The following is a 449,734-nucleotide window of genomic DNA, read 5'->3' as shown; positions in this document are numbered from 1 at the left end:
TGCCTTGGCAATGATAGGCGACGAAAGACGTGATAGCCTGCGATAAGCTTCGGGGAGCTGGCAAATTAGCTTTGATCCGGAGATTTCTGAATGGGGAAACCTTACCGAAAGGTAATCCTGCAGTGAATACATAGCTGCTGGAGGCGAACCGGGTGAACTGAAACATCTCAGTAGCTCGAGGAAAAGACATCAACCGAGATTCCGAAAGTAGTGGCGAGCGAAATCGGAGAAGCCTGCTAGTGATAGCACAAGACTTAACGGAATAACCTGGAAAGGTTAACTATAGAGGGTGATAGTCCCGTACGTGAAAAGACCTGTGTGGTACTAAGCTAGCGACAAGTAGGGCGGGACACGTGTAATCCTGTCTGAATATGGGGGGACCATCCTCCAAGGCTAAATACTCATCATTGACCGATAGTGAACTAGTACCGTGAGGGAAAGGCGAAAAGAACCCCGGGAGGGGAGTGAAATAGATCCTGAAACCGTATGCTTACAAAAAGTAGGAGCCTCGTAAGGGGTGACTGCGTACCTTTTGTATAATGGGTCAGCGACTTACATTCAGTGGCAAGGTTAACCGAATAGGGAAGCCGTAGAGAAATCGAGTCCGAATAGGGCGAATTAGTCGCTGGGTGTAGACCCGAAACCAAGTGATCTATCCATGGGCAGGATGAAGGTGCCGTAACAGGTACTGGAGGTCCGAACCGACTAATGTTGCAAAATTAGCGGATGACCTGTGGATAGGGGTGAAAGGCTAAACAAACTTGGAAATAGCTGGTTCTCTCCGAAAACTATTTAGGTAGTGCCTCAAGTATTACCTGCGGGGGTAGAGCACTGTTTTGGCTAGGGGGTCATGGCGACTTACCAAACCAATGCAAACTCCGAATACCGCAGAGTACAGCTTGGGAGACAGAGCACCGGGTGCTAACGTCCGGACTCAAGAGGGAAACAACCCAGACCGCCAGCTAAGGTCCCTAAAATTGGCTAAGTGGGAAACGAAGTGGGAAGGCTAAAACAGTCAGGATGTTGGCTTAGAAGCAGCCATCATTTAAAGAAAGCGTAATAGCTCACTGATCGAGTCGTCCTGCGCGGAAGATGTAACGGGGCTAAGCCAGTTACCGAAGCTGCGGATTTGCAATTTATTGCAAGTGGTAGGAGAGCGTTCTGTAAGCCTGTGAAGGTGCGTTGTAAAGCGTGCTGGAGGTATCAGAAGTGCGAATGCTGACATGAGTAGCGTTAAAGGGGGTGAAAAGCCCCCTCGCCGTAAGCGCAAGGTTTTCTACGCAACGTTCATCGGCGTAGAGTGAGTCGGCCCCTAAGGCGAGGCAGAGATGCGTAGTTGATGGGAAACAGGTAAATATTCCTGTACCGATGTGTAGTGCGATGTGGGGACGGAGAAGGTTAGCTCAGCAGACTGTTGGATATGTCTGTTCAAGCCTGTAGTCGTGCCTGGTAGGTAAATCCGCCGGGCTTAGATGAGGGGTGATAACGAGGATGCTTGCATCCGAAGTGAGTGATACCCTGCTTCCAGGAAAAGCCACTAAGCTTCAGCTACACACGACCGTACCGCAAACCGACACTGGTGCGCGAGATGAGTATTCTAAGGCGCTTGAGAGAACTCAGGAGAAGGAACTCGGCAAATTGACACCGTAACTTCGGAAGAAGGTGTGCCTTTAGTATGTGAACCTGTACAAGGGGAGCAGAATGAGGCCTCAGAGAATCGGTGGCTGCGACTGTTTAATAAAAACACAGCACTCTGCAAACACGAAAGTGGACGTATAGGGTGTGACGCCTGCCCGGTGCTGGAAGATTAAATGATGGGGTGCAAGCTCTTGATTGAAGTCCCAGTAAACGGCGGCCGTAACTATAACGGTCCTAAGGTAGCGAAATTCCTTGTCGGGTAAGTTCCGACCTGCACGAATGGCGTAACGATGGCCACACTGTCTCCTCCTGAGACTCAGCGAAGTTGAAATGTTTGTGATGATGCAATCTCCCCGCGGAAAGACGGAAAGACCCCATGAACCTTTACTGTAGCTTTGTATTGGATTTTGAACAGACCTGTGTAGGATAGGTGGGAGGCTTTGAAGCCGGAACGCTAGTTTCGGTGGAGCCAACGTTGAAATACCACCCTGGTGTGTTTGAGGTTCTAACCTAGGTCCATTATCTGGATCGGGGACAGTGCATGGTAGGCAGTTTGACTGGGGCGGTCTCCTCCCAAAGCGTAACGGAGGAGTTCGAAGGTACGCTAGTTACGGTCGGACATCGTGATGATAGTGCAATGGCATAAGCGTGCTTAACTGCGAGACTGACAAGTCGAGCAGATACGAAAGTAGGACATAGTGATCCGGTGGTTCTGTATGGAAGGGCCATCGCTCAACGGATAAAAGGTACTCTGGGGATAACAGGCTGATACCGCCCAAGAGTTCATATCGACGGCGGTGTTTGGCACCTCGATGTCGGCTCATCTCATCCTGGGGCTGTAGCCGGTCCCAAGGGTATGGCTGTTCGCCATTTAAAGAGGTACGTGAGCTGGGTTTAAAACGTCGTGAGACAGTTTGGTCCCTATCTTCCGTGGGCGCTGCAGATTTGAGGAAGCCTGCTCCTAGTACGAGAGGACCGGAGTGGACACACCTCTGGTGTATCGGTTGTCACGCCAGTGGCATTGCCGAGTAGCTATGTGTGGAAGAGATAACCGCTGAAAGCATCTAAGCGGGAAACTCGTTTCAAGATGAGATCTGCCGGGGCCTTGAGCCCCCTAAAGAGTCGTTCAAGACCAGGACGTTGATAGGTCAGGTGTGGAAGCGTAGTAATACGTTAAGCTAACTGATACTAATTGCTCGTGCGACTTGACCCTATAACTTTGATCCAATGTGATCAAGGAAGTTATGCCAAGTGACGCATTCAAAATAAATCTGATATTGCTCTATGAATTCGTTGCCTTGATTTGATCAAGGTGACAACAAGTTATGCCTGATGACCATAGCAAGTTGGTACCACTCCTTCCCATCCCGAACAGGACAGTGAAACGACTTAGCGCCGATGATAGTGCGGGTTCCCGTGTGAAAGTAGGACATCGTCAGGCTATTACAGCCTCAGAAACCCCCGCTCGATTGAGTGGGGGTTTTTGTTCCCAGGCTCTCTATCTAAGGATAGAGATGTTTGGAGATTCTTCTTAACGAAAAATCTCCAAACATTTGCTAAATAGCACTTAGTTGTGCTATACTGCAAGGCTTCGCTGATCGCAGCGTGGTTGCTCAAGTAGTTGAGTGGTTCATTAAAAACATACAGCCGATAAGCGTGGGCGTTTGATGGTGATTGCCAAGTTCTTTAGGAACTTAGCTTTAATTAGCTAACAAACGCTCATGAAGTAAAAAAGATGTGAAATTCGTCAAAGAAAATCACGTCGATTCCAATTTATGAGTTGATCGAAAGATCAAAAAAATATCAAGATCGAACTATAGAGTTTGATCCTGGCTCAGATTGAACGCTGGCGGAATGCTTTACACATGCAAGTCGAACGGCAGCACGGACTTCGGTCTGGTGGCGAGTGGCGAACGGGTGAGTAATATATCGGAACGTGCCCAGTCGTGGGGGATAACGTAGTGAAAATTACGCTAATACCGCATACGATCTAAGGATGAAAGCGGGGGATCGCAAGACCTCGCGCGATTGGAGCGGCCGATATCAGATTAGGTAGTTGGTGAGGTAAAGGCTCACCAAGCCAACGATCTGTAGCTGGTCTGAGAGGACGACCAGCCACACTGGAACTGAGACACGGTCCAGACTCCTACGGGAGGCAGCAGTGGGGAATTTTGGACAATGGACGCAAGTCTGATCCAGCCATTCCGCGTGCAGGACGAAGGCCTTCGGGTTGTAAACTGCTTTTGTACAGAACGAAAAGGTTTCTATTAATACTAGGGGCTCATGACGGTACTGTAAGAATAAGCACCGGCTAACTACGTGCCAGCAGCCGCGGTAATACGTAGGGTGCAAGCGTTAATCGGAATTACTGGGCGTAAAGCGTGCGCAGGCGGTTATATAAGACAGATGTGAAATCCCCGGGCTCAACCTGGGAACTGCATTTGTGACTGTATAGCTGGAGTGCGGCAGAGGGGGATGGAATTCCGCGTGTAGCAGTGAAATGCGTAGATATGCGGAGGAACACCGATGGCGAAGGCAATCCCCTGGGCCTGCACTGACGCTCATGCACGAAAGCGTGGGGAGCAAACAGGATTAGATACCCTGGTAGTCCACGCCCTAAACGATGTCAACTGGTTGTTGGGTCTTCACTGACTCAGTAACGAAGCTAACGCGTGAAGTTGACCGCCTGGGGAGTACGGCCGCAAGGTTGAAACTCAAAGGAATTGACGGGGACCCGCACAAGCGGTGGATGATGTGGTTTAATTCGATGCAACGCGAAAAACCTTACCCACCTTTGACATGTACGGAAGCCTTTAGAGATAGAGGCGTGCTCGAAAGAGAGCCGTAACACAGGTGCTGCATGGCTGTCGTCAGCTCGTGTCGTGAGATGTTGGGTTAAGTCCCGCAACGAGCGCAACCCTTGTCATTAGTTGCTACATTTAGTTGGGCACTCTAATGAGACTGCCGGTGACAAACCGGAGGAAGGTGGGGATGACGTCAAGTCCTCATGGCCCTTATAGGTGGGGCTACACACGTCATACAATGGCTGGTACAAAGGGTTGCCAACCCGCGAGGGGGAGCTAATCCCATAAAACCAGTCGTAGTCCGGATCGCAGTCTGCAACTCGACTGCGTGAAGTCGGAATCGCTAGTAATCGTGGATCAGAATGTCACGGTGAATACGTTCCCGGGTCTTGTACACACCGCCCGTCACACCATGGGAGCGGGTTCTGCCAGAAGTAGTTAGCCTAACCGTAAGGAGGGCGATTACCACGGCAGGGTTCGTGACTGGGGTGAAGTCGTAACAAGGTAGCCGTATCGGAAGGTGCGGCTGGATCACCTCCTTTCTGGAAAACTGCAATCTAAATTGAACGTCCACACTTATCGGTTGTTTTGAAGGTTGTCGTCGATTAACTCAGTTCGCTGAGGATGTCGCGACCGGCTTGGGTCTGTAGCTCAGTTGGTTAGAGCACTGTGTTGATAACGCAGGGGTCGTTGGTTCGATTCCAACCAGACCCACCAAACGTCTAAGTGATTCATTGGGGGATTAGCTCAGCTGGGAGAGCACCTGCTTTGCAAGCAGGGGGTCGTCGGTTCGATCCCGTCATCCTCCACCATTCATTCAACAACAAAGCAGCTTCTGTTGAGGCTTCTTTGTTGTTGATCGATATTGATTGATTAACTAGGCTGTTCATTAAAAATTCATAGAGTAGATATCAGAGTTACTAGCGGAAACTGCACATTCGTAAAGGTTTAGTGCAGACCGTGCCGCTAGTAACATTTTTGATTGCGTCAAAACGAATATTCAAACTTTGGTTTGGATTTCAAGTAATGACGAATGTTCTTTAATAGCGATATTGAAGGATTATTCATATTTACGGCATAACGCGACAGGTGAGAGACCTGTCAAATCAGTCCTTGAAAACAATTTTTGATCTCGAAAGAGGCGTCAAAGTTATAGGGTCAAGTGACTAAGAGCATATGGTGGATGCCTTGGCAATGATAGGCGACGAAAGACGTGATAGCCTGCGATAAGCTTCGGGGAGCTGGCAAATTAGCTTTGATCCGGAGATTTCTGAATGGGGAAACCTTACCGAAAGGTAATCCTGCAGTGAATACATAGCTGCTGGAGGCGAACCGGGTGAACTGAAACATCTCAGTAGCTCGAGGAAAAGACATCAACCGAGATTCCGAAAGTAGTGGCGAGCGAAATCGGAGAAGCCTGCTAGTGATAGCACAAGACTTAACGGAATAACCTGGAAAGGTTAACTATAGAGGGTGATAGTCCCGTACGTGAAAAGACCTGTGTGGTACTAAGCTAGCGACAAGTAGGGCGGGACACGTGTAATCCTGTCTGAATATGGGGGGACCATCCTCCAAGGCTAAATACTCATCATTGACCGATAGTGAACTAGTACCGTGAGGGAAAGGCGAAAAGAACCCCGGGAGGGGAGTGAAATAGATCCTGAAACCGTATGCTTACAAAAAGTAGGAGCCTCGTAAGGGGTGACTGCGTACCTTTTGTATAATGGGTCAGCGACTTACATTCAGTGGCAAGGTTAACCGAATAGGGAAGCCGTAGAGAAATCGAGTCCGAATAGGGCGAATTAGTCGCTGGGTGTAGACCCGAAACCAAGTGATCTATCCATGGGCAGGATGAAGGTGCCGTAACAGGTACTGGAGGTCCGAACCGACTAATGTTGCAAAATTAGCGGATGACCTGTGGATAGGGGTGAAAGGCTAAACAAACTTGGAAATAGCTGGTTCTCTCCGAAAACTATTTAGGTAGTGCCTCAAGTATTACCTGCGGGGGTAGAGCACTGTTTTGGCTAGGGGGTCATGGCGACTTACCAAACCAATGCAAACTCCGAATACCGCAGAGTACAGCTTGGGAGACAGAGCACCGGGTGCTAACGTCCGGACTCAAGAGGGAAACAACCCAGACCGCCAGCTAAGGTCCCTAAAATTGGCTAAGTGGGAAACGAAGTGGGAAGGCTAAAACAGTCAGGATGTTGGCTTAGAAGCAGCCATCATTTAAAGAAAGCGTAATAGCTCACTGATCGAGTCGTCCTGCGCGGAAGATGTAACGGGGCTAAGCCAGTTACCGAAGCTGCGGATTTGCAATTTATTGCAAGTGGTAGGAGAGCGTTCTGTAAGCCTGTGAAGGTGCGTTGTAAAGCGTGCTGGAGGTATCAGAAGTGCGAATGCTGACATGAGTAGCGTTAAAGGGGGTGAAAAGCCCCCTCGCCGTAAGCGCAAGGTTTTCTACGCAACGTTCATCGGCGTAGAGTGAGTCGGCCCCTAAGGCGAGGCAGAGATGCGTAGTTGATGGGAAACAGGTAAATATTCCTGTACCGATGTGTAGTGCGATGTGGGGACGGAGAAGGTTAGCTCAGCAGACTGTTGGATATGTCTGTTCAAGCCTGTAGTCGTGCCTGGTAGGTAAATCCGCCGGGCTTAGATGAGGGGTGATAACGAGGATGCTTGCATCCGAAGTGAGTGATACCCTGCTTCCAGGAAAAGCCACTAAGCTTCAGCTACACACGACCGTACCGCAAACCGACACTGGTGCGCGAGATGAGTATTCTAAGGCGCTTGAGAGAACTCAGGAGAAGGAACTCGGCAAATTGACACCGTAACTTCGGAAGAAGGTGTGCCTTTAGTATGTGAACCTGTACAAGGGGAGCAGAATGAGGCCTCAGAGAATCGGTGGCTGCGACTGTTTAATAAAAACACAGCACTCTGCAAACACGAAAGTGGACGTATAGGGTGTGACGCCTGCCCGGTGCTGGAAGATTAAATGATGGGGTGCAAGCTCTTGATTGAAGTCCCAGTAAACGGCGGCCGTAACTATAACGGTCCTAAGGTAGCGAAATTCCTTGTCGGGTAAGTTCCGACCTGCACGAATGGCGTAACGATGGCCACACTGTCTCCTCCTGAGACTCAGCGAAGTTGAAATGTTTGTGATGATGCAATCTCCCCGCGGAAAGACGGAAAGACCCCATGAACCTTTACTGTAGCTTTGTATTGGATTTTGAACAGACCTGTGTAGGATAGGTGGGAGGCTTTGAAGCCGGAACGCTAGTTTCGGTGGAGCCAACGTTGAAATACCACCCTGGTGTGTTTGAGGTTCTAACCTAGGTCCATTATCTGGATCGGGGACAGTGCATGGTAGGCAGTTTGACTGGGGCGGTCTCCTCCCAAAGCGTAACGGAGGAGTTCGAAGGTACGCTAGTTACGGTCGGACATCGTGATGATAGTGCAATGGCATAAGCGTGCTTAACTGCGAGACTGACAAGTCGAGCAGATACGAAAGTAGGACATAGTGATCCGGTGGTTCTGTATGGAAGGGCCATCGCTCAACGGATAAAAGGTACTCTGGGGATAACAGGCTGATACCGCCCAAGAGTTCATATCGACGGCGGTGTTTGGCACCTCGATGTCGGCTCATCTCATCCTGGGGCTGTAGCCGGTCCCAAGGGTATGGCTGTTCGCCATTTAAAGAGGTACGTGAGCTGGGTTTAAAACGTCGTGAGACAGTTTGGTCCCTATCTTCCGTGGGCGCTGCAGATTTGAGGAAGCCTGCTCCTAGTACGAGAGGACCGGAGTGGACACACCTCTGGTGTATCGGTTGTCACGCCAGTGGCATTGCCGAGTAGCTATGTGTGGAAGAGATAACCGCTGAAAGCATCTAAGCGGGAAACTCGTTTCAAGATGAGATCTGCCGGGGCCTTGAGCCCCCTAAAGAGTCGTTCAAGACCAGGACGTTGATAGGTCAGGTGTGGAAGCGTAGTAATACGTTAAGCTAACTGATACTAATTGCTCGTGCGACTTGACCCTATAACTTTGATCCAATGTGATCAAGGAAGTTATGCCAAGTGACGCATTCAAAATAAATCTGATATTGCTCTATGAATTCGTTGCCTTGATTTGATCAAGGTGACAACAAGTTATGCCTGATGACCATAGCAAGTTGGTACCACTCCTTCCCATCCCGAACAGGACAGTGAAACGACTTAGCGCCGATGATAGTGCGGGTTCCCGTGTGAAAGTAGGACATCGTCAGGCTATTACAGCCTCAGAAACCCCCGCTCGATTGAGTGGGGGTTTTTGTTTTTAGGCTTTCAAATTTAAGATTTCTAAATTAATGATTGATGATGTACTCATCATTGATCGTGCATGCGCCGCTTGTCTCTAGGCTCTGGCACAAGTCAAAAATCCAAGTCTCAAAACTGATGCCTGTTGAATACATGGCATGCAGCAAGTGCAGATATTGAGCAGAATGCGCCCAAATGCAATAGTCACTCAGTTTGACTCTTTGTAACTCAAGCAGCTTGAACTTCAGTAAAACCTTGGCCGCGTAGCTTGCGTGCTTATCAGGTGCATTTTGAAATTGCGCCAAGCGACTTCTTGCACGCACAAGTGCGCCCGTCACGTCGGTGAAAGCCGCGCCGTGACCAGGGAGTACGAGTTTTGGGGCAAGTCGCTCAATGATTTGAAGTGTTGATTCGATCTCATTGAACGCTGATAGTCCTTCAATTTCTGGAAAAACAACGCCAAAGCCATTCTCCCAAAGTGCATCGGCAGAGACCAACATACGATCTTCTTCATTGAAGAGGACGATTGAATGCGGGTCATGACCCGGTGCCGCATGAATCCGCCATGTATTGCCTGCGACACAAAAATGGTCACCATCGCGAAGAACTCCCGACTTTTTAAATTGGGGGCAGTGTTGACCTGTTGGCGTGTAAGTTAGCGCATTCGAGTCCCATGAGTCAACATAGCTTGCATGACCAGGTGGTATCAAGGTTTCAAGCTTAGGAAATAATGCTTGCAGATGTGCATTTCCGCCGCAATGGTCGCTGTGCAAATGTGTATTGATAAGAGTAGTAAGTGGTCGCTGTTTCAGGGCCGCTGTCACAAGCGCCGCAGTCTGCTCAGCATGCGTCCAGTAACCTGAGTCAACGAGGATGGCTTGATCCTCATCCTGAATCAATACATTGTTGGACGAAAGCCAGCCTCTTTCGAAAAAAGCAACGCCGGAAGGTAATGCGAGCATGAAAGTGCGTGTCCTCAAATAATAGAAATTAGCGTTCTCGATAACATTTTGACAGTTACCGTCTCGCTGCAACACGTTGGCTGTGACGTACGTTACAAATGCACAACTTCTCTGTTTAGAGCCGTGCGCCTAATTGACGTCAGATAACTGAAAGAATAAGGGAAAACCCGTAGAATCCTAGCATGACACTCGTACACACTCTTGCAAAAACCACCTTGGAGGGCGGGCGACAAATGCTTCGCTTCACTGGCGCATCGCAAGAGCAATTTCATAAAACCGACGGCGTATTGATTCCAATCGCGCCTTTGGGAATCGAGCATGTGGCTCAAATTTTGGCGCATTTGTTGGCGCTGTCGGAGCACGACCGTTATTTGCGCTTCGGCTATACAGCCACAGACGATCACATACAGCGCTACGTTGCGGGGCTGAATTTTGACCGTGATGAAATTTACGGGATATTCAATAGCAATCTCGAGATCATTGCGATGGCGCATTTGGCGCTGATCAAAGATCCCGGACGTGAATTTAGCTCCGAATTTGGTGTGTCCGTATCTGCCTACGCACGTGGCCGTGGTTACGGCGCGCGTTTGTTTGAACGTGCAGTGATTCATGCCCGCAACGAAAAGGTGTACCAGATGTACATCCATGCCCTGAGTGAAAACGCACCCATGATTCGAATTGCGCGCAAGGGCGGCGCAAAAATAGAGCGTGACGGTTCAGAAACAGAAGCTTTCCTGAGCTTACCAAAGCGTGACCTCGACAGCCGAGTCACCGAGTTTGTCGCCGATCAGTATGCCAAAACAAACTACAGCATCAAGGAAGATGCCAAGCGTTTTTGGAGTTTCTTGGCCAAGGTTAAAGAAATTCGTGATGGTGTACGCGACGCCCGGCATCAGGCTGCTGAGTAAATGAATAGCCCATCCGCATGGGCTATGCTTGAGGCTTGTGAGACTCCCGCAGCAATGGCTGCAACACTGTGATACCCCCGCATACCCGAGAATTAGACAAGCAAGACAAGCGCAGCTATTGGCAACGCTTGCTTGAGTTCATACATCCTGGCCCAGACTCGCGTGAAGAGCTGCTTGATGCACTCTCAGACGCAGAAGACAACCAAGTCATTGGTGCGGAAAGCCGTCTCATGCTTGAAGGCGTGTTGCGCATGGCTGATCTCACCGCCGGCGAGGTCATGGTCGCTGCGCCGCGCATGGATCTCATCAACCTTGATGCTCCCATTGAAGAGAGTTTGCATCAAGTCATCGACACGGGGCACTCGAGATTTCCCGTGTACGAAGGAGAGAGAGATAACTTGGTCGGTATCTTGTTAGCCAAAGACTTGCTCAAACTCCAGCGTGCGCCGGCCCTGAACATTCGCACATTGCTGCGGCCTCCCGTTTTTGTGCCAGAAAGCAAAGGCTTGAACGACTTGTTGCGCGAGTTTCGCAACACACGCAACCACATGGCTTTGGTTGTCGATGAGTTTGGCCGCATCGCAGGACTCATCACAATTGAAGATGTGTTGGAACAAATTGTGGGCGACATTGAAGACGAATTTGACAGTCAAGAAGATGTCGGCGACATCTTCGCATTGGCCGACGACACTTACCGCGTGAGTGGCAATGCTTCACTTGAACGCGTTGCCGAAGCATTTGGCACACACCTTGAAGTCACGGCGGCTGAGGAAAGCGAAGATACAAACTTTGACACCATTGGCGGCTTCATCGCTCATGCCATGGGGCACGTACCACGGCGCGGCGAACACTTTGAAATCAACAAATTACGGTTCGAAGTGCTGCACACGCGCGGCGGTGCTGTGAAGTGGTTCAAGGTGTACCCCGCCCCCGTCGATAAAGCGCCGATCTAAAGAATGCGCGACCACACACTGCAATCACAGAAGTGGCCTCTGACAGTGCACGTGACCCTGCTTTTGGTCGTGGCTGGTTTGACGCAGGCCATCTCGCTTGCTTGGCCTTTTGATGGCAACTTTAAAGGCGTGCCACAAGGCTGGCTGCAGTATGTGAGTTTGCTAGTCCTTGCCGGATATTTGGATCGGAGTCAAACGCCTAAAGAGGCTTTTGCCAAAGGCTGGATGTTTTCATTTGCATGGCTACTGGGCTCGACGTGGTGGTTGTTCATTTCAATGAACAGTTACGGCGGACTGTCTGCCCCAGTTGCTGCACTTGCCGTCGCTCTACTTGCGGCAGGCTTGGCATTGTTTTATGGCGCTGCCTGTGCCGTTTTCTTTGCCGTGTGCAAGGCGCGCGTCAACGTGCTGCCTCGCGCCTGTGCCTTTGCTGCGGTTTGGGTTTTGGCTGAGATGTTGCGCGGCACGCTTTGGACCGGGTTTCCTTGGGGGGCTGTAGGCTATGCACACGTAGACAGCGTGTTGCAGCACTGGGCTCCTTGGGTTGGCGTTTACGGGCTGTGTGCGTTGTCTGCGTTTTTCGCCATGGCCGTTGCTGCACAACGTCGAGGAAATGGTGTCGCATCGCCAAAGGCGCTGGTCGGTCCGTGCTTGTTCGTGATTGTCCTTGGCTTCACTTGGATCACCTCGCCCAGCAGAAGCGCGACACTTGCGGATGTCTCTGTCTCTCCCTTACGTGTGACGCTGCTGCAAGGCAACATCGCACAAGACTTGAAGTTTGGCGAGGGCGTCAGCCTTGCCCTGCATGGCTACCGTGATGCCCTGCTCACAGGGCGAAGCGATTTGATCGTCACGCCTGAAACCGCAATTCCGTTAATACCAGAGCAAATGCCTGAGCATTATTGGGCGCAATTGCAATCACATTTTGCCAAAGGTTCGCAGGCCGCACTGATCGGCTTACCGCTGGTCAAACGCAGCGAACAGGGGCAGTTGCAGTACAGCAATTCGGCATTGGGCTTGATGCCCCAAACCACACCGGCATCCACGGCCACTTACCAATACGACAAGCACCATTTGGTGCCTTTTGGTGAGTTCGTGCCGCCGTTGTTTCAGTGGTTTGTCCGGATGATGAACATCCCTTTAGGTGACTTCACACGTGGCGATGTGGCCCAACCTAGTCTGCAATTCAAGGGTGAACGCATTGCGCCGAACATTTGTTATGAAGATTTGTTTGGAGAAGAGTTGGCGCGGAGCTTTGCTGACGCTGAAAGTGCGCCCACCATGTTGGTCAACCTCAGCAACATTGCCTGGTTTGGTGACACTGTGGCCATTGACCAGCATTTGCACATTTCCCGCATGCGCGCTATAGAGCTAGGCCGCCCCATGCTGCGCGCCACCAACACAGGGGCCACGGCCATCATCAACGCCCAAGGCCAGGTCACGCACCGACTGCCCAGCGCCGTGAAGGGCGCTCTTACCGCCGATGTTTATGGCGTGCATGGATCCATCACGCCCTATGCCCGCTGGGTGTCCGTTTGGGGGCTTTGGCCACTGGCTGGCTTGGCGTTGCTGACCCTCTGCATCGTTGCCGCCATGGCGCATGCATCTAGGCACGGCCAGAGGCGTTTCGGCCCGTAAAATCAGAGGTTTGCAGGCGTATTGACCTGCAGCCTAAATTGCCAGCGTCTACTGGCCACTTTGCATGCTGACTTTTCAAGAAATCATTCTCACACTCCAGTCCTACTGGGCCGAGCAAGGCTGCGCCTTGTTGCAACCCATCGACATGGAGGTCGGTGCGGGCACCTCGCACACTGCCACCTTCTTGCGCGCCTTGGGCCCAGAGCCTTGGAAGGCCGCCTATGTGCAACCCAGCCGCCGCCCCAAAGACGGCCGCTACGGCGAGAACCCCAACCGTTTGCAGCATTACTACCAATACCAAGTGGTGTTGAAGCCCGCGCCCAGCAACATCTTGGAGCTGTACTTGGGCTCACTCGAAGCCCTCGGCTTTGACCTCAAGAAAAACGACATCCGCTTCGTGGAAGACGATTGGGAAAACCCAACCTTGGGCGCATGGGGCTTGGGCTGGGAAGTTTGGCTCAACGGCATGGAAGTCACGCAGTTCACCTACTTCCAACAAGTCGGCGGCATTGACTGCAAACCCATCACCGGCGAAATCACCTACGGTCTCGAACGCTTGGCCATGTACCTGCAAGGCGTGGACAACGTCTACAACCTGCAATGGACCGATGGCTTGACGTACGGTGACGTCTACAAACAAAACGAAGTGGAGCAATCCACTTACAACTTCGAGCACAGCGATGCCGAATTCTTGTTCACCGCTTTTGGTGCGCACGAGAAACAAGCGCAGCACCTCATGGGTGCGCAGTTGGCGTTGCCTGCGTATGAGCAAGTGCTCAAAGCCGCACACACCTTCAACTTGCTGGATGCCCGTGGTGCCATCAGTGTGACCGAGCGTGCTGCCTACATTGGCCGCATCCGTAACTTGGCACGCGCTGTGGCGCAAAGCTATTACGAGAGCCGCGAGCGCTTGGGCTTCCCCATGGCCCCGCGCGAATGGGTCGAACAAATGCCAAAGAAGACCGCTTGAGCGTAGGACACAAGAACATGACCACACACAACCTACTCATCGAACTCTTCGTGGAAGAGTTGCCTCCTAAGGCTTTGCAAAAACTCGGCGACGCTTTTTCTAGCGTGCTGTTTGACCAACTCAAAGCCCAAGGTTTGACAGCTGCCAATTCTGCTGTGACGGCCTACGCATCGCCACGCCGTTTGGCTGCGCACATCACCGCCGTGTCTGCCTTGGCGGCTGATAAAGCCGTGCAGCAAAAACTCATGCCCGTTACCGTTGGCTTAGATGCCAGTGGTAGCGCCACACCCGCGTTATTGAAAAAACTGCAAGCCTTGGGCGCTGGCCCCGATGCCGTGGCGCAACTCAAACGCGCACCCGATGGCAAAGCCGAAGCCTTGTTTTACGACAGCATCGTCAAAGGCGCGAGTTTGGCCGATGGTTTGCAAAAGGCCTTGAACGAAGCCATTGCCAAATTGCCCATCCCTAAAGTGATGAGCTACCAGCTCGAAACCGATTGCGAATTACCAGGCTGGAGCAGCGTCAACTTTGTGCGTCCCGCGCACAGCTTGGTCGCCTTGCACGGCAGCAGCGTTGTGCCCGTCAAAGCGTTGGGCTTGACCGCTGGCAACAGCACACAAGGCCACCGTTTTGAAGCCAGGGTGTCGCCCGTCGTGTTGGCCAACGCCGACGTCTACGCCGATACACTCGCCAAAGATGGTGCCGTCATCGCCAGCTTCACCGAGCGTCGTGCTGAAATTGCACGTCAACTCGAAGCCGCTGCAGCCAAAGTTGGTGGCGGTGTGAGCGCGATTGATGACGCAGCGTTGCTCGATGAAGTGACTGCCTTGGTCGAGCGCCCCAACGTGTTGGTGTGCGAGTTCGAAAAACAATTCCTCGACGTCCCGCAAGAGTGCCTCATCCTCACGATGAAGGCCAACCAAAAATACTTCCCGCTGCTCGACGCAGCAGGCAAGCTGACCAACCAATTCTTGGTGGTCAGCAACATCACGCCCGATGACGCATCGGCTGTGACTGGTGGCAACGAGCGTGTGGTGCGCCCACGTTTGGCCGATGCCAAATTCTTCTTTGACCAAGACCGCAAAAAGACACTCGCTTCGCGCGTGGAAGGTTTGGCTAAGGTCGTATACCACAACAAACTCGGCACCCAAGGCGAGCGCACCGACCGCGTGCGCGCCATTGCCAAAGGCATTGCCGCTTTGTTGCCGCAAGCCAAAGACGCTGCCGTGAACACAACATTCATGCAAGCCGTCGACACCGCCGCTCAATTGGCCAAAACCGATTTGCTGACCGACATGGTGGGCGAGTTCCCCGAGTTGCAAGGCATCATGGGCGGCTACTACGCCCGTCACGATGGTTTGGGTGAAGACACGGCACAAGCCATCGAAGACCACTACAAGCCACGCTTTGCAGGCGACGAGTTGCCACGCAACACCGTGGGTGTGGTGGTGGCCTTGGCCGACAAGCTCGAAACCCTCGTGGGCATGTTCGGCATTGGCAACTTGCCCACGGGTGACAAAGACCCCTTTGCTTTGCGTCGTCACGCCTTGGGCGTGGTGCGCATGTTGAGCGAAGCCAATTTGGATGTGGCGTTGGACACGCTGATTGCACAAGCCATCCCCGCCTTCGGCGACAAAATCACCGACCCTGCTGCGGCTTTGTCCTCCTTCATTTACGACCGCCTCTCTGGCGGCCTGCGAGAGCAAGGTTACTCAGCGCAAGAAGTTGAAGCCGTGTTGGCCTTGCGCCCACAACGCTTGAGCGACGTGGCCAAGCGCCTCACCGCCGTTCGCGCTTTCGCTGCTTTGCCCGAAGCCGCCGCTTTGGCCGCTGCCAACAAACGCATTGGCAACGTGCTCAAAAAAGCAGGCGAGGTCGACGCGCACGTCAACGTCGCCTTGTTCAAAGAGGACGCCGAGCAAGCGCTGTACGCCATCATGCAAAAGTTGCTGCCTGAATCGGAAGCCCAGTTCAATGCCGGCGACTACGCTGCCTCTTTGCAAACCTTGGCCACCTTGCGTTCGCCCGTCGATGCGTTCTTTGACGACGTCATGGTCAACGCTGAAGAGATGGACTTGCGCTTGAACCGCCAAGGTCTGCTCAAGTGCTTGCACCTGGCCATGAACCGCGTGGCCGATTTGTCAGCCCTCGCTTCTTAAAGCCAAAGCTAAGCCATGCAAACCAAACTCGTCATTCTCGATCGCGACGGCACCATCAACCAAGACAGCGACGACTACGTCAAGTCTGCCGATGAGTGGATTGCGCTGCCTGGTGCGCTCGAAGCGATTGCGCGTTTGAACCACGCCGGCTGGCACGTGGTGGTGGCCTCTAACCAATCCGGCTTAGGCCGTGGCCTGTTTGATGTGGCTGCACTCAACGCCATGCACAGCAAGATGCACAAGCTCTTGGCGGTTGCGGGCGGTCGTATTGATGCCGTGTTTTATTGCCCGCACAGTCCAGAAGAAACTTGCAACTGCCGCAAGCCTCTGCCGGGTTTGTATGAGCAAATTGGCGAGCGCTATGGCATGGATCTCAAGGGCGTGCACACCGTGGGCGATTCGCTGCGCGATTTGCAAGCGGGGGCCGCTGTGGGTTGCGCCACGCATTTGGTACACACCGGCAAAGGTGCCAAGCTCAAAGGCCAACCCTTGCCCGTTGACTTTCCGCAAGGCACGCTGGCGCATAGCGACCTCAGCGCATTTGCGGACTGGTTGCTCGCGCAGCCCGAGCCTGCAGCGAAGACCAACAAAGCAGGGGTCAAAGCATGAATGCCATGCTCCGTTCCACATTGCACATGGCATTCATGTTCGTCACGGTCATTCCGTACTCTTTGTTCATCGTGTTGGCTAGATTGTTCGGCACAAAGGGCGACAAGCTTTATGTGTTCGCCCAAACGTGGTTGACCTTGAGCGTCGATGCTGCGCGCGTCATCATGGGTATTCGTTACGAAATTCAAGGACAAGAAAACCTGCCCGTTGGCGAAACCAGTCCCGCTATTTTGTTGGTCAAGCATCAGTCCACCTACGAGACCTTTTTGATGCCCGCCATCATGCCGCACCCCTTGGCGTATGTGTTCAAGAAAGAGCTGCTGTATGTGCCGTTTTTTGGTTGGGCCATCGGCAGCTTGGACATGATTCACATCGACCGCAGCCAGCGCTCCAAAGCGTTCGCCAAAGTGGTGGAGCAAGGTAAAACGCTGTTGGCCAAAGGTGTGTGGGTCATCATGTTTCCTGAAGGCACGCGCATTCCTCGAGGCGAGCGCGGCAGCTACAAAAGTGGCGGCGCACGATTGGCCATTGCCACAGGCGCACCGGTCATTCCTGTGGCCGTGACTTCGGCCAAATGCTGGCCACGCAAAGCTTTCATCAAATATCCGGGGGTGGTGGAGGTGTCTATCGGCAAACCCATTCCAACGCAGGGACGGGATGCGGACGAGCTGACCCGCGAGGTCGAAGCTTGGATTGAGTCCGAAATGCATCGCCTGGATCCCGAGGCCTACGTCGGCAAGCTCTGAGTCCGCACGCATGAGCCGCTTTCTGCAACTCGTGCTCGACATGTTCGATGGGGCGACCACCAAAGCGCTGCAAGGCGCGGGCGTTGGCAAACGCGCCAAACCGCCCGCTCGCCAGTTGCGCCCGCGCAGCAAGACCAAACCACAAACCCTGTTTGGCGGTGTGCATGACGATGAAGCGCACGCGCCTTTCTCGCGCCCATTGCACGGCCCACATTTGCCGTCAGAGCCTCTGGGTCAGGTGCTGCCCAATGCGCATCACGCACACCCGCGCGCCACGCGTCGTATTCAGTTGGGCACCACCGATGTGGCATATGCCTTTCGACGCGGCAAGCGCCGCACCATTGGCATGGCGATTGGGCCTGACGGCCTAGAGGTCAGCGCGCCGCGCTGGGTGACGGTGGGCGAGGTGGAATCTGCCCTGCGTGAAAAAGCCGATTGGATTGCGCGCAAGCTGGTGGAGATGCAAGAGCGTCAACAGCAGCTCGGCGCTGCCCGCATCGTGTGGGCCGATGGCGTCGTGCTGCCTTATCTGGGTGAGCAGTTGCAAGTGGTACTTGATTCGTCCAGCACGCTCAAAAAGAAGAGTGCGCAGTTTGAGCCTGCGACCGCGGACGTCCACACCTTGCGCTTAGGCCTGCCCCTCAACGCCGAGCCGCAACAAATCCGCGACGCTGTGCAAGCCTGGCTCATGCGTGAAGCCAAAGCCTTGTTTGTGGAACGCCTAGACCACTTTGCCCCGCAGCTCGGTGTGCAGTGGCAACGCGTGTCGCTCAGCAGTGCGGCCACGCGCTGGGGCAGTGCCAGCGCCAATGGGTCCATTCGCCTCAACTGGCGTTTGGTGCACCACAAGCGCGACGTGATCGACTACGTGGTGGCCCACGAACTCAGCCATTTGCGCGTGATGGACCACAGCCCGCGCTTTTGGGAAACCGTGCAAAGCGTCATGCCCGACTATGCCCAACGCAGGCGTGTTCTTAAGGATGAACCCTTACCCCCGTGGTCTTGACTTGGTTTTTGGAGATTTCCCGTCATAATTGACGTTTACGTAAACGTAAACAAGGACATCATGGCGACCACCTACTCCATCAGCGACTTAGCGCGTGAGTTTGACCTCACCACGCGAGCCATCCGTTTTTACGAAGACATGGGCCTGTTGCAACCCGAGCGCTCCGGCCCCGGCGGGCGCAACCGCGTGTACAGCCACCGCGATCGCACACGACTCAAGCTCACCTTGCGTGCCAAGCGTTTGGGCTTGTCGCTCAACGAGGCCAAAGAGCTCATCGACATGTACGACACCCCACGCGACACGGGGCCGCAGCTGCAAAAATTCTTGCTCGTGCTCGATGCCCACAAGCGCGAACTCGAAGCGCAAATGGCTGAAATTGAAGCCAACCTCGACGAGGTAAAAGCCCACGAAAAAGAAGCGCGCAGCTTGTTGGCGAAGCAGGGCGAAAAGCCCGCCAAGGTGGCCAAATCTGCGAAAGCGAGCAAGGCATGACGCACCCCGATTTACACGCGCGCATCGAAGCCAGTTTTGTGCGCCAAGGCATGATGCAGCACCTCGGTGCGCGCATCGTTTCCGTTGCGCCCGGTGAGGTGGAAATCGCCTTACCGTACTCTGAGCGCGTCACCCAACAACAAGGCGGTTATCACGGCGGAGCCATGGGTGCTTTGGCCGATATTGCCGCGGGCTATGCCGGTCTCACGCTTGCGCCTGAAGGCCAAGAGGTGACAACAGTCGAATACAAGATCAACTTTCTTGCCGCATTCCAAGGTGGCGAGCTACGTGCGCGCGGCCATGTGGTGCGTGCAGGCAAGCGCCTCATCATCACCACCGCTGAAGTGGTGCACCTGGACGACAACGGGGGCGAATCACCCTGCGCTTTGATGCAGCAAACCCTCGCCACTGTGAACAAAACCTACTAAGCCCATCGGAGACAAATATGAACAATTTACCCGGCCTCAACTTTCAATTAGGTGAAGACATCGACGCGCTGCGCGACGCCGTGCGTGATTTCGCGCAAGCCGAAATCGCCCCCCGCGCTGCACAGATCGACCACGACGACCAATTCCCCATGGATCTGTGGCGCAAGATGGGCGACCTCGGCGTGCTGGGCATCACCGTGGGCGAAGAATACGGCGGCGCCAACATGGGCTACCTCGCCCACATGATCGCGATGGAAGAAATCTCGCGCGCCTCGGCCAGCGTGGGCCTGAGCTACGGCGCGCACAGCAACTTGTGCGTGAACCAAATCAAGCGCAACGGCACCGACGCACAGCGCCAAAAGTATTTGCCCAAGCTCATCAGTGGTGAGCATGTGGGCGCCTTGGCCATGTCCGAACCTGGCGCTGGATCTGACGTCATCAGCATGAAGCTGAAAGCAGAAGACAAGGGCGGCTACTACGTGCTCAACGGCAGCAAGATGTGGATCACCAACGGCCCCGATGCTGACACCCTGGTGGTCTACGCCAAGACCGAGCCCGAGCTGGGCGCACGTGGCGTGACGGCCTTCTTGATCGAGAAGGGCATGAAGGGCTTCAGCGTGGCGCAAAAGCTCGACAAGCTGGGCATGCGCGGCAGCCACACCGGCGAGTTGGTGTTCAACAACGTCGAAGTGCCCGCTGAAAATATTTTGGGCGGCCTGAACATGGGTGCCAAAGTGCTGATGAGCGGTTTGGACTACGAACGCGCAGTGCTGTCAGGCGGCCCACTCGGCATCATGCAATCGGTGATGGACAACGTCATCCCCTACATCCACGACCGCAAGCAGTTTGGCCAAAGCATTGGCGAATTCCAGCTCATCCAAGGCAAAGTCGCCGACATGTACACCGTGCTGCAAGCCGGTCGCAGCTTTGCCTACACCGTGGCCAAAAACCTCGATTTGTTGGGCACCGATCACGTCCGCCAAGTGCGCAAAGACTGCGCTTCGGTGATCTTGTGGACGGCTGAAAAAGCCACCTGGATGGCAGGCGAAGGCGTGCAAATTTTTGGTGGCAACGGCTACATCAACGAGTACCCACTGGGCCGTTTGTGGCGCGACGCCAAGCTGTACGAAATTGGTGCCGGCACCAGCGAAATTCGCCGCATGTTGATTGGCCGCGAGCTGTTTGCCGAGACAATGTGAGGCTTGCGCCACACACCTGCGGCGCACCCTTTTTGACTCGTGATTGAATGAACAAACTTCTTGCCCTTTTGTTAATCCCCCCGCGTGCCGTGCTTCACGGTCTTGCGGTGGGTCTGTGTGTCGGGCTGGCGCTGGCGCTGTGGTTCAGCGTGGCGCGCGTGTTGATGCTGACCGCCTACTGGCCCTCACCCGGAAATGACTTGTGGGCCGAGTTGCCCGTGGCCCTGCTCATGGGCTTTCGGTTTGACTTGAAGATGGGGGCTATTGCTGCGCTGTTGCTGTTCCCCTTGTTGGGCTGGCATTGGCGCATGCGTGCAGTGGTCATTCGCGTTTGGGCCAGCTCTTTTGCATTGCTCGCTGTCATCAACTTTTATTACTACGGTTTTTACAAGCTGCCGATTGACAGCGTGATTTTTGGCTTAGCCGATGACGACACCGTCGCCGTACTGCACACCATTTGGCAAGACTTTCCCATGGCGCAAATTGCAGTGGTTTTGGCGCTGGCTGTGTGGTCTGCCAACGCGGTTGCCCTGTGGGTGGGGCAGCGGGCATGGCAGCGGCTGCAACAACACTGGGCAAGTGCGTGGCATGTGTTGTTGATTCCCGTTTTGTTAGTCGTCGTGTTGATGGTGGGCAAAGGCACACTCAAAGGCATGGCCTTGCAGTTGGACAACATCACCGCCACCAGCAAATCGTTTTTGAACAACGTCATCCCCAACGGCGTGACAGCGCTCTACAACGCCTGGGATGCCTATCGCACCTCTACCGACATTGGCGAAGAAGACACGGGTTTGAAAACCTATGGTTTTGGGTCGTACCAAGATGCCGCGCGTGCCTATGGCTTGACTGCAACCACGCCCGAAGGTGTGCAACGTGCGCTCATGGCTGCGGGCCCTCATAAACCCAATGGCAAGAACTTGGTGTTCTTCCAAATGGAGTCGTGGAGTGCGGAGCCTTTCAAATACCAATCCCAGGACATGGATGTGCTCGCGGGCTTGAGCAACAAATTGCACAACGCTTGGTTGTTTGACAACTTCGACGCGGCCCACCACGGGACCCATCCTGCGCTTGAAGCCATCTTGTTCAATACGCCCGTCACGCCCATCACCAATGGCAAGTACCGCCACATCACGCTCGATTGGGGTGTGCCGTTTGCAATGAAGAAAGCGGGGTACGACACCTTGTTTGTCACGTCAGGTCAATCGGGCTGGCGCGAACTCAACCGTGTGTTGCTGACCCAAAGTTTTGACGAGGTGATTGATGCGGCGACCTTGCGTGCCAGATACCCTGGTGCTGAGGGCGGCATCTGGGGCGTTTGGGACGCTTACATGTTTCGCATCATTGAAGAGCGCTTGGCCAAGCAGCCCAAAGACAGACCTTTGTTTGTCTACGCCATGTCCACCACCAACCATCCGCCTTATGAGCTGCCGTCAGATTACAAGCCCTTTGTGTTTGACATCAACAAGTGGCCGGGAGACAAAGGCTCTGAACACCTGATCCCCAATCTGCAAACCTACCGTTACGCCAACGACGAGCTGGCCAAGTTCGTGGCTGCAGTGGAAAGCAGCCCCGCCGCTAAGCGCACGGTGGTGGCCGCCACAGGTGACCACAACGTGCGCACCTTTGGCCAATACGCCACGCCTGAAAGTCAAGTGTTGCGTCAGCAAGTGCCGTTTGTGGTGTGGGGGGCTGGCAAGCTGTCGTGTGACAACGCCTTGCATCAGGCCGCCAGTCATTTGGACATGTTCCCCACGCTGTTCCCACTGCTTGGCATTGGCCAGGGCTACCTGATGACGGGGCGTGATTTGGCCAAGTGCCCCAGTGCCGCAGATGCCGCCGATGCGATGGCTGTGACGTTCATTGGTCAAGCCCGTTCTAACCATGCCATTTGGAGCATGGGCGGCGCTAACACATTGGCTTGCCAACCCGTAGGAAGCGTGTGTGAATGGCAAGCCGGACAAGACGCCAAAGCGCGTGCCCGCGTAGCATTGATGGACTGGAATCTCCGTCATCACATTCATCAAGTCTCAGGGAAGAAGAAATAAAGCATGCCTAACTCACTCAAACATCTGTTCGACAACAACCGGGAATGGGCGGCGCGCATGGAGCGCGAGCAACCTGGATTTTTCTCACGCCTGTCCCAGCAACAACTGCCCAAATATTTGTGGATCGGTTGCTCAGACAGCCGTGTCCCAGCCAACCAAATTACAGGCCTTGATCCTGGCGAAGTATTCGTACATCGCAACGTGGCGAATGTGGTGGTTCACTCAGACTTGAACGCCTTGTCTGTTATCCAATATGCCGTGGATTGCTTGAAAGTCGAACACATCATGGTCGTGGGGCACTACGGTTGTGGTGGTGTGTTGGCGGCCACGCGGGGCACGCGCATTGGATTGGCAGACAACTGGCTGCGTCATGTGCAAGACGTGCGTTTGCGCCATCGCCAGCGCTTGAACCATTTGCCACAACCGCAATTGGAAGATGTGATGTGCGAAATGAACGTGATCGAACAAGTAGGCAACGTGGCCTTGTCCAACGTCATGCAAGACGCGTGGAGCCGCGGGCAAAAGGTGTCGATTCACGGATGGATTTACCGCGTGTCTGACGGCTTGGCACACGACTTGGATGTGACGATGAGCCGTCCGGGCGAAGTGGTCGATGTCTTTCGTCGTGCTTTCAAGAAATATCCACGCGGGATGTAACAGCTTTTATTTTTCAAAACCTCAACAGGAGACACAACATGACCTCACACGCAGACCCCATCGTCATCGTCAGCGCAGCACGCACCCCGATGGGCAGCTTCCAAGGCGACTTCTCTGCGCTTGCCGCGCACGACCTCGGTGGTGCCGCCATCAAGGCCGCGGTGGAACGTGCAGGCATCAACCCCGAGTTGGTGACTGAGGTCTTGTTTGGCAACTGTTTGATGGCCGGTCAAGGTCAAGCCCCTGCACGCCAAGCGGCCTTCAAAGGCGGCTTGCCCAAGAGCGCTGGCGCGGTCACGCTGTCCAAGATGTGTGGCTCAGGCATGCGCGCAGCGATGTTTGCGCACGACATGTTGATTGCTGGTACGCACGATGTGTTGGTCGCTGGCGGTATGGAGAGCATGACCAACGCGCCTTACCTGATGCTCAAAGGCCGTGGCGGCTACCGCATTGGCCACGACCGTATCTTTGATCACATGATGCTCGACGGTTTGGAAGACGCTTACGAGCCAGGCCGCAGCATGGGCACCTTTGGTGAAGACTGCGCGGCCAAGTACAGCTTCACTCGCGCCGAGCAAGACGCATTCGCCACCGCCAGCGTGCAACGCGCCAAGGCCGCCACCGAGAGCGGTGCCTTCGCCACAGAAATCACGCCCGTGACAGTGAAGACGCGCTCAGGCGAAACCGTGGTGTCGATTGACGAGGGCCCAGGAAAGATCAAGCTCGACAAAATCACCTCGCTCAAGCCCGCGTTCAAAAAAGACGGCACCATCACCGCAGCCTCTAGCTCGTCCATCAACGACGGCGGTGCAGCCATGGTGTTGATGCGCGAAAGCACAGCGAAGAAATTGGGCTGCAAGCCATTGGCCCGTATCGTCAGCCACGCCACGCACGCGCAAGAGCCCGAGTGGTTTGCCACCGCACCCGTCGGAGCCACACAAAAAGCCTTGGCCAAAGCCGGTTGGAAAGTGGAAGACGTGGACTTGTGGGAAGTCAACGAAGCCTTCGCGGTCGTGCCCATGGCCTTGATGAAAGAGCTCAACGTGTCGCACGACAAAGTCAACGTCAACGGCGGCGCCTGTGCTTTGGGTCACCCCATCGGTGCCTCGGGTGCGCGCATCATGGTCACGCTGATTCACGCGCTCAAAGCACGCGGCCTGAAAAAAGGCTTGGCCACTTTGTGTATCGGTGGCGGCGAAGGCACAGCTGTCGCGCTCGAAATCATTTAAGGACGCGCCATGTTGCTCACCCCAGACCAAACCATGATTCGCGATGCTGTGCGCGATTTTGCGCAGCAAGAGCTATGGCCCAACGCTGCCAAGTGGGACAAAGAACACACCTTTCCGCATGAGGTACACAAAGGCTTGGCCGCACTCGGCGCTTACGGTATTTGCGTGCCCGAAGACTTGGGCGGCGCAGGCTTGGACTACACCACGCTCGCGATTGTTTTAGAAGAAATCGCCGCCGGCGATGGCGGCACCAGCACTGCCATCAGCGTGACCAACTGCCCCGTCAACGCCATCCTCATGCGCTACGGCAACGACGCGCAAAAGAAACAATGGCTGACCGAACTGGCGCAAGGCAATATGCTCGGCGCGTTTTGTTTGACCGAGCCGCATGTGGGTTCTGATGCATCGGCACTGCGTACGACTGCGACTAAAGAAGGCGATGAGTACGTCATCAATGGCGTGAAGCAATTCATCACCAGCGGCAAAAACGGCCATGTGGCCATCGTCATTGCCGTGACCGACAAAGGCGCAGGCAAGAAGGGCATGAGCGCTTTCATCGTGCCCACCAACGCACCCGGCTACCAAGTGGCGCGCCTCGAAGACAAGCTTGGCCAGCACAGCAGCGACACCGCGCAAATCAACTTCGACAACTGCCGCATCCCCGCCGAGAACTTGATTGGCGCGGAAGGCGAAGGCTACAAGATTGCCTTGTCTGCGTTGGAAGGTGGCCGCATCGGCATTGCCGCGCAAAGCATTGGCATGGCACGCAGCGCGTTTGACGCCGCATTGCAATACAGCAAAGAGCGCGTGAGCTTTGGCACTGCCATCTTCAACCACCAAGCCGTGGGTTTTCGTTTGGCCGACTGCGCCACGCAGCTCGAAGCCGCACGCCAGTTGATGTACCACGCGGCCTCATTGCGCGATGCCGGTTTGCCTTGTTTGAAAGAGGCAGCCATGGCCAAGCTCTTTGCCAGCGAAACGGCAGAGCAAGTGTGCAGCGTCGCCATTCAAACCTTGGGTGGTTATGGCGTGGTGAGTGACTTTCCCGTCGAGCGCATCTACCGCGATGTGCGCGTGTGCCAAATTTACGAAGGCACCAGCGACGTGCAAAAAATCATCATCCAACGCGCCTTGGCTTGATGCGCTTTGGCATGAACACGGCACATGCCTGCCCCTGTGGGCGTGTGGATAGACAAAAACGCGCCGTGGCTGATGTCGATTGCTGCGGCCGTTTTGTTGCGCACTTCAGCACCACGCCCGCACCAGACGCTGAACACCTCATGCGCTCGCGCTACAGCGCCTTTACGTTGGAGCGCGCCGACTATTTGCTGGCCACATGGCACAGCAGCACACGCCCTGCATCGCTTGACTTTGATACAGGTGCCAAATGGCTCGGGCTTGAGGTGCGCGAGCACAAAGTCACAAGTGCTGACACGGCCGAGGTGGCGTTCGTGGCGCGTTATCGCGTGGATGGCCGAGCCGTCCGTTTGCACGAGCGTAGCCGCTTTGTGCGCGAAGACGGTCGCTGGTTTTATGTGGATGGCGACCAGCGCGGATAATTCGGGCATGACATTTGAAGCGGTTTTGTTTGATTGCGATGGCGTGTTGGTCGACAGCGAAGCCATCACCTGCGGCGCACTGCGCGACATGCTCGATGAAAACGGCTGGCGCTTGAGCTTGGCTGAATGCATGGCCCACTTTGTGGGCCACACCGTGCGCAGCCGCGCTCATCTAATTGAGGTGAACACGGGTAAGCCGCTGACGGACGCATTCATGGACGAGTTTTACCGTCGTCGCAATGAGCGCTTAGAAAACGAAATCACTGCGATCGATGGCATTCATGATGCCGTGCGTCACTTGCACGAGCGCTGTGAAGGACGCATCGCGGTGGCTTCGGGGGCTGACCGATTCAAGGTCGAGATGATGTTGCAGCGTGTAGGCCTTGCCCAGTTTTTTGAAGGTCGCATTTTCAGCGGTCACGAAATGCCGCGCAGCAAACCTCACCCCGATGTGTACTTGGCGGCTGCCGCGCATTTGCAGATGGATCCCGCGCGATGCTTGGTGGTGGAAGACACACCCGTAGGCATCGCAGCAGGGGTGGCTGCCGGGTCAACCGTTTGGGCTTACGCACCACCCCTCGCGCTGACCGAGGCGTTGACACAAGCCGGCGCACAGCGCCTGTTCGCGCACATGAACGACTTGCGCATTTAAAGCCTGGGGCAAACGCGAGCAGGTCTGCTTACGCGCTTTGCCGAAAGGTGTCGGGCGCTTGCCCCGTCCAAGTTTTGAACGCGCGAATGAAGCTCTTTTCATTCGAAAACCCCACCTCCGTGGCAATCTGCTTAAGCGGCTTTCGGGTGCGCAGCAGCAGCAGCCGCGCACGTTGTTCGCGCACGCTGTCTTTCAGCTGTTGCAGCGATGCGCCTTCTTCTTGCAGTTGTCGGTGCAGGGTGCGGGGCGACATGTTGAGCCATGCGGCGAGGTCATCGGCATTGCGGCTGTGCTCGGGGTGTTGGGCTAGGGTTTGGCGTACTTTCTCCACCAACAAGCGGTCCCGCCGGTACGGGCGAACCGTCAACAGCAAGGCGCGTTGCAACATCTGCTGCAGGGCGGCTTCGTCGCGACGCACGGGCAGAGCGAGGTAGCCGGCATCAAATTGCAAGCAGTTCGTTGCCGCGTTGAAGGTGGTCGGGCCGTCAAACAGCACGCGGTAACTGTCGGCATGCGTAGGAGGGGCAAAGCGCAGGTGGGTGGCCAGCAACGGAATGCGTGAATCGGTCAGCCAACACGCCACGCCCAAGGCATTGCGCAGCACCGATACCACGCAAAACTCGCGGAACACGCTTAGATCATGGGCCTCGTCGAGTTGCAATGTTGCGACGCCGTTGTGTTCTCTCACGTGCACCCGAATGTCGGCGGTCAGCAAGCCGTGGTGCCTGCCCCAGCGCTCCAGCGCCAATCCCAAAGTCGGTGAGGTGAGCGAGGCTCGCACCAACATGCCATAGCTGCCCCAAGGCAAGCGGCGGCTGAACCAGCCCAAGCCTTCGTCATCCAACTCTTGCATGGCAATGCCCGACATCAACTCCATTTGCATGGCGGTGACGCGGGCGTTGTTTTTCTTGAGAAGTTTTGGCTCAATTTGTGCCTTTGCCAAAGCTGCATCCACACGCAGGCCACGCTGTGCGTAGGCAGCGGAAATCGCCTGAATAAATGCAATGGGCGTCTCGGCACGGCCATGTGCGGCGGTTTGGGCGGAGGCTGGATTAGGGCTAACCATAGGAGGCATCATTGTGGCAGGATTTGCAACCCATCTGGCGTGTCAAAGGGGGTTAAACAGCCTAAGCTTGGCAGCAACGCCGTTCAAGGAAAAAGCCGATGACTGTTTTGCATTCCCAACTCAACCCGCGCTCTGCCGATTTCACGGCCAACGTCGCTGCCATGCGCACCGTGGTGGATGACCTCAAGGCCCATCTCGAAAAAATCGCCGTCGGTGGTGGCGAGGCCGCACGCGCCAAACACACCGCACGTGGCAAGCTACTGCCCCGCGACCGCGTGCAAATGTTGCTCGACCCCGGCACGCCATTCCTTGAGGTGGCCCCACTCGCCGCGCTCAACATGTACAACAACGACGCGCCGTGCGCAGGCTTGATCGCGGGCATTGGCCGCGTCAGCGGTGTGGACTGCATGATCGTCTGCAATGACGCCACGGTGAAGGGCGGCACGTACTACCCACTCACGGTGAAAAAGCATTTGCGTGCGCAAGAAATCGCGCAGCAAAACAACTTGCCTTGTATTTACTTGGTGGACTCAGGCGGTGCCAACTTGCCCAACCAAGACGAGGTGTTCCCAGACCGTGACCACTTTGGCCGCATCTTTTTCAACCAAGCCAACATGAGCGCGCAAGGCATTGCGCAAATCGCGGTGGTGATGGGCAGCTGCACGGCAGGTGGTGCGTATGTGCCAGCCATGAGCGATGAAACCATCATTGTGAAAAACCAAGGCACCATCTTCTTGGGCGGCCCTCCTTTGGTGAAGGCCGCCACCGGTGAAGTGGTGACGGCAGAAGACCTGGGCGGTGGTGATGTGCACACCCGTCTTTCCGGCGTGGCCGACCACCTCGCGCAAAACGATGTGCATGCATTGGCGCTGGCGCGTCAGACAGTGAAAAACCTCAACGCACAAAAGCAGCCCAACATTGCCACGCACGCGCCTGTGCCGCCAAAGTACGACGCGCAAGAGTTGTACGGCGTCATCCCCACCGACACACGCAAGCCCTTTGATGTGCGGGAAATCATTGCGCGCATCGTGGATGGCAGCGAGTTCGACGAATTCAAAGCCCGCTTCGGCACCACGCTGGTGTGCGGCTTTGCGCGTATCGAAGGCATGCCAGTGGGCATCATTGCCAACAACGGCATCTTGTTCAGCGAGTCGGCCTTGAAAGGCGCGCACTTCATCGAGCTGTGCTGCCAACGAAAAATTCCCTTGGTGTTTTTGCAAAACATCACCGGCTTCATGGTGGGCCGCAAGTACGAAAACGAAGGTATTGCCCGCAACGGCGCCAAGATGGTCACGGCAGTGGCCACCGCCGCTGTGCCCAAATTCACCATCATCATTGGCGGCAGTTTTGGTGCGGGCAACTACGGCATGTGTGGCCGTGCGTACAGCCCCCGCTTTTTGTGGATGTGGCCGAATGCGCGCATCTCGGTCATGGGTGGCGAGCAAGCGGCCAGCGTGTTGGCCACGGTCAAGCGCGACGGCATTGAAGGCAAAGGTGGCCAATGGAGCGCCGAAGAAGAGCAAGCGTTCAAAGACCCGATTCGTCAACAGTACGAAGAGCAGGGCCACCCTTATTTCGCCACGGCGCGCCTGTGGGACGACGGGGTGATCGACCCCGCAGACACACGCCGTGTGTTGGCTTTGGGATTGAGCGCGTCGTTGAATGCGCCCATTCCTGAAACCAAGTTTGGTTTGTTCCGCATGTGATGGGTGATTGACATGAGCGCCACTACACCTACCGCATTGAGTATCACAACCCAAGGTGCCATTCGCACCATCACCCTCAGCCGCCCCGACGTGCGCAACGCCTTCAACGACGAAGTGATTGCCGAGTTGAAAAACGCATTCACTGAGGCCGCTCTTGCCGCCGACGTGCGCTGCGTCGTGTTGGCCGCAGAAGGCCCCGCGTTTTGCGCCGGTGCCGACCTGAACTGGATGCGTCGCATGGCCGACTACACGCGCGACGAAAACCTCGCCGATGCAGGCCAGCTTGCTGCCATGTTGCGTGCGATTTACGAATGCCCCAAACCAACAATAGCCCGCGTGCAAGGCGATGTGTTTGCCGGTGGCGTGGGCTTGGTCGCTGCGTGCGACATGGCGGTGAGTGTGGACTCGGCCACCTACTGCTTGAGCGAGGTGAAGCTGGGGCTCATCCCCGCCACCATCAGCCCCTATGTGATTCGCGCCATGGGGGCACGTGCGTCGCATCGTTACTTTTTAACGGCTGAGCGTTTCAGTGCGGCTGAGGCGCATCGCATGGGCCTCGTTCACGAGGTGGTGGCTGCTGATGCGTTGGATGTCAAAGTGGCCGAGTTGACCAGCGCCTTGGTCAGTGCCAGCCCCAACGCCGTGCGCGCTTGCAAACGCTTGGTGCAAGACGTGGCTGAGCGCGAAATTGACGACGCCTTGGTGGCGCACACCGTGGCGGGCATTGCCGATATTCGTTCAAGTGCTGAAGGCAAAGAGGGCGTGCAGTCCTTTTTGCAAAAGCGCAAGCCTTCGTGGTTGCTGTGAGCTTCTCGGAAAAAGGATTCAAAGATGTTTAAGAAAATTCTGATTGCCAACCGCGGCGAAATCGCTTGCCGCGTTGCCGCCACCGCCCGCCGCATGGGTATCAAAACCGTGGCCGTGTATTCGGATGCCGACGCACAAGCCAAGCATGTACAGGTCTGCGACGAAGCCGTGCACATCGGTGGCAGCGCCCCCAAAGACAGCTACTTGCGCTGGGAGCGCATCTTGCAAGCGGCCAAAGACACCGGCGCACAAGCGGTGCATCCCGGCTACGGCTTTTTGAGTGAGAACGAAGACTTTGCCAAAGCGTGCGCAGCAGCAGGACTCGTGTTTATTGGGCCACCCGCCTCAGCGATTTTGGCGATGGGCTTGAAAGCTGAATCCAAACAGCTGATGGAAAAAGCAGGCGTGCCTTTGGTGCCCGGCTACCATGCCGCTGACCAAGACCCTGCGTTGCTGCAGCGCGAAGCCGACCGCATTGGCTACCCCGCGCTCATCAAAGCCAGCGCAGGCGGTGGTGGCAAAGGCATGCGCGTGGTCAACAGCAGCGCCGAGTTTGCCGATGCATTGGCCAGCTGCAAACGCGAAGCCATCAACAGCTTTGGCGACGACGCAGTGCTGATCGAGAAATACGTGCAACGTCCACGCCACATTGAAATTCAAGTGTTTGGCGACACCCACGGCAACTGTGTGTATTTGTTTGAGCGAGATTGCTCGGTGCAACGCCGCCATCAAAAAGTGTTGGAAGAAGCGCCCGCACCCGGCATGACCGAAGCGCTGCGCAAGCAGATGGGCGAGGCTGCCGTGGCTGCAGCCAAAGCCGTGAACTACGTGGGCGCCGGCACGGTGGAATTCATCGTCGAACAAACCGCGTATGACAAACCGGAGTCCATGAAGTTTTTCTTCATGGAGATGAACACGCGTTTGCAGGTGGAACACCCGGTGACCGAAGCCATCACTGGCCTCGACTTGGTGGAATGGCAACTGCGCGTGGCCAGCGGCGAGCCGCTGCCTTTGCAACAAAGCGACTTGCGCATTCACGGTCACGCCATCGAAGCGCGTATTTGCGCGGAGAACCCCGACAACAACTTCTTGCCTGCCACCGGTACCTTGGCGGTGTATCGCAAGCCCACATGCAGCAGCTTTGAAATTCCGAACACGAGCGACACAGGCATTGCGGTCCGCATCGACGACGGCGTGCGCGAAGGCGACAGCATCAGCCCGTTTTACGACTCGATGGTGGCCAAGCTCATCGTGCATGGTGACACGCGTGAGCAAGCGTTGGCACGTTTGGACGAAGCCCTGTCGCAAACCCGCATCGTGGGCTTGACGACCAACGTGCAGTTCTTGCGCCACATCATTCGCACCGATTCGTTTGCCACGGCCAAGCTCGACACCGCCTTGATTCAACGCGAAGAAAAAGCCTTGTTCGCGCAAGAGCCTTTGGGCTTGGCACTCACCGCTGCCTCGGTGGTGGCCAACACGCTGCACCGGGAACAGGCCTTGAAGGGCAACGACCCTTTCAGCAGTCGCGATGGCTGGCGCGCTTTTGGTGTCGCCTCGCGCAACTTTGGTTTTGTGTTCCATGGCGCGTCATACGAAACCGTGCTGACCTATGCCCACGATGGCAGCTTGCAGCTCTGCGTGACCGATGCAGATGGCGATGTGTCAGGCACCTTGGCCTATCGCGAAGACGGCGATGCGTTGCACATCAGCTTTGCTGGCCATCACGCCCGCGTGCAGGTGTTCCATGAAACACAAGGCCACGAAGATGTGGCCCATGTGTTTGCGCCGCAGGGTGCGACGCGCATCACCTTGGTGGATGCCTTGGCACACGCCGGCGAAGTGCAAGAGGCAGGTGGCCGTTTGACCGCGCCCATGCCTGGTAAGGTGGTGTCGTTTTCGGTTGCTGCAGGTGACAAAGTCAAGGCGGGTCAGCCACTGGCGGTCATGGAAGCGATGAAAATGGAGCACACCATTGCCGCGCCTGCGGATGGTGAAGTGTTGGAACTGCTCTATGCGCCGGGCGACCAAGTGGCCGAAGGCGAAGAACTTTTGAAATTGAAGGTGTGACCATGGTGATGAATCTTCCGCGACGTGTGAAGTTGATCGATGTCGGCCCGCGTGATGGCCTGCAAAACGAAAAACAACCTGTGCCTGCCGCCGTCAAGGTGGAGCTGGTGCATCGCCTGCAAGACGCCGGTTTGAACGAAATTGAAGTCACCAGTTTTGTGTCACCCAAATGGGTGCCGCAAATGGCCGACAACGCCGAGGTGATGGCAGGCATTCACCGCCAACCCGATGTGCGCTACTCGGTGCTCACCCCCAATTTGCAAGGCTTTGAAGCCGCCTTGAAAACCAAGCCGGACGAGATTGTGGTGTTTGGTGCGGCCAGCGAAGCCTTCAGTCAAAAGAACATCAACTGTTCGATTGAGGAAAGCATTGAGCGTTTCGCGCCCGTGGTGAAGGCCGCACGCGATGCAGGCATTGCCGTGCGCGGCGCGATGAGTTGCACGGTGGGCTGCCCCTACGAAGGCGAGATTGCCCCCGAACGTGTCGGCTACCTTGCCGGCTTGATGAAAAGCATTGGCATTCAGCGCGTGGACGTGGCCGACACCATTGGCGTGGGCACACCGCGCAAAGTGCAGGCGGCCATTGAGGCCACGCTTAGGCACTATGCACTCAACGACGTGTCGGGCCATTTTCACGACACATACGGCCAGGCCTTGGTCAACACCCTCGCGGCTTTGCAGGTGGGCGTGTGGAATTTTCAGTCGTCGGTCGCAGGTCTGGGTGGGTGCCCCTATGCCAAAGGTGCCACTGGCAACGTGGCCACCGAAGACGTGGTCTACATGCTGCAAGGCATGGGCATTGAGACCGGCATTCATCTCGATAAGCTCATTGACGCAGGCGTGTTCATTAGCAACGCCTTGGGGCGCCAACCCAATTCCCTGGTGTCCCGCGCGGTCTTGAACAAACGCGCCGTTTGAGCGGTTGGCGTTCGCTGACAATGCAGCCATGTGTGGAAGCGAACTCACCCCCAAACTCCAGGGCCTGACGCCTGCTGATTTGCGCTTGCAAGCGCAAACCAAGCGCGTGTTGCAAAGCAACGATGCGCCCCCGTCCCCTTGCATCTCGATATGTCGTATGTCGGACGACACCACGTATTGCGAAGGGTGCTGGCGCACCTTGGATGAAATAGGCGGATGGGGCCAGCGCGTCACGGATGACAAGCGTGCGGTGTGGCAGTTGATTGGCGAGCGTTTGGCGGCGCACGCCGTTGCATCGGCCTTGCCGAAGTAGCGCGGCGTTTTTGACAAAGAAGGCATCCATGAAAACCATCACTTGTTACCTTGATTTCATCTCGCCCTACGCCTACCTCGCGTTTGAGGTGTTGCCAAAACATTTGATGGGCGTGAGTCACCGCATGGTTTACAAGCCTGTGTTGTTCGCTGGCATGCTCAAGCACCACGGCCAGCTGGGCCCTGCTGAAATTGCAGGCAAACGTGAGTGGACTTATCGTCAAGTGCTGTGGCAAGCCAAGCAGCTTGGCACTCCGTTGGACATGCCGCAATCACACCCGTTCAACCCACTGGCCCTGTTGCGCTTGGCCGTGGCGTGCAGCGTCGACGGGGAGCCTAACCGCTATGTGTGCGAAGCCCTCTTCAAACATGTGTGGCAGGGCGGTGCCGCTGCCGATGACGTGGCGCGTTTGCAAACCCTCACACAGCAGTTGGCACCCCAGCGCTCGGTGGATGCCCCCGATGTGAAAGAGCAGCTCAAAGCCAACACCGAAGAGGCCATTGCTCGCGGGGCATTTGGCGTACCCACGTTTTGTGTCGATGACAAAGTTTTCTGGGGCCTGGATGCCTTGCCGATGATGCGCGCTTACCTTGATGAAGATCAATGGTTTGACTCGGCCTGGGATGCTGCCGCAAGCATCCAGCAAGGCGTGAAGCGTTGAATCGGGGCATTGCTATAAAAATGCCCTCATGCCTAACGCTTTTAACTTCTCAGCCTCCCCGTTTGACTGCTTAACGCCCGACCAACAGCGCTTGGTGCGCGACAGCGTGGACGTGGTTTATTACCCCGAGGGTGAAGCCATTCTGGATGTGGGCACCGCTCCCACACATCTGTTTGTCATCATCAAAGGGTTTGTCACGCAGTATGACGGCGACGAGGTGATCACTACTTATGGGCCCGACGACACCTTTGATGGTCGCGGGCTGGTGGCAGGTAAAACCAGCAACAAATTTGTGGCGCAAGAAGAGGTGGTGGCCTACCAACTGGCGCGCAAAACCGTGACCGATTTGATTGCCAGCAATGCCACTTTTGGCGCGTTGTTGTTCTCGGACTTGAGCAACAAACTCACGGCTTTGTCGCAGCGACAAAGCCAACACGAACTGCAGTCGCTCACGCTCTCGCGTGTGGATGAGGCTTTTGTGCGTCCCGCGCATTTTGTAGACATGGGTGCCGATGTGCTGTCGGTGGTCAAGGTGCTGCAAGCGCAACGCACCAAATGTGTGTTGGTGCGTGATCGCAGTAGCACGCCTGAGCGCTTGGGGGTGTTTACCGCCTCGACCTTGCAACGCGCGATCCTGAATGGCACACCATTGGCGCAACAAAAGGTCGGAGACCTCGCCAACTTTCAGCTCATCGCTGTGCGACCCTCTGACCAAGTGGGCGATGCCTTGGCGTTGTTGCAGCGCCACCGTGTGCACCGTTTGGTGGTGATGGACGACAACCGTGTGGTGGGCGTTCTAGAGGCCTTGGACTTGTTCAGCTTCTTGTCCAACCATTCGCACCTCATCACGGTGCAGGTTGAGGCAGCGACAGACATTGAAGGTTTGGCCCAAGCCGCCGCGCAAATCACCCGCATGGTGACCACGCTGTACCGCAGCGGTACGCGCGTGAGTTTGATTGCGCGCTTGGTGCAAGACTTGAATGCCCGTTTGTTTGAACGCGCTTGGCAGTTGATCGCCCCCGCAGACCTGGTGGCTAACAGTTGCTTGTTTGTGATGGGCAGCGAAGGGCGCGGCGAACAGCTGCTGAAGACGGACCAAGACAACGGGCTTGTCCTGCGCGATGGCTACACGCCGCCCGATAACCTGGAAGCCATTTGCCAGTCGTTCTCGCAAGCTTTGTCCGCGTTTGAACGATGCCATGCTGGCGCGCTTTGCAGCAGCGATTGACGCTTTTGGCAACAGCCAAGGTTGGTGGAACCGTTTGTTAGGCTTGGATGACCAGCAAGGCTTGCACCTCAAGAAAGAAGGCATCTTCCCGCTGGTGCATGGCGTGCGCAGCTTGGCCTTGGCCGAGCATTTGCAAGAGACCAGTACCACGGCGCGCATTGATGCTTTGGTGCTGAAAAACGTCATCACACCTGCGCTGGGTGCCGACCTCACGCAGAGCTTGCATTTTTTGATGGGTCTGAAGCTCAAGGCAGGCGTGACCGAAATGGAAACGCAACGTGAAGTGTCAGGCTTGGTCAATGTGGCCAAGCTGTCGACCTTGGAGCGCGACTTGTTGAAAGACGCGCTGGGGGTGGTGAAGCATTTCAAAGCTTTGTTGCGCAGCCGTTTCAAACTTGATGCGCTGTGATGATCTCGTTTCTCTCTCCTTTGCAGTGGTGGCGCTCGCTCAAGCGTGAGTGGCTGATTTATCACCTCGGGTTGCCTGAATTTCGCTTCATGTTTGACGCCCCACCGCCCAATGAGTGGGTGTCGTTGGACTGCGAAACCACCGGCTTGAACGTCAGCTCGGATGAAATTATTTCGATTGGCGCGGTGCGCATCGTGGGCAACAAAATCATGACCAGCGAGCGCTTTGAAGTGCTGGTGCGTCCCGAGCGTGGCGTGTCTGCGGACAGTGTGCGTATTCACCGTTTGCGCGGTCAAGACGTGGCCCAAGGCTTGCCCGCAGATGAAGCCATGAAGCAACTCCTGCGCTTCATTGGCAGCCGTCCGTTGGTGGGCTACTTTTTAGAGTTCGATGTGGCCATGCTGAATCGCGCGATTTGGCCGCTCTTGGGTCAAGGCCTGCCGCAGCCCAAGATCGAAGTCTCGGCGATGTACTACGACCACAAGTTTCGCCAGATGCTGCCTTATGAGCAGCAGACCAATCCCAACATCGATTTGCGTTTTGCCACGTTGATGTCGGATTTGGATTTGCCTGTGCGTGAGGCGCATGATGCGTTGAACGATGCTGTGATGGCGGCGATGGCGTTCATTAAGTTGCGTCAACTGCGGGGCGGTTGATTTGTTGGCTTCCCTTCGTTGGCGCGCGAGGTGAGGTAGGCGAACACGGCTTACATCGCTGCGCGACGAATGGCGCCGTATTCGCCTACCCCACCACACACGCCTGAGCCAAAGAAGCAAAGAGAACCGACATAAAAAAACCGAGCACGCATGCTCGGTTTTTGTAAGGAATGAGCCCCGAAGGACTCAGAACCAACGGTCTTAGTGACCTGATGCGCCAGAAGCGCCGTAGCCAGTTTCCGAACGCACTTGTTGTGCGGCGAACGCTGCGCGTTCTTTCTTGGCTTGTGCGCTGTTGTCCAAGATGGAGAACAACCAGATACCCACGAAGCCGATGGTCATCGAGAACAAGGCAGGTGAGGCATAAGGGAACCATGCTGAACCTTTGGGGTTGCCCAGTGCGGCTTCCCACACAGAAGGCGACACCACGGTCAAAGCCACAGAAGAGATCAAGCCCAAGAAACCACCGATGACGGCGCCTTTGGTCGTGCAATCTTTCCACAGCACAGACATGAACAACACAGGGAAGTTAGCCGACGCGGCAATCGCGAAAGCTAAGGCCACCATGAAGGCGATGTTTTGCTTCTCGAACGCAATGCCCAACACCACAGCGACAACACCGAGTGCCAAGGTGGTGATGCGAGACACGCGCAATTCAGAAGCGCTGTCAGCTTTACCCTTCTTGAACACCGTGGCGTACAAGTCGTGTGACACAGCAGATGCGCCAGACAAGGTCAAGCCAGCCACCACAGCCAAGATGGTTGCGAATGCCACGGCAGAGATGAAGCCGAAGAACACGTCGCCGCCAACAGCCTTTGCCACCAGCACGGCTGCCATGTTGGCGCCACCGGCTTTGAGTTGGGCATTCAATTCAGGGTTGGTGACCACCAAAGTGATGGCACCGAAACCGATGATGAAGATCAACACGTAGAAGTAGCCAATCCATGTGGTTGCCCAGAACACAGATTTACGAGCTTCTTTGGCATCAGGCACCGTGAAGAAGCGCATCAAGATGTGTGGCAAACCAGCTGTACCGAACATCAACGCCATACCGAAAGAGATGGCCGAGATTGGGTCCTTGATGAAGCCGCCTGGGCCCATGATGGACATACCGACTTGTGCTGGGTCAGTTGCATTGACTTTGTCCAGCGCAGCAGAGGCAGCGGCGGCGGCTTCAGGGGTCGCTGCGGCAGCTGCAGAGGCGGTGGCTGCTGCAATGGCAGCTTCTTTCGCCACGCCAGCCAAGGCTGTTTTCACTTCAACGCCTTTGGCGAACAGAGCTTCAGGGCTGAAGCCGAATTGAGCCAAGACCATGAAGGCCATGAAAGTCACACCCGCGAGCAGCATGATGGCTTTGATAATTTGCACCCATGTTGTGGCAGTCATGCCGCCGAACAACACGTACACCATCATCAATGCACCGACCAACACCACGGCGATCCAGTAGTCCAGACCGAACAACAGTTTGATCAATGAACCAGCGCCCACCATCTGAGCGATCAGATAGAAAGCAACCACCACCAAAGTGCCAGAGGCAGCAAAGGCGCGGATGGGGGCTTGTTGGAAGCGGTAGCCTGCAACGTCCGCAAATGTGAATTTGCCCAAGTTGCGCAGACGCTCAGCCATCAAGAAGGTGATCACAGGCCAGCCGACCAAAAAGCCGATGGAGTAGATCAAACCGTCATAGCCCGATGCCATCACAGCAGCGGAAATGCCGAGGAACGAAGCAGCAGACATGTAGTCGCCGGCAATCGCCAAGCCGTTTTGGAAGCCTGTGATGCCGCCACCTGCGGTGTAGAAGTCAGCCGCCGATTTGGTTTTAGCTGCGGCCCATTTCGTGATGCCCAAAGTGGCAATGACGAATGCGCCGAACATGATGATGGCGGTCCAGTTGGTGGCTTGCTTGGTGGTTTGACCCAAGTCTGCACCTGCTGCGAAGGCAGTGCCTGCAGCCAGCGCCAGACATGCGCCTAAGAGTGTGGAGATTTTTTTCATTTTGTAGCGTCCTCCAAGATTTCCTTGGTCAGCTTGTCGTATTCGCTGTTTGCGCGGTTCACGTAAATGCCGGTGATCACGATCGTGAAGATGATGACGCCCATGCCCAATGGAATACCCACGGTCGTCACGCCAGCACCGATAGGTTGTGCGAGGAAAGGTTTGTTGAATGCAATCAATGCGATGTAGCCGTAGTACACGACCAACATCAACACGGCGAGGAACCAACCGAAGCCACCGCGCTTGGCGCGCAGTTCTTTGTATTTCGGGTGGTTCTGGATCTTGTCGACCACTGGATCACTCATTGTTTATCTCCCATTTGGGTTATTGAAAAACGCAAGAAGGATGCTTCCTTCATTGACTGAGCCATTGTGGAAAGGGGGACTGACCAAGTCCTTACGCGTCATGGGGTCAAACTCTTTCTTTTCAGAGGGGAATGCTTAAAAAATGAACAAATTTTGTCGGTGTAAACCCCTACGCTTGAGGGCGAATTATTTCGGCTTTCAGGGTCAAATTTGGAACCGAATTCCGCATGTAGAAAAAACAGTGGAGGGTTTCTACTTGGTTTTCGGGTTTTGTGTTTTTTGAGCAGTATTTGTCCGGTCACGGGGCGTCAGAAAACGGTCAGTTAGCACACAGATAGTTGCCGCCACAGCCGCTGCCTAGGGGCTGCAATCAAAAAGTCTAAGGAGACAACAAATATGGCAACACTAGATGTAGATCGCCCGATGTCGGCGGAAGAGAAGAAGGTTATTTTTGCCTCTTCTCTGGGTACCGTTTTCGAGTGGTACGACTTTTACCTGTACGGTTCACTCGCTGCAATTATTGCGAAGCAGTTCTTCAGCGGTTTGGATGAAGGCTCTGCGTTCATCTTCGCACTGCTGGCTTTCGCGGCTGGTTTCATCGTGCGTCCTTTTGGCGCGATCTTCTTTGGCCGCTTGGGCGACATGATTGGTCGCAAGTACACCTTCTTGGTGACGATCCTGATCATGGGCTTGTCCACCTTTATCGTGGGTATCTTGCCTAACTACGCCAGCATCGGCGTGGCCGCTCCCGTCATCTTGATCTGCTTGCGTTTGCTGCAAGGTCTGGCTTTGGGTGGTGAGTACGGTGGTGCGGCTACGTATGTGGCTGAGCACGCACCGCACGACAAGCGTGGCGCTTACACCTCATGGATTCAAACCACTGCGACCTTGGGTTTGTTCCTGTCGCTGATGGTGATCTTGGGTACACGTACTGCTATCGGCGAAGAAGCATTTGCCGAGTGGGGCTGGCGCGTTCCGTTCATTGTGTCTATCGCTTTGTTGGCCGTGTCGGTCTACATCCGCTTGTCCATGAACGAATCACCTGCTTTCGTGAAAATGAAAGCGGAAGGCAAAACTTCTAAGGCCCCTCTGACCGAATCTTTCGGCCAATGGAAAAACCTGAAGATCGTGATCTTGGCCCTGATCGGTTTGACTGCAGGTCAAGCTGTGGTGTGGTACTCGGGTCAGTTCTACGCTTTGTTCTTCTTGACACAAGCGTTGAAAGTGGACGGCGCGACGGCCAACATTTTGGTGGCTGTGTCTTTGTTGATCGGTACACCATTCTTCATCGTCTTCGGCTCGTTGTCTGACAAGATTGGCCGCAAGCCCATCATCATGTTGGGCTGCTTGTTGGCTGTGTTGACTTACTTCCCTGTGTTCGAAGCGCTGACCAAGGCTGCTAACCCAGACTTGTACGCTGCACAACAAAAGAACAAAGTGGTTGTGACCGCTGACGCTGCTGAGTGCTCGTTCCAGTTCAACCCCACAGGCACTGTGAAGTTCACCAGCTCATGCGACATCGCTAAGCAAGTGTTGGCTTCTAGCTCTGTGAGCTATGAAAACACGGCAGGTGCTGCTGGTACGCCAGCCAGCATCAAAATTGGTGAAGTCGAAATCGCCAGCTACAGCTCTAAAGGTTTGCCAGCTGACGAAGCCAAGGCCAAGTCTGCTGAGTTCCGCAAAGCAGTTGCTGAGGCTTTGAAAGCCGCCGGCTACCCAGCCAAGGCTGATCCAGCCAAAGTGGACCAAGTCAAGATCACCATCATCCTCACTTACTTGGTGATTTTGGTGACCATGGTTTACGGCCCAATCGCTGCGATGTTGGTGGAAATGTTCCCCACACGTATCCGTTACACCTCTATGTCTCTGCCTTATCACATCGGTAACGGCTGGTTCGGCGGCTTGCTGCCAACCACCGCTTTCGCGATCGTGGCGCAGACCGGCAATATGTACAACGGCTTGTGGTACCCCATCATCATCGCGGGTATGACCTTCGTCATCGGCATGATCTTTGTGAAAGAAACCAAAGACGTCGACATCTACGCTGACGACTAAGCATGTCAGCCACCCGGGGTGACCCGGGTGCTACATTCGAGCCCTCCCTGGTGGAGGGCTTTTTACTGATTTCGGAGATTTGATATGTTGAAAATTTTTGTAGGTTTCGTCATCTTCGCGGCACTGGCCATGTTTGTCATCTTCAAAGGCGGCAACAGCTTGGACATGGGCGGCGAAAAACATGGCGATGAAGCCATCCACGCCCCTGCGGAAGCTGCTTCTGGCGCTGCCTCGGGTGCGTCTGCAGACGCTTCTGCTGCCAAGTAATTTTTCGTTACTTCGCACGTCAAAACGCCACGGCCAGTCCGTGGCGTTTTGCTTTTGTGGGTCGATTGAATGCTTAAGGTTAGGTAATGCCCCGACGGCGGGCTGGAACTGTGCGACTCTCTAGAATATTTGCCACACTACAAAAGGTCCCGCCATGACAGGCACCATCCGCATTCGTGGCGCACGCCAGCACAACCTCAAAAACTTAGACCTCGACATTCGCACGGGCGAGCTCACCGTGGTCACCGGCCCCAGTGGCTCGGGCAAGTCGAGTTTGGTGTTTGACACCTTGTACGCCGAAGGCCAGCGCCGCTACGTGGAAACCTTCAGCGCCTACGCCCGTCAGTTCTTAGACCGCATGGACCGTCCTGCGGTGGACAAGGTGGAAGGTGTGCCCCCCGCGATTGCGATTGACCAAACCAACCCCGTGCGCAGCTCACGCTCCACCGTGGGCACGATGACCGAGCTGAACGACCATTTGAAGTTGCTCATCGCGCGCGCCGGCCATTTGTTTGACCGCCAAACCGCACAGCCCGTTCAGCACGACACGCCGCAAAGCATTTATGCCGAGCTGCAACGCCGCTGCGCGGCGCAGCCGCAAGACCCACGCCTCATCATGACTTTCCCCGTGGAGTTGCCTGCCAACACCACGTCTGCCGAAGTCGAGCAGTGGCTGAGCGCGAGTGGCTTCACCCGCGTCCACGCCGAACGCGAAGTGGCCACGCCCACAGGCCCTCGCAAATTGTTGGATGTGGTGGCAGACCGATTCAAACTCGGCAGCACCGAGCAAGCCCGCGTGGTGGAAGCCATTGAGCTGGCCATCAAGCGCGGCGGTGGCCGCTTGAATGTGTATTGGTCATTGGACGCCGAAGCCACGCCTGAACTCTGGCGCTTCTCCACCGGTCTGCATTGCCCCGACAGTGACTTGCGTTACAGCGACCCCATCCCCTCGATGTTCTCGTTCAACTCCGCCGTGGGTGCTTGTGAAACCTGCCGTGGCTTTGGTCGCGTGATTGGCGTGGACTACGGGCTGGTGATTCCGAACGACAAGCTCACTTTGCGTGCAGGCGCCATCAAAACCATTCAAACGCCAGCCTGGGTAGAGACTCAGCATGACCTCATGCGTCACGCCGAAGCCGAAGGCATTCCGCGTGACACGCCTTGGTACAAGCTGAGCCAAGAGCACAAGGACTGGGTCATCCACGGTTCGCCTTTGTGGAAAGGCAAATGGAACCACCAGTGGTACGGCGTCAAACGCTTCTTTGAATACTTGGAGAGCAAGGCCTACAAGATGCACATCCGTGTGTTGCTGTCCAAGTACCGCAGCTACACGCCGTGCGGCACTTGCGCAGGCGCGCGTTTGAAAACCGATAGCCTCTTGTGGCGCGTTGGCACCAAAGAGCATGCCGATGCCGTGTTACCGCCTGCTAAGCGCTTCATGCCGCAAGGCGTGCAATGGACCCGTGCGCAACTCGAAGCCATGCCAGGCTTGTGTCTGCATGACTTGATGCTCTTGCCCATCGACAAGCTGCACCAGTTCTTCAACAGCACGCAAGTGGATGTGGCGGGCGCTGACGCGCAAGCCTTGCATTTATTGATGGACGAAATTCGCACACGCTTGAAATACCTCAGCGATGTGGGCATTGGCTACCTCACCCTCGACCGACAAAGCCGCACACTCAGCGGCGGTGAAGTGCAGCGCATCAACCTCACCACGGCACTCGGCACCTCGTTGGTCAACACCTTGTTTGTGCTGGATGAGCCCAGCATCGGTTTGCACCCCCGCGACATGAGCCGCATCAACGAAGCCATGCTGCGTTTGCGCAACGCGGGCAACACCTTGGTGGTGGTGGAGCACGACCCCGCGGTGATGATGTGCGCCGACCGCATCATCGACATGGGCCCAGGCCCAGGCGTGAAGGGCGGGCAGATTGTGTTTGACGGCACGACTGAGGCTTTGAAGTCAGCCGATACCTTGACGGGCGCGTACTTGGGTGCCCGCAAAACCATTGGTCTTGGGCTTAAGCGTTTGGTGACCGACAACACGCCACGCCTGATTCTCGAAGGTGCGCGCGAGCACAACCTGCAAAACCTGAGCATCGAGTTCCCGCTGCAGCGATTGGTGTGTATCACCGGCGTCAGTGGCTCGGGCAAGTCCACCCTGATTCAAGATGTGCTGACGCCAGCTTTGCTGCGCCACTATGGCCGCGCCACAGAAACACCGGGCGCACATGACCGTTTGTTAGGCGCGGACTATTTGAGCGACGTGGTGTTTGTGGACCAATCGCCCATCGGCAAGACCGCACGCTCCAACCCCGCCAGTTATGTGGGCGCATGGGACGCTGTGCGTGAAATCTTTGCCGTCGCGCCGTTGTCTAAACAGCGCGGTTACACGGCGTCGAAATTCAGTTTCAACAGCGGCGATGGCCGCTGCCCCACCTGCGGTGGCTCAGGTTTTGAACACGTCGAAATGCAGTTTTTGAGTGACGTGTATTTACGTTGTCAAGACTGCAATGGCCAACGTTACCGCCCAGAAATCCTAGAGGTCCGCATCGAGCGCGAAATTCGTGGCGTGGCTACGGGGGCGACGGCGCAGCGACATTCTGAGCGAAGCGAAGAGGAGCAAGACGTTGCCCCCGTAGCCACGACACGAATCACCCTCAACGTGGCCGATGTGTTGGAGCTCACGGTCGGCGAGGCGTTAGAGATTTTTGCGAACGACCGTGAAGTGGTGCGCACCCTGCAACCCATCGTTGATGTCGGCTTGGACTACGTGAAGCTCGGCCAACCCGTGCCCACACTCAGCGGCGGCGAAGCCCAACGTTTGAAGCTAGCGGGCTTCTTGGCCGAAGCCGCCAAAGCCAAAACATCGAGTCGCCAAACGCTTGCCAAAAAAGGTGTGCTGTTCTTGTTTGATGAGCCGACCACCGGCCTGCACTTTGACGACATCGCCAAACTCATGCGCGCCATGCGTCGCTTGTTGGAAGACGGTAACTCGTTGATCGTCATTGAACACAACCTCGACGTCATCCGTGCCAGCGACTGGTTGATTGACCTCGGGCCCGAAGGCGGTGACGCGGGGGGCTTGTTGGTTGCCGAAGGCACGCCTGAAGAAGTGCGCCTGCACCCCACGTCGCACACGGGCAAAGCCTTGCGTGACTACGCAGCTTCGATGGGCGTGGTGTATGAGTTGGATGACGTCAAAGCGTCGGCAGGCTTGCTGGCGGCTGAAGACACGGCGCGATTTGCAAAAGCTGCTCGTGGTGTTTCTGTGGCTGATGGTGCAATTCAAATCATCAACGCCAAAGAGCACAACCTCAAAAGCTTGAGCGTGAACATTCCACGCGGCAAGTTCAACGTCATCACGGGTGTGTCGGGCTCGGGCAAGTCCACGCTCGCGTTTGACATCTTGTTCAACGAAGGGCAACGCCGTTATTTAGAAAGCCTCAACGCCTACGCCCGCAGCATCGTGCAGCCCGCAGGTCGCCCTGAGGTGGATGCGGTGTACGGCATTCCACCCACGGTGGCGATTGAGCAGCGCTTAAGCCGCGGGGGTCGCAAGTCCACCGTGGGCACGACGACAGAGGTGTGGCACTTCTTGCGCTTGCTGTACGTCAAGCTCGGCACACAGCATTGCACGCACGATGGCGCAGCGGTGCAGCCGCAAACCGCAGAGCGCATCGCTGCGCAATTGATGCGCGAGTTCAAAGGCCAACACATCGGTTTGATGAGCCCGTTGGTGATGAACCGCAAAGGTGTCTACACCGAACTGGCTGATTGGGCGCGTCCACGCGGCTACACCCACTTGCGTGTGGATGGCCATTTTTTGCCGACCAACGGTTTTCCACGTTTGGACCGTTTCAAAGAACACACCATTGAGTTGCCTGTGGCCAGCCTTGAGGTGTCCGCGCAAAACGAAGCTGCCTTGCGTCAAGCGCTGACGACCGCGCTCGAACATGGCAAAGGCGTGGTGCACGTGTTGAGTCAACTCGACGGTTTGCGCGAGGCCATGGAAGCTGGCGCCGACACCAACAGCATTGGCCGCTTGGATGCGTACTCCACCAAGCGCGCATGCCCCGTGTGCGATACCTCGTATGCCGAGCTAGACCCGCGCTTGTTCTCGTACAACAGCAAACACGGCTGGTGCCCCGACTGCGTGGGCACAGGCGTGAAGCTCAACAAAGACCAACGCAAGGTGCTGGACGATTCGGTGCGTGACGACAAAGAAAAAGGCCGCGAACAAACCTTTGCCGAGCCCGATGTGGACGACTTGGTCGATGTGGCTTGCCCGACCTGCGAAGGCACACGTTTGAACGCCACGGCACGCGCCGTGAAGTTTGCAGGCGTGGGCATCACAGACATCGCGCGTTTGAGCGTGACCGAGATTCGCAAGTGGGTTGAGAAGCTAGCCATGAGCGGGCGTGATGCCGACATCGCACGCGATCTGTTGCCTGAAATCAAGAGCCGTTTGGAGTTTTTAGAGCAAGTCGGTTTGAACTACCTCACGCTCGACCGTGGCGCGCCCACGCTCAGTGGCGGCGAGGCGCAACGCATTCGCTTGGCCGCGCAGCTGGGCAGCAACTTGCAGGGCGTTTGCTATGTGTTGGACGAGCCCACGATTGGTCTGCATGCGCGTGACAACCAAATCTTGTTGAATGCGCTGCATTTGCTCAGCGACAAGGGCAACACCTTGGTGGTGGTGGAGCATGACGAAGACACCATTCGCCGTGCGGATCACATCATCGACATTGGGCCTAGCGCGGGCAAGCGCGGCGGGCGTTTGATGGGTGAGGGATCGGTGAAAGACATCACCTCGCAGAGCGAATCTCAGACGGGGCGTTACCTGTTGCATGCGATGCGGCATCCGTTGCAGGCGCGCCGGCCTGTGTCTGATGCTGCGTTGTCTGCTTTTGCCGCCGCTGCTGCTGTTGCTGCCTCGCTCGCTGCGAAGGATGAGGCATTGCCGGGTTCCTCATGCGGCGAGCCAAAATCGTCACCCGGCAACGCCCCATCCTCCGCGAAGGTGGGTAAGCGCAAGGCGGCTGCGCCTGTTGCTCAAGAGGTGGCTGTTGATGGTTCGTTGCAGTGGTTGTCGCTTGAGGGGGCATCGCTGCACAATTTGAGCGACGTGAGTGTGTCGATTCCGCTTAAGCGTTTGGTGGCGGTTACTGGCGTATCGGGTTCAGGCAAGTCCACGCTCGCGCGTGATGTGCTGTTGCACAACGTGGCGGCTGCGGTGGCGCAGCGCGCCACACAAGCAGGCCGCAAACTCGATGAAGAAGGCAAGCATCCTGCCTGGGTGGGCTGCACGGGCTTGGATGGTTACCAGACCATCGACCGCGTGTTGGAAGTCGACCAAACGCCGATTGGCAAAACTCCGCGCAGCTGCCCCGCAACCTACATTGGTTTTTGGGACACGATTCGCAAACTGTTTGCAGAAACACTCGAAGCCAAAGCCCGTGGCTACGGCGCAGGGCGTTTCAGCTTCAACACCGGTGAAGGCCGTTGCCACACCTGCGAAGGCCAAGGCTTGCGCACCATTGAGATGAGCTTTTTGCCTGACGTGAAAGTGCCATGCGAAACCTGTCACGGCGCACGCTTCAACCCCGAAACTTTGGCGGTCAGCTGGCGCGGCAAAAGCATTGGCGATGTGTTGCAAATGGAAGTGGACGAGGCAGTGGAATTCTTCGCCACCATGCCCAACATCGCGCACCCTTTACAACTGCTCAAAGATGTGGGCTTGGGCTACCTCACCTTGGGCCAGCCTTCACCCACGCTGAGTGGCGGTGAAGCGCAGCGCATCAAGCTAGTGACGGAACTGAGCAAAGTGCGAGACGATGTGACGCGCCGAGGCAACAAAGCACCGCACACGCTGTATGTGTTGGACGAACCCACAGTGGGCCTGCACATGGCCGACGTGGATAAGTTGATTCGTGTGTTGCACCGTTTGGTGGATGGCGGTCACAGCGTGGTGGTGATTGAGCACGACCTCGACGTGATTGCCGAAGCCGACTGGATCATTGACCTCGGGCCTGAGGGGGGTGATGGTGGTGGCTTGATCGTGGCTGCCGATACGCCAGAGGCGGTGGTGGCTTTGGGGACGCACACGGGGGCTGCTTTGAAGCCAGTGTTGGCGAGGGCGTAACTCTTTTCGTCGCTTGGGTTTTCTGTTGGCGTGGCTGCGTGCTGCGGGATAAGCCTAGGCTCCTCTTCGCTGCGGCTTATCCCGCAGCACTTGTTCGTGTGCGAATGACTTCGTATCCGTATCTGATGCGTGTCAACGCGAAGAGAGGCTCAGTGGTATTGCCCGTCAGCGACATTCTGAGCGCAGCGAAGAGGAGCCGAGGGCAATGCCACTGAGCCTCTCTTCACTACAAAAGCAAAAAATCAACCTGCAGTAGACAAAGCCAACCCAGCATGCTCGCGCAGCGGATGGAAATGAATCTTCGGGAAACGCTCTTGCGCCAAGCGCACGTCATAAGGCGACGTACACAAATACGCCAACGTATTGGCCGCATCCAAAGCCATACGCTGTGGATACGCATAGGTGAACTCGCCCAACTCCGCAGGCGTGTCCGCCGTGATCCAGCGCGCACCGGTGTACTGGCAGCTCTCAAGCTTCACATCGCAGTCGTATTCGGCTTTCAAGCGGTGTTGCACCACTTCAAACTGCAACTGACCCACGGCGCCCAGCAGCATCGCGCCGCCGGCTTCGGGTTTGAACACTTGAATGGCGCCTTCTTCACCCAGCTGGTCCAAGCCCTGTTGGAGCTGTTTGGTGCGCAATGGGTTTTTCAAAATCACCGTCATGAACAATTCGGGTGCGAAGAACGGCAAGCCTGTGAATTGCAAGGCTTGCCCGTCGGTGATGGTGTCGCCCAGCTGCACGCCGCCGTGGGTGGTGAAACCGATGATGTCACCCGCATAGGCTTCTTCCACCGCTTCGCGGCGTTGCGACATGAAGGTCACCACGCTGGTGGGGCGCAGTTCTTTGGCGGTGCGCTGCACCTTGAGTTTCATGCCGGGGGTGAACTTGCCTGAGGCCACGCGCACAAAGGCAATGCGGTCGCGGTGGTTGGCGTCCATGTTGGCTTGCACCTTGAACACCACGCCGGCAAAACCTTCGTCTTCCGGTTGAATGGTTTTTTCAATCGCTTGCTTGTTGACGACAAGATGGCTCAAACGAGGGCGGGGCGAAGGCGCGAGGTCGACCAAAGCGTCGAGCACTTCCATCACACCGAAGTTGTTCACGCCTGAGCCAAAGAACACGGGGGTTTGCTTGCCGGCCAAGAAGGCTTCTTTGTCGAACTTGGGCGATGCGCCAGTGGCCAGCTCCATGCTTTCCATGGCGGCGGCCCATTCCAATCCAAAACGCTCAGCCAGCTTGGCTTGCTCGGTGAGTGGGTGTGTTTCAAAGTCTTGCGGCAAGCGCTCAGAGCCGGAGTCAAACACGGTCATGGCTTGCGTGCGCAAGTTGATGATGCCGCCGAACAACTTGCCTTGGCCCACAGGCCACGTCATGGGCACGCAGGGCATGCCGAGTTCGCGTTCGACTTCGTCGAGGATGTCGAGCGGGTCGCGCACTTCGCGGTCCATCTTGTTGACGAAGGTGATGATGGGCGTGTCACGCTGACGGCAGACCTCAATCAAGCGGCGGGTTTGGGCTTCCACACCGTTGGCCGCGTCAATCACCATCAGGGCCGAGTCCACGGCCGTCAGCACGCGGTAGGTGTCTTCCGAGAAGTCTTTGTGGCCAGGGGTGTCGAGCAGGTTGATGACGTGGTCGCGGTACAGCATTTGCATGACCGACGAGGCCACCGAGATGCCGCGTTGCTTCTCAATCTCCATCCAGTCCGAGGTGGCGTGGCGGCTGGCTTTGCGGCCTTTCACAGCACCGGCAATTTGAATCGCACCCGAGAACAGCAACAGCTTTTCGGTCAGCGTGGTTTTACCCGCATCGGGGTGAGAAATGATGGCAAAGGTGCGGCGACGGCGCACTTCGTTCAGAAAGGAGCTCATGGGGTCACTATATAAAAGGGAGTGCCTAAAAATGGCAAATCAAGGCGGGAATCATAGCGCTGGGGCCGTGGCCAAGCAGGGGTTTTAGAAGTTCGTTTAAAATCTTGGCTATCCGAGGAGCGCTGCAGCCTGTCGGCCCGCAAGGGTCAAATTCACAGGTGAGGCTCGGACTGCCAACCGCGCTCACCCACTAGTCAACGTGAGGTGAGCTCCTCGAAGATTCTTTCGGACTCCCAGATGACGCCAACCGCGCGTTGCTAGTGGCTTTGCCAACTATTGGAGTCTCACAAATGAACGCTGTTCTTAAAACCAACGCCGCCGCCGATTACATCGTGGCCGACATGTCTTTGGCCGCTTGGGGCCGCAAAGAAATCAAAATCGCCGAAACCGAAATGCCCGGTTTGATGGCCATCCGCGAAGAATTTGCCAAAGCGCAACCTTTGAAGGGCGCTCGCGTGACCGGCTCTTTGCACATGACCATTCAAACGGCTGTGTTGATTGAAACCTTGAAGTCTTTGGGCGCTGACGTGCGTTGGGCTTCTTGCAATATCTTCTCCACCCAAGACCACGCGGCTGCTGCAATTGCCGAAGCGGGCACCCCCGTGTTCGCCACCAAAGGCGAAACCTTGGCCGAGTACTGGGACTACACCCACCGCATTTTTGAATTCGGTGCAGCAGGCACCCAAGGCGAAGGCCCCAACATGATCTTGGACGACGGCGGCGATGCCACGTTGTTGATGCACTTGGGCAAGCGCGCTGAAACCGACGCTTCGTTGATCGCCAACCCCACCAGCGAAGAAGAAACGTGTTTGTTCAACGCCATCAAAGCCAAATTGGCGGTGGACCCCACTTGGTACAGCCGCAAAGGCGCGCACATCATTGGCGTGACCGAAGAGACCACCACCGGCGTGTTGCGCCTGAACGAGATGGCCGCCAAAGGCAGCCTGATGTTCCGCGCCATCAACGTGAACGACTCTGTGACCAAGAGCAAGTTCGACAACTTGTACGGCTGCCGCGAATCTTTGGTGGACTCCATCAAGCGCGCGACCGACGTGATGATCGCGGGCAAAGTGGCTTGCGTGGCTGGTTACGGCGACGTGGGCAAAGGTTCTGCACAAGCCTTGCGCGCTTTGAGCGCCCAAGTGTGGGTGACCGAGATCGACCCGATCAACGCTTTGCAAGCTGCGATGGAAGGCTACAAAGTGGTCACCATGGAATACGCTGCTGACAAGTGCGACATCTTCGTGTCTGCCACCGGCAACAAGAACGTGATCCGCTACGAGCACATGGCCGCCATGAAAGACGAAGCCATCGTTTGCAACATCGGGCACTTCGACAACGAGATCGATGTCGCTTCACTCGAAAAACTGCAGTGGGACGAGATCAAGCCCCAAGTCGACCACGTCATCTTCCCTGATGGCAAAAAGATCACTTTGTTGGCCAAAGGCCGTTTGGTGAACTTGGGTTGCGCTACCGGCCACCCCAGCTTTGTGATGAGCTCCAGCTTTGCGAACCAAACGATCGCTCAGATCGAGTTGTTCACCAAGCAAGACCAATACGAAGCAGGCAAGGTGTATGTGTTGCCTAAGCACCTCGACGAAAAAGTGGCGCGTTTGCATCTCAAGAAAGTGGGCGCCATGCTGACCGAGTTGAGCGACGAGCAAGCCGCCTACATCGGCGTGTCGAAGAACGGCCCTTACAAAGCCAACACCTACCGCTACTAAGCCCTTCGGTTTTTTGTCCATGCGTGCAGACCAGCTTCTCGTCGACCGTGGCTTGGCCGCTTCGCGCTCACAAGCGCAGCGGCTCATTGCCTCGGGCGTCGAGTGGCGCTTGGGCACCAAGCCATGGCAACGCGTGACCAAAAACGGTGACGAGTTGCCATTGCCCAGCGAGCTGCGCTTGCTGGACAACGCCGAGGCGCGCTATGTGTCTCGCGGCGGCTTGAAGCTGGAAGGTGCGCTGCTCAGCAGTGGCCTGACCGCCCAAGGTTTGCGTTGCTTCGATGTCGGGCAAAGCACGGGCGGCTTCACCGATTGCTTGCTGCAGCAAGGCGCTGCACAAGTGGTGGGTTTGGATGTGGGGCACGGTCAGTTGCATCCGCGTTTGCGTGACGATGCGCGTGTGGTGTGCGTGGAGCGCATCAACGCCCGCGAGCTAGAAGCGAATGATGCGCGTGTGCCAGACGTGCGACAAGGATTTGATTTGGTGGTGGGTGATTTGTCTTTCATCTCGCTCACCCTGGTATTACCCGCGTTGCTGCCTTTGTTGAAAAAGGGCGGCGCGCTGCTGATGTTGGTCAAACCGCAATTTGAATTGCAGCCCAGCGACATTGGCAAAGGTGGCTTGGTCAAGGACGAAGCCAGCTATGTGCAAGTCGAGGCGCGATTGCGCGAGGCTTGTGCCGCATTGAATTTAGAGGTGTTGGGCTATTGGCCCAGTGCCATTGCCGGTGGCGATGGCAACAAGGAATTTTGGATTGGTGCGCGTCGAGCATGACGCGCCAACACGTGAGACGGATATGAACGCGAACAACAGCTTGAGCATTGAGTTTTTTCCACCTAAAACGCCAGAGGGTGCAGAGAAGTTGCGCGTTGTGCGCCAAGCGCTGTATCCGCTCCAACCGCAGTTTTGTTCGGTCACCTATGGCGCAGGTGGTTCGACCCAAGCGGGCACGATTTCAACCTTGAAAGAAATTTTGAGCGAAGGCGTGCCTGCAGCCTCGCACTTCTCGTGCATTGGTGCCACGCGCGACAGCGTGCGTCAGCAATTGGCCGAATTCAAAGCCATGGGCGTGAAACGTTTGGTGGCCTTGCGCGGCGACTTGCCCAGCGGCTACGGCGCAGGCGGAGAGTTTCACTACGCCAGCGATTTGGTGGCTTTTATTCGCGCAGAGACGGGTGACGATTTCGGTATTGAAGTGGCCGCTTATCCAGAGATTCACCCGCAAGCCAAATCAGCCGAGGCTGATTTGCAAGCCTTTGCCACCAAAGTAAAGGCGGGCGCAGACTCGGCCATCACACAGTACTTTTACAACAGCGATGCGTATTTCCGTTTTGTGGAAGATGCCGACAAGCTTGGCGTGCACATCCCCGTGGTGCCCGGCATCATGCCCATCACCAGCTCGTCGCAGTTGCTGCGCTTCTCCGATGCCTGTGGCGCTGAGATTCCACGTTGGATTCGTTTGCGTTTGCTTGGGTTTGGGGATGACCTCGCGTCCATCAAAGCCTTTGGCTTGGATGTGGTGACTGATTTGTGTGACCAGTTGCGTGCAGGTGGTGCACCAGGTTTGCATTTCTACAGCATGAATCAAAGCGTCCCAACGTTGGCGATCTGCAAAAACTTAGGCCTTGGTGTCTAAGGGATTGCCCAAGTAAAAGGCCTCGCATTGCGAGGCCTTTTTTATGCGCGTGCAAGCAGCTTAGCCACCCGACTCCACCACCCAGCCCCGACCGGGGCCGCGTGCCAGGGCTTCTTCCACCGCGGGTAGCGCTTCGTTCAACAAAGGCTTCAATGTGAAGGGCGGGTTGACGATGAACATGCCGCTGGCGCTTAAGCCCGCGTCATTGCCACCCGTTTTGCGGCCGATGGCCAAGGTGGCATGCAACCATGGCTTTTTGGCTTGGCTGCACAGGCCTTTGAGCTTGCGTGGCAAGTCGTGCGCTTCAGGGCGTGGCACGATGGGGTACCACACGATGTAGGTGCCGGTGGCAAAACGCTTCAAGCTGTCTTGAATGCAATCAATCACGCGGTAGTAGTCGTTCTTGATTTCGTAGCTCGGGTCAATCAGCACGCAGGTGCGGCGTGAGCCGCTGCTTGACACCGGCGGTGGCAACAAGGCCTTGAGCGATTCAAAGCCATCCGCGCGTGTGACGCTGACCGTGCGGCCCGCTTCGAGCTGCTGAATATTGCCCGCGAGTGATTTGTGGTCGGTGGGGTGCAGTTCAAAGAGCTTCAAGCGGTCGCGCGCTTCGTGGCGCAGCAGCTTGTGGATGATGAACGGTGAGCCGGGATAAATCTTGTGGCTGCCTTTGGCGTTGAAACTGGCCACCATCTCTAGGTAGTCGGTCAAGGCGGCAGGGCCTTTGAGGTTGAGCACCTTCAAAATGCCTTCGGCGGCTTCGCCACTTTTTTCCGCGTAGTCGCCGTCCAGGCGGTACAGGCCCGCGCCGGCATGCGTGTCCACAAACTGAATACCCGCGTCTTTGTGCATCAAATGCTTCAAAGTGGCAATCAAAGTGAGGTGTTTGAGGACGTCGGCGTGGTTTCCGGCGTGAAAAGCGTGGCGATAACTGAACATAACTGGGATGGTAACCCGCCAAATCGCCTTGTTTGGGCCAAATTTGCGCTAAGCGCTTGATTTTGCTTATAATCTTTGGCTCTGCAGCGTTCGAGTGGTCCCGCGGCAGAGGCTTTGAAAAAGGCACATCCCACCTAAGAGGTTCTCAATAGAAGAACGCCGACCGTGGAAAAGGACCCTACAAACCTCTCTCCTTTTAGGATTTAACTATGTCTACATTCAGCGCAAAACCCGCTGACGTGGTGCATGAGTGGTTTGTGATTGACGCCACCGATAAGGTGCTCGGACGAGTAGCCAGCGAAGTTGCTCTCCGTTTGCGCGGCAAACACAAAGCCATTTACACACCCCACGTCGATACAGGTGACTTCATCGTCATCATCAACGCTTCCAAGATCAAGGTCACTGGTACCAAGTCTTTGGACAAGGTGTACTACCGTCACTCGGGTTACCCCGGCGGTATCACTGCAACAAATTTCCGCGATCTGCAAGCCAAACACCCTGGCCGCGCGATTGAGAAGGCTGTCAAGGGCATGTTGCCCAAAGGCCCACTCGGTTACGCCATGATCAAAAAGCTCAAGGTGTACGGCGGTGCAGAGCACCCTCACACCGCACAACAGCCTAAAGTGCTGGACATCTAAGGAGCCGAAATGATTGGTGAATGGAACAACGGCACCGGCCGTCGCAAATCAAGCGTCGCTCGCGTGTTTCTGAAAAAAGGCTCCGGCAAAATCACGATCAACGGTAAAGACATCGCCGCATATTTCGGCCGTCAAACCTCGATCATGATTTCGAAGCAACCCTTGATGCTGACCAACAACGGCGAAGCGTTTGACATTCAAGTCAACGTGCACGGCGGTGGTGAGTCTGGCCAAGCTGGTGCAGTGCGTCACGGTATTACCCGCGCTTTGATCGACTACGACGCAGCTTTGAAGCCCGTCCTGTCACAAGCCGGTTACGTGACTCGCGATGCTCGCGAAGTGGAACGTAAAAAGGTTGGCTTGCACTCTGCTCGCCGCCGCAAGCAGTTCAGCAAGCGTTAATCCGCTTCCTGTTTTGCCAAAAGCCGCATGGGTTCGCCCTTGCGGCTTTTTTGTTGCCTGCGTAATGCCCCCATCGGCAATAGCGTTTCTCGGGCCTTGTGCAGTGCTATACCCGAGTAAAGCGATATACTTTTACGCATTGATTCAGGAGTCCTCACATGAGCGCAGTTGCCGAAAACATCCAAACAGAAATGCCATCTCCCTTCGTCTTCACCGACAGCGCAGCTGCCAAGGTGGCGGACTTGATTGCGGAAGAAGGCAACCCTGAATTGAAGTTGCGCGTGTTCGTGCAAGGCGGCGGCTGCTCAGGCTTTCAATACGGTTTCACGTTTGATGAAATCGTGAACGAAGACGACACCACGATCAACAAAAACGGTGTGTCTTTGTTGGTTGACGCGATGAGCTACCAATACTTGGTGGGCGCTGAGATTGACTACAAAGAAGACTTGCAAGGCGCACAGTTCGTCATCAAGAACCCGAACGCGACATCGACCTGCGGCTGCGGTTCGTCGTTCTCAGCCTGATCAGGCTTTAAAAATTCCACCCAGTATGCGGGCGCCTTGTGCGCCCGTTACTTTTGGCAGGTTGCCAGGCAGGCCCAACACGGTTTGACGAGCCAGCCACGCAAAGGCGGCGGCTTCCACTTGCAAAGGCGGCATGCCGCGTTCTGCCGACGACAACACACGCACATTGGGTAAGTCCGCCTGCAAGCGTTGCATCAGCAAACCATTCAACGCGCCCCCACCACACACGATGAGCTCGGACGCATCTGCCGCATGGCGCCGCACATCGTTCACGCAGGCAAGTGCGGTGAACTCAGTCAGAGTGGCTTGCACATCGGCGGGGTTGGCATTGACGTCGTCGCGGAGTTGGTGTGCCAGCCAAGTGGGGTGAAACAAATCACGTCCCGTGCTTTTTGGGGGGGGCTGTTGCAAATAAGGCTCGGCCAACATGGCTTGCAACAAGGGTTCAATGACGCTGCCGCTGGCGCCCCATGCGCCGTTGTTGTCAAAGGCGTCGCCGGTGTGTTGTTGGCACCAATGGTCCAGCAGGGCGTTGCCTGGACCGCAATCAAAGCCCAGCACATCGCCGTTGGCGTGCAACACGCTGAGGTTGGCAATGCCACCGATGTTCAGCACGCCTACTGTTTGGTTGGGTTGACCAAAGATGCCTTGGTGAAACACGGGCACGAGCGGGGCACCTTGACCGCTGGCTGCCACATCGCGGCTTCGGAAATCAGCCACCACATCCATGTCCGTGAGCTCAGCCAATAAGGCTGGGTTGTTGAGCTGTACCGTGTAGCCCGTGCCATCAAACGCGCCCGGTTGGTGGCGCACGGTTTGGCCGTGGGCACCGATGGCGCACACATCGCGAGCGGGTGTTTGTGTGTCACTCAGCAAGGCTTGTACGGTTTGGGCATACACACGCACCAAGCCGTTGGCGGCCAATGCCGCGCGGTGTAGCTCGTTGTCAGATGGGGTGTTGAGCGCCAACAGCTCTTGCTTCAATGCTGGCGCAAAGGGCATGGCGTGGTGTGCCAACACCCGCGGTTGCGCCCCGCTGAAGTCTGCCAACACACCGTCCACGCCGTCGAGCGACGTGCCCGACATCAAGCCAATGAAAAGCTGCGGTGATGCTGCAGACGCAGACATTTATTCAGCGCGGCTGATTTGGGCGCTGGCCGCTGCGGTCAAGTCAATCTTGGCCAAGGTGGCGTGGCGTTTGAATTGCTCGCGAGCAGCAGCAGACACTTCCACCGATACGCTTTGGCGCGCCATGGTGATCGGGTCTTTGTGTTGACCATTCACGCGGAATTCAAAATGCAGGTGCGGGCCTGTGGCCCAGCCTGTGGCGCCGACCAAGCCCAGTGTTTGGCCTTGCATGACCGACTGGCCGCGTTTGACGTTGATGCGGCTCAAATGGGCGTACACCGTGGTGTGACCATTGGCGTGCTTGACCATCACCACGTTGCCAAAGCCGCCTTGCGTACCGGCCACGTCCACAATGCCTTGACCCACGCTGCGCACGGCGGTACCTGTGGGCGCTGCGTAGTCGACGCCGAGGTGGGCGCGCCAAGTTTGCAAGATGGGATGAAAACGCATCTTGAAGCCACTGGTCATGCGCGAGAACGCGAGGGGCGATGCCAAGTAGGCGCGTCGCAGGCTGATGCCGTCGGCGTTGTAGTAGCCGCCTTCTTTGGCATTGGCTTCTTGGAACCAAAACGCTTGGTGTGTTTTGCCGTTGTTCACAAATTCTGCAGACAACACGCGGCCAGTGCGCAGCACCTCGCCATCGGCTTCCAGCGATTCGTACACCACAGCGAAGCGGTCGCCTTTGCGTAGGGCTCGGTGAAAGTCGATGTCGCCAGCAAAGATGTCAGCCAACTGGCTGGCCACGCTGTCGGGGATGTCGGCGTCGTCTGTGGCGGCAAACAGTGAGCTTTGAATCGTGCCGTTGCCCATGCGTGTGCCGACGTTCAGGCGAGCGGTTTCTTCGCGCGCCACAAAACCTTCGGCGTTGCGCTCCATGATCCAACGGGTGAAGTTTTCCCCGTCGTCATTGGCCCAACGTGCTGTCAAGCGGGTGAGGCGGTGCTCGGCATCGCCTTCCACGCTCACCATGCGTCCGGCGCGACCCATGAGCTGTTGGCGTGCTGTCCGTGCGTTGCGCAGGTAAGCCGCGGCCTCTGGGTCACTCAGGCCGAGGCGTGAGAGCAAACTGTCGGCCGTGTCGCTTGAGCGAGTCAGGTCTGAGCGGAACAGTTGCAAGGGCTTGTCAGCCCATAAATTAGGAAACGTGACGGTGTTGACGTTTTCCACCACTTGGCGAAGCGGCATGCTGGCGACGCCCGCATCCAAGCTCGCCACCGCAAATGCCCCGCCACCGACCACGGAGAGCGCGACAGCCACGCCGGCCATGACGCGACGGGTGTGGGTTTGAAAGCAGTTTTGCAGGCGTGTGGCCCACAAAGAAAAGAATTGCTGCAAGGTATTTCTCCGGCAGTAGGTAAAAGGCGGGGACTGAGCCCAGGGCCTCAAGGTTTGGGCCTCTAAAATCAGGCTCAAACACCAAACCGGTGAGTATACCTTGCACGGTAAAAAATCCTTATGAATCAAGCATCTTTACAAAACCACCCTGTCACCGATCGCGTCCTCGAAGCCTTGGCTGTGACCAAGCGCGGCTGCGAAGAGCTGATTCCCGAAGACGCTTGGGTCAAAAAGCTCGCGCGCGCCGAAGCCACGGGCCAACCCCTGCGCATCAAATTGGGCTTGGACCCAACGGCCCCTGACATTCACATTGGCCACACGGTGGTGCTGAACAAGATGCGTCAGTTGCAGGACTTGGGGCATCAAGTGATTTTCTTGATTGGCGACTTCACCAGTTTGATTGGCGACCCCTCAGGCCGCAACAGCACGCGCCCGCCGCTCACGCCGGAGCAAATCAAGGTGAACGCCGAGACGTATTACAAACAAGCCTCGTTGGTGCTCGACCCCGCCAAAACCGAAATTCGCTACAACAGCGAATGGTGCATCCCGCTGGGCTCGATGGGCATGATTCAGTTGGCATCGAAGTACACCGTGGCGCGCATGATGGAGCGCAACGACTTTCACGACCGCTTTCACGCCAACACGCCCATCAGCGTGCATGAGTTTTTGTACCCGCTGATGCAAGGCTACGACTCGGTGGCCTTGAAGTCTGATTTGGAGCTGGGCGGCACCGACCAAAAATTCAACTTGCTCATGGGTCGCCATTTGCAAGCTGAGTACGGCCAAGAAGCGCAGTGCATCTTGACCATGCCTTTGCTCGAAGGTTTGGACGGCGTTGAGAAAATGTCCAAGTCCAAGAACAATTACATCGGTATCAGCGAAGAGCCCAACACCATGTTTGCCAAAGTGTTGTCCATCTCGGACGTACTGATGTGGCGCTGGTACACCTTGCTGTCATTCAAGTCGATGGCTGACATCGAAGCCTTGAAAAAAGAGATCGAAGGCGGCCGCAACCCCAAAGACGCCAAGGTGGCGTTGGCCAAAGAAATCACCGCACGTTTTCACGGGGCAGCTGCGGCGGAAGCGGCAGAACAAGACTTCATCAACCGCAGCAAAGGCGGTGTGCCCGATGAAATTCCAGAGGTGTTGCTCAGCGGTGCGCCCATGGGCATTGGTGCTTTGCTCAAAGCCGCCGGATTGGCACCTTCCAGTAGCGAAGCCAACCGTTTGATTGACGGCGGTGGTGTGCGTGTGGACTCCAGCGTGGTGAGCGACAAAGGCTTGAAGCTCGACGTCGGAACGTTTGTGGTGCAAGTGGGCAAGCGCAAATTTGCGCGTGTCACATTGACTTAATCGGACGCCATTAGACTGCACGCATGAACACCCAAACCCTTGAAAAATGGCTCTCGCCCAAAGGCTTGCTTTGGGCGTCAGTCGTGGTGGCGTGCATCACCATCGCACTCAAAACCTTGGCATGGCACCTCACCGATTCGGTGGGTTTGTTGTCAGACGCGATGGAGTCGTTGGTCAACTTGGCCAGTGCCATCTTTGGCTTGATGATGGTTACCGTCGCGGCCATGCCTGCGGACGAAGACCATCCTTATGGTCACCACAAGGCCGAGTATTTTTCGTCGGGCTTTGAAGGCATCCTCATCGTGGTGGCTGCATTGGGCATCATGTGGGCAGCGGGTCATCGCATCTTTGACCCGCAACCCTTAGAGCAAGTGGGTCTTGGTTTGGCCTTGTCGGTCGCCAGTTCTGCGTTGAATGGTTTGTTGGCTTGGGTCATGTTTCGTGCAGCCAAAACACACCGCTCGATTGCGCTGGAAGCGGATGCGCGTCACTTGGTGACGGATGTGTGGACTTCGGCAGGTGTGGTGGTTGGCATTGCGCTGGTCAGCTACAGCGGCTGGTTGTGGCTCGATGCGGTGGTCGCGATAGGCGTGGCACTGAACATTCTGAAAGAAGGCTGGCATTTGATTTGGGGTGCATCGCAAGGGCTGATGGATGAAGCCGTCGAGCCCGAGGTGCTGGCGCAAATTAACAAGGTGTTGCACGACCTGTCGATGGCCCATGAAGAAGTGGGTGCCGACCACACGCACCTCGTACGTTTCGATCACATCATGACGCGCAAAGCTGGACAACGCCGCTTTGTGGATTTGCACATGCACATGCCTGCTGAATGGACGCTGGGCCATGCGGCGATGTTTCGTGCCAATGTGGAGCAATCGTTGATGAAAGCGGTGCCAGGTTTGCGCGCCACCATTCAGCTGTTGCCCAACGATGTGGAAGCGCATCTGGATGACCCGCTCGACGTCCGCTAAGTCGCGTGGTATGCCGGGTTTGTGAACCTAGGCCCTCAGAAAGAGAAACAAATGAAAGCTGTCTTACAACGCGTGAGCGAGGCCCGTGTGGTGGTGGACGGCCAAACGGTCGGTGAGATTGCACAAGGCCTGCTGGTACTGCTTTGCGCCGAGAAAGGCGACACCGAAGCAGTGGGCCAAAAAATGCTCGACAAAATTTTGAAGCTGCGGGTGTTCTACGACGAGGCAGGCAAGATGAACCGCAGCGTGACCGATGTGAACGGTGGTTTGTTGGTGGTGAGCCAGTTCACCTTAGCCGCAGACACCAGCAGCGGCACGCGTCCCAGCTTTACCAGTGCGGCCCCCGCCGATGAAGGTCGCCGCTTGTACGACGCGTTTGTGACGCAAGCCAAAGCGCAGCACCCACAGGTGCAAACAGGCATCTTTGGTGCCGACATGAAAGTGCATTTGGTGAACGATGGCCCCGTGACCATCCCAATCACGATAATCGGTGCATGACCGATTTAAAAAATACCGCTACGACCTTTGCTTCCCTGAGCCTCGCGGCCTCAACACTCGATAACTTGACGGAGCTGGGTTACACCCAGATGACCCCCATTCAAGCCGCGAGCTTGCCTTTGGCCTTGGCTGGCCGCGACCTGATTGCCCAAGCCAGCACGGGCAGCGGCAAGACGGCCGCCTTTGGCATTCCCTTGGTTGAAAAGCTCGACCCTGCGCAGTTCGACGCGCAAGCCATGATCTTGTGCCCCACCCGCGAATTGGCTGACCAAGTGACGCAAGAGATTCGCCGCTTGGCCCGTGCGGTGGGCAACATCAAGGTGGTCACTTTGTGTGGCGGTGTGGCCTTGCGTGGGCAAACGGTCAGCCTCGAACACGGTGCCCATGTGGTGGTCGGCACGCCCGGCCGCATCATGGACCACTTAGAGCGCGGTTCGCTCAGCCTGCAAGGCTTGAAGATGTTGGTGCTTGACGAGGCGGATCGCATGTTGGACATGGGCTTTTTTGACGACATCGCCAAAGTAGCGCGCCAATGCCCCAAAGACCGTCAAACCTTGTTGTTCTCGGCCACCTATCCCGAAGGCATTGCCAAGCTCGCCTCGCAATTCATGCGTGAGCCGCAAACTGTGAAGGTGCAAGCGCAACACGACGCACAAAAAATCAAACAAATTTTTTATGAAGTGAGTAACAACGAGCGCCTGCATGCTGTGTCGCAACTGCTCAACCATTTCCGCCCTGAATCCACGCTGGCTTTTTGCAACACCAAACAGCAATGCCGCGATTTGGTGACGGTGCTGCAAGCGCAAGGCTTCAGCGCTTTGGCCTTGTTTGGTGAACTTGAACAACGCGAGCGTGACCAAGTGTTGGTGCAGTTTGCCAACCGCAGTTGCTCGGTGTTGGTGGCCACCGATGTGGCTGCGCGTGGCTTGGATGTAGCGAATTTAGAAGCCGTCATCAACGTGGACGTGACACCTGACCCTGAGGTGCACATCCACCGCATTGGCCGCACAGGTCGTGGCGATGCCGAAGGCTTGGCGTTGTCACTCGCCAGCATGGACGAGATGGGCAACGTGGGCAAGATTGAACAGTTGCAAAACCGCGAGTCCACATGGGCACCGCTCAGCAGCCTCGCGCCAGCCGCAGGCGGCATCTTGCAGCCGCCCATGGCGACGCTGCAAATTGTGGGTGGCCGCAAAGAAAAGATTCGTGCCGGTGATGTGTTGGGTGCGCTCACCGGTGATGCTGGCTTTGCCAAAGAGCAAGTGGGCAAGATCAATGTGAATGAGTTCTCTACCTATGTGGCGGTGGCGCGCAGCATTGCACGTGAAGCGGTCAAGCGTTTGAGCGAGGGCCGTGTCAAAGGTAAAACGGTGAAGGTCCGTTTACTCGAAGACGCTTCTGGGCGCTGACTTGACTCTGCGTGCCGACACACGCAAGCGCGGCTCAGTCTGCTGAGTCGCTCAAGTTGCTGCAGCGTACTTCGCCACAGTAGTGCTGACAGAAGGGGCACCCTGTCATGGGCAACCATGAGGGAATTTGGTGGCGCGTTTGAAAGATGTCTTTGAGCACCGTGTCACGGTAGACCGCCCACTTGAAGTTTTGCCCCTCAACAGCATAAAACGGCACGCCGTCTTGCGACACCGTGATGAGCGACACGCTGTCAAAGTAAGCGCGGTACGCGTCTAAGTTGGGCAGGCTAAACCCAATGATGCGTACGGTCTTGCCGTCAAAGTCTGCGAAATTCACTAACAAATCGTCTTGGCGCGCATGGAAGCTGCCTGTGCCAAACACAGGCACATAAGTTTTGAGTGTTTGACCGTAGATGGAGGCGGGTGTGTACGACGTGGCCATCAGCACCGTGTTGGGTGCTTGCACCTGTGCCAACAGTTCTTGTGTGCGGTAGCTGCGCACAATCTCCGGGTAAATCTTGACGCTTTTCCAGTCAGAGAGTTGTGTGCTGTACATCGCCGCCAATGCGACCAGATGCACGCCTAAGAACACCGCCATCCATTGGCTGGTGCGTTTGATTTGCGCAAGGGGTAACGCAAACGCGAGCCACGCAAAGAACAAGGGGTAGAAGTTGAGCACCCAATGCAAACCCACCACTTTTTTGAGGGCGATGAGTGCAAAGAATGCCAGTGGCACAACGATGAGTGTGGCCAGTAATTTGTGTTGACGCGTGAACGCCACCATCGCCGTGCGCTCTTTCCATGCAAACCACACAAACCCTGGCGTGAGTAGATATGCCCACGTCAGCAGATACAGCGCAGGTTTATGCCATGCAAACACTTCGCCTTGGTTGCGGTTGTAGACGTTGAACATGATGTTGGCCCATCCGTGGCCCATGTTCCACCACAGGTTAACCAGTGGGCCTGGTGTGGCCGCCAGAACCAACAGCGCCAAACCCAACCAGCGTTCGCGGCGGAATGCCATGAAGTACACAAAATACGCGAAGCCGATCACGACTGCAAAGTATTTGGACAGAAATCCAAGACCTAAAAATAAGCCGCTCAAGGCGTGTAGCGCGTAAGTGTTGCGGTCTTGATGCGCGCGTTGCTCGGCACGAACCAAAGCGCAGATGGACAACACGGACCAAAAAATCAAAGGCGTATCGGTGGTGATGAGCGCATTCAGCCAGTTGATGGGCGTGAGCCAGAACAACACAATGGCCCAAGCTGTTTTCTCGCGGTCCACGTTCGAGAACCCCCACCACAAAGCAGCCCCCAAAGCCGTCGGCAACAACAGGGCGGGAATCCGCATGGCAAACGTGGTATCACCAAACAATTTCAGCATGGCAGCAATGGCCCAGCCGGCCATGGGCGGGTGGTCGTAATAGCCCCAGTCGGGATAAACACCCCACCAATAGAAATACGCTTCATCGCCGGTGATAGGGAATGTCACGCCAATCCATGTGCGGACCAAGAGCGACAACACGCCAGTCCATAGCAGCAAACGAATCAGTGACGGAGAAAGCGGTGCGTTCATGTGAGCAGCGTGGTCAATCAATAAGGGCAAGGCAGGCCGAGGGCTGCCATGATGAACATCTCAAGTGTTTCCATTTCATTGGCGTCGGCCTCAGAGGTCTCGTGGTCGTACCCTTGGGCGTGTAGCGCACCGTGAATCAACAAATGGGCGTAGTGTTCTTGCAGCGACTTGCCTTGCTCTTTGGCTTCGCGTGCCACGACGGGGGCGCACAGCACGAGATCGGCCATCACCATAGGGGCTTGTGCATAGTCAAACGTCAAGACATTGGTGGCGTAGTCTTTTTTGCGATAGCTGCTGTTCAAGGCTTGGCCTTCTTCAGCGTTGACGATGCGCACGGTCATTTCTGCGTCATGTGCCAACGCGTGGCGGATGCAACGGTTCACAAAAGCGCGGGGCAATGCCGCGCGGTGACGCGCTGCGTAGGGCACATCGCCAAATTGCAGGGTGAGGTCTAAGGTGGGCAGGGCCATGTTTTTAAGATTGTTTGCGTGAAGGGGCGCCGGTGGTGGCCGTGCGCTGTGCGTCATAGGCATCCACGATGCGGGCCACCAGTGGGTGACGCACCACATCAGCGCTGGTGAAGCGAGTGACCGAGATGCCTTTGACGCGTTTCAACACGCGCTCTGCATCAATCAAGCCGCTGAGCTGACCCTTGGGTAAGTCAATTTGGCTCACATCCCCCGTGACCACCGCTTTGGCACCAAAACCAATGCGGGTGAGGAACATCTTCATTTGCTCGGGCGTCGTGTTTTGCGCCTCGTCCAAGATGACAAAAGCGTTGTTGAGCGTGCGGCCGCGCATGAAGGCGAGCGGTGCAATTTCAATCGCATTGCGCTCAAACGCTTTTTGCACGCGGTCATAGCCCATCAGGTCATACAACGCGTCATACAAGGGGCGCAAATACGGATCGACTTTTTGGCCCAAGTCGCCTGGCAAGAACCCCAGTTTTTCGCCGGCTTCCACGGCGGGGCGTGTCAAAACAATGCGTTGCACAGCACTGCGTTCTAGCGCATCCACGGCGCAGGCCACGGCCAAATAGGTTTTGCCCGTGCCCGCAGGGCCAATGCCAAAGCTGATGTCGTGCGCAGCAATGTTGTCGAGGTAGGCCGCCTGTGTGGGCGTGCGTGCGCGCAAATCGGTGCGGCGGGTTTGCAGCGTGGGGACGTTCTCTTCCTCCATCGCACTGTCACCCGCGAGCATGAGCTGCACTTGTTCGGGGGGGATGGCTTTGGCTGCGCGCTCGTACAAGGCTTGCAGCACCTCCAGGGCGCGGGTGGCTTTGGCTTTGTGGCCGTCCACCTTGAACTGTTCGTGGCGGTGGGCGATTTTCACGTCCAAGGCCAGTTCGATGGTGCGCAAATGCTCGTCGGTAGGGCCGCACAGATGCGACAAACGGGTGTTGTTATGCGGGGTGAAGGTGTGGCGAAGAATCAAGTCGATAATCCCTAAAAAGGTCCCCCAATGATAGGCAAGTTAACAGGCATCCTCAGCGAGAAAAATCCACCCCAAGTTTTGGTGGACTGCAACGGCGTGGGCTACGAAGTCGATGTGCCCATGAGCACGTTTTACAACCTACCTGCCACTGGCGAAAAAGTGTCGTTGCTGACGCACTTTGTGGTGCGCGAAGACGCCCAAATTTTGTTTGGTTTTGGCACTGCTTCTGAGCGTGCCACGTTTCGCTTGCTCATCAAAATCTCAGGCGTTGGGCCCCGCATGGCCCTTGGCATCTTGAGTGGCTTGAGTGCCGACGAGTTGGCGCGTGCGGTGTCTGACCAAGATGCGGCGCGTCTTACCAAAGTGCCAGGGATTGGCAAAAAAACGGCAGAGCGTTTGCTCTTGGAGCTCAAAGGCAAGCTGGGCGCAGACCTTGGCCCCAATATGTTTTCTGCACCCGACCATCAAAGCGACATCTTGCAAGCCTTGCTGGCGCTGGGTTACAACGACAAAGAAGCCGCTGCTGCACTCAAGGTCTTGCCCGCCGATGTGGGTGTGAGCGATGGCATCAAACTGGCTTTGAAATCGTTGGCCAAATAAACCATGAGCATTCAAACTGACGACTTCGCCCCTACGCCACGTGTGGTGTCTGCCGCGCCCGTGTCGCCCAACGAAGAAGCGATTGAACGCGCCTTGCGCCCCAAGCTGCTGCAAGAGTACGTGGGCCAAATGAAGGTGCGCGAGCAGCTTGAAATCTTCATTGGTGCGGCCAAGATGCGCAACGAAGCGCTCGACCACGTGTTGCTGTTTGGCCCACCCGGTTTGGGTAAGACCACACTGAGCCACATCATTGCGCAAGAGCTGGGTGTGAACTTGCGTTCCACCAGTGGCCCTGTGTTGGAAAAGCCCAAAGACTTGGCGGCGCTGCTGACCGGCCTTGAGAAAAACGATGTGTTGTTCATCGACGAAATTCACCGTCTCTCGCCTGTGGTGGAAGAGATTTTGTATCCCGCGTTGGAGGACTACCAAATCGACATCATGATTGGTGAAGGTCCAGCGGCGCGCAGCATCAAGCTTGATTTGCAGCCCTTCACCTTGGTGGGCGCCACCACACGCGCAGGCATGTTGACCAACCCACTGCGCGACCGCTTTGGCATTGTGTCGCGTTTGGAGTTTTATACGGCTGAAGAGTTGCAACGCATCGTGGTGCGCAGCGCGGGCTTGCTGGACACGCCGATGGATGTGGAAGGTGGTTTTGAGATTGCGCGTCGTTCACGTGGCACGCCACGCATTGCCAACCGCTTGCTGCGCCGCGTGCGCGACTATGCCGATGTGAAGGGCACAGGCCGCATCACCGAAGACATTGCCAAACGCGCATTGGCCATGTTGGATGTGGATCCCCAAGGCTTTGACTTGATGGACCGCAAATTGTTAGAGGCGGTGATTCACCGTTTTGACGGCGGCCCCGTGGGTCTAGACAACATTGCCGCCAGCATCGGCGAAGAGCGCGACACCATTGAAGACGTGATTGAGCCGTATCTGATTCAGCAAGGTTTTTTGCAACGCACACCACGAGGCCGCATGGCCACGTTGGCGGCCTATCGTCACTTGGGGGTTACGCCGCCCAAGGCGATTGGCGACGTGTCCGCCGATTAAGTCAGCGTTTTAAGTGGTGGTCTCGTCGCGCGGTGAGCCGTGTGCATTGTCAAAGTGCGACACATCGCCCCAGCCCACGAGGCTCAAGCCCTGAGGCGTCCATAGCAAACGGTTGACGGCGGCATTGCCCAAGTGCCACGTGCGCGGGGCTTCCACCGGTTGGTTGGTAGCCAAGCGGTACAGTGCGTCCATCACGCCGCCATGCGCGACCAACACGATTTGTTCACCGAGATGTTGACAGGCCAGTTCCGCCACGCAGCTTGCAATGCGTTCGCGCACGGCCGTGAGTGACTCGCCTCCCAAGGGCGACCAATGTGGGTCACGTCCACGCCAAAGCTTGGCGTCTCCAGGCCAACCACTTTCAATTTCTGCCCAGGTTTGACCTTGCAAGTGCCCAAAGTGGCGCTCGCGCAAACCGGTGTGCCCGACCACTGAAAGCTGGGTGGCGCGTGTGTGACTTTGCGCGATGGCTTGTGCAGTTTCAAAAGCGCGCACCAAGTCACTGCTGTAAATCGCAGCGATACCTTCTTCACGCAGGGCGTGGCCCACGCGTTGGGCCTGCCATTTGCCTGTGTCGTTGAGGCCGATGTCGAGTTGGCCTTGAATACGGGTGTCGACATTCCAAGGGGTTTCCCCATGTCGTATGGCGAGAATTCGTGTGACTTGCATGGCTGTGAAGTTTAGATGGCTTGTTTTTCATGCAAAATAGCACGATCGTTCTTTTCTTGAATTTCGTATGACCGCTTCTCGTCAAACAGCCGCCTCTGAAAGCCGCGCCCTACAAAAAGGTCAGCAAACCAAGGCCACCATTGTGGATGCCGCTTTGGGTCTGGCCACACAAATTGGCTTAGAGGGTTTGAGCATCGGCGCTTTGGCCGAGGTGGCGCGCATGAGCAAGTCGGGCGTGTTTGCCCACTTTGGCTCACGCGAAGAGTTGCAAATTTCGGTGGTGCGTGAATACCACCAACGCTTTGAACACGAAGTGTTTTTGCCCATTCTGCAATCCGAGCGTGGTTTACCGCGCTTGCGCCAACTGTTTGCCAACTGGACCAAGCGCACCTCGGCTGAGATTGATTCAGGCTGCCTCTACATCAGCGGTGCGGCGGAGTTTGATGACCGACCCGGACCTGTGCGCGACGCCTTGGCCAGCTCGGTCAAAACTTGGCTGGCGGCGGTGTACCGCACGGTGGTGCAAGCACGTGACGAAGGCCATTTGGCGGCAGACATCGACGCCGAGCAAATGGTGTTTGAGTTGCATGGCCTCATCTTGGCCCTGCAATACGAAGCCCGATTCTTACGATCTTCTAAATCGTTGGCGCGCACCCTCAAAGGTTTTGAAAACATCTTGCAGCGCTATGGCGCAAGAGACGCAACACCCGTCATTAAAACAAGTGCCAAGCGCACCACTTCATCCAAAAAGTAAGGAGACACACCATGCCCAGCTACACCCCACCTCTGCGCGACATGCAATTTGTGCTGCACGAAGTGCTGCACGTCACCGACGAACTCAAGCAAATGCCCAAGCATGTCGACATGGATGCCGACACCATTGCGGCTGTGTTGGAAGAAGGCGGCAAGTTTGCATCTGAAGTGATTTTTCCGCTCAACCAAGTGGGCGACCAGCAGGGCTGCACGCTCAACCGCGACACGCACGAAGTCAAAACGCCCGATGGTTTTAAAGCAGCGTATGACCAATACGTGCAAGGCGGCTGGCCAGCCTTGAGTGCCGACCCCGAGTACGGCGGCCAAGGCTTGCCTGTGGTGGTGAACCAGTGCTTTTACGAAATGCTCAACAGCGCCAACCAAGCGTGGACCATGTACCCCGGCCTGACACACGGCGCCTACGAGGCCCTGCACGCACACGGCACGGATGCACAAAAAGCGCTGTATTTGCCCAAGCTCACCAGCGGTGAATGGACGGGCACCATGTGTTTGACGGAGCCCCATTGCGGGACAGACCTTGGCCTCTTGCGCACCAAGGCCGAGCCACAAGCCGATGGCACCTACCGCATCACCGGCAACAAAATCTTCATCAGCGCGGGCGAGCACGACATGGTGAGCAACATCGTGCACTTGGTGTTGGCGCGCTTGCCCGATGCGCCTGCAGGTAGCAAAGGCATCAGCTTGTTTGTGGTGCCCAAGTTTCACATCCATGCCGATGGCAGTGTGGGCGAGCGCAACGGTATTTACTGTGGCGGCTTAGAACACAAAATGGGCATTCACGGCAATGCCACTTGCCAGATGGTGTTGGATGGCGCAGTCGGCACACTGGTGGGGCAGCCTAACAAAGGCTTGGCCGCCATGTTTGTGATGATGAATGCCGCGCGCGTGGGCGTGGGCATGCAGTCGTTGGGCTTGACCGAGGTGGCGTATCAAAACGCGGTGGCCTATGCCAAAGACCGCATCCAGTCGCGCAGCCTGACGGGCGCCAAAGACCCCAGCAAACCCGCTGACAGCATCTTGGTGCACCCCGATGTGCGCAAGATGCTGCTCACCGCACGTGCCTACGCCGAAGGCGGTCGTGCGTTGGCGCTGCACTGCGCTTTGTTGATTGACCGCGAACTGAATCACCCTGACGAGACGGTGCGTGCCGAATCGGCCGAGCAGGTGGCCTTGCTCACGCCCATCGTCAAAGCCTTCATCACCGACAACGCGTGGACGGCTACCTCGTCATGCATGCAAGTGTTTGGCGGTCATGGCTTCATTCGCGAATGGGGCATGGAGCAATACGTGCGAGATGCGCGCATCAACATGATTTACGAAGGCACCAACACCATCCAAAGCTTGGACTTGTTGGGCCGCAAGGTGCTGGGTAACCAGGGCGCATCGCTCAAGAAGTTTGGCAGACACATTGCCGAGCTGGTGGCCGAGACCCAAGGTGACGAAGACATGGCCGAGTTCATCAACCCGCTGGCCAAGTTGGGTCAGCAGATGACGCAGTTCACCGGCGAGATTGGCTACAAAGCCATGGAGAACGCTGACGAAGTGGGCGCCGCTGCGGTGGACTACCTGCGCGTGGCGGGCCATTTGGTGTTTGGCTACTTCTGGGCGCGCATGGCCCAAGTGGCCTTGCAAAAGATCGCCGAAGGCAACCGCGACCCGTTCTACCAAGCCAAGCTGCAAACCGCACGCTTTTACTTTGCCAAGCTCTTCCCAGAGACGGCATCGCTCATCCTCACTGCGCGTGCGGGCTCTGCTGTGCTGATGGAGACAGAGGCCGTGTTTGTCTGAATTGTGCAGTCCTAGAAATCAGGTAAATTAAAAACATGATGAATACACGCATTTTGAAAACTTATGTGGGCGTTGCCTTGCTTGCGGCTGGCAGCAGCTTTGCGCAAATGACGCCTGTGGGCACATGGCGCAACATCGACGACAAAACAGGTGAGGCGAAAGCCGAAATCCAAATTATTGAAAAAGAGAGTGTGCTGAGTGGTCGCGTCGTCAAGTCACTGCGCAACGATCCGAACGCCAAAAAGACGTGTGAAGACTGCAAGGATGACCGCAAAGACCAAGACATCATTGGGATGGAAATCATCCGCGGTGTGAAACTTGATTCCTCCAGTGAGTTTTTGTGGGCTGGGGGAGGGAAAATTTTGGATCCAGAAAATGGCAAGGAATACAGCGTGAAAATGGTGCCCAAAGAAGGCGGACAAAAACTGCAAGTACGCGGCTATATCGGACCGTTTTATCGCACGCAAGTTTGGTTGCGCGCTCAGTAATTAAGTAGGAAAAGCATGATAGAAATTTTGAGCCACATCGATGGCGGTGTGATGACCCTGACCTTCAACCGCGTTGACAAAAAGAACTCTCTCACCGCGGCGATGTATACCGCCTTGGCCGATGCCGTTGAGCAAGCTGAAAGCAACCCAAGCGTGCGCGTCTTGGTGTTCCAAGGCCACGAAACCGTGTTTTGCGCTGGCAACGACATCGCTGATTTTCTGAACAACCCGCCATCCACCTTGGATGCGCCGGTGTTCCGTTTGTTGCGCAACATTGCTGCCTTCCCCAAACCCGTGCTGGCCGCTGTGGCTGGCCCCGCTGTGGGCATTGGCACCACACTGCTGTTCCATTGCGATTTGGTTTATGCCGGTGACAACGCCGCGTTTGCGATGCCGTTTGTCAACTTGGGTGTGTGCCCTGAAGCCGCGTCTAGTTTGCTGGCCCCGCAAATGATGGGCTACCACCGCGCTGCCGAAGCGTTGCTGTTGGGCGAGCCCTTCATGGCCGAGGCCGCACTGGAAGTGGGCTTGGTCAACCGCGTATTGCCTCCGACGGAGGTGAATAACTATGTGCAAGCGCAGGCGCGCAAGCTGGCGGCTAAGCCTCTGTCATCTCTTTTGGAAACCAAACGCTTGATGAAAGCGGGTCAAGCTCAGCTGGTGCAAAAGCAGATGAACGAAGAAGCGGCTTCGTTTGGTCGCATGCTGACAGAGCCTGCTGCCAAAGAAGCGTTCGGCGCGTTCATGGAAAAACGCAAGCCCGATTTTTCAAAGCTTTGACTGACGCACGGCATGTCGCAACCACTCGCCAACGCCGTCGTGTTCGAGCCTGATTACCTCGAAGGTTTTCGCCAAATCTATGAAGAAAAAATTGTCTTCAACCACACGCTGGGCTTGAAGCTGGTGAGCGTCACGCCCGAAGAAGTTGTGGCCCGTATCGACATGCGCCCAGAGCTGGTGGGGCATTACGCCTACAACCGCATTCACGGTGGCGTCATCAGTGCCGTGCTAGACGCCATTGGCAGCGCGGCTGTGATGGCGTGTTTGGCGGCCAAGCACATGAAAGAGTCACCCACAGAGCGCTTAGAGCGCTTTGCCAAATTGGGCACGATTGATTTGCGGGTGGACTATTTGCGCCCCGGCATTGGCGAGCACTTCACCATTCATGCGCATGCCTTGCGTGTGGGCACACGTGTAGGCACCTCGCGCATGGAGTTTCGCGGGCCGGATGGCACGCTGATGTCCACTGGCACGGGCGCTTACATCGTTTCTTAACGCTCAGTCTTTGGGGATGGCGCGTGGCTTGCCATCTTTGTCGATGGCCACGTAGGTGAGCGTGGCTTCGGTCACCTTCATGTATTCCCCTTGTGAGCTAAAGCGTTCTGCAAAAACTTCCACTTGCACGGTGATGGAGGTGTTGCCAATGCGTTGCACACGCGAGAAAAAGCTCAAGATGTCACCCACTTTCACGGGGTGTTTGAAGATGAACTCATTCACCGCAATGGTGGCAAAGCGTCCGCGTGCATGGCGAGCGGGCAACACCGCACCAGCCAAGTCCACCTGAGCCATCACCCAGCCACCGAAAATGTCGCCATTGGCATTGCAATCGGCGGGCATGGGGATGACCTTCAAGACCAGTTCTTGGTCCGTGGGCAGTGGTTCGGCATGAGGGTTGGGGGAATGAGACATAGGCACAATCGAAGAATTACTTTTTGGCATTGTGCAACATGCGTCATCACGCCCATTCTTCTGCCCCCGCAGGGCAACACGTTAAACAGCGCCCCGACAGCGAAACCCTGAAACGCCTTTTCCCGTATTTGTGGCAATACAAATGGCGAGTCGTCGCCGCGTTGACCTTCATGGTGGGGGCTAAGTTGGCCAACGTGAGCGTGCCCTTGCTGCTCAAAGAGTTGATTGATGCCATGTCGTTCAAGCCCAACGATCCGATGGCCGTCATCGTCGTGCCCGTGTCTTTGTTGGTGGTGTACGGCGTGCTGCGTTTGTCGGTGTCGGCGTTCACCGAGCTGCGGGAGTTGGTGTTTGCCAAAGCCACCCAAGGTGCGGCGCGGCAAATTGCGTTGGAGACGTTTCAGCACTTGCATGCTTTGAGTTTGCGTTTTCATTTGGAGCGCCAAACCGGTGGCATGACGCGTGACATCGAGCGCGGTGTGCGTGGCATTGAATCGCTCATTTCGTATTCGCTCTACAGCGTGGTGCCCACGCTGATCGAGGTCGCTTTGGTGCTCAGCATTTTGGCGGTGAAGTTTGATGTGTGGTTTGCGGGCATCACGCTGGCGGCACTGGCGCTGTACATCGTGTTCACCATCAGTGTGACCGAGTGGCGCACCCAGTACCGCCGACAAGCCAACGAGTTTGATTCCGCGGCCCACACCAAAGCCGTGGACTCGCTGCTCAATTACGAAACCGTCAAATACTTCAACAACGAAGCCTTCGAGGCTTCGCGCTACGACAAGAGTTTGGAGGCTTTGCGCCGCGCGCGCTTGAAAGCACAAACGTCGTTGTCGTTGCTCAACACTGGGCAGCAACTCATCATTGCCGTGGCCTTGGTGGGCATGCTGTGGCGCGCCACACAAGGGGTGGTGGATGGCCGCATGACTTTGGGTGACTTGGTGATGATCAACGCCTTCATGATTCAGCTCTATATCCCGCTCAACTTTTTGGGGGTGCTGTACCGTGAAATCAAACAAAGTTTGACCGACTTGGATCGCATGTTCACGTTGCTTGAAAAGGAACGCGAAGTAGCCGATACGCCCAATGCTTCGGCGCTTGAATTGAGTGGCCCGCCGACGGTGAAGTTTGAATCCGTGGTGTTTGCGTATGAACCCACGCGGCCCATCTTGCACGGCATCAGCTTCGACATTCCTGCTGGCAAAACGGTGGCGGTGGTGGGCCCTTCGGGCTCGGGCAAGTCCACCTTGGCGCGCTTGCTGTTTCGCTTTTACGACGTGGGGTTGGGCGCGATCACCATCGACGGCCAAGACATTCGTCACGTCACACAAGGCAGCGTGCGTCGTGCCATGGGCATCGTGCCGCAAGACACGGTGCTGTTCAACGACACCGTGCGCTACAACATCGCTTATGGCCGCACCGATGCGACCGAGGTCGAGGTGGTGCAAGCCGCACGCGCTGCACACATTCACGAGTTCATCGCGGCCACACCCAAAGGCTACGACACGATGGTGGGCGAGCGCGGTCTGAAGTTGTCGGGTGGTGAAAAGCAACGTGTGGCGATTGCGCGCACCTTGCTGAAAAACCCGCCGATTGTGATTTTTGACGAAGCCACTTCTGCGCTGGACAGTGCCAATGAGCGTGCCATTCAGGCTGAGTTGCAAAGTGCCGCGCAGAACAAAACCACCTTGGTGATTGCGCATCGTTTGTCTACGGTGGTGGATGCGCATGAGATTTTGGTGTTGGATGCGGGGCGCATTGTGGAGCGGGGTTCGCATGCAGATCTGTTGGCGTTGAATGGCCGGTATGCGCAGATGTGGGCGTTACAGCAGTCTTCGGAAGTTTGATTCTTCTGTCGTCGCGGTTTCTTTCTTAGTTTGGTGCGTTTTTAGCTGAGGCGAAGCTTGGGCGGCGCACCCCAAACGGCTTACATCGCTGCGCGACGAATGGCGCCTTATTGGGGTACGCCACCCAAGCTTCTTTTGGCGAGCAAGCGGTGAGACGCAATTGAACGTGTGCATCGCTGAAGGTGGTTCAAACCCCAACTCGCATCTCCCGAGGCCAAAGAAAAAGGGCTTCCCGTAAAAACGAGAAGCCCTTCAACACGACTTCTGGTCTCCGCTCACATCGCAAGCGATATGAGCTTCGCCCAAGAACCGATACCTCGCTTGCGCGAGGCGGTCTTACAGACCGGCTGCAGCACGAAGTGCCGCAGCTTTATCGGTTCTTTCCCAAGTGAACTCTGGCTCTTCACGACCAAAGTGACCGTAAGCCGCTGTCTTGGCGTAGATTGGACGCAGCAAGTCGAGCATTTGAATGATGCCTTTGGGGCGCAAGTCAAAGTGCTCGGCCACCAGTGCTGACAACTTGTCGTCAGAGATCACGCCCGTGCCTGCGGTGTTCACCGTGATGTTCATAGGGCGAGCCACGCCAATGGCGTAAGCCACTTGCACTTGACACTGTGTCGCCAAGCCAGCAGCCACGATGTTTTTAGCCACGTAGCGTGCAGCGTAAGCGGCAGAGCGGTCGACCTTCGATGGGTCTTTGCCTGAGAACGCGCCACCGCCGTGAGGGCATGCGCCGCCGTAGGTGTCCACAATGATTTTGCGGCCAGTCAAACCGCAATCGCCTTGTGGGCCGCCGATGACGAAACGGCCAGTGGGGTTGATCAAAAACTTGGTGTCTTGCAACCACTCTTTGGGCAACACGGGCTTGATCAGCTCTTCGATGATGGCTTCATTGAAGCTGGCTTTCATCTTGGTGGCTGACTCGCTTTGGTCAGGGCTGTGTTGGGTGGATAACACCACGGTGTCAATGCTGTGAGGCTTGCCGTCCACGTAGCGCATGGTCACTTGGCTCTTGGCGTCGGGGCGCAAGAAAGGCAAGCGGCCATCTTTGCGCAACTGTGCTTGGCGCTCGACCAAACGGTGTGCGTAGTAAATGGGGGCGGGCATCAGCTCTGGCGTTTCGCTGCAAGCGTAGCCAAACATCAGGCCTTGGTCGCCCGCGCCGATGTTGAGGTGGTCGTCAGACGCGTGGTCCACGCCTTGGGCGATGTCGTTGGATTGCTTGTCGTAGCACACCATCACAGCGCAACCTTTGTAGTCGATGCCGTAGTCGGTGTTGTCGTAGCCGATGCGTTTGATGGTGTCGCGTGCGACTTGGATGTAGTCCACGTGCGCGTTGGTGGTGATCTCGCCAGCCAAGACGACCAAGCCGGTGTTGGTCAGGGTTTCGGCAGCCACGCGTGAGAGTGGGTCTTGCTCGAAGATGGCGTCCAAAATCGCGTCAGAGATTTGGTCTGCCACTTTGTCTGGGTGGCCTTCTGAAACGGATTCAGAGGTGAAGAGAAAGTCGTGAGACATGAAAAAAGCTCCTTGTTTTCAGTGGGTTGTTCGGCGTTGCCGACCCTGAAAACTTGGAGCCCAGCGAACGCTTTAGCAGTGGTTCGGGCTTCGCCCTTACTCTCACACCGTGGTGTGTCGTCGCCCTGCAAGTAGTTCTTTAACTCGGCGACAATCAAGATTCTAGTGGATTTATCAAAGTCATCAAAAAGTTCATGTCTCTCACCACCCGTATTTTTCATTTCCTTGCACGCATGCCCCTGCCTTTGATGCAGCGGTTGGGCGCTGTGCTGGGGTGGCTGGTGTGGTGGCTATCGCCCAGTTATCGCCGCAATTTCAAAGCCAATGTGCAGGCGGCTGGCGTGGCGTGGCGCGATGCACGTCCTGCTGTGGCGGCCATTGGCGCCATGGTGGCTGAGCTGCCTTGGGTCTGGATGCGTCCGCACAGTGCCAAGCTGGACGGCTTGGTGACGTGGGATGGTGCAGAGCACTTTGAAGCGGCGATGCAAGCCGGCAAAGGTGCCATCATCATGTCGCCTCATTTGGGTTCTTGGGAAATTGGCGCACAAGCGATTGCCGAAAAGTTTGGCCCCACGTATGGCCCGATGGTGGCGTTGTTTCGCCCTGCCCGCAAAGCGTGGTTAGAGCCTTTGGTGGCTAACGCTCGCACGCGCCCGTATTTAGATTCCGCCCCCACATCACTGGCCGGTGTGCGCACCCTCATTCGCACCCTGCGCAACGGCGGTTACACCGCTATCTTGCCCGACCAAGTGCCGCCCTTAGGCCAGGGCGTTTGGGCGCCGTTCTTTGGTCGCGATGTGTACACCATGACCTTGCTGGCGAAGTTGGCGCAACAAACCGGTGCACAAGTCATCATGACGTGGTGCGAGCGGTTGCCAGCAGGACAAGGTTTTTGCATGCACATGCGGCCCTTTGACGCCCCCGAAGTGAAAGACAGCAGCGTATCGCCCGAGGTGGCTGCGGCTGCGGTCAACCGCGGCGTGGAACGCATGGTGCTGGACGCGCCCGGTCAATACCTGTGGGGCTACGCGCGTGACAAACAGCCGCGCGCAGAGGGCTAAGCCATGTTCAGCAATTTTGGTTTGTGTGTGCTGCGCGGCTTGGGCTATTTGCCTTTGTCGTGGTTGCGCGCCCTAGGTGCGGGCTTGGGCGCTTTGCTGATGGCGGTGATTCCATCGCGTCGCCGTGTGGTGCAAACCAATTTGCGTGTGTGCTTCCCGCATTTGAGCGATGCCGAGCGTGATGCGCTCACACGCCAAACCTTTGTGTATTTCGCGCAAGCGTGGCTGGACCGGAGCTGGCTATGGCACCGCAGTGCGACGTGCATCCAATCCCGCGTGCAGCTATCCGGTGAGGTGGCCGCTTTGTCAGAGGCCACGCCCACGGTGTTGTTCGCGCCGCATTTCATGGGCTTGGACGTGGGGTGGACAGCGCTCACGCTCAACTTGCCTTTGCGTTTCACGACCATCTTCACGCCGCAATCGAACGCGGCGGTGGATGCCTGGGTGGCCAAAGGTCGTCAGCGCTTTGGCCAAGTTCGCTTGTTTCGCCGCGAAGATGGCGTCAAACCCATCGTGGCAGCCTTGCGTCAAAACGAGTTGTTGTACTTATTGCCTGACATGAACTTTGGCCCGAGCGAGTCCATCTTTGTGCCGTTTTATGGCGAGCCAGCGGCCACTGTGCCGTCGCTCTCACGCTTTGCCAAATTAGGCCGTGCCCGTGTGGTGCCGGTCATCACGCGGATGACGGATGCGGGTTATGAAGTGGTGGTGCATCCGGCGTGGAACGACTTTCCCACAGACGATGCCGAGGCTGATACAGCCAAGATGAACCAGCGCTTGGCGGTGTTCATCAACACCATGCCCGCCCAATACTTCTGGGTGCACAAGCGCTTCAAGACGCGTCCACCGGGTGCGCCTGAACTCTATTGATTAAGGGTGCATCCACTTGTACAAGGTGGCGGCGACTTCGTCTACCCCTTGTTTTTTCAGCGCTGAGAACAAACGCACTTCACCGCCGCCGGCTTGCAGCTTGGTGATTTGCAGCGCCTTCGCGCCATCGGTCTTGTTGAGTTTGTCTGCCTTGGTCAGCAACACCAAAAACTTCAAACCTTCTTCTACCCGTGGGCGAATCACGTCCAACAAAATTTCGTCCAGCTCGGTCAAACCGTGGCGTGGGTCACACATCAGCACCATCGCACGCAGGTTGGGGCGGGTGAGCAAATAGTTCGCCATCACTTGTTGCCAACGAATCTTGTCTTGCTTGGGTACGGCGGCGTAGCCATAACCGGGCAAGTCAGCCAGCACGGCATCGGTTTTGCCTTGGCGACCCATGGCAAACAAGTTGATGTGCTGGGTGCGACCGGGTGTTTTGGAGGCATAGGCCAAGCGTTTTTGCTGGGTCAGCACGTTGATGCAGGTTGATTTACCCGCGTTGGAACGGCCCACAAAGGCAATTTCGGGCAGGTCGTAGACGGGCAAGTGGTGCAGCTGGGCTGCGGTGGTCAAGAAGCGGGCTGTGTGTAGCCAGCCCATGGCGTATTTGGCTTGATCGGTGGGGCTTAGCGCCTCAAAGGTCGCTTTGGCGGCGGCGCGTTCGGCGTCTCTTTGGGCCTCAAGTTCAGCGTTCAAAACCGCGATTTCGGGCACCTCAGGCGTGTCAATTTGGGCGGGTGTGTCGTGTGGGTCTGGCTGGTTCATACGGCATTGTAGAATCACCGCAGTTTTTCGACGTCTTTGAGACCCATTAACCAAAGAACACTTATGAAGCTGATTGCCTCTTTGCTGATTGCTGCCGCCTTGGTAGCCCCCGCCCTTTCCAATGCCGCCGAGCCAGCAGCCCCTGCTGCCAAAGCCGATTTGGCCAAAGGTGAAGCCACTTACACCGCGATTTGCGCGTCTTGCCACGGTGCAGACGGCAACTCCGGTTCGCCTGCTTACCCCAAGTTGGCGCAGCAACACCCTGACTATTTGGTCAAGCAATTGCAAGAATTCAAATCTGGTAAACGCGCCAACGCCATCATGAGTGGCATGGCTGCAGGTTTGTCTGACGCTGACATGAAAAACGTGTCCGCTTGGGTGGGCTCGAAAGAATCTAAGCCTAACTTCGCCAAAGAAAAAGACTTGGTGGTGTTGGGTGAGCGCATCTACCGCGGTGGCATTGCCGACCGTCAAATCGCTGCTTGTGCCGGTTGCCATACGCCCACTGGCGCTGGTATTCCTTCGCAATACCCACGTTTGTCAGGCCAACACGCCGACTATGCGGTGGCGCAGTTGGTCGCCTTCCGCGATGGCGTGCGTAAGAACAGCGCCCAAATGACAGGCGTTGCTGCCAAGATGAACGACCGCGAAATCAAAGCGGTGTCTGACTACATCGCTGGTTTGCGTTGATCTGAGCGTCTCATCGCTTCCCAAAAAAGCTGGCCTTGAGCCAGCTTTTTTTATGCCCCGCAGAAAAGCCTTTGTCGAAGGTGCTGAGCATGAAAACAAGCTTCGATTCACAATGTGAGCCCACATCTGGAAAGAGAGCCCCGCATGCATCGCCATCTATTTAACCGCGCCAGTGATTCTGGTTTTATGCATCTTTTGGGCAGTGAAATCACGCCACAGCAGGTGTATGTGCAACGCCGCGATTGGTTGAGGCAGGTAGCGGCGGGTGCTGCTGGCGTGTCTTTGGCAGCTTGGGCGTCCCGCGATGCCTTGGCGCAAACGCCGAGCGAAGCCATCGCACGCCCTGGAAAATTAGCGCCCTTGACGGGGGCCGTGAGTCGCGTGAGCGGCGCCAACACGATGGAGAAAGCGACGCCGTACGCCGATGCCAGCAGCTACAACAACTTTTACGAATTCGGCACCGACAAAGCAGACCCCGCCAAATACGCGCACACCTTGCAGACCAAGCCCTGGACGGTCGAAATTGAAGGGCTTGTCAAAAAGCCGGGTCGTTTCGACCTAGACGCCTTGCTCAAACTCAGCCCCATGGAAGAGCGCATTTACCGCTTGCGTTGCGTGGAAGGCTGGTCGATGGTGGTGCCGTGGGTGGGTTATTCGCTGGCCGAACTCATCAAACGTGTGGAACCTTTGGGCAGCGCCAAGTATGTGGAGTTCATCACCCAAGCTGATCCCAAAACCATGCCCGGCGTGCGCTCGCGCGTGCTCGATTGGCCCTATGTGGAAGGCCTGCGCCTGGACGAGGCCATGCATCCGCTCACGCTGCTGAGCTTTGGCATGTACGGCGAAGTGCTGCCCAATCAAAACGGCGCGCCTGTGCGCTTGGTGGTGCCTTGGAAATACGGTTTCAAGAGCGCCAAGAGCTTAGTGAAAATCCGTTTTGTGGAGAAGCAGCCCGTCAACTCCTGGGGCCGTTCAGCGCCGCAAGAATACGGTTTCTATTCCAACGTGAACCCGAATGTGGACCACCCCCGGTGGAGCCAAGCCAGCGAGCGCCGCATTGGCGAAGATGGCTTGTTTGCCAAAAAGCGCAAGACCTTGATGTTCAACGGCTATGAAGCCCAAGTGGGTCAGCTCTACGCAGGCATGGATTTGAAAAAGCTGTACTGACGTGATCGTTGCTTTGCGCCATGCTTTGAAGCACCGCAGTGCCAAGCCCGTCTTGTGGCTGCTGTGCAGCTTGCCGTTCGTGTGGCTGGTGTGGGGCGCTGCCAACGACGCTTTGGGTGCCAACCCAGCTGAGTATGTGATTCGCGCCACGGGCGACTGGACGTTACGCCTGCTATGCGTGACGCTGGCCGTGACCCCCCTGCGAGTGATGTTGGGTGTGCCCGAGCTGGCCAAACTGCGGCGCATGTTCGGCTTGTTCACCTACTTTTATGTGGTGCTGCATTTGCTGTGCTACAGCTGGCTGGATATGGGGTTTGAATGGGGTGATATTGCTGACGATATTGCCAAGCGCCCTTTTATCTTGGTGGGATTCAGTGCATTTTTGTTGCTCACGCCGTTGGCGTTGACCTCTTTCAACCGCGCGATTCGGTGGCTAGGTGCGAAGCGTTGGCAGTGGTTGCACCGCCTGGTGTATGGGGTGGCAATGCTGGCGGTGTTGCACTTCTTTTGGATGCGGGCGGGGAAGAACAACTTTGCTGAGGTGTTTGTGTATGCCTTGGTGTTGTTTGTGTTGCTTGCTTGGCGAGTTGTCCACTCTTCTATGTGGCGTCAGTTGTCGCGCTCGGTTGGTTTCACTCGCTGAGGTGACTACGGGGGTGCGGCCCCTTCCTCATGCTGGAGTACCAGAAATCGTCAGGGGCCGCACACCCGTAGCCACATTGGATTCAAGTTTACGAACAGATTCGCGCGAGCAGTCAAAAACTTAACGAACCAACGACTCACAAGCCATCTGATCAGCCACAGTCTCACGGCGACGAATGACATGCGCCTTGTCACCGTCCACCAAAATCTCAGCCGCACGCCCACGCGTGTTGTAGTTGCTAGACATCGCCACGCAATACGCGCCGGTTGACAGCACCGCCAGCAAGTCGCCCGACTGCACGGCCAGTTGACGGTCACGACCCAGCCAATCACCGCTTTCGCAAACGGGGCCGACCACGTCGTACATCACAGCTTCACCCACACGCGCAGACACCGGCACGATTTGGTGGAAGGCTTCGTACATGGCAGGGCGGGGCAGGTCGTTCATTGCGGCGTCAACGATGCAAAAGTTCTTTTGCTCGCCGGGCTTCAGATACAACACCTCGGTCAAACACACACCTGCATTGCCCACGAGCGAGCGACCGGGTTCAATCATCAGCTGGCGCTGGCCGTAGCCGCGTGCGTCGAGCTTGGCCAACAGTTGCGTCCACAGCTCATCTGCCGCAGGTGGCGTGTCGCCGTTGTAGTTGATGCCAAGGCCGCCGCCAAAGTCGATGTGGTGAATGGCAATGCCTGCGGCTTCAATGGCTTGCACGAGGTCCAGCACGCGGTCCATCGCATCCAGGTAAGGCGTGGACTCGGTGATTTGCGAACCGATGTGGCAATCAATACCCGTCACTTGCAAGCCGGGCAGGCTGGCTGCGCGCTGGTAAGTGGCCAAGGCGCGTTCGTGGGCCACGCCAAATTTGTTCCCTTTGAGTCCCGTTGAAATGTAGGGGTGGGTTTTGGCATCGACGTTGGGGTTGACGCGAATGCTGATGGGCGCTCGCTTGCCCATGCTTTGCGCCACGTCGCTGAGTACTTCCAACTCGGCTTCACTCTCCACGTTAAAGCAGGCAATGCCTGCGTCCAAAGCTTTGCGCATTTCGGCGCGTGTTTTGCCCACGCCCGAGAAGATGACTTTAGACGCATCACCGCCAGCGGCGATGACACGGTCCAGCTCGCCGCCTGACACGATGTCAAAGCCGCAGCCCGCTTGTGCAAACACTTGCAACACGGCCAAAGAGGAGTTGGCTTTCATGGCGTAGCAAATGCGGGCATTGCGGCCTGTAAAGCCACGTTGGTAGGCTGCGAGGGCGCTCAGCATGGCGGCTTTGGAGTACACAAACAAGGGTGTGCCGTGTGCGTGCGCGAGGTCAGCGAGTTTGACGCCTTCCAAATACAAATCGTTGTTCTGTGTGGCCACAAAAGGCGCACCGGCAAGCGTGGTGTGTGTCATCAGACGGCTCTTGAAAAATTAACGGCCAGTTGCAGCAGACGCTGCGCTGGCAGGTGAGGTGGCAGCGGGTGCTGGGGCTGTGGTGTTGCCTGGCAATTGCCGACGCACAATGTCAGGCAGCTTGGCGCGCTGTTGGAACTCAGGATCACTCGGCATGTATAAATTGCCTTTTTGTCCGCAGGCCGTCAGCGCGGCTACCGCGCACAACGCAGAGGCCACACACGCACGAAGGCTTGCGCCCGTGACTAGAATCTTTTGTTCAATACCCATGGCGCAAATTGTAATGACCGATCTCGAATTCTTAGACCGCGCAGAACTTCTGCTCAAAGCCGTTGAATTGGCCTGCGACCGCATCAACGATGACGGCGATGCTGATATCGACAATCAGCGCGTGGGCGGCATGATCACGCTGACGTTTGAGAACAAAAGCCAAATCATCATCAACCTGCAAAAGCCCCTGCACGAGGTGTGGTTGGCGGCGCGCTCAGGTGGGTATCACTTTAAGTTTGATGGTCAGCACTGGGCGGATACCAAAGGCCAAGGCGAATTCTTTGAACGCCTCAGCAAAGACGCCAGCACCCAAACTGGTTTGGCGCTCACCTTTCAGGCGTAACGTTACCGTTCGACAAAGAAAAAAGGGCGCTATCAGCGCCCTTTTTTAGTTCTTGAACAAATCGAGAATCTTTTTCTTCTCGTCGTTCGCTGGCAGCTGTTCGCTGCTGTTGCCTGAGCGGCTGTCCATGCCAAGGCTGCTCACGCCGCCGCCTTTGCTGAACTCGGCATAGGCCCAATCGCCGCTTTCGTGGCTCAAGCCTGCGGGGGGCGTTGGTTCTGCAATCGGAACGTTTTGCAAAGCGTGTTGCATGTAGCTGATCCACACGGGCAAGCTCAAACCACCGCCGGTTTCGCGGTCACCCAACTTGCGTGGCGTGTCGTAGCCAATCCACGTCACTGCGGTGAGTGTGGGGTGATAGCCCGCAAACCAAGCATCCATCGAATCGTTGGTGGTGCCGGTTTTGCCGTAGATGTCGTTGCGCTTCAAGGTGGCCTGTGCGCGTGCCGCTGTGCCCGAGCGGGTGACCTCTTGCAGCAGGCTGGTCATCACAAACGCGTTGCGTGCATCAATGGCGCGGGCCGATTCATCCAAAGGCGTTGGTGTGAACTCAGACAAGGTCTTGCCCATTTGGTCCGTCACCTTGGTGATGAGGTAGGGGTTCACGCGGTAGCCGCCGTTGGCAAACACCGAATAACCCGCCGCCATTTGCATGGGGGTGACCGAGCCAGCGCCCAGCGCCATGGTCAGGTAAGGCGGGTGTTTTTCTGCATCAAAGCCAAACTGGGCAATCCAGTCTTGCGCGTTTTGTGCGCCAACCGCTTGCAGCACGCGAATCGAAATCATGTTTTTCGATTTCGCCAAGCCCTTGCGTAAAGTCATCGGGCCTTCAAAGGTGCCGTCGTAGTTTTTGGGTTCCCACGGTTGGCCGCCGGTGACGCTGGCGTCGAAGAACAGCGGGGCGTCGTTCACCACTGTCATGGGCGTGAAGCCTTTTTCCAGTGCGGCAGAGTAAATGAACGGTTTGAAACTCGAGCCAGGCTGACGCCAAGCTTGGGTCACGTGGTTGAACTTGTTTTTGTTGAAGTCAAAGCCGCCCACCAGTGCGTGAATCGCGCCGTCACGTGGGTCGATGGACACAAACCCACCTTCGACTTCGGGCAGTTGGGTGATTTCCCAGCCGCCTTTAGCGGTCTTGGTGATGCGCACCAGCGCGCCTGGGCGCAGCTTGATGTTGGGCGCTGCTTTGTCAGACAAGCCTGATTGCACAGGCTGTAAACCGTCACCTGTGATTTCCAGCACTTCGCTGTTTTGGCGCATCACGCGGACTTTTTTAGGCGTGGCGTCCAGCACCACGGCGGCCAGCAAGTCGCCTTTGTCGCCTTGCTCAATCAAGGCGTCGTCAATCGCGTCTTCCAGCTCTGCCGCTTTTTCTGGCAAGTTGATGAAGCGCTCAGGGCCGCGGTAGTGTTGGCGGCGTTCAAAGTCCATGATGCCGCGACGCAGTGCAAAGTAGGCCGCTTGTTGGTCGCTGGCGCGGATGGTGGTGTACACATTCAAGCCGCGCGTGTAAATCTCAGGGCCGTATTGCGCAAACATCAGTTGGCGAGCCATCTCCGCCACATAGTCAGCGTGGGTGTTGAGGCTGCTCATCGCGGTGCGAATCTTCAACTCTTCTTGCTTGGCGGCGACGGCTTGCTCTTTGGTGATGAAGCCGTTTTCTTCCATGCGCTCAATGATGTAGAGCTGGCGAGCACGCGCGCGCTTGGGGTTGGCAATCGGGTTGTAGGCCGATGGTGCTTTGGGCAGGCCGGCCAACATGGCCGCTTCGGCAATGCTGATGTTTTTCAACGGTTTGCCAAAGTAGGCCTCAGACGCAGCGGCAAAACCGTAGGCACGGTTGCCCAAATAAATTTGGTTCAGATAGATTTCAAAAATCTGGTCTTTGCTGAGCATGTGCTCCAGCTTGCTGGTCAGCAAGATTTCATAAATCTTGCGCGTGAAAGTTTTCTCTGACGACAAGTAAACGTTACGCGCCACCTGCATGGTGATGGTCGAAGCCCCTTGGCTCTTGGCACGGCCTAAGTTGGCCAAGCTGGCGCGCAGCAGGCCGATGTAGTCCACACCGCCGTGTTGGTAAAAGCGCGCGTCTTCAATGGCCAGCACCGCGTCTTTCATCACTTTGGGGATGTCTTTGAACGGGGTTAGGTTGCGGCGTTCTTCGCCGAACTCACCAATTTGCGTGCCTTCTACCGAATACACACGCATTGAGAGCTTGGGCCGGTAATCGGCCAAGTCTGAAATGTCGGGCAGCTGCGGGTAGGCCATGGCCAGCGCAACGCCGACCAACAAGCCCACCACAAGCATGATGGCAGCGGCAATGCCGAAGGCCCATAGCAAGAGTTGGCTCGCCAAAGAGCGAGGGGCTGCTGAGGCAGCGGCGTGTTCTTTCGAACCTTCGGGGGTGTGGTTTTTCGCCATAAGTGGGAAGGATTATAAAAACCATGCTTTCATCACAAAAGTCCCGAGTCAAACACCTCCGCAGTCGCTTGTCAACGCGTTGAAATGCCAAGCATTGCCGCCCGATTCAAAGGATGTGTCATGCGCTGGTCGTCTTGGTTGCTTCGCTCACGCCAACGCCGCTTGTGTGTGGTGGGGTTGGATGTGGGGCCTGAATTTTGTAGCTTGCTGGTGCTGACCGGCTCGCCCTTACAACCCGACAGCGTCTGCTGTGCCGAACGGTTGAACTTGCCTGAGGGTTTGGTGTCGCATGGCGAGGTACTGGATTCCGCGGCGTTGGGTCAATGGCTGCAGACTTATTTGCAGGCGGGCGATTACCAGCCCGATGCGGCCTACATCGGGCTAGATAGCGCGTGTGTGTCGAACCACCTCGTCACATTGGCTGCGAACTTATCGCCAGACGATGTGGCGTTTCAGTTGCAAGCCGAGGTGCAATCTTTGTTGCCAGAGTCTGTCGCCGAGGTGTGCATTGATTACACCGTGGACCTGGGGTCTGCCTCTGCGGGTGAACGGCGCTACTTGGTGCAGGCTGTGCCACGTTCACGTGTCGATGTGTTGCAGCGTGTGGCCCAACGTGCCGGTCTGAAAGCTGTGGTGGTCGAGCCTCGCCACGACGCTGCGCGTCGCACAGCCATCAGCTATATTTTTGCCACCTTGCCCCAGGCCAGTGCTGCTTTGGCGTTGCAGTGTGACGAGGCTTTTGGTTTGGCTTTGCGCGCTTGGCATGACGAAGGGACTAATTTCTTGCCCTACCGTCAGAACACGCAACATACCTTGCGCCGTGCCTGGTTGTTAGCCGTTGCCGTGTGCGCCATGGGCGGGGCGTTTTTGGCAGCTGGCTTTGCCATGGTGATGGCCTCTGCCGCTGAAACCAAACATCATCCGATGGGGGATGCTGTGGCGATGGCACGTGCGTTGGAGGATGCGAAAAAAGCACATGCGCAAGCCAAAGCGTTGCAAGAGCGCCGCGTCGCCCAGGCCCAATGGCTTAAAGCGCGCGAAGACGTGCAGTCACAAAACCTGAAATGGAGCCGCGTACTGAGTCAAGCCGCCCAAGGCGTGTGGGTGGCCAGTGTCAAGCAGCAAGGCACACGTTGGACAGTGCAAGGCGAAGCTTTGTCGTCTAGCCATGCACAGCAGTTGGTCAAACAGCTCAAGGCGCTCGACATTTGGGCTCAAGCGCCCGAGCTGCCGCAGCTGCAAGTGATGCCTTCTTTGTCCACCACGGGCTTGCCTGTTTGGCAATTTCGCATCGAAGCTGACTTGAAAGTGGGAACATGATGAAGCCGTTGAACATGTCGCTGCCACAGCTGGATTGGCGTCAACCTTGGTGTTGGCCTCGTACCATTCAATATGCGCTTTTTGTGAGCGCAGGTGTCGTGGGGATGCTGGCACTCAGTCCTTGGTGGCTGCAGAGTTGGCAGGCTTGGGATGACGCCAATGACGCACAAGCCCAACTGCTGACCGAGCAAGAGGCGCGCCACGCGCTGCAAGTGCAAAGTCAGCCGGACACCTCGTTTGCCGATGCCGCGGCACTTGCCGAGTTGGCTCGGCTGCAAGGTTTGCAATTTTCCCAAGTTAGCTTGGAGACGCCCCAACAAAGTCCGACGTTGCATGCGCTGCACATGCAGCAGTTGCCCGTGCGGTTGACGGTGCAAGGTTCGTGGGATGGGTGGCTCGATTGGTTGGCACAGTGGCCCACCGCTGCGCCAGGTGTGACGGTTTCGTCGCTTGAGCTCAAGGCCGACCCGCATGGTGGCATTTCTGCGCAAGTGTTGGCGATGGCGCCGCAATCGACCGCCCTGGATGCTGCATTTGAATTGTCGAGCGTCAATTCTGAAAGCGCTGCATCTGTGGACCCATTCAGCACCACAGGCTGGTCCAATGCGCAGCGTGCCCACGCCGAGCAGCACCCCAGTTATGCGCGCTTGGTTGCGCCAGAGCTTTTGCGCCCACGAGATTTGTTAGAGACATTTCCACGTGAACGTTTGCAGTATGTGGGGCAAATCGCATCAGGTGCTGATCTAGAAGCCTTGGTGAAAGTGCTCCCACCCGCAGGTGAAAAAAATGACATCTCAATGATGCGCGTGCACCGTGTTCGCGTGGGCCGCCACTTAGGCCAAAACTTTGGCAAAGTGTTGGCGGTTCAATCAGACCAGTTGGTGGCCCAAGAGTTGGTCTTGACGCCAACCGGCGAATGGCAAACCCGTGAGGTGCGTTGGCCCTTGCATGAGGTCGCGCCATGATTCGTCTGTCTTGGTCAATGCGTGTGGCGGTGCGGTGCGGTTGGGCGTGGTTGCTGTGTGTGCAGGTCTTGCCCTCATACAGCCAAGAAGCCAAACCAGCGCATGCCGGCGCACCCATGTCTATGAATTTTCAAAACATCGAGGTGCGCACAGCTTTGCAAATCGTGGCGGATTTCACGGGCCTGAACATCATCACGTCAGACAGTGTGACGGGCGCGCTTACGCTCAAACTGCACAAAGTGCCATGGGATCAAGTGCTCGATATCATGGCGCAGGCCAAGGGTTTGAGCGTGCGTAAGCAAGGCAACGTTATTTGGGTGGCCCCGCGTGCCGAAGTGGCTGCACGCGAAAAGTTGGAATACGAAAGCAAGCTTGCAGCGCAAAACTTAGAGCCCATGCAAACACGTGGTTTTGCGCTCAACTATGCCAAGGCGGTGGATGTGCTCACGCAAATTCAAGGCGGCACAGTGTTGCCCGCTGTACCCGCCATGGGCGGGTATGGTGGTTTAGGTGGCGCTGGGCTAGGCTACCCGCCGCCCGCAAGTGCCTTACCCTTCAGTGTGTCATCCATGGGCGGCGGCTCTCGCATCCTCAGCACCCGCGGCAGTGCCATGGCTGAACCGCGTACCAACCAATTGTTTGTGACCGACATCGCTGAGCGCATCGATCAAGTGGTGCAGATGATTGCCAAGATAGACATTCCCCTGCGCCAAGTGATGATCGAAGCGCGCATCGTGCAAGCCAGCGACACCTTTGGACAAACCCTAGGCGTGCGTTTGGGCGGCATGGGGCAGGGCGGTGCGCAAAGCGTGTGGGGCCCCACCAACACCAATGTGATAGCCAATGCCAACCCCACGGCGCAACAGGCCACCAGTTTCAACATCGCCGACAAAGCACTCGACACCTCGGGTCAGTTCGTCAACCTGCCTGCAGCTGGCCTGAATGGTTTTGCTTCGGCCAGTTTTGCAGTGTCCATCTTCAACTCGGCCAAAAACCGTTTTCTCAACTTAGAACTGTCTGCGCTAGAGGCCGATGGCAAAGGCAAGGTGGTCTCTAGCCCGCGCGTGGTCACCGCAGACCAAGCCAAAGCCGTGATCGAGCAAGGGACCGAGTTGCCCTACCAAGTGGCGGCGGCCAGCGGGGCATCGACCTTGGCGTTTCGCAAAGCCAACCTCAAGTTGGAGGTCACGCCGCAAATCACGCCCGAGGGCGGCATCGTGCTCGATCTGGATATTTCCAAAGACAACGTAGGCCAAATTACCCCCGCTGGTTTTGCCATTGACACCAAACACATCAAGACCCAAGTGCTGGTGGAAAATGGCGGCACGGTCATGATTGGCGGCATTTACGAGACCAGTGAACAAGAGGACGAGTACAAGGTGCCTTTCTTAGGTGACATCCCTGTGTTGGGCTATTTGTTCAAAAACCGCCGCCAAGTCCAAGCCAAGCAAGAGTTGCTGGTCTTCATAACCCCTAAAATGCTCGATCACAGTGCCGTTGCACGTTAAGAAAGCATATGTTGTTGGTTTTGGTGGGTCTGCCGGGTTCCGGTAAAACGACTGTTGGACGTCAACTTGCGCGACGTCTTCACCTCCCCTTTGTTGATTCGGATCACGCGATTGAGCACCGCTTGGGTTGCTCAGTGCGCGAATATTTCGAACGCGAAGGGGAAGACCGCTTTCGCGACCTCGAATCTGAAGTGCTGGCTGATTTGTGCCAAAACCACCAAGGCGTGTTGTCCACCGGCGGCGGCTCGGTGTTGCGCCCCATCAACCGTGAACGGCTGCACCAACACGGCCATGTGTTTTATTTGCGTTCAAGCCCCGAAGAAGTGTTTCGCCGTTTGCGCAACGACCAAAACCGCCCCTTGTTGCAAGTGGCCGATCCGCAAGCGCGCTTGCGCGAGTTGATGGAAAAGCGCGATCCGCTGTACCGCGAAACCGCGCACTATGTCATTGAAACAGGCCGCCCCAATGTGGCCAGCTTGGTCAACATGATCGTGGCGCAGCTTGAATTGGCTGGGCACATCAAACCTGTCTCGCCCCCTGCGCCTGCTGATCGCCCACGCGTGTCGCCCCCACACAGAATTTGAGCCATGTCGAACACCTCACACCTTGAACGCGTTGCCATTGACTTAGGCGACCGCAGCTACAGCATCTTGATTGGCGAGCAGTTGCTCGACGCCGCCAGCACGTGGGCCGATTTGCCCAAAGCCTCGGCAGCGCTCATCGTCACCAACGACACCGTGGGCCCCATTTACGCCGAGCGCTTGCAAGCTGCGCTCGCGCCGCTTTACAAGCAAGTGCACACCGTGGCCTTGCCCGACGGAGAGAGTCACAAAGATTGGCAAACGCTGAACCTGATTTTTGATGAGCTGTTGGGCAAAGGTGCCGACCGCAAAACCGTGCTGTTCGCCCTGGGCGGCGGCGTGGTGGGTGACATGACCGGCTTTGCCGCCGCTTGCTACATGCGCGGCGTGCCTTTTGTGCAAGTCCCCACCACCTTGCTGGCGCAGGTCGATTCATCGGTGGGCGGCAAAACCGCCATCAACCACCCCATCGGCAAAAACATGATTGGCGCGTTCTACCAACCGCAACGCGTGGTGTGCGACCTTGACACTTTGCAAACCTTGCCCCAACGCGAGATGAGCGCAGGCTTGGCCGAAGTCATCAAATACGGCCCCATCGCCGACATGCAATTTCTGGATTGGATTGACGCCAACCTCGACGCGCTCTTGGCGCGTGACCCCAAAGCCTTGGCGCACGCCGTCAAGCGCAGTTGCGAAATCAAAGCATGGGTGGTGGGCCAAGACGAACGCGAAGGCGGCATCCGCGCCATCCTCAACTTCGGCCACACCTTTGGCCACGCCATTGAAGCGGGCTTAGGCTTTGGCGAATGGCTGCACGGCGAAGCTGTGGGCTGCGGCATGGTCATGGCCTCGCACCTCTCGCAACGTTTGGGTTTGGTGGACGAGGCCTTTGTGTCACGCTTCACCGCCCTCATCGAACGTGCAGGCTTGCCCATCGTCGGCCCCAAACTTGGCGCGGACGTTTACCTGCACCACATGCGCGTGGACAAAAAAGCAGAAGCAGGCGAAATCAAATTCGTGCTCATCGACAAGCCCGGCACAGCCATTGTCCGCGGCGCCCCCGATGCCTTAGTGGCCCAAGTGATCGACGGTTGCTGTGAAAAATAAGAGTGGCGAAGCTAGGCGAGTGAATCAACGCCGTTCGCAGTCTGGCGGTGTGGGGGATGTGCCGCTGATGATTTCTGGACCAGCATGAAGAAGCGGCACATCCCCCATACCGCCAGCGAGCACAAAAAACAAAAGCAATGACCCCACTCGCCCCCTACGCCTGCCAACCCGAACTATCCCGTGGCCGCAGATACCAAGAGCCTGAAGCCCCCGCGCACGCCCCCAGCTTTCGCAACCCGCACCAACGCGACCGCGACCGCATCGTTCACTCCACCGCCTTCAGACGCTTGGTCTACAAAACCCAAGTCTTCTTGAACCATGAAGGCGATTTGTTTCGCACGCGCATGACCCACTCGTTGGAAGTGGCACAGCTGGGCCGCTCCATCGCCCGCGCGTTGAACCTGAACGAGGATTTGGTCGAAGCCGTTGCCTTGGCGCACGACTTGGGCCACACCCCCTTCGGTCACGCGGGGCAAGATGCGTTGAACGAATGCATGGCCCCCTACGGCGGCTTCGAGCACAACCTGCAAAGCCTGCGTGTGGTGGACGAGCTGGAAGAGCGCTACCCCGCGTTCAACGGCCTGAACCTGAGCTTCGAAACGCGTGAAGGCATCTTGAAACACTGCGCGCGCCGCAACGCAGAACTCATCAACGCGCAAGAGCACAACGGCATTGCCGCGCGTTTTTTGAACGGCACACAGCCCAGCCTTGAAGCGCAGCTATGCAACTTGGCCGACGCCATTGCCTACAACGCGCACGACATTGACGATGGTGTGCGCTCTGGTTTGCTCACGCTCGAACAAATGCAAGACGTGTCGCTGTTTGCCCGCTACCACGCGCAAACTTTGGCCGAGTATCCGCAGCTTCAAGGCCGCCGCGTGTTGTACGAAACCATTCGCCGCATGTTGAGCGACCAGGTGTACGACGTCATCAACGCCACACGTGCAGCCCTGCAACAGCACGCACCCGCCAGCGCAGACGAGGCGCGCCAGTGCCCGCCGCTGGTGCAGTTCAGCGCGGCGATGTATGAAGAGTCCAAAGCGCTCAAATCGTTTTTGTTCCGAAATTTGTACCGTCACCCGCAGGTCATGCAAACCACCGATGGTGCGCGTGCGATGGTTCAAGAGCTGTTTGCTGTTTACTTGGCCAAGCCTCAAGAAATGCCAGCCGCCTACGCCCAGCGCAGCGATGTGCCGCGCGCCGTGGCCGACTACCTGTCTGGCATGACCGACCGTTTTGCCACGCGTGAACACGCACGCTTGACGGCTTAACTTCAACCGCTCAAACCTGATATGCGCCACCCCCGCTTTGGCATCCACCCCTCGTGGGTCATCGTGTTTGCAGGTGTATGCGCCGCGCTGCATGTGGGCAAGCTGCCGCCTGCTTTGCCCGTACTGCAAGACGCACTGAATATCACTTTGGTACAAGCCGGCTTCTTGTTGTCTGCGGTGCAAGTGGCCAGCATGACACTAGGCCTTGCCGTGGGCCTGAGTGCCGATAGTTTGGGCCTGCGCCGCAGCATGTTGGTGGGGCTTGGCTTGTTGTCGTTCGCCAGCATCAGCGGTGGGTTTGTGGCCGATGCCAGCGGCTTGTTGTTCTTGCGTGCTTTAGAGGGTTTGGGCTTCTTGCTGGTCGTCATGCCTGCGCCTGCGCTCATTCGCCGCACGGTGGATGCATCGCAGCTCAGCGGCCGCATGGGCTGGTGGGGCACGTACATGCCCACGGGCAGTGCGCTGGCGTTGTTGTTGGGGCCTTGGGTCATTGCGGGTTTGAACTGGTCTGCTTGGTGGTGGCTGCTCGGTGCAGTGGCCGCGTTTGCTTGGGTGGCTGTGTGGTTGTGCGTGCCCGATGTGCAGCCGCTCGTACCCACACACAACGTCGCCAACGATGCATGGCCCAAGCGGTTGGCGCTCACTCTCCAAAGCCCCGGTCCTTGGTTGGTGGCACTCACGTTTGCGGTGTATTCCTCGCAGTGGTTGGCTGTGGTGGGCTTTTTGCCCACGGTCTATGCCGAGCTGGGTTTGGCTGCGGGCACGGCGGGCGTGTTGTCGGCTTGCGTGGCGCTGGCCAATGTGAGCGGCAACATCATGTCGGGCCGTTTGTTGCAACGCGGCTGGCCTGCGCAGCGTTTGCTGTCTATCGGCTTTGCATGCATGGCTTTGGGTGCTGTCGGCGCGTATGCCGTCTGGCAGGGCGAAGGCTTGCCCACCTCGTTGCGCTTTGCGTGCGTGGTGATGTTCTCGGCCGTGGGCGGTTTGATTCCCGGCACGTTGTTTTCATGCGCCTTGCGTTTGGCCCCTAGCGAAGGCACGGTGTCCACCACCGTGGGCTACATGCAGCAGCTTTCTGCCTTGGGCCAGTTTGCTGGCCCGCCTTTGGTAGCGTGGGTAGCAGCCAGCGCGGGCGGTTGGCAGTGGACATGGACGGTGACTGCCACACTCAGTTTGGCGGGCGCTGTGTTGGCGCACTTCATTGGCCGCGCGTTACACAAGAAAGAAAAACATGACTGACTCAGATACGCCGAATGCTCTCACCCCAGAGCAAGAGCGCACCGCCATCGAAGACACGCAGAAGTGGCTGCTAGAAGCCGTGGTGGGCCTCAACCTTTGCCCCTTTGCCAAGGCGGTGGTTGTCAAAGACATGGTGCGCTACCGCGTGTGCGCATCTGCCGAGCCAGCCGACCTGCTGGCCATGCTGCGTGAAGAGCTGCAACACTTGACCGAGGCCGACCCAGACAAACTAGACACCACGCTGCTGATTGCGCCCAACGCCTTGCCCGACTTTTTGGACTTCAACGATTTCCTTGAAGACTGCGACGAAGTGCTGATGGACTTAGAGCTAGACGGCGTGCTGCAAGTGGCCGACTTTCACCCGCATTACCAATTTGGCGGCACGGAGGTGGACGACATCGAGAACTTCACCAACCGCACGCCATACCCCACGCTGCACCTGTTGCGCGAAGCCAGCCTTGACAAAGCGGTGGAGGCCTATCCCGATGCGTCGCTCATCTTTGAACGCAACATTGAGGTGTTGAATAAGTTGGGGCATGAGGGGTGGGCTAAGTTGGGCATTGCTTCTCGACTGCACAATTGAGCCATGTCCAAACACAAACCCGCTGCTGCGGCCAAGCCCCAAGACCCAAGTTCTCAGCTCGACCTGCGCCCCGGCCAATCCATCGAGCTGCTCAAAGAGCTGCACATCCTCACTCGCGACGGCAAGCTCAACCAAGATTCGCGTCGCAAATTGAAGCAGGTGTATCACCTGTTTCATTTCATTGAAAAGCTGCTGAAAGAACTGCCCGCCAGCGAGCAAGGCCCCACGCTGGCTGATCACGGCGCGGGCAAGTCGTATTTGGGTTTCATCATTTACGACTTGTTTTTCAAAGCTTTGGGGCAGGGCAGTATTTACGGGATTGAGACGCGCAGTGAGTTGGTCGATTCGTCCAAAGCACTTGCGCAGCGCTTGGGGTTCGAGCGCATGAAGTTTCTCAACCTCAGCGTGGCCGAGTCTGCGCACAGCGATGCCTTGCCCGACCAGATTGATGTGGTCACCGCGCTGCACGCGTGTGACACCGCCACCGACGATGCGATTGCGTTTGGTCTGCAAAAGAAAGCCAAATACATGGTGCTCGTGCCCTGTTGCCAAGCCGAGCTGGCGCGCGCGCTCAACAAAAACAAAGCGCTCAACTTGCAGCGCACGCCGCTGGCCGAGCTGTGGCGTCACCCGCTGCACACGCGCGAGATGGGCAGTCAGCTCACCAACGTGCTGCGCTGTCTGTACCTAGAAGCCATGGGCTACCAAGTGACCGTCACCGAGCTGGTGGGCTGGGAGCACAGCATGAAAAACGAACTCATCCTGGCCAAGTACACGGGGCAGAAGAAGCGCAGTGCGGCGGAGCGCTTGACGGCTTTGTTGGAAGAATTTGGCTTGCAAGAGTTGGCCGACACACGATTCAAAGTCGGCACTTAATTAATCGGGGTCAGGTTCGAATTACCATCAGCAGATGGCCCGCCTACCCCGTCTCACCGTCACCGGCTACCCGCACCATGTCATCCTGCGGGGTAATAACCGTCAAGACATTTTTCGCAGCACCGCGGATTACCAGCGCATGCTCGATTTGTTGTTCGAGCACAGCCGCACACACAAGGTCGACATTCACGCCTATGTGTTGATGGGCAACCACTTGCATTTGTTGCTCACACCGCAAGAAGACCAAGGCCTGCCCAAGATGATGCAGGCTGTGGGCCGCAGCTATGTGCAGGTGTTCAACAAAGTGCACGCACGCACCGGCACGTTGTGGGAAGGGCGCTACCGTTCCACACTCATTCAAACCGACCGCTACTTGCTGGCGTGCATGGCCTACATCGACCTGAACCCTGTGCGCGCACACATGGTGACGAAGCCTGAGGATTACGCGTGGTCGAGTTACGGGCATTACGCAGGGCATCGCACCGACAGGCTCGTCACGCCGCATGCCTTGTATTGGGGGCTGGGCAATACCCCGTTTGCACGTGAAGCGGCATACGCCGAATTGGTGCGCACAGGCCTCAGTGCGGACCAGCAGGGTGCATTGACCGACGCCACGCTCAGTGGTTGGGCGCTGGGTGACGCGCGTTTTGTGGCCGATTTACAGACGCAAACCGAAAGACGCTTGGTTAAAACCAAACCGGGCAGGCCATTTAGCAAGCCAAAAAATACAGAGAAGCCCGAAAAATAAGGGGTTGAGCTGTGGTGCTACCTTTAGCGAATCAGAATTTTAATCTGTCCCCAATTAATTTAATAACAAATCTTAGGTTCAATTAATTGGGTTCTGACCCCGATTATTTTTCTTGGCATGGATGCTGCAGTGCAGTATCCTTCTTGTCCCGCTGAATTTTTGAGGAATGCGCCATGACCACGGCTGCCGATAAAGCACAACTGCAATCTCAGGGTTTGTACGACCCATCTAACGAACATGACGCCTGTGGCGTGGGCTTTGTTGCTCACATCAAGGGTCACAAGAGCCACGCCATCGTGGGTCAAGCGCTCAAAATTTTGGAAAACCTCGACCATCGCGGTGCTGTGGGTGCTGACGCGCTCATGGGCGACGGCGCAGGTATCTTGATTCAATTGCCCGACGCTTTGTATCGCGAAGAGATGGCCAAGCAGGGCGTTGCCTTGCCACCGCTCGGCGAGTACGGCGTGGGCATGGTGTTCTTGCCCAAAGAAAGCGCGTCGCGCTTGGCTTGCGAGCAAGAGTTGGACCGCGCTGTCAAAGCCGAAGGCCAAGTGTTGTTGGGCTGGCGCGATGTGCCGGTCAACCTCGACATGCCCATGTCACCCCGCGTGCGTGAAAAAGAGCCGGTCATTCGCCAAATCTTCATTGGCCGTGGAAATGACGTGATCGTGCAAGACGCGCTCGAGCGCAAGCTGTACGTCATCCGCAAAACAGCCAGCGCCGCGATCCAGCACTTGAACTTGAAGCACGGCAAAGAGTATTACGTGCCCAGCATGTCTAGCCGCACCATCATTTACAAAGGCTTGTTGCTGGCCGACCAAGTCGGTACCTATTACCGCGACTTGACCGACGAGCGCTGCGTGTCCGCCCTCGGCTTGGTGCACCAACGCTTCTCGACCAACACCTTCCCAGAGTGGCCCTTGGCTCACCCTTACCGCTATGTGGCGCACAACGGTGAGATCAACACCGTCAAGGGCAACTACAACTGGATGAAAGCCCGCGAAGGCGTGATGTCTTCCCCCGTGTTGGGCGACGACCTGCAAAAGCTTTACCCCATCAGCTTCGCTGACCAATCCGACACCGCCACCTTCGACAACTGTCTCGAGTTGATGACGATGGCCGGCTACCCCATCAGCCAAGCCGTGATGATGATGATTCCAGAGCCATGGGAAAACCACACCACCATGGACGAGCGCCGCAAGGCCTTCTACGAATACCACGCCGCGATGTTGGAGCCATGGGACGGCCCAGCTTCTATCGTGTTCACCGACGGTCGCCAAATCGGCGCGACGCTGGACCGCAATGGTTTGCGTCCATCACGTTATTGCATCACTGACGACGACATGGTCATCATGGGTTCTGAGTCTGGCGTGTTGCCCGTGCCTGAGAGCAAGATCGTGCGCAAGTGGCGTCTGCAGCCCGGCAAGATGTTTTTGATCGACCTCGAACAAGGTCGCATGATCGACGATGAAGAACTCAAAGCTGGCCTGACCAACACCAAGCCCTACAAGCAATGGATTGAAAACGTCCGCATCAAGTTAGACGACGTCAAAGGCCACGAAGGCGAAGCTGCTCAAGCCAGCGATGTGCCTTTGCTCGACCGCCAACAAGCCTTTGGCTACAGCCAAGAAGACATCAAGTTCTTGATGGCGCCTATGGCCATCAACGGCGAAGAGGGCATTGGCTCGATGGGTAACGACAGCCCCTTGGCTGTGTTGTCTAGCAAAAACAAACCGCTGTACAACTACTTCAAGCAGTTGTTCGCGCAGGTGACCAACCCACCGATCGACCCGATCCGTGAAGCCATCGTCATGTCGTTGGTGTCGTTCGTGGGCCCTAAGCCCAACTTGCTCGACATCAACCAAGTCAACCCACCCATGCGCTTGGAAGTCAGCCAGCCTGTGCTGGACTTCGCCGACATGGCCAAGTTGCGTGACATTGAGCAGTACACCCACGGCAAGTTCAAGAGCGCCACGCTCGACATGACTTACCCACTGGCTTGGGGCCATGACGGCGTGGAAGCCAAGTTGGCGTCGTTGTGCGCTGAGGCTGTGGACGCCATCAAAGGCGGCCACAACATCCTGATCATCAGCGACCGCGCTGTGAGCGCCACCCAAGTGGCAATTCCTGCTGTGTTGGCCTTGTCTGCCATCCACCAGCACTTGGTACGCGAAGGCTTGCGCACCACCGCTGGTTTGGTGGTGGAAACAGGCAGCGCCCGCGAAGTGCACCACTTCGCCGTGTTGGCTGGCTACGGCGCAGAAGCCGTGCATCCCTACCTCGCGCTCGAAACATTGGCCAATCTGCATAAAGATTTGCCCGCTGATTTGTCGACCGAAAAAGCGATCTACAACTACATCAAAGCCATCGGCAAAGGCCTGTCGAAGATCATGTCCAAGATGGGCGTTTCGACCTACATGTCTTACTGCGGCGCGCAGTTGTTTGAAGCCATCGGCATCAACACCGAAACTGTGCAAAAGTATTTCACTGGCACACCAAGTCGCGTGGAAGGCATCGGCATTTTCGAAATGGCCGAAGAAGGCATTCGCATGCACAAGGCGGCATTTGGCGAAGATCCCGTGCTCGCCAATATGCTCGACGCAGGCGGTGAATACGCCTGGCGCGCCCGCGGCGAAGAGCACATGTGGACGCCTGACGCGATTGCCAAGTTGCAGCACAGCACACGCTCGAACAACTTCAACACGTACAAAGAGTACGCACAAATCGTCAACGACCAAAACAAGCGTCACCTGACCTTGCGCGGTTTGTTCGATTTCAAGATTGACCCATCTAAAGCCATCTCTGTGGACGAGGTCGAGCCCGCCACTGAGATCGTCAAACGTTTCGCCACCGGCGCGATGTCACTCGGTTCCATCTCGACTGAAGCACACGCCACCTTGGCTGTGGCGATGAACCGCATTGGCGGCAAGTCCAACACGGGTGAGGGTGGTGAAGACCCAGCGCGTTACCGCAACGAACTCAAAGGCATCCCGATCAAAAAGGGTGAAACTTTGAAGAGCGTCATCGGCGCTGATGTGGTGGAAGTCGACATGCCTTTGGAAGCGGGCGACAGCTTGCGTTCACGCATCAAACAAGTGGCTTCGGGTCGCTTCGGTGTGACGGCTGAATACCTGTCTTCGTCTGACCAAATCCAGATCAAGATGGCCCAAGGCGCCAAGCCCGGTGAAGGCGGCCAGTTGCCAGGCGCGAAAGTATCTGAGTACATCGGCAAGCTGCGTTACAGCGTGCCAGGCGTGGGCTTGATTTCGCCCCCTCCACACCACGACATCTATTCGATCGAAGACTTGGCTCAGTTGATCCATGACTTGAAGAACGTCGCTCCTCACGCTGACATCAGCGTGAAGTTGGTGGCCGAAATCGGCGTGGGCACGATTGCCGCAGGCGTCGCCAAGTGCAAGGCCGATCACGTGGTGATCGCCGGTCACGACGGCGGCACGGGCGCATCGCCTTGGTCTTCCATCAAGCATTGCGGTTCACCTTGGGAAATCGGTCTGGCCGAAACCCAACAAACTTTGGTGTTGAATGGTTTGCGTGGCCGCGTGCGCGTGCAAGCCGACGGTCAAATGAAAACCGGCCGCGACGTGGCTGTGGGTGCTTTGCTCGGCGCTGACGAGTTTGGTTTTGCCACTGCACCGCTGGTGGTTGAGGGCTGCATCATGATGCGCAAGTGCCACTTGAACACCTGCCCCGTGGGCGTGGCCACACAAGACCCAGAGTTGCGCAAGAAGTTCACAGGCAAGCCTGAGCACGTCGTCAACTACTTCTTCTTCATCGCTGAAGAAGTGCGTCAAATCATGGCGCAGTTGGGCATCAAAAAGTTTGACGACATGATTGGCCGCGCCGACCTGCTCGACATGCGCGCTGGCATCGAGCACTGGAAAGCCTCTGGCCTCGACTTCGCTCGCTTGTTGGCTGTGCCCCAAGTGGGCCCAGAAATTCCTCGCTACCACGTGGACAAGCAAGACCACGGCTTGGAAAAAGCACTGGACCAAAAACTCATCGAAAAATCCAAGCCCGCCATCGAGCGCGGCGAGAAGGTGCAGTTCATGGAAGTGGCCCGCAACGTGAACCGCTCTGTCGGTGCCATGTTGTCTGGCGCTGTGACCAAGGTTCACCCAGAAGGTTTGCCAGACGACAGCATCCGCATCCAACTCGAAGGCACGGGCGGTCAATCGTTTGGCGCGTTCTTGTGCAACGGCATCACGCTGTACCTCATTGGTGACGCCAACGACTACACCGGCAAAGGCCTCTCAGGCGGCCGCGTGGTGGTTCGCCCCAGCATCGATTTCCGTGGCGAAGCCGTCAACAACATCATCGTGGGTAACACCGTGATGATTGGCGCGACGCGCGGTGAAGCGTTCTTCTCCGGCGTGGCTGGGGAACGTTTTGCAGTGCGTTTGTCTGGCGCGACCGCTGTGGTCGAAGGCACAGGCGACCACGGTTGCGAATACATGACAGGCGGCACAGTCGCGGTCTTGGGTAAAACCGGCCGTAACTTTGCAGCAGGCATGAGCGGCGGTGTGGCGTACGTGTACGACGAAGACGGTCAGTTCAACAAGAAGTGCAACACCGCCATGGTTTCCATGGAAAAAGTGTTGACCGCTGCCGAACAAGAAGCCTCGTTGCCACGCGCCATTTGGCACCGTGACCAAACCGACGAAGCGCAACTCAAGAAGTTGCTCGAAGACCACCACCGTTGGACGGGCTCCAAACGCGCCCGTGACTTGCTGGACAACTGGGACACCGCACGTGCCAAGTTTGTCAAAGTGTTCCCCAACGAATACAAGCGTGCATTGGGCGAGTTGAACGCAGCCAAGACTGCTAAGGCTCCAGCCGCATCGGCCAAAAAAGCCGTCGCCGCCAAGTAACGCACAGCACAAGCAAAAGGATTTGAATCATGGGAAAAGTCACTGGCTTTATGGAAATTGAGCGTCTTGAAGAGGGCTACAAGCCCGTCAAAGAGCGCCTGAAAAACTACGACGAATTTGTGATTGGTTTGGACGATGGCCAAGCCAAACAACAAGCTGCGCGTTGCATGGACTGCGGCACACCGTTTTGTAACAACGGTTGCCCCGTCAACAACATCATTCCGGACTTCAACGACTTGGTGTACCAAGGCGATTGGAAAAACGCGATTGACGTGCTGCACAGCACCAACAACTTCCCCGAGTTCACCGGCCGCATTTGCCCCGCACCTTGCGAAGCGGCTTGCGTGGTGAACGTCAATGGTGACGCGGTGGGCATCAAGTCCATCGAGCACGCGATCATCGACAAAGCTTGGTCCGAAGGCTGGGTGGTGGCTAAACCGCCTAAGCACAAGACAGGCAAGAAGGTTGCGGTGGTCGGCTCAGGCCCCGCCGGTATGGCCGCTGCACAGCAGTTGGCACGCGTCGGTCACGACGTGACCTTGTTCGAAAAGAACGACCGCATTGGTGGTTTGTTGCGTTACGGCATTCCAGACTTCAAGATGGAAAAGTCGCACATCGACCGTCGCGCCAAGCAGCTCGAAGCTGAAGGCGTGACCATTCGCACCAACGTGATGGTGGGCGAGTTGCCCAAGGGTTCTAAGGTCACCAACTGGGCCACAGAAACCATCACCCCTGCCCAGCTCCAAAAAGACTTTGACGCTGTGTTGTTGACCGGTGGCTCAGAGCAGTCACGCGACTTGCCAGCCCCTGGCCGCGACTTGGCTGGCATTCACTTCGCGATGGAGTTCTTGCCCCAACAAAACAAGGTCAACGGCGGTGACAAGGTCAAAGACCAATTGCGCGCTGACGGCAAGCATGTGGTGGTCATCGGTGGTGGCGACACCGGCTCTGACTGCGTGGGCACCAGCACACGCCACGGCGCTGCTGGCGTGGTTCAGTTTGAGGTGATGCCTATGCCACCCGAGCACGAGAACAAGCCTTTGGTGTGGCCATACTGGCCGCTGAAGCTGCGCACCAGCTCTAGCCACGACGAGAGCTCTGAAAAAGGTTTGCTCAAGCGCGAATTCGCCATCTCGACCAAAGAGTTTGTCGGCGAAAACGGCAAAGTCACGGGCGTCAAAACCGTTCGCGTCGAATGGAAAGACGGCAAGATGGTTGAAGTGGCCGGCAGCGAAGAAATCATCAAAGCCGACCTCGTGTTGTTGGCGATGGGCTTTGTGAACCCTGTGGCCACCATTTTGGAAGGCTTCGGCGTCGAGAAAGACGCACGCGGCAACGCCAAGGCCACGACCGAATTCACCGGTGGTTATGCCACCAACGTGCCCAAAGTGTTTGCCGCAGGCGACATCCGTCGCGGCCAATCTTTGGTCGTGTGGGCCATCCGCGAAGGCCGTCAGGCTGCGCGTTCGGTGGATGAGTTCTTGATGGGCGCGAGCGATCTGCCCCGTTAATTGACCATTTTTACAAGCTTGTGACGGCTTGGTTCTAAAATAGCAAAAGTTGGCCTGTTTTTATCAATAGGCCAGCTTTTGTTTTTATGAATAACACTTCCCCATTAAACACAAACCCTGATGCGCTGGTCGAACTGCGCGACATTCGCTTTGGCTATGGCGAACGCCTCATTTTGGATGGCATTTCGCTCACCATACCGCGCGGCAAGGTGACGGCGCTGATGGGCGCCTCGGGTGGCGGCAAGACCACGGTGCTGCGTTTGATTGGCGGCCAATACCGTGCGCAGTCTGGCAGCCTCACCTTTGATGGTCAAGAAGTTGGCGCGCTAGACCCCTCTGGTCTGTACGCCGTGCGTCGTCGCATGGGCATGCTGTTTCAGTTTGGCGCTTTGTTCACCGACCTGAGCGTGTTTGACAACGTGGCTTTCCCGCTGCGCGAGCACACCGACTTGAGCGAATCCATGATTCGCGATATCGTGTTGATGAAGCTCGAAGCCGTGGGCCTGCGTGGCGCACGCGATTTGATGCCCAGCGAAATTTCTGGCGGCATGGCCCGTCGCGTGGCCTTGGCGCGTGCCATGGCACTCGACCCAGAACTCATCATGTACGACGAGCCCTTTGCAGGTCTAGACCCTATTTCGCTCGGCACCGCTGCTCGTTTGATTCGCCAGCTCAACGACACCTTGGGCTTGACCAGCGTGATCGTGTCGCATGATTTGGATGAGACCTTTCACATCGCCGATCAAGTGATCGTGTTGGCCAACGGCAAGATTGCTGCACAAGGCACACCTGATGAAGTGCGTCACAGCACCGACCCGTTGGTGAAGCAGTTTGTCACCGCCGCACCAGATGGTCCTGTGCGTTTCCATTACCCAGGCCCCAGCGTGGCGCAAGACTTTGGCGTGGAGGGCGAGGCATGAAATTCATCGCCAATTTAGGCTTTGCTGTGCGCAGCTACTTGGCTGGCTTAGGACTAGGCGCACGTTTGTTTGTGCGTCTCATCGCCGAGTTTGGCCACAACATGCGCCGCTTTGGCTTGGTGCGCGACCAAGTGCATTTTTTGGGCAACTACTCGTTGGCCATCATTGCGGTGTCTGGTTTGTTTGTGGGCTTTGTGCTCAGCTTGCAGGGCTACTACACCTTGCAGCGCTATGGCTCTGCCGAAGCGCTGGGCTTGTTGGTGGCCTTGAGCTTGGTGCGTGAACTCGGTCCCGTGGTCAGTGCCTTGTTGTTTGCTGGCCGTGCCGGTACATCGCTCACCGCTGAAATTGGTTTGATGAAAGCGGGCGAGCAACTCAGCGCCATGGACATGATGGCGGTCGACCCTGTGCGCCGCATCTTGGGTCCACGCTTTTGGGGCGGCATCATCGCCTTGCCTTTGCTCTCCGCGGTGTTCAGCGCCGTGGGTATTTTGGGCGGCTGGATGGTGGGCGTGTTGATGATTGGCGTGGACGCCGGCTCGTTCTGGAGCCAGATGCAAGGCGGCGTTGACGTGTGGAAAGACGTGGGCAATGGCGTGGTCAAAAGCATCGTGTTCGGTGTGACCGTCACGTTTGTGGCACTGCTGCAAGGCTATGAAGCCCAACCCACACCCGAAGGTGTTTCGCGCGCCACGACTAAAACGGTCGTGGTCGCTTCGTTGGCAGTGTTGGGGTTGGACTTCATCCTCACTGCCATGATGTTCAGTATTTGATGAATCGAGGAAGCTATGCAACGCTCCAAAAATGATGTGTGGGTGGGTTTGTTTGTGCTCTTGGGCGCAGCAGCGATTTTGTTTTTGGCTTTGAAGTCAGCCAATTTGTTGACCTTGAATTTCCAGTCCAACTACACCGTGAGTGGCCGCTTTGACAACATTGGTGGTTTGAAGCGCCAAGCGGCGGTCAAGAGCGCAGGCGTGGTGGTGGGCCGTGTGGAAAACGTCACGTTTGACGACAAAACCTTTCAAGCCACGGTCACGATGAACATCGAGAGTCGTTACCAGTTCCCCAAAGACAGCTCATTGAAAATTCTCACCAGTGGTTTGCTGGGCGAGCAATACATTGGCATCGAAGCTGGTTCTGAGGCTGACAACTTGGCCAATGGCGACCGCATCCAAGCCACGCAATCTGCCGTGGTGTTGGAGAACTTGATCAGCCAATTTTTGTACAACAAGGCTGCTGAGCCAGCGCCTGAAAAGAGTGGCAAATGATGGGTGTGATGCTTCAACGTTGGGGGGTGTATGCAGCGTTGGTGGTGCTGACCGCGCTCAGCGCTGGCTGCGCCACAGGTCCTAACGCGAACCCCAAAGATCCATTGGAGCCGTTCAACCGCAAAGTGTCCGTCTTCAACGACGCCTTGGACGATAACGTGCTCAAGCCAGCAGCCACAGGTTACCGCGACTACGCGCCACAACCCGTGCAAACGGGTGTGAGCAATTTCTTTCGCAACTTGTCGGATGTGTGGTCTACCGCCAACAACGGTTTGCAACTCAAAGGCCGCAACACCGCTGAGTCCTTGATGCGCGTCGTGGTGAATACCGTGGTAGGTATTTACGGCATTTTTGACGTTGCAACAGAAATTGGTTTAGAGCGCCATCCTGAAGACTTCGGTCAAACGCTGGGCTATTGGGGCGTACCGAGCGGGCCCTACGTGGTGTTGCCTGTATTCGGCCCCTCGACAGTGCGGGATACCTCCACTTTGCCGTTGGAGTTTGCGACTGATTTTGTGACCAACCATGATGTGGTCGCAGAACGTAATGTGGCTGTTGTGGCGCGTACGGTCGACAAACGGGCGAGCTTGTTGCAAACCACGGATTTGTTGTCGGGTGCTGCCATTGATAAATACAGCTTCACGCGTGACTCCTACTTGCAATACCGTCGCAACCAGGTCTACGACGGGAATCCGCCGGATGAAGAAGACCTGCCGGACCCGAGCGCTGAGCCTGCCACTCCGTCAACGAAGTAAGACGTTTTGACGTTAAAAATAAACAGAATCCTTTGGAGCTTGAAACCATGAACCGCTTTTTGTCACGCCGCACATTTTCTGCATGGGTCTTGGGTGCGGCTTGCGCGCTGGGGATGCTCCATGCCGTGCATGCCGTGCATGCCGCGGAAGAGCCTGCGGATGTGTTTGTCAAACGCGTTTCAGGCGATATCTTGGACGCCATCAAGGCGGACAAATCCATTCACAGCGGGGATGTGAACAAAATTGGTCTTTTGGTTGACCAACGTGTCATGCCCAATGTCAACTTCTTGCGCATGACGGCGTCTGCTGTCGGCCCAGGCTGGCGCCAGGCCACGCCAGAGCAGCAAAAGCGTTTGCAAGAAGAATTCAAAACCTTGTTGGTGCGCACCTACGCGGGCGCTTTGGGTCAAGTCAACGACCAAACCATTGTGGTGAAGCCATTGCGTGCGGCTGCCGATGACAAAGAGGTGTTGGTTCGTACCGAAGTGCGTGGCAAAGGTGATCCCATTCAACTGGACTACCGTGTCGAGAAGTCTGCGGATGGCGCTTGGAAGGTCTACAACATGAATGTCATGGGCATATGGCTGGTTGAGAACTACAAAACTCAGTTTGCGCAAGAAATCAACGCCAAAGGCGTGGATGGCTTGATCGCCAGCTTGAGCGACCGCAACAAAACCAACGCTCGCGCATCCAAATAAGCCATGAACACCTTGACCGCCGCCATTGCCTTGCCTGCCGTGTTGATGCAGGCTCAAGCTCAAGCCGTGGCTGATGGCTTGGTGGCGTCTTTGACCGCACAGTTGGCCGAAGGTGGCGAAGCGGTTTTGGATGCCTCTGCGTTGACTCAGTTTGATTCTTCGGCTTTGGCCGTGATCTTGGCCTGTCGCCGTGCGGTGCTGGGCAAAGGTGCGCAGTTGCGCGTCACGGGCCTGCCCGACCGTGCCCAAGCCTTGGCCAAAGTCTATGGCCTGAGCGCCTTGCTCCACTAAAACGGGTTTTAGGTGCCCTAAGTGGGTGCCGCCAAGTCAGGGCATTGGTAAAGCCTTAAAATCAAAGGCTACTCATGCCCGCTATTTCTTTTCAATCCGTTTCCAAAACCTTCCAAACCGCCCGAGGCCCGTTTCAGGCACTCGATGGCGTGCGTTTTGATGTCCAAAAAGGCGAGTTCTTCGGACTCTTAGGCCCCAACGGTGCGGGCAAAACCACCCTTATCAGCATCTTGGCCGGTTTGGCCAAAGCCACGTCTGGCTCGGTACTCGTGCATGGCGTCAATGTGGCCACCCAATCCGCCCAAGCCCGCCGCATGTTGGGCGTGGTGCCGCAGGAGCTGGTGTTCGACCCGTTCTTCAATGTGCGCGAAGCTTTGAAGTTTCAATCGGGCTACTTTGGCGTCAAGCACAACGACGACTGGATTGACGAGCTTTTGCACAGCCTTGGCCTGACCGACAAAGCCCACCACAACATGCGCCAACTCTCTGGTGGCATGAAGCGCCGTATGTTGGTCGCGCAGGCCTTGGTGCACAGGCCGCCTGTCATCGTGCTCGACGAGCCCACAGCGGGTGTGGACGTAGAGCTGCGCCAAACCTTGTGGCAGTTCATCGCCAAGCTCAACCGCGAGGGCAGCACCGTGTTGCTGACCACGCATTACCTCGAAGAGGCCGAAGCTTTGTGCAGCCGCATTGCCATGTTGAAAAACGGCAAAGTGGTGGCGCTCGACAGCACCACCGAGTTGCTCAAAGCCGCATCGAGCAATGTGCTGCGCTTCAAGCTCGACACCGAGTTGCCTGCTGCACTTGCTGCCAAAGCGCGTGTGACAGGCCGCATCGTGCAGTTCCCTGCCAACGACGCGTTGGAGATTGAACGCTACCTTGCAGCCGTGCGTGAAGCTGGCTTGCATGCGCAAGACGTAGAAATTCGCAAAGCCGATTTGGAAGACGTTTTTCTTGATGTGATGCACAAAAGCGAAGAGGTGAAAGCATGATGACCGGCTGGACCATGCTGTTCTACAAAGAGGTGCTGCGCTTTTGGAAAGTCAGTTTCCAAACGGTGGCAGCACCCGTGCTCACCGCGGTGATGTACCTGATGATTTTTGGTCACGTGCTCGAAGCGCACGTGCAGGTGTACGACGGCGTGAGCTACACCGCGTTTTTGATTCCAGGTTTGGTGATGATGAGCGTGTTGCAAAACGCGTTTGCCAACAGTTCCTCGTCCATGGTGCAAAGCAAGATCATGGGCAACTTGGTGTTTTTGTTGCTCACCCCGTTGTCGCACTGGAGCTGGTTCTTTGCCTATGCGCTGTCCGCCATGGTGCGCGGCTTGTTGGTGGGTGCGGGTGTGTTGCTGGCGGGCGTGTTGTTTGTGTGGCAATCGTCGGTGCTGAATTTTTCGCTGATGCCCACGCAGCCTGTGTGGGTCATCACCTTTGCGGTGTTGGGTGCCCTGATGCTCGGCTCGCTGGGTTTGATAGCCGGTTTGTGGGCGGACAAGTTTGACCAGATGGCTGCTTTCCAAAACTTCATCATCATGCCGATGACGTTTTTGAGCGGTGTGTTTTATTCCATCCACTCACTGCCAAGCTTTTGGCAAAGCGTGAGCCACCTCAATCCGTTCTTCTACATGATTGACGGTTTCCGTTTCGGTTTCTTTGGCCAGAGCGATGTGTCGCCTTGGCTGAGTTTGGGCGTGGTGGGCGTGTGCTTAACCGCGGTGTCAGCCATTGCACTGCACTTGCTACGCACGGGTTACAAGATTCGAGGATGAAGGTTTTTAAATGACAGCTGACGAACTACAAACCATCATCGCCGCAGGCCTGCCCTGCGAGCATTTGCACGTCGAGGGCGATGGCCGTCATTGGTATGCCACTTTGGTGTCCGCCGAGTTTGAAGGCAAACGCCTCATCCAACGCCATCAGAAGGTGTACGCCACCTTGGGCGAAAAAATCAAAACCGACGAAGTACACGCTTTGTCCATGAAAACCTACACGCCTGCCGAGTGGCAAGCTGCTTCTAAAGCTTAAGAAACCCTATGGATAAATTACTCGTTCGCGGCGGCCGCACCCTCAATGGCGAGGTGCTGATTTCTGGCGCTAAAAACGCGGCCCTGCCCGAGCTGTGCGCGGCCTTGTTGACCGACCAGCCTGTCACGCTGCACAACGTGCCGCAGTTGCAAGACGTGGCCACCATGCTCAAGCTCATCCGCAACATGGGCGTCACCGCCGAGCGCGCCGATGACGGCACCGTGAGTTTGGATGCGGGTGGTTTGAACAACCCTGAAGCCCCTTACGAGCTGGTGAAAACCATGCGCGCTTCGGTGTTGGCGCTGGGCCCCTTGTTGGCCCGTTTTGGTCACGCCAAGGTGTCGTTGCCTGGTGGTTGCGCCATTGGCTCACGCCCTGTGGATCAGCACTTGAAAGGCTTGCAAGCCATGGGTGCCGAGATTGATGTGGACCACGGCTACATGGTTGCCAAATTGGGCGGCGGTCGCACACGCCTCAAAGGCGCACGCATTGCCACCGACATGGTGACGGTGACCGGCACAGAAAACTTCTTGATGGCTGCGGCTTTGGCCGAAGGCGAAACCATGTTGGAAAACGCCGCGCAAGAGCCAGAGATCCCAGACTTGGCCGAAATGCTCATTGCCATGGGCGCGAAGATTGAAGGCCACGGCACCAGCCGCATTCACATCCAAGGTGTGGAGCGCTTGCACGGCTGCACCCACAAAGTGGTGGCTGACCGCATTGAAGCTGGCACGTTCTTGTGCGCCGTGGCCGCCACAGGCGGTGATGTGTTTTTGCGTCACGCCCGTGCCGACCATTTGGATGCGGTCATCGACAAGCTGCGCGATGCAGGTGCAATCGTCACTGCCAACGAAGACGGCATTCGCATTCAAGGCACTGCGCCTGCGTATGAGCACCTCAAGGCGCAAAACTTCCGCACCACTGAATACCCAGGTTTCCCCACCGACATGCAAGCGCAGTTCATGGTGTTGAACGCGATTGCCAAGGGCGCATCGAAGGTGACCGAAACGATTTTTGAAAACCGCTTCATGCACGTCAACGAGTTGGTGCGCTTGGGTGCGCACATCCAAATCGACGGCAAAGTGGCTGTGCTTGAAGGCGTGCAAAAGCTCTCGGGTGCGACCGTCATGGCCACCGATTTGCGCGCTTCTGCCTCGTTGGTGATTGCCGGCTTGGTTGCCGATGGCGAAACCTTGGTGGACCGCATCTACCACTTGGACCGTGGCTACGACAAGATGGAAGCCAAGCTGCGCGCTATTGGTGCTGATATCGAAAGAGTCAAGTAATGGCCCCCACGCTCGTTACTTCGTGTACTTCGCTGCCCCCCGAGGGGGCCCTCGCGCCTTGGGGCGGCCCGGCGGCGCTCACGCCATGAAAGTAAAAGAAATGCTCACACTCGCTCTCTCCAAAGGCCGCATCTTTGACGAAACCATGCCGCTGCTCAAAGCCGCAGGCATTGAGGTGCTCGAAGATCCAGAAAAATCTCGCAAGCTCATCTTGCCCACCAACCACGCCAATGTGCGCGTGGTGCTGGTGCGTGCATCCGACGTGCCCACGTATGTGCAATATGGCGGCGCTGATTTGGGCGTGACCGGCCTCGATACGTTGATCGAACACGGCGGTGGTGTGGCTGGCGGTGTGGCCACCGCGGGCCTGTACCAGCCGCTCGATTTGCAAATCGCCAAATGCCGCATGAGCGTGGCGGTGCGTTCCGACTTCGACTACGCCGCCATGGTGAAGCAAGGTGCGCGCTTGAAAGTGGCGACCAAGTACACCACCATTGCGCGTGACTTCTTTGCCACCAAAGGTGTGCACGTGGATTTGGTCAAACTCTATGGTTCCATGGAATTGGCCCCGCTCACAGGCTTGGCCGATGCCATCGTGGACTTGGTGTCCACCGGTAACACGCTCAAAGCCAACCACTTGGTGGAGGTCGAGCGCATCATGGACATCAGCTCGCGCTTGGTGGTCAACCAAGCCGCGCTCAAGATGAAGCAGGCCGACATTCGCCGCATCATCGACGCCTTTTCTGCCGCTTTGTCAGCAGGCAAATAATCTCTCACCACATACGTACACAAGATGGCCAAACCGCTTCGTCTCTCGACCACCAGCCCCACCTTTGAAGCTGATTTCAAAGCGCGTCTGCATTGGTCTGCCGACACTGACGCGGCCATCGAGCAACGCGTGGCCGACATCTTGGCCGACGTGCAAAAGCGTGGCGATGCCGCCGTGCTCGAATACACAGAGCGCTTTGACGGCCTGAAGGTCGACAGCATGGCCGCGTTGGAGTTGACGCAAACCGAACTCAAAGCCGCGTTCGATGGCTTGCCCGCCGAGCAACGCGACGCCCTGCAAGCCGCCGCCGCACGCGTGCGCAGCTATCACGAGGCGCAAAAGAAAGCCAGCGGCGAGAGCTGGACCTACCGCGATGCCGACGGCACGCTGCTCGGCCAAAAAGTCACGCCGCTGGACCGCGTGGGCATCTATGTGCCCGGTGGCAAAGCAGCTTATCCATCCAGCGTGTTGATGAACGCCATTCCTGCGCACGTCGCAGGCGTGGAGGAAATCATCATGGTTGTGCCTACGCCGAAGGGCGAGAAAAACCCATTGGTGCTCGCTGCTGCGTATGTGGCCGGCGTGAGCCGCGCCTTCACCATCGGTGGCGCACAAGCCGTGGCCGCGTTGGCCTACGGCACAGCCACTGTGCCAGCGGTCGACAAAATTACCGGCCCCGGCAACGCCTATGTGGCCGCTGCCAAGCGCCGTGTGTTTGGCACCGTGGGCATCGACATGATTGCAGGCCCCAGCGAAATTTTGGTGTTGGCCGATGGCTCCACGCCCGCCGACTGGGTGGCCATGGATTTGTTCAGCCAAGCCGAGCACGACGAGCTGGCGCAAAGCGTGTTGCTCTGCCCCGATGCCGCGTACATAGCCCGCGTGCAAGCTGAGATCGAGCGCTTGCTGCCGCAAATGCCGCGCAAAGACATCATCGAAAAATCGCTCAATGGCCGTGGTGTGCTCATCCACACCCGCAGCATGGAAGAGGCGTGCGCTATCAGCAACCGCATTGCACCCGAACACTTAGAGGTGTCGAGCAACGAGCCCCACAAGTGGGAGCCGCTGCTTAAGCACGCAGGTGCCATTTTCTTGGGCGCGTTCACCAGTGAAAGTTTGGGTGACTACTGCGCGGGACCCAACCACGTGTTACCCACCAGCGGCACGGCGCGTTTCAGCTCGCCCTTGGGCGTGTACGACTTCCAAAAGCGCAGCAGCTTGATCGAGGTGAGCGAGCAGGGCGCGCAAACGCTGGGCAAGATTGCCGCCGTGTTGGCCTATGGCGAAGGCTTGCAAGCCCACGCCATGGCAGCTGAGTTCCGTTTGAAGAAAGACTGACCGATATGACGAACGCACTGCGTTTCATTCGCCCCGATGTCCAAGCCATGCACGCCTATGCCGTGCAGCACTCGGTGGGCATGGTCAAGCTTGACGCGATGGAAAACCCATTCACCCTCTCGCCCGAATTGCAGGCCCAGCTGGGCGCGCGTTTGGGTGCGGTGGAAGTCAACCGTTACCCCGGCGCACGCATCGACGACCTGAAAACCGCGCTGGCGCAATACGTTGATTTGCCTGCAGGTTTGGGCTTGATGCTGGGCAACGGCTCGGACGAACTGATTTCTTTGTTGTCCCAAGCTTGCGCCGTCCCCGGCGCTCAAGATCGCGCCAAAGTTGTGGCCCCAGAGCCCGGCTTTGTGATGTACGGCATGAGCGCACAGCTGCAAGGTTTGCAATACATCGGTGTGCCCTTGAAGGCCGACTTTGAGTTGGATGAGGCTGCCATGTCTGCCGCCATCGCGCAGCACGAGCCCGCCATTGTTTACATCGCCTACCCCAACAACCCCACCGCCAATTTGTGGGACGCCGACACCATTCGCGACCTCATCAAGCAGGTCAGCGCTTATGGTGGCTTGGTGGTGATGGACGAGGCATATCAGCCGTTCTCTAGCAAAAGCTGGCTCGACGAAATTCGCCAACACCCAGCGGCCAATGCCAATGTGCTGTTGATGCGCACGCTGTCAAAGTTTGGTTTGGCCGGCATTCGCTTGGGCTACATGATTGCCCCTCAGGCGTTGATCAACGAGATCGACAAACTGCGCCCACCGTACAACGTGAGCGTGCTCAACGCCGAATGCGCTTTGTTTGCGCTGGAGCACACAGATGTGTTTGCCCAGCAAGCCGCTGTCATTCGCACGGAGCGTGACGCTTTGTTCAAAGCCTTGCAGCAAATGGCAGGCGTTACCCCTTACGCCAGCGAAGCCAACATGATGGTGTTGCGTTTCAATGGTGAGGCCGATGCCGCCAATCGCGCTTTTGAGGTGCTCAAGGCCCACAAAGTGCTGGTGAAGAACGTTTCTAAAATGCACCCATTGCTTGCCAACTGCTTGCGCTTGACCATCGGCACGCCCGAGGAAAACAAACAACTCTTGGCTGCCCTGCAAACCGCTCTCTCTTAATCGAAAGTCACACATGACAGCTCCTATTGCGCCACGTACTGCCGAAGTCAGCCGCAACACGGCCGAGACCCAAATCACCGTCAAGATCAACCTCGACGGCACGGGCCAATCCAAGCTCTCTACCGGCATTGGTTTTTTTGACCACATGCTGGACCAAATCGCGCGTCATGGCTTGATCGATTTGGACATCCACGCCGTGGGTGATTTGCACATCGACGGCCACCACACCGTGGAAGACGTGGGCATCACCTTGGGCCAAGCGTTTGCCAAAGCCGTGGGCGACAAAAAAGGCATTCGCCGTTACGGCCACGCCTATGTGCCGCTCGACGAAGCACTCAGCCGCGTGGTGGTGGATTTTTCGGGCCGTCCTGGCCTCATCATGCACGTGCCGTTCAAGAGCGGCATGATTGGCGAGTTCGACAGCCAATTGGCGTTTGAGTTTTTCCAAGGCTTTGTGAACCACGCCTTCGTGACCTTGCACATCGACAACTTGCGCGGCGAGAACGCGCATCACCAAGCTGAGACGGTGTTCAAAGCGTTTGCGCGTGCCTTGCGTGCTGCTTTGGAATTGGACCCACGCTCAGCCGGCATGATTCCTTCCACCAAGGGAAGCCTGTGACCAACAAAGTCGCAGTCGTTGATTACGGCATGGGCAACCTGCGCTCTGTGGCGCAGGCGGTGATGCATGCGGCTTCTCTGGTCGACCATGCCGAAGTGGTGGTCACGTCTGATCCGCAGGTGGTGCGCGACGCGCACCGCGTGGTCTTGCCCGGCCAAGGCGCCATGCCTGATTGCATGCGCGAGTTGCGCGAGTCCGGCATGTTTGATGCGGTCATGGACGCTGCCCACAAAAAACCTTTGTTTGGCGTGTGTGTGGGGATGCAAATGATGCTCGACCACAGCGCCGAGGGCGACACGCCCGGCTTAGGTCTGATTCCCGGCGAGGTGGTGAAGTTTGATTTGGCCGGCCGCACACAACCCGACGGAAGCCGCTTCAAGGTGCCGCAAATGGGCTGGAACCAAGTGCAGCCCACACGTCCGCACTTCATGTGGACCGATGTGCCCGACGGCAGCTACTTCTATTTCGTGCACAGTTTCTACGCCCGCCCTGCCAATCCAGAGCACAGCGCGGCCCAAACTGACTACGGCGGCCTTTTTACATGTGCCGTGGCCCGCGACAACATTTTTGCGACACAATTTCACCCGGAAAAAAGCGCGGCGCATGGCTTGGCCCTGTACCGCAACTTTCTGCACTGGAACCCTTGAACTTTTAACGCCATCATGTATTTAATTCCCGCCATCGACCTCAAAGACGGACATTGCGTGCGCCTCAAACAAGGTGACATGGAGCAATCCACCACCTTCGGTGAAGACCCAGCGCAAATGGCGCTCAACTGGGTGGCCAAAGGCGCGCGCCGCCTGCACTTGGTGGACTTGAACGGCGCTTTCGCCGGTACGCCACAAAACAAAGCGGCCATCAAAGCCATTTTGAAAGCCGTGGGCCACGACATTCCCGTGCAGTTGGGTGGCGGCATCCGCGACCTCGATACGATTGAAAAATACATCGACGCAGGCTTGCGCTACGTCATCATTGGCACCGCTGCCGTGAAGAACCCCGGCTTCTTGAAAGATGCGTGCGCTGCCTTTGGCGGTCACATCATCGTGGGTCTTGACGCCAAAGACGGCAAGGTTGCCACCGATGGTTGGAGCAAGCTCACCGGTCACGATGTGGCCGACCTCGGCAAGAAGTTTGAAGACTATGGCGTCGAATCCATCATCTACACCGACATCGGTCGCGATGGGATGCTGACGGGTATCAACATCGACGCCACGGTCAAGCTGGCACAAGCCGTGTCGATTCCCATCATCGCCTCTGGCGGTTTGTCCAACATGGCCGACATCGAACAGTTGTGCGCCGTGGAAGGCGAGGGCGTGGAGGGCGTGATTTGCGGTCGCGCCATTTACAGTGGTGATTTGGACTTTGCAAAAGCCCAAGCCCGCGCTGACGAACTCAATGGCTAATGCCACAGCCGCCGGTAGCGCGGCCTGCGGTGAGCTTCACCAAGGCCTTGCCTGCCAGCGCCTGACCCTGCCTTGCGGCGACACCGTGCTGGTGGCTTTGCAAGGCGCGCATGTGTTGTCGTGGGTCAGCCAAGGCCGCGAGCGTTTGTTTTTAAGCCCCAACAACCTGTGGGATGGCCAAGCCGCCATCCGTGGTGGTGTGCCGGTGTGCTTCCCCCAGTTCAACCAACGTGGCACTTTGCCTAAACATGGTTTTGCGCGCAACATGAGCTGGGTAGCCGGTGAGGCCGTGGCCAGCGGTGACGCCGCCCACATCGACTTCACCCTCAGCACCAACGCCGACACGCTCGCCATTTGGCAACAAGCCTTTGTGGCCGTGCTGCGCGTGGCGTTGGCGCCCGGCCAGCTGACCCTCACGCTGACCGTTAACAACACCGAAGCGCAAAACGATTTGCACTTCACTGGCGCACTGCACACGTACCTAGCCGTCGATGACATTGACCTGACCGAGCTGCGTGGCTTGGGTGGCCGCCCCGAGTGGGACGCTGTTGCTGATGTGCATGGTTTGGCCGACGAGGCGCTGTACTTTGATGGCGAGTTTGACCGCGTGTATGACTCGGCGGCCAACCCACTGCACCTGCAAGACGGCACAAGCACCCTGCAAATTGAGCAAAGCCCCTCATGGGCCAACTCAGTGGTGTGGAACCCGGGCGAGGGCAAGTGCGCCGCACTGGCCGACATGCCCGCCCACGGCTTTGCGCGCATGCTGTGCGTGGAAGCCGCGCAGGTGTTTGAACCCATCTCAATCTCCGCTGGTGGCCAATGGGTTGGCTGGCAGCGTTTGACCGTTTCTTGAAGAACTCTTTGGACCTCTATGCTTGCTAAGCGCATCATTCCTTGCCTCGACGTGACCGGCGGTCGCGTCGTCAAAGGCGTCAACTTTGTCGAGCTGCGCGATGCAGGCGACCCTGTGGAAATCGCGGCACGCTACAACGACCAAGGCGCTGACGAGCTCACCTTCTTGGACATCACCGCCACCAGCGATGCGCGCGATGTGATTCTTCACATCATCGAAGCCGTGGCCAGCCAAGTGTTCATCCCCCTCACCGTGGGCGGTGGTGTGCGCACCGTTGACGACGTGCGCCGCATGCTCAACGCAGGCGCTGACAAAGTGAGCTTTAACTCTGCGGCAATAGCCAACCCGCAAGTGATTCGCGATGCGTCAGCCAAATATGGCGCCCAGTGCATCGTCGTGGCCATCGACGCCAAGCGCCGCACCGCGGAAGACGAACAGCGCATGGGTGCAAACGGCTTGGCTGTTGGCCCTGGCTGGGATGTGTTCAGCCATGGCGGCCGTAAAAACGTGGGTCTAGACGCCGTGGCATGGGCCAAGCAAATGGCCGACTACGGCGCAGGCGAAATCTTGCTCACCAGCATGGACCGCGACGGTACCAAGAGCGGCTTTGACTTGCAGCTCACCCGCGCCGTGTCCGACATCGTGCCCGTGCCCGTGATTGCCTCAGGCGGCGTGGGCAACCTCGACCACTTGGCCGATGGCGTACAACAAGGCGGCGCTGACGCTGTGCTGGCCGCGAGCATCTTCCACTACGGCGAATACACCGTGCAGCAGGCGAAAGAGCGGATGCGTGAGCGCGGCATTCCTGTCCGTTTGTAATCCTTTTCTTGAAAACAACCGACATGACCTCAACTTGGCTTGATGCCATCAAATGGGACGACAAAGGCCTAGTACCCGTGATCGCCCAAGAAAAAGACAGCGGTGACGTGCTGATGTTTGCGTGGATGAACCGCGAGGCGCTGCAAAAAACGGCTGAGCTCAAGCGTGCGGTGTATTTCAGTCGCTCACGCAACAAGCTGTGGTTCAAGGGCGAGGAGTCGGGCCATGTGCAAACGGTGCACGACATTCGCATCGACTGCGATAACGACGTGGTGTTGCTCAAGGTGACGCAAGAAGGACACGAGCCCGGCATTGCCTGCCATACTGGCCGCCATAGCTGCTTCTACCAACGTCTTGAAGGTAAAGCGTGGCACGCTTGCGAGCCTGTGCTGAAAGACCCCGAATCCATTTACAAGTGAACACCATGAGTTCGACCCCTGTGACCCATTTAGACACCTTGCAACGTCTGGCCGACGTGATTGAAAGCCGCAAGCCCGCCAATGGCGGCGACCCCGAGAAGAGCTACGTCTCGCGCTTGCTGCACAAAGGCCCTGACGCGTTCTTGAAGAAGATTGGCGAAGAGGCCACCGAAACCGTGATGGCCGCCAAAGACGTGGACCATGGCGGTGATGCATCGAAGCTGGTGTACGAAGTGGCCGACCTGTGGTTTCACAGCATGATTGCTTTGGCCCACTACGGCTTGAAGCCCTCTGACGTGATTGATGAGCTGGCGCGCCGCGAAGGCCTGAGTGGCTTGGAAGAGAAAGCTTTGCGCAAAGCGCAAGCCCGCGAAGCCGCGGGCGAGTGAGGACAATATGACAGACGCTAATTGCATTTTTTGCAAAATCATCGCGGGTCAAATCCCGTCGCGTAAGGTGTATGAAGACGACGAAATCTTCGCGTTTCACGACATCAACCCGTGGGCGCCCGTGCACTTTTTGATCATTCCTAAGTTGCACATTCCCTCGATGGCGCATGTCACGCCCGAGCATGAAGGTTTGTTGGGTCGCATGATGTTGCTGGCCCCCAAGCTGGCTGTGCAAGAAGGCGCAAAACCTTACCCCGAAGGTGGCTTTCGCATCGTGGCTAATACTGGCGCTGAAGGTGGGCAAGAAGTCCATCACATGCACTGGCATGTCATGGGTGGTCCACGTCCTTGGCTGCGCGGCTGATTAGAATTCAATCAATTATTTAGGAGTCACACATGGGTTCGTTTTCAATTTGGCATTGGCTGATCGTCTTGTTGATCGTCATCATGGTGTTTGGTACCAAGAAGCTCAAAAATTTGGGCTCAGACTTGGGCGGCGCCGTGAAGGGCTTCAAAGACGGCATGAAAGATGGCAGCGCACCTGCCGAAGACAAGCCAGCAGCGCCTGCTGCCGCTGTGTCTGCCGACAAAAATACCATTGACGTTGAAGTCAAGAACAAGTCTTAATTGATGTTGATCGCTTGCTTTGTTTGATCTCGATTTTTCCAAAATTGCGGTAGTGAGTGCGGTGGCCTTGGTAGTCATCGGGCCCGAGCGGTTGCCCAGTGTCGCCCGCACGATGGGGACGATGATTGGCAAAGCCAAGCGTTACGTGGCTGACGTCAAAGCTGAGGTCAACCGCACGATGGAGCTCGATGAGCTCAAGAAGATGAAAGAGACGATGGAGACAGCGGCACGCGATGTGGAGCACTCCGTACACACCGCGGCCAGCGACTTTGAGAAAGACTGGTCCGAAACCACGGCTGGTTTATCGTCTGACCATTACGAACCGTTGGCCCCACCGCCACCCACGTATGAAAACCCAGGCAAGAAATGGCGCCTCAAGCGTGGTGCCATGCCGCATTGGTACAAAGCCCGTCAAGGTGTACGCACCAAGGCGCTATCTGGCGCGGCCCGCGTGGCGCGTTTTCGCCCTGTGAAGCGTTCTGAACATGTCTGATACCCCTTCTACCGACGAATTGGCTGGCACCGAGCAGCCATTTGTGCAGCATTTGATTGAGTTGCGTGACCGTTTGGTCAAAGCGACCATTGCCGTGTTGGTGGCTGGTGCTGCGTTGGCGATCTACCCCGGCCCTGCCGAGCTGTATGACTTGTTGGCGGCGCCCTTGGTGGCACAGTTGCCTGCGGGTGCCACGTTGATCGCCACGTCGGTGATTTCGCCATTTTTGGTGCCGCTCAAAATTTTGCTGATGACTGCGTTTTTGCTGGCGCTGCCGGTGGTGCTGTACCAGGTGTGGGCGTTTGTGGCGCCTGGTCTGTATTCGCACGAAAAGAAATTGGTGCTGCCGTTGGTGGTGTCAAGCACCTTGTTGTTCATGGTGGGAGTGGCGTTTTGCTACTTCTTCGTGTTTGGCCAAGTGTTCAAGTTCATCCAAAGCTTTGCGCCCAAAAGCATCACGGCTGCACCTGACATTGAGGCCTATTTGGGCTTTGTCATCAGCATGTTCATCGCCTTTGGTTTGGCGTTTGAAGTGCCCATCGTGGTGATTGTGTTGGCGCGCATGAATGTGGTGACCATCGAAAAGCTCAAAGACTTTCGCTCGTACTTCATCGTGTTGGCATTCATCATCGCGGCCATCGTGACGCCGCCCGATGTGGTGTCGCAGCTGGCGCTGGCCATTCCCATGTGCATCTTGTACGAGATCGGCATTTGGGCTGCGCAACTCTTCATCAAACACACCCAAGCGCCTGACGCCGAATAAGCGCTGCGCAAACACGCCATGAAACGTCAATGGTTGCTGTTCTCCCAAGTTGTCACCGTGCTGGTGGCAATTTGGTTTGTCCTGGTGACCTTGAAGCCTGAGTGGCTCAACCGCCGCATGCCAATGTCAGGTGTGACCTTGCTCGAGGCCGCGCCCAATGCCACCGGCACTGTCATGCCTGGCAGTTTTAGCCCGGCAGCCAAAGTGGCATCGCCCGCCGTGGTGAGCATTGCCACCACACAGGCCAATGCGCCCGCGCATCCTTTTCAAAACGACCCTTGGTTTCGCTTTTTCTATGGCGACCGCGAAGACGACACGCCACAGCAGGGCTTGGGCAGTGGCGTCATCGTCAGCCCTGAGGGGTACATCCTCACCAACAACCATGTGATTGAGGGTGCGCAAGAAATTGAAGTCACCTTGAGTGACAGTCGCCATGCAACCGCACAGGTGATTGGCGCAGACCCGGATACCGACCTCGCTATTTTGCGCATCAACCTAGACCGCTTGCCCGTCATTGCCTTGGGCAATTCAGACACGGCACAAGTAGGGGACCGCGTGTTGGCAATTGGCAATCCATTCGGCGTGGGCCAAACCGTGACCAGCGGCATCGTGTCTGCCTTGGGCCGTAACCAGTTGGGCATCAACACCTTTGAAAATTTCATCCAAACCGATGCGGCCATCAACCCCGGCAACTCGGGCGGCGCTTTGGTCGATGTGAACGGTAATTTGATTGGCATCAACACCGCCATCTATTCGCGCTCGGGCGGCAACATGGGCATTGGTTTTGCCATTCCTGTGTCTACCGCGCGTCAAGTGCTAGAGGGCATCGTGCGCGATGGTCAAGTGACACGCGGCTGGGTTGGAATTGAACCCAGCGAGTTGACGCCTGAATTGGCCGAGACGTTTGGCTTGAAGCAAACCAACGGTGTGGTGATCACCGGGGTGCTGCAAAACGGCCCCGCTGCGAATGCAGGCTTGCGCCCAGGCGACTTGTTGTTGGCCGTGGCTGGGCAGCCCGTGAAAAATGTGGGCGAGCTGTTGACACGAATTGCCGCACTCACGCCCGGCGAGAACGTGAAGCTCGAAGTGGTTCGGCGCAATCAAAACCTGACCTTGAATGTCACGGCGGTCCAGCGTCCCAAAACCAAGGTGCCCCGATGAGTCAAACCGTCACCCGCCAAACATTGCTGAGTGCCTTCAACGATTTGTTGCAGCCTGCACGTTTCAAAGATTACGGACCGAACGGTTTGCAAGTCGAAGGTGCAGACACCATTCGCCACATCGTCTCTGGCGTGACTGCCAGTCGCGCCTTGATTGAGGCGGCGATAGATGCCAAGGCGGATACCATTTTTGTGCATCACGGTTTGTTTTGGCGTGGCCAAGACGGCACGGTCACCGGCTGGATGAAGCAACGCTTGCAACTGCTGTTGGCACACAACATCAACTTGTTGGCGTACCACTTGCCGCTGGATGCACATCCTGAATTGGGTAACAACGCGCAGCTAGGCCAGCGTTTGGGGCTGCAAGTGCAAGGCACGTTTGGTGAGCAAGATTTGGGTTTGTGGGGCGAACGCGCGGATGGCCAAAAGTTTGCCAATGCGCAAGCTTTGGCGGCAGTGGTGTCGGGGGCTTTGCAACGTGAGTCTGTGGTGGTGCAAACACCTGTGCGAGAAATACGCAAAGTGGCTTGGTGCACCGGCGGTGCGCAAAGTTATTTCGAAGCAGCCATTGCCGCGGGTGTGGATGCCTTCATCACGGGCGAAATTTCAGAGCCCCAAGCGCATTTGGCGCGCGAAACTGGGGTGGCCTTTTTGGCTTGTGGGCATCACGCCACTGAGCGTTATGGCGCACCTGCCGCTGCGGCGCATGTGGCGGCACAACTGGGCATCAGCCACCAGTTCATCGAAATAGATAACCCCGCATGACGGGTGTTCGCGCATGAGCACCGCTGAACATTTCAAGCCCATGGTCATCACGCTGGGCGATGCGGCGGGCATTGGCCCCGAAATCATCGTCAAAGCGTTTCGCGATGCACCCGAGCAGCTGCAAGGCTGCGTGGTCGTCGGTGATTTGGCGGTCATGCAGCGTGCCGCATTGTTGTTGGCTCAGTGCGAATACCACGAGCCACAAATGCACATGCAGTTGGTCAACGATTTGCGTGAAGCAGCCCAAATCAAAGTGCCATTCACCATCCCCGTCTTGCAAGTCACGCAGCCTTTGGCTGCTGACCAGCTGCCTGCGTGGGGTCAAATCAGCGCAACCGCTGGCAAGCTGGCTGCTGACTGCGTGGTGTGGGCGGCGCAAGCCGCCTTGCGCGGCGATGTGTCGGCGGTGGTGACAGCGCCTTTACACAAAGAGGCCTTGTTTGCAGCGGGTGTGCCGTTCCCGGGGCATACCGAAATGTTGCAGGCGTGTGCAGCAGCCCATGCAGGCGTGGGGGTGGACGACATGCCCGTGCGCATGATGTTGGCCAACCCTGAACTCAAAACTGTGTTGGTCAGCATCCATGTGTCCTTGCGCCAAGCGATTGACGCGGTGACGGTCGACAACATTTTGCAAACCCTGCGCATCACCCATACTGCCGAGCTGGCGGCCACGGGTCGCGCACCACACATGGCCGTGGCGGGCTTGAACCCGCATGCGGGCGAGGGGGGCTTGATGGGGCGTGAAGAACTCGACATCATCATCCCCGCCCTGCAACAGGCGCGTGCCGAGGGCATGCACGTGAGCGGGCCGTTTGCGCCCGACACGGTGTTCATGCGCGCACGCGCCAAGAACGGACAACCCAGTGAGTTTGATGTGGTGGTGGCGATGTACCACGACCAAGGCTTGATCCCCGTGAAGTACTTGGGCGTAGAGCAGGGTGTGAACGTGACGTTAGGACTGCCGCTGGTGCGCACCAGCCCCGATCACGGCACCGCCTTTGATTTGGCCGGCACGGGCAAGGCGGATGCGTCTAGCCTGTTGGCTGCGGTCGCCATGGCGCGTGCCATGCGCCGCTGAAGTAATTTATTTTTTCAAACTGTCGCGGATATCGCGCAACAACAGAACTTCTTCTTTCGGCGCTGCTTCTTCAGCCGTGCCCTTGAGGCGGTTGATTTGCTTGATCATCAAGAAAATGATGAACGCCAAAATCACGAAGTTGACAGCTACGGTGATGAAGTTGCCGTAGGCAAACACAGGCACGCCGGCCTTCTTCATGGCATCTAGTGTCATGGCTGTGCCCGCAGGTACTGCGCCCAAGACGAAGAAGAAATTAGAGAAGTCGAGATGACCAATGAAGGCGGCCACGATGGGCATGATCAGGTCGTTCACGGCTGAATCGACGATTTTCCCAAACGCTGCACCGATGATCACACCGACAGCCAAATCGATGACATTGCCTTTGACGGCGAAGGCTTTGAACTCTTTCAACATGTTGAATCCTTTGTGTATAAAAGTATTCGAATTATCGCTGGCTTACCGCTGGCTTGCAGTGGAAGCACTGCGTAATAAATAGCGGGTGTGTGTGGTCAGCTACAATCAAGTGTTAACCCAACCAGTGATTATTGTTTGAGGAATTCCATGAGTGACACCCCAGTAGACACCAACAAACGCACGTGGCTGATTGCCTCGACTTGCGCGGGTGCGGTCGGTGGCGTAGCAGTAGCTGTGCCTTTCGTCAGCACATTCCAGCCTTCTGAGAAGGCCAAAGCTGCCGGCGCTGCTGTCGAAGTCGACATCTCGGCCCTCAAACCGGGCGAGAAAATGACCGTCGAATGGCGCGGCAAGCCCGTTTGGATCGTCAAGCGTACCCCTGAGCAGTTGGAGTCTTTGAACAAGACTGAGTCTCAGTTGGCTGACCCCAAGTCAGAGCGCAAGCCCAATGAATTCACGCCCGTGTATGCACGCAATCAAGCGCGCTCCATCAAACCTGAAGTGTTTGTGGCTGTGGGCATCTGTACGCATTTGGGTTGCTCACCTTCCGATAAGTTTCAAACAGGTGCGCAGCCTTCGCTGCCTGATGATTGGAATGGTGGCTTCTTGTGCCCTTGCCACGGTTCAACGTTTGATATTGCTGGCCGCGTGTTTAAAAACAAGCCTGCGCCAGACAACCTCGAAGTCCCGCCACATATGTACCTCTCCGACACAAAGCTGTTGATCGGTGAAGACAAGAAAGCCTGATAGGACACACCATGGCTGAATTTAAAGAAATCTCCCCTGACGCCAGCGCTGGCGAAAAACTGCTGAACTGGGTGGACAACCGTTTCCCAGCTTCCAAAATGTACAAAGAGCATCTCTCTGAGTACTACGCACCTAAGAACTTCAACTTTTGGTATTTCTTTGGCTCATTGGCACTCTTGGTGTTGGTGATTCAAATCGTGACCGGCATTTTCTTGGTCATGCACTACAAACCTGATGCCAACTTGGCATTTGGTTCTGTTGAATACATCATGCGCGACGTGCCATGGGGCTGGTTGATCCGCTACATGCACTCCACTGGCGCTTCGGCGTTCTTCATCGTGGTTTACATGCACATGTACCGTGGTTTGATCTACGGTTCATACCGCAAGCCACGTGAATTGGTGTGGGTCTTTGGCTGTGCCATCTTCTTGTGCTTGATGGCTGAGGCGTTCATGGGTTACTTGTTGCCATGGGGTCAAATGTCCTATTGGGGCGCTCAAGTGATCGTGAACTTGTTTGCTGCTGTGCCTTTCGTGGGCCCCGACTTGGCTTTGCTGATTCGTGGTGACTACGTGGTCGGTGATGCCACCTTGAACCGCTTCTTCAGCTTCCACGTGATTGCGGTGCCACTCGTCCTCTTGGGCTTGGTGGTGGCGCACATCATTGCTTTGCACGAAGTGGGCTCTAACAACCCAGACGGCGTGGAAATCAAAGGCCCGAACGCACCGAAAGATGCCAACGGTCACCCACTCGACGGCGTGCCTTTCCACCCTTACTACACCGTGCACGACATTTTGGGTGTGAGCGGCTTCTTGTTGGTGTTCAGCGCTGTGATCTTCTTCGCACCTGAATTCGGTGGTTACTTCCTCGAATACAACAACTTCATCCCTGCGGATCCTTTGAAGACACCGTTGCACATTGCGCCAGTGTGGTACTTCACGCCCTTCTATTCGATGTTGCGTGCGATCACCAGTGAAATGATGTACGTGTTGATTGCTTGCGTTTTAGCCGGTGCCTTCTTTGGTGCTGTCAAAACCAACTTGCCAAAAGTAGTCAAAGCGGGTGTGGTGGGTGCAGCTTTGTTTGTGTCCGTGCTCATGCTCTCCATCGACGCCAAATTCTGGGGTGTGGTGGTGATGGGTGGCGCTGTGGTGATCTTGTTCTTCTTGCCCTGGTTGGACAACTGCGGTGTCAAATCAATCCGCTACCGTCCTGACTGGCACAAGTACATGTACGGTGTGTTCGTGGTGAACTTCATCGTGTTGGCTTATTTGGGCGTTCAACCACCCTCCGCCATTGGCGAGCGCGTGTCGCAAGTCGGTACCTTGTTTTACTTCGGTTTCTTCTTGTTGATGCCGATGTGGAGCCGCATGGGTGCAACCAAGCCTGTGCCTGACCGCGTTACTTTCACGCCTCACTGAGATTCACGGAGTACATAACCATGAAAAAAATCATTCTCAGCTTGGCATTGGCCCTCGGTGTGGTTGCTGGTGCGCAAGCATCTGGCGGCGACACCATCGCATGGGACAAAGCGCCTAATAAAACCAACGATCTGGGTGCCTTGCAAAACGGCGCCAAGATTTTTGTCAACCACTGCTTGAACTGTCACTCAGCCGCATTCATGCGCTACAACCGATTGAAAGACATCGGTTTGACAGAACAGCAGATCAAAGACAACTTGTTGTTCACGACCGAAAAAGTCGGTGACACCATGAAGGCCAACATTGACCCCAAACAGGCCAAAGACTGGTTTGGTGCCACACCGCCTGATTTGACAGTGATCGCACGTTCACGTGCGGGCCACGGCGGCACAGGTGCGGATTACCTCTACACCTACATGCGCACGTTCTACCGTGACGAAACCAAAGCCACAGGTTGGAATAACCTGGTGTTCCCTAACGTGGGCATGCCTCACGTGTTGTGGGAATTGCAAGGCGAGCGTCGTCCGATCTATGACACACACGAAGACCACGGCCATCAAGTCCAAACCTTCAAAGGCTGGGAACAAATCAAGCCAGGCAAGATGACCGCTTTGGAATACGACCAAGCCATGGGTGATCTCGTGGGTTACTTGCAATGGATGGCTGAGCCAGCTCAAAATACACGCGTTCGCATTGGCGTTTGGGTGTTGTTGTTCTTGGTTGGCTTTATGTTCATCGCATGGCGCTTGAATGCTTCCTTCTGGAAAGACATCAAGTAATTTGCGCAAATTCGGCAACAGGCTTCATGCCTGTTGTCACTTCACGGAGTGACAGGTTAGCCTGCCACTCTTTTTGATTTTTAGGAGCCGCCCATCATGATGGTGCTTTATTCGGGAACTACGTGTCCCTACTCACATCGCTGCCGTTTTGTCTTGTTCGAAAAAGGCATGGACTTTGAAATTCGCGATGTTGATCTTTACAACAAGCCCGAAGACATCAATGTGATGAACCCATACGGTCAAGTGCCAATCTTGGTTGAGCGCGATTTGATCTTGTATGAGTCCAACATCATCAACGAATACATCGACGAACGTTTCCCACATCCACAGTTGATGCCTGGCGACCCTGTCGAGCGCGCCCGCGTGCGTTTGTTCTTGTTGAACTTCGAAAAAGAATTGTTCACACACGTGTCCACGTTGGAGTCTCGTGCTGCCAAAGCCAATGACAAAGCGTTGGAAAAAGCCCGTGCACACATCCGTGACCGTTTGACACAGCTGGCTCCCGTGTTCTTGAAGAATAAGTACATGTTGGGCGAAAACTTCTCCATGCTCGACGTGGCCATTGCGCCACTGTTGTGGCGCTTGGATCACTACGGCATCGACTTGTCGAAGAACGCTGCACCATTGCTCAAGTACGCCGAGCGCATCTTCTCGCGCCCAGCCTACATTGAGGCATTGACGCCTTCTGAAAAGGTCATGCGCAAGTAATTCGTATGTTGAACGCTCCAGACGCCTCTTCCACCCGTCCGTATCTGCTGCGTGCTTTGCACGAGTGGTGCACCGACCGTGGGTTCACGCCCTATGTCGCGGTCTTGGTTGACGAGACCGTGCAAGTGCCGATGGAGTACGTCAAAAACGGTGAGATTGTGTTGAACGTGGGCTATGACGCCACGGCAGGCATGACGCTGGGCAATGAGTTCATTGAATTCAAAGCCCGCTTCGGTGGTGTGCCGCGTGAAATCATCATTCCCATCAATCGAGTGATGGCGATTTACGCGCGTGAAAACGGACAAGGTATGTCCTTTCCGATGAGTACAGCATCTGATGCGGTTCCTGCCGCTGTCGCTAAACGTCCCGCATTAAGTGCGGTGGACACATCACAGGTTGACGGTGGTGCAGACGATGAGTCGCCAACGCCCACGACACCTTCAGGTCGCCCAACACTCACGCGTGTGAAGTAAAAACACACGAAAGTTAGGTTAGAATTCTGCCTGCGCCGCTTTAGCTCAGTTGGTAGAGCACCCGCCTTGTAAGCGGTAGGTCGTCAGTTCGATTCCGACAAGCGGCACCAAAATAAAACCCGTTACGCCTTTGGCGTAGCGGGTTTTTCTTTAGCTGTGCGATTTCACTTTTACACGGATGGTGTTCACATTCCAGCCCTTGGTGCGCAAGTGGGCGCACAAGGCCGGCAATGTTTGGCGTAGCTTGGCGGCTACAGCGCTGTTGGGCACCAACAAACACCAAGCATCATCTTCTACACCGCCAGATTGGACCAGTGGGCGCAACGAGGCGGGGAGTAGGGGGGCGATCGCTTTGAGTCTGTTTTGGGTGTCCTGAGCAATCGCGGAGAGGTGGGCCAAAGAAGGCGCCGAGCCGACCACTTGCTCCAATGTCTGTGATTTACCTCGCACACTGACCCTTGATTTGGGCGGTGTGTTGTATCCCAGCGCACGATAGGCTGCAAGTGTGTCGGGATGCGGTGTAGAACGGGTGGCCATGCCGCAATTATGGTTCCGCTGACGGTTAAAATTCTGAGCTTCTATCAAGCCTTTCACAAAGGATTTTGCGACCCTTGTTTTTGCAGAAAAACAGGGGCCTCGCAGTGCTCGCATGGCTCTCAATTTCTTGACTCAAATTTTTGGTAGCCGCAATGAGCGGCTACTCAAGCAATACCGCAAAACCGTCACGCAAATCAATGCGTTGGAGCCTTCGTTGGAGAAGCTCGACGATGCGGCCTTGCGTGCCAAAACCGACGAATTCAAATCACGCGTCGCCAACGGTGAGGCCTTAGACGATTTGTTACCTGAAGCTTATGCCGTGGTGCGTGAGGCTTCCAAGCGCGTCATGAAAATGCGTCACTTTGACGTGCAGATGTTGGGTGGCATTGCGCTGCACCAGGGCAAAATTTCCGAAATGCGTACCGGTGAAGGCAAGACCCTCACCGCCACATTGCCCGTGTACCTGAATGCCCTCACCGGCAACGGCGTGCATGTGGTGACGGTGAACGATTACTTGGCCAGCCGTGACGCGCAATGGATGTCTCGCCTGTACAACTGGTTGGGTTTGTCTGTGGGCATCAACTTGCCACAGATGCCACGCGAAGAAAAGCAAGCGGCCTACCGCGCCGACATCACCTACGGCACAAACAACGAATACGGCTTTGACTACCTGCGCGACAACATGGTCTACGAAGCCGCAGACCGCGTGCAACGCAAACTCAACTACGCCATCGTGGACGAGGTGGACTCGATCTTGATTGACGAGGCGCGCACACCGCTCATCATCAGCGGTCAAGCCGAAGACCACACGGCACAGTACGTGGCCATCAACCGCATCGTGCCGTTGCTCACTCGCCAAGTCGGTGAAGAAGACCCACGCACGGGCGAGGGCATCATCACGCCCGGTGACTTCACGGTGGACGAAAAATCACACCAAGTCTTCATGACCGAACAAGGCCATGAAAACGCCGAGCGCATTTTGAGTGCCAACGGTTTGCTGCCCGAAGGCGCGTCGTTGTACGACCCCGCCAACATCAGCTTGATGCATCACCTGTACGCAGCCTTGCGTGCCAACCACCTGTATCACCGCGATCAACATTACGTGGTGCAAAACGGTGAGATCACCATCGTGGATGAGTTCACGGGTCGTTTGATGTCTGGTCGCCGCTGGAGCGATGGTCTGCACCAAGCGGTGGAAGCCAAAGAAGGCGTGGAGATTCAAGCCGAGAACCAAACACTCGCCTCCATCACGTTCCAAAACTATTTCCGCTTGTACAACAAGCTCGGCGGCATGACCGGTACGGCCGATACTGAGGCGTACGAGTTCCAAGAAATTTATGGTTTGGAAACCGTGGTCATCCCCCCTAACCGCATCAGCAAGCGTGAAGACCAGTTGGACCGCGTTTATAAAACCACGGCTGAAAAATACACCGCTGCGATTGACGACATCCGCGAATGCTACGAACGCGGCCAACCCGTGTTGGTGGGTACCACCTCGATTGAAAACTCAGAGCTGATTGCTGAGATGTTGGAGAAGGCCAAATTGCCGCACCAAGTGCTCAACGCAAAGCAGCACGCCAGCGAAGCCACCATCATTGCGCAAGCCGGTCGCGCCAAGATGATCACCATCGCCACCAACATGGCAGGTCGTGGTACCGACATTGTGTTGGGCGGTAACGTTGAAAAAGCGATTGCTGAAGTCGAAGCCGATGAGGCTTTGGACGCCGCAGAAAAACAAAAACAAATCGACGCCTTGCGCGTGCAATGGACCAAAGACCACGACTATGTGAAGTCACTCGGTGGCTTGCGCATCATTGCCACAGAGCGCCACGAGTCACGCCGCATTGACAACCAGTTGCGCGGACGCTCGGGCCGTCAAGGCGACCCAGGCTCTTCACGTTTTTACTTGAGCTTGGATGACTCTCTGATGCGCATTTTTGCGGGCGAGCGTGTCAAGTCCATCATGGACCGATTGAAGATGCCAGAGGGCGAGGCCATCGAAGCTGGCATCGTCACACGCAGCATCGAAAGCGCACAGCGCAAAGTCGAGGCACGCAACTTTGACATTCGCAAACAATTGCTGGAATACGACGATGTGTCCAACGACCAACGTCGCGTGATTTACCAACAGCGCAACGACATCTTGGATGCCACCGATTTGACCGCTCAAATCGCCAGCTTGCGTCAAGGCAGTTTTACCGACTTGGTGCGTCAATATGTGCCCGAAGAGTCGGTAGAAGAGCAATGGGACATTGCCGGTTTGCAACGTGCGTTGTTGCAAGAGTGGCTCATTGAGCTGCCGTTGCAAGAAACCGTACAACAAGCGTCGGCCATCACCGACGAAGAGATTCTTGAGCAGGTCATTGAAGCGGCGCACGCCACATTCCAAGCCAAGCTCGATCGCGTGGGCATTGAACAGTTCACACCGTTCATGCGCGTGGTCTTGCTGCAAAACATCGACAGCCATTGGCGCGAGCATTTGGCGGCATTGGACTATTTGCGCCAAGGCATCCACTTACGCGGTTACGCCCAAAAGCAGCCCAAGCAAGAGTACAAGCGCGAAGCGTTTGAGTTGTTTGGCCAGTTGCTCGATTTGGTGAAGAACGAAGTCACCCGTGTGTTGATGACAGTCAAGATTGAATCGAACGAGCAAATTGAACAAGCTGCGACTGAGTTGGAAGACCGCGCAGAGAACTTGCACAACGTGACCTACACCGCACCTGATGAGTCCGGTCAAGCTGTGACCACAGCAGACGAGGCAACCTTTGCCGCACAAATGCCGCCTGTGGGTCGCAACGATCCCTGCCCATGCGGTAGCGGTAAAAAGTACAAGCAATGCCACGGTAAGTTGGCTTAAACACATGTCAGTTCATCTCAACCCTCCTAATCCTGCCGATTTGCACGCTATTGCAGGCGTGCGCATTGGTGTCACACAAGCAGGTATTCGCAAAGCAGATCGCAAAGATTTGACTGTTGTCTTGATTGACGAAGGTGCGTCGGTTAGCGGCGTGTTCACACAAAACCGTTTTTGTGCAGCACCTGTCCAGGTGTGTCGCGAGCATTTGGATTCAGGTCAAGGCATCCGTGCGATGGTGGTCAACACTGGCAATGCCAATGCGGGCACGGGCGAAGAGGGCCTCAAGCGCGCACGCGAAACCTGCGTGGCGTTAGCCGAAGCCCTGCACATTTCGCCTAATCAAGTGTTGCCGTTCTCCACGGGTGTCATCATGGAGCCGCTGCCGCACGATCGAATCATTGCTGGCATGCCAGCTGCGATTGAAGCTGCAGGCAACACAAGTAACGCCCAGCAGTGGGTCAATGCGGCTGAAGGCATCATGACCACCGACACCGTCCCCAAGGCGGCTAGCACGCAGGTGCAGATCGGCACCACCACGGTGAGCGTGACCGGCATCAGCAAAGGCGCTGGCATGATTCGTCCCAACATGGCCACCATGCTGGGCTATGTGGCCACCGATGCGTGTGTGGCCCCCGTGTTGATGAAAGAGTTGTCGTTGGCTTTGGCCGAAGGCTCGTTCAACCGTATCACTGTCGATGGCGATACATCGACCAACGACTCGTTTGTCGTCATCGCCACCAACAAAGCGCAACACGCGCCTATCACCAGCTTGCAAAGTTCAGAAGGCCAAGCCTTGCTGCAAGCCATGTTGCAAGTCGCACGTGAACTTGCGCAAGCCATCGTTCGCGATGGCGAGGGTGCCACCAAGTTCATCACCATCCGCGTGGAGGGGGGCAACACCAGCGCAGAGTGCCGCCAAGTCGCCTATGCCATTGCCCATTCGCCTTTGGTGAAAACAGCCTTCTTCGCCAGCGATCCCAACTTGGGTCGCATCTTGGCTGCGGTGGGCTATGCGGGCATCACCGACCTCGACCAAACTGGCATTGATTTGTTTTTGGACGATGTACATGTCGCCATTCAAGGTGGCCGTCATCCCGAGTACCGCGAAGAAGACGGTCAACGTGTGATGAAGCAATCTGAAATTACTGTGCGCGTGGTCTTGGGTCGTGGCACAGCCAGTGACACGGTGTGGACTTGTGATTTGAGCCACGACTATGTCAGCATCAACGCCGACTACCGCAGCTAATGACAACCGAACTTCATCCCTTAGAACGCTTGGTGCAACGCGCCGAGGCTTTGATGGCGCGCATTGAGCAAGTGCTGCCGCAACCCATGGCTGAGCCTGATTGGTCAGCCAGCGTGGCCTTTCGGTATCGCAAACGCAACAATGGTCGCGGCGGCTTAGAGCCAGTGCGCCATGTAGCCAAACTCGGCTTGGCTGATTTGCAAGAGATTGACGGCCAAAAAGAAAAAATCCAACGCAACACTGAGCAGTTTGTGAAGGGCTTGCCCGCTAACAACGTGTTGCTCACGGGCGCGCGTGGCACAGGTAAGTCGTCACTGATCAAAGCGTGTTTGAACGAATACGGCCCACAAGGCTTGCGTTTGATTGAGGTCGACAAAGACGACCTGACCGACTTGCCCGACATCATTGAGTTGGTGTCAGAGCGTCCAGAAAAGTTCATGATCTTCTGTGATGACTTGAGTTTTGAAGATGGCGAGCCCGGCTACAAAGCGCTCAAGTCCATCTTGGATGGCTCCATTGCGGCAGCGACACCCAATGTGTTGATTTATGCCACCAGCAACCGCCGTCATTTGTTGCCCGAGTACATGAAAGAAAACCTCACGTACACGCACACCGACGATGGCGAAGTGCACCCAGGTGAAGGCGTTGAAGAAAAGATTTCTTTGTCCGAACGCTTTGGCCTGTGGGTAAGCTTTTACCCCTTCAGCCAAGATGAATACCTGACCATTGCTGCACAGTGGCTCTCGTCGTTTGGGTTCAAGCCTGCTGAAATTGAAGCGGCCAAGCCTGAGGCTTTGGTTTGGGCTCTAGAGCGCGCTTCGCGCAGTGGCCGTGTGGCGTATCAGTTTGCTCGCGACTACGCGGGCAAACGCGCTACTTAAATCATGACGGACGCTGAAGTGCGCGTGGTCGATGCAGACCAGCCGCGTTCGATCGACCGCAGCTTGGTGCAAGTGGCGGTCGGTGTGTTGATGCGCGGTGACGATGCCTTCTTGCTCACCAGTCGTCCTGAAGGCAAAGCCTACGCAGGCTTCTGGGAGTTTCCTGGTGGCAAGCTCGAAGCTGGCGAGACGGTTGAGCAAGCTTTGCGCCGTGAACTACAAGAAGAAATTGGAATCACCATTCACGATTGCACCCTGTGGAAAACCGAGCGCATCGATTACCCCCATGCCTTGGTTCAACTGAACTTTTGCAAAGTGACGCAGTGGTCGGGTGAGTTGCAAATGCTGGAGTCGCAGTCGTTTGCTTGGCAGCAGTTGCCGGTGGCTGTGAAGCCTGTCTTGCCCGGTACGGTGCCCGTGTTGCAGTGGTTTGCGCAAGAGCGCGCATTTGTGGGCGAGACGCATAGCGTCTGAGATATAGGGCTGTTTATTGCAGCGGTGTGTTTTCGAAGTCGGCGTCGTCTTGCGGCGTTTGATCGGGCAAGCGGTGTTCTTCGTTGGCCCAAGCGCCTAGGTCAATGTTTCGGCAGCGTTCGCCGCAAAAGGGGCGATACACATTGGCCGCTTCGTAGCGACTAGGCCCACCGCACTGCGGGCAAACAACGATGCGAACCTCAGCGTCACTCATGGCTTAAACGCAAAGAGCCATTTCAAAAGGCACATCATCAGTGCTGTGCTGTAAACGGCCATCGCCGTCTTGGCGCATCATGCGCACCCAAATCATCAAACGGTTGCCGCTGATTTCTGGAATGAAGCCCAGCGCTGGGTCGATCGCCACACGCATGAGTTGGAATTTGCCTTGTGCCAACGATTGTTGGAACTGGCCGCCCATGGCCATCATTTTTTGTGTGGTGCCTGTGTCGCGCATGAGCGAGAGCAGCAGATTCACAGAGTCTTTCATCGGCTGGAACACTTCGAACCAGCGCATGATGTCGGCACGGCGCAGGTCTGGACTTTGTTGCTGCCATGCGTGGTACGCAGGCAAATCAAAACAGCAAGTGCCACCAGGAATCGCCACACGGTTGCGCAACGCGGTGAGCCATTCGTTTTCTGTGATGTTTTGGCCAATCTTGCCAACGGCCCCGTTGAGACCGCCATAGCAATGGTCGATGTTGTCGAGCAACTGTTGCAATGCCGTTTCAGACACTGACGGGTTGCCGCGCAAGGAGTTGAACTGTTGTTTGTGGCGCTCTAAGTCTTTGAGCACGTCTGACTTGAGGTCGGTACGTCCACCGGCTTCGACCAACTCAAACAATGTGGTGAGCGCAAAGTGGTTGTCTACGGGGTGGTTGCGCGATGTCAGTTCTTCAAAACGCTGAAACAGGTGTTCCAGGCGCAAGTAGGTGCGCACACGTTCGTTGAAGGGATGTTCGTACAGAATCACGCGAAAAAACGAGTCAAAGTTGGACTTTTGTAATTAGCAAGATCATAACCGCTTGCAAACCCCGCCGCCCCGATTAGAGGGGTTGAATAGGTAAAGCGGCGACAAGTTGATCTAAGGCTTGGAGCGACAGCGCGTCGTTGTAAATCACCCAATCAGCCGCAGCCAGTCGCTGTTCTCGAGTAGCTTGTGACGCAATGATTTTTTCAACCGTGTCGCGACTGAAATTGTTCCGTGCCATGACCCGCTGGATTTGAGTTTCTACGAGGCAATCGACCACCAGCACCCGGTCAACTTGGCTGCGCCAACGGCCAGACTCAATCAGCAGCGGGACATCAAACACAACGGTGCGGTGTCCCGCATCCAAAGCGGCTTGGGCTTGACGTTTGGTTTCGAGGGAGACCAGCGGATGGATGATGCCTTCTAAGCGTTGTTTGGCCGAAGGGTCGCTGAAGACATGGGCGCGCATGCGTTCGCGGTCGAGTGCGCCTTCGGGCGTTAAAAAATCAGGCCCGAACGTGTCTGCGATCGCGGGTATGGCCAAGCCATGTGCAGCGGTGACGCTGCGCGCGATGGCGTCTGCGTCAACCAATACCGCACCACGTTTCACAAGCATGGCAGCCACACTGCTTTTGCCACTGCCAATGCCGCCGGTTAGGCCTAGGCGAAGCGTGCGGGCGGCATGTGTGTGTGCAGTCATGACGCTAAGTCTATGCAAAAAATGACCAACCCAACCATGTGGCAATAGGCCCCATGCCGACAACCGCGATCAACAGGCCTGCTGCCGCTAAGAAGGGGCCAAAAGGGATGTAACCGTCTGGGTGGAGCCGATCGATGAATTTGAGTGTCAAACCAAAGATGGCGCCGCTCAAGCTGGCCAACATCAGCAAGGGAATCAAAGCCAGTGGCCCCAGCCATGCGCCTAAGCCTGCCAGTAGTTTGAAGTCGCCAGCACCCATGCCTTGCTTGCCCGTGATGCGTTCAAACGCTGTTGCCACGCACCAGAGCACACCATAGCCGGCGACAGCCCCCCAGACGGATTGATCTAGGCGAAGTGGCAGCCAGCCACTGGCGCTGGCGATGAGGCCACCCCACACCAATGCTTGCGTTAAATCATCAGGAAGCAATGTGGTTTGCCAATCAATCACAGCCAAAGCCAGTAGCGTTGTTGCAAAGAGTGCCCAGCAAAGCGCCGTGACACTGAGCCCCCAGTGCCATGCGCATGCGACCCACGTCAGAGCCGTGATCACTTCAAGCAATGGGTACAGCGGGTGGATGGCTCGTTGGCAAAAACCGCAGCGACCTTTCAGCCAAACAAAGCTGAGCAAAGGAATGTTGTGGTGCCATTTCAAGGGTGTGTGGCAATGCGGGCAATGTGAGGCGGGCCAGCACAAGTCGTAGCGTTGATTCGTGTGAGCGGCATCTGGCTCGGCCATTACCATGCGTGGCAGACGATGCACCACGACATTCACAAAACTGCCCATCAAAAGCCCTAGGCCAAATGCGATGAGCCACGTCATACCACTTGCCCCAGTTGAAAAATTGGAAGATACAAAGCCATCACCAAGCCGCCAATCAAGACACCCAGCACCACCATGATGAAGGGTTCCATGAGTGTAGACAGTCTCGCCACGGTGCTGTCGACTTCGCGTTCGTAGTAGTCGGCCGTTTTGGCGAGCATGTGATCGAGTGCGCCAGACTCTTCGCCAATGGCGCACATTTGCCCGACCATGGGTGGAAAGAGTGCCTCGGTGCTGTCCAGTGCTTTCGAGAGTGATGTGCCTCGCATCAACTGCGCTTGGATGGACTGAGTCGCAGCTTGAAATACCGCGTTGCCTGTCACACCCTGGACAACGTCTAAGGCCTCAGTCAATGGCACGCCCGCTGTAAATAGAGTGGCCAAGGTGCGTGTCCAGCGTGCGGTGCAGGCATGGCGTATGAGTTCGCCAGCAATCGGGATGCGGAGCAAAAAACGATCCAGGCGTGCCTGCCAAGTCACACGGTGTCTGATTTGGTGGCGCGCCCACCACGCAGCCGCGATGGCAAACGCCGCACAGGCCATGCCATAGCGTTGAAACGTCTCACTGAGCGCAATGACCATCCGCGTGAGCCAAGGTAACTCGGCACCGAACGATGCAAAGATGTTTTGAAAAGCAGGAACCACAAACACCAAGATCAGTGCGAGGACCGTGAATGCAATCACCAGAATTGCGGCGGGATAGACCAACGCTGAGCGGACCGTGGCCTGCAGCGCTTGCGTTTTCTCAAGATGGTGCGCCAACCGATCCAGCACAACATCCAACGTGCCTGACATTTCGCCAGCAGCGACCAGATTGCAATAAAACGCATCGAACACCTGGTGTTTTCGGAAGGCTTGGTTGAGCGCAATACCCCCTTCAATTTGGGTGTGTACATCGCGAATGAGTGTTTGAAGGTCAGAGGGTGCGAGACCTTTGCCGAGCATGTCAAATGATTGAAGCAGCGGCACGCCGGCGTGCAGCAGCGTGGCCAATTGGCGGGTCATTTGTGTGAGCTCGTCAGCCTGAATGCGTGGTCTTCTTGTGTGCTTCAGCCAAGCTGGAAACGTCCATTGACGTTGGATCTGGGTGGGTCGAATGCGCTGCTGACGTAACCATTCAGCCACATCGCTTGGGCTATTCGCTTGCATTTCGCCCCGCAAGCGCTGCCCTTGTCGATCGTTACCCCGCCATGCATAACGATGCTCAGCCATGGTTGGTGAGGGCCATGACCTCGTCCATGGTGGTGATGCCCTGCAAGACCTTCAACCATCCGGCTTGCCTTAAGGTGCGCACGCCCTCCAGTGCGGCTTGCGCAGCCAAGGTTTGGGTGTCGTTGTCTCGGATGATGCATGTTTGCATGACATCACTGACGGGCATGACTTGGTAAATGCCGATGCGTCCTTTGTAGCCTTTGTCGCAGGCGTGGCAGCCGACCGCTTTGTACAGTGTGGCGTGTGCGCGTGAGTCGGCTGGAATCGCTTGGCTGTCTTGCGGCGTTAATGTGTTGAAAAAGAAGGCGGTTTGTTCTGCATCTAAAGGGCTTTTGCATTTGTCACACAAACGTCGGATCAGGCGTTGTGCTGTGATGAGGTTGACGCTCGCAGCCACGTTGAACGCCGCAATGCCCATGTGGCGCAGCCGCGCTAAGGTGCTGGGAGCGTCGTTGGTATGCAGTGTTGAGAGAACTAAGTGGCCAGTTTGTGCCGCTTGAATGGCAATTTCGGCGGTTTCTAAATCGCGAATTTCACCCACCATGATCACGTCAGGATCTTGCCGCAGCAAGGCTCGAAGCGTGGTGGCAAAAGTCAATCCGGCGCGCTCATTGATATTGACTTGGTTCGCGCCAGGGAGGTGAATTTCTGACGGATCCTCAACTGTTGAGATATTGACTTCTGCCCGGTTTAATAATTCAAGGCAGCTGTAAAGAGACAAGGTTTTGCCAGAGCCCGTTGGCCCCGTCATCAAAATCAGGCCATGTGGGCGGCCTAGGGCTTGAAGTAATTTGGTGCGGTCATCTGGCTCATACCCCAACGCAGCCAGCCCCGGTCTTTCTCGGGAGAAATTCAAAATTCGAACCACGATTTTCTCGCCATGCAACGTGGGCAAAGAGCTGACCCGTAAATCAATGGTTTGGTCTTTGTAGGGATACTGAATTCGGCCATCTTGCGGTACACGCTTCTCCGCAATATCCATCCGAGCCAAAACCTTGAGACGCGAGACAACCGCGTCTCGCAAACTGAGGACGGGGGTGGCTGCGATTTGTAATTGCCCGTCAATGCGAAACCGTACGCGAAAGAAATCCTCGCCACTTTCGACATGAATGTCTGAAGCAAGTTGTTCAAATGCGCGATGCAGGAGCAGATCCAGCGTTTGGACGGCAGATTCTTCCGGTATTGCGGACGGCGCGATGTGTGGGGGTGGCATCAAAATCCTCATCCAATGAATCAGGATTTTTGGCTGACGCGTCGGTCAGAAGATGGGGTTGGCGTTACAAACATGTCATTTGCACCATTCCCGAGAAATACGCCAATTGGCGTATTTCAGAACACTTTAAATTTAAGTAAACTGCCTAAATCAGCATCGCTGGTAAAAATCAACAACAGGAACAATACCGTGAACAAGACAGAACTCATTGAACACATTGCAGGTAAATCTGATATTTCTAAAGCTGCTGCCACACGCGCGCTCGCTTCCATCATTGAGGCTGTCAAAAAGACACTCAAAAAAGGCGATACCGTGACTTTGGTTGGTTTTGGCACTTTCAGTGTGAGCAAACGTGCAGCACGCACAGGCCGTAACCCACGTACTGGCGCTGCTTTGAAAATCAAGGCCGCTAAGGTGCCACGTTTCAAGCCCGGCAAAGGTTTGAAGGATGCTTTGAATTAATATTAAATTCAAATCATTTTAATAAAAGCCCGCTTTATGCGGGCTTTTTAATTTCTCTGGTTATGTTTAAAATATCAACGTCTTTTTAAAACATATTGAATAGGAATATCTCATGGCACGTACAACTGTTGCAAATCAACTCGCCGCTATTCGTAAACAGCGCGAACTCTTGGACAAAAAAGAGCAGGCTTTGAAATCGAAGTCTCACGACAAAGTTTTGGCAAGCATTGTCGCCATGGCCAAAGACGCGGGTTTGACCGCTGACGACATTGCGAAAGCATTGAGCGCAGGCAAGCCCGCCAAGGCTGGCAAAGCCCCCAAAGCTAACAAAAAAGGCGCTTTGGCTGGCAAAAAAGTGGCACCTAAATACCGTAACCCTGCCAACCTAGAGCAAACTTGGACGGGCCGCGGCGTGTCCCCCACTTGGGTTCAGGCGTTGAAGAGTGCTGGCACCTTAGATTCAGCGCTCATCGCTCAAGCTGTTGCGGCTTAATTCACGGAATGCCGAGTTTGAACATGAGTCGTTTTAAATATGTGGCTTGTGCCTTGGTACTCATCGGTTTTGCAGCTTTGGCTAAGCCGATTGGCAACTATCCCTCGATTCATTTGAGTGAACTGCCTGACTCTTTGCGGTCTGTGTGGAAAGAGCTCAAGCCTGAAATGAATGAAATGAGCCATTGCGCTGCTGCCTTTGATAGCCATTCCGATGGTGAAAAAATGGCATTTCGCTGCTCAATTCATATCAAAATGTCGGCAGAGGGTGAACGTCGTGCGATGCGTTATTGCGAAGAAAAGCGCGCAGAAAAGGGCATCAAAATGCCCTGTAAATTGGTTGAAGAGTAAATATCTGGCGCGCTGTATTCAGCGCGTCAGATTTAATTTCTGCATGATTTGTTGGGTGGCCTGAATAATAGGCATGGCTGCCTCGGCCAATAGGGGCGCATCCGTGGATTGATGGGCCCATTGGTCAGCGCGATCGAGTATCAAATAGAAATCGTTCATATTGCCAATCTCAAACGATTCGTCTTTGGCTTTCATGATTTCGAGCAAGGTCAAATAGCCTAAAAAATACAAGGCGAACATCAAAGAGATGGACGCATTTTGTGACAACGCATGGCCATCCACAATTTCGGCAAACATCTCACGAATGGTGTCGATCGTGACAATTTCGTTGGGGTCGAATTTAAATTCTGCTTTGAAGCAATCGCAAGCGATGTCCCATTGCTGAATGCTGTCGGTGTAGGGTTTGTCTAAATCGTGCATTCGGTACCCGTGGTTTAGTTGCGGCGGTCTAGCAGTTGCGCCGCCAAGGCATGCATGGCTTCGCGATACGGGCCAGTTGGCAAGATACTCAAGGCAGCAATCGCACGTTCAGCTTCAGCGCTGGCGGCAGCGCGGGTGGCGTCCAGTGCGCCTGTGCTGCGCACAATCTCGACAATTTCAGCCAGTGCCTCCATTTCGCCATTTTCAATCGCGCTTTGGATGGTTTGGCGCTGCGCAGGTGTACCGCGCTGCATGGCAATGATGAGCGGTAAGGTGTTTTTACCTTCGCGCAAATCGTCGCCTAAGTTTTTGCCCAGTTCTTTGGCGTCGCCGTCGTAGTCGAGCACGTCGTCAATCACTTGGAAGGCCGTGCCCAAGGCTTGGCCGTAGTCGGCGCAGGCTGCTTCAACGTCAGGTGAGCTTTTGGCCAAAATGGCGGCCAAGCGTGTGCTGGCTTCAAAGAGTTTGGCAGTTTTGGAGCGAATCACGCGCAAATAACCGGCTTCGTCCAGCGAGGCGTCGTGCATGTTCATCAACTGAAGAACTTCGCCTTCGGCAATCACGTTGGTGGCTTCGGCCAGCACTTCCATGACGCGCATTTCGCCGGAATCCACCATCATTTGGAAGGCGCGGGAATATAAGAAGTCGCCCACCAACACGCTGGCGGGGTTGCCAAACGATTCGTTGGCCGTGGGGCGGCCACGGCGCAGGGTGGATTCGTCCACCACATCGTCATGCAGCAAGGTGGCCGTGTGGATGAATTCCACCACGGCTGCCAAGTTGTGGCGCTGCGAATCGGTGTACCCCAAAGCTCCGGCCATGAGCAGCAATAACGCTGGGCGAATTCGCTTGCCGCCCGCGGAGATGATGTACTGCGACACGGTGCCCACCAGCGGCACGCCCGAGTCCAGGCGTTGCGCAATGACGCGGTCAACTTCTGCCATATCGGCAGCGATCAGGGCTAAGGCGTTGGAAGGTGTGGTGGACAAAGCGTGACTAGAAAAAATGGGGACAAAAGCGTTGAAACGCCGCTGGATTATAGGGACGAGCAAACCAAATCAATCACTGCTATAATTTCGGGCTCTGCGGAAATTCGTCCGTAGATATCCACATAGATTCTTATCTAGAGGTCTCACATGTACGCGGTCATAAAAACCGGCGGCAAACAGTATCGTGTTGCTGCTGGCGAAAAAATTAAAGTAGAACAGATTGCTGCGGACGTAGGCCAAGAGATCGTGATCGATCAAGTGTTGGCAGTCGGCAACGGCGCTGAACTCAAGATCGGCACACCCTTGGTGTCCGGCGCAACTGTCACAGTGACAGTCTTGTCACATGGCAAGCACGACAAAGTTCGCATTTTCAAAATGCGTCGTCGTAAGCATTACCAAAAACGCCAAGGGCATCGTCAGCAGTTCACTGAATTGCAGATTGCTTCCATCAACGGCTAAGGAGCATTTGACATGGCACAGAAAAAAGGCGGCGGCTCTACGCGAAACGGGCGCGATTCCAAGCCCAAAATGCTCGGTGTGAAAGCCTTCGGCGGTGAGTTGATCTCTGCTGGCTCTATCATCGTGCGTCAACGTGGTACCAAGTTCCACCCCGGCGTGAACGTCGGCGTGGGCAAAGACCACACTTTGTTCGCATTGGTTGACGGTCACGTCTCGTTCGGCGTTAAAGGCGCTTTGAACAAGCACATGGTCAACATCACACCCGTTTGATTTTTTCAAACTGATTTGTGACAAAGCCCCGACTTGTCGGGGCTTTACTTTTTACACTAGACCCATGAAATTCGTAGACGAAGCCTATATCGACATCGCCGCTGGTGATGGGGGGAACGGCTGCGTCTCCTTCCGTCATGAGAAGTACAAAGAGTTCGGCGGCCCCAACGGTGGCGACGGCGGGCGCGGTGGCCATGTGTTCGCCGTGGCTGACCCCAACCTCAACACCTTGGTTGACTTCCGTTACTCACGCCGCCACGAGGCCAAGCGTGGCCAACACGGCATGGGCTCCGACATGTTCGGCCATGCAGGCGACGACATCACCTTGAAAATGCCCGTGGGCACCATCATCACCGACGTCGAAACTGGCGACGTGTTGTTTGAGTTGCTCACCCCAGGCGAAGTCATCACCATCGCCAAGGGCGGTGACGGTGGCTTTGGCAACATGCGCTTCAAGAGCGCGATCAACCGTGCGCCCCGTCAAAAAACACCAGGCTGGCCTGGTGAAAAACGCGAGCTCAAACTTGAGTTGAAAGTGTTGGCCGACGTCGGTTTGCTGGGCATGCCCAATGCGGGCAAGTCCACGCTGATTTCCGCCATTTCCAATGCGCGTCCCAAAATTGCTGACTATCCCTTCACCACCTTGCACCCAAATTTGGGTGTGGTGCGCGTGGCCGCCGAGCAAAGCTTTGTGGTCGCCGACGTGCCCGGCTTGATCGAAGGTGCGTCTGACGGCGCAGGCTTGGGCCATCAGTTCTTGCGCCACTTGCAGCGCACACGTTTGTTGCTGCATCTTGTGGACATTGCACCGTTCGATGAAGGCGTGGACCCCGTGGCGCAAGCCAAGGCCATCGTCAACGAACTCAAAAAATACGACAAGGCTTTGTACGACAAGCCGCGTTGGATTGTGCTCAACAAGCTCGACATGGTGCCCGCAGACGAACGCGAAGCCTTGGTGGCTGATTTCGTCAAGCGCATGAAGTACAAAGGTCCGGTGTTCCAGATCTCGGCGCTCACGCGCGAGGGTTGCGAACATCTGATCAAAGATATCTACAAACACATCAAAGCGCAACAGGTGGCTGAGCAGCCACCCGAGTATGTTGACCCACGCTTTGTTGAGCCCACGCCTGAATAAGCTGCTGCCATGACGCTTTCGACTTCCACCGTGTTGCGCGATGCACGACGCATCGTGGTCAAGGTCGGCTCTAGCTTGGTCACCAACGAAGGCCGCGGCTTAGACGAAGAAGCCATTGGCGAGTGGTGTCGCCAGCTCGGTGCCTTGGTGCGCGATGGCCGTGAAGTCATCATGGTGTCCAGCGGCGCCATTGCCGAAGGCATGAAACGCTTGGGCTGGACCACACGCCCGCAAGAGCTGCACGAGCTGCAAGCCGCCGCCGCGGTGGGCCAAATGGGCTTGGCCCACATGTACGAAACCAAGCTGCGCGAAAACGGTTTGGGCTCGGCCCAAGTGCTGCTCACGCATGCCGACCTCGCTGACCGCGAGCGTTATCTCAACGCCCGTTCCACCTTGTTGACCCTGCTCACGCACGGCGTGCTGCCTGTCATCAACGAGAACGACACGGTGGTCAACGATGAAATCAAGTTTGGCGACAACGACACCTTGGGTGCCTTGGTGGCCAATTTGGTCGAGGCCGATGCCCTGATCATCTTGACCGACCAAAAAGGTTTGTACACCGCCGATCCGCGTCGTGACCCAGCTGCCACCTTTGTGCATGAAGCTCGCGCAGGCGATGCCAAACTCGAAGAGATGGCGGGCGGCGCAGGCTCAAGCATTGGCAAGGGCGGCATGATTACCAAAATCTTGGCGGCCAAACGTGCCGCAGGTTCGGGTGCCTCTACCGTCATTGCATGGGGTCGTGAGCCAGATGCTTTGGTGCGTTTGACGCAAGGCGAAGCCATTGGCACCTTGCTGGTGGCGCAAACCCAAAAGCAACAAGCCCGCAAGCAATGGATGGCCGATCACCTGCAACTGCGCGGTTCCGTCACCATTGACGATGGCGCGGTGAATAAGCTCAAGTCCGATGGTTCAAGCCTCTTGCCTATCGGCATGACAGGCGTAGACGGTGATTTTTCACGCGGTGAAGTGATTGCGATTCTGGACGGCCAAGGCCAAGAAATCGCCCGAGGTTTGGCCAACTATGCGGCTGCTGAAGCGCGTTTGCTGTGTCGCAAACCTTCAGGGAAAATGACAGAGCTACTCGGCTACGCCGCTGAGCCAGAGATGGTGCACCGCGACAACTTGGTGCTCTCCAAATAACAAAAAGCCCACCTAAGTGGGCTTTTTTTATGAACCTTCGCGCTGTCGCAAACCTGCTTGTGGGTCAGGGTCAAACGTGGCGCCTGGTGGCAACTCCATGTTGATGACGGCACCAAATTGCTTGGGCATACCGCTGTTTTCTTGCGCGGGGTGATGACCCGTGCGCAAATGACGGTTGCGGTTGTCTTGGCGCGGCAGAAAGCGCGACAGCTCAGTCAGCGCCATTTCATACACGCCGCGCTTGAACTCGACCACCACGTCCAGTGGCACCCAGTAGTCGTTCCAACGCCAAGCATCAAACTCGGGATGGTCAGTGGCACGCAAATTCAAATGGTGGTCGGGCGCGACCATTTGCAGCAAAAACCAGATTTGCTTTTGGCCTTTGTAAAAGCCACGCGCATCACGGCGAATAAACCGGTCAGGCACCTCATAGCGCAACCAATCACGGGTACGGGCAACAATGCGCACATGCTCTTGCTTGAGCCCCACTTCTTCGTGCAATTCACGAATCATGGCTTGCTCGGGAGTCTCTCCACGGTCAATGCCACCTTGCGGGAACTGCCAGCTGTGGGTGCGAATGCGCTTGCCCCAAAAAACCTGATTTTTTTGGTTGAGCAAGATGATGCCGACGTTGGGTCTGAACCCTTCTCGGTCAAGCATAATCAAACCTCAAATTTTTTAAACTGAGTCGATTATGCACAGAGCTGCACCAGTTCACTCAGAATTTGCCCTAATTCCCTACTAAATTGACGATTCGATTGCACGCATGAAAGCCTCCCAGTTTCTCATTTCCACCCTCAAAGACGCCCCCGCAGATGCCGAAGTGGTCAGCCACAAACTGATGATGCGCGCGGGCCTGATCAAAAAGCTCGGTGCTGGCATTTACAACTACATGCCCATGGGTTTGCGTGTGATTCGCAAGGTCGAAGCCATCGTGCGCGAAGAGATGAACAAGGCGGGTGCCATCGAGCTGACCATGCCCGTGGTGCAGCCTGCTGAGCTGTGGCAAGAAACCGGCCGTTTCGAGAAGATGGGGCCTGAGTTGCTGCGTATCAAAGACCGTCACGGTCGCGATTTTGTGGTGCAACCCACCAGCGAAGAAGTGGTGACCGACATCGCTCGCCAAGAAATTCGCAGCTACAAACAGCTGCCTAAAAACTTCTACCAAATCCAAACCAAATTCCGAGACGAGCGTCGCCCCCGTTTTGGTTTGATGCGCGGCCGCGAATTCATCATGAAAGACGCCTACAGCTTTGACCGTGACCAAGTCTCGGCCAAGCAAAGTTATCAAGTCATGGCCGATGCCTATCGCAAGATTTTTGACCGCTTCGGTTTGACCTACCGCGCCGTGGCAGCTGACAGCGGCGCCATTGGTGGCGATTTGAGCGAAGAGTTCCAAGTGATTGCAGCGACCGGCGAAGACGCCATCGTTTATTGCCCGACCAGCAACTACGCCGCCAATATGGAAAAGGCCGAGGCCTTGGTCCCAGCGCACGCTCGCGGCGCAGCCACACAAGCGATGGCTAAAACCGCCACACCTGGCAAAAGCACCTGCGAAGACGTGGCAGCTTTGCTCAACGTGCCGCTGAACACCACTGTCAAATCATTGGTGTTGGCCACCGACACCCTCAACGACAAAGGCGAAGTCGTCAAGTCACACGTGTGGCTCTTGCTCTTGCGCGGTGACCACGACATGAACGAAGTCAAAGTGGGCAAGTTGCCAGGCTTTGAAGGTGGTTTCCGCTTTGCCACGACGCAGGAAATCGACGACCACTTCGGCTGCAAGCCTGGCTACCTCGGCCCCGTGAACTTGAAGCAACCTTTGAAGATCGTGGCCGACCGCGATGTGGCTGTGATGGCCGATTGGATTTGCGGCGCCAACGAAGTGGACTTCCACATGACCGGCGTCAACTTTGGACGCGATGTGGCCGAGCCCGACTTGGTCGCTGACATCCGCAACGTGGTGGCGGGCGATGCCTCCCCAGACGGTCAAGGCGTGCTCGCCATTGAGCGCGGCATCGAAGTGGGCCATGTGTTCTACCTCGGCACCAAATACAGCCAAGCCATGAACGCCACATTTTTGGATGTGAACGGCAAACCGCAATTCATGGAAATGGGTTGCTACGGCATTGGCGTGACGCGCTTGCCCGCTGCCGCCATTGAGCAAAACCACGACGAGCGCGGCATGATTTGGCCCGACGCGATTGCGCCGTTCACCGTGGTGATTTGCCCCGTCAACATGGACCGCAGCGAAGACGTGAAAGCCGCCGCCTTCAAGTTGTACGAAGACCTGTTGGCCTTGGGCGTGGACGTCATCTTGGACGACCGTGGCGAGCGCCCCGGCGCGATGTTTGCCGACTGGGAATTGATCGGCGTGCCACACCGCGTGACCATTGGCGACAAAGGCCTCAAAGACGGTGTGGTCGAGTACCAAAATCGCCGCGACAGCGAATCCACCAAAGTGGCCGTGGCCGACGTGTTGGCGCATGTGAAGGCCCAACTCGGTTTGTGATGCAACAGCGTGCTTGGGCCCGTTCAGGCCAGACAGGCATGGGGGGTGTTGAGCACCTGATACGCAATACATGCAGCTTGCTTTGCCGCTTTGGGCGACAGAGTACGGCGGCTTTTTTTCTGTGTGTCTTATGCATTCCCTTGGCGAATGCCGGCAACCAGCGCGAAGAACCCTTGATCGATTCGGTGCGCACCGCGCTCAGCGCGGCGGTGCATCAGTCAGGTCCTCCGGTATTAGTTCATGCCGATGTGAAGGCGGTCAACGCCTTTCAGCAATGGCTCACGCAAACCGAAGCACGTTTAGAAAAACAGTTGCAACGTCGCAAAGCCAGCCCTGCACAAGCCAATCTAGCCATCGCTGCGGCCATGCCAAACGGCACACCTGATGTGCTGGCGCATGAACTGGCCAGTCCGCATTTGCGCCGCGAGTTTTTACAAACCGTTTGGTACGAAAGCCAGCGTGCCGGCTTAGAGCCCTCGCTGGTGTTGGGCCTCATTCAAGTGGAAAGTGGTTTTCGCAAATTCGCCATCAGCAGTGCCAGCGCGCGGGGCTTTATGCAAGTCATGCCGTTTTGGACGCGTGTGCTGGCCGAGGGCGATGCCAGTGTGTTGTTTCAAGCGCAAACCAATTTGCGCTTTGGCTGCGTCATCTTGCGCCACTACTTGAACGTTGAGAATGGAGATCTATTTTTGGCGCTCGGTCGCTACAACGGCAGCCGTGGACAAGCGCCTTATCCAAATGCTGTGTTGGCAGCGCAAAAGGGGTGGCAATGAAAGCTTGGTTTTTCGTCTTGGCAGCGGCGCTGCTGACAGGCTGCGCCACCAAAGCCTATCGCGCTGTTGAGGCCGAGTGCGCGCCACAAGCTTGGGCGGATTACCCTGAGAACAAAGTGCAAGTGGTGCAAACACGTCAACGCGTGATTCATGTGTCAACAGGGATGCGGAGTTGTTTTAGCACGCGCGACGGCGCACACACCAACACCATTTGCAACGACATCACGCGGCCCGAATACATTCCCTACCAAGAAACGGTCGTGATTGACCAAAACGAAGCCGTTCGCAAAATGGCCATTGAGTCGTGCGCTGCCAATTTGTGTTTGCAACGCTACGGCAACGCCAAATGTAAAACTGAGCAACTGTTGGTGCCGGTGCAATAAAAAAGCCCGCTAAAAGCGGGCTTTGGTGATTAACCGTTGATGACTTTTTGCAACTCACCCGACTCATACATTTCCATCATGATGTCGGAGCCACCGATGAATTCGCCCTTGATGTAGAGCTGTGGGATGGTGGGCCAGTTGCTGTATTCCTTGATGCCTTGACGAATTTCGGCGTCGTCCAGCACGTTCACGGTTTTGATGGCTTTGGGGTCGACGCCGCAAGCTTTGAGTACTTGCACCGCACGGCCCGAAAAACCACACATGGGGAAGCTTGCGCTGCCTTTCATGAACAGCAATACCTCGTTGCCCTTCACCAGTTCATCAATGCGTTGTTGTGCGTCGCTCATAGGTTCTCTCCAAATCAAAAGTTAATTATTTCACTGTCGGCCATTGTCCGCCTGTGCAGCGCAAGATGCCCGCAAGGTCAGGACGGCTTTGCACGTTGACAAAGCCTTGGTTGCCCAGCAAGGTTTGCACGGCATGGGACTGGTCGTAGCCGTGTTCCAGCAGCAGCCAGCCATTGGGTTTGAGGTGTTGTGCGGCTTGGCGCACGATGGTGCGGATGTCGTCCAGTCCGTCCACGCCAGAAGCCAGCGCAGACAAGGGCTCGTGTTTCAACGCAGCCAAATGTGCATCATCGCTGGCCACATAGGGCGGGTTGGACACGATGGCATCGAAGGTACACCCGTTCAAGGGGGCTAGCCACGAGCCGTGGTGAAAATCCACAGGCAGCGCCAAACGTTTGGCATTGGCACTGGCTACAGACAAAGCATCGGCACTGGCGTCTACTGCACACACTTGGGCATCAGGCCGCGAATGTTTGAGTGCCAAGGCAATCGCGCCACTGCCGGTGCCAAGGTCCACCACCTCGGGTGAGGGCGTGTCGGCAAGGCAGGACAAGGCCCACTCCACCAAAGTTTCGGTGTCTGCGCGTGGGTCGAGTACGCGGTGGTCCACGTGCAGTGTCAAACCAAAAAACTCTTTTTGGCCGGTGATGTAGGCCACGGGTTCGGTGTTCAGGCGGCGTTGTGTGTTGGTCGCGAAGGTGGCTTGCACAGCCGTGTCTAGCGCGTCATCGCTGTGCGCCAACAACCAAGCGCGGTCGTGCGGTGCGCGGCCCAAGGCGTGCAACAGCAGCACTTGCGCCTCTAGGCGTGGCAGACCCAAGGTTTGCGCCCAGGCTGCAGCTTGCACGACAGTCTGCATGGCTTGTGCTTCTGATGTGTTTGCTCCAGTGGTCGACACGACAGGCAAACCGCTGGGCTGCATCACGCTCATGTGTTGCCTTCCAGCGCTGCCAGTTGCTCGGCTTCGTGCGCGTGCTTCAAAGCTTGCATCGCCTCGCCCAAATCACCTTCCATGATGAAGTTGAGTTTGTACAGCGTGAGGTTGATGCGGTGGTCAGTCCAACGCCCTTGCGGGAAGTTGTAGGTGCGAATGCGGTCGCTTCGGTCGCCACTGCCAATCAGGCCCTTGCGCATGGCGGCGTCTTTGGCAGCGCGCTCGGAGCGGTCTTTTTCTTGGATGCGAGCGGTCAGCACTTTCAGCGCTTGCGCCTTGTTGCTGTGCTGGCTGCGGCCGTCTTGGCATTCGGCCACGATGCCTGTGGGCAAATGGGTGATGCGCACAGCAGAGTCGGTCTTGTTGATGTGCTGACCACCCGCACCGCTGGCGCGGTAGGTGTCGATGCGCAAATCAGACGGGTTGATTTTGATGGCTTCGGCCTCGTCCGGCTCGGGCAGCACCGCGACCGTACAAGCGCTGGTGTGGATGCGGCCTTGGGTTTCGGTGGCCGGTACGCGCTGCACGCGATGGCCGCCCGACTCAAACTTGAGCCAGCCATACACGCCGTCGCCGCTTGAGCCACCATCCATGCGAACCACGACTTCTTTGTAGCCGCCCAGCTCGCTTTGTGATTCGCTCACGATTTCGGTGCGCCACCCTTTGCGCTCGGCGTAGCGCATGTACATGCGCAGCAGATCGGCGGCAAACAAGGCCGACTCGTCGCCGCCCGTGCCAGCGCGAATTTCGATGAAGGCAGGACGTGCGTCGTCTGGGTCTTTGGGCAGCAGCATGCGTTGCAGCTCGGCTTCGAGTTGCAGCAGTTCGGCTTGGGCGCTGGTAATTTCTTCTTCAGCCATGGCGCGCATGTCGGCGTCATCGCCACCGTCTTGCAGCATCTGCTGCGCGGCTTGTAAATCCGCTTCGCGTTGTTGGTAGCGCGCGTAGCGGCCTGCCGTGGCGGTCACGTCGGTGTGTTCGCGTGACAGCGCCAAGAACTGCGTCATGTCCTTCATGATGTCTTCTCGAGACAGCAAGAAATCGAGTTCATGCAAACGTTGGGTGTGGCGCTCAAGCTGAGCGCGCAGAAAGTCTTTCATGGGGTCAGCGCCTAACGGTTGCCGCGCAAAAAGAAATGCTCAATCGCGTGGCGTGCGCGTTCGCGCGAGTCGGCATCACCTGCATGTAACTCGGCCATGGCACCGTGCAGCATTTTTTGGGTCAGGCCGCGTGACAAGGTTTCCAGTACCGCATCGACATCGTCGCCTTTGGCGAGTGACTTGCGCGCGCGGGCCAGCTCAGCGCTGCGCCAGTCTTCCGCTTGCGCGTTGAGTTGCTGAATCAGCGGCACATTGCTGCGCTGGTCCATCCAGTGCTCAAAGCTTTGCACGCCGGCATCGATGATGGCTTCGGCTTGCGCCACGGCGGCTTGGCGGTTGGCTTGGCCGGTTTGCACCACGTCAGACAAATCGTCCACGGTGTAGAGGTACACGTCTTCGAGCGACTTCACTTCGGGCTCAATGTCGCGTGGCACTGCCAAGTCGACCATGAACATGGGGCGGTGTTTGCGTTGCTTCAGCGCGCGTTCGACCGCACCCAAGCCAATCAAGGGCAGGGTGCTGGCGGTGCAGCTGATGACCACATCAAACTCATGCAGTCGCTGCGGCAAGTCGGCCAAGCGCATGACTTCGCCGCTGAATTGCGTGGCCAGCTTTTCGCCGCGTTCCAGCGTGCGGTTGGCAATGGCAATGGCCTTGGGGTTCTTGGCCGCAAAGTGCGTGGCGCACAGCTCAATCATTTCGCCCGCGCCCACAAACAGCACGCGGGTTTCGCTGAGGTCTTCAAACAATTGACTGGCCAAACGCACGGCGGCAGCGGCCATGCTGATGGAGTGCGCGCCAATCTCGGTGGAGCTGCGCACTTCTTTGGCGACAGCGAACGAGCGTTGGAAAAGTTGATTGAGCGTGGTGCCTAAAGCGCCGGCTTCGGAGGCAGCGCGCACCGCGTCTTTCATCTGGCCCAAGATTTGGGGTTCGCCCAACACCATCGAGTCCAAGCCGCTGGCCACGCGAAAGGCGTGACGGGCGGCATCGGCTTCGAGCAGGGCGTAGGTGTGGCCTTTCAGGTCATCGGCCGACACGCCACCTGACTGCGCTAACCAAGCCAAGGTTTGCTGCATTTGAGCTTCGCTGCCCGCGCAATAAATTTCGGTGCGGTTGCAGGTGGATAGGATGGCCACCTCGCTGTCGGGTGCAAAAGAATGGCGCAGGGTCGCGATGGTCGGACCCATTTGTTCGACTGCAAAAGTAAAACGGCCCCGCAAATCAAGCGGGGCTGTCGTGTGATTGAGGCCTAAAGCCCAGACTGCCATAACGCAGATTATAAAATTTACTCACATGGGCCCTTTAGAACAAATCATTCACACTTTTAACTTCATTGCGCCGGCATGGGTTGTGGCCCTGTTTTGCGTGCTCGTGGCCCGCTTCACCGCCCGTTGGTGGCTGCCTGTGGCCAGTTGGAGCCTGCTGAAACAAACCGTGGTGAGTGGTGTTTTAGGCACGGCCGTCTTGGCTGGCGGCTTGGTTTTATGGGGCGTTGACGGAAAAATGGCCACGTATTCAGCTTTGGTCATCGCTTGTGGCACTGCCCAGTGGTTGATGTGCAAAGGCTGGCGCAGCTAAGTGTTGTGGTGATAAACGCCTAACTTGGCATTCAAACATGCAGGCTTAAGAGGTAAAGCGAAGCGAGCGCTCCCCGAGACGAGCGAAGCAACGCCCCGTCAGACGGTGAGTAGGCCGTGTGCGCGGTGAGCGACATTCTGAGCGCAGCGAAGAGGAGCCAACGCGCATGCGGCTTACTCACCGTGCAGAAGTGACTTCAATCCAACGTCACCAGACCAATACCCCTAAAAGCCAATACCCGACACCCCCAAAGCCAGTAAGTGCTCTCAGCCCTCAAAACCCAAGTACCCAAGCCCCCTGCGGTAAAATTGACCCCTTAATTCGCGCCCTCAATGCGCCTTAGCGCGCACACCACAACATGAATGCTCCCACCTCGCTGAACCACTTGCTCGCCACGGCTGAAGAAAGCCCGCGACTGCGCGAAATTCCCTACAACTACACCTCGTTCTCTGACCGAGAAATCGTGCTGCGTTTGCTCGGCGCCGATGCGTGGGAGTTGTTGCTGCGTTTGCGCCAAGAGCGCCGCACGGGTCGCTCGGCTCGCATGTTGTACGAAGTGTTGGGCGACATCTGGGTGGTGCAACGCAACCCCTATTTGCAAGACGACTTGCTCGACAACCCCAAACGCCGCCACCAACTGGTGGAAGCCTTGCATCACCGCCTCGGTGAAGTTGAGCAACGTCGCACGCCCGATACCGACACCGAACGCGATGCCATGGTGGGCCAGCTGCTGCAAGCCGCCAGCCGTGCGATTGAAACGTTCAACACCCAGTTCGACGCGATTGCCGCCCTGCGCAAAAAAGCAGCGCGCATGCTCAAGAAGCACACCGCCCACGACAACATCAAGTTCGATGGCCTCTCACGTGTGAGCCACGTGACCGACGCCACCGATTGGCGTGTGGAATACCCCTTCGTTGTTCTGACGCCAGACACGGAAGAAGAAATGGCGGGCTTGGTCAAAGGCTGTATCGACCTTGGCCTGACCATCGTCCCACGTGGCGGCGGCACGGGCTACACGGGGGGCGCGATTCCGCTCACGTGGAAGAGCGCGGTCATCAACACCGAAAAGCTCGAAGCCATGACCGAAGTCGAAATGGTCGACTTGCCCGGCATCGCGCACAAAGTGCCCACCATCTACACCGAAGCCGGTGTGGTGACCCAGCGCGTGGCCGATGCGGCTGAGCGCGGTGGTTTTGTATTTGCCGTAGATCCCACGTCTGCTGAAGCCTCATGCATTGGCGGCAACATCGCCATGAATGCGGGCGGTAAAAAAGCTGTGTTGTGGGGCACCGCGCTCGACAACTTGGCCAGCTGGCGCATGGTCACCCCCGACGCAGAGTGGCTGGATGTGGTTCGCGTGGACCACAACCTCGGCAAGATTCACGATGCTGAGATGGCCAGCTTCGAGCTGAAGTACTACCAAGCCGACGGCAAAACCTTCATCCGCCAAGAGCGCCTCGACATCCCCGGCAAGTCCTTCCGCAAAGAAGGTCTGGGCAAGGACGTGACCGACAAGTTCCTCAGCGGCTTGCCCGGCGTGCAAAAAGAAGGCTGCGATGGTTTGATCACCAGCGCGCGTTGGATCTTGCACCGCATGCCTGTGCACACACGCACCGTGTGTATGGAGTTTTTCGGCAACGCCAAAGACGCGGTGCCCAGCATCGTGGAAATCAAAGACTACATGTTTGCCGAGCAAAAGCGCAGCGGCGTGTTGCTGGCCGGCTTAGAGCATTTGGATGACCGCTACCTGCGTGCTGTGGGCTACGCCACCAAGAGCAAACGCGGCGGCTTGCCCAAGATGCTGTTGATTGGCGACATCGCTGGCGATGACGCTGACGAAGTGGCACGTGTCACCTCTGAAGTTTCACGCATGGCCAACACCCGCAGCGGTGAGTGCTTTGTGGCTGTGAGCCCCGAAGCGCGTAAAAAATTCTGGCTAGACCGTAAACGCACCGCAGCCATCAGCCGCCACACCAATGCGTTCAAGGTCAACGAAGACGTGGTGATTCCTTTGCCACGCATGGCCGAGTACACCGACGGGATTGAGCGCATCAACATCGAGCTGAGCTTGCGCAACAAACTCGAACTCTGCGATGCGTTGGAAGACTTCTTTGCCAAAGGCAATTTGCCTTTGGGTAAGTCGGACGATGCGGCTGACATTCCTACGCCTGAGTTGTTGGAAGACCGTGTGCAACAAGCCCGCTCGCTGATTGGTGAAGTGCGTGGCCTGTGGCAGCAGTGGCTCAACGAGTGCGATGCGCTGTTCTCACAGTTGCAAGATCACACTTTGCGTGCCAGCTGGAAAACACAAATCCGTGCGGTGTTGCAAAACACTTTCACGGGCGCGCAACTCGCGCCCATCTTGGACGAGTGCAACGCCATTCACCAACGCGTGCTCAAAGGCCGCGTGTGGGTGGCTCTGCACATGCACGCCGGTGACGGCAACGTGCACACCAACATCCCCGTCAACAGCGACAACTACGCCATGCTGCAAACCGCCCACGAAGCGGTGGCACGCATCATGGTGCTGGCGCGTTCGCTCAATGGTGTGATTTCGGGCGAGCACGGCATTGGTATCACCAAGCTCGAGTTTTTGACCGACGACGAGCTCAAGCCTTTCGCGGACTACAAAGCCAAGGTGGACCCAGAAGGCCGTTTCAACAAAGGTAAATTGCTGCGCAACCAAGATGTGGATACATCCTTGCGCCACGCCGATTTGAGCCAAGCCTACACGCCGAGCTTTGGTTTGATGGGCCACGAGTCGCTGATCATGCAGCAGTCCGACATTGGCGAAATTGCGGCCAGCGTGAAAGACTGCTTGCGTTGCGGTAAATGCAAACCCGTGTGCTCGACCCACGTGCCACGCGCCAATTTGCTGTACAGCCCACGTAACAAAATTTTGGCCACCTCGCTGCTGGTCGAAGCCTTCTTGTACGAAGAGCAAACGCGCCGTGGTGTGTCCATCAAGCATTGGGAAGAGTTTGAAGATGTGGCCGACCACTGCACGGTCTGCCACAAGTGTTTGTCGCCTTGCCCGGTGAAGATTGACTTTGGCGATGTGTCCATGAACATGCGTAACCTGTTGCGCAAGATGGGCAAAAAGAGCTTCCGTCCCGGCAATGCAGCCGCGATGTTCATGCTCAATGCCACCAACCCTGAAACCATCAAGCTGGCACGTGGCGCCATGGTGGGCGTTGGGATGAAACTGCAACGCTTTGCGCACGATGTGCTCAAGGTCGTGGCACGCAAACAAACCAAGGCGCCGCCTGCGTCGGTGGGTGCCGCGCCCATCAAAGAGCAGGTGATTCACTTCATCAACAAAAAGATGCCCGGCAACTTGCCCAAGAAAACCGCGCGTGCTCTGCTGGACATCGAAGACAAAGACTACGTGCCGATCATCCGTGACCCGAAGACCACCACGTCTGAAACAGAAGCGGTGTTCTATTTCCCCGGTTGCGGCTCTGAGCGCTTGTTCAGCCAAGTGGGACTCGCTACGCAAGCCATGTTGTGGCATGCGGGCGTGCAAACCGTGTTGCCCCCCGGCTACCTGTGCTGCGGCTATCCGCAAAAGGGTTCGGGTCAGTTTGACAAGGCTGACAAGATCATCACGGACAACCGCGTGTTGTTCCACCGCGTGGCCAACACGCTCAACTACCTCGACATCAAAACCGTGGTGGTGAGCTGCGGCACCTGCTTTGACCAGTTGCAGGGTTACCAGTTCGACAAAATCTTCCCCGGCTGCCGCATCGTCGACATCCACGAGTTCTTGCTCGAAAAGGACATCAAGCTCAGTGCTGAACAGCAAGCCGGCTATTTGTTCCACGACCCATGCCACAGCCCCATGAAGCAACAAGACCCGATGAAAACGGTCAAAGCTTTGGTGGGCGACCAAGTGGTCAAAAGCGACCGCTGCTGTGGCGAGTCTGGCACTTTGGGTGTGACGCGTCCTGACATTGCCACGCAAGTGCGCTTCCGCAAAGAAGCCGAGTTGCAAAAAGACGAAGCCGCTTTGCGCGCCATGACGGGTGAAGCCAAAGGCGACATGAAGATCCTCACCAGCTGCCCCAGCTGCTTGCAAGGCCTCACGCGTTACGGCGACGACTTGCAAAACGGCTTGCTCGAAGCCGACTACATCGTGGTCGAGATGGCACGCAAGATCTTGGGCGAGCAGTGGATGCCCGAATACGTGGCCAACGCCAATGCCGGTGGCATTGAGCGCGTGCTCGTTTAACTAGGAAGACTCATGGCTGGCTTGCAAAAAAACACCCCCGCGCCACAAGACATCACGGTGCATGGCGCCTCGCGTGTGTTGGAAGTCAGCTTTGCCGACGGCGCGAGTTTTCGCATTCCGTTTGAGCTGATGCGCGTCTACAGCCCGTCTGCCGAAGTGCAGGGCCACGGCCCCGGCCAAGAGGTGTTGCAAACTGGTAAGCGTTTGGTGGACCTCGAAGGCCTAGAGCCCGTGGGCAACTACGCCATCAAACCCACCTTCAGCGACGGCCACGACAGCGGCTTGTTCACTTGGGAATACTTGTATTTCTTAGGCTCTGAACAAGACCAGCTGTGGGCTGACTACGAGCGTCGCTTGCAGGCAGCCGGCACTGAGCGCGATGCCCCCATGCCCGAAAAAGCAGGCGCAGGCTGTAGCAGTCACGCACATTGATAAAATTAACAAAATTATGAGCAGTACCCATTTCGGCTTCAAAACCGTCGACGAGAAAGAAAAAGCCAAGCACGTGCGTGGCGTGTTTGACTCGGTCGCGTCCAAATACGACGTGATGAACGACCTCATGTCCGCTGGCCTGCACCGCGTATGGAAACGCTACACGGTCATGGTGGCTGACTTGCGCGAGGGCTCGCAAGTGCTCGACATCGCAGGCGGCACAGGTGACTTGTCGATGGCCTTTGCCAAGAAGGTTGGCAAAACGGGTCGCGTGGTCCACACCGACATCAACGAAGCCATGTTGCGCACCGGGCGTGACCGTTTGTTGGACCATGGTTTTGTGTTGCCCACTTTGGTGTGTGACGCTGAGAAACTGCCGTTCCCCGACAACCACTTCGATGTGGTCAGCGTGGCCTTTGGCCTGCGCAACATGACACACAAAGACGTGGCCCTCAAAGAGATGTGCCGCGTGCTCAAGCCCAACGGCAAGCTGCTGGTGTTGGAGTTTTCCAAAGTGGCCAAGCCGCTGGAAAAGGCCTACGACTGGTACTCCTTCAACATCTTGCCAAAGCTGGGCCAGATGATTGCGGGCGATGCATCCAGCTACCAATACTTGGCGGAGTCCATTCGCATGCACCCTGGCCAAGAGGCGCTGAAAGTCCTCATGAAACAAAATGGCTTTGGCCATGTGGACTTTCACAATATGAGCGCCGGTGTCGTTGCGCTTCATGTTGGAATCAAGTGCTGATACATTGAGACAACAGGAGACGACGAAATGAAAAAACTTTTCACAGCTATTTTTGTGGTGGCGATGGCATTTGCCACCATGCACGCCGAGGCCGCCAAGCGCTTAGGCGGCGGCAAATCTACTGGCCAGCAGTCCAGCAACGTGACGCAGCGTGAAGCTGCCAAGCCTGCGCCTGCAGCGACCCCCAGCGCAGCACCTGCGGCCCCTGCCGCAGCCCCCGCTGCTGCGCCTAGCCGTTTTGGTGGCATGGGCGGCATGCTCGGCGGTTTGGCGGCTGGTTTGGGCCTCGCTTGGTTGGCTCACTCGATGGGTTTTGGTGCTGAGTTTGGCCAGTTCTTGATGTTTGGCGTGTTGGCCTTGGTTGTGATGATGGTGATTGGTGCCATCATGCGCCGCCGCCAGCAACCAGCAGCAGCCAACAACAGTCCGTACGCCTTTGAAGGTGCTGGCGCTCCCGCCAACCCCGCCACCTTGCCTCAGTACAACCCCAAAAATGTGGGCAACGACTCGTCAGCCCGTCCTGTGGACACCCACACCGACTTCGCCCCTGTGGGCGGTGGCTCGATGATCGGTTCTGCTTTGGGTGGCAACCAAACCTGGGGCATCCCCGCCGACTTTGACACCGCTGGTTTTGTCAGTGCTGCCAAGCAAAACTTCATGACCTTGCAGCAAGCGTGGGACCGCTCCGACATCGCCGCCTTGCGCGTGATGATGACCGACAGCATGCTGGACGAAATCAAGGCCCAATTGGCTGAGCGTGAAGCCACAGCCAATGGCCAAGTCAACCACACCGATGTGGTCATGCTCGATGCGCACCTGTTGGGCATTGAAGACGTGGGCAACAACTACATGGCCAGCGTGGAGTTCTCGGGCCTGATCCGTGAAGAGCCATCTTCTGGTCCCACACCGTTCCGCGAAGTGTGGAACATGACCAAGCCCAAAGACGGCAGCTTGGGCTGGTTGGTGGCAGGCGTGCAAGCTCTGCAATAAGCCTGTCAAACATCAGGATGCCCTCAGAAAGGCATCCAAACAAGGAATAATCGGGGACTATGGCAACACAGTCCCCTTTTTCTTGGTTGGCCGATGCAGCAGACACGCTGCGCGCACAACTTCCCGCAGATTTTCCACAGTCGTTCACGCCGCCTGCATGGGCCGTGGCTGAAGTGCAGCAGCGCGTGGTGCTCTTGTTGAACCATGTGCTCATGCAAGAGCCTGCGGCGCGCGACCGCTTGCAACGCCAGCGTGGCCGCCAAGTGCAAGTGTGCTGGCGCGACCAAGTGTTTCAATGTGCGTTCACGCCTGCGGGTTTGGTTGAATTCATCACGCCCGATGCGGGCGGCAAAGCTGCCGACCTTGTGTTGCGTGTGAACGAACCTTCCCCGTTTGAATTGGCTAAAACTGTGTTGCAAGGCGAGAAGCCTGCCATTCGCATCGAAGGCGATGTGCAGTTGGCCGCCGAAGTCAATTGGCTGATCGACCACGTGCGTTGGGATCCCGAAGAAGACGTGGCTCGCCTCATAGGTGATGCACCTGCGCACACTTTGGTGCAAACCGCCAAGCGCATCGTCGATGCGCTGCGCAGCTTTGTGCAACAACAAACCGCGAAGGCCGCGCCATGATGACCCGTTTGCTGCGCGGTATTTACATCGTCCTCATCGTTTTGCGTTATGGCTTGGACGAGCTGGTGCTCACCAGTTTCCAAAAGCCAGGCCTGCGTTTGCTGGCGCGCATTGTGTCGGTGGGGCGCGATTTGTCGGCCCCGCGCGGCCAGCGTTTGCGTGAGGCCTTGGAGCACCTCGGTCCTATCTTTGTGAAGTTTGGCCAAGTGTTGTCGACGCGCCGCGATTTGCTGCCGCCCGACATTGCCGACGAGCTGGCCTTTTTGCAAGACCGCGTGCCACCGTTTTCGTCAAACGTTGCTGTGGACACCATCGAGCGCGCGTTTGGTCGCCCGCTGAACGAAATCTTTGTCGAATTCACGCACAAACCCGTGGCCAGCGCGTCCATCGCGCAGGTGCACTTCGCAGTCATCAAAGATCGCGACGGTCAAACGCGCGAAGTGGCCGTTAAAGTGCTGCGCCCCGGTATGTTGACGGTGATCGACAAAGACCTGAGCCTCATGCGCATGATGGCCGGTTGGGTCGACCGCCTCAGCGCCGACGGCAAACGCTTGAAGCCCCGTGAAGTGGTGGCTGAGTTTGATAAATACTTGCACGACGAGCTCGACTTCATGCGCGAAGCCTCCAATGCCGCGCAACTGCGCCGCAACATGGAAGGCCTCAACCTGGTGTTGATTCCCGAAATGATTTGGGATTTCTGCCGCGACGACGTGATCGTGATGGAGCGCATGAAGGGTTTACCCATCAGTCAGGTGGACCGTTTGCGAGCAGCGGGGGTGGACATTCCCAAGCTGGCGCGCGATGGCGTGACCATCTTCTTCACCCAGGTGTTTCGAGATGGTTTTTTCCATGCCGACATGCATCCCGGGAACATCCAAGTCAGCTTGGAGCCCGCCACGTTTGGTCGCTACATCTCGCTGGACTTCGGTATCGTGGGCACGCTCACGGAGACCGACAAAGAGTATTTGGCGCAAAACTTCACGGCCTTCTTTCGCCGCGACTACAAGCGTGTGGCCGAGTTACACATCGAGTCGGGCTGGGTGCCCACTGACACGCGTGTGGATGAGTTGGAGTCTGCCATTCGCGCGGTGTGCGAGCCGTACTTTGACCGCCCGTTGAAAGAAATTTCTTTAGGTTTGGTGTTGATGCGTTTGTTCCAAACCTCGCGTCGCTTCAACGTTGAGATTCAGCCGCAACTCGTGTTGCTGCAAAAAACCTTGCTCAACATCGAAGGCTTGGGCCGCCAGCTCGACCCCAATTTGGATTTGTGGAGCACCGCCAAACCGTTCTTGGAAACGTGGATGCTCGACCAAGTCGGGCCTAAAAAGCTGTGGAAACAATTGATCGCCGAAGCGCCGCGTTACGCCAAGCTTTTGCCTGAATTGCCGCGTCTGGTGCATGACTTTTTGAAGCATCGCCAAAATAACGACAACGCCCAGTTGCAGCTACTTATTCAAGAGCAGCGCCGCACCAACCGCTTGCTGCAAGGCATGGCTTGGGTGGGCGGTGGCTTCGTACTCGGCATGCTTGCCATGCAAGTATTTGTGCGCTTGCACCATTTTTATTAAATATTTTTCGGAGTTGACCCGTGCTGCTCACACTCGTCATCGTCTATTTACTGGTCACCATCGCCATTGGTTTGATGGCGGCCAAGCGCGTTCAAAACTCGGCTGACTTCGCCATTGCAGGCCGTCACCTGCCCATGGCCATGATCGTCACCACCACGTTTGCGACGTGGTTTGGTTCTGAGACGGTGCTGGGCATTCCCGCCAAGTTTGTGAATGGCGGTTTGCACGGCGTGGTGGAAGACCCATTTGGTGCGGGCTTTTGTTTGATTTTTGTGGGCCTGTTCTTCGCAGGCAAGCTCTACCGCATGACGCTGCTCACGATCAGCGACTACTTCCGTGAGCGCTATGGCCGCACGGTGGAAGTGGTGTGCTCGCTCATCATCATGGTCAGCTACCTCGGTTGGGTGTCGGCGCAAGTGACGGCTTTGGGCTTGGTGTTCAACCTCTTGTCAGACGGTGTGGTCAGCCTAGAGCTGGGTATGGTGATTGGTGTGGTGTCGATTTTGGCTTACACCTTGTTTGGCGGCATGTGGTCGGTGGCCATCACCGACTTCATTCAAATGATCATCTTGGTGGTGGGCCTCTCGATCTTGGCTGTGTTTGCCGCAGGGCAGGCCGGTGGTGCGGACAAGGTGATTGCGCTGGCGATCAGCCAAGACATGTTCAAGTTTTGGCCCGAACCCAACACCAAAGACGTGCTGTTCTTTTTTGCCTCGGCCATCACCATCATGCTGGGCTCGATTCCGCAGCAAGACGTGTTTCAGCGGGTCATGTCGGCCAACAGCATCAAGGCCGCCACGCATGGCCCCGTGATTGGCGGCATTTGCTACATCTTGTTTGCGTTTGTGCCCATGTTCTTGGTGGTCAGCGCCATGATCATCATGCCGGAGCAAGCGGCTGCCTTGATGGCCGATGACCCACAAAAAGTGCTGCCCACTTTGGTGATGACGCAGATGCCGTTTGTCATGCAGGTTTTGTTCTTCGGGGCTTTGCTGTCGGCTATCAAATCGTGTGCTTCTGCGACGTTGCTGGCGCCTAGCGTGACGTTCACCGAAAACATTTGGCGTCAATTTCACCCCCATCAAAGCGACCAACAAGAACTCAAAGCCATGCGCGTGACGGTGTTGGTGTTCAGCATGTTGGTGCTGGGCTATGCCATTCGCATGCAGGGCACGTCGATTTACGAAATGGTGTCGGGTGCTTATCAGGTGCCGCTGGTGGGTGCGTTTGTGCCGCTCACCTTTGGCCTGTACTGGAAACGTGCCACCACGCAAGGCGCCATCTTTGCCTTGGTGTTGGGCTTGCTCACTTGGGGCTTGTTCTTGGCCACGCCAGCAGGTGACGAGTTTCCTGCCCAATTGGCAGGTGTGTTGGCCAGTTTGACGGGCATGTTGGTGGGCTCTTTGGGGCCACAAGCCATCCGCAATGCCCACGGCAGCCATCACAAACTGGTGGGCGCGGCCTAAACCTAGGGTGCGCCATCGCCCCTTGAAATAGGGGCTGGGCGCCTATAATTCAGGGTTTTACCGAACCCGTCTCGCCATGCCCATTTATGCCTACAAATGCGGGTCCTGCGGCCATGCCAAGGACGTCCTGCAAAAAATTTCAGATGCCCCACTGACAGATTGTCCTGAGTGCGGCAAACCTACGTTTTTCAAACAACTCACCGCTGCGGGCTTTCAGCTCAAAGGTTCGGGTTGGTATGCCACTGACTTCAAAGGCGGTTCTGGCGGCACTTCGGCGCCAGCAGCCGTGCCTGCCGATGCGTCAGCGCCTAGCAGCGATAGCGCTGCGGCACCTGCGGCTTCCAGCACCAGCGAGTCTTCGGCCAGTACCCCAGCGGCTGCCGGTGGTTGTGGCGCGTCATGCGCTTGCCACTGATTTGCGTTTAAAAACTTCCCTCCCAACCCGAGCACTTCATGCCCATTAAAAAATACCTGCTCGCAGGCCTGTTGGTCTGGACACCTTTGGCCATCACGGTCTGGGTGTTGACTTGGCTCGTGGGTGTGATGGACGGCATCTTCATCGACACCCTCTCCAAGTTCCGTCCTTTGGTGTCGCAAGACACGGTCACCTCCATGCGCAACATGACCGGCTTGGGCGTCATTTTGGTGTTGCTGGTGCTGCTGGTGACGGGCGCCTTGGCCTCTAACGTGTTGGGCAAATGGCTGGTACGTCAGTGGGACAAGTTGTTCACCAACATCCCCATCGTCAAGTCGATTTACGCCAGCGTGAAGAAGGTGTCAGACACCTTGTTCTCCAGCAACGGCAATGCGTTTCGTCAAGCCTTGTTGGTGCAATACCCCCATGCAGGCATGTGGACCATCGCGTTCCAAACGGGCACGCCCGTGGGCGAAGTGGCCAGCAAATTGACGGGCGAACACCTGAGCGTGTACGTCCCCACCACCCCCAACCCCACCAGCGGATTTTTCTTGCTGGTGCCACGCAGCGATGTCATTGAGCTCGATTTGAGCGTCGACGAAGCGCTGACGTATGTCATCTCCATGGGCGCTGTGTCTCCTAGCGCCCCAGCAATTAACGAAAAGAGAAAATAAAAATGGCAATGCGCTCCCACTATTGCGGTCTGGTGACCGAAGCCCTCAATGGCCAAACCGTGAGCCTGTGCGGCTGGGTCAACCGTCGCCGTGACCACGGTGGCGTGATCTTCATTGACTTGCGTGACCGCGAAGGTTATGTGCAAGTGGTGTGCGACCCTGACCGTCCTGAGATGTTCAACGTGGCCGAGAACGTGCGCAATGAGTTTTGTATCCAAGTCAAAGGCTTGGTGCGCGCTCGTCCGGATGGCACGACCAACGAAGGTTTGAAGAGCGGCAAGATTGAAGTGTTGTGCCATGAGCTGATCGTGCTGAACGAGTCGGTCACGCCGCCGTTCCAAATTGATGACGACAACTTGTCTGAGACCACGCGTCTCACACACCGCGTGCTCGACCTGCGTCGCCCGTACATGCAAAACAACCTGATGCTTCGCTACAAAGTGTCAATGGAAGTGCGCAAGTACTTGGACGAAAACGGCTTTGTGGACATCGAAACACCGATGCTCACCAAGAGCACGCCCGAAGGCGCGCGCGATTACCTCGTGCCCAGCCGCGTGCATGACGGTCACTTCTTTGCCTTGCCTCAGTCACCTCAGTTGTTCAAGCAGTTGTTGATGGTGGCGGGCTACGACCGTTACTACCAAATCACCAAGTGCTTCCGTGACGAAGACTTGCGTGCGGACCGTCAACCTGAATTCACCCAGATTGATATTGAAACCTCGTTCTTGAGCGAGGAAGAAATCCGCGACATGTTCCAAGGCATGATCAAACGCGTGTTCACCAACACCATCGGCGTGGACCTCGGCGAGTTCCCCGTCATGACGTACCAAGACGCCATGCACATCTACGGCTCTGACAAGCCCGACCTGCGCGTGAAATTGCAGTTCACCGAAGTGACCGACGTCATGGGCGATGTGGACTTCAAGGTGTTCTCAGGTGCTGCCAACATGAAAGGCGGCCGCGTGGTGGCCTTGCGCGTGCCCAATGGCTCGGTCGAAGGCGGCGGCATCAGCCGTGGCGAGATCGATGCGTACACCGAGTTCGTCAAGATCTACGGTGCCAAGGGCTTGGCCTACATCCGCGTGAACGATCTGTCCAAAGGCCGTGACGGTTTGCAGTCGCCCATCGTCAAGAACATCCACGACGCGGCACTCAATGCCGTGTTGGAGCGTTCAGGCGCACAAAACGGCGACCTGATCTTCTTCGGTGCCGACAAGGCCAAGGTGGTGAACGACGCCATCGGCGCTCTGCGCATCAAGATCGGTCACAGCGAATTCGGCAAGAAAAACGGCCTGTTCGAAGACCGTTGGGCCCCGATGTGGGTGGTCGACTTCCCCATGTTCGAGTTCGACGACGAGAACCAGCGTTACACCGCCGTGCACCACCCTTTCACCGCGCCCAAAGACGGCCACGAAGACTGGATGGTCACCGCGCCCGAGAAGTGCATCTCCAAGGGCTACGACATGGTGTTGAACGGTTGGGAAATGGGTGGCGGCTCGGTGCGTATCCACCGCGCCGACGTGCAGCAAAAAGTCTTTGACGCTTTGAAGATCACACCCGAAGAAGCCCAGCTCAAGTTCGGCTTCTTGCTCGACGCCCTGCAATACGGCGCGCCACCGCACGGCGGCCTGGCCTTCGGTTTGGACCGCATTGTGACCTTGATGACCGGTGCCGAGTCGATCCGCGACGTGATCGCATTCCCCAAGACACAGCGCGCGCAGTGTTTGCTTACGCAAGCGCCTAGCCCTGTGGACGAAAAGCAATTGCGCGAATTGCATATTCGCTTGCGCAATTTGGACGCTGCAAAACCAGCCTAAGTTTTTATAACAACGCTTATCAAAACGCCACCTTCGGGTGGCGTTTGTCTGTGCGCTGTCAAACGTTTCTATGGGCTATTGCCGTGATTAGAAAATATCAACCCAAGGTGTAACGCTTCTCCCTACACTGGATCTCCATTCAACAGCACCACGAAGGAGTAGTGACATGGATAGCCCAAAAACCTCATCAACAACAGGGCAGTGTCCTGTGATGCACGGCGCCAACACCACGCACGCCAACGCCCCAATGGTCTGGTGGCCCAATGCGCTCAATCTGGACATCCTGCACCAGCAGGACCGCAAGACCAACCCCATGGGGGCTGATTTCAACTACCGCGAAGAAGTCAAAAAGCTCGATGTGTCTGCGCTCAAAAAAGACCTGACCGCACTCATGACCGACAGCCAAAACTGGTGGCCGGCTGACTGGGGACATTACGGTGGCTTGATGATCCGTATGGCCTGGCACGCTGCAGGCACTTACCGCATTGCCGATGGCCGTGGTGGTGCGGGCACTGGAAACCAACGCTTTGCACCGCTCAACTCCTGGCCCGACAACGCCAACCTCGACAAGGCTCGTCGCCTGCTGTGGCCTATCAAAAAGAAATACGGCAACCGCATCAGCTGGGCCGATCTGATTTTGCTGGCGGGCAACGTGGCTTATGAATCAATGGGTCTCAAAACTTACGGCTTTGCCTTTGGCCGCGAAGACATCTGGCACCCTGAGCAAGACATTTACTGGGGTTCTGAGAAAGAATGGTTGGGCTCGAACCGTTATGACGGAGACAAGCGCGACACGTTGGAGAACCCTTTAGCGGCCGTGCAAATGGGCCTGATCTATGTGAACCCCGAAGGGGTCAACGGTCAACCTGACCCGCTTAAGACAGCGCAAGACGTGCGCTTGACCTTTGCCCGCATGGCCATGAACGATGAAGAAACTGTGGCGCTCACAGCGGGTGGTCACACGGTGGGCAAAGCCCATGGCAACGGCAAAGCACAAAACCTGGGGCCTGCGCCCGAGGGGGCAGACGTGGCTGAACAGGGCTTGGGTTGGATGAACCACACCACGCGCAGCGTGGGTCGTGACACTGTCACCAGTGGCATTGAAGGGGCCTGGACGACGCATCCCACGCAGTGGGACAACGGCTATTTCCACTTGTTGCTCAACTATGAATGGAAACTTACCAAGAGCCCGGCCGGTGCGAACCAGTGGCAACCGATCAACATCAAGGAAGAAGACAAGCCTGTGGATGTGGAAGACCCGTCGATTCGCCTGCAACCCATGATGACCGACGCCGACATGGCCATGAAGATGGACCCAGCCTACCGCGTCATTTCAGAGCGCTTTTACAAAGACCCTGAATATTTCTCTAAAGTCTTTGCCCGCGCTTGGTTCAAGTTGACCCACCGCGACCTAGGCCCCAAGGCCCGTTATATCGGCCCAGAAGTGCCGCAAGAAGACCTGATCTGGCAAGACCCGGTGCCAGCGGGCAAAGCCGACTACGACGTGGCTTTGGTCAAAACCAAAATTGCGGCCAGCGGTTTGAGCGTGAGCGACATGGTTTCTACAGCTTGGGACAGCGCCCGTACGTTTCGCAACTCCGACAAGCGCGGCGGTGCCAACGGCGCACGCATCCGCCTGGCTCCGCAAAAAGACTGGGAAGGCAATGAGCCCGCACGCTTGGCCAAAGTGCTGGCCGTGCTCGAAGGCATCGCCAAAGACAGTGGTGCCAGCGTGGCCGATGTGATCGTGTTGGCCGGCAATGTGGGGGTGGCACAGGCTGTGAAGGCTGCAGGCTTTGACATCCCCGTGCCCTTCATGCCGGGTCGTGGTGACGCGACGCCAGACATGACCGATGCCGAATCGTTTGCGGTGCTTGAACCCTTGCATGACGGTTTTCGCAACTGGGTCAAGCAGCACTACGCGGTGAGCCCCGAAGAGATGTTGCTAGACCGCGCCCAACTCATGGGGCTGACTGCCCACGAGATGACGGCGTTGATGGGCGGCATGCGCGTGCTGGGCACCAACCACGGGGGCTCCAAACACGGGGTGTTCACAGACCGTGTGGGGGTTTTGAGCAACGACTTCTTTGTGGCGCTGACCGACATGGCTTACCAGTGGAAGCCCACAGGTCGAAACTCGTATGACATCTGTGATCGACAAACAGGCCAAGCCAAGTGGACGGCCACGCGGGTCGATTTGGTGTTTGGTTCCAACTCGGTTTTGCGCGCTTATGCCGAGCTTTATGCGCAAGACGACAACCGCGAGAAGCTGGCGCGTGATTTTGTCGCCGCCTGGACCAAGGTCATGAACGCGGATCGTTTTTAAGCGGCTAGGACTCACGTAACCTCAAGGGCACTGCTTGCAGTGCCCTTTTTTATTGGGAGGTGCTGCCGTTTGCGTACAGGTCAAGATTCAGCACGCGTGAGGTGTGCCACTGCGCCGGTGCTTCATAGTCAGCCACGATCCAAGTCCTGCTCGTGTGATGGACTGCTTCATGCAAAAAATCTTGAATGATGTGGATGGATGCCATGTCAAGCGCTGCAAACGGCTGGTCTAGCAGTGTGACTGTCGCGCCGGATGCCAAAGCTGCCACCACCATCACCTTGCGTCGGCTGCCGGCTGAGAGCATGTTGAGACGCTTCTCAAGGTGTGGGGTCATATCGAGCGCTTCAGCCAAATCCTGTTGCAATGCCGCGTTCCAGTTGGGGTAGCGTGCGCGCAGCGCATCCCAGCTGGCTTGCACCGTGGTGGTGTCGTGTGCGGGGTCTTGCAGGTTGGCCCAGAACACACCCCCTTCGGGTGTGGTGACAGCGCCAGCTGTCGGCTGCACATCGCCCGCCAGCAAACGCAGCAGCGTGGTTTTTCCTGTGCCTTCATCACCGCACAACCAGCTCACACCTGTGGGCCAAGTGAAGTTGAGGTTTTGAATAGGGCCGAGGCTCAAGCCTTGGGCTTGGAGCATGAATGCGTGAGGGGTAGACATGGCGTCATCGTGAGCGATGTGTGAGTTTTATCTATTGAGTATCGACTAGGATGATTGCAGTTATGACAGTCTCTAAATTTTCAGCTCTCAATTTCCAGTTACCTGCCGCCGAGCGCCATTTGGCTTATAGCCAAGTGGGCGACGCCCAGAGTGCCCATGTGTTGTTGTGTTTGCCAGGCTTGCTGGAAACACGCGCCACCTTTGACCCGCTGCTGCAAGCTGCTGAGGGGGTGCGTGGGCTGCGCATCATCAGCCTTGACCATTGCGGCCGAGGGGACTCCAGCCCATTGCCAGGCGATGCGGGTTACACCATGCAGGTGTACTTGGCCGACACGGTGGCTTTCATTCAACACGTCATCATGCGTGCGGACGTGCCCGTGACACGTTTTGAAGTGCTGGGCACCAGCATGGGTGGCATTTTGGCGATGTATTTGGCGAACCAAGCTGGCATTCGCATAGATGGTTTGCACTTCAATGACATCGGTTTGAATTTGCCGTGGATGTCGATTTACGGTTTGTACGACGGCATGAAGGTAGAAGGCCGCTTGCCTGAACCTCAAGTCATGGCGACACGGTTCAACGTCAGTTTGGGTGCCGTGGTGGCGGTGCAATCGCCGTCGCACTTTGACTTACCGTATCGCAAAGATTGGAAGGGCATGAATTTTGGCCACCTGCTGAGCCACTTCAAAGGCCCCGTGCGTTTGATTCACGGCAGCGATTCGGGCGTTTGTCCCATTGAGCAGGTGCGTGTGATGAAGCGTGAGCTGCCGCAATGCCAAGTGTTAGAAGTGCCGGGGGCACATCACCCCGCACCCTTCACGCCTGAGGTGTGTGCGTTTGTGTTGCAAGCGCTCAGTCAAGCGCCGGTGGCGGTGGAGTCGGCGGCAGCCAAAGAGCGCCGCGAAGAAAAAGAACGCGGCTTTTGGCCGTGGCTCAAGCAGCGCTACCGAGGCGCCAAAGCGAAGTAACTTCCTTGGCCCGCGCCGCATGCAGCGGGTCGGTCTCGTCGCTGGCTTTGCCATGACGCGGCTTGATGTCGTGACGTCCCAGCAGCAGCAAGCCCGCTTCGCTGATCCAGCACAACAGTTCTTCTCGGGTGCGCAGCCCTAGGTGTTCGGCCAAATCCGACAAGATGAGCCAACCCTCGCCGTTGGGTGCCAGGTGCTCTCGCAGGCCACTTAAAAAGCCACGCAGCATCCGGCTGCCTTCGTCATACACCGCATGCTCGATGGGCGAGCTAGGGCGGGCGGGCACCCACGGTGGGTTGCACACCACCAAAGGCGCTTGGCCTTCGGGGAATAAATCGGTTTGCACCAATGCCACTTTGTCGATGCGCTGCAGGCGTTGCAGGTTTTCGCGCGCGCAGGCGAGGGCGCGTGGGTCTTGGTCGGTGGCGACGATGTGTTGCACGCCACGCTTGGCCAACACGGCTGACAACACGCCGGTGCCCACGCCAATGTCAAACGCGAGTGATTTGTCTTTGATGGGTGTGTTGGCCACAAGGTCCACATATTCGCCGCGCACCGGCGAAAACACGCCGTAGTGTGGGTAGATGCGGTTATTGGGCGCGTCGCCCAAAGCTGCAATCTCTACGCCTTTTTTGCGCCACTCATGTGCGCCCACCACGCCTAACAATTCGCGCAGCGACACCATGCAGGCCTCGCCTGTTGCCGGGCCCCACGCTTCGGTGCAGGCTGGTTTCAAATCGGGCGCGCGGCGCAATGGAATGCTGTAGTCGCCATTCAACGGCACGATCACCATGGCCAAGATGCGGGCGCGTTGGCCCAAGGCTTGGCGGTGCAGGTTGAAGGCTTGCACAGGTGTGACGTCAGTGTCTGCCTTTTTGGATTTTTTAGGCTTGCGCTCTGTGCGGCGTGCCAAGGCTTGTAGCAATTGGCGTGCATTGTGAAAGTCACCTTGCCACAACAGGCCCGTACCTTCACAGGCAAGGCGGTAGGCGGTGTCGGCCGATGTTGTGTCGTCTGCAGCCACGACACGGCGTGGTGCAGCAGCGCCACTTTCGGCGCGCCACATGGGCAAGTTTTCTAAAGGGGTGAGCATGGCGGCATCATAGAGGCGTGCCGTCATGTGGGGGCGTGTCAGGGTGTGGTGAATTGCCAAGCCACGCCGGCTTGCCAGCGTTTGCTGGCGGGCTCGTAGGCGTTGCTCACCACGTCAGAGTCGCCCAAGCCTGTGTAACGCACATAGGGCGATAGGGTGTGACGCGCATCCATTTGCAGGTTCAGTTGGCCTTGCAGGTAAGCGCCCTTTTTTTGCGTGTTCACCACATCCGCACTGGGCGGCGATGTGTTGGCTTGTGACAGTTTGGAGGTGTGGCGCCCGTATACCAAGACGCCTGCTTCTAGCTCCCAAAAGTTGCTCACCCATCGAACGGGCAGCCACAGTTGGGTCGCGCTGCGTTCGTAACCGCCGCTGCCAGTCGAGCTGGTGCCGCGCAAATCGTTCCACAAGGTGTGAAGACCAAGGCCGGCATACAAACCGTGCTGGTTGGCGGTGTTGGCAAACACGGGCATCAAGGCACGCCAGCGCGTTTCAATGTTGTGAACGCCGTTCATGCTGCCGGTGCTGTTGCTGGTGTAGCGCTGTTTGCCAAAAAAAACATCACCCTCCAAATGCAGTTGCGGCATTGCGTTGAAGTTGTACGCACGTGCATGCAGCCCGACTTCTGGACCTTGGAGCTCCATCAAATTGGGTTCTTTGTATTGGTTGACGCCTGCGCTCAGACCCCATTGCACCACCGGATGGGATGGGGTTTGTGATTGCGCGACACAAGGCAATGCCAATGCCAAAGACAACAAATAAGCGGATGATTTTTGATGCATCTCTTGTTTTTAGCAGAATTTTGATGGAGAGCGACTTTGCTGAGGCAAACTTGTGTGCTGAAGATGAAAACATTCAAAGTCGCCACTTACAACATCCACAAAGGCGTGCAGGGCATAGGCCCCGCGCGTCGTTTAGAGATACATAACCTCGGCCATGCGGTCGAGCAGTTCGATGCGGACATTGTGTGTTTGCAAGAGGTGCGTGCGTTCAATCGCCAACAAGCCCGCCGCTTCAAGCATTGGCCGGATCAGGGCCAAGCTGACTTTTTAGCACCCGAGGGCTACACCCCCGTCTATCGCACGAACGCCATCACCAAGCATGGTGAGCACGGCAACGCTTTGCTCAGTCGTTGGCCCGTGCTGGAGCATCGTCACGAAGACATGTCAGACCACCGTTTGGAGCAGCGGGGCTTGCTGCACGTGACCTTGCAGGTGCAAGCGCGCGAGGTACACGTCATCGTGATTCACCTTGGGCTGTTGCCTGGTAGCCGCTTGCGCCAAACACAGCAGCTGCATGATTTCATTGAGCGGGAAATTCCTGCTGATGCGCCGCTGTTGGTGGCGGGCGATTTCAACGATTGGGGTAGCGCTGTGTCGCGCATGATGGCCACTGTGGGCTTGCACACCAATGCGGGCAAGCAGTACCCCACGTATCCTTCGCGCTTGCCCTTGGTGCAGCTTGATCATGTGTATGCGCGTGGCGTGCATCGCGTGAGCACGCATGTGCCGCGTGGCCCGATTTGGGGCTGCATGTCTGACCACTCACCGCTGCTGGTGGAGTTTGCATGGAATGCACCGTGAACCACGCACGCGCACATTCGCACGAGATGCGCTTGTTGACAGGCGGTGTGGATTTGTTTGCGGCCATGGTCGTGGCCATGGATGCTGCGCAGCACGAGGTGCTACTGGAAACCTACATTTTTGCTTTTGCAGGTGCTGGAGCCGATGTGGCGCATGCACTCATGCGCGCAGCACAACGTGGTGTGCGCGTGTGTGTGGTGGTCGATGGCGTCGGCACGGGTGAGTTGCCTGCCGTATGGGCCGATCAGTTTGCGCAAGTCGGCGTACAAGTGCGTGTGTATGCACCGGCTGTCGGTCTTGGCTTTTGGCTGCCCAGTCGCTGGCGGCGCTTGCACCGCAAGCTGTGCGTGGTGGACACCACGGTGGTATTTTGTGGCGGCATCAACATCTTGGACGATTACCTCGACCCGCATGTCCAGGGCTTGTTGACAGCCCCACGGCTTGACTACGCCGTCAGCGTGCGAGGCCCATTGGTGGTTGCGGCACGTGCCACCATGGCGCAGCTGTGGTCGCGTATCGAAGCGGTGCGTGAGTTACGTAGTCAAGATTTAGGCAGCGCATTGGATGCGCTTCGGGGGGCTAAGCAGCGGTTGCACTTGCCTGCGCGTGGCGAAACCCAATTGGTGTTGCGTGACAACGTGCGCCACCGCGCGCACATTGAGCGCACGTATCGCAAAGCCATTGGCGCATCGCGGCAGGACATCATCGTGGCCAGCGCCTATTTCTTTCCAGGCTTACGGTTGCGGCGTGCGCTGCTCATGGCTGCACGCCGAGGCGTGCGCGTGCGTTTGTTGTTGCAGGGGCAGTATGAATACTTCTTGCCTTACCGCGCGGCACGCCAGTTGTATGGCCAACTCATGGCCGCTGGCGTAGAAATTTACGAGTATCACGCCAGCTATTTGCATGCCAAAGTGGCCGTGATCGATGGCAAGTGGCTCACCGTAGGCTCGTCCAACCTTGACCCCTTCAGTTTGTTGCTGGCGCGTGAGGCCAATGTGGTGGCGCACGACGCCCAGATGGCCCAGGCCCTGCAGGCCAGTTTGGTGTCGGCCATTGAGCAAGGTGCGGTCCGCGTAGACCCGCATGCCTACCTCCATCGTGGCTGGCGCGAACGTGCAGTCGACGCACTGGCCTCAGCCTTGTTGCGCTTTGGTGTATTTTTGACGGGTAAACGCTACTGAACAGGGCTTGGCGTAAGGTTTTTGCTTCGCTGATACCATCTCCCTATGACTGCAAAAGACAACTTCGAAGGCACGCCGGTTTCTGTCAAGATTCGCGAGCGCATTGCCGCTGCCCGCAAGCGTTTTCACTCCAACGACAACATCGCCGAGTTCATCCAACCTGGTGAATTGGAAGCCTTGCTCGACGAAGTCGAAGTCAAGATGCAGGGCGTGCTCGACAGCTTGGTGATCGACACCGAACACGACCACAACACGGGTGACACGGCCCGCCGCGTGGCCAAGATGTACTTGCAAGAGGTCTTCAAAGGCCGTTACGTCACGGCGCCCGCTATCACCGAATTCCCCAATGCCGAGCACTTGAACGAGCTGATGATCGTCGGCCCGATCACCGTGCGCAGCGCGTGCAGCCACCACTTTTGCCCCGTCATTGGCAAGATCTGGATTGGTGTGTTGCCCAACGAGCGCACCAACGTGATTGGCTTGTCCAAGTACGCACGCTTGGCCGAATGGGTCATGGGTCGCCCCCAAATTCAAGAAGAGGCCGTGGTGCAACTGGCCGACTTGATTCAAGAAAAAACCCAGCCCGATGGCTTGGCCATCGTGATGGAAGCCAGCCATTTCTGCATGTCTTGGCGCGGCGTGAAAGACATGGACAGCAAGATGATCAACTCGGTCATGCGCGGTGCTTTCTTGAAAGACCCCAACTTGCGCCGCGAATTTTTGTCTCTGATTCCTAAAGGTTGATGCCATGCTCGTTCGTCTGTTGTATGTGAGCCGTTCCGTCAAACCCGAAACGCCCGAAGAAACCGAATCCATCCTGAACAGCTCGCGTGAGCACAACATTGGCAACGGCATCACTGGCGTGCTGTGTTTTGGTGGTGGCATTTACTTGCAAGCCATCGAAGGTGGTCGCAACCAAGTCAACGCGCTGTACACCCACATCGTCAAAGACCCGCGCCACAAAGACGTGGTGATCTTGGCTTATGAAGAAATCACCGAGCGCCGCTTTGGTGGCTGGACCATGGGCCACGTCCGCTTGGACAAACTCAACCCGTCCATCGTGTTGAAGTACTCCGAAACCCCTGAACTCGACCCTTACGGTGTGTCAGGCAACGTGTCATTCGCGCTGTTGGAAGAGCTGATGGCCACTGCGTCCATCGTCGGCCGCGCTTAACAGTCCATTGGGGTCAGAACCCAATTCACGCGACATGACGCTCATTGGCTGCGACTTCAGCAGCAGCCCCACCAAACGCAAACCCGTTGTCGTCGCTGTTGGTCATGCCAAAGCGGGCCGCGTGCAGCTGCAAAGCCTGCTGCGGTTTGACACCCTTGCTTCCTTTGCTGATTGGCTGAAACAGCCCCAAACGTGGGTGGGTGGTTTCGATTTGCCGTTCGGCTTACCGCGCGAGTTGGTTGAAACTTTGAACTGGCCCCGCGATTGGTTGCCTTGCATGCAGCACTACGCCGCACTCAGCCGTGCTGAGATACGCGACACCTTCAAAGCTTTTTGCGATGCACGCCCCGTGGGCGGCAAATTTGCCCATCGCGCCACGGATACGCCCGCAGGCTCTAGCCCGTCCATGAAATGGGTGAACCCGCCGGTCGCTTTCATGTTGCACGCGGGTCTGCCGTTGTTGATTGAGGCGGGCGTCACGCTGCCGCGCTTGCATGTGCCTGTTGTGCCAGACGCTGCCGCCGCTGCGTCCTCAGTTGCCGAGTCGCCTCAGTCCTTGCGTGTTGCGCTAGAAGCCTACCCCGGCTTGCTGGCGCGTGAGTTGATTGGCAACACCAGCTACAAAAGCGATGACAAAGCCAAGCAAACGCCCGAGCGCTTGATTGCCCGTAAACAGCTGCTGCAAGCTTTGGAGATTGGCCAAACCCGTTTGGGCCTGCGCCTCAAACTCACCCATGCCCAGCACGACACCTTGGTGGACGATGCCAGCGGCGACAGCCTCGACGCTGTGCTGTGCATGGTGCAAGCTGCGTGGGCGCAAGCGCAGCATGAAGCGGGACATGCCCAATACGGACTGCCCGCGTGCGATCCGTTGGAGGGGTGGATCGTGACGGCTTGAAACGCCTAACGCTCCGACTCCAAATCAGGGATTCGATTGAACGCAATTCGCATGGGCGCGTGGTCTAGCCCTGCTTGAGCGCTGGCGAAGTACACCGTGTTTTTGCCATGCTTGCCGTTGAGCGTGTCGATGGCAGCCAACAGTTTGCGGCGGTCGCGCACAGGTTCAATTTTTCGTGCTGTGCGCGCGGACAAAGAGCCCATGGCTTCGGGATTTTCATTTGCGTCAGATGTGCCTTTTGCATCGGCTGCGGCTTCATCAAACCCAAACAAATCACCCGTGTGTTGGCCTGCTTCAATCAAGCCATGCAGCTGAACGCCCACGGTGACCGGATGAGCCAGCAAGTGCAGGCCGCTGTGCCACAGCTGCTCGAGCGTGTGTAACAAAAACGCGGTGTCTTGGGTTTCGCCAATGTGTGCGGCGCGGTCGTCGCCCATGCGCTGCCCACGGTTGCCGTACCCGTGGCGGCAGCGCACATGCACGCTCATGCTGGTGGCGTACACATTTTGTTTGCGCAGGCGCATGGCGGCTTTTTGCGTCAGGCGGTTGAGCACCGCAAACGCGCCTGCAGGGTTGCGCAAATCGGGCGGCAGCACGTGCGAGTGGCCCAGCGACTTGGCCACCGTCTCACGTGGCCCATACCACTGGCCGCGCAGCTTGTCGTACATCTCGGCTCCCGCCACGCCCCCCCATGCGGTGCGCAGCAGCTCGCGGGGCGCGGCATACAGCTGTTCCATCGTGTGAATGCCGCAGCGCTCTAGCCGCTGCACCATGCGCGGGCCAATGCCGTTGATCGCCTTGGGCTTGAGCCCATACAAACGTTGCGGCAGCTCGTGGGCTTCGATCACCGTCAGCCCGTCGGGCTTTTGCATGTTCGACGCCAGCTTGGCCAGCAGCGTGTTGGGCGCAATGCCCACCGAGGTGCGCATGCATTCGCCCAGCTGCGCCACCACCTCGGCCTTGATGCGTTCGGCCAGCCCTACCGCACGTTCGCGCTGTTGCCAGCGGCCGGTTAGCTCGCACTCCATCTCGTCAATCGACAGCACTTGGCGCACGGGGGCCAGCGTGTCCACCACCGCCACCGCGCGGTGGTGCATCTCCACATACTTGGCGTGGTCGGCCAGCACGATGGCAATGTCGGGGCACAGCCGCCGCGCCTCGGCCACACCGGTGCCTGTGCCGATGCCCAGCGCCTTGGCCTCGTAACTGGCGGCAATGCAGCACGACGTTTCGGCCAGCACCGGCACCACGCCCACAGGCCGCCCGCGTAGCGCGGGGTTGAGCTGTTGTTCAACCGAGGCGAAGTAGCTGTTGAAGTCGACGAAGAGGGAGCGAAGCGTCATTGAATACTGTTTATAAAAACAGTATTCTAGTGGACGAGCTTTAAATACACCACCCCATATCTGCAGGCAACGTCTCCAACTGCCGCAACTGCGCAATCGCTTCCGCGTCCGTGCGATACATGTGCAGCCCCGCATGCGCTTGCAGGCAGCCTGCGCGGCGCAGCACGGTTTCTACGGGTAGCTTCATGCCGCTGATGTGCAGGCTGATGCCGCGCTCGCGCAGCATGGCTTCTAGCTTGGCGAGACTTTCCACGCCGGTGGCGTCGATGCGGTTGATGGGCATGGCAAACAGGCACACATGGGCGACGTTGGGGTGCTGGCTGAGGTGCTCCATCATGGCGCGCTCTAGGGTGCTGGCGGCGGCGAAGTCGAGTTCGGCGTCCATGCGCAGGGCGTAGAGGTGGTTGGCCAACGGGGGCAACTTCCACAAGTGGCGGTCGCGCAGGCTGCCGTCGGCGTGCAGGCCCACTTCAATGATGCGCGGGTGCAAGCGCGTGTGCAAAAAGTGGCTCAGGCCCATCACCACACCGGCCAACACGCCCCAATACAAACGCGGGGCTGAGAGCAGGGTGATGACAAACGTCACCACCGCCGTGGCGGCTTCGACGCGGTCAATTTTGTAAAGCTGCACAAACGCATGCGGCTTGATCAGCCCCATCACCGCGGCCACCACGATGGCGGCCAGCACCGATTGCGGCACGGGGTGCAGCATGGGGGTGAAGAGCAAGAGGATGGCCAAGATCACCGCCACCGACACCAAGGTGGCCCAGCTCGATTGCGCGCCCGCATACAGGTTCAGCGCCGAGCGGCTGAACGACGAGCTGGTCGGAAAAGCGCCGCACAAGCCTGAGGCCACTTTGGCCAAGCCTTGGCCAATCAGGTCTTGGTCTTGGTCCCAGCGTTTGCCGCTGCGGTCGTTGTCGACCTTGGCGCTGGAGGCGGTTTCTAAAAAGCTCACCAGCGTGATGACCAAGGTGGGCAGCACCAGTTGCTTGAACACTTCCCAATCGATCATGCTGGGTACAAACAACGCAGGCAAGCCTTGGGGCAACGCGCCCACCACCGCCGTGCCCGAAGCCTCTAGCCCCAGCGCCCAGCTCAGGCCTGCCGCGCCCAGCACCACCACCAACACGGTGGGGAAGGTGGGCCGCCAACGCCGTGCCAACACCAGCAGCACCAGCGTGACCACGCCAAACACCAAGCTGGCCCAGTCAATGCCAGCGCCCGTGATGGCCGATGACCAGCCGTTTGTAAAACCCAACAACGCCGGAACTTGCGACGAGATGATGAGCACGCCAGCGCCTTGTGTGAACGCCATCAACACGGGCGAGCTGACCAAGTTCAGCAACCAGCCAAAACGCGCAAAGCCCAACACCACCTGCAGCACACCCGTCATGAGCGATAGCCACACCGTGAGGTTGATCCACTCAGCACTGCCAGGCGTAGCCATGCCGCTGAGTGAAGCGGCAACCAAGATCGACGTCAACGCCGTCGGCCCTACAGATAACCGAGGCGATGCACTGAACAGAACCGCCACCAACGCAGGCAACAGCGACGCGTAAATGCCTGTGATCAGCGGCATACCCGCCAACGCCGCATACGCCACGCCCTGCGGAATGACCATGAGGCCCACGCTCAAGCCCGCGAAGGCCTCGCTTTTGAGCAGTTGAGGGGTTGGCTTAGGCCAGCTGAGAAACGGGAACCAGTGCTTTGCAGAGTGCATGCGCTAATCGTAACGGCTGGCTCACCAACTGATACGCGGTGGTTTGCACAATGCAGTTTTTGCTTGAGGCGGTTTATGGCTTTAGGGGCGCGTGTGTTTGCAGTGGTGTGGGCGGTGTGCGTATGCATCACCATGCCCGCGCACGCATGGCCCGGCATCGTCACGCACGTGAGCGACGGCGACACCGTGTGGGTGCAGCCGTTACAAGGCGGCGAGGCGCACAACGTGCGGCTGCTGGGCATTGATGCGCCCGAGATTTGCCAGCCTTGGGGCCCACAGTCACGCGCGGCATTGCACGCTGCGCTGCAAGGCCAAGTGGTGGAGGTGCGCGCCCGCACGCGTGATAGCTATGGCCGTTTGCTGGCGCAGCTCACGCGCCAAGGCAACGATGTGGGCGCGTGGATGGTGGGGCAGGGTTATGCGTGGTCATACAGCTACAAAAACAACGCAGGCCCCTATGAGGCGCTGCAGCTGCAAGCGCAAACGCAGCACCTAGGTTTGTTTTCAGATGGGCGGGCTTTGCAGCCAAGGTGGTTCAGAAAAAGGTTTGGCTCGTGCCACTTGCCCACACCTGATGCGCCGCATTAAAACCCAATAAGCCGTCGCGTTTTATCGCGTGATGACGCTCAGTGCTTACCGCCGCACACGGGGCACGCCGCGTTGCGTTGCAAGCGCACTTCGTGCCATTCCATGCCACGGCCATCCAGCATTTGCAGGCGGCCTGTTAGGCGCGAGCCCATGCCTGTGATGAGCTTGACCGTTTCCATGGCTTGCATGGTGCCAATCACGCCCACCAGCGGTGCGAGCACACCCATGGTGGAGCACAGCACTTCTTCAGGCGCGTGGTCAGGCGGGAAGATGCAGGCGTAGCAGGGCGATTGGTCGTCACGCGTGTCGTACACCGCCAGCTGGCCATCCATGCGAATGGCCGCGCCTGATACCAGCGGCACTTTGTGCTTCACACACGCGGCGTTCACGGCTTGACGGGTTTCAAAGTTGTCACAGCAGTCCACCACCACTTGCACGGTGGGCACCAGCGCGTTGAGCTGGACAGCGTCTAGTTTGTGGGCCAGCGCGGTCACACGTACTTCGGGGTTGAGGGCCAGCATGGCTTGTGAGGCTGACGCTACTTTTGGGTAGCCCACACGCGCGGTGGTGTGGGCGATTTGGCGTTGCAGGTTGGTGAGATCAACTGCATCGTGGTCAGCAATCGTGATGTGGCCTACGCCGCTCGCGGCCAAGTACATGGCCACTGGAGAACCCAAACCACCTGCGCCCACCACCAGCACATGGCTGTCGACCAAGCGCTGCTGCCCCTCGATGCCCACCTCGTCCAGCAAGATGTGGCGTGAATAGCGCAGCAGTTGGTCGTCGTTCACCGCAGGTCTACAAGTGAATCACTTGTCTTTTTTCTCGGCAGGACGCTCAGTTTGCGTCTTGCTGGCCAACACGGGTTGGCCTTTGAGGCGTTTGAGGGCTTGCTCAAGTTGGAAGTCTTTGTCGCTGCCAAACTCGGGCGGGCGGCGCTCGTTGTTGGGCTTTTTGGATTCTTCTTCTAAACGCTTCATGGCTTCTTCGCGGGCCTTCTCGCGTTCTTTGTCCTGTGCTTTGTCTTTGGCTGCGTTGCCTTGGCCGCTTTCCAAATGCTTGTCCAAATCGGCTTCACGCATGCGCAGGATGGCGAAGGGGCTGCCCTCGGCGGTGTCGTCCAGCAACACATCCGGCACGATGCCTTTGGCTTGGATGCTGCGGCCACTTGGCGTGTAGTAACGCGCGGTGGTGATTTTCAAAGCGGTATCGGGGCCCAACTGGCGCACGGTTTGCACCGAGCCTTTGCCAAAGGTTTGGCTGCCCATGATGGTGGCGCGCTTGTGGTCTTGCAGGGCACCGGCCACGATTTCGCTGGCCGAGGCCGAGCCTTCGTTGACCAGCACCACCAAGGGCACGGTGCGATAAATGCCTTTGGTCGCTTGGTGCAAGCGAGCGATGGGGTCGCTGCCGCTGCTGCGACGATAGAACTCAGGCGAGGCTTTATAAACAAATTTGCTCTCGGCCAATTGGCCATTGGTAGACACCACGTTCACGTTCTCAGGCAAAAACACGGCAGACACGGCTACGGCTGCATCCAGCAAACCACCAGGGTCGTTGCGCAGGTCCAGCACCACGCCTTTGAGCTTGGGTTCTTGTTTGTAGATTTCTTCCAGCTTTTTGGCGAAATCGTCCACCGAGCGTTCTTGGAACTGACTCAGGCGAATCCAGCCGTAGCCGGGCTCCACCACTTTGCCTTTGACGCTTTGTGTTTTGATTTCCTCACGAATGATGTTCACGGGGAAGGTGCGGTTTTCGTCTTTGCGGTAGATGGTCAACATGACCTTGGTACCTGGCTCGCCGCGCATGCGTTTGACCGCGTCGTTGAGTGACAGACCTTTGACCACGGTGTCATCAATCTTGGTGATCATGTCGCCCGACTTGATGCCACCCCGAAAAGCGGGTGAGCCTTCGATGGGCGACACAATTTTGATGAGGCCTTCTTCTTGCGTGATCTCAATGCCCACACCCACAAAGCGGCCTGTGGTGCCTTCTCGGAACTCTTTGAAGGTTTTTTTGTCGTAATACTGCGAATGCGGGTCGAGGCTGGCGACCATGCCTGTGATGGCGTCGCTGATGAGTTTTTTCTCGTCCACAGGCTCTACGTAGTCGCTCTTGACCATGCTGAACACAGCGGCAAGTTGCTGCAACTCTTCCAGTGGCAGGGGCGCCATGTTGGCGCGTGCAGCGGTTTGCAGCGAGACGGTGGTCAGTGCGCCGGTCAGGGCGCCGATGGCGACCCAGCCTGCAATCTTGAGTTTTTGACGCATGTGGCCTTCGAAAATGGACAAATTAGTAGGTGCTCAATATACAACGCGCCTAGAAGGCGCGCTGTAGATCGGATGATTAGGCTTTGCCTTGTGTGGCCACTGAAGCAGCGGCTTTGGCTGCTGCTTCGGCGTCGCCCAAATAGTAGTGGCGGATTGGCTTGAGGTTCTCGTCTAGCTCATACACCAGTGGGATGCCGTTGGGGATATTCAAGCCCACGATGTCGCTGTCGCTGATGCCATCGAGGTATTTGATCAGCGCACGGATCGAGTTGCCGTGTGCGGCCACCACGATGCGCTTGCCTGCTTTGATGGCAGGCGCCATTGACTCGTTCCAGAACGGAATGACGCGAGCCACGGTGTCTTTCAAGCACTCGGTCAGCGGCACTTGCGCGGGGTCGAGTTTGGCGTAGCGCGGGTCGCCGCGTTCGCTGCGGGGGTCGGTCGCTTCGAGTTCAGGAGGCGGCGTGTCGTAGCTGCGGCGCCAGATGAGCACTTGGTCATCGCCGTATTGCTTGGCCATGTCGGCTTTGTTCAAGCCTTGCAAGCCGCCGTAGTGGCGCTCGTTCAAACGCCAGCTTTTCACCACGGGCAACCAAGTGCAGTCCATCTCGTCCAAAGCGAGGTAGAGGGTGCGAATGGCGCGCTTCAAGACGCTGGTGTAGGCCACGTCAAACTCATAGCCTTCGGCTTTGAGCAACTTGCCTGCGTTCTTGGCTTGTTCGATGCCGGTGGGGGTCAGGTCCACATCGGTCCAGCCGGTGAAGCGGTTTTCAAGGTTCCAGGTGGATTCGCCGTGGCGGATTAATACGAGCTTGTACATGGTTTAAATCAACAGAGTCAGTGAAAGATTGGCGGTGATTTTAGAATGCTGCCCTGACTCGATACTTTTAACCCCCTGAACTGGATTCCCCGTGAAATTTATTCTCGACAACTGGATGTTGATGGCCATCGCTCTGAGCAGTGGTTTCTTTTTGCTGCTGCCCGTGGTGCAAGGCGCTGCAGCCACCGGTATTTCGCCCACAGAAGCGGTGCAATGCATGAATCGCGAAAAAGGCGTGGTGATTGATGTGTGCGGTGCAGACGAGTTTGTCCAAAGCCACATCAAAGGCGCAGTGAACGTGCCCTTGGACGAGTTGGAAGCCCGTTTGGACAAGGCTGTGAAGAACAAAAGCACCCCCGTCATCATGGTGTGTGCGGCGGGTGCGCGTTCTAAGCGTGCCCAAGCCATCGCGCAAAAACTGGGCTACGAGAAGGTGCATTCCTTGCACGGTGGGTTGAAAGCTTGGAAAGAAGCTAATCTGCCTATCGCCAAAGCTTAATTGGCCCAAGCAAATCACCTGAGAAAGAACGCCATGTCAACTGTCAAGATGTACACCACCGCCGTTTGCCCCTATTGCATTCGCGCTAAGCAATTGCTGACTTCCAAGGGCGTGGCCCACATTGAAGAAATCCGCATCGACACCGACCCCGAGGCGCGTGCCCACATGATGCAGATCACGGGTCGCCGTACAGTGCCGCAAATCTTCATTGGCGACACACACGTGGGCGGCTGCGACGATTTGGTGGCCCTTGACGCCAAAGGCGGTTTGCTGCCTTTGTTGCAATCTTGAGCTGACATAATTCAGCCATCCCGATTTGCTGCCCGCTTCGGTATTGCCGATGCGGGCATTTTTTTGTTTTAGGAATCACCATGTCAGACGAACAAGCCACTCCCGTGTTTCAAATTCAACGCGTCTATTTGAAAGACCTGTCTTTGGAGCAACCCAACTCTCCCGCCATCCTGACCAGTACCGAGCAACCTTCGGTTGACATTCAATTGGCTGTAGGCATGGAACAAGTGGCCGACGGCATTGTGGAAGTGACTGTGACTGCCACCGTGACGACCAAGATTGAAGACAAAACTGTGTTCTTGGTGGAAGCCAAACAAGCCGGCATTTTTGAAGTGCGCAACTTGCCTGAAGACCAAATGGGCCCCGTCATCGGCATCGCTTGCCCACAAATCATTTACCCGTACCTGCGCGGCAACGTGGCTGACACCATCCAACGCGCTGGCTTCCCACCTGTGCACTTGGCCGAAATCAACTTCCAAGCCATGTACGAACAACAGCAGCAACAAGCGGCTGCCTCAGTTCAGTAATTTCACACGCAGGCCGTCGACATGAAGATTGCCGTTTTAGGTGCAGGCGCGTGGGGCACAGCGCTGGCGATCAACGCTGGCGCACACCACACCGTGACGCTGTGGGCACGTGATGTGCCCCAAGCCCAAGCCATGCAAGCCGAGCGCGTGAACACGCGCTACTTGCCTGACTTGCCCTTCACCGCAGGCGTGCAAGTGTCTTCGGCCCCAATCGGCCCCTGGTTGGCTGAGCAAGATTTGGTGGTCATCGGCTCGCCCATGAGCAGCCTGCGCGGCATGTTGACGCAGCTCGCGCCCATCTTGGGTAGCAGCGTGCCTGTGGCGTGGCTTTGTAAAGGCTTTGAAGCGGCGCAGCCTGGCGCGTCAACTGCTGAAGCGTCACCAAGTGGCGTTGGTTTGATGGCCCATGAAGTCAAAGCCCAAGTGGCCCCCGCGTTGCGCGGCGGTGCTTTGAGCGGCCCCAGCTTTGCGCAAGAAGTGGCCCGCGGCATGCCCACCGCTTTGGTGGCCGCCAGCGACGATGCTGCAACGCGCGACGCCATGGTGCAAGCCTTTCACAACAACAGCCTGCGCGTGTACGCCAACGACGACATCGTGGGCGTAGAAGTAGGCGGCGCTGTCAAAAACGTGTTGGCCATTGCCACCGGTTTGTGCGATGGCTTGCAACTGGGCCTCAACGCCCGGGCTGCACTCATCACACGCGGCTTGGCCGAAATCACCCGCTTAGGCGTGGCACTGGGCGCCAAGACCGAAACCTTCATGGGCTTGTCGGGCTTGGGCGATTTGGTGCTTACCTCCACCGGCGACCTGAGCCGCAACCGCAAAGTAGGCCTCGCCTTGGCCCAAGGCATGACGCTGCAACAAGCTGTCGATTCACTCGGCCACGTGGCCGAAGGCGTGTATTGCGCCCGCACCGTGGTGCAACGTGCGCAGCACTTGGGTGTTGACATGCCGATTGCGCAGGCTGTTGTTGCATTGCTAGACGGCAGTATCACACCTGCGCAAGCTGTGGCCTTGCTGATGGGCCGTGGGGCTAAGGGCGAATAAGCGCATCGCTCTTTTGCTGTGCTCGCTTCTCGTCTAGGGAATAGGCGGGTTCCTCATGCTGGAGTACCAGAAATCGTCACCCGCCTATTCCCTAGACGAGAAGACTGCGGCTTGCAGACGTGTGATTTGAGTGTTTCTGGCGCAATTCAATTGCTTTGATGTTGCGTTGTTTTGAGCCGGAATTTTTCTATCCAACGATGTCGTGTGCGTGAGGTGCGGCGGCCAACGATTTCTGGTACTCCAGCATGAGGCGGCCGCCGCACCTCACGCACGCGACCCTAGTCGGAGAAACCCCCCACGAACACCCACAACCAAGCCAAAGAGGAACTCAAACTTCGAGGTTATCAATCAACCGCGTTTTACCCAACTTAGCCGCACCCAGCACCACCAGCGGCTCAGCGCTGGGGCCACTCACAGGCGACAAGTCATGCTGGCGGCGCAGGGTGATGTAGTCAGGCGCCCAGCCGCGTTGGCGCAGGGCTTCCATGGCAGCGGCTTCGGCAGCCGCCACATCCAGCTGGCCAGCGACATTGCCCGCACGGGCCGCCGCAGCCAAACCCTTCAACGCGATAGACAGCTGCACAGCCTCGGCGCGTTCTTCGGCACTCAGGTAGCCGTTGCGTGAACTCAAAGCCAAGCCGTCTTCAGCGCGGCGGGTTTCGCCGCCGATGATCTCGATGGGTAACGCCATTTGCTGCACCATGCGGCGGATGACCATGAGTTGTTGGTAGTCCTTCTTGCCAAACACGGCCAAGTCGGGCTGCACGATGTTGAAGAGTTTGTGCACCACGGTGCTCACGCCCACAAAGAAGCCGGGGCGGAACGCACCTTCCAAGATGTCGGCCAGCTCGGCGGGCGGGTGGACCTTGAACACTTGGGGCTCTGGGTAGAGGTCTTTTTCAGACGGGGCAAACACCACGTCGCAGCCGTTGGCTTCTAGCAATGCGCAGTCGTTTTCAAACGTGCGGGGGTAGGTGTCAAAGTCTTCGTTGGGGCCAAATTGCAGGCGGTTGACGAAGATGCTGGCCACGGTCATGCCGCCTTTTTCAGTGCGCTTGTCGACCTCTTGGCGAGCCATTTGCATCAGCTCTAAGTGGCCTTGGTGCAGGTTGCCCATGGTGGGCACAAAGGCGCGCAGGGCGGCGGGCTTTAAGGCGCGGTGCAGGTCCGCGAGGTTGTGAACGATTTGCAAATTAGACCCAAGCGTGTTTGGCGTTGTCGGGGAAGGTGCCGTTTTTGACGGCGGCCACATAGGCGCTCATGGCGTCCAGCACGCTGGCATGGCCTTCCATGAAGTTGTGAACGAACTTGGGGTTCTTGCCCAGGTTGACGCCTAGCATGTCGTGCATCACCAGCACTTGGCCCGCCGTGCCGTTGCCCGCGCCAATGCCAATGGTGTGGCAGGTGGGCAGCTCTTGCGTGAGGGCGGTCGACAGGGGCTCGGGCACCATTTCCAGCACCACCATGGTGGCACCAGCGTCCTGCAAGCGAATCGCTTCTTGGCGCAGTTGGGTGGCCGATTCGCCGCGGCCTTGCACGCGGTAGCCGCCCAAGGCGTGAACCGTTTGCGGGGTGAGGCCCAAATGCGCACACACGGGAATGCCGCGCTCGACCAGGAAGTGAACGACGTCGGTGGTCCAGCCACCACCTTCGAGCTTCACCATGTGCGCACCCGCTTGCATCAAAACCGTGGCACTGCGCAGGGCTTGTTCTTTGGACTCTTGGTAGCTGCCAAAGGGCAGGTCGCCAATGATCCACGCGGTGCCTTGCACGCGGCGGATGCCACGGGCCACGCTCTCCACGTGGTAGCGCATGGTGTCTAGCGTCACGCCCACAGTGCTGGTCAGGCCTTGGCAGACCATGCCCAGTGAGTCGCCCACCAAGATGCATTCCACACCCGCGGCATCGGCCACGGCGGCAAAGGTGGCGTCGTAGGCCGTGAGCATGGTGATTTTTTCACCGCGTGCGCGCAGTTCATTCAAGCGGGGCAAGCTGATGGGCTTGCGGGCTGCAACGGGCGAAGCGGGGGGCAAAGTGCCGTAGGGCGAAGCGTGGGTGTTGCTCATAGAACGATATGGCGCAAAGCCAGTCCTGTGTTGCCGAGAAGATTTGGAGTTTACGTGGGTGTGTAAGCCAAGCGCACGTAAATGGGTGCAAAAGCCTCAGCCTGCGTGATTTCAATCAGCGTTTCTTTGGCCAGCTCGAGCAGGGCGATGAAGGTCACCACCAGCACGGGCACGCCTTGTTCGGGTTCGAACAGATTTTCAAATTCGACAAAGCGTTTGCCTTGCAGACGGCGCAACACGATGCTCATGTGCTCGCGCACAGACAGTTCTTCGCGGCTGATTTTGTGATGCTGGACCAGTTTGGCACGCTTCAAGATATCGGCCCAAGCTTGTTGCAGCTCGACCACGTGTACATCTGGGAAGCGTGGCTGCAACGACTGCTCAATGAACACCTGCGCGCGCAGAAAGTCGCGGCCAAATTGCGGCACTTCGTTGAGCTTGGCGGCTGCCAGTTTCATTTGCTCGTACTCGAGCAGGCGGCGCACCAGCTCGGCGCGAGGGTCTTCGGGCTCTTGGCCTTCTGCCACCTTCTTGGGCGGCAGCAGCATGCGTGATTTGATTTCAATCAGCATGGCGGCCATCAGCAGGTATTCGGCAGCCAACTCTAGGTTGCGCGTGCGAATTTCGTCCACATAGCTCAGATACTGGCGCGTGAGCGCGGCCATGGGGATGTCGAGGATGTTGAAGTTTTGTTTGCGGATGAGGTACAGCAGCAAGTCCAGCGGGCCTTGGAAGGCCTCAAGGAAAACTTCGAGCGCATCAGGCGGGATGTACAAATCCTGCGGCATGGCAAACAGCGGCTCGCCATACAGGCGGGCCACGGCCACGTGGTCGACCACCTCGGGCATGACCGAGGCAGTGGTTGCCTCGTCGTTGGGCAGGGTGGTGTCAGCAGGATGCACGGTGGGCGCTTAATCGGAAGGGCTTAGGCCAAGACCGAAGGTCTTTAAGCGTTCGTTTGGTACACGTAGGGCTTTTGCGCCACGCGGCCAGCTTCGATGTCTTGTTGGATGTCGCGGTTGACTTGCTTGTCCCACAACAAAGCGCGGCCTTCGCGCTGTTCTTTTTCGAGGGTGGGCTTCTTCGCTTTGAGCGACTCGATGAACTGAGTGGCTTCGGAGGTGTAGTTGTCACGCTGGAAAATCGACATGGTGGTTTCCTAAATGGGATATCTTGAAATTGAGAAGATTTTAGCGACCGAGGGCCAAGGCCAAGCCTTGGTTCAAATCGGATGCCAAGTCGGTGTCCGGCAGGGCTTGAAGCAGGCCGCAGCGTTGCGCCATTTCCAGCGGTTGGTGGGCCAAACCACAGACGATCAGGCGGACCTTCTTTTTGCGGCAACTGCGCACCAAAGACATCAGTGCATCTGCACCGGACGTGTCGATGTAAATCAGGTTTTTCAGATCCACCACCACGGCTTTGGATGGCAGGTTTTCTTCCATGGCTTCCACCAGTTTGACCGCGCCAAAGAACAACGCACCATACAGACGATGGGCTTGCACGTGGGCTTCTTGACCTGTCAGTTCGGGGTGGCTGTCCGCCAGCACATGCTCAGCACGGGTGAGGCTGGAGATGCGGTAGATAAAGGTCAGACACGCGGCGATCAGACCCACTTCCACGGCCACCGTCAAATCGACGATGACGGTGAGCAAGAACACCAGCAACAAGGTGACGCGGTAGGTCATGCGGAACTGGCGCAGATGCACAAACTCGTGCCACTCGCCCATGTTCCAAGCCACAAACATCAGAATAGCTGACAGCGCGGCCAGCGGCACATCGCCCGCCAGCGGCGCAGCCACTAGCATGACCACCAACAAAGTAAAGGCATGCACGATGCCAGCCACGGGGCTGTTGCCACCGTTCTTGACGTTGGTCACGGTGCGAGCAATCGTGCCCGTGGCGGGCATGCCGCCAAAGAAAGGCGTGACGAGGTTGGCAATGCCTTGGGCCATCAACTCTTGGTTGGCATCGTGGCGGTCACCGTAGGGGCCGTCGGCCATCATTTGGTCGGCAATGCGGGCGCACAAAAGCGATTCAATCGAACCGAGCAGGGCCAGCGTGGTGGCGGGAATCAGTAAGAACTTGGCGGTTTCCCAGCTGAAGTCGGGCCATGCAAACGCGGGCAAGCTGTTGGGGATGCTGCCAAAACGCGAGGCGATGGTTTCGACATCCAGCCCCATCATCTTGCTGGCCATCGTTGCGCCCACCAGCACCACGATGGAGCCAGGGATGGTGGAGAAGTTTTTGGTGCTGGGCATGGCATTGGCCAAGCGCGGCAAAGCCAGTTGCCAAAACGCCAACACGGCCAAACACACCACCGCAAGGCCCAAGGCTTCGCCATTGAATGTGCCGATGTTGGCGCTGAGCGTGTGCAAGATGCCGAAGAAATCAGCCGGCATGGCTTTGACTTGCAGACCCAAGAAGTCTTTGAGCTGCGACACCATGATGAGCACCGCAATGCCGTTGGTGAAACCAATCACCACGGCCACCGGGATGAAACGAATGAGCGAGCCTAAACGCAGCAAGCCCATGGCCAGCAGCATGACGCCCGACATGGCGGTGGCAATCATCAAATTGGCCAAGCCATAGCGTTCCAAAATACCGTAAACGATGACGATGAACGCACCCGCAGGCCCGCCAATTTGCACGCGGCTGCCACCCAAAGCGGAAATTAAAAAGCCCGCAATGATTGCGGTGAACAAACCCGCCTCAGGCTTGAGCCCCGACGCAATGGCAAACGCCATGGCCAGCGGCAAAGCCACCACGCCCACCGTGATACCTGCGCCCACGTCTTGGTAAAAACGTTGGCGCGTGTAGCCTTGCAGCGCGTCGAGTAATTTGGGTTTGAACATATTGAATTGGGGTCAGAACCCAATTAATGGATACGCATACCGGGTTTTGCGCCGGGCCAAGGGTGCAGCACGTAAATGCCAGCATCGGTCTTGTCGTCTGCGTGGCTGGCGGCGAGCACCATGCCTTCACTCACGCCAAACTTCATTTTGCGTGGGGCCAAGTTGGCCACCATCACGGTGAGCTTGCCTTTGAGGTCTTCAGGCTTGTACATGCTTGCCACGCCTGAGAACACGTTTCGAGTTTTACCTTCGCCCACATCCAGCGTGAGACGCAACAGTTTGGTCGAGCCTTCCACCGCTTCGCAGTTGACGATTTCGGCAATGCGCAAATCGACCTTGGCAAAGTCGTCGATGCTGATGGTGGGCGCAATTTCTTCGCCACCGGGTGTGACTTTTTCTTCCACCACAGCTGGGGGTTCAAACAAAGCCTCGAGTTGTTCGGGGGTGACGCGTTGCATGAGGTGTTGGTAAGGTTGAATGGTCGCCACGTAGCCTGTGGTGTTCCAGTTTTGCATGCTGGTGCCAGTGAAGGCTTCCACCGCTTGCGCAAGCGCGGGCAGTACAGGGGCCAAGTAGCGGCTCAGCTCGGCAAACGCATTGATGAGCAACGAGCACACTTGGTGCAGGGCTTCGTTGTTGGCGGCATCTTTGGCCAAGTCCCAAGGTTTGTGTTGGTCCACATACGAATTGACCTTGTCGGCCAGCAACATGATTTCGCGAGCGGCTTTGCCGTACTCGCGTGCGTCGTAGGCTTGGGCGATGCTGTCTTTGGCGGCGTGAATGTCACTCAACAGCGCGGTGCCTTGTTCGCCAAAACTTTGTGTGAGCTTGCCTTCAAAACGCTTGGTCAAGAAGCCCGCCGCACGCGACGCGATGTTGACGAACTTGCCAATCAAATCGCTGTTGACGCGCAGCATGAAGTCTTCGGCGTTGAAGTCGATGTCTTCGTTGCGGTTGTTGAGCTTGGTGGCCAAGTAGTAGCGTAGCCACTCGGGATTCATGCCTAGGCTGAGGTACTTGAGCGGGTCGAGGCCGGTGCCACGGCTCTTGCTCATCTTCTCGCCGTTGTTGACGGTGAGGAAGCCGTGCACAAACACGTTGTTGGGCGTTTTGCGGCCGCTGAAGTGCAGCATGGCGGGCCAGAACAGCGTGTGGAACGTGACGATGTCTTTGCCGATGAAGTGGTATTGCTCCAGCTGCTCGTTGGCCATGTAGGCGTTGTAGTCTTCGCCGCGCTTGTCGAGCAAGTTTTTCAGCGAGGCCAAGTAGCCCACAGGCGCGTCGAGCCAAACATAAAAGTACTTGCCCGGAGCGTCTGGAATTTCGATGCCAAAGTAAGGCGCATCGCGCGAGATGTCCCAATCGCCCAAGCCTTCGCTGATCGTGCCATCGGGGTTGGTGCGCACGGTGAACCACTCTTTGACCTTGTTGGCCACTTCGGGTTGCAACTTGCCGTCTTGGGTCCACTTTTCTAAGAACGCCACGCAGCGTGGGTCGGACAGCTTGAAGAAGAAATGCTCGGAGCTTTTCAGTTCAGGCTTGGCGCCCGACAAAGCAGAGAACGGGTTGATCAGGTCGGTGGGCGCATAGACCGCGCCGCACACCTCGCAGTTGTCGCCGTACTGGTCGTGGGCGTGGCACTTGGGGCACTCGCCTTTGATGAAGCGGTCGGGCAAAAACATGTTCTTCTCGGGATCGAAGAACTGGTCAATCGTGCGGCGCTCAATCAGTGAGCCGCCTTCTGATTCGGGAATGTCGCGCAGGTCACGGTAGATCTGGCGGGCCAGCTCGTGGTTCTCGGGCGCGTCGGTGCTGTGCCAGTTGTCAAACTGGATGTGAAAGCCATCCAAATACGGCTTGCGGCCTGCGGCGATGTTGGCCACAAACTGCTGCGGGGTGATGCCTGCCTTCTCGGCCGCAATCATGATGGGCGCGCCGTGTGTGTCGTCCGCGCCCACGAAATCAACCTGGTGGCCCTGCATGCGCTGGAAACGCACCCAGATGTCGGCCTGGATGTACTCCATGATGTGACCGATGTGGAAATTGCCGTTGGCGTAGGGCAGGGCGGTGGTGACGAAAAGCTGGCGCTGGGACATTTGGGAGCAAGACCTTAGGGCGAAGGGGGCGATTTTAGTTCCTACAGAATGCGCGCATGAACTTACCTAGCTTTGACGAATTCCGCCAAAAAGCCATGGCCGCCGGCTTTGACGAGGTGATCGAGCGTGAATGGGCGCCCAACACCGTGCTAGACACCCACACCCACGCGTTTGGCGTGCACGCCATCCTCACGCGCGGTGAGATGTGGCTGACCATGCATGGCCAAACCCAGCATCTGCTGCCCGGCTCTATTTTTGAGCTGGACCCCAATGTGCCGCATGACGAGCGCTATGGCGCTGAAGGTGCGGCGTATTGGGTGGCGCGTAAAAACGCTTGATCTGCGCTCGCTTGCGCTGATTTACTGCTTCAACGGGCGCTCAGTCGCACGGATGACCTGCGTTGCGTGCGGTCAAACGCGCCGCGCTAGACTTGCGCGCAATTCCTATTTCAAGAACAAAGAAGTTTTATGGCCCTGAACGAACAAGCCCTGACCGCGGCTCTCCAAACCGTGATTGACCCCAACACGGGCAAAGACTTTGTCACCACCAAAGCGCTGAAGAACCTGCAAATTCAAGGCGGCGATGTGTCGTTTGACGTGGTGCTGGGTTACCCCGCCAAGAGCCAAATCGCAGGTTTTCGCAAAGACTTGATCGCTGCTGCCAAAAGCGTGGCGGGTGTCGAGAACGTGTCGGCCAACATCACCATGAACATCGTGGCGCACGCCGCGCAGCGCGGTGTGGCGTTGTTGCCCCAAGTGAAAAACATCATCGCCGTGGCCTCAGGCAAGGGCGGTGTGGGCAAAAGCACCACCGCCGCCAACTTGGCGCTGGCCTTGGCCGCCGAAGGCGCCAGCGTGGGTTTGCTGGACGCCGACATTTACGGCCCTAGTCAGCCCATGATGATGGGCATCGAAGGCCGTCCTGAGAGCACCGACGGCCAAACCATGGACCCGTTGGAGAACTACGGCGTGCAAGTCATGTCCATCGGTTTCTTGGTGGACCAAGACGAAGCCATGATCTGGCGCGGCCCCATGGCCACCCAAGCCTTGGAGCAGTTGCTGCGCCAAACCAACTGGAAAGCCTTGGACTATTTGATCGTCGACATGCCCCCCGGCACGGGCGACATCCAGCTCACGCTCAGCCAGCGCGTGCCCATGACCGGTGCGGTCATCGTCACCACGCCGCAAGACATTGCGTTGCTGGATGCCAAAAAAGGCATCAAGATGTTCGAGAAGGTGGGCGTGCCCATCCTCGGTTTGGTCGAGAACATGGCGGTGCATGTATGCACCAATTGCGGCCACATCGAACATATCTTTGGCGCCGACGGCGGCAAGAAGATGGCCGAGCAATACAACATGGACTACTTGGGTGCCTTGCCGCTGAACATGCAAATCCGCCTGCAAGCCGACAGTGGCAAGCCCACCGTGGTGGCCGACCCTGACGGCGACGTGGCTGGCATCTACAAGGCGGTGGCCCGCCAGGTGGCGGTGAAAATTGCAGCGAAAGCCAAAGACTTTTCGAGCAAGTTTCCCAGCATCAAGATCTCTAAAGAAACTTGATTCACGCCATGTCGCAACGCCCCAGCCTCCAAGTAGCCGTTGTCATGCGCCGTGAGCGTGTGCCGGGTGCCATGAGCCGTTGGCAACCTTGGCGTTGGGTGTTGCACGATGTGACGGGGCACGACTTGGTGCCGCACGCCGAGCACTTTGGCACCGAGCCGCGCTGTTTGCGACAAACTGCCGACGAACAAATTTGGCTGTATCCAGGCTTCACAGTTGAGCTGTTTCGCGACGACGCCGAGGGCTACTACCTCAACGCCGCCTCGCCTGCGCCGTGTTGGTTTGTGTTGTGGCGCATGGAAGAAGAGCCCAGCCTCAGCGATGAGGTGATGGCCGTGCCCGCCATGGTGAGTCTGAGCTACCACGACGCAGGTCGTTGGCTCGATGCCCAAGAAAACGTGGACCAAGTGCCCGCACCACCCGAGGTGGTGGCATGGATGACTGAGTTCATGGATGAGCATTTGGTGGTTGAGGCCAAGCGCCGCAAACGCCCCGACAGTTTCCGCCCTTTACAAGATCGCTTTGGCAACCCAGCGTCGGTCAGCACCGAAAAAATGCGTGGCGGTGGCCAAAACCATGGAGGCGGTCATGGCCAATGACGACACCCCTGCTGGTTTTTTAAGCCGCTGGTCACGCCGCAAAGCCGATGTGCGCGAAGGCCGGCCGTTGGCCGAACTGACGCCTGCGCCGAGTGGTGCTGAGCCTGGCAACCTGTCAACCCGTGAGTCAAATGCACCTGCTTCTGCCAGTGCTGCGACCCCCAGTGCGACATCACCTGCCCAGACCCACGAACCCGCAGCTCGTCCCGCGCCCACGCTGGCCGACGCGCAGCAACTCACCCCTGAATCTGATTTCACGGGCTTCATGGCCCGAGGCGTCGCGCCCGATGTAAAAAACGCCGCCATGAAAAAGCTGTTCACCGACCCGCACTTCAATGTGATGGACCGTATGGACATCTACATCGACGACTACAGTCAACCCGATCCCTTGCCCATGGCGATGCTGCGTCAGATGACCAGTGCCAAGACCTTGAACTTGTTCGACGACGAGCCTGAAAAAACGGTCGAGGCCAACGTGGGTGACAAACCCGCATTGGAAGAACCCAAAGTCGTGGCACAGTCCGTCCCTGCTGACAACCATTCCAACATCGAGCCCACTACGCATGACCACGCTGATTTGCGACTGCAACCAGACCCAACCACTAGACCCGAAGGCACTGAGCCAAAGCCTGTCTGAACCCCTCACGCTGCATACGGCTTTGTGCCGCCGCGAGGCCAGCGCTTTTGTGCAAGCCGTGCAAGGCACAGACGATGTGGTGGTGGCCTGCACCCAAGAGCAACGCTTGTTTGGCGACTTGGCTGTGGAGGCGCAAGCCAAAACCTCGGTCATCAAATTCGTGAATATTCGCGAGACTGGCGGTTGGAGCAGTGACGCCAAAAACGCCTCACCCAAAATTGCCGCATTGTTAGCCGCTGCGCATTTGCCCGAGCCTGAGCCCGTGCCCACGGTGACGTTCAAGAGTGCAGGGCGATTGCTCATCTTGGGGCAGATGGACCAGGCCGAACAAGCTGCCGCTCTGTTGGCCGACACGCTGAACGTGACGATCTTTACCCAAGGTGCCGGCGAAGCTGGCGGCGCCCAAAACCGCCGCTACCCCGTGTTGGGCGGCCAAGTGGTGCGTGTGGATGGTTGGCTGGGTGCGTTCAAGCTGACTTGGCAAAACAACAACCCCATCGACCTTGACCTGTGCACCCGCTGCAACGCCTGCGTGGCCGCTTGCCCTGAGCAAGCGATTGGTCTGGATTACCAAATTGACATGAGCAAGTGCAGTTCGCACCGCGATTGCGTGACTGCTTGCGGCGCCGTGGGCGCGATCAACTTTCAGCGCGAAGCGCAAGAAGAAACCGCCGAGTTCGACCTGGTGCTCGACTTGCGCGAGCAAAGCGCCTTCACCCGCCATGCTTTGCCGCAAGGCTATTTCCGCGGCGCAACCGCTGCCAACTTGCTGCGCTTGCGCGAGCTGGTGGGCGAGTTTGAAAAGCCCAAGTTCTTTGACTACAAGCAAAAGCTCTGCGCGCACAGCCGCAACGAAAAAGTGGGCTGCAATGCCTGCGTGGACATTTGCTCTGCCGAGGCGGTCAGCTCCGATAAGTCGCGCCAACAAATCAAGGTCAACCCCAACCTGTGTGTGGGCTGCGGTGCATGCACCACGGTGTGCCCCACAGGCGCACTGACCTACGCGTATCCGCGTGCCAGCGAGCAAGGCGTCAAGCTCAAAACTTTGCTCAGCACCTACCAAAAAGCGGGCGGCAAAGACGCCGTCATCTTGTTGCACAGCCAAGACGCGGGCCAAGCTTTGGTCAACGAGCTGGGCCGTGCGGCACAACTTAAAGTTGCCAAAGGCCTGCCTGCGCATGTGATTCCCGTGTCGCTGTGGCACACCGCTAGCTTGGGCTTGGATGTGTGGCTCGCGGCCTTGGCCTATGGTGCAGCGCAAGTGTTGGTACTCCACACCGCCGAAGAAGCGCCGCAATATGCCGACGGCTTGCAAGCGCAAATGGCGCAAGCTCAGGCCATGCTCGAAGGCTTGGGCTACGCCAAGCCTGGTCGTATGCCTGTGCAGTTGGTGCATGCCGCGCAAGCTCTTGAATTGGATGCTGAATTGCAGCGTCTCACCACGGGCCAGCAACGCTTGAGCACCACCGTGCCTGCTGCCACGTTTGCGGTGATGGCTGAAAAGCGCAGCACGTTGAGCATGGTGATCGACCATTTGCTCGAACACGCGCCGGTTTTGAAAACTGCCACTGCACCCGAAGCTCTGGCTTTACCCAAAGACGGTTCGCTATTCGGCTCGGTCGAAGTCAACAAAGACAGCTGCACCTTGTGCATGAGCTGCGTCAGCGCTTGCCCCGCCAACGCGCTGCAAGACAACCAGCAAGCGCCGCAACTGCGCTTCTTTGAAAAAAACTGCGTCCAATGCGGCTTGTGCGTCAGCACCTGCCCCGAAAAAGCCCTCAACCTCGTGCCGCGCTTGTTGCTCACGCCACAACGCAAAGAAGTGCGCGTACTCAACGAAACCCAGCCCTACGGCTGCGTGCGCTGCGGCAAACCCTTTGGCACGCTCAAAGGCATCGAAGCCATGATTGGCAAATTGGCTGGGCACTCGATGTTCCAAGGCGAGGCCTTGCAGCGCCTCAAGATGTGCGGCGACTGCCGTGTGATTGACATTTACTCTGCTGGCGACGAGCAAAAAATCGTCTAATTATTTCTATGACCGAACCTCATTTGTCCTCCGCTCTCGACGAAGAAACCGCACGCGCTGAGCTGTACGGTTTGATTTCTGAGTTGTTCTATGCCCCCGCTCGCCCCGAGTTGTTGGCGCAACTGCGCGTGGCTGCGACTGATGCGCCTACTTCGGGCGGCTTTCTAGAAGAACCTTGGCGACAGTTGGTGGCGGTGGCCCGCGAGATGGACGACAAGAGCATCCAAAACGAGCACCACGCGCTGTTTGGTGGTGTGGGCAAGCCCGAGGTGTATGTGTACGCCTCGCACTTTTTGACCGGCTTTTTGAACGAAAAACCCTTAGCGCAATTGCGCACCGACCTGGCTGCGCTGGGCTTGGGACGAGACGACACCACCATGTCCGAAACCGAAGACCACGTGTCTTATGTGTTTGAGGTCATGCGTTTCTTGGTGGCGGGTGATGATGTGTCGGTGTCTAACCTCACACAACAAGCCAAATTTTTTGCGGCCCATGTGCAAACCTGGTTGCCCGCGTTCTGTGATGCTTTGCAAGCCACACCGCGTGCGCGCTTCTATGCGGCGCTGGCCGACTTGACCCGTGCGTTTGTGAGCGTTGAAGCGCAGGGTTTTGACATGCTGGCTTAGTCGTTGGCACGGCTGCATCGTTTCTTTTTTTTGACGAGTTTATTTGACGCTTAGGTGACAAGAGAAGCCTTGAAAGGGACAGGATCCTGGGCATTTCAAGGGTTACTGACGTAAGTACGTATAGGACAAACTCACATCATTGGTACATTATGCAAAGTCGTGCATACCCACGACATCACGAGGAGCTAACAATGCAAAAAGAACAAACCAAAGACCAAGCGACACCGTCGCGCCGTGGTTTTTTTATGGGTGCCGCTGCTGCAGGTGCTGCCGCTGCTGCTGTGACAGCCATGCCTGGCCTCAATACCCCCTCCGCCGAATTGAACAAACTTCCTCCCGCGCCTGAAAACGGTGGCGGCTACAGCTTGAGCGAACACGTCAAGCGTTACTACCAGACCGCTCGCGTCTGAAGGAGTTGCACATGTTGTTGACCCGTAAAACAGATTCAGCTGCCCACACTGCTGGCAGTTCTGCCTTCGTTGGCCGCTTGCAACGTGGCTTGTCGCAGGCTTTGCCGACGCTTGACCGTCGTGGCTTTTTGCGCCGCTCAGGTTTGGGCATTGGCGTGGGTTTGGCTGCCACACAGCTGAGCTTGGTGAAAAAAGCCAACGCTTCTGGCGCTATGTCGAATAACGGCGGTGGCAAGATTGAAGTCAAACGCACGGTTTGTACCCACTGCTCTGTGGGCTGTGCGGTGGATGCCGTGGTTGAAAACGGCGTTTGGGTGCGTCAAGAACCGGTGTTTGATTCCCCCATCAACCTCGGTGCCCATTGCGCCAAAGGTGCGGCCCTGCGCGAGCACGGCCACGGTGAGTTCCGTTTGCGTTACCCGATGAAGTTGGTCAACGGCAAGTACGAGCGCATCAGCTGGGACACGGCCCTCGAAGAAATCAGCGCCAAGCTGCTGGACTTGCGTAAAACCGCAGGCCCAGACAGTGTGTACTGGATTGGCTCGTCCAAGCACAACAACGAACAAGCTTATTTGCTGCGCAAGTTTGTCAGCTACTTCGGTAGTAACAACTGCGACCACCAAGCCCGTATTTGTCACTCCACCACGGTGGCCGGTGTGGCCAACACGTGGGGCTACGGCGCGATGACCAACTCGTACAACGACATGCAAAACAGCAAGGTCGCTTTGTACATTGGTTCCAACGCTGCCGAAGCCCACCCTGTGTCGATGCTGCACATGCTGCACGCCAAGGAAAACGGCTGCAAGATGATCGTGGTGGACCCACGATTCACACGCACCGCAGCCAAGGCTGACGAGTACGTGCGTATTCGCTCTGGCTCTGACATTGCTTTCTTGTTCGGCCTCTTGCACATCATCTTCAAGAACGGCTGGGAAGACAAAAAGTACATCAACGACCGTGTGTTCGGCATGGACAAGGTCAAAGAAGAAGTCATGGCCAAGTGGACGCCAGACAAAGTGGAAGAGGTTTGCGGTGTGACGCCTGAGCAGTTGCTCAAAGTGGCCACCATGCTGCACGAAAACAACCCCGGCACCATCGTGTGGTGTATGGGGCAAACCCAGCACAGCATTGGTAACGCCATCGTGCGTGCTTCTTGCATCTTGCAGTTGGCTTTGGGCAATGTCGGCAAGGCCGGCGGCGGCACCAACATTTTCCGCGGCCACGACAACGTGCAAGGCGCGACCGACGTTGGTCCTAACCCTGACTCCTTGCCCGGCTACTACGGCATCGTGGAAGGCTCATGGAAGCATTTCGCCAAAGCGTGGGGTGTGGAATTCGATTGGCTCAAAGGCCGTTTCGCATCGCCCGCGATGATGACCAAGCCTGGCATCACCGTCTCGCGTTGGATCGACGGTGTGTTGGAAAAGAACGAGCTCATCGACCAAGACAGCAACCTCAAAGGCGTGTTCTATTGGGGCCATGCACCCAACTCACAAACCCGTGGTTTGGAGATGAAGCGTGCCATGGACAAGCTGGACTTGTTGGTGGTGGTCGACCCCTACCCTTCAGCCACTGCTGCCATGGCCGCGATGCCCGGTAAAGCCGAAGACCTCAACCCCAATCGCGCGGTGTACTTGTTGCCCGCTGCCACGCAGTTTGAAACCAGTGGCTCGGCCACGGCCTCGAACCGTTCGTTGCAATGGCGCGAGAAGGTGATTGAGCCTTTGTGGGAAAGCCGCTCTGACCACATGATCATGTACCAATTGGCCGAAAAACTCGGCTTTGGCAAAGAGTTGGTCAAGAACTACAAGCTGCAAAAAGTCAAAGGCATGGACGAACCCATGGTCGAAGACATCTTGCGCGAAATCAACAAGTCGGTTTGGACCATTGGCTACACCGGCCAAAGCCCAGAGCGCTTGAAAGCGCACATGCGCAACATGCATCTCTTTGACGTCAAGACCCTCAAGTCCAAAGGCGGCAAAGACAAAGAAACCGGTTACGACTTCGGTGGTGACTACTTCGGCTTGCCTTGGCCTTGCTACGGCACACCCGAACTCAAGCACCCAGGCACATCCAACCTGTACGACACCTCCAAGCACGTCATGGACGGCGGCGGTAACTTCCGCGCCAACTTCGGCGTCGAGAAAGACGGCAAAAACCTGTTGGCTGAAGATGGCTCGCACTCCAAAGGCGCGGACATCACCACGGGCTATCCCGAACTCGACCATGTGTTGCTCAAGAAACTCGGTTGGTGGGACGAACTCACCGATGCCGAAAAAGCATTGGCCGAAGGCAAGAACTGGAAGACCGACAACTCGGGCGGCATGATGCGTGTGTTCATGCAAAACCACGGTTGCCATCCCTTCGGCAATGCCAAAGCGCGTGCCGTGGTGTGGAACTTCCCAGACCCCATCCCGCAACACCGCGAGCCTTTGTATGGCACGCGTCCTGACTTGATGGAAAAGTACCCCACGCACGCTGACAAAAAAGCGTTCTGGCGTCTGCCCACTTTGTACAAGACGATCCAAGACAAGAACGTCGCCGACAAAGTGCACGAGAAATTCCCGCTCATCCTCACCTCTGGCCGTTTGGTCGAGTACGAAGGTGGCGGCGAAGAAACCCGTTCCAACCCTTGGTTGGCCGAGTTGCAACAAGAAGCATTTGTCGAGATCAACCCCAAGACCGCAGCTGACCGTGGCATTCGCAACGGCGAACGTGTGTGGCTGAAGAGCCCCACAGGCGCACGTTTGAATGTGCAAGCGTTGGTGACAGAGCGTGTGGACACCGGCACCGTATGGATGCCCTTCCACTTTTCAGGTCGCTGGCAAGGCGAAGACATGCTCAAGTACTACCCCAAAGGCGCAGCGCCCATCGTGCGCGGTGAAGCGGTCAACACGGCCACCACGTATGGTTACGACAGCGTCACCATGATGCAAGAAACCAAAACCACCGTTTGCAACATCGAACGCGCCTAAGGAGAATTAAATGGCACGCATGAAATTTATCTGTGACGCTGAGCGTTGCATCGAGTGCAACGGTTGCGTCACCGCTTGTAAAAACGAACACGAAGTCCCATGGGGCGTTAACCGCCGCCGTGTGGTCACTTTGAACGATGGCGTTCCCGGCGAGAAATCGATCTCTGTCGCGTGTATGCATTGTTCAGATGCACCTTGCATGGCCGTTTGCCCTGTGAACTGCTTCTACAAGACCGACGAAGGCGTGGTCTTGCATGACAAAGACATCTGCATTGGCTGCGGCTACTGCTCTTACGCTTGCCCATTTGGCGCACCTCAGTTCCCAAGCCAAGGCACCTTCGGTGTGCGCGGCAAGATGGACAAGTGCACCTTCTGCGCCGGTGGCCCAGAAGCCAACGGCAGCGAAGCTGAGTTTGAAAAATACGGTCGTAACCGTTTGGCCGAAGGCAAGTTGCCTGCTTGTGCCGAAATGTGTTCGACCAAAGCTTTGCTCGCTGGCGACGGCGATATGGTGGCCGACATCTTCCGCAACCGCGTGGTCAAGCGCAACAAGGGTGCAGAAGTGTGGGGCTGGGGCACGGCTTATGGCTCTAAGCAAGCCGGTCAGGCACCTGCCAAAGTTGAAGGAGTGAAGAAATGATGAAACGCATCGCATTCATTCTGCTCAGCGTCGCGGCACTCACCGCTTGCGGTGAGAAGGCTCAAACCCTCGGCACCAAAAACGACGCCACCGCCTACAGTGGCGCTACCAATAGTTTTGTCGCCCCCGGCTGGACAGCCGGTGACAAAACCAGCTGGGAGCAGCACTTGCGTGCTCGCGGCCAATACGGCCAGAACGACAACAGTCGCGCACCGTAAAACAAGGGGCACATCATGTACCGCTCTTTTCAATCGGTGTTGTGTGCAGCGTTGACGGTGTTCGCACTGTCGGCTGTCGCACAAGACAAAGCGCCTGCGACGGCTATGGCCGTGCAGAGCGTCAATATCCAAGACGTCAAGCCTGACGCCAGCGATTCGCCCGGCTATGCCGAGCAAACCAATGGCGAACGTGGCAAAGTTCAGCCCGGCAACAACGCGCCCATGTGGCGCGCGGTGGGCGGCGGCGTGGAAGGCTATAGCAGTCTGCCCAAGTCACAAGCCCCAGAAGCTGGCGTGTTGATTCAACCCTTTGTGCAATACCCAGGCTCACGCCTCACCAACGGTGGTGAGGCTTGGCGCCAAGTGCGCAACAACTGGATCATTCCTTACGGCGGTTCGCTGTTGTTGATCGTGTTGGGCGCGGTGGGCGTTTTCTACTGGCGCAAAGGCATGATCAAGTTACATGGCAAACCGACGGGTGTCGAGATTGAGCGCTTCACACCGTTCGAACGCTCAGCCCACTGGACCAATGCCATTGCATTTGTGGTGTTGGCCTTGTCTGGCGTCACCATGGCTTTCGGCAAGTTCTTCATGCAACCGATCATTGGCGACACGCTGTTTGGTTGGATCACTTACTTGCTAAAGAATGCGCACAATTTTGCAGGCCCTCTGTTCGCGGTGTCTTTGACTGTGGTCTTTGTGACCTTCTTGAAAGATAACTTGCCAAGCAAAGAAGACTTTGTGTGGATCATCAAAGGCGGCGGTTTGCTCAGCGGCCACGAGGTGCCATCACACCGCTTCAATGCGGGTGAAAAGATCGTGTTCTGGGGCGGCGTGTTTGCCCTTGGTTTGGTGGTGGTGGCGTCTGGCTTTGTGCTCGACAAAATCATTCCCTTCCTTGTGTACGAGCGCAGCACCATGCAAATGGCGCACATGATTCACGCAGTGGCCACCTTGCTGATGATCGCCATGTTCATCGGCCACATCTACATGGGCACCATCGGGATGGAAGGCGCTTACAAAGCCATGAAGACCGGCTATGTGGACGAGACATGGGCCAAAGAGCATCACGAACTCTGGCACGACGACATCAAGGCTGGCAAGATTCCAGCCCATCGCTCCGAAGAAACCTCGGGCACCACAGCGCACGTTTGATGCGCTGAACAGGAGAACCACAATGAACAAAGCACTCTTCGCACTGATCTTGGCTGCTGTCAGCGCCACGGCTTTTGCCAAATTGCCCGCACCCAATGACGAAGCCAAGGCCAAAGCGGCTGAAGCTGCCGCTAAGACAGCACACGCTGGTAAAACTGATGCCTACTTGTTGTGCAAGTCGCAAGACAAAGTGGCCGCCCACGTGCAAAAGACCAACAAAGCCAAAGCAGGCAAGCCCGAGGCCACACCGCCTTGTGCTGACCCCGGCAAGTTTGTTTACACGCCACCTGAGGCAGCCGCTTCTGCACCGGCTGCCGCTGCATCGGCTCCTGCTGTGGCTGCCGCCCCAGCGAAAGCCGCCGCACCTGCTGCACCCGCTAAGAAGTAATCCATACAGCCTTGCTGTTCATTGGGCCGCACCGCAAGGTGGCGGCCCTTTTTGTTGTAGCCTTGTCGGCTTATGTCTATTGCATCTTCTACTTCTCCTGTGTTGCCACGCCTGACCCAAGCGCAAGCTGAACTGACCCGACAGATTGACGTCGTGAACGAACATGGTGTGCGTGAACAGGTGTCCATCCCCGCCGAGCGTGCATTGACGGTCTATGTGGACAAACGCGAAATCGTCACGCTGATGACCTTGGGCGCACATCCCGAGCTGTTGGTGCTGGGCTATTTGCGTAACCAACGTTTGGTCGCGGATGTGAGTGAGGTTGAATCCATCACGGTGGATTGGGAAGCAGGCGAAGACGGTGCAGGCGTGGCTGCCGTCAAAACTCGACACGGCATTGCCGACATTGCCGCACGTACCGAAAAGCGTGTGGTCACCACGGGCTGCGGTCAGGGCAGTGTGTTTGGCGACTTGATGAGCGAGATTGATGGCTTGGCGTTGCCCGATGCGCGCCTCAGCCAAGCGCGTTTGTATGGCTTGCTCAATGCCATTCGCGTGCAAGAAACCACTTACAAATCGGCAGGCTCGGTGCATGGTTGCGCCTTGTTCAGCCGCGAGTTTATGCAAATCTTTGTCGAAGACGTGGGCCGTCACAACGCGATAGACACCATCGCCGGCTGGATGTGGATGAACGGGGTGGTTGCCGATGCCGATTCAATTTTTTACACCACGGGCCGCTTGACCAGCGAGATGGTGATGAAGTCTGCGCAAATGGGCGTGGCTGTGGTGGTGTCGCGCAGCGGCATCACGCAAATGGGCTACGACGTGGCCACGCGCTTGCAGCTGTGCACCATTGGTCGCGCCACCAACAAACACTTTTTGGGCTACACCGCACTTGAACGTTTGCAGTTGGACCCGTCACTGGCGGTTGGTGGTGTACGCAAGGTGAAGCAAGCATGAGCGAGCGCACGCAAGATGCGTTTACGCAAGACGCAGCGCAATCGCTTGGCGCGGTGGTTAAACCGGCAGGCGTCAAACGAACAGGCGTGACTTGGTGGACGCAAGCGTGGCGCACGCTGTGGCGCGATGCCCGCGCAGGCGAGCTGCGCTTGCTGGTGGTGGCCGTGGCGCTGGGCGTGGCAGCACTCAGCTCGGTCAGCTTTTTGGCCGACCGTTTGAACGGTGGTTTGCAGCGCGATGCCCGTCAACTTTTAGGCGGTGATGTGGTGGTGGTGAGCGACCAAGCCACACCCGCGCACATCATGCAACGCGCCAAGGCCGACGGCTTGCAAGGTGTGACCACTTTGAGTTTTCCGACCATGGCGCGTGGTCAATCGCAAAGCGGTGCAGAGAGCAACAGCCGTTTGGTGGCGCTCAAAGCTGTGGAGATGGGCTACCCCTTGCGCGGCGAACTCAAAGTTGCCAGCAGCTTGGCGCAAGCGGACGTGACAGAAAAAACCAACGCCATTCCCGCCAGTGGTGAAGTATGGGTCGAGCCTGCAGGTTTAGAAGCCTTGGGCCTCGATGTGGGTGACAGCGTGTCGCTAGGCAACAGCTTGTTGCGCATCAGCCGCGTGCTGGTGAACGAGCCAGACCGTGGCGCAGGCTTCATGAACTTTGCACCGCGCGTGTTGATGAACAGCGCTGACTTAGACGCCACGGCTTTGATCCAACCCGCCAGCCGCGTGACCTGGCGCTACGCAGTCGTGGGCGCAGACAACGCCACGAAAAACTTTTTAGCGTGGGCCGAAGCCGAGAGTAAAAAACCAGAAGTGCGCGGTGTGCGTGTGGAGTCGCTCGAAGCAGGCCGCCCCGAGATGCGCCAAACCTTGGACCGTGCGGGCAAGTTCTTGAACTTGGTGGCTTTGCTTGCGGCGTTGCTCAGCGCGGTGGCCGTGGCACTCGCGGCCCGCGCCTTTGCCGCACGCCATTTGGACGACTGCGCCATGCTGCGCGTGTTGGGCCTGAGTCAGCGCCACATTGCGTTGTCGTACACCGCCGAATTTGTGTGGGTGGGCACCTTTGCCAGCACCTTGGGTTTGGCCTTGGGCTATGCCGTGCACTTGGTGTTTGTGGCTTTGCTCAAAGGTTTGGTGGACACCGCCTTGCCTGCGCCCAGCGTGTGGCCGGTGGTGTATGGCTTGGGCACGGGCCTCACTTTGTTGCTGGCGTTTGGTTTGCCGCCTGTGCTGCAGCTGGCCAGCGTGCCTGCGCTGCGCGTGATGCGCCGCGATGTGGGTGAACTCAAAGCCACCACGCTCAGCGTGTGGGCCTTGGGACTCACCGGTTTTGCCGTGCTGTTGATCGCTGTCAGCCGTGATTTGAAATTGGGCCTCATGGTGGTGGGTGGCTTTGCAGGTGCGGTGTTGGTGTTTGCGGGCATGGCCTGGTTGGCCGTGCAGGTGCTGCGCCGCAGCGTGGTGGAGGGCAGTGCGCCGCCGTGGCTGATGTTGGCCACACGACAAATCAGCGCACGTCCTGTCTACGCCATGGTGCAGGTGAGCGCGCTGGCGGTGGGCTTGTTGGCCTTGGCCTTGTTGGTGCTGCTGCGCACTGACCTCATCAGCAGCTGGCGCAATGCCACGCCGGTGAATGCGCCCAACCGTTTTGTCATCAACATTCAACCAGATCAAGCCGCCTCGTTTTTGCAAACCCTGCACGACGCAGGCGTGCGCAAGCCCGATTGGTACCCCATGATTCGTGCGCGCTTGGTGGCGGTCAATGGCAACACCGTCACCCCCGACAGCTACACCGAAGAGCGTGCCCAGCGTTTGGTGGACCGCGAATTCAACGTGTCGTTCAGTGCCGATCAACCTGAGCACAACTCGGTCGTTGCAGGTGCGTGGCAAGCTGAGGAGCTGGATGGTTTGAGCATCGAAGACGGCATTGCCAAAACCCTGAAACTGAAGCTGGGCGACCGCTTGCGCTTTGACATGGCGGGCGTGTTGCACGAAGCACGCATCACCTCGGTGCGACGTGTGGACTGGACCTCCATGCGTGCCAACTTCTTTGTGATGTACCCCGTCAGCCGCCTCGTCACGGGCGCGGGCTTTGATGTGCCCACCACCTACATCGCTGCTTTCCGTGCGCCGCAGCGTGTGGCAGGTGCAGACGCAGTGGCTGAAGCAAGCGCCACGCCTTCTGCCAACCCGACCCGCAAGTTGGTGAAGTCTTCTCCCACATTCGACAACCAACTCATCAGCCGCTTCCCCAACGTCACCAGCGTGGACATGGGTGCAACGCTGAACCAAGTGCAAAGCGTGCTTGGCCAAGTGGTGAGTGCGGTGGAGTTTTTGTTCTTGTTCACCTTGGCCGCTGGCTTGGTCGTCTTGTTTGCGGCGGTGACCGCCACGCGCGAAGAGCGTGCGCGTGAATACGCGGTGTTGCGTGCCTTGGGTGCGTCCAACCACTTGCTCGCCAAGGTGCAGCGCGCCGAACTGGCGGGCGTTGGCGCGTTGGCGGGCTTCTTGGCCAGTGGCGTCGCGATGGCCATGGGCTGGGGCTTGGCCCGCTTTGCGTTTGAGTTTGAATGGACGGCCAGCCCGTGGGTGCCTGTGTTGGGCGCAGTGGTCGGTGCGTTGTTGGCTTTGGCTGCAGGCTGGTGGGGCCTGCGAGATGTGCTGCGTCGCCCAGTGGTGCAGACCTTGCGCCAAGCATCTTGAATTGCACGGTAGCTTGTAGAGCAAGATGACGCCTAAGCAGTTTGTCCATGCCGTTGAACACGCTTTGATGCCCTTGGCCGATGAAGCCAAGGCCCAAGGCATGAAAGCCTATTTGCTCAACCAATTTGAGTTCTTAGGATTGGCAGCGCCCGTGCGCCGCGCAGCGGTCAAAGAAATTGGCAAAGTGAAGTGGCAAAGCTCAGCTGATTTGTTGGCCGCCGCCGAACTACTGTGGCAAAAGCCCGAGCGTGAATACCGCTACACCGCCGTGGACTTGCTGCGCCAACACAGCGCCTATTTAAACGTGAACGACCTACCCGCATTGCAGGCATTGCTGCTGCAAGACGCTTGGTGGGAAACCGTGGATGGCCTGAGCGCCGTCATAGCCGAGGTCATGTACGCAGCCGTGCAGCTAAAACCCAATGCAGCCGTCACGATGGATGTGTGGCTCAAACACCCCAGCCATTGGGTGCGCCGCTCAGCCATGTTGCACCAGCTGGGCTGGCGTTTGGACACCGACACTACGCGTTTGTTTGGCTATGCAACACAACTAGCGGATGAGAAAGAGTTTTTCATTCGCAAAGCCATTGGCTGGGCGCTGCGCGACTATGCGCGGTGGAACTCACAAGCTGTGACGGAATTTTTGGTGGCACACCGCGCACGCTTGTCGGGCCTGACGGTGCGCGAAGCTGCCAAACACTTGACCTTGCCCTGATCCATTCGCGCGACAATCAGCCTTATGCAAATCGAAGAAAAACCACCTTTTGATACCCCATTTGAATGGATAGGCGGCGAGTCCCGCGTGAAGTTGTTGGTCGATCGTTTTTACGATTTGATGGATTTAGAGCCGGGCTATCTGGAGCTGCGTCAGGCCCACGGCCCAGAACTGGCCAACGCGCGTGAACGCTTGTTCATGTTCTTGTGCGGCTGGTTGGGCGGCCCTGATTACTACGTTGAAAAACACGGCCACCCACGATTGCGCATGCGCCACATGCCGTTCTCCATCGGCATCAAAGAACGCGACCAATGGGTGGCGTGTATGGACCAAGCCATGGGCGAGACGGGTGTGCCTGAAGATTTGCGCACGCGTTTGAAAGTCAGTTTTTTCCAAACAGCGGATTGGATGCGTAACAAAGGCGTGTGATCTAGGTGAAATTGAGTGTTAGCATTTATTACTACAAATGAATGCTTTTACTTAGTTCAGCCGATGACCAAAAAAGTACCTTACTACACGCCTGTTGGCTTGATGAAACGCTGGACTCTGCAGAATGGCGATAAAGGTTGCCAGCGATTGCCCTTTGACGATGTCGCTCTGAGCATAGACAGACCAGCTCCCGCTTCACCCAAGCGGACAAGCACCGCAATTAGTCAACAACCTACCGCTCGACCTGTAACAGACCCATTGAAAAAAATGGTCACCGACATCATGGACTTGCACGACTACCTTGCTGCCCCGGTACCAGTCAAACCCGCCAAGGTTGCACCAGCTGCCCTTGTGCAGCCGCAAGCCAAACCACCTGCTAGGCCGCCTGCATTTGACTTGCAAGATATACCTTCGGCTATGCGAAAAATCGGTTGGCTTAAATCAGCCGAGTTGATGGAGCGGTGGTTCAAAGGGGTGTTGAACTATTCACCAGACAAAACCTCAGAAAGCAAAGGCATCAACCAACACAGTGTGCGCTACCCCGCTGAGTTTGTGGATACCGAGACCATCACGTGGGACTGGCTGTTAACTTACCCCGCTGTCGCTGATGGGTTAAACACCTTGGTGCAGCCGGGGGAGATTGACAGCACGAAGGTGAATGAAAGCGGCGTCAGCGCATATTCAAATGCCAAGAAAAGTGCACTCAAGCTGCTAGATGCGCAGTACCGCACATTTACCGGAGAAATAGATGCCTTGGCTGCTTGCAAGGGCGACATTTGGGCATTGCATGACCGCTGTCAATTTCAACTCAACAAAATGGGCTTTCTGTCGTACCTCAACTCCGACTTGGCGGGAGCCTTGGGCGACTTTGCCATTTACGCCGCCATCGCCTATGCCAAGGTTGAGCGGCAAGACTTTGTCCCGCACACTGTCACCATCACCCACGTGTATGCCTATGTCAAAGACAACTATTCGTTTTCAGATGCCCCCGGCAAAGCATCTCAATACTTAGGCCATTGGAATAAAAACGGAGTTATTTTTTCTCCGGCGACGATAACCGTCCATCTGGCTACCTACCTTCGTTTGCTAGGTGCAAGAACGGAGTTGGACTACCCCATTGCACGTTCAACCACTGACAACCCTTACCTTGACGGTACAGATGCCATGCTTACCTTGGGTGACCCACTTAAAGCTGAAGATGTTTTCTACCCAGCTCGTAACCGCGACTTTAGAAATTGGCAGTCTAAACACCAACAGGGCGGCAACATCATGGTGTTTTCTGACCTGAAATTAATACGCCTAGTTAAGCCTATCAAGTTTGCGATTCCTCTGGAGGGTTGAGTGATGGGTGAATTGAATATATGGACGGTGGGTTGGAGCATTGTTTTAGTTTTGAATTGGTTGATAGACCATGCTTTTTGGATAGGAGCTGCAATCTATGGTCGTAGCTTGTTGCGACGCATGCGGCGCGAGTTGGCCGAGCAAGGGCCTGCTGATGGGGTGCAACGCAAAGCTGTGCAACGTCGCTATCTCAAGCGGTTTTTAGTGGTGGCTTGTTTGTGGTACGCGGCAGGGAGTGCATGGTTTTATTACAAAGATGCACAGGCGCGGCAAAGTGCATATAACTGTGACAAAAGCGTATCTACTGAGGATGGCGGGGCGTACATTGGCGATGAGTGTGCACTTCTTAGACAGCCTTGGTCTAATAAAGAGGGGACTGCTGGTGTTCGTGATGGTTTTTCAGCCTTGGTACGAATCTACTCATCGAAAACAGGTGAGTTGTTGGCAGAGGAGTTTGTCGCCAATCCTGAGGGCGCGTTGCACTGGGAGAAAGACAACGTGTGGATTCATGGTTCCGATACGGAGGGTGAATCTGGACTCATGATTGAACTTCCTCCTAGTCGTTGGCGGCAGCTCAAAGCGAAGTTGCCATGAAGTTGCTGTCCAAATTCCAGCTGCAAACAACAGAAGTGCAAGTCATCATCGTTGGCTCGGGCAAATTAGGCCGAGAGCTTTTCACCTCTTTCAAAGAAAGGGCTGCTTTTCCTGTCATAGCTTGGACAGGTGATGCAGCGTATTCTTTTCCGTCGGTGGTGGTGCATACGGGTTCTGGTCGCGAGCTGGACGATGTGGTGAGCTATTGCGAACGTACGCGTTCAATTTTGTTGGAGCTTTCCACAGGCTCGACGTTGTTGAAGAGGGAAGTTGCTTGTCCAGTTGTGATTTGCCCCAACACCAATATCTTGATGCTCAAGTTCATGGTCCTACTAGCTCAGGGTGGACATCACTTTAAGAACTACAAAATTCAAATTACTGAATCGCACCAAGCGGATAAGTCATCAGTTCCTGGCACGGCAGTCAACTTGGCGGAGTCGCTAGGTGTGTCGCCTGAAAAGATTAAATCGCTCAGAGATGTGAGCGTGCAACGCGACGTTTTAGGCATTCCAGAGGAATATCTGTCTAGGCATGCGTATCACCGGCTGGTGATTGAAGACGGATTGAGTAGCGTTGCGTTAGAGACCAAAGTGTTTGGTTCGACACCGTATGCAGATGGCGTGGGTCAAATCATTCAGGCAGTTTCTAAGAATGATTTAGAGCCTCGTCGTTACAACGTTTTAGAACTAATTGACATGGGTTGGCTCTGAGCTGTTAGCCAGCACTAGGCCCCAGCAACACCACCAACGCCCCCGCGCCCCCATCCGAAGGTTTGGCCTGCACAAAGGCCAGTACCTCGTTTTTCTGCACCAACCAACGCTGCACTTTACTTTTCAGTACCGGTTCTTTGCCGGGCGAGCCCAAACCTTTGCCGTGCACCACGCGCACGCATCGCCAGCCCATGCGTTTGGCGTCGCGCACAAATTGGCCCAGTGCTTCGCGCGCTTCGTCGCTGCGCAAGCCGTGCAGATCCAGCTGGCCTTGCATGGCCCATTCGCCTTTGCGCAGTTTGCGTGTCACATCGGTGCCGATGCCAGGGCGTCTGAAGCTGAGTTGGTCGTCCACATCGAGCAGTGTGCTCACATCAAACTCGTCGCTCATGCTCTCGCTCAATGCGGCTTGGTCGTCCAGCTCTTGTTGTAGAGGGCGCGCCGCTGGGCGGGGTGGCGCGATGAACACGCGGTCTTTGGCGGCGATGGGTTTGACGTTACCCACCGCGTGCGTGAACAAATTGCGTTCTGCTTCAGCACGACGCTCAGCTTCGCGACGTGCTTCTTCGGCGGCAGCCGCAGCGAGGGCAGCCGCGTTCACTTGCTGGCGGATAGCGCCCAAGTCTTGCAGCGATTTAGCTTTCACAGCAACCCCTCTTCGGCCATCGACAAATACTTGCCTTGCGCCACGATGATGTGATCGCGCACGGTCACGTCAATCAGGGCCAGTGCTTCTTGCAGGGTGCGGGTGAGTTTCATGTCAGCTTGCGAGGGTTTGACGGTGCCGCCTGGGTGGTTGTGGGCCAGCACCACGCCATCGGCGCCCAAAGCCAAGGCGGTCTTGGCGACTTCGCGCGGGTAGACCATGGTTTGCGACAGCGAGCCGCGAAACATGGGCTGGTACGACAGCAGGCGGTTATGGGCATCGAGAAACAAAACGGCAAAGACCTCGTGTTTGAGTTGGGCGAGTTCGAGTTGGAGGTATTGTTTCACCGCATTGGGTGAATTCATCACCGTGGTTTCAGTTAATTGTTGGGTCAGGGCGCGGCGGGCCATTTCCAGCACGGCCACCAGTTGCGAGCGTTTGGCGTCGCCGCCCATGCCTTTGAAGGTTTTGAGCTCGGCGGCGCTGGCGTGGATCAGCCCGGCAAAGCCCTTGAAGCGCTCTAGCAGTTCTTGGGCCATCACAAACACGTTTTTCCCCTTGATGCCCGTGCGTAAAAACAAGGCTAGCAGCTCGGTGTCGGTCAGCGCCGAGGCTCCGTGTTTGAGCAGCTTTTCGCGTGGGCGCATCTCGATGGGGAGCTGCGCAATGGTCATTGGTTCGGGCATTCGGTCCATATTGAGAGCTTTCTACAATAGGTGGTTCAACACAGAGAGTCCCATGACTGCATCCAACGCTCACCCTACCATCGGCCCCGCTTCTTTTTTAACGCTGCACTATCGGCTTTCGGGACCGCAAGGCGATGTCATCAACACGTTCAATGACAAACCCGCCACGCTCTCGCTGGGTTCGGGTGAGTTGTCGCCCGCGTTGGAGCAGCGTTTGATGGGGCTCGAAGAAGGCACGCGCACCACGTTTGAGCTAGCCGCTGGCTTGGCCTTTGGTGAGCGCAACCCCGACATGCAGCAATGGGTGAGCAAGAGTTTGCTCAAAGAATTTGGCGACCCCGATGAGCAATACAACGTGGGCGATGTGGTGCAGTTTCCTGCGCCCACCGGCCAAGGCTCGTTTGCGGGCGCGGTACAACAAGTGACCGACGACCAAGTGCTGTTTGACTTCAACCATCCTTTGGCCAATCAGCCCGTGACGTTTGAAGTTCACGTCATTGGTATTTTGTAAATCGCCATGAGCAACAACAGCTTGCAAGAAATCGTACTCGCCGCACCCCGTGGGTTTTGTGCAGGCGTGGACCGCGCCATCGACATCGTGGACCGTGCCCTTGAAAAGTTTGGTGCGCCTGTGTATGTGCGCCACGAGATCGTGCACAACACCTTTGTGGTGGCTGACCTCAAAAACCGGGGCGCTATCTTCATTGAAGACTTGGCCGATGTGCCTGCAGGTGCCACGCTGGTGTTCAGCGCCCACGGTGTGCCTAAGGCTGTGGAAGAAGAGGCTGCACGACGCGGCTTCACCGTGTTTGATGCCACTTGCCCCCTGGTGACCAAGGTGCATGTGGAAGTGGCCAAGCTGCACAAAGAAGGCTTCGAGTTCATCATGATTGGCCACAAAGGCCACCCCGAAGTGGAAGGCACGATGGGCCAGTTGCTCGATGGCATTTACTTGGTGGAAGACGTGGCCGATGTGGCGCACGTCAGCCCGAAGCAAACCGAGCGCTTGGCCGTGGTCACGCAAACCACGCTCAGCGTGGACGATGCGGCCCTCATCACCGAAGCCGTGGTAGCGCGCTTTCCAAACATTCGCAAGCCCAAGATGCAAGACATTTGCTACGCCACCCAAAACCGCCAAGACGCGGTGAAGGTGTTGAGCAACGAGGTCGAGTTGGTCATCGTGGTGGGCAGCCCCACCAGCTCCAACAGCAACCGCTTGCGCGATGTGGCGCAGCGCTCGGGCGCACAGAGCTACATGGTCGACAACGCAGACGAACTCAAAGAAGAATGGTTTGAAGGCGTGACCCGTGTGGGCCTGACCGCCGGAGCCTCAGCGCCCGACATCTTGGTGCAACAAGTCATTGCCCGCATGCGTGCCTTAGGCGCCGTGTCTGTACGAACCCTCGATGGTGTGGAAGAAACCATCAAATTCCCTCTGCCCAAAGGGCTGAAGTAAAAGGACTGAAACTCAATGCTCGACATCAACCAACTGCGCCGCGACCTGCCCAGCGTCATTGCCAAACTCGAAAAGCGCAAGAACCCACAAGCGTTCTTGAATGTGGATGCTTACCAAGCTTTAGAGGCTGAGCGCAAAACACTGCAAACACGTACCGAAGAGTTGCAAGCCAGCCGCAATGCGCTGTCTAAACAAATCGGCATGCTCAAAGCCAAAGGCGAAAGCGCTGACGGCGTGATGGCGCAAGTGGCCGACATCAAAACCGAACTCGACACCTCGGCCGTGCGCTTAGACGCCTTGCAAGCCGAGCTGCAAACCTTGTTGTTGGCCGTGCCTAACTTGCCCCACGACAGCGTGCCCGCAGGCGAAGACGAACACGGCAACGTGGTGCTGCGCAGCTGGAGCCCCACAGGCACCGAACCCGCAACTTTGGGCTTCGAACCCAAAGACCATGTGGACTTGGGCGAGCCTTTGGGCCTCGACTTTGAAATGGGCGTCAAGCTCTCTGGCTCACGCTTCACGGTGATGAAGGGCCAAATTGCCCGCATGCACCGTGCGCTTGCGCAGCTCATGCTGGATGTGCAAACCCAAGAGCACGGCTACACCGAGTGCTACACGCCCTACATCGTGAACGCCGACAGCCTCAAGGGCACAGGTCAGTTACCCAAGTTTGAAGAAGACTTGTTTGCTGCCAAGAAGGGCGGCCAAGAGGGCGAAGCTGCCAGCGAAAGCGCTGCGCTGTACCTGATTCCTACCAGCGAAGTGCCGTTGACCAACTTCGTGCGCGATGTGGTTTTGGCTGAAAACGAGTTGCCCATCAAGCTGACCGCACACACACCTTGCTTCCGTTCTGAAGCTGGCAGCGCTGGCCGCGACACACGTGGTTTGATTCGCCAGCATCAGTTCGACAAAGTCGAGATGGTGCAAATCGTGCACCCCGACAAGAGCTACGAGACCTTGGAAGAAATGACAGGTCATGCCGAAGCCGTGTTACAAAAGCTGGGCTTGCCTTACCGCGTGATGTTGCTCTGCACGGGTGACATGGGCTTTGGCGCCACCAAAACACACGACCTCGAAGTCTGGCTGCCCGCGCAAAACACCTACCGCGAAATCAGCTCGGTGTCGAACTGCGAAGCCTTCCAAGCCCGTCGCTTGCAAGCGCGTTTCAAAAACGCCCAAGGCAAGAACGAACTTGTGCACACCTTGAACGGTTCAGGCCTCGCCGTGGGCCGCACCTTGGTGGCCGTGTTGGAAAACTACCAACAAGCCGATGGCAGCATCCGCGTGCCTGAAGCGCTGCGCCCTTACATGGGTGGCGTGACAGAGCTACGCGGCTGATACAGTTCGCAAAACTTTAGGAATGAACGCTGTGAAAAAATTATTTCTTTTGCTGGTCACAGCGTTGCTGACCGCTTGCGCGAGCACCAATGATTCGCAAACCAATGCGGACAATGGCCAGCGCCCCAGCATGGACCAATTTGGGCGCATGCCAATGCCCGTGGGCACCAAGCTGCGCACACCAGAGTCTTTGATCTTTGGTGTGGGTGAGGGCTGGTTAGGCCGTGCAGTGTTTGAGCTGCCCAATGACGCCAACGCGAGCTACAACTTCTTTGCTGAGCAGCTGCCTCGTCAAGGTTGGACCATGATCGCTTCTGTACGCGGTAAGAAAAGCCTGCTCGTGTTCACACGCGCTGACCGTGCCGCCACGATTGAGATTGAAGACAGTGGTTTGTTTTCTGGTTCGCTCGCATCCATGACTGTCAGCCCCGTGGGCAGCACAGGCGGTGCATCTGCGGGCGCGGGTGTGGTGGTGCAGCCTTTGGGCGGCGCTGGCGCACGTCGCCCCTGATAGAATTGCGGCTTCGACAAACGACACCGAATCAGGAGAAGTGGCAGAGTGGTCGAATGTACTTGACTCGAAATCAAGCGTAGGGGCGACCCTACCGAGGGTTCGAATCCCTCCTTCTCCGCCAAACGAATAAAGCCTCGATGCATTTGTATCGAGGCTTTTATTTTTTCTGGATGCCTGAAAAGTAATTCATAAGAATCCAATAGATGAAATTAAGTTGGCTCTTTTAAGAAAACTCCTTATTTTTAAAACTAGGATTACTTATAAATTTGAGGGCGTGATTGATTTGCCATAGGGGGCTTTATGTTTGCAATGCGTCAATGCAGGGTTTGGACATTGTTTGTTTGCATGACCTTGGGAGGATGTTGGCCTGCGTGGGGGCAAGACCCCTCGTCTATCGAAACAGATTTGACATCTCTGAAGGTGCCCCCTCGCACCGTGACTGACGTGTTGCGTGCCGTGGATAGCGCGAAGGCTGATCCTGCCGAAATGGCCCAAGCCAAAGAGTTTGCAATTAAGCCAATCCCCGACGCTACTGATGTCGAGCATTTGCACAGCTTTTATCGCCAACGTGCCATTGCGTATCAGCGCCTTGGAAAAATGAATTTGGCAATTCAAGACGCAAGGCTGATCACAGAAAAATACAAGAGCAGCGACAAACGCGTGCAACTGGAATCGTTGCTCGAGTTAGGGGTTTATGAGCAGCGGGGTGGCAATTTGAAAAATGCCATCAAGGCCTACGAAGAGGCGAGGAACAATATTCCGAACAACTTGGCCGGTTTTTACATGAGTGCAAACCGGCATTTGGTGGGTGCTTATGCGCAAGCTGGAAATTTTGAAGCATCAGAGGCCGCGTTGAGAGACGCAGAGTCGACCTTGGTGATTTTGCGGCGCTCTCCCAGCTACAGCACCATCGGTGTTTTTTGGGAAGCTAATTTAGACGCTGCACGGGCGATTAACTTTTCTTACCAAGGCCGTTGGGTTGAAGCTGAGCGTGCGTATCGCTTGTGCATTCGAAAAATGGAGCGAGGGTTAGAGGACATTTACGCTGAAGATGCAAACCCGAAAAACCCAGATCCTGTCAAGACCAAGAGAAACCTCAAAGGTGCCATGCAGTTTAAGGTGACGCGTCAATTGGAATTGGCCAGTGCCATCATGATGCAAGGCCGTTTAGTGGAGGCTGAAATTCAGGTGCGCGATGCACTTGAGACAACGCTCAAAACGCATGACAAAAACTCAGTAGAAGTCGGCTTTGCACTGAATCGCTTAGCGCGCATCATCGCTGAGCAGGGGCGATCTCCTGAGTCTGTGTTGGTCGCAAAAGAAGCCATCAAAACATTTCAGGCAGGCGGGGCCTCCGATGACTCTTTGCCCTTGATCAATGGGCGTAAGGCGCTCGGTTCTGCGTTGGTCTCTGACCGTAAATACGCAGAAGCTGACCTTGTTTTTGGTGAAATGAAGAAGGGCATTGCTGCGAACACTGCAGAGGGCCCACAAATTCCATCCAATGATTTGGATTGGGTGATCGCCATGCTCAAACTCGGCAAAGTCGCTGATGCCGAGCGCATGACGCATGCCATGTTGGCTTCAGTGGCGAAGCAATCGAATGTGTCAGAAGGGCGGCTCAATTATTTAGAAGCGTTCAATGGCATGGCCATTCATGCGGCGGGCAAAGATGATGATGCTCGAAAAATTTACGTGAAGACCATGCCCAACTTGATAGAACGGGTACGCAACGACTCAGAAAACCAAACAGGAGGCGGCAAACAGCAAGAGCGGATGGTGATGCTTTTGGAAGACAACATTTCGTTGTTGGCCAAGCAAACCAAAACCCATCCGCATTTGGCGAGTCAAGTTGCCGCAGAGGCGTTTGGCTTGGCCGATTTGGCACGAGGCAGCGGCGTGCAGCGCGCACTCAATGCCAGCGCTGCGCGTGCCAATATCAAGGATCCCCAGTTAGCGGCTTTGGCGCGTAAAGAGCAAGATACCCAGCGGCGCATCCTCTCACTTGAGGATGTGTTGACAGGGTTGATGTCTGCGCCGCCTGATCAGCAGTTGCCATCAATTCAAGCCAAGCTCAAAGTGGACATCGCCAATTTCAAATCTGAGCGGGAAAAGTTCAGAAAAGAGATTGAGTACAAGTTCCCTGATTACGCTGATTTGGTCAATCCCAAACCCGCCACCATTGAGCGCACGCGCCACTTGCTTCGATCAGATGAAGTTTTAGTGTCTTGGTACTTTGGAGAAAAAGAAGGATTCGTCTGGGCGATCACCAAGACCGGCGCACCGCAGTTCCATGCCTTCAATTTGGGTCGTCCGAAAATGGCCGAAATTGTGGGAAAGCTGCGTAAATCACTGGATGCTGGTGTGGCCACGATCGACGATATTCCGGCGTTCGATGTGGCCTTGTCGCACAATTTATACAAAACAATTTTGGAGCCAGTTCAGGCATCTTTGCAGGGTAAGAAAGTCATGCTCACTGTGCCGCATGCCGAGCTTGGCCAGCTGCCACTGGCGCTGTTAACCACGAAGCCTGATTCACAGCCTGCCAAAGCCAAGGGTGGAGATTTCACTGAGTACCGCAAAACAGCTTGGCTGATCAAAGACATTGCTGTTTCGCAATTGCCTTCGGTGACCGCTTTGGCGGCATTGCGAAATTTGCCCGCACCGCCAGCTGATCGCCGAGCTTTCGTTGGATTTGGTGATCCTTTTTTCAGTGTCGAGCAAGCCAAGATCGCAGCAAATACAGCGGCTCGTTCAACCAATGCAATGGCAACACGTGGTATTCCATTGAAACTTCGAAACGCACCAAAAACATCGGGTGTGAGCAGCGCCGAGCTGGCTTTATTGCCGCGTTTACCGGATACCAAAGAAGAGTTGCAAGAAATTGGCAAAGCATTGTCTGCAGATCCAAGTCAAGATATTTTCTTGAACAAGGAGGCCAGCGTGGCGCGTGTGATGGAGATGGATTTATCCAAACGCCAAGTGGTGATGTTTGCGACACACGGTTTGGTGCCTGGTGAGTTAGATGGTTTGTCCCAGCCAGCATTGGCTTTGAGTGCGCCGGATGTGACGGGTGAAGGTCGGGGGGATGGTTTGTTGACCATGGAAAAGATTTTGACCTTGAAGCTCAATGCGGATTGGGTGGTCTTGTCAGCATGCAATACGGCAGCTGGCGAGGGCGCAGGTGCAGAGGCTGTTTCCGGCCTAGGCCGTGCATTTTTCTACGCGGGTGCCCGAGCTTTGTTGGTCTCGAATTGGCCTGTAGATTCCGAGGCCGCACGGCTGCTGATGACGGATATGTTCAAGCGCCAACAGCTCAAGCAAGGTCAGAACAAGGCTGAGTATTTGCAGGCATCTATGGTGAATATGATTGATGGCGTTGGATCCGTGGATGGCAAGGGTAAAGTGAAATACTCGTATGCACACCCCTTGTTTTGGGCGCCGTTTGTGGTTGTCGGGGATTGAGTTAAATTTAAAAAGAGAGTCGATATGTTTAAGAAAATTCAAATCATTTATTGGGTGTGGCTGACCTCCGTTTTGGCCTCTGCCTCTGTCATGGCTGCGCCACTCATCACAGCCAAAGAGGCGCAAATGCCCGCAGCGAGTGGTGAGCTCAAAACCCGAGGCATTGCCCGCGGGCCTGGCATCAAGGTGATTTCGCCTGACATGACGGCACCGGAGATCAAAGGCCCCTTTGATTTGAAAGTCGTGTTTGAAAGTCGTGGTGGCAACAAGATTGACGCATCTGCCGTGAAGGTGACTTACCTCAAAGCGACAGCGATTGATTTGACTCCGCGTCTCAAAGCTGCGATCACAGAAAGCGGCATTGATTTCGGCAAAGCGGAAGTTCCACCCGGTGAACACGCGGTGAAGATCACCGTCAAAGACGTGGATGGCCGTGAATCTAATACTGTGATGAATTTGGTGATCGGTAAGTGATGGAGTGCGTGTACTGCCTCAGCCCTGTGGATGAGAAGGCCAACGTGTGCAAGGTGTGCACACGTGATTTGTACTTGTTCCGGCCCTTGCTTGAAAAAGTCAAAGCGCTGGAAGCAAAAGTGGCTGAGCATCAAGAGCCCACTGCGTTGCAAGCGAGGATTGAATCGCTGCAAGAGCAGCTAGTCGCCGAGCGGGCGCGTCATGAGAAAGAGCAAGCAACGCCCTGGCGATGGGCTGCTGACTTGGCTCAATTCATCTTCATTCCTTTGGCGCTGTTGTTATTGGCGCATGCGTTGATCACGGTGGTGTATGACATCAACATGCTTTACCTTCGCATCGCCTCCATGGTGCTGCCTTTGCCGTTTGGCTTTTATTTGTTCAAGAGCCGTTCACGTTCGATCTTGGCGTGGTTTGTTGCAACGGGCGGCTTGGCCGCTATGTCGGTCATTGGCATGAGCGCCATCACTGGGTGGGTAGACCAAACCCCTGTGATGCCCCAAAGCATGGTCGAGTGGCGTGAATTCATTGAATATGCAGCCAGCATCACCTTCAGTTTCTTAACGGGCATGTTGGTGGGGGGGATGTCCTATCACCGTTTACAGCGTGTGCGCATTTCGCAGGAGCCCTCTTTTCTGGCAACGCTTGTGAGCAGCTTGAGCAAAGGTAAGTCATCGCCCAAAGACCTGCAAGAAACCATCAAAAAGCTGGAGGAAATTGGCGGGAGTTTGGTTGCAGCAGGCACAACCGCGATGTCGATTTACACAGGCTTGAAGGCTTTTATGTGATCCATTTGGCGTACAGGTGAATGGGCGAAAATACGGCCATGCACCTGTTTAGTCGCCAAGTATTGATCGCGCTCTTTTCTTACGTCGCCAAGGCGGTGGTGCTGGCCGTCTTGGTTGCTGGATTGGCAGGCTCTGCCTCAGCCCTGTTTCTTTTCTCGCTCGATTGGGCGACCCAGACCCGTGAAGCCAACCGTTGGCTGATTTGGGGTTTGCCCGTGGCGGGCTTCTGTGTGGGCTGGCTGTACCTCAAGTTTGGTCAGCACGTCGAGGCTGGCAACAACTTGTTGATTGACGAAATTCACGACCCCAAAAAAGTAGTGCCTTTGCGCATGGCTCCGTTTGTGTTGGGCGGTACGGTGATTTCTCATTTGTTTGGCGCATCGGTGGGCCGTGAAGGCACGGCGGTGCAAATGGGCGGCGCACTGGCCGACCAGCTCACCCACTTTTTCAAGCTCACCCACACTGACCGTCGCATGGTGTTGATGGCCGGTATCAGTGCCGGTTTTGCCTCCGTCTTTGGTACGCCCTTGGCCGGTGCTGTGTTTGCGCTAGAAGTGTTGGCGATTGGTCGCCTGCGCCTTGATGCTTTGCTGCCCTGTGTGATTGCTGCGGTGGTGGCTGACCAAGTGGGCTTGCTGTGGGGCGTGCAACACACGCCATACGAAGTGGGTTTGGTGCCTCAGGTCACGCCATGGCTGCTGGCAGCCATGTTGGTGGCAGGTGCCGTGTTTGGTTTGGCTGGCAAGGTGTTTGCTGATGGCACACATGCGCTGAGTGGTGTGATGAAAAAGCACATTGCCTATGCACCGTTGCGCCCTTTCTTGGGGGGCGTAGTGATTGCCGCTGTGGTGATGTGGGGCAGCTTTGACCGCTACATCGGTTTGGGTATTCCGGTGATGGTGGAGGCTTTCGGTCATCCCCTCCCACCCACCGACTTTTTAGGCAAGATGGTGTTCACCATTGCGTCGCTGGGTTCAGGCTTCAAGGGCGGGGAAGTGACGCCTTTGTTCTACATTGGCGCCACACTGGGCAATGCCTTGGCGCCGTTGCTGGATGTGCCGTTTGCACTGTTGGCTGCGGTGGGTTTTGTGGCCGTGTTTGCAGGGGCTGCCAATACGCCGATAGCGTCGACCTTGATGGCGATGGAGTTGTTTGGGGCAGAGATCGGCGTGTTTGCCGCGCTGGCCTGTGTGATGAGCTATGTCTGCTCGGGTCATGCTGGCATTTACCGTGCGCAACGCGTGGCGCATCGCAAGACGGATGCGCCGTCTCAGCCTTCTTAGAATGGGAACTATGACGATGAATCCCGCCCGTTTGGTACCTGCCACGCTGTTTGCCGCAGCCTTGTTTGCCAGTCCAGCTTTTGCTCAGACTTTCAAAATGCCTTGCGAGGTGGAAGCCAGCATCCCAGCGATGGAAGACGTGAAGATCAAGCCGCAAAAAGTGGTGATTGAAATTCAATCCATGGGCAAAAACATCTTCCTCAAGATGAATGGCCCTGAGCCTTATTTGGTGATGGCCAACAGCTTGGCTACCGAAGAGTTCACGGGGAAGAACTTAACGACGCCCAAAGAAATGGGCGCGTTTCGCAAGCACAGGGTGACAGGGGCCGAGTCAGAGATTCGCATCGAGCAAGCCACCATCGTGGTGACCGCTTACACCGACACCACCTACATGGGTAAAAAAGTGCGTATCAACATCACAGGGCCTTGCAGCGTGCCCCGTTAAGGCCGTGCAAACAACGATGGCTCAGCTTTTAAAACCAGCACCAAAAACCGGTGCAGTTGCCCGTGATTTGCTGAATGAGCAAGTCAATCAAGCTGCTGACGACCAGCAGGGGCAAACCCACATACACAAACACCCACAGCACAAACACCAGCGTCAGGCGGGGTTCTTCCAAGCGATGACCCATCACGGTCTCGGCTTGTCGGCGAAGGCGAAGTTTGTTCAACATGGTGTGAGGATTCTAGGCGCATGAAAGTCAACTGGGACACCTTGACCCATCCCGTATGGGACGCACACCACGCCGCTGCCGCTGCACCTTTGCAGCAAGACTGGGCCTATGGCGCCTGCATGAAGACCTTGGGTGTGGGCGTCTTGCGCGCCTATGTCGAGCAAGACGGCGCACCCGTGGCTTTGGCTCAATTCATCGTGCGCCGTTTGGCCAGCGGTTTGGCCAACATGGCGCTGTGCTCGCTGGGGCCGGTGTGGTTGCAACCGCTGTCGGGTGCTGAGAAGGCCCGTGTTTACAAAGCGTTGAAGCAAACCATTCCTTTGAAAAATTTGCGCGTGGTCGCCTTCACGCCGCTGGAAGCGCAAGGCCCAGAGCTAGGCCTCTCGCGCTGGCGTCGTGTGATGACAGGGCACAGCACCGTGATGCTGGACCTCACGCTGTCGATGGACGAGCTGCGTGCGCAGCTGGACAAACGCTGGCGCCACCGTTTGGGCGGCGCCGAAAACTCCGAGCTCACCATCCACCGCGTGGGCACCAATGCCGGCCAATACCGTTGGCTGTTGGACGCCGAAATGCAGCAACGCGAGCAACGCGGTTTGCACGGCTTGCCTTTGCACTTCTTCGACTTGTATGTGTCCTCGCGCCAACAACCCACCAAAACCATTTTGACGATGCGCGCCGACGTGGGCCGCGACCGCGTGGCGGGCATGATGTTTTTGATTCACGGTGAAGCCGCCACCTACCAAGTGGGCTGGACCAGCGATGCGGGCCGTGACTTGCATGCCCACAATTTGATTTTGTGGAAAGGCATCGAAGAGTTGCGCGAGCGCGGTGTGCGCAAACTCGACCTCGGCGGTGTCAACACCACACGCAGTGCAGGCATTGCGCGTTTCAAAATGAGTACGGGCGGCCAAGTGCTGACCTGCGCAGGGACGTTCATTTAAACCATGCTGCGCGTCTCCCAACTCTCATGCAGCCGTGGCAACAAGCCACTGTTTGTCGACGTCAGCTTTGCACTGCAAGCGGGCCAAGCCTTGCACCTCGAAGGCGACAACGGCGTGGGGAAAACCAGCTTGCTGCGCATCATCTGCGGCTTGTCGCCAGCCGATGCGGGTGAGGTGTGTTGGAAAGACAAAACCATTCAACACAACGCTGCTGCGTTTCGTTCGTCGTTGTTTTATTTGGGCCACGGCTTGTCGCTCAAAGAAGAGCTGTCGGCTTTAGAAAACCTCATGTCGGATGCCGCCGTGTCTGGCCGCACCTTGAGCGAACCACAAGCCATGGTGGCTTTGGCCCGCATGGGTTTGCGCGGGCGCGAGCATTTGCCGCTGCGCGTGATGTCGCAAGGCCAAAAGCGCCGCACAGCGCTGGCGCGTTTGCTGGCCAGTCAAGCCCCGCTGTGGGTGTTGGATGAGCCCTTTGTGGCTTTGGATGTGAAAGCGGTTGATGGTCTGCGCGGCTTGTTGGCTGAGCATGTGGCCCACGGCGGCATGGTGCTGTTCACCAGCCATCAGCCTGTGGCACTGACCCGTGCCAACGGCACGTCGGTCGATGTGCAAACTTACCGACTGAGAGGCGTGGCATGAGTGGCGGCGCGTTCATGGCTGTGTTGCGGCGCGATTTGCTTTTGGCCATGCGCCGCAAGAGCGAGGTGCTGACCGCGGTGTTTTTCTTTGTGGTGGTGGCCGCCTTGTTCCCGCTGGGTATTGGCCCTGAGTTGAACACCTTGCGCCTGGTCGCACCCGGCGTGCTGTGGGTGGGCGCGCTGTTGTCGAGCATGTTGGCCCTGCAGCGTTTGTTTGAGGCTGATTACCGCGACGGCACGTTAGAGCAAATGGCCTTGTCGCCCACGCCAATGCCCTTACTGATCAGTGCCAAACTCTTGGCGCACTGGCTGGTCTCAGGGGTGCCGTTGGTATTATTGGCGCCAGTTTTGGGGCTGCAATTTGACCTCTCGGCAGATGCCTTGATCACCCTCACGTTGGCCCTGTTGTTGGGCACCCCCATTTTGTCGTTGGTGGGCGGCATTGGTGCCGCGTTGACCTTGGGTGTGCGTGGCGGTGGGGTGTTGTTGTCGCTGTTGGTCTTGCCTTTGTTCATCCCTGTGCTGGTGTTTGGTGCTGGCGCAGTTGAGGCGCAAGCCAGTGGTTTGGGGGCACAGGCGCATTTTTCAATTTTGATGGCCATGCTTTTACCTGCAGCCTTTTTCAGCCCGTTTGCATGTGCAGCGGCTTTACGGATCGCGTTGGAATGAAAAATATCAATTGGTTCCATTACGCTGCGCCGCACACCTTTTATGGGTTGGCGGGCAAGGCGTGGCCTTGGTTTGCGGTGCTGGCCACCTTGCTGATGGTGGCAGGCCTATGGCTGGGCTTTGCCGTGGCCCCGACTGACTTTCAGCAAGGTGAGGGCTACCGCATCATCTTCGTGCATGTGCCTGCGAGTTGGATGTCGATGGTCATTTACTTGGCCATGGCGTTTTGGAGCGTGTTGGGCCTGACCTTCAACACACGCCTGTCGGGCATGATGACCCGCGCTTTGGCACCGACGGGTGCCATGTTTGCGTTTCTGTCCCTGTGGACCGGTGCACTCTGGGGCAAGCCCATGTGGGGCGCTTGGTGGGTGTGGGATGCACGCCTCACGTCTGAGCTGATTTTGTTTTTCTTGTACCTCGGCTACATCGCCTTGACATCGGCCATTGACGACACGCGCCGCAGCGACCGCGCTGGTGCACTCATTGCCATCGTGGGCGCGATCAACGTGCCCATCATTTATTTTTCGGTGAAGTGGTGGAACACCTTGCACCAAGGTGCCTCGGTGTCACTTACCAAAGCCCCCAGCATGGCTGAAATCATGTTGTGGAGCATGTTGCTGATGGCCTTGGCATTTTGGTTTTACACCGTGGCCCTGGTGCTGTACCGCGTACGTACCCTCATCTTGCAGCGTGAGAGCCATGCCAGTTGGGTACACGAACTCGATGAGGTGAAGCCATGAGATGGGAAAGCTGGAGCCAGTTTTGGGCCATGGGCGGCTATGCCGTGTATGTGTGGGGCAGCGTGGGCGTGACCGCTTTGCTGTTGGCGCTGGAAGTGCTGCAAGCGCGTTGGGCACACCGCGTGGTGCTGAATCAATTGAAAGCCGAGCAGGCCGTGGCTCAATTACCTGTTGAAGAGTTGATGTGATGAAACCAAGAACCAAACGATTTGCACTCATTGCCGCTGGCATCGTGGTGTTGTGCGCGGCAGCGGCTTTTGTGCTGAACGCCTTCCAAAGCAATTTGGTGTTTTTCTTCACACCCACGCAAGTGAGCAAGGGCGAAGCACCCAAGGGTCGCACCTTCCGCGCAGGCGGTATGGTGAAAGAAGGCAGCTTGGTGCGCGATGGCAACACCGTCCGCTTTGTGATCACCGATACCGTCCACGAAATGCCCGTGACCTATGTGGGCCTGTTGCCCGATTTGTTCAAAGAGGGCAAAGGCGTGGTGTCGCAGGGCAAACTGGGTGAAGACGGCATATTTGTGGCCAGTGAAGTGTTGGCCAAGCATGACGAAAACTACATGCCTCCTGAAGCCCAACACGCGATGGACGAAGCGGCTGCAGCCAAAGCCGCCAAGTCTGTGCAAACGCCAGCCCCCATCAAAGGCAATCCATGATTCCAGAACTCGGTAATTTCGCGCTCATGCTCGCTGCTGTGGTGGCGGTGATGCAAGGCGTGTTGCCCATTGCAGGCACCTTGGTGCGCAACCCACAAACGCAAATCACGTTGCAATCGTTGGCTCGTCCAACGGCTGCTTTGCAATTCGTGTTGGTGGCGTTTGCGTTTGGCGCGTTGGCTGCTTCGTTTTTGAACAACGATTTTTCGGTGTTGTATGTGTCGCAGCATTCGAATTCGTTGTTGCCCAAGCCCTACCAATTCGCCGCAGTGTGGGGGGGCCATGAAGGCTCACTCTTGCTGTGGGTGTTGTTGCTGTCGCTGTGGACCGTGGCTGTGGCGGTCTTCTCGCGTAGCTTGCCGCTCGACATGGTGGCGCGCGTGATTGGCGTGTTGGGGTTGATTTCGGTGGGCTTCTTGCTGTTCATCTTGACCACCTCCAACCCGTTTGAGCGTTTGTTGCCAGCGGCCATGGATGGCAAAGATTTGAATCCCTTGCTGCAAGACCCAGGCTTGGTCATTCACCCGCCCATGCTCTACATGGGCTATGTGGGCATGGCGGTGGCATTTGCGTTTGCGGTGTCTGCTTTGATGAGTGGTCGCTTAGACGCGGCGTGGGCGCGTTGGTCGCGCCCATGGACGGTGGTGGCTTGGACCTTCCTCACCTTTGGCATTGGCCTCGGTTCTTGGTGGGCGTATTACGAACTCGGCTGGGGCGGCTGGTGGTTTTGGGACCCGGTTGAAAACGCCTCACTCATGCCTTGGTTGGTCGGCACGGCACTCATTCACTCGTTGATGGTGACGGAGAAACGCGGCAGCTTCAAAGCGTGGACCGTGTTGCTGGCCATCGCCGCTTTCTCGTTGTCGTTGCTGGGTACCTTCTTGGTTCGTTCGGGTGTGCTCACCTCGGTGCATGCCTTTGCATCTGACCCCAAGCGCGGTGTGTTTATTTTGGTGTTCTTGGCGGTGGTGGTGGGCGCGTCGCTCACGCTGTTTGCTTGGCGTGCGCCACGCGTGGCCTTGGGTGGCCGCATGGAGCTGGTGTCGCGTGAATCGTTCTTGTTGGCCAACAGCGTGTTGTTGGTGGTGGCTACAGCGGCTGTGTTGCTGGGCACGATTTACCCACTCATCATTGACGCGCTCAACATGGGCAAGCTGTCGGTGGGGCCGCCTTACTTCAATGCAGTGTTTGCGCCGCTGCTCGTGCCGACTGTGTTTTTGATGGTTCCGGGTTCGGTGGCACGTTGGCGTGATGCCCATGTGCGGGAGATTGCCCACAAGTTGCGTTGGACCTTTGCTGGCGCGGTTGCGCTGGCCGTGCTCTTGCCGTTTGTGTTGGGTGGTTGGTCGCTAGGCGCAGCGTTTGGTTTGTTCCTTGGCTGCTGGGTGGCTTTGGGTACAGCGCAGCAAGTGTTGGAACGTGTGGGTAAGCCGGGGCGTATTGGTGCATCTTTCTGGGGCCAACACATTGCGCACTTGGGCATGGCGGTGTTGGTGATTGGTATCACCGGCGTGAAGTGCTACGAGGTGGAACGCGATGTGCGCATGCAAATTGGTGACGTGGTGACCATCGCGCCTTACACCTTCCGTTTGAATTCGCTCGACGAAGTGCGTGGCCCCAACTACAAAGCCGTGCGTGCCGACGTGCAAGTGCTGCGCGATGACAAGGTCATTGAAATCTTGCAGCCTGAAAAGCGACGCTATTTCTCATCGGCCATGGCGATGACCGAAGCGGGCATTGACTCGGGCTTCATGCGCGATTTGTATGTCTCACTGGGCGAGCCGCTGGATGACGCCCGCACCGAGTGGAGCATGCGGGTGTACTACAAGCCCTTTGTGCCGTGGTTGTGGGGTGGTGTGTTGCTGATGGTGTTGGGTGGCGTGTTGGCTGCACTGGACCGGAGATACCGCAAATGAAAAAAGTTTTGATTCCGCTGGTGTTGTTCATCGGCTTGGTGGTGTTTTTGGCCGTGGGCTTGAAGCGCGACCCGCGTGAAATCCCGTCGCCGTTGATTGGCAAGCCAGCGCCACATTTCACCTTGTTCACCCTCGAGCCAGGCGATGCCAAGTTCTCACCCGTGGACATGCAAGGCCAAGTGTGGATGCTCAATGTGTGGGCCACCTGGTGTGTGGCGTGCCGCGAAGAGCATCCCGTGCTCGTGGCGTTTTCTGAAAAAAACCAAGTGCCCATCGTGGGTCTGAGCTACAAAGAAATTCAGCCGCAAGACCCCGCCTACAAATCGCCGTTTGACGAAAAGCTCAAGCTCGCACGCGAGCGCAGCCAAGTCTGGCTCAAACGCCATGGCAATCCGTATGTGACTTCGGTCATGGACCTGGATGGCCGCGTGGGCATTAATTACGGCGTGTACGGCGTGCCCGAGACCTACGTCATCGACAAGGCCGGTGTGATTCGCTACAAGTTTGTGGGCGCTGTCACCCCCGCGTTGCTGGCTGACAAAGTCTTGCCCCTGATTGCGGAGTTGAACAAGTCATGAAGCGCATTGTTGTTCGTGTCGCGATGGCGATGAGCCTTGTGTTGTTTGCGTCTGTCAGCACAGGCCGCGAGGCGGTACCCATGGCGGACGATCCCAAGCTCGAAGCCCGCTTGGTGGACATCTCGCAAGAGCTGCGTTGTTTGGTGTGTCAAAACGAATCTTTGGCCTCCTCGCATGCCGAGTTGGCGGATGACTTGCGTCAAGAAGTGCGCGAGCTGATTCGTGCGGGTAAGTCTGACCAAGAAATCAAAGACTTCTTGGTGGCACGTTATGGCGACTTTGTGTTGTACCGCCCCGAGGTCAAGCCTTTGACGTGGGTGTTGTGGTTTGGCCCGTTTTTGTTGCTGGTCATCGCCGCCATCTTCCTCGGTGTCTATTTGCGCCAGCGCCGCGCCTTGGCCGCACCTGCCGCGTTGAGCGATGAAGCGCGCGAACGCGCCAAACAACTGTTGAAAGGTTGATGTGAATCCCGCACTCGCTTTTATCTATGTCGCTGTGGCCATGATGGCTGTGGTGTTGGTCGTGTTGAGTGTGGCGCTTTGGCGTGGTTCACAACAAGGCGCGCGCTTGGCCGCACATCAAGCCGATGCCATCAACGACCCCGCCAAAGCCAACGCTGCGGTGTACCGCGACCAACTGGCCGAGTTGGACCGCGAATACGTGATGGGCAACCTGAACTACGAAGAACTCAAAGCCGCGCGTGATGAGTTGTCTGAACGTTTGTTGGCCGATGTCGCTGGCCTTGATGAAACTGTCCAGCCTACGGCCCCTACGTCTACCGTGGTGTGGCAAAAGCCTTGGCTCAGCATTGCGGTGCTGGTGTTTGTGGTGCCTGTGTCGTCCATGCTGATGTACAGCGTGTTGGGTGAGCCCGCTGCGTTGGACCCAATGGCTTTGAAGCAAGGTGTGGATTCATCAGCCGAAGTCACACCGGAGAAATTGACCGAAATGGCCACGGCCTTGACCCGCCGTTTGCAAGACGAGCCCAACAGCATGGAAGGCTGGGTCATGCTCGGTCGCGTTCAGCGCGCGCGTGGCCATTTTGAAGAGTCTGCAGAGGCCTTTGCCAAAGCCTTGGCCTTGAGCCGCGATGACAACTTATCGATTGAACGTGCTGAGGTGTTGGCGCAAAAGAACGGCGGCAGTTTCGCAGGCGAGCCTTGGTCCATCATCCAGCGCGTGCTCACCGCAGACCCGCATCACCTCAACGCCTTGTTCTTGGCGGGCAGTGCGTCTTATGCGGAGATGAATTTCACCACCGCCTTGCGTTATTGGGAGCGTGCCCGCGAGGTTGTGCCTGCTGATTCACCTGATGCGCCAGAGCTAGACCGTGCCATTGCAGAGGCGCGCAACAAATTGGGCCTGCCTGCTATTCCGCCACGTGCGGCAGAGGCAGCGGCTAACTTGCAAGCCAGTCAGGCGACCCTCGCAGCGACCAGCATCAGTGGCCGTGTGACCTTGGTGAAAGAACTCAAAGGTTTGGTGGCGCCCACGGATACTGTGTTTGTGTATGCCACGCCTGTGACAGGCTCACGCATGCCTGTGGCCATCGTGCGCACCACGGCAGACAAACTGCCTTTGGACTTTGTCCTCGATGACAGCACGGCCATGAACCCCAGCGTCAAGCTCTCGAGCATGGACGAGGTGACGGTGCGCGTGCGCATCTCCAAGAGCGGCCAAGCAGCAGCGCAACCGGGTGACTACGGTGTGAGCCTCACGCCCGTGAAGCCCGGCAGCAAAGGTTTGAACTTGATGGTGCGTGACACCTTGCAAGCCACGCCTTGAGCGCTTGGAACATGCAATAAAAAAGCCCCGCAGTGCGGGGCTTTTTTGTGGGGCGAGTTTGCGGGTTACAGCAAACCGTTCATGCGTGCGAAGTGCAACGTCTGCGTGCGGCTCTTCACATCCAAGCGACGGAACAAGCGCCACAAGTGAACCTTCACCGTGTGTTCGCTGATGTCCAACTCGGCGGCAATGTCGCGGTTGCTCAAACCACGGTCCAACATGACGATGAGTTGCTTTTGGCGTTTAGACAATTTGGTCTCGCCCACAGCCACCACTTCTTCGTCGCCGTTTTCAGCGGCAAACAAACCTTGGATGGCAGAAGAAATGTCGTTGGCAGCCGAGGACTTCTCGATGTAAATATCGGCACCAGCTTCGATACACGTTTCTTCAGCTTCGCCTGCAGGCATTGAAGAAATCACGGCCAAGGGCACGGTGGCGTACATGGTTTTGATTTCTTTGACAGCGGACGTGCCTTTCACACCCGGCAGCAACAAGTCGAGCACAAACAACTCTGGCTCACCGTTTTTGATGATGGCAGCTTGCAATTCGCTGAATTTCTCTAATTCGATCACTTTCGATGCGGGACGCATACGGCGCAACAACATGGCAATGGCTTGGCGTACCAAAGGATGGTCGTCAATGATGTACATACTCATTTTTATTACTCCTGAATCAATATTAGTAGTTTAGCCCCATTGCAGATCGGACATCCTGCATGGTTTCCCGAGCTGTGATGCGTGCTTTTTCAGTACCTGCGTCCACGATGTCTCGGACAATTTTGGGGTTGGTGATGTACGGTTCCGCACGTTCGAGCATGGGCTGCTGCTCGCGCAAGATGGCTTCAATGATGGGTTGTTTACAGTCCAAGCAGCCAATGCCTGCGGTTTTGCAGCCTTGGGAGACCCACTGGCGTTGGCCTTCGTCGCTGTAGACCAGGTGAAATTGCCACACGGGGCACTTGTCGGGATCGCCCACGTCGGTGCGCTTTTGGCGCGCGGGGTCGGTGGGCATGCGCTTGACCTTGTGCTCCAGCGTGGCGCGGTCTTCGCGAATGGCAATCGAGTTGTTGTAACTCTTGCTCATCTTGGCACCATCCAAGCCTGGCAGTTTGCTGGCTTGGGTGTACAGCGCGTGCGGTTCGGTCAAGATGACTTTGCCTGTGCCCTTGAAATAGCCGCCCAAGCGCTCGCGGTCTTGCTCGTCCAGTTCAGGAGCGGTGGCGATGTAGCCCAACGCGCCTTCCATGGCCTTGGCATCGCCTGTTTCTTGGTAGGCCTTGCGTGCTTTCTCGAAGCGCTTGACGCTGTCTTTGGGCAGTTTGGACAGCGAGGCTTGCACTTTTTCTTCCGCGTTGATTTCGCGGCCATACAAGTGGTTGAACCGGCGCGCGGCTTCACGGGTCAGCTCGACGTGGCTGGCCTGGTCTTCGCCCACAGGCACGTGCTTGGCTTTGTAGATCAAGATGTCGGCGGCTTGCAGCAGCGGGTAGCCCAAAAAGCCGTAGGTGGCCAAGTCTTTGTCCTTGAGCTTTTCTTGCTGGTCTTTGTAGGTGGGCACGCGCTCCAACCAACCCAGCGGTGTGCCCATGGCCAAGAGCGTGAACAACTCAGCGTGTTCTGGAATGCGGCTTTGCAAGAAGATGGTGCAAGCGTTGGGGTCAAGGCCAGCAGCGAGCCAGTCAATCACCATCTCATACACGTTCTTCTCAATCACTTCGCGGTTTTCGTAGTGCGTGGTGAGGGCGTGCCAGTCGGCCACGAAGTAGAAGCAATCCATCTCGGACTGCAAACGCACCCAGTTTTTCAAAGCACCGTGGTAGTGACCCAAATGCAAAGCACCCGTGGGGCGCATGCCGGAGAGAACGCGTTCTTTCATGTTCAAGGCTTTAGTAAAAATTCAAACGGACTGAGCATGAGGCTCAGCAACTCAAAGGTGAGCGACATGATGGGCGCCATCCACAAGGTGTCGACGACTTTCAAAATAACCAAGGCCATCACGATGTAAAAGCCATAAGGCTCAACGCGCGACAGCCACACGGCTTGCTTCCAAGGCAGCAAGCCCACCAAGATGCGGCCGCCGTCTAGCGGCGGCAGCGGGAACAAATTGAAGGCGAACATCACGGCATTCACTTTGACGCCTGCTTTGCAGACCTCGATGAAATAGCGTTCTTCTACGCCTGCGGCGATCAGCCCGTACATGGCGAAGGCCCACACAAAGGCTTGGATGAAGTTGACAGCCGGGCCTGCAAGGGCCACCCAAACCATGTCGCGCTTGGGGTGGTGCAAGCGGCTGAAGTTCACGGGCACAGGTCGCGCATAGCCAAATAAAAAGTTGCCGCCTGTCGCCAAGAACAACACGATGGGCATGACCAGCGTGCCCATGGGGTCGATGTGCGGCATGGGGTTGAGCGTCACGCGCCCCATCATCCAGGCCGTGTTGTCGCCGCGTAAGTGCGCGACGTAGCCGTGGGCGGCCTCGTGCAGCGTGATGGCAAACACCACGGGCAGGCCGTAAATCAGAATGGTTTGAATCAGGTCAGGGAAATTCACGGTGCCATTGTCGCATTCAACACTTTGGGTCTAGTTGTGCGGCGGCTCACAGGCCCAAAGTGCTCAGCGGCCCCCGTCCTTGGCGGATCACCTCGGGGTCACCCCCGCCGTCCATGGGCGTGAGGTCCACCACAGTGGTGGGTTCTAGCGGGCAAGCGCCGGCATCTATGACGGCAGCCAGTTCGTGCTCAAAACGGTCGCGAATTTCTTCGGCATCGTTCATCGGGTCTGTCTCGCCGGGGGCGATGAGGGTGGTGGCGAGCAGCGGTGCGCCGTGGAGTTCGAGCAAATCGAGCAGGGTTTTGTTCAGCGGCACGCGCAGGCCAATGGTTTTGCGCTGTGGGTGGCTGACGCGGCGGGGCACTTCTTTGGTGGCTTCCAAGATGAAGGTGTAGGCCCCGGGCGTGGCGGCTTTGAGCAAACGGTATTGGCGGTTGTCCACGCGGGCGTAGTTGGCCAGCTCGGACAAATCGCGGCACATCAAGGTGAGGTGATGTTTGTCGTCCACTTGGCGAATGCGACGCATCTGCTCCACCGCCGCTTTGTCGTCCAGGTGGCAGACCAAGGCATAGCTGGAGTCGGTGGGCACGGCCACGATACCGCCGCGCTCCAACAGCTGAACGGCTTGCTTGAGCAAACGGGGTTGGGGGTTGTCGGGGTGAACTTGAAGAAACTGAGCCATGAACGTGTACGCCGAAAAGTAAGCAGGTGTGGTGGCCTCACACCACTAAATTTTTTATTGAACTCGGTCCGCGAGCGCTTCCCACACGGGGGTGAGTTGACCGGGCAACCAAGGCAGGGTGCCTAGGTCAATACGGCTCTCAAGTGGGCTGTGGAAATCGCTGCCGCGTGAGGCGAAGAGATCGAACTCTTTGGCCATGTCGGCATAGGTCACGTACTCGGCAGGTGTGTGGCTACCGGTCACCACCTCGACGCCTTGGCCGCCGTGGTTTTTGAATTCGGTGAACAGCGCAAATTCTTCGTTGGGCGTGAAGCCATAGCGCGCTGGGTGGGCGATGACCGCCATGCCCTTGGCTTGCACGATCCACTGCACCGCGTCTTTGAGCGAGGCCCAGCGGTGGGGCACAAAGCCCGGGTTGCCCTCGGTCAAGAAGCGACGAAACACTTCGTTGGTGTCTTGGCACACGCCGGTTTCGACGAGGAAGCGTGCGAAGTGGGTGCGCGAAATCAGCTTGTGGTTGCCTGCGTATTTAAGGGCGCCGTCAAACGCGCCGTGAATACCCACTTTGGCCAAGCCATCAGACATTTCTTGGGCGCGCTCACTGCGGCCACCGCGTGTGCGGTGCAAGCCGGTTTGGAGCTGTTCGTCGTGGGCGTCAAAACCCAAGCCCACGATGTGCACGGTTTTGTTGGCGAAGGTGACCGAAATTTCAGTGCCTGTGAGGTACTTCATGCCGTTGGCGTGGGCTGCGGCGAGGGCGCGGTCTTGGCCGCCCACTTCGTCGTGGTCAGTCAAGGCCCACAGCTCGACACCGTTGGCTTTGGCGCGAGCGGCCAATTGCTCAGGTGTGAGCGTGCCATCCGAGACCACGGAGTGGCAGTGCAGGTCGGCGTTGAGGATGGATGAAGTCACGCCTTCATTGTAGGCGTGGCAAGGCAACTCGAGCGTTCGCGCTGGTGGCTGCGGCCAGCGCGTCTAAGGAAATGCCGCGCAGCTCGGCAAGCACTTGGGCGATGCGTGGCAGCTCGGCGGGTTCGTTGCGGCCTTGGGGATGGCCAGCGGCGCGCTGCTCGGCTGTGCGGTAGAGCCAATGCGGCGGCATGTCGGGCGCATCCGTTTCCAGCACGATGGCCGAGAGTGGCAGCTCGGTGGCCAAGCGGCGCAGCTGCAAAGCGCGGTCATACGTGAGCGCCCCGCCAAAGCCGAGCTTGAAGCCCAAGGCGATGAAGGCCTGCGCTTGTTGCAAGCTGCCATTGAACGCATGGGCAATGCCGCCCACCACGGGTGTGTCGCGCAAACCTTTGAGCAACAGGTCGGCACTGCGGCGCACATGCAAGATGACAGGCAGTTGGTGTTGTTGTGCGAGTTTGAGCTGGGCTTTGTAAAACTGTTGTTGTTTGGCCAGCGCTTCGGGGGTGTTGAGCTCTGGCACAAAACCATCCAGGCCAATTTCCCCAACGGCAACCAAACGCATGTCATGACGGTGGGTGTGCAGCGCGGCATCAAGTTGTGCCAAATGGACATCGGTGGCTTGCGGTGTGTAGAGCGGGTGAATGCCCAGCGCGTAAGCGTCTTGCTGTGCATGGGCCAGCAAGCGCACGTTGTCAAAGTTAGCTGCTGCAACGGCGGGAATCACACAGGTCGTGACGCCTACAGCGCGTGCACGCAGATGCACCGCGGCGCGGTCAGCGTCAAACTCGGCGGCGTCTAAATGACCATGTGTGTCAATCCACATCGTGTGTGGCGCGACTCAAACGCTGCCTAGCGCGAACACCGAGTTGGGAGCTCTGGTGGTGACCGTGGTTTGTGGCTTTTGAGCGAATACGCCGCGCTTGGGGGAATTGTTGCTTGGTACGTCTCCCGCTTTCGAGAGTTGTGCGGCAATCAAGCTGTGCAAGCTGATGGACTGCATGTGGTCTTCCATTTTTTGGTTCAGGTGTGACCATAACTCTTCTGTGGAGACATAGCCATTTTGTTGGGCATCGGCAGACACTTGCTCCTTCTCGTCGGGGCTGTTGACCGCATCAATGATGTCGGCCACGCTGATCTGGTTGGCGTCGCGGTTCAAGGTGTAGCCGCCGCCGGGGCCGCGTGTGCTTTCGACCAAACCATGCTGGCGCATTTTGCTAAAGAGCTGCTCAAGGTAAGAAATAGAGATGTGTTGGCGTTGGCTGATAGCGGCCAACGACACGGGGCCTTGGTGCTGACGCATACCCATATCAATCATGGCGGTGACGGCAAAACGGCTTTTGGTACTCAAACGCATGGTGTGCTCCTTTCGGGTTTTTGCTGGCTGTGTGCCAAACTGGCATGAACTTTAAGCAGAAAATCACTTCGTGTAAATTCGTATTTATTGTTTTATTTATTCGTAAAAAACGAAGTTTAATAGCGCCTATGAATTTCAAACACTTGTATTACTTCTGGGTCACTGCACGCGCTGGTGGTGTCATGCGCGCAGGTGAGCAGTTACACACCACGCCACAAACCCTGTCTGGGCAAATCAAATTGCTCGAAGAAAGCTTGGGCCGCAAGCTGTTTCGCAAAAGCGGTCGCCAGCTCGAGCTGACCGAAGACGGTCGCAAAGCCCTGAGCTACGCCGACGACATCTTTGCCTTGGGTTCTGAGCTGCAAGCCGCCATGGCCAACACGAAAGCGGGCGTGCGTACCTTGGAATTTCGAGTGGGCGTGGCCGATTCGGTGGCCAAGTCGGTGGCCTATCGGCTGCTTGAGCCCGCTTTGTCGATTGCTGAGCCTGTGCGTTTGATTGGCAGCGAGGGCAAGTTTCCAGACCTGCTGGCGCAGCTGGCTTTGCATCGACTCGATTTGGTCATTGCTGACGAGCCGCTGTCCAAGCGCATCAGCGTGAAGGCCTTTAACCACGCGTTGGGCACCACGCCCATGAGCTTTTTTTGCACCCCCGAATTGCGGGCTACCTTGAAAGGCAAGTTTCCCCAGTGCTTGCACGAAGCGCCGATGTTGATTCAAGGTTCATCTTCGTCGGTGCGACAACAGCTCGATGGCTGGCTGGTGCGCCACAAAATTCAACCGCGCGTGGTAGGCGAGTTTGACGATGGCGCGCTGATGACGGCGTTTGGCCGCGAAGGGCGGGGCGTGTTCATGTCGCCCGGCATCTTAGAAAAAGAAACCGTGGCGCAGTACGGCGTGGAAGTGATTGGCCGCAGTGACGAGCTGGTGGAAGAGTTTTTTGCGGTGTCGGTGGAGCGCCGCATTTCGCATCCGTGCGTGGCGGCTATCACGCAAAACGCGCGTGGCCGTTTGTTCAGCGGCTAATTCAGCGATTCATTCGAAGAAGGGCGGCTTGGCCAAGCAGTGCCTATTTCTTCAAGTGTTTTGCAACACGCCTGCGCTCAGGTGCAGCTGGCGGTCGCAGCGCGCCGCCAAGGCGTTGTCGTGTGTCACCAACACAAACGCGGTGTTGTGCTCACGGGCCAGTTGCAGCATCAAGGCAAACACGTGGTCTGCCGTGTTGCGGTCGAGGTTGCCGGTGGGCTCGTCGGCCAGCACGCACGCAGGGCGTGTCACCAAAGCACGGGCAATCGCCACGCGTTGGCGTTCACCACCCGACAACTCGGCGGGGCGGTGGTGCATTCGTGGGCCCAAGCCCACGGCTTCGAGCATGGCCTGCGCTTGGGCGCTGGCCGTGGCGCGGTCCATGCGGCGAATCCACAAGGGCATGGCCACGTTGTCAAGCGCGCTGAACTCGGGCAGCAGATGATGGAACTGATACACAAAGCCCAAATGCTGGTTGCGCAAATCGCCTAAGGCCGCAGCACTGAGGCCTGCCAAGGGCTGGCCCATCAGCGAGACGCTGCCAGCGCTGGGCTCATCCAAACCACCCAGCACATGCAGCAGGGTGCTTTTGCCTGAGCCCGATGAGCCGACGATGGCCAAGGTTTCGCCAGCATTCACCGACAGATCGACGTTTTGCAGCACCGTCACATCCAGCGGCCCTTCGGTGAAGCGGCGGCTGATGTGGTGGGCGGTGAGAACGGGTGTGTGTGTCATAACAAGCCTCATTCGTAGCGCAAGGCTTGAGCCGGGTTGACGCGGCTGGCGCGCCAACTGGGATAAATGGTGGCCAAGAAGGCCAACACCAACGAGATGATGGCAATCGGCCAAATGTCGGCGGCTTGCGGGTCGCTGGGCATGCGGCTGATGAGGTAAATGTCGCGCGGCAAGAAGCTGGCGCCCAACAGGTTTTCAATGGCTGGCACGATGACGTCAATGTTGAACGCCACGCTCAGGCCCAACAGCAAACCACCCAGCGTGCCGAGTACACCCACGGTAGCGCCTTGCACCACAAAGATGGCCATGATGCTTTTAGGGCTCGCGCCCAGCGTGCGCAAAATGGCAATGTCGGCGCGTTTGTCGGTCACCGTCATCACCAACGTGGTGACCAGGTTGAACGCCGCCACCGCCACGATGAGCGTGAGGATGATGAACATCATGCGTTTTTCCACCTGCACCGCCGCAAACCAGGTGCGGTTTTGGCGTGTCCAATCGCGCACAATGACATCGGGGCCAAGTTGCAATGCCAAGTCATAAGCCACGCTGCGGGCTTGTTGGCTGTCTTTGATCTTCAGGCGCACACCTGTGGGGGCTTCAAGGCGGAAGATGCGTTGCGCGTCTTCCATGTGCAGCAGCGCGAGCGAGGCGTCGTATTCGTAATGGCCTGAGTCAAACACGCCCGACACATGCAACTGCTTCAAGCGAGGCATCACACCTGCGGGTGTGACTTGCCCGCCGGGCGCGATGAGGGTGATTTGATCGCCTACGCGCACGCCCATTGACATGGCGAGCTCGCCGCCGAGCACCACGTTGAAGCTGCCGGGCTGCAAGGTGGCGCGCACCGCGGGGGGGATTTGTAGGGTGAAGTCGCTCACCTGCGTTTCGGGTTCGGGGTCAATGCCGCGCACCATGGCACCGCGCATGTCTTCGCCACGCGCCATCAGGGCTTGTTGTGACACAAAGGGTGCGGCGGCCACCACCTCGGTGTTTTGTTTAGCTTGGGCGATGAGTGCGTTCACATCAGCAAAGCCTTCGCCGCCGGGGGCGAGCAGCTCGATGTGCGACACCACGGCCAACATGCGGTCGCGCACTTCCTTTTGAAAACCGTTCATCACGCTCAACACGATGATGAGCGCAGCCACGCCCAGTGCAATGCCGAGCATGGACACGCCGGAGATGAACGAGATAAAACCGTTACGACCCGCCACACGACCCGCGCGTGTGTAACGCCAGCCAATCAGCAGTTCATAGGGGAGTTTGGAGGACGTGGTTTGCATGTGTACTGGATTATCCCGTAGTGGCCAGCGTGCAAGGCGGCATCACGGACAATCAAGCTTATGACTTCTGTGCTGATTGATTCTGTGCGCGACACAACCCTGATTCCGTTTTCGCTGTGGACCACCCAAGGCCCCGAGGTCTCGGTGTTAGCCAAGGCCGAGCTGCCTCATTTGCGGGCGTGGCTCGCGCAAACCAAGCGTGTGGATGTGCATGTGGACCGGGTGCAAGAACCTTTGCTCGCCACACTGTCGCTCCCGCATGAGCGTGCATGGGCGCAAGCCATCGGATGGCCGTCGATGGATGGCTGTTTACCTTGGGCGGCTCGAGCGGCGGCAGAAGTGGGGCTTGTTGCGACGCATGCCAAGACGGACGCTGCGCATGAAGCCCAAGAAAGCCACGCCAGTTGGGTATCCACGGCATCGCCATCCGGATGGGCTTTCATCACCTTGTGCAACTGGCATGTGAGCAATGGCCAAGTCACGCTGGGTGACCCTGCCTATTTGCAAATCGACGAGGCCACAGACAGCACCTTGTTCCAAGCCATGCAAAGTTTCTTTGCCGAAGACGGCATTGCCTTGCACCCCTACAAGCCTGGCCAGTGGCTGGCGCATTCGCCGCTGTTGGCCGACTTGCCCACCGCGTCGGTGGACCGTGTGATTGGCCGCAACATTGACCCGTGGCTGGTGGGTAGCCACACCTCGGCTGAGTTGCTCAGCCCCGCCGCCAAACTGTTGCGCCGTTTGCAAAACGAAATGCAAATGCTGCTCTACACCCATTCCGTCAACGACGGTCGCGGCCTCACCATCAACTCGTTTTGGGTGCATGGCACGGGTGTGTTGCCTCTGTCGAAGCAGACACGCCCAGAGCCCGCAGTGGTTCACACCTTGCGTCAAAGCGCTTTGCAGCAAGACCTGATCGGCTGGCTCGAAGCCTGGCAACACGTCGATGCCCACGTCATCGCGCCCATGCTGGCGCGCGTGGCTGCAGGCGAGCCGCAGCGTTTGGTGTTGTGTGGTGAGTATGAGTTTCATGTGTACGACAGCGCCAAGCCTTCGCTGTGGCAACGCCTGCGCACGCAGTTGGCCCCGACTTCTTTAGACACCGTGTTGGCCGTTGCGCCTTTGAAAGATTAAGCCCATGCAATTCATCCCACGCGACATGCCACCGCGCAGCATTTGGGCGCTGGAGCAAGCGGGCGTGCATCCGCTGTTGGCGCGCCTGTATGCCGCACGCGGCATTCAAGATGCGGCCACGCTCGACGCTTCGCTCGCGCAACTGTTGCCACCCACAGGTTTGAAGGGCATTGAAGCAGCAGCCGTGTTGTTGGCCGATGCCATGGCCGCGAACAAAAAACTTTGCGTGGTTGCCGACTACGACTGCGACGGCGCCACCGCCTGTGCTGTGGCCCTGCGTGGCCTGCGTTTGCTGGGCGCCAAACATGTGAGCTACATCGTGCCCGATCGTGTGGTCGATGGCTACGGCCTCACGCCCCCCATTGCTGAGCGTGTCAAAGCCAGTGGCGCGGATGTGCTCATCACTGTCGATAACGGCATTGCCAGCGTTGAGGGCGTGGCCACCGCGCGCAAGTTGGGTTTGCAAGTGCTGGTTACCGACCACCATTTGCCAGCTGCCACATTGCCCGATGCGGATGCGATGGTGAACCCCAACCAACCCGGTTGCACGTTCGAGAGCAAAGCCCTGGCCGGTGTGGGCGTGATGTTTTATGTGTTGCTGGTCTTGCGTGCAGAGCTGCGCAAGCGCGGCGTATTCACCGCGGAACAACAACCGAAACTGGATACCTTGTTGCCCCTCGTTGCGCTGGGCACAGTCGCCGACGTGGTCAAACTCGACGCCAACAACCGCCGTTTGGTGGCCCAAGGTTTGGCGCGTGTGCGCAAAGGCCAAATGCCTGTGGGCATGACCGCCTTGTTTGCAGCCGCCGGTCGCACCAGCGAGAAATGCACCTCGCAAGATTTTGGTTTTGCAGTGGGGCCGCGCATCAACGCCGCAGGCCGTTTGTCCGACATGACGCTGGGTATTGAATGCTTGACGACGGATGACGTAGGCCGTGCGACCGAACTGGCCACTCAGCTCGACCGCATCAACCGTGAGCGCCGCGAGATTGAAGGCGACATGCGCGAGCAAGCGTTGGAGCTGGCGCAAGAAATGTTTGACCCCGAAGAGGAACCGCCGTCAGCCCTGTGCGTGTTCGACCCCGACTTCCACGAAGGCGTGGTGGGCATCGTGGCCGCCAAGCTCAAAGACTTGCACCACCGCCCCACCTTTGTGTTTGCGCCCAGCCAAGCGGCGGGCAAAGGGCACGAGCTCAAAGGCTCGGGCCGCTCCATCCCCGGTTTTCATTTGCGCGATGCGTTAGACCTTGTGGCCAAGCGCCACCCTGGTGTGTTGCTGCGCTTTGGCGGTCACGCCATGGCGGCAGGCTGCACCTTGGAAGAAGACAACCTCGCCACCTTTGAAGAAGCCTTGCAGCAAGTCGCGCAAGAGTGGTTGGATGAAGCCACCCTGCAACGCCGCTTAGAAACCGACGGCCCCTTGCTGCCCGAATACCGCCGCCCCGAGCTGGCCGACACCTTGGCCCGCGAAGTGTGGGGCCAAGGCTTTGCGCCGCCCACGTTCAGTGAAGAGATCGAGGTACTCGGCCAGCGCTTGGTGGGCGAAAAACATTTGGCGCTCAAACTGCGCCACCACGGCCAGCCCGTCGATGGCATTTGGTTTGGCCGTGTCGAGCCCTTGCCCGCGCTGGCGCATTTGGCGTTTCGCCTAGAGGCGGATGAATGGCAAGGCAACAAGCGCGTGCGCTTTGTGGTCGAAGGCATGGCTGGATAAAAAAAGAAAACAACGCAATGGCAACCAAGAAAAAACTCCAACTCCCAGAAGTCAATTTCTCTGACTACGGCGACACCCGCTATCTGCACCTCGGCACACCGTGGGTGCAGGGCTCAATGAACATCGACAAGCCCTTTGACATCGACCTTGAATACGTGCAGCGCATGATGGCGTGGCTCTTGTTTGTGGACATCGACAAAGTGGGCAAGCTGCACGCCATGCAGTTGGGTTTGGGTGCGGCGTCGCTGACCAAGTTTTCGTTCAAGCACCTGCGCATGAAAACCACCGCGATTGAACTGAATCCCCAAGTGGTGGCTGCCTGCCGCCTGTGGTTCAAGCTGCCCGCCGACAGCGCCAAGCTGCAAGTGGTGTTGGGCGACGCTGCCGAAGTGGCCAAACACGACCACTGGCGTGGCCAGATCGACGCGCTGCAAGTGGATTTGTATGACCACGAGGCTGCATCGCCTGTGCTGGACAGCGCCGAGTTTTATGCCGACTGCCGCAGCTTGTTGACCGACGAAGGCTGCATGACCGTCAATCTGTTTGGCCGCAGCTCCAGCTTTGCCCAAAGTGTGGAGAAGATGGCCAAGGCTTTTGGCGAAGATGCGCTGTGGGCTTTCAAGCCCACGCGCGAGGGCAACACGGTGGTGTTGGCGCAACGCACGCCCAGTCATCCCAAGCGTGCCGAATTGATGGCGCGTGCCGAGGCCATTCAAGCGCGCTGGCCCCTGCCTGCGACCAAATGGTTGCGCGTGTTCAAACCGCTACAAGCCTTGTGAGATAAGGGTTTACCCCTGATTTTTGACCTCGAAAAAGTAGGTGGAACCCACATCGGGTGACCCCTAGGTGCAACTCCATAATTCACTGCATATTTGCTTTTGAATAGAGGAGATGAAATGATCAAAAGTCAAAAAGACTTTTTCTCCGGCCTGATGTTCACATTGGTCGGTGGTGGCTTCGCGTGGGGTGCAACCAACTACACGATTGGCACAGGCGCGCGCATGGGCCCTGGCTACTTCCCCATGCTGTTGGGTATTTTCTTGGCCGTGTTGGGTGCCTTCATCATGTTTTACTCATTGGTCGAGCACACCGAAGACGGCGAGCCGATTGGTAAGTTTGCTTGGCGCCCCATCGTTTTTATCTTGGGTGCCAACGTGGTGTTCGGGATCTTGTTGGCTGGCTTGCCCAGCTTGGGCGTTCCAGCCATGGGCTTGATCGCTGCGATCTACGCCTTGGTCATCATTGCCAGCAAAGCCGGCGAGACGTTTGTGTTGAAAGACGTCCTCATCTTGGCCACCATCTTGTCAGCTGGTAGCTACTTGGCTTTCATCGTGCTGCTGAAATTGCAGATGCCTGTGTGGCCCACCTTCATCACTGGTTGAGCCGGGAGAAATAAAAAATGGATTTGATTGCAAACCTCTCATTGGGTTTTGGTGTGGCGTTCACGCCCATCAACCTCATGTACGCCTTGGTCGGTTGTATCTTGGGCACGCTGATTGGCGTGTTGCCAGGCATTGGCCCTGTGGCGACCATCGCCATGTTGCTGCCCGCCACTTACGCGCTGCCCCCTGTGTCGGCGCTGATCATGTTGGCCGGTATTTACTACGGCGCCCAATACGGTGGTTCGACCACTGCGATTTTGGTGAACTTGCCCGGTGAATCGTCTTCGGTGGTGACCACCATTGACGGCTACCAAATGGCCCGCAAAGGCCGCGCAGGCCCCGCTTTGGCGGCTGCTGGCTTGGGTTCGTTCTTCGCCGGTTCTGTGGGTACTTTGATCTTGGCGGCCTTCGCGCCTCCTTTGACCGAACTCGCGTTCAAGTTCGGCCCTGCCGAATACTTCTCGCTCATGATCTTGGGCTTGGTTGGCGCGGTGGTGTTGGCTTCGGGCTCCTTGCTCAAGGCGATTGCCATGATCGTGTTGGGCCTCTTGATGGGCTTGATCGGTACCGACGTCAACTCTGGCGTGGCACGTTTCAGCTTTGACATCCCCGAACTCACCGACGGTGTGGGCTTTGTGGTGGTGGCGATGGGCGTGTTCGGTTACGGCGAGATCATTTCGAACTTGTCGCAACCCGAAGACGAACGCGAAGTGTTCACGGCCAAGGTGGAAGGTTTGTTCCCCACCAAGGAAGACTTCAAGAACATGTTGCCTGCGGTTATTCGCGGTACGGCTTTGGGTTCGTTGCTCGGCGTGTTGCCAGGTGGCGGTGCCTTGTTGGCTGCGTTTGCGGCTTACACCATCGAGAAGAAAACCAAGCTGCGTCCAGGCGAAGTGCCTTTCGGTCAAGGCAACATCCGCGGTGTGGCGGCGCCTGAATCGGCCAACAACGCCGGTGCGCAAACCTCCTTCATCCCATTGCTCACCTTGGGTATTCCACCCAACGCCGTGATGGCTTTGATGGTGGGTGCGATGACCATTCACAACATCCAGCCCGGCCCACAGGTGATGACCAGCAACCCCGAGTTGTTCTGGGGTCTGATTGCCTCCATGTGGATTGGTAACTTGATGCTCGTGATCTTGAACTTGCCTTTGATCGGCATGTGGATCAAGTTGTTGTCTGTGCCTTACCGCTTCTTGTTCCCCGCCATCGTGCTGTTCTGCGCGATCGGTGTGTACTCGACCAACAACAACACCTTTGACATCTGGATGGTCGCGGCCTTTGGCTTCGTGGGCTACACCTTCGTGAAGTTGGGTGTGGAACCTGCACCTTTGCTGCTGGGTTTCATCTTGGGCCCGATGATGGAAGAGAACCTGCGTCGCGCCTTGTTGCTGTCGCGTGGTGATTGGTCAGTGTTTGGTACACGTCCTTTGTCCGCGGGTTTATTGGCTGCTGCTGCGTTGCTTTTGGTGATCGTGCTGTTGCCGTCCATCAAGTCCAAACGCGAAGAAGCCTTCGTGGAAGATTAATTCAGTTCAAACTGTTTCACCTTCAAACGGCACCTTCGGGTGCCGTTTTTCATTAGGTCTTGATTCGGCTTCGCTTATATTGAAGGCTGAAAAGAGTTTTCTTGGAAAGACAGCAATGATGGATCACCCCCAACGCCTGGCCCTGCATAACGAAGTGCATGCGCGACCGCCAGAACCCATGCAAGCGCCACAGGTGATTTCGCGTGTGGTCATGTGGGTGGACCGTGCCAGCGCCCAAGCCAGCCGTGACCACTTGGCTCAACTGCTGCACGACCACCATTTGCCCGCGCCCGATGCCCATACCAACCATGTGCGCATGGACTTGGGCTCGTTTCGCATGCGCTGGGAGCTGCACACCGAGTTTGTGTCGTGGACCTTCATGCGTCCTGTTGGGGCGAATGTGTTTGCGCATAGCGACCCTATGACGGCGATCCAAGCCGTGCCACAAAAATGGTTGGCCCAGCTGCCTGGAGAATGCTTGGCGCGTTTGCATCTGTGGTTGCTGTCGTCTTCGACGATGAATATTCATCAAGACATGCCCAAGGTCCTGCACGATGACACCTTGGTGGCCTCGACTGTGGCCGAAGGTCATGGTGAGGTGTACACCGACTTCCAACTGCACCCCGATGGCTTTTCGCGCATCGTGTTGTTGACAGGCTCGCTCACGCCACGTCGCCAAGGCCGCCTGGTGCAGCAACTGTTGGAGATTGAAACCTACCGAATGGCCGCCTTGCTGGGGGTGCCTGCAGCGCGCGAGGCCTCGCACGTGTTGGCCGACGCTGAGCGTGAATTGGCTGAACTGGCCAATGCCATTCGCCATGCCGAGCGTGCCGATGAAGCGGGCTTGCTGGATCGGCTCACCCGTTTGGCGGGCGAGGTCGAAGGGCAGTATGCAGCCACCCATTCACGTTTCTCGGCCACGCGCGCTTACTTTGAGTTGGTCGATCGTCGCATCCACGACATCGCTGAATCGCGCATGCCTGGCATGCAAACCATTGCGGAATTCATGGAGCGTCGTTTGTCGCCAGCGCGCAGCACCTGCGATTGGGCATCACGTCGTCAGAACGCCTTGTCTGAGCGTGTCTCACGCATGAGTAATTTGTTGCGCACCCGTGTGGACTTTGAGCAGCAACAAAGTAGCCAAGCTTTGCTCACCACCATGAACCAACGCCAAGATTTGCAGCTGAAATTGCAATCCACGGTCGAAGGCTTGTCCGTCGCGGCGATCACCTATTACTTCACCGGTTTGGTGAGCTACCTTGCCAAAGGGGCTGAAAAGTTAGGCTGGCCTTTTTCGTCAGACATCACCGCCGCGTGTGCTTTGCCGTTTGTGGGTGTGGTGGTGTGGTGGTCTATGCGCCGCTTGCACAACAAGGTCTTCAAGGTTTGAGTGGGTGCTGCGCGACGCGTCCGTTATGAAATGCTGCTGTTGATCAGCGCTTGAAGTTGCGCCCAGGTGTGCACGTCGGCGCCTGAGTCAAGCGTTGCGCGCAGGTTTGTGTTGAACGTGGCTTGGTTGGCACTGGCCGTGTTGTTCAATCCCAAGGTGCTGAGTTCCGCGAGTGTGACGGGGTTGGTGGTGCTGATTGCCGCTGCGGTGTTCATGATGTGATCAATGGCGGTGGCATAAGCTTCTAGCTCGCTGATGGTGTCCACGCCGAGTTGGCTCTTGTGCGCTACCACGTCATTCATGAGTGACAAGGCGTTGTCACTGGCTAGTGTTGTGGCACCGAGCGTGCCGCCTTGCAAAACATGTGAGGTGGTGAGCAACATGCTGTACTGCGCGGCCGTCGGGTCGGCATGGGTATTCGATGCGCCATTGCTGGCTTCGTCCAAGACGGCTTGAAAGCTGAGCGCGATATCCGGCACGAGTGCGTAGGTGTGCTTGGTTGCTAAGACCGAGTTGACGCCGGTTTTCAAGTTCTCCGTCCACGTGACGCTAGGGCTGGACGCCAAGGTCAGGCCTGAGTCTTTGTAGTCTTGAAGCGTGGGTGCTGGCGACGTGACCGATTGGTCTTCTGCATAGGTTTGGATCACCGCTTTCGCGACCAAGGTTTGGAGTTCCGCCAAACTGTCAACGGCTGAACCGTCGGCACTGTGGGTTGCAGAAATTTGGTTTGCAATTTTCTGCAGATTGTTGGCAGTCACCCCAGTTAGACCCAGGCTGCTTAAGTCTGTAGCCGTCAGTGCAGATGCCGCCGTTGCACCACTGGCAATGTCCATGACTTTGTCAACCAAGATGCTGAGTTGGTTGATTTCTGCGGTTGTGTCCACTAGGGTGCTGGTTTTTCCATCCATTACATCGTTCAACAGATTCAGTGCTGATGCGTTTTGTGCACCTGTCCCGATGGCTTTGCCGTTGATGGCACCTCCTGTGTTGGTGGTGCCTGTGGCATCGTAGTGACTCAAAAGCCCCAAGCTCGTCAGGTCGGCAACGGTCAATTTGGCTGCGGTCGATGTGTTGGCTTTGATGCCATCTGCTTGCGCCAAGATTTTCGAGTAACTGGCGTCGATGGCTTTGATCGCGGCCAAGCTGTTGATGCTTGAACCATCGTTGGCACTGGCTTCCATTGCGTTCATCAACATGCTGTTGGGGATGGTGACGGCCAGTCCCATGGTTTGAAAATCTGCTGCGGTGAGTGTGGTGGCGGTCGTTCCTGTGTTGCCTGCAGCGATGAGGATGATTTTTTCGGCCATCGCCGACAACGCGCTCAGTTTGGCGACTGTGATGATGTCCGCCACCAAACGATTTTTCACAATGTCATTGAGCAAGCTGAGGTAGTTGGGTTTTTGTGCGTCTGTCAGTGTGTTGAGTGGCTGCACTCCGAGTGCTTGGTAGTCGCTGAGCAATGGGTCAGCAGTGGGTGTGGCATCGGCGTTGGTGCCATTGGCTTCGGCCAATATTTTGAGATAGGCGGTGACCACATCCGACACTTTGGCGTTGCTGTCGGCTTTGACGCTGGCGATGGCGTTATTGATGGCGCTGACGTTGCCGCTTGTGACGTCTTTGAAGCCAGCTTCGGTGTAGTCGTTGACCGTTGGTGTCGCGGTGGTTCCCGTTGTCCCATAGCTGGTAATTTTGGCCAAGGCGGTTGCATTGGCATCAGGCACCGCGGCTGTGTCTGATTTTGAAGATGACTTGGCGGCTATCAATGCAACAGCCCCCGCACCGGCCAAAACCAAAGGCGACAGAAAACTTGTGGTCTCCGCGCCGCTTGCCACCAAACTGGTGATGCCACTTTCTGCACCAAATAAGCTGGATGTGAAGATGCCGTTGCTTTGTGTATCAAAGAAGCTCAAGCCACCCGATCTCAGGGTGGTGGCAAAGGCTGTGTTTTGTTCAAACTCAGCATAGTTCTCGATGATGATGTCAGGTGCATTGATATCGCCATCTTCAGTTGTCAGATGCAAATCTTTGCCGACTTTTTTGGTGATGATTTTTTTGATCGGACTTGCGCCGTCTTGTGACTGAAAGACATACGTCACATCTGGTCCGGCTTGCAGCACCGTTGCTGCCATGCCTTTGCGTGTGCCATTGCTGATCTGTTTACGCAGAATCACTTGACCGTGCTTGATAACTTTGAAGGTGTAAACGTTTGACATGGCGATGCTGCTTTAGGAGTAATTAAGGGGAGTAACAAGAACAACGGTTTGACAAATAAATTGTCAAATCATTCAAATTAAGTTAATTCTATAGTGTTAATTTAATGTATTTGTGAACCTCAAAGAATGACTCAGTTTTGAATTCTTTATGGTTGAATCAATCGATCATTCCGGGCCTTTTAAAACCTTATGCAGTTCAACTTCAGCAATCCCTACACCTCCACACGCTTGCCTGTGTTTGCGCGCAACGTGGTGTCCACGTCGCATCCACTTGCGGCTCAAGCGGGCTTGCGCATGCTGTGGCAAGGCGGCAATGCCGTGGACGCAGCCATTGCGGCTGCAGCGGCTATCACACTGACCGAGCCCGTGAGTTGTGGCTTGGGCTCAGACGCGTTTTGCATCTTGTGGGATGGCAAAGAACTCCATGGGCTGAACGCCTCGGGCCACGCACCGCAAACCTGGACGCCCGAGTACTTCAAACGCAAATACGGTGACGACGCCAAGACGCCGCCCAAGCGCGGCATAGATTCGGTCACCGTACCCGGTGCGGTGGCCTCGTGGGTGGCGATGAGTGAGCGGTTTGGGAAGTTGCCGTTTGAAGACTTGATGCAGCCCGCCATTGAAATTGCGGAGCGCGGTTATTTGTTGCCCGTGGTGGTGCAACAAAAGTGGGCCGCCGCCACACCGGAGTTACAAAACCAGCCCGGTTTTGCCCAAAACTTTTTGCCATGGGGTCGCGCGCCCAACGTGGGTGAATTGTTCACGTTCCCTGCCGCAGCCAAGGGCTTGCGTGCAATTGCAAAAAGCAAAGGCCAAGCGTTTTATGGTGGTGAGATTGCGCACGCGATTGAACAGTTCTCTACCGAACACGGTGGCAGCATCACTGCCCGCGACTTTGCCAACTACAAAGCCGAATGGGTCACACCGATTGCGCAAAACTACCGTGGCTATACGCTGCACGAAATTCCACCCAACGGGCAAGGCATCGCGGCACTTATCGCTTTGGGCATTCTGGAGAACTTTGACATCGCCAGCTTGCAGGTCGATGGCGTGGATTCACAACATTTGCAAATCGAAGCCATGAAGCTGGCATTTGCCGATGTGTACCGCTACGTCGCTGAGCCCAGCGCGATGGAAGTCACGCCAGCGCAAATGCTGGACCCGTCTTATCTCAAGAGCCGCGCTCGATTGATCGATATGAACCGTGCCCAAGACTTTGGTGCAGGCAACCCAGTGAAGGGCGGCACAATTTATCTCAGCACGGCGGATGAAAACGGCATGATGGTCAGCTTCATCCAAAGCAATTACATGGGTTTTGGCTCTGGCTGTGTGGAGCCCAACTTTGGCATCAGCTTGCAAAACCGTGGCCACGGTTTCAGCTTGAACGCGCAGGGTTTGAACCCCGCCAATTTGGTAGCACCTGGCAAGCGACCCTTCCACACCATCATCCCAGCCTTCCTCAGCAAAGACGGTCAGCCCGTGATGAGCTACGGCGTGATGGGCGCCAACATGCAACCACAAGGTCACATGCAAACACTGGTGCGCATGCTGGACTACCAACAAAACCCGCAAGCTGCATGCGATGCACCGCGTTGGCGTTACAACGCGGGCTTGGAGATCAACGTCGAGGCTTCGCTCAACCATGACACGGCGAACGGTTTGCAAGCGCGTGGCCACCAAGTGGGGGTCATCAACGACAACTACCAAGACTTTGGCGCGGGTCAATTCATCTGGCGTGCAGGTAATCCCAAGGTTGAAGGCTATGTGGTCGCTAGCGATGCGCGGCGCGATGGTTTAGCCGCAGGCTTTTAAAGCGTGGATGCGCAAAACAACGTGCGCTTGAAACGCGTCGGTGTGCTGGCGGTGGTGTTGGCCTTGTTGGCAGCATGCGCTGTGCCGTCTGGTGGGTTGACATCGCCCACCACGGTCAGCGGTACACCGCTGCAACCCGAAATCGCCACAGGCTTCACACGCAAAGCCGACGTCGTCACCAAGAAATTTGCCGTGGCCGCGGCCAACCCCTTGGCCACACAAGCAGGCTTTGATGTGTTGAAAGCCGGCGGCTCGGCTGTGGATGCAGCGATCGCCGTGCAAATGGTGCTGGGTTTGGTAGAGCCTCAGTCGAGTGGCATTGGCGGCGGTGCTTTTTTGTTGCACAGCACGGCCACACAAGGGGGGCGCGCAAAGGTGCAAGCGTTCGATGGCCGCGAAACAGCACCTGCAGCTGCCACAGAAGACATGCTGCTCAATGCCGATGGTCAACCCCTAGCGTTTCACGCGGCTGTGGTGGGCGGTCGTTCGGTGGGCACACCCGGCGTGTTGCGCATGTTGGCGCAAGCGCATGCCCAACACGGCAAACTGCCATGGACCAAATTGTTTGAGCCTGCCATTGCATTGGCAACCCAAGGCTTTGCCATCAGCCCGCGTTTGCACGCGCAGCTCAAGGCAGATGCGTATTTGCGTTTAGACCCCACCGCGCGCGCTTACTTTTACCAAGCCAATGGCGAGCCGCACGCGATCGGCCATGTGTTGCGCAATCCTGAATTGGCCGCCGTGTTGCAACGCATTGCCAACGAGGGCGTGCAAGCGTTTTACAGCGGTGAGGTGGCCGAGGCTGTGGTGCGCAAAGTGCAACAGCACCCCAGCAATCCCGGCCGTTTGGCATTGCATGACTTGGCCAACTACCAAGCCAAAGAACGCACACCCGTGTGCTTTGACCACGCAGCGGCGAGCCGTGTGTATCGCGTGTGTGGCTTTCCACCGCCCAGCTCAGGCGCGATTGCCATCGGCCAAATACTGGGCATGTTGCAGCACACGCCCGCGTCATTGATGTCGCCACCGACAGAGCTGGTGGACGGCACACCCGACCCGCGTTGGTTGCATCTGTACACCGAGGCTTCGCGTTTGGCCTTTGCCGACCGTGCCTTGTATGTGGCCGATCCTGACTTTGCACCGGCACCCAGCGGCGAATGGCAAAGCTTGCTGGCCCCTGCGTATTTGCATGAGCGTGCCAAACTCATTCGCCCCACGGCCATGCCGCAGGCCTTGCCCGGTGTGCCTGTGCCTGTGCCTGTGCATGCGCAGCGCAGCAGCTTTGCGCCCATGGCTGAACAGCCGGAGTACGGCACCTCGCACATCAGCATCGTCGATGCATACGGCAACGCGCTGGCCATGACCACCACCATTGAAGACGCATTTGGTTCGCGCCAAATGGTCAAAGGTTTTTTGCTCAACAACGAGTTGACCGATTTCAGTTTTGCCCCGCGCGATGCACAGGGTCGCCTCGTGGCTAACCGCGTGCAGCCCAACAAACGCCCACGTTCGTCGATGTCACCCACCTTGGTGTTTGACAAGGCCACGGGCCAGTTGGTGATGAGTGTGGGCAGCCCCGGCGGCGCGATGATCATTCACTTCACCGCCAAAACTTTGGTGGGTGTGTTGAACTGGGGCTTGAGCCCGCAGCAAGCCATCGCACTTCCCAACTTTGGCAGCGTGGGCGGGCCCGTGGTGTTGGAAGGCGGGCGCTTTTCGCCTGCTACCCTTGCGGCCTTGCGTGAGCGCGGCCACGAGGTGAAAGAACTTGCGTTGACCAGTGGCCTGCAGGCCGTGGTGAAGCAAAACAAACATGGACAAACTGTGTGGATCAGCGGTGCTGACCCACGACGCGAAGGTGAGGTGATGGGTGAGTAAATTGAGTCGTCTTTTGTTGGCCTTGGTGGTCGTTGCGCTATCGACGTTCTTTTCCTACAAAGCGCCGCACAGCCCATCGAGTACGGCGTCGCATGAAAAAGCCAAGTCGGTGGCGGTGGTGCAAGAGTCTGCACCTCAAGCCGCACGCACCGCCGAAGCTGCGCTGCCCGCCAGCAATTCCCCCATTGATTTCAAACACATCATCGGTGCCGACTACAAGCGCCACACCGGCGAGCCTACAGGCGGACACACCTTGCTCAACGGCGATGTGCGTGTGATGGAAGGCACGGCATCCGCACCAGATGCCACCGGCGTGTACCGCGCGCAAGTGCAAATGATGGACCCCAATCACCCAGGCCAGTGGCTCACCAAAACCGACCGCAACGGCAACCCCATGCCCAACACCATGTTTCCCAAAAACTGGACGGCAGCGCAAGTGGTGAGCGAGGTGAACGCCGCCTGGTTCAGCCCGACCAAAACCATTCGCGGTGACAAGTGGAGCGCACTCACGCCCAGCGGTGTGCGCGTGGAAGGCTATTTAGAGCCGCGCGTCACGGCGTATCCCGTGTACAGCCAACGCCGCTGATTCATGTCACTTCGTTGTTTCATCCAAACACAAGCGCCTATCCCCGGCAGCGGGGCGCAGCCTGTGCGTTATCCCGCGTGCGAATGGGTGGATGACGATGGCGCAGCAGACCCACAGCATCCGCTGAATCGTTTTGTGTGCAGCTGGCTGACCAGCGACGTGAATACCGTCGAACGTTGCCAAGAGGTGTTGGATGCCATCGCACAAATTGAGGCAGGCCAGCGAACGCAATGGTTTGCAGATGGCGATGCGTTTGGCGTGGACTTTTCTGCAAGCGGTGTGCAGTTCAATCAGAGCCATGTGGGGCCAGAAGACACCGCTTGGTGGAATCTGCCTGAGGGACGTTTCAACCTGGCAGAGGTGAACGTGCTGCTCCGGTTGTGGCACGACTTCTTAGGGTAAGCCGCCACGCACGGACTTGCGCTCAGAGTGCAGCGATGTCGTCTAAACCTTCTTTGTATTTGTTTGGGTCTCGCATCAGCGCGTAGCGCGTCATACGCTGGCCTTGCACCAAACGAATCACACGTTTGAGGGGAATGCCAATGTGCGCCAAAGTTTGGCTGGCGAGCATCAAGCTGCCTTCAATCACTTCGGGCACTACTTCGGCAGCGCCTGCGGCGCGCAGGTCTTCTAAGTGTTCGTCGTCGTGGGTGCGCACAATCACGGGCACGTTGGGCGCGTGCTCTTTGACCCACGCCAACACCTTCAGTGCAGAGGGCAAGTCGGGGTAGGTCACGGCCACGGCGGCGGCGCGCACCAAACCCGCCGACATGAGACTCGAGAAACGGGTGGCATCGCCCAGTTCCACATGGTGGCCATGGTCGCGGCCCATTTGTACTTGGTCTGGGTCGGAGTCGAGGGCGACATAAGGAATGTTTTCAAGCTTGAGCAAATCGACCAAGTTGTGGCCGCTGCGTCCGTAGCCGCACACGATGACGTGGTTTTCAATTTTGAGCGTGCGCTGGGCCATGCCGGTGAGGGCCAGCGATTGCAGCAACCAATCGGTGCTGATGAATCGGTTGACGATGCGGTCTGCATTCATCACCAAGAAGGGCGTGGCAATCATTGACAACACCATGGACGCCAAGATGGGGCTCATCCAAGCCGCAGGGATGAGGGAGTTTTGCAAGCCCAGTGACAACAGCACAAAACCGAATTCACCCGCTTGTGCGAGGTACAAACTGGTGCGCAGGCTCACACCGGCAGGCGCGCCGGTGATGCGCGCCAAGACAAACACCAAGCCTGCTTTGAAAAACACGGGGATGAACGACAGCAGCAGCACCCAGCCCCAACTGTCGATCAACACTTCCCAATCCAGCTTCATGCCGATGGTGATAAAGAACAAACCTAGCAGCACATCGTGGAAGGGGCGAATGTCTTCTTCGACCTTGTGTTTGAAGTTGGTCTCAGCAATCAACATGCCGGCCAAGAAAGCGCCCATGGCCAACGACAAACCTGCGAGTTCGGTGAGCCAGGCCAAGCCCAAGGTCATGAACAACAGGTTGAGCATGAACAGTTCATCGCTCTTGCGACGTGCCACCAAATGCAGCCAACTGCGCATCACGCGCTGACCGCCCCACAGCAACAAGCCCACCAGCGCGGTTGCCTTGAGCATGGCGATGGCCAGCACTTTCCAAATGTTGTGCTCGCCCATATCCGCCAGCGCGGGGATGAGCACCAGCAGCGGCACCACGGCCAAATCTTGGAACAGCAGCACGCCCATCACGCGTTGGCCGTGGGGTGACTCCAGCTCCACACGGTCCGCCATGAGCTTGACCACGATGGCCGTGCTCGACATGGCCAAGGCACTGCCCAAAGCCAAAGCCGCTTGCCAGCTCAAGCGCCAGAGGTAGCCCAGCTCTTTGAGCGCAAAGCCGACGGCGAGGTTGAACAGCAATGCGCCCACAAGCGTGAACAGCACTTGCCCCAAGCCCAACCCAAACACCAGCTTGCGCATGCGCATGAGTTTGGGTAAATTGAATTCAAGGCCGATGACGAACATCAAAAACACCACGCCAAATTCGGCCAGGTGTTCAATCGCTGCGGAGTCTTTGGCCAAGGCCAGCGCGTTGGGACCAATCACCACGCCTGCAAACAAATAGCCCAACATGGCGGGCAGTTGCAGCAGTCGACACGCCACCACGCTGATCACGGCAGCGCACAAATACAGCAGGGTGAGTTCGAGGGATGACATACCCCCCAATGGTACCGAGCGTTTGTGACACGCCCGCGCCTAAGGCTCACATAAACTCAAGACTTACTGGTTATTTTCACGAATGAATTCTGTCCAACGTCCTGCTTTGTCGGGGCTTCTTTTAGCGGCTGCGGGTGCCATTGCGTTCAGCGGCAAGGCCATCATCGTCAAGCTGTCTTATGTGTATGGCGTGGATGCGGTCACCGTCATCATGTACCGCATGTTGTTTGCGCTGCCGTTTTTCATTGCCATGGGCTTGTGGGCTGAGCGTCAAGCCATCGCGCGCGAAAACCCGCTGACCCGTCGCGATGTGTTGAATATCATGGGGCTTGGTTTTGTGGGCTACTACTTGTCGAGCTACCTTGACTTTTTAGGCTTGCAATACATCACGGCCAGCTTAGAGCGGCTCATTCTGTACCTCAACCCTACGCTGGTCGTGTTGCTCGGTTGGGCGCTGTACAAAAACCCCATTCAACCGATTCGCATGTTGGCGATGGGCGTGAGCTACAGCGGGGTGCTGCTGGTGTTTGCGCATGAGCTCACGCTGTCAGGTGCCGACGTGGCCTTGGGCAGCGGATTGATTTTTGCGAGCGCTGTGACGTATGCGATGTATTTGATTTTCAGCGGTCAGATGGTGAACCGCATTGGCTCTTTGCGATTGGTGGGGTGGGCCACCAGTGTGGCGTGCGTGTGCTGCATTGCACAGTTTGTGTTGCTGCGCCCACTGTCTGCGGCGCATGTGCCTGTAGAGGTGTTGTGGCTGGCCTTACTCAATGCCTTGGCGTGCACGGTTGCACCTGTCCTCATGGTGATGATGGCCATTGAACGCATCGGTGCTGCTTTGACTGCACAAACAGGCATGATTGGCCCCATGGCCACCATCGCGATGGGCGTCTGGGTGCTGAATGAGCCGCTGAACATATGGATTGGTGTGGGTACCCTTTTGGTGTTAAGCGGTGTGTTTATTGTTTCTAAGTACGGAGCGAAGTGATGGATTTAGGTATCAAAGGTAAATGGGCATTGGTGGGTGGCGCAAGCAAGGGCTTGGGTTTTGGCTGTGCGCAGTCACTCGCACGCGAAGGCGTCAACGTGGTCATCGTGGCGCGTGGTGCTGAGGCGCTAGACGCTGCGGCCACTGAGCTGCGCAAGCTGGGTACCACCATCCTCGCGGTGGCGGTGGACATCACCACCGAGCAAGGTCGCGAAGCCATTTGGTCGGTGGCCGGTGGCCCCGGTAAAAACTTTGACATCGTGGTGACCAACGCAGGCGGTCCGCCACCCGGCGACTTTCGCAACTGGGAACGCGACGATTGGATCAAGGCGGTCGATGCCAACATGCTCACACCCATTGAGCTGATCAAAGCCACGGTGGATGGCATGGCCGAGCGAGGCTTTGGCCGCATCATCAACATCACCTCCAGTGCGGTGAAGGCGCCCATCGACATCTTGGGCTTGTCCAATGGCGCACGTTCAGGATTGACGGGTTTTGTGGCGGGTGTGGCACGCACGCAAAAACTGGCGGCCAACAACGTGACCATCAACAACTTGCTACCCGGCGCGTATGACACCGACCGACTCAAAGGCACGATGAAAGGTGCGGCAGACAAAACTGGCCAGCCCATCGAGGCGATTGCCGAAGCGCGCAAAAGAACCATTCCTGCGCAACGCTTTGGTCACCCGCAAGAGTTTGGCGACACCTGCGCGTTTTTGTGCTCAGCGCAAGCGGGCTACATGACGGGTCAAAACATCTTGACCGATGGCGGGGCTTACGCAGGCACGTTTTAAGAGCATTGCTTTTTGTACATCTGGTTCAGATGACTCTTTTCATGTTTTGTAAGTCATTTAAAAAAGGCACTAAAGTGCCTAAAATTAACCTATAAGTTCCTATACGATTCTCTCTTTTCCGTTCAAAGAGAGAATCTCCATGCAGCATCTCTTCACCACCAAGCGCCCGTTAAGCGTCCAAAGCTCCGCTTTAGACCAAGTGGTGGGTGCGGGCAGCTTGGTGCCCTTAAAACTCGAAGGCGCAGAAGGCCTCAACCAGCTGTTTGAATACAAGCTGACCTTGCAAACCCCCGATGCGTTGAACTTCGTGGGCGGTGCTGCAGCCAACTATGCGCTGCAAGACCTGGTCGGCCACGAGCTGTGCTGCCAAATTGAACTCGAAGGCCACGGCTCGTTTGTGGCGGGCTTGGCCGGTCTTGCTGGCATGAGCAACCAAGACGCAGGCGTGCGAGAAATCTCAGGCCTCATCACGCAAGCAAGGTTTTTGGGTGAAGACAGCCGCCATGCACTGTATGAGTTGACCCTGCGCTCGTGGCTACACCTAGCCACGCTCACCAGTGACTGCAAAGTATTTCAAGACCAAACCCCCGTTGACGTCATCAACGCCGTGCTGGCGGACTACCCCTTTGCTGTGGAGCGCAGGCTCATCGAGAGCTACCCCGTGCGCGACTACTGCGTGCAGTACAACGAGAGTGATTTTGAATTTGTCACCCGCCTCATGCAAACCTGGGGCATTAACTACCACTTCGAACACTCAGGTGGCGTACACCGCTTGGTCTTGTCAGACCACAACGGTGCATTCAAACCCGCACATGATTACCCGTTCTATCCACTGGGTCACAAGCTAGACCGTGAATACATCCATGCCTTCAGCCCCGCAGAACAAATGGTCAGTGCCCGTTTTGCGAGCGTGGAGTATGACTACACCCGCCCCAAGACAGACTTAGCGTCAGAGCACAAAGCGCCTCGCAACACGGGCCACAACACCCAAGAGGTGTACCAGTGGCACCAAACCCGCTACGCCCAGCCCAATGCGGGGGCCACCAAGCCAGCCAACCAAACCGAAGAGCAAGGCAAGCACTTGGCCCGTCTGCGCATGCAGGCCTTGCGCCAAGACGGGCTGCGCGCCAGTGGCGTGGGGCATGTGCGGGGTATTCAAGCGGGCAGCACCTTCAAGCTCAGCGAGTACCCGCAAAGCAAAGCCAACACCGAGTACATCACTCTGGGCACGCACGTCTTGATTGAAAACGTCAGTGAAGACACCCAGCGTGACAGCAGCAATGCTGCACAACAAATATTGCAAAACGTCATCAGCTCCGTGCAAGCACTCAACATCAAAGCCTTGAGCGACGCCCAACGCCTAAGCGGCCAATGGCGAGTGGTTACCCAGTTTGATGTGCAGCCCAGCACCGAGGCATTGCGCCCAGCCTTTGCGAATGAAAAACCCCGCACCCACGGCCCAGAAACCGCTGTGGTGTGTGGCCCCAGTGCAGACACCGCAGAGAGCAACCTCTACACCGACCAACTAGGGCGCATCAAAGTGCAGTTCCACTGGGACCGCTACGGCCAGAAGAACCAAAACAGCTCTTGCTGGGTACGCGTTGGCAGCGCGTGGGCAGGCAACCAGTTAGGTGCCATGCATGTGCCACGCGTGGGCCAAGAAGTCATTGTGGATTTCTTGGGTGGAGACCCAGACGCCCCCATCTGCACAGGCCGTGTGTACAACCAGCTCAACATGCCGCCTTGGGCCTTGCCCTCCAGCCAAGCCTTAAGTGGGTTTAGAAGCCGAGAGCTCACCCCCAGTGGCGGCAACTCAGCCGCAGGTCGCAGCAACCACCTCATCTTGGATGACACCGAAGCCAAGATCCAAGCTCAGCTCAAAAGCGACCACGCCCACAGCCAACTCAGCCTGGGCCATATCAGCAGGATTGAAGACAACCAAGGCCGCAAAGATGCCAGGGGTGAAGGGTTTGAGCTGCGCACAGACAACCATGGTGCGATTCGCGCCAAAGACGGCTTGCTCATCAGCACCGAAGGCCGAAGCCAAGCGCAATCGCACATGCTGGACATGGGCGAGACCACCAGCCGCTTGACCCAAGCCCGAGACCAACACGAGACCTTAGCCAACCTTGCCAAAGACCATCAAGCGCATGATGCGGATGACCAAGACGAGGTGGCCAAGCAGCTGAAGGCGCAGAACGAGGCGATCAAGGGAGAAGCAAAGGGAGAAGAGGGACAACACCCAGAGCTCACAGAGCCATACCTGATCATGGCCAGCCCTGCGGGGATTCAAAGCACAACGACTCAAACAACGCACCAGCACAGTGGTCAGCATCACGCCATCACCAGTGGTGGGCACACCAGCATCAGCACGGGCAGGAGTTTGTTGGCGAGCGTCAAAGAACACCTGAGACTGTTTGCACAACAAGGCATACGCATCTTCAGCGCCAAGGGCAAGGTGCAACTACAGGCGCAGGACAACGACATGGAGTTGATTGCCAAGCGGGTGGTGGAAATCATGAGCACGGGGGATTGGATTAAAGCCACTGCGGCCAAAGGCATACGTTTGCAAAGCGGCCCTACCGAAGTCACCATCACTCCCGAAGGGGTGAAGTGGGTGACACCAGGCTACGACCATGTGTATGCAGCTGACCATCAAACGTTTACGCCTGCGAGTGCGGCGGCTGTGGCGATGCCCAAGTTGCCAGTCATACCAATACTGGCTGATAACAGCCTTCGACTCGATTCATCTGCACTTCAAAACGCTGATTTTTTGCCAGAGGCTGCAACAAGTTTTTCAAATCTGTCGGTCGATGCTGATGGAGAAAAAATTGCCAGCATGCCGCTGTCTGAAACAAGTTCGCAAAGATTCGTATTTGCCGGTCAAGCAGGAGATGCCGATATTTATCTTAAAAGTGATGATCACTGGCAGACAGAAATCAATTCACTTGATGAAGGCCAAACATAAGGACACGTCATGACAAACCCTTCATCACATACGGCCGCAAGAGGCGACACCCTTGGTGGAATTGCACGTTTTTACAAGAAGACGGTTCAAGAGTTGGTGGATATCAACCAAATCAAAAACCCAAATGTTTTGTACATCGGGCAAGTGATTTATTTGGAACCACCGCTGCCTCCAAAAGACACATTGCAAGTCATGTTTATGGACAAGTTGCGTCATCCCATAGAGGGCATTGCCGCCAAGCTCAAATTAGATGGAAAAGAACATCTATGTCAAAGCAATGCGTGTGGGTTGTTGCCTGAGCTGGAGTTGGCAAAACTTGGTGCTGAGGTAGAGGTGTGGGTGCAAAACGCACGCCAAGAGTGGAAAAAAGTTGGACTAACCATTGCCAGCCAAGGCCAACAGTGGATGAACATGGTCTCACCCAGCATCAAGATCACACATCAACTGGCTCCGCACGACCCTGAAGCGGCCAAGAAAAAACACGCCCCCGCACACGCAGCCGACAAGCCACACGACGGCAAAGCCAAAGGTACGCCCGTTAAGGCAGGCAGCCCCGTTCACAAAAACACAAGCGCCGCGCACAACACCATTGAGCTGTCGGTGGACATTCCGCAAGACCTGATTGAGTACTTCAAAGGCTATAAGGATGAGTCGATTACGGAGGAGGATTGGAAAAAAGCAGCCTTCCAACTGGCATGCGACATCAACGTTTTAAAAGCCTTCGCCAAAGTAGAAAGCGGCGGACGCAATGCCTATTGGCAACTCAGAAAAGATGGCAATGTGCATGTCCCTTATATCTTGTATGAACGGCACAAGTTCAGCCGATTAACCAAGCATCAGTACGACAAGGTGAACCCTGATGTGTCATGGCCTCAAGCGTATGTGCGTGCGAAAAAGAAAATCGGCGGCAAAACTGTCTCATCCATCGGCATGAACAACGAACAGGTGCAAGCCTATTTGGGGGACGAAAACCCACACGCCTACACACACGACAACCGTGTCGATGAGGAGCAAGACACTTACAACGGCAACACCTACTTGCGTCTGCTCAATGCCTATCGACTCGACAAAGACGAGGCACTCAAAGCCTGCTCATGGGGTAAGTTCCAAATCATGGGAGAGAACCACAAGATTTGTGACAGGCCCGACTTGACTGAATTTGTCAAAGTGATGTGCTCAGGTGAAAAAGGGCAACTGGCTTTGCTCACGGCGTTTATTGAGAAGAAGCCAGCAGCACCGATTTTGGATGCCCACAAAAAAACCATCGGCCGACACAAGACTTTGCATCAAGCTGTAAAGGACAAAGACTGGCGAATGATGGCCTACAACTACAACGGACCAGGGTATGAAGCAGATAACTACCACGTAAGGCTAGAAGCTGCTTACAACGAATACAAGAAAGCGGGTGTGTGATGTTGAAAAAATTAACTCTCGGCTTAATTGTGCTGCTGTGCATGCCTACATGGGCGAATGTGCAGTTGGGTGATTTGAAGCTACCCAATGTCGACTGGAAAGATACTTACTGGCCAGATAAATTTACAATCAAAACGATAGTTGATAGCAAGTTAAATGCTGTTCCAACTCGCGATCCACAGACCCCCATTGGCTTTCGCCTCATCATTGATGATGCGTTGTACTACATCCAACCCGCACTCTTCATGCTCAAGTCACGCCCTGATGAGGTGTGTACGTTTGATCTTGATAACTACCGCTCTTATCGTTGCGTTGAAGGACAGCCGCATGTAGACGGCTGCCACCTGATGTTCTTTGATGCTCAAGGCAAATGGGTGGGCCTGTACACGATGCAAATTAAAGAACGCTTCCCGCATTTTTGTAACGCCATGCCTGCTATCGGCATCGCTAACAAGGCCAATAATGAACTGTTGGTAACGATGCAGTACTTCATTCCTGAGGCATTGCAGGGTTTGCCTGTGACACCAACGGGTGGTGGCTGGTTCCGTATGACGAGCCTCTTTAGGGTCAAAGCGGTCAACGGCAAGATTGAAGTGGAGCAAGACGATACCTGCCTTGGTAACCCCAATCGCATCGACAACATTCCTGATGCCCGCAAGCGTTTACGTCAGTGTGGCGCTGTGAAGTGATGTGCATATGCAGTTGACGCTACGCCATTCCATCCACAAGCTCAGCGACTCCGTAGAGGCGTGGGTGCAAAACGCACGCCAAGAGTGGGAGAAAGTTGGACAAACTATTGCCAGCCAAGGCCAGCCTAAAACCCGCGAAGTGGGCGATCAAGTTTCGGTTGTTCGACTTCATTGGTGAAGCCATCGAAGGATTGGAGTGCAAGGTGGTATCGCTGGGCGAAGAGCTGGTTCGCATCAAAACGGATGCCCAAGGTGCTTTACCAGATATCAAAGCCAAAGACGCATTGGACACGTTTGAGTTGTGGGTTACCGTGGTCGTGGGCTAAAGCAAGTCACAGGGAAAGAAAATTACAAAAAATTCCGAGAAGATTACGTCCAATATTTTGGGGCCACGCGAGATGTGCTTGAGCAGCCAGATTTGTTAATTCAAATGCCAGATGCCGTTCGTTCTGCTGTGTGGTTTTGGTTGCGAAACAAGTGTTATGAACTGGCCGACAAAGGGCTTGATAACACCTGCATTGATGCCGTGACGAAGGTCGTCAACTCAGGCGAAATCAGAAAATACGAGCGAGGCGGCTACAACAACGCCTCAAACAACCCCGTACTCAAGCGACGTGAATACACCAAGCTTGCTTATCACGCATTTATTTGAGGAGCCCCACAATGAAGGCTGCACGACTTCTGACAAGTCTTGTTTTGAGTATTTTCTGTGCCTTTGCGCATGCTGATTTACGGCTAGACAAAGCATCTCCAAAAACGCCAGCGGACATCGATTCGGCATTAGCTTTTTATGTCAAAAATCTAAGTCCTTTTGTAAAGCAGAACACCTTTTCTTTTCCCAGTAACTCAGGTGAACCTTACAAACCAAACGCAGGAATAGGTGGAGTTAACTCCATTTTTAAATGGTCCCTCAACGGTGTTGTGTACACCTCCGCCATTGCATCATTTGGCATTCCCCCAAACCTCTAGACACTTTTCATAGCGCAGTTTGACGCTGCCGCTCGAACTCATAGGGGCTGAGTTGATCGAGGTGCTTATGGCGTCGAACTCGATTGTAGAAACCCTCGATGTAATCGAAGATGTCCGACTTAGCTTCAGCCCGAGTTTGGTAAATCCGCTTCTTGATTTGTTCGCTCTTCAAATTACTGAAGAACGATTCAGCAACCGCGTTATCCCAGCAGTTGCCTCGACGGCTCATGCTCGGGCTCAGTCGGTTGTCTTTGCACCAGCGGTTGAACTCATCGCTGCCAAATTGGCTACCCTGGTCAGAATGGATGATCACTGAGTCCTTTGGCCTTCTGCGCCACACCGCCATCGTCAATGCATCCAGCACCAAGCTCGTCTGCATGCGTGGGCCCATACTCCATCCCACCACCGCACGCGAATGCAAATCTAGTACAGCCGCCAAATACAGCCACCCTTCATGTGTGCGGATATACGTGATGTCCGTCACCCAAGCTTGGTCGGGTTCGTCGTGTTGGAACTGGCGCTGCAACTGGTTGGGCGCAACCAATGAAGGCTTGCCCACTTTGTACCTAGGGCGTTTGTAGCCTCGAACTGATTTGATTTGAGCCACACGCATCAGCCGCGCCACACGGTTTTCGCTACAAGCCACGCCAGCTTCACGCAGGTCACAGAAGATGCGCGGACTGCCGTAGATGCCCATGCTCTGGTCGTAGAACTCTTTGATCTTTGCCGTCAACACCTCATTGGCTCTTGCCCTTGCTGAGAGCGGCTCATGCAGCCAAGCGTAGTAGCCGCTGCGGTGAACTTTGAGAACGCGGCACATGCTGGTGAGTTTGAATTCGGATCGGTGGGCTTGAATAAATGCGTACTTCACCCGGACTGCTTTGCAAAGTACGCGGCGGCCTTTTTTAGGATATCGCGCTCCTCGGTAGTGCGTCTTAGCTCAGCCTTGAGCTTGGCCATCTCGGCTTGCAGCACCTTTAGATCGTTGGTAGATGGTTCATCAGCCTTTTTGAACTTACTGACCCACGTGTACAGAACACCTTCAGCAATGCCTAGTCGCTTGGCTACATCGACAACCGAGTGGCCTTTATCGATGACTTGTTTGACTGCCTCGTCTTTGAACTCAGGGGCATATTTCGCTCGTTGCATTTGCAATTCTCCATTTCAGTTTTGACATCATATTTGTCTACTGATTTGGGGGAATGCCAATTTGCTGTTGATAACGACATGATTCCCGAGTGCAAAGACTACGCCACCAAAGGCAACAGTCTCGATTGGAAAGGACCATCATGCGATTCAATCAATTGGCGAGGTAAAAAATGCCACATCTTCATGCTCAACGAAGCAAACGAAATAGCAGGTGTTGGTCGTGTTGACATTGGGCGTGACATGCAACTCATCAAAGGTAAGCCATTTTGTTTTGACGTTAAAGCCATGACTGCACCACCAGAAGTGCCGGATGCGTTTCTCGTCACGCTTGGTTATATCGACAGTGCTTGGTTTCCAGACCCACGCAATGAACCTGACCAGTTTTTAACCACGGTGTTGCTGCGTTTAAAACAAGAAGACAACGGCAAGCTCACCATCACACACGACACATCTTGCTTAGATAGCACCAACCGCATCGCCAACTTAGGTACGGCTCGTAAACGGCTACGAGAGTGTGCGGTTTATCTGGGGAAATAAATCTGTTACTTGCGTGACGACACCACAATGCCGCCAATGATGAGCGCAAACGCCGCAGCGTGATACAGCTGCGGCATTTCGCCCAATACCAAGGCTGACAAGGTGGCGGTGAACACAGGAATGAGGTTCACAAAGAAGCCAGCAATATTCGGTCCCACGCGTTGCACGCCCAAGCCCCAGCAGCGGTAGGCCAACAGCGAGGGGCCAACAGCCACATACACCAGCGCGGCCACCAAAGGCCAGCCCCAGCTGATGCGCACATCGCTCAAGCCTGTGAATCCCGACCACTCGGCGCCGCTGAAGGCGGCGGACCAAAACAAACCAAACACCATTTGCGCAATCAGGAAGTTGGCCCAGTTGCTGCGCGCTTCGGCGGGCTCTTGTGTGCGGGCCAATAACCAGCTGTACCAAGACCAACAGGCGGTGGCAATCAACACAAACACATCGCCCAGTACCAAGTGCACATTGGCCAAGGCTTGCCAGTCGCCACGGCACAGCACCACCAACACGCCCAAGATCGACAGCAACGCGCCGGCCATTTGTCGTTTGCGCACGGTCTGTTGGAAAAATAATGCGCCCACCAGCAGCATGAACACGGGCATGCTGGCCCCCACCAACGTCACATTGATGGGGGTTGAGGTTTGCAGTGCCAAGTACAGCAAACTGTTGTAGCAGCCCACACCCAACAGCCCCAGCACGGCGTAGTGCTTCCAGTGCGCCCACAAAGGGCTGGTGCGGCCTAGCACCTGGTGAGCGAGCGGCAACAACAGCACAAAGGCCAAGGCCCAGCGAATGAAGTTGAGGGTGAGTGGCGGGATCAGGTCCGCAATCATGCGACCCACCACGGCGTTACCAGCCCATAGCAGGGGAGGTATCAATAAAAGCGCCGCATTGCGCGGCGTCAGGGTGTGAGGAACAACAGACATAAGGGCAGGACTTTACCCGAGGGCTCAGATAACCTGTGCGACACGCATGGCACCCATTTCGTGGCAGGATTCAACGTCTTAAAAATTCACCTACATCTGGAGCATCACCCCATGACCAAAGCAGTCATCATCGAACAACACGGCGGCCCCGAAGAGCTCAAGCTCGTTGACGTGACCGTGGGCCAACCCGGCCCAGGCGAGATTCGCATTCGCCACAAAGCCATTGGCCTGAACTTCATTGATGTGTACCAACGCAGCGGCGTGTACCAGCTGCCTATGCCTTTGCATTTGGGCATGGAAGCCTCGGGCATCATCGAAGCCGTGGGCGAGGACGTGACCCATTTGAAAGTGGGCGACCGCGCTGCTTACGCCAGCCAGCCACCCGGCAGCTACTGCGAAGAGCGTGTGATGCCCGCCAAGTGCGTGTGCAAATTGCCAGACGCGATCTCGTTTGAAACCGGCGCCGCCATGATGCTCAAGGGCTTGACCGCTCAGTATTTGCTCAAGCGCACGCTGCCTCAAGGCGGCTTGAAAGCCGGTGACTTCATCTTGTTCCACGCTGCCGCGGGCGGTGTGGGCCTGATCGCTTGCCAATGGGCCAAGGCTTTGGGCTACCAACTCATTGGCACCGCTGGCAGCGATGCCAAGTGCGCTTTGGCCAAAGCCAATGGTGCTGCACATGTCATCAACTACAACACCGAAGACTTCTTGGCTCGCGTGAAAGAAATCACAGGCGGCAAGGGCGTGAAAGTGGTGTACGACTCGGTGGGCAAAGACACGTGGGACAAGTCACTCGACTGCTTGGCACCGTTTGGTTTGATGGCCAGCTTTGGTAACGCCTCAGGCGCCCCGGCTCCCATCGCGCCAGGCATCTTGGGCCCCAAGGGTTCGATCTACCTCACACGTCAAACTTTGTTCAGCCACATCGTCACGCGCGAAAGCACGCAAGAAATGGCCGACGATTTGTTTGACGCGGTGACCAGCGGCAAGGTGAAGATTCACATCGACCAAACTTACCCCTTGGCCGACATCGCCCAAGCACACCGCGACTTGGAAGCCCGCAAAACCACGGGTTGCACCCTCATCACTTTGTGATGACAGCGCAGGCGTTTCAGGCGCTGGGTTCGGCATCCTGAAACTTGTCTGCGCGGCAGGTGAGCACCAGCGTGTCGCGATGACCGCCCTCAGCCAATGGCTGAATGGGCGTGCTTTCGTGAATCATGCGGGTGTCGTCTAACAACATCAACGACCAAGGCTCGCTCAGCGTAAAGCGTTCGCCTTGTGGGCCGTTGGCTTCAAACACGCGGGTTTCACCGCCTTTGATGTGGGTGCGGTTGACCATGAACACCGCCACAAAATCTACGCCATCGCGATGTGCGCCTTCAGGCGTGGGGCGGCCAATGCCGTCGGTGGTGTCAATGCGGAACTGATGTGCTTCGATGCACCACTTGGTTTGGGGTGTGCCGCGTACTTGGGTAGCGGTTTGAGCTAATGCAGTGAGCAACTTCGTCCACGCAGGTGTGGCCACCGTGGCCTCGTGCATGGGTTCGAACCAACGCTCCATACCGCCGTGCAGCGCGTTGTAGTCGAGTGACTGCCAATGGGCGCGGTGTGGCACCTGGCGGAGTGTGCCGTTCTCAAACACAAAGCTGCTGTGACGGCGGCGGCGGTAGCGGCCACCGTCTTTCAGGTAGTTGTCGGCTGGCATGTTGTCCCAATCGGGGGACAGTGCTTGCAGTTCGTTCAACTGACAACCAGCCCACTCGGCCACGCTGGTGGCGTTGAGCATGCCGTAGCCTTTGTGTTGAACCGTGGTGTTTAGTTCGGTGACCGCAACAGTTTTTGGGGGCAGTATTTGCATGCTTAGTTCCCGCGACGCACGCGCAGCACTTCATCCAAGATCAAGCAGACAGCGCCGACCGTGATCCCGCTGTCGGCAATGTTGAACGCAGGAAAGTGAATGCCAGCGTAATAAAAATCCAAGAAGTCCACCACGTAGCCGTATAAGACGCGGTCAATCACATTGCCCACTGCGCCGCCCAAGATGCAGGCAATGGCAAAGCCAAACAGTTTTTGACCAGGGTGTTTTTTGAGCATCCACACCATGGCGATGGTGGCCACCACACCGAGGCCCGTGAAGAACCAACGTTGCCAGCCACCCGCCGTGGCGAGGAACGAAAACGCAGCGCCTTCGTTGTGCACGCGCACGATGTTGAAAAAGCTGGTGACGGGAAAACCTTCGCCCAACTGATACGCGCTGACCATCAACACCTTGGTGAACTGGTCGGCCAACAGCACCACCAAAGCGAGCCCTAACCACACCCAATATGAGGTGGTGTTGCGGATGAAGGTGTGGCGTGCCATGGGTTGCTTTCGTGAAGGTTTTAAGCGAAGTGACGCACTTCACCGTCGCCGTGCAAGTTGCTGTCGCAACGGCCGCACAGGGTGGGGTGAGCGGGGTTGTGGCCCACGTCGTCGCTGTAGTGCCAGCAGCGTTCGCACTTGGTGGCTGCGCTGGCTTTGACGTCGACTGTCAAGCCTTCGCCTTTTGCCAAAGTGACCTTGGAGGTGATGAACACAAATTTCAAGTCGTCGCCCAACGAGGCCAGCGCGTCATACGCAACGCCATCGCAGTGGATGACCAACTCGGCTTGCAGCGATGCGCCCACCAAACCTTCGGTGCGTTTGTTCTCGATTTCTTTGTTGGCGATTTCGCGCACTTGCTGCACGGCATGCCACTTGTTCATCAGTGCCTGATTGCTGGCGACTAGGTTGGTGAAAGTTTCCAAGAAGATCGACTCAGATTTGCCAAACGTGGTCCACGCTTCTTCAGCGGTGAAGCTGAGGAACGGAGCCATCCAACGCAGCATGGCGTGGGTGATTTGGTGCAACGCAGTTTGCGCGCTGCGACGTGCGAGTGACTTAGGCGCTGTGGTGTACAGGCGGTCTTTGAGCACGTCCAAATAGAACGCACCCAAATCTTCCGAGCAGTACAGCTGCAACTTCGACACCACGGGGTGGAACTCATACGCGTCGAAGTGCGCGCGAATGTCGGCTTGCACTTGCGCTGCGCGAGATAGCGCGTATTTGTCGATTTCCAACAAGTCTTCAAAGGCCACCGCGTCTTTGGCTGGGTCAAAGTCACTCACGTTGGCGAGCAAGAAGCGCAGCGTGTTGCGGATGCGGCGGTACGCGTCGACCACGCGGGCCAAGATTTTGTCGTCGATGTTGAGGTCACCCGAGTAGTCGGTGGATGCTACCCATAAGCGCACGATTTCGGCGCCCATCTTGTCGCTCACCTCTTGCGGCGCCACGGTGTTGCCCAAGCTCTTGCTCATCTTGCGGCCTTGGCCGTCGGTGGCAAAGCCGTGGGTCAGCAGGCCTTTGTAAGGCGCGCGGTCGTACAAGGCGCAGCCGAGCAACAACGAGCTGTGGAACCAGCCACGGTGTTGGTCGTGGCCTTCGAGGTACAGGTCAGCCTCGGGGGTGGAGTTGTCAGGCGATGCGTGGAAAGGTGCGCGGTGATTCACGCCAAAGTTGTAGGCATCTTTGTGGCTGCCGCGCAGCACGTGTTGGAAGGTGGAGCCAGAGTCAAACCACACTTCCAAGATGTCGGTGCTCTTGGTGTAGCTGGCTGCATCGTCGCCGGGCTGGTTGAGGATGTCCTCCACCGTCACACGGCTCCATGCTTCGATGCCGCCTTTTTCGACGATGTCTGCCGCTTGATCCATGATGGCCATGGTGCGTGGGTGCAACTCGCCGCTGTCTTTGTGCAAGAAGAACGGCACGGGCACCCCCCAGCTGCGTTGGCGCGAGATGCACCAGTCGGGGCGGTTGGCAATCATGTCGCGCAAACGTGCGCGGCCGTTTTCTGGATAGAAGTGGGTTTGGTCAATCGCGTGCAACGCGAGTTCACGCAGTGACTTGCTCGATTTGTCGGTGATGAACTTGCCCGTGGTTTTTTCGGTGGTGCTGTCAAACGCATCCATGCGGATGAACCACTGCGCTGCCGCGCGGTAGATGACGGGCGTTTTGTGACGCCAGCAATGGGGGTAGCTGTGCGTGATGGTTTGTGTGGCCATCAAGCGGCCTGCATTTTGCAACGCTTCCAGAATGACGGGCACTGCTTTCCAGATGTGCTGGCCACCGAACAACGGGAAGTCAGCGGCATACGCGCCGTTGCCTTGCACGGGGTTCAAGATGTCGGTGTACTTCATGCCGTTGGCCATGCAAGAGTTGAAGTCATCCACGCCGTAGGCGGGGGCGCTGTGCACGATGCCTGTGCCATCGCTCTCGCCCACGTAGTCGGCCAAGAACACGGGGGCTGTGCGTTGGTAGCCAGCGTCCACATGTGACAGTGGATGGTTGAATTCAATCAAGCCCAGCTTGTCGCCGGTAGCTGTTGCCACCACTTTGCCTTCGAGCTTCCAACGCTCCAAACATTTCTCGACCAAGGAAGCTGCGCACAAGAACAAACCACGCTCGGTGTCCACCAAGGCGTAGTTGATGTCGGGGTGCATGTTGAGCGCTTGGTTGGCAGGGATGGTCCACGCGGTGGTGGTCCAGATGACGGCGAATGCTTCTTTGTCGAGCTTGGGCAAACCAAATGCAGCAGCCAACTTCTCGGGCTGGGCGCACAAGAAGGCCACATCGAGCGTGTCGCTCTTTTTGTCGGCGTATTCAATTTCAAACTCAGCCAAAGATGAGCCGCAGTCAAAGCACCAGTACACGGGCTTCAAGCCACGGTACACAAAGCCACGTTCCATCACGCGTTTGAAGGCGCGCAGTTGGCCGGCTTCGTTGGCGGGGTCCATGGTGCGGTAGGGGCGCTCCCAGTCGCCCAACACACCCAAGCGTTTGAAGTCTTCGCGTTGTTGCTCGATTTGCTCGGTGGCGAATGCACGGCTTTTGGCCTGCATGTCGTCGCGGCTGAGTTTGCGGCCATGCAGTTTCTCGATGGCGTTCTCGATGGGCAAACCGTGGCAGTCCCAGCCGGGGATGTATTGCGCGTCAAAGCCGCCCAATTGCTTGGACTTGACGATCATGTCTTTCAACACTTTGTTCAGCGCGTGGCCGATGTGCAGCTTGCCGTTGGCGTAGGGCGGGCCGTCGTGCAACACAAACAGCGGTGCGCCTTGGCGAGCCACGCGCAGTTTTTTGTACAAGCCTTGCTCATTCCATTGCTTGGCCCAAGCGGGTTCGCGTTTGGGCAAGTCACCACGCATGGGGAACGGGGTGTCCATCATGTTGAGGGTGGCACGGTAGTCCGTGGACGTTGGGGTGGCTTTGTCGGTCATGGCAATCTCAGGTCGGAGGCTTAAATATCAGGGCGGTGGCTGCGAAAGCCGCGTTTAAAGGGCGGGCTTCAAGGCAGACGAGAAGAAAGAAGTGCGGGGCCGTGTGCAGCAGAAGGGGCTGCACGCCCCGTCAAATTCGTGCTGCGAGCCAGGCGCGTGCATCGTCGCAGTCTTTGTGTATGCCTTGCATCAAGGCGTCCAGACCGTCGTACTTCAGCTCGTCGTGTAATTTGTGCAGCAGTTCCACGCGGATGATTTTACCGTAGCCCCCCTCAGCGCCTAGGCTGGCGGGCCAGTCGAGGCAATGGGTTTCTAGCAGCACGCGGCCACCGTTCACATCCGACGGGTCAAGCGAGGGGCGAATGCCCAAATTGGCCACACCCGCCAAGGGCTGCTCGGCCAAGCCGTGCACCTGCACCACGAAGATGCCGCTGGCGGCGGGCTTCCAGTGGCTGAAGCGCAAATTAAGCGTGCGGCAGTTCAGCTCGCGGCCCAGCTTGCGGCCGTGCACCACATGGCCCGAAATGGCATAAGGGCGGCCCAGCAACTGCGCCACCTCTTGCATCGCGCCACGGCCCATGGCCTCGCGCACGGCAGAGCTGGAGACGCGTAGGTTGGACCTACCGCCTGGCCGCCCCAAGGCAGGGCCAGCCCCCTCGGGGGGCAACGAGGACACAAGGTGCCGAGTGTGGGGGCTCGATACTTCGTAGCTGTTCATGCGGGCCACGTCAAAACCGTGGGCTGTGCCTGCGGCGTCGAGCATGGCGTAGTCGCCCGCACGTTTGGCCCCAAAGCGGAAGTCGTCACCCACCAGCACGTATTTCACGCCCAGGCCTTTGACCAGCACCTCTTCGATGAAGGCCTGCGGCTGTTGCGAGGCAAAGGCTTGGTCAAACGGCAGCACCACGCATTGGTCCACACCGCAAGCGGCCAGCTCGTTGAGCTTGTCGCGCAAGGTGGCGATGCGGGCAGGGGCCAGGTCGGGCTGTTGGTGCTGTTCGGCGAAGAAGTCGCGCGGGTGCGGTTCAAACGTCATCACGCAACTGGGCACGCCGCGATGGCGCGCCTCGTTCTTCAACAGGGCCAGCATGGCTTGGTGGCCACGGTGCACGCCGTCAAAGTTGCCAATGGTCAAAGCGCAGGCCTTGGCCAATTTCGGGTGATGAAAGCCTCTGAAAATTTGCATAACTTAGGTGAAATGCGACAGCTATAAAACCGTCACTCAATAAAGGTATATTGTCAGCGATAGATGTGCATTCCCCAACGGTCGTTTTTAAAGCGAATGGAGGTCAGGTGTGAAGGTCTTGAAACTGTCTGCCCAAGGGCTACCGCAGTCGTGGATATCGCTGGAACAAGCGGTCATTCACTACGCGGCCGACGAAGTACGCTGGGAATCTGGCGGCGAAGTGGCGGTGTTTCATGGCGGCACCAATGCCATCACAGGACAGCAGTCCATCATCACGGTCAACAGCATCATCGGCACCAAGGGCGTGCCCAACATCAACCCGTTTGATTTGAAATCGGGCCTGACCAACGACAAGCTTTTCAGCCGCGACCGCAACGTTTGCGCTTACTGCGGCGACCACTTCCACGAATCAGAACTCACCCGTGAGCACATTCGCCCGATTGGCCAACGTGGCCCGAACACTTGGATGAATGTGGTGACGGCGTGTAAATCGTGCAACCACCGCAAGGGCAACCGCACGCCCGAGCAGGCGCGTATGCCGCTGTTGTATGCGCCTTATGAGCCTTCGTTGTGGGAGGACTTCATCTTGCGTAATCGCCGCATCTTGGCGGATCAGATGGAGTTTTTGATGGCGCATGTGCCTAAGAGTTCTCGGCTCTTGGCTTGAGTCTGCTTCTTTCGGGATGGGCTCTGGCGCTTCGCTGAGAAGGAAATGGCCATCTTCCTCATGCTGGAGTACCAGAAATCGTCAGCTGGCCATTCCCTTCTCAGCTACGAGGTTCTTCACTCCGTCTGTTTACTTCGCCAGTAACTCCGCCACCGCCTTCGGATAAATCAAATGCTCCTGCGTCAACACCCGCGCAGCCAAGGTGTCTGCGGTGTCGTCGGGCAGCACGGGCACTATCGCCTGCGCGAGGATGGGGCCGTGGTCTAGTTCGGCGGTGACGCGGTGTACGGTGGCTCCTGCAAATTTGCAGCCGGCTTCGATGGCGCGCTCATGCGTGTGCAGGCCGGGGAAGGCGGGCAGCAGCGAGGGGTGGATGTTGAGCAGTCGGCCTTCGTAGTTCGCCACAAAGCCTGGGGTGAGGATGCGCATGAAGCCTGCCAACACAACGAGGTGAGGTTGGTGTTTGTCGATTTCCGCCATCAAGGCAGCATCAAAGGCTTCGCGGGGTTGGGGCTGGTCGGCGAAGGCTTTGTGGTCAATGACCGCCGTGGCGATGCTGTGTTCTTTGGCAAACACCAAGCCTTTGGCGTCGGCTTTGTTGCTGATGACGGCGCTCACCTGCGCGTTGAATTGCTTGGCCCAGTTTTGAGCTTGCGCAGTGCGCACGATGGCGGCCATGTTGGAGCCGCCGCCAGAGATCAAGATGACGATGTTTTTCATTGCCGCGAATTATCGCGGGGCTGCAAACACCGCTGCATACAAGGTTTAGTTTGTTTTCACGAAACGCGCTTGCATCACGCCGTCAATCAGCACCTGTTCGCTAAACATTGCCGCAGGGCGCACCCACAGACCGTGCGCGCCGTAGAGGGCGCGGTAGACGGTCATGGCTTCTAGCGTTTCGCTGTGGCGGGCTGTGCCAATCACCTCGTATTGGCCACCTTTGTAGTGGCGGTAGAGGCCGATGGGGGTTTCTTGCAATGGGGGGAGGTCTTGGTCGTTCATAGGATGGGACAATACACCCTATGCATCCAAAAGCCCTTCTTGAAGCTTGTACTGAGCTTGTTCGCCTCACTTTGAAGTTTGACCATCCTGCCGACGCAGTGGTGTCTAAGTTTTTCCGTGACTACCGTAAAACCTATGCCTTCGGCCCGCGCGAGCGTGCGGCCTTGGCCGAAACCACCTACAACGTGTTGCGCAACAAACTGCGCTTCGACCACTTTGCGCCTTCGGGCTCCGGCCCCAAAGAGCGCCGCTTGGCCATCCTCGGCTTTGCCCAGCATCTGAAAGACCAAGCGCCTGCCAACAACGCCCCCAAAAGCGCCAAGCACGCCAACAACAGCCCGCTCGACTTTTTGATGAGCGCGCTCAACAAACAAGAAGCCGCCTGGCTCGAAGCCTGCGAAGCCGTGAGCCCTGCCGACCTGATGGAACGCCATCGCCACAACATGCCCGAGTGGCTGGTGGAGCCGCTCAAGGCCCAAGTGGGCGAGGGCTTCTGGCCTTTGGTCGAACGCCTCAACGGCGGTGCGCCGCTGGACTTGCGCGTGAACACCTTCACCGACAAACGCGCCGATGTGCAACACGAGTTGAAGCTCGCCGGCATCAAGGCCGTGGACACACCGTTTTCGCCTTGGGGCTTGCGCATTGAAGGCAAGCCGGCCTTGTCGGGCCTTGACGCGTTTTCGCGTGGCGCGATTGAAGTGCAAGACGAAGGCTCGCAGTTGTTGGCCTTGTTGCTCGACGCCAAGCGCGGCGAGATGGTGGTGGACTTTTGCGCAGGCGCGGGCGGCAAAACGCTGGCCATTGGCGCGTCCATGCGCAGCACTGGCCGCTTGTATGCGTTTGATACCTCGGGTCATCGCTTGGAATCACTCAAGCCACGCTTGGCGCGTAGCAAGTTGTCGAACGTTCATCCATCCGCCATTGCGCACGAGCGTGACGAGCGCGTGAAGCGCCTGAGCGGCAAGATCGACCGCGTGTTGGTGGATGCGCCTTGTTCGGGCTTAGGCACCTTGCGCCGCAACCCTGATCTGAAGTGGCGTCAGTCGCCCAAGGCCGTGCAAGAGCTGACGAACAAGCAAACCTCCATCTTGGCCAGCGCCGCGCGCTTGGTGAAGTCGGGTGGCCGTTTGGTTTATGCCACGTGCAGCGTGTTGCCCGAAGAAAACGAGGCGATTGCCCAAGCCTTCAGCGCAGCCCATCCCAACTTTGTGCCGTTGTCAGCAGCCGACACCTTGACTGAGTTGAAAGTAGCCAATGCCGCTTCGCTTTGTACAACCGACGGCTTGTATTTGCGCCTTTGGCCCCATCTACATGCCACGGACGGCTTCTTCGCCGCGGTTTGGGTAGCCAAATAAGCACCTAAACCCTAAAATTGAAGGTTATTTTCATAAAACTGAAAGATAGACATGTTGTTACCCAATTGGGCTTGGCTTGATGCCACGTTGAACTGGCTGAGCTATGGCTTGCTGCACTTTTCTGGCTGGCAAGTCTTCATCGTCACGATGGTGCTCACACACATCACCATCGCCAGCGTGACCATTTATTTGCACCGCCACTCGGCGCACCGCGCGTTGGACTTGCATCCGATTGCGGCCCACTTCTTCCGCTTCTGGCTGTGGCTCACCACCGCCCAAGTGACCAAAGAGTGGACATCGATTCACCGCAAGCACCACGCCAAGTGCGAGCAAGCGGAAGACCCACACAGCCCACACATTCACGGCATCAAAACCGTGTTGTTCACGGGCGCGGAGCTGTACCGCAAAGAAGCTGAAAACCTCGAAACCCTCGAGCGCTTTGGCCATGGCACACCCAATGATTGGATCGAGCGCAACGTCTACACCCCACACTCTGTGCTGGGTGTGTCGTTGATGTTGGTCATCGATTTGGCTTTGTTCGGCGCTTTGGGTTTGACCGTTTGGGCCGTGCAGATGATGTGGATTCCCGTCACTGCCGCTGGCATCATCAACGGTGCAGCCCATTACTGGGGTTATCGCAACTTTGAGGCGCCAGACGCCAGCACCAATATTTCGCCATGGGGCATCATCATTGGTGGCGAAGAGTTGCACAACAACCACCACACCTACCCCACATCGGCCAAGTTGTCGGTCAAGCCCTACGAGTTCGACTTGGGCTGGCTCTACATCCGTATTTTGGAAACTTGCGGTTTGGCCACTGTGAAGAAAACAGTGCCTAAGTTGGCCTTTGGCGACATCAAGCCTGTGGCGGATGAAAAGACTTTGGAAGCTGTCATTGCCAACCGTTACGAAGTGATGGCCAATTACGCCCGTCAACTGCGTTTGGCCATGAACCAAGAGTTGTCCAGCATGTCCACTTTGCCTGCCGACTCTGTGTTGGCGGCGGCCAAACGTTGGATGCACCGTGATGCTGAGAAAGTGCCAGCTGCCGTGGTGGGTGAACTGGCCCAAGCCCGTGCTGTCTTGCCTGACGTGGACACCATGGTGAAGATGCGTGAAGAGTTACGTCAGTTGTGGCTCAACACCAACCACAACCGTGCGCAACTGGCGCTAGACCTGCAAGCTTGGTGCAAACGCGCTGAGACCAGCGGTATTGCTGCTTTGCAAGAGTTCTCGATGCACTTGCGTGCTGCACGCGTATAAACGCTTCTGCAAATAAGACAAAGGCACCTTCGGGTGCCTTTTCTTTTGGGTAACTTTGTACAGGCAACAAAAAACCCGCCATCTTGCGAGAGCGGGTTCTTGATAAGGTCCAGCCTGAATTACTTCAGTTTGGTTTCCTTGTATTCAACGTGCTTGCGAGCTTTGGGATCAAATTTCATGATCAACATTTTCTCGGGCATTGTTTTCTTGTTTTTGCTGGTCGTGTAGAAGTGACCTGTGCCGGCTGTCGATTCCAGCTTGATTTTTTCGCGTCCGCCTTTGGATGCCATGATCGTGTCCTTTCAGTAACTGGAATTAAGCTTGACCGCGCGAACGCAAGTCAGCCAACACGGCGTCGATGCCGTTTTTGTCGATCAAACGCAGAGCTGCGCTAGAGACGCGCAAGCGAACCCAACGGTTTTCAGTCTCTACCCAGAAACGGCGGTATTGCAGGTTAGGCAAAAAACGGCGTTTTGTTTTGTTGTTCGCGTGGGAAACATTGTTCCCAGACATTGGGCCTTTGCCCGTTACTTCACATACGCGTGCCATGTGGACACTCCATATCAACGGCGGTCGTTCCCACGAGCGCCTCACCTCGCCAAAAAGGGTGGCGGTAACCCATCTTCTTCGCTGAATTCAGCAAAGCCTGAGATTGTAGCGTCTTTTAATGGGCGCCTTGCTCCAAGAAGCGCTGGGCGTCCAAAGCTGCCATGCAGCCCGTGCCAGCGCTGGTGATGGCTTGGCGGTAGATGTTGTCTTGCACATCGCCTGCCGCAAAGACGCCGGGCACGCTGGTCATGGTGGCAAAGCCCTCTGAGCCGCTCTTGGTCAGCAAATAGCCGTTTTTCATGGCCAGTTGACCTTCAAAAATACCGGTGTTGGGAGAGTGGCCGATGGCGATGAAGCAGCCTTGTGTGGCAATGTCACGTGTGCTGCCGTCGGCGGTGCTTTTCAAGCGGATGCCTGTCACGCCAGAGGCGTCGCCCAACACTTCGTCCAAAGTGCTGTTGGTTTCGAGCACGATCTTGCCTGCGGCGACCTTCTCCATGAGCTTGTCGATCATGATGGCCTCGGCCTTGAAGGTCTCGCGGCGGTGCACCAAGTGAACTTTAGAAGCAATATTGGAGAGGTACAGGGCTTCTTCCACCGCAGTGTTGCCGCCGCCAACCACGCTGACCACTTGGTCGCGGTAGAAGAAACCGTCGCACGTGGCACAGCCCGACACGCCGCGGCCCATGAAGGTTTCTTCAGAAGGCAGGCCCAAGTACTTGGCCGATGCGCCCGTGCAGATGATGAGCGTGTCGCAGGTGTAAGTGCCGCTGTCGCCCGTCAAAGTGAAAGGGCGTTTGGAAAAATCGACCTTATTGATGTGGTCAAACACGATTTGGGTGTTGAAGCGCTCAGCGTGTTGCTGGAAGCGTTGCATTAGCTCTGGGCCTTGCACGCCATTCACGTCGGCAGGCCAGTTGTCGACTTCGGTGGTGGTCATCAGTTGGCCGCCTTGGGCCATGCCGGTGATCAACAGGGGCTTGAGGTTCGCGCGGGCTGCATAAACAGCGGCGGTGTAGCCAGCAGGGCCGGAGCCGAGAATCAAAACTTGGGCGTGTTGGGTGGTAGACATCTGAGCAACGCAATCAAAGAGACAATAAAGACAAGATTGTAAGAACCTCTCCCTTTACCCCTGACGGCGTGTGGTTGCCGCTCGGGTAAGCTCTCCCTCTAGACATGACTTACTCGCTCAATACATTAAAGAATGACCCGCGCGCCTCTGCTGCCGACGCGGACCACAAGCCCACAGGTTTTCGCCGCTTCGCGCAAGAAATTGCGCTGACGGCTGGCTTTGTGTTCATGACTTTTTGGCTGCTGGCGCTGCTGACCCATTCGCCGCTTGACCCTGCGTGGACCACGTCGGGTTCGGGCACCACCGTGCGCAACTTTGGTGGTCGCTTGGGCGCGTTGTTCGGCGACTTGAGCTTTTTCTTGCTGGGCTATTCGGTGTGGTGGTGCTATGTCGCCGCCCTGGCGGCTTGGTTGGCTGCATTGGCCAATCGCTTGCGCGACGAAGACGAGCCACAGCCTGAACATACCGGCTGGCGCTACACGCGCTTTGCGTTTTGGGCAGGTTTGGCTTTGCTGTTGATTTCCAGCACGGGTTTGGAGTGGACGCGCATGTACCGCTTTGAAGACCGTTTGCCCGGCCACAGCAGCGGCGGTGTGTTGGGTTACTTGGTGGGCCCATCCAGCTTGAACTGGTTGGGTTTCAATGGCTCCGGTTTGATTTTCATTGTGTTTGGTGTGGTCGGTGCCTCGTGGGTGTTCCGCTTTTCATGGGGACAAACCGCTGAAAACATGGGTGCTTTGCTAGACGGCATGTACGAGAAATGGCGCGAGCGCCGCGAGCGCGAAGAAGACGTGGCCTACGGCTTGGTGGCCGCCCGCGAGCGCGAAGAAGTGGTGTTTGAAGAGCGTGTGGAAATCAAAGAGCATCCGCCCATCACCGTGCACATCGAGCCCGAAGTGATTGAAGTGCCCAAGAGCGCACGTGTGGCCAAAGAGCGCCAAAAGACCTTGTTCACCGACGCGGCCACCGACTCACGCTTGCCGCAAGTTGACTTGCTGGACGACCCGCTGATTCGCCAAGACACCGTCGCCCCCGAAACGCTGGAAATGACCAGCCGCATGATTGAGAAAAAACTCAAAGACTTCGGCGTCGAAGTGCGTGTGGTGGCAGCGTCGCCCGGCCCTGTGATCACCCGTTACGAGATTGAACCCGCCACAGGCGTGAAGGGTTCGCAAGTGTTGAACCTCGCCAAAGACTTGGCGCGTTCGCTCTCGCTGGTGTCGATCCGCGTGGTCGAAACTATCCCCGGCAAAAATTACATGGCGCTGGAGTTGCCCAACGCCAAGCGTCAGTCCATCCGCTTGAGCGAAATTTTGGGCTCGGACGTGTACAACGAATCCAAGTCCATGCTCACCATGGGCTTGGGCAAAGACATTGTGGGCAACCCCATCGTGGCCGACTTGGCCAAGATGCCTCACGTGCTGGTGGCGGGTACCACGGGCTCGGGTAAATCGGTGGGTATCAACGCCATGATTTTGTCCTTGCTCTACAAGGCCGAAGCCCGCGATGTGCGCTTGCTGATGATCGACCCCAAGATGTTGGAGATGTCGGTTTACGAAGGCATTCCGCACTTGCTGGCCCCTGTGGTGACCGACATGCGCCAAGCCGCACATGGCCTGAACTGGTGCGTGGGCGAAATGGAAAAACGCTACAAGCTCATGAGTAAGTTGGGTGTGCGTAACCTCGCCGGATACAACGCCAAGATTGACGAAGCCGCGTCGCGCGAAGAGTTCATCTACAACCCCTTCAGCTTGACGCCCGATCAGCCCGAGCCCTTGCAACGCTTGCCGCACATCGTGGTGGTGATTGATGAGTTGGCCGATTTGATGATGGTGGTGGGCAAGAAGATTGAAGAGTTGATTGCACGTCTCGCTCAAAAGGCGCGTGCTGCCGGTATCCACTTGATTTTGGCCACACAGCGTCCTAGCGTGGACGTGATTACCGGTCTGATCAAAGCCAACATTCCCACGCGTATCGCGTTCTCGGTGGGTTCCAAAATTGACAGCCGCACCATCCTTGACCAAATGGGTGCTGAAGCACTGTTGGGCATGGGCGATATGTTGTACATGGCCAGTGGTACAGGTTTTCCCGTGCGTGTGCACGGTGCGTTTGTGAGCGACGAAGAAGTGCACCGCGTGGTGAACTACTTGAAGAGCCAAGGCGAGCCCGACTACATCGACGGCGTGCTGGAAGGCGGCACGGTCGATGGCGACGGCAATGCCTCAGGCCCCGATTTGTTTGGTGATGTCGCGGCCGAAAAAGACCCGATGTATGACCAAGCTGTTGAAGTGGTGCTGAAAAACCGCAAGGCCAGCATCTCACTGGTGCAACGCCACTTGAAGATTGGTTACAACCGCGCCGCACGCTTGGTGGAAGACATGGAAAAGGCCGGCATGGTCAGCGCCATGAGCAGCAATGGCCAGCGTGAAATTTTGGTGCCCAAGCGTGATGAATAAAAATGCTGAGCAAAGTTTGAGCAAGGTTTCAGCTTTTGTGAATCGCGCCATGCGTGGAGCTGGCGCTGGCTTGGCCATCGCAGCGCTGAGCGCAGGTGTTGCGTCTGCCAGCAGCTTGGACACGCTGGAATCGTTTTTGAAATCCACCAAAAGTGGCCGTGCCGATTTCACACAAGTCGTTACTTCGCCGGCCAAAGCAGGTCAGACCACGGTGCGCAGCAAAACATCGACGGGCCAGTTTTCATTTGTGCGTCCCACACGTTTTCGTTTTGATTACGTCAAACCGTTTCCGCAAGTCATCGTGGCCGATGGTCAAACTCTGTGGTTGTACGACGCCGACCTAGAGCAAGTGACGGCGCGCAAACAAACGCAAGCCTTAGGCAGCACACCTGCCGCTTTGGTGGCCACGGCGGCGGATTTGAGCGCCTTGCAAAAAGAGTTCACGCTAGACGCCCAGCCAGACGCTGATGGTTTGCAGTGGGTGCAGGCCACGCCCAAAAACCGCGAGAGCACCATCCAATCGGTGCGCATGGGTTTGCGTGTCGATGGTGTGCAAGTGAGTCTCGGTAAACTCGAAATTTTTGATGCCATGGGGCAGCGTTCGGTGCTCAGCTTTGAGCGTTTTGAAGTGAACCCTGCCAACCTCGGCGCAGCGCAGTTCAACTTTGTGACGCCTAAAGGCGTGAGCGTCATTCGTCCTTAAGCGTCCATATGACACAGGCCACGCCCGTGTTGCAAGGCTTGCCGCCTTTGCTGGACGCCAACACACGCTTGGTGGTGTTGGGTAGTTTTCCGGGCGTGGCCTCGCTGCGTGCGCAGCAGTATTACGGCCACCCACAAAACCAGTTTTGGAAAATCATGGGCACGCTGTTGTCGCCCCATGCCGCAGACGTGCTGGCCACGCCCTATGCCGAACGTGCGCAGTGGTTGCTCAGCCAAGGCGTGGGCTTGTGGGATGTGTACGCCGCCTGCGAGCGCGAGGGCAGCCTAGACGCCAACATCCAAAACGCACAGCCCAATGACTTGCAAAGCCTGCGCATACGTTGTCCCGCGTTGGTGGCGATTGCGCACAACGGCGGTGAGAGCTTCAAACACGCCAAGCTCACCCGCGCTTTGGGCTTGCCCGTGCATCGTTTGCCGTCCACCAGCCCCGCGAATGCGAGCTGGACGTTGGCACGCAAGTTAGAGGCTTGGCGTGAGGTGTTTGACGCGGCGGGCTTGCTGCGCTGAATGGCCGCTTGAAGTCCAGCGTTGCTGGCCCTTCGCTACACTCACAGCTTGTACAAATCAAAGCCTTTTTAAGCGTGTCCTCCACCCACATTCCCCTCGCCGAACGCCTGCGCCCACGCACGCTGGGCGACGTCATTGGTCAGCAGCATTTGCTGGGCGAAGGCATGGCCTTGCGGGTGGCGTTTGAGTCAGGTCAACCGCACAGCTGCATTTTGTGGGGCCCGCCCGGTGTGGGCAAAACCACCATCGCCCGTTTGATGGCCGATGCGTTTGATGCGCAGTTTCTGTCCATCAGCGCCGTGTTGGGCGGCGTGAAAGAAATTCGCGAATCGGTGGAGTTGGCCATCGCGGCCCGTGACTCACTCGACCCCAAACGTACCATCATGTTTGTGGACGAGGTGCACCGCTTCAACAAAAGTCAGCAAGACGCGTTTTTGCCGCATGTCGAATCGGGCTTGTTCACCTTCATTGGTGCGACCACTGAGAACCCGTCGTTCGAGGTGAACTCGGCCTTGCTCTCGCGCGCTGCGGTGTACGTGCTGCAGTCGCTCAGCGTGGACGACCTCACGCAAATCATTGCCAAAGCACAAGCCATTGGCGCGGTGCCTGCGTTGGAAGACGCAGCCCTAGAGCGACTGATTGCCTATGCCGATGGCGATGCGCGTCGATTGCTCAACACGCTTGAGACCTTATCGGTCGCGGCCAACCGCGAGAAGCTCGAAGAAATCAACGACGCATGGCTGATGCGCGTGTTGGGCGAGCGCATGCGCCGCTACGACAAAGGTGGCGAACAGTTTTACGACACCATCAGCGCCTTGCACAAATCGGTGCGCGGCTCTGATCCGGATGCCGCTTTGTATTGGCTGGTGCGCATGCTCGATGGCGGGGCTGAGCCCAAATACATGGCGCGCCGTTTGATTCGCATGGCCGCCGAAGACATTGGTTTGGCCGATCCACGCGCTTTGCGTTTGGCGCTGGATGCAGCCGAGGTGTACGAGCGCCTGGGCTCGCCCGAGGGCGAGTTGGCCTTGGCCGAGTGCGTGGTGTATTTGGCCGTCGCACCCAAGTCGAATGCTGTGTACAAGGCCTACAACGAAGCCAAAGCCCTCATCAAAAAAGACGGCACGCGCCCCGTGCCCATGCACCTGCGCAATGCGCCGACCAAGATGATGAAAGACATGGACTGGGGCAAGGGTTACCGTTACGCGCACGACGAAGAGGACGGCTTTGCCGCGGGCGAAAACTACATGCCTGAAGGCTTAGAAACTACGGGCTTCTACCGCCCTGTCGAGCGTGGTTTAGAGATCAAAATCGCCGACAAGTTGCGCCACTTGCGCGACAAAAACAAACAAGCAGGTAAATAACAAATGGACGTCTTGCTACAACAAGTCATCAATGGCTTGGTGCTGGGCAGCATGTACGCGCTGGTGGCTTTGGGCTACACCATGGTCTACGGCATCATCAACCTGATCAACTTTGCGCATGGCGAGGTGTTGATGATTGGGGCCTTGTGCAGCTGGTCGGTCATCGGTCTTTTGCAGCCGCTCATGCCCGACACGCCGGGTTGGGTGTTGTTGCTCATCTCGATGGTGTTGGCGTCTATCGCTGCCGCCGCATTGAACTACGCGATTGAAAAAATTGCGTATCGCCCTCTGCGCAATGCGCCCAAGCTGGCCCCGCTCATCACCGCGATTGGCATGTCGATCTTGTTGCAGACGCTGGCCATGATTGTGTGGAAACCCAACTACAAACCCTTCCCCACGCTCTTGCCGACCACGCCGTTTGAAATTGGCGAGGCGGTCATCACGCCCACGCAGTTGATGATCTTGGGCCTCACGGCTGTGGCCTTAGCCGTGTTGTCTTGGTTGGTGAATCGCACCAAGTTAGGCCGCGCCATGCGCGCCACAGCTGAGAACCCTCGCGTGGCCAGCCTCATGGGCGTCAAGCCCGATGTGGTGATTTCTGCCACCTTCATCATCGGCGCGGTGTTGGCCACCATTGCCGGTGTGATGTGGGCCATGAACTACGGCACCGCGCACCATGCCATGGGTTTCTTACCTGGCCTCAAAGCCTTCACCGCTGCGGTGTTTGGCGGTATTGGCAATTTGGGCGGCGCGGTGGTGGGCGGCTTGCTGCTGGGCTTGATTGAGTCGATTGGCTCTGGTTACTTGGGCGAGCTGACCGGCGGTGTGCTGGGCAGCCACTACACCGACATCTTGGCGTTCGTTGTGTTGATCATCACGCTCACGTTGCGTCCTTCAGGCTTGTTGGGTGAGCGCGTGGCAGACAGGGCTTGAGACAGATGCAACACAAAATTTTCTCGAACCGTTGGCTCATGGCCGCTGTGCTGCTGGTGTTGCCACTGGTGCTGCAAAGCTTTGGCAATGCGTGGGTGCGTATTGCCGACATGTCACTGCTGTACGTGTTGCTGGCGCTGGGCTTGAACATCGTGGTGGGTTACGCAGGTTTGCTCGATTTGGGCTATGTGGCCTTCTTTGCCGTTGGCGCGTATTTGTTTGGGCTTTTGGCATCACCGCATTTGACCGAAGTGTTTCCATGGATTGCGGTGATGTTTCCCGATGGTTTGCATCTCAGCTTATGGCTGGTGTTGCCACTGGCCGCAGGCTTGGCAGGTTTGTTTGGTGTGCTGTTGGGCGCGCCCACCTTGAAGCTGCGCGGTGACTACTTGGCCATCGTCACCTTGGGCTTTGGCGAAATCATCCGCGTGTTTTTGAACAACCTCGACCACCCCGTCAACATCACCAACGGCCCCAAGGGCTTGGGGCAGATTGATGCGGTGAGTGTCTTTGGCTACCCGCTGTCCAAGCGTTTGGATTTGGGCTTCATCGAGTTGTCTTCGGTCACCTTGTATTACTACCTGTTTCTCACGCTCGTGGTCGTGAGTGTGGTGATTTGCCATCGCCTTGAGTACTCGCGCATTGGCCGCGCTTGGATGGCGATTCGTGAAGACGAAATTGCGGCGAAAGCCATGGGCTTGAACACGCGCAACTTGAAGCTCATGGCCTTTGGCATGGGCGCCACGTTTGGCGGTATTTCAGGCGCGATGTTTGCGGCCTTCCAAGGTTTTGTGTCGCCCGAGTCCTTCAGCCTCATGGAGTCGGTGATGATTGTGGCGATGGTGGTGCTGGGCGGCTTGGGCCATTTGCCCGGCGTCATCTTGGGTGCGGTGTTGTTGGCTGCTTTGCCTGAGGTGTTGCGCTATGTGGCCAGCCCCTTGCAAGCCATGACCGATGGCCGATTGGATGCCGCCATCTTGCGTCAACTGCTGATAGCCTTGGCCATGGTCACCATCATGTTGTGGAAGCCACGCGGTTTGTGGCCCACGCCTGAACATGGCAAAAACCTCAACCCACAGGGAGGTGCGCAATGAGCGACCTCGTGTTGAATGTCTCGGGCATTTCCAAACGCTTCGGCGGTTTGCAGGCCCTGACCGATGTGCGCATGCAAATTGAACGCGGTCAGGTCTATGGCCTGATTGGCCCCAACGGCGCTGGCAAAACCACCTTTTTCAACGTCATCACAGGCTTGTACACGCCTGACAGCGGCAGCTTTGAGTTGGCGGGCAAACCGTATGAACCCACCGAGGTGCACTTGGTGGCGCAGGCCGGCATTGCACGCACATTTCAAAACATCCGTTTGTTTGCCGAAATGACCGCGTTGGAAAACGTGATGGTGGGCCGACATGTGCGCACGGGCTCTGGCTTGCTCGGTGCGATTTTCAGAACGAGCAAATTCAAAGCCGAAGAATTGGCGATTGAGCACCGCGCGCGTGAACTGCTGGACTACGTGGGCATTGCCAACTTGGCCGACTACAAGGCGCGCACGCTGAGTTATGGCGATCAGCGTCGCTTAGAAATTGCGCGTGCTTTGGCCACCGACCCGCAGCTCATTGCACTGGACGAACCTGCCGCTGGCATGAACGCCACTGAAAAAATACAGCTGCGCGAGTTGATTGACAAAATTCGCCGCGACCACCGCACCGTGCTGTTGATCGAGCACGATGTGAAGTTGGTCATGGGCTTGTGTGACCGCGTGACCGTGCTTGACTACGGCAAAGTGATTGCCCAAGGCACACCGGCTGAGGTGCAGCGCAACCCGCAAGTGATTGAAGCCTATCTCGGCACGGGAGGGCATTGAGATGACACACGACAACGCAGCGGTGCTGTTGAGCGTCCACGATGTGAAGGTGGCGTATGGCGGCATTCAAGCCGTCAAAGGCGTGAGCCTGGAGGTGCGCGAGGGCGAATTGGTTTCGCTCATCGGCTCCAACGGCGCAGGCAAAACTACCACCATGAAAGCCATCACGGGGTTATTGCCCTTGGGTGGTGGCCATATTCAGCTGGCAGGCAAAACCATTGACGGACAAGGTCCTTGGGATTTGGTGCAACAAGGCTTGGCCATGGTCCCCGAAGGGCGTGGTGTGTTCACACGCATGACCATCGTTGAGAACCTGCAAATGGGTGCCTACATCCGCGACGACAACGCAGCCATTGCGGACGACATCGAGCGCGTCTTCACCACCTTCCCGCGTCTCAAAGAACGCCGCGACCAATTGGCAGGCACCATGTCCGGCGGTGAGCAGCAAATGTTGGCGATGGGCCGTGCGTTGATGAGCCGCCCCAAAGTGCTGTTGCTCGACGAGCCGTCGATGGGCTTGTCACCCATCATGGTGGACAAAATCTTTGAAGTGATTCAAGAAGTGTCAGCCCAAGGCGTGACGATTTTGTTGGTCGAACAAAACGCCAGCCGCGCCTTGCAAATTGCAGACCGTGGTTATGTGATGGAGTCGGGTCTGATTACTTTGAGTGGTGATGCACATGAAATGCTGCACGACCCGAAAGTGCGCGAGGCTTATCTAGGCGAATAAGCGTGGCAGAGGAGGGTTTAGCCCTCCATCATCCAGATCAGCACTTGCTTGGCCACAAAGCCGAGCATGCCAAAGGCCAGCACCAAGAACAACACGAAGGTGCCGAACTTGCCAGCTTTGGATTCACGGGCCAGCTGAAAAATAATGAACAGCATGTACAGCATGAAGCCGCCCACGCCAAAGGTCAGCCCAAATTGGGCAAATTGTTCTTCTGTCATAAAAACTCAGTGAACCGATGGGTCGTAAGCGACCAGGTCCCGGTAAGCGTGCCAACTGGCGTGTCCCAACATGGGCACCACACCGAGTAAGCCTAAAAAGGCTGAGCCAATGCCCAGCGCTGTAAACAAACACAAAATGCCAGCCCAGCACGCCATGGCGAATGGGTTAAGGGCTACCACGCGCCAGCTGGTCAGCACCGCTTGTTGCACGGTGAGCGTGGGGTGATCCATCAACAAAGGAATGGTCACCAGCGTAGAGGCAAACATGGGCGCGGCGATCAGCGCACTCATGAACACCCAAATTTCAAACAAACCAAAGTTGGATTGCAGCACGACCAGCCGCACAAAGTCGGCAGGTGTGTGCACGCTGGCGGGCAGCATCCAGTGAATCAAGGCTGCTGAGCACACCAACCAACCCGCACTCGACAAAGCCAGCAGTAAACCAAATTGAATCAGGCGTTTATCACCAGAAGTCCAAATGCGAAAGGCATCCGTCAAGGTCGCCTCTTCGTTGCGTTCTAAGCGGCGGCTGATCTCATACAAGCCCATGGCCAATAAAGGTGCCACGATCATGCAGGCAGATAGCATGGCTGCGATCCACCAAAACTCATGGCGTGCAAACCAAAACAAGCCACCACCGATGATCGCGAGGATCAAGCCATGTGTCACGCCTGCGGTGGGGCAGCGTTCCATGTCTTTCCATGCCAGCGCGAGCCAGTGCATGGGCCTGAACATTTCAATGTCTTTGGCTTCTAGATCGGGGTGTGGGGTGATGAGGTGCATGACACGCAGTCTACGTCGGGTGATTAAACCTTGTCGGCTGCAGAGGTGAACGAGTCTGCGTAGAACTCGTCGGATGGCAAGCCCGCTTGGGTATAGGCCGTGCGGGCCGAGTCCACCACGATGGGCGCGCCGCAGGCGTACACCTGATGACCGCTGAGGTCGGCATGGTCTTGCAACACCGCAGCGTGTACAAAGCCTGTGCGGCCTGTCCAGCTGTCTTCTGGCAATGCGTCAGACACCACGGGTATGTAGGTGAGGTTTGGCATCGCGGCGGCTTGCGCTTGCACCCAGTCGTGCATGTACAAGTCGGCAGGGCGGCGGCCGCCCCAGTAAAGCGACACAGGGCGTGTGATGCCTTTGTGCTGCATGTGCTCCAAGATGGCCTTGATAGGCGCAAAGCCAGTGCCTGAAGCCAAAAACACCAAAGGTTTGTCTGAGTCTTCACGCAAGAAGAAGCTGCCTTGCGGGCCTTCGATGCGTTGGATTTCTTTTTCTTTCATCGCGCCAAACACGTGGTCGGTGAACTTGCCACCAGGCATGTGACGGATGTACAGCTCAATCGCTGGCGCGCCTTCGACGAAGGTGTGTGGCGCATTGGCCATCGAATAGCTGCGGCGGTCACCATCGCGCAACAAAAAGTCGACGTACTGACCGGCATGGAATTTCATGGGGTCGGTCGCAGGCAATTGCAGTTTGACGACCATCACATCGTGCGAGACTTTCTCAAGTGAGACGACACGCACTGGCATTTTCTTGATGGGGAAGGCACCTTCTTCCACCACTTGGCGCGACTCCAGCACCACATCGCTGTGGGCGGTGGCGCAGCAGGTGAGCACAAAGCCGTTGGCTTCTTCGTCCGCACTCAAGGCTTTTTCTTGGTGGGTGCCGTGGGTCACTTCGCCTGAAATCTTTTTGCATTTGCAGGAGCCGCAAGCGCCGTCTTTGCAGCCGTAGGGCAGGCCAATGCCTTGGCGCAGGCCGGCGGCCAGCAGGGTTTCGTCAGAAGTGGCGGTGAATGCGCGGCCGCTGGGTTGGACCGTGATGTTGAAACTCATCTTTGGGTATCCTTGAACTTTTATAGGGTGTATTTTGCCTGTCCATCAATCCCCCCTCGGCGCCTTGCCTTCTCGCTTCAAACGCGAGCGTTTGCTCATCATCGGTTGCGGTGATGTGGGCCAGCGCGTGGTGCGCGTGCAGCGCCATGTGCGGGTGGTGGCGCTCACCTCTAGCTCCGAGCGTGTGGCCGCTTTGCGCGCCCAAGGTGTAACGCCCATCGTGGGTAATTTGGATGTACCAGCCAGTCTGCAGCGCTTGGCGGGCTGGGCCACGCGGGTGCTGCACTTGGCGCCTCCGCCTTTGCAGGGCAGCACAGACCCGCGCACTTTGACGCTGACCCGCCTGTTGATGCGCCGAAGCGCGCCGCGCAGCGTGGTGTATGGCTCCACCAGCGGTGTGTATGGCGACTGTGCGGGCGATTGGGTGGATGAAAGCCGGAGGGTCAACCCCATCACGCCCAGAGCGCAGCGTCGTGTGGATGCCGAAGCACGCGTGCGTCATGTGGGGCGCTTGCGTTCCAGCACCGTGCGGGTGAGTGTGTTGCGCATTCCCGGCATCTACGCGCCTGACCGTGATGGCGGTACGCCGCGTGAACGCCTGTTGCGTGGCACGCCTGTGCTGGCGCGTGAGGACGATGTGTTCACCAACCACATCCATGCCGACGATTTGGCGCGTGCCTGTCAGTTGGCGTTGTGGCGTGGCCAGCCCCAACGTATTTACAACGTGAACGACGACAGCCAGCTGTTGATGGGCGACTACTTTGACATGGCGGCGAGCCTGTATGGCTTGGCCAAACCACCGCGCATCAGCCGTGCCCAAGCGCAAACCGAGCTGCCTGCCATGCAGCTGAGCTTCATGAGCGAGTCGCGCCGTATGGTGAACACGCGCATGAAGCGCGAGCTCCGTTTGCAACTGCGCTACGCAGACGTGGAGCAGGGTTTGATGTGATGGTTTTGGGGTGGGACGGCTTGTTTCAAGCGCCGACCCAAACCCGCATCAATCAAACTTGATGTTGCCCGCTTTGATGGCCTTGGCCCAGCTAGCTGTGTCGCGCTCTAGCAGCTTGGTGGTGTTGTCGGGCGTGAGGTAGCGCACTTCTATGCCTGCGGCATCGGCGCGTTGCTTGGTCTCTGGTTGTTCCATGCTGCGTTTGACATCGGCTGAGAGCTTTTGCACCACCTCTTTGGGCGTGCCGTTCGGCACGTACAAGGCCACCCATGATTCCAGTTCAAAGCCACTCAAGCCAGCTTCTGCGGCGGTGGGCACTTGCGGCAGCTGTGGGTGGCGCGTTTTTCCTGTGACGGCCAGCGCCTTGAGCTTGCCGTTGAGCACGTGGCCCATCACCGAAGGCGGAGTGGTGATGAACACCTGCACTTGACCGGCCAGCACGTCTTGAATCGCTTGGCCCGAACCCTTGTAGGGCACGTGCGTCATTTCAATGCCGGTTTGCTGTTTGAAGATTTCCGTGCCGATGTGCGACACCGAGCCATTGCCTTGCGAGGCGTAGTTGAGCTTGCCCGGGTTTTGTTTGGCCCACGTGATGAACTCTTTCAAGTTGTTGGCGGGCACCGAGGGGTGAACCGCAATCACATTGGTGGCCACGGTGATGAGGCCCACGGGTGTGAGGTCTTTCAACTCCCACGGCAGTTTGTCCATCAGGATGGGGTTGGCAATGTGATAGCCCGAGTACGACACCAGCACGGTGTAGCCGTCTTTGGCGCTGCGCGCCACGTTGGAATAGGCCAAGTTGCCACTGCCACCGGGTTTGTTGTCGACCACCACCGATTGGCCCGTGACGCGTGCCAAAGGTTCGCTCACCAGACGGGCTGAGGTGTCCACCAAGCCGCCAGGTGGGTTGGGCACCACCAAGGTGATGGGTTTGTTGGGATAGGCGTCAGCTTGTGCGTGTGCCGCGAGTGGGGCTAGAAATGCGCCTGTGCTGATGATGGTAGCGGCCATCAAAGCTGCGTTGAGGCTGCGACGTGTGAGGTGTGTCATGTGTTGTCTCCTGTTCGTTTTTTTATCGTTGTCCCATTTGCACGGCGTCAAAAATGCCTTGTGCTTCACGGGGCATGCAGCGCCAATATTGCGGGCTGGCTTGCACCGTGCCGTGCAACGCAGCCGCCGCCTCCCACACCCAGCGAGGTTTGTAGAGGAAGGCGCGGGCGAGCGCGATCAGGTCGGCATCGCCGCGCGCCAAGATGTCTTCGGCTTGTTGAGGCTCGGTGATGAGGCCCACGGTGATGGTGGGCAGATTAGTTTTTTGTTTCACCAATTTGGCGAAAGGCACTTGGTAGTCTGGCCCCAAAGCAATCTTTTGCTGTGCGGCCACGCCACCTGATGAGATGTGCACAAAGTCGGCGCCTGCGAGTTTCAAGCGCAACGAGAAGTCTGCGGTTTCTTCAGGCGTCCAGCCGTTGTCCACCCAGTCCGAGGCCGAGATGCGCATGCCCAGCGTGCCTTTGTAAACCGCACGCACCGCCTCAAACACTTCCATGGGGAAGCGTGTGCGGTTGTCAAAATTGCCGCCGTAGCTGTCGGTACGGTGGTTCGCCACGGGCGACAAGAATTGGTGCAGCAAATAGCCGTGTGCGCCGTGCAGCTCGATGGCTTCAATGCCCATGGCTTCGGCGCGTTGTGCGGCTTTGGCAAAGGCTTGTTTGATGTGTTCAAAGCCCTTGGCATCGAGTTCGTGCGGCGCGGTTTCTTGCGCCAAATGCGGGATGGGGGAGGGGCCTTCGGTTGACCAACCGCCTTGCTCAGGCCTGAGCAACTGGCCGCCTTGCCACGGTACGGCGCTGGATGCTTTGCGGCCTGCGTGGGCGAGTTGAATGCACACAGGCACCTTGGGGGCCAGCTGGCGTGCGCGATGCAGCTTGTCTTGCAAGGCCGCAGCTGTCGCGTCGTCCCACAGCCCTAAGCACATGGGCGTGATACGGCCCTCTGGCACAACGGCGGTGGCCTCAATGATGAACATGGCTGCACCGCTGTTGAGCATATTGCCCCAGTGCATCAAATGCCAATCACTGGCTTGCCCGTGGGTGGCCGAGTATTGGCACATGGGCGCGACGATGGCGCGGTTGGCCAAGCTCAGTGGGCCGCTTGGCGAGGTGAGGGTGAATTCAGAAAAGAGGTGGCTCAAGGGAACTCCAGAAACAAAAAAGCCTGCGGTTCAGGCAGGCATGCATCGTAATCAGGAAGAAGCCAAAGTCATGGCATCTGGGTGACAAGACCTTCAGTCGAGTTTGATGTCAAAGTTTTCTGGGTTGCCTTTGATCAAGTTGGCATCTTCTTTGTGAACTTTTTCTTCAAAGTCAGACAAACGGCTGTTGAGTGCTTCCACGTTGTGCTTGATGCCCGCGAGACGGCCATGGAAAGCGTCGCTGATTTGCTCGCGTTTGAGCTTGGCTTCTTGTTGCACAGCGGCCGTGATTGGCGGGCGTGGTGCTTGGCCCGGCTTCATCGCTGGTTGAGCCGCTGTTTTTGTGTTTGCTGTGGCACCAGAACTGCTTGGGAAAGCTACCTTTTTGCGCGCTGTGTCGCCAGAAGGTAGGGTTTCAAAATGCGATTCAATCTTGCCGTTGTCGACGCCCTGACGGTTAAGTGTGGGGGCCTTTGTGCCAATGGCTTGGTTGTTGGGCGCAATGCTGGGAGCAGGGGCAAGCCCTTGACGATTGGCACCGAAGCTGTCTTGCGCAAGGGGTTGTTGGTTGCCTTGGCCGTCTAGCTTGGCCAGCTTTTGTTCATGGGTGCTGATGCCATCTGTGGCAATGCCTTGCTGGTTTTTGGCGTTGCCATCTTGACCTAGTGATTGCCGATTGGCCGCCACATCGTCTTTTGGCAAGGCTTGCAAATTGGCAGCTGCAGCGGTGCCGTTGTCGAGGCCTTGGCGATTGAGCCCCGGTGCATCTTGTGCAATGGCTTGGTTGTTGGCAGTGAGAGGTTTGCCGCTGATGTCTTGCACATTGGGTGCAATCACATCAGTTGGGATGCCTTGTCGATTGGCTGCAATCGCTTTTTCGCCAGGAATATTTTGTTGATTGGTTGCAATGACATCGGTTGGGACGCCTTGCCTGTTGGCTGCCATCGCATCCGCAGAAACATTTTGCACATTGGCAGCAATGCCCTTGCTGTTGTCCACAGACTGGATGTTGTCTTGAATCTTGTCAGTGCCAACTTTTTGCTTGTTCGCTTCAAGCACATCGGCGGAAACGTTTTGGATGTTGGGCTTGGTAGCGCCCTCGCCAGCAACGGTTTGGCGGTTGGCGGACTCTTTGTTGGCCGCCACTTTTTGGATATTGGCGTCAGCGGCGGTGTCGTCTAGCGCTCTGTGTTCGCTGTGCTCGGCCAGTGCATCGGCCAATGCTTTTTCAGCATCTAAAGCATCCAACGCTTTTTGTTCAAACGCGCGTTTACGCGCTTCGGTTTCTTCCTCATGGGAAGTTACGATGTTTTTTGGGGTTTTGGCGTTGCCTGTGTGCTCGGAAACCGAGACGCTGTGCTGAGAGCCACTTCTGACTAAGCCGGAAAAGTCGTCGTCATTCATAAGTTTGATGGCGCGCTATCGAGTCAGGACGGTAAAGAAATACCGATGGTGCCCGGGGCCGGAATCGAACCGGCACGCCTCGCGGCGGGGGATTTTGAGTCCCCTGCGTCTACCAATTTCACCACCCGGGCACGGGAGAGAAGACCGATATTATGACACAGATTTTCCATCGTTTTGGCTGGCGGTAAGAAAACTTGCGTCATGGTGTGTTGTGGGCTGCGATGAGGTTTGTTGGGCAACGGGTGGGCAGTGCTGGACCGTATGGGATGACGCTTATCTGTCGTATCGGCGCGAGTGGGGCGGGCTTGAGAAGTGGCTCTAGGTGCAGAGATGATTTAGTCCTCTGCGTCAAAGAATTAATTTTTCGTCATTCCGCAAAAAAGTTTTCTTGCACACAGTTTTTGTGCATTGCCATTTCACGCTCAAGATCCACCAGCATTTGCGGTTCAAACTACTTGAAAGACGGCGTCAATACTGGATTTCTAATTCAACTGCCTGCAGCGAGTGCCTTTAAAGCAGCAGCAAAAAAAACACAGTTGAGAATGCTCTTTAAGTGAAACTCAAAAAGTAATCATTTCCTACCAAAACACTACCCGTAGTGTATTGAGACTGTACATAACACCAGATATAGTGATTATGTCTGTAGCGGTTTAATTGAGAAAGCCATGATCAAAACAATAGATGTAATCACTTATTCGGGTGAAATTAACTTGCGTGGATATGAGTCCATTTGCGAAGTGTTAGCAAAAAGAACGCCTACCAGTGCGAATGCGTTATTGGTTTTATCCACCCCAGGAGGTGATCCTAATGCTGGATTCCGCATTGCAAGGGCACTTCAACATCATTACGATCACTTTGACGCTCTAGTTCCTAGATTTTGTAAAAGTGCGGGAACACTCTTAGTCGTTGGGGTGGCATTCCCCCAAATCAGTAGACAAATATGATGTCAAAACTGAAATGGAGAATTGCAAATGCAACGAGCGAAATATGCCCCTGAGTTCAAAGACGAGGCAGTCAAACAAGTCATCGATAAAGGCCACTCGGTTGTCGATGTAGCCAAGCGACTAGGCATTGCTGAAGGTGTTCTGTACACGTGGGTCAGTAAGTTCAAAAAGGCTGATGAACCATCTACCAACGATCTAAAGGTGCTGCAAGCCGAGATGGCCAAGCTCAAGGCTGAGCTAAGACGCACTACCGAGGAGCGCGATATCCTAAAAAAGGCCGCCGCGTACTTTGCAAAGCAGTCCGGGTGAAGTACGCATTTATTCAAGCCCACCGATCCGAATTCAAACTCACCAGCATGTGCCGCGTTCTCAAAGTTCACCGCAGCGGCTACTACGCTTGGCTGCATGAGCCGCTCTCAGCAAGGGCAAGAGCCAATGAGGTGTTGACGGCAAAGATCAAAGAGTTCTACGACCAGAGCATGGGCATCTACGGCAGTCCGCGCATCTTCTGTGACCTGCGTGAAGCTGGCGTGGCTTGTAGCGAAAACCGTGTGGCGCGGCTGATGCGTGTGGCTCAAATCAAATCAGTTCGAGGCTACAAACGCCCTAGGTACAAAGTGGGCAAGCCTTCATTGGTTGCGCCCAACCAGTTGCAGCGCCAGTTCCAACACGACGAACCCGACCAAGCTTGGGTGACGGACATCACGTATATCCGCACACATGAAGGGTGGCTGTATTTGGCGGCTGTACTAGATTTGCATTCGCGTGCGGTGGTGGGATGGAGTATGGGCCCACGCATGCAGACGAGCTTGGTGCTGGATGCATTGACGATGGCGGTGTGGCGCAGAAGGCCAAAGGACTCAGTGATCATCCATTCTGACCAGGGTAGCCAATTTGGCAGCGATGAGTTCAACCGCTGGTGCAAAGACAACCGACTGAGCCCGAGCATGAGCCGTCGAGGCAACTGCTGGGATAACGCGGTTGCTGAATCGTTCTTCAGTAATTTGAAGAGCGAACAAATCAAGAAGCGGATTTACCAAACTCGGGCTGAAGCTAAGTCGGACATCTTCGATTACATCGAGGGTTTCTACAATCGAGTTCGACGCCATAAGCACCTCGATCAACTCAGCCCCTATGAGTTCGAGCGGCAGCGTCAAACTGCGCTATGAAAAGTGTCTAGAGGTTTGGGGGAATGCCAACATTGCTTTGCCAAATCAAGCGATGCTCAAGTGGCATTACCGCAGTCAACACCCTGGATTGATCGCCGTTTCAAATAGGAATTTCTACGATAACCAGTTGCTTCTCCCTCCATCAACATTGCGTACTTCCTACAGTGATGGGTTAGGCGTTTCAATGATTAAGAGTCCCGCAAATGGATACGAGCGGGGCGGTGCAAATGGTGGAAGAAATATTTTAGAGGCGGAGCAAATCGCCAAAGAGGTGATTCGTTTTGCAAAAGCCAATCCAAAGAAAACACTTGGTGTAGCGGCATTTTCTGTAAAGCAGAGAGATGCCATTCGCGACATGGTTGACGATCAGCGGCGCAAGCATCCTGAGCTTGAAGAGTTCTTTAGCCATGCCAGACAAGATCATTTCTTCATCAAAAACCTTGAGTCAATTCAAGGTGATGAACGTGATGTGATTTTTATTTCCGTAGGCTACGGACGTGATCAGAACGGACGTTTAACTCAGACGTTTGGCCCGTTAGCAGCAGAGGGTGGCGAACGTCGCTTGAATGTGTTGATTTCTAGAGCCAAGGAGCGTTGCACGATTTTTTCATCTATCACTGCCGATGACGTGAAGCCTGCCCCGGGAAAACTTGGTGTCAATGCGTTCCGAGAGTTTTTGCAGTACGCCGAGAAAGGCTACTTTGATGTGGCTCAGGTTACCGAACGCGATTTTGATAGTGAATTTGAAGAGTCTGTTGCTAGATTTATAAAGGCGGCTGGCTATGAAGTGCAGCCTCAAGTCGGTATGTCGGGCTTCTTCATTGATATTGGCGTGATAGATCCCAACAACACCAATCGATTCATGTGCGGAATCGAATGTGATGGGGCTACGTATCACTCATCTCGATCTGCTAGGGATAGAGACCGTTTACGTCAATCTATTCTGGAATCTAGAGGTTGGACGATTTATCGCATCTGGAGTACTGACTGGTTTCATAGAAGAAAAGACCAAGAGAAAAAGCTCCTTGATGCACTTGAGCAAATGCGTAATGGCACCCATGCCACTGCCCAAGTAGTCGATGTTGTTGAGGCTTTTCCAGCTGACCCCGTTGAAGTGACAGCTGAAGTTACGCAGGCAAACGTCACTGCATATGTGGAGTTTGAAGGGCGAATCAATTCAAAGAAAGCACCACATGAAGTGCCTGTTTATCAGCTAACTCAATTAGTTGAACAAATCGTACAGGTCGAAAGCCCTGTGCATGAAGATGAGATCGCTAGACGAGTTACCAAAGCGTTTGCTCTCGAAAAAGCGGGTTCGCGTATCCAGTCTGCAACTGTTGCTGCCTTAAGGGCATCTAGGAATCTGGTTCATGCAAGTGGCATCTGGTCAATTCCAAGCGTGGCAATTCAAGTTCGTGATCGCTCAAACGTTAAATCCAAGAATTTGGCAAACGCTTCAATGCTTCCTCAGATGGAAATCGTTGCAGCTTTGAAGCTGACTGTGGAGCAAAGCGTACGTATTCATTCGGATGAATTGATACAGGCTACTAGCCGGATGTTTGGTTTTCAGCGTTGTGGCCCAGATCTTAAAGATGCGATACAACAAGCCCTCAACAGTCAATTAACAGGTGTTTTTGTGATTGATGCCGACGGATTTGTGATGAAGGTCTAAGTTCATGTTTATCTGCTAATTCTCAAATTGAGAGTTACAGCTGTCGTGTAAAACGACACCACAGCCCCTAGCAAAAGTCCCGCCCATTTACTCGGGCTCAGGTTGCCCAACTGCACAGGCGAAATTACGCTGTGCGTTTTGGGCTAATCCTTGAAGCAAACGCAAAATGATTTTTTGCACTTGGCGCACAGCCTAAGTTGTGCAGCATCCCTCGCACCATCGCTACTCAGCCAACTTGACCTAACTAACCGAAAGAAAACAACCCACCACATGCGTGACGGTGAAGTGGTGCTGTATCTAAGACCTGACCTGCCCCCTGCCAGCCATACCAAAGTAATGGCAGTAAGTCCGCAAATTTTGGAGAATTGCGGATATGAAGACCACACGATTTACCGATGAGCAAATCATCGCTTTCCTCAAGCAAGCCGAAGCCGGCATGTCCATCATTGATCAAAGCCAAGGTCGCGTAGCAGTGACAGTCAAAAAGTCTGGCTTGCTTGGCTCAGTGATTTGGTTCGCGCCCCAGATGCTGTCGAATTTTGTCCAGCATGTGGTCCACTTTGAACGGTTTGGCCAGATGGTCATCCATGCCCGCATTCAGGCAAGCTTGGCGGTCATCGCCGACGGCACCTGCAGAGACGCCGATGATTTTCAAATTCAGTTGGTTCATCTGGCGTAGCGTTTCTGCCAGCTCAAGGCCGCCCATGTCAGGCATTTCTACATCGACCAGCATCACGTCGTAGTGTTGGTCTTTCAGCTGCTCGAGGGCGGTGAGGCCGCTGTCAGCGTGGTCCACCGCCATGCCATGGTGTTTCAGCAAGCGGCACATGGCATCGCGAACGGCATCGTTGTCATCCACGACCAGTGCGCTGCGCCCCTTCAGGTTGACGTTGGCAAATGGGTTGAGCACTTCGGCAGGCGCGCTTGTCACCACGGCATCTGTATGTGTTTCTAAGCGCGCCGTGAACCAGAACGTGGAACCATTTCCCAAAGATGAACTGACGCCCGCATCGCCCGCCATGAGCTGAGCCAGCTGGCGGCAAATGGGAAGCCCCAGCCCCGTGCCACTGGTGCGCGATGCATTGCTTTGCTTGCCTTGTACAAAACGTTCGAAGACACGTTCACACATGTCTTCGGACAAGCCGCGCCCCGAATCTTGCACAGAAAATTTGAGGGTCACATCATTTTCAGAGCGGTCAATTTGTTCCACGTAGATACGCACAAAACCTTGTTCTGTGAACTTCACCGCGTTACTCGTTAAATTCAGCAAGGCTTGGGTGAGCCGCGGGGCGTCGCCAACCAGCGTCACGCGATCGTCCATGTTGAAGAGAACGGCATAGTCCAGGCCTTTGCTTTTGGCGCTGTGGGCCACCAGGTCACTGACTTGAGTGACAACCTGATTCAAAACAAAAGGCACTTTTTTAATTTCGACTTTTCCAGATTCAATTTTGGAAAAATCCAAAATGTCATTGATGAGGTGCAGCAGCAGCTCACCCGCAGACTGTGCTTTTTCTAGTGATTCACGTTGGTCCGCTGCATCTGTTGGGTGCATGGCTTGTTCCATGTAGGCCAACATGGCGGTCATGGGGGTGCGCACTTCGTGGCTGATGTGGGCCACAAATTCGCTCTTGGCGTTGTTGGCTTTTTCGGCGGCTTGGCGCGCAGATTTCAGTTCATCTTCATAGAGCTTGCGTGCCGTGATGTCTCGGGTCACGCCCAGAATTTCGATCAACGCCCCCTGTGCATCGGCCAAAGGGAAGGCCAAGACTTCGGTCCAAAAGGTGGATCCATCCTTGCGGTAGTACTCCAATTCGCCGTGGAAGTTTTTGGGCGTTTCGCCACGTTGCGAGGCTTGCAGCACGTCTATGACGTATTGGGTTGAAACGGTTTGCGAATCGGGTGTCAGTATTTGGTCGATGGTTTGCTGCATCGCTTCTTCGGGCGTGAGTCCGCGAAGCTTAAAAACGGCGGGGCTGACGTAAGTGATGGCACCATCCAGGCCCATGGTCCAGATCACGTCGTTGGCATAGTCAGCCAGTAGTCGGTGGCGTTGCTCAATCAGGTGCAAGGATCGATTGGAATCCGCAAGCCCGCCATCGTTCGCTAGATGTTTGTTGGCTAAATATTGGGTCGTGGTCATTCGGGCTCAATAGATGGGTTGATCTGGTGTCTGGGCTGAACACGCCGGACGAAAGTGTAAGACAGGCGATAGGCACTTACCCTTGGCGCCAATTTGATAAAATTGGCAAATGAGCAGAGACGACGTAACCACAAAAATCGCCAGCGACGGTCTTCGCTACAAATCCAAAGCGGGCGGTAGCCCCTTCGGTGCAACGGGCAACATGATCAACACCATGAGCTGTATGAAGTGTGGCTTGCACAAGCCTCGCGCTTTAGGGTCGTTTCGCCGCCTCTTGGACAAAAGCCATTTCTTCTGCGGTGACTGCCGGCCCATCAAGGCGGCAGACGCTGCATAAAAAAATCCCCGTGTAAACAAATACACGGGGATTTTTTTTAGAACGACGATTTAAGCGCGTGCTTTACGACGTGCAGGTGCCTTGGCCGCCTTAGGGGCATGCTCTTTCAGTTTGGCAATGCCTTCTTGGGCCAACTCGGCTGTTTTCTTGGCATTTTTACGGGCTTCAGCCAGTGCTTTGTTACCAGCATCAACCGCGGCTTTGACCGCTTGCACGGCTGCTTCAGAGCCTTCAGGTGCTTTTTTCAGGTTGTCATTGATTGCTTTGTTCGCCGCCGTATGGGCTTGGTCAAAGTGGCCTTCTGCAAAAGCAGTGGCTTCAGCTTGAAACTGTTGGCCCAACTCGAAGGCCGTTGCTGCAAAACCTGCCAAGCTCTTGGCAGATGTTTCCAGCTGTTCTTTCAACAGAGCAATCGCTGCAGTGGGGTCTTTCACTTCTAAAGCAGAAGTCAGTTGGTCTTGTGCCAACTCAGCATTGACTTTGGCTTGTTCGAGCGCCAACTCAGTGATGCGTTCCACTTGTGCGAACGACAGGTTCGCCAATTCAAAAGCGGCTTGCACAGAGGCTTCAACTTGGGGTTTGATTTGGTTTTGCATGTTTATTCCTTGGGTGATTGAATTTGATAAAAGAATGTTATCGACCAATTTGGGAAAAACAACGGTATTGATGCGCTTTAGAGCCAGTGCTCTAGCGGCCTTTCGTGGGGAAATAGGAGCAGTCTGTGGACTTTTTGAACCCTCGATCCAGTGATGGCGTACTACTTATGGCACAGTGTGGGCTATGAGTTCACACATGATTTACCCCACGATCGAAGACGCAATTGGTAAGACACCTTTGGTTGCCCTGCAGCGCATCGGTGCTGCTGATAACGCCAAACGCAGCAACGTGATTTTGGGCAAGCTCGAAGGTAACAATCCCGCTGGTTCTGTGAAGGATCGACCCGCGTTGTCAATGATTCAGCGGGCCCAAGAGCGCGGCGACATCAAGCCTGGCGACACTTTGATTGAAGCCACCTCCGGCAACACCGGCATTGCACTGGCCATGGCGGCGGCTATCAAGGGCTATCGCATGGTGCTCATCATGCCCGAGGACTTGTCGATTGAACGCGCGCAAACCATGAAGGCCTTTGGGGCTGAGCTGATCTTGACGCCCAAGAGCGGCGGCATGGAATACGCCCGCGACTTGGCCGAGCGCATGGCCAAAGAAGGTAAGGGCCGCGTGCTGGACCAATTTGCCAATCAAGACAACCCACGCATCCACTACGAAACCACTGGCCCCGAGCTGTGGGAGCAAACGCAGGGGCGCATCACGCACTTCGTGAGCGCCATGGGGACGACCGGCACCATCACCGGCGTGTCGCGTTATTTGAAAGAAAAGAACCCCGCCATTCGCATCATTGGCGCGCAGCCTTCCGAAGGTTCGCGTATTCCTGGCATTCGCAAATGGCCGCAAGAGTACTTGCCCAAAATCTATGACGCCAGCCATGTGGATGAGTTGGTCTATGTGAGCCAAGACGATGCCGAAGACATGTGCCGACGCATGGCGCGCGAAGAAGGCATCTTTGCTGGCATATCCGCCGCGGGTGCATGTTGGGTGGCGATGCAAATTGCGCAGCAGGTCGAGAACGCGACGATTGCTTTTATCGTCTGCGACCGTGGCGACCGCTACTTGTCCACAGGAGTGTTCCCAGCATGAACATCGACGTCGAACTGGACACGCGTGGCCTGAACTGCCCGCTGCCGATTTTGAAAGCCAAAAAGGCACTCACCGCCATGACGAGTGGTCAGGTGCTGAAAGTGGTGTCGACCGACACCGGCTCATTGCGCGACTTTGCGGCCTTTGCCAAACAAACGGGCAATGAGCTGTTGTCGCAAACCACCGAGGGCAGCGACTTCATTCACATCCTCAAGCGACGTTGAATGAAGCGACGTTGAGTTGCTTGAGGTAGTCGCGGAATTCAGCGCCGACTTCGGCGTGTTGTAAGGCAAGCTCGACGCTGGCTTGCAAGAAGCCCACTTTGCTACCGCAGTCGTAACGCTTGCCTTCGTACGAATAGGCCAACACTTTTTCAGTGGCCAGCAAACCGGCGATGCCGTCGGTGAGTTGAATCTCACCTTGTACGCCACGGCCGCCTGCGCGGATGCGCTCGAACACCGCAGGGGTCAAGATGTAGCGGCCAGCCACGGTGGTGCGTGAGGGGGCCACTTCGGCTTTGGGCTTCTCCACCATTTGCTGGATGTCCACCAAACCATTACCGATGTCTTTACCTGCCACCACACCGTAGCGGTGAACGTGCTCTAGGGGCACTTCTTGCACAGCCAACACAGAAGACTGTGTGCGCGCAAACACTTCAGCCATTTGCTTCAACACGCCAGGGCCACCTGGTTTGCCACGCATCAAGTCGTCGGCCAGCAACACAGCAAAGGGCTCATCGCCCACCAAGTGCTCAGCACACAACACGGCATGGCCTAAGCCCAGCGCGCGTGCTTGGCGCACGTAGACGCATTGCATGTCGTCGGGTTGCACGCTGCGCACGATGTCGAGCAGGGCTTGCTTGCCAGCGGCTTCGAGTTCGGTCTCCAACTCGTAGGCCATGTCAAAGTGGTCTTCGATGGCGCGCTTGCTGCGGCCTGTGACAAAAATCATTTCACGAATGCCAGCCTCATAGGCCTCTTCCACTGCGTATTGGATGAGCGGCTTGTCCACCACAGTCAACATTTCTTTGGGGCTGGCCTTGGTGGCGGGCAAGAAGCGTGTGCCCATGCCGGCAACAGGAAACACGGCTTTGGTGAGAGCTTTGGTCATAGGTGTGAATTTGATAGTTTTGCCAAGTTTATCGAGGCTTTATTTCTGCAGTTTGACAAGCTGCTCTTGCACCTTGGTCAGCGTGGCGGTGAACTCGGCTACACGCTTCTTGGCTTCTTCAATCACTGCGGGGGGTGCTTTGGCCACGAAGGCTTCGTTGCTGAGCTTGGCACCCGCTTTTGTGATTTCGTTTTGCAAACGGTCCACTTCTTTGCCCAAACGAATCTTCTCGGCGGCCACGTCCACTTCGATGAACAAACACACACGCAACTCGCCAATCACGGCCACGGGCGCTGCTTGTGCAGCGGCAGACCATGCGGCCTCGTCGTCAAACACTTTGACTTCGCTGAGTTTGGCCAAGGCTTGCAACACAGGTGCAGCACCTTGCATGAAAGCGAACTCATCTGCATTGCCAGCCAGCGCAAACAAAGGCATGCGGGTGGCGGGCGACACACCCATTTCACCGCGCAAGTTGCGACAGGCGTCCACCAACGATTTCAAGCGTGCCACATAGGCCTCGGCTTGTTCGTCAATGCGCTCAGGCTGGCTCACGGGGTAGGCCGCAATGCTGATCGACGCAGCTTTGTCGTCGGCCTTGATGCGGCCTGCCACCACCGCCACGGTTTGCCACAGTTCTTCGGTGATGAAGGGGGTGATGGGGTGAGCCAAACGCAGAATGGTTTCCAGTGTGCGAATCAAGGTACGGCGCGTCGCGCGTTTTTGTGAGTCGTCACCGGTATTGATTTGGACTTTGGCGATTTCCAAATACCAATCGCAGAACTCGTTCCACACGAAGTCGTAAATCGTGTTGGCCACGTTGTCGAGGCGGTACTCGGCAAAGCCTTTGGCCACTTCGGCTTCCACGCGTTGCAGCTTAGAAACGATCCAGCGGTCGGCTTGACTGAAATTCAGATAGCCATGTGCTGGGCCACCCACAACGCACTCGGCTTTGGTGTGTTCTTTGAGGCCGCAGTCTTGGCCTTCGCAGTTCATCAACACAAAGCGTGAGGCGTTCCACACTTTGTTGCAGAAGTTGCGGTAGCCCTCGCAGCGCTTGCTGTCAAAGTTGATGCTGCGACCCAATGAGGCCAGTGCCGCAAACGTGAAGCGCAGCGCATCGGCACCGTAGGCAGGGATGCCTTCGGGGAATTCTTTTTCGGTTTGCTTGCGCACCTTGGGCGCAGTCTCGGGTTTGCGCAGGCCTTGGGTGCGTTTGTCCAACAAGGGCTCTAGCGTGATGCCGTCAATCAAGTCCACTGGGTCAAGCACGTTGCCCTCAGACTTGCTCATCTTCTTGCCCTGTGCATCGAGCACCAGGCCGTGGATGTAGACGTGTTTGAAAGGCACTTTGCCGGTGAAGTGGGTGGTCATCATGATCATCCGGGCGACCCAGAAGAAAATGATGTCGTAGCCGGTCACCAGAACGCTGCTGGGGAGGTACAGGTCGTAGTCGGGCGTCTTCTCGGGCCAACCCATGGTGCTGAACGGCACAAGGGCTGATGAATACCAAGTGTCCAGCACGTCTTCGTCGCGCTTGAGCGTCTTGCCGGGGGCTTTGGCCTGTGCTTCGGCTTCATTGCGGGCCACGTACACCTTGCCGTCTTCGTCGTACCAGGCCGGGATCTGGTGGCCCCACCACAGTTGGCGCGAGATGCACCAGTCCTGGATGTTGTTCATCCACTGGTTGTAGGTGTTGATCCAGTTTTCAGGCACGAACTTGACTTCACCCGATTGCACGGCGTCAATCGCTTTTTGCGCAATGCTCTTGCCGGTGGCGTCGCCTTGGCCGACCTGGTTCATGGCGACGAACCATTGGTCAGTCAGCATGGGCTCGATCACCTGGCCCGTGCGGGCGCAGCGGGGCACCATGAGTTTGTGTTTTTTCACCTCGACCAAAGCGCCAGCGGCTTCGAGGTCGGCCACCACAGTCTTGCGGGCCACGAAGCGGTCCAGGCCTCGGTATTTCTCGGGGGCGTTGCTGTTGATGGTGGCGTCTAGGTTGAGCACGCAAATCATGTCCAGCTTGTGGCGTTGGCCGACTTGGTAATCGTTGGTGTCGTGCGCGGGCGTGACCTTGACCACGCCGGTGCCGAAGGCCTTGTCCACGTAGTCGTCCGCAATCACGGGGATGGTGCGGCCGCACAAAGGCAGGTTGACCTGCTTGCCGATCAAAGCGCTGTAGCGTTCGTCTTCGGGGTGCACCATCACGGCCACGTCGCCCAGCAGGGTTTCGGGGCGGGTGGTGGCCACGGTCAGGCTGCCGGAACCATCGGCCAAGTCATAGCGGATGTGCCACATCGAGCCGTCTTCTTCTTCGCTCTCGACTTCGAGGTCAGATACCGCGCTCATCAGCACCGGGTCCCAGTTCACCAGGCGCTTGCCACGGTAGATCAGGCCTTGTTCATAGAGCTGCACAAAGGTTTCGGTCACGGTCTTGGACAGCTTGGGGTCCATCGTGAAGTATTCGCGGCTCCAGTCCACGCTGTCGCCCATGCGGCGCATCTGGCTGGTGATGGTGCTGCCCGATTCCTCTTTCCACTCCCAGACCTTGCTCACAAAGTTCTTGCGGGCTTCGGCAGGCGTGGGGCCCATGTCGTGGCGGCTGATGCCTTTGGCCTGCAGCTGGCGCTCGACCACGATTTGCGTGGCAATGCCCGCGTGGTCGGTGCCGGGAATCCAGGCGGTGTTGAAACCAGACATGCGGTGATAGCGCGTGAGCGAATCCATGATGGTCTGGTTGAACGCGTGGCCCATGTGCAGCGTGCCCGTCACGTTGGGCGGCGGCAGCTGGATGGCAAACGCGGGTGCGTCAGCCGCTGGTGCGCCTGTGCCGCGGAAGCCAGCGACGCCATAGCCGCGTTGTTCCCACTCGGGGCCCCAATGGGCTTCTAAGGCGGCGGGCTCGAACGATTTGGACAGGCGCTCAAGGCCGGGTTGTTCGAGAGGGAGGGCGGGCGTGTTGCTCATGAGACTGGCTTTTGCAAAAGAAAAACGGCAGCACAGGGCAGCCGTTGAACGCTGTTAGCGGGGATAGGTCATTTTACCTAGGTGCGGGCTTGCCAAATCAGAGACCCGTCCACACACGAGGTAGAAATATATGAGTAAAAATAGCCTCATAAAAATCATTAAAATTAAGTGAATTGAATCATGAAGAACTTCATATTTCGCGCCTTGCTTGCTGGTGTGTGCGTCTCCAGCGCGTTGGCCGCCACAAAAGACCTGGTGTATTGCGCAGAGGGCAGCCCCGAGTTCTTTTCGCCCAGCATCAACCATTCGGCCACCTCGTTTGATGTGACGCAACAAATTTTTGACAACTTGGTCACGTTTGAATCCGGAACGACCAACCTCAAGCCGGCCTTGGCCACGCACTGGCAAGTGTCGGAGGATGGGTTGACATACACCTTTTTCTTGCGACGCGGTGTGAAGTGGCAGTCCAACGCCTTGTTCACGCCGAAGCGTGATTTCAATGCCGACGATGTCATCTTCACGCTGGAACGTTCTTGGAAGCCAGAGCATCCTTATTTCCACGTCACGCACCAAGACCACCCGTACTTCAACGACATGGCCATGGGGGAGGTGCTCAAACACATTCGCAAGGTCGATGACTACACCGTTGAATTTGTCTTGACCGAGCCGGTGGCGCCCTTCGTGGCGAACTTGGCCATGTCTTGGGCGGGCATTCAGTCGGCCGAGTACGGGGCCGCCATGCACGCGGCGGGTACGCCCGAACAGTTTGACCAAGCGCCTCTGGGCACTGGGCCATTTCAGTGGCGCGCTTACCAAAAGGACAGATCAATCGTTTTCACGGCTTTTGACAAACATTGGGCGGGTCGTGCCAAAGTTGATCGCCTGACCTTTCTGATTGACACCGACCCCTCGGTGCGTTGGGCCAAATTGCAAGCAGGGCAGTGCCATGTTTTGGCGTATCCCAATCCCGCAGACATGCCGCAGATGCGCCAAGATATGCGCGTCAAAGTGTTGAGCCAAACCGGATTGAACGTTGGTTTCTTGGCGTACAACATCAGCAAAAAACCGTTCGACGATGTGCGTGTGCGTCGCGCCTTGAACATGGCCATCAACAAACGAAAAATTTTGCGAACGGTCTACCAACACACCGCAGTTCCCGCCATCAACCCCATGCCACCGATTCAATGGGCCTACAACCGCGAGGTCGAAGACGATGTGTATGACCCCGAAGCCGCCATGAAGCTGTTGGCGCAAGCCGGCTATCCGAAGGGCTTCACAACCGATGTGTGGGCCATGACCGTGCAACGCCCCTACATGCCCGACGCGGTGAGCGTGGCCAAGTTGATCCGCGAAGACTTGGCTGAAATCGGTGTGAAGGTCGAGATCAAAAGCCCTGAATGGACTGACTACGTGCGCGGCATGAAAACCGGCGAGCACCAAATGGGCTTGTTCGGCTGGGGCGGGGACAACGGCGATCCCGATAACTTTTTGAACACCTTGCTGGGTTGCTCTGCCATGAATGGCTTCAATGTGGCGCGTTTTTGCGATGCGGATTATGACGACTTGGTCAAGCAAGCCAAACGTTCGTCCAACAAGCAAGAGCGCGCAGATCTCTACCAACGCGCCCAAGTGATTGTCAAAGCTCAGGCCCCCTGGTTCACCATTGCGCACACGGTGCAGTTCAAAGTGGTGCGGCGCGAGGTGGAGGGGTTTGAGCTCAGTCCCTTGGGACGGCTCAGTTTCCATCGCGTCTTTTTGGGGCAGCCCAGCCCGTGACGCGGCTATTTGGCCCCATCCATAATTCAGGCTTCCTCGTGAAGCCTTTTTGTGCCCTATGTTGTTTCTGCTCTCACCCGCCAAAGCCCTTGACTACGACACCCCTGCAGGTGACGTGCCGCACACGCAGCCGCTGTTTGTGCAGCAGTCTGCCGAGTTGATTGACATCCTCAAAGACAAATCGCCGCAAGACATTGCCAGCTTGATGCACTTGAGCGATGCGCTTGCTAGCCTGAACGTGGCGCGCTACCAAGCGTGGCGCCCAAAATTCACAGACAAAAATGCCAAGCAAGCCGTGCTGGCCTTCAATGGCGATGTGTACGAAGGCTTGGACGCCAAAACCTTGAAGCCCAAAGACTTGGATTGGGCGCAAGAACATGTGGCGATTTTGAGTGGCCTCTACGGCGTGCTGCGCCCCCTCGATTGGATGCAGCCGTATCGTCTAGAAATGGGTACGGCGTTGGCCAACGACAAAGGCAACAACCTGTACAAGTTTTGGGGCACACAGATTGCCGACTATTTCAACGAACGCTTGAGCGCTGAGCGCGAGCCCATCATCGTGAATTTGGCGTCGCAAGAGTATTTCAAATCGGTAGACCGCAAGGCCTTGAAAGCGCGCGTCATTGAATGCGTGTTTGAAGACTACAAAGGCGGCAAATACAAAATCATCAGCTTCAACGCCAAGCGCGCGCGTGGCTTGATGACGCGCTATGCCGTGACCCACCAAGCCAAAACGCCCAAGGCCTTGGAAGGCTTCAACTTAGAAGGCTATGCGTTTGACGCCGCTGTCTCAGAGCCGGACCGCCAAGTGTTCCGCCGTAAATTGGATGGAATGAATTGATGAATACCCCTGAACAATCGCAGCTTGGCAAGTCGTCGTCGTATGTGGACCAGTACGACGCGTCGTTGCTGTTTCCCATTCCACGCCAAACCAAACGTGACGAAATTGGCATCACCGGCCAGCCACCCTTTTTTGGTGCTGACTTGTGGACGGCGTATGAACTGAGTTGGCTCAACACACGCGGCAAGCCGCAAGTGGCTTTGGCGCGCATCACCGTGCCCGCAGAGTCCACGCACATCATTGAGAGCAAGTCGTTCAAGCTGTACTTGAACAGTTTCAACAACACGCGCATCGACGACATTGCTGAATTGCAAACCCGTTTGCGCCAAGATTTGAGTGCCGCCATTTGGCAGGGCGAGCCCGTCAAGGCCAGCGTGGGCGTGCAACTGGTGCTGCCTGAGAACTTTGACCGCGAGCCTGTGCACGAGTTGGACGGCCTCAGTTTGGATCGTTTGGATTTGGACTGCGACCAATACCAACCCAACCCCGAGCTGCTGACCGCCAATTTCAACGAAGCACCCACCACCGAAACATTGACCAGCAACTTGTTGAAAAGCAATTGCTTGGTCACAGGCCAACCCGACTGGGGCAGTGTGCGCATCAGCTACACCGGCCCGCAAATTGACCAAGCCGGTTTGCTGCGCTACATCGTGAGCTTTAGAAACCACAACGAGTTCCATGAGCAATGCGTGGAGCGCATCTTCATGGACATCACACGCCGCTGCAAACCGCTGCGCCTGGAGGTGTATGCGCGTTACACACGCCGCGGTGGCTTGGACATCAACCCTTGGCGCACCAGCCATCCGCAGGCCGTGCCATCGAACGTGCGCACGGCACGCCAGTGATCGCAGTGGTGTCAGCCGCCTAAGGCTTTCACAAACACGTCCGTCATCTCGGGGCAAAACAAGGTGCCCTTGTTGCTCAAGATCACGCGCACAGCGTCGGCGGGGCTGCTTTCTGCTTTGGCGTAGTCGCCCGATTGCAGCTCTTCGTAGGCTTCCACGATGGCCACAATGCGTGCGCCCACTGGAATCTCGTTGCCGGTCAGCGCATCTGGAAAACCCGTGCCGTTGAAGTACTCGTGGTGTGAACGAATGATGGCGGCCACGCCTTTCATGTCGTCCAGCGTGTTGAGTGTGGTTTCGCCCATGAGGCAGTGGGTGCGATACACCTTGGCATCGGCCAGTGGCAGCTCGATGAATTTGGTGTTCAGCACGCGGTCGCTCAAACCAATCTTGCCAATGTCGTGCAACAAGCCCGCGATGTACACCGATTGACACGCGTCATCGCTCAAGCCCGCCAGTTTGGCCATCTTCATAGACAGCGTGGCGACGCGGCGTGAATGTGGCAGCAAATCGGGACGACGCAACTCTAGGATGTTGGAGAACGCTTTGATGGAGGCCACATAGGCTGCACGCAAATCTTGGGTGCGCTCTTGCACGCGGGACTCCAGCGTGTCCACCATTTCATTGAGCGATTCTTTTTGCGCCACCGTCAACGCTTCTAAGCGATCATGCTCGTTGGCCAAGGTGCCAAACGCGATGGCCGACTTGATGGTGCCCAGCAACTCCGCATCGTTCCAGGGTTTGGCGGTGTAGCGGTAAATTGCCCCTTGGTTGATGGCGTCAATCGCACCCGAGACATCGGATGCACCCGTCAGCATGAGGCGCATGGTGTGCGGCCATTGCTGGCGCACTTTTTCAAGCAGTTCTGTGCCGTCCATCTGCGGCATTTGCATGTCCGAGATGATGACGTTGATGGGTTCTTTCGCCAGCAAGTCCAAGGCTTGTGCGCCGCTTTCTGCGGTGAACACCTCAAAGCCTTCGAGGGACAACATGCGACGCAAGGCCGACAAGATGTTGGGCTCGTCGTCCACGCACAGCACTTTGTATTGGCTGGCATCAAACGATTCATTGCTAGAAGAAGTCATGGTCATCCTTTGGCCGCTGGGCGTTTGATGGGGAGGGTGATTTTGAACGTGGTGCCCACGCCAACAGTGCTGTCTACCGTGAGTGTGCCGCCGTGCTGCTGGATGATGTTTTGTGACACCGAAAGTCCAAGGCCTGTGCCCGTGCCCGGGTCTTTGGTGGTGAAAAACGGGTCGAAGATTTTTTTCAAAATCTCGGGCGCAATGCCTGGCCCGTTGTCTTGCACCTCAATCCACACCTGTTCGTGATTGCAGGCGGTGCGAATGTCAATCACGCCCATCTTGCCCGCGGGCATGGCTTGTGCGGCGTTCACGATGAGGTTCAAAAACACTTGGTCAATTTGTGACGGTGCGCATTCCACCAAAGGCAAATCGCCCAATGTCAAACGCACATCGGCACGGTCTTTGAGTTGGTTGCGCGCAATGTTGAGGGTGGACTTCAAGCCCACCTGAAGGTCAGACGCCACATAGTGCGTGGCTGCATTGGTGCGTGCGTAGTCTTTCAAGTCTTGGATGATGGCCTTCACGCGGCCCACGCCTTCTTGCGTTTCTTTCAGCAAGCTTTGTAAATCGTCGCGGATGAAGGCGTAGTTGAGTTTCTTTTTCAACGCAGCCATTTCTGCGGGGTCCGTTGCGGGTGCATCCAGCACCTTTTCGTACACCGCCAAATATTTTTGCAGCGTGGTCAGGTTGGACGACACGTAGCCCACAGGGTTGTTGATTTCGTGGGCCACGCCTGCAGCCAGTTCACCGAGCGAGGCCAGTTTTTCAGACTGCACCAAGCGCTTGGTGGCTTCGTCGAGTTGGGCCTCAAACATGTGGCCGCGTTGCACCACGGTGAAATAAGCGCGCCACAAAAACACGCCCAAAATGAGAATGCCCGACACCACCGAAAGCGCCGAAAGCAGCAGCGTTTGTTGGCGCAGGCTGACCAAGTCGGCGCTGTCGAGTTCGTTGTAGGTTTGCAGCCGCACCCAGCCCAAGTCAGAGCCCAAGCTCACTTTGGCCCAGGTGGTGATGAAGGCGTGGTCGCGCGATTGCAGCAGCGCTTGCTCGGTTTCTGGGGTTTGTATCCAATCGGGATCAAACACCAAATGCGGCTCTTGACCCGGCTCACGTTTGAGGGCCGATAGCACCTTGCCTGCGGTGTCGGTCAAGATGACCGAGGCCACTTCGGCATTCGACATGGTTTGCACAATGCGCGACTCGACCGAGGCGTAGTCTTTCAGCACCATCTGGTCGGCCACCGCCACCAATAAACCTTGTGTGAGGTTGTGCGAGGTTTGAAACTTACCTTCCCACAACAAGCTTTTGGATTGGTAATACGCCGCCAGCCCTGAACCAATTTGCAGCAGCGCCAACGCCAGCCCAATCAAGAGGGCAGGCTTGATGCTTTTCCACTGCGCAGAACTCAGGCGTTGCAGCATGTCACTGGCCACTCAGAACCAAAAACTTGTCCAGCTGCAAAGACTCCAAAGGCTTGTAGTGTTTGGCGTAGGTGACGGCTTGCGGTTTGTGCAGGTTGATGCCGTCCAGCAGTTTGCGTCCGTCGTCGTCTTGTGTGAGCTTGAGCATGGCCTTCAAGAAACGCTCACGCACAGCCGCGGGCACCGAGGGGTGCGTGGCCACGGGGTGGGGCGTGTAGGCGGGGGTTTCAAACAGCACGCGCAATTGCTGGCGCACCTCGGGGGCTTCGTTGTCTAGCGTGTTGTTCACGCCACCGCCCGCCAAGGCGTCTTTGCCAATCACGGAGCGGTACACATTGCTGTGGGTTTTGACGAACACGGGGTTGATGTCGATCTTCTTTTTGGCCAATTCCGCACGAATGAGCAACGAGGCGGCAAATGCGTTGGGGGCTGGAAATGACACGTTTTTGCCCTTCAACTCGTTCAAGCTTTTGATGGGGCTGTCTGCGCGCACCACCAAGATGCCGGTGAGCAAGTCTTCGCTGTCCGCCAGCAAAGGTTGGTACTTTTTCTTTTGGTGGGCCAACACGGCGTGGTAGGGGTTGAGAAACACAAACTCGGGCTCGCCCTTGAGTAGCTTTTGCTCAAACTCTGGGATGGTGGGCGAGACACGCAACTCAAAGCACAAGCCCGCTTCTTGGCCCACGCGTTGCAACAAAGGCGACCAGGTGGTGTAAATCTTGGCGGCGGTGACCTGTGGCACCACGTCAAAGGTGTAGACCTTGGTGGTGCTTTGATCGCCCAAACATGCAGCTTGGGCGGCGCTGCTGATCAGCAACGCACAAGCGAAAAGCCCAACGAGATGTCGTCTGAAAGCGCGCATTTGGCAAAACCCATTTTGATTGATTTTGTTATTTTCGCTTGAGTTGTGACTTTATCAATTCTGTTCAGATTCATCCCCAAACAACGACTCGGTATAGGGCTGTGCGGGTGTTTCTTCGGCGCGTGAACCTTGCGCTTGCCAGTCTTCAATTTTCATCAACGAGCCCACGCGAACGCCCAGCAAACGCAGGCGGCGTTTGAGGTCGACGCGCTTCAGGCATTGGCCTGCGGCTTGTCGTATGGCGGGGGCTTGGTGGATGTAGCTCTCGAGCGTTTGGTCGCGCGTGACGCTTTGAAAGTTGTCGTAGCGCAGCTTGATGCCAATGGTCTTGCCCACATAGCCTTTGCGTTGCAAGTCGGCGGCCACTTGTTCGCACAGTTGGGTGAAGATCGCACCCAAGGCCTCGCGGTCCCGCACGGCGTGCAGATCGTGTTCAAACGTGGTTTCGCGGCTGATGCTCACGGGCTCACTGGCGGTTTCAATCGGGCGATCGTCTTTGCCGTGTGCGGCGTCGTGCAGCCAGGCGCCGTAGCTTTTGCCGAAATGCTGCATCAGCCACACGCGGTCGCGTTCCGCCAAGTCGCCAATGGTGTGAATGTCGTGTTGGGCCAGCTTGGCTTCGGCCTTGGGGCCAATGCCATTCACTTTGCGGCAGGGCAGGGGCCAAATCATGTCTGTCAAATCAGCGTCGGTGACGATGGAAATGCCATTGGGCTTGTTGAACTCACTCGCCATTTTTGCCAGCAGTTTGTTGGGCGCCACGCCCACCGAGCAGGTGAGGCCGGTGTCGTCAAAGATGGCTTTTTGAATCAAGCGCGCCAACACGCGGCCACCTTCGCGTTGGCCGCCCGGCACGTCGGTGAAATCGATGTACACCTCGTCCACGCCGCGGTTTTCCATCAACGGTGCGATGTCGGTGATGATGGCTTTGAAGCGTTGCGAATAATGGCGGTATTGGTCAAAGTCCACGGGCAGCAGGATGGCATCGGGGCAGAGCTTGGCCGCCTTCATCACGCCCATGGCCGAGCCCACGCCGAACTGTCGCGCGGCATAGGTGGCGGTGGTGATGACGCCTCGGCCTGTGTAGCCCGAGAGGCGCGGAAAGAAAGCGAGCGGTATTTCGTCGAGTTTGTCTTCGGACCACGCGTGTTCCGGGTGTTCTTGGCGCAAGCGTTCCAGCATGTCGTCTACGCGGCGGCGTCCACCGCCAATCACCACAGGCAAGCCCTTGAGCTGCGGGTAGCGCAGCAGCTCGACGGAGGCGTAAAAAGCGTCCATGTCGAGGTGTGCAATGCGGCGGATTTTCAGAGGGGTGGATTCAGACAAGGTCACAGCAGGCAAGCATAATCGCAGCCACTTTGAACTCCAGGAGAACCCATGCCTACCATTCGCGTTGAATTGCTTGAAGGTCGCACACCAGAGCAAAAGAAAGAATTGGCGAAAGCCTTGACCGAAGCCACTTGCCAAACTTTAGGCAGCAGCCCCGCTGCGGTGGATGTTTTGTTTTTTGACATTCCCCGCCACGACTGGGCCACCGGCGGTGTGCCTTGGAGCGAGAAGCTCTAAATCGCTTTTTGAACCAACCAGCCTTTGAACAACCAAGGCTGTCGTGGTTTGCCGTCACGCGGACCACGGTCTTTGTTCTCGACGCTGATGCCTAAGGCGCGTGCGCCTTCAAGGGCTTGTGTCGGCACATCAAGCTGTTGGGTTTTGTAGCGGTCCGTGAGAACACCCAACAAGCGAGGCACATCACCTTCGGTGATGGCCCACACATGCAAGCTTTGCTCGCGGCCTTCTTTGACGTCGTTGAGGCGCTGCACTTGCAGCTTTTGGTTTTTGGGGTCGTAGGTGAGCAGCATGGCAGCGGCTTGTTGCTCATCTAGCAGCACAGCCACTTCGCGCACCTGAGGTATTTCCACCAGCTTGGCTTCCAAGTGGTGAACTTGCGCCTTGAGTTGCTCATACATGCTGGCGCTGAAGGCCCAACCAATGAACACCACAAGGACCAAAAAAATACTCAGGGCACGCCACCAAGCGCTCACGCCGGTGGACTTGGGGGATGTGGTTGTGTCTTCGCTCATCCCTCAAGTGTGCCTTAAGCCTTAGGGAAGGTACCCGGCAGCAAGATGTTGGTGTTCACGTTTTGGATGTTGGTGTGACCGCAAAACGCCATGGTCACATCCAGCTCTTTGTGGATGATTTGCAGCGCTTTGGTCACGCCTTCTTCGCCCATCGCCCCGAGGCCGTACACCATGGCGCGACCAATCAGCACGCCGCGTGCGCCCAAGGCCCAAGCTTTGAGCACGTCTTGGCCTGAACGAATCCCGCCGTCCATCCACACCTCAATTTGGTCGCCCACGGCTGCCACGATGGCGGGCAGCGCTTCGATGCTAGATTGCGCACCGTCCAATTGGCGACCGCCGTGGTTGCTCACCACAATCGCGTCGGCGCCGCTTTGCGCGGCCAGCTTGGCGTCTTCCACGTCTTGAATGCCTTTGAGGATGAGCTTGCCACCCCACTGGGCTTTGACCCATGCCACGTCTTCCCACGACAGGCGGGGGTCAAACTGTTCGTTGGTCCATGAGGACAGCGACTTCATGTTGCTCACGCCTTTGACGTGGCCCACCAAGTTGCCAAAGGTGTGACGGCGTGTGCCCGCCATGCCCAAACACCAGCGGGGCTTGGTCATCAGGTTGATGATGTTGGCGATGGTGGGGCTGGGTGGCGCGGTCAGGCCGTTCTTCAGGTCTTTGTGGCGTTGACCAATCACTTGCAAATCGAGGGTCAGCACCAAGGCGCTGCACTTGGCTTTGCGGGCGCGCTCGATCATGTTGGACATGGCTTCGCGGTCGCGCATCATGTAGAGCTGGTACATGAAGGGGGCGGTGGTGGCCGCGGCCACGTCTTCCATGGAGCAAATGCTCATGGTGGACAAGATGAAGGGGATGCCAAATTTTTCAGCAGCGCGGGCGGCTTTGATTTCGCCATCGGCGCTTTGCATGCCGGTCAGGCCTACGGGGGCAATGGCCACGGGCATCTTCACATCGAGGCCGACCATCTTGGTGGCGGTCGTGCGGTTTTCCATGTTCACCGCCACGCGCTGGCGCAGCTTGATTTTTTGGAAGTCTGCTTCGTTAGCGCGGTACGTGCCTTCGGTCCAGCTGCCAGAGTCGGCGTAGTCATAGAACATGCGGGGCACGCGTTTTTCGGCCAAAACGCGCAAGTCTTCGATGTTGGTAATCACGGGCATGCAAGGTCTCCTAAATGTGAACGCATGGTAGCCCGAGGTGCGGGTTAGGCTCTGTGAAGAGTGCGACAGCAAGGATGAAAAAAATTACAGCGTCGATGATTAATAGCTAAAGCCAAGACGAAGTCCTAAGCCGTTTCCTTTGGCGTTTGCCGCTGTGTGGGCATATATCTGATCGTTTTTCGATGTGGTCCACTGAATAGAGGTGTAAATGCCTCGTTCCCAATCATGTCGCCATGTGACGGATGTGCCGCGCTGTACAAACTTGACATAGTTTGGGTCTGTGTATGACTCCAAACCGTTCATGCCGACTAAATCCCAATTGTGTATGTAGCGTGATACGCCCAGTCCAAGCGTATTCTGCCCATTCAGCTGATAGATGAGTTCTAAGGACCTAGACTCGCGCAGCATTGTGGTGTCCAAAATTTGCGTGTAGTCAGGGGGTGAGTCGAGAGACTTTTGGTTCGTTTTGCTGCTCAATATGGATGCACGTAAATTGACTTTCTCAGCCGGGTAAAAGCTAACGCCTAGGTACCAAGTGCTATTTCTTTGAGCTCTGTAGCCCCCATCATCACGGTTGTTTTCTTGGTGTGCAGCCAGCCAACTGAGTCGAAATTCAGAAGCGTTTTCTAAATTCAAAACATTCAGTGACCAACCCCAACGGTGATTGACTGCGATGCCATTTGTATTGACGACGTTTGAGAACTCGTCAGGGCTGTAACCAAAAACTTTCGGTCGATATACGCCCAGCATTGTTTGAATGTGATAGCGGCTGGGTGTGAAGATGAAATAAGACTGTAGCCCTGGCGCTGATAGCGTGGCTGAGTTGGTCGTTTGGGTCGTACAAAAAGGGTCATTCTCTCGAATCCATGGCGAGTCGACCTCATAAGTGCGGCACCAGCTAGTTTTGTAATCAACAACGCCAACTCTCAATCCAAACTTGGGCGATACGTGGTAATCAAAATGCAGGTCATCTAGTTTCAAACCAACAGACTGTTCGCCGCGTGCTTTGTAGGTCAAGGCAAGATTGGAGTGGATGGTCCATTGCCCTTCGGTCTTGACCCAAGCTGTGGCGTTTTTGTAATTCCACTTGGTGTTGCTATTTGCTAGAAATAAATTGTCTACGCCCCGAAGTTTGGCTTCAGATTTCTCCGGGGTGCGCAAATCCCAAGTGTCGGCCCCCATCTGCACACTGAAGCTAATGGGTCTGTCCGTGTAGGGGTCTTGCAGCCGTGTATCGGTTGCATGGGCTACATGTATGTTGGCCCATCCACTCAGCAGAATGACGCTCAAACGGCCCAACCAATGCCGCTGTGTTTTAAATATGCTTAGAAATTGAAACATGTCAAATTCTATGCATTAATAAGTATTACTTTATTTATTTTTGACGGTTCTAAATATGGCTTAATTTGAGTCGGTGTACGTCTTCTGCGGCGCAGAGCGACGTCCCGGGTGACATGAGGGCGGCCGCTCCTGCGGCCATGGCGAACTGAAAAGCCTCGGTCAAGTGACTGCCTCTACCCAGGGACCAGACCATTCCTGCCACAAAGCTGTCACCCGCGCCAATGGTGGTCTTTACATTCACTTGGATACTTTTGGCGTGCCATTGCGCGTCAGCACTGACCACCATGGCGCCATCTGCACCTAATGAAACAGCCACAATTTCAGCCTGTTTACTTTGGACCAGTTGCTGAGCTGCGGCGATTTGTGAGGTTGCATCAGGCAAAGGTTGACCTGTCAGGTCGCGCAGCTCACGCAAGCTAGGCTTGAACAAATACACGCCGACCTTCAGTGCTTGGGCCAACGCTGGGCCGTTGGTGTCTAACACCACCCGAACGCCGTGCTGCTTGGCCAAAGCAGCCAAGCGCGCATAAAAATCAGTGGGTACCCCAGGTGCTAAACCACCGCTGATGACCAAAAATTGTTTGGGCAGGTGCTGCGCCACATAGTCAAAGCACGCCTCAACTTCAGCGGCTGACACCTGAGGGCCGGGCAATACAAAGCGAAAGTCGTTGCCACTCGATGTTTCGTGGACCGAAAAACTCTCGCGCGTTTCTTCGGCAATAGGCATCACATGGCAGCGCACTTTCTCAGTGCTCATCAACTTGTGATGGCGCTCGCCGGTGACGCCGCCTGCCATATACAAAGCCACGCAGTTCGCGCCCAAGCGGTGCAGCACACGCGCGACGTTCACGCCGCCACCGCCCGGGTGCTTGAGCACCGCGCCGCAGCGCATCTTGTGGGTGTGGCTGACCTGGTCGATGGTGGTCAGCACATCCAAGGCGGGGTTCATCGTGACGGTGAGGATGTCAGTCATGCGTGTGCCTTGTGTTGATGGCGTTGCCACAGGGCGTAGGTGAGATAGCCCACGATGACCGTATTCAATATCACGATGAAGGCGTTCATCCATGAGGGCTCGTCGATGAAATGCACCACCTCAAACGGGATGTAAATGCCGCCCGACAGCGCACCCAAATACTCACCCCAAGCCTTGCCCAGCCAAAGACCCGTGGCCTCGATGAAGCGCAACGCGATGTAGGCCGAGGCCAGCATGACCAACATGTGCACATCGGTGTCTGGCAGCAGATCGGCGTAATGCAGCAACAGGGACGGGTAGTGTGCCTCGGGGTCCAGGCCAAAGCGGCCAATCAGCGTCAAGACCACGGCGCGCACATCGCGGTGCAGCAGGTCGAGCACACCCATCAAACCCGCCAGCGCGGCCAAGCCTTTGGTCGCCTCAAAGGCAGCGATGGCGTGGAGAGCGCTACGCTGACTTTGGTCGTGGGGCATGTCAGGCCAGTCGTTTGTGGTGGCGCTCAATTTGCGCGCGCACCTGTACGGGGGCTGTGCCACCCAAAGTGTTGCGCGCATTGAGTGAGCCGTGCAGGCTCAGGCAGTCGTACACGTCTTTTTCGATGGTGGGGTGAAAGCTTTGCAGCACTTCCAGCGGCAGTTCAGACAAATCGCAGTTGTGGCTGGCGGCGGCCTTCACCGCGTGGGCCACGGTTTCGTGCGCATCGCGGAAAGGCTGGCCTTTTTTCACCAAGTAGTCGGCCAAGTCGGTGGCGGTGGCAAAGCCTTTTTTGGCCGCGTCTTCCATGGCTTGGGCGTTGACGGTGATGCCGCCTTCTTTTTGACCCGTGGCTGGGTTGACTTGGCCGCCCACCATTTCGCTGAAGATGCGCAGCGTGTCTTTGAGCGTGTCCACCGTGTCAAACAAAGGCTCTTTGTCTTCTTGGTTGTCTTTGTTGTAGGCCAGTGGCTGGCCTTTCATCAAGGTGATGAGGCCCATCAAATGGCCCACCACACGGCCGGTTTTGCCGCGTGCGAGTTCGGGCACGTCTGGGTTTTTCTTCTGCGGCATGATGGAGCTGCCGGTGGTGAAGCGGTCGGCAATTTTGATGAAGCCAAAGTTTTGGCTCATCCACAAAATCAACTCTTCCGACATGCGGCTGATGTGCACCATGCACAGCGAAGCGGCGGCGGTGAACTCAATCGCAAAGTCGCGGTCGCTCACGCCGTCCAAGCTGTTTTGGCAGACTTGTGCGTTGCCGTGTTCGTCCACCATGCCCAGCGTGCGGGCCACGCGTTCGCGGTCCAGCGGGTAGGTGGTGCCAGCCAAAGCGGCGCTGCCCAAAGGCAAGCGGTTGGTGCGGCGGCGCACGTCGCTCATGCGCTCGGCGTCGCGTGCAAACATTTCCACATAGGCCAACAGATGGTGTGCAAAGCTCACGGGCTGGGCCACTTGCAAGTGGGTGAAGCCGGGCATGATGACCTCGACGTTTTTCTCAGCCACTTCCACGAGTGACTTTTGCAAATCGACCAACAAGTCGATGATGAGGTCCATCTCGCTGCGCAACCACAGGCGCACATCGGTGGCCACTTGGTCGTTGCGACTGCGGCCGGTGTGCAGGCGTTTGCCAGCGTCGCCCACCAGTTGGGTGAGGCGCGCTTCGATGTTCAGGTGGACGTCTTCCAAGTCGAGCTTCCACTCGAACTGACCGGATTCAATTTCAGACCAAATTTGCGCCATACCTTTTTGGATGGCGGCGTGGTCGTCTTTGCCGATGATGCCTTGGTGGCCCAGCATCTCAGCGTGTGCCAAGCTGCCCGTGATGTCGGCTTGCCACAAGCGTTTGTCAAAGAACACGCTGGCGGTGTAGCGCTTGACCAACTCGCTCATGGGTTCAGAAAACAGGGCGGACCACGCTTGGGATTTTTTGTCGAGTTGGTTTGTCATATGGGTCAGATTTTATCGGGCTGGCGGCCGCTTCCCGCGATGGCTCTTCGCTTTCCTCTTCGTGGGGCGCGTGATCTGCGCGTTCACCGCTTGGGTGCGCCTGCTAACATTTACCGCAATTGATTTCGCCACACGCCTGTCGTGGCTCTGAAAAAGCGAGTTTTGTTTTGTCCACTGCCCCCACCCCCCCCGTTTCCTTGACCATCGCCACCCGCGAAAGCCGTTTGGCCATGTGGCAAGCCGAGCATGTGCAAGCCTTGCTGCAGGCCCAAGGCCACAGCGTGGCATTGCTGGGCATGACCACACAGGGCGATCAAATTTTGGACCGCTCTTTGAGCAAAGTGGGCGGCAAAGGCCTGTTTGTGAAAGAACTCGAAGTGGCCCTCGAAGAAGGCCGCGCCAATTTGGCGGTGCATTCGCTCAAAGACGTGCCGATGGATTTGCCCGAAGGCTTTGACCTCGCCTGTGTGATGACCCGCGAAGATCCGCGCGATGCGTGGGTGTCGTCCAAATACGCGCACCTGAATGATTTGCCACAAGGCGCGGTGGTGGGCACCTCCAGCCTGCGCCGCACCGTGCTGCTGCGCGCCCTGCGCCCCGATTTGAAGATTGAGCCCCTGCGCGGCAACCTCGACACCCGTTTGCGCAAGCTCGACGAAGGCCAGTACGACGGCATTGTGTTGGCCGCTGCGGGCTTGAAACGTTTGGGCTTGGGCGAGCGCATTCGCCATATTTTTGAAACCACCGAAATGTTGCCCGCCGCAGGACAGGGCGCGTTGGGCATTGAGGTGCGCAGCAACCGTGCCGATGTAGCCCAAGCCTTGGCCCCGCTGGCCGATGCCGCCACGTGGCTGACCGTGACGGCTGAGCGCGCCGTGAGCCGCGCCATGGGCGGCAGTTGCTCCATGCCTCTGGCCGCGCACGCCACGTTGACCGATGGCGTGTTGCGTTTGCAAGCCGCTTGGGGCGACCCCTCTGGTGCGCCCGTGCTGCTGCGTGCTGACGCCAAGCAAGCCCTGGATGCGGCTGACCCCGCCTCACGCGATGCGGCCAACTTGCTGGGCGAATCGGTGGCGGTTCAGTTGCGCGCGCAAGGCGCTCACTAAACCTCTCGTTGCTAACCATGCGTGTTGTCATCACCCGACCCGCAGGCGATGCGCCAGCGTGGGTCGATGCGCTGCAAGCCGCTGGCCACCAAGCGCTGGCCTTGCCCTTGATTGAGGTGGGCCCTGCTAGACATTTACAGCCCGTGTTGCAAGCGTGGGCGCAATGGTCTGAATGGCAAGCGGTGATGTTTGTCAGCGCACAAGCCGTGCGCTATTTCTTTGACAGCCAACCAGCGGACCTGCGTGCCGATGCGGGGCAGGTCACAAGCCCCACTTGGGCCACCGGCCCGCGCTGCTGGGCCACTGGACCGGGCACGCACAAAGCCTTGTTGCAAGCCGGTGTGCCCGAAGCGTGCATTGACAGCCCAGCCGCCGACGCGGCGCAGTTTGACTCGGAAGCCTTGTGGCAGCGTGTCGCCGCGCAGGTGAAAGTGGGGCAGCCTGTGCTGATTGTTCGGGGCCATGACGTGTGTTCAGACACGGCAGCCGCACAACCAGAGCCCAACGCCGCACTCACCGGCACAGGCCGCGATTGGCTGGCCCAACAGCTGCAGGCCGCAGGCGCATCGGCTCAGTTTGTGGTGGCCTATGAGCGCCGCGCGCCCGTGTGGTCAACCCAGCAAAAAGCGCAGGCCGCCCAAGCTGCCACCGACGGCAGCGTGTGGTGCTTCAGCAGCTCGCAAGCCATCCAACACCTCGCCCACACCTTGCCCGCTCAAAGTTGGGCCAACGCCCGCTGCATCGCCACCCATGCCCGCATTGCCCAAACGGCGCAGACGCTGGGTTTTGGTGCGGTTCACCTCTCTCGCCCCCATGTCGCGGATGTGCTTCGCTCATTAGAATGTCTGGCATGAAGCCAGAGCACGACGACACCTCCAATCTCCCACCCTTGGGCCCGACGACTGAACCGCTTGCCAACGCCAGCGAGTTCACCAGTCCCCGCACGGACGCCAACACGTGGCTCATCCGCAGCATCGGCGCATTGGCCGTGGTGGGCGCTGTGGGTTCGGGCCTGATGTGGGCCAAGCTCTCGGGCATTCAAGAACAACTGGCGCGCCAAAGCGCTGACACCGGCAGCCAAGCGGTGGAAGCGCGTGTGACGTCCAAACAAGCCGAAGAGCTGGCGCGCGAAACCGCCGCCCGCTTGTCGGTGACCGACGCCAAGCTCAGCGAAGTGGCCTTGCAACGCAGCCAGCTCGAAGACCTGATGCAAAGCCTCTCGCGCTCGCGTGACGAAAACTTGGTGGTCGACATCGAATCCGCCATTCGCTTGGCGCAGCAACAAGCCCAGCTCACTGGCAGCGTGCAGCCTTTGTTGGCCGCGCTCAACTCGGCTGAGCAACGTTTGACCAAAGTCGCACAACCCCGCCTCGCCCCCGTGTTGCGTGCGGTCACCCGCGACATTGAACGCATCAAAGCCACGGCTGTGGCTGACACCCCGGCCTTGCTGTTCAAGCTCGACGAGCTGGTGCGCGTGGTCGACACCTTGCCTTTGCTCAACGCGGTGGGCAATGCGCCCAAAGAAAAACCTGTGCAAGCCGTGCCCACCACGAGCTGGGCCAAGGCCATCAGCATGAGCTGGTGGGAGAAGGTACTGTCTGACGTTTGGGACGACGCTCAAAGCCTGATTCGCGTCAGTCGCATTGGCAAACCCGAAGCCAGCATGCTGTCGCCCGACCAAAGTTTCTTTGTGCGCGAAAACCTCAAACTGCGCTTGCTCAACGCACGCTTGGGTTTGTTGGCCCGTCACTTTGACGCCGTGCAATCTGACATGAAGCAAGCCAACGACGACTTGGTGCGTTACTTTGACATGCAAACCCGCCAAGGCCAAACCACCTTGGCGCTGGCGCGTGAAGTGCTGGCGCAGGCTAAGCAAATTGAAATCCCGCGTGTGGACGACACCATCGCGGCCCTCACCACAGCGGCAGCGGGGCGCTGATATGAAAGCCGCATTGTGGTTTGTTGCCTTGTTCGGTGTGGCCGTGGCCTCGGCCTTGTTGGCCGGTGGTAACCAAAGCACGGTCACCGTGTTTTGGTCGCCTTACCGTGTCGACCTGTCGCTCAATTTGGTGTTGCTGGTGTTGGTGGCGCTGTTTGTGATGCTGCACTTGGCATGGCGCGCCATGTCGGCCCTGTTTGAATTGCCCCACCAAGCCCGCCGCTGGCGCTTGCAGCAAAAAGAGCGTGCCATGCACGCGGCGTTGTTGGATGCGCTTTCTCAGTTGTGGAGTGGCCGCTATGTGCGTGCCGTCAAGTCGGCTGAACAAGCGCTGGCCTTGGAAGCCTTGTTGGCTTCGGTCCGCACGGCAGACGACCCCGCGCCACGGCACACACAACAACTCCGCGCTTTGTCGCACCTGATTGCCGCCGAAAGCGCCCATGCCTTGCGCGACCGTGATGCCCGCGTGTTGCATTTGCAAGCTGTCCTGGCTTTGGGGCGAGAACAAGCAGATGAGGCCGTGGATGAAGCCATCGAGTCTGCCTATTTGGGCGCAGCCCGTTGGGCTTTGAGCGATCGCGATGCCCCTGAAGCGCTGCGTTGGTTAGATGGTTTGCGCCACGGCCCCGCGCGTCGCACCTTGGCCTTGCGTATGCGCCTGAAAGCGACGCGCCTCGACCAACAACACACCTTGGCCCTCGACACCGCACGTCTGCTGGCCAAACACGGCGCGTTTTCTGAGACGGCCGCGCAAAGTTTGCTGCGTGAGTTGGCCGTGGCCAGCTTGAACGAAGCGCACGACAGCGCCCAATTGCAGCGCGCGTGGGATGCGTTGGAGCCCACAGAGCGCGAACAGCCCGAGGTGGTGTTGCATGCCGCGCAGCGCATGCTCAAACTCAGTGGCGAAGCCACCGCCGTGATGCCTTGGCTCACGCCTTTGTGGAATCGCATGGTGCAAAAGCCAGACAGTTGCACGCCTGCTGTTCGCGAGCGTGTGGCCCAAACTTTGGCGCGTGCCTTGGTGTTGTTGCCTGCCGATTCAGATTGGCTGGCCAGCATTGACCGCGCGCGTCAAACCTACCCACGCTGGGTGGAGTTGCAATATTTGGCAGGCCTGGTGTGTTGGCATCACGCCCTGTGGGGCAAGGCGCAGCAAATGCTGGAGCAAGCTGCACCACAGCTCAAAAATCCCGATATGCAGCGCCAAGCCTGGCGCACCTTGGCTCAGCTGGCCGAGCAGAAAGAAGAAACAGCGCGTGCCCAGTTGTGCTGGAAACGCGCCGCTGAGGTGGCCACGTAAACATTGCAAAGCACTTGATCGCTGTACCCTAAAACAAAAACGGCCTAGAGTGATCTAGGCCGTTTTGTTTGGGCGTTCAAACCCCTTGCGGGGCGTGTGGTTTACAGATCCTTGCGAGTCTCAACCAACACCAATGGACCTTCATCCAAGATCACCACAGGTGGACGCTCGCGTGGTACATGCACGGGCTTGGGTTCGGCGGCAATGGCCGCTTGCACCGCAGCGATGCTTTCTGGATTGGAGTTGACCCATTCCAAACCGCTGCTTTGGGCCACTGCTTGCATCTCAGACACAGGCAATGTGAACGCTTGGATGCTTGGCATGCCTTGGCGTGCAGCGGCTTGTGCCACGGGTGCTTCTGGCTGTGAGGCTTCACGAGGCGCTTGACGTGGGGCACGTTCCGAACGTTCGCTGCGCTCTGGACGCTCTTGGCGCTCAGCACGTTCACCGCGTGGTTCACGGGGTTGGCGAGGCTCGCGGGCTTCTTGAGGCGCTTGCTCTTGAGACGTGTTGTCGTGCTCAGCCGCTGGGCCTTGTTCAGCGTGTTCTGCAGAACCTTCTTCACGCGGTGCGCGGTCGCCACGCTCGCGGCGGTCACGGCCGTAGCGGTCGCGTGAGCGGCGCTCACGACGCTCGCCACCGTTCTCATCGGTTTGCGGTGCTTGGCCTTCGGTGGCTGCTGCGTTGTCGAGTGGCAAAACTTCTGGATTGCCGTTTTCGTCCAAACGTGGGGCGCGTTCACGGCGGCCTTCGTTGCGTTCGCCGCGTGGGCTACGTTCGCGACGGCCTTGGCCCTCACCACGTTCAGCACGGTCACCGCGAGGTTCGCGTGGCTCGTTGCCGCCTTCGGTGCTTTCGCCACGCTCTTCGCGGGCCATGCGCTCGTTGCGTGCTTTGGCGCGTGCTTCGGCTTGAGCTTCGGGTGTGGCGTTGTTGTCGAGAGCTGGTTGACCTTCGACGTTACGGCCTTCACCGTTGCGACCTTCACCACGGCCACCGCGGTTGCGGTCTTGGCGTGGGCCACGGCCTTCGCGGCCACCCTCGCTGCGACCACCTTCACCGCGTTGTTCCACATTGCGTTCGCCGCGCTCTGCACGCTCACCACGCGCTGGGCGTTCGCCACGGGCCTCAACGCCTTCAGCGTTGCGCTCAGTGCGGCCTTCGGCGTTGCGCTCGGTACGGCCTTCAGTGCCACGTTCGGCGCGGTCACCACCACGGCCACCGCGACCACCACGGCCGCCTCGGCCATTGGCGCTGCGGCCATCACGGCGCTCGCCGCGTTCGCCTGGCTTTTTGTCGCCCACAGCTGGCTTGGCTTTTTCTTCCGAGTCACTGCTGAACAAGCCAGTGAACCAACCCCACAAGCCGCCCGATTTAGCTTCAGGTGCTTTGGCCGCAGGCTTAGCGCCGCGTGCATGTGCAGGTGTCGCTGCTGTTTTGGCAGGTGCAGCAGGCTTAGGCTCATGCGCGGGTGCCGGTGCATCAGGCAATACGCCTTTGATGACAGGCGTTTGCTTGTTGGTGGGCTCTTGTGAGCGGCGTGTCACGGCGGTGGGGTCTTCAAACTCCTCGGCCATTTTGTAGCTGGCTTCCACGCGGTCGAGGCGTGGGTCGTCGTGCTTCAGACGCTCCAACTTGTAGTTGGGTGTTTCCAGTGTCTTGTTTGGCACGAGCAACACGTTCAAGCGTTGTTGGATTTCGATCTTGGCAATTTCAGTGCGCTTTTCGTTCAACAAGAACGAGGCCACTTCCACCGGCACTTGGGCGTACACGGCGGCTGTGTTGTCCTTCATGGACTCTTCTTGGATGATGCGCAAGATTTGCAGCGCCGAGCTCTCGGTGTCACGCACGTGGCCAGAACCACCGCAACGTGGGCAAGGAATCGAAGCGCCTTCGCTCAGCGCAGGACGCAGGCGTTGGCGGCTCATTTCCATCAAACCGAATTTGCTGATGGTGCCAAATTGCACGCGGGCGCGGTCGTGGCGCAAGGCTTCGCGCAAGCGGTTTTCCACGTCACGGCGGTTGCGGCTTTCGTCCATGTCAATGAAGTCGATGACGATCAAGCCACCCAAATCGCGCAAACGCATTTGGCGGGCCACTTCGTCGGCGGCTTCGAGGTTGGTGCGTGTCGCGGTTTCTTCGATGTCGCCGCCTTTGATGGCGCGGGCCGAGTTGACGTCCACCGACACCAAGGCTTCGGTGTGGTCAATCACAATCGCACCGCCGGATGGCAGGTTGACGGTACGGGCGTAGGCCGACTCAATTTGGTGTTCGATTTGGAAACGGCTGAACAGCGGGGTTTCGTCGCTGTAGCGCTTCACGCGAGCGGCGTGCTCAGGCATGACATGGGCCATGAACTGATGCGCTTGCTCATAGATGTCATCGGTGTCGATCAAGATGTCGCCGATGTCATGGTTGAAGTAGTCACGGATGGCGCGGATGACCAAGCTGGATTCTTGATAAATCAAGAACGCGCCTTTGGCACCCTTGGCGCCGTCGATGGCCGTCCACAACTTGAGCAGGTAGTTCAAATCCCATTGCAACTCAGGGGCGCTGCGGCCAATGCCAGCGGTGCGCGCGATGATGGACATGCCCTTGGGGTATTCCAATTGGTCCATCGCTTCTTTGAGTTCTGCGCGGTCGTCACCCTCGATGCGGCGGCTGACGCCACCACCGCGTGGGTTGTTGGGCATGAGCACCACATAGCGACCGGCCAAGCTGATGAAAGTGGTCAGGGCTGCGCCCTTGTTGCCACGTTCTTCTTTTTCCACTTGGACCAACAGCTCTTGGCCTTCTTTGATGACGTCTTGGATGCGCGCTTGGCTCACCGACACGCCTTCGGCGAAGTACTGTTTGGAGATTTCTTTGAACGGCAAGAAGCCGTGGCGGTCTTCGCCGTAGTCCACAAAGCAAGCTTCGAGCGAGGGCTCGACGCGGGTGACTACGGCTTTGTAGATGTTGCCTTTGCGCTGTTCGCGGCCTTCGATTTCGATTTCATAGTCGAGCAGTTTTTGGCCGTCGACGATGGCCAGGCGGCGTTCTTCCGACTGGGTTGCGTTAATTAGCATCCGTTTCATGATGCGGTTCCTTCACGTGTCAAATCATCACAGGCCCATGACGGGCCAACGATGCCTGAGGGACGTCAGAGAACGAAGGGAATTGCCGCTGAGACCGTCGCCGCCGCGCTAATCAATGTGAGATCAGCGCAGGGGACGGTGGGTGGGCGCGTGGATAAGGGCAAGAAGTCGCGGTTGTCCTGTTGTCGAGTGCGTGGCTTGATGAGCCGGTGCAGGGGAGACAGGGCTGGTCCAGCTGGCAAGAGTGCGACGCGCAACGCTGCACACAGTCGGTGGCAAAAGCCACTCTGTGCAGAGTTCCATCAACATCATCATTGCCACAACCATCGTTTTTGCTTCTCGCAGAGATCCGTCATGGAGGCTTTTAAAAAAAGAGCCTCCACAACTTGGGGTATTCCGTTTCAGTGTTTTCTGATCGTCGGCTCAACTTTTGGGGCGAGGGCCACTCAGTCTCTTGGGTACTGGGTCTGCGTCTCGGGCACAAAAGGGGCATCGACCTTACCGCGTTCGTCAGTACATGGTCTAATCTGTGTTAAATCAAGCACTTAGAGCAAAACGCTGGTGAATCACATTATAGGGGCTTTGGCCCCAACCCCCACCCCTTCGGTAAAAACACTCACGGTCGATGAAGACTCGGCGGGTCAACGCCTGGACAACTTCCTCATGCGCCACCTCAAGGGTGTGCCAAAAACCCACGTTTACCGCATCATTCGCTCCGGCGAAGTGCGGGTGAACAAAGGCCGCGCCTCTGCCGAGCAACGGGTGGAGGCGGGCGATTTGATCCGTTTACCGCCGGTGCGCATCTCAGCCCAAGTGCAGGCCAAGGCCGATGCGCCCGCCCCAGCCCGTGAATTTCCTGTGCTGATGGAAGACGAGTGCATGATGGCCATCGACAAGCCCGCTGGCGTGGCCGTGCACGGCGGCAGCGGCGTGAGCTTTGGCGTGATCGAGCAACTGCGCCGGGCCCGCCCCGCCTCAACCAATTTGGAGCTGGTGCACCGTTTGGACCGCGAAACCTCGGGCGTGTTGCTGGTGGCCAAAAAGCGCAGCGCACTGAAAAACTTGCAGGACCAATTCCGCGACCGCGAAACCGGCAAAACGTATTTGGCGTTGGTGTTGGGCCTGTGGCCGTCGAATAAAAAGGTGATCGACTCGCCTTTGTTCAAGTACACGGTCGAAAACGGCGTGGGCGAGGGTGAGCGCCGCGTCAAGGTGGTTGGCAAAGACGACCCCAACGGCATGCGTTCCATCACGCTGGTGCGCGTGGCGCGCACAGTGGGCCCCTACACTTTGTTGGAAGTGACCATCAAGACGGGGCGCACCCACCAAATTCGTGTGCATCTGGCCAGCCAAGGTCACCCGATTGCGGGTGACGACAAATACGGCGATTTCGAGCAAAACAAAATTCTGCAAAAGATGGGCCTCAAGCGCATGTTCTTGCATGCGTGGCAGCTCAAGTTTCAGCATCCGCAAAGCCATCGTCTCGTCACCTTGCAAGCGCCGCTGCCACCGGAGTTGAAAAACTTCGTGGACTCGGTCCAGCCGCCCATCATCCAACCGCATCTCGACGTTTAAGCCATGCGCCCACGCCAGTTTGATTTGATCGCCTTCGATTGGGACGGCACGCTGTTTGACTCCACGCAAATCATCACCCGCTGCATTCAGTTGGCGGTGGTGGATGTGGGCGGGGCCAAGCCCTCGGATGAGGCTGCCTCGTATGTGATTGGCATGGCGCTCATGCAAGCCTTGGCCCATGCCGCGCCGGATGTACCGCAAGACAAATACCCGTTGCTGGGCGAGCGCTACCGCTTTCATTACATGAAGCACGCCAATGACATTGCTTTGTTTGAAGGCGTGTTGCCTTTGCTGGCCACTTTGCGTGAACGCCACCACTGGCTGGCGGTCGCCACAGGCAAAAGCCGCCGTGGTTTGGACGAAGCTTTGCACACGTCCGAACTCAAAGGTGTGTTCGATGGCTCGCGCACGGCAGACGAAACGGCAGGTAAACCGCACCCGCGCATGTTGCACGAGCTGATGCGCGAGTTTGGCGTCGAGCCCGAGCGCACCTTGATGATTGGCGACACCACGCACGACTTGCAAATGGCGGTCAACGCAGGATGCGCCAGTGTGGGCGTGAGCTACGGCGCGCACGACCACGGCCAGTTTGAACCGCTGAACCCACGATTCATCGCGCACTCTGTGAAGGAGTTGCACGATTGGTTGTCCGCCCATGCCTGATTCTTTGCCACACGTGATTCCCCTGTGCAACAGCGCAGACTTGGCCGAAGGCGGCCGCGCTGTGCCGTTTGATGTGGTGTTTGCCGGTCAAACCTGCCGCGCCTTTGCGATTCGTTTTGAAGGCCAGCCGCATGCTTATCTGAACCGATGCACGCATGTGGCGATGGAAATGGATTACCAGCCGGACCAGTTTTTTGATGCCTCAGGTCGCTGGCTGTTGTGCGCCACGCACGGCGCTGAATACGCGCCCGACACCGGTGAATGCGCAGGCGGGCCTTGCCGAGGTGGCTTGGTCAAGATTGCGCTCAGCGAACTGGATGGCGTGGTCCACTGGCATACTGCGTACAACTTAAAGCCTTTCGAATTTCTAGATTAATTTGTGAAAACCTCCTGACATGTCTGAACATCACGCAAACCCCGAAAACCCCAGCCACAAAACAGTGTGGGAGCGCGACACCTTGGAGCGCTTGGCGTTCGCCACCCTGGCCGAGCAACGTGCCAGCCGCCGCTGGCGCATCTTTTTCCGCATGGCTTGGTTTGCTTTGGTGGTCGTGTTGCTCTGGACGGGCATGCACAAAGGCGGCGTCGGTGGCACCAGCCCCAGCCAGCCGCACACCGCTGTGGTGGCCATCAAAGGTGATATTGCCGATGGTGCCGATGCCAGCGCCGAGTGGGTGGTTACCGCTTTGCGCGCTGCGTTTGAAGACGAAGGCTCGCAAGCGGTGGTGTTGCAAATCAACTCGCCTGGTGGCAGCCCCGTGCAAGCGGGCATCATCAACGACGAAATTCGTCGCTTGAAAGAAAAGCACAAAAAGCCGGTGTATGCCGTGGTGGAAGAGTCATGTGCTTCGGCGGCTTATTACATCGCGGTGGCCGCTGATGAAATTTACGTGGACAAAGCCAGCATCGTGGGCAGCATTGGTGTGCTCATGGATGGTTTTGGTTTCACCGGCTTGATGGACAAGCTCGGCGTGGAGCGCCGCTTGATGACGGCGGGCGTGAACAAAGGTTTCCTTGACCCCTTCAGCCCACAAACCAAACCCCAACGCGCACACGCACAAACCTTGCTCGACCAAATTCACCAACAGTTCATCCAAGTGGTGCGCGATGGCCGTGGCAAGCGCTTGAAAGAAACGCCTGAATTGTTCAGCGGCTTGTTTTGGAGCGGCGAACAAGCGGTGGACTTGGGCTTGGCCGACGGCTTGGGCAACCTCGACTACGTGGCTCGTGAAATCGTGAAAGCCGAAGACATCATTGACTACACCCGTCATGACAACGTGGCTGAGCGCTTGGCGAAACGCTTTGGCGCTGCCATTGGCGAAGGTGCGGTGCGGGCCATGCAGACCATGCCCCAAGTGCGTTGATTTGCGCTGTTATTTCATAGATGGCCAGCGACTTGCTCGCTGTCGCTGTAAAAGTAAAAGGCTCCGAAAGGAGCCTTTTTTCATGGTGCTGTGCCGCATTACTTGCCAATTAAAAACACAGTCGGCTCACCCGAGATTTGCGCCTTGCCCGCACTGCGCCAAGCCTGCACCGTTTTGCATTGCACTTGCATGCTGGCCATGGTCAAACCGCTGGCGCTTGCCAAGCGGGTGTTACCTTGCAGGCCGTTCACCAGCGCATCCCACAGGGCTTGGTTGCGGTAGGGCGTTTCGATGAACATCTGAGTTTGGCCGTGTTTGGCAGCGAGGCCTTCTAGCTCGCGCAAGCGCTGCGTGCGTGCCGCGCCGTCTTGTGGCAAGTAGCCGACAAACGCAAAGTTTTGGCCGTTCAAACCACTGGCGGCCAAGGCCAGCAGCAACGACACAGGGCCGACCAGCGGCACCACGCGAATGCCCAGTTCATGCGCAGCGCGCACCACAGACGAGCCGGGGTCTGCCACGGCAGGCATGCCCGCTTCGCTGACCAAGCCCACATCGTGACCCGCCAACGCAGCTTTGAGCATGGGCTTGGCATCAAAGTCGCCCGTGTGGTCGCCTTTTTTGTGCACCTCGCGGGGCAACTCGGTGATGGTGTTTTCTTGGATGGTTTGGGCCAGCGGCACATGGGCATCGACGCGCTTCAAGAAGGCGCGGGTGCTTTTGGCGTTTTCGGTGATCCAGTGCGTCACGCCGGCGGCCACACGCAAGGTCTCTTGCGGCAGCACATCGGTGATGGGAGCTTGGGTGTCGCAGCCAAAGTCCAGTGGGGTGGGCACGAGGTAAAGCGTGCCTTTTTGGGTTGGCGCGGTCATGGCTTGATCGCTCCCAGCAAGTCAATGCCAGCCGCGCGCAACAAGCGGGCGGTGCGAATCATGGGCAAGCCAATGAGGGCGGTGGGGTCGTCGTTGTCGATGGCATCGAGCAGGGCAATGCCCAGCCCTTCGCTTTTGGCGCTGCCTGCGCAGTCGTAGGGTTCTTCGGCGCGCAAATAGGCGTCGATTTCGGCGTCGCTCAGGTCGCGAAAGCGCACCTTGATTTGGGCGAGTTCGGTTTGTTCAAAGCCGCTGGCTTGGCACACCACCGACACGGCGGTTTGAAACACCACGGTTTGACCGCGCATGCGTTGCAGTTGCAGTACGGCGCGTTCGTGGGTGCCGGGCTTGCCCAGTGGTTCGCCGTTGAGGTCGGCTACTTGGTCTGAGCCAATCACCACCGCGTTGGGGTGAAGCGCTGCCACGGCTTTGGCTTTGGCTTTGGCCAAACGGGTGGCGAGGGCTAGTGGGGTTTCGTCTGGCAGCGGGGTTTCGTCGACTTCGGGGCTGACCACGTCAAAAGGCACGCGCAAGCGTTGCAGCAATTCACGGCGGTAACGGGAGGTAGAGCCCAAAATCAGGGCGCGTTGAGCAATAGACATGGGTGGATTCTCTTACACTGGCGCGCATGCAAAAACCAAAGAACCTTCACGCCCTCGATGTCAAAGCCTTTGCCAAAGCGCAAATGCATTTGGAGGGCGATACACCGCTCGTTGAGTTTGAGCGCTTGGCCGCAGACTGCAGTGGCGAGGTCACGGGTCATGTGTCGTGGTCAGCGCAAGGCGCCCTCGACCCAGACCAAAGCGGCAAAGACGCGACGTGGTTGCACCTCGAAGCTAAAGCGACCGTGCCTTTGACGTGTCAACGCTGTTTGCACCCCGTGCCGGTGGAGTTGCTGATTGAGCAAGATTTTCGCTTTGTGGCCGATGAAGCCACGGCTTTGGCGGAAGACGACGAGTCGGAAGAAGACCTGTTGGTCTTGGAGGACAGCTTCGATTTGATGGCGTTGATTGAGGATGAGTTGCTCATGAGCATGCCTTTGGTGCCTATGCATCCTGCATGTTTGAGTGAGCAGGCACCAACTTCGCCAGAAGAGGAGGCCATCTTGTCGGAGGCCAAGCCCAACCCGTTTGCTGTGTTGGCATCGCTCAAAACGCGCAAGCACTGAAACCTGGGGAGTTGGGCTATAATCTTAGGCTTCGTGTCACGCTGACCCCGGTTGGTTTGTGGCCCAATGATCAACCACATTTAGTTCCAGGAGCCGATCATGGCTGTTCAGCAAAATAAAAAATCTCCTTCCAAGCGCGGCATGCACAACTCTCACACAGCGTTGACAGCCCCAGGTACAGCCGTTGAGCCAACGACTGGTGAAATTCACTTGCGTCATCACATCAGCCCCACCGGTTTCTACCGTGGTCGCAAAGTGTTGAAGACCAAGTCTGAAGCTTAATTACTTCATTCTTCATTGGCCCGTGGCTGTCTTAGGCGCCTCGGGCTTTTGTTTTTTTGACGAGAAGAAACCTGCATGACCACTCTTGCTGTTGATTGCATGGGTGGCGACCATGGCCCGCGTGTCACACTCGTGGCCTGTCGCCGTTTCTTAGACACGCATCCAGACGCCAAGCTCTTGCTGGTGGGTCTGCCCGATGCGTTGTCGTCTTTTTCACACCCCCAAGCTCAAGTGGTCGCGGCCTCCGACGTGGTGGCCATGGACGACCCCATCGAAGTTGCCTTGCGCCGCAAGAAGGACTCGTCTATGCGCGTCGCGATTGAGCAGGTCAAGAGCGGTGCCGCTCAAGCGGTGGTATCTGCTGGTAACACGGGCGCTTTGATGGCGATCGCACGCTATGTGCTCAAAACGATCGACGGCATTGACCGTCCAGCCATTGCGGGTCGCATGCCCGACTTCAAAGGCGGCGGCACCACCATGCTCGATTTGGGGGCCAACGTGGATTGCACGCCTCAGCATTTGTTGCAGTTCGCTGTCATGGGTTCGGCACTGGTTTCGGTGCTTGACAACATTGAAAGCCCCACGGTGGGTTTGCTGAACATCGGCGAAGAAGATATCAAAGGCAACGAAGTTATCAAAAAAACAGGTGAACTGCTACGAACTGCTGCTAAATCTGGTGATTTGAACTTCTATGGCAACGTCGAAGGCAACGACATTTACCAAGGCACGGTCAATTTGATCGTGTGCGATGGCTTTGTCGGTAATGTGGCCTTGAAAGCCAGCGAAGGCTTGGCGCACAAGATCAGTGAAACACTGAAAAATTCGTTTACGCGCAACATCCTCACGAAAATTTCGGCTATCTTTGCTTATCCTGTTCTTTCTGATTTCAAAGACAAGGTGGACCACCGCCGTTACAACGGCGCCGCGCTTTTGGGTTTGAACGGCATTGTTTTTAAGAGCCACGGTTCCGCCGATGATGTGGCCTTTGGTACTGCTTTGAACCGCGCGTATGATGCAGCCCACCACAACTTGCTCGAACGTGTGCGTTCACGCATTGCCCATGCGGCTCCTTTGTTAGCCCTAGGACAATCAGACGCCTCGGCCTGAGCCACCTGATTAATGACCCTTTTCTCCCGAATCACTGGCACCGGAAGTTTTCTCCCACCTCGCCGGTTGACCAACGCAGACTTGGTCGCAGAACTGGCCGCACAAGGTGTGGAAAGCTCTGACGAATGGATTGTTGAGCGCACAGGCATCCGTGCCCGCCATTTTGCGGCACCAGAGATGAACAGCAGCGATTTGGCTTTTGAGGCTTGCAAACAAGCCCTCGACGCCGCGGGTCGCCGTCCCCAAGACATTGACCTCATCATTGTGGCCACGTCTAGCCCAGACATGGTGTTCCCATCGACCGCTTGTATCTTGCAGCACAAGCTGGCCCAGTTGGACGAAGAGGCTGTTGGGATTGCAGGCGCCCCCGCGTTTGACGTGCAGGCGGTGTGCAGTGGTTTTATTTACGCGCTGACGGTGGCCGACGCCATGATTCGCGCGGGCTCGGCCAAACGTGCTTTGGTGGTGGGCTCTGAGATTTTCTCGCGCTTGCTCGACTTCCAAGACCGCACCACTTGTGTGTTGTTTGGTGACGGCGCTGGCGCGGTGGTGCTGGAAGCGTCTGAGACGCCCGGCATCTTGGCCACTGACATCCACGCCGATGGCAAACATGTGGGCATCTTGTGCGTGCCAGGTCATGTGCGCAATGGCAACATTTTGGGCGACCCTGTGCTCAAGATGGACGGTCAAGCCGTGTTCAAACTGGCTGTGGGTTTGCTGGAAGGTGCCGCACGCACCGTGCTCGACAAAGCAGGTTTGACGGACAGCGACATCGATTGGCTGATTCCACACCAAGCCAACATCCGCATTATCCAAAGCACAGCCAAAAAGCTGAAACTACCTATGGAAAAGGTGGTTTTGACCGTTCACGATCATGGCAATACCTCGGCTGCGTCCATTCCATTGGCATTGGACAAGGCCGTGCGTAGCGGTCAAGTGAAAAAAGGCGAGACCCTCATGCTCGAAGGCGTGGGCGGCGGCTTCACTTGGGGCGCGGTGCTCGTCAAGCTGTAACAAATTTTCCGGATACGTGATGACTTCATTTGCTTTTGTATTTCCAGGTCAAGGCTCTCAATCGGTCGGCATGCTCGACGCTTGGGGTGACAACCCTGTGGTGGCGCAAACTTTGGCCGAGGCGTCTGACGCCATGGGCAAAGACATTGCCAAGCTCATCCATGAAGGTCCTAAAGAAGCTTTGGGCTTGACCACCAACACACAACCCGTGATGTTGGTATCTGCCGTGGCGGCTTATCGTGCTTGGTTGGCTGAAGGTGGCGCTGTGCCAAGCGTGGTGGCTGGCCACTCTTTGGGCGAATACTCAGCTTTGGTCGCGTCTGGCGTGTTGACGCTGGCGCAAGCTGCCCCGCTGGTGCGCTTCCGCGCGCAAGCCATGCAAGAAGCTGTGCCTGTGGGTACAGGTGCGATGGCTGCCATTTTGGGCTTGCCTGCCGACAAAGTGATTGCGGGCTGCGCTGAAGCGCAAGCCACCTTTGGCGCCGGTTCTGCCGAAGTGGTCGAGGCCGTGAACTTCAACGATCCCGGCCAAACCGTGATTGCTGGCAGCAAAGCCGCTGTTGAAAAAGCATGTGAAGTGCTCAAAGCCAACGGTGCCAAGCGCGCTTTGCCTTTGCCTGTGTCTGCACCTTTCCATTCCAGCTTGATGAAGCCAGCAGCCGAGCGTCTGAAAGAAAAATTAGCAGCTACTTCATTTGCCGCAGCGCAAATCCCCGTGGTGAACAACATTGACGTAACGGTAGAAACCGATGCCGACCGCATCCGCGACGCGTTGTACCGCCAAGCTTTTGGCCCCGTGCGTTGGGTTGAGTGCGTGGCAGCCATCAAGGCGCGCGGCGTGACCACCTTGGTCGAATGTGGCCCGGGCAAAGTTTTGGCCGGCATGGTCAAGCGCATTGATGCCGATTTAACTGGCTTGCCTTTGTTTGACCCCGCCAGCTTGGCTGAAGTCAAAACTGCGCTGGCTTAATCACAAGAGAAGAACATGAGCGAGAACAAACAACACATTGCCTTGGTGACGGGCGCTTCGCGCGGCATCGGTGCTTCCATTGCCCAAGAGTTGGCCCAACAAGGCTATTTGGTCATCGGTACAGCCACGTCAGATGACGGCGCAGCCAAAATCACCCAAGCTTTGTCTGCCCACGCAGGCTGCCGCGGTGCGAATTTGAATGTGAACGACGGCGCTGCTGTCGAAGCTTTGATTGATCAAATCACCAAAGACCACGGCGCTTTGCACGTGTTGGTGAACAACGCCGGTATCACCCGCGACACCTTGGCCATGCGCATGAAGGATGACGATTGGGATGCCGTGCTCGACACCAACCTCAAGGCCGTGTTCCGCGTGTCACGCGCCGTGATTCGCCCCATGATGAAGCAGCGCTATGGCCGCATCATCAGCATCACCAGCGTGGTGGGCGCATCGGGCAACCCCGGTCAAGCCAACTATGCAGCGGCCAAGGCCGGTGTGGCAGGCATGACCCGCGCCTTGGCGCGCGAGTTGGGCAGCCGTGGCATCACGGTCAACTGCGTGGCCCCAGGCTTCATCGAAACCGACATGACGGCTTCGTTGCCTGAAGAACAACAAAAAGCCTTGCTGGGCCAAATCCCGCTGGGACACCTCGGCAAACCTGCTGACATTGCACACGCCGTGGCCTATTTGGCTGGCGCACACGCCAGTTATGTGACGGGTCAAGAGTTGCACGTCAACGGCGGCATGTTCATGGCTTAAAGCCATGAATTGACAAAGAAGCCAAACAGAATCAATACGGTCAGTCCGTCCGGTTAAAATAGCGGTCTTATTCACAACCCTTAGAGGGAATCCATGAGCGATATCGAACTGCGTGTCAAAAAAATCATTGCCGAACAACTCGGCGTTGAAGAGTCTCAAGTTACCAACGAAAAAGCCTTCGTGGCTGATTTGGGCGCCGACTCCTTGGACACAGTGGAATTAGTGATGGCATTGGAAGACGAGTTTGGTATTGAAATCCCAGACGAAGATGCCGAGAAAATCAACACCGTGCAAAACGCGATTGACTACGCGTTGACCCACAAAAAAGCCTAACTACTAGGAACACCGCATGAGCCGTCGTCGCGTCGTCGTGACCGGCCTAGGTTGTATCAGCCCCGTGGGTAACACGGTGGCTGACGCTTGGGCCAATCTTTTAGCTGGTAAATCTGGCATTGCAAACATCACTCGTTTTGATGCGTCTGCAATCAACTGCCATTTCGCTGGTGAAGTGAAAGATTTAGACCTTGACCAATACATCGCCCCGAAAGAGGCGCGTGCCATGGACAAGTTCATTCATTACGGCATCGCGGCTGCGATGCAAGCGGTTCAAGACTCAGGCTTGGCCACAGGCGAAGCTCTGAGCGAAGAAGAGGCGACGCGTATTGGCGTCGTGATCGGCTCTGGCATTGGCGGCTTGCCGCTGATCGAAGACATGCACAGCGAACTGTTGGCCAAAGGCCCACGTCGCATTTCGCCGTTCTTCGTGCCAGCGTCCATCATCAACATGATTTCTGGTCACGTGTCCATGCGTTACGGCTTTAAGGGCCCTAACTTGGCCGTGGTCACAGCGTGCACAACAGGTTTGCACAGCATCGGCGAAGCCGGTCGTCACATTGAGTACGGCGATGCCGACGTGATGATTGCAGGCGGCTCCGAGTGCTGTATGTCGCCTTTGGGCGTGGGTGGCTTTGCCTCCATGCGCGCACTGTCGACACGCAACGACGATCCCGCGACCGCCTCGCGTCCTTGGGACCGCGACCGCGATGGTTTCGTTTTGGGCGAAGGTGCGGGTGTGTTGGTGCTCGAAGAGTACGAACATGCCAAAGCACGCGGTGCCAAGATTTATGCAGAGTTAGGTGGCTATGGCTTGAGCGCCGACGCTGGCCACATGACTGCGCCCAATATGGACGGCCCACGCCGCGCCATGCTCAGTGCGTTGCGCAACGCAGGTGTCAACGCCGATCAAGTCGATTACTTGAACGCGCATGGCACGTCCACCCCGCTGGGTGACATCAACGAAACCAACGCCATCAAAGCGGCTTTGGGCGATCACGCCAAGAAGACTGTGGTGAACTCCACCAAGTCGATGACCGGTCACTTGCTGGGCGGCGCTGGCGGTATTGAAAGCGTGTTCACGGTGTTGGCCATCCACCACCAAAAGAGCCCGCCCACCATCAACATCTTCAACCAAGACCCCGAGTGCGACTTGGACTACTGCGCCAACACCGCACGCGATATGAAGATTGATGTCGCTCTGAAAAACAACTTCGGATTTGGCGGCACCAACGGCGCGTTAGTTTTCAAACGCATCTAAGGTTTTCGCCATGCACAACGCCCCATCGGTCTCGTATCCGGTGGGGCGTTGTGCTTTTCAGCGTACCTGTTTTGTGGGATTGCTTGTTGGCGCGTTGGCTGTCTTGGGGGCTTGGTCGTACCAACAGCCCTTCAGCGTCGCCATGGCTTTGAGCGGCTTGTGTGTGGTGCTGGCCTCGGTGTGGGGTTGGAAATCGTTGCAGTTCACCGGGACTTTGAGTTGGAATGGTCAAGTCTGGTGCTTGCATGGTCGCGGTGACGCGCTTGACGATGCGTTGGGGGAGGTGCACGTGGCTTGCGATATGCAGCAGGCCTTGCTTTTGCGCTGGCAGCCCGCATCTGACACACTTCAAGCATCGCCAACTTGGCTTTGGTTAGAAGCTCAGCAGTCAAACGCCCGCTGGCAAGATTTGCGTCGCGCTGTGTACCAGCGCTTTGAAATGTAGTTAGGGAAAAAATCATGGCACGTCCATTCGCGTTCAAGCGTTCTGTCTCTGTTGGTTTGTTGTGCGCCTCGTTGTGGGGCGCAGGCTTGAGCATGGCGCTGGTACAGCCCGTGAGTGCGCAAGGGGTGCGTGGCTTGCCAGACTTCACCGAGTTGGTCGAGCAGGTGGGCCCTTCGGTGGTGAACATCCGCACGATGGAGAAAGCCGCACCGCGTGATGTGCAGAGCAGCGATCAGGACGCAGAAATGCAAGAGTTCTTCCGCCGCTTCTTTGGTGTGCCCATGCCGACACCCAATACGCCCAACGGACCGCGTCAACAGCGCCCCAACCGTGGCCAGCCCGAAGAGGCGCAACCCAAAGGTGTGGGCTCGGGCTTTATCTTGTCGGCTGATGGCTACGTCATGACCAATGCGCACGTCGTGGAGGGAGCAGACCAGGTGTTGGTCACGCTGCCTGATAAGCGTGAATTCAAAGCACGCATCGTGGGCATGGACAAGCGCACAGACGTGGCCGTGGTGAAGATCGAGGCCACAGGCCTTCCCGCTGTGAAGATTGGCGATGTGAGCCGTCTCAAAGTGGGTGAGTGGGTGATGGCCATTGGCTCACCCTTTGGTTTGGAAAACACCGTCACCGCCGGCATTGTCAGTGCCAAGCAGCGCGACACGGGCGACTACTTGTCATTCATCCAAACCGATGTGGCCATCAACCCCGGCAACTCAGGCGGCCCGCTCATCAACATGCGCGGTGAGGTGGTGGGCATCAACAGCCAAATCTATTCGCGCTCGGGTGGTTTCATGGGCATCTCGTTTGCCATTCCGATTGATGAAGCGGTGCGTGTGAGCGAACAGCTGCGTGCCACTGGCAAAGTGCAGCGTGGCCGCTTGGGCGTGCAGATTGACCAAGTGAGCAAAGATGTCGCTGAATCCCTTGGCTTGTCCAAAACGCAGGGTGCGTTGGTGCGCGGTGTCGAGCAAGGCTCGCCCGCCGAGAAAGCAGGCTTGGAGCCGGGTGACATCATCTTGAAGTTCGAAGGCAAGACCATCGACAAGTCGAGCGACTTGCCACGCATGGTGGGCAACACCAAGCCAGGCACCCGCAGCGCCATTCAAGTGTGGCGACGCGGCAGTGCGAAAGACATGCAGATCACCGTGGGTGAGTTTGAAGCCGACAAACCCGTGAAGAAAGCCGCAGCCGCAGAAAAGCCGCAGGCGGGCACCGTGACCAAGGTGCTGGGTTTGACGGTGAGCGAACTCTCCGATGCGCAGAAAAAAGAACTCAAATTGCGCGGCGGCGTGCGTGTGGATGCCGTGGCCGAACCTGCTTCGCGTGCTGGCATTCAAGAGGGCGACGTGATTTTGGCCTTGGCCAACATCGAAACGCCCAATGTGCAGACCCTCGAAGCCCTGACCGCCAAGTTGGATCGGAGCAAACCTGTGAGCCTTTTGATTCGCCGTGGCGAATGGGCGCAATACACAGTGATTCGACCCGTGCGTTAAACCCCTAGGCCAAAGTCGGGAATCAGGGTGATTCTCAAAATATTTTTGAGACCCTAAAAATAGTTTTTAAGTTGGTACTCGCTAACTTAAATAAAGTGTTCAAGCCCTTTTTGTATAGAATTGAGGGGCTGAATGCGTTTTTGCGATATATCGCAAGCCCAAAACTCCACGATACGGGATTGGTTGACTGACTCCACAGGTGATCCACAGATCACCCACAAGTTGTCCCAAAACCTCTATGTCAAAATGTTAATAAGTTGTGGATAAATTCATGTTGCGAACCCGCAACGAGGCCTCGGTCGTGTTGAGACCGCTGTGCAAATCCGGGTTTTTGCCTACAATGAACTCCCAACTTATGCAGTTGCCATTGCTTGTTGGTTCTGGGCGCGTCAGCACATGACGCGCCCTTTTTTCATGGCGCTCTCCCTTTGAATTCAATCACTTAAGTGTCCCCGTTGATGAATAACATCAGAAACTTTTCAATCATTGCCCACATCGATCACGGCAAATCTACGCTCGCAGATCGTTTGATTCAGCGTTGCGGAGGACTTGAAGAGCGCGACATGGAAGCGCAAGTTCTCGACTCGATGGACATCGAAAAAGAACGTGGGATAACTATCAAGGCACAGACCGCTGCGCTGCAATACAAAGCGAAAGACGGTCAGGTCTACAACCTGAATTTGATCGACACACCGGGTCACGTGGACTTCTCGTATGAGGTGTCGCGTTCACTCTCTGCATGCGAAGGTGCGTTGCTGGTGGTCGATGCCTCACAAGGTGTGGAAGCGCAAACGGTTGCTAACTGTTACACCGCACTCGACCTTGGTGTTGAAGTGGTGCCCGTGCTCAACAAAATGGATTTGCCCAACGCCGATCCCGAGAACGCGAAAGCAGAAATTGAAGACGTCATTGGCATTGATGCCACCGACGCGATTCCATGTTCAGCCAAAACAGGTTTGGGCATTGACGAAATCTTAGAAGCCGTGGTCGCCAAAGTGCCCGCGCCCAAAGGTAACCCCAATGCGCCGCTGCGCGCCATGATCATCGACAGCTGGTTTGACAGCTACGTGGGCGTGGTGATGTTGGTGCGTGTGGTCGATGGCCGTTTGGGCAAAGGCGAGCGTTTCAAAATGATGGCCACAGAGGCTGTCTACAACGCCGACAACCTGGGCGTTTTTACCCCGGGCAACGAGCCACGTCAGTCGCTCGAAGCCGGTCAAGTGGGTTACATCATTGCGGGCATCAAAGAGCTGCAAGCCGCCAAGGTGGGTGACACCATCACCTTGGAAAAGAAACTGCCCAATAACTTAGGCCCAGCCGAACAAGCCTTGCCTGGTTTTAAAGAAATTCAGCCTCAAGTGTTCGCGGGTTTGTACCCCACCGAAGCCAACCAATACGACGGCCTGCGCGATGCGCTGGAAAAGCTCAAGCTCAACGATGCGTCATTGCAATACGAGCCTGAAGTGTCGCAAGCGTTGGGCTTTGGTTTCCGTTGCGGCTTCCTAGGCCTGTTGCACATGGAAATCGTGCAAGAGCGTTTGGAGCGCGAGTTTGACCAAGACCTGATCACCACCGCGCCAAGCGTGGTCTACCAAGTGGTCATGCCTGGTGACGAAGTGGTGATGGTTGAAAACCCATCCAAGATGCCCGACCAAGGCAAGCTGCACGAAATTCGCGAACCCATTGTGACGGTGCACTTGTACATGCCGCAAGACTATGTGGGCGCGGTGATGACACTGGCCAACCAAAAGCGCGGCGTGCAAATGAACATGGCGTATCACGGTCGTCAGGTGATGCTCACGTACGAGATGCCCTTGGGCGAAATCGTGCTCGACTTCTTTGACAAGCTCAAATCGGTCTCACGCGGCTACGCCTCGATGGACTATGAGTTCAAAGAGTACCGCGCGTCTGACGTGGTGAAGGTCGACATCTTGTTGAACGGCGAGAAGGTCGATGCCTTGTCCATCATCGTGCACCGCACACAAGCCACTTACCGTGGCCGTGCTGTGGTGGCCAAGATGCGCGAAATCATCAGCCGTCAAATGTTTGACGTGGCGATTCAAGCCGCCATTGGCTCCAACATCATTGCGCGCGAAAGCATCAAGGCTTTGCGCAAAAACGTGCTGGCAAAATGCTACGGCGGCGACATCAGCCGCAAACGCAAGCTGCTTGAGAAGCAAAAAGCAGGTAAGAAACGCATGAAGCAAATTGGTTCGGTGGAAGTTCCGCAAGAAGCCTTCTTGGCCATCTTGCAGGTGGAGGATTAATGGCTACGTTGACCGCATTCGTTCTGGCAGCCTTTGTGGGCTACGCCGGTTTTTGGTATCTGGGCATGATCGAAGGCAACTTTGCCTTGCTCATGTTCATGGCCACCGTTGTCACTGGTATTTACTGGTTGGCTGAGCAGTTTTACTTCTTGCCTCAGCGCAAAGCCGCGGTTGAAGCACTACAAGCCCAAGCTGACAAGCGCACGGCAGAGTTGCATGCCCAAGGCATCACCCAAACCGATGTGAACGTGACTGAGGCCAAAGAGCGTCTGTACATGCAGCCTTGGTGGCTGGACTGGACAGCGGGCTTGTTCCCCGTCATCGCTGTGGTGTTTGTGTTGCGTTCGTTTCTATTTGAGCCCTTCAAAATCCCATCGGGCTCCATGATTCCCACCTTGCATGTGGGCGACCTGATTTTGGTCAACAAGTTTCACTACGGCGTGCGTCTGCCCGTGCTCAATACCAAGCTGACCGATGGCAACCCTGTGCAGCGCGGTGATGTGATGGTGTTTCGCTACCCACCCAAGCCTAGCTTGGACTACATCAAGCGCGTCATTGGCGTGCCAGGTGACGAAGTGGCTTACCTCAACAAGCAACTCACCATCAACGGCCAGCCCGTGACCAAAGCACCGCGTGCGGACTTCTTTGAAGAGGGGAGCATGAGCTACATCCCTCAGTTTGAAGAGGTCCTGCCTGTTGGGACTAAATCAAATGAAATGAGTGTTAAGAAAAATCATCAAATACTTCTCCTTCCAAATGGAACGGGAGCAGTAAATCCGTTGTTTGATTTTCCCCACAAAGAAAACTGCTCATATACGATTGAAGGCATAACCTGCAAGGTGCCCGAAGGTTATTTCTTCATGATGGGCGATAACCGTGATAACTCCCAAGACTCGCGTTACTGGGGATTTGTGCCTGAGCAAAACATCGTGGGCAAAGCCTTCTTTGTTTGGATGAACTTTGGCAGCCTCTCGCGCATCGGCGCATTTCAATGACATCACGCGCACGTTCAGACCGACCCAGCCCGTCTCAACATCAAATCCTTGAGACGCTCCAAGCGCGTCTCGAGTACACCTTTCAAAACCCTGCGTTGCTCACGCAGGCCTTGACCCACCGCAGTTTCAGCTCGGACCACTACGAACGCTTGGAGTTCTTGGGCGACTCGGTGCTCAACTTGGCTGTGGCGAATCTGCTCTACAAGCAGCTCGGCACCTTGCCCGAAGGCGACCTCTCGCGTGTGCGCGCCAACTTGGTCAAGCAAGACACATTGCACCATTTGGCGGTTGAGCTGGGCTTGTCTGGCATCTTGCGCTTGGGCGAAGGCGAGATGAATTCGGGTGGCCAAAAGCGCCCCTCCATCTTGGCCGATGCCCTAGAGGCTGTGCTGGGTGCGGTGTACCTTGATGCGGGCTACCAAGTGGCAGATGCGTTGGTACAACGCATTTTTTCCAAGGTCGAGGTCAACCCCGAGATGCAAGCGGTTGGCAAAGATGCCAAAACTGAATTACAAGAATGGCTGCAAGCGCGTAAGTTCAAGCTGCCTATCTACCGTGTGGTCGGCACCTTGGGTGCGGCGCACAAACAAACGTTTGATGTGGAATGTGAAGTTCCAGAACTGGCCCGCTGCGAGCGTGGCATTGGCGGCTCGCGCCGCGCAGGAGAGCAAGCCGCCGCAGCAGCCATGCTCCAAGTGATTAAAGACAACGGGCTCAAATAATGGCTACTCCTCCCAATAACGAACAATCCCTTCAAGACATCGACGCCATGCTGGCTGCCAGCAAAGGCAACCGTGTCGTGGCCAGCCAAGCGGTGGTGGCGCCTGCCGACCAACGCTGTGGCCTGATTGCCATCGTGGGCAAACCCAACGTGGGCAAGTCGACCTTGCTCAATGCCTTGGTCGGTCAAAAAATCAGCATCACCTCACGCAAGGCGCAAACCACGCGCCACCGCATCACGGGCATGCACACCCAAGGCGCATCGCAATATGTGTTTGTGGACACGCCTGGTTTTCAAACCATCCACGGCAACGCGTTGAACAAATCCCTCAACAAAGCCGTGCAAGGCGCGGTGGGCGATGTGGACGTGGTGTTCTTGGTGGTCGAGGCCGGTAGCTTTACCCCTGCCGACGAAAAAGTGTTGTCGCTGCTCGCGCCTGGCATTCCCACCATCTTGGTGGCGAACAAGCTTGACACGATGAAAAACCGTCCCGAAATCATGCTGTGGCTGCAGTCTATGCAAGACCGTCACCCCTTTGCCGAAATCGTGCCCATGTCGGCCAAGAACGACAAAGACGTGCAGCGCCTCTTGGGCATTGCCGAAAAATACCTGCCCGAACAAGCCTGGATGTATGCCGCCGACGAGCTGACCGACCGCAGCGAAAAATTCATGGCCGCCGAAATGGTCCGTGAAAAATTATTCCGCCTGACCGGTGACGAATTGCCCTACACCTCGACCGTCGTGATCGACAAGTTCGAAGAAGAAAAGGGCAAGACCAAAGGCGTCAAACGCTTGGTGCGCATTGCCGCCACCATCGTGGTCGAGCGCGATGGCCACAAAGCCATGGTCATCGGCGACAAAGGCGAGCGCTTGAAGCGCATGGGCATGGAGGCCCGCACAGAGTTGGAAAAACTCTACGACGCCAAAGTGTTCTTAGAGCTGTGGGTCAAAGTCCGCTCCGGTTGGGCCGACGATGCAGCGCGGGTGCGTAGCTTTGGCTACGAGTAAATCAAGCACATTCACGATGTCGCGGGGCATTCCCCGCATCCAGGACGAGCCTGCGTTCGTGGTGCACCGCTACGACTGGAGTGAGTCCAGTTTGATTTTGGAAACCTTCACCCGCCACTTTGGTCGGGTGGCTTTGGTGGCCAAAGGCGCCAAAAAACCTACATCCAACTTTCGCCCCGTGTTGCTGCCTTTGCAGCCCCTGTATGTCAGCTATTCGGGCGATGCCGAAATTCGCACCTTGAAGGGCGCTGAATGGGTGGGCGGCCACATCATGCCCACGGGCGAAGCGCTGCTGTCGGGCTACTACATCAACGAGTTGCTGCTGCGCTTGCTAGCGCGTGACGACCCGCATCCCAGTTTGTTTGACCTGTACCGCCAAGTAGTGCAAGTGCTGGCCTCGGGCCACGAGGGCACCATCGCCCCTGCGTTACGTGCCTTTGAGCTGCTGCTGCTGCGCGACATTGGCTTCTTGCCCGAACTCAACGCCCAAACCCTCACGCTTGCGGCCTTGCAGCCCGATGCCTTGTATGTGTTGGTGGCCGAAGGCGGCCTGCGTACCCACAACGCGCAAGACCGTACAGGTCTAGCGGGTAGCGTGTGGCTACAGCTCCACGACAGCCTGTCCACAGACGCACCATTCACCGCCACGCTGCGTTTGTGCGCCGAGATGCCCCCCGAGCAACGCAACGCCTTGCAGGGGCAGTTACGCGCCTTGCTGCACTACCATTGCGGGGTCAAAACACTGCGCACTCGGCAGATGATGATTGACCTGCAATCCCTTTGATTCACGCCATGCCTCAACACACAAAAACCGCCTTGTCGGTCAACCTCAACAAAGTGGCCTTGGTGCGCAACACGCGCCATTTGGGCATCCCCAGCATCACGCGTGCGGCCACCCTGTGCCTAGAGGCGGGCGCTGCGGGCATCACCGTGCATCCACGGCCTGACGAGCGCCACATTCGCGCTGGCGATGTGCATGATTTGGCGGCGTTGCTCAAGGCCTGGCCCGACCGCGAGTTCAACATCGAAGGCAACCCGTTTCACAACCTGATGGACTTTGTGCGCCAAGTGCGCCCCCATCAAGTGACCTTTGTGCCCGACAGCGAAGGCCAGTTCACCAGCGACCATGGCTGGACTTTTCCACAAGACGCCGAGCGCTTGAAGCCTCTCATCGCAGAAGCCAAAGCCCTTGGCGCGCGCGTGAGCTTGTTCATGGACCCTATTCCTGAAGCCATGGCTGCGGCCAAAGCCGTCGGTGCTGACCGTGTGGAGCTGTACACCGAGACTTATGCGTCTGCCTATGGCATGCCCAAACAGGCAGAGGTGCTGGCCGCATTCAAAGCCACCGCCGAAGCCGCCCTCAAAGCAGGCCTTGGCATCAACGCCGGCCACGATTTGAACCGCGACAACCTGCACACCTTCCTCACCACCGTGCCCGGTGTGCAAGAGGTGTCCATCGGCCACGCCTTGATTGCCGACGCGCTAGAGCTGGGCTACACAGAAACTGTTCGAGCCTACAACGCGTGCATGTCGCAGGTTTAAGGCGACACATGATTTACGGCATCGGCACCGACATTTGCGACATTCGCCGTATCCGTGCGTCTTTGGACAAGCACGGCGAACGCTTTGCGCAAAAGGTGTTGAGTGACAACGAGATGAACACCTACCGCGCCCGCAGCGAGCGTTGGCCCGAGCGCGGTGTGCGCTATGTGGCTACACGCTTCTCGGCCAAAGAGGCCTTCAGCAAAGCCATTGGGTTGGGCATGCGCATGCCCATGACGTGGCGCTTGTGTGAAGTGGCCAAGCTGCCCAGCGGTCAACCGACCATCGTCTTGCACGGTGTGCTCAAAGATTGGTTTGAAGCCAAAGGCTTGAGCGCCCACGTCAGCGTGAGCGATGAGTCTGATTACGCCACCAGTTACTGTGTTGTTGAAAAGAACAGCTGAAACGAACCTCTGATTTATGTCTCACCACGCCCCCCTCATCCTTGACATTGCAGGCACCCAGCTCACTGCCGCTGACCGCACGCGCTTGAAACACCCGCTCACAGGCGGCGTGATTTTGTTTGGCCGCAACTGGGTCAACCGCCAACAGCTCACCCAGCTGTGCGCCGACATCAAGGCCGTGCGCGACGATTTGTTGATTTGTGTAGACCACGAAGGCGGGCGTGTGCAGCGCTTTCGCACCGACGGCTTCACGCACATTCCACCCATGCGCGCCTTGGGCGAGTTGTGGATGAAAGACCAAAAAGGCATCACTGGCGAATTTAAAAGCGGCAGCGGCGCTATGGCAGCCATGGACGCCGCCACCGCCAGCGGCTACGTGCTGGCCAGTGAGCTGCGTGCGTGTGGCGTGGACTTCAGCTTCACCCCCGTACTTGACCTCGACCATGGCGAGAGCGGTGTGATTGGCGACCGATCATTCCACCGCGACCCACGCGTGGCTACCACGCTGGCCAAGAGCGTCATGCACGGTTTGTTGCTGGCGGGCATGGCCAACTGCGGCAAACACTTTCCGGGCCACGGCTTTGTGAAGGCCGATTCGCATGTGGACATCCCCGTCGACAAGCGCAGCCTCAAAGCCATCATGAACGACTGCGCCTTGCCTTACCAATGGCTCACCACCACGCTCACCAGCGTGATGCCCGCACACGTCATCTACCCCAAGGTGGATGCCTTGCCCGCAGGCTTTTCACCCCGCTGGTTGCAAGACATCTTGCGCGGTCAGTTGCATTTCAACGGCGCCATCTTCAGCGACGATTTGTCGATGGAAGGCGCACGCCGCATCGAAGGCCGATCGGTCAGTTTTGCTGAGGCCGGTGTGGCGGCATTGAATGCTGGCTGCGACCTTGTGCTGCTTTGCAACCAAAGCATTGGCAACGGTCATGGCGTCGATGACATGCTCGAAGGTTTGACCGAACGCCTCGTTAAAAACCAATGGCATGCCAGTGACGCCAGCGAACAACGCCGTCGCGCACTGCTGCCCAAAACTTCGCCGCTAGCTTGGGACGCGCTGATGACTCACCCCGCATACTTGCGGGCTTTGGACTTGTTGCCTTAACGCGCACACACGTTCACCACTACCCACGAAAGCTCACATGGCAACGCCCAATTACAACTACGAAAAACGCCAACGCGAGTTAGCCAAGAAAAAGAAGAAAGAAGAGAAATTGCGCGAACGCGATGCGCGCAAGAGCTCGCCCGATGGCGAGTTTGGTCAAAACCCAGAAATGCCACCCGAGCAAGACCCTGACCACGCTCAAAACCCAGACGGTGTGGTGCCAGCTGCTAACCCAGATCAAGTGTGATTTATTTGTTTTCAATAAGGAGTTCCGCCATGTTTCCTTCTCGCCGTCACTTTGCAGTTTTAGCCTTGGCCCTGAGCTGTGGCTTGGCTGCGGCGCAAAACGCCAAACCCATCAAGCTGATGGTTGGCTTTCCGCCAGGCGGCGGCACAGACGCGGTGGCCCGCATCTTGGCTGAGAAACTGAAAGACGAGTTGGGTACCCCCGTGGTGGTTGAGAACAAACCCGGTGCAGGCGGTCAACTCGCAGCGCAAGCATTGAAAGTAGCACCTGCCGATGGCACGGTGTTGTTCCTCTCGCACGACCACACCATTTCTATCTTGCCCTTGGTGGTCAAGAACCCAGGCTACGACCCTGCACACGACTTTGCACCCGTGGCTGGCTTTGCCACGTTTGTGAACGCCTATGCTGTGTCTGGCGGCACACCTGCCAAGTCGTTCACTGAGTACGTGGCTTGGGTCAAGGCCCAAGGCGGCAAAGGTGCGGTGGGCATTCCAGCGCCAGCTTCAACGCCTGAGTTTTTGGTGAAAGTAGTGGGTGACAAGTTCAAACTCGATTTGATCTCTGCGCCTTACCGTGGCAGCGCCCCTATGATGGCTGACATGCTGGGCAATCAAATTGCCGCAGGTGTGGGCTCGGTGCCTGACTTCATTGAAAACCACAAGGCGGGCAAAGTGCGCGTGGTGGCGGTGCTGGGCTCCAAGCGTCAAGCTGCACTGCCTGATGTGCCCACCTTTGCAGAGCTCGGTTTGAGCGGTTTGGAAGACATGCCTTACTACGGCATCTTCGCCCCCTCAGGCACACCACAAGCCACCATCAACCACTTCGGTGTGGCCTTGTCTAAAGTGTTGGCCATGCCCGATGTGCATGAGCAGCTCACCAAAATGGGCCTCACTGTGGGCTACATGAACTCGCACCAGTTGGAGCAACGTGAACGCGCTTACACGCAGGTGTGGACCAAGATGATCAAGAACAGTGGCTTTCAGCCGCAGTAACGCCATGGCAATACCTTGGCTCTCTGCACTCAAAGTGATTCCCTGGGGGGATGTGATTTCTCATGCGCCCAACGTGCTTGAAAAAGCCCGCGAGCTGATGGACCGCAAGCGGGCAGAGGCGACACCACAACCCATGGCTACACCCAATGCACACGACGATGTGCCCAGCTTGGGTGAGTTGAAAAACCGGTTGCTTGCAGCGAATATGCAGCTTGACGAGCTGCAGCAACGCCACACCCAACTCACACACACCGTGCGCGAGCTGGCCGAACAAAACGCTGGCTTGGTGGCTGCGGTGAGCGGACTGCGTCAAACCCTTCGCCTGATGGTGGGTGGTTTGGTGCTGGCGTTTGTGGGCTTAGGTGCTGTCGTGTTCAGCCGGTTTTTCTAAACTGTACGCACCAACAAAAACGCCTCCTAGTCAATCACTAGGAGGCGTTTTGTTTCGGGGCCTAGTCGCTTTAAGCTTCGCGGCGCAAAGCAGGGAACAAAATGACGTCGCGGATGCTGGGGCTGTCGGTCAGCAACATCATCAAGCGGTCAATGCCAATGCCGCAGCCACCGGTGGGGGGCATGCCGTATTCGAGGGCGCGCACAAAGTCGTGGTCGTAGAACATGGCTTCGTCGTCGCCGCTGTCTTTGGCCGCCACTTGGGCGTGGAAGCGGGCAGCTTGGTCTTCGGCGTCGTTCAACTCGCTGAAACCGTTGCCAAACTCGCGGCCTGTGATGTAGAGCTCAAAGCGCTCGGTCACATCGGGCTTGCTGTCGCTGGCGCGGGCCAAAGGTGAAATTTCCACAGGGTGCTCGCAGATGAAAGTGGGCTGCCACAGCTTGTCTTCCACGGTCTCTTCAAAGTACATCACTTGCAAGCTGGCCAAGCTGCGGGTGCTGAGTTTGTCTTTTTCTTCTTTGAAACCGAGTTTTTGCAAGGCGTTAATCAACCATGTGATGTTGTCGACGTTGTCGCCCGCTTCGGTGTGCTTGAGGATGGCTTCACGGATGGTCAAGCGCTCAAACGGCTGGCTCAGGTCCACAGCCTTACCCCCGTAGGTCAACAGCAATGTGCCAGCGGCTTTCATGGCGGCGTCGCGCACCAGTTCTTCGGTGAAGTGCATCAGGTCTTGGTAGTTCCAATACGCTGCGTAAAACTCCATCATGGTGAACTCGGGGTTGTGGCGCACCGAGATGCCTTCGTTGCGGAAGTTGCGGTTGATCTCAAACACGCGCTCAAAACCGCCCACGATCAGGCGCTTCAAGTACAGCTCAGGCGCGATGCGCAAGAACATTTCTTGATCCAGCGCGTTGTGGTGCGTGGTGAAAGGCTTGGCGTTCGCACCGCCGGGGATGGGGTGCAGCATGGGTGTTTCAACTTCGAGGAAGTTGTGTTGCACCATGAAGTCGCGAATGCCGCTGACCGCGCGGCTACGCGCCACAAAGCGCTTGCGTGCGGTTTCGTCCGTCATCAAATCGACGTAGCGTTGGCGGTATTTGATTTCTTGGTCAGCCACGCCGTGGAACTTGTCGGGCATGGGGCGCAGGCTCTTGGTCAGCATGCGGATGCTGGTGGCGTGAATCGACAACTCGCCTGTGCGCGTTTTGAACAGCTTGCCTTCGCAAGCCACGATGTCACCCAAATCCCAATGTTTGAAATCGGCGTACAGCGCTTCGCTCACGTCATCGCGTGTCACGTAAATCTGGATGCGGCCTGTGCTGTCTTGCAGCGTGGCAAAGCTGGCTTTGCCCATCACGCGCTTGAGCATCATGCGGCCCGCCACTTTGGCGAACTGGCCTTCTTCGGTCAACACCTCGGCAGTCTTGTCGCCATGCAACTCGTGCAAGGTGGCGGCGTGGTGCGCGGGTTTGAAATCGTTGGGGAAGGCAACGCCTTGGCCCGCGGCTTGGCGCTCGCGCATGACCTTGAGCTTCTCGCGGCGCTCGGCCATCAGTTGGTTTTCGTCGACGGGAGCGGCTTCGGGCGTGGCGGGGGTGTTGTTGTTAGACATCTAGAGGGGCGTGAGTAGGGGAAGGGCTGCCCAAAAACGTGAAGAGCAGCAAATCGCTTATTTTAAGTGGAAGCCTTTGATGTTTCACGGCTGTGTAGAGGTGCTGCCTGCAGCCCCCTCGTTATAAAAAGCCAATGGGCGACTTGCCTTTACGTCGGCCTTCATCGGTAATGAGTTGCTTGATTGCATCAAAGACAGCAGAAGCATGGCTACACCTTGCTCCGTAAAAGCATAGGCAGCGGCCCGACGACCACCATGTGAACTTGACATGCCAATTTGGCATCGCAAGTTTTCCCACTCTTGGGCATCAAGTTGAAACATGAAGTCGGCGGGGAATCTATCTGGATTGCGCTTCACTGCGCGATTCAGCGCGCCCGTCTCAACGCCGTAGAGCATGGCGAGATCCGCATCTAAAAATATTTTTTCACCACGGACAAAGTACACCAGTGCTGCGAGCTTCTTTTCCGTGGGGATGGTGATTTGACTTTCGCTCATGCTTGGCTCCGTGTGGGCATATTGACTGTGGTCAAAAATCCTAATAGCCGTTGAAGCACAGATGAGTAGCTCGAAACCCTTTTTAAATTGATCGCTGCTCTAAGGGCTAAATCCCCCAATGCTGCGGAAACACCCAAAGCAACCCACCCGTCATCACCAAGTACCGCGCAAACTTGCCCACCGCCATGTAGGCCACGCAGGGCCAAAAGGGCAGGCGCAACCAGCCGGCGACTGCGCACAGTGGGTCGCCCACGCCGGGTAGCCAGCTCAACAAGCAGGCTTTAGGGCCTAGGGCGTGCAGCCAGCGCAGGGCGCGGGCTTCGTTGCCGGTGGTTTCTTTGTGTCGCACTTTGTCGCTCACCTTGTGCGCGCCGTGGCCCATCCACCAGCTGATGGCGCCGCCAATGGTGTTGCCAGCGGTGGCCACCACAATGGCGGGCCAAAACAATTCGGGGTTGAGTTTGACCAAGCCAAACACCACGGGCTCCGAGCCCATGGGCAGCAAGGTGGCCGAGACCAGCGACACCACAAACACGGTGCTCAGGCCGTATTCGGGCAGGGCCAAGGCTGCCAGCACAGATTGCATCCAAATTTCCATGCCCGCAGTGTAGTGAGGGAGGCTGTCAATTCTTCGCAAACCCTTACAAAATCGTCATTTTCAGACCGCATGCTGAAATTTTGGGCAGGTACAATCACGCCTCCTTTTTAAGCACCTCACGTCTTCCCACCCCATGCACATCGGTCCATACACACTGGCAAACAACCTGTTTGTCGCGCCGATGGCTGGCGTGACCGACCGGCCGTTTCGCATGTTGTGCAAACAGTTGGGCGCGGGCTATGCCGTGAGCGAGATGGTCACCTCGCGCAAAGACTTGTGGACCAGCCTCAAAACCTCGCGCCGCGCCGACCATACCGGCGAAAGCGGCCCCATCGCCGTGCAAATTGCCGGCACCGATGCGGCCATGATGGCCGAGGCGGCGGTGTACAACATTGAGCGCGGTGCGCAAATCATCGACATCAACATGGGTTGCCCCGCCAAGAAGGTGTGCAACAAATGGGCGGGCTCGGCCCTGATGCAAGACGAGCCCTTGGCCATGTCCATCGTTCAAGCGGTGGTCGATGCCGCGCAGCCCCACAACGTGCCAGTCACCTTGAAGATGCGCACCGGCTGGTGCGACGCACACAAAAACGCCGTGGCCTTGGCCCGCGCCGCTGAAAGCCTAGGCGTACAAATGATCACCGTGCATGGCCGCACCCGCGAACAAGGCTACAAAGGCTTGGCCGAGTACGACACCATCACAGCGGTGAAGCAAGCCGTGCGCGTGCCCGTGGTGGCCAATGGCGACATTGATTCACCCGAGAAAGCCAAAGAAGTTTTAAAGCGCACCGGCGCTGACGCGCTGATGATTGGCCGCGCCGCCCAAGGCCGCCCCTGGATATTCCGCGAAATTGCGCACTACTTGGCCACGGGCGAGCATTTGGCCCAGCCTTTGGTGGAAGAAGTGAGCCGCTTGTTGCTGGCGCACCTCGACGAGCACTACGCCCTGTATGGCGAGCGCACCGGTGTGCGAAGCGCCCGCAAACACATTGCTTGGTACATCCGCAGCTTGCCCGGTGGCGAGGCGTTTCGCCAACACATGAACACCCTAGAAGACAGCGCGTCGCAACACCGCGCCGTGGCTGCCTTCTTCGATGACTTGGCCGAGCGTCACGAGCGCTTGCCCGACCCTGTTTTATTAGAAGAACCCTTAGCTTTGCATGAGTAAAAAACACATTGAAGAGGTGGTACGTGCCAGCCTCGAAACCTATTTCCGCGACCTCAAAGGCACAGAGCCCGACAACATGCACGACATGATGGTGCGCGTCGTTGAAAAACCACTGCTCGAAGTGGTGATGCAGCAAGCCGACCACAACCAGTCGCGCGCCGCCGAATGGCTGGGCCTCAACCGCAACACGCTGCGTAAAAAACTTCTCGATCACAAACTCATCAAATAAGACTGCACCCCATGAAAGCACTCATCTCCGTCTCTGACAAAACTGGCATCGTCGAACTCGCGCGTGATCTGCACGCCTTGGGCGTGGGCCTCATTTCCACCGGCGGCACCGCCAAGCTCTTGGCCGAACAAGGCTTGCCCGTGACCGAAGTGGCCGAAGTCACAGGCTTCCCCGAAATGCTCGATGGCCGTGTGAAAACCCTCCACCCCAAAGTGCACGGCGGCCTGCTGGCCCGTCGCGACACGCCCGAGCACATGGCCGCTTTGAAAGCGCACAACATCGACACGATTGATTTGTTGATTGTGAATTTGTATCCGTTTGAAGCCACCGTGGCCAAGCCTGGCTGCACGCTGGCCGACGCGATTGAAAACATTGACATCGGCGGCCCCGCCATGGTTCGCTCGGCTGCTAAAAACTGGAAAGACGTGGGCATCGTCACCGACGCCAGCCAATATGCAGATGTGATTTCCGAGCTGAAGTCCAGCGGCAAACTCAGCGACAAGCTGCGCTTTGCCCTGTCGGTGGCCGCCTTCAATCGCATCAGCCAATACGACGGCGCGATCAGCAACTACCTCTCCAGCGTGAACTTCGAAGCCGAAAAACTCAGCGAAGACTACGTGCCTGCGCGTGCCCAGTTCAGCGGCCAGTTCAACGAGCAATACGTCAAAGTGCAAGACCTGCGCTACGGCGAAAACAGCCACCAGCAAGCCGCTTGGTACCGCGACCTGGCCCCCGCTGCGGGCTCGCTCGCCACCGGCGTGCAGCTGCAAGGCAAAGAGTTGAGCTACAACAACATCGCCGACGCAGACGCTGCGTGGGAATGTGTGAAGAGCTTCGACACGGGAGCCAACGGCGACCCTTCACAGTTCGCGGCTTGCGTCATCGTCAAACACGCCAACCCCTGTGGCGTGGCCGTGGGCGCGAACCCCTTTGAGGCGTACAGCAAAGCTTTCCAAACCGACCCCACCAGCGCGTTCGGCGGCATCATCGCCTTCAACCGTCCGGTGGACAAAGCGGCTGCCGAAGCGGTGAGCAAGCAGTTCGTCGAAGTGTTGATGGCGCCTGACTTCAGCGCTGAAGCGCTGGAAGTGTTCAAGAGCAAAGTCAACGTGCGTTTGATGAAAATCGCCTTGCCCGCCAATTACGGCGACGTGCGCAACGCCCTCGAAACCAAGCGCGTGGGCTCAGGCCTCTTGCTGCAAAGCGCAGACAACCACGAGCTGGCTTTGGCCGATTTGAAAATCGTCACCGTCAAGCAACCTACACCTGAAGAGCTGAACGACTTGTTGTTCGCGTGGAAAGTGGCCAAGTTCGTCAAATCCAACGCCATCGTGTTCTGCAAAAACGGGATGACCATGGGCGTGGGCGCAGGCCAAATGAGCCGTCTCGACTCGGCTCGCATCGCCAGCATCAAGGCTGAAGCCGCCAAGCTCAGCCTGCAACACACCGTGGTGGCCAGCGACGCCTTCTTCCCCTTCCGCGACGGCCTCGACGTGGTGGTGGACGCCGGCGCGACCTGCGTGGCCCAGCCCGGTGGCTCCATGCGCGACCAAGAAGTCATCGATGCGGCCAACGAACGCGGCGTGGCGATGGTGTTCACCGGCGTGCGCCACTTTCGTCATTGATCGCCTCCATTGAGCATTGATCACCCCAACGCGCCGCTCGATGCGGCGCAGCCCGCACAGGCCAACACCCCCGTTGTTGCGTTAACCACCAACGTGGCTCCTGCCTCAACGCTTGAGTCAGCGAACGAGCCAGCAAGCGTGAACTTCGCTGAACTTGGCCTCAACGCCGAGTTGCAAAGCTCGGCGGCTCAAGCGGGCTTCACTGCGCCCACCCCTGTTCAGATCGAAGCCATTGGCCCCGTGCTCAAGGGCCGCGATGTGCTGGCTACCGCGCAAACCGGTTCCGGTAAAACGGCAGCCTATGTGCTCCCGCTCTTGCAGCTGCTCATGGCCGTCACAGCGCCGCGTGACGATGCACCCAAGAAGCGCACCACCCAAGTGCTGGTGCTCGTCCCCACACGCGAGCTCGCCACACAGGTGAGCGATGTGCTGCGCGATTTGGCGCGTCCCCTCACGCAGTCCATCAAAGTGGGCACGGTGTTTGGTGGTGTGTCGATCAATCCGCAAATGATGAGCCTGCGCAGCGGTGCCGATGTGGTGGTGGCCACGCCTGGGCGCTTGCTCGATCTGGTCGACCACAACGCCTTGCACTTAGGCCAAGTGCAACACCTCGTGTTGGACGAGGCCGACCGCTTGCTCGACCTCGGTTTTGCCGAAGAGTTGCAACGCATCTTGGCGTTGCTGCCCACTAAGCGACAAAACCTGTTGTTCAGCGCCACCTTTGAGCCCACGGTGCAAACCTTGGCCGAGGCGCTGCTGAGCAACCCTGCGCGCATCACCATTGCGCATACCGAAGCGCACACGCCCGACATTGCACAACGCGCGATTCAGGTGGATGAAAAAAGCCGCACGGCCTTGCTGCGTCACTTGATCAAAACCCACGCATGGAAGCGGGTTTTGGTGTTCGTGGCCACGCGCTACGCGTGTGAGCATGTGGCCAACAAGCTCTACAAAGCAGGCGTGTTTGCCACCGCGTTTCATGGCGAAATGAGCCAAGGCGCGCGCCAAGACGTGCTGGCTGAGTTCAAAGAAGATCGCTGGGAAGTGGTGGTCACCACCGACCTCGCCGCGCGCGGCATCGACATTGCGCAGCTGCCTGTGGTGGTCAACTACGACCTGCCGCGTTCTGCCACCGATTACACCCACCGCATTGGCCGTACGGGTCGCGCGGGTGCCAGTGGCGAAGCGGTGAGCTTTGTTACTGCTGCCACGCTGGCGCATTGGCAGCTGATTCAAAAGCGCCAAAAGATTCAGCTGCCGGTCGAAGTGCTGGAAGGCTTCGAGCCCACGGAAGTTCCACCTCCTGTGTCGCCACTCAATGACGGTACCGGCGGCATCAAAGGCAAACGTCCAAGCAAGAAGGACAAGTTGCGGGCGGCAGCGGCTGCGACAAAAGCCGAGCGACCAGAACCACCAAGCGAGTAAGCCTCAGCTCTGAAATTCTGCAAATGAAAAAGCCACCTAGCAAGGTGGCTTTTTTGTGGCTGCTTGCGAATCAACGCAAGCCATTCATCAGCGATCAATCGTTGTTGTCATCGTCCAAGCCATCCAAGGCATGACGCTCTTGGTATTCCTGTGCTTCTCCAGCGGGGCGTTTGGTGCGCACGCCGTGTTTGGCCAAGATCTCGACGTAAAACTGTTTGGCTTCTTTTGCCACAGCATCGTCGATGCAGGTGATGACGTTGGCCAAGTGCACCACTTCTGCCGTTTCTTCGGTCAAACCGAATTTGCAATCGAAGTCCCAAAAGTCGGCACCTTCGGGCAGATCACGGCGGCGCTCACGTTTGAGGTATTTGCGAATGTCGTGTTTGATGGCTTCGAGCAAACGGTCGGGGTGTTTGCCTTCAACTTGAAGTTGGAATGTTTTTTTCATGAAAGTCCTTGTGGGAAAAAGCGCCCGAGAAGGACGAGAAGAGAGAAAGAGTGAAGGGCGAAGGTTGTACTTGCGCTAAAAAGTCACAGCGCCATGCAGTTTGGCACCGAAGGTGGGAACAAAGCTCACGTTCAAACCGCGTGATCCGTCTGTCGATGCCGCAGGTGCACCCACTAGAGGCAGAGCCACAGTTAGTTTTTTCATAGCTGTGCAAAGACCTCTGCGGCCACTGACACGGTTTGGGCAATGTCTGCCTCGGTGTGGGCCGCGCTGACAAAGCCTGCTTCGTACAAGGCAGGTGCGATGTAAACGCCACGGTCGAGCAAGCCGTGGAACAGCTTGTTGAATTTGGGGCTGTCGCTGGTCATGACTTTGGCGTAGTTGTGTGGCAGCTCTGGCAACAAGAAGAAACCAAACATGCCGCCTTGGCAATCGGCGCTGAAGGGCACACCCGCTTTGGCGGCAGCCGTTGTGAGGCCGTCGACCAAGCTTTGTGTGCGGGCGCTTAGCGCGTCAAAGAAGCCGGGCTTGGCAATTTCGCGCAAGGTGGCCAAGCCGCAAGCGGTGGCCACAGGATTTCCGCTCAAAGTGCCTGCTTGGTAAACGGGGCCAGTGGGGGCCAGCTGCTGCATGATGGCGCGTGGGCCACCAAAGGCCGCCAGCGGCATACCGCCGCCAATGACTTTGCCCAACACGGTGATGTCGGGTTGGAAACCTGGAATGAGTTGGGCGTACACGCTTTGGGCACTGCCCAAAGCGACGCGGAAACCTGTCATCACTTCGTCAAACACAAACAGTGCGCCGTATTCGGTACACAGCTCGCGGCAGCGCTTCATAAAGGGCACAGACGCGCGCACAAAGTTCATATTGCCTGCGATGGGCTCAATCATCACGCAGGCCAGTTCTTTGCCGTGCAGCTTGAAGGCTTCTTCGAGGGTGGCGATGTTGTTGTACTCCAGCACCAAGGTGTCGCGCACCACTTCAGGCGGCACACCCGCGCTGGTGGGGTTGCCAAACGTGGCGAGGCCCGAACCTGCTTTGACCAACAACGCATCAGCATGGCCGTGGTAGCAACCTTCAAATTTGATGAACTTGTTGCGGCCCGTGGCACCGCGTGCCAAGCGCAAAGCGCTCATGCCGGCTTCGGTGCCGGAGCTGACCAAACGCACCATCTCCATCGATGGCACATGCTTCAAAATTTCTTCGGCCAGTTCAATTTCGCGCTCGGTCGGTGCGCCGAATGAGAAACCATCCAAGGCCGCTTTTTGCACAGCTTCAAGCACCACCGGGTTGCCGTGGCCCAGAATCATCGGGCCCCAAGAGCCGATGTAGTCGATGTACTTTTGGCCATTGGCGTCCCAAAAGTAAGCGCCTTGGGCGCGTTGCACAAAACGCGGTGTGCCGCCCACAGCGCGAAACGCGCGCACGGGCGAGTTCACGCCACCGGGGATGACTTGGGCAGCACGGTCAAACAGGGTTTGGTTCAGGTCAGTCATGTTTTTTAGTTTCAATGTTTGGTTTCGTGGCGAGGCAGTGAGAAGTCTTCTGCGGTGGCTGGCAGACCATCGCTGTCTTCGTCGCCATCTTCCTCTTCAGCCCAGAACAAACGATCGGGCACGATGTGGCCCATGCCTGGGCGAAAGCCGCTGTTGAGGCTTTGGTCGAGGTAATTCAAGGCTTCGCGTGTGGCCAGCTCTAGGTCTGTGCCTGCGGCCAACACAGCCGCCAGCGTGATGCTGAGGGTGTCGCCCGCGCCAGAGAAGACGGCTTCAAAACGCTCAAAACGTTCGCTCACCATCACGGTGTGGGCGGTGGCCAAGGCGTTTTCTACGTGTTGATCGGGGTGGTTGATGCCTGTTACCAGCACGTAAGGCACGCCCACTTCGGCGGCGGCACGCGCAATGTCGCGCGGGCTGGGGCTTTTCTCGCTGCTCCAGTCGGGCAGCAGCCAGCGCCACAAGGTGTTGTGGTTGCCCACCAGCACCGTGGTTTGGGGCAAGATCAATTCGCGGAAGGCGTCAAGGTAGGCGTCAATTTGTTCGTCTTCCCACCAAGACAGGTTGGGCATGTAGGCGATGACGGGTACTTCGGCGTAATCGGTGCTGATTTCAGCAATCACGCTGAGGTTGTCGGGGTTGCCGCAAAACCCCACCTTGATGATTTGCACGCTCATGTCTTCCAACACGCTGCGGGCTTGTTCGGCCACGGCATCGTCATCAAAAGCGATGTGGTCAAAAATTTCAGCGGTGTCGCGCATGTAAGCACCCGTCACCACGGGCAGCGCGTGAGCGCCTACTGACGCGGCAGCCAGCACATCGGCGGATAAGCCACCGGCACCACTGGGGTCGTTGGCATTGAAAACCAGCACACAAGGAGGCGTGGCGCTGGTTTCGTCAGACAGCACGATTTCAGTAGAGGGAGGGGTATTTTCTGGCGCCATGGGTGGGTCGATACAATGCTTTTCATTCTATGCGTTGACGAAAGAAATACTGTGGCTAATACCTGGATGTGTCTGATTTGTGGATGGATTTATGACGAAGAGACCGGCGCGCCTGAGCACGGCATCGCCCCCGGCACTGCTTGGGCCGATGTGCCCATGAACTGGACCTGTCCAGAGTGCGGCGCACGCAAAGAAGACTTTGAAATGGTCCAAATCTAATCCTTATGGAAGTACGCGCGCAGTTTGAAAGCCATGTGCTGGCCTTGCTGCGTCACCGCCCAGCTGTGCACTTGCCCTCGGCTCGGCAGTTGGAGCTGATGTGCCAGCGTCAGCTAGATGCTGAAACCCTTCCTGGCTGGCGCACCTTTTGGTCCTTGGCCACCCATTTTTTTGAAGGCTTGCGTCTGGTCCCTGGCCGCAGCATTGAAGCACCTGAGGCCAGTGCGGCCTCACAGGTCTTGAGTGGCCTGCTGCTGCGCGAGCAATTCAATGAGCACGACATGCCCGTGGAAGACAGCTTGCAAGTCATCAACCACCTGCTGTTTTTAGAGCAGGCCGATGTGATTTCGCAGCGCTTGGTGAGCATCCTGAACGATTGGTCTGAGTCGCCTGAGTTGGACCTGCCCACCGAGGCCCAACTGGATGTGCAAAGCATGGCCCAACTTGCCCAAGATGTGCAGTTGACGGCCGTGCAACAAGTGGCCGATTCATTAGCTGTGCAACTGGCCCGCTTGCGCGCCAAGCGCGTCGCCGACGACATCAAAGCCAGCCTGAGCGGTGCCCAAGAGGTGAGCCGCTTGCTGCAACACTTTGCTGTGGGCAGCGTACGCCAACCGCAGGCGAATGTGCTGGCTGCCCTGAGAGGGGAATGACGGTGCTTTGCGCATCGTCGGGTGAATAGCCACTGCCTCTCGTCTTTGAGGCGAGTTTTTGCGTTATTTCGCTTTCTTCACGACTCCATATCGCTCCAGCGTGAGCTTGCGCGCCTCGGCGTGGTCGACGATAGGTCTTGGGTAGTCGCGCCCCAATACCAACCCCACTTCTTCCAACTCCATTGGCTTGGCCAGCCACGGCGCGTGGATGGCTTTGTTGCTGAGCTTGGCCAGCGCGGGCACGTAGCGGCGAATGAACTTGCCCTCGGGGTCAAATTTTTCACTTTGGTTGGTGGGGTTGAAGATGCGAAAGTAGGGCTGCGCGTCGCAGCCGCTAGAGCTGGCCCACTGCCAGCCGCCGTTGTTGGCGGCGAGGTCAAAGTCATTCAGGTGTTCCGCAAAATAGCGCTCGCCCCAGCGCCAATCAATGCCAAGGTCTTTGGTCAAAAAGCTGGCCACCACCATGCGCAGGCGGTTGTGCATGTAGCCGGTTTGGTTGATTTGCGCCATCGCCGCATCGACCAGTGGATAGCCTGTTCTGCCTTCGCACCACGCGGCAAACAATTCTTTGGCGTGCTTGTGGTGGTCCCACTTGATCTCGTCGTATTCGGGCTTAAACGCACCCGTCACCACGCGCGGGTGGTGGTGCAAGATTTGGTGATAAAAATCGCGCCAAATCAGCTCAGATAGCCACGTCTCCGCGCCTTTGGAGCCCACCAACATGCGTTTGTACGCGGTAGATGCCAGCTGGCGAATGGACACCGTGCCAAAGCGCAAATGCACGCCCAAGTAGCTGGGGCCTTTGATGGCGGGGAAGTTGCGCGTGTCGTCGTACTTGTCCATGCGGTCGAAGAAATCTTCAAACAAGGCCAAGCCGCCGGGGCTGCCGGTGGGTACATGCAAGCTGCTGAGGTTGGTGGTCTCAAAGCCAAGGTCGGCCAATGTGGGGACGGGCACTTGGTAGGCCTTGGGCCGCGCGGCCAAGGCCTTGATGTATTTGCCCACGGGGTAGGACTTCAAATAAAAGTCATTCACCTTTTGCAGCCACGCGTTTTTGTAGGGCGTGAACACGCCGTAGGGCTTGCCCATTTGGGTCAGCACCTCGCTGCGCTCAAAAATGACGTGGTCTTTGAAGGTTTGAAAACCAATACCAAAGTTGGCCAAAGCGCCGCGCACATGCGCGTCGCGGACCAACGCGTCGGGCTCGTCGTCGTGGTTGGCAAACACCTCTTGCACGCCCAGCTCGTGGGCGAGGCGTGGCACTTCATCGGCAGCCACCGCATGGCGCACGATCAGGCCTGCACCCGCTTGGCCCGCCACGGCGTGCAGCTCGGCATCCAGCGCCACCAGTGACTCGCGGATGAACTCCACGCGGCGGTCCGCGCGGGGTAGGGTGTCCAAAATGGCCTTGTCAAACACAAACACGCAATGCACTTGCTTGCAGCTTTTGAGGGCATGAAACAGCGCCGCGTTGTCAAACGCGCGCAGGTCGCGGCGGAACCACATCAGCCCTTTGTCCACGTGGGGCAAGTGGTGTGCCGATTTAGACGACTGGCTAGGCATGTTCACCCTTTAAAATTGCAATATGACCGCTGATTCTGCCTCCATCAACCTGACGCATCATTTTTTGATTGCTATGCCCGGTTTGGAGGACGAGGCTTTTGCCAAAAGCGTGGTCTATGTGTGCGAACACAGCGAGCGCGGTGCACTGGGCTTGGTCATCAACAAACCTGGCGAGTTGTCGATGGAAGGTTTGTTTCAAAAAGTTGACTTGCCTCTGCATCGCCAAGACCTGATGAACGCCCCCGTGCTGCAAGGCGGCCCTGTGCACACCGAACGCGGTTTTGTGTTACACGACGCCATGTTGGTGGATGTGCCTGCGCAAGAAGATGCCGTGGAAGCAGCACAAGAGGACGACACTGAAGCAGCCCAAGAGGACGACACTGAAGCAGCCCAAGAGGCTGAGGCCCTGAGTGCCGTGAGTCACAAAGAATCTGTTTACGCCTCCACCATGACCATTCCTGGTGGATTGGAAATGACCACCTCCAAAGATGTGCTCGAAGCCTTGTCGATGGGCGCAGGCCCCAAGCGTGTGCTGATTTCTCTGGGCTACTCAGCTTGGGGTGAAGGCCAACTGGAGTCTGAGCTGGCCGAGAACAGCTGGCTCACCGTGGGTGCCGATACGGCTGTGATTTTTGACACGCCGGTGGAGCAGCGCTATGAGCGGGCTATGAAGCTGTTGGGCCTGGAGTCATGGATGCTCTCTAGCGAAGTGGGGCATTCATGAGCGAAGCTGTGAACGTGAACGCGGCCCGCGATACGACAGTGCAAGCGGGCGCACCGTTGGTCTCTGCGGCCAAGCCTGTTGTGCCATCGCACTTTCAATCTTTCTTAGCGTTTGACTTTGGCGTCAAACGCACCGGCGTGGCCTATGGCAGCCGCATGCTGCGCGAAGCGCAACCGCAAGCCACGGTCAATGCCGAAGGCGACGCCCGTTGGGCCCTCATCGCCCAACGCATTGCCGAGTGGCAGCCCGACGCACTGGTGGTGGGCGTGCCGTATCACCCAGACGGTGCCGCGCACGAGAACACAGCCAAGGCCAAAAAATTTGCACGCCAGTTGAATGGGCGTTTCAACCTGCCTGTGTTTGAAGTGGACGAGCGTTACAGCACCACCGAAGCAAAAGCCCAAGGCGCCAAAGATGCAGATGCTGCATCGGCTTGCATCATCCTCAACCAATTTTTTCGAGAGAACTTATGAGTACCCACGGAAACCTCATGCTGGACGCCGAGAGCTTGTACAAAGAGCTGCTCAAGGGCGTGCGCAGCATGCTCACGCCCACCACGCGTTTGGTGGGCATCACTTCAGGTGGTGCTTGGCTGGCTGCACGTTTGCAAAAAGATTTGAAGCTCGAGGGCGAGGCCGGCAGCATCTCATCCGCCATGCACCGTGACGACTTCGCGCAACGCGGTTTGGCCGATGGCGGTCAAACCAAGCTGCCGTTTGAAGTGAACGGCGCGCACCTCATCGTGCTCGACGATGTGCTCTACACCGGCCGCACCATCCGCGCCGTGCTCAATGAGTTGTTTGACTACGGCCGTCCTGCCCATGTGCAGCTGGCCGTGTTGGTGGACCGTGGTGGCCGCGAGCTGCCCATTCAGGCCGACTACGCTGCGGCGCGCGTGGCGCTGCCTGCCACCCAATCGCTGGCACTGACCAAAGATGACAGCGGCCAATTTAACTTTTCAGTCGAGAGCGAATAAAGGCTAGACATGCTCTACAAACGTAACCCCCAACTCAATAAAAACGGCGAGCTGATTCACCTGCTCTCCACCGAAGGTTTGTCACGCGACATCCTCACCCACATCTTGGACACCGCAGCCAACTTCGTCTCGGTCAACGACCGCGAAGTGAAGAAGGTCCCTTTACTGCGCGGTAAAAGTGTGTTCAACCTGTTCTTTGAAAACAGCACACGCACACGCACCACGTTTGAAATCGCCGCCACGCGTTTGTCGGCCGATGTGTTCAACCTCGACATTGCACGCTCATCCGCAGCCAAAGGCGAGTCGCTGCTCGACACCATCGCCAACCTGAGCGCGATGGCCGCCGACATTTTTGTGGTGCGCCACAGCGAGTCGGGCGCGCCTTACCTCATTGCCGAACACGTCGCGCCGCATGTGCACGTGGTCAACGCCGGTGACGGCCGTCACGCACACCCTACGCAGGGTTTGCTGGACATGTACACCATCCGTCACTACAAAAAAGATTTCACCAACCTCACCGTGGCCATCGTGGGTGACGTGTTGCACTCACGCGTGGCACGCTCTGACATTCATGCACTCACCACACTCGGCTGTGCCGAAGTGCGCGTGGTGGGCCCCAAGACCTTGGTGCCCAGCGACTTATCCGCCATGGGCGTGAAGGTGTTCAACAACCTCGAAGAAGGTATCAAGGATTGCGACGTGGTCATCATGCTGCGCTTGCAAAACGAACGCATGAGCGGTGCGTTGCTGCCCTCGAGCCAAGAATATTTCAAATCGTTTGGCCTCACGCAAGAGAAGTTGCAGCTGGCCAAACCCGACGCCATCGTGATGCACCCTGGCCCCATCAACCGTGGTGTGGAGATTGACTCTGCCGTGGTCGATGGGCCGCAAAGTGTCATCTTGTCGCAGGTGACGTTTGGTATTGCTGTGCGTATGGCCGTGATGTCCATCGTGGCGGGGAATGAAGCATGAACATCCTGATTCAAAACGGTCGCGTGATCGACCCAGCCTCTGGCTTTGACCACACCGCTGATGTGGCGGTGGCTGATGGCCACATCGTGGCTATCGCTAAGACGGGTGAAAAGCTGCCCGCCAACTTCAAAGCCGAACAAACCATCGATGCCAAAGGTTGCATCGTGGCTCCCGGCTTGGTCGACTTGCAAGTGCGCTTGCGCGAACCCGGCTACGAACACGAAGGCATGCTGGCTTCCGAGCTCACCGCCGCTGTGGCCGGTGGTGTCACCAGCCTCGTGTGCCCACCTGACACCGACCCCGTGTTGGACGAGCCAGGCTTGATTGAAATGCTCAAGTTCCGCGCCGAAAAGCTGCACCGTGCGCGCGTGTTTCCGCTGGGCGCACTGACCCGTGGTTTGAAGGGCGAAGTGCTGACCGAAATGTCAGACCTCACCGATGCCGGTTGCGTGGGCTTTAGCCAAGCCGAAGTGCCGTTGGAAAACACCCAAGTGTTGCAACGCGCCTTGCAATACGCCGCCACCTTTGGCTACACCGTGTGGTTGCGCCCGCAAGAAATGCACTTGGGCAAAGGTGTGGCTGCCAGCGGTCCACTCGCCACCCGTTTGGGTTTGGGTGGCGTGCCTGTGGCGGCTGAGACCATTGCCCTGCACACCATCTTCGCCCTCATGCGCAGTACCAAAGCCCGCGTGCATCTGTGTCGCATCTCCAGCGCCGAAGGCGTAGAGCTGGTGCGTGCGGCCAAGAAAGAAGGCTTGGCGGTCACGGCTGATGTGAGCATCAACTCGCTGCACCTGAGCGACCACGACATTGGCTACTTCGACAGCCGCGCACGCGTGACGCCTGTGTTGCGCCAACAGCGCGACCGCGAGGCACTGCGTGCGGCGCTGGCTGACGGCACCCTCGATGCTTTGGTGTCTGACCACACGCCCATCGACAACGATGGCAAGGCTTTGCCATTTGCCGAAGCCGAATCGGGTGCGACGGGCTTGGAGCTGTTGCTCAGTCTCTCGCTCAAGTGGGCGCAAGACAGCAAAGTCAGCATGTTGCGCGCGCTCGATGTGTTGACCGCACAACCCGCCAACGTGTTGGGCAAAGTGCAAGGCCAAAGCAACAGCTTGGGCCAGTTGCATGTGGGCGGTGTGGCCGACATCGTGGTGTTTGACCCCACGGTTGAATGGCATGTCACACCCGATGCCTTGCACAGCCAAGGCAAGCACACACCGTTTGCGTTTGACATGACAGGCATGTCTTTGCCTGCACGCGTCAAAGCCACCTTGGTGGCGGGCCGCGTGGCCTACCAAGCGGCTTGATGCGCAGCTTGCACGCCATCGCCAAGTTCCTGCGTGTCATCGCGCAGGTCTTGCGTGGCTATTGGATGGTGCGCACCGCATTCCCCAAACTCAGCGATGAACAACAAGCCCGCGCAGTCGAGGTGTGGGCGCGCGGCATGTTGGCCATCATCGGCATTGAGGTACGCGTCAAAGGCCACCCGGCACAGGGCCCTGTCTTGATGGCGGCCAACCATATTTCGTGGCTCGACATCTTGGTGATGCATGCCGCTTGCCATTGCCGCTTTGTGGCCAAGTCTGAAATTCGCAGCTGGCCTTTGGTGGGCGTGCTCACCACCGGTGGTGGTTCGCTCTACATCGAACGCGGCTCGCGCAACGATGCCATGCGCGTGGTGCACCAAATGGCCAATGCCTTGTGCGACGGTCAAGTGCTGGCCGTGTTCCCAGAAGGCGTCACGGGCGATGGCGTCACGGTGCTGCCGTTTCATGCCAATTTGTTGCAAGCAGCCATTTCTGCAGAAGTACCGATTCAGCCCGTTGCGTTGCAGTTCATGGATGCGCATACCCAAGAACGTAGCTTGGCGCCTTGCTACCACGACCATGACACCTTGATCAGCTCTTTGTGGCGTACGTTGTGTGCGCCACCGCTGCTGGCGCAAGTGCGTTATGGCGACAAACAACACGCCGATGGACGCAACCGCCGCGAGTGGGCGCAAAGCCTGCAAACCTCAGTAGCCGATTTGTGCAAGTGATATCCTTTTAAACCTATGGCCACTAAAAAGACAAACCCAACACCCGTCAAAGCAAAGACGGCGACCAAACCTGTGGCCGTAAAAAAACCGGTGGTCAAAAAGCTTGTCGCCAAAACGGTGAAGACCTCTGCCAAGACGTCGAAAAAAACGACAACTGAAAGTGCAAATTTGGATGTGATGTTTGATTTGGCTGCCGAAACTTTCCGTGTGATGTCAGCGCCCATGCGTTTGAAAATCATCAACTGCTTGTGTAACGAAGAAAAAAACGTGGGTCAGTTGCTCGAAGAAATCGACACCACGCAGCCCAATATGTCGCAGCACTTGAACACCTTGTTCAAAGCCAAAATTTTGGGGCGTCGTCGCGAAGGTGTGCAAATTTACTACCGCATCATCAATGACCGCGTTGTCACGCTATGCCGTGCCGTGTGTACACAAATCGCCATCGATAGCGATTTGACGCACTAAATTTTGGATGCTGAATTTCAAAAAAATCGCCATCGCGCTGGTTTTTTCATGCTTGTTCTTTGCGGTCGACAAGCTCAGCTACATCTACCCCATTGGTGACTTGAACATCACGCCTTGGAATCCTCCTGCGGCGCTCGAGGTGTTGTTTCTCTTTTGGGCTGGCAACTCATGGATGACATGGGTTTATCTCACGTTGGGCCTGTCAGACAGTTTGGTTCGTGGCACTTTGTTTTTGTCACCTGCCGTGGTCTTGGGCAACGCGGTACTTGTGACTTGCTATGCAGCGATTGCTTTGACTTTGCGGTGGACTTTGGCGGGGCGTACCGCGCTACGCAATCGGCATGACGTTTTCCTGCTGGGTGCGGTAATTCTTTGCGGCGCTTTGTTTACAGCCATGGCCTATGTGGGCACGCAGACTTGGATTGGCGTGCTGTCTACGCATGACTTCTTAGGCGCTGTGCACCGTTTCTTTATCGGCGATTTGTTGGGTTTGATGGTGCTGCTGCCGTTGTTTTTTGTTGCGGCTGACAAGCGGCGCCATATGCAATACCTACAGATGTTTCGCAGTGTTTTGTTTTGGGTTCTGATGTTGGGCTTGGCCATTTGTTTATGGCTGATTTTTTCATTGCCCATTGAAGACCAGATGAAATATTTCTTCTCGCTGTTCTTTGTGTTGGGCTTGATCGCGGCTACGTATTCGCTGCCAGGCGCCACGTTGGTTGCAGCGCTCATTCAGTTGCCTTTGGTGTTTTCTGCCACGCGAGTGGGGGTGCAACCTGCTGATTTGATGGACATGCAAATTGTCATGCTCAGTTTGTCGTTGACGGGACTCATCATTGGTACGGTGGTGGATGAACGTTTGCGCACGGAAGAGCGCTTGCGTGACAGCTTGCAACTGGTGGCTGCGGGTGAATTGGCCGGGTCGCTGGCGCACGAGCTGCATCAGCCCATGAGTGCTTTGAGCGCTTATGCGGAATCGGCACTCATGCTGACAGAACTGCAAAAAGAAAAAATGACAGATGCACAACAAACGCAGCTCGTCACCATGCTGCGCAATGTGGTGAATGAGGCCTTGCGCGCGACAGATATTGTGCGGGGCTTGCGCAGTTATTTCATTTCAGGTGCATCGTCTTTGCAAGACACCTCGGTCACGCATTTGGTGGATGAATGCGTGGCGCGTTTTGCACACAAGGCCGCCAAGGCAGACGTGGCCTTGGTGACGGTCTACACACACCATGAAGATCATGTCTTGGTGGACCGTGTGCAGATCAGCACCGCCTTGGGTAACTTGTTGAAAAATGCCATTGATGCGTCACCTTCAGGGGCTCAAGTGACGGTTCGCGTCAACGCAGATGAAAAACAGATGCTGAGCATCCGTGTGATCGACCAAGGCACGTTGCTAGATGCAGATGCGGCCGATCAAGTGTTCAGGCCCTTTTATTCCAAGAAAAAAGATGGCTTGGGGTTGGGTTTGTCAGTGAGTCGCTCACTGGTTGAAAATAACGGGGGCGTGTTGCGTTACCAAGCGCACCCTGAGAAATGTTTTCAAATCCTTCTTCCCCTTGGAGATTGCGTCGATGAATGAGAGCCGTTTGGTTTGTATCGTGGACGACGATGCGTCTGTGCGTGATTCCTTGTCCATCATGCTGGGTCTCAAAGGGTTTGATTGCCGCACCTATGAAAGCAGCGAGGCTTTTCTAAGCGCTGCGCCCGATAAGCCTTGCTGTTTGGTGTTGGACCTGAACATGGCCGGCATGAGCGGGCTTGATTTGCAAGAGAAGTTAGGCAGTCTGCATCACCCTGTAGAGGTGGTTTTCCTCACGGCCTTTGCTGATGTGGACGTGATGCGTCGCGCCTTTTTGAACCAAGCGGTCGACTTTCTTGAAAAACCGGTCGTCATGTCGATATTGCTTGACGCCATTGAGCGTGCATTTGAGCGACTCAAATCCAATGCTGTTGCTACCGTTCGGACCCAGTCGTTTGAGACGTTGACACCCCGTGAGCGTGAAGTGATGACAGCCATCGCCCAAGGTATGACACATCGTGAGGCAGGCGCTTTGCTGGGCATCAGCCCAAGAACGGTGGAAGTGCATAAAGGGCGTGTGATGGAGAAGCTGGGTGCCAAGACCTTGGCCGAGCTGGTTCGCATGAACATCGAGCGCACCCATTAATTCTTTTGGGTGTACGGCCTAGCCCGTACGTGGCTTATCGAATTTTCAAAATTGCGAATTGTTTCTACAGTCATCTCTATGACTGATCAGCAACAATGTGCAACGCTTGCGCCTGTAAAACTCAAATATTTAGATTTTTTGTTGGCCGTACACAAGGCCCGTCAATCGCATCAAAAACCTTTGTTGATTCCACCCGATGAGCAAAGACTGCTTGAAATCATTGCGGTTCAATATGCGATGCATCAGCCTTTATCCATGATGCAAGCCCTGGAATTGCGAGACGAACTGTTCCTCAGCCCATCTGCGGTGAGCCGAAAAATTGACAACTTGCGAGATGCTGAATTGATTCGCGTGGTCGTCGACACGGTGGACCGTCGTGTGAAATTTATTGAACCAGCAGAGAATGCCCTTGCCTATTTTGAATACTTGGGAACTCTGATGCCTGCATCAACCGTGGGTTGATTGACCTCGCATCAGGCATAAAGCGAAATCATCAATACGGTGAAGACGACCAGCAAGAAGATAAAAAACCCAGCCACATCTTTGAAGTACATCTGCTGCTCGTTGATTGAATTTTCGATGTTTGCCATCGGGCGTACGTGCGTTTTCTGCTTCTTTTTCTTGACTAAAACTTGTGTCACAACGGGTGTCATGTGAGGCTTTCTTTGGCTTGGAACAAATGCACGGGTTTGCAGATGCCTCACTGTAGAAAAAATGACAGTGTTTGAAAATTCGATAAGCCACGTACGGGCAAGACCGTACGCCGGTTGATGAAATACAAAAGGGCCGCAATTGCGGCCCTTTTGTATTGCAATCTCTAAGCTCTACGGCTTGAGATACACATGACCTTCTTTGGCTTGCAAGCGCGCTACTTCGGCCACGCCTGATGGCACGATCTTGGCATCCATGGACACTTTGTTGGCGTCGATGTTGCGCGAGGTCAGCGTGTTGTTACACACGCGAAACTGCACACCTTTGCCAGACAAGTCAGACACCATGCCGCTGAACTCGCGGCCTTTGTTGTCTTTGGCGCCATCTAACAAAAAGTCGATGCCAGGGCCATGCGTGACCACCACAATTTTGGCAGTGGGGTCGGCGTTTAAGTGGTTGCGCACGTTGCCCAAGATGGCCGCTGCGGTGTCCACGCCTGTGTTGACGTGATAGACCACTTTGATGTCTTGTGCTTGAACCGAGCCAAAGCTCAATGCCAGCAGCAAAGTAGCGAAAGTGTGGGAGAGGTATTTAAAGATGTTCATGAAATTTCTCACATTAAGCTGTCAGCCCAAATGTTTTGAGCCCAGTTCCAAGCATAAATGCCTTCCAGTTCGTTAGGAGCAGCGGATACACCACCCGAACCCGGCACAGTTTTGTAGGTTTTGTCCTTCGCGTCGTATTGGTGAACCGATGCCACGTGCACCACCAACTTGTCGTTCACAAAGCTGTAGCAAGTGTTGCTGAGGAATGGTGCTGGGTTGACCGGCATATCCGACAACTGCGCCACGATGGCGGCTGCTGTGACCTTGCCGTGCGAGTTGGCCATGTGACCCGACTTGGGCATGAGCGGGGCCAGCATGATGGAGTCGCCAATGACGTGAATGTCTTTGGCTTGTGTGGATTCAAAGGTTTGGTAGTGCACGCCGCACCAACGTGCGTTGACGTTGGCCAAGCTCGACTGCACGGCAATGCCACCGGCGCGCATGGCAGGTAACACGTTGAGCACGTTGGCTTTGACATCGTTTTGCACATCAAACTTTAAGGTGTTGGTCTTGGCGTCAACTGCCACGACTTTGTGCTGCGGCATGTATTCCAAGATGCCTTTGTAGTTGTCGGCCCAGAACTTCTTGAACAACGGGCCTTTGGAGGTCACGTCTTGGTTGGCATCCAAGATCAGCACTTTTGACTTGGGCTTGTGTTGCTTGAAGTAATGTGCCACTTGGCTGGCTCGTTCGTACGGGCCGGGTGGGCAGCGGTAGGGCGCTTCGGGAATGGTGATGGCATACACGCCACCATCGTCCATTGACTCAAGTTGTTTGCGCAGGGCCAAAGTTTCCGGGCCACCTTTCCAAGCTTGCAAAATTTGACCGGAGGCGTTGGCTTCTTTCAAACCTTCGATGGTGTTGAACATCAAGTCAATGCCAGGCGACATGACCAGCTTGTCGTAGCGAATGCTGGGGCCACTGGCCAAAGTCACCGTCTTTTTGACGGGGTCGACACTGGCAACGTAGTCCCGCACGATGTTGACACCATGCTTGCCAGAGAGCTTGTCGTAGGGCGTGGTGATGTCTGCCATGGTCTTGCTGCCGCCGATCACCAAGTTGGAGATGGGGCAGGACACAAAATCACCGTTGGGCTCAATCAAGGTGACATCGATTTGGTAGTTCGACAACATGCGCACGTACTTGGCAGCTGTTGCGCCGCCATAGCCGCCACCCACCACGACCACGCGTGCTTTTTCGGGCACGCGGCCCACCGATGCGCAACCGACCATGCTGCCCAGTGCACCAAAAGAACCAAGAGCCATAGAGGCTTGAACAAAACTGCGACGTTTCATGATGAATCCTTGATCAGCGCTTGGTAGCAGCGTAGTAATTGGCGATGGTGTCGATTTGGGCATCGGTCAGGCCTTTGGTGATTTGGTGCATCACTGTGGCAGGACGTGTACCTTCTTTGAAGGCTTTCATTTGCAACACCATGTAGTCTTTGGGCATGCCAGCCAACGAGGGAATGGCTGAGCCTTCGATGGTGCGGCCTTCGGTGCCATGGCAGTTGGCACACATGGCAGCGGTGGCGCGGTTGTGCAATTGCGTGGCTTTGTCTTGGGCGTGTGATGCGACGTTGGCACCCAGCATCAAGGCTGCGGCGGCCAGCAAACGCAACAAGTGGGGAGATGTTGTTTTCATCGAAACCTCGTTGAGCAGATTTAATTAATCAGTGATCAGTAATATATCGAGAATGGCAAAACGCCATCACGGGGTTAACCCAGTGATGGCGTTTGCCAGTTCGTTGAAAACTATAACGTAAGAATTCGAATCAACCGTCGCCGCTCAAGGTTGCATCAACGTGGGGGCACTCACGGGTGGCGGATCCATCCATCGGTCGACCAAGCCTGCGCCCATCCACATGCCGATCAAAGCAAGCCAAGCTGTCAGCGCAAAAATAGCGCCCCCCGTCACACCGGCACCGACCGCACAACCGCCTGCCAGCATGGCACCAAATCCCATGAAGATGGCGCCCACGATGTAGCGGCGCATGGCATAGCCGTCTTTGAACCCTTCTAATTTGAGTTCCTTGCCTAGCCACGCAGCAAAGAACGAGCCCAAGAAAACACCAGGCAACAAACCAAAGTCAAAACCAATGGCTGGTGGATTGGGGGCCAGCACGCGCATGAGCCACTCGGCTGACGGGCCGCTGAAGGTGATGCCTTGGATGTGCACCACTTCGAACGAGGCTTTAGACACGCTGTACGAAAACCACCAAGCCATGGCCACGCTCAAGCCGGTGCCAATGCCGCCTATCCACATCCATGCACGTTGCGTGGTGCGTGTGGTGAAGTACAGCGCAGCCAAGAGCCAAACGCATCCGATGATCAATCCTGTGGTGTGGCTCAGACCCAGCATGGCCAGCAGGTCACGGCTGCTGCCGCCTTCCACCGTCCAAAGGTTGGTGATCTCTTGGCGCAGAGGCGAGAGCGCTCCTGACAAAGCCGATTGCGCAGTGACGGCAAACACCAAGCCCGATAGCAAAGCACGTAAATTGCCGTTGGCTGACAAAATGAGCAAGCGGCTGGCACACCCGCGCGTCATGATCATGCCTGCACCAAACAGCAAGCCGCCAATCAGTGCGCCGGACAAGCTGCCCCGCGTGGCCAGCTGACGTGCGGTGCTGACGTCGAGGTCGCCCAACACAATGAGGCTTTGAATGGCAATGACTGCTGCAGAAAATGTGAGCAACCAAACTGAAAGTTTTTCCCCAAATTGATGGTGCCAAAACTCCACAACCGCCGCACGCAGGCAAAACTTAGAGCGCTGGGCAAAAAATCCAAACAACAGACCAATGACCCAGCCACCAACGGCCAAGACAACGGACTCGCCATAAGTTTCATTCAGTGCAGTGAGATTCATATGATTTAGTCTACGCTTATATTTGGACTATGCTAAGTGCTCTGGTTCAGGCGATGCTTGATGTATGTCAAGCCCTAGACTGGCCTGCTGTTTGAGGAGAAGTGATTGTGAAACTGGCTTTTGTGCGCCAACTTTGCGTGTGTTGGTTTTGTGGCTGCCTAGGTCTTGCCGTGTCGGTGCAAGCGCAAACATCTGCGCCTCCTATTGCTGTGACTAAACCTTTGATGCAAGCCAAGCAAGTGGTGCCTGAGGTTTATTACGTCCAAGGCGTTTCAGAGATGGGGTCGTCGGCGAACCAAAACTTCATCTCCAATGCAGGGTTCGTGGTCACGCCCGCAGGCGTGGTGGTGATCGATGCCTTGGGTTCGCCAGAGTTGGCGCGTCGCTTGGTGGCTGAAATTGCCAAAGTCACACGCAAACCGATTCACACCGTGGTGTTGACCCACTACCACGCTGACCATATTTATGGTTTGCAAGTGTTCAAAGATTTAGGGGCACGCATCGTGGCCCACGGAGCTGCGCGTGAATACCTAACTTCAGACACAGCGCGTTTGCGTTTGGAGAGTTCGCGTCAAGAGCTCTGGCCTTGGGTCGATGAGAAGACACGCTTGGTGCCTGCGGATGAGTGGCTGAGCGGCCCTCAAGTCTTGACCGTGGATGGTGTGCGCTTTGACATCCAGCCCGTTGGTCCTTCACACACCGCCGAAGACTTGGTGGTGTATCTGCCACAGCAAAAAGTTTTGTTTGCAGGCGATCTTGTGTTTCGTAATCGGATTCCGTTTGTGGGCCAAGCAGATAGCCGCCACTGGATAGAGGCCATGCAGAGTTTGCTCAAGTTTGATACCCGTTGGGTGGTGCCAGGCCATGGCCCGATCTCTAACGATCCCAAGGGCGACATGACCCTCACGCGCGACTACTTGTTGTATTTGCGTGAGGTCATGGGGCGTGCGGCCAAAGACATGGAGCCCTTCGAAAGTGCCTACGCGAACACGGATTGGTCAAAGTTCGCGAAAATGCCTCTTTTCAAATCAGCCAACCGCATGAACGCTTACAACACGTATTTGTTGATGGAACAAGAAGCCAAGTGATGCGCACCACACATTTTTCTCGTCGCCAGGCCTTGCAAGGTCTAACTTTGTGTATGGCGGGTGTGACCACGTGGGATGCGATGGCAGTGCCAGTTGCTTTGCCTACCACCGGGTCATTGCAAGCCTCGTTGGTGCAAGCGCTGCAGGCCAAGCAGCCTTTGGTTGTGATGGTCAGTTTGCATGGCTGTCCGTTTTGCAAAGTGGTGCGTGAGAACTATTTGTACCCTTTGCTTGCATCAGGTTTGCAGGTGGTGCAAGTGGACATGCGTGACAACCGTGCCTTGATTGATGTCGATGGCTCGACACTCACGCAGGATGCGTGGGTGCGCAAGCAAGGCATCAAGCTGGCGCCTACGGTGTTGTTCTTTGGTGCTCAAGGGCGTGAGGTGGCCGCACGTTTGACAGGTGCTTATTTGCCAGATTTTTATGGCGCGTATTTGGATGAACAGTTGGCCGTGGCACGTCGTGTGGTGACTGGCAGATGATTCCCATTCAAACCGAATCAGCTTGGCGGGGCACCTCGGATTGCCGTAATTGCGGCATCCGCGAGATGGTGTTGTTCGCTGATTTGAACGAGCAAGACTTCAACCTCATCCACGCCCCCATTGACGACTTGGTGTATCAACCGGGTCAAGCTTTATATGAAGCATCAGACCAAGCGCTTGGTGTGTTCACGTTGCGCAAGGGGCTGATCAAGCTGGTGCGCGTGACAGCAGATGGCCGAGAGCGCGTGGTGCGTGTGTTGTTTCCGGGCGATGTGGTGGGCCTTGAAGCTTTGGCGACAGGTCGTTATGACAGCCAAGCTGTTGCATTGAACGAGGTGTCGCTGTGTCGTATCCCATTGGAGGTGGTGCATCAACTGGGCGCTAACAGCCCGCGCTTGCATCGCAAATTGATGGAGAAATGGCAAAGTGCTTTGAAGTTGGCGGACGATTGGTTGGCCGAGCTTAACTTTGGCAGCGCACGCCAACGCGTGCTGCACTTCATTCGCAAAATGCATGAAGTGTCAGAAGATGGCTCAGCCACCTTGTTTGGTCGAGACGACATGGGTGCCATGATGGATCTCAAGCTTGAAACCGTCAGCCGTGAAGTGACCGCCTTGGTGCGTGCCGGCGTGATGACGCCGCTCGACAAACTGGGCCGACATTACCAAGTGTTGCAACCTGAGCTTTTGCAAGAAAAGTAACGAGGAGACATGTCATGAGAAAGTTTTTGTTCTTGATTTTTTTGACAGGTGCAGGCATGGCCAGCGCACAGCAGCATCCACTCTTCAAAGACGCAGATCTCAATGTGGGCGAAAAGCTGATTGCTGAAAACCAATGCAACGAATGTCACATTCGTCGTGTAGGTGGCAATGGCAGTGCCATCTATAACCCCAAAGGCCGCATCAACACGGCAGGCGCTTTGCGTGGCATGGTGGAGTATTGCAACACCGAGCTCAACCTGGGCTTTTTCCCTGAAGATACCAACGCTGTTGCTGCCGTCCTGAACAAACAACATTACAAATTTCGTTGAGCTAATTCGGTTTATGGCGTAAACCCGATGGATGCCCTATCAGAGATGATTTATATTAGCGTGTATTGATATATAACTGATGTGGAAGGACTGTCTGTGAAAACACCAGATGGCACTCAATCGGGTCGCATTCAAAAAGCGCCCGAAAACTTTTTAGACCGTGACGGCATTCGCACCGTCATTGCCGAGAGCAAGACGGGTCGACGCAACTTCATTCGCAGTGCATTTGCCGCTGCGGCTGCAGGTGCAGCAGCACCCATGGCCTTGGGGCAGGGCAACCCAGTTCCCACCGAAGGGGGCGATCCCAACATCTTGAACTTGCCAGAGCACGCCACAGGCTTGGGTCAAGGTGTGGCTGCCAACAATGGTTATGGCATCCCCTCTAAGTTCGAATCCAACGTGCAGCGTCGTCAAAGCCCAGGCTTGACACAAACCACGCAAGCCTCGGTGTCGTTCGCACCTTTGCAGTCATTGTTTGGCATCGTCACCCCCAGCGGCTTGCACTTTGAGCGTCACCACCAAGGTTGGTGGGACATCGACCCGTCTAAGCACCGCTTCATGATCAACGGTATGGTGAAAACACCCAAGGTGTTCACCATGGACGAAATCATGCGCTTACCTTCTGTGTCACGTTTCCACTTCATCGAGTGTGGTGCCAACACCGCGGTCGAGTGGGGCAACGTGGCTGTGCCCACGGTGCAATACACACACGGCATGGTGTCGTGCAGCGAGTTCACAGGCGTGCCGCTTATCACCTTGCTCGAAATCGCGGGCGCTGATTTTAAGAACGCCAAATTCATCTTGGCTGAAGGTGGTGACGGTTCTTCCATGACCCGCACCATTCCAATGAGCCTCATCTTGTCAGGCGAAGTGCTGGTGGCTTATGGGCAAAACGGCGAAATGCTGCGTCCTGAAAACGGCTACCCCTTGCGCTTGATCGTGCCTGGCATTCAAGGTGTCAGCTGGGTCAAGTACCTGCGTCGCATCGAAGTGGGCGATATGCCCTATGCAGCCAAAGACGAAGCTGTGCATTACATGGACTTGATGCCCGATGGCCAACACCGTCAGTACACCAACATTCAAGAGTGCAAGAGCGTGGTGACCACGCCTTCTGGCGGCCAGGTGTTGTTGGATAAGGGTTTCTACAACATCACGGGTCTGGCTTGGTCGGGTCGTGGCAAGGTCAAAAAAGTTGACGTGTCAGTGGACGGTGGTCGCAACTGGCGCCAAGCCCGTTTGGAAACGCCGGTGCTCAGCAAAGCGCTGACGCGCTTCAACATCGACTGGGTGTGGGACGGCAAGCCCGCCATCATCCAAAGCCGCGCCACAGACGAAACGGGGTTTGTGCAGCCCACCTACAAGCACTTGCGCGCGGCACGTGGCACCCGCTCGATTTATCACAACAACGCCATCCAATCTTGGTTGGTGCAAGAAAACGGCGAGGTCAAGAATGTCCAAGTTTCGTAAAGTCGTTTTGACCACGGCCTTGTTGGCTGTTGCTGGGTTTGTCAGCGCACAAAGCACAGCCTACCCAGGCGTGGGCCGTCCGGCCACGCTGAAAGAAGTGGCGGCATGGGATATTGATGTGCGCCCCGACTTCAAAGGCTTACCTGCGGGTTCAGGCTCGGTAGCGCAAGGCCAAGATTTGTGGGAAGCCAAATGCGCCCACTGCCATGGTGTGTTTGGTGAATCCAACGAAGTGTTCAGCCCCTTGATTGGCGGCACCACCAACGACGACATCAAAACTGGCAATGTGGCCAATTTGAAGCGTGCAGACTTCCCAGGACGCACCACCATCATGAAGGTGGCTACGGTGTCCACGCTGTGGGACTACATCAACCGCGCCATGCCTTGGACGGCACCCAAATCGCTCAAGCCTGATGAGGTGTATGCCGTCACCGCTTACCTTTTGAGCTTGGCCGATGTGGTGCCTGAAAACTTTGTGTTGTCAGACAAAAACATGGCCGAAGTGCAAAAGCGCATGCCCAACCGCAACGGCATGACCACCCAACATGCGATGTGGGCAGGCAAAGAGTTCAACGGCACAGCCAAGCCCGACACTGCCAATGTGGCGTGTATGAAAGACTGCATCCCAGAAGCCAAAGTGGCTTCCATGCTGCCCGATTACGCACGCAACGCGCACGGCAACTTGGCCGACCAAAATCGTTTGGTAGGCCAACAACACGGTGCGAATACGGCGGTGCCAGAAAACAAGTCGGTCCCAGTCGGCGCTGCATCCGTAACGCCAGTTGCCAAGCCTGCTGCCAAAGTGGCTGACCCTGCTTTGGCTTTGCTGGGGAAACACAACTGCACAGCGTGTCACGCACAAAACACCAAGGTGGTGGGGCCAAGTTTCAACGACATTGCCAAAAAATACCCAGGCAAAGTCGACTACTTGGCTGGCAAGATCAAGGCGGGTGGCGCGGGTGGCGCGGGTGTTTGGGGTGCGATTCCCATGCCTGCACAAACAGCCTCTGAAGCAGATATCAAAACGATTGCCAACTGGCTTGCCGCAGGTGCGGCAAAATAACTCAAAACCTTTTTTAGGAGCACTACATGCAAACTCGTCGCGAGACCCTTAAGCACAGCGCCGCTGTGGCAGGCCTCTTGGCCTCTACTGGCCTGTTTCCTCAATACGCGCAAGCGTTTGACAAAGCTGCGTTTGACGCCAAGAGCGTGGCCGAAGCCGTCAAAGCCATGGGCGGTTCAGCCCCCGTGGAAAGCAAAGATGTCACCATCACTGGACCCGATATTGCCGAAAACGGTGCGGTCGTGCCACTGGGTGTGAGCACCAGCTTGGGCAACGTCAAGCGCATGTTGTTGTTGGTTGAGAAAAACCCATCCGCTTTGATTGCCATGTTCAACGTGACCCCCGAAGTCGAAGCCAACTTTGCGACACGTTCCAAGATGGGCCAATCATCTGATGTGTATGCGGTGGCCATCACAAATGACGGCAAAGCTTTCTTCGCCAAGAAGGAAGTCAAAGTGACACTCGGCGGCTGCGGCGGCTAATTTAGAAATTTCAGGAGAAATACCATGGCAGATCCAATGCGCATTCGCGCCCAAGCAGCTGGCGACAAAGCAACCATCCGTGTCTTGATGAGCCACGAAATGGAGTCCGGTCAACGCAAAGACGGCACCGGAAAAATCATTCCCGCTTGGCACATCCAAGACGTGACAGCGACCCTCAACGGCAAAGTTGTGATGACAGCCGAGTGGGGCCCCGCTGTGTCTAAGAACCCGTTCTTGCAGTTCACCATCAAAGGCGCCAAAGCCGGTGACAAAGTGGGCATCACTTGGAAAGACAACAAGGGCGATACACGCTCTGACGAAGCAACCGTTTCGTGATCACAGCGAACGCAGTGGAGACACACATGAAAAAAATAGCACTAGCGTCTAGGTGCATCGGCTTATCAGCCGCTGTGGGGCTCATCGGTTTGTCAACCGCTGCGTTCGCCCAAAAGTCGTCAACTGACAGCATCGCGGAATACCGTGCCATGCTGCAAGACGGCAATCCTGCCGAGTTATTTGAAGCCAAAGGTGAAGACCTGTGGAAGCAAAAACGTGGCCCGAAAAACGTATCGCTTGAAAAATGCGATTTGGGCAAAGGCGCAGGCGTGGTCAAAGGCGCGTGGGTTGAACTGCCCCGTTACTTCTCAGACACTGGACGTGTGCAAGACCTCGAATCACGTTTGGTGACGTGCATGCAAGAGTTGCAAGGCTTCAACGGCGAAGAAATCGCCAAGACACCTTTTGGCCGAGGCGAGCAAAGCAATGTCACCGCATTGGCGACTTGGATTGCTGGCGAGTCCAAAGGCATGAAATTCAACCTCTCGCAAAGCCATGTAGAAGAACGCAAGATGTACGAAGTGGGCCAACGCCTGTTCTTCATGCGCGGCGGCTCACACGACTTTGCCTGTGCCACTTGCCACAGCCAAGACGACAAGCGCATCCGTTTGCAAGATTTGCCTAATCTGACCAAGAACCCCGGTGCTGGCAACGGCTTTGGTGCTTGGCCTGCTTATCGCGTGTCGAACGGGCAAATGTGGGGCGCTCAGTTGCGCTTGAACGATTGCTACCGTCAACAACGTTTCCCTTACCCCTTGTTTGGCAGTGATGCCACCATCGCCTTGGGCGTGTACATGGGTGTGAATGGCAAAGGTGGTGAAGCCATCGCGCCTGCGATCAAACGATAAGGAAAACGCAAAATGAACCGCAAATATCAAATCGCCTTGAGCGTAGCCGCTGTGGCCTTGCTGACGGCATGTGCTGCACCGATGCCTTCGAGCGCTGACCTCGACAAACTCACCCAAGACATTTTGGGGCGTTCTTTCCGTGCCCAAGGTCAAGCCAAGCTGGACCGTTTGAGCCCTGACGAAGATAACCGCTTGTGTGCGGAGTCTGATCGCACGGGCGTGGCATTGGATGCCAAAGTCAGCGCCGAAATCGAAGCACGCAACATGAAAACCATCAAGGCCCCAGCCGATGGCAAGTATTTGGGTGACTTCAAAGAAGGCGAAAAAATCGCACAAAGCGGCGCTGGCAAAACATGGACCGATGCCGAAGGCTCGGTCAATGGCGGCAACTGCTACAACTGCCACCAAATCAGCAAGACCGAGTTGTCTTATGGCACCTTGGGTCCAAGCTTGTACAACTACGGCAAGATGCGCGGCGTGACCAACCCCAACAGCGCAGAGTCAAAGCCCATCGTGGAATACACCTGGGGCAAGATTCAAAATGCACGTGCTTACAACGCTTGTTCCAACATGCCGCGCTTTGCGCATAAAGGCATCTTGACCGAAGTGCAAATCAAACACGTGATGGCGTTGTTGCTCGACCCAGCGTCGCCAGTCAACAAGTAATCTTTCAAAGGGCCGCAGGATGAGGAATCGTCTGCGGCTTTTTTACGTTATTTAAATAAGTAGGTGCTGATATGAACTTAACCAAACGCGAATTCATGCAAGTCATGGGTGCTGGCTCCATGGCTGGCCTCAATATGAATGCTTATGCCCAAGCTGACAGCAGCGTGGCTGCCAAAGGTTTGTACGACATCCCGAAGTTTGGTCAAGTGTCATTTCTGCACATGACCGATTGCCACGCGCAGTTGAAACCCATCTATTTCCGCGAGCCCAGTGTCAACCTTGGCATTGGCAGCATGAAAGGCCAGTTGCCCCATTTGGTGGGCGAGCATTTGCTCAAGACGGCAGGTGTGCGCCCTGGTAGCGCCGAAGCCTATGGCATGAGTTATTTGAACTTTGAAGTGGCCGCCAAGCGCTACGGCAAAGTGGGTGGCTTCGCGCATTTGGCCACCTTGGTCAAGCGTCTCAAAGCCAGCCGTCCTGGCGCGCTGTTGCTCGACGGTGGCGATACCTGGCAAGGCTCTGCCACATCGTTGTGGACCAACGGCCAAGACATGGTCGACGCTTGTAAATTGCTGGGTGTGGACGTGATGACGGGCCACTGGGAATTCACCTACGGCATGGAGCGCGTGCAAGAAATCGTCAACAAAGACTTTGCAGGCAAAGTAGATTTCATCGCGCAAAACATCAAGACCCAAGACTTTGGCGATCAGGTGTTCAAACCCTACGTGATGCGTGAAATGAACGGCGTGCCTTGCGCCATCATTGGTCAAGCCTTTCCTTACACACCCATTGCCAATCCACGCTACATGGTGGCCGATTGGGCCTTTGGCATTCAAGACGAAAACATGCAAAAGATGGTCGACGAAGCCCGCGCCAAAGGGGCGCAGGTGGTGGTTGTGTTGTCGCACAACGGCATGGACGTGGATTTGAAAATGGCCAGCCGCGTCAGCGGCATTGACGCCATCATGGGCGGCCACACCCACGACGGCATGCCTGTGGCCACTTTGGTCAACAACAAGGGCGGCAAAACCATCGTCACAAATGCAGGCTCGAACGGCAAGTTCTTAGGTGTGCTCGACTTCGAAGTGAAGAACAAAAAGATCACCGACTTCCGCTACAAACTGCTGCCTATCTTTTCCAATATGTTGCCTGCCGACAAAGAGATGGACGCGCTCATCCACAAGATTCGCGCACCCTACGAAGCTAAGTTGAACGAATCATTGGCAGTGACCGAAGGTACGCTGTATCGTCGTGGCAACTTCAACGGCACGGGCGACCAGTTGTTGCTCGATGCGCTGATGGATGTGCAAGGCGCTGACATGGCCTTCTCACCCGGCTTCCGTTGGGGGACCTCACTCTTACCAGGTCAAGCCATCACGCGTGAATGGTTGATGGATATGACGGCCACCACCTATTCCTATGCCACGGTGTCTGAAATGACAGGTGAGACCATCAAGACCATTCTTGAAGACGTGTGCGACAACTTGTTTAACCCAGACCCTTACTACCAACAAGGTGGTGACATGGTGCGCGTGGGGGGGCTCGAATATGTGTGCCGTCCCAACGAGAAAATGGGCAACCGCATTGGTGAGATGCGCCTCAAAGGCAAGCTCATCGACGCCAACAAGAAATACAAAGTAGCGGGTTGGGCGCCCGTGGCTGAAGAAGCCAAAAACCAAAACCTCAAACCCGTGTGGGAAGTGGCCGAGCAATGGCTCAAGGCCAGCGGCGGCAAAGTGTCTAAGCGCAAGCTCAACACGCCCAAGCTTGAAGGTGTGCTGCCCAACCCCGGCTTTGCAGCTGTTTGATTTTTAAATTAGGAGTAATGAGAATGACTGTCGAACGTTACATCCGCATCGTTGCGGGCTTGTTCATCATGGTGTCACTGGCTTTGGGCGTAGAAGAAAGCCCCCTGTTTGTGAGCCGTTGGGCCTTGGCTTTCACAGCCTTTGTTGGGCTGAACTTGTTTCAGTTTGGTTTCACCAACTTTTGCCCCATGGCCATCATCTTGCGCAAGCTTGGCGCCAAAGATGGCAACGCAGCATGCTGCGTTGCTGAATAAGCGCTGAACTTAAATGGGGCTATTGATGGACTTGAGGGCTTTGTAAGTCAAGCCAGCCCCGAGGATGATGGATACCAATGTGAGCCACGCGGTGTTCGAGAAAATCGCACCACCGCTCATGCCTGAGCCCACTGTGCAACCGCCCGCCATGACCGCGCCAAAGCCCATCAACACGGCGCCTGTCAGGTAGTGGCCCAGTTTGTTTTCTGTTTGAAAACCTTCAAACTTGAATTCACCAAACATCACACTGGCCACCAAAGATCCAATAAACACACCTGGTAGCAAACCTGCGTCGAAGCCAAAGCTTGGCGCCGTCGCAGTAGACAGCGTGCGCATCAGCCATTCGGCAGAAGGTGAGCTGAAGCTCAGACTTTGTACGGCAATGGGTTCAAACGACACACTGGCCACCAGCTGTGTGAAACCCCAGCCCAAAGCAATGGCCAAGCCCACCAACGCACCTGCCCAGTTCCATGTGTTGCGGCTCTCTGTATCGCTGACGCGCAAACGCCAAAGTGCTACGGCACCCATTGCAGCACCTACAACCAAACCCATCCATGAGGTGGTGAGGTTCAACAGGTTGCGATCGGGCCCGCCTTCCACCATCCACAACGAAGTGACCCACTGACGCGCTGGTGCCAACAAGCCTGAGATTGAGGCTTGCACCGTCACGGCAAACACCAAGCCTGACAGCAGGGCGCGCAAATTACCGTTCGCGGACAGAATCAACAAGCGACTGGCGCAGCCGCGCGTCATGATCATGCCCATGCCAAACATCAGGCCACCCACGACCGCGCCTGAGATGCTGCCGGGTGCGCCTAAATGGCGAGAGCTTTCAGGTTTCAAGAACCCCACCACCACAATGGCTTGCACCGCCAAAATGGCCACGGCAAAACCCAATAACCAAACGGCCAAACGCGAGCCCAACGTGCCATCGCAACATTCAATGACAGCCGCGCGTGCGCAAAACTTGGAGCGTTGAGCAAAGAAACCAAACATCAAACCGATGAGTGCGCCACCCATGGCTAAGACCGAGTGGTCTCCGAAGGTTTCAATCAAGTTGGTCAGATTCACAAAGTTCCCCAATGGTCAGTGGCGGTAAAAGCCTTCAATTGTCTCTTTTTTTGAAACGATCAAACAGCGCCATACCCACCAACATGGCCAGCACAAACACCAAGGCTTTGTCGTTGCCAGAGGCCATGGCCACCAGCGCAGGACCTGGGCAAAAACCAGCCAAGCCCCAGCCCATGCCAAACATCAAACTGCCCAGCACCAAGGGGCGGTCAATCGGCGTCATTTCTGGCCAATGAAAGGGGGCACCCGAGAAGCTGATGGTTTTTTTCTTAGCCAAGCCAAATCCCACTAAACCCACCATCACGCCGCCGCCCATCACAAAGGCCAGCGATGGATCCCATGCACCCGCTAGGTCTAGAAAGCCTTGCACTTTGCCAGGGTCGGTCATGCCTGAAATTAACAAGCCAAGGCCAAAGGTGAGGCCCAGTACAAATTCAATCACGCGTTGCATAGACAGTTCCTTACAGCAGATGGCGAATGACGAACACAGTGATGAAACCTGTGCCCATGAAAGACAAGGTCGCCACCAATGAGCGCACAGACAAACGGCTCAAGCCGCAAATGCCATGACCGCTGGTGCAGCCCGCGCCCCAACGCGTACCAAACCCTACCAACAGACCGGCCACGATCACCATGGCCCAGTTGGCATCGATGCGTGGCGCATGCAGGAGATCGGCAGGCAACATAAGCTTGGCAACCAAAGGTGATGCAAACAAGCCGAGTAAAAAAGTCAAACGCCATGGCGAATCTACTCGCGTGGGCTTGAACAAGCCTTCCAAGATGCCGGTGATGCCCAAGATGCGCCCGCTGTTCAAAAACAAGACGCCAGCCGCAATGCCAAGCAGAATGCCGCCCAACAGGGACGATCCAGGTGTGAAATGAAGCCAGTCGATGCGCATGGTTTATTTGTATATCTAAAGTTACCTATATTATTGTGCCCTTATGAACCAGAGGTTTTCTATGCCCACGGCTTTGAACCCCATCGTCCACGGCATCTTTGATGCCGCCACTTGGACCGTGACCTATGTGGTGTACGAGAAAGAGGGCAGTGCTTGCGCCATCATTGACTCGGTGCTCGACTACGACCCCAAGTCAGGCCGCACCAGTACCCAATCGGCAGACCAAGTCATTGCGTTTGTACGCGAGAAAAATCTGCAAGTGCAATGGATATTAGAAACGCATGCCCATGCAGATCACCTCACTGCTGCTCCTTATCTGAAAGCTCAGTTGGGTGGACAAACGGCCATTGGTGACCACATCACTGCTGTACAACGTGTGTTCAAAGGCGTCTTCAATTTAGAGGCCAACTTCAAAGAAGACGGCACACAGTTTGACCATCTGCTGCAAATGGATGAAACATTTGCCATTGGCAACTTGAGCGCCAAAGCCTTGTACGTACCCGGGCACACACCTGCGTGCGTGGCCTACCAAGTGGGTGATGCGGTATTTGTTGGCGACACCTTGTTCATGCCCGATGTGGGCTCGGCCCGTTGCGACTTCCCGGGTGGATGCGCCAAAACGCTGTACGCCTCTGCACGCAAAATTCTGAGCTTGCCAGACAGCACGCGCTTGTTCATGTGCCACGACTACCCGCCTGAAAATCGTGCCGTGCGGTTTGAAACCACGGTCGCCGAACAGCGTGCGCACAACATCCATTTGCACGACGGCATTGTCGAGGCTGAGTTTGTACGCATGCGCACCGCACGCGATGCCACTTTGGCCATGCCTGTGCTGATCTTGCCTGCGGTGCAAATCAACATCCGTGCGGGTGAGTTTCCACCCAAAGACGACAACGGTGTGTCCTACCTCAAAATTCCTTTGAATGCGCTTTGACACTGGCTTAGATGTTTAGGTAATTAACAACCAAAAACTCTGTCGTTCCCTTTTCGCGCTGCTGCGCTAAGAATTCATCCATCGCAAATTGAGATGGATTCAAAAAGGGAACCGACATGATTCAACGCAAACATTTTCTGAAAACTCTGGTGGCCACAGCCTTGGTGGCTGTGAGCGGTTTGGCTGCGGCACAAACCTCACCCGTCACCTTGCTCAACGTGTCGTATGACCCGACCCGTGAGCTGTACGCCGAGTTCAACACCGCCTTTGCCAAACATTGGAAAGCTCAAACCGGCCAAGATGTGACCATCAAACAGTCGCATGGTGGTTCTGGCAAACAAGCGCGTTCGGTCATCGATGGCATTGATGCCGATGTGGTCACGCTGGCTTTGGCGGGTGATGTGGATGCCCTCTACAAAAATGCGGCGCTGATCCCCCAAGACTGGCAAAAGCGTTTGCCTCACAACTCAGCGCCTTACACCTCGACCATTGTGTTGGTGGTGCGCCAAGGTAACCCCAAGGGCATCAAAGACTGGGACGATTTGGTCAAGCCAGGCATCAGCGTCATCACACCCAACCCCAAAACATCAGGCGGCGCGCGCTGGAACTACTTGGCCGCGTGGGAGTTTGCTAAACGCAAATACGGCGGTGAAGCGAAAGCCAAAGAGTTTGTGGCCGCCCTCTACAAAAACGTGCCCGTGCTCGACACCGGTGCACGCGGCTCATCGGTGACGTTTGCACAACGCAACCAAGGCGATGTGTTCATCTCTTGGGAAAACGAAGCGCACTTGTTAGAGAAAGAGTTTGGCAGCAAGGTCGACATCGTCTATCCCTCCATCAGCATCTTGGCTGAACCGCCTGTGGCGGTGGTGGACAAAAACGTCGAACGCAAAGGTACACGCAAAGTGGCAGAGGCTTATTTGAACTACCTCTACACCGACGAAGGCCAAGACATTGCGGGCAAAAACTTTTACCGCCCCATCTCAGCCAAAGCCCAAGCCAAGTATGTGAAGCAATTGCCCAAGTTGCCCTTGTTCACCATTGACCAAGCCTTTGGTGGTTGGGCCAAAGCCGACAAAGACCACTTTGCCGACGGCGCGAGCTTCGACCAAATCTATTTGAAGAAGTAATGACACGATTGCGCGGTGTGACAATCGCGCAATGTCCGAAACACCCCCTCGTTTGCTCGTTGCTTGCTTCTGTGCCGCCTGGTGTCGAACCTGTGATGACTATGTCCAGGTGATGGATGCCCTCAAGCTGCAATACGCAAAGCCAGTCGAATTCGCTTGGGTCGACATCGAAGATCAGGCCGAGGTGTTGGACAACGTCGATGTGGAGAACTTTCCCACGCTGTTGATTTCAGATGCGCAACAGGTGTACTTCTGGGGCACGGTGTTGCCGCACGCAGCCACCGCCTCTCAGTTGATTGACCGTGTTTTGTCTGGCGACATTCGGGTGACAAATGCACCTGATATTCTTCAACTCGATCATCGTTTGCGATCTTCTCTTTTTTCTTAGGAACTTTTCATGTCATTCAACGTTCTCAACGACGCCGCGCTTAACCAATTGTTTCGTGATGCACGCACGGTTCATGCTTTCAAAGACACACCTGTGTCAGATGCCGTGATTCACCAGTTGTACGACTTGCTCAAGTGGTGTCCTACTGCGTTCAACGCGCAGCCTGCACGCTACGTATTTTTGAAAACTGCTGAAGCCAAAGCCAAACTCATTCCTGCGTTGATGCCCGGCAACGTGCCCCAAGTGCAAAGCGCTGCTGTGACTGTGATCGTCGCCCAAGACACACGCTTTCACGAGCACCTGCCTACCCAATTTCCTGGCTACGACGCCAAACCTCTGTTTGATGCCAACCCCGCCATGACGGAAGCCACGGCCGCACGCAACAGCAGCATGCAAGGCGCTTACCTGATCTTGGCGGCACGTGCTTTGGGTTTGGACAGTGGCGCCATGTCTGGCTTTAACCCACAAGCGGTGAACGAGGCCTTCTTCGCCGATGGCCGTTTCAAAGCCAACTTCCTCATCAACCTCGGCGTGGCTGACCCTGCTGGCGTGCACCCACGTGGTCCGCGCTTGGCTTTCGACGAAGCGGCTCAAATTCTGTAAGGGCATTGCGCCTTGCCCTCTGAAAGCCCGCGTGTTTGCGGGCTTTTTTCTTTATACGCATACGTTATTAACTAACAAATAAACAGTCGTTTGAGTTTGCTGCATTGCCACCCACAATCGCGGCCATGTCTCAAACACCCACCATCCTCATCGTTCCCGGTTGGCGCGATTCAGGCCCCGGTCACTGGCAAAGCCTGTGGGCCGAGTCTGTGGTGGGCGCGGTGCGCGTGAGCCAAGACAACTGGATTTCTCCTACCCGCCAGGCGTGGGTGGGGCGCATTGCTGAAACCATTCAGGCCCAAGATGGCCCTGTGGTGCTGGTGGCGCACAGCTTAGGCTGCATTGCTTCTACGCACTTGCCGCCTGCGGCGGTAGCGCGCATTCATGGCGCTTTGTTGGTCGCTCCGGCTGATCCAGAGCGTCGCGCACCCTTGGTGGATTTTGCCCCTGTGCCTTACCAAACCTTGCCATACCGCAGTGTGGTGGTAGCCCGCAGCAACGACCCGTTTTGCCCCGTGCGCACTGCAGGGGCGTATGCGCGGTCATGGGGCAGCGAGTTTGTGCGTTTGCAAAACGCAGGGCACATCAACATTGATTCTGGTTTTGGTGCCTGGCCCTTGGGGCTGGCACTGTTGCAATCTTTGGTGGAAACACCTTTGGTTTTCAAGACCTCGACACCCGCAATTTCTTCTCATTCTTTGGAGCTTCAAACGGTATGAAAAAATTTCTACACACCACCTTGGCCGCTGCACTCTTGGCAGTCAGTTCTTTCGCTTCTGCACAAACGTTGCTGAACGTGTCGTATGACGTGGCCCGCGAGTTTTACAAAGATTACAACGCCGCCTTCGTGGCCCACTACAAAAAGACCACAGGCAAAGACATCAAGATTGACCAAGCCCATGGCGGCTCAAGCGCACAAGCGCGTGCGGTCAACGACGGCTTAGAAGCCGATGTGGTGACCATGAACACCACCACGGACATTGAGTTTTTGGCCAGCACAGGTGTGGTCGCCAAAGATTGGGCGAAGAAGTTTCCCAACAACGCATCGCCCACCACCTCGACCATGCTGTTCCTCACGCGCAATGGCAATCCCAAGGGCATCAAGGATTGGGACGACCTGACCAAGCCTGGCGTGCAAGTCATCATTGTCAACCCCAAAACCGGTGGCAATGGCCGCATGGCGTATTTGGCCGCGTGGTCTTATGCACGCAAAAAGGGCATGAACGACGCAGGTGCTGCCGAGTTTGTGGCCAAGATTTTCAAGAACGTGCCCGTGCTTGCCAAAGGTGGCCGAGATGCCACCACCATCTTCTTGCAACGCAACATCGGCGATGTGCTGGTGACGTTTGAATCAGAAGTGGTGTCGGTGGACCGCGAGTTTGGTGAAGGCAAGGTCGATGCGGTGCACCCATCGGTCAGCATCATTGCCGAGAACCCCGTGGCTGTGGTGGAACGCACCGTGGTGAAGAAGGGTACTGGCGATTTGGCCAAGGCTTACTTGAATTACTTGTACTCTGACGAAGCACAAGAAATTGCGGCCAAACATGCCTTGCGTCCACGTTCACCTGCGTTGCTCAAGAAATATGCGACCACTTTCAAACCCGTTCAGTTGGTGCCTGTGAGCGAGTATTTCGGTTCGCTCAGCGAAGCGCAAAAAGTTCACTTCAATGACGGTGGCCAGTTCGACAAGATTTACACGGTGAAGTAATTTTTCATGGCATTGTTTTCTCTGGCGCGCAGACACAAGGCGGCGCGCGTTCTTCCCGGTTTCAACATCACGCTAGGTTTCACGCTCACATACTTGAGCTTGATTGTGTTGATCCCGCTCTCGGCTTTGGTGTTCAAAACCTTCACGCTCACGTGGGACCAGTTTTGGGCTGCCGTCACTGGCCCTCGCGTGATGGCGTCGTACCGACTCACGTTTGGCGCGTCGCTGATTGCGGCCTTGGTGAACGTGGTGTTTGGCTTGCTCGTGGCTTGGGTGCTGGTGCGTTACAACTTCTTCGGCAAGAGGGTGGTGGATGCGTTGGTGGACTTGCCCTTTGCTTTGCCCACCGCCGTGGCTGGTATTTCGCTCACAGCGTTGTTGGCGGGTAACGGTTGGGTGGGGCAGTACCTCGAACCCATGGGCATTCAGTTGGCCTTCAACCCCAATGGCGTGGTGATTGCGCTCATTTTCATTGGCTTGCCCTTTGTGGTGCGCACCGTGCAGCCTGTGTTGGAAGACGCAGAGAAAGAACTCGAAGAAGCGGCCACGTGCTTGGGCGCGACGCGTTGGCAAACGTTTAGCCGTGTGATTTTTCCGAGCATCGCACCGGCCTTGCTCACCGGTTTTGCCATGGCCTTTGCACGTGCGATTGGCGAATATGGCTCGGTCATTTTCATTGCGGGCAACATGCCCATGGTGTCTGAAATCACGCCACTCATCATCATTGGTAAGTTGGAGCAATACGACTACGCCGGAGCCACGGCAGTGGCGGTGGTGATGTTGGTCATTTCGTTCATCTTGTTGTTGGTGATCAACGCCCTGCAAGCGTGGCAGCGCCGCCACACAGGAGCCCCTGCATGAGTACCACCATGAATCCTTCACAGCGACGGGCTCAAGCGGGCACCACCGAACCCGCATGGGTGCGCTACAGCCTGATTGGTGTGGCGCTGACCTTCATGTTTTTCTTCCTAGTCTTGCCTTTGGCGGCGGTGTTCACCGAAGCCTTGCGCAAAGGGTTTGATGCGTATTGGGTGGCTTTGCAAGAGCCCGATGCGTGGTCTGCCATTTATTTGACCTTCATCACCGCGCTCATTGCCGTGCCTTTGAACTTGGTGTTTGGTGTGGCCGCTGCTTGGGCCATCGCTAAATATGAATTCACTGGCAAAGCCTTTTTGACCACCTTGGTCGATTTGCCATTCTCGGTGTCGCCCGTGGTGGCCGGTTTGATTTATGTGTTGATGTTTGGTGCGCAGGGTTGGTTTGGCCCGTGGCTGCAAGCGCATGACATCAAGATTGTGTTTGCGGTGCCTGGCATTGTGTTGGCGACTGTGTTTGTCACGTTCCCCTTCATCGCACGTGAGTTGATCCCGCTCATGCAAGCGCAAGGCAATGACGAAGAACAAGCCGCCATTGTGTTGGGTGCCACAGGCTGGCAAACCTTTTGGTATGTCACGCTGCCCAACATCAAGTGGGGTTTGATTTACGGCGTCATCTTGTGTAACGCACGTGCCATGGGTGAGTTTGGTGCGGTGTCGGTGGTGTCGGGTCACATCCGTGGGCAGACCAACACCATGCCTTTGCATGTGGAAATTTTGTACAACGAATACCAATCGGTGGCGGCATTTGCCGTGGCTTCACTCTTGGCATTGTTGGCCTTGGTGACTTTGGCTATCAAGTCGGTGGTGGAGTGGCGCCATGCGCGTGAACTGAAGGCCACAGCAGAACTGCCACAAGAAATGCCAAGCGCGTAAACGCTTAGCGCCCACACGCATCAACAGAATACGAGTACCGAATCATGAGCATCGAAATCAGAAACATCCACAAACAGTTTGGCGACTTCCAAGCGCTAGGCGATGTGAGCCTAGACATTCACTCTGGCGAGTTGATCGCTTTGTTAGGCCCATCTGGCTGCGGCAAGACCACCTTGCTGCGCATCATCGCGGGTTTAGAAACCGCAGATGCGGGCACCATTTTGTTCAGCGGTGAAGACACCACCCACGTGCATGTGCGCGAGCGTCAAGTGGGTTTTGTGTTCCAACACTACGCCTTGTTCCGTCACATGACCGTGTTTGAAAACGTGGCCTTTGGCCTGCGTGTCAAGCCGCGCAACGAACGCCCCAACGAAGAAAAAATCAAGAAGAAGGTGCACGACTTGCTGAGCCTGGTGCAACTCGATTGGTTGGCTGACCGCTATCCCTCACAACTCTCAGGCGGTCAACGCCAACGCATTGCCTTGGCCCGTGCCTTGGCAGTTGAACCCAAAGTGCTGTTGTTGGACGAGCCCTTTGGCGCCTTGGACGCCAAGGTGCGCAAAGAGCTGCGCCGCTGGTTGCGCCGTCTGCACGACGATTTGAATGTGACCACCATCTTTGTGACGCACGACCAAGAAGAAGCCCTCGAAGTGGCCGACCGCGTGGTGGTGATGAACAAAGGCAATGTGGAGCAAGTGGGCTCACCCCAAGAGGTGTGGGAACACCCAGCCAGCCCATTTGTGTATGGCTTCTTAGGCGATGTGAACTTGTTCCATGGCCGTGCCCACGAAGGCGAAATGCACATCGGTGTGGAAGATCAAACTGTGCGCGTGGCCAGCCCTGAGCACCATGCGGCGCAAGACGCCAAAGCGTTTGCCTATGTGCGGCCGCATGATTTGGACGTGCGCCGTTACACATCTGGTGACGAAGGCATCGTGGCACAACTGACCCGCGCCATCGTGGTGGGACCGATTGCGCGCTTAGAGTTGGTGGCCGCTGAGGGCGAGAGCCCATCAGACCAGCAGATCATTGAAGCGCAAATCCCTGCATCGCAGTTTTACGAGCAGGGATTTACAGAGGGTGAGACCTTGGTGCTCACACCGCGCAAAGCGCGGGTGTTTGTGGCCTAAACGGTGCTTGCTTAGACGTATTGTTTGAGCCAAGCCACAGCGCGGCTCCAGCCATCTGCTGCAGGCGCTGCGCGGTAGCTGGCACGGTAGTCAGCATGGAACGCATGCGGTGCGTCTGGATACAACACAAACTCTGAGGCCTTGGCCGCTGGGTTGCCCTTCGCGGCAGCCTGCGCCAAGGCTTCTTTCATGTTGTTCACGGATGTCACGGGAATGCCTGTGTCTGCGCCGCCATACAAACCCAGCACGGGTGCTTTCAGCGAAGTCACCAAGTCGATGGGGTGTTTCGGATTGTTGGCATTGGTTTGACCTTCCATGCGTCCGTACCAAGCCACGCCCGCTTTGACTTTGGGGTTGTGCTCGGCATACAGCCATGTGATGCGACCGCCCCAGCAAAAACCAGTGATGGCTGCGCGGTTGGCATTGCCACCGTTTTTGCTGGCCCAATGCAAGGTGGCATCTAAGTCGGCCATCACTTGTGCGTCGGGTACTTTTGAAATGACTTCTGCTTGCAGCTTGGCAATTTCGCCATACAGGCTTGGGTCGCCTTGGCGCACAAACAACTCAGGGGCAATCGCCAAGTAGCCGGCTTTGGCAAAGCGACGTGTCACGTCGGCAATGTATTCATGCACGCCAAAAATTTCAGAAATCACCAAGACCACGGGCAAGTTGGCTTTACCTTTGGGCGCTGAGCGGTAGGCAGGCATTTTGAAGCCGTTGACGTCAATCGTCACTTCGCCTTCCACCAAGCCTTCGCCTGATGTTTGAATGGCCGTTTGTGCGATCAGCGGCATCGCTGCAGCTGCGTAGCCCAAGCCCAATGCGGTTTGCAAAGCCAAGCGGCGTGTGGGTGCCGATTCATCCTTGCTGTTGAGCAAGGCTTGGGTGTCTTGTATCCAGTTGGTGTGCATGAGGTGTCCTTTTAGAAATCGCCTTTGAGAACTGGGAAGCCCAATGCTGCCCAATCCAACATACCGCCGCGATAGTAATAAATTTTGCTGGCAGGGAAGCCATCGCGTGTCATGGCCTGAATGGCTGTGGGGCTTTGTGGGCAGACGGGACCATTGCAGAAGGCAAATACCTTCTTGGCATTGGCGCAATCCCAGCCTTTGGCAGTTTTCTTGCAGCCTAGCTCATTCAACCGAGCAGACACTTCGGTGTAGACGATGTGGTGTGAGCCTGGGATGGTGCCTTGCTCTCGGTCTTCGGGTTCGCGCATGTCGACCAACATGGCATCGCGGTCGTTCATGGCGTTGAGCATTTCAATCTCTCCCACGGGGGTGACGCCTGCGACCGGCACCATGGGTTGCAACCAACCTTTGTTTTTGGCGCAAGGTGTCATCACACGTTTGATTTCGCGCTCTTCGCCTTTGGTGTTTTTCACCACGAACTTGGTGTCTGTGCCAATGATGCGTAGGTATTCAGGTTCAGCGGCAAGACTGGTCAAGCTGATCAGGGCCAAGCCAATGGCAGCGAGGAGGTGCGTCAAGTTCAGTTTCATAGCTTTCTTTTATTGACTGAATGCTTAAAGAAAAAGAGCTTCCCTGAGAAATCTCTGAGGGAAGCTCATCAAGGTATGAGTACCAGCCGTATTACTTAGCGCCTGCCAAGACCCATGCAGCAAGGGCCTTGGCGTCAGCATCGCTCAGTTGAGCTTGTGCAGGCATTGGGATAGGGCCCCATTTGCCACTGCCACCGGCTTTGATGCTTTTCGCCAATGCGGCTTCAGCATCGGCTTGGCCAGCGTATTTTTTGGCAACGTCTTGATAGGCGGGTCCGACAATTTTTTTATCAATGGCATGGCAAGACAAGCAGTTGTTTTTCTTGGCTAAGTCAGCGTTGGCCCAGGCACCTGTTGAGGCAAAAGCGATGAACGCGACGGCTGCTAATTTTTTCATGTCTATCCTCTGAAATTTATAATTCGTTAATTGCTTATGTATAAATTCTAGCAAGCCTGAACTGCTAGATTTTCAAGGGATTTCCCTGCTGTGAGTTACCAAATACGCAGCATGCGCGCTTATTTCAGCAAAGCATTCACTTGGCGCAACTGAGCTTCGCCCAATTCCCCACTGGCGGCTGCTAAGCGTAATTGGTCCATGGCCGTTTGAATGCGCAGCTGCAGCAGGGCTAGCTCGGCCTGTGCTGCATCGTGTTCAGCACCCAACAGTTCGTTCGTGGTGCGAGCACCAGTGCGGTGCGCTTGGCGGGTAGCGCTGAGGCGCGCTTTGCTGGCTTGCTCAGATTGTGTCAAGGCTTGCAGGCGGGCTTGCGCTGTGCTCAGGCTTTGCCAGGCGTCGCGCACCTGTTGCTCGACTTGCTGCTCAACTGCTTCTTGGTCGTAGCGCAGTTTTTCCACTTGCTTCAAGGCTTCGCGTTCACGTGACTCCACCATGCCGCCTGAGCTGAGTGGTGCATTGAGTTGAATGCCCACCATGTACTGCGCCATTTGGTTGCTGGCCGAGCCATACATACCCTGGCCAGACAAGCGGTCCATTTGGGCTTGGGCCACCCAATCCACGGTCATGGCATTGCCGGCTTTGACGCGTTTGGCCTCTTGACTTTGAATGGCTTGTTGCAAGCCCATCATTTGCACGCTGGGTGACTGTTGCTTGGCGCGTTGCACCCAAGTGTGAGCGTCTGCCAAATTGGCAGGCGTGAGGTTGATGGTGGCGATAGGTAGCAATTGCGTAGGCTCTTGGCCTGTCAGCTGGCGGTAGGCCACCTTCTTGGTGGCCAAGTTGTTCTCAAACGTCAGCACATGGGCGCGAATTTCAGACACACGGGCGTTGGCTTCTTGCACATCCATCACGCTGGCATCGCCCACAGATTGACGTTTGCTGATTTCGGCTGCAGCTTGCTGCATGGCTTTTTGCTGGCGTTGCAGCACGGTGAGGGTTTGCTCAGCGCCCACCACATCAAAGTAGCGTTGGGCCGTGCGCATGATGAGGGTTTGCTGGGCTTGCTGCCATTGGGTTTGCGCGATTTGCGCGGACAACTCCAACTGCTTGCTTTGCGCTTCGCGCTCGGGGCTGATCCATGCTTTTTGTGCGCCGATGCTGGCACGTGTCAAAGCGCCTGCATTCACATTCGTTTTGAAGGTGACATCGCTTTGGCCCATGGCCTCTGCGCCCTTGGTTCGGCTGTCAGATCCGCCTATGCCCACAGCACCACCAGCTGACACCATGGGTGCCCACAAGGCTTTGGCTTGCTCTTGCCTAAACGTGGCTTGCTCGTGCAAAGCGCGTGCAGCAGCGATTTCTGGATCACGAGCAAGGGCTGCTTGCCAAGCGCCCATCAAGTCGGCAGCGTGTGCAGCAGAGGTGATGCCTGCAAGGGCGAGTGCAGCGATGAGGGGCAAGCGTTTCATGCGTGTTCTCCAGAAATGACAGAGCTTGGCTTGTTCTTGAAAGCCATGAAATAGAGCAGCGGAATCACCAACAGGGTGAGCGCGGTCGAGACAAAAATACCGAAGATCAGCGAGATGGCCAAGCCATTGAAGATGGGGTCATCCAAGATAAAGAACGCACCCATCATGGCGGCCAAGCCGGTCAACACAATCGGTTGCGCACGGGTGATGGCAGAGGCTACCACGGCGTCTTTCAACGCCACACCTTGAGAAACCTGCAAGCGGATGAAGTCCACCAGCAAGATAGAGTTGCGCACGATGATGCCGGCCAACGCAATCATGCCAATCATGGATGTGGCGGTGTAGGGCGCACCCAGCAACGCGTGGCCGGGCATCACACCCATGATGGTGAGTGGGATGGGCGCCATGATGATGAGTGGCACGAGGTAAGAACCAAACTGTGCCACCACCAACAAATAAATCAGGACCAACCCCACTGCGTACGCAGCACCCATGTCACGGAAGGTTTCGTAGGTCATTTGCCACTCACCATCCCACTTGACGGCATAGTGTTGGTATGGGTCTGCGGGTTGTTGGATGAAGTACTCATCCACCGGCTTACCATTGGGCGCTTGAATTTGACTCAAGCCACTGCGCATGCCAAACATGCCGTACAGCGGGCTATCCACTTTGCCCGCCATGTCGCCCACCACATAGGTGACGGGCAGCAAGTCTTTGTGATAAATCGGTTGTTCGCGTTGTGTGTCACTGAGGGTGACGAGTTGGCGAATCGGCACGATTTCGCGTTGCGAGTTACGCACGCCAAGGCTCAGCAGTTTGTCCAGCGAGTCTTGTTCACTCTTGGGCAATCGAATGACGATGGCGCCCGCATATTTGTTTTGGTCGTGCGCGTAGACGGTCGATTCCCCCGCCAATGCTGCACGTAAGGTGCTGACGATGGCTTGCTGCGACACGCCCATTTGTGCGGCCTTTTGGCGGTTGATCAGCAACACTTGGCGAGGTGCTGCGCTGATGGTACTGTCGTCCACATCCACCACGCCTTGTTGCGCGCTAAACATCGCACGCACAGATTTAGCCACCTGATTGCGACCTTCGTCGGTCGGTCCATACACCTCAGCCACGATGGGGGCCAGCACCGGTGGGCCGGGTGGCACTTCAATCACTTTCACATTCGCATTGAACTGTTGGCCAATGGCTTGCAAAGCAGGGCGCTCTCGCATGGCGATGATGTGACTTTGCGCTTTGCGCAAATGCTTATCTTGCAGGTTGACTTGGATGTCACCCACATGGCCACCACTGCGCAAATAGTATTGACGCACCAAACCGTTGAAGTTGATCGGAGCGCTCAGGCCTGCGTAGGCTTGGTAGTGCATCACCTCGGGTACGGTAGCCAAATGTGCGCCCAAAGCACGCAATACTTTTTCGGTTTCTTCCACGCGTGTGCCAGCAGGCATGTCGACCACGATTTGGAATTCAGACTTGTTGTCAAAGGGCAGCATCTTCAAGGCAACCAGGCCTGCCACTGGCAAGGCCACTGACACGACGATGGCGCCCAAGACAGCGGCGCCGAGGCTCCATCGGTTGCGTTGACCCGATTGCTCATTCAAGAAGGGGTGAAACACACCTTGGAAAAAACGTTGCAACCACTGCTTGAATGCGCTGGCCTGTTCATGCGGATGTCCACCTGAAGCCTTCATCCAAATGCGCGCCAACCAGGGTGTGACCACAAAAGCTACGGCCAATGACAACAACATGCCCATACTCGCGTTGATCGGGATGGGGCTCATGTACGGCCCCATCAAACCCGATACAAACGCCATGGGCAACAAAGCCGCAATGACGGTGAAGGTCGCAAGGATGGTGGGCGCACCCACTTCGTCCACTGCACCAGGAATAATTTGAGTGAGTGTTTTGTCTGGGAACAAAGCTTGGTGACGGTGGATGTTTTCAACCACCACAATGGCGTCGTCTACCAAGATGCCGATGGAAAAGATCAAGGCAAAGAGTGACACGCGATTGAGTGTGAAGCCCCATGCCCACGAGGAAAACAGGGTGACCGTCAAGGTCAAGATCACCGCAGTGCCCACAATGGCTGCTTCGCGACGTCCCAAAGCGATGAACACTAAAGCCACCACTGATCCAGTGGCAAACAACAGCTTTTGAATCAGTTTCTTGGCTTTGTCGTTGGCGGTTTCGCCATAGTTGCGCGTGGTAGTCACGTCTACGTTTGTTGGAATTTTGCTTTGTTTCAGAGCCGCCACTTGAGCGACCACGCCGTTGGCCACTTCAATGGCGTTTTCGCCTGGCTTTTTAGTGATCGCGATGGTCACTGCGGTGCGCTCGGTGGGCTTGACGCCTGCCACGCCGTGCCATACGGCTGTGTTGGTCTGCGCGCCGCCATCGCGTACTTGCGCAATGTCATGCACATGAACGGGCGTGCCAGCGCGCACACCTACGACCAAGCTGGCCACGTCTTTGGCATTGCTTAAAAAAGGACCCGACTCAATGGCAATGGCTTGTTGGCCGACTAATAGATCGCCCACAGGTGCGCCTAGGTGTGCGGCTTGCAACGCCAAGCGTAATTCGGGCACGGTGATGCCAGCGGTTTGCATGCGTGCCGGGTCAATGTCAATTTGAATGGCGCGAGATGGGCCACCTATCGTGGTGACTTCGCGTGTGCCTTTGACGCGCTTCAAATCCAGCTCGATGTTTTGTGCGATGCGCTCCAGCTCAAACGCGCTCAGGTCGCTGTCTTTCCCATGCAAGGTGAGTGACAAGATGGGTACATCGTCAATGCCCTTGGGCTTGATGAGGGGTTGCAAGACGCCCAAGCCCTTAGGTAGCCAGTCAGCGTGAGAGTTGACGGTGTCATACAAACGCACCAAGGCTTCGGTGCGAGGTACGCCCACTTTGTATTGCACGGTCACCACGGCCATGCCAGGTTGCGAGACCGACATGACATGTTCTACCCCCGCAATTTGCGAGAGTACTTGCTCGGCTGGGCCGGACACCATTTGCTCGACATCCTTCACCGATGCGCCGGGGAAGGGAATGAGCACGTTGGCCATGGTCACGTTGATTTGCGGCTCTTCTTCACGTGGCGTCACCATGACGGCAAACACACCAAGCAGAAAACACACCAAAGCCAACAACGGTGTGATTTGTGCGCTTTGGAATAAACGGGCCAAACGACCAGAGATACGAAGGTTTGAATCAGTCATGTTGCTTATTCTATAAATAATCGTCTGATTATTTAACCAAACAATTAAATAATCAATAACTGAATTATGTCTACAATCGAAAACATGAAGCAACTCCCAGAACAAGCCATTGACCGTGTGGCCAGCTACTTTCAGGCTTTGGCGGAGCCCACGCGCTTGCGCATTTTGAATTTGTTGCGTGAGACAGAGCACAACGTGGGTGAATTAGCCGAGGCCTGCGGATACACCGCCGCTAACATGTCTCGCCATTTGGCGGTATTGATGCAACAAGGCTTCGTCAAGCGTGAAGGCCGAGGCACCAGCGTGTATTACCAAATCGCAGACCCCACCATTTATGCCTTGTGCGATTTGGTGTGTGATCGCATCACCCAACAGCATTTAGCGCAGGCTTGGCCTCTTGCTGCGGTTACCAAAAAACGTTCCACCATTGCAAGGAGAGTTGCATGAAAACTGCCCATGATTTAGTTGTTGAAGCTAAAAAATCAGTTGAAGAAATTTCGGTTGATCAAGCTGTCAAAGCCATTCAATCTTGTGATGTGTTGATTGATGTGCGCGAGACTGAGGAGTATTTGGCAGGACATTTACCTGGTGCTCTGCACATGTCGCGCGGCATGTTGGAGTTCAAGATGGCGGGTAACCCCAAGTTGCAATCGCGCGACTTGAACATCGTTTTGTATTGCAAAACCAGTGGCCGTGCCGCTTTGTGTGCGCAGTCTTTGGCGCAGATGGGCTACAGCCATATCCAATCCATCGCAGGCGGGATTGATGCTTGGCAGGCTGCTGGCCATGACGTGTTCAAGCCCGCACAGCCGTCATTTGAATAAACGCAACGAGAGTTCACCATGAGTACGTTTGACCATCCCACCCTCATCAAGAACATCAGCCAATCGATGACTGAGTTACGCAAAGCACAACCCGAAGCTATGCAAGGTTTTGGTCAATTGGCCAAAGCGGCCATGACAACCGGTGCCGTCAGCGAAAAGCACAAAGAGCTGATGGCGTTGGCTATTGGCATCACGCAGCACTGTTCGGGCTGCATCGGTTTTCATGTAAAAGCCTTGCATCGTGTGGGGTGTACACGCGAAGAGTTGGAAGAAACCTTGGCCGTGTGCGTTTACATGGGCGGCGGTCCTGCGCTGATGTATGCCTCTGAGGCATTGAAGGCTTGGGAAACGATGGCGCCATGACCGATATGAAGCCGCCTTCTTGGCGAACGCTGGTACAGATGACACGTCCTGGGTTCTTGGCCATCACTGCTGTGGCCTGTTTATTGGGCACCTCTGTGGCGGTAGCCAGTGGTCATCGCCCCAACGGTTGGACAGCGCTTGCAACTTTGCTGTTGGCCGTGTTGATGCACGCAGCGGCCAATGTGTTGAACGATTACCACGATGCGCTCAACGGTGCAGACGATGCCAACACGCAAGGCTTGTTTCCGTTCACAGGTGGCGCACGGCTCATTCAAAACGGCCATGTCAGCGTGGAAGACACGCATGATTTGGCCAAGGCACTTATTTTGTTTTTGATCCCTTGTGGTGTGCTGTTGTCTGTGCAGACGGGGGGTGGTTTGTTGCTCTTGGGTTTGGTGGGGTTGCTGCTGGGTTGGGGTTATTCAGCGCCGCCATTGGCGTTGATGAAGCGCGGTTTAGGCGAGCTGACAGTTGCACTGACCTGGGGTTTGGTGGTGGTGGGCGCTGACTATGTGCAACGCGGCCAATTCTTTGTTATGTCTCTGGCGATGGCTGTGAGCTTTGCTTTGTTGGTGGGTAACATCTTGGTGATCAATGGTTTTCCAGATGCGTATGCCGATGCGCAGGTTGGCAAACGTACCTTGGTGGTTCGCGTGGGGCCGACCTTGGCGGCGTGGATTTATTTAGCGCTCGTTGTGTTGGCTCATGCGTGGTTGTTCATTCATCCAGAGCCCGCGTTGTGGGGTTTGGTGTCGCTGCCGCTGTCGTTGGTCGCGTTTGTGCTGCTTCTGAAAAATGCCAAGCAAGTTGCGCGTTTGACTCCTGCCATTGTGTTGACCATCGCTGCAGCGGTGTTACATGGTTTGGCCATGTCGGCAGGTTTGCTCTTTCTTTAATTTTTAGGTTGTTATGAACCGTCATCTCGTTTTACTGTCCATCGCGCAGGGTTTGTTCCTGACCAACAACGTCACTTTCATTGCCATCAATGGTTTGGTGGGGTTGAGTTTGGCGCCTGAATCATGGATGGCCACCTTGCCTGTGATGGGCTATGTGGTCGGTGGGGCTCTCAGCACGGGCTTGGTTGCCAAGTCACAGCAACGCTTTGGCCGCAAGGGGTCGTTTCAGTTGGGGCTGTTGGTGGCTTTGCTGTCAGCCGCTTTGGGCGCGTTCGCCGTGCTCTCGCAATCATTTTGGTTGTTGGTCACGGCCACGGTGGTGGCAGGCTACTACAGCGCGAATGGTCAGTTGTACCGTTTTGCCGCTGCTGAGTTGTGCAAGCCTGACTACCGCGAAAAGGCGGTGTCTTTGGTGATGGCGGGTGGTTTGATCGGCGCTGTGATTGGTCCGAACTTGGCCATTCAAACCAAGAGCTTGTTTGGCATGCCGTTCGCCGGTGCGTATGTGGCGTTGATGTTGGTGGCTGTGGTGTCGATGGCGGTGATGAGTTTCATCCACTTTCCGCCTGCACCCATCGCCAAGTCAGATGGCACAGGTGGTCGTCCGTTGAGGGACATCATGCGACAACCGGTGTTTGTGGTGGCGACGATGGCTGCAGCGCTGGGCTATGGCGTGATGAACTTGCTGATGGCGGCCACACCGCTGGCCATGCAGGTGTGTGGTTTCCCGTTTGAAGACACGGCCTGGGTGCTGCAGTGGCACGTGATTGGCATGTTTGCGCCGGGTTTTGTGACGGGGCACTTGATCAAACGTTTTGGTGTGTTGTCCATCATGGGCGTGGGCGTGCTGTTGAACATCGCTTGCATTGCCATTGCCTTGTCTGGCGTAGATGTGCACCAATTTTTGCTAGCTTTGTTTTTGTTGGGGGTGGGCTGGAATTTCTTGTTCACGGGCAGCACCACACTGTCGATGCAGGCCTACACGCCGCAAGAGAAAAACCGCGCGCAAGCCGCTATTAACTTTTGCGTGTTTGCCACCATGGCGTTTACCTCGTTTGCCTCAGGTGCGTTGGTGACCACGCAGGGTTGGGCTTGGCTGAACTGGGGGTCGTTGGTGCCGGTTCTCACGACCGGTGCGGGCTTGTTGTGGTTGGCGCGTAAAAAAGCCTCAGCCCCTAAACCAGACTGAGGCTTTTGAAGGGCGCGCGGTTTAGTGTGCGTGCTCTTCTTCGGCCGGTTTGATCGGACAAGTGTTGATGCCTAGCAAGGTGTAAGCGCCGCAAAAGCGGAACACACCTGTGGCCAACACGATGCCACCGACGATATAGCCCCACATGCCCACCACGTTTGTGGCTGCCAATGCGATGAATACCAAGCCTGCGGCGATGCGCAGAACGCGGTCAATGCCGCCAACGTTTGCTGTCATACATTTCTCCTAAGTGAATGTTGCATTAGACACCTAGGTGGCGACGCTGTCATTGCGCTATGTCAATCCTCAGAATCTGTAAAGCTGGTTTGGGTTGTCTATCAGCACTTGCTGTCGTGCTTCTGGCGTTGGCAACCATTGCCAAAGCTCATGCTGCAGCGATTCGGCTTTGATGTCTCGGTAGCAACTGACCTCATGTGGACTGCGTCCAGGTTCTCGGTTGGTGTGCGGCCAATCACTGGCCCACAGCAAACGGTCGGGGCGGGTGGCCAGCAGCCGTTGGCTCACAGCATGCAATGCCTGTGCGTCCTTCATGGGGCTGCGATAGCTCGCTGATAGTTTGATGTAGATTTTTCCCCGAGCCAACAGGTCAAGCAAACACTTTGATTCCGGAGATGTACAGGAAGCATCGTTCCAAAGCGCAAAGTGGTCGAGGACGACAGGTACGGGAAACCGTGCGATGAGGGGGGTGCAAGAAAGAGTCACCGTCAGTGGGGCATAGATCTGCAGATGCCACCCAAGATCGGCCAAACGTGGGGCCCATGTTTGCAATGCAGCTTGTAGCTTGGCGCTGTTGTGCTCGCCAGCACTTTCCAAATTCAAACGAATGCCACGCACGCCCTGTGCGTCTAGTGCCTGTAAGGCGGTGGTCGAGGTTGGCGCGTCAAGCACCGCCACGCCGCGCGCGTGTCCTACCATGGCGGACAGTGCGTCGAGCAGACATTGGTTGTCGGTGCCATACACACTGGGTTGGATGATGACGGCACGTGTCAGACCTAGACGTTTGAGATGCGCTTGTAAATCGGCGACATCGGCAAGACCTGGTGTGTAGTGCCGATCCGCCACCATCGGGTAAGCCTTGGCTTCCCCGATGACGTGCACATGAGTGTCACAGCCGCCTGTGAGGATCATGTCTGTTGCAGGCGTTTCACCACGGCTTTTCCAGTGGCCTGTGTACCCAGTGCGCCACCAACATCGCGTGTCGACTCGCCTGCAGCAATGCAGGCGGTGATGGCGTCTTCAATCGCACGTGAGGCTTGCAGGTATGACAAATTGCCGCTGCGTTGTGCATGCCAACCTAACAGCATCGCCGCAGACGTGATGAGCGAAAAGGGGTTGGCAATGTCTTGCCCCGCAATGTCTGGTGCTGAGCCATGTGCGGCTTGCCCCATCGCATTGTGTGCCCCCGCGTTCAGTGAGCCTCCAAGGCCCAAGCTGCCAGAGAGTTCTGCGGTGAGGTCTGACAAGATGTCGCCAAACATATTGGTGGTCACGATCACGTCAAATCGTTCGGGTGCGCGTACCACGTGCGCCATCATGGCGTCGACGATGAAATCATCAACGGTGACTTCTGGAAACTCCGCGGCCACGCGGTGGCAGGCATCTAAGAAAATGCCATCGGTGATTTTGAGCACATTGTGTTTGTGCACCAAGCTCAGATGTTTGCGACGCTGCATGGCCAGTTCAAATGCGCTTCGTGCAATGCGTTCGCAGCACTCGCGCGTGATGCGTCGCAGAGAAATGGCGACATCGGGCGTGACCAATATTTCGCTGTTGCCTGACTCGACATTGCGGTCTGCATAAAACCCCTCGGTGTTTTCGCGCACCACCACCAAGTCAAATGGGCCGGTGATGGTTTTGACGCCTGTGTACGTGCGTGAGGGACGAATGTTGGCAAACAGATCTAGGCTTTTTCGGAAAAACTTGGAGGGGTTGATTTCTCCCTTGGCTTCGTCCTTGAAGTCATACGTTGACATCGGACCGAGCATGAGTCCGTCAGCCTCTTTAACTTTTTCAAGCAGCGCCGGGGTGACCGTTGCGCCATGCTTTTTTAAACTTTCATGGCCGGCAATGTCGTGGATCAATTCCAAATCTAAACCAAATCGAACTGAAGCAGCTTGCAGAACCTCCACCGTGACGGCCATGGTTTCAGGGCCAATGCCATCACCGGGTAAAACAACAATTTTCATATCACTGATCGACTTTCACGTTGGCTTCTTTGATGAGTTTTTCAAACTTCACAGATTCAGCTTTCACATAATCTGCAAATTCAGCAGGTGTATTTTTGGGCACCGCCACATTGTCTGCTTCGAGTCGGCTGCGGATGTCGGGCTGCGCCAGTACGGCGTTGACTTCACGGTTGAGGCTTTCGATCACATGGCTGGGTGTGCCTGCGGGCGCAAACAAACCGCCCCACAAGGTGTAGCTAAAGCCGGGCAAGCCAGCCTCGGCAATGGTAGGTACCTGTGGCAATGACGTCATGCGCTGTGGAGTGGTGACCCCCAAGGCTTTGAGCTTTCCACCTTTGATTTGCGGCATGGCAGCAGAGGCGCTGCTGAAGAAGGCTTGCAAGCGCCCAGCCATCAAATCAGACAGCAAAGGTCCAACGCCTTTGTAAGGCACGTGCACCATGTTGAGTTTGGCGCCAAGCCCCAAGGCTACGGCAGACAAATGACCTGGTGTGCCTGCACCCACTGAGCCATAGCTGAATTCACCTGGTTTGGCGCGCGCCATTTGGATGAATTCGTTCACCGTGTTGTAAGGCGCATCGGCGGGGGCGAGCATCACCAAAGGGGCATTGCCAATCAACACCACGGGGATCAGCTCTTTCATAGGGTCGTAGCCCATGTCTTTGATCAGCAAACGATTGACAGTGATTTCACCGGTTTGTCCGAGCAACAAGGTGTAGCCATCGTTTTTAGCCTTCGCTGCCACACGTGTGCCCACGGTTCCTGAGACGCCGGGTTTGTTGTCGACCACCACAGGTTGTTTGTAGACGGTTGACAACTTTTCACCGACCAAGCGCGCGAACACATCGCCTTGGCCACCTGGTGCATAGGCCACGACGATGGAAACAGCTTTGTTTGGATAGTCGGTGTCAGCGGCAAAAGCGCATGCGGCGCTCATGATGAGCGATAAAGTGGCTGCAATCTTTTTCATGGTGTCTCCTCTTATTCAGGTTTGATGTTGGCTTCGCGTACCACACGTGTCCACTGCGCGAGCTCTTGCTTTAATACAGCATCAAGTTCTTGTGTGGACGAGCTGACAGCTTGCATGCCCAGCTTGTTGAAGCGGTCGCGCACATCTTGGCGTTGCATGATGGTGCGTAAATCTTGGTTCAACTTATCCACGACGGACGTGGGCGTTTTGGCCGGTACAAAGAAGGCCAGCCAAATGGTAGTGACGTAGCCCGGCACACCTTGCTCACTGATGGTGGGCAGGTCAGGTAGCTCAGGGTGACGCTTTGCGCTGGCAATGCCCAAGGCTTTGACGCGTCCAGACTTGATGTTGGGGACGGCAGAGTTGAAAGCGTCAAACATCAGTTGAATGTGCCCAGCGAGCAAGTCTTGCGCAGCAGGTCCTTGGCCCTTGTAAGGCACGTGACCCAGCTGCGTTTTGGTCATGCTGGCAAACATCTCTGAGCCCAAGTGGTACGTGCTGCCTGTGCCAGAAGAGCCGTAAAACAATTTGCCTGGATTGTCTTTGGCGTAGCGAATGAACTCTTGCACGTTGTTGGCGGGGACGGACGGATGAACCACCAAAATGTTTTCGATGGTGGCCACCAGACTGACGGGTGCAAAGTCACGCACGGGGTCATACGCAAGCTTGGGCATCAACGCGGGGTTGGCCCCCATGATGCTGCTGGTGCCAAACAAAATGGTGTTGCCGTCTGCTGGTGCACGCGCCACAAACTCTGCGCCAATTGCACCGGTCGCGCCCACTCGGTTATCCACGATGACGGTTTTCCCCATGGCCTCGGACAGCAGCGGAGCAATGACACGTGCCGCAATGTCTGTGGGGCCACCGGTTGAAAAGGGGACGACCAAACGAACGGTGTTGCTTTGTGCGTAGCTGGATGTGACCCCCAAAAACAAACTGGCGGCAATGGCGATGTGACGGCGTGAAATCATGGAAATCTCCTGATGTGTGAAGCCTATTTAAGCCAATAAGCGCTGGCGAATATCGAGTGGGGATAAAACTTCAAGTGGTTCTTCGCCGCCGTTAGGAATGCCTACTTGCGTAGCATTGAGCAGCATCGACACCATCACGTAGGTGCCTGATAAAACGGTCAAATCCACCACCGCCTGTTCGCCCATCTGGGCAATGGCTTGTGCCCACAAAGCATCGGGCACACGGTGGTTCAGGGTGAGCTGGATGCAAAAGTCGTAAACCAAGGCTTCGTCGTCTTGCATGCCTTCTGGCCGTTTGCATTGGCGAAGTTGTTCGATGATGTAGGGCGACAAGCCCGCGCGTTGTGCGATGGGGTCATGCGCCCACCACTCGTACTGCGCATTGGCAATGCGCGCTTGGATGAGGATGGCAAATTCATTCAAGTGCTTGCTGACCGACGTTCTGAAACGCAGATAGTCTAAAAAATCAAAACATCGGCGCGCCATATCAGGGCTTCGCAACAGCGCGTTGTAGGGGCCACCTAAGGCTGCACTGGATACTTTGAGAATGTCGTCTGCCAAAGGGCGAACTTCGGGCGCGAGATCTTCGTAGCGGACTTGGCTAAATCGTTCAGTCATGGTGGGTTGGCTCTTTGTTTTCAAACAGGGTTCGCAGGGTGTTGGTGAAATGTGGGCGACAGATGTCGCTCCAGGCGGTGCCGCGCACGGCCAGCCAGGGCGCAGAAGTCAGCACTGCCGGGTTCAATAGGTCATAACAGGCGAATGAACGCGGGCTGTGATCAAGGTTGAGATAACGGCGTGCGACCAGACAACCGGGCACGCGTGCCAGGCCTGGGAGGTGCTCTTGGTCGTACCACTTGAAGATTTCATCTTCCCAACCCGCCTCTGGGTCTGTTTCGACCACGTAATGGGCGTCCAAGGCCGATGGCGTGTGGGGCGCTTCGAGATGCATGACCTCTTGCAGACGCGAAATTTGGGCGGCATGGCCCGTCTGTGCTTGCCATGCTTTTTCGAGCGCGACACAGCCTGCGTGACTCATGTCTGCTGCTTCCGAAAACCGCACATAGACATGCAGCATGGGCAACCCGTTTTCAGCGTGTGGTGTGAAGGCGCTATCCAACGATGTCTGAAGCTGTGCTGGCCAAGTGGCTGATGCGTGCCAACGCATCGCTGCATCTGGCGGGCAGGCTGCTGCACATTTCAAAAGAAGGGCGTTGCAGGTGTGTGTGTGCATGTCAGTGTCCAATGTGCAGTGCCACCAAAACGCGCGACACCATGTTGTAGGCGCCAATCGTGATGCACAGATCCAGCAACCGTTGGCCTTCAAAGTAGGTCGACACGCGGGCGAACAATTCGTCAGGGACTTCAATGTCGCGCGTCATGGTGTCGGTGAGCGCAAGCACCACTTGTTCTTCTTCGCTAAAAAGCGTCGCAACTTTGAGTTCTTTGACCGCCTCAATTTTGGTGTGTGGCAAACCCGCTTTCAGTGCGTGCTCAATGTGCGCATCAAACTCATACGGCGCACGGTTTAAGACAGCCACGCGCAAAATAATCAGCTCCCGCAAGTCTGCCGGCAAGCTGTTGCGTTGTCGGACGGCGCTTAAAAACTCCTCCCAACCTTCGGCCATCACAGGGCTGTTGAGCAAGTGTTGGTAGAGCGGGGTGATGCGTCCGCGTTTGGCGATGATTTTGGCTTCCAGCGCTGCCAAGGCAGGGCGTGTGCCAGGGGTAATGGCTGGAATACGCGCGTTGGACATCTTCAAGGCCTCAATCTGCTTTGACTTTTTTGTCACGGATCACACGGCCCCATTTGGCCATGTCATTTTTCAACAAGGTGCTCAGTTCAGCAGAACTAGACGCTGAAGGTTCGGCACCGGAGGCGATCAGCTTCGTGCGCACCGCGTCATTGGCCAACGTGCGACGCACGGCTTGGTTGAGGCGGTCTAACTCGGCGGCCGATGTGTTCTTGTGTGCGAACAAGGCATACCAATTGTCAGAGTCCACGCCAGCGACACCAATTTCTTGGAAAGTTTTGACATCCGGAAACAGCGGGTGACGGCGTGTGGATGCCAGTGCCACAGGTTTGAGCTTGCCGCTGCGGATGTGGCCCATCAATCCGGGAATGTCACCAAAGAAACCATCCACATGGCCTGCCATCACATCGGTGATGGCAGGGGCGGCACCTTTGTACGGCACATGCACCAGGTCGGCACGTGTGGCATCTGCCAGCAACTCCATGGCCAGGTGCGGCACACTGCCGGTGCCTGAAGAGGCCATGGTGGTTGATTTTTGTCGCGCCGCAGCAATGAACTCTTGTGGTCCATTGACTGGGTTATTTGGGTTCACCACCAACATTTCGACGTTGTTGACCACCAATGACACAGGGGCCAGGTCACGCAAAGGATCGTAGGGCAGAGCGGCATAAAGCGAGGGGTTGATGGCCACGGCCCCCACGCTGGTGAGCCACAACGTTTGGCCATCGGCAGGGGCTTTGAGCAAGGTGTCAGCCGCAATCGCGCCGTTGGCACCCGCCTTGTTTTCAACCATCACTTGCTGCCCCAGTTCTTTGCTCAGCTGCTCCGTGAGCGTGCGGGCTACAAAGTCAACCGGACCGCCTGGGGGGAAAGCCACCAAGATGCGTGTTGTTTTGGTTTGTGCAGAAGCCAAGGTCGTCAAACCAACCAGAGCAGTAGCTGCCAAAATTTTGATAAAGCGTTGTCGTTGCATGTGAAGTCTCCTTTAATCGCATCGGGCCGACATGCCGCCGTCCACAATGATTTCTGTACCCGTGATGAAGCGCGCTTCATCGCTGGCTAAAAACAAGACAGCGTTGGCTGTGTCTTGGCCGTCACCCATGAAGGGCAGCGGAATGCGTGCTTGTCGTTGCGTGAGCAATGTCTGTACATCACCGTCGGTGCGCTGCTTGGCCAAGCGCACATCCACCATGGGCGTGTGCAGTTGGCCAGGCACCACGGTATTGACGCGGATTCCCTTTTTTGCATATTGCACAGCCACCACGCGCCCCAGTTGAATGACAGCGGCTTTCGTGGCGGCATAGGCGACTTGGGCGGAGCCCGTCCAGCGGATGCCAGAGGTGGATGACAGATTGACAATGGCGCCCACACCTTGTTGTTCCATCACCGGCAAGACATATTTGCACATCATGAACACGCTCTTGAGGTTGTGGTCGATTTGGGCATCCCACACCTCTTCGCTCATTTCTACAGGCCCACCTGGAGCCGAGCCGCCAACGTTGTTGATGAGCACATCAATGCGGCCAAAGCGGTCGAGGGTGGCTTTGATGGCTGCCTCAATAGATACGGTGCTGGTGACATCGCACGTCATGGACGCGATTTCACCGTGGTTGACTGGGCATAGTGCATGGGCGCGTGACAGCGTTTCTTCCAGGCGTGTTTGCTCGCGGTCCAGTGCCATTACCTTGGCGCCTTCTTCGACCATGCGAACCGCAATGGCTCGGCCATTGCCCCAGCCTGGGCCGACAGAACCTGCACCTGTGACCAGCACCACTTTGTTTTGTAGTCTTCCTGTCATCGTCAATGGCTTTCAGTTTTCAAAGCGATAAAGCGCTTGTGGGTTGTCTACTAACAGCTGCTGCATCAACGCCGCGGTGGGGGCGATGTGTTGCAGCGCGTCGACCAGCACGCCATCGTCTGGCACGTGCGTGTGGTTGGGGTGAGGCCAATCGGTTCCCCACACACATTGGTGTGAAAAGTTTTCGACCAAATGCTTTGCTAATTCGATGCCCTGTGTGTAAGGCGGCACAGTCAAGGGCACGCGCGCTTGAATGCGGTCAATGCCACTCACCTTCACATGAAACTTGGGATCGTCCAACAAGCGGCACAGGGCTTGAAAATCGGCATGGTGTAAGCCCAACTCTGCATCGACACGGCCCATGTGGTCGATCACCACAGGAACGGCAGATTTTTGAAAACAAGGGCCGAGTTCGTGGATCAAGCTGCTTTCAAAATGCACTTGCAAGTGCATTTGGTGATCTGCTAGCCGGTGGGTCAATGCCACGAGTTCATCGGGGGTTGTGCCCATGCCCAAGTGTTTCATGAAGTTAAAGCGCACAGCCCGAAAGCCGGCTGCAGCCAAGCGTTTGAGCTCTGCGTGGTCTACGTGCGCAGGCGTCAGGGCCACGCCCAAGTAGTGGCCGTGGCCTGCGGTAATGGCGTCTTCCACGACCGCATTGTCAAAACCATGCACCATGGATTGCACGATCACACAGCGCGTGATGCCCAGTTGTTTGTGCAGCGCAAAGAGCTTCTCTTTGGGCGCCTCGGCGGGTTTAGCCCCCGGTGTATTGGCGTAAGCAAATCGTGCTTTGGGGCCAAACACATGGACGTGGGCATCGCAAGCATTGGCGGGCAAGCGCCATGTGGGTTGCGAAGGTTGCGTCATGTAGGTTTGCATGTTTTGACGAGCTCAAGGCAAGCTACGCGCGTACGCAGCCATGGCATCAATCTCTTCATCCGTCAAACTGCGTGCCGCACTGGCCATGGTGCCGTCCATGTCGGCGCGCGCACCCGAGCGAAGGTTGCGCAGCTGTGTGACGAAATAGGTGTGTGATTGACCCGACAGACGGGGCACATGCTTTTGTCCTTGCAGCTGTGCGCCGTGGCAGGACGAACAATATTGCTGTTGTGCAATTTGTTGACCACGTGCAATCTTTTGCGCATCGCCACCCGCCTGAGGCGCTGGTGCCGGCAGCGTGGCGTAGTGGGCAGCAATGTCGCGCATGTCTTGTTCAGTCAGTGTGGTCGCGATAACTTCCATGCCCCCGCCCTTGCGGCGCTGGTCACGGAACTGCAGCAATTGGTAAAAGATGGACAACGGCGGTTGTGCGGCTAAGTGCGGTGTGTCTGGAATAGATGACACGCCGTTTTCACCATGGCAAGCAGCACACAGCTGAGCTTTGGCTTTGCCCGCCACGGCATCCGGTGCCGCCCATGCATGCGGTACAGCACATGCTGCGAAAAAAAAGGCCATTCCCTGAATGGCCTTTGAAACATACCTAGACATTATTTGCTGTGCGAGATGCGGAAGATGGCACCCGCCACGTCGTCAGACACAAGCATCGAGCCGTCCTTCATCACATGGACGTCCGCAGGGCGACCCCAGAAATCGTCGCCTTGAATCCAACCGGACACAAAGACTTCTTTTTTGGTGACATTCCCTTTGGCATCCAGTGCGACACGCACCACATCAAAGCCTGTTTTCTTGGTGCGGTTCCAAGAGCCATGTTCAGCGATGAAGATGTTGTGGGTGTACTCAGCAGGGAACTGCTTGCCTGTGTAAAAGCGCATGCCCAAAGCTGCGACGTGCGGGCCAATCTTCAACACTGGCTTGTCGAACTCATCGCATGAGCGGCCTTTGCCGAAGTCGATGTCAAGCAAATCGCCTTGGTGGCAGAAGGGGTAGCCAAAATTCATGCCCTTGCGTGTGACGCGGTGCAAGGTGTCGTTGGGCAAATCATCATTGACCCAATCACGTGCATTGTTGGTAAACCAAAGTTCTTTGGTGACCGGATGAAAATCCATGCCGACGCTGTTGCGCACCCCGTGAGCCACAGTCTCCATGATGTTGGTCTTGAGGTTCAAGCGAACAATCACGGCGTGTGTCACAGGTTGGACGGTGATGTTGGCAGGCGTGCCGATTTGGAAATACAAGTAGTCGCCGTCTGGGCTGAGCTTCATGAACTTCCAGCCATGTGGCTCGTCTTTGGGCAGTGCATCAAACACAACCACGGGCGCAGGTGGGTTGTCCAAGTTGGCTTCGATGTTGTCGTAGCGAATGATGCGTGACAGCTCGGCCACATACAGCGAGCCATCTTTGAATGCCACACCGTTAGGACGGTGCAGACCTTTGGCAATCGTCTTGACTTCGCGTTTGCCATCTTTTTCAACCACGGCGTAAACGTTGCCTGGGAAACGTGTGCCCACAAACAAAGTGCCTTTGGGTGTTTGCACCATCGAGCGCGCGTTAGGCATGCCCGTGGCCCACAGCTCGACCTTGAAACCAGCGGGTACTTTGAGTTTGTCGGTTGGAATGTCGCTGGCGGGCAAGGCCGTCATGCCAGGTGGATGCGGCACGAGATTCAATGCTGCTTGTTCGGGGGTGCGGCCTTGCGCCCAGGTGGGTGGAATCGCTGATGCGGGAGGGGCGGTTGGCGCTTGCGCCATGGCCAAGCTGCCGAATGTCATGCCCAAGGTGAGGGCCGCATTTTGTAGGGTACGGGTAAAGTGTTGACGTTTCACAAATGTCTCCTTTGAAGGTGTTGGATTAAAAACGTATTTGCTGAATCTGTGAGTCACCAAGGCGATTAGGGTGAACCCGAGTGGCGTGTGTCAAAGTGGAATTTGGCTTTGCACACCGACGATCCACGCACGTGGCAAACCAGGTTCGAAATATTGTTTGGACGATTGATTCACGATGACAGAGCTGATGGCCTCTTTGTTTGTGAGGTTGTCCACACCCACAGACACCTCCACGCGTGCAGGGCCCACTTGGTAGCGTTGTCGTACGCGTGTATTGAGTTGCGCGTAACCGGGCGCTAGGGCGTAGTCGTTGGCTGTGGTTGAGTTGGTGTCGTTTGCCCACATGCTAGATCGGCTGATTAATTCGAGACTGGCTTCAAGTCCCAGTGATGGTTTTTGTCCTGCGGTAGAAAAACCTTTTTCAGACCATTGCAGCGATGTCAGCAGTTGACGCTTGGGGATGGCCGGCAGGCTGTTGCCTGCCGACACATTATTTGTCGTGCCATTCACAAAGTTGCTGAAACCTTGCGCATACGTGGCATTCATGAACGTGGCCGAAACGTGGCCGCGCCAATGGCTGTCGTATTGATGGCGCAACGCCAATTCAAACCCATCCCGTGAAGTTTGAGAGGCATTGGCGTAGGCTGTTTTGCCACCTGACGAACGCACCGTGACGATTTCATCGTCTGTTTTGATTTGAAACCAAGCCGCATCAACCCGCGTGTTCGACGAGGGTCGCCACTTGGTGCCCAACTCCAGATGTTTGCTGCGCGATGCTAAGAGGTTGGGGTTGAATTGACCTTTGATGGTGCTGGGGGTGAGCAGTGTGTAGGCTGCTTCTGACATCGTGGGTGTTTCAAAGCCTTTGCCTTGGTTGATGTAAATATTCAAATTGTCTTGTGCGTGCCAGGTGAGCCCAAGAACCGGGCTGGTCGCTGTGTAATTCACACTGCCGGATCCATTGTCTGGATGTGTTCCGGAAATAGGCACATCGTCACGGCTTTTGAGGGTGACGTGGCTTTGGCGCGCGCCCGTGGTCAACGTGTAGCGCTCCCCCAGTGACCAATTGGCTTGGGCATAGAAGTCTCGGTTGCTGGCCTCATTGAGTTCGTTGCGTGTGGTGTCTGTTTTTTCACCCACGGCAGCGTTGCCTGCTTGACGTTGTTCTTGCGCGTGGTCGATGTCGGTTCCAACCACCCAGTTCATACGTTGGCCATCAAAGACATGCGCCTTGCCGTTGACTTGTAGCCCCATGCCTTCAAATTGACGCGTCAGCCCTGTCCATGCGCCTGTCGGGTTCGTTGCTGTTGCCGCTTGGTATTGCAAGTTGGTTCGATTGCCGCCATAGACGCGAGTTTGAAATTTCAAATCTCTGTTCACCGCATGCTCCATCACAAGACCTGTTTGTTCTTGTTTGACGGCTTTGCGTGTGCGGGCGTCAATCGCGCCTGTGCCTGCTTGTGTCGGGTTGGTTGCAAGTTGGCTGGCTGTCAGGCCCAGCGCATCTTTGGCATAGGGCATGTCAAAGACGTTGATGATGAATTTAAAACGTGTGTCCGGTTGCACATCGACGGTGATCACGCTGTTAAGTTGCTGACGACGTGCGTCGCTGTTGGCACGGTAACCTTCGGTGGCGAAGGTGCTGTAGTCGGCGATGAGTCCCACCTGACCCGTGCGTTGGCTGATTTGCCAATCGGTGCGTGTCATGCCAAATGCACCAGCGTACATCTGCACCTGTGCTTCGGGCTTGTCGCCCGCTTCACGTGTGAACGTTTGAATCACGCCCCCCGATGCGTTGCCATACAGCTGCGCCAAAGGCCCCGTCAGCACTTCGACGCGATCTGTGGATGTCATGCTGACGGTCGAGGCCTGACCTTGTCCATCGGGCATCGATGCAGGAATGCCATCGGTGATGAGACGTATGCCACGCAAACCAAACGCTGCACGTGAGCCGAAGCCACGAATAGAAATCTGCACGTCTTGTGCATAGTTGTTGCGGTTGAGGGCCACCACACCAGGCACGCGATTGAGCACGTCTGACATATTTACTTGTGGGCCTGAACTGCGCAATGTGTCAGCATCTATGGCGTAGACCGATCCAGGGGTGTCGAATTGTTGCTGCACCAAACGGCCACTTTGCACCACGATGTCGGGCAGCGGCGTGGTGGGTGTTTGCGCGTGTAACAGCGGCGTTGCGGCACCGAGGACAAGTGGAAAGAAATGCGACCAAGCAATGTGTGATGACATGCTGGCCATGATGCGTGATGGGACTTGCGTGATTACCCTTAATCAGTCGTCTGAGTGACTAAAGTCGGGTTTGCATACAGTGATAACCTTGAGCAATGACTACTGCTCAATTACAACTATCGCGCGCCAATTTATCTGGTGACATCTGGGGTGGTTTTGCCGCCATGTTGGTGGCATTGCCGTCGGCCATTGCCTTTGGCGTGACCATCTTTTCGCCGCTGGGCGCAGACTTTGGCGCCAAAGGCGCGTTGGCTGGCATGTTGGGGGTGACGGCGTTGGGCCTGATCGCTGCGACGTTTGGCGGCACGCAGCGCCTGATTTCTGCGCCGTGCGCGCCCGCAGCTGCGGTGCTGTCCGCCCTCACCATCCAAATGACGCAACAAGGCTCAGGTGTGGGGGCTGTGGTGCTGACCTTGTTTTTGGTGGCTTTCATCAGCAGCTTGGTACAAATTTCGTTTGGCTTGCTGCGCATTGGCCAGCTCATCAAGTACATGCCGTTTCCCGTGGTGAGTGGCTATTTGAGTGGCGTGGGCCTGATCATCGTGATGAGCCAGTTGCCAAAGTGGATGGCGCTGCCTAAGGGCATGAACTGGTGGCAGGGCCTACACGCGATGGAACTTTGGCAAGCACCAAGCCTTATCGTCGGTGCAGCAACGGCGGCATTCATGTTGCTGGCGCCACGCATTTCCAAACGTGTGCCTGCGGTGATTGTGGGCTTGCTAGGCGGAATGCTCTCTTATTGGCTGTTGGCCTTTACTGCCTGGCCGGAGTTGCGCAACCTGCACGACAACCCGTTCATCATTGGTCCACTGTCGGTTGGCGGCGAGGGCTTCTTTGAATCGTTGCTCGATCCCTTCCGCAGCTTGAGTGAATCTGGCATGCCTAACTGGACGCACATTGCGTTTCCTGCCATCACTTTGGCGGTGTTGCTGTCGATCGACACCCTCAAGACCTGCGTGGTGTTGGATGCCATGACAGGTTCACGCCACGACTCGAACAAAGAACTGATTGGTCAAGGCTTGGGCAACTTGGCATCTTCTTTGATTGGTGGCGCGCCCGGTGCTGGCACCATGGGCGCGACTTTGGTGAACAAGGCCAGTGGTGGCACCACGTATTTGTCGGGTGTGTTCCAAGGTGTGTGGTCCTTGTTGGCTATTTTGTTGCTGACCTCGCTCATCGCATGGGTGCCTGTGCCGGCCTTGGCTGCATTGCTGATCGTCATCGGTTTCAAAATGATTGATTGGCATTCTCTGCAGCTACTCAAGTCCAAAGACACGATGATTGATTTTGCGGTCATTTTGATCGTCGTCATTGTGGCCAATACGGTCAGCTTGATTGCCGCATCGGGCGTGGGTGTGGCCATGGCCATCATGCTGTTTTTGCGTGAGCAAATTCACACCTCTACCATCCGTCGCAAGTCGTTTGGTGACAAAGTGTTTTCTTCGCGTGTGCGTGGCCAGCGTGAGCGTGACGTGCTCACAGAGACAGGTCGCCACACCGTGATTTTTGAACTGCAAGGCAGCTTGTTCTTTGGCACCACCGATCAGTTGTACACCGCCATTGAGCCCGAGTTGAGCGATGCCAAGTTTGTGGTGCTGGACTTCATGCGCGTGCAGTCGATGGACATGACTGCAGGCCACATGATTGAGCGCATTCGCAACATGTTGGCCGAGCGCCATGCCAAGCTGGTGCTGACCCGCGTGCCTGAGCGCTTGCCCAGCGGGCGAGATTTGCGCTCGTACGTGGATCACATTGGTTTGTTGTCCGACAGCACGGCCAAAATTTTTGACGAATTCGACGAGGCGCTGGAATGGATTGAGGACGAAACCTTGTCACTGGCAGGCCATGCACATGTCTCACACGAAGGCATTCCCTTGGGCAAGTTTGAAATATTTCATGGTTTGAACGCACAAGAAATTGCAGCACTCGAGCGTTGTGCCCAGCATCATGTGTATCAGGCGGGGGATCTGGTGTTTGGCGCTGACTCGACGGGCCACGAACTCATGCTCATTAGCCGCGGCGAGGTGAAGGTGAGCTTGCCCTTGGCTAACGGCAAGACGATTCACCTCACCACGTTTAGCCGTGGGCAGTTCTTTGGCGAAATGTCTTTTTTAGATGGCCGCGCACACTCGGCAGACGTGTATGCCACGCGTGAAACCGAATTGATTGCGATTGATCGAAAAGCCTTTGCCACTGTGGCGGCAGGTGACCCTGTGATGAGCATCAGCGTCATGCGCTCGGTGGCTCTGGCCATCGCTGACCGCTTGCGTCATGCCAATGCTGAGCTGCGGGAGATGCGGCAGGCCTAATGTGATGTGTCACACACTGTTTCTTGCGTCGCGCTGGTAGCGTCGAGATGGCATTTCGCCATTCAAGGAGCACGAAACATGGACAGAGTTGAAAAGATTTTGCTGATCCTCATGCTGGGCATGAGCACATCCTCATTTGCGGATGTCAATCTGGTCAAAGACAAGCAATGCATGCAGTGTCACGATGTCACGGCTGAGCGCATCGGCCCTTCATTTCAGCGCATTGCCAAGCGTTGGAAAGGTAACCCAGTGGCTGAGCAGCTGCTGATGTCGACGATTCAACAAGGTACCCAAGACGGTGGTGGGCAGCACTGGAGTTCAAAGGCAAATATGCCTAATTCCCAGGAGCGGCCCTTGGTCAGCAATGACGAGGCGAAAAAAATTGTCAAATGGATCATGGGCCTTTCAGTGTGATGTTTTCTTTCATCAGTTTTGTATGCGTTAGGTCATGTAAAGTCATCATCACAATAGGTAAGCTTTTGCTTATTAATAAGTTTTTGACCTTGAAGAATGACACCTCGTTTCAATACATTACTAGCAGAATTGCCAGCGTCTGAGTATGAAAAATTAGCCCCCCACATGGAGCTGGTTTCCCTTGTAAAAGGTGAGACGATTTTTAAAATGGGAGACATACCAACCCATGTGTATTACCCCGTTGGTGCGATTGTGTCGATGATGATTGACATGGCTGATGGCTACAGCGTGGAGACCTACATGTTGGGTAAGTCCAGCACCGTGGGAGCTTTGAATGCGCCAAGCTTTTATCGCGCTTATGTCAGAAGTTCAGGCTTGGCCTATCGCCTACCTATGAGTATCTTGCAGCGAGAGTATTTGTTTTGCCCTGTCTACATGCGGGTTGCCATGACTGCCATGCGCCGTATGCTGATGCAACTTTCACAATCGATTGCCTGCGGCAAACACCACAGTCTGGAGCAGCAGTTGATTCGTTGGATGCTCATCACGCTGGACCGCATCTCGACATCCAAAATTGCCATCACACACAAAGAGCTGTCCGGCATTTTGGGGTTCCGACGCGAGGCAATGACGTTGTCGTTGAAACGACTGACAGGTTTGGGCTACATCGAATCGCGGCGAGGTGAGATTGAGGTCATCAACCGCAAAGGCTTAGAAGCGCTCTCGTGTGACTGCTATTGGATCGGTCAAGAGAAGAAGCGCCCTGTGGGGTAATAGCTGAGTTGGGATGGTGCCTCCAACAGGAATCGAACCTGTATCTACACCTTAGGAGGGAGTCGTTCTATCCATTGAACTATGGCGGCAGCCGGTGTGTATTTTACGGTGTCACTTGCTCAGCATTCGCATGGCTTCTTCCAAGCCTTTGAGTGTGAGCGGGTACATGCGGTTGCTGACGATTTGTTGAATGATGGCAATGCTTTGGCGGTATTCCCACACGCCTTGGGGTTCGGGATTGATCCAGGCAAACTTGGGAAATGCGTGCAAGAGACGTTGTAGCCACTCGGCACCGGCTTCTTCGTTGTTGTATTCCACGCTGCCACCGGGCTGCACAATTTCATGCGGGCTCATGGTGGCGTCGCCAATGAAGATGAGCTTGTAGTCTTTGTTGTACTTACGAATGATGTCCCAGGTTTCAAACTTCTCGGCATAGCGGCGTTTGTTGTTGCGCCACATGAAGTCGTACACGCAGTTGTGGAAGTAATAAAACTCCAGGTGTTTGAACTCGGCTTTGGCTGCGCTGAACAGTTCTTCGACGCGGGCAATGTGGTCGTCCATGGTGCCGCCCACATCCATGAGCAACAACACCTTCACATTGTTGTGGCGCTCGGGGCGCATCAAGATATCCAAGAAACCGGCGTTAGCTGCAGTCTTGTGAATGGTGCCGTCGAGGTCGAGTTCTTCGACCGATCCTTCTCGTGCAAAGCGGCGCAAGCGACGCAAGGCCACTTTGATGTTGCGTGTGCCCAGCTCTTGGGTGTCGTCGTAGTCGCGGTAGGCGCGTTGGTCCCACACCTTGACGGCACTTCGGTTGCCGCCCTTGCCACCGATGCGAATGCCTTGTGGGTTGTAGCCACCATTGCCAAAGGGCGATGTGCCACCCGTGCCAATCCATTTGTTGCCACCTTCGTGACGTTCTTTTTGTTCTTCGAGGCGTTTCTTCAAGGTCTCCATCAACTCGTCCCAGCCCATTTTTTCAATGGCAGCTTTTTGCTCAGGCGTGAGTTCTTTTTGAAGAATTTTTTCTAACCAATCCAACGGCACTTCTTGGGTGAAGTCGGTCAGCAGCTCCACGCCTTTGAAGTAGGCACCGAACGCGCGGTCGAACTTGTCGTAGTGCTTTTCGTCTTTGACGAGGATGAGGCGGCTCAACACATAAAAGTCATCCATGCTGCAGGCATCGCTGCCGGGGCCCACCACTTGGGCTTGCAGCGCCTCAAGCAGGGTGAGGTACTCCTTCACCGAAACCGGCAGCTTGGCGGCGCGCAGGGTGTAGAAGAAGTCGATCAGCATGGTTGTTTTTTACTCAGCGTCTGGTTTGGGTGCGCGAATACGGCGTGCGGCCTGCAAGCCCATGCCGCCGCCAATGCCCACCAGTAAGATCGCAATGATGCTGCCTGTGCCGTAGCCTTCAGCAAACAAATTCAAACCAAACGCCACGCCCAAGCCATAGCCAAGCAGGGCGCCTACGACGAAACCAATGGCGTCGGTCAGGCCTTCGATGAGGGATGCAAACATGGTTGTCTCTTTTTAACGGTTGCGGCTTTGCATGAACACGAGTTTTTCAAACAAGGTCGTGTCTTGTTCATTTTTCAACAGGGCGCCCACGAGTGGCGGGATGGACACTTTGTCGTCTGCGGTTTGCAGGGCTTCAAGTGGGATGTCTTCGGCTACCAACAACTTGAGCCAATCAATCAGCTCACTGGTCGATGGCTTTTTCTTCAAGCCAGGTAAGTTGCGAATGTCAAAGAAGGTTTTCATCGCCACGCTTAGCAAGTCTTGCTTGATGGTGGGGAAGTGCACCTGCACGATGTGGCGCATGGTGTCGGCATCCGGGAACTTGATGTAGTGGAAGAAGCAGCGACGCAAGAACGCGTCGGGCAGCTCTTTCTCGTTGTTCGAGGTGATGAACACCAAAGGGCGGGTTTTCGCTTTGATGAGCTGGCGCGTCTCGTAGCAATAAAACTCCATGCGGTCGAGTTCGCGTAACAGGTCGTTGGGAAACTCGATGTCAGCTTTGTCGATCTCGTCAATCAACAAAGCCACCGGTTGCTCGGAGGTGAACGCCTGCCACAACACACCTTTGAGGATGTAGTTGTTGATGTCTTTGACGCGTGCTGCACTTTCGGGATCCGCCATTTGGCTGTCACGTAGACGACTCACTGCGTCGTATTCGTACAGGCCTTGCTGGGCCTTGGTCGTGGATTTGATGTGCCATTGCAACAGGGGTAAACCCAGGGCTTGGGACACCTCTTCTGCAAGCATAGTCTTGCCTGTGCCTGGTTCTCCCTTGACCAGCAAGGGCCGCTTGAGCGCGATGGCTGCGTTGACCGCGAGCATCAAGTCTTGGGTTGCAACGTAGGTGTCAGTGCCTTTGAATTTCATGGGTAGTTCCGTCTATTATTTGGGTTACATCAACCTCTAGGGATTGTGGTTTGCATATGAAAAAGATTGTCTCGATCGCGTTTGCTCTGACTGTATCTGCCGTGTCTTCACTGGCATTTGCGCAAGACATCAAAGGTGATGCTAACGCAGGTGAAAAGAAAATTGCCATGTGCATCGGCTGCCACGGCATCGTCGGTTACCAGGCCAGTTTTCCCGAAGTTTATAAGGTTCCCAAAATTTCTGGCCAAAACGAAAAATACATCACCACTGTTTTGAACGCCTACAAAAAAGGCGAGCGCAAACACCCCACCATGCGCGGCATTGCCGACAGCTTGAGTGACCAAGACATGGCCGATATCTCGGCTTATTACGCCAACCATGGCAAGGTCGAAGGTGCATCGCTGCCTGACAAAGCCAAAGAGCCCAACGCCAAAGTGGCCGCTTTGCTGACCAAAGGTGCATGTGCCTCATGCCATGGCGAAAATTTTGCCAAACCGATTGATCCCAGCTATCCCAAGATCGCTGGCCAAAATGCCGACTACTTGTTTGTGGCTTTGAAGTCTTACAAGGTGGAAGGTGCCGCCACGTGGGGCCGCAGCAACGGTGTGATGGGTGGTGTGGCCAAGCAGTTCAGCAATGCTGAGCTGAAAGAGCTGGCCAACTACATGGCCGCACAGCAGGGCGATTTGAAAACCGTGCCGCAAAGCAAGTTCCGCTAAGTCAACGGTTTGCCCAAACAAAAGCCCCACACTGTGGGGCTTTTTTATTTACCGTCGGATTGGTTTTGAAATTTGTGACTCATGTGTCGTATGTTTTGTGTGGGCTCTTTGTGGCAGGCGCGTCGGTAGGCTTGCAAAGTTTTATCGGCCAGGGCGAGGATGCTTTGCGCTTCATAGCTTCCCCCTTTGAGCTCTTTGCCAAAAGCAGCACCCATCAAAAGCTCAGCCCCTTCACTGGCATGTTCTGCGGTGTAAATGTGAAATTGGCCTTGAGCCACGGCATCGACCACTTCTTGGCTGAGCATCAAGTGGTGGCGGTTGCGACGTGGAATCAACGCGCCTTGCGTGCCATCCAAACCTTGCGTTTTGCAGGTGCGAAAGAAGCCTTCGATTTTTTCGTTCACGCCACCCACGGGCAAGATTTCCCCGTTTTGATTGACCGCGCCGGTGACTGCGATGTTTTGTCTAAGAGGCAAGCCTGAGAGTGAGGACAGCAGGACGTACAGCTCGGCGCACGAGGCAGAGTCACCCTCGACGCCGCTGTACTCTTGCTCGAACACCACCGAGGCGTTGAGCGCCAAAGGTGCGATGTGCGAAAACAGAGCCGACAAATAGCTGTGCAAGATGAGCACGCCCTTGTCGTGAATCGGGCCTGACAGCTTCACCTCGCGTTCGATGTTGACCAAACCTTCGTTGCCCGCATAGGTGCGTGCCGTGACGCGCACGGGAAAGCCAAATGAATGGTCACCCAGCTCGATGACGGTGAGGCCATTGAGCTGGCCCACTTTTTCGCCTTGCAAAGAAATGAGCCGTTCGCCATCGGTGATGGACTCTTGCAAGCGTTGCTCGATGTACCCGTTTCTGAAGTCGCGTGCGGCGATGGCCGCATCGACATCGGCGGCTTGCACTTTGTCTGCGCCGCGTTGGCGTGCGTGGTTGGCGCTTTCAATGATGAGTGATTCGGTGTGCGAGAACAACGCGCTTTGGCGTGTTTGGTCATCCACCTCGCGGTGTGTGCATTCAATCAAGCGGGCCACCGCATCGGCATTGAAGTGTGGCAAGCCTAAGCGTTGGCAGCTGTGCGCCACAAAGACGGCGGAGGCACGGTGTGTGTCTGCGCTGGCAGGAAAGCTCTCAGCAAACTCCACTTTGCACATGAAGCGGCGGAAGAATTCGGGCGCGCCTTCTTGCAGCACGTAGTATTCCTCGACGGTGCCAATCAACACCATCTTCACGTCAATCTGCACCGCCTCGGGCTCTAGCGCCACGGCGGCAATGGGCGAGAGGTGCAAGCCCGATTCTTCAATTTGCAAACGACCACTGCGCAAAAACCGCGAGAGCTTTTCCCACACCAGCGCATCGGTGAGCAGGTCGCGCACATGCAGCATCAAAAAACCGCCATGGGCTTTGAGCAAGCTGCCCGCACGGATGCGCGAGAAGTCGGTCATCAACACATCGTCTTCGGTTTGGTATTCCACGCTGCCAAACAAGGTGCGAAACACGGGGTTGTCTTCCACCAACACGGGCGCGCCTTGTGTGTCGTGGTTGTCCACGGCTACGTTCACGCGGTAGCGCAGCAGCAGGGTGTCGAGGGCTTCGAGACGTGTTTCTTCTTCGTTTTCATCGTCGTCATGCGGCTCAAACAGTTCAATGTGTTCCAACACGTCGGCCATCACCTTGTGAAAATAATGCGTGAGCTTCGTGTTGTCTTGGCTTTGTTTGGTCAAGGCCTCTTGAATGCGTCCTAATTCTTGGGTCAACATGGGTTTGATGGTTTGGCGACGCAGGGCTGCCAAGCCTTCGTTTTTCACACGGTCAATGGGGCGTGTTTTGTCGAGAAAATTGGCAATCTCGGCGCGCAGCTCTAACTCGGCTTGGTCGATGGCTGTGCGGCGTTCTTTGGGCAGTGCCAATGCTTCGGCTTCGGTGAGGGGCATGCCTTTGTCATCGCGCAAGGTGAACACCAAATGCCCGCCTTCGCGAAACAGTGAGAAGCTGCGCGCCTCTGCAAATGCATCGAGCACGGCATAGGCGCGGTCTTCTTCTTGTTTGTACGTTTTCTCGATGTGTTCGCTTTCGACCTTGAAGTCTTGCGCGCTCAATCGCTTGGGGATTTCTGTGAGCAGCATCTTGGTGAGCTGCGCCATGTGCAGGCGCAGCTTGCGGCCTTCACCAGCAGGCATGTGCAAGGCGTGAGGATGCTCGGGTGTGTCAAAGTTGTGCAAGTAGCACAGGTCGGGTGGTACAGGCCGTTTGGCGGCCACGCTGCGCATCATCTGTTGAAGCAGGGTGGAACGGCCACTGCCGATTTCGCCCAACACAAACAGGTTGTAGTTGGTTTGCTCCATTTCCAAGCCAAAGCGCGCTGCTGTTTCAGCACGTTGTTGGCCAATCCACGGCAGGGCTTGTGTCACCAATTCAGAGGTGTTGCCAAAGCCCAGCTCTGTGGGGTGAATGGTCAGCCGCAAGTCTGCGGCTGGCACTGTGGCGGCGCTGAGTGGCTGGGTGGTGGTGTGCATGTGCTGTTCCAATTGCTGCGACGGTAGGCGCAACAGTTGTAGCACAGACCGTTAAGTTGTGAGGCTGTTCAGCACTTCTTCTGTGTGTTCACCCAAACGCGGCGCAGGGCGCCACACCCCTGTGGGTGTGTCACTCATGCGCACAGGCGGACGCAACTGACGCAGCATGCCCTCAAACGGATGCGGTACGTCTAGCCACGCCTGTGTGGCGGCCAGGTGCGGGTCGGTCAGCAGATCATCCAGTTTCATCATGGGCATGACGGGAATGTCGTGCGTGGTGAAGTCTTTCATCCACTCGGCGCTGGTGCGGGCGCGCATGTGTTCGCCCACAAAGGCGTAGAGCGCGTCGATGTGCTTGAGGCGTTCGACGTGGGTGCTGAAGCGGGCATCGGTTTGAAATAAATCAGGCTGACCCACGAGTTTTAAAAACGCTTGCCAATGTGCGTCGTTGTACATAAGCGCACAGATGTAGCCATCTTGCGTTTGATACGGTTTGCGGTTGGCCGACAGCATGCGCGTGTAGCCCATGGGGGCGATGGGCGGTTGCCATGTTTCGCCACTCAAATGCTCGCCCAGCACAAACTGCAGCAAACATTCAAACATGGGCACTTCCACGTGTTGTCCTAAACCCGTGCGGTAGCGCGCGATGACGGCCGCCAACACGGCATGCACCATGTTGAGCCCAGTCACGCGATCGGCAAAGGTGGCGGGCACATAGCGTGGCTCGGGGCTGCCGCTTTGTGTCATTAACCAAGGGATGCAGGCTGCGCCCTGAATTAGATCGTCATACGCGGGCCAGTCCGAGTAGGGGCCGCCTTCGCTGTAGCCATACGCACCGCACACCACCAAACGTGGGTTGATCGCGTGCAGGGTGTCAAACGACAAGCCCAACCGCGCCATGGATGCCGGGCGAATGTTGTAGGTCAACACATCAGCGGTTTTGCACAAGGCCAGCAACTGCTCGCGTTGCTCGGGCTGTCGCAAATCAAGGACCACCGAGCGTTTGTTGCGGTTGGCGTTGATGAAGATGTGGCCCATGCCTGGGTGCTTCATCGGGCCCGCGTGGCGCATGATGTCGCCACTGGGGGGTTCGATCTTGATGACGTCTGCGCCGTAGTCGCCCAAAATTTGCGTGGCGTAGGGGCCCAGCACCACGCCCGTCAGGTCGATCACGCGCAGGCCCGCGAGGGCGCCTTGCAGGTTGGCGTTCTCAGTGAGGCTCATGGCTTATTCAGGTGTGATGCCCGCTGACTTGACCCAGCCACCCCACTTTTTAATTTCACTGTCAATGGTTTTGGCGAGGGTGGCCGAATCTTCCACGTCGAGGTCAATGCCGACGCCTTGGATTTTTTCGCGCACTTCGGGTTTGGCCAACACCGCCATCAAAGTGGCTGTGGCTTTCTTTTGCACGTCAGCGGGCATGCCGGCTGGGGCCATCAAGCCGAACCAAGCGCTCACGTTGTAGTCTTTGACGGTGTCGCCAATCGGGGGCACGTTGGGGGCTTTGCCCGCACGTTTCTTGGTGGTGACGCCAAGCCCGCGCATGCGGCCGCCGTTCATTTGTGACACCGCGTTGCCAGTGTCTGCAAAAGCGAATTGGATTTGACCGCCCAACAAATCAGTCAGCGCAGGTGGGATGCTTTTGTAAGGCACGCCCACGGTTTGCAAGCCAGCCAGCTCGGTGAGCATGGCCGCTGAAACCAACGAGCCTGAGGAGCCGTGACCGTAGGCCAGTTTTCCGGGGTGGGCTTTGGCGTAGCTCACAAACTCTTTCATGTCTTTGGCAGGAAAGTCGTTGTTGACCATCAAGATAAAACCGACTTCACCAATTTTTCCGATGGGTGTGAAGTCTTTCACGGGGTCATAAGGCAGCTTGCGGTACAGATGCACGTTGGCCGCTTGCGTGGTGCTGGTGGTGACCAAGAAAGTGTAGCCATCGGCAGGTGCCGCTTTGACCGCTTCAGCGCCCAAGATGCCATTGGCGCCGGCTTTGTTTTCGATGGTGATGGGCTGGCCCCAAGCGTCGCTCATGGCTTGCGCAATGATGCGGCCCACGTTGTCAGTGGCGCTGCCTGCGCTGAAGGGCACAACAAATTTGATGGCCTTGTTGGGGTAGCTTTGTGCGTGCGTCGCAGGCGCGACCAGGCTGCCTAATGCGAAGACCGCAAAGCTGGCACACAGGGTGCGGCGAAGTGGTGAGGTGAATTTGCTGTGTTGCATGGTGTGTCTCCTGTTAGTTTTTTGTAGCGCGGCGTTGCACGGCATCAATATACGCGTGGCCATCGGGGGGGCGACCGCTGCGTTGGCTTTCCCAAATCATCTGGCCCAACGCATCCATGGTTTCATGGTGGGCCTCGTGTAGTGAATCGCGTTTGGCGGTGAGCAGCTCAACCGCCTGTCGGATGCCACGGGGTTGATCAATCGAGCATTGCTCACTCACCGACAGGTGCATGGACAAGTGTAAGAAGGGGTTGGTTTGGCCGTCTTTGACTTCGTACATGCGCTCAAGCGCAGCATCGACATCGGTGAAGTCGGCGTGGTATTCGGGGTGCTCGGCCACCCATTGGCTGGCAAGCGTTTCGAGCGCGTCCATGGGTTGGGCATTGCGCCACTTGGCATAGACCGAACAGAAAAAGCGCCGTACGTCGGCTTGGCTGGGTTCAAACATAGGCGTAATTGTCACCCAGGTGTCGGGCGTTTGCGGCCAGAAAATTCCAGTCGTTACAGTTCGCTATTCATACGTGACACAAAGAGGCAGGCCATGATCAATAAAGTAGCCGATTCCATGGCGCAAGCGCTGCAGGGCTTGACCGATGGCATGACGGTGATGGTGGGCGGTTTTGGCACCGCAGGTATTCCAAGCGAGCTGTTGGATGGCTTGATTGAAGTGATTCATGACCGCCAGGTTCGTGGGCTCACCGTGGTCAATAACAACGCGGGCAATGGCGATACGGGTTTGGCGGCGTTGCTCAAAACGGGCTGTGTTCGCAAAATCATTTGCAGCTTTCCGCGTCAAGCAGATAGCCACGTGTTCGATGGCTTGTACCGTGCGGGCAAGCTGGAGCTTGAGTTGGTGCCCCAAGGCAATTTGTCTGAGCGCATTCGCGCAGCGGGCGCTGGCATTGGTGCATTTTTTACACCCACAGGTTACGGCACAGACCTCGCCAAATACCCTGACGGTTCGCCCAAAGAAACCCGGGAGATCCATGGCCGCATGTATGTGCTGGAGTATCCAATTCATGCCGACTTGGCCTTGATCAAAGCCGAAAAGGGCGACCGTTGGGGCAACCTGACTTACCGTAAATCAGCGCGTAATTTTGGGCCCGTGATGGCGGCTGCCGCCAAGCGCACCGTGGCTTCTGTGCATGAGGTGGTGGACTTGGGTGCCTTAGACCCCGAGAGCATTGTGACCCCCGGTATCTATGTCAGCCACGTGGTTCAAGTGCCTCGTCAGGCGACCCAAGGTGCTGGATTTAAGAAGGTGGCTTGATCATGACCTACACCCGTCGCACCAAAGACCAAATGGCAGCCCGCGTGGCGCAAGATATGCCTGATGGCGCGTATGTCAACCTAGGTATTGGCATGCCGACCTTGGTGGCCAACCACTTGCCGCAAGGACTGGAAATTATTTTGCACAGCGAAAACGGTATTTTGGGCATGGGCCCAGCGCCAGCCCAAGTGGATGAAGACTTTGACCTGATCAATGCGGGTAAGCAGCCAGTGACCTTGTTGCCCGGTGGTGCCTATTTCCATCACAACGACAGCTTTGCCATGATGCGTGGCGGTCACTTAGACATTTGCGTCTTGGGCGCATTTCAGGTGAGCGAGCGCGGTGATTTGGCCAACTGGCACACCGGCGAAGCCGATGCCATTCCTGCCGTGGGCGGCGCGATGGATTTGGCTATTGGCGCCAAACAGACCTGGGTGATGATGGATTTGCTCACCAAACAAGGTCAGAGCAAAGTGGTGCGCGATTGCACTTACCCGTTGACTGGCTTGGCGTGCGTGAGCCGCATTTACACCGATTTGGCGACCTTAGAAGTCACTGACCAAGGCTTGCGACTGGTCGACGTGGTGGATGGTTTGTCTCACGCCGATCTCGAAAACTTGGTAGGCCTGAAGATTCAGACCTAAGTGAGCCCTGGGCTTACTGCTCAACAAACGCGCGTTCCACCACAAAGTCGCCAGGGGTGGTGGTGGAGCCTTCTTTGAAGCCACGCTCTTCCAGCAACGTGCGCATGTCTTTGTTCAAGCCGGGGCTGCCGCAAATCATGATGCGGTCGTTGGCGGGGTCGATGTTGGGCAAGCCCAAATCTTGGGTGAGCTTATTTGACGTGAGCAAGTCGGTCACGCGGCCTTGGTTTTTGTAGGGCTCGCGGGTGACGGTGGGGTAGTACAGCATTTGGCTGCTGACCATCTCGCCCAAGAACTCGTGCTTGGGCAGCTCTTCGGTCAGGTAGTCGTGGTACGCCAGCTCTTTCACTTCACGCACGCCGTGGACCAAGATGACTTTTTCGAAACGCTCATACGTCTCAGGGTCACGCACGATGCTGAGAAACGGGGCCAAGCCCGTGCCGGTGCCGATGAGGTACAGGTTTTTGGCGGGCAACAAGTAGTCGCATAGCAAGGTGCCTGTGGGCTTTTTGCCGACCACGATTTTGTCGCCCACTTTGATGTGTTGTAGCTTGGAGGTGAGGGGGCCGTCCTGCACCTTGATGCTCAAGAACTCCAAGTGCTCTTCGTAGTTGGCGCTGACGATGCTGTAGGCGCGCAGAAGCGGTTTGCCGTTTTCGCCGCGCAAGCCAATCATGGTGAAGTGACCGTTGGAGAAACGCAGCGAGGTGTCGCGTGTGGTGGTGAAGCTGAACAGGCGGTCGGTCCAGTGGTGGACGGACAAAACTTCTTCGTCTAGGAATGCACTCATGACAGTAATAAATCGATATAAATCAAGCCCTCTAGTGTAGGCGAGGGCTTAAAACCTAGGGCTATATGGTGCTTCCCAGAACGCTATAAGCCTTGACTTGCATCAACGGGGCTTTGAGGCTGTTGACGTTTGCTATTTACGCCTTGCCCGCAAAGCCGTTTTGTCGCCAAGCCTCATAGGTGATGACGGCCACTGAGTTCGACAGGTTCAAGCTGCGCTGGTCGGCGCGCATGGGTAGGCGCAGGCGCTGCGCGAGCGGGAAGCTTTCGCGGATGTCCACAGGCAAGCCACTGGTCTCAGAGCCAAACACAAACCAATCGCCGGGCTGAAACGCCATGTCATGCGCGGTGCTGGAGCCTTTGGTGGTCATGGCAAACATGCGGGCGGGGTCAGGTTTGGCATCGTTCAAAAATGTGGCCCAGTCGGCATGGCGCAGCACGGGCGCGTACTCGTGATAGTCCAAGCCCGCGCGGCGCATGTGCTTGTCTTCCATCGAGAAGCCCAAGGGCTCGACCAAATGTAAGGTGCAACCGGTGTTGGCCGCCAAGCGGATGATGTTGCCCGTGTTGGGCGGAATTTCGGGGTGGACGAGGACGATGTGAAACATCAGCACATTGTCCCGCATGAGAGAGGGGGCTCACGCTGTGCGGTGCGAGCAGCTGTCGACAGCTTTGCATCAATGATGCGCTTCTCGTTCTTCGGTACGTGCCAGCACCAATCCTGTGATGTGCGCTGCTCCTGCTACCCGCAACGCCCGCGCTGCTTCGTGCATCGACGCTCCCGTGGTCATCACATCGTCCACCAACACCACGCGATGACCGCGCACGGTAGATACGTGTTCGGGTGCAACCCAAAACGCATCCCTCACATGCTCTAGCCGCTCATGACGTGAGGCGCCTACTTGGTGGGCGCTGTCGCCACGTCGCAGCAAGGTGTGAGCGTTAGTTTTGTGCGGGGCCAAGTGACGAGCCAGCTCTAGCGCTTGGTTAAAGCCGCGTTCGCGCAGACGTGAGGGGGCCAGGGGCATGGGCATCACCAGCGTGGCGGCGTCGAGTGCGGGTTCGACCCACGGGGCATGGCGCATGAGGTGGGCCAAGGCGCGTGCGAGGCTGGGGTCGGCTTGAAATTTGAAGCGGGCAATGCAGTCCGCCCATGGGAAGGCGTAGCTCACGGCGGCCACACAAGCGTCTAAGGGGCTGGGGTGCTCTGCGCAATTGCGGCAGATGCTCTTGTGGCTGAGCGTGAGGGCGCACGTGGGACAGCGCTGCGTGGGCTGCGCAAAGCGCTCGATGCATGGCACACACAAAGGTTGGCTGGGCCAGCGGTGGCAAATGTGGCAAAGGCTGGGTAAGCGCAACATGCCCCGCATTGGAAAGACATTGCGCGGGTTTGGGTTGAAGCGCAGCGCAATGTTTGTGAAGGGCGGGGTGTCGATAATAGGGGCCATGTCTGAACCGTCTCCCTCTGATACGCCTCCCTCGCTCGATCCTGCGGCCTGTGCCCGTTGGGCCGCATGGCCGCATGCCGCATCGCCTTGGCTGAACGAGGAAATTGGCCGACGCATGGAAGACCGTTTGCAGTGGATTCGTTTGCAACCCACATCGTGGGTGGATTGGGCGCCCTTGAGCGGTGGTTTAGAAACACACGCCAAGCTGCGTGCGCGTTACCCGCAGGCGCATTGCCAAGTGATAGAGATCAGCGCCCAGCGTGAGCAGTTGGCACGTCAGGCGCTGCAAGCGCCTTGGTGGCGGCGCTGGCTGAAGCCGGATGCTTTGACATTTGGCGCACCTGCCGCAGGCAGTGCCGACATGTTGTGGGCCAATATGGCGTTGCACACCAGCGACGATCCGCAAGCTTTGTTGCAAAAATGGCACCAACTGTTGGCGGTGGATGGCTTTTTGATGTTTTCGTGTCTCGGACCGGACACCCTGCGCGAGTTGGCCGACGTGTACCAAGGCAAGGGTTGGCCACCTGCGTGTCATGCGTTTACCGACATGCACGATTGGGGTGACATGCTGGTGCAAGCCGGTTTTGCAGAGCCCGTGATGGATATGGAACGCATCACGTTGACCTATGCCAATACCGAGAGCTTGTTGGCTGAGTTTCGTGCGCTAGGCCGCAACCTGCATCGGAATCGCTTTGCCGGCTTGCGTGGCAAGCAGTGGTTGGCGCAGCTCAAAACCGCATTGCTCTTGTTGGCAAAACCGGCGCAAGACGGGCGCATCACGCTGACGGTGGAAGTGATTTATGGCCACGCTTTGAAGCCCTTGCCGCGCCTCAAAGTTCAACAGCACAGTTCGGTGTCTTTGCAAGACATGCGAACCCTACTAGGGCAATCCCCTAGTGGTCGCTCTGTATGATTTTCTTTGTAAGCTTGTAGCGCAAATCATGCTTAAACACTTTGAGTTAAATCAGTGTTTGAGGGGTTTGTAGTCCTGAAGACAAAAAACATTGAGGCAATCAAAGTGATGAAGAACAATCTTTTCCAAAAGTTGACTTCAGGTGTGTTGTTCCTCGCCGCCTGGGCGAGCACAGCCGCTTGGGCGGTGAACGATTTGCCGGGCGGCCCTGCCGTTCGACAACTGAACCTCCAACCTGGCGCGACCAAAATTGCTCAAGAGCAGGGCTGGCTGCATTGGTTCATGCTCATCATCTGTACCGTCATTTTTGTGGCGGTGTTCGGTGTGATGTTCTATTCCATCTGGAAGCACCGCAAATCGGTGGGCCACAAGTCGGCCAGCTTCCACGAATCGGTCAAGGTAGAAATTGCATGGACCGTCATTCCTTTCATCATCGTGATCCTGATGGCCTTGCCTGCAACCAAAGCAGTGGTGGCTCAGAAAGACACGTCGAACGCCGACCTCACCATCAAAGCCACGGGCTACCAGTGGAAGTGGGGCTATGACTACCTCAAGGGCCAGGGTGAGGGCATTGCTTTTATCTCGACGCTCGACAACGCGCATCGCGAAATGTCAAACAATGGCGCCAAGGGCGTGGACATCGATAACTACTTGTTGAAAGTGGACAACCCATTGGTGGTCCCTGTTAACAAAAAAGTGCGCATCATCACCACAGCCAATGACGTGATTCACGCCTTTGCTGTGCCGTCCCTCGGCGTCAAGCAAGACGCGATTCCCGGCTTTGTGCGTGACACCTGGTTCCGTGCTGAAGCGGTGGGCGATTACTACGGCCAATGCCAAGAGTTGTGCGGCAAAGAACACGCGTACATGCCAATTCATGTGAAGGTGCTCAGTGCCGCTGACTACAGCGCTTGGGTGGCCACGGAGCAAAAGAAGATGGCTGCTAAGCAAGACGATCCTTCTAAGGTTTGGAATTTGGCCGATTTGTCCAAGCGTGGTGAGAAGGTGTATGCCGCTAACTGTGCCGCTTGCCACCAACCCAACGGCAAGGGCGCTGGCCCCATCAAACCACTCGACGGCGCTGCCGTGGTGTTGGATGCTGACAAGAACAAGCAGATCAAAGTGCTGTTGAACGGTCAAAACAATTTGACGATGCCTTCGTGGAAACAGCTCAGCGATACCGACATTGCGGCTGTCATCACTTACACAAAAAACAATTGGTCGAACAAGACCGGCCAGCTGGTTCAGCCCGCCGATGTCAAGGCCGCCCGTTAAAACTAGCGTTTAGAAGGAACACATCATGAGCGCAGTACTCGATTCCCACGGCCACGGTCACGATGACCACCACGGCGCGCCACACGGCTGGCGCCGTTGGGTGTATGCCACCAACCACAAAGACATTGGTACCTTGTACCTGTTGTTTGCCTTCACCATGCTGATGATTGGTGGCATTTTGGCGCTGTTGATTCGCGCTGAGCTGTTCCAGCCCGGCTTGCAGTTGGTCAACCCTGAGTTGTTCAACCAACTCACCACCATGCACGGCTTGATCATGGTGTTCGGCGCCATCATGCCGGCCTTCGTGGGTTTTGCGAACTGGATGATTCCGTTGCAAATTGGCGCGTCTGACATGGCTTTTGCCCGCATGAACAACTTCAGCTTCTGGTTGATGATTCCTGCTGCAGCGATGTTGGCCGGTTCGTTCTTTATGCCCGGTGGCGCTCCCGCTGCGGGTTGGACTTTGTATGCACCTTTGACCCTGCAAATGGGTCCCTCGATGGACGCTGGTATTTTTGCCATGCACATCTTGGGTGCTTCGTCCATCATGGGTTCGATCAACATCATCGTGACCATCCTCAACATGCGCGCCCCTGGCATGACCTTGATGAAGATGCCTATGTTCGTTTGGACATGGTTGATCACGGCTTACTTGCTGATTGCGGTGATGCCTGTGTTGGCTGGCGCGATCACCATGACGTTGACAGACCGCCACTTTGGCACGACCTTCTTTAACCCTGCTGGTGGTGGTGACCCCATCATGTACCAGCACATTTTCTGGTTCTTCGGTCACCCTGAGGTGTACATCATGATCTTGCCGGCCTTCGGCATCATCAGCCACATCGTGCCCGCATTTGCTCGCAAGAAATTGTTTGGTTACGCCTCCATGGTGTACGCCACATCGTCCATTGCGATTTTGTCGTTCATCGTTTGGGCGCACCACATGTATGCCACGGGCATGCCTGTGACTGGCCAGTTGTTCTTCATGTACGCCACGATGTTGATCTCTGTGCCCACAGGCGTGAAGGTGTTCAACTGGATTGCCACCATGTGGCGCGGCTCGATGACGTTTGAAACGCCTATGTTGTTTGCGGTGGGTTTCATCTTTGTGTTCACCATGGGTGGTTTCACGGGCCTCATCTTGTCGATGGCGCCGATTGACACGCAGGTGCAAGACACCTACTACGTGGTGGCGCATTTCCACTATGTGTTGGTGGCGGGCTCGTTGTTTGCCATGTTTGCGGGCTTCTACTACTGGTGCCCCAAGTGGACCGGCGTGATGTACAACGAAACACGCGGTCAAATTCACTTTTGGTGGACCTTGATTTCGTTCAACGTCACCTTCTTCCCGATGCACTTCTTGGGTTTGGCCGGTATGCCGCGTCGCTACGCCGACTACCCCATGCAGTTTGCTGACTTCAATGCGTTGGCATCCATCGGTGCGTTCTTCTTCGGCTTTGCTCAGGTGTACTTCTTCTTGTTCGTGGTGTTGCCAGCGATGCGCGGCCACGGCGAGAAGGCGGTCGCCAAGCCTTGGGAAGCTGCTGAAGGTTTGGAGTGGGAGGTGCCTTCGCCTGCCCCCTTCCACACCTTTGAGAACCCACCCAAGTTGGACGCCACTGCAACGCGCGTGATTGGTTAAGCATGACGCCCGACCAACGTAAAAACAACCTTCGCCTAGGCCTGATTTTGGCCTCGGTGGCGGTGGTGTTCTTCGTGGGCTTCTTTGCCAAGATCATGCTTTTGAATCACTGACATCATGGCTGCACCACGTCATAACCTGCTGATGTTCAAAAAGCTCGTCGTTGTGGCGGCTGGCATGTTTGCGTTCGGTTATGCCTTGGTGCCCATGTACAAAGCAATTTGTGAATTCACAGGCATCAACATCTTGGCGCTGGGTGAGCGTGAGATTCCGGGTTCTGGCAATGCACGTGCAAAAGCCAAAAACACGCAAGTGGACGCGAGCCGCACCATCACGGTGGAGTTCGATGCCAATGCGCGTGGTCCATGGAAGTTCAAGCCTGCGCAAAGCTCCATGCAAGTGCATCCGGGCGAGATGATGACGGTGATGTACGAGTTTGAAAACGTGCAAGACCGTGTCATGTCAGCCCAAGCCATTCCCAGCTATGCGCCACGCCAAGCGGCGGCGCATTTCAACAAGTTGGAATGTTTCTGTTTTAACCAATACACCTTGGCGCCAGGCGAGAAAAAGCAATGGCCCGTGGTGTTTGTGATTGACCCTAAGTTGGCCAAAGACGTGACCACCATTACTTTGTCGTACACCTTCTTCGAAGTGGGATCCAAAACACCAGCAGCACCGACGGCTGCGCTGGGTGTGTCCTACAAATCAGGGGTGGGCGTATGAGTAACAAGGTGTCGCTCATGCGTTCGGTCAAGGCAGTGGCATGGTCATTTTTGGGAATTCGCAAAAGTAGCGAGTTTCAAGAAGATATCGACAAGATCACACCCTTGCATGTGCTGGGTGTGGGCTTGGTGGCAGGTTTGTTGTTTGTGGTCGGTTTGATCGTCGTGGTCAATCTGGTCGTCGCGAAATAAAGAAGGAGTGGATATGAGTAGCACCTCACACGGCTCAACGCCTTACTACTACGTACCTCATGCGTCACGCCATCCGGCGATGGCTGCGTTGGGATTGTTCTTTGTGATTCTTGGCGCAGGCCAGTGGGTCAACGGGGTGGAATGGGGCAAGTACAGCTTGTTCTTCGGCCTCGTGTTTTGGCTCGGCGTGCTTTACCAATGGTTTGGTGACGCGATCGCTGAAAGTGAAGGCGGTCAATACGGTCACAAGATTGACCTGTCCTACCGCTGGAGCATGAGCTGGTTCATCTTTTCTGAAGTGATGTTCTTCGGCGCGTTCTTCTCTGCTCTGTGGTGGGCACGTGCGCACTCGGTGCCGATGCTGGGCAACTTGGACAACGCTTTGTTGTGGCCTGACTTCAAGGCCGTGTGGCCTACAGCGGCGGCAGGTATGACAGCTTCCCCTGCTGGCATCGTCGAGCCCTTCCAAACCATGACACCGTTTTGGTTGCCCACCATCAACACCGCGTTGTTGTTGACCTCGGGTGTGACCCTAACGATCGCGCATCATGCGTTGATTGAAAACAAGCGCGACACCACGATCAAGTTCATGTGGCTCACCGTGCTGTTGGGCGTGGTGTTCTTGTTTGTGCAAGGCTATGAATATGCCCACGCCTACAGCGACATGAACCTCAAGCTCACCTCGGGTGTGTATGGCTCTACGTTTTACATGCTCACAGGCTTCCACGGTTTCCACGTGTTTTTGGGCATGTTGATGCTGCTGGTGATTACCTTGCGCTTGCAAAAAGGCCATTTCACAGCTGACAAGCACTTCGGTTTCGAAGGCGCAGCTTGGTACTGGCACTTTGTGGACGTGGTGTGGTTGGGCTTGTACATCTTGGTGTACTGGATGTAACTACCTGCTTGAATGCAACAAAGGCCGCATGTGCGGCCTTTGTTTTTGGTGATGTAGTTTTACTGCCCAGGTGCAATGCCTGTGGGCTGTATGTAGCCCAGATGCCACCCTATCAAAATACAAATAAACAAGACGATCGAAATACCCACCCGAAGCCCCAAAGCTTTCACCATGTGGCCCGACTGTGTTTTGCCGCTGCGCCCATTGCGCATCATGAAGACCAGGGCAGAACCCAAGCTGGCGAGAATGGCTAAGAAGGCAAGTGCAACAATGAATTTCATGCGCATCATTATCTCCATCCCACGCACCCGTGCTTTTGCATGGGTGACACTGGCCATGCTGGTGGGGGTGGCTTTGACCGTGCGTTTGGGGTTTTGGCAGCTGTCGCGTGCGGCTGAAAAAGAAGCCCGTCATGCCGCCATCGTGGCGCAGATGACCGCGCCTGTGCGCGATACAGCCGCTTTGTTGGCGCAACCTGCACAGTTTGAACAGTTGCATCAGCGTGTTGCGCTACAAGGGGAATGGTTGCCAGAGCACACCGTGTATTTGGATAACCGACCCATGAACGGGCGGGCTGGATTTTGGGTGCTCACACCGCTGCAGTTGAACGCCTCGACGCGTGTGCTGGTGCAGCGCGGTTGGGTGCCTCGTCACCAGTTGGACAGAACCCTGCTGCCCGCGATTCAAACCCCTTCAGGTGTGGTGCAAATGCATGGGCGCATTGCGCCACCGCCTTCGAATTTGATGGCCTTGAGTACCGAGCCAGAAGTGACAGCACAGGCATCAGTGCCTTCGAAGATTCGGCAAAATCTGAACCTAAAAGCCTATGCTGCTCAAACAGGTGGGGCATTCGCCGCTGTTGTGTTGCAAACCGATTCAGCCTCTGAAGGTTTGCTGCGCGACTGGCCAGAAATTGCGGCAGGGGTCGAAAAAAACCTTGCTTATGCTTTTCAGTGGTTTGCGCTCGCCGCGCTGCAGCTGATGCTCTACATTTGGTTCCAATTCATTCAACCTTATCGCCATGCAAGACGCTCCTCGCTCTAAATCTCAGCACCCCTTGGGCATGACGGTGTATGACTTGCCTTCGCCCTCAGATGCGCTGCATACAGATGCCAAGCGCACGGCCATGGGCCGCTTGCGCATGATCTTGGTGCTGCTTATCTGTGCAGCTCCCGTGGTGGCGTCGTACTTCACTTACTACGTGGTGCGCCCCGAGGGGCGTCGCAACTTTGGCGATTTGATTGAGCCTGTGCGACCCTTGCCAGATGTGACAGCGCGAGCCCTGAATGGCGATGGCGTGCGGTTGCCCTCGCTCAAAGGCCAATGGCTCTTGATCAGCGTGAGTGGCGGCGACTGCCAAGCCGATTGCCAACAACAGCTGTACCTGCAGCGTCAAATCTTGGCGGGCCTCGGCAAAGACCGTGCACGCACCGATTGGGTGTGGCTGATCTCTGACAGCGCAGACATCCCTAGCAGCATCATGCCCGGCCTGAAAGAAGCCACGGTGTTGCGCGTGAATCCCGATGCCTTGGCGCAATGGCTACAGCCCGCCGAAGGACAAGCTTTACAAGACCATTTGTATTTGGTCGATCCGCATGGTCAATGGATGATGCGTTTCCCTGCCAAGCTCAGCCCTGAAGCGGCTTTGAAAACCAAGCGTGACATTGAACGTTTGTTGCGTGCCGCCGCTTCGTGGGATGAGGCTGGCCGTTAAGGCCTCGTAGCGTTCAAACCTCATACACATGACTGAAAGCCTGTACAACCTCACGCCGGTGTTACACCTGCTCATCATGGGCGCTTTGGTGGCCATGGTGCCGCTGTGTTGGGTGTGGTTGCGCAACCCGCAGGCCTCAACGGCGCGCCGTGTGCAGGCGCTGACGGTGATCACCTTGTTCATCACGTTTGATTTGGTACTGTTCGGCGCGTTCACGCGGTTGACTGATTCAGGTTTGGGTTGCCCAGACTGGCCAGGCTGCTACGGCCACGCCAGCCCTGTGGGTGCCCAGTCTGCCATTGCCTTAGAGCAGAGCCAAATGCCAGATGGCCCCGTGACACACACCAAAGCATGGATTGAAATGATTCATCGCTACATGGCCATGGCGGTGGGTGGGTTGATATTGACCTTGACGGCATTCGCGTGGGTGCGCCGTTGGCGTGGCGATGCAACCTCTGGCGTGCTGTGGCCTACGTTCACATTGGTCTGGGTCTGTGTGCAAGGTGCGTTTGGTGCTTTGACGGTCACTATGAAATTGTTTCCGCTCATCGTCACCTTGCACTTGATTGGCGGTTTGGTGTTGCTCGCATTGCTCACGATGCAGGTGCAACGTCAGCGTTTAGGCAGTGCACGTAGTCAATCCATTTTGTTGCGCCCTGGTTTGTTTGGCGCCACGCTGCTGGGCTTGTTACTGTTGACGGTGCAGGTGCTGTTGGGCGGTTGGGTCAGCACCAACTACGCGGTGCTGGCATGCAACACGTTTCCACTGTGCCAAAACAGTTGGTGGCCGCTGATGAATTTTGAACAAGGCTTTACTTTGTGGCGACACTTAGGCTTAGATGCGTCGGGTCAGCCCTTGGTGTTTGAGTCGCTCACGGCCATTCACTATGTGCATCGTTTGGCGGCTTATGTGGTGCTGGTTTATCTGGCTGGCTTGGCCTTTTCTTTGCGCCGGGTGCCGGCTTTGAAGATGGCTGCGCATGTGTTGCTCTCTTGCTTGTTGCTGCAGCTGCTCACCGGTTTGTCGAACGTCGTGTTCGATTGGCCTTTGGCGGCTGCTGTGTTGCACACCGGTGGCGCTGCGGCGCTGGTGGTGGTGTTGATGTGGATCTTGACCGGTGCGCGTGCCTCGCGCAGCACGGTGTTGAATTGATTGTGAAGAGACCCTGTTTATGAGCCTCGCTTCCCCTTTCATGTCTCGCTTGCGCCAGTTCAATGCGCTGACCAAACCGCGCGTGATTCAACTCATTGTGTTTTGTGCCCTGATTGGCATGGTCTTGGCCGTGCCCGGTGTGCCGTCTTGGCCTGAGGTGCAGTTGGCACTGCTGGCGTGTTTGGGTATTTGGTTTGTGGCCGGTGCCGCCGCCGCCTTTAATTGCTTGGTGGAGAAGGGCATTGATTCACGCATGAAGCGCACCGCTTGGCGGCCGACGGCCAAAGGTGAGTTGAGCGACCGCGAGACCTTGCTGTTCTCCACGCTCATGTGCGCTGTAGGTTCGCTGATTTTGTATGTGTGGGTGAACCCGCTCACCATGTGGTTGACGTTCGCCACCTTTGTGGGCTATGCGGTGGTTTACACCGTCATCTTGAAGCCACTCACCCCACAAAACATTGTGATTGGTGGTGCATCAGGTGCCATGCCACCGGTGTTGGGTTGGGCGGCCATGGCGGGCGAGGTGAGCCCCGAGGCTTTGATTTTGTTTCTCATCATTTTCTTGTGGACGCCGCCGCATTTTTGGGCTTTGGCCTTGTACCGCGTGGAAGACTACCGCAAGTCAGGCTTGCCCATGCTGCCTGTGACACACGGCAATGAATTCACGCGTTTGCAAATTCTGCTCTACACCTTTGTGTTGTTTGCGGCTTGCTTGATGCCCTTTATCTACCGCATGAGCGGTTGGTTCTATTTGGTGAGCGCAGTGATTTTGAGTCTAGGATTTTGCGGCTACGGCTGGGCCTTGTGGCGCAATTACTCGGATGAGCTGGCACGCAAAACCTTTCGCTTTTCTTTGATTCACCTCAGCCTGTTGTTTGCAGCGCTTTTGATTGACCATTACCTCTGATGTTTTCACACACACGCCGATATTTGTTGTCTGCCTTGGCCGTGTTCGCCGTGGTGGCGTGCAGCCCTGACAAGCCAAACTTCAACGCCATCGACATCACGGGTGCCGACTACGCCAAGGGCTTCACCCTGACCGACCACAACGACCAAAGCCGCAGCCTCTCCGATTTCAAAGGCAAAGTGGTCGTGCTGTTTTTTGGCTACACGCAATGTCCCGATGTGTGCCCGACCTCAATGGTGGAGCTGGCTGAAGTCAAGCGCTTGATGGGTGCCGATGGTGACAAGCTGCAAGGTGTGTTTGTGACGGTGGACCCCGCGCGCGACACAGCAGAATTGCTCAAGGCCTACATGGCCAACTTCGATCCCACATTTGTAGCGTTCATTCCCACGCCTGAGCAATTGGCAGTGGTTGCCAAGGACTACAAGATTTATTACAAAAAGGTGGATGGCAAAACGCCCACCAGCTACACCATGGACCACTCTGCCGGTAGCTATGTGTACGACACCCAAGGCAACTTGCGTCTCTACAGCCGCTATGGTGTGGGCCCGCAGGTGTTGGCGCAGGACATTCTGACTTTGCTGAAAACAACGCCTTGACGCTGTTGGCTTAAGCTAAACAAAAAGGGCCGCCATGTTTTACATGACGGCCCTTTGCGTTGGTTGGTTTGCTTTACGCGTATTCAGCCAGCGCCGCTTTCATTTTCTTCATGGCAGCGACTTCGATTTGGCGGATGCGTTCAGCGCTCACGCCGTATTCAGCGGCCAAGTCATGCAGTGTCATGCCGCCTGAGCCGTTGTCTTGCACTTTTAGCCAACGCTCTTCCACGATGCGGCGGCTGCGCTCATCCAGCACGTTCAGTGCCGCAGCGATACCGTCAGAGGCCAATACATCGCGCTGGTGCGCGGCCATCATGGCGGTGGGCTCGTGGTTGGTGTCGGTCAAGTAGGCAATGGGGCCAAAGGCCTCGTCGCTGTCTTCGTTCGGTGTCGGGTCTAGCAGCACATCGCCGCCAGACATGCGCATTTCCATCTCCAGCACTTCTTCGGGCTTGACGTTGAGCTTGGTCGCGACCGCATCCACCTCTTGTGGGTTGAGGGTGTTGCGGTGTGTGGCTTCGGCTGCGTCAGCCTTGAAGCCTTGCTTCATGGAGCGCAGGTTGAAAAACAGTTTGCGCTGTGCCTTGGTGGTGGCCACTTTGACCATGCGCCAGTTTTTCAAGATGTATTCGTGAATCTCGGCCTTGATCCAGTGCATGGCGTAGCTCACCAAACGCACGCCTTGGTCAGGGTCAAAGCGTTTGACGGCTTTCATCAAGCCGATGTTGCCTTCTTGAATCAGGTCAGCGTGTGGCAGGCCGTAGCCCAAGTATTGGCGCGACACCGAGACCACCAAACGCAGGTGCGAGAGCACCAGCTTTCCAGCGGCTTCGATGTCGTTGTTGTCTTTGAGTTGACGCGCAAATTCCTGCTCTTGCTCTAGCGTGAGCATAGGCAAACGGTTGGCAGCGGTGATGTAGGCATCCAAGTTGCCCAGCGACGGAACCAAGCCCCAAGGGTTGGTCATAGCGAGTGGCTGATGGGTGATTGCAGTCATGGAATTAGTCCTTTCGGATAACTAAAACGTATATTAGCACTCCTGCATTAAGAGTGCTAAACCCTGCTAAGTTTATGGGTTAACCCTTGGTAAAGGTGCGCTTTGAATACTGTGTTTTTTAACATATACTGAAAATAATCACAGTATTTAAGGAGCCCATTATGCCCCCCATGACCTTGGAGCGAATTGCCGTGCAGTGCTGCAAGAGCTGCGCGCATGTGCTGAATTCCGACTCATCCGAAACCCAGCTGCGTTGTGGTTTGGGCTATTACATCCAGCCGCCGCTCACGCGCAAGCAGGGCCGCATGGACAGTTATCCCGTGGTGGAGGCGCATGAGCGCTGTGGCCGCTGGCGCGATAGCCTGAAGGGCGTTTTAAAGCCCTGAATGGCTTAGCCCAAGAGGGCGTCGGCAAACTCTTGGGCGTTGAAGGTTTCCAGGTCTTCCACGGCTTCGCCCACGCCGATGAAATACACAGGCACGGCCGAGCCCCCCGCTGCCACACGGCCTTGGCCCCAAAGCGCAATGGCGGCCAGCACGCCACCTTTGGCGGTGCCGTCGAGTTTTGTGACGATGAGGCCGGTCAAACCCAGCGTTTCGTCAAACGCCTTCACTTGCGCGAGGGCGTTTTGGCCGGTGTTGCCGTCAATCACCAGCAACACTTCGTGCGGTCCAGTTGCTTCGGCCTTTTGCACCACACGTTTGATTTTTTTCAGCTCTTCCATCAGGTGCAGCTGCGTGGGCAGGCGGCCTGCGGTGTCGACCAGCACCACGTCTTTGCCGCGTGCGCGGCCTGCGGTGACGGCATCAAAGCTCACAGAAGCCGGGTCGCCGCCTTCTTGGCTGACGATTTCCACCGTGTTGCGCGTGGCCCAAACGGCGAGCTGTTCACGTGCCGCGGCGCGGAAGGTGTCGGCTGCTGCCAGCAGCACCGAGGCACCGCTATCGCTCAAATGGCGGGTGAGTTTGCCAATCGAGGTGGTTTTGCCTGCGCCATTGACGCCAGCCACCATGATGATGGTGGGCTTGTGCGCGCCGATGGTGAGGGGCTTTTCTAAAGGCTTGAGTAGTTGGGAAATCGAAGCGGCCAAGAGCGCCTTGACGGCCGAGGGCTCGGTGGCGCCGGTGTCTTTGACGCGTTTTTTCAAGTCGGCCAGCAAATACTCGGTGGCTTGCACGCCTGCATCGGCCATGAGCAGGGCAGTTTCGAGTTCTTCATAGAGCGCGTCATCAATCTTGGTGCCCGTGAACACGGTGCTGATGGTTTGGCCGGTGCGGCGCAGGCCTTGGCCTAAGCGGGCCATCCAGCTTGCGCGGGGACGCTCGGCTGGCATCTGTTGTGGTGTGACTTCAGATGGAGCGGCGCTAGCCGAGGTGTTCGCAGGTGTGGCTGTGCTGTTGCCCGTTGCTTCGGTAGCAGGCTGGCCAGTGATTTTTTTCTTGAAGAAGCTAAACATGTGTGGGGGTTTCTAGAATCAGTCCATTCTATGAAAACCCGCACACCACAATCTTTCAATGCCCCCCCCGCCAAACCCGTCGTTGAAAAACGGCACAAAGGTGCAGGCGAGGTGCGCATCATCGGCGGCGAATGGCGCCGCACCAAACTGCCCGTGGCCTTAAAGCCCGGCCTGCGCCCCACGCCCGACCGCGTGCGCGAGACCTTGTTCAACTGGCTGGGCCAGTCGCTGCTGGGCTGGCGCTGTGTGGACCCATTTGCGGGCACAGGCGCTTTGGGCCTTGAAGCTGCTTCACGCGGCGCAGCCCATGTGCAGGTGTGTGAACTCGACCCCGCTTTGGTGGCGCAACTCAGCACCCAAGTAAACCGCCTTAAGGCCACCAACGTACATGTGCTTCGCACCGATGGCGTGGCCTGTCTGAAGCAGCTCAGCGCAGCGAGCGTGGATTTGATCTTCATCGACCCGCCGTTTGATGGCGGGTTGTTTGAGCCCGCGTTGCAAGCTGCCGCCAAAGCGGTGAAGGCCGATGGCTATGTGTACCTCGAAGCCCCTGTGGCGTGGACGGACGAGCAGCTTGAGCCCATGGGCCTCATGCTGCACCGCCACCTCAAGGCCGGTGCGGTGCACGCGCACTTGCTGCGCCGGATTGCATAATCAGTTTTGACCTTTAGAAACACGTAGGAGCGTCTCATGTCCAAGCAAGTTGTGGCCATTTATCCCGGCACCTTTGACCCCATCAGCTTGGGCCATGAAGACATCGTGTTGCGGGCCGCTGCCATGTTTGACAAAGTCATCTTGGCGGTGGCTACCGCCCACCACAAGAAAGCCTTGTTCACCTTGGACGAGCGCATGGACATGGCGCGTGAGGCGATGGCCGCATACCCTCAAGTGGAAGTGGTGCCCTTCACCGGCTTGGCCCGCGACTTTGTGCGCAGCCACAACGCCACCGTGATGGTGCGCGGTGTGCGCACCGTGACTGACTTTGACTACGAGTTTCAACTCGCCGGCATGAACCGTGAGCTGATGCCTGAGGTCGAAACCGTGTTTCTCACCCCTAGTGCCAAATACCAATTCATTTCAAGCACCTTTGTGCGCGAAATCTCTTTGCTGGGCGCGGGTGATGATGGTCAGAACTTGGTGTCGGCAGGTGTGTATGAGCGTTTGTTGGCCAAGCGTGCCGCGAAGTGACTGATTTTTTGCTCATTCGTCACGGCGAAACCGCATGGAATCGCGAGTTGCGTTTTCAAGGCCAGCTCGATGTGCCGCTCAACGACATGGGCTTTGAACAAGCCCAGCGTTTGAAAACCCGCATGGTGCAAGCTTTGGGTGAATGGCAAGCGCAGGGCCGTGTGCCCACCCGACTCATCAGCAGCGATTTGCTGCGTGCCCAACAAACCGCGCAACCCGTGGCTGAGGTGTTGGGGTACTCTTGTATTTTGAATGCTGGCCTGCGCGAGCAGTGCTATGGCATGTTTGAAGGCATGCGCAGCCCCGATATTCAAGCTCAATATCCTGAGGCGTGGCAGCGCTGGTTGGCTTTTGATGCCGATGATGCGGTGGAGGGAGCAGAAACCGCGCGTGCGTTTCATGAGCGCGTGATTGCCGCGCTACAAGAGTTGGCGACCCAATACGCCGGTGAGCATGTGGTGGTGGTCACGCACGGTGGCGTGCTCGACATGGTGTGGCGTCATGCGCAAGCCTTGTCACTCAGTGGCCCGCGTGTGTGTGATATTCCCAACGCAGGTTTGAATCAAGTGGCTTGGCGTGATGGTGCGCTGCAGATTCAAGTGTGGGCTGATGCCGCACATTTGGCAGATTTACCTGAGCAGCCGGTCTACAGTCAAAAGCGCTTACTCAAAGCCCGTGGCCAGCCGCACCACCAAACGGATGAGCAAACACACGCCAACGGTGTGGCCTAAGTGCTACGCCACATGGCGTGGGCTGGCAAGCGGGGATAATTAAATCTTTGTTTAGCCCAATGACGGATTTTTTATGGCCTTGATGATCACCGACGAATGCATCAACTGCGATGTGTGTGAGCCCGAGTGCCCGAACGAAGCCATCTTCTTAGGGCCAGAAATTTACGAAATCAACCCCGACAAATGCACCGAGTGTGTGGGCCATTTCGACGAACCTCAATGCGTTCAGGTGTGCCCTGTGGCGTGCATTCCTGTGAACCCCGAGCGGGTGGAAGGGCGCGATGCGTTGTTGGCGAAGTTTCGACTGTTGCAACAGTCCGCACCGTAATCAGGCCTTGGCCATGCAGCGCGCTGCGCTTCACTGGCTCGATGTTGCTCCAGCAGGCACCGCTTTGGCGGTGCTTTTCTTTTTGGGCGCGGCGTTGGGGTTGACGGCCGTGAAGTAGGGGCTTGTTGGTTTGCGTGCGTGTTTGCCTTTGTGCTTGCCGTTGGGGGCTAAAGGCTCGTTATTTGTAGCGATGGGAGGCAGTGTCTGGGGGGTACTGACTCGCACGGGTGCCGTTTGGGCTGCTTGATGCTCAGCTTGTCGCCTTTGTTTTTCTAGGGTTTGTGCGTCGCGCAAGTCACTGGCGGCTGCGTTGTTTTTGTCTTGCCCCGTGGTGCGTAGTATCGAAGATGGCTTGACCTCTGTTGCTACGGCATTGGCGCATTGGTTTGACGTGCTGTAGGCCTCGTCGCAGCGGTAGACCGTCTCGGCATGCGTGGGCATGAGGCTCCACGTACTAAAAATGAAGGCTAAACCCTTCAAATAATCAGCTGGCGTCAGTCCCTTGGGTTGGCGTTGTTTCTGCATGGGTAGCCCCTGTCTTCTCAGTGCCAGGCAGCGTGGCCGGCCGAGGTGGTTTGGGCCGGGGCGGCTTGGCTGTGTGAATCATTTGCGTGGCTTTCACCATGTCGCCCGCAAGCAAATGCGGCAAGGCCAAGCTGGTGCGTGTGATGCAGTCTTCAATGGCGGTACGTTGGTCGGGGGCTGGTTTTTTCAGCACCCAATTCGCAACCTCTGATTTCACACCGGGGTGGCCAATGCCAATGCGCAGTCGCCAGTATTGGTCTGTGCCGAGCTGTGCATGGATGTCGCGTAAACCATTGTGGCCCGCATGGCTGCCTCCGAGTTTGAGTTTGGCTTCGCCAGGCGTGATGTCCAACTCGTCGTGGACCACCAAAATTTCTTGTGGCTGAATTTTGAAGAAGCGTGCCAACGCCCCCACCGATTTGCCCGAGAGGTTCATGAAGGTTTGGGGCTCTAGCAGCCACACGTTCTCGCCTTTGACCGAAGTGCGTGCCACCAAGCCGTGGTACGCGCGGTCAGGTTGCAGCGTGACCTTGAGGTCGCGTGCCACGGTGTCTATCCACCAAAAGCCTGCGTTGTGGCGCGTGGCTTCGTATTCAGTGCCGGGGTTGCCCAGGCCAACAATGAGCTTGATCATGTGATGATTATTCCAAAAGCAAAACGGCCCACCGAAGTGGGCCGTTCAAAGCGATCTCTAAACGAGATTACTTCTTCTTTTTGTTGTCGCCAGCAGCAGCGGCGGCTTCTTGAGGTGTAGGTGCCTCAGCTTTTGTTGCCACCACAGCGACCAACACAGGGTTGGAGCTGCCAGGCGCCACAACGGTCACGCCTGCGGGCAGGGTGATGTCTTTGGCGTGCAAAGAGTGACCTTTGGTCAAGTTGCTCAAGTCCACAGCGATGAACTCTGGCAAATCTTTTGGCATGCAAGAGATTTCCAGTTCAGTGGCGATGTGGTTGATCAAGCATTGGTCAACTTTCACAGCTGGAGAGTTTTCTTCGCCAGAGTAGTGCAAAGGCACTTTTTTCTTCATCTTGGTGTTGGCATCGATGCGTTGGAAGTCGATGTGCAAGACGAGTTGCTTGAAGGGGTGGTATTGCACGTCGCGCAACAACACTTCGGTTGTTTTGCCGGCGTGTTCCATCTGCAAGACAGAAGCGTGGAAAGCTTCTTTCTTCAAGGCGTGCCACAAAGCGTTGTGATCGAGTTCGATCAATGTGGGTTCAGCGGTGCCACCATAGACGATGCCAGGTGTACGGCCAGTGATACGCAGACGGCGGCTCGCACCCGTTCCCTGCTTAGCGCGCTCAAAAGCGACAAATTTCATAATTAACTCCAGTAAGAACCCACCGCGACCAGTGTGGCTCCAGTTTCAAAAATAGGCTGCACAACACAAGGAAGGCAGCCCGAGGTGATGTTCGACGACGAAAGCGTCAGCTGTTTAGAACAGCTGGTCTTGGTCGGAGAACAAACTCATGACCGACTCGCCGCTGGCAATGCGTTGGATCGTTTCGGCGATCAACGGAGCCACGGTGAGTTGGCGAATTTTTTTGCAGGCGCGGCCAGCTTCGCTCAAAGGAATGGTGTTGGTCACCACCACTTCGTCGAGGGCATCGCCTTTGGCAATGCGTTCAATCGCAGGGCCAGAGAAGATGGGGTGTGTGCAATAGGCGTAAACCTTTTTGGCACCACGCGTTTTCAAGACTTCAGCGGCTTTCACCAAAGTGCCTGCTGTGTCGATCATGTCGTCCATGATCACGCAGTTGCGGCCTTCGATGTCACCAATGACGTTCATCACTTCAGACACGTTGGCTTTGGGGCGACGCTTGTCGATGATGGCCAAATCGCAACCGAGTTGCTTGGCCAAAGCGCGGGCACGCACCACGCCACCTACATCGGGTGACACCACGATCAGGTCTTCGTAGTTTTTCGTACGTAAGTCGCCCAACAAAACAGGGGAGGCGTAGATGTTGTCGACGGGGATGTCGAAGAAACCTTGAATTTGGTCAGCGTGCAAGTCCATCGTCAACACACGGGCTACGCCAGCGGTTTGCAGCAAATCTGCCACCAGTTTGGCAGAGATTGGCACGCGGCTTGAACGTGGGCGACGGTCTTGACGGGCGTAGCCGAAGTACGGGATGACCGCGCTGATACGCTCTGCTGAGGCGCGCTTCAACGCGTCGACCATGATCAGCAATTCCATCAAGCTTTCGTTGGTGGGGGCGCAAGTGCTTTGCACCACGAATACATCGCGGGCACGCACGTTTTGGTTGATTTCGACGGTGACTTCGCCGTCAGAGAAGCGACCCACATGGGCTGCACCAACTTCGATACCGAGGTGGGTTGCAATTTCGGCGGCCAAGGTTGGATTGGCGTTGCCGGTAAAGACCATGAAGTCGGGGGTGTGGTTCGACATGATGACGTGTGACTTTCGCTTCAAGACCAATGACGCAATAAGCCGTCACTTGCAAACCTAGCACTGATGTGCTCTGAAAAAATTTGGCAGGGGAAGAAGGACTCGAACCTTCGCATGCTGGAATCAAAATCCAGTGCCTTAACCAACTTGGCGACTCCCCTACACAGGTCAGGCGCTTTGCAGCGACCAACCGTTAACTTTCGCTGGCTGCCCACCCCGCTTGTGGATGAACTGCCATATTGCTGCATATTCGTATTTGCCAGTCGCGTGGTGCTGAGTTAATCAGCAAGCCGTTGGGTAACTTGGCAAACACTGCGCTGCCAGAACCGGTCATACGTGGGCTTAATCCAAAAGAACCTAACCACTGAAGGGCTTCGGTTATTTCTGGGCACAGCGCTTGAGCGACTGGCTGCAAATCGTTACGACCGAAACCGTAAGGATCAACAGCGAAGACCGGCATTGTAGCAGTTTCTGTAGCGCGTTGCAGCTCTGGGTGACGAAAAATTTTTGCAGTCTCTAAACCGGCGTTCGGTTTGACCACCACAAAGCGACTTTCGGGCAGCTGAATCGGTGTGATTTTTTCGCCAATACCCTCTACCCAAGCGTTGTGGCCACCCATGAAAAACGGCACATCTGCACCCAAAGTGAGTCCCAACGGCATGAGCTTGGGCAGCGGCCAATTCAAGCCCCACAAACGGTTGAGTGCCAACAACGTGGTGGCTGCATCAGACGAGCCACCACCCATGCCAGCTTGCGCAGGGATGTGTTTTTCAATGGCGATGTGCGCACCCAACGTGGTCCCGCTGGCTTGTTGCAGCGCGCGTGCGGCGCGCGTGACCAAATCGTCTGCGGGTAGTGCCAGGGTGAGGTCTTCGCGCGTGATCAGGCCGTCGTCGCGTACATCAAAGTGCAGGGTGTCGCACCAGTCGATCAACATGAAGACGGACTGCAGCAAGTGATAACCGTCGTCGCGTCGGCCTGTGATGTGCAAAAACAGGTTGAGCTTGGCTGGGGCTAAAAGGTGGTGGAGCGAGCGCATGGTTTACTGGTCGAGTTTGATGCGCAGCGTCACTTCAGGCGACGGGGTTGTGCGGCGTGCACTCAGCGAACCTTGTGAGATGGCTGACAAGTCGGCTGTCCAGCCCGTGGTGGACACATCGCGGCCTTGCAGCCAGCCAAAGATGGCATCAATAGGCAGCGCTGCTCCCGTGGCTTTCTCTGTCAATTCTTCCAAAGAGCTGAAGTATTGGTGTTTGCTGCCATCGCTGAGTTGCGCGAATTGGGGTGTCCACTGCAAAGCACCCAGCGTGGTGCCGAGGGGGGAATACAAATCAAGCTCGCCATTCTTTGCGTCGCCGCGCAACAGAAAACTGGCGCTCATTGACGAGGGGGCTTCGCCGTTTACCTCCACACTGATGCGGCCTTGCCACTCGGGCTGGCTGACTTGTTCAGCGCTCAGGGCTTTGGCGGTGCGACTAGGCGTGGTGCAGCCAAGCAACATGAAGCCCGTGAGCAAGGCAACAAACCAACCGCGCATGGTCACAGTGCCGGTTTGAGGCGTTGCAGGGTTTCTTGCAAGGTCTCGTTGTTCGGTGACGTGCTTAAGCCTTCTCGCCAAATTTGAATGGCCTCGTCTTGACGCTTCATGCGCCACAGCACTTCGCCTAGGTGGGCCGCAATCTCGGCATCAGCACGGCCTTTGTAGGCCTTTTGCAGATAGCTCAAGGCCGAGGTGAGATTGCCCAAACGGAACTCGACCCAGCCCAAGCTGTCCGTGATGAAAGGGTCATCAGGCGCAAAGGTCAGAGCCTTGACGATCAGTTGCTTGGCTTCTGGCAAGCGCAAGTTGCGATCAGCCAGTGAAAATCCTAGCGCGTTGTACGCGTTGTAATAGCTCGGGTTTTTGGCAATCACGGCACGTAAGAGCTTTTCCATCTCGTCGATGCGGTGAAGTTTTTCTGCCAGCATGGCTTGCTCGTACATCAAGTCGATGTCATCGCCGCTGTTGGCGGCGAGCAAGTCAAATGCGGCTTGCCATTGGCTGTGATCCCGTAAGAGTTGCACTTCTGCGAGCAACCGGCTGCGCTGTTCATCCGCATTGTTCGCCGGTAGCTTGGCAATCAGTTCACGCGCTTGGGACATCTTGCCTTGGCGAGCAAGCAGGGTGGCGCGACGTGTTTGCGCTTGCGTGAGACCGCGTGTGCTGTTGTCAGAGGGGGTTTGTGTGGCCAATGCCACATAGCGAGCCAATGAGGCTTCGGCGAGTTTGTCTTGGCCTTGTTCGAATTGCAGCGAACCCAGCACCAACCAAGCATCAGCCAACTTAGGGTCTTTACGCGTGATGGCCTGGAGCTGCTCAGACGCATCGGTGTAACGTTCTAATTCAATCAACACACGCACATAGCTCATGGCCAACTCTGTGCCTTCTTGTCGGCGCAGGGCTTGTGTCACCAAAGCTTCTGCTTCGGACACCTTTTTGCCCATCAACTCCAAAGCCAACAACACGGGGCCCTGGGCCTTGGCGTCGGCGGATTGCCCCTTTTTTGCTGCATCGAGTGCGCCGTCCATGTCGTTGCTGCTGATGCGCATGCGTCCCAATGTGGTCCATGCAGAGGCGGCGGTGCTTGATTGGCTTAAGTAGGGGTCAAGCGCTTGCGTCACCACGCTGGTGGCACGCTTTTTGTCGGTGACGCGTGCGTAGTGGCGAGGAATCAGACTGATCACGGCGTCACGTTCCAGATCCGGCGCCAAGGCCAATTCCTTTTTAAGAGGCTCTAAGCTTTCGGTGACTTGGTTGAGTGCCAACAAAATTTGCAGCACTTGGTTGTTGGCCTTGCGGTCTTGTGGCCAGGCTTGCGACCATGCCCGGGCTGCCATCAAGGCGCCATCGCCCGAGCGGGCTTGTAAGGCAATCTCTACGGCGCGGTCATACAGCTGCACGTCGTTGGACTTGCGAGCCGCATCGAGCAAGAGTGAAAAACCAGCGGCGGGCTCGCCCTGGCGTAAATTGAGTTCGCCCAACAAGATCTCGTACAGCAACTCGCCGGTGATGGCTGAGTTGGGCGCGGCTTGCGAGCCATCGGTTTGTGCGTTCCCCATAACAGGTAGCGCGCACGTGGCGGCTGTTAACAGGGCAAGGCGCAAGGCCCAAAGACGGGCTGCAGGCAAGGGGAATTTCATGCTCGCATCATAATCGCTGACTGTTTTTTCTTAAGTGTGCTATGCCCGAATTACCCGAAGTTGAAGTCACCCGGTTGAGCTTTGCTGATCGCATTGCTGGGGCGCGCATCACGGCGGTTCGGGTGGGCAAGCCACTGCGTTGGCCTTTGGGATGCAAACCTGAAGCGTTGGTGGGGCGCCAGGTGTTACGGGTGCGTCGACGTGGCAAATACCTGCTGGTCGATTTGGATGAAGGGTTGCTGCTGTGGCATTTGGGTATGTCAGGCAGCTTGCGCTTCAGTGATGACCGAAGTCCGCCACAAATGCATGACCACTTCGATTTGGACACAACGCATGGCTTGTTGCGCCTCAATGATCCTCGCCGTTTTGGTGCGGTGGTGTACGCGCCGAGCGAGCAAAGCGCCGAGGCGGTCAAGCTGTTGGGCCACCTAGGCGTCGAGCCATTGAACGGTGGCTTTGAGTTAGAGGCCTTTCAGCAAGGTTTGCGCAAACGCAAAACTGCCATCAAACAAGTGCTGTTGGGTGGCGCACTGGTGGTGGGCGTGGGCAATATTTATGCGTCAGAGGCGCTGTTCTTGGCAGGCATTCGCCCTGCCACACGTGCAGACCGCATCAGTCGCCCACGCGCCGCAAAGCTGCGGTTGGCCACCATTGATGTGTTGGCTCGTGCGGTGAAGAAGGGGGGCAGCACCTTGCGTGACTTCTCAAATGCCGATGGCCAGCAGGGCTACTTTCAACTCGAAGCCCATGTGTATGACCGCGCAGGCGAGCCTTGTCGCGTGTGCGGCACCACCATTCGCCGCATCCAACAAGGCCAACGTTCCACCTATTTCTGCCCCACGTGCCAAAAACCATGACTGCAAAAAACAAAAGCTTTGGCGACACCGTGGTGACGTGGCAAAAAAAACATGGCCGTCACGACCTGCCGTGGCAAAACACACAAGACCCGTATGCCGTGTGGTTGTCCGAAATCATGTTGCAACAAACCCAAGTGGTGACGGTGTGCGAGTACTTCGCACGCTTCATGGCGCGTTTTCCCACGGTGGCTGATTTGGCCGCTGCGCACCAAGACGAGGTGCTGGGCTTGTGGAGTGGTTTGGGCTACTACAGCCGCGCCCGCAACATGCACCGGGCCGCGCAAGACGTGGTGGCTTTGCATGGCGGCGTGTTTCCGCGCAGCTCTGAAACTTTGCAAACCTTGCCCGGCATTGGCCGCTCCACCGCTGCGGCCGTGGCTTCGCTGTGCTTTGGCGAACCGATTGCGATTTTGGATGGCAACGTCAAACGTGTGCTCACACGCTATTTAGGTTTCAAAGAAGACTTGGCTTCATCGCGTGTGGAGAAAGACTTGTGGGCCATCGCCCAAACCATGTTGCCCCAGCGAGATGTGAAGAAGGCCATGCCGCGGTACACCCAAGGTGTGATGGATTTAGGTGCGACCGTGT

457 protein-coding genes, 7 tRNA genes, 5 rRNA genes, 1 pseudogene and 1 riboswitch (2 of these 471 running past the window's edge) are annotated in these 449,734 nt (G+C 56.6%); of the genes and pseudogenes, 318 read left to right on the top strand and 152 right to left on the bottom strand.

Going from position 1 to position 449,734, the window contains the following annotated elements; all coding sequences use genetic code 11:
- From B9Z44_RS05620 to rrf (B9Z44_RS05590), 7 genes are all read left to right on the top strand, one after another.
- A 23S ribosomal RNA gene (locus B9Z44_RS05620) occupies positions 1-2,851 on the top strand; it begins 28 nt to the left of the window's first position.
- A 115-nt stretch (positions 2,852-2,966) separates the two neighbouring features.
- Positions 2,967-3,079, top strand: a 5S ribosomal RNA gene (gene rrf, locus B9Z44_RS05615).
- Positions 3,080-3,449: 370 nt separating this feature from the next.
- A 16S ribosomal RNA gene (locus B9Z44_RS05610) occupies positions 3,450-4,984 on the top strand.
- Between the two features lie 98 nt (positions 4,985-5,082).
- Positions 5,083-5,159: transfer RNA gene (locus B9Z44_RS05605), tRNA-Ile, on the top strand.
- A gap of 19 nt (positions 5,160-5,178) precedes the next feature.
- Positions 5,179-5,254: transfer RNA gene (locus B9Z44_RS05600), tRNA-Ala, on the top strand.
- Positions 5,255-5,598: 344 nt separating this feature from the next.
- Positions 5,599-8,477, top strand: a 23S ribosomal RNA gene (locus B9Z44_RS05595).
- 115 nt (positions 8,478-8,592) lie between these two features.
- Positions 8,593-8,705 (top strand): 5S ribosomal RNA (rrf, locus tag B9Z44_RS05590).
- Together the 16S, 23S and 5S rRNA genes with 2 tRNA genes alongside form the textbook arrangement of a ribosomal RNA operon.
- A gap of 76 nt (positions 8,706-8,781) precedes the next feature.
- On the opposite strand, the gene B9Z44_RS05585 is transcribed toward rrf (B9Z44_RS05590), so the two are convergent.
- A complete protein-coding gene (locus B9Z44_RS05585; RefSeq protein ID WP_108401900.1) occupies positions 8,782-9,696 on the bottom strand; it encodes an MBL fold metallo-hydrolase in 915 nt (304 codons plus the stop codon).
- Between the two features lie 182 nt (positions 9,697-9,878).
- Between B9Z44_RS05585 and B9Z44_RS05580 the strand changes: the two genes are divergently transcribed.
- The 17 genes from B9Z44_RS05580 to B9Z44_RS05500 all read left to right on the top strand — a co-directional run bounded on the left by B9Z44_RS05580 (position 9,879) and on the right by B9Z44_RS05500 (position 26,946).
- A complete protein-coding gene (locus tag B9Z44_RS05580) occupies positions 9,879-10,604 on the top strand; it encodes a GNAT family N-acetyltransferase (RefSeq protein WP_245912764.1) in 726 nt (241 codons plus the stop codon).
- A gap of 68 nt (positions 10,605-10,672) precedes the next feature.
- A complete protein-coding gene (locus tag B9Z44_RS05575) occupies positions 10,673-11,557 on the top strand; it encodes a CorC family transporter (RefSeq protein ID WP_108401898.1) in 885 nt (294 codons plus the stop codon).
- A 51-nt stretch (positions 11,558-11,608) separates the two neighbouring features.
- Entirely contained in the window at positions 11,609-13,195 is a 1,587-nt protein-coding gene (gene lnt / locus B9Z44_RS05570; protein WP_245912763.1) for an apolipoprotein N-acyltransferase, read from the top strand.
- A gap of 64 nt (positions 13,196-13,259) precedes the next feature.
- Entirely contained in the window at positions 13,260-14,165 is a 906-nt protein-coding gene (glyQ, locus tag B9Z44_RS05565) for a glycine--tRNA ligase subunit alpha (protein ID WP_108401897.1), read from the top strand.
- Between the two features lie 17 nt (positions 14,166-14,182).
- On the top strand, positions 14,183-16,324 hold the full coding sequence (gene glyS, locus B9Z44_RS05560; protein WP_108402818.1) for a glycine--tRNA ligase subunit beta: 2,142 nt from the start codon (positions 14,183-14,185) through the stop codon (positions 16,322-16,324).
- Positions 16,325-16,339: 15 nt separating this feature from the next.
- The gene (gene gmhB, locus B9Z44_RS05555) at positions 16,340-16,933 is read left to right on the top strand and encodes a D-glycero-beta-D-manno-heptose 1,7-bisphosphate 7-phosphatase (protein ID WP_108401896.1); all 594 of its coding nucleotides are present in this window, start codon (positions 16,340-16,342) and stop codon (positions 16,931-16,933) included.
- Positions 16,930-17,679 carry a lysophospholipid acyltransferase family protein gene (locus tag B9Z44_RS05550; protein WP_245912762.1) on the top strand — a complete coding sequence of 250 codons (750 nt, stop codon included), beginning with the start codon at positions 16,930-16,932 and terminating at the stop codon, positions 17,677-17,679. Before gmhB ends, B9Z44_RS05550 begins: the two co-directional genes overlap by 4 nt.
- 10 nt (positions 17,680-17,689) lie before the next feature.
- Positions 17,690-18,685, top strand: a complete 996-nt coding sequence (locus B9Z44_RS05545; protein WP_108401895.1) for a M48 family metallopeptidase — start codon at positions 17,690-17,692, stop codon at positions 18,683-18,685.
- A gap of 60 nt (positions 18,686-18,745) precedes the next feature.
- Positions 18,746-19,177 carry a MerR family transcriptional regulator gene (locus B9Z44_RS05540; protein WP_108358403.1) on the top strand — a complete coding sequence of 144 codons (432 nt, stop codon included), beginning with the start codon at positions 18,746-18,748 and terminating at the stop codon, positions 19,175-19,177.
- On the top strand, positions 19,174-19,605 hold the full coding sequence (locus B9Z44_RS05535; RefSeq protein ID WP_233246831.1) for a PaaI family thioesterase: 432 nt from the start codon (positions 19,174-19,176) through the stop codon (positions 19,603-19,605). Before B9Z44_RS05540 ends, B9Z44_RS05535 begins: the two co-directional genes overlap by 4 nt.
- Positions 19,606-19,622: 17 nt before the next feature.
- Positions 19,623-20,804 (top strand): isovaleryl-CoA dehydrogenase, encoded by a 1,182-nt coding sequence (locus tag B9Z44_RS05530; protein WP_108401894.1) that lies wholly within the window; start codon positions 19,623-19,625, stop codon positions 20,802-20,804.
- A gap of 89 nt (positions 20,805-20,893) precedes the next feature.
- Complete coding sequence (locus B9Z44_RS05525) at positions 20,894-22,849, top strand: LTA synthase family protein (RefSeq protein ID WP_211308687.1); 1,956 nt, start codon at positions 20,894-20,896, stop codon at positions 22,847-22,849.
- A 3-nt stretch (positions 22,850-22,852) separates the two neighbouring features.
- Positions 22,853-23,506: a carbonate dehydratase gene (can, locus tag B9Z44_RS05520; protein ID WP_108358400.1), complete on the top strand. Its 654-nt coding sequence runs from the start codon at positions 22,853-22,855 to the stop codon at positions 23,504-23,506.
- 38 nt (positions 23,507-23,544) lie between these two features.
- Positions 23,545-24,735, top strand: coding sequence for an acetyl-CoA C-acyltransferase (locus B9Z44_RS05515; RefSeq protein ID WP_108401892.1), 1,191 nt, complete (start codon positions 23,545-23,547; stop codon positions 24,733-24,735).
- 9 nt (positions 24,736-24,744) lie between these two features.
- A complete protein-coding gene (locus tag B9Z44_RS05510) occupies positions 24,745-25,875 on the top strand; it encodes an acyl-CoA dehydrogenase family protein (RefSeq protein WP_108401891.1) in 1,131 nt (376 codons plus the stop codon).
- Positions 25,876-25,886: 11 nt separating this feature from the next.
- Positions 25,887-26,294 carry a YchJ family protein gene (locus tag B9Z44_RS05505; protein WP_170108473.1) on the top strand — a complete coding sequence of 136 codons (408 nt, stop codon included), beginning with the start codon at positions 25,887-25,889 and terminating at the stop codon, positions 26,292-26,294.
- 7 nt (positions 26,295-26,301) lie between these two features.
- Positions 26,302-26,946, top strand: coding sequence for an HAD family hydrolase (locus B9Z44_RS05500; RefSeq protein WP_108401890.1), 645 nt, complete (start codon positions 26,302-26,304; stop codon positions 26,944-26,946).
- A 28-nt stretch (positions 26,947-26,974) separates the two neighbouring features.
- Here the strand turns inward: B9Z44_RS05500 and B9Z44_RS05495 are convergent, their stop codons facing one another.
- The gene (locus B9Z44_RS05495; RefSeq protein ID WP_108401889.1) at positions 26,975-28,012 is read right to left on the bottom strand and encodes an AraC family transcriptional regulator; all 1,038 of its coding nucleotides are present in this window, start codon (positions 28,010-28,012) and stop codon (positions 26,975-26,977) included.
- Between the two features lie 98 nt (positions 28,013-28,110).
- Here B9Z44_RS05495 and B9Z44_RS05490 point away from each other — a divergent pair, with 98 nt between their 5' ends.
- The 8 genes and pseudogenes from B9Z44_RS05490 to B9Z44_RS05455 all read left to right on the top strand — a co-directional run bounded on the left by B9Z44_RS05490 (position 28,111) and on the right by B9Z44_RS05455 (position 36,779).
- Positions 28,111-29,718: a carboxyl transferase domain-containing protein gene (locus tag B9Z44_RS05490; protein ID WP_108358396.1), complete on the top strand. Its 1,608-nt coding sequence runs from the start codon at positions 28,111-28,113 to the stop codon at positions 29,716-29,718.
- Positions 29,719-29,730: 12 nt separating this feature from the next.
- The gene (locus B9Z44_RS05485) at positions 29,731-30,525 is read left to right on the top strand and encodes an enoyl-CoA hydratase/isomerase family protein (RefSeq protein WP_108402815.1); all 795 of its coding nucleotides are present in this window, start codon (positions 29,731-29,733) and stop codon (positions 30,523-30,525) included.
- 24 nt (positions 30,526-30,549) lie between these two features.
- A complete protein-coding gene (locus tag B9Z44_RS05480; protein WP_108401888.1) occupies positions 30,550-32,595 on the top strand; it encodes an acetyl-CoA carboxylase biotin carboxylase subunit in 2,046 nt (681 codons plus the stop codon).
- A gap of 8 nt (positions 32,596-32,603) precedes the next feature.
- Positions 32,604-33,512: a hydroxymethylglutaryl-CoA lyase gene (locus tag B9Z44_RS05475; protein ID WP_108402814.1), complete on the top strand. Its 909-nt coding sequence runs from the start codon at positions 32,604-32,606 to the stop codon at positions 33,510-33,512.
- Between the two features lie 28 nt (positions 33,513-33,540).
- A complete protein-coding gene (locus B9Z44_RS05470) occupies positions 33,541-33,825 on the top strand; it encodes a DUF1289 domain-containing protein (protein ID WP_108402813.1) in 285 nt (94 codons plus the stop codon).
- Between the two features lie 28 nt (positions 33,826-33,853).
- On the top strand, positions 33,854-34,486 hold the full coding sequence (locus tag B9Z44_RS05465) for a 2-hydroxychromene-2-carboxylate isomerase (RefSeq protein WP_108401887.1): 633 nt from the start codon (positions 33,854-33,856) through the stop codon (positions 34,484-34,486).
- A gap of 28 nt (positions 34,487-34,514) precedes the next feature.
- Positions 34,515-36,123, top strand: a pseudogene (locus B9Z44_RS05460) (putative nucleotidyltransferase substrate binding domain-containing protein).
- Positions 36,123-36,779, top strand: a complete 657-nt coding sequence (locus B9Z44_RS05455; protein ID WP_108358391.1) for a 3'-5' exonuclease — start codon at positions 36,123-36,125, stop codon at positions 36,777-36,779. The pseudogene B9Z44_RS05460 and the gene B9Z44_RS05455 overlap by 1 nt, the downstream one beginning before the upstream one ends.
- 201 nt (positions 36,780-36,980) lie before the next feature.
- Here the strand turns inward: B9Z44_RS05455 and B9Z44_RS05450 are convergent, their stop codons facing one another.
- On the bottom strand, positions 36,981-38,774 hold the full coding sequence (locus tag B9Z44_RS05450) for a cation acetate symporter (protein WP_108358390.1): 1,794 nt from the start codon (positions 38,772-38,774) through the stop codon (positions 36,981-36,983).
- Complete coding sequence (locus tag B9Z44_RS05445) at positions 38,771-39,079, bottom strand: DUF485 domain-containing protein (RefSeq protein ID WP_108358389.1); 309 nt, start codon at positions 39,077-39,079, stop codon at positions 38,771-38,773. Before B9Z44_RS05445 ends, B9Z44_RS05450 begins: the two co-directional genes overlap by 4 nt.
- A 396-nt stretch (positions 39,080-39,475) precedes the next feature.
- Between B9Z44_RS05445 and B9Z44_RS05440 the strand changes: the two genes are divergently transcribed.
- The 3 genes from B9Z44_RS05440 (at position 39,476) to B9Z44_RS05430 (ending at position 47,546) form a co-directional block, all read left to right on the top strand.
- Positions 39,476-41,134: an MFS transporter gene (locus B9Z44_RS05440; protein ID WP_108358388.1), complete on the top strand. Its 1,659-nt coding sequence runs from the start codon at positions 39,476-39,478 to the stop codon at positions 41,132-41,134.
- 84 nt (positions 41,135-41,218) lie between these two features.
- Positions 41,219-41,401: a hypothetical protein gene (locus B9Z44_RS05435; RefSeq protein ID WP_108358387.1), complete on the top strand. Its 183-nt coding sequence runs from the start codon at positions 41,219-41,221 to the stop codon at positions 41,399-41,401.
- 154 nt (positions 41,402-41,555) lie between these two features.
- On the top strand, positions 41,556-47,546 hold the full coding sequence (locus tag B9Z44_RS05430) for an excinuclease ABC subunit UvrA (RefSeq protein ID WP_108401886.1): 5,991 nt from the start codon (positions 41,556-41,558) through the stop codon (positions 47,544-47,546).
- A 242-nt stretch (positions 47,547-47,788) separates the two neighbouring features.
- Here the strand turns inward: B9Z44_RS05430 and B9Z44_RS05425 are convergent, their stop codons facing one another.
- Positions 47,789-49,420, bottom strand: a complete 1,632-nt coding sequence (locus tag B9Z44_RS05425) for a peptide chain release factor 3 (protein WP_108401885.1) — start codon at positions 49,418-49,420, stop codon at positions 47,789-47,791.
- A gap of 108 nt (positions 49,421-49,528) precedes the next feature.
- A riboswitch (S-adenosyl-L-homocysteine riboswitch) is annotated at positions 49,529-49,612 on the top strand.
- A gap of 98 nt (positions 49,613-49,710) precedes the next feature.
- On the opposite strand from B9Z44_RS05425, the gene ahcY reads away from it, so the two are divergent.
- The 3 genes from ahcY to metF are packed head-to-tail and all read left to right on the top strand — an operon-like array spanning position 49,711 to position 52,781.
- Complete coding sequence (gene ahcY / locus B9Z44_RS05420; protein ID WP_108401884.1) at positions 49,711-51,144, top strand: adenosylhomocysteinase; 1,434 nt, start codon at positions 49,711-49,713, stop codon at positions 51,142-51,144.
- Positions 51,145-51,163: 19 nt separating this feature from the next.
- Positions 51,164-51,919, top strand: coding sequence for a TlyA family RNA methyltransferase (locus B9Z44_RS05415; RefSeq protein ID WP_108401883.1), 756 nt, complete (start codon positions 51,164-51,166; stop codon positions 51,917-51,919).
- 22 nt (positions 51,920-51,941) lie between these two features.
- The gene (gene metF, locus B9Z44_RS05410) at positions 51,942-52,781 is read left to right on the top strand and encodes a methylenetetrahydrofolate reductase [NAD(P)H] (protein ID WP_108358508.1); all 840 of its coding nucleotides are present in this window, start codon (positions 51,942-51,944) and stop codon (positions 52,779-52,781) included.
- Positions 52,782-52,841: 60 nt separating this feature from the next.
- On the opposite strand, the gene B9Z44_RS05405 is transcribed toward metF, so the two are convergent.
- A complete protein-coding gene (locus tag B9Z44_RS05405) occupies positions 52,842-53,720 on the bottom strand; it encodes a 23S rRNA (adenine(2030)-N(6))-methyltransferase RlmJ (RefSeq protein WP_108358383.1) in 879 nt (292 codons plus the stop codon).
- Between the two features lie 209 nt (positions 53,721-53,929).
- Between B9Z44_RS05405 and rplM the strand changes: the two genes are divergently transcribed.
- The 3 genes from rplM to erpA all read left to right on the top strand — a co-directional run bounded on the left by rplM (position 53,930) and on the right by erpA (position 55,284).
- Complete coding sequence (rplM, locus tag B9Z44_RS05400) at positions 53,930-54,358, top strand: 50S ribosomal protein L13 (RefSeq protein ID WP_104799524.1); 429 nt, start codon at positions 53,930-53,932, stop codon at positions 54,356-54,358.
- Positions 54,359-54,367: 9 nt separating this feature from the next.
- A complete protein-coding gene (gene rpsI / locus B9Z44_RS05395) occupies positions 54,368-54,760 on the top strand; it encodes a 30S ribosomal protein S9 (protein ID WP_104797055.1) in 393 nt (130 codons plus the stop codon).
- Between the two features lie 158 nt (positions 54,761-54,918).
- The gene (gene erpA, locus B9Z44_RS05390; protein ID WP_108358382.1) at positions 54,919-55,284 is read left to right on the top strand and encodes an iron-sulfur cluster insertion protein ErpA; all 366 of its coding nucleotides are present in this window, start codon (positions 54,919-54,921) and stop codon (positions 55,282-55,284) included.
- Here erpA and B9Z44_RS05385 read toward each other — a convergent pair whose 3' ends face one another.
- Both B9Z44_RS05385 and B9Z44_RS05380 read right to left on the bottom strand, forming a co-directional pair.
- Complete coding sequence (locus B9Z44_RS05385; RefSeq protein WP_108401882.1) at positions 55,285-56,412, bottom strand: anhydro-N-acetylmuramic acid kinase; 1,128 nt, start codon at positions 56,410-56,412, stop codon at positions 55,285-55,287. It lies immediately after the preceding gene.
- On the bottom strand, positions 56,413-57,747 hold the full coding sequence (locus tag B9Z44_RS05380) for a M23 family metallopeptidase (protein ID WP_233246830.1): 1,335 nt from the start codon (positions 57,745-57,747) through the stop codon (positions 56,413-56,415).
- A 120-nt stretch (positions 57,748-57,867) separates the two neighbouring features.
- On the opposite strand from B9Z44_RS05380, the gene tyrS reads away from it, so the two are divergent.
- The 4 genes from tyrS to dbpA are packed head-to-tail and all read left to right on the top strand — an operon-like array spanning position 57,868 to position 61,978.
- Positions 57,868-59,100: a tyrosine--tRNA ligase gene (gene tyrS, locus B9Z44_RS05375; RefSeq protein WP_108401881.1), complete on the top strand. Its 1,233-nt coding sequence runs from the start codon at positions 57,868-57,870 to the stop codon at positions 59,098-59,100.
- Between the two features lie 23 nt (positions 59,101-59,123).
- A complete protein-coding gene (locus B9Z44_RS05370) occupies positions 59,124-60,071 on the top strand; it encodes a cation diffusion facilitator family transporter (RefSeq protein ID WP_108401880.1) in 948 nt (315 codons plus the stop codon).
- 51 nt (positions 60,072-60,122) lie between these two features.
- Entirely contained in the window at positions 60,123-60,569 is a 447-nt protein-coding gene (dtd, locus tag B9Z44_RS05365; RefSeq protein WP_108401879.1) for a D-aminoacyl-tRNA deacylase, read from the top strand.
- Positions 60,566-61,978: an ATP-dependent RNA helicase DbpA gene (dbpA, locus tag B9Z44_RS05360; protein ID WP_108401878.1), complete on the top strand. Its 1,413-nt coding sequence runs from the start codon at positions 60,566-60,568 to the stop codon at positions 61,976-61,978. The genes dtd and dbpA overlap by 4 nt, the downstream gene beginning before the upstream one ends.
- Positions 61,979-62,012: 34 nt before the next feature.
- Here the strand turns inward: dbpA and B9Z44_RS05355 are convergent, their stop codons facing one another.
- The 3 genes from B9Z44_RS05355 to B9Z44_RS05345 are packed head-to-tail and all read right to left on the bottom strand — an operon-like array spanning position 62,013 to position 64,988.
- Positions 62,013-63,554, bottom strand: a complete 1,542-nt coding sequence (locus B9Z44_RS05355; RefSeq protein WP_108401877.1) for an ArnT family glycosyltransferase — start codon at positions 63,552-63,554, stop codon at positions 62,013-62,015.
- Positions 63,555-63,571: 17 nt separating this feature from the next.
- Entirely contained in the window at positions 63,572-64,024 is a 453-nt protein-coding gene (ybeY, locus tag B9Z44_RS05350) for an rRNA maturation RNase YbeY (RefSeq protein WP_108358375.1), read from the bottom strand.
- 4 nt (positions 64,025-64,028) lie between these two features.
- Entirely contained in the window at positions 64,029-64,988 is a 960-nt protein-coding gene (locus tag B9Z44_RS05345) for a PhoH family protein (protein WP_108358374.1), read from the bottom strand.
- Between the two features lie 27 nt (positions 64,989-65,015).
- Between B9Z44_RS05345 and ruvA the strand changes: the two genes are divergently transcribed.
- Together ruvA and ruvB are read left to right on the top strand one after the other, a co-directional pair.
- On the top strand, positions 65,016-65,588 hold the full coding sequence (gene ruvA, locus B9Z44_RS05340) for a Holliday junction branch migration protein RuvA (protein ID WP_108401876.1): 573 nt from the start codon (positions 65,016-65,018) through the stop codon (positions 65,586-65,588).
- A 3-nt stretch (positions 65,589-65,591) separates the two neighbouring features.
- Positions 65,592-66,644 (top strand): Holliday junction branch migration DNA helicase RuvB, encoded by a 1,053-nt coding sequence (gene ruvB / locus B9Z44_RS05335; protein WP_108401875.1) that lies wholly within the window; start codon positions 65,592-65,594, stop codon positions 66,642-66,644.
- A gap of 9 nt (positions 66,645-66,653) precedes the next feature.
- Here the strand turns inward: ruvB and B9Z44_RS05330 are convergent, their stop codons facing one another.
- Positions 66,654-67,313, bottom strand: coding sequence for a histidine phosphatase family protein (locus tag B9Z44_RS05330; protein WP_108401874.1), 660 nt, complete (start codon positions 67,311-67,313; stop codon positions 66,654-66,656).
- Between the two features lie 67 nt (positions 67,314-67,380).
- Here B9Z44_RS05330 and B9Z44_RS05325 point away from each other — a divergent pair, with 67 nt between their 5' ends.
- The 5 genes from B9Z44_RS05325 to B9Z44_RS05305 are packed head-to-tail and all read left to right on the top strand — an operon-like array spanning position 67,381 to position 71,638.
- A complete protein-coding gene (locus tag B9Z44_RS05325) occupies positions 67,381-68,067 on the top strand; it encodes a TetR/AcrR family transcriptional regulator (protein ID WP_108401873.1) in 687 nt (228 codons plus the stop codon).
- A gap of 11 nt (positions 68,068-68,078) precedes the next feature.
- Positions 68,079-69,875 carry an acyl-CoA dehydrogenase C-terminal domain-containing protein gene (locus B9Z44_RS05320; protein WP_108401872.1) on the top strand — a complete coding sequence of 599 codons (1,797 nt, stop codon included), beginning with the start codon at positions 68,079-68,081 and terminating at the stop codon, positions 69,873-69,875.
- Between the two features lie 35 nt (positions 69,876-69,910).
- The gene (locus tag B9Z44_RS05315) at positions 69,911-70,363 is read left to right on the top strand and encodes a DUF2147 domain-containing protein (protein ID WP_425437159.1); all 453 of its coding nucleotides are present in this window, start codon (positions 69,911-69,913) and stop codon (positions 70,361-70,363) included.
- Between the two features lie 15 nt (positions 70,364-70,378).
- Positions 70,379-71,143 (top strand): enoyl-CoA hydratase, encoded by a 765-nt coding sequence (locus B9Z44_RS05310; protein ID WP_108401871.1) that lies wholly within the window; start codon positions 70,379-70,381, stop codon positions 71,141-71,143.
- A gap of 12 nt (positions 71,144-71,155) precedes the next feature.
- Positions 71,156-71,638, top strand: coding sequence for a thioesterase family protein (locus B9Z44_RS05305; protein WP_108358367.1), 483 nt, complete (start codon positions 71,156-71,158; stop codon positions 71,636-71,638).
- Between the two features lie 3 nt (positions 71,639-71,641).
- Here the strand turns inward: B9Z44_RS05305 and B9Z44_RS05300 are convergent, their stop codons facing one another.
- A complete protein-coding gene (locus B9Z44_RS05300) occupies positions 71,642-72,052 on the bottom strand; it encodes an acyl-CoA thioesterase (protein ID WP_108358366.1) in 411 nt (136 codons plus the stop codon).
- Positions 72,053-72,090: 38 nt separating this feature from the next.
- Here B9Z44_RS05300 and B9Z44_RS05295 point away from each other — a divergent pair, with 38 nt between their 5' ends.
- Positions 72,091-73,899 carry an ABCB family ABC transporter ATP-binding protein/permease gene (locus B9Z44_RS05295; protein ID WP_108401870.1) on the top strand — a complete coding sequence of 603 codons (1,809 nt, stop codon included), beginning with the start codon at positions 72,091-72,093 and terminating at the stop codon, positions 73,897-73,899.
- Between the two features lie 336 nt (positions 73,900-74,235).
- Here the strand turns inward: B9Z44_RS05295 and metK are convergent, their stop codons facing one another.
- The gene (gene metK, locus B9Z44_RS05290; RefSeq protein ID WP_108358364.1) at positions 74,236-75,417 is read right to left on the bottom strand and encodes a methionine adenosyltransferase; all 1,182 of its coding nucleotides are present in this window, start codon (positions 75,415-75,417) and stop codon (positions 74,236-74,238) included.
- Positions 75,418-75,611: 194 nt separating this feature from the next.
- Between metK and B9Z44_RS05285 the strand changes: the two genes are divergently transcribed.
- Positions 75,612-76,478, top strand: a complete 867-nt coding sequence (locus tag B9Z44_RS05285) for a lysophospholipid acyltransferase family protein (protein WP_108358363.1) — start codon at positions 75,612-75,614, stop codon at positions 76,476-76,478.
- 3 nt (positions 76,479-76,481) lie between these two features.
- Complete coding sequence (locus tag B9Z44_RS05280) at positions 76,482-77,348, top strand: lysophospholipid acyltransferase family protein (protein WP_108358362.1); 867 nt, start codon at positions 76,482-76,484, stop codon at positions 77,346-77,348.
- Here B9Z44_RS05280 and yihA read toward each other — a convergent pair whose 3' ends face one another.
- Complete coding sequence (yihA, locus tag B9Z44_RS05275; RefSeq protein ID WP_108402811.1) at positions 77,349-77,951, bottom strand: ribosome biogenesis GTP-binding protein YihA/YsxC; 603 nt, start codon at positions 77,949-77,951, stop codon at positions 77,349-77,351.
- A gap of 228 nt (positions 77,952-78,179) precedes the next feature.
- Between yihA and B9Z44_RS05270 the strand changes: the two genes are divergently transcribed.
- From B9Z44_RS05270 to B9Z44_RS05260, 3 genes are all read left to right on the top strand, one after another.
- Positions 78,180-78,806 (top strand): c-type cytochrome, encoded by a 627-nt coding sequence (locus B9Z44_RS05270; RefSeq protein WP_108358361.1) that lies wholly within the window; start codon positions 78,180-78,182, stop codon positions 78,804-78,806.
- Positions 78,807-78,950: 144 nt separating this feature from the next.
- On the top strand, positions 78,951-79,973 hold the full coding sequence (msrP, locus tag B9Z44_RS05265; protein WP_108358360.1) for a protein-methionine-sulfoxide reductase catalytic subunit MsrP: 1,023 nt from the start codon (positions 78,951-78,953) through the stop codon (positions 79,971-79,973).
- Between the two features lie 4 nt (positions 79,974-79,977).
- Complete coding sequence (locus B9Z44_RS05260) at positions 79,978-80,616, top strand: protein-methionine-sulfoxide reductase heme-binding subunit MsrQ (RefSeq protein ID WP_233246845.1); 639 nt, start codon at positions 79,978-79,980, stop codon at positions 80,614-80,616.
- Between the two features lie 120 nt (positions 80,617-80,736).
- On the opposite strand, the gene lysA is transcribed toward B9Z44_RS05260, so the two are convergent.
- Together lysA and lptM are read right to left on the bottom strand one after the other, a co-directional pair.
- Positions 80,737-82,014 (bottom strand): diaminopimelate decarboxylase, encoded by a 1,278-nt coding sequence (gene lysA, locus B9Z44_RS05255; RefSeq protein WP_108401869.1) that lies wholly within the window; start codon positions 82,012-82,014, stop codon positions 80,737-80,739.
- An 18-nt stretch (positions 82,015-82,032) separates the two neighbouring features.
- Positions 82,033-82,284 (bottom strand): LPS translocon maturation chaperone LptM, encoded by a 252-nt coding sequence (gene lptM, locus B9Z44_RS05250; RefSeq protein ID WP_108401868.1) that lies wholly within the window; start codon positions 82,282-82,284, stop codon positions 82,033-82,035.
- Positions 82,285-82,297: 13 nt separating this feature from the next.
- Here lptM and cyaY point away from each other — a divergent pair, with 13 nt between their 5' ends.
- Positions 82,298-82,627: an iron donor protein CyaY gene (gene cyaY / locus B9Z44_RS05245; protein WP_108358503.1), complete on the top strand. Its 330-nt coding sequence runs from the start codon at positions 82,298-82,300 to the stop codon at positions 82,625-82,627.
- Positions 82,628-82,672: 45 nt separating this feature from the next.
- Here the strand turns inward: cyaY and B9Z44_RS05240 are convergent, their stop codons facing one another.
- Positions 82,673-85,048 (bottom strand): penicillin-binding protein 1A, encoded by a 2,376-nt coding sequence (locus B9Z44_RS05240; protein WP_108401867.1) that lies wholly within the window; start codon positions 85,046-85,048, stop codon positions 82,673-82,675.
- Between the two features lie 120 nt (positions 85,049-85,168).
- Here B9Z44_RS05240 and pilM point away from each other — a divergent pair, with 120 nt between their 5' ends.
- The 39 genes from pilM (at position 85,169) to pdxA (ending at position 121,507) form a co-directional block, all read left to right on the top strand.
- Complete coding sequence (gene pilM, locus B9Z44_RS05235) at positions 85,169-86,368, top strand: pilus assembly protein PilM (RefSeq protein WP_170108472.1); 1,200 nt, start codon at positions 85,169-85,171, stop codon at positions 86,366-86,368.
- Positions 86,365-87,333 (top strand): pilus assembly protein PilP, encoded by a 969-nt coding sequence (locus B9Z44_RS05230; RefSeq protein ID WP_108358355.1) that lies wholly within the window; start codon positions 86,365-86,367, stop codon positions 87,331-87,333. The genes pilM and B9Z44_RS05230 overlap by 4 nt, the downstream gene beginning before the upstream one ends.
- The gene (locus B9Z44_RS05225; RefSeq protein WP_108401865.1) at positions 87,330-88,841 is read left to right on the top strand and encodes a type IV pilus secretin PilQ; all 1,512 of its coding nucleotides are present in this window, start codon (positions 87,330-87,332) and stop codon (positions 88,839-88,841) included. Before B9Z44_RS05230 ends, B9Z44_RS05225 begins: the two co-directional genes overlap by 4 nt.
- Before the next feature lie 8 nt (positions 88,842-88,849).
- Positions 88,850-89,425: a shikimate kinase gene (locus B9Z44_RS15335; protein WP_108358353.1), complete on the top strand. Its 576-nt coding sequence runs from the start codon at positions 88,850-88,852 to the stop codon at positions 89,423-89,425.
- A 3-nt stretch (positions 89,426-89,428) separates the two neighbouring features.
- Positions 89,429-90,529 (top strand): 3-dehydroquinate synthase, encoded by a 1,101-nt coding sequence (aroB, locus tag B9Z44_RS05215; protein ID WP_108401864.1) that lies wholly within the window; start codon positions 89,429-89,431, stop codon positions 90,527-90,529.
- Between the two features lie 137 nt (positions 90,530-90,666).
- Positions 90,667-91,800: a deoxyguanosinetriphosphate triphosphohydrolase gene (locus B9Z44_RS05210; RefSeq protein ID WP_108401863.1), complete on the top strand. Its 1,134-nt coding sequence runs from the start codon at positions 90,667-90,669 to the stop codon at positions 91,798-91,800.
- Between the two features lie 21 nt (positions 91,801-91,821).
- Positions 91,822-93,039 carry an MFS transporter gene (locus B9Z44_RS05205; RefSeq protein WP_108358350.1) on the top strand — a complete coding sequence of 406 codons (1,218 nt, stop codon included), beginning with the start codon at positions 91,822-91,824 and terminating at the stop codon, positions 93,037-93,039.
- On the top strand, positions 93,032-93,622 hold the full coding sequence (locus tag B9Z44_RS05200; protein ID WP_108358349.1) for a DUF1415 domain-containing protein: 591 nt from the start codon (positions 93,032-93,034) through the stop codon (positions 93,620-93,622). Before B9Z44_RS05205 ends, B9Z44_RS05200 begins: the two co-directional genes overlap by 8 nt.
- Positions 93,623-93,625: 3 nt before the next feature.
- A complete protein-coding gene (locus B9Z44_RS05195) occupies positions 93,626-94,498 on the top strand; it encodes a class I SAM-dependent methyltransferase (RefSeq protein WP_108401862.1) in 873 nt (290 codons plus the stop codon).
- Between the two features lie 34 nt (positions 94,499-94,532).
- A complete protein-coding gene (locus B9Z44_RS05190) occupies positions 94,533-95,246 on the top strand; it encodes a transposase (RefSeq protein WP_108358347.1) in 714 nt (237 codons plus the stop codon).
- Between the two features lie 173 nt (positions 95,247-95,419).
- Positions 95,420-100,135: a glutamate synthase large subunit gene (gene gltB / locus B9Z44_RS05185; RefSeq protein ID WP_108401861.1), complete on the top strand. Its 4,716-nt coding sequence runs from the start codon at positions 95,420-95,422 to the stop codon at positions 100,133-100,135.
- A 29-nt stretch (positions 100,136-100,164) separates the two neighbouring features.
- Positions 100,165-101,646, top strand: a complete 1,482-nt coding sequence (locus tag B9Z44_RS05180; RefSeq protein ID WP_108401860.1) for a glutamate synthase subunit beta — start codon at positions 100,165-100,167, stop codon at positions 101,644-101,646.
- An 86-nt stretch (positions 101,647-101,732) separates the two neighbouring features.
- Positions 101,733-102,566, top strand: coding sequence for an ABC transporter ATP-binding protein (locus tag B9Z44_RS05175; RefSeq protein ID WP_108358344.1), 834 nt, complete (start codon positions 101,733-101,735; stop codon positions 102,564-102,566).
- Positions 102,563-103,339 carry a lipid asymmetry maintenance ABC transporter permease subunit MlaE gene (mlaE, locus tag B9Z44_RS05170; protein WP_108358343.1) on the top strand — a complete coding sequence of 259 codons (777 nt, stop codon included), beginning with the start codon at positions 102,563-102,565 and terminating at the stop codon, positions 103,337-103,339. The genes B9Z44_RS05175 and mlaE overlap by 4 nt, the downstream gene beginning before the upstream one ends.
- A gap of 15 nt (positions 103,340-103,354) precedes the next feature.
- Positions 103,355-103,834 carry an outer membrane lipid asymmetry maintenance protein MlaD gene (gene mlaD, locus B9Z44_RS05165; RefSeq protein ID WP_108358342.1) on the top strand — a complete coding sequence of 160 codons (480 nt, stop codon included), beginning with the start codon at positions 103,355-103,357 and terminating at the stop codon, positions 103,832-103,834.
- Positions 103,835-103,842: 8 nt separating this feature from the next.
- The gene (locus B9Z44_RS05160; RefSeq protein WP_245912761.1) at positions 103,843-104,589 is read left to right on the top strand and encodes an MlaA family lipoprotein; all 747 of its coding nucleotides are present in this window, start codon (positions 103,843-103,845) and stop codon (positions 104,587-104,589) included.
- Positions 104,590-104,636: 47 nt separating this feature from the next.
- Complete coding sequence (locus B9Z44_RS05155; protein ID WP_108402810.1) at positions 104,637-105,287, top strand: MlaC/ttg2D family ABC transporter substrate-binding protein; 651 nt, start codon at positions 104,637-104,639, stop codon at positions 105,285-105,287.
- Between the two features lie 3 nt (positions 105,288-105,290).
- Entirely contained in the window at positions 105,291-105,578 is a 288-nt protein-coding gene (locus tag B9Z44_RS05150; protein ID WP_233246828.1) for an STAS domain-containing protein, read from the top strand.
- 74 nt (positions 105,579-105,652) lie between these two features.
- Positions 105,653-106,570 carry an ABC transporter ATP-binding protein gene (locus tag B9Z44_RS05145; RefSeq protein WP_108358340.1) on the top strand — a complete coding sequence of 306 codons (918 nt, stop codon included), beginning with the start codon at positions 105,653-105,655 and terminating at the stop codon, positions 106,568-106,570.
- Positions 106,570-107,349 (top strand): ABC transporter permease, encoded by a 780-nt coding sequence (locus B9Z44_RS05140; protein WP_108358500.1) that lies wholly within the window; start codon positions 106,570-106,572, stop codon positions 107,347-107,349. Before B9Z44_RS05145 ends, B9Z44_RS05140 begins: the two co-directional genes overlap by 1 nt.
- Positions 107,350-107,359: 10 nt before the next feature.
- Positions 107,360-107,605, top strand: coding sequence for a BolA family protein (locus B9Z44_RS05135; RefSeq protein ID WP_108358339.1), 246 nt, complete (start codon positions 107,360-107,362; stop codon positions 107,603-107,605).
- 8 nt (positions 107,606-107,613) lie between these two features.
- Positions 107,614-108,891, top strand: a complete 1,278-nt coding sequence (murA, locus tag B9Z44_RS05130; RefSeq protein ID WP_108401858.1) for a UDP-N-acetylglucosamine 1-carboxyvinyltransferase — start codon at positions 107,614-107,616, stop codon at positions 108,889-108,891.
- A gap of 100 nt (positions 108,892-108,991) precedes the next feature.
- On the top strand, positions 108,992-109,660 hold the full coding sequence (gene hisG, locus B9Z44_RS05125; protein ID WP_108358499.1) for an ATP phosphoribosyltransferase: 669 nt from the start codon (positions 108,992-108,994) through the stop codon (positions 109,658-109,660).
- A 24-nt stretch (positions 109,661-109,684) separates the two neighbouring features.
- A complete protein-coding gene (gene hisD / locus B9Z44_RS05120) occupies positions 109,685-110,998 on the top strand; it encodes a histidinol dehydrogenase (protein ID WP_108358337.1) in 1,314 nt (437 codons plus the stop codon).
- A gap of 5 nt (positions 110,999-111,003) precedes the next feature.
- A complete protein-coding gene (hisC, locus tag B9Z44_RS05115; RefSeq protein ID WP_211308686.1) occupies positions 111,004-112,116 on the top strand; it encodes a histidinol-phosphate transaminase in 1,113 nt (370 codons plus the stop codon).
- A 13-nt stretch (positions 112,117-112,129) separates the two neighbouring features.
- The gene (gene hisB / locus B9Z44_RS05110) at positions 112,130-112,735 is read left to right on the top strand and encodes an imidazoleglycerol-phosphate dehydratase HisB (protein WP_108401856.1); all 606 of its coding nucleotides are present in this window, start codon (positions 112,130-112,132) and stop codon (positions 112,733-112,735) included.
- Positions 112,732-113,382 carry an imidazole glycerol phosphate synthase subunit HisH gene (gene hisH / locus B9Z44_RS05105; RefSeq protein ID WP_255416726.1) on the top strand — a complete coding sequence of 217 codons (651 nt, stop codon included), beginning with the start codon at positions 112,732-112,734 and terminating at the stop codon, positions 113,380-113,382. Before hisB ends, hisH begins: the two co-directional genes overlap by 4 nt.
- 15 nt (positions 113,383-113,397) lie before the next feature.
- Entirely contained in the window at positions 113,398-114,138 is a 741-nt protein-coding gene (gene hisA, locus B9Z44_RS05100; RefSeq protein WP_108358334.1) for a 1-(5-phosphoribosyl)-5-[(5-phosphoribosylamino)methylideneamino]imidazole-4-carboxamide isomerase, read from the top strand.
- The gene (locus B9Z44_RS05095; protein WP_108401855.1) at positions 114,131-114,994 is read left to right on the top strand and encodes a D-hexose-6-phosphate mutarotase; all 864 of its coding nucleotides are present in this window, start codon (positions 114,131-114,133) and stop codon (positions 114,992-114,994) included. Before hisA ends, B9Z44_RS05095 begins: the two co-directional genes overlap by 8 nt.
- Before the next feature lie 18 nt (positions 114,995-115,012).
- Complete coding sequence (gene hisF / locus B9Z44_RS05090; RefSeq protein WP_108401854.1) at positions 115,013-115,813, top strand: imidazole glycerol phosphate synthase subunit HisF; 801 nt, start codon at positions 115,013-115,015, stop codon at positions 115,811-115,813.
- A 23-nt stretch (positions 115,814-115,836) separates the two neighbouring features.
- Positions 115,837-116,232 (top strand): phosphoribosyl-AMP cyclohydrolase, encoded by a 396-nt coding sequence (hisI, locus tag B9Z44_RS05085; RefSeq protein WP_108358331.1) that lies wholly within the window; start codon positions 115,837-115,839, stop codon positions 116,230-116,232.
- Positions 116,233-116,237: 5 nt separating this feature from the next.
- Entirely contained in the window at positions 116,238-116,621 is a 384-nt protein-coding gene (locus tag B9Z44_RS05080) for a phosphoribosyl-ATP diphosphatase (RefSeq protein ID WP_108358497.1), read from the top strand.
- 7 nt (positions 116,622-116,628) lie between these two features.
- Entirely contained in the window at positions 116,629-116,985 is a 357-nt protein-coding gene (locus B9Z44_RS05075) for a histidine triad nucleotide-binding protein (protein ID WP_108401853.1), read from the top strand.
- Positions 116,986-117,017: 32 nt separating this feature from the next.
- Entirely contained in the window at positions 117,018-117,248 is a 231-nt protein-coding gene (tatA, locus tag B9Z44_RS05070; RefSeq protein WP_108281767.1) for a Sec-independent protein translocase subunit TatA, read from the top strand.
- A gap of 19 nt (positions 117,249-117,267) precedes the next feature.
- On the top strand, positions 117,268-117,741 hold the full coding sequence (gene tatB, locus B9Z44_RS05065; protein ID WP_108358329.1) for a Sec-independent protein translocase protein TatB: 474 nt from the start codon (positions 117,268-117,270) through the stop codon (positions 117,739-117,741).
- Positions 117,734-118,504, top strand: a complete 771-nt coding sequence (gene tatC / locus B9Z44_RS05060) for a twin-arginine translocase subunit TatC (protein WP_108358328.1) — start codon at positions 117,734-117,736, stop codon at positions 118,502-118,504. Before tatB ends, tatC begins: the two co-directional genes overlap by 8 nt.
- Positions 118,505-118,522: 18 nt before the next feature.
- Complete coding sequence (locus tag B9Z44_RS05055; RefSeq protein WP_108401852.1) at positions 118,523-119,665, top strand: S1C family serine protease; 1,143 nt, start codon at positions 118,523-118,525, stop codon at positions 119,663-119,665.
- The gene (locus B9Z44_RS05050; protein WP_108401851.1) at positions 119,662-120,429 is read left to right on the top strand and encodes a Nif3-like dinuclear metal center hexameric protein; all 768 of its coding nucleotides are present in this window, start codon (positions 119,662-119,664) and stop codon (positions 120,427-120,429) included. Before B9Z44_RS05055 ends, B9Z44_RS05050 begins: the two co-directional genes overlap by 4 nt.
- A gap of 13 nt (positions 120,430-120,442) precedes the next feature.
- On the top strand, positions 120,443-121,507 hold the full coding sequence (gene pdxA, locus B9Z44_RS05045) for a 4-hydroxythreonine-4-phosphate dehydrogenase PdxA (RefSeq protein ID WP_211308685.1): 1,065 nt from the start codon (positions 120,443-120,445) through the stop codon (positions 121,505-121,507).
- Between the two features lie 6 nt (positions 121,508-121,513).
- Here the strand turns inward: pdxA and mscL are convergent, their stop codons facing one another.
- Positions 121,514-121,921, bottom strand: a complete 408-nt coding sequence (gene mscL / locus B9Z44_RS05040) for a large conductance mechanosensitive channel protein MscL (protein WP_108401850.1) — start codon at positions 121,919-121,921, stop codon at positions 121,514-121,516.
- 147 nt (positions 121,922-122,068) lie between these two features.
- Here mscL and petA point away from each other — a divergent pair, with 147 nt between their 5' ends.
- The 6 genes from petA (at position 122,069) to B9Z44_RS05010 (ending at position 126,159) form a co-directional block, all read left to right on the top strand.
- Positions 122,069-122,668 (top strand): ubiquinol-cytochrome c reductase iron-sulfur subunit, encoded by a 600-nt coding sequence (gene petA, locus B9Z44_RS05035; RefSeq protein WP_108401849.1) that lies wholly within the window; start codon positions 122,069-122,071, stop codon positions 122,666-122,668.
- 11 nt (positions 122,669-122,679) lie between these two features.
- Positions 122,680-124,089 (top strand): cytochrome b, encoded by a 1,410-nt coding sequence (locus B9Z44_RS05030; RefSeq protein WP_108401848.1) that lies wholly within the window; start codon positions 122,680-122,682, stop codon positions 124,087-124,089.
- Between the two features lie 20 nt (positions 124,090-124,109).
- Positions 124,110-124,868 (top strand): cytochrome c1, encoded by a 759-nt coding sequence (locus B9Z44_RS05025; protein ID WP_108401847.1) that lies wholly within the window; start codon positions 124,110-124,112, stop codon positions 124,866-124,868.
- Between the two features lie 96 nt (positions 124,869-124,964).
- On the top strand, positions 124,965-125,576 hold the full coding sequence (locus tag B9Z44_RS05020; protein WP_108358321.1) for a glutathione S-transferase N-terminal domain-containing protein: 612 nt from the start codon (positions 124,965-124,967) through the stop codon (positions 125,574-125,576).
- A gap of 5 nt (positions 125,577-125,581) precedes the next feature.
- Positions 125,582-126,049 (top strand): ClpXP protease specificity-enhancing factor, encoded by a 468-nt coding sequence (locus B9Z44_RS05015; RefSeq protein ID WP_108401846.1) that lies wholly within the window; start codon positions 125,582-125,584, stop codon positions 126,047-126,049.
- A 34-nt stretch (positions 126,050-126,083) separates the two neighbouring features.
- Positions 126,084-126,159, top strand: a tRNA-Thr gene (locus B9Z44_RS05010).
- A 40-nt stretch (positions 126,160-126,199) separates the two neighbouring features.
- Here B9Z44_RS05010 and B9Z44_RS05005 read toward each other — a convergent pair.
- Entirely contained in the window at positions 126,200-126,586 is a 387-nt protein-coding gene (locus B9Z44_RS05005) for a hypothetical protein (protein ID WP_342748872.1), read from the bottom strand.
- A 112-nt stretch (positions 126,587-126,698) separates the two neighbouring features.
- Here B9Z44_RS05005 and secA point away from each other — a divergent pair, with 112 nt between their 5' ends.
- The 4 genes from secA to B9Z44_RS04985 are packed head-to-tail and all read left to right on the top strand — an operon-like array spanning position 126,699 to position 132,044.
- Positions 126,699-129,443, top strand: a complete 2,745-nt coding sequence (secA, locus tag B9Z44_RS05000; RefSeq protein ID WP_108401845.1) for a preprotein translocase subunit SecA — start codon at positions 126,699-126,701, stop codon at positions 129,441-129,443.
- A gap of 4 nt (positions 129,444-129,447) precedes the next feature.
- Positions 129,448-130,689: a bifunctional glutamate N-acetyltransferase/amino-acid acetyltransferase ArgJ gene (gene argJ / locus B9Z44_RS04995; protein WP_108401844.1), complete on the top strand. Its 1,242-nt coding sequence runs from the start codon at positions 129,448-129,450 to the stop codon at positions 130,687-130,689.
- Complete coding sequence (locus B9Z44_RS04990; RefSeq protein ID WP_108358300.1) at positions 130,689-131,570, top strand: ATP-binding protein; 882 nt, start codon at positions 130,689-130,691, stop codon at positions 131,568-131,570. Before argJ ends, B9Z44_RS04990 begins: the two co-directional genes overlap by 1 nt.
- A gap of 3 nt (positions 131,571-131,573) precedes the next feature.
- On the top strand, positions 131,574-132,044 hold the full coding sequence (locus tag B9Z44_RS04985; protein ID WP_108401843.1) for an NUDIX domain-containing protein: 471 nt from the start codon (positions 131,574-131,576) through the stop codon (positions 132,042-132,044).
- A 13-nt stretch (positions 132,045-132,057) separates the two neighbouring features.
- Here the strand turns inward: B9Z44_RS04985 and B9Z44_RS04980 are convergent, their stop codons facing one another.
- From B9Z44_RS04980 to B9Z44_RS04955, 6 genes are all read right to left on the bottom strand, one after another.
- Positions 132,058-132,258, bottom strand: a complete 201-nt coding sequence (locus tag B9Z44_RS04980) for a DNA gyrase inhibitor YacG (RefSeq protein WP_108358298.1) — start codon at positions 132,256-132,258, stop codon at positions 132,058-132,060.
- A gap of 3 nt (positions 132,259-132,261) precedes the next feature.
- Positions 132,262-133,014: a cell division protein ZapD gene (zapD, locus tag B9Z44_RS04975; RefSeq protein ID WP_108358297.1), complete on the bottom strand. Its 753-nt coding sequence runs from the start codon at positions 133,012-133,014 to the stop codon at positions 132,262-132,264.
- 73 nt (positions 133,015-133,087) lie between these two features.
- Positions 133,088-133,711, bottom strand: coding sequence for a dephospho-CoA kinase (coaE, locus tag B9Z44_RS04970; protein WP_108358296.1), 624 nt, complete (start codon positions 133,709-133,711; stop codon positions 133,088-133,090).
- A gap of 10 nt (positions 133,712-133,721) precedes the next feature.
- Positions 133,722-134,531, bottom strand: a complete 810-nt coding sequence (locus tag B9Z44_RS04965) for a prepilin peptidase (RefSeq protein WP_108358295.1) — start codon at positions 134,529-134,531, stop codon at positions 133,722-133,724.
- Positions 134,528-135,742 carry a type II secretion system F family protein gene (locus B9Z44_RS04960; protein ID WP_108401842.1) on the bottom strand — a complete coding sequence of 405 codons (1,215 nt, stop codon included), beginning with the start codon at positions 135,740-135,742 and terminating at the stop codon, positions 134,528-134,530. Before B9Z44_RS04960 ends, B9Z44_RS04965 begins: the two co-directional genes overlap by 4 nt.
- Entirely contained in the window at positions 135,735-136,955 is a 1,221-nt protein-coding gene (locus B9Z44_RS04955; RefSeq protein WP_255416725.1) for a GspE/PulE family protein, read from the bottom strand. The genes B9Z44_RS04960 and B9Z44_RS04955 overlap by 8 nt, the downstream gene beginning before the upstream one ends.
- On the opposite strand from B9Z44_RS04955, the gene B9Z44_RS04950 reads away from it, so the two are divergent.
- The 3 genes from B9Z44_RS04950 (at position 136,881) to B9Z44_RS04940 (ending at position 138,260) form a co-directional block, all read left to right on the top strand.
- Complete coding sequence (locus B9Z44_RS04950; RefSeq protein ID WP_342748869.1) at positions 136,881-137,417, top strand: HU family DNA-binding protein; 537 nt, start codon at positions 136,881-136,883, stop codon at positions 137,415-137,417. The two genes, B9Z44_RS04955 and B9Z44_RS04950, sit on opposite strands and share 75 nt — an antisense overlap.
- A 112-nt stretch (positions 137,418-137,529) precedes the next feature.
- Positions 137,530-137,910 (top strand): H-NS histone family protein, encoded by a 381-nt coding sequence (locus tag B9Z44_RS04945; protein ID WP_108401841.1) that lies wholly within the window; start codon positions 137,530-137,532, stop codon positions 137,908-137,910.
- A 23-nt stretch (positions 137,911-137,933) separates the two neighbouring features.
- On the top strand, positions 137,934-138,260 hold the full coding sequence (locus B9Z44_RS04940) for a hypothetical protein (protein ID WP_108358290.1): 327 nt from the start codon (positions 137,934-137,936) through the stop codon (positions 138,258-138,260).
- Positions 138,261-138,278: 18 nt separating this feature from the next.
- On the opposite strand, the gene B9Z44_RS04935 is transcribed toward B9Z44_RS04940, so the two are convergent.
- Both B9Z44_RS04935 and B9Z44_RS04930 read right to left on the bottom strand, forming a co-directional pair.
- Positions 138,279-138,680 carry a hypothetical protein gene (locus B9Z44_RS04935; protein ID WP_108358289.1) on the bottom strand — a complete coding sequence of 134 codons (402 nt, stop codon included), beginning with the start codon at positions 138,678-138,680 and terminating at the stop codon, positions 138,279-138,281.
- A 14-nt stretch (positions 138,681-138,694) separates the two neighbouring features.
- On the bottom strand, positions 138,695-139,624 hold the full coding sequence (locus tag B9Z44_RS04930) for a polyprenyl synthetase family protein (protein WP_108358488.1): 930 nt from the start codon (positions 139,622-139,624) through the stop codon (positions 138,695-138,697).
- Between the two features lie 192 nt (positions 139,625-139,816).
- Between B9Z44_RS04930 and rplU the strand changes: the two genes are divergently transcribed.
- The 4 genes from rplU to proB all read left to right on the top strand — a co-directional run bounded on the left by rplU (position 139,817) and on the right by proB (position 142,676).
- Positions 139,817-140,128, top strand: a complete 312-nt coding sequence (gene rplU / locus B9Z44_RS04925) for a 50S ribosomal protein L21 (RefSeq protein WP_100131651.1) — start codon at positions 139,817-139,819, stop codon at positions 140,126-140,128.
- Between the two features lie 12 nt (positions 140,129-140,140).
- Complete coding sequence (rpmA, locus tag B9Z44_RS04920) at positions 140,141-140,398, top strand: 50S ribosomal protein L27 (protein ID WP_104796974.1); 258 nt, start codon at positions 140,141-140,143, stop codon at positions 140,396-140,398.
- 64 nt (positions 140,399-140,462) lie between these two features.
- Positions 140,463-141,533, top strand: a complete 1,071-nt coding sequence (cgtA, locus tag B9Z44_RS04915; protein WP_108358288.1) for an Obg family GTPase CgtA — start codon at positions 140,463-140,465, stop codon at positions 141,531-141,533.
- Positions 141,534-141,542: 9 nt separating this feature from the next.
- Positions 141,543-142,676 carry a glutamate 5-kinase gene (proB, locus tag B9Z44_RS04910; RefSeq protein ID WP_108358287.1) on the top strand — a complete coding sequence of 378 codons (1,134 nt, stop codon included), beginning with the start codon at positions 141,543-141,545 and terminating at the stop codon, positions 142,674-142,676.
- A gap of 27 nt (positions 142,677-142,703) precedes the next feature.
- On the opposite strand, the gene B9Z44_RS04905 is transcribed toward proB, so the two are convergent.
- The gene (locus B9Z44_RS04905; RefSeq protein WP_108401840.1) at positions 142,704-143,336 is read right to left on the bottom strand and encodes an RNA pyrophosphohydrolase; all 633 of its coding nucleotides are present in this window, start codon (positions 143,334-143,336) and stop codon (positions 142,704-142,706) included.
- Positions 143,337-143,442: 106 nt separating this feature from the next.
- On the opposite strand from B9Z44_RS04905, the gene B9Z44_RS04900 reads away from it, so the two are divergent.
- Genes B9Z44_RS04900 through B9Z44_RS04890 form a run of 3 tightly spaced genes read left to right on the top strand, consistent with a single transcriptional unit; the run spans position 143,443 to position 146,344 of the window.
- Complete coding sequence (locus tag B9Z44_RS04900) at positions 143,443-145,188, top strand: proline--tRNA ligase (RefSeq protein WP_108401839.1); 1,746 nt, start codon at positions 143,443-143,445, stop codon at positions 145,186-145,188.
- On the top strand, positions 145,188-145,961 hold the full coding sequence (locus B9Z44_RS04895; RefSeq protein WP_425437156.1) for a lytic transglycosylase domain-containing protein: 774 nt from the start codon (positions 145,188-145,190) through the stop codon (positions 145,959-145,961). Before B9Z44_RS04900 ends, B9Z44_RS04895 begins: the two co-directional genes overlap by 1 nt.
- Positions 145,958-146,344, top strand: coding sequence for a hypothetical protein (locus B9Z44_RS04890; protein ID WP_108358284.1), 387 nt, complete (start codon positions 145,958-145,960; stop codon positions 146,342-146,344). The genes B9Z44_RS04895 and B9Z44_RS04890 overlap by 4 nt, the downstream gene beginning before the upstream one ends.
- A gap of 29 nt (positions 146,345-146,373) precedes the next feature.
- Here B9Z44_RS04890 and grxD read toward each other — a convergent pair whose 3' ends face one another.
- The 4 genes from grxD to hemA all read right to left on the bottom strand — a co-directional run bounded on the left by grxD (position 146,374) and on the right by hemA (position 149,996).
- A complete protein-coding gene (gene grxD, locus B9Z44_RS04885) occupies positions 146,374-146,691 on the bottom strand; it encodes a Grx4 family monothiol glutaredoxin (RefSeq protein WP_108358283.1) in 318 nt (105 codons plus the stop codon).
- A gap of 25 nt (positions 146,692-146,716) precedes the next feature.
- A complete protein-coding gene (prmC, locus tag B9Z44_RS04880) occupies positions 146,717-147,550 on the bottom strand; it encodes a peptide chain release factor N(5)-glutamine methyltransferase (protein WP_108358486.1) in 834 nt (277 codons plus the stop codon).
- A 68-nt stretch (positions 147,551-147,618) separates the two neighbouring features.
- A complete protein-coding gene (gene prfA, locus B9Z44_RS04875; RefSeq protein WP_108358282.1) occupies positions 147,619-148,725 on the bottom strand; it encodes a peptide chain release factor 1 in 1,107 nt (368 codons plus the stop codon).
- A gap of 11 nt (positions 148,726-148,736) precedes the next feature.
- The gene (gene hemA / locus B9Z44_RS04870) at positions 148,737-149,996 is read right to left on the bottom strand and encodes a glutamyl-tRNA reductase (RefSeq protein ID WP_108358281.1); all 1,260 of its coding nucleotides are present in this window, start codon (positions 149,994-149,996) and stop codon (positions 148,737-148,739) included.
- Positions 149,997-150,021: 25 nt separating this feature from the next.
- Here hemA and B9Z44_RS04865 point away from each other — a divergent pair, with 25 nt between their 5' ends.
- The 12 genes from B9Z44_RS04865 to katG all read left to right on the top strand — a co-directional run bounded on the left by B9Z44_RS04865 (position 150,022) and on the right by katG (position 165,602).
- Positions 150,022-150,306, top strand: coding sequence for a hypothetical protein (locus B9Z44_RS04865; RefSeq protein ID WP_108358280.1), 285 nt, complete (start codon positions 150,022-150,024; stop codon positions 150,304-150,306).
- Positions 150,307-150,664: 358 nt separating this feature from the next.
- Positions 150,665-154,537 (top strand): DUF3683 domain-containing protein, encoded by a 3,873-nt coding sequence (locus B9Z44_RS04860; RefSeq protein WP_108358279.1) that lies wholly within the window; start codon positions 150,665-150,667, stop codon positions 154,535-154,537.
- 12 nt (positions 154,538-154,549) lie between these two features.
- Positions 154,550-154,969 carry a gamma-butyrobetaine hydroxylase family protein gene (locus tag B9Z44_RS04855; protein ID WP_108358278.1) on the top strand — a complete coding sequence of 140 codons (420 nt, stop codon included), beginning with the start codon at positions 154,550-154,552 and terminating at the stop codon, positions 154,967-154,969.
- A 16-nt stretch (positions 154,970-154,985) separates the two neighbouring features.
- Positions 154,986-155,717 carry a bifunctional demethylmenaquinone methyltransferase/2-methoxy-6-polyprenyl-1,4-benzoquinol methylase UbiE gene (gene ubiE, locus B9Z44_RS04850; protein ID WP_108401838.1) on the top strand — a complete coding sequence of 244 codons (732 nt, stop codon included), beginning with the start codon at positions 154,986-154,988 and terminating at the stop codon, positions 155,715-155,717.
- Positions 155,718-155,744: 27 nt separating this feature from the next.
- Positions 155,745-156,707: a Tim44 domain-containing protein gene (locus B9Z44_RS04845; RefSeq protein WP_108358276.1), complete on the top strand. Its 963-nt coding sequence runs from the start codon at positions 155,745-155,747 to the stop codon at positions 156,705-156,707.
- 59 nt (positions 156,708-156,766) lie between these two features.
- Positions 156,767-157,336, top strand: a complete 570-nt coding sequence (locus B9Z44_RS04840) for a hypothetical protein (RefSeq protein WP_108358275.1) — start codon at positions 156,767-156,769, stop codon at positions 157,334-157,336.
- Positions 157,336-158,904, top strand: a complete 1,569-nt coding sequence (gene ubiB / locus B9Z44_RS04835; protein WP_108402808.1) for a ubiquinone biosynthesis regulatory protein kinase UbiB — start codon at positions 157,336-157,338, stop codon at positions 158,902-158,904. The genes B9Z44_RS04840 and ubiB overlap by 1 nt, the downstream gene beginning before the upstream one ends.
- 20 nt (positions 158,905-158,924) lie before the next feature.
- Positions 158,925-160,370, top strand: coding sequence for a high affinity choline transporter 1 (locus B9Z44_RS04830; protein WP_108401837.1), 1,446 nt, complete (start codon positions 158,925-158,927; stop codon positions 160,368-160,370).
- A gap of 76 nt (positions 160,371-160,446) precedes the next feature.
- Positions 160,447-160,785, top strand: a complete 339-nt coding sequence (locus B9Z44_RS04825; RefSeq protein WP_108358273.1) for an FmdB family zinc ribbon protein — start codon at positions 160,447-160,449, stop codon at positions 160,783-160,785.
- A 38-nt stretch (positions 160,786-160,823) separates the two neighbouring features.
- Entirely contained in the window at positions 160,824-161,459 is a 636-nt protein-coding gene (locus tag B9Z44_RS04820) for a DUF502 domain-containing protein (RefSeq protein ID WP_108358272.1), read from the top strand.
- 2 nt (positions 161,460-161,461) lie between these two features.
- Positions 161,462-163,276, top strand: a complete 1,815-nt coding sequence (gene aspS / locus B9Z44_RS04815; RefSeq protein ID WP_108401836.1) for an aspartate--tRNA ligase — start codon at positions 161,462-161,464, stop codon at positions 163,274-163,276.
- 166 nt (positions 163,277-163,442) lie between these two features.
- Entirely contained in the window at positions 163,443-165,602 is a 2,160-nt protein-coding gene (gene katG, locus B9Z44_RS04810; protein ID WP_108401835.1) for a catalase/peroxidase HPI, read from the top strand.
- 49 nt (positions 165,603-165,651) lie between these two features.
- On the opposite strand, the gene B9Z44_RS04805 is transcribed toward katG, so the two are convergent.
- Positions 165,652-166,260, bottom strand: a complete 609-nt coding sequence (locus B9Z44_RS04805) for an ABC transporter ATP-binding protein (RefSeq protein WP_108358269.1) — start codon at positions 166,258-166,260, stop codon at positions 165,652-165,654.
- A 62-nt stretch (positions 166,261-166,322) separates the two neighbouring features.
- On the opposite strand from B9Z44_RS04805, the gene B9Z44_RS04800 reads away from it, so the two are divergent.
- Positions 166,323-167,228: an alpha/beta fold hydrolase gene (locus B9Z44_RS04800; RefSeq protein WP_158268532.1), complete on the top strand. Its 906-nt coding sequence runs from the start codon at positions 166,323-166,325 to the stop codon at positions 167,226-167,228.
- Here the strand turns inward: B9Z44_RS04800 and B9Z44_RS04795 are convergent.
- Complete coding sequence (locus B9Z44_RS04795) at positions 167,194-168,348, bottom strand: methyltransferase (protein ID WP_199220171.1); 1,155 nt, start codon at positions 168,346-168,348, stop codon at positions 167,194-167,196. The genes B9Z44_RS04800 and B9Z44_RS04795 overlap by 35 nt on opposite strands.
- 11 nt (positions 168,349-168,359) lie before the next feature.
- Positions 168,360-169,103 (bottom strand): hypothetical protein, encoded by a 744-nt coding sequence (locus tag B9Z44_RS04790; protein ID WP_108358267.1) that lies wholly within the window; start codon positions 169,101-169,103, stop codon positions 168,360-168,362.
- Between the two features lie 63 nt (positions 169,104-169,166).
- Here B9Z44_RS04790 and B9Z44_RS04785 point away from each other — a divergent pair, with 63 nt between their 5' ends.
- Genes B9Z44_RS04785 through B9Z44_RS04765 form a run of 5 tightly spaced genes read left to right on the top strand, consistent with a single transcriptional unit; the run spans position 169,167 to position 173,157 of the window.
- Complete coding sequence (locus B9Z44_RS04785) at positions 169,167-169,904, top strand: endonuclease/exonuclease/phosphatase family protein (protein ID WP_108401834.1); 738 nt, start codon at positions 169,167-169,169, stop codon at positions 169,902-169,904.
- Positions 169,901-171,085 (top strand): cardiolipin synthase ClsB, encoded by a 1,185-nt coding sequence (clsB, locus tag B9Z44_RS04780; protein WP_281258797.1) that lies wholly within the window; start codon positions 169,901-169,903, stop codon positions 171,083-171,085. Before B9Z44_RS04785 ends, clsB begins: the two co-directional genes overlap by 4 nt.
- A gap of 45 nt (positions 171,086-171,130) precedes the next feature.
- The gene (gene folE / locus B9Z44_RS04775; RefSeq protein ID WP_108358265.1) at positions 171,131-171,829 is read left to right on the top strand and encodes a GTP cyclohydrolase I; all 699 of its coding nucleotides are present in this window, start codon (positions 171,131-171,133) and stop codon (positions 171,827-171,829) included.
- Between the two features lie 4 nt (positions 171,830-171,833).
- Complete coding sequence (locus B9Z44_RS04770; RefSeq protein ID WP_108358264.1) at positions 171,834-172,259, top strand: BLUF domain-containing protein; 426 nt, start codon at positions 171,834-171,836, stop codon at positions 172,257-172,259.
- A gap of 34 nt (positions 172,260-172,293) precedes the next feature.
- Positions 172,294-173,157, top strand: coding sequence for a DUF429 domain-containing protein (locus tag B9Z44_RS04765; protein WP_108358263.1), 864 nt, complete (start codon positions 172,294-172,296; stop codon positions 173,155-173,157).
- 5 nt (positions 173,158-173,162) lie between these two features.
- Here B9Z44_RS04765 and B9Z44_RS04760 read toward each other — a convergent pair whose 3' ends face one another.
- Positions 173,163-174,500, bottom strand: a complete 1,338-nt coding sequence (locus tag B9Z44_RS04760) for a DNA polymerase Y family protein (RefSeq protein ID WP_108401832.1) — start codon at positions 174,498-174,500, stop codon at positions 173,163-173,165.
- A 40-nt stretch (positions 174,501-174,540) separates the two neighbouring features.
- A complete protein-coding gene (locus tag B9Z44_RS04755; RefSeq protein WP_108401831.1) occupies positions 174,541-176,223 on the bottom strand; it encodes a SulP family inorganic anion transporter in 1,683 nt (560 codons plus the stop codon).
- Between the two features lie 75 nt (positions 176,224-176,298).
- Here B9Z44_RS04755 and B9Z44_RS04750 point away from each other — a divergent pair, with 75 nt between their 5' ends.
- A complete protein-coding gene (locus B9Z44_RS04750; RefSeq protein WP_108401830.1) occupies positions 176,299-176,811 on the top strand; it encodes a thermonuclease family protein in 513 nt (170 codons plus the stop codon).
- Positions 176,812-176,849: 38 nt separating this feature from the next.
- On the opposite strand, the gene B9Z44_RS04745 is transcribed toward B9Z44_RS04750, so the two are convergent.
- From B9Z44_RS04745 to gpmA, 3 genes are all read right to left on the bottom strand, one after another.
- The gene (locus B9Z44_RS04745; protein ID WP_108401829.1) at positions 176,850-177,602 is read right to left on the bottom strand and encodes a HesA/MoeB/ThiF family protein; all 753 of its coding nucleotides are present in this window, start codon (positions 177,600-177,602) and stop codon (positions 176,850-176,852) included.
- A gap of 18 nt (positions 177,603-177,620) precedes the next feature.
- Positions 177,621-179,081 carry a S41 family peptidase gene (locus B9Z44_RS04740; protein ID WP_108401828.1) on the bottom strand — a complete coding sequence of 487 codons (1,461 nt, stop codon included), beginning with the start codon at positions 179,079-179,081 and terminating at the stop codon, positions 177,621-177,623.
- Between the two features lie 76 nt (positions 179,082-179,157).
- A complete protein-coding gene (gpmA, locus tag B9Z44_RS04735; protein ID WP_108401827.1) occupies positions 179,158-179,901 on the bottom strand; it encodes a 2,3-diphosphoglycerate-dependent phosphoglycerate mutase in 744 nt (247 codons plus the stop codon).
- A 91-nt stretch (positions 179,902-179,992) separates the two neighbouring features.
- Between gpmA and B9Z44_RS04730 the strand changes: the two genes are divergently transcribed.
- From B9Z44_RS04730 to B9Z44_RS04715, 4 genes are all read left to right on the top strand, one after another.
- Positions 179,993-180,400 (top strand): rhodanese-like domain-containing protein, encoded by a 408-nt coding sequence (locus B9Z44_RS04730; protein WP_108401826.1) that lies wholly within the window; start codon positions 179,993-179,995, stop codon positions 180,398-180,400.
- Between the two features lie 33 nt (positions 180,401-180,433).
- Positions 180,434-180,691, top strand: coding sequence for a glutaredoxin 3 (gene grxC / locus B9Z44_RS04725; protein ID WP_108358256.1), 258 nt, complete (start codon positions 180,434-180,436; stop codon positions 180,689-180,691).
- Positions 180,692-180,771: 80 nt separating this feature from the next.
- A complete protein-coding gene (gene secB / locus B9Z44_RS04720; protein ID WP_108358255.1) occupies positions 180,772-181,218 on the top strand; it encodes a protein-export chaperone SecB in 447 nt (148 codons plus the stop codon).
- 21 nt (positions 181,219-181,239) lie between these two features.
- Complete coding sequence (locus tag B9Z44_RS04715) at positions 181,240-182,265, top strand: NAD(P)H-dependent glycerol-3-phosphate dehydrogenase (RefSeq protein ID WP_108358254.1); 1,026 nt, start codon at positions 181,240-181,242, stop codon at positions 182,263-182,265.
- A 328-nt stretch (positions 182,266-182,593) separates the two neighbouring features.
- Here the strand turns inward: B9Z44_RS04715 and panC are convergent, their stop codons facing one another.
- The 6 genes from panC to metG all read right to left on the bottom strand — a co-directional run bounded on the left by panC (position 182,594) and on the right by metG (position 189,279).
- On the bottom strand, positions 182,594-183,457 hold the full coding sequence (panC, locus tag B9Z44_RS04710) for a pantoate--beta-alanine ligase (RefSeq protein WP_108401825.1): 864 nt from the start codon (positions 183,455-183,457) through the stop codon (positions 182,594-182,596).
- 1 nt (position 183,458) lies between these two features.
- Complete coding sequence (panB, locus tag B9Z44_RS04705; protein ID WP_108358252.1) at positions 183,459-184,331, bottom strand: 3-methyl-2-oxobutanoate hydroxymethyltransferase; 873 nt, start codon at positions 184,329-184,331, stop codon at positions 183,459-183,461.
- Between the two features lie 50 nt (positions 184,332-184,381).
- Positions 184,382-185,179, bottom strand: a complete 798-nt coding sequence (locus B9Z44_RS04700; RefSeq protein ID WP_108358481.1) for a segregation and condensation protein A — start codon at positions 185,177-185,179, stop codon at positions 184,382-184,384.
- A 98-nt stretch (positions 185,180-185,277) separates the two neighbouring features.
- Positions 185,278-185,481: a DUF3460 family protein gene (locus B9Z44_RS04695; protein ID WP_108358251.1), complete on the bottom strand. Its 204-nt coding sequence runs from the start codon at positions 185,479-185,481 to the stop codon at positions 185,278-185,280.
- Between the two features lie 40 nt (positions 185,482-185,521).
- Positions 185,522-187,183 carry a SulP family inorganic anion transporter gene (locus B9Z44_RS04690; protein WP_108358250.1) on the bottom strand — a complete coding sequence of 554 codons (1,662 nt, stop codon included), beginning with the start codon at positions 187,181-187,183 and terminating at the stop codon, positions 185,522-185,524.
- 23 nt (positions 187,184-187,206) lie between these two features.
- Entirely contained in the window at positions 187,207-189,279 is a 2,073-nt protein-coding gene (metG, locus tag B9Z44_RS04685; RefSeq protein WP_108358249.1) for a methionine--tRNA ligase, read from the bottom strand.
- 56 nt (positions 189,280-189,335) lie between these two features.
- Between metG and B9Z44_RS04680 the strand changes: the two genes are divergently transcribed.
- The 19 genes from B9Z44_RS04680 to B9Z44_RS04590 all read left to right on the top strand — a co-directional run bounded on the left by B9Z44_RS04680 (position 189,336) and on the right by B9Z44_RS04590 (position 207,963).
- Entirely contained in the window at positions 189,336-189,617 is a 282-nt protein-coding gene (locus tag B9Z44_RS04680) for a cupin domain-containing protein (protein ID WP_108358248.1), read from the top strand.
- 129 nt (positions 189,618-189,746) lie between these two features.
- Positions 189,747-190,838 carry an iron-sulfur cluster carrier protein ApbC gene (gene apbC / locus B9Z44_RS04675; RefSeq protein ID WP_108358247.1) on the top strand — a complete coding sequence of 364 codons (1,092 nt, stop codon included), beginning with the start codon at positions 189,747-189,749 and terminating at the stop codon, positions 190,836-190,838.
- Between the two features lie 8 nt (positions 190,839-190,846).
- Positions 190,847-191,437 (top strand): DUF3305 domain-containing protein, encoded by a 591-nt coding sequence (locus B9Z44_RS04670; RefSeq protein WP_108402806.1) that lies wholly within the window; start codon positions 190,847-190,849, stop codon positions 191,435-191,437.
- Complete coding sequence (locus B9Z44_RS04665; protein ID WP_245912760.1) at positions 191,427-192,074, top strand: DUF3306 domain-containing protein; 648 nt, start codon at positions 191,427-191,429, stop codon at positions 192,072-192,074. The genes B9Z44_RS04670 and B9Z44_RS04665 overlap by 11 nt, the downstream gene beginning before the upstream one ends.
- Positions 192,001-194,100 (top strand): 4Fe-4S binding protein, encoded by a 2,100-nt coding sequence (locus B9Z44_RS04660; RefSeq protein ID WP_108401824.1) that lies wholly within the window; start codon positions 192,001-192,003, stop codon positions 194,098-194,100. Before B9Z44_RS04665 ends, B9Z44_RS04660 begins: the two co-directional genes overlap by 74 nt.
- 8 nt (positions 194,101-194,108) lie before the next feature.
- Positions 194,109-194,726: a TorD/DmsD family molecular chaperone gene (locus tag B9Z44_RS04655; protein ID WP_108358245.1), complete on the top strand. Its 618-nt coding sequence runs from the start codon at positions 194,109-194,111 to the stop codon at positions 194,724-194,726.
- Between the two features lie 191 nt (positions 194,727-194,917).
- Positions 194,918-195,136, top strand: coding sequence for a formate dehydrogenase (locus tag B9Z44_RS04650; RefSeq protein WP_108358244.1), 219 nt, complete (start codon positions 194,918-194,920; stop codon positions 195,134-195,136).
- An 11-nt stretch (positions 195,137-195,147) separates the two neighbouring features.
- Positions 195,148-198,111, top strand: a complete 2,964-nt coding sequence (locus tag B9Z44_RS04645) for a formate dehydrogenase subunit alpha (protein ID WP_108358243.1) — start codon at positions 195,148-195,150, stop codon at positions 198,109-198,111.
- 10 nt (positions 198,112-198,121) lie between these two features.
- On the top strand, positions 198,122-198,751 hold the full coding sequence (gene fdh3B, locus B9Z44_RS04640) for a formate dehydrogenase FDH3 subunit beta (RefSeq protein ID WP_104799369.1): 630 nt from the start codon (positions 198,122-198,124) through the stop codon (positions 198,749-198,751).
- Positions 198,748-198,969 carry a hypothetical protein gene (locus B9Z44_RS04635; RefSeq protein WP_108358242.1) on the top strand — a complete coding sequence of 74 codons (222 nt, stop codon included), beginning with the start codon at positions 198,748-198,750 and terminating at the stop codon, positions 198,967-198,969. The genes fdh3B and B9Z44_RS04635 overlap by 4 nt, the downstream gene beginning before the upstream one ends.
- A gap of 15 nt (positions 198,970-198,984) precedes the next feature.
- Positions 198,985-200,124 (top strand): formate dehydrogenase subunit gamma, encoded by a 1,140-nt coding sequence (locus tag B9Z44_RS04630; protein WP_108401823.1) that lies wholly within the window; start codon positions 198,985-198,987, stop codon positions 200,122-200,124.
- A gap of 22 nt (positions 200,125-200,146) precedes the next feature.
- A complete protein-coding gene (locus B9Z44_RS04625) occupies positions 200,147-200,512 on the top strand; it encodes a hypothetical protein (RefSeq protein WP_108358240.1) in 366 nt (121 codons plus the stop codon).
- 72 nt (positions 200,513-200,584) lie between these two features.
- Complete coding sequence (locus tag B9Z44_RS04620) at positions 200,585-201,472, top strand: formate dehydrogenase accessory sulfurtransferase FdhD (protein ID WP_108358239.1); 888 nt, start codon at positions 200,585-200,587, stop codon at positions 201,470-201,472.
- Positions 201,469-204,174: an ABC transporter permease gene (locus tag B9Z44_RS04615; protein ID WP_108401822.1), complete on the top strand. Its 2,706-nt coding sequence runs from the start codon at positions 201,469-201,471 to the stop codon at positions 204,172-204,174. Before B9Z44_RS04620 ends, B9Z44_RS04615 begins: the two co-directional genes overlap by 4 nt.
- Before the next feature lie 25 nt (positions 204,175-204,199).
- Positions 204,200-204,889, top strand: coding sequence for a DNA alkylation repair protein (locus B9Z44_RS04610; protein ID WP_108401821.1), 690 nt, complete (start codon positions 204,200-204,202; stop codon positions 204,887-204,889).
- Between the two features lie 24 nt (positions 204,890-204,913).
- Positions 204,914-205,318, top strand: a complete 405-nt coding sequence (locus tag B9Z44_RS04605; RefSeq protein ID WP_108401820.1) for a group II truncated hemoglobin — start codon at positions 204,914-204,916, stop codon at positions 205,316-205,318.
- A 15-nt stretch (positions 205,319-205,333) separates the two neighbouring features.
- A complete protein-coding gene (locus B9Z44_RS04600) occupies positions 205,334-206,659 on the top strand; it encodes a DUF6402 family protein (protein ID WP_146180587.1) in 1,326 nt (441 codons plus the stop codon).
- A gap of 3 nt (positions 206,660-206,662) precedes the next feature.
- Positions 206,663-207,253 (top strand): hypothetical protein, encoded by a 591-nt coding sequence (locus B9Z44_RS04595; RefSeq protein ID WP_108401818.1) that lies wholly within the window; start codon positions 206,663-206,665, stop codon positions 207,251-207,253.
- Entirely contained in the window at positions 207,250-207,963 is a 714-nt protein-coding gene (locus B9Z44_RS04590) for a dihydrodipicolinate reductase (protein WP_342748868.1), read from the top strand. The genes B9Z44_RS04595 and B9Z44_RS04590 overlap by 4 nt, the downstream gene beginning before the upstream one ends.
- 4 nt (positions 207,964-207,967) lie before the next feature.
- On the opposite strand, the gene B9Z44_RS04585 is transcribed toward B9Z44_RS04590, so the two are convergent.
- Positions 207,968-208,609: a Smr/MutS family protein gene (locus B9Z44_RS04585; RefSeq protein ID WP_108401817.1), complete on the bottom strand. Its 642-nt coding sequence runs from the start codon at positions 208,607-208,609 to the stop codon at positions 207,968-207,970.
- Positions 208,606-209,283: a RadC family protein gene (radC, locus tag B9Z44_RS04580; protein WP_108402804.1), complete on the bottom strand. Its 678-nt coding sequence runs from the start codon at positions 209,281-209,283 to the stop codon at positions 208,606-208,608. The genes B9Z44_RS04585 and radC overlap by 4 nt, the downstream gene beginning before the upstream one ends.
- 64 nt (positions 209,284-209,347) lie before the next feature.
- Between radC and B9Z44_RS04575 the strand changes: the two genes are divergently transcribed.
- The 10 genes from B9Z44_RS04575 (at position 209,348) to B9Z44_RS04530 (ending at position 219,055) form a co-directional block, all read left to right on the top strand.
- The gene (locus tag B9Z44_RS04575) at positions 209,348-209,806 is read left to right on the top strand and encodes an FKBP-type peptidyl-prolyl cis-trans isomerase (protein ID WP_108358235.1); all 459 of its coding nucleotides are present in this window, start codon (positions 209,348-209,350) and stop codon (positions 209,804-209,806) included.
- A 6-nt stretch (positions 209,807-209,812) separates the two neighbouring features.
- Complete coding sequence (gene ispH / locus B9Z44_RS04570) at positions 209,813-210,751, top strand: 4-hydroxy-3-methylbut-2-enyl diphosphate reductase (RefSeq protein WP_108401816.1); 939 nt, start codon at positions 209,813-209,815, stop codon at positions 210,749-210,751.
- Positions 210,752-210,766: 15 nt separating this feature from the next.
- Positions 210,767-212,089 (top strand): serine--tRNA ligase, encoded by a 1,323-nt coding sequence (gene serS, locus B9Z44_RS04565; protein ID WP_108358233.1) that lies wholly within the window; start codon positions 210,767-210,769, stop codon positions 212,087-212,089.
- A gap of 31 nt (positions 212,090-212,120) precedes the next feature.
- A complete protein-coding gene (locus B9Z44_RS04560; protein WP_146179011.1) occupies positions 212,121-212,600 on the top strand; it encodes a hypothetical protein in 480 nt (159 codons plus the stop codon).
- A 34-nt stretch (positions 212,601-212,634) separates the two neighbouring features.
- Positions 212,635-212,724: transfer RNA gene (locus tag B9Z44_RS04555), tRNA-Ser, on the top strand.
- Positions 212,725-213,008: 284 nt separating this feature from the next.
- Entirely contained in the window at positions 213,009-216,068 is a 3,060-nt protein-coding gene (locus B9Z44_RS04550) for a CHAT domain-containing protein (RefSeq protein ID WP_170108471.1), read from the top strand.
- A gap of 24 nt (positions 216,069-216,092) precedes the next feature.
- On the top strand, positions 216,093-216,542 hold the full coding sequence (locus tag B9Z44_RS04545; RefSeq protein ID WP_108358178.1) for a hypothetical protein: 450 nt from the start codon (positions 216,093-216,095) through the stop codon (positions 216,540-216,542).
- Positions 216,542-217,327: a hypothetical protein gene (locus tag B9Z44_RS04540; RefSeq protein ID WP_108358177.1), complete on the top strand. Its 786-nt coding sequence runs from the start codon at positions 216,542-216,544 to the stop codon at positions 217,325-217,327. The genes B9Z44_RS04545 and B9Z44_RS04540 overlap by 1 nt, the downstream gene beginning before the upstream one ends.
- Before the next feature lie 38 nt (positions 217,328-217,365).
- Positions 217,366-218,610, top strand: coding sequence for a voltage-gated chloride channel family protein (locus B9Z44_RS04535; RefSeq protein ID WP_108402803.1), 1,245 nt, complete (start codon positions 217,366-217,368; stop codon positions 218,608-218,610).
- Between the two features lie 10 nt (positions 218,611-218,620).
- Complete coding sequence (locus B9Z44_RS04530; RefSeq protein WP_146179007.1) at positions 218,621-219,055, top strand: hypothetical protein; 435 nt, start codon at positions 218,621-218,623, stop codon at positions 219,053-219,055.
- 28 nt (positions 219,056-219,083) lie between these two features.
- Here the strand turns inward: B9Z44_RS04530 and B9Z44_RS04525 are convergent, their stop codons facing one another.
- Entirely contained in the window at positions 219,084-219,281 is a 198-nt protein-coding gene (locus B9Z44_RS04525) for a hypothetical protein (RefSeq protein ID WP_108358175.1), read from the bottom strand.
- 20 nt (positions 219,282-219,301) lie between these two features.
- On the opposite strand from B9Z44_RS04525, the gene B9Z44_RS04520 reads away from it, so the two are divergent.
- From B9Z44_RS04520 to ccmI, 10 genes are read left to right on the top strand one after another with little or no spacing between them, the layout of a single operon-like run.
- Positions 219,302-220,225, top strand: coding sequence for a GNAT family N-acetyltransferase (locus tag B9Z44_RS04520; protein WP_108358174.1), 924 nt, complete (start codon positions 219,302-219,304; stop codon positions 220,223-220,225).
- Positions 220,226-220,228: 3 nt separating this feature from the next.
- Entirely contained in the window at positions 220,229-220,867 is a 639-nt protein-coding gene (gene ccmA / locus B9Z44_RS04515; protein WP_108401813.1) for a cytochrome c biogenesis heme-transporting ATPase CcmA, read from the top strand.
- Positions 220,864-221,535, top strand: a complete 672-nt coding sequence (gene ccmB / locus B9Z44_RS04510) for a heme exporter protein CcmB (protein ID WP_199220170.1) — start codon at positions 220,864-220,866, stop codon at positions 221,533-221,535. The genes ccmA and ccmB overlap by 4 nt, the downstream gene beginning before the upstream one ends.
- The gene (gene ccmC, locus B9Z44_RS04505; protein ID WP_108358172.1) at positions 221,532-222,275 is read left to right on the top strand and encodes a heme ABC transporter permease CcmC; all 744 of its coding nucleotides are present in this window, start codon (positions 221,532-221,534) and stop codon (positions 222,273-222,275) included. The genes ccmB and ccmC overlap by 4 nt, the downstream gene beginning before the upstream one ends.
- Positions 222,272-222,463: a heme exporter protein CcmD gene (ccmD, locus tag B9Z44_RS04500; protein WP_108358171.1), complete on the top strand. Its 192-nt coding sequence runs from the start codon at positions 222,272-222,274 to the stop codon at positions 222,461-222,463. The genes ccmC and ccmD overlap by 4 nt, the downstream gene beginning before the upstream one ends.
- Entirely contained in the window at positions 222,463-222,933 is a 471-nt protein-coding gene (ccmE, locus tag B9Z44_RS04495; protein WP_108358170.1) for a cytochrome c maturation protein CcmE, read from the top strand. The genes ccmD and ccmE overlap by 1 nt, the downstream gene beginning before the upstream one ends.
- Entirely contained in the window at positions 222,930-224,849 is a 1,920-nt protein-coding gene (locus B9Z44_RS04490; protein WP_108401812.1) for a heme lyase CcmF/NrfE family subunit, read from the top strand. The genes ccmE and B9Z44_RS04490 overlap by 4 nt, the downstream gene beginning before the upstream one ends.
- A complete protein-coding gene (locus B9Z44_RS04485) occupies positions 224,846-225,427 on the top strand; it encodes a DsbE family thiol:disulfide interchange protein (RefSeq protein ID WP_108358168.1) in 582 nt (193 codons plus the stop codon). The genes B9Z44_RS04490 and B9Z44_RS04485 overlap by 4 nt, the downstream gene beginning before the upstream one ends.
- Positions 225,424-225,888 carry a cytochrome c-type biogenesis protein gene (locus B9Z44_RS04480; protein ID WP_108358167.1) on the top strand — a complete coding sequence of 155 codons (465 nt, stop codon included), beginning with the start codon at positions 225,424-225,426 and terminating at the stop codon, positions 225,886-225,888. Before B9Z44_RS04485 ends, B9Z44_RS04480 begins: the two co-directional genes overlap by 4 nt.
- Before the next feature lies 1 nt (position 225,889).
- Positions 225,890-227,212, top strand: a complete 1,323-nt coding sequence (gene ccmI, locus B9Z44_RS04475) for a c-type cytochrome biogenesis protein CcmI (protein ID WP_108401811.1) — start codon at positions 225,890-225,892, stop codon at positions 227,210-227,212.
- Between the two features lie 65 nt (positions 227,213-227,277).
- Here the strand turns inward: ccmI and B9Z44_RS04470 are convergent, their stop codons facing one another.
- The 7 genes from B9Z44_RS04470 to B9Z44_RS04440 are packed head-to-tail and all read right to left on the bottom strand — an operon-like array spanning position 227,278 to position 232,709.
- Entirely contained in the window at positions 227,278-227,868 is a 591-nt protein-coding gene (locus B9Z44_RS04470) for a response regulator transcription factor (RefSeq protein WP_108358165.1), read from the bottom strand.
- Between the two features lie 22 nt (positions 227,869-227,890).
- On the bottom strand, positions 227,891-229,087 hold the full coding sequence (locus B9Z44_RS04465) for a tryptophan--tRNA ligase (protein ID WP_108401810.1): 1,197 nt from the start codon (positions 229,085-229,087) through the stop codon (positions 227,891-227,893).
- Between the two features lie 2 nt (positions 229,088-229,089).
- Entirely contained in the window at positions 229,090-229,761 is a 672-nt protein-coding gene (locus tag B9Z44_RS04460; protein WP_108358163.1) for a site-2 protease family protein, read from the bottom strand.
- A 46-nt stretch (positions 229,762-229,807) separates the two neighbouring features.
- Positions 229,808-230,443, bottom strand: coding sequence for an L-threonylcarbamoyladenylate synthase (locus B9Z44_RS04455; RefSeq protein WP_108401809.1), 636 nt, complete (start codon positions 230,441-230,443; stop codon positions 229,808-229,810).
- Positions 230,444-230,497: 54 nt separating this feature from the next.
- The gene (locus B9Z44_RS04450) at positions 230,498-231,355 is read right to left on the bottom strand and encodes a 3',5'-nucleoside bisphosphate phosphatase (protein WP_108402802.1); all 858 of its coding nucleotides are present in this window, start codon (positions 231,353-231,355) and stop codon (positions 230,498-230,500) included.
- A gap of 4 nt (positions 231,356-231,359) precedes the next feature.
- A complete protein-coding gene (locus tag B9Z44_RS04445; protein ID WP_108401808.1) occupies positions 231,360-232,178 on the bottom strand; it encodes a TatD family hydrolase in 819 nt (272 codons plus the stop codon).
- 15 nt (positions 232,179-232,193) lie between these two features.
- Positions 232,194-232,709: an Rrf2 family transcriptional regulator gene (locus B9Z44_RS04440; RefSeq protein WP_108358159.1), complete on the bottom strand. Its 516-nt coding sequence runs from the start codon at positions 232,707-232,709 to the stop codon at positions 232,194-232,196.
- A 128-nt stretch (positions 232,710-232,837) separates the two neighbouring features.
- Between B9Z44_RS04440 and nhaR the strand changes: the two genes are divergently transcribed.
- Positions 232,838-233,734, top strand: a complete 897-nt coding sequence (gene nhaR / locus B9Z44_RS04435) for a transcriptional activator NhaR (RefSeq protein WP_108358158.1) — start codon at positions 232,838-232,840, stop codon at positions 233,732-233,734.
- 51 nt (positions 233,735-233,785) lie between these two features.
- Here the strand turns inward: nhaR and lolD are convergent, their stop codons facing one another.
- Positions 233,786-234,469, bottom strand: a complete 684-nt coding sequence (gene lolD, locus B9Z44_RS04430; protein WP_108401807.1) for a lipoprotein-releasing ABC transporter ATP-binding protein LolD — start codon at positions 234,467-234,469, stop codon at positions 233,786-233,788.
- A gap of 8 nt (positions 234,470-234,477) precedes the next feature.
- Positions 234,478-235,749 (bottom strand): lipoprotein-releasing ABC transporter permease subunit, encoded by a 1,272-nt coding sequence (locus B9Z44_RS04425; RefSeq protein WP_108358156.1) that lies wholly within the window; start codon positions 235,747-235,749, stop codon positions 234,478-234,480.
- 60 nt (positions 235,750-235,809) lie between these two features.
- On the opposite strand from B9Z44_RS04425, the gene B9Z44_RS04420 reads away from it, so the two are divergent.
- From B9Z44_RS04420 to B9Z44_RS04395, 6 genes are all read left to right on the top strand, one after another.
- Positions 235,810-236,883, top strand: coding sequence for a hypothetical protein (locus tag B9Z44_RS04420; RefSeq protein WP_108358155.1), 1,074 nt, complete (start codon positions 235,810-235,812; stop codon positions 236,881-236,883).
- Positions 236,884-236,887: 4 nt separating this feature from the next.
- On the top strand, positions 236,888-238,597 hold the full coding sequence (gene recJ, locus B9Z44_RS04415) for a single-stranded-DNA-specific exonuclease RecJ (RefSeq protein WP_108358154.1): 1,710 nt from the start codon (positions 236,888-236,890) through the stop codon (positions 238,595-238,597).
- 17 nt (positions 238,598-238,614) lie between these two features.
- Positions 238,615-239,376, top strand: a complete 762-nt coding sequence (locus tag B9Z44_RS04410) for a class I SAM-dependent methyltransferase (protein ID WP_108358153.1) — start codon at positions 238,615-238,617, stop codon at positions 239,374-239,376.
- Positions 239,377-239,493: 117 nt separating this feature from the next.
- Positions 239,494-239,979: a tripartite tricarboxylate transporter TctB family protein gene (locus B9Z44_RS04405; protein ID WP_108358152.1), complete on the top strand. Its 486-nt coding sequence runs from the start codon at positions 239,494-239,496 to the stop codon at positions 239,977-239,979.
- Between the two features lie 17 nt (positions 239,980-239,996).
- Positions 239,997-241,508, top strand: coding sequence for a tripartite tricarboxylate transporter permease (locus B9Z44_RS04400; protein ID WP_108401806.1), 1,512 nt, complete (start codon positions 239,997-239,999; stop codon positions 241,506-241,508).
- A 115-nt stretch (positions 241,509-241,623) separates the two neighbouring features.
- Complete coding sequence (locus B9Z44_RS04395; RefSeq protein ID WP_108358150.1) at positions 241,624-242,898, top strand: DUF3422 family protein; 1,275 nt, start codon at positions 241,624-241,626, stop codon at positions 242,896-242,898.
- A gap of 23 nt (positions 242,899-242,921) precedes the next feature.
- On the opposite strand, the gene B9Z44_RS04390 is transcribed toward B9Z44_RS04395, so the two are convergent.
- Positions 242,922-245,111: a hypothetical protein gene (locus tag B9Z44_RS04390; protein WP_108358149.1), complete on the bottom strand. Its 2,190-nt coding sequence runs from the start codon at positions 245,109-245,111 to the stop codon at positions 242,922-242,924.
- Positions 245,112-245,300: 189 nt separating this feature from the next.
- Here B9Z44_RS04390 and B9Z44_RS04385 point away from each other — a divergent pair, with 189 nt between their 5' ends.
- From B9Z44_RS04385 to B9Z44_RS04370, 4 genes are read left to right on the top strand one after another with little or no spacing between them, the layout of a single operon-like run.
- Positions 245,301-246,923, top strand: a complete 1,623-nt coding sequence (locus tag B9Z44_RS04385; RefSeq protein WP_108358148.1) for a gamma-glutamyltransferase family protein — start codon at positions 245,301-245,303, stop codon at positions 246,921-246,923.
- A gap of 3 nt (positions 246,924-246,926) precedes the next feature.
- Positions 246,927-248,801, top strand: a complete 1,875-nt coding sequence (locus B9Z44_RS04380) for a gamma-glutamyltransferase family protein (RefSeq protein ID WP_245912759.1) — start codon at positions 246,927-246,929, stop codon at positions 248,799-248,801.
- Entirely contained in the window at positions 248,794-249,387 is a 594-nt protein-coding gene (locus B9Z44_RS04375; protein ID WP_108358147.1) for an EndoU domain-containing protein, read from the top strand. Before B9Z44_RS04380 ends, B9Z44_RS04375 begins: the two co-directional genes overlap by 8 nt.
- Before the next feature lie 3 nt (positions 249,388-249,390).
- Positions 249,391-249,789 carry a hypothetical protein gene (locus tag B9Z44_RS04370; RefSeq protein WP_108358146.1) on the top strand — a complete coding sequence of 133 codons (399 nt, stop codon included), beginning with the start codon at positions 249,391-249,393 and terminating at the stop codon, positions 249,787-249,789.
- 22 nt (positions 249,790-249,811) lie between these two features.
- On the opposite strand, the gene B9Z44_RS04365 is transcribed toward B9Z44_RS04370, so the two are convergent.
- Positions 249,812-251,581, bottom strand: a complete 1,770-nt coding sequence (locus tag B9Z44_RS04365; RefSeq protein ID WP_108401805.1) for a cation:proton antiporter — start codon at positions 251,579-251,581, stop codon at positions 249,812-249,814.
- Positions 251,582-251,663: 82 nt separating this feature from the next.
- Between B9Z44_RS04365 and B9Z44_RS04360 the strand changes: the two genes are divergently transcribed.
- The 8 genes from B9Z44_RS04360 to B9Z44_RS15030 all read left to right on the top strand — a co-directional run bounded on the left by B9Z44_RS04360 (position 251,664) and on the right by B9Z44_RS15030 (position 259,405).
- Positions 251,664-252,572, top strand: a complete 909-nt coding sequence (locus tag B9Z44_RS04360; RefSeq protein ID WP_108401804.1) for a DMT family transporter — start codon at positions 251,664-251,666, stop codon at positions 252,570-252,572.
- Positions 252,572-253,366, top strand: a complete 795-nt coding sequence (locus tag B9Z44_RS04355) for an SDR family oxidoreductase (RefSeq protein ID WP_108401803.1) — start codon at positions 252,572-252,574, stop codon at positions 253,364-253,366. Before B9Z44_RS04360 ends, B9Z44_RS04355 begins: the two co-directional genes overlap by 1 nt.
- A 139-nt stretch (positions 253,367-253,505) precedes the next feature.
- Positions 253,506-256,334 (top strand): type VI secretion system Vgr family protein, encoded by a 2,829-nt coding sequence (locus tag B9Z44_RS04350; RefSeq protein ID WP_211308684.1) that lies wholly within the window; start codon positions 253,506-253,508, stop codon positions 256,332-256,334.
- A gap of 9 nt (positions 256,335-256,343) precedes the next feature.
- A complete protein-coding gene (locus B9Z44_RS04345; RefSeq protein ID WP_108401801.1) occupies positions 256,344-257,747 on the top strand; it encodes a LysM peptidoglycan-binding domain-containing protein in 1,404 nt (467 codons plus the stop codon).
- Positions 257,747-258,436 carry a hypothetical protein gene (locus B9Z44_RS04340; protein ID WP_108401800.1) on the top strand — a complete coding sequence of 230 codons (690 nt, stop codon included), beginning with the start codon at positions 257,747-257,749 and terminating at the stop codon, positions 258,434-258,436. The genes B9Z44_RS04345 and B9Z44_RS04340 overlap by 1 nt, the downstream gene beginning before the upstream one ends.
- A gap of 95 nt (positions 258,437-258,531) precedes the next feature.
- The gene (locus B9Z44_RS04335) at positions 258,532-258,762 is read left to right on the top strand and encodes a hypothetical protein (protein WP_146180586.1); all 231 of its coding nucleotides are present in this window, start codon (positions 258,532-258,534) and stop codon (positions 258,760-258,762) included.
- Positions 258,738-259,088 carry a hypothetical protein gene (locus B9Z44_RS15035; protein ID WP_146180585.1) on the top strand — a complete coding sequence of 117 codons (351 nt, stop codon included), beginning with the start codon at positions 258,738-258,740 and terminating at the stop codon, positions 259,086-259,088. The genes B9Z44_RS04335 and B9Z44_RS15035 overlap by 25 nt, the downstream gene beginning before the upstream one ends.
- Positions 259,089-259,099: 11 nt before the next feature.
- Complete coding sequence (locus B9Z44_RS15030; protein ID WP_146180584.1) at positions 259,100-259,405, top strand: hypothetical protein; 306 nt, start codon at positions 259,100-259,102, stop codon at positions 259,403-259,405.
- A 7-nt stretch (positions 259,406-259,412) separates the two neighbouring features.
- On the opposite strand, the gene B9Z44_RS04325 is transcribed toward B9Z44_RS15030, so the two are convergent.
- A protein-coding gene (locus B9Z44_RS04325; RefSeq protein ID WP_211308669.1) for an IS3 family transposase occupies positions 259,413-260,554 on the bottom strand; the annotation gives its coding sequence in 2 pieces (ribosomal slippage) (positions 259,413-260,308 and positions 260,308-260,554; 1,143 coding nt in all).
- 33 nt (positions 260,555-260,587) lie between these two features.
- Between B9Z44_RS04325 and B9Z44_RS04320 the strand changes: the two genes are divergently transcribed.
- Complete coding sequence (locus tag B9Z44_RS04320) at positions 260,588-261,091, top strand: hypothetical protein (protein ID WP_146180583.1); 504 nt, start codon at positions 260,588-260,590, stop codon at positions 261,089-261,091.
- 5 nt (positions 261,092-261,096) lie between these two features.
- Here B9Z44_RS04320 and B9Z44_RS04315 read toward each other — a convergent pair whose 3' ends face one another.
- On the bottom strand, positions 261,097-262,017 hold the full coding sequence (locus B9Z44_RS04315) for a DMT family transporter (RefSeq protein ID WP_108358139.1): 921 nt from the start codon (positions 262,015-262,017) through the stop codon (positions 261,097-261,099).
- A gap of 111 nt (positions 262,018-262,128) precedes the next feature.
- On the opposite strand from B9Z44_RS04315, the gene B9Z44_RS04310 reads away from it, so the two are divergent.
- On the top strand, positions 262,129-263,112 hold the full coding sequence (locus B9Z44_RS04310; protein ID WP_108358138.1) for a quinone oxidoreductase family protein: 984 nt from the start codon (positions 262,129-262,131) through the stop codon (positions 263,110-263,112).
- Between the two features lie 16 nt (positions 263,113-263,128).
- Here the strand turns inward: B9Z44_RS04310 and B9Z44_RS04305 are convergent, their stop codons facing one another.
- From B9Z44_RS04305 to B9Z44_RS04290, 4 genes are all read right to left on the bottom strand, one after another.
- The gene (locus B9Z44_RS04305) at positions 263,129-263,878 is read right to left on the bottom strand and encodes a 2OG-Fe dioxygenase family protein (RefSeq protein WP_108358137.1); all 750 of its coding nucleotides are present in this window, start codon (positions 263,876-263,878) and stop codon (positions 263,129-263,131) included.
- Positions 263,879-263,880: 2 nt separating this feature from the next.
- Positions 263,881-264,381: a signal peptidase II gene (gene lspA, locus B9Z44_RS04300; RefSeq protein WP_108358136.1), complete on the bottom strand. Its 501-nt coding sequence runs from the start codon at positions 264,379-264,381 to the stop codon at positions 263,881-263,883.
- Between the two features lie 20 nt (positions 264,382-264,401).
- Positions 264,402-267,314 carry an isoleucine--tRNA ligase gene (gene ileS, locus B9Z44_RS04295; protein WP_108401796.1) on the bottom strand — a complete coding sequence of 971 codons (2,913 nt, stop codon included), beginning with the start codon at positions 267,312-267,314 and terminating at the stop codon, positions 264,402-264,404.
- A 130-nt stretch (positions 267,315-267,444) separates the two neighbouring features.
- Positions 267,445-268,500: a bifunctional riboflavin kinase/FMN adenylyltransferase gene (locus B9Z44_RS04290; RefSeq protein ID WP_108401795.1), complete on the bottom strand. Its 1,056-nt coding sequence runs from the start codon at positions 268,498-268,500 to the stop codon at positions 267,445-267,447.
- Between the two features lie 109 nt (positions 268,501-268,609).
- Here B9Z44_RS04290 and B9Z44_RS04285 point away from each other — a divergent pair, with 109 nt between their 5' ends.
- Entirely contained in the window at positions 268,610-269,167 is a 558-nt protein-coding gene (locus tag B9Z44_RS04285; protein ID WP_108401794.1) for an HNH endonuclease, read from the top strand.
- A 129-nt stretch (positions 269,168-269,296) separates the two neighbouring features.
- On the opposite strand, the gene purN is transcribed toward B9Z44_RS04285, so the two are convergent.
- Together purN and B9Z44_RS04275 are read right to left on the bottom strand one after the other, a co-directional pair.
- Positions 269,297-269,887 carry a phosphoribosylglycinamide formyltransferase gene (gene purN / locus B9Z44_RS04280; protein WP_108401793.1) on the bottom strand — a complete coding sequence of 197 codons (591 nt, stop codon included), beginning with the start codon at positions 269,885-269,887 and terminating at the stop codon, positions 269,297-269,299.
- A gap of 45 nt (positions 269,888-269,932) precedes the next feature.
- Positions 269,933-270,169: a DUF1653 domain-containing protein gene (locus tag B9Z44_RS04275; RefSeq protein WP_108358131.1), complete on the bottom strand. Its 237-nt coding sequence runs from the start codon at positions 270,167-270,169 to the stop codon at positions 269,933-269,935.
- 20 nt (positions 270,170-270,189) lie between these two features.
- On the opposite strand from B9Z44_RS04275, the gene B9Z44_RS04270 reads away from it, so the two are divergent.
- Positions 270,190-271,524, top strand: a complete 1,335-nt coding sequence (locus B9Z44_RS04270; RefSeq protein WP_108401792.1) for an RsmB/NOP family class I SAM-dependent RNA methyltransferase — start codon at positions 270,190-270,192, stop codon at positions 271,522-271,524.
- 51 nt (positions 271,525-271,575) lie between these two features.
- Positions 271,576-272,787 carry a DesA family fatty acid desaturase gene (locus B9Z44_RS04265; RefSeq protein WP_108358129.1) on the top strand — a complete coding sequence of 404 codons (1,212 nt, stop codon included), beginning with the start codon at positions 271,576-271,578 and terminating at the stop codon, positions 272,785-272,787.
- Positions 272,788-272,906: 119 nt separating this feature from the next.
- Here the strand turns inward: B9Z44_RS04265 and rpmG are convergent, their stop codons facing one another.
- From rpmG to trxB, 3 genes are all read right to left on the bottom strand, one after another.
- On the bottom strand, positions 272,907-273,077 hold the full coding sequence (gene rpmG / locus B9Z44_RS04260; protein ID WP_100131508.1) for a 50S ribosomal protein L33: 171 nt from the start codon (positions 273,075-273,077) through the stop codon (positions 272,907-272,909).
- A 25-nt stretch (positions 273,078-273,102) separates the two neighbouring features.
- The gene (rpmB, locus tag B9Z44_RS04255) at positions 273,103-273,336 is read right to left on the bottom strand and encodes a 50S ribosomal protein L28 (protein WP_100131507.1); all 234 of its coding nucleotides are present in this window, start codon (positions 273,334-273,336) and stop codon (positions 273,103-273,105) included.
- Between the two features lie 115 nt (positions 273,337-273,451).
- Complete coding sequence (gene trxB / locus B9Z44_RS04250) at positions 273,452-274,408, bottom strand: thioredoxin-disulfide reductase (protein ID WP_108358128.1); 957 nt, start codon at positions 274,406-274,408, stop codon at positions 273,452-273,454.
- Between the two features lie 104 nt (positions 274,409-274,512).
- Between trxB and B9Z44_RS04245 the strand changes: the two genes are divergently transcribed.
- From B9Z44_RS04245 to B9Z44_RS04210, 8 genes are all read left to right on the top strand, one after another.
- Positions 274,513-276,864 carry a DNA translocase FtsK gene (locus B9Z44_RS04245; RefSeq protein WP_108401791.1) on the top strand — a complete coding sequence of 784 codons (2,352 nt, stop codon included), beginning with the start codon at positions 274,513-274,515 and terminating at the stop codon, positions 276,862-276,864.
- Between the two features lie 49 nt (positions 276,865-276,913).
- Positions 276,914-277,567, top strand: coding sequence for an outer membrane lipoprotein periplasmic chaperone LolA (lolA, locus tag B9Z44_RS04240; protein ID WP_108402800.1), 654 nt, complete (start codon positions 276,914-276,916; stop codon positions 277,565-277,567).
- Positions 277,568-277,575: 8 nt separating this feature from the next.
- Complete coding sequence (locus B9Z44_RS04235; RefSeq protein ID WP_108358126.1) at positions 277,576-278,094, top strand: DNA-deoxyinosine glycosylase; 519 nt, start codon at positions 277,576-277,578, stop codon at positions 278,092-278,094.
- A 74-nt stretch (positions 278,095-278,168) separates the two neighbouring features.
- Positions 278,169-279,458, top strand: coding sequence for a replication-associated recombination protein A (locus B9Z44_RS04230; RefSeq protein WP_108402799.1), 1,290 nt, complete (start codon positions 278,169-278,171; stop codon positions 279,456-279,458).
- A 3-nt stretch (positions 279,459-279,461) separates the two neighbouring features.
- Complete coding sequence (locus tag B9Z44_RS04225) at positions 279,462-280,391, top strand: branched-chain amino acid ABC transporter permease (RefSeq protein WP_108401790.1); 930 nt, start codon at positions 279,462-279,464, stop codon at positions 280,389-280,391.
- Positions 280,392-280,396: 5 nt separating this feature from the next.
- A complete protein-coding gene (locus B9Z44_RS04220) occupies positions 280,397-281,485 on the top strand; it encodes an ABC transporter permease subunit (RefSeq protein WP_108358124.1) in 1,089 nt (362 codons plus the stop codon).
- Entirely contained in the window at positions 281,482-282,252 is a 771-nt protein-coding gene (locus B9Z44_RS04215) for an ABC transporter ATP-binding protein (protein WP_108401789.1), read from the top strand. Before B9Z44_RS04220 ends, B9Z44_RS04215 begins: the two co-directional genes overlap by 4 nt.
- Position 282,253: 1 nt before the next feature.
- Complete coding sequence (locus B9Z44_RS04210) at positions 282,254-282,982, top strand: ABC transporter ATP-binding protein (protein ID WP_108401788.1); 729 nt, start codon at positions 282,254-282,256, stop codon at positions 282,980-282,982.
- A gap of 17 nt (positions 282,983-282,999) precedes the next feature.
- Here B9Z44_RS04210 and B9Z44_RS04205 read toward each other — a convergent pair whose 3' ends face one another.
- Genes B9Z44_RS04205 through B9Z44_RS04195 form a run of 3 tightly spaced genes read right to left on the bottom strand, consistent with a single transcriptional unit; the run spans position 283,000 to position 285,038 of the window.
- A complete protein-coding gene (locus tag B9Z44_RS04205; RefSeq protein WP_104801216.1) occupies positions 283,000-283,200 on the bottom strand; it encodes a DUF2788 domain-containing protein in 201 nt (66 codons plus the stop codon).
- 6 nt (positions 283,201-283,206) lie between these two features.
- Complete coding sequence (locus tag B9Z44_RS04200; RefSeq protein ID WP_108358121.1) at positions 283,207-283,983, bottom strand: DUF2189 domain-containing protein; 777 nt, start codon at positions 283,981-283,983, stop codon at positions 283,207-283,209.
- Between the two features lie 23 nt (positions 283,984-284,006).
- The gene (locus tag B9Z44_RS04195) at positions 284,007-285,038 is read right to left on the bottom strand and encodes a CDP-6-deoxy-delta-3,4-glucoseen reductase (protein ID WP_108401787.1); all 1,032 of its coding nucleotides are present in this window, start codon (positions 285,036-285,038) and stop codon (positions 284,007-284,009) included.
- A gap of 34 nt (positions 285,039-285,072) precedes the next feature.
- Here B9Z44_RS04195 and B9Z44_RS04190 point away from each other — a divergent pair, with 34 nt between their 5' ends.
- Entirely contained in the window at positions 285,073-285,987 is a 915-nt protein-coding gene (locus tag B9Z44_RS04190; protein ID WP_108358119.1) for an NAD-dependent epimerase/dehydratase family protein, read from the top strand.
- Between the two features lie 48 nt (positions 285,988-286,035).
- Here B9Z44_RS04190 and B9Z44_RS04185 read toward each other — a convergent pair whose 3' ends face one another.
- The 4 genes from B9Z44_RS04185 to B9Z44_RS04170 form a co-directional block, all read right to left on the bottom strand.
- Positions 286,036-287,037, bottom strand: coding sequence for a Bug family tripartite tricarboxylate transporter substrate binding protein (locus B9Z44_RS04185; protein ID WP_425437150.1), 1,002 nt, complete (start codon positions 287,035-287,037; stop codon positions 286,036-286,038).
- 22 nt (positions 287,038-287,059) lie between these two features.
- Positions 287,060-288,181 (bottom strand): NADH:flavin oxidoreductase/NADH oxidase, encoded by a 1,122-nt coding sequence (locus B9Z44_RS04180; protein WP_108401785.1) that lies wholly within the window; start codon positions 288,179-288,181, stop codon positions 287,060-287,062.
- A gap of 93 nt (positions 288,182-288,274) precedes the next feature.
- Complete coding sequence (locus tag B9Z44_RS04175) at positions 288,275-289,585, bottom strand: hypothetical protein (RefSeq protein ID WP_108401784.1); 1,311 nt, start codon at positions 289,583-289,585, stop codon at positions 288,275-288,277.
- A 46-nt stretch (positions 289,586-289,631) separates the two neighbouring features.
- Positions 289,632-289,716: transfer RNA gene (locus tag B9Z44_RS04170), tRNA-Leu, on the bottom strand.
- An 840-nt stretch (positions 289,717-290,556) separates the two neighbouring features.
- Between B9Z44_RS04170 and B9Z44_RS04160 the strand changes: the two genes are divergently transcribed.
- A protein-coding gene (locus B9Z44_RS04160) for an IS3 family transposase (RefSeq protein WP_211308669.1) occupies positions 290,557-291,698 on the top strand; the annotation gives its coding sequence in 2 pieces (ribosomal slippage) (positions 290,557-290,803 and positions 290,803-291,698; 1,143 coding nt in all).
- Complete coding sequence (locus tag B9Z44_RS04155) at positions 291,664-293,370, top strand: DUF3320 domain-containing protein (protein WP_108401782.1); 1,707 nt, start codon at positions 291,664-291,666, stop codon at positions 293,368-293,370. The genes B9Z44_RS04160 and B9Z44_RS04155 overlap by 35 nt, the downstream gene beginning before the upstream one ends.
- A gap of 502 nt (positions 293,371-293,872) precedes the next feature.
- Here the strand turns inward: B9Z44_RS04155 and B9Z44_RS04150 are convergent.
- Positions 293,873-295,510, bottom strand: coding sequence for a PAS domain-containing hybrid sensor histidine kinase/response regulator (locus tag B9Z44_RS04150; protein WP_108401781.1), 1,638 nt, complete (start codon positions 295,508-295,510; stop codon positions 293,873-293,875).
- A 109-nt stretch (positions 295,511-295,619) separates the two neighbouring features.
- Between B9Z44_RS04150 and B9Z44_RS04145 the strand changes: the two genes are divergently transcribed.
- Complete coding sequence (locus B9Z44_RS04145; protein ID WP_108358114.1) at positions 295,620-295,847, top strand: hypothetical protein; 228 nt, start codon at positions 295,620-295,622, stop codon at positions 295,845-295,847.
- Between the two features lie 50 nt (positions 295,848-295,897).
- On the opposite strand, the gene B9Z44_RS04140 is transcribed toward B9Z44_RS04145, so the two are convergent.
- The gene (locus tag B9Z44_RS04140) at positions 295,898-296,443 is read right to left on the bottom strand and encodes a phasin family protein (protein ID WP_108358113.1); all 546 of its coding nucleotides are present in this window, start codon (positions 296,441-296,443) and stop codon (positions 295,898-295,900) included.
- 196 nt (positions 296,444-296,639) lie between these two features.
- On the opposite strand from B9Z44_RS04140, the gene cysM reads away from it, so the two are divergent.
- The gene (gene cysM, locus B9Z44_RS04135) at positions 296,640-297,542 is read left to right on the top strand and encodes a cysteine synthase CysM (RefSeq protein WP_108358112.1); all 903 of its coding nucleotides are present in this window, start codon (positions 296,640-296,642) and stop codon (positions 297,540-297,542) included.
- Positions 297,539-297,766, top strand: coding sequence for a sulfurtransferase TusA family protein (locus tag B9Z44_RS04130; RefSeq protein WP_108358111.1), 228 nt, complete (start codon positions 297,539-297,541; stop codon positions 297,764-297,766). The genes cysM and B9Z44_RS04130 overlap by 4 nt, the downstream gene beginning before the upstream one ends.
- On the opposite strand, the gene galU is transcribed toward B9Z44_RS04130, so the two are convergent.
- Both galU and B9Z44_RS04120 read right to left on the bottom strand, forming a co-directional pair.
- Positions 297,753-298,652: a UTP--glucose-1-phosphate uridylyltransferase GalU gene (galU, locus tag B9Z44_RS04125; RefSeq protein WP_108401780.1), complete on the bottom strand. Its 900-nt coding sequence runs from the start codon at positions 298,650-298,652 to the stop codon at positions 297,753-297,755. The genes B9Z44_RS04130 and galU overlap by 14 nt on opposite strands.
- Positions 298,653-298,691: 39 nt before the next feature.
- Positions 298,692-301,619: a valine--tRNA ligase gene (locus tag B9Z44_RS04120; RefSeq protein ID WP_108401779.1), complete on the bottom strand. Its 2,928-nt coding sequence runs from the start codon at positions 301,617-301,619 to the stop codon at positions 298,692-298,694.
- 180 nt (positions 301,620-301,799) lie between these two features.
- On the opposite strand from B9Z44_RS04120, the gene B9Z44_RS04115 reads away from it, so the two are divergent.
- The 3 genes from B9Z44_RS04115 to queF are packed head-to-tail and all read left to right on the top strand — an operon-like array spanning position 301,800 to position 305,081.
- Positions 301,800-303,395, top strand: coding sequence for an ABC transporter substrate-binding protein (locus tag B9Z44_RS04115; protein WP_108401778.1), 1,596 nt, complete (start codon positions 301,800-301,802; stop codon positions 303,393-303,395).
- Positions 303,396-303,453: 58 nt separating this feature from the next.
- Positions 303,454-304,236, top strand: a complete 783-nt coding sequence (gene yaaA, locus B9Z44_RS04110; protein WP_108401777.1) for a peroxide stress protein YaaA — start codon at positions 303,454-303,456, stop codon at positions 304,234-304,236.
- Positions 304,236-305,081: an NADPH-dependent 7-cyano-7-deazaguanine reductase QueF gene (queF, locus tag B9Z44_RS04105; RefSeq protein WP_108401776.1), complete on the top strand. Its 846-nt coding sequence runs from the start codon at positions 304,236-304,238 to the stop codon at positions 305,079-305,081. Before yaaA ends, queF begins: the two co-directional genes overlap by 1 nt.
- An 11-nt stretch (positions 305,082-305,092) precedes the next feature.
- Here the strand turns inward: queF and nosR are convergent, their stop codons facing one another.
- Genes nosR through dinB form a run of 4 tightly spaced genes read right to left on the bottom strand, consistent with a single transcriptional unit; the run spans position 305,093 to position 309,730 of the window.
- Positions 305,093-306,166: a response regulator c-di-GMP phosphodiesterase, NosR family gene (gene nosR, locus B9Z44_RS04100; protein WP_158268525.1), complete on the bottom strand. Its 1,074-nt coding sequence runs from the start codon at positions 306,164-306,166 to the stop codon at positions 305,093-305,095.
- Positions 306,167-306,168: 2 nt separating this feature from the next.
- Complete coding sequence (locus tag B9Z44_RS04095) at positions 306,169-307,590, bottom strand: sensor histidine kinase (protein ID WP_108401775.1); 1,422 nt, start codon at positions 307,588-307,590, stop codon at positions 306,169-306,171.
- A 1-nt stretch (position 307,591) separates the two neighbouring features.
- Positions 307,592-308,452 carry a phosphate/phosphite/phosphonate ABC transporter substrate-binding protein gene (locus B9Z44_RS04090; RefSeq protein ID WP_108358103.1) on the bottom strand — a complete coding sequence of 287 codons (861 nt, stop codon included), beginning with the start codon at positions 308,450-308,452 and terminating at the stop codon, positions 307,592-307,594.
- Positions 308,453-308,506: 54 nt separating this feature from the next.
- The gene (gene dinB / locus B9Z44_RS04085; protein WP_108358469.1) at positions 308,507-309,730 is read right to left on the bottom strand and encodes a DNA polymerase IV; all 1,224 of its coding nucleotides are present in this window, start codon (positions 309,728-309,730) and stop codon (positions 308,507-308,509) included.
- A 99-nt stretch (positions 309,731-309,829) separates the two neighbouring features.
- On the opposite strand from dinB, the gene B9Z44_RS04080 reads away from it, so the two are divergent.
- Positions 309,830-310,018, top strand: a complete 189-nt coding sequence (locus tag B9Z44_RS04080) for a 4-oxalocrotonate tautomerase (RefSeq protein ID WP_108358102.1) — start codon at positions 309,830-309,832, stop codon at positions 310,016-310,018.
- On the opposite strand, the gene B9Z44_RS04075 is transcribed toward B9Z44_RS04080, so the two are convergent.
- The 6 genes from B9Z44_RS04075 to argH form a co-directional block, all read right to left on the bottom strand.
- The gene (locus tag B9Z44_RS04075; protein ID WP_108358101.1) at positions 310,015-310,533 is read right to left on the bottom strand and encodes an anti-sigma factor domain-containing protein; all 519 of its coding nucleotides are present in this window, start codon (positions 310,531-310,533) and stop codon (positions 310,015-310,017) included. The two genes, B9Z44_RS04080 and B9Z44_RS04075, sit on opposite strands and share 4 nt — an antisense overlap.
- 14 nt (positions 310,534-310,547) lie before the next feature.
- Complete coding sequence (locus B9Z44_RS04070; RefSeq protein WP_108401774.1) at positions 310,548-311,702, bottom strand: alpha-hydroxy acid oxidase; 1,155 nt, start codon at positions 311,700-311,702, stop codon at positions 310,548-310,550.
- Positions 311,703-311,801: 99 nt separating this feature from the next.
- Complete coding sequence (locus B9Z44_RS04065; RefSeq protein WP_108401773.1) at positions 311,802-313,043, bottom strand: hypothetical protein; 1,242 nt, start codon at positions 313,041-313,043, stop codon at positions 311,802-311,804.
- A gap of 49 nt (positions 313,044-313,092) precedes the next feature.
- The gene (locus tag B9Z44_RS04060; protein WP_108401772.1) at positions 313,093-314,016 is read right to left on the bottom strand and encodes a 1-phosphofructokinase family hexose kinase; all 924 of its coding nucleotides are present in this window, start codon (positions 314,014-314,016) and stop codon (positions 313,093-313,095) included.
- Positions 314,013-314,489, bottom strand: coding sequence for a DUF2127 domain-containing protein (locus tag B9Z44_RS04055; protein WP_108401771.1), 477 nt, complete (start codon positions 314,487-314,489; stop codon positions 314,013-314,015). The genes B9Z44_RS04060 and B9Z44_RS04055 overlap by 4 nt, the downstream gene beginning before the upstream one ends.
- A 1-nt stretch (position 314,490) precedes the next feature.
- Positions 314,491-315,939: an argininosuccinate lyase gene (gene argH / locus B9Z44_RS04050; RefSeq protein ID WP_108401770.1), complete on the bottom strand. Its 1,449-nt coding sequence runs from the start codon at positions 315,937-315,939 to the stop codon at positions 314,491-314,493.
- 230 nt (positions 315,940-316,169) lie between these two features.
- Between argH and hemC the strand changes: the two genes are divergently transcribed.
- Genes hemC through B9Z44_RS04030 form a run of 4 tightly spaced genes read left to right on the top strand, consistent with a single transcriptional unit; the run spans position 316,170 to position 320,284 of the window.
- Positions 316,170-317,045, top strand: a complete 876-nt coding sequence (hemC, locus tag B9Z44_RS04045; RefSeq protein ID WP_245912831.1) for a hydroxymethylbilane synthase — start codon at positions 316,170-316,172, stop codon at positions 317,043-317,045.
- 17 nt (positions 317,046-317,062) lie between these two features.
- Complete coding sequence (locus B9Z44_RS04040) at positions 317,063-317,899, top strand: uroporphyrinogen-III synthase (protein ID WP_108401769.1); 837 nt, start codon at positions 317,063-317,065, stop codon at positions 317,897-317,899.
- Entirely contained in the window at positions 317,896-318,984 is a 1,089-nt protein-coding gene (locus tag B9Z44_RS04035; RefSeq protein ID WP_108358466.1) for a uroporphyrinogen-III C-methyltransferase, read from the top strand. Before B9Z44_RS04040 ends, B9Z44_RS04035 begins: the two co-directional genes overlap by 4 nt.
- Before the next feature lies 1 nt (position 318,985).
- Positions 318,986-320,284, top strand: a complete 1,299-nt coding sequence (locus B9Z44_RS04030; protein ID WP_108358095.1) for a heme biosynthesis protein HemY — start codon at positions 318,986-318,988, stop codon at positions 320,282-320,284.
- Positions 320,285-320,385: 101 nt separating this feature from the next.
- Here B9Z44_RS04030 and B9Z44_RS04025 read toward each other — a convergent pair whose 3' ends face one another.
- Entirely contained in the window at positions 320,386-323,361 is a 2,976-nt protein-coding gene (locus tag B9Z44_RS04025; protein WP_108401768.1) for an Rne/Rng family ribonuclease, read from the bottom strand.
- A gap of 561 nt (positions 323,362-323,922) precedes the next feature.
- Here B9Z44_RS04025 and B9Z44_RS04020 point away from each other — a divergent pair.
- From B9Z44_RS04020 to B9Z44_RS04005, 4 genes are read left to right on the top strand one after another with little or no spacing between them, the layout of a single operon-like run.
- Positions 323,923-324,936: an RluA family pseudouridine synthase gene (locus B9Z44_RS04020; RefSeq protein WP_233246820.1), complete on the top strand. Its 1,014-nt coding sequence runs from the start codon at positions 323,923-323,925 to the stop codon at positions 324,934-324,936.
- A gap of 3 nt (positions 324,937-324,939) precedes the next feature.
- Positions 324,940-325,599, top strand: a complete 660-nt coding sequence (locus tag B9Z44_RS04015) for an HAD family hydrolase (protein WP_108358093.1) — start codon at positions 324,940-324,942, stop codon at positions 325,597-325,599.
- On the top strand, positions 325,592-325,975 hold the full coding sequence (locus B9Z44_RS04010) for a Rieske (2Fe-2S) protein (protein WP_108358092.1): 384 nt from the start codon (positions 325,592-325,594) through the stop codon (positions 325,973-325,975). The genes B9Z44_RS04015 and B9Z44_RS04010 overlap by 8 nt, the downstream gene beginning before the upstream one ends.
- Positions 325,976-325,994: 19 nt before the next feature.
- Positions 325,995-326,963, top strand: a complete 969-nt coding sequence (locus B9Z44_RS04005) for a S49 family peptidase (RefSeq protein WP_108401767.1) — start codon at positions 325,995-325,997, stop codon at positions 326,961-326,963.
- Between the two features lie 98 nt (positions 326,964-327,061).
- Here B9Z44_RS04005 and B9Z44_RS04000 read toward each other — a convergent pair whose 3' ends face one another.
- Both B9Z44_RS04000 and B9Z44_RS03995 read right to left on the bottom strand, forming a co-directional pair.
- Complete coding sequence (locus B9Z44_RS04000; RefSeq protein WP_108401766.1) at positions 327,062-327,832, bottom strand: SAM-dependent methyltransferase; 771 nt, start codon at positions 327,830-327,832, stop codon at positions 327,062-327,064.
- Entirely contained in the window at positions 327,829-328,434 is a 606-nt protein-coding gene (locus B9Z44_RS03995; RefSeq protein WP_108401765.1) for a Maf family nucleotide pyrophosphatase, read from the bottom strand. The genes B9Z44_RS04000 and B9Z44_RS03995 overlap by 4 nt, the downstream gene beginning before the upstream one ends.
- A gap of 26 nt (positions 328,435-328,460) precedes the next feature.
- Between B9Z44_RS03995 and B9Z44_RS03990 the strand changes: the two genes are divergently transcribed.
- The 21 genes from B9Z44_RS03990 (at position 328,461) to B9Z44_RS03890 (ending at position 346,348) form a co-directional block, all read left to right on the top strand.
- A complete protein-coding gene (locus tag B9Z44_RS03990) occupies positions 328,461-329,000 on the top strand; it encodes a YceD family protein (RefSeq protein ID WP_108401764.1) in 540 nt (179 codons plus the stop codon).
- A 99-nt stretch (positions 329,001-329,099) separates the two neighbouring features.
- Entirely contained in the window at positions 329,100-329,282 is a 183-nt protein-coding gene (gene rpmF / locus B9Z44_RS03985; protein ID WP_100131470.1) for a 50S ribosomal protein L32, read from the top strand.
- Positions 329,283-329,357: 75 nt separating this feature from the next.
- The gene (gene plsX, locus B9Z44_RS03980; RefSeq protein WP_108401763.1) at positions 329,358-330,389 is read left to right on the top strand and encodes a phosphate acyltransferase PlsX; all 1,032 of its coding nucleotides are present in this window, start codon (positions 329,358-329,360) and stop codon (positions 330,387-330,389) included.
- Positions 330,390-330,401: 12 nt separating this feature from the next.
- Positions 330,402-331,403 carry a beta-ketoacyl-ACP synthase III gene (locus B9Z44_RS03975; RefSeq protein ID WP_108358086.1) on the top strand — a complete coding sequence of 334 codons (1,002 nt, stop codon included), beginning with the start codon at positions 330,402-330,404 and terminating at the stop codon, positions 331,401-331,403.
- Positions 331,404-331,422: 19 nt separating this feature from the next.
- A complete protein-coding gene (gene fabD / locus B9Z44_RS03970) occupies positions 331,423-332,373 on the top strand; it encodes an ACP S-malonyltransferase (protein WP_108401762.1) in 951 nt (316 codons plus the stop codon).
- Between the two features lie 15 nt (positions 332,374-332,388).
- Positions 332,389-333,132 carry a 3-oxoacyl-ACP reductase FabG gene (gene fabG / locus B9Z44_RS03965; protein WP_108401761.1) on the top strand — a complete coding sequence of 248 codons (744 nt, stop codon included), beginning with the start codon at positions 332,389-332,391 and terminating at the stop codon, positions 333,130-333,132.
- Between the two features lie 93 nt (positions 333,133-333,225).
- Positions 333,226-333,465, top strand: coding sequence for an acyl carrier protein (acpP, locus tag B9Z44_RS03960; protein ID WP_104801359.1), 240 nt, complete (start codon positions 333,226-333,228; stop codon positions 333,463-333,465).
- 16 nt (positions 333,466-333,481) lie between these two features.
- Entirely contained in the window at positions 333,482-334,726 is a 1,245-nt protein-coding gene (gene fabF, locus B9Z44_RS03955) for a beta-ketoacyl-ACP synthase II (protein ID WP_108401760.1), read from the top strand.
- 10 nt (positions 334,727-334,736) lie between these two features.
- On the top strand, positions 334,737-335,171 hold the full coding sequence (locus B9Z44_RS03950) for a hypothetical protein (protein ID WP_108401759.1): 435 nt from the start codon (positions 334,737-334,739) through the stop codon (positions 335,169-335,171).
- A gap of 14 nt (positions 335,172-335,185) precedes the next feature.
- The gene (locus B9Z44_RS03945) at positions 335,186-336,667 is read left to right on the top strand and encodes a DegQ family serine endoprotease (protein WP_108401758.1); all 1,482 of its coding nucleotides are present in this window, start codon (positions 335,186-335,188) and stop codon (positions 336,665-336,667) included.
- Between the two features lie 458 nt (positions 336,668-337,125).
- Positions 337,126-338,934, top strand: coding sequence for a translation elongation factor 4 (gene lepA / locus B9Z44_RS03940; protein ID WP_108401757.1), 1,809 nt, complete (start codon positions 337,126-337,128; stop codon positions 338,932-338,934).
- Entirely contained in the window at positions 338,934-339,929 is a 996-nt protein-coding gene (lepB, locus tag B9Z44_RS03935) for a signal peptidase I (RefSeq protein ID WP_108401756.1), read from the top strand. Before lepA ends, lepB begins: the two co-directional genes overlap by 1 nt.
- The gene (gene rnc / locus B9Z44_RS03930; protein ID WP_108401755.1) at positions 339,926-340,651 is read left to right on the top strand and encodes a ribonuclease III; all 726 of its coding nucleotides are present in this window, start codon (positions 339,926-339,928) and stop codon (positions 340,649-340,651) included. The genes lepB and rnc overlap by 4 nt, the downstream gene beginning before the upstream one ends.
- 47 nt (positions 340,652-340,698) lie before the next feature.
- On the top strand, positions 340,699-341,658 hold the full coding sequence (gene era, locus B9Z44_RS03925) for a GTPase Era (protein ID WP_199220178.1): 960 nt from the start codon (positions 340,699-340,701) through the stop codon (positions 341,656-341,658).
- A gap of 16 nt (positions 341,659-341,674) precedes the next feature.
- Positions 341,675-342,442 (top strand): DNA repair protein RecO, encoded by a 768-nt coding sequence (gene recO, locus B9Z44_RS03920; protein ID WP_108401754.1) that lies wholly within the window; start codon positions 341,675-341,677, stop codon positions 342,440-342,442.
- 8 nt (positions 342,443-342,450) lie between these two features.
- A complete protein-coding gene (locus tag B9Z44_RS03915) occupies positions 342,451-343,200 on the top strand; it encodes a pyridoxine 5'-phosphate synthase (RefSeq protein WP_108358464.1) in 750 nt (249 codons plus the stop codon).
- A gap of 8 nt (positions 343,201-343,208) precedes the next feature.
- The gene (gene acpS, locus B9Z44_RS03910; protein ID WP_108358075.1) at positions 343,209-343,604 is read left to right on the top strand and encodes a holo-ACP synthase; all 396 of its coding nucleotides are present in this window, start codon (positions 343,209-343,211) and stop codon (positions 343,602-343,604) included.
- Positions 343,605-343,620: 16 nt separating this feature from the next.
- Positions 343,621-344,718, top strand: coding sequence for a beta-N-acetylhexosaminidase (nagZ, locus tag B9Z44_RS03905; protein ID WP_108358074.1), 1,098 nt, complete (start codon positions 343,621-343,623; stop codon positions 344,716-344,718).
- Between the two features lie 37 nt (positions 344,719-344,755).
- Complete coding sequence (locus B9Z44_RS03900) at positions 344,756-344,965, top strand: hypothetical protein (RefSeq protein WP_108358073.1); 210 nt, start codon at positions 344,756-344,758, stop codon at positions 344,963-344,965.
- Positions 344,966-344,994: 29 nt separating this feature from the next.
- A complete protein-coding gene (locus B9Z44_RS03895; protein ID WP_108358072.1) occupies positions 344,995-345,957 on the top strand; it encodes a Bug family tripartite tricarboxylate transporter substrate binding protein in 963 nt (320 codons plus the stop codon).
- 4 nt (positions 345,958-345,961) lie between these two features.
- Positions 345,962-346,348: a hypothetical protein gene (locus B9Z44_RS03890; RefSeq protein WP_108358071.1), complete on the top strand. Its 387-nt coding sequence runs from the start codon at positions 345,962-345,964 to the stop codon at positions 346,346-346,348.
- Between the two features lie 70 nt (positions 346,349-346,418).
- Here B9Z44_RS03890 and lysS read toward each other — a convergent pair whose 3' ends face one another.
- The 3 genes from lysS to B9Z44_RS03875 form a co-directional block, all read right to left on the bottom strand.
- A complete protein-coding gene (lysS, locus tag B9Z44_RS03885) occupies positions 346,419-347,960 on the bottom strand; it encodes a lysine--tRNA ligase (RefSeq protein WP_108401753.1) in 1,542 nt (513 codons plus the stop codon).
- 84 nt (positions 347,961-348,044) lie between these two features.
- Positions 348,045-348,455: an ORF6N domain-containing protein gene (locus B9Z44_RS03880; protein ID WP_108401752.1), complete on the bottom strand. Its 411-nt coding sequence runs from the start codon at positions 348,453-348,455 to the stop codon at positions 348,045-348,047.
- A gap of 106 nt (positions 348,456-348,561) precedes the next feature.
- Entirely contained in the window at positions 348,562-349,053 is a 492-nt protein-coding gene (locus B9Z44_RS03875) for a YqaA family protein (RefSeq protein WP_108401751.1), read from the bottom strand.
- Between the two features lie 133 nt (positions 349,054-349,186).
- Between B9Z44_RS03875 and dusB the strand changes: the two genes are divergently transcribed.
- The 4 genes from dusB (at position 349,187) to B9Z44_RS03855 (ending at position 353,500) form a co-directional block, all read left to right on the top strand.
- Positions 349,187-350,221 (top strand): tRNA dihydrouridine synthase DusB, encoded by a 1,035-nt coding sequence (dusB, locus tag B9Z44_RS03870; protein WP_108401750.1) that lies wholly within the window; start codon positions 349,187-349,189, stop codon positions 350,219-350,221.
- A complete protein-coding gene (locus B9Z44_RS03865; protein WP_108358066.1) occupies positions 350,214-350,450 on the top strand; it encodes a helix-turn-helix domain-containing protein in 237 nt (78 codons plus the stop codon). Before dusB ends, B9Z44_RS03865 begins: the two co-directional genes overlap by 8 nt.
- 11 nt (positions 350,451-350,461) lie before the next feature.
- Positions 350,462-352,075, top strand: a complete 1,614-nt coding sequence (gene purH, locus B9Z44_RS03860) for a bifunctional phosphoribosylaminoimidazolecarboxamide formyltransferase/IMP cyclohydrolase (protein ID WP_108401749.1) — start codon at positions 350,462-350,464, stop codon at positions 352,073-352,075.
- A gap of 138 nt (positions 352,076-352,213) precedes the next feature.
- Entirely contained in the window at positions 352,214-353,500 is a 1,287-nt protein-coding gene (locus B9Z44_RS03855) for a DEAD/DEAH box helicase (protein ID WP_108358463.1), read from the top strand.
- Between the two features lie 94 nt (positions 353,501-353,594).
- On the opposite strand, the gene B9Z44_RS03850 is transcribed toward B9Z44_RS03855, so the two are convergent.
- From B9Z44_RS03850 to thiD, 3 genes are all read right to left on the bottom strand, one after another.
- Positions 353,595-353,948 (bottom strand): DUF6172 family protein, encoded by a 354-nt coding sequence (locus B9Z44_RS03850; RefSeq protein ID WP_108358064.1) that lies wholly within the window; start codon positions 353,946-353,948, stop codon positions 353,595-353,597.
- A 200-nt stretch (positions 353,949-354,148) separates the two neighbouring features.
- On the bottom strand, positions 354,149-355,444 hold the full coding sequence (hemL, locus tag B9Z44_RS03845) for a glutamate-1-semialdehyde 2,1-aminomutase (protein WP_108401748.1): 1,296 nt from the start codon (positions 355,442-355,444) through the stop codon (positions 354,149-354,151).
- A gap of 11 nt (positions 355,445-355,455) precedes the next feature.
- Positions 355,456-356,388, bottom strand: coding sequence for a bifunctional hydroxymethylpyrimidine kinase/phosphomethylpyrimidine kinase (gene thiD / locus B9Z44_RS03840; RefSeq protein WP_108358062.1), 933 nt, complete (start codon positions 356,386-356,388; stop codon positions 355,456-355,458).
- 15 nt (positions 356,389-356,403) lie between these two features.
- On the opposite strand from thiD, the gene B9Z44_RS03835 reads away from it, so the two are divergent.
- Together B9Z44_RS03835 and B9Z44_RS03830 are read left to right on the top strand one after the other, a co-directional pair.
- Positions 356,404-356,607 carry a rubredoxin gene (locus B9Z44_RS03835; protein ID WP_108358061.1) on the top strand — a complete coding sequence of 68 codons (204 nt, stop codon included), beginning with the start codon at positions 356,404-356,406 and terminating at the stop codon, positions 356,605-356,607.
- A gap of 5 nt (positions 356,608-356,612) precedes the next feature.
- Positions 356,613-357,260, top strand: a complete 648-nt coding sequence (locus B9Z44_RS03830) for a hypothetical protein (RefSeq protein ID WP_108358060.1) — start codon at positions 356,613-356,615, stop codon at positions 357,258-357,260.
- 63 nt (positions 357,261-357,323) lie between these two features.
- Here B9Z44_RS03830 and B9Z44_RS03825 read toward each other — a convergent pair whose 3' ends face one another.
- Positions 357,324-358,823 carry a cryptochrome/photolyase family protein gene (locus tag B9Z44_RS03825; RefSeq protein WP_108358059.1) on the bottom strand — a complete coding sequence of 500 codons (1,500 nt, stop codon included), beginning with the start codon at positions 358,821-358,823 and terminating at the stop codon, positions 357,324-357,326.
- A gap of 22 nt (positions 358,824-358,845) precedes the next feature.
- Between B9Z44_RS03825 and B9Z44_RS03820 the strand changes: the two genes are divergently transcribed.
- From B9Z44_RS03820 to B9Z44_RS03775, 10 genes are all read left to right on the top strand, one after another.
- On the top strand, positions 358,846-359,547 hold the full coding sequence (locus B9Z44_RS03820) for a YqgE/AlgH family protein (RefSeq protein ID WP_108401747.1): 702 nt from the start codon (positions 358,846-358,848) through the stop codon (positions 359,545-359,547).
- Positions 359,544-360,020, top strand: coding sequence for a Holliday junction resolvase RuvX (gene ruvX / locus B9Z44_RS03815; protein ID WP_108401746.1), 477 nt, complete (start codon positions 359,544-359,546; stop codon positions 360,018-360,020). The genes B9Z44_RS03820 and ruvX overlap by 4 nt, the downstream gene beginning before the upstream one ends.
- Positions 360,017-360,523 (top strand): bifunctional pyr operon transcriptional regulator/uracil phosphoribosyltransferase PyrR, encoded by a 507-nt coding sequence (gene pyrR, locus B9Z44_RS03810; protein WP_108358056.1) that lies wholly within the window; start codon positions 360,017-360,019, stop codon positions 360,521-360,523. Before ruvX ends, pyrR begins: the two co-directional genes overlap by 4 nt.
- Positions 360,524-360,532: 9 nt before the next feature.
- Positions 360,533-361,495, top strand: a complete 963-nt coding sequence (locus B9Z44_RS03805) for an aspartate carbamoyltransferase catalytic subunit (RefSeq protein WP_108358055.1) — start codon at positions 360,533-360,535, stop codon at positions 361,493-361,495.
- On the top strand, positions 361,492-362,808 hold the full coding sequence (locus B9Z44_RS03800; RefSeq protein ID WP_108358054.1) for a dihydroorotase: 1,317 nt from the start codon (positions 361,492-361,494) through the stop codon (positions 362,806-362,808). Before B9Z44_RS03805 ends, B9Z44_RS03800 begins: the two co-directional genes overlap by 4 nt.
- Positions 362,808-363,539 (top strand): lysophospholipid acyltransferase family protein, encoded by a 732-nt coding sequence (locus tag B9Z44_RS03795; RefSeq protein ID WP_108401745.1) that lies wholly within the window; start codon positions 362,808-362,810, stop codon positions 363,537-363,539. Before B9Z44_RS03800 ends, B9Z44_RS03795 begins: the two co-directional genes overlap by 1 nt.
- A gap of 177 nt (positions 363,540-363,716) precedes the next feature.
- Positions 363,717-364,004, top strand: coding sequence for an ArsR/SmtB family transcription factor (locus B9Z44_RS03790; RefSeq protein WP_108358462.1), 288 nt, complete (start codon positions 363,717-363,719; stop codon positions 364,002-364,004).
- A 7-nt stretch (positions 364,005-364,011) separates the two neighbouring features.
- Positions 364,012-365,589 carry a sensor histidine kinase gene (locus B9Z44_RS03785; RefSeq protein ID WP_108401744.1) on the top strand — a complete coding sequence of 526 codons (1,578 nt, stop codon included), beginning with the start codon at positions 364,012-364,014 and terminating at the stop codon, positions 365,587-365,589.
- Positions 365,582-366,175 carry a response regulator transcription factor gene (locus B9Z44_RS03780; RefSeq protein ID WP_108358051.1) on the top strand — a complete coding sequence of 198 codons (594 nt, stop codon included), beginning with the start codon at positions 365,582-365,584 and terminating at the stop codon, positions 366,173-366,175. The genes B9Z44_RS03785 and B9Z44_RS03780 overlap by 8 nt, the downstream gene beginning before the upstream one ends.
- Before the next feature lie 78 nt (positions 366,176-366,253).
- Complete coding sequence (locus B9Z44_RS03775; RefSeq protein ID WP_108401743.1) at positions 366,254-366,637, top strand: MarR family transcriptional regulator; 384 nt, start codon at positions 366,254-366,256, stop codon at positions 366,635-366,637.
- An 11-nt stretch (positions 366,638-366,648) separates the two neighbouring features.
- Here the strand turns inward: B9Z44_RS03775 and B9Z44_RS03770 are convergent, their stop codons facing one another.
- From B9Z44_RS03770 to B9Z44_RS03750, 5 genes are all read right to left on the bottom strand, one after another.
- Positions 366,649-366,828, bottom strand: coding sequence for a hypothetical protein (locus tag B9Z44_RS03770; protein WP_108401742.1), 180 nt, complete (start codon positions 366,826-366,828; stop codon positions 366,649-366,651).
- Between the two features lie 171 nt (positions 366,829-366,999).
- Positions 367,000-367,431, bottom strand: a complete 432-nt coding sequence (locus tag B9Z44_RS03765) for a DsrE family protein (RefSeq protein WP_108358048.1) — start codon at positions 367,429-367,431, stop codon at positions 367,000-367,002.
- Between the two features lie 8 nt (positions 367,432-367,439).
- Entirely contained in the window at positions 367,440-368,726 is a 1,287-nt protein-coding gene (locus tag B9Z44_RS03760) for an NAD(P)/FAD-dependent oxidoreductase (RefSeq protein WP_108401741.1), read from the bottom strand.
- Positions 368,727-368,739: 13 nt separating this feature from the next.
- Entirely contained in the window at positions 368,740-369,075 is a 336-nt protein-coding gene (locus B9Z44_RS03755) for a c-type cytochrome (RefSeq protein WP_108401740.1), read from the bottom strand.
- A gap of 144 nt (positions 369,076-369,219) precedes the next feature.
- Complete coding sequence (locus tag B9Z44_RS03750) at positions 369,220-370,296, bottom strand: YeeE/YedE family protein (protein ID WP_108401739.1); 1,077 nt, start codon at positions 370,294-370,296, stop codon at positions 369,220-369,222.
- A 170-nt stretch (positions 370,297-370,466) separates the two neighbouring features.
- Here B9Z44_RS03750 and B9Z44_RS03745 point away from each other — a divergent pair, with 170 nt between their 5' ends.
- The 12 genes from B9Z44_RS03745 to B9Z44_RS03690 all read left to right on the top strand — a co-directional run bounded on the left by B9Z44_RS03745 (position 370,467) and on the right by B9Z44_RS03690 (position 379,823).
- On the top strand, positions 370,467-371,384 hold the full coding sequence (locus tag B9Z44_RS03745) for an MBL fold metallo-hydrolase (protein ID WP_245912830.1): 918 nt from the start codon (positions 370,467-370,469) through the stop codon (positions 371,382-371,384).
- Positions 371,384-371,869, top strand: a complete 486-nt coding sequence (locus tag B9Z44_RS03740; RefSeq protein WP_108358045.1) for a thioredoxin family protein — start codon at positions 371,384-371,386, stop codon at positions 371,867-371,869. Before B9Z44_RS03745 ends, B9Z44_RS03740 begins: the two co-directional genes overlap by 1 nt.
- Positions 371,866-372,570 (top strand): Crp/Fnr family transcriptional regulator, encoded by a 705-nt coding sequence (locus B9Z44_RS03735; RefSeq protein ID WP_108358044.1) that lies wholly within the window; start codon positions 371,866-371,868, stop codon positions 372,568-372,570. The genes B9Z44_RS03740 and B9Z44_RS03735 overlap by 4 nt, the downstream gene beginning before the upstream one ends.
- A 14-nt stretch (positions 372,571-372,584) precedes the next feature.
- The gene (locus B9Z44_RS03730) at positions 372,585-372,899 is read left to right on the top strand and encodes a hypothetical protein (protein ID WP_108358043.1); all 315 of its coding nucleotides are present in this window, start codon (positions 372,585-372,587) and stop codon (positions 372,897-372,899) included.
- Between the two features lie 96 nt (positions 372,900-372,995).
- Positions 372,996-374,366, top strand: coding sequence for a sulfite dehydrogenase (soxC, locus tag B9Z44_RS03725; protein ID WP_108402796.1), 1,371 nt, complete (start codon positions 372,996-372,998; stop codon positions 374,364-374,366).
- Complete coding sequence (locus B9Z44_RS03720; RefSeq protein ID WP_108401738.1) at positions 374,350-375,429, top strand: c-type cytochrome; 1,080 nt, start codon at positions 374,350-374,352, stop codon at positions 375,427-375,429. The genes soxC and B9Z44_RS03720 overlap by 17 nt, the downstream gene beginning before the upstream one ends.
- A 26-nt stretch (positions 375,430-375,455) precedes the next feature.
- A complete protein-coding gene (gene soxY / locus B9Z44_RS03715) occupies positions 375,456-375,911 on the top strand; it encodes a thiosulfate oxidation carrier protein SoxY (protein WP_108358041.1) in 456 nt (151 codons plus the stop codon).
- 24 nt (positions 375,912-375,935) lie between these two features.
- Positions 375,936-376,247, top strand: coding sequence for a thiosulfate oxidation carrier complex protein SoxZ (soxZ, locus tag B9Z44_RS03710; protein WP_199220168.1), 312 nt, complete (start codon positions 375,936-375,938; stop codon positions 376,245-376,247).
- Positions 376,248-376,273: 26 nt separating this feature from the next.
- Positions 376,274-377,095, top strand: coding sequence for a sulfur oxidation c-type cytochrome SoxA (gene soxA, locus B9Z44_RS03705; protein WP_108358458.1), 822 nt, complete (start codon positions 376,274-376,276; stop codon positions 377,093-377,095).
- A gap of 12 nt (positions 377,096-377,107) precedes the next feature.
- Complete coding sequence (soxX, locus tag B9Z44_RS03700; protein WP_108358040.1) at positions 377,108-377,761, top strand: sulfur oxidation c-type cytochrome SoxX; 654 nt, start codon at positions 377,108-377,110, stop codon at positions 377,759-377,761.
- A gap of 71 nt (positions 377,762-377,832) precedes the next feature.
- On the top strand, positions 377,833-379,569 hold the full coding sequence (soxB, locus tag B9Z44_RS03695; protein ID WP_108358039.1) for a thiosulfohydrolase SoxB: 1,737 nt from the start codon (positions 377,833-377,835) through the stop codon (positions 379,567-379,569).
- A 23-nt stretch (positions 379,570-379,592) separates the two neighbouring features.
- Positions 379,593-379,823: a YgaP family membrane protein gene (locus B9Z44_RS03690; protein WP_108358038.1), complete on the top strand. Its 231-nt coding sequence runs from the start codon at positions 379,593-379,595 to the stop codon at positions 379,821-379,823.
- Between the two features lie 9 nt (positions 379,824-379,832).
- Here the strand turns inward: B9Z44_RS03690 and B9Z44_RS03685 are convergent, their stop codons facing one another.
- From B9Z44_RS03685 to B9Z44_RS03675, 3 genes are read right to left on the bottom strand one after another with little or no spacing between them, the layout of a single operon-like run.
- Entirely contained in the window at positions 379,833-380,894 is a 1,062-nt protein-coding gene (locus tag B9Z44_RS03685; protein ID WP_245912758.1) for a YeeE/YedE family protein, read from the bottom strand.
- Positions 380,895-380,928: 34 nt separating this feature from the next.
- Entirely contained in the window at positions 380,929-381,345 is a 417-nt protein-coding gene (locus B9Z44_RS03680; protein ID WP_108358037.1) for a DUF6691 family protein, read from the bottom strand.
- Between the two features lie 10 nt (positions 381,346-381,355).
- Positions 381,356-381,793 (bottom strand): YeeE/YedE family protein, encoded by a 438-nt coding sequence (locus tag B9Z44_RS03675; RefSeq protein ID WP_108358036.1) that lies wholly within the window; start codon positions 381,791-381,793, stop codon positions 381,356-381,358.
- A gap of 61 nt (positions 381,794-381,854) precedes the next feature.
- Between B9Z44_RS03675 and B9Z44_RS03670 the strand changes: the two genes are divergently transcribed.
- From B9Z44_RS03670 to B9Z44_RS03630, 9 genes are all read left to right on the top strand, one after another.
- A complete protein-coding gene (locus B9Z44_RS03670; RefSeq protein ID WP_108401737.1) occupies positions 381,855-382,727 on the top strand; it encodes an MBL fold metallo-hydrolase in 873 nt (290 codons plus the stop codon).
- Positions 382,728-382,843: 116 nt separating this feature from the next.
- The gene (locus tag B9Z44_RS03665) at positions 382,844-383,857 is read left to right on the top strand and encodes a sulfate ABC transporter substrate-binding protein (RefSeq protein ID WP_108401736.1); all 1,014 of its coding nucleotides are present in this window, start codon (positions 382,844-382,846) and stop codon (positions 383,855-383,857) included.
- Positions 383,858-383,888: 31 nt separating this feature from the next.
- Complete coding sequence (locus tag B9Z44_RS03660; RefSeq protein WP_108401735.1) at positions 383,889-384,245, top strand: thioredoxin domain-containing protein; 357 nt, start codon at positions 383,889-383,891, stop codon at positions 384,243-384,245.
- A gap of 9 nt (positions 384,246-384,254) precedes the next feature.
- Complete coding sequence (locus B9Z44_RS03655; RefSeq protein ID WP_108358032.1) at positions 384,255-384,848, top strand: malonic semialdehyde reductase; 594 nt, start codon at positions 384,255-384,257, stop codon at positions 384,846-384,848.
- Positions 384,849-384,973: 125 nt separating this feature from the next.
- On the top strand, positions 384,974-385,567 hold the full coding sequence (locus tag B9Z44_RS03650) for an RBBP9/YdeN family alpha/beta hydrolase (protein ID WP_108401734.1): 594 nt from the start codon (positions 384,974-384,976) through the stop codon (positions 385,565-385,567).
- The gene (locus B9Z44_RS03645) at positions 385,564-386,556 is read left to right on the top strand and encodes a sulfate ABC transporter substrate-binding protein (RefSeq protein ID WP_108358006.1); all 993 of its coding nucleotides are present in this window, start codon (positions 385,564-385,566) and stop codon (positions 386,554-386,556) included. Before B9Z44_RS03650 ends, B9Z44_RS03645 begins: the two co-directional genes overlap by 4 nt.
- Before the next feature lie 6 nt (positions 386,557-386,562).
- Complete coding sequence (gene cysT / locus B9Z44_RS03640; RefSeq protein ID WP_108401733.1) at positions 386,563-387,417, top strand: sulfate ABC transporter permease subunit CysT; 855 nt, start codon at positions 386,563-386,565, stop codon at positions 387,415-387,417.
- Positions 387,414-388,307: a sulfate ABC transporter permease subunit CysW gene (gene cysW / locus B9Z44_RS03635; RefSeq protein ID WP_108358004.1), complete on the top strand. Its 894-nt coding sequence runs from the start codon at positions 387,414-387,416 to the stop codon at positions 388,305-388,307. The genes cysT and cysW overlap by 4 nt, the downstream gene beginning before the upstream one ends.
- Before the next feature lie 44 nt (positions 388,308-388,351).
- Entirely contained in the window at positions 388,352-389,437 is a 1,086-nt protein-coding gene (locus B9Z44_RS03630) for a sulfate/molybdate ABC transporter ATP-binding protein (protein ID WP_108358003.1), read from the top strand.
- A gap of 11 nt (positions 389,438-389,448) precedes the next feature.
- Here B9Z44_RS03630 and B9Z44_RS03625 read toward each other — a convergent pair whose 3' ends face one another.
- The 5 genes from B9Z44_RS03625 to B9Z44_RS03605 form a co-directional block, all read right to left on the bottom strand.
- Positions 389,449-390,348, bottom strand: coding sequence for a dienelactone hydrolase family protein (locus B9Z44_RS03625; protein WP_108401732.1), 900 nt, complete (start codon positions 390,346-390,348; stop codon positions 389,449-389,451).
- Positions 390,349-390,359: 11 nt separating this feature from the next.
- Positions 390,360-390,938, bottom strand: coding sequence for a rhodanese-like domain-containing protein (locus tag B9Z44_RS03620; protein ID WP_108401731.1), 579 nt, complete (start codon positions 390,936-390,938; stop codon positions 390,360-390,362).
- 91 nt (positions 390,939-391,029) lie between these two features.
- The gene (locus tag B9Z44_RS03615) at positions 391,030-391,335 is read right to left on the bottom strand and encodes a c-type cytochrome (protein WP_108401730.1); all 306 of its coding nucleotides are present in this window, start codon (positions 391,333-391,335) and stop codon (positions 391,030-391,032) included.
- A gap of 119 nt (positions 391,336-391,454) precedes the next feature.
- Positions 391,455-392,804 (bottom strand): TolC family protein, encoded by a 1,350-nt coding sequence (locus tag B9Z44_RS03610; protein ID WP_108401729.1) that lies wholly within the window; start codon positions 392,802-392,804, stop codon positions 391,455-391,457.
- Entirely contained in the window at positions 392,801-396,025 is a 3,225-nt protein-coding gene (locus B9Z44_RS03605; protein WP_108401728.1) for an efflux RND transporter permease subunit, read from the bottom strand. The genes B9Z44_RS03610 and B9Z44_RS03605 overlap by 4 nt, the downstream gene beginning before the upstream one ends.
- A gap of 84 nt (positions 396,026-396,109) precedes the next feature.
- Between B9Z44_RS03605 and B9Z44_RS03600 the strand changes: the two genes are divergently transcribed.
- From B9Z44_RS03600 to B9Z44_RS03580, 5 genes are read left to right on the top strand one after another with little or no spacing between them, the layout of a single operon-like run.
- Complete coding sequence (locus tag B9Z44_RS03600; RefSeq protein ID WP_108358454.1) at positions 396,110-396,472, top strand: ArsR/SmtB family transcription factor; 363 nt, start codon at positions 396,110-396,112, stop codon at positions 396,470-396,472.
- The gene (locus B9Z44_RS03595) at positions 396,469-396,849 is read left to right on the top strand and encodes a rhodanese-like domain-containing protein (RefSeq protein ID WP_108401727.1); all 381 of its coding nucleotides are present in this window, start codon (positions 396,469-396,471) and stop codon (positions 396,847-396,849) included. The genes B9Z44_RS03600 and B9Z44_RS03595 overlap by 4 nt, the downstream gene beginning before the upstream one ends.
- Before the next feature lie 18 nt (positions 396,850-396,867).
- Positions 396,868-397,212, top strand: a complete 345-nt coding sequence (locus B9Z44_RS03590; RefSeq protein WP_108401726.1) for a carboxymuconolactone decarboxylase family protein — start codon at positions 396,868-396,870, stop codon at positions 397,210-397,212.
- On the top strand, positions 397,209-398,108 hold the full coding sequence (locus tag B9Z44_RS03585; RefSeq protein ID WP_211308683.1) for a prenyltransferase: 900 nt from the start codon (positions 397,209-397,211) through the stop codon (positions 398,106-398,108). The genes B9Z44_RS03590 and B9Z44_RS03585 overlap by 4 nt, the downstream gene beginning before the upstream one ends.
- A 13-nt stretch (positions 398,109-398,121) precedes the next feature.
- Positions 398,122-399,297, top strand: coding sequence for an MFS transporter (locus tag B9Z44_RS03580; protein WP_108357996.1), 1,176 nt, complete (start codon positions 398,122-398,124; stop codon positions 399,295-399,297).
- Positions 399,298-399,318: 21 nt separating this feature from the next.
- On the opposite strand, the gene B9Z44_RS03575 is transcribed toward B9Z44_RS03580, so the two are convergent.
- The 14 genes from B9Z44_RS03575 to B9Z44_RS03510 all read right to left on the bottom strand — a co-directional run bounded on the left by B9Z44_RS03575 (position 399,319) and on the right by B9Z44_RS03510 (position 411,970).
- Complete coding sequence (locus tag B9Z44_RS03575) at positions 399,319-399,534, bottom strand: YgaP family membrane protein (RefSeq protein ID WP_108357995.1); 216 nt, start codon at positions 399,532-399,534, stop codon at positions 399,319-399,321.
- Between the two features lie 69 nt (positions 399,535-399,603).
- On the bottom strand, positions 399,604-400,446 hold the full coding sequence (locus B9Z44_RS03570; protein ID WP_245912757.1) for an amidohydrolase family protein: 843 nt from the start codon (positions 400,444-400,446) through the stop codon (positions 399,604-399,606).
- Complete coding sequence (locus B9Z44_RS03565; RefSeq protein WP_108357994.1) at positions 400,443-401,504, bottom strand: isocitrate/isopropylmalate dehydrogenase family protein; 1,062 nt, start codon at positions 401,502-401,504, stop codon at positions 400,443-400,445. The genes B9Z44_RS03570 and B9Z44_RS03565 overlap by 4 nt, the downstream gene beginning before the upstream one ends.
- Position 401,505: 1 nt before the next feature.
- Entirely contained in the window at positions 401,506-402,474 is a 969-nt protein-coding gene (locus B9Z44_RS03560) for a Bug family tripartite tricarboxylate transporter substrate binding protein (protein WP_108357993.1), read from the bottom strand.
- An 11-nt stretch (positions 402,475-402,485) separates the two neighbouring features.
- A complete protein-coding gene (locus tag B9Z44_RS03555) occupies positions 402,486-403,445 on the bottom strand; it encodes a Bug family tripartite tricarboxylate transporter substrate binding protein (protein WP_108401725.1) in 960 nt (319 codons plus the stop codon).
- A gap of 27 nt (positions 403,446-403,472) precedes the next feature.
- Positions 403,473-404,063: a carboxymuconolactone decarboxylase family protein gene (locus tag B9Z44_RS03550; RefSeq protein ID WP_108401724.1), complete on the bottom strand. Its 591-nt coding sequence runs from the start codon at positions 404,061-404,063 to the stop codon at positions 403,473-403,475.
- Positions 404,056-404,679, bottom strand: coding sequence for a hypothetical protein (locus B9Z44_RS03545; protein WP_108401723.1), 624 nt, complete (start codon positions 404,677-404,679; stop codon positions 404,056-404,058). The genes B9Z44_RS03550 and B9Z44_RS03545 overlap by 8 nt, the downstream gene beginning before the upstream one ends.
- A gap of 1 nt (position 404,680) precedes the next feature.
- On the bottom strand, positions 404,681-405,202 hold the full coding sequence (locus tag B9Z44_RS03540) for a carboxymuconolactone decarboxylase family protein (RefSeq protein WP_108401722.1): 522 nt from the start codon (positions 405,200-405,202) through the stop codon (positions 404,681-404,683).
- Between the two features lie 10 nt (positions 405,203-405,212).
- Positions 405,213-406,172, bottom strand: a complete 960-nt coding sequence (locus B9Z44_RS03535) for a Bug family tripartite tricarboxylate transporter substrate binding protein (RefSeq protein ID WP_108401721.1) — start codon at positions 406,170-406,172, stop codon at positions 405,213-405,215.
- Between the two features lie 12 nt (positions 406,173-406,184).
- On the bottom strand, positions 406,185-406,997 hold the full coding sequence (locus tag B9Z44_RS03530) for an SDR family NAD(P)-dependent oxidoreductase (RefSeq protein ID WP_108401720.1): 813 nt from the start codon (positions 406,995-406,997) through the stop codon (positions 406,185-406,187).
- A 12-nt stretch (positions 406,998-407,009) separates the two neighbouring features.
- The gene (locus tag B9Z44_RS03525) at positions 407,010-407,867 is read right to left on the bottom strand and encodes an amidohydrolase family protein (RefSeq protein WP_245912756.1); all 858 of its coding nucleotides are present in this window, start codon (positions 407,865-407,867) and stop codon (positions 407,010-407,012) included.
- 24 nt (positions 407,868-407,891) lie between these two features.
- Positions 407,892-408,455 (bottom strand): c-type cytochrome, encoded by a 564-nt coding sequence (locus tag B9Z44_RS03520; protein ID WP_170108469.1) that lies wholly within the window; start codon positions 408,453-408,455, stop codon positions 407,892-407,894.
- Between the two features lie 32 nt (positions 408,456-408,487).
- A complete protein-coding gene (locus tag B9Z44_RS03515; protein ID WP_425437196.1) occupies positions 408,488-409,648 on the bottom strand; it encodes a PQQ-dependent sugar dehydrogenase in 1,161 nt (386 codons plus the stop codon).
- Between the two features lie 165 nt (positions 409,649-409,813).
- Positions 409,814-411,970 carry a TonB-dependent receptor family protein gene (locus B9Z44_RS03510; RefSeq protein ID WP_170108468.1) on the bottom strand — a complete coding sequence of 719 codons (2,157 nt, stop codon included), beginning with the start codon at positions 411,968-411,970 and terminating at the stop codon, positions 409,814-409,816.
- A 95-nt stretch (positions 411,971-412,065) separates the two neighbouring features.
- Between B9Z44_RS03510 and B9Z44_RS03505 the strand changes: the two genes are divergently transcribed.
- From B9Z44_RS03505 to B9Z44_RS03495, 3 genes are all read left to right on the top strand, one after another.
- Positions 412,066-414,279: a SulP family inorganic anion transporter gene (locus B9Z44_RS03505; protein ID WP_108401717.1), complete on the top strand. Its 2,214-nt coding sequence runs from the start codon at positions 412,066-412,068 to the stop codon at positions 414,277-414,279.
- A gap of 78 nt (positions 414,280-414,357) precedes the next feature.
- The gene (locus B9Z44_RS03500; protein ID WP_108401716.1) at positions 414,358-414,693 is read left to right on the top strand and encodes a c-type cytochrome; all 336 of its coding nucleotides are present in this window, start codon (positions 414,358-414,360) and stop codon (positions 414,691-414,693) included.
- 207 nt (positions 414,694-414,900) lie between these two features.
- A complete protein-coding gene (locus B9Z44_RS03495; protein WP_170108467.1) occupies positions 414,901-415,467 on the top strand; it encodes a Crp/Fnr family transcriptional regulator in 567 nt (188 codons plus the stop codon).
- A gap of 14 nt (positions 415,468-415,481) precedes the next feature.
- On the opposite strand, the gene B9Z44_RS03490 is transcribed toward B9Z44_RS03495, so the two are convergent.
- From B9Z44_RS03490 to B9Z44_RS03475, 4 genes are all read right to left on the bottom strand, one after another.
- Positions 415,482-415,556: transfer RNA gene (locus tag B9Z44_RS03490), tRNA-Arg, on the bottom strand.
- Between the two features lie 22 nt (positions 415,557-415,578).
- Complete coding sequence (locus tag B9Z44_RS03485; RefSeq protein ID WP_108401714.1) at positions 415,579-416,763, bottom strand: vWA domain-containing protein; 1,185 nt, start codon at positions 416,761-416,763, stop codon at positions 415,579-415,581.
- Positions 416,764-416,772: 9 nt separating this feature from the next.
- Complete coding sequence (locus tag B9Z44_RS03480; RefSeq protein WP_108357978.1) at positions 416,773-416,988, bottom strand: hypothetical protein; 216 nt, start codon at positions 416,986-416,988, stop codon at positions 416,773-416,775.
- A gap of 12 nt (positions 416,989-417,000) precedes the next feature.
- Positions 417,001-417,855, bottom strand: a complete 855-nt coding sequence (locus tag B9Z44_RS03475; protein WP_108357977.1) for an AAA family ATPase — start codon at positions 417,853-417,855, stop codon at positions 417,001-417,003.
- A gap of 56 nt (positions 417,856-417,911) precedes the next feature.
- Here B9Z44_RS03475 and B9Z44_RS03470 point away from each other — a divergent pair, with 56 nt between their 5' ends.
- Positions 417,912-418,574, top strand: a complete 663-nt coding sequence (locus tag B9Z44_RS03470; RefSeq protein WP_108357976.1) for a c-type cytochrome — start codon at positions 417,912-417,914, stop codon at positions 418,572-418,574.
- 44 nt (positions 418,575-418,618) lie between these two features.
- On the opposite strand, the gene B9Z44_RS03465 is transcribed toward B9Z44_RS03470, so the two are convergent.
- From B9Z44_RS03465 to B9Z44_RS03450, 4 genes are read right to left on the bottom strand one after another with little or no spacing between them, the layout of a single operon-like run.
- Positions 418,619-421,093, bottom strand: a complete 2,475-nt coding sequence (locus tag B9Z44_RS03465; protein WP_108357975.1) for a Lon protease family protein — start codon at positions 421,091-421,093, stop codon at positions 418,619-418,621.
- Between the two features lie 51 nt (positions 421,094-421,144).
- Positions 421,145-422,317 (bottom strand): CaiB/BaiF CoA transferase family protein, encoded by a 1,173-nt coding sequence (locus tag B9Z44_RS03460; protein ID WP_108357974.1) that lies wholly within the window; start codon positions 422,315-422,317, stop codon positions 421,145-421,147.
- A 3-nt stretch (positions 422,318-422,320) separates the two neighbouring features.
- Positions 422,321-423,313 carry a Bug family tripartite tricarboxylate transporter substrate binding protein gene (locus B9Z44_RS03455; protein ID WP_170108466.1) on the bottom strand — a complete coding sequence of 331 codons (993 nt, stop codon included), beginning with the start codon at positions 423,311-423,313 and terminating at the stop codon, positions 422,321-422,323.
- A 13-nt stretch (positions 423,314-423,326) separates the two neighbouring features.
- Entirely contained in the window at positions 423,327-423,761 is a 435-nt protein-coding gene (locus B9Z44_RS03450) for a DUF1841 family protein (protein WP_108357972.1), read from the bottom strand.
- A gap of 93 nt (positions 423,762-423,854) precedes the next feature.
- On the opposite strand from B9Z44_RS03450, the gene B9Z44_RS03445 reads away from it, so the two are divergent.
- The gene (locus tag B9Z44_RS03445) at positions 423,855-424,583 is read left to right on the top strand and encodes a 3-oxoacid CoA-transferase subunit A (protein WP_108357971.1); all 729 of its coding nucleotides are present in this window, start codon (positions 423,855-423,857) and stop codon (positions 424,581-424,583) included.
- 2 nt (positions 424,584-424,585) lie between these two features.
- Entirely contained in the window at positions 424,586-425,227 is a 642-nt protein-coding gene (locus tag B9Z44_RS03440; RefSeq protein WP_108357970.1) for a 3-oxoacid CoA-transferase subunit B, read from the top strand.
- Positions 425,228-425,240: 13 nt separating this feature from the next.
- Here the strand turns inward: B9Z44_RS03440 and B9Z44_RS03435 are convergent, their stop codons facing one another.
- The 3 genes from B9Z44_RS03435 to B9Z44_RS03425 all read right to left on the bottom strand — a co-directional run bounded on the left by B9Z44_RS03435 (position 425,241) and on the right by B9Z44_RS03425 (position 427,386).
- Positions 425,241-426,017, bottom strand: coding sequence for a ferredoxin--NADP reductase (locus B9Z44_RS03435; RefSeq protein WP_108357969.1), 777 nt, complete (start codon positions 426,015-426,017; stop codon positions 425,241-425,243).
- Positions 426,018-426,153: 136 nt separating this feature from the next.
- Positions 426,154-426,624, bottom strand: a complete 471-nt coding sequence (trmL, locus tag B9Z44_RS03430; RefSeq protein WP_108402791.1) for a tRNA (uridine(34)/cytosine(34)/5-carboxymethylaminomethyluridine(34)-2'-O)-methyltransferase TrmL — start codon at positions 426,622-426,624, stop codon at positions 426,154-426,156.
- 69 nt (positions 426,625-426,693) lie between these two features.
- Positions 426,694-427,386 (bottom strand): ComF family protein, encoded by a 693-nt coding sequence (locus tag B9Z44_RS03425; protein ID WP_108402790.1) that lies wholly within the window; start codon positions 427,384-427,386, stop codon positions 426,694-426,696.
- Positions 427,387-427,462: 76 nt separating this feature from the next.
- Here B9Z44_RS03425 and B9Z44_RS03420 point away from each other — a divergent pair, with 76 nt between their 5' ends.
- The 7 genes from B9Z44_RS03420 (at position 427,463) to B9Z44_RS03395 (ending at position 433,103) form a co-directional block, all read left to right on the top strand.
- Complete coding sequence (locus B9Z44_RS03420; protein WP_108357968.1) at positions 427,463-428,377, top strand: class I SAM-dependent methyltransferase; 915 nt, start codon at positions 427,463-427,465, stop codon at positions 428,375-428,377.
- Between the two features lie 108 nt (positions 428,378-428,485).
- Positions 428,486-429,652 (top strand): cytochrome c oxidase subunit II, encoded by a 1,167-nt coding sequence (gene coxB / locus B9Z44_RS03415; RefSeq protein ID WP_108357967.1) that lies wholly within the window; start codon positions 428,486-428,488, stop codon positions 429,650-429,652.
- 25 nt (positions 429,653-429,677) lie between these two features.
- The gene (gene ctaD, locus B9Z44_RS03410; protein ID WP_108357966.1) at positions 429,678-431,294 is read left to right on the top strand and encodes a cytochrome c oxidase subunit I; all 1,617 of its coding nucleotides are present in this window, start codon (positions 429,678-429,680) and stop codon (positions 431,292-431,294) included.
- 2 nt (positions 431,295-431,296) lie between these two features.
- Entirely contained in the window at positions 431,297-431,407 is a 111-nt protein-coding gene (locus B9Z44_RS15255; RefSeq protein WP_211308682.1) for a cytochrome oxidase small assembly protein, read from the top strand.
- Positions 431,408-431,411: 4 nt separating this feature from the next.
- Positions 431,412-432,017 (top strand): cytochrome c oxidase assembly protein, encoded by a 606-nt coding sequence (locus B9Z44_RS03405; protein ID WP_108401712.1) that lies wholly within the window; start codon positions 431,412-431,414, stop codon positions 432,015-432,017.
- The gene (locus tag B9Z44_RS03400) at positions 432,014-432,208 is read left to right on the top strand and encodes a DUF2970 domain-containing protein (protein ID WP_108357964.1); all 195 of its coding nucleotides are present in this window, start codon (positions 432,014-432,016) and stop codon (positions 432,206-432,208) included. Before B9Z44_RS03405 ends, B9Z44_RS03400 begins: the two co-directional genes overlap by 4 nt.
- Positions 432,209-432,221: 13 nt before the next feature.
- Positions 432,222-433,103: a cytochrome c oxidase subunit 3 gene (locus tag B9Z44_RS03395; protein ID WP_108357963.1), complete on the top strand. Its 882-nt coding sequence runs from the start codon at positions 432,222-432,224 to the stop codon at positions 433,101-433,103.
- Between the two features lie 59 nt (positions 433,104-433,162).
- Here the strand turns inward: B9Z44_RS03395 and B9Z44_RS03390 are convergent, their stop codons facing one another.
- Positions 433,163-433,384 carry a twin transmembrane helix small protein gene (locus B9Z44_RS03390; protein WP_108358448.1) on the bottom strand — a complete coding sequence of 74 codons (222 nt, stop codon included), beginning with the start codon at positions 433,382-433,384 and terminating at the stop codon, positions 433,163-433,165.
- Here B9Z44_RS03390 and B9Z44_RS03385 point away from each other — a divergent pair.
- The 5 genes from B9Z44_RS03385 to B9Z44_RS03365 are packed head-to-tail and all read left to right on the top strand — an operon-like array spanning position 433,383 to position 437,473.
- Positions 433,383-434,147: an SURF1 family protein gene (locus B9Z44_RS03385; RefSeq protein WP_108401711.1), complete on the top strand. Its 765-nt coding sequence runs from the start codon at positions 433,383-433,385 to the stop codon at positions 434,145-434,147. The genes B9Z44_RS03390 and B9Z44_RS03385 overlap by 2 nt on opposite strands.
- A complete protein-coding gene (locus B9Z44_RS03380) occupies positions 434,125-434,817 on the top strand; it encodes a thioredoxin domain-containing protein (RefSeq protein ID WP_108401710.1) in 693 nt (230 codons plus the stop codon). Before B9Z44_RS03385 ends, B9Z44_RS03380 begins: the two co-directional genes overlap by 23 nt.
- Before the next feature lie 22 nt (positions 434,818-434,839).
- The gene (locus tag B9Z44_RS03375; protein WP_108401709.1) at positions 434,840-435,970 is read left to right on the top strand and encodes a COX15/CtaA family protein; all 1,131 of its coding nucleotides are present in this window, start codon (positions 434,840-434,842) and stop codon (positions 435,968-435,970) included.
- Positions 435,971-435,989: 19 nt separating this feature from the next.
- Complete coding sequence (cyoE, locus tag B9Z44_RS03370) at positions 435,990-436,877, top strand: heme o synthase (RefSeq protein WP_108357959.1); 888 nt, start codon at positions 435,990-435,992, stop codon at positions 436,875-436,877.
- Positions 436,877-437,473 (top strand): SCO family protein, encoded by a 597-nt coding sequence (locus B9Z44_RS03365; RefSeq protein ID WP_211308680.1) that lies wholly within the window; start codon positions 436,877-436,879, stop codon positions 437,471-437,473. The genes cyoE and B9Z44_RS03365 overlap by 1 nt, the downstream gene beginning before the upstream one ends.
- Before the next feature lie 73 nt (positions 437,474-437,546).
- Here B9Z44_RS03365 and rpoH read toward each other — a convergent pair whose 3' ends face one another.
- Positions 437,547-438,470 (bottom strand): RNA polymerase sigma factor RpoH, encoded by a 924-nt coding sequence (rpoH, locus tag B9Z44_RS03360; RefSeq protein ID WP_108357958.1) that lies wholly within the window; start codon positions 438,468-438,470, stop codon positions 437,547-437,549.
- 161 nt (positions 438,471-438,631) lie between these two features.
- Between rpoH and B9Z44_RS03355 the strand changes: the two genes are divergently transcribed.
- Positions 438,632-438,856, top strand: coding sequence for a hypothetical protein (locus B9Z44_RS03355; protein WP_108357957.1), 225 nt, complete (start codon positions 438,632-438,634; stop codon positions 438,854-438,856).
- Between the two features lie 5 nt (positions 438,857-438,861).
- Here the strand turns inward: B9Z44_RS03355 and ftsY are convergent, their stop codons facing one another.
- Positions 438,862-439,926, bottom strand: a complete 1,065-nt coding sequence (gene ftsY / locus B9Z44_RS03350) for a signal recognition particle-docking protein FtsY (protein WP_108357956.1) — start codon at positions 439,924-439,926, stop codon at positions 438,862-438,864.
- Between the two features lie 30 nt (positions 439,927-439,956).
- Here ftsY and rsmD point away from each other — a divergent pair, with 30 nt between their 5' ends.
- From rsmD to B9Z44_RS03330, 4 genes are all read left to right on the top strand, one after another.
- Positions 439,957-440,580: a 16S rRNA (guanine(966)-N(2))-methyltransferase RsmD gene (gene rsmD, locus B9Z44_RS03345; protein ID WP_108357955.1), complete on the top strand. Its 624-nt coding sequence runs from the start codon at positions 439,957-439,959 to the stop codon at positions 440,578-440,580.
- 36 nt (positions 440,581-440,616) lie between these two features.
- The gene (gene coaD / locus B9Z44_RS03340) at positions 440,617-441,114 is read left to right on the top strand and encodes a pantetheine-phosphate adenylyltransferase (RefSeq protein WP_108401707.1); all 498 of its coding nucleotides are present in this window, start codon (positions 440,617-440,619) and stop codon (positions 441,112-441,114) included.
- Positions 441,111-441,845 (top strand): histidine phosphatase family protein, encoded by a 735-nt coding sequence (locus B9Z44_RS03335; RefSeq protein ID WP_108401706.1) that lies wholly within the window; start codon positions 441,111-441,113, stop codon positions 441,843-441,845. The genes coaD and B9Z44_RS03335 overlap by 4 nt, the downstream gene beginning before the upstream one ends.
- 73 nt (positions 441,846-441,918) lie before the next feature.
- Positions 441,919-442,173 carry a YfhL family 4Fe-4S dicluster ferredoxin gene (locus B9Z44_RS03330; protein ID WP_108357952.1) on the top strand — a complete coding sequence of 85 codons (255 nt, stop codon included), beginning with the start codon at positions 441,919-441,921 and terminating at the stop codon, positions 442,171-442,173.
- Between the two features lie 30 nt (positions 442,174-442,203).
- On the opposite strand, the gene B9Z44_RS03325 is transcribed toward B9Z44_RS03330, so the two are convergent.
- The 8 genes from B9Z44_RS03325 to B9Z44_RS03290 all read right to left on the bottom strand — a co-directional run bounded on the left by B9Z44_RS03325 (position 442,204) and on the right by B9Z44_RS03290 (position 448,208).
- Complete coding sequence (locus B9Z44_RS03325; RefSeq protein WP_146179004.1) at positions 442,204-442,698, bottom strand: hypothetical protein; 495 nt, start codon at positions 442,696-442,698, stop codon at positions 442,204-442,206.
- Complete coding sequence (gene pth / locus B9Z44_RS03320; protein ID WP_108357950.1) at positions 442,658-443,332, bottom strand: aminoacyl-tRNA hydrolase; 675 nt, start codon at positions 443,330-443,332, stop codon at positions 442,658-442,660. Before pth ends, B9Z44_RS03325 begins: the two co-directional genes overlap by 41 nt.
- A 67-nt stretch (positions 443,333-443,399) precedes the next feature.
- Positions 443,400-444,020 carry a 50S ribosomal protein L25/general stress protein Ctc gene (locus tag B9Z44_RS03315; protein ID WP_108357949.1) on the bottom strand — a complete coding sequence of 207 codons (621 nt, stop codon included), beginning with the start codon at positions 444,018-444,020 and terminating at the stop codon, positions 443,400-443,402.
- Positions 444,021-444,134: 114 nt separating this feature from the next.
- Positions 444,135-445,112 (bottom strand): ribose-phosphate pyrophosphokinase, encoded by a 978-nt coding sequence (locus B9Z44_RS03310; protein WP_104801821.1) that lies wholly within the window; start codon positions 445,110-445,112, stop codon positions 444,135-444,137.
- A gap of 81 nt (positions 445,113-445,193) precedes the next feature.
- A tRNA-Gln gene (locus B9Z44_RS03305) sits at positions 445,194-445,270 on the bottom strand.
- A gap of 32 nt (positions 445,271-445,302) precedes the next feature.
- Entirely contained in the window at positions 445,303-446,148 is an 846-nt protein-coding gene (gene ispE / locus B9Z44_RS03300; RefSeq protein ID WP_108401705.1) for a 4-(cytidine 5'-diphospho)-2-C-methyl-D-erythritol kinase, read from the bottom strand.
- Between the two features lie 3 nt (positions 446,149-446,151).
- Complete coding sequence (locus B9Z44_RS03295) at positions 446,152-446,646, bottom strand: lipoprotein insertase outer membrane protein LolB (RefSeq protein ID WP_108401704.1); 495 nt, start codon at positions 446,644-446,646, stop codon at positions 446,152-446,154.
- Positions 446,647-446,648: 2 nt separating this feature from the next.
- Positions 446,649-448,208 (bottom strand): tetratricopeptide repeat protein, encoded by a 1,560-nt coding sequence (locus tag B9Z44_RS03290; RefSeq protein ID WP_233246811.1) that lies wholly within the window; start codon positions 448,206-448,208, stop codon positions 446,649-446,651.
- A 122-nt stretch (positions 448,209-448,330) separates the two neighbouring features.
- Here B9Z44_RS03290 and mutM point away from each other — a divergent pair, with 122 nt between their 5' ends.
- On the top strand, positions 448,331-449,146 hold the full coding sequence (mutM, locus tag B9Z44_RS03285) for a bifunctional DNA-formamidopyrimidine glycosylase/DNA-(apurinic or apyrimidinic site) lyase (RefSeq protein ID WP_108401703.1): 816 nt from the start codon (positions 448,331-448,333) through the stop codon (positions 449,144-449,146).
- Positions 449,143-449,734, top strand: partial view of an A/G-specific adenine glycosylase gene (mutY, locus tag B9Z44_RS03280; RefSeq protein WP_108401702.1) — the 5' portion only. It continues 458 nt past the right edge of the window; the window shows 592 of its 1,050 coding nt (coding positions 1-592); the start codon lies at positions 449,143-449,145; the stop codon falls past the right edge of the window. Before mutM ends, mutY begins: the two co-directional genes overlap by 4 nt.

The sequence above is a fragment of the Limnohabitans curvus genome (assembly GCF_003063475.1).
GTDB classification, from domain to species: domain Bacteria; phylum Pseudomonadota; class Gammaproteobacteria; order Burkholderiales; family Burkholderiaceae_C; genus Limnohabitans; species Limnohabitans curvus.
This window is presented reverse-complemented; position numbering and strand designations above follow the sequence as displayed.

Coding starts and splice junctions, on each gene's coding strand:
- B9Z44_RS04080 (WP_108358102.1), top strand. CDS start 309,830: ATGCCTACCATTCGCGTTGAATTGCTTGAAGGTCGCACACCAGAGCAA.
- B9Z44_RS04075 (WP_108358101.1), bottom strand. CDS start 310,533: ATGAGCGAAGACACAACCACATCCCCCAAGTCCACCGGCGTGAGCGCT.
- dtd (WP_108401879.1), top strand. CDS start 60,123: ATGAAAGCTGTCTTACAACGCGTGAGCGAGGCCCGTGTGGTGGTGGAC.
- B9Z44_RS04715 (WP_108358254.1), top strand. CDS start 181,240: ATGAAGATTGCCGTTTTAGGTGCAGGCGCGTGGGGCACAGCGCTGGCG.
- ccmD (WP_108358171.1), top strand. CDS start 222,272: ATGAGATGGGAAAGCTGGAGCCAGTTTTGGGCCATGGGCGGCTATGCC.
- B9Z44_RS04225 (WP_108401790.1), top strand. CDS start 279,462: ATGGACGTCTTGCTACAACAAGTCATCAATGGCTTGGTGCTGGGCAGC.
- B9Z44_RS04370 (WP_108358146.1), top strand. CDS start 249,391: ATGTCACTTCGTTGTTTCATCCAAACACAAGCGCCTATCCCCGGCAGC.
- B9Z44_RS03975 (WP_108358086.1), top strand. CDS start 330,402: ATGACCCTTTTCTCCCGAATCACTGGCACCGGAAGTTTTCTCCCACCT.
- B9Z44_RS15255 (WP_211308682.1), top strand. CDS start 431,297: ATGACGCCCGACCAACGTAAAAACAACCTTCGCCTAGGCCTGATTTTG.
- cysW (WP_108358004.1), top strand. CDS start 387,414: ATGAGTACCACCATGAATCCTTCACAGCGACGGGCTCAAGCGGGCACC.
- B9Z44_RS04760 (WP_108401832.1), bottom strand. CDS start 174,500: ATGACGCTTCGCTCCCTCTTCGTCGACTTCAACAGCTACTTCGCCTCG.
- B9Z44_RS03500 (WP_108401716.1), top strand. CDS start 414,358: ATGGACAGAGTTGAAAAGATTTTGCTGATCCTCATGCTGGGCATGAGC.
- mscL (WP_108401850.1), bottom strand. CDS start 121,921: ATGTTGAAAGAGTTCAAAGCCTTCGCCGTCAAAGGCAATGTCATCGAT.
- B9Z44_RS04235 (WP_108358126.1), top strand. CDS start 277,576: ATGACACAGGCCACGCCCGTGTTGCAAGGCTTGCCGCCTTTGCTGGAC.
- B9Z44_RS03560 (WP_108357993.1), bottom strand. CDS start 402,474: ATGAAAAAGATTGCAGCCACTTTATCGCTCATCATGAGCGCCGCATGC.
- B9Z44_RS05550 (WP_245912762.1), top strand. CDS start 16,930: ATGAATGCCATGCTCCGTTCCACATTGCACATGGCATTCATGTTCGTC.
- B9Z44_RS03380 (WP_108401710.1), top strand. CDS start 434,125: ATGCAAGACGCTCCTCGCTCTAAATCTCAGCACCCCTTGGGCATGACG.
- B9Z44_RS04360 (WP_108401804.1), top strand. CDS start 251,664: ATGAATTCTGTCCAACGTCCTGCTTTGTCGGGGCTTCTTTTAGCGGCT.
- B9Z44_RS03495 (WP_170108467.1), top strand. CDS start 414,901: ATGGGAGACATACCAACCCATGTGTATTACCCCGTTGGTGCGATTGTG.
- B9Z44_RS04785 (WP_108401834.1), top strand. CDS start 169,167: ATGAAAACATTCAAAGTCGCCACTTACAACATCCACAAAGGCGTGCAG.
- B9Z44_RS05025 (WP_108401847.1), top strand. CDS start 124,110: ATGAAAAAAATCATTCTCAGCTTGGCATTGGCCCTCGGTGTGGTTGCT.
- B9Z44_RS03535 (WP_108401721.1), bottom strand. CDS start 406,172: ATGCAACGACAACGCTTTATCAAAATTTTGGCAGCTACTGCTCTGGTT.
- B9Z44_RS03630 (WP_108358003.1), top strand. CDS start 388,352: ATGAGCATCGAAATCAGAAACATCCACAAACAGTTTGGCGACTTCCAA.
- ctaD (WP_108357966.1), top strand. CDS start 429,678: ATGAGCGCAGTACTCGATTCCCACGGCCACGGTCACGATGACCACCAC.
- B9Z44_RS04990 (WP_108358300.1), top strand. CDS start 130,689: ATGACAACCGAACTTCATCCCTTAGAACGCTTGGTGCAACGCGCCGAG.
- dusB (WP_108401750.1), top strand. CDS start 349,187: ATGCACATCGGTCCATACACACTGGCAAACAACCTGTTTGTCGCGCCG.
- lolD (WP_108401807.1), bottom strand. CDS start 234,469: ATGACACACACACCCGTTCTCACCGCCCACCACATCAGCCGCCGCTTC.
- B9Z44_RS03690 (WP_108358038.1), top strand. CDS start 379,593: ATGACTGTCGAACGTTACATCCGCATCGTTGCGGGCTTGTTCATCATG.
- cysT (WP_108401733.1), top strand. CDS start 386,563: ATGGCATTGTTTTCTCTGGCGCGCAGACACAAGGCGGCGCGCGTTCTT.
- purN (WP_108401793.1), bottom strand. CDS start 269,887: ATGAAAAACATCGTCATCTTGATCTCTGGCGGCGGCTCCAACATGGCC.
- B9Z44_RS03565 (WP_108357994.1), bottom strand. CDS start 401,504: ATGAAAATTGTTGTTTTACCCGGTGATGGCATTGGCCCTGAAACCATG.
- B9Z44_RS04030 (WP_108358095.1), top strand. CDS start 318,986: ATGAAAGCCGCATTGTGGTTTGTTGCCTTGTTCGGTGTGGCCGTGGCC.
- B9Z44_RS05240 (WP_108401867.1), bottom strand. CDS start 85,048: ATGGCGAAAAACCACACCCCCGAAGGTTCGAAAGAACACGCCGCTGCC.
- B9Z44_RS05450 (WP_108358390.1), bottom strand. CDS start 38,774: ATGAAAAAAATCTCCACACTCTTAGGCGCATGTCTGGCGCTGGCTGCA.
- B9Z44_RS03575 (WP_108357995.1), bottom strand. CDS start 399,534: ATGACAGCAAACGTTGGCGGCATTGACCGCGTTCTGCGCATCGCCGCA.
- ccmE (WP_108358170.1), top strand. CDS start 222,463: ATGAAACCAAGAACCAAACGATTTGCACTCATTGCCGCTGGCATCGTG.
- trxB (WP_108358128.1), bottom strand. CDS start 274,408: ATGTCTACCACCCAACACGCCCAAGTTTTGATTCTCGGCTCCGGCCCT.
- B9Z44_RS03470 (WP_108357976.1), top strand. CDS start 417,912: ATGAAAAAGATTGTCTCGATCGCGTTTGCTCTGACTGTATCTGCCGTG.
- dbpA (WP_108401878.1), top strand. CDS start 60,566: ATGACCGATTTAAAAAATACCGCTACGACCTTTGCTTCCCTGAGCCTC.
- B9Z44_RS03900 (WP_108358073.1), top strand. CDS start 344,756: ATGGCAACGCCCAATTACAACTACGAAAAACGCCAACGCGAGTTAGCC.
- B9Z44_RS04770 (WP_108358264.1), top strand. CDS start 171,834: ATGCTCGTTCGTCTGTTGTATGTGAGCCGTTCCGTCAAACCCGAAACG.
- B9Z44_RS05480 (WP_108401888.1), top strand. CDS start 30,550: ATGTTTAAGAAAATTCTGATTGCCAACCGCGGCGAAATCGCTTGCCGC.
- B9Z44_RS04480 (WP_108358167.1), top strand. CDS start 225,424: ATGAAGCGCATTGTTGTTCGTGTCGCGATGGCGATGAGCCTTGTGTTG.
- B9Z44_RS03775 (WP_108401743.1), top strand. CDS start 366,254: ATGACTGATCAGCAACAATGTGCAACGCTTGCGCCTGTAAAACTCAAA.
- lspA (WP_108358136.1), bottom strand. CDS start 264,381: ATGGCACGCCACACCTTCATCCGCAACACCACCTCATATTGGGTGTGG.
- secB (WP_108358255.1), top strand. CDS start 180,772: ATGTCAGACGAACAAGCCACTCCCGTGTTTCAAATTCAACGCGTCTAT.
- B9Z44_RS04470 (WP_108358165.1), bottom strand. CDS start 227,868: ATGAGTATGTACATCATTGACGACCATCCTTTGGTACGCCAAGCCATT.
- petA (WP_108401849.1), top strand. CDS start 122,069: ATGAGTGACACCCCAGTAGACACCAACAAACGCACGTGGCTGATTGCC.
- hisD (WP_108358337.1), top strand. CDS start 109,685: ATGGCCAAACCGCTTCGTCTCTCGACCACCAGCCCCACCTTTGAAGCT.
- B9Z44_RS05485 (WP_108402815.1), top strand. CDS start 29,731: ATGAGCGCCACTACACCTACCGCATTGAGTATCACAACCCAAGGTGCC.
- B9Z44_RS05425 (WP_108401885.1), bottom strand. CDS start 49,420: ATGAGCTCCTTTCTGAACGAAGTGCGCCGTCGCCGCACCTTTGCCATC.
- B9Z44_RS03915 (WP_108358464.1), top strand. CDS start 342,451: ATGCCTCAACACACAAAAACCGCCTTGTCGGTCAACCTCAACAAAGTG.
- B9Z44_RS04400 (WP_108401806.1), top strand. CDS start 239,997: ATGGATTTGATTGCAAACCTCTCATTGGGTTTTGGTGTGGCGTTCACG.
- B9Z44_RS04000 (WP_108401766.1), bottom strand. CDS start 327,832: ATGACCGCGCCAACCCAAAAAGGCACGCTTTACCTCGTGCCCACCCCA.
- B9Z44_RS04350 (WP_211308684.1), top strand. CDS start 253,506: ATGCAGCATCTCTTCACCACCAAGCGCCCGTTAAGCGTCCAAAGCTCC.
- B9Z44_RS03785 (WP_108401744.1), top strand. CDS start 364,012: ATGCTGAATTTCAAAAAAATCGCCATCGCGCTGGTTTTTTCATGCTTG.
- B9Z44_RS04175 (WP_108401784.1), bottom strand. CDS start 289,585: ATGAATGACGACGACTTTTCCGGCTTAGTCAGAAGTGGCTCTCAGCAC.
- secA (WP_108401845.1), top strand. CDS start 126,699: ATGGCTCTCAATTTCTTGACTCAAATTTTTGGTAGCCGCAATGAGCGG.
- B9Z44_RS04955 (WP_255416725.1), bottom strand. CDS start 136,955: ATGCCACCCCCACACATCGCGCCGTCCGCAATACCGGAAGAATCTGCC.
- pyrR (WP_108358056.1), top strand. CDS start 360,017: ATGAGTACCCACGGAAACCTCATGCTGGACGCCGAGAGCTTGTACAAA.
- metG (WP_108358249.1), bottom strand. CDS start 189,279: ATGTCCCAGCGCCAGCTTTTCGTCACCACCGCCCTGCCCTACGCCAAC.
- B9Z44_RS05545 (WP_108401895.1), top strand. CDS start 17,690: ATGAGCCGCTTTCTGCAACTCGTGCTCGACATGTTCGATGGGGCGACC.
- B9Z44_RS04405 (WP_108358152.1), top strand. CDS start 239,494: ATGATCAAAAGTCAAAAAGACTTTTTCTCCGGCCTGATGTTCACATTG.
- argH (WP_108401770.1), bottom strand. CDS start 315,939: ATGACAAACCAACTCGACAAAAAATCCCAAGCGTGGTCCGCCCTGTTT.
- B9Z44_RS04595 (WP_108401818.1), top strand. CDS start 206,663: ATGGGTGAATTGAATATATGGACGGTGGGTTGGAGCATTGTTTTAGTT.
- B9Z44_RS05405 (WP_108358383.1), bottom strand. CDS start 53,720: ATGTTCAGTTATCGCCACGCTTTTCACGCCGGAAACCACGCCGACGTC.
- B9Z44_RS04740 (WP_108401828.1), bottom strand. CDS start 179,081: ATGCGTCAAAAACTCAAGATTGCAGGCTGGGTCGCCATCGGCGCCCTG.
- argJ (WP_108401844.1), top strand. CDS start 129,448: ATGTCAGTTCATCTCAACCCTCCTAATCCTGCCGATTTGCACGCTATT.
- B9Z44_RS04315 (WP_108358139.1), bottom strand. CDS start 262,017: ATGTCTGTTGTTCCTCACACCCTGACGCCGCGCAATGCGGCGCTTTTA.
- trmL (WP_108402791.1), bottom strand. CDS start 426,624: ATGTTTCACATCGTCCTCGTCCACCCCGAAATTCCGCCCAACACGGGC.
- B9Z44_RS04690 (WP_108358250.1), bottom strand. CDS start 187,183: ATGTTCAAACCCAAATTACTCGACGCGCTGCAAGGCTACACGCGCCAA.
- hisI (WP_108358331.1), top strand. CDS start 115,837: ATGACCTCAACTTGGCTTGATGCCATCAAATGGGACGACAAAGGCCTA.
- B9Z44_RS04015 (WP_108358093.1), top strand. CDS start 324,940: ATGCGCCCACGCCAGTTTGATTTGATCGCCTTCGATTGGGACGGCACG.
- katG (WP_108401835.1), top strand. CDS start 163,443: ATGGATAGCCCAAAAACCTCATCAACAACAGGGCAGTGTCCTGTGATG.
- B9Z44_RS05150 (WP_233246828.1), top strand. CDS start 105,291: ATGAACACCTTGACCGCCGCCATTGCCTTGCCTGCCGTGTTGATGCAG.
- hemC (WP_245912831.1), top strand. CDS start 316,170: ATGTGGCAAGCCGAGCATGTGCAAGCCTTGCTGCAGGCCCAAGGCCAC.
- B9Z44_RS04610 (WP_108401821.1), top strand. CDS start 204,200: ATGACGCCTAAGCAGTTTGTCCATGCCGTTGAACACGCTTTGATGCCC.
- fdh3B (WP_104799369.1), top strand. CDS start 198,122: ATGGCACGCATGAAATTTATCTGTGACGCTGAGCGTTGCATCGAGTGC.
- B9Z44_RS04425 (WP_108358156.1), bottom strand. CDS start 235,749: ATGCAAACCACGTCCTCCAAACTCCCCTATGAACTGCTGATTGGCTGG.
- B9Z44_RS03665 (WP_108401736.1), top strand. CDS start 382,844: ATGATTCAACGCAAACATTTTCTGAAAACTCTGGTGGCCACAGCCTTG.
- B9Z44_RS03620 (WP_108401731.1), bottom strand. CDS start 390,938: ATGAAACTGAACTTGACGCACCTCCTCGCTGCCATTGGCTTGGCCCTG.
- B9Z44_RS04980 (WP_108358298.1), bottom strand. CDS start 132,258: ATGAGTGACGCTGAGGTTCGCATCGTTGTTTGCCCGCAGTGCGGTGGG.
- B9Z44_RS03330 (WP_108357952.1), top strand. CDS start 441,919: ATGGCCTTGATGATCACCGACGAATGCATCAACTGCGATGTGTGTGAG.
- ahcY (WP_108401884.1), top strand. CDS start 49,711: ATGAACGCTGTTCTTAAAACCAACGCCGCCGCCGATTACATCGTGGCC.
- grxD (WP_108358283.1), bottom strand. CDS start 146,691: ATGAGCGACGCACAACAACGCATTGATGAACTGGTGAAGGGCAACGAG.
- B9Z44_RS05330 (WP_108401874.1), bottom strand. CDS start 67,313: ATGCAAGTCACACGAATTCTCGCCATACGACATGGGGAAACCCCTTGG.
- B9Z44_RS04895 (WP_425437156.1), top strand. CDS start 145,188: ATGCAACAGCGTGCTTGGGCCCGTTCAGGCCAGACAGGCATGGGGGGT.
- B9Z44_RS05585 (WP_108401900.1), bottom strand. CDS start 9,696: ATGCTCGCATTACCTTCCGGCGTTGCTTTTTTCGAAAGAGGCTGGCTT.
- B9Z44_RS04620 (WP_108358239.1), top strand. CDS start 200,585: ATGTCTATTGCATCTTCTACTTCTCCTGTGTTGCCACGCCTGACCCAA.
- hisB (WP_108401856.1), top strand. CDS start 112,130: ATGACAGCTCCTATTGCGCCACGTACTGCCGAAGTCAGCCGCAACACG.
- B9Z44_RS04275 (WP_108358131.1), bottom strand. CDS start 270,169: ATGAACGACCAAGACCTCCCCCCATTGCAAGAAACCCCCATCGGCCTC.
- B9Z44_RS05315 (WP_425437159.1), top strand. CDS start 69,911: ATGATGAATACACGCATTTTGAAAACTTATGTGGGCGTTGCCTTGCTT.
- B9Z44_RS05530 (WP_108401894.1), top strand. CDS start 19,623: ATGAACAATTTACCCGGCCTCAACTTTCAATTAGGTGAAGACATCGAC.
- folE (WP_108358265.1), top strand. CDS start 171,131: ATGACTGCAAAAGACAACTTCGAAGGCACGCCGGTTTCTGTCAAGATT.
- B9Z44_RS05080 (WP_108358497.1), top strand. CDS start 116,238: ATGAGTTCGACCCCTGTGACCCATTTAGACACCTTGCAACGTCTGGCC.
- B9Z44_RS03740 (WP_108358045.1), top strand. CDS start 371,384: ATGCGCACCACACATTTTTCTCGTCGCCAGGCCTTGCAAGGTCTAACT.
- ccmB (WP_199220170.1), top strand. CDS start 220,864: ATGAGTGGCGGCGCGTTCATGGCTGTGTTGCGGCGCGATTTGCTTTTG.
- ileS (WP_108401796.1), bottom strand. CDS start 267,314: ATGACCGACAAAGCCACCCCAACGTCCACGGACTACCGTGCCACCCTC.
- glyQ (WP_108401897.1), top strand. CDS start 13,260: ATGCTGACTTTTCAAGAAATCATTCTCACACTCCAGTCCTACTGGGCC.
- B9Z44_RS05325 (WP_108401873.1), top strand. CDS start 67,381: ATGACCGCTTCTCGTCAAACAGCCGCCTCTGAAAGCCGCGCCCTACAA.
- gpmA (WP_108401827.1), bottom strand. CDS start 179,901: ATGTACAAGCTCGTATTAATCCGCCACGGCGAATCCACCTGGAACCTT.
- B9Z44_RS04765 (WP_108358263.1), top strand. CDS start 172,294: ATGACGCTCATTGGCTGCGACTTCAGCAGCAGCCCCACCAAACGCAAA.
- acpS (WP_108358075.1), top strand. CDS start 343,209: ATGATTTACGGCATCGGCACCGACATTTGCGACATTCGCCGTATCCGT.
- lepB (WP_108401756.1), top strand. CDS start 338,934: ATGGCTACGTTGACCGCATTCGTTCTGGCAGCCTTTGTGGGCTACGCC.
- B9Z44_RS03400 (WP_108357964.1), top strand. CDS start 432,014: ATGAGTAACAAGGTGTCGCTCATGCGTTCGGTCAAGGCAGTGGCATGG.
- B9Z44_RS03550 (WP_108401724.1), bottom strand. CDS start 404,063: ATGACTGAACGATTTAGCCAAGTCCGCTACGAAGATCTCGCGCCCGAA.
- B9Z44_RS05140 (WP_108358500.1), top strand. CDS start 106,570: ATGACCGGCTGGACCATGCTGTTCTACAAAGAGGTGCTGCGCTTTTGG.
- B9Z44_RS03825 (WP_108358059.1), bottom strand. CDS start 358,823: ATGCCTAGCCAGTCGTCTAAATCGGCACACCACTTGCCCCACGTGGAC.
- B9Z44_RS04390 (WP_108358149.1), bottom strand. CDS start 245,111: ATGTCAAACGTTTACACCTTCAAAGTTATCAAGCACGGTCAAGTGATT.
- B9Z44_RS05285 (WP_108358363.1), top strand. CDS start 75,612: ATGTCTCTCACCACCCGTATTTTTCATTTCCTTGCACGCATGCCCCTG.
- B9Z44_RS05005 (WP_342748872.1), bottom strand. CDS start 126,586: ATGGCCACCCGTTCTACACCGCATCCCGACACACTTGCAGCCTATCGT.
- B9Z44_RS04095 (WP_108401775.1), bottom strand. CDS start 307,590: ATGCTGCAACGCCTGAGTTCTGCGCAGTGGAAAAGCATCAAGCCTGCC.
- B9Z44_RS04310 (WP_108358138.1), top strand. CDS start 262,129: ATGACCAAAGCAGTCATCATCGAACAACACGGCGGCCCCGAAGAGCTC.
- B9Z44_RS03390 (WP_108358448.1), bottom strand. CDS start 433,384: ATGAAATTCATTGTTGCACTTGCCTTCTTAGCCATTCTCGCCAGCTTG.
- B9Z44_RS03875 (WP_108401751.1), bottom strand. CDS start 349,053: ATGGAAATTTGGATGCAATCTGTGCTGGCAGCCTTGGCCCTGCCCGAA.
- B9Z44_RS03435 (WP_108357969.1), bottom strand. CDS start 426,017: ATGAGTGCATTCCTAGACGAAGAAGTTTTGTCCGTCCACCACTGGACC.
- B9Z44_RS03540 (WP_108401722.1), bottom strand. CDS start 405,202: ATGTCCAACGCGCGTATTCCAGCCATTACCCCTGGCACACGCCCTGCC.
- ftsY (WP_108357956.1), bottom strand. CDS start 439,926: ATGTTTAGCTTCTTCAAGAAAAAAATCACTGGCCAGCCTGCTACCGAA.
- B9Z44_RS03615 (WP_108401730.1), bottom strand. CDS start 391,335: ATGAAAAAATTAGCAGCCGTCGCGTTCATCGCTTTTGCCTCAACAGGT.
- B9Z44_RS03580 (WP_108357996.1), top strand. CDS start 398,122: ATGAACCGTCATCTCGTTTTACTGTCCATCGCGCAGGGTTTGTTCCTG.
- hisG (WP_108358499.1), top strand. CDS start 108,992: ATGCTCACACTCGCTCTCTCCAAAGGCCGCATCTTTGACGAAACCATG.
- B9Z44_RS03295 (WP_108401704.1), bottom strand. CDS start 446,646: ATGCGCGGTTGGTTTGTTGCCTTGCTCACGGGCTTCATGTTGCTTGGC.
- B9Z44_RS04265 (WP_108358129.1), top strand. CDS start 271,576: ATGTTGTTACCCAATTGGGCTTGGCTTGATGCCACGTTGAACTGGCTG.
- hisC (WP_211308686.1), top strand. CDS start 111,004: ATGACGAACGCACTGCGTTTCATTCGCCCCGATGTCCAAGCCATGCAC.
- cysM (WP_108358112.1), top strand. CDS start 296,640: ATGATTTACCCCACGATCGAAGACGCAATTGGTAAGACACCTTTGGTT.
- B9Z44_RS05210 (WP_108401863.1), top strand. CDS start 90,667: ATGACCCCACTCGCCCCCTACGCCTGCCAACCCGAACTATCCCGTGGC.
- B9Z44_RS04090 (WP_108358103.1), bottom strand. CDS start 308,452: ATGCGCGCTTTCAGACGACATCTCGTTGGGCTTTTCGCTTGTGCGTTG.
- B9Z44_RS04540 (WP_108358177.1), top strand. CDS start 216,542: ATGGAGTGCGTGTACTGCCTCAGCCCTGTGGATGAGAAGGCCAACGTG.
- erpA (WP_108358382.1), top strand. CDS start 54,919: ATGAGCGCAGTTGCCGAAAACATCCAAACAGAAATGCCATCTCCCTTC.
- B9Z44_RS04150 (WP_108401781.1), bottom strand. CDS start 295,510: ATGACCACGACCCAATATTTAGCCAACAAACATCTAGCGAACGATGGC.
- B9Z44_RS04035 (WP_108358466.1), top strand. CDS start 317,896: ATGAAGCCAGAGCACGACGACACCTCCAATCTCCCACCCTTGGGCCCG.
- B9Z44_RS04615 (WP_108401822.1), top strand. CDS start 201,469: ATGAGCGAGCGCACGCAAGATGCGTTTACGCAAGACGCAGCGCAATCG.
- B9Z44_RS03440 (WP_108357970.1), top strand. CDS start 424,586: ATGACCTACACCCGTCGCACCAAAGACCAAATGGCAGCCCGCGTGGCG.
- B9Z44_RS04485 (WP_108358168.1), top strand. CDS start 224,846: ATGAAAAAAGTTTTGATTCCGCTGGTGTTGTTCATCGGCTTGGTGGTG.
- B9Z44_RS03645 (WP_108358006.1), top strand. CDS start 385,564: ATGAAAAAATTTCTACACACCACCTTGGCCGCTGCACTCTTGGCAGTC.
- B9Z44_RS04800 (WP_158268532.1), top strand. CDS start 166,323: ATGACAGTCTCTAAATTTTCAGCTCTCAATTTCCAGTTACCTGCCGCC.
- glyS (WP_108402818.1), top strand. CDS start 14,183: ATGACCACACACAACCTACTCATCGAACTCTTCGTGGAAGAGTTGCCT.
- B9Z44_RS04900 (WP_108401839.1), top strand. CDS start 143,443: ATGAAAGCCTCCCAGTTTCTCATTTCCACCCTCAAAGACGCCCCCGCA.
- rpmA (WP_104796974.1), top strand. CDS start 140,141: ATGGCACAGAAAAAAGGCGGCGGCTCTACGCGAAACGGGCGCGATTCC.
- gltB (WP_108401861.1), top strand. CDS start 95,420: ATGACCACGGCTGCCGATAAAGCACAACTGCAATCTCAGGGTTTGTAC.
- B9Z44_RS03990 (WP_108401764.1), top strand. CDS start 328,461: ATGCAAAAACCAAAGAACCTTCACGCCCTCGATGTCAAAGCCTTTGCC.
- B9Z44_RS15335 (WP_108358353.1), top strand. CDS start 88,850: ATGTTGTTGGTTTTGGTGGGTCTGCCGGGTTCCGGTAAAACGACTGTT.
- B9Z44_RS04545 (WP_108358178.1), top strand. CDS start 216,093: ATGTTTAAGAAAATTCAAATCATTTATTGGGTGTGGCTGACCTCCGTT.
- B9Z44_RS03515 (WP_425437196.1), bottom strand. CDS start 409,648: ATGGCGCAAGCGCCAACCGCCCCTCCCGCATCAGCGATTCCACCCACC.
- B9Z44_RS04140 (WP_108358113.1), bottom strand. CDS start 296,443: ATGCAAAACCAAATCAAACCCCAAGTTGAAGCCTCTGTGCAAGCCGCT.
- B9Z44_RS04445 (WP_108401808.1), bottom strand. CDS start 232,178: ATGTGGATTGACACACATGGTCATTTAGACGCCGCCGAGTTTGACGCT.
- B9Z44_RS05200 (WP_108358349.1), top strand. CDS start 93,032: ATGACTGACTCAGATACGCCGAATGCTCTCACCCCAGAGCAAGAGCGC.
- B9Z44_RS05095 (WP_108401855.1), top strand. CDS start 114,131: ATGGCTAATGCCACAGCCGCCGGTAGCGCGGCCTGCGGTGAGCTTCAC.
- B9Z44_RS03420 (WP_108357968.1), top strand. CDS start 427,463: ATGTCTGAACCGTCTCCCTCTGATACGCCTCCCTCGCTCGATCCTGCG.
- gmhB (WP_108401896.1), top strand. CDS start 16,340: ATGCAAACCAAACTCGTCATTCTCGATCGCGACGGCACCATCAACCAA.
- B9Z44_RS03570 (WP_245912757.1), bottom strand. CDS start 400,446: ATGATCCTCACAGGCGGCTGTGACACTCATGTGCACGTCATCGGGGAA.
- cgtA (WP_108358288.1), top strand. CDS start 140,463: ATGAAATTCGTAGACGAAGCCTATATCGACATCGCCGCTGGTGATGGG.
- B9Z44_RS04650 (WP_108358244.1), top strand. CDS start 194,918: ATGCAAAAAGAACAAACCAAAGACCAAGCGACACCGTCGCGCCGTGGT.
- B9Z44_RS04840 (WP_108358275.1), top strand. CDS start 156,767: ATGGCAACACAGTCCCCTTTTTCTTGGTTGGCCGATGCAGCAGACACG.
- recJ (WP_108358154.1), top strand. CDS start 236,888: ATGCAATTCATCCCACGCGACATGCCACCGCGCAGCATTTGGGCGCTG.
- B9Z44_RS03760 (WP_108401741.1), bottom strand. CDS start 368,726: ATGAAACGTCGCAGTTTTGTTCAAGCCTCTATGGCTCTTGGTTCTTTT.
- B9Z44_RS04660 (WP_108401824.1), top strand. CDS start 192,001: ATGACCACGCTGATTTGCGACTGCAACCAGACCCAACCACTAGACCCG.
- B9Z44_RS05230 (WP_108358355.1), top strand. CDS start 86,365: ATGATGAAGCCGTTGAACATGTCGCTGCCACAGCTGGATTGGCGTCAA.
- B9Z44_RS05455 (WP_108358391.1), top strand. CDS start 36,123: ATGATCTCGTTTCTCTCTCCTTTGCAGTGGTGGCGCTCGCTCAAGCGT.
- rpoH (WP_108357958.1), bottom strand. CDS start 438,470: ATGACTGCAATCACCCATCAGCCACTCGCTATGACCAACCCTTGGGGC.
- mlaE (WP_108358343.1), top strand. CDS start 102,563: ATGAAATTCATCGCCAATTTAGGCTTTGCTGTGCGCAGCTACTTGGCT.
- B9Z44_RS03365 (WP_211308680.1), top strand. CDS start 436,877: ATGTTTTCACACACACGCCGATATTTGTTGTCTGCCTTGGCCGTGTTC.
- B9Z44_RS03445 (WP_108357971.1), top strand. CDS start 423,855: ATGATCAATAAAGTAGCCGATTCCATGGCGCAAGCGCTGCAGGGCTTG.
- B9Z44_RS03680 (WP_108358037.1), bottom strand. CDS start 381,345: ATGCAACGCGTGATTGAATTTGTACTGGGCCTCACCTTTGGCCTTGGC.
- B9Z44_RS03880 (WP_108401752.1), bottom strand. CDS start 348,455: ATGAGCGAAAGTCAAATCACCATCCCCACGGAAAAGAAGCTCGCAGCA.
- B9Z44_RS03395 (WP_108357963.1), top strand. CDS start 432,222: ATGAGTAGCACCTCACACGGCTCAACGCCTTACTACTACGTACCTCAT.
- B9Z44_RS05355 (WP_108401877.1), bottom strand. CDS start 63,554: ATGAACGCACCGCTTTCTCCGTCACTGATTCGTTTGCTGCTATGGACT.
- B9Z44_RS04535 (WP_108402803.1), top strand. CDS start 217,366: ATGCACCTGTTTAGTCGCCAAGTATTGATCGCGCTCTTTTCTTACGTC.
- B9Z44_RS03865 (WP_108358066.1), top strand. CDS start 350,214: ATGAGTAAAAAACACATTGAAGAGGTGGTACGTGCCAGCCTCGAAACC.
- B9Z44_RS04210 (WP_108401788.1), top strand. CDS start 282,254: ATGACACACGACAACGCAGCGGTGCTGTTGAGCGTCCACGATGTGAAG.
- B9Z44_RS03425 (WP_108402790.1), bottom strand. CDS start 427,386: ATGCGGGGCATGTTGCGCTTACCCAGCCTTTGCCACATTTGCCACCGC.
- B9Z44_RS04635 (WP_108358242.1), top strand. CDS start 198,748: ATGATGAAACGCATCGCATTCATTCTGCTCAGCGTCGCGGCACTCACC.
- B9Z44_RS05055 (WP_108401852.1), top strand. CDS start 118,523: ATGAAACGTCAATGGTTGCTGTTCTCCCAAGTTGTCACCGTGCTGGTG.
- thiD (WP_108358062.1), bottom strand. CDS start 356,388: ATGGCGCCAGAAAATACCCCTCCCTCTACTGAAATCGTGCTGTCTGAC.
- hisF (WP_108401854.1), top strand. CDS start 115,013: ATGCTTGCTAAGCGCATCATTCCTTGCCTCGACGTGACCGGCGGTCGC.
- B9Z44_RS04060 (WP_108401772.1), bottom strand. CDS start 314,016: ATGACTGACATCCTCACCGTCACGATGAACCCCGCCTTGGATGTGCTG.
- tyrS (WP_108401881.1), top strand. CDS start 57,868: ATGAATCAAGCATCTTTACAAAACCACCCTGTCACCGATCGCGTCCTC.
- B9Z44_RS03650 (WP_108401734.1), top strand. CDS start 384,974: ATGTCTCAAACACCCACCATCCTCATCGTTCCCGGTTGGCGCGATTCA.
- B9Z44_RS05195 (WP_108401862.1), top strand. CDS start 93,626: ATGTCCAAACACAAACCCGCTGCTGCGGCCAAGCCCCAAGACCCAAGT.
- lolA (WP_108402800.1), top strand. CDS start 276,914: ATGCGTGGAGCTGGCGCTGGCTTGGCCATCGCAGCGCTGAGCGCAGGT.
- B9Z44_RS04520 (WP_108358174.1), top strand. CDS start 219,302: ATGAAAGTCAACTGGGACACCTTGACCCATCCCGTATGGGACGCACAC.
- B9Z44_RS04010 (WP_108358092.1), top strand. CDS start 325,592: ATGCCTGATTCTTTGCCACACGTGATTCCCCTGTGCAACAGCGCAGAC.
- queF (WP_108401776.1), top strand. CDS start 304,236: ATGAATACCCCTGAACAATCGCAGCTTGGCAAGTCGTCGTCGTATGTG.
- B9Z44_RS04040 (WP_108401769.1), top strand. CDS start 317,063: ATGCGTGTTGTCATCACCCGACCCGCAGGCGATGCGCCAGCGTGGGTC.
- B9Z44_RS04945 (WP_108401841.1), top strand. CDS start 137,530: ATGGCACGTACAACTGTTGCAAATCAACTCGCCGCTATTCGTAAACAG.
- B9Z44_RS04805 (WP_108358269.1), bottom strand. CDS start 166,260: ATGTCTACCCCTCACGCATTCATGCTCCAAGCCCAAGGCTTGAGCCTC.
- B9Z44_RS03590 (WP_108401726.1), top strand. CDS start 396,868: ATGAGTACGTTTGACCATCCCACCCTCATCAAGAACATCAGCCAATCG.
- B9Z44_RS05430 (WP_108401886.1), top strand. CDS start 41,556: ATGACAGGCACCATCCGCATTCGTGGCGCACGCCAGCACAACCTCAAA.
- metK (WP_108358364.1), bottom strand. CDS start 75,417: ATGTCTCACGACTTTCTCTTCACCTCTGAATCCGTTTCAGAAGGCCAC.
- B9Z44_RS03465 (WP_108357975.1), bottom strand. CDS start 421,093: ATGCACACCACCACCCAGCCACTCAGCGCCGCCACAGTGCCAGCCGCA.
- grxC (WP_108358256.1), top strand. CDS start 180,434: ATGTCAACTGTCAAGATGTACACCACCGCCGTTTGCCCCTATTGCATT.
- B9Z44_RS03895 (WP_108358072.1), top strand. CDS start 344,995: ATGTTTCCTTCTCGCCGTCACTTTGCAGTTTTAGCCTTGGCCCTGAGC.
- B9Z44_RS03315 (WP_108357949.1), bottom strand. CDS start 444,020: ATGAAATTTGTCGCTTTTGAGCGCGCTAAGCAGGGAACGGGTGCGAGC.
- B9Z44_RS05580 (WP_245912764.1), top strand. CDS start 9,879: ATGACACTCGTACACACTCTTGCAAAAACCACCTTGGAGGGCGGGCGA.
- B9Z44_RS03805 (WP_108358055.1), top strand. CDS start 360,533: ATGCTCTACAAACGTAACCCCCAACTCAATAAAAACGGCGAGCTGATT.
- B9Z44_RS04820 (WP_108358272.1), top strand. CDS start 160,824: ATGCCCATTAAAAAATACCTGCTCGCAGGCCTGTTGGTCTGGACACCT.
- mutM (WP_108401703.1), top strand. CDS start 448,331: ATGCCCGAATTACCCGAAGTTGAAGTCACCCGGTTGAGCTTTGCTGAT.
- B9Z44_RS05180 (WP_108401860.1), top strand. CDS start 100,165: ATGGGAAAAGTCACTGGCTTTATGGAAATTGAGCGTCTTGAAGAGGGC.
- B9Z44_RS04575 (WP_108358235.1), top strand. CDS start 209,348: ATGACTGCATCCAACGCTCACCCTACCATCGGCCCCGCTTCTTTTTTA.
- B9Z44_RS04270 (WP_108401792.1), top strand. CDS start 270,190: ATGCATCCAAAAGCCCTTCTTGAAGCTTGTACTGAGCTTGTTCGCCTC.
- rplU (WP_100131651.1), top strand. CDS start 139,817: ATGTACGCGGTCATAAAAACCGGCGGCAAACAGTATCGTGTTGCTGCT.
- plsX (WP_108401763.1), top strand. CDS start 329,358: ATGACCACTCTTGCTGTTGATTGCATGGGTGGCGACCATGGCCCGCGT.
- ccmC (WP_108358172.1), top strand. CDS start 221,532: ATGAAAAATATCAATTGGTTCCATTACGCTGCGCCGCACACCTTTTAT.
- B9Z44_RS03835 (WP_108358061.1), top strand. CDS start 356,404: ATGCTTTTCATTCTATGCGTTGACGAAAGAAATACTGTGGCTAATACC.
- proB (WP_108358287.1), top strand. CDS start 141,543: ATGACGCTTTCGACTTCCACCGTGTTGCGCGATGCACGACGCATCGTG.
- B9Z44_RS05445 (WP_108358389.1), bottom strand. CDS start 39,079: ATGAGTGATCCAGTGGTCGACAAGATCCAGAACCACCCGAAATACAAA.
- B9Z44_RS03520 (WP_170108469.1), bottom strand. CDS start 408,455: ATGGCCTTTTTTTTCGCAGCATGTGCTGTACCGCATGCATGGGCGGCA.
- lysS (WP_108401753.1), bottom strand. CDS start 347,960: ATGTCTAACAACAACACCCCCGCCACGCCCGAAGCCGCTCCCGTCGAC.
- ruvB (WP_108401875.1), top strand. CDS start 65,592: ATGAGCATTCAAACTGACGACTTCGCCCCTACGCCACGTGTGGTGTCT.
- B9Z44_RS03995 (WP_108401765.1), bottom strand. CDS start 328,434: ATGTCTATTGCTCAACGCGCCCTGATTTTGGGCTCTACCTCCCGTTAC.
- B9Z44_RS03545 (WP_108401723.1), bottom strand. CDS start 404,679: ATGCACACACACACCTGCAACGCCCTTCTTTTGAAATGTGCAGCAGCC.
- coaE (WP_108358296.1), bottom strand. CDS start 133,711: ATGACTGCACACACACATGCCGCCCGCACGCTTCGCCTAGGCCTAACC.
- B9Z44_RS03600 (WP_108358454.1), top strand. CDS start 396,110: ATGAAGCAACTCCCAGAACAAGCCATTGACCGTGTGGCCAGCTACTTT.
- murA (WP_108401858.1), top strand. CDS start 107,614: ATGGATAAATTACTCGTTCGCGGCGGCCGCACCCTCAATGGCGAGGTG.
- era (WP_199220178.1), top strand. CDS start 340,699: ATGCTGGCTGCCAGCAAAGGCAACCGTGTCGTGGCCAGCCAAGCGGTG.
- B9Z44_RS04355 (WP_108401803.1), top strand. CDS start 252,572: ATGGATTTAGGTATCAAAGGTAAATGGGCATTGGTGGGTGGCGCAAGC.
- nosR (WP_158268525.1), bottom strand. CDS start 306,166: ATGACTTCTTCTAGCAATGAATCGTTTGATGCCAGCCAATACAAAGTG.
- B9Z44_RS04195 (WP_108401787.1), bottom strand. CDS start 285,038: ATGAGTTTCAACATCACGGTCCAACCCAGCGGCCGCGCATTCACCGCC.
- B9Z44_RS05385 (WP_108401882.1), bottom strand. CDS start 56,412: ATGTCTGCGTCTGCAGCATCACCGCAGCTTTTCATTGGCTTGATGTCG.
- B9Z44_RS04205 (WP_104801216.1), bottom strand. CDS start 283,200: ATGACAGAAGAACAATTTGCCCAATTTGGGCTGACCTTTGGCGTGGGC.
- tatC (WP_108358328.1), top strand. CDS start 117,734: ATGTCTGATACCCCTTCTACCGACGAATTGGCTGGCACCGAGCAGCCA.
- ccmA (WP_108401813.1), top strand. CDS start 220,229: ATGCTGCGCGTCTCCCAACTCTCATGCAGCCGTGGCAACAAGCCACTG.
- B9Z44_RS03355 (WP_108357957.1), top strand. CDS start 438,632: ATGCCCCCCATGACCTTGGAGCGAATTGCCGTGCAGTGCTGCAAGAGC.
- B9Z44_RS05205 (WP_108358350.1), top strand. CDS start 91,822: ATGCGCCACCCCCGCTTTGGCATCCACCCCTCGTGGGTCATCGTGTTT.
- soxY (WP_108358041.1), top strand. CDS start 375,456: ATGCAAACTCGTCGCGAGACCCTTAAGCACAGCGCCGCTGTGGCAGGC.
- serS (WP_108358233.1), top strand. CDS start 210,767: ATGCTCGACATCAACCAACTGCGCCGCGACCTGCCCAGCGTCATTGCC.
- B9Z44_RS03730 (WP_108358043.1), top strand. CDS start 372,585: ATGAGAAAGTTTTTGTTCTTGATTTTTTTGACAGGTGCAGGCATGGCC.
- B9Z44_RS05300 (WP_108358366.1), bottom strand. CDS start 72,052: ATGTCTCATTCCCCCAACCCTCATGCCGAACCACTGCCCACGGACCAA.
- prfA (WP_108358282.1), bottom strand. CDS start 148,725: ATGAAAGACTTTCTGCGCGCTCAGCTTGAGCGCCACACCCAACGTTTG.
- coxB (WP_108357967.1), top strand. CDS start 428,486: ATGAAGAACAATCTTTTCCAAAAGTTGACTTCAGGTGTGTTGTTCCTC.
- coaD (WP_108401707.1), top strand. CDS start 440,617: ATGTCCAAGCAAGTTGTGGCCATTTATCCCGGCACCTTTGACCCCATC.
- B9Z44_RS05415 (WP_108401883.1), top strand. CDS start 51,164: ATGCGTGCAGACCAGCTTCTCGTCGACCGTGGCTTGGCCGCTTCGCGC.
- B9Z44_RS03800 (WP_108358054.1), top strand. CDS start 361,492: ATGAACATCCTGATTCAAAACGGTCGCGTGATCGACCCAGCCTCTGGC.
- B9Z44_RS03485 (WP_108401714.1), bottom strand. CDS start 416,763: ATGCTGATCGACTTCTTCTACACCCTGCGCGCCGCCAAGCTGCCGGTT.
- B9Z44_RS05490 (WP_108358396.1), top strand. CDS start 28,111: ATGACTGTTTTGCATTCCCAACTCAACCCGCGCTCTGCCGATTTCACG.
- B9Z44_RS04305 (WP_108358137.1), bottom strand. CDS start 263,878: ATGCAAATACTGCCCCCAAAAACTGTTGCGGTCACCGAACTAAACACC.
- B9Z44_RS05015 (WP_108401846.1), top strand. CDS start 125,582: ATGTTGAACGCTCCAGACGCCTCTTCCACCCGTCCGTATCTGCTGCGT.
- B9Z44_RS03385 (WP_108401711.1), top strand. CDS start 433,383: ATGCGCATCATTATCTCCATCCCACGCACCCGTGCTTTTGCATGGGTG.
- B9Z44_RS05030 (WP_108401848.1), top strand. CDS start 122,680: ATGGCTGAATTTAAAGAAATCTCCCCTGACGCCAGCGCTGGCGAAAAA.
- B9Z44_RS03475 (WP_108357977.1), bottom strand. CDS start 417,855: ATGAAATTCAAAGGCACTGACACCTACGTTGCAACCCAAGACTTGATG.
- B9Z44_RS04680 (WP_108358248.1), top strand. CDS start 189,336: ATGAACTTACCTAGCTTTGACGAATTCCGCCAAAAAGCCATGGCCGCC.
- soxB (WP_108358039.1), top strand. CDS start 377,833: ATGAACTTAACCAAACGCGAATTCATGCAAGTCATGGGTGCTGGCTCC.
- recO (WP_108401754.1), top strand. CDS start 341,675: ATGTCGCGGGGCATTCCCCGCATCCAGGACGAGCCTGCGTTCGTGGTG.
- pth (WP_108357950.1), bottom strand. CDS start 443,332: ATGATCAAGCTCATTGTTGGCCTGGGCAACCCCGGCACTGAATACGAA.
- rpmG (WP_100131508.1), bottom strand. CDS start 273,077: ATGGCATCCAAAGGCGGACGCGAAAAAATCAAGCTGGAATCGACAGCC.
- B9Z44_RS05470 (WP_108402813.1), top strand. CDS start 33,541: ATGTGTGGAAGCGAACTCACCCCCAAACTCCAGGGCCTGACGCCTGCT.
- B9Z44_RS05270 (WP_108358361.1), top strand. CDS start 78,180: ATGAAGCTGATTGCCTCTTTGCTGATTGCTGCCGCCTTGGTAGCCCCC.
- B9Z44_RS04065 (WP_108401773.1), bottom strand. CDS start 313,043: ATGTTTCAATTTCTAAGCATATTTAAAACACAGCGGCATTGGTTGGGC.
- B9Z44_RS05305 (WP_108358367.1), top strand. CDS start 71,156: ATGTCGCAACCACTCGCCAACGCCGTCGTGTTCGAGCCTGATTACCTC.
- B9Z44_RS05515 (WP_108401892.1), top strand. CDS start 23,545: ATGACCTCACACGCAGACCCCATCGTCATCGTCAGCGCAGCACGCACC.
- B9Z44_RS04940 (WP_108358290.1), top strand. CDS start 137,934: ATGAGTCGTTTTAAATATGTGGCTTGTGCCTTGGTACTCATCGGTTTT.
- B9Z44_RS05440 (WP_108358388.1), top strand. CDS start 39,476: ATGGCAACACTAGATGTAGATCGCCCGATGTCGGCGGAAGAGAAGAAG.
- B9Z44_RS03820 (WP_108401747.1), top strand. CDS start 358,846: ATGACCGCTGATTCTGCCTCCATCAACCTGACGCATCATTTTTTGATT.
- B9Z44_RS04220 (WP_108358124.1), top strand. CDS start 280,397: ATGCAACACAAAATTTTCTCGAACCGTTGGCTCATGGCCGCTGTGCTG.
- apbC (WP_108358247.1), top strand. CDS start 189,747: ATGGCCCTGAACGAACAAGCCCTGACCGCGGCTCTCCAAACCGTGATT.
- rnc (WP_108401755.1), top strand. CDS start 339,926: ATGACATCACGCGCACGTTCAGACCGACCCAGCCCGTCTCAACATCAA.
- B9Z44_RS04215 (WP_108401789.1), top strand. CDS start 281,482: ATGAGCGACCTCGTGTTGAATGTCTCGGGCATTTCCAAACGCTTCGGC.
- B9Z44_RS04860 (WP_108358279.1), top strand. CDS start 150,665: ATGAATGCTCCCACCTCGCTGAACCACTTGCTCGCCACGGCTGAAGAA.
- B9Z44_RS03795 (WP_108401745.1), top strand. CDS start 362,808: ATGCGCAGCTTGCACGCCATCGCCAAGTTCCTGCGTGTCATCGCGCAG.
- B9Z44_RS04825 (WP_108358273.1), top strand. CDS start 160,447: ATGCCCATTTATGCCTACAAATGCGGGTCCTGCGGCCATGCCAAGGAC.
- B9Z44_RS04985 (WP_108401843.1), top strand. CDS start 131,574: ATGACGGACGCTGAAGTGCGCGTGGTCGATGCAGACCAGCCGCGTTCG.
- hisA (WP_108358334.1), top strand. CDS start 113,398: ATGTATTTAATTCCCGCCATCGACCTCAAAGACGGACATTGCGTGCGC.
- B9Z44_RS04960 (WP_108401842.1), bottom strand. CDS start 135,742: ATGGCTGAGCATCGTTATGCATGGCGGGGTAACGATCGACAAGGGCAG.
- fabG (WP_108401761.1), top strand. CDS start 332,389: ATGAGCGAGAACAAACAACACATTGCCTTGGTGACGGGCGCTTCGCGC.
- B9Z44_RS04525 (WP_108358175.1), bottom strand. CDS start 219,281: ATGTTGAACAAACTTCGCCTTCGCCGACAAGCCGAGACCGTGATGGGT.
- yaaA (WP_108401777.1), top strand. CDS start 303,454: ATGTTGTTTCTGCTCTCACCCGCCAAAGCCCTTGACTACGACACCCCT.
- B9Z44_RS04145 (WP_108358114.1), top strand. CDS start 295,620: ATGAGCAGAGACGACGTAACCACAAAAATCGCCAGCGACGGTCTTCGC.
- B9Z44_RS05160 (WP_245912761.1), top strand. CDS start 103,843: ATGCTTCAACGTTGGGGGGTGTATGCAGCGTTGGTGGTGCTGACCGCG.
- B9Z44_RS03290 (WP_233246811.1), bottom strand. CDS start 448,208: ATGGGGAACGCACAAACCGATGGCTCGCAAGCCGCGCCCAACTCAGCC.
- B9Z44_RS03450 (WP_108357972.1), bottom strand. CDS start 423,761: ATGTTTGAACCCAGCCAAGCCGACGTACGGCGCTTTTTCTGTTCGGTC.
- B9Z44_RS04530 (WP_146179007.1), top strand. CDS start 218,621: ATGACGATGAATCCCGCCCGTTTGGTACCTGCCACGCTGTTTGCCGCA.
- B9Z44_RS04845 (WP_108358276.1), top strand. CDS start 155,745: ATGAAAAAACTTTTCACAGCTATTTTTGTGGTGGCGATGGCATTTGCC.
- B9Z44_RS03675 (WP_108358036.1), bottom strand. CDS start 381,793: ATGCGCATCGACTGGCTTCATTTCACACCTGGATCGTCCCTGTTGGGC.
- B9Z44_RS03525 (WP_245912756.1), bottom strand. CDS start 407,867: ATGACGCAACCTTCGCAACCCACATGGCGCTTGCCCGCCAATGCTTGC.
- B9Z44_RS04120 (WP_108401779.1), bottom strand. CDS start 301,619: ATGAGCAACACGCCCGCCCTCCCTCTCGAACAACCCGGCCTTGAGCGC.
- B9Z44_RS04055 (WP_108401771.1), bottom strand. CDS start 314,489: ATGCCCCACGACCAAAGTCAGCGTAGCGCTCTCCACGCCATCGCTGCC.
- rsmD (WP_108357955.1), top strand. CDS start 439,957: ATGAAAACCCGCACACCACAATCTTTCAATGCCCCCCCCGCCAAACCC.
- B9Z44_RS03750 (WP_108401739.1), bottom strand. CDS start 370,296: ATGAATCTCACTGCACTGAATGAAACTTATGGCGAGTCCGTTGTCTTG.
- mlaD (WP_108358342.1), top strand. CDS start 103,355: ATGCAACGCTCCAAAAATGATGTGTGGGTGGGTTTGTTTGTGCTCTTG.
- B9Z44_RS04005 (WP_108401767.1), top strand. CDS start 325,995: ATGTCTGAACATCACGCAAACCCCGAAAACCCCAGCCACAAAACAGTG.
- B9Z44_RS03555 (WP_108401725.1), bottom strand. CDS start 403,445: ATGATTTCACGCCGTCACATCGCCATTGCCGCCAGTTTGTTTTTGGGG.
- hemL (WP_108401748.1), bottom strand. CDS start 355,444: ATGACTGACCTGAACCAAACCCTGTTTGACCGTGCTGCCCAAGTCATC.
- B9Z44_RS03480 (WP_108357978.1), bottom strand. CDS start 416,988: ATGTTTGCATCCCTCATCGAAGGCCTGACCGACGCCATTGGTTTCGTC.
- ruvA (WP_108401876.1), top strand. CDS start 65,016: ATGATAGGCAAGTTAACAGGCATCCTCAGCGAGAAAAATCCACCCCAA.
- pilM (WP_170108472.1), top strand. CDS start 85,169: ATGCGCTGGTCGTCTTGGTTGCTTCGCTCACGCCAACGCCGCTTGTGT.
- pdxA (WP_211308685.1), top strand. CDS start 120,443: ATGAGCACCGCTGAACATTTCAAGCCCATGGTCATCACGCTGGGCGAT.
- B9Z44_RS04630 (WP_108401823.1), top strand. CDS start 198,985: ATGTACCGCTCTTTTCAATCGGTGTTGTGTGCAGCGTTGACGGTGTTC.
- B9Z44_RS04185 (WP_425437150.1), bottom strand. CDS start 287,037: ATGACACACCTCACACGTCGCAGCCTCAACGCAGCTTTGATGGCCGCT.
- B9Z44_RS04440 (WP_108358159.1), bottom strand. CDS start 232,709: ATGCGTTTGAGTACCAAAAGCCGTTTTGCCGTCACCGCCATGATTGAT.
- B9Z44_RS03610 (WP_108401729.1), bottom strand. CDS start 392,804: ATGAAACGCTTGCCCCTCATCGCTGCACTCGCCCTTGCAGGCATCACC.
- B9Z44_RS05190 (WP_108358347.1), top strand. CDS start 94,533: ATGGCCCGCCTACCCCGTCTCACCGTCACCGGCTACCCGCACCATGTC.
- radC (WP_108402804.1), bottom strand. CDS start 209,283: ATGACCATTGCGCAGCTCCCCATCGAGATGCGCCCACGCGAAAAGCTG.
- rpmF (WP_100131470.1), top strand. CDS start 329,100: ATGGCTGTTCAGCAAAATAAAAAATCTCCTTCCAAGCGCGGCATGCAC.
- B9Z44_RS04695 (WP_108358251.1), bottom strand. CDS start 185,481: ATGTCGATTTTCCAGCGTGACAACTACACCTCCGAAGCCACTCAGTTC.
- B9Z44_RS04025 (WP_108401768.1), bottom strand. CDS start 323,361: ATGAAACGGATGCTAATTAACGCAACCCAGTCGGAAGAACGCCGCCTG.
- ubiB (WP_108402808.1), top strand. CDS start 157,336: ATGACCCGTTTGCTGCGCGGTATTTACATCGTCCTCATCGTTTTGCGT.
- B9Z44_RS05280 (WP_108358362.1), top strand. CDS start 76,482: ATGTTCAGCAATTTTGGTTTGTGTGTGCTGCGCGGCTTGGGCTATTTG.
- B9Z44_RS04365 (WP_108401805.1), bottom strand. CDS start 251,581: ATGTCATCCCTCGAACTCACCCTGCTGTATTTGTGCGCTGCCGTGATC.
- B9Z44_RS03850 (WP_108358064.1), bottom strand. CDS start 353,948: ATGAAAAAAACATTCCAACTTCAAGTTGAAGGCAAACACCCCGACCGT.
- B9Z44_RS04935 (WP_108358289.1), bottom strand. CDS start 138,680: ATGCACGATTTAGACAAACCCTACACCGACAGCATTCAGCAATGGGAC.
- soxA (WP_108358458.1), top strand. CDS start 376,274: ATGAAAAAAATAGCACTAGCGTCTAGGTGCATCGGCTTATCAGCCGCT.
- rplM (WP_104799524.1), top strand. CDS start 53,930: ATGTCTACATTCAGCGCAAAACCCGCTGACGTGGTGCATGAGTGGTTT.
- B9Z44_RS05465 (WP_108401887.1), top strand. CDS start 33,854: ATGAAAACCATCACTTGTTACCTTGATTTCATCTCGCCCTACGCCTAC.
- B9Z44_RS03405 (WP_108401712.1), top strand. CDS start 431,412: ATGGCTGCACCACGTCATAACCTGCTGATGTTCAAAAAGCTCGTCGTT.
- ispE (WP_108401705.1), bottom strand. CDS start 446,148: ATGCGCTCGCTCCACCACCTTTTAGCCCCAGCCAAGCTCAACCTGTTT.
- B9Z44_RS05135 (WP_108358339.1), top strand. CDS start 107,360: ATGACAGCTGACGAACTACAAACCATCATCGCCGCAGGCCTGCCCTGC.
- B9Z44_RS03765 (WP_108358048.1), bottom strand. CDS start 367,431: ATGAACATCTTTAAATACCTCTCCCACACTTTCGCTACTTTGCTGCTG.
- B9Z44_RS03510 (WP_170108468.1), bottom strand. CDS start 411,970: ATGTCATCACACATTGCTTGGTCGCATTTCTTTCCACTTGTCCTCGGT.
- B9Z44_RS04930 (WP_108358488.1), bottom strand. CDS start 139,624: ATGGCAGAAGTTGACCGCGTCATTGCGCAACGCCTGGACTCGGGCGTG.
- galU (WP_108401780.1), bottom strand. CDS start 298,652: ATGACCAAAGCTCTCACCAAAGCCGTGTTTCCTGTTGCCGGCATGGGC.
- B9Z44_RS05510 (WP_108401891.1), top strand. CDS start 24,745: ATGTTGCTCACCCCAGACCAAACCATGATTCGCGATGCTGTGCGCGAT.
- B9Z44_RS04700 (WP_108358481.1), bottom strand. CDS start 185,179: ATGCCCGAGGTGGTCGACCACGTGGCCGTGGCCCGCCTGTATGGCGAG.
- B9Z44_RS04605 (WP_108401820.1), top strand. CDS start 204,914: ATGCAAATCGAAGAAAAACCACCTTTTGATACCCCATTTGAATGGATA.
- B9Z44_RS05495 (WP_108401889.1), bottom strand. CDS start 28,012: ATGGTTAGCCCTAATCCAGCCTCCGCCCAAACCGCCGCACATGGCCGT.
- B9Z44_RS04455 (WP_108401809.1), bottom strand. CDS start 230,443: ATGGCTCAGTTTCTTCAAGTTCACCCCGACAACCCCCAACCCCGTTTG.
- B9Z44_RS05175 (WP_108358344.1), top strand. CDS start 101,733: ATGAATAACACTTCCCCATTAAACACAAACCCTGATGCGCTGGTCGAA.
- B9Z44_RS03735 (WP_108358044.1), top strand. CDS start 371,866: ATGATTCCCATTCAAACCGAATCAGCTTGGCGGGGCACCTCGGATTGC.
- acpP (WP_104801359.1), top strand. CDS start 333,226: ATGAGCGATATCGAACTGCGTGTCAAAAAAATCATTGCCGAACAACTC.
- B9Z44_RS04865 (WP_108358280.1), top strand. CDS start 150,022: ATGGGCCCTTTAGAACAAATCATTCACACTTTTAACTTCATTGCGCCG.
- B9Z44_RS04950 (WP_342748869.1), top strand. CDS start 136,881: ATGCAGGAGCAGATCCAGCGTTTGGACGGCAGATTCTTCCGGTATTGC.
- tatA (WP_108281767.1), top strand. CDS start 117,018: ATGGGTTCGTTTTCAATTTGGCATTGGCTGATCGTCTTGTTGATCGTC.
- B9Z44_RS03595 (WP_108401727.1), top strand. CDS start 396,469: ATGAAAACTGCCCATGATTTAGTTGTTGAAGCTAAAAAATCAGTTGAA.
- B9Z44_RS03585 (WP_211308683.1), top strand. CDS start 397,209: ATGACCGATATGAAGCCGCCTTCTTGGCGAACGCTGGTACAGATGACA.
- ruvX (WP_108401746.1), top strand. CDS start 359,544: ATGAGCGAAGCTGTGAACGTGAACGCGGCCCGCGATACGACAGTGCAA.
- fabF (WP_108401760.1), top strand. CDS start 333,482: ATGAGCCGTCGTCGCGTCGTCGTGACCGGCCTAGGTTGTATCAGCCCC.
- B9Z44_RS03945 (WP_108401758.1), top strand. CDS start 335,186: ATGGCACGTCCATTCGCGTTCAAGCGTTCTGTCTCTGTTGGTTTGTTG.
- B9Z44_RS05435 (WP_108358387.1), top strand. CDS start 41,219: ATGTTGAAAATTTTTGTAGGTTTCGTCATCTTCGCGGCACTGGCCATG.
- B9Z44_RS04590 (WP_342748868.1), top strand. CDS start 207,250: ATGAAGTTGCTGTCCAAATTCCAGCTGCAAACAACAGAAGTGCAAGTC.
- hemA (WP_108358281.1), bottom strand. CDS start 149,996: ATGGCAGTCTGGGCTTTAGGCCTCAATCACACGACAGCCCCGCTTGAT.
- B9Z44_RS05295 (WP_108401870.1), top strand. CDS start 72,091: ATGCGTCATCACGCCCATTCTTCTGCCCCCGCAGGGCAACACGTTAAA.
- B9Z44_RS04790 (WP_108358267.1), bottom strand. CDS start 169,103: ATGCATCAAAAATCATCCGCTTATTTGTTGTCTTTGGCATTGGCATTG.
- B9Z44_RS04115 (WP_108401778.1), top strand. CDS start 301,800: ATGAAGAACTTCATATTTCGCGCCTTGCTTGCTGGTGTGTGCGTCTCC.
- cyaY (WP_108358503.1), top strand. CDS start 82,298: ATGACCGATCTCGAATTCTTAGACCGCGCAGAACTTCTGCTCAAAGCC.
- B9Z44_RS03655 (WP_108358032.1), top strand. CDS start 384,255: ATGTCATTCAACGTTCTCAACGACGCCGCGCTTAACCAATTGTTTCGT.
- B9Z44_RS03625 (WP_108401732.1), bottom strand. CDS start 390,348: ATGCACACCAACTGGATACAAGACACCCAAGCCTTGCTCAACAGCAAG.
- B9Z44_RS04345 (WP_108401801.1), top strand. CDS start 256,344: ATGACAAACCCTTCATCACATACGGCCGCAAGAGGCGACACCCTTGGT.
- B9Z44_RS04070 (WP_108401774.1), bottom strand. CDS start 311,702: ATGCCCGTGATTACCAACATCGAAGACTTGCGCGTTTTGGCCGAAAAA.
- B9Z44_RS05155 (WP_108402810.1), top strand. CDS start 104,637: ATGAACCGCTTTTTGTCACGCCGCACATTTTCTGCATGGGTCTTGGGT.
- lysA (WP_108401869.1), bottom strand. CDS start 82,014: ATGACACACACCACGCTTGCCGGTGCGCCTTTTGTGGCCACACAGAAC.
- B9Z44_RS04755 (WP_108401831.1), bottom strand. CDS start 176,223: ATGCACTCTGCAAAGCACTGGTTCCCGTTTCTCAGCTGGCCTAAGCCA.
- dinB (WP_108358469.1), bottom strand. CDS start 309,730: ATGGACGCTTTTTACGCCTCCGTCGAGCTGCTGCGCTACCCGCAGCTC.
- B9Z44_RS03790 (WP_108358462.1), top strand. CDS start 363,717: ATGTTTGATTTGGCTGCCGAAACTTTCCGTGTGATGTCAGCGCCCATG.
- fabD (WP_108401762.1), top strand. CDS start 331,423: ATGACTTCATTTGCTTTTGTATTTCCAGGTCAAGGCTCTCAATCGGTC.
- B9Z44_RS03830 (WP_108358060.1), top strand. CDS start 356,613: ATGGAAGTACGCGCGCAGTTTGAAAGCCATGTGCTGGCCTTGCTGCGT.
- B9Z44_RS04490 (WP_108401812.1), top strand. CDS start 222,930: ATGATTCCAGAACTCGGTAATTTCGCGCTCATGCTCGCTGCTGTGGTG.
- B9Z44_RS03770 (WP_108401742.1), bottom strand. CDS start 366,828: ATGACACCCGTTGTGACACAAGTTTTAGTCAAGAAAAAGAAGCAGAAA.
- rpsI (WP_104797055.1), top strand. CDS start 54,368: ATGATTGGTGAATGGAACAACGGCACCGGCCGTCGCAAATCAAGCGTC.
- ybeY (WP_108358375.1), bottom strand. CDS start 64,024: ATGGCCCTGCCCACCTTAGACCTCACCCTGCAATTTGGCGATGTGCCC.
- B9Z44_RS04665 (WP_245912760.1), top strand. CDS start 191,427: ATGGCCAATGACGACACCCCTGCTGGTTTTTTAAGCCGCTGGTCACGC.
- B9Z44_RS03605 (WP_108401728.1), bottom strand. CDS start 396,025: ATGACTGATTCAAACCTTCGTATCTCTGGTCGTTTGGCCCGTTTATTC.
- B9Z44_RS04290 (WP_108401795.1), bottom strand. CDS start 268,500: ATGCAAATTTTCAGAGGCTTTCATCACCCGAAATTGGCCAAGGCCTGC.
- soxZ (WP_199220168.1), top strand. CDS start 375,936: ATGGCAGATCCAATGCGCATTCGCGCCCAAGCAGCTGGCGACAAAGCA.
- B9Z44_RS03890 (WP_108358071.1), top strand. CDS start 345,962: ATGGCAATACCTTGGCTCTCTGCACTCAAAGTGATTCCCTGGGGGGAT.
- B9Z44_RS05050 (WP_108401851.1), top strand. CDS start 119,662: ATGAGTCAAACCGTCACCCGCCAAACATTGCTGAGTGCCTTCAACGAT.
- B9Z44_RS05540 (WP_108358403.1), top strand. CDS start 18,746: ATGGCGACCACCTACTCCATCAGCGACTTAGCGCGTGAGTTTGACCTC.
- ispH (WP_108401816.1), top strand. CDS start 209,813: ATGAGCAACAACAGCTTGCAAGAAATCGTACTCGCCGCACCCCGTGGG.
- ubiE (WP_108401838.1), top strand. CDS start 154,986: ATGAGCAGTACCCATTTCGGCTTCAAAACCGTCGACGAGAAAGAAAAA.
- B9Z44_RS03530 (WP_108401720.1), bottom strand. CDS start 406,997: ATGACAGGAAGACTACAAAACAAAGTGGTGCTGGTCACAGGTGCAGGT.
- aroB (WP_108401864.1), top strand. CDS start 89,429: ATGTCGAACACCTCACACCTTGAACGCGTTGCCATTGACTTAGGCGAC.
- B9Z44_RS03720 (WP_108401738.1), top strand. CDS start 374,350: ATGTCCAAGTTTCGTAAAGTCGTTTTGACCACGGCCTTGTTGGCTGTT.
- B9Z44_RS04245 (WP_108401791.1), top strand. CDS start 274,513: ATGACTTACTCGCTCAATACATTAAAGAATGACCCGCGCGCCTCTGCT.
- B9Z44_RS05320 (WP_108401872.1), top strand. CDS start 68,079: ATGCCCAGCTACACCCCACCTCTGCGCGACATGCAATTTGTGCTGCAC.
- B9Z44_RS15030 (WP_146180584.1), top strand. CDS start 259,100: ATGAAGGCTGCACGACTTCTGACAAGTCTTGTTTTGAGTATTTTCTGT.
- cyoE (WP_108357959.1), top strand. CDS start 435,990: ATGAGCCTCGCTTCCCCTTTCATGTCTCGCTTGCGCCAGTTCAATGCG.
- lptM (WP_108401868.1), bottom strand. CDS start 82,284: ATGGGTATTGAACAAAAGATTCTAGTCACGGGCGCAAGCCTTCGTGCG.
- B9Z44_RS04420 (WP_108358155.1), top strand. CDS start 235,810: ATGACTTCTGTGCTGATTGATTCTGTGCGCGACACAACCCTGATTCCG.
- B9Z44_RS05020 (WP_108358321.1), top strand. CDS start 124,965: ATGATGGTGCTTTATTCGGGAACTACGTGTCCCTACTCACATCGCTGC.
- panB (WP_108358252.1), bottom strand. CDS start 184,331: ATGAGCAACACCCACGCTTCGCCCTACGGCACTTTGCCCCCCGCTTCG.
- B9Z44_RS03670 (WP_108401737.1), top strand. CDS start 381,855: ATGCCCACGGCTTTGAACCCCATCGTCCACGGCATCTTTGATGCCGCC.
- B9Z44_RS04855 (WP_108358278.1), top strand. CDS start 154,550: ATGGCTGGCTTGCAAAAAAACACCCCCGCGCCACAAGACATCACGGTG.
- B9Z44_RS04795 (WP_199220171.1), bottom strand. CDS start 168,348: ATGACGGCACGCCTCTATGATGCCGCCATGCTCACCCCTTTAGAAAAC.
- soxX (WP_108358040.1), top strand. CDS start 377,108: ATGAACCGCAAATATCAAATCGCCTTGAGCGTAGCCGCTGTGGCCTTG.
- B9Z44_RS04890 (WP_108358284.1), top strand. CDS start 145,958: ATGAAAGCTTGGTTTTTCGTCTTGGCAGCGGCGCTGCTGACAGGCTGC.
- B9Z44_RS03950 (WP_108401759.1), top strand. CDS start 334,737: ATGCACAACGCCCCATCGGTCTCGTATCCGGTGGGGCGTTGTGCTTTT.
- prmC (WP_108358486.1), bottom strand. CDS start 147,550: ATGCAGACTGTCGTGCAAGCTGCAGCCTGGGCGCAAACCTTGGGTCTG.
- B9Z44_RS04340 (WP_108401800.1), top strand. CDS start 257,747: ATGTTGAAAAAATTAACTCTCGGCTTAATTGTGCTGCTGTGCATGCCT.
- B9Z44_RS03455 (WP_170108466.1), bottom strand. CDS start 423,313: ATGCAACACAGCAAATTCACCTCACCACTTCGCCGCACCCTGTGTGCC.
- nhaR (WP_108358158.1), top strand. CDS start 232,838: ATGAATTTCAAACACTTGTATTACTTCTGGGTCACTGCACGCGCTGGT.
- B9Z44_RS04155 (WP_108401782.1), top strand. CDS start 291,664: ATGAGTTCGAGCGGCAGCGTCAAACTGCGCTATGAAAAGTGTCTAGAG.
- B9Z44_RS05500 (WP_108401890.1), top strand. CDS start 26,302: ATGACATTTGAAGCGGTTTTGTTTGATTGCGATGGCGTGTTGGTCGAC.
- B9Z44_RS04385 (WP_108358148.1), top strand. CDS start 245,301: ATGCAGTTCAACTTCAGCAATCCCTACACCTCCACACGCTTGCCTGTG.
- rpmB (WP_100131507.1), bottom strand. CDS start 273,336: ATGGCACGCGTATGTGAAGTAACGGGCAAAGGCCCAATGTCTGGGAAC.
- B9Z44_RS05310 (WP_108401871.1), top strand. CDS start 70,379: ATGATAGAAATTTTGAGCCACATCGATGGCGGTGTGATGACCCTGACC.
- can (WP_108358400.1), top strand. CDS start 22,853: ATGCCTAACTCACTCAAACATCTGTTCGACAACAACCGGGAATGGGCG.
- B9Z44_RS05075 (WP_108401853.1), top strand. CDS start 116,629: ATGACAGACGCTAATTGCATTTTTTGCAAAATCATCGCGGGTCAAATC.
- B9Z44_RS05225 (WP_108401865.1), top strand. CDS start 87,330: ATGATTCGTCTGTCTTGGTCAATGCGTGTGGCGGTGCGGTGCGGTTGG.
- B9Z44_RS03460 (WP_108357974.1), bottom strand. CDS start 422,317: ATGAGCCTCACTGAGAACGCCAACCTGCAAGGCGCCCTCGCGGGCCTG.
- B9Z44_RS04905 (WP_108401840.1), bottom strand. CDS start 143,336: ATGCTTGACCGAGAAGGGTTCAGACCCAACGTCGGCATCATCTTGCTC.
- B9Z44_RS04130 (WP_108358111.1), top strand. CDS start 297,539: ATGAACATCGACGTCGAACTGGACACGCGTGGCCTGAACTGCCCGCTG.
- B9Z44_RS04410 (WP_108358153.1), top strand. CDS start 238,615: ATGGCAACCAAGAAAAAACTCCAACTCCCAGAAGTCAATTTCTCTGAC.
- msrP (WP_108358360.1), top strand. CDS start 78,951: ATGCATCGCCATCTATTTAACCGCGCCAGTGATTCTGGTTTTATGCAT.
- B9Z44_RS04670 (WP_108402806.1), top strand. CDS start 190,847: ATGTCGCAACGCCCCAGCCTCCAAGTAGCCGTTGTCATGCGCCGTGAG.
- B9Z44_RS04750 (WP_108401830.1), top strand. CDS start 176,299: ATGGCTTTAGGGGCGCGTGTGTTTGCAGTGGTGTGGGCGGTGTGCGTA.
- yihA (WP_108402811.1), bottom strand. CDS start 77,951: ATGGGCTGGCTACACACAGCCCGCTTCTTGACCACCGCAGCCCAGCTG.
- nagZ (WP_108358074.1), top strand. CDS start 343,621: ATGTCTCACCACGCCCCCCTCATCCTTGACATTGCAGGCACCCAGCTC.
- B9Z44_RS04645 (WP_108358243.1), top strand. CDS start 195,148: ATGTTGTTGACCCGTAAAACAGATTCAGCTGCCCACACTGCTGGCAGT.
- aspS (WP_108401836.1), top strand. CDS start 161,462: ATGGCAATGCGCTCCCACTATTGCGGTCTGGTGACCGAAGCCCTCAAT.
- B9Z44_RS04965 (WP_108358295.1), bottom strand. CDS start 134,531: ATGACGTGGCTCATCGCATTTGGCCTAGGGCTTTTGATGGGCAGTTTT.
- B9Z44_RS03325 (WP_146179004.1), bottom strand. CDS start 442,698: ATGCAGAAACAACGCCAACCCAAGGGACTGACGCCAGCTGATTATTTG.
- B9Z44_RS04395 (WP_108358150.1), top strand. CDS start 241,624: ATGATGGATCACCCCCAACGCCTGGCCCTGCATAACGAAGTGCATGCG.
- B9Z44_RS05370 (WP_108401880.1), top strand. CDS start 59,124: ATGAACACCCAAACCCTTGAAAAATGGCTCTCGCCCAAAGGCTTGCTT.
- metF (WP_108358508.1), top strand. CDS start 51,942: ATGAACGCGAACAACAGCTTGAGCATTGAGTTTTTTCCACCTAAAACG.
- B9Z44_RS03780 (WP_108358051.1), top strand. CDS start 365,582: ATGAATGAGAGCCGTTTGGTTTGTATCGTGGACGACGATGCGTCTGTG.
- B9Z44_RS03660 (WP_108401735.1), top strand. CDS start 383,889: ATGTCCGAAACACCCCCTCGTTTGCTCGTTGCTTGCTTCTGTGCCGCC.
- B9Z44_RS05505 (WP_170108473.1), top strand. CDS start 25,887: ATGAACACGGCACATGCCTGCCCCTGTGGGCGTGTGGATAGACAAAAA.
- B9Z44_RS04465 (WP_108401810.1), bottom strand. CDS start 229,087: ATGAAAGAACGCGTTCTCTCCGGCATGCGCCCCACGGGTGCTTTGCAT.
- B9Z44_RS04655 (WP_108358245.1), top strand. CDS start 194,109: ATGACCGAACCTCATTTGTCCTCCGCTCTCGACGAAGAAACCGCACGC.
- B9Z44_RS05535 (WP_233246831.1), top strand. CDS start 19,174: ATGACGCACCCCGATTTACACGCGCGCATCGAAGCCAGTTTTGTGCGC.
- B9Z44_RS04200 (WP_108358121.1), bottom strand. CDS start 283,983: ATGCACCTCATCACCCCACACCCCGATCTAGAAGCCAAAGACATTGAA.
- B9Z44_RS04625 (WP_108358240.1), top strand. CDS start 200,147: ATGAACAAAGCACTCTTCGCACTGATCTTGGCTGCTGTCAGCGCCACG.
- B9Z44_RS03505 (WP_108401717.1), top strand. CDS start 412,066: ATGACTACTGCTCAATTACAACTATCGCGCGCCAATTTATCTGGTGAC.
- lepA (WP_108401757.1), top strand. CDS start 337,126: ATGAATAACATCAGAAACTTTTCAATCATTGCCCACATCGATCACGGC.
- purH (WP_108401749.1), top strand. CDS start 350,462: ATGAAAGCACTCATCTCCGTCTCTGACAAAACTGGCATCGTCGAACTC.
- B9Z44_RS03755 (WP_108401740.1), bottom strand. CDS start 369,075: ATGAAAACAACATCTCCCCACTTGTTGCGTTTGCTGGCCGCCGCAGCC.
- B9Z44_RS05475 (WP_108402814.1), top strand. CDS start 32,604: ATGAATCTTCCGCGACGTGTGAAGTTGATCGATGTCGGCCCGCGTGAT.
- B9Z44_RS05145 (WP_108358340.1), top strand. CDS start 105,653: ATGCCCGCTATTTCTTTTCAATCCGTTTCCAAAACCTTCCAAACCGCC.